The organism is Polyangiaceae bacterium, assembly GCA_020633205.1.
Taxonomy (GTDB): domain Bacteria; phylum Myxococcota_A; class Polyangia; order Polyangiales; family Polyangiaceae; genus JAHBVY01.
Map to the genome: position 1 here is coordinate 224,011 of JACKEB010000012.1, position 461,373 is coordinate 685,383.

Sequence of the window (461,373 nt, forward strand, 5' to 3'; positions counted from 1 at the left end):
GCGAAACGGTCGCCTCGGCGCGCCCACCGCGAAGCGCTCAGCTCCGCGTTTTGGGCGGCGAACATGCAGGTACGGCCACTTGGTCTAAAGTAGGTGATGTGAGCGAGCCCGAGTCAAACGTCGTGACCCGTCGGGGAGACGCACCCTCCGACTGCGAGCCGGCGACTTCTTCTTCCATCGCGGTTTCGGTGGAGGTTGAGGAACCCGCGCCACCCACCCCTCGCAGCGTGGCGACACCGACCTCCGATCGGACCACCACGCTGTTGTCTGCGCCAACTCCGGCATCGACGTTCGAGGTGGAGACGGAGGATCGCCTGACGCGGCTTGAGCGTGAACTGTCTTTCCTGCGGGGCCGCCTGGAGTCTGTAGAGGCGCAGAGTCGGCTGGCCCAAGAAGTCCGGCGCCAAGCCGACTCGGACGACTCCGGTGAGAGCGCGAGGCCCGCGCCGTTCGGTCCAAAACAGTGGCGAGTGGTGGCGCTCTGGCTGCTGGGGCTCGGTCTGCTCGCGGCCTACGGCCTGCTCAAATAGGCGCGTGGTGGAGCGCTCTCCTTGGTAAGAATTTCCGTGCGGTTAAATGGGGCCCGCCACTATGGATCAGCGTAGGCCCAAAGGGGGCCCGTGCGCTCGCCGCATGCAGGCAAAGGCGCTGCAGCGGAAACGATGAAACGGGCGCGGAAGGCGCCTCGTCTTTGGATGTTCACCGAAACTCGGTTGAGGGATTCGGGAACCGTTGAGTTGTGCCGGAGGTGAGACTCGAACTCACACAAGGGGTTACCTCGGCGGATTTTGAATCCGCTGCGTCTGCCAATTCCGCCACTCCGGCAGGAGTCCGGAATCACTGGGGTTTTGTCCCAGCGATTCCGGGGGCGTGATTCTTAGGTGATCCTTAGACGTTGCGCCAGAAGTTTCTTGTTTGGGGATGAGTGACGATCCTGCCTCCAAGCGAGGCGTGGCTTGCGCGATCATGACGCGGCGCGCAAGATCCGGAGGATGGACGTCTGGTTCAGCGCTGGCCTCGGCTGGACGTGGCTCGTCGCTAGTCTTCTCCTGCTGTTGCTCGGCCTGTTGGCGGGGGTCAGCTGGTGGCGCTCCAAGCGGCGCTTCAAGCAGCGCGCCCATGCTTCCAACGTCGCGCTGCTGGCTAGGGAGCCGTCGCCCTCGAGACCCCTAGCGGACCCGCCGCGGGTCGCATCACCGGCGACGCCCAAGCGTGGGGCTGAGCCAGAACCAGCGGCTTCGACCAATGTCCGCCCCGACTTCCCTTCGGGCATCGAGGGACTGCCCAGCGCCGCAGTCGCGGGCAGCGTCGAGGTGGTCGAAATCGTGGAGGTCGCCGAGGCTGCCGCGGTTGCTGAGCCGACGCGCTCGCCGACCCGCCACCCCCTGGTACTGGTCCACGGGGTGCTCGGCTTCGATCGCGTGCGTGTCGGCGGGATTCACGTAAATTACTTCCGCGGGGTAACGGATGAGTTGCGGCGCAACGGCTTCGAGGTGCATGTCGTTCGCGTCGACCCCCTGGCGCCGATCCCGGTCCGAGCGGCTCAGCTTGCGGAGCAGGTGTTGGCGCTCGGAGTCGGACGCGTGAACTTGGTAGCTCACAGCATGGGGGGGTTGGACGCCCGCTACGCTTTGGCGCACTTGGGGCTGGAGGCGTGCGTCGCCTCCCTCACCACGATCGGAACGCCTCATAGGGGTACTCCGGTCGCTGATCATGGAACGCGTTGGCTTGGGGACATGCTCGGGTTGCGGCGTGTGGCCGAACGTTTCGGCGCGGAAGTGGAAGGCTTCTGGGAGCTGACGACGCATCGCATGGAGCGTTTCAACGCGGAGGTACCTGACGTCAACGGCGTTTGGTACGCGAGCGTCGTGAGCGAGGGGCGCTCTGCCAATCCGCTGTTGCGCGTGACCCAAGGCCTCCTCCAACGTGGGCACGGCGCGAGCGACGGCTTGGTGCCCACCGATTCCCAACGCTGGGGTACGGTCGTAGACCACGTCGACGCGGACCACTGGGCGCAGATCGGCTGGGGAGTTGGCTTCGACGCGCCACAGCTCTACGTGAGGCTCGGCCGCGTGCTGGGCGAGCGCGGTCTCTGACGCTACAGCTTGCGAACCCAGCGCTGGAAGTCGGTATCGAAGTCTCCAGGTGCCTTTCCGGTTACCTCGCGGAAGCTAATTGAGCCGTCGGGGTCGGTGGCGTGGCGCTCACGCCAGAGCCGATAGAATGCCCACAGCTGACCCCGCTCGTCGAGCCACTGGCAAAAGTAGCGGGCGAGGGAGTAGTAGAGGTCCTCTGAATTCCCACGAAACTCCGAGTCCTTGAGCTGAAAGAGCCGCGTGAGCGTGGCCTGAGAGCGCTCTTTGGGTGAGCGAATTGCACGTGTCAGCCTGGGTAGTCGCCAGTTGGTCGCTCCGTGGATTTCTCCCTTGTGGGGCACGACCGGGTACTCGAACAGCGATGCCAGACCCTCGTTCAGCCACTCGGGTGCCGCGGGGAAATCGGCGTCCAGGATTGGGTGCACCAGCTCATGGGTCAGCGTGCCGACGCCGGGACCCAGATTCATGGTGATCTGCCGTTCGTCCGGGTGGTAGAAGCCGTAAGGTGTTGAAGGCGGCTCCCCATAGTGGCGTTTGCAGTAGGCTTCGTAGCTGCGTGCGTCAGGAAACAGCAGCACCTTCACCGGGCGTGAAGGGAGGCGGTCGAAGCGCTGGTTCAGGTACGCATCCAGCACGCGCTCCACGAAGCGCTGACTCTGGACGAAGGTCGCCTTGGCCATTGCGCGAGGCGCCGCGACGACGAACGTATTCCGCAGCGTACTCAGGTGAATCGAGTCGCCGAGGTCCGCCCGCAACGCCTCCCGTGTGGCTGCGAGCTCCGCGGCGGTTGGCGTTGAAGGCGCCGCGCCGGTCGGGGTGTTTGTGGCTCCGAGCGCTGCACCAGGCGGAGCGGCGGCGCTGGGTGGAGTCGCCGCGCTGGGTGACGCTACGCGCCCTGGCGCTGAAGTCGTCGGGGGGGGCTCGCTTGCGTTGGGCTCGATCTGCGCCCGCGCGTTGGGAGGCACGTCGCGGCAGGCGCTTACAGCGAGACACAGCCCGAACAGAAGACGACGCATGCGAGAGGCGTCGGCCCGGCCTTAGGTTGTGTGACACGGAAAACCTACCTAGTGCCAGGTCAAGCCGAGATCCGCGCTCTCCGCGAACTCGATGCGCAGCACGTCACTCCGCGTTTTGCCCCCGGCACGTCGCCAAAACACCAGCAAGCCGGGTGGCGTCTGGTCAGCTGTGGGAAGTAACAACAGCAAGGGCTGACTGGCATTGCCGAGCTCTCCTGGCCGCGCGACTTCCACCGGTTCTCCGCTGCCTTCGGGAGTCACGCGTTGCACGAGCAGCGCCCCTCCCACGATGTACGCCAGCAGCGTGGTCCGGTCCACGCAGGTTGCTTCAGTGCGAAGCGCCGAGTTTGCGTTGAAGAGCACCGGTGTGTCGACCGAGAGGGGCTTCGTCGGAGCGGCGGGCTCGCGTAGCGTAAGGCGCTCTTTCGTTACCTCGAGGATCCGCGGGGCGCAGCGACCGCAGACAAGATTCGGCCGAGTCCCCTCAGGGAGCTGCCAGCGCTGGGAGATCGGCGTCGACTTGTCTGCTGAGTACAAGAGCAGGCTGGCCCCGCCGGGCCCGCGTCCGAGGAGCGCGGTCGCGCCGCCGCAGCGGTCCCGGCTCTCCAGGACTTCGTAGGCTTCAGGCAGGCCTGCCGGTGCTGCAAGCGCCTCTGTCTGAGTCGGACCGAGGGGAACTAGCTGCACGCCTTGGTGCTCGAGGAAGGCACGCGGCGGGACACTCGCTGCGGCGATCAAGGAGCCCGCAACGGTGCGCGTGCTCTGCGCTTTTCGTTGGGCGTCGTAGTACGTGAATTGCGTGGTTGGCTCCGCCTTCGGATCCGTTGCCTGGTGGATCCAAACAAAGCCGCCATCGCTCAAGGGGACCAGCCGGGCGTCGGGAAGCTTGGACTTGGTCGCTGCCGCAGCCTGGACGTCGCCTTCGCCCGCCACGTCGAGCGCCAGGGTCAACTTGGTCAGCGCAGGGTCGCTGAAGTACGCGCGACCGACGTGCGCGAACGACTCGCTGATCCTCAGACCTTGTTCGGAACTCAACAAGTCGATCCGGGGCAAGCTGCGGTCCGCCGGCGCGGCTGGAGCGTCGGGGGTGAGCAAGCTCAACGTCCGCCACGAAGCGGCGCCCTCAGCCTGGGTGAACGCGCCAGCCACCCAGCTACCAAAGCGGTTGCGACGCCCCCGGGTGGCCACCACGACACGCGGAGTCGGGCTGGCGTCTGCCGCCATTCGGAAGTTGGCGATCGGCTCTCCGAGGCTGACCTCGAGGGCGAGCCGGGGAGCGGGTACGCCGCTCGCCGCCTCTCCGGTTAGCGGGCACGCGCCCACGTCGTACGCCTTCTCCGCTTGGGCCACCTGACAAGTGAGCTCCAGGAGTCGGTTGGTGTCAGCGACGAGGCCAAGGGTTGGGCTCTCGGAGCCATCACCGGGCTTCTTCGATAGCTCCTCTGCCGGCCTCGCGTAGTCGAACGCTACCAGGCGTTGGGCGATGGTGCGGATTGTCGCGACCTCGTTTGGGGAACGATGGTAGAAATTATCCGCGTGGATTTTTGAGTCGGCGTCCACGGTTGCCGCGAGCGGAGCACAGTCCGCGAGCGGTCTTGCGCTCGAGCGGCTGAGCGCCAGGCGCTTGAACAGCATCGCTTCGAAGCCTCGCTTGGCTTCCGGTGAAGCCGGATCCGGCGGTCGCGCTCCAACGATGCACGCCGCAAACTGACTCGCGGCACCGTGCAGGCGCGCGGCGGTCTCGGTCGCTGAGCGTCGTGAGACGTACCAGTGGGCTGCCAGCCCCGCCGCGACTGCGAGCAGCGCCCACCGTCCTCGACTCCACGCCAAACGTGGGCGTGGGGGTGGCTCTGGTGCGGTTGCGCTGTGCTCGGGCATGAGTCGCGCATCCTACGCCGAAAGCCGGGTACGGCTCCGCCTCACCCCCAAAAAAACCAGGGGCATCAGCGCTCTCGACGCTGGGAGGCTCGGGTCGATCGGCGCAAAAACCGGGGTGCGCAGCGATGTAGGATGGTGTAAGCCCCTTCCCGCATGAAGCGGACCCTCCCGACGCTCGCGCTGCTTGGCGTACTGGTCACACCTCTGACGCTCGGCGCTGAGCCCGCGCGAAGCCACATCTACGGTGGTCAGCCCACCGTCAGCTGCCAGTGGCCCACGAGCGTGTTCCTGGGCGGCTGCAGCGGCACACTGATTCACCCTCAGGTCGTGATCTACGCCGCTCACTGTGGCGATAACATCCCGGAGGTCGCTTTCGGCGAAGACGGTAGCCAGCCGAACCGTGTCGTCGAAACTGAGAAGTGCCAGGTGTTTCCCGGCGGCAGCCCGACTGGGAGCAACGCCCACGGTACGGATTTCGCGTACTGCGTGCTCAAAGAGGCGCAGAACGACATCCCAATCGTCCCCGTATTGATGGGCTGCGAGACGGAGATCCTGAAACCAGGTCAGGAGGTCGTCGCGGTCGGCTTCGGCAACACCGAACAGGGCGAGTTTGGCATCAAGCACGCGGTGACGATGCCATTTCGCTACTTCGACCAATACGGCCAAGCGTTCATTGGGGGCGAGGGCAAGGACACCTGCCAGGGCGACTCTGGAGGCCCGGTGTATGTCCGCCTTGCGGATCAGAGCTGGCGCGTCTTCGGCATCACGAGCTACGGCGATGGCTGCGGTGGGGGTGGCTGGTACTCGGTGATGCATCGCCACATCGAGTGGGTGGAAAAGAAGAGCGGCATCGACGTGACGCCGTGTCATAGCGCGCGCGGTGACTGGGAGCCGAGTGCCGCTTGCGGTAATTTCCCTGTGGATACGACTGGGGCGAGCGCAGACTGGATGCACGGCTGTACCCAGCCAGTGGACAGCGGTTACTCGCAGACTTGCGGCGCGCCTTATGTGCCACCGGCGCCTGTGGGTGGAGCTGGTGGCGTTGGTGGAGCGGCAGGTGCAGCGGGAGCCGCAGGCGCAGCGGGAGCCGCAGGCGCAGCGGGGATCGGCGGTGGCGCCGGAAGGGCGGGCGCGCCAACCTCCGGCGGCGCTGGCGGCGTTGGTGCATCTGCTGGTAGTGCGGGGCAAGCCAGCGCTGGGGCGGGCGCGGGCGGCACCGGAGACTGCGTCAGCGACTGCGAAGAGCCGCCCGTGGATATCGTGGATCGGGGCTGTGGCTGCCGCGTCGGCGCCTCTCACACAGGCGCCGCGGCATTGTGGGGTCTCGGCTTGCTGGTTGTGCTGAGCCGCCGTCGAAGGCGCTCAGCACGCGCCTGAGTCGTGTGCCAGCTGTGCCAAGATCGACGATGTGTGTCACGGCCCACTCGGCAACCTGAGCTGAAGTCCGGCAATTCCAGGGGACTCCGCCTGGCACTCGGCTTGCTCTAGGCACCTCTGAAACCGCCACCTTGGCGGCGCTTGGAGGAGCCTGATGACACCCGCGATTCGCCTGACTGCCCTTGCTTGTTTGCTCGCACCACTCGCCGCTGCCTGCAGCAACGACTCAGGGGAACCGGTCGCCCAGCGCTCTGCGGTGCTGACCCGTGCGACGAGTTGTGACGACCTCGACCAGTTGGTGAAGCGCGACCAAATCGCCCGGGTTCGACTCACGGCCCAAGAGCTACTGACGCAAGCCGCCTACGGCGGTGGTCGCTTTTCAGGCGAGGAGAGCGGAGGAACGGTCGACAACGGCGCGCAAGACCCCAACGCACCGGCGGCACCTTCGGGTCACTCGGAGACCAACAATCAAGTCGCTGGCGTGGATGAAGCCGACATCGTGAAGACCGATGGCGAGCGGATGTGGCTCCTGCATGGACAGGAGCTGATGGTTGTGACCGCCTGGCCGCCCCAGAGCATCGGGGTGGATCAGTCCGTCGCTATCGAAGGTTACCCCCTGGAGATGCAGGTCGGAGAAGGCAAGGCACTGGTCTACTCGACGACTTACCTCGATGTGGAGCCGCGCGGAAATTATGGCGGCGGCGCCGTTGGAGGTCGTGGTGATTTCGCTGAGGGCGCTCCCGCCAGTGAGGAGCCGTACTACCCTAGCGGGACGCAGTTTACCAAGCTGACTCTGGTCGACCTCGAAGGCGACGCGCCGAGCGTGGAGCGCGAGTTCTACTTCGAGGGCTACTACACCTCGTCTCGTCGCATCGGTAGCCAGGTGCGCAGCGTGATCACGGGCGGCTTCGGCGTCGCACCCCCGGAGTACTATGATTTCCCCTATGGAGATGCCGGTGCGCTCAGCTATCGCCTGGCTGTGATGAACTGGGAGTCAAAGGCGATCGCTGCGATTCAAGCGACCTCTCTGGGCGACTGGCTCCCTAGGAGCTTTGAAGCCAATGGGGACGCACTGGTCGATATGACGCCGCGCTGCGGTGATTACTATGCGCCCACGGAGGGCTCGGCGAACGACGGCGTCACCCGGGTGATCAGCCTGGATCTCCGCGGAAACGCTGCACCAACGGAGACCTCGGTGCTGGGCTACGCAAACCAGGTGTACGCGAATCAGGACAAGCTGATCTTGGCGCAGAACCAGTGGATCTCCGGCTACTGGGGCGACTCCGAGTCGACCTCCTTGCATGTCTTCAAGTTGGAGCCCGGGAGCGCCAGCTATGAAGCTTCTGGCCTCGTGCCAGGGCACCTCGACGATCAGTTCTCGATCGACGAGCGAGACGGCGTGGTGCGTGTCGCGACCACCACCTGGAGCGATAGTTGGGACGATACCCAGAACCGCGTGCTGACTCTGCGGAGCGACGCGGAGCAGGCGCTGAAGGTGATCGGTGATACCGGCAGCTTCGCGGCTGGCGAGCAGATCTTCTCGGCGCGCTTCGTTGGCAACCGCGCGTATGTGGTGACCTTCCGTCAGACCGATCCGCTCTTCGTCTTCGATCTCACGGACCCCACGCAGCTGAAGCTCCTGGGTGAGCTTGAGATCCCCGGCTTCAGTGACTACATGCACCCCCTCGATGACACGCACCTGGTGACCATCGGCCGCAACCGGGGTGCCGATGGGATTGGCGAGGACGCGCTGGCATTGCAGATCTTCGACGTCTCGAACCCGACGACGCCGGAGCTGGCCCACAAGTATGTCTTCCAGCAGGACGGCTGGAGCAGCGCGAACTACGATCACAAGGCCTTCACCTTCTTCCCAGAGAAGCAGCTCTTGGCGTTCCCATTCAGTGGCTACAGCGCACGGGGCTACGAGGCGAGCCTAGAAGTCTTCAAGGTGGGCGCGGACAGCGGCTTCGAGTTCGTCGGTGCAGCGGATCACGCGAACTTCATGAACTGCGCCTACGACAGCGCGGAGCCTTGCACGGGCTACGGTGGCGAGGTGCGACGAGGCGTGTTCATCGACGAGTTCGTTTACTCCATCAGCGACTCGGGGATCTTGGTTCACGCGGTGAGCGACATGCAGAACCCTGTCGGCGTGCTCCCGCTGCCCTACGCATACGCTGATCCCTACTACTACTAGATAATAACCGTGCGGATATTAGAGGTCGGTTCACGTCAGAGTGGGCTGGCCTCTTGCTCCATGAGCAGCACGAACGAGCCAATCCAGTGGGTGACCATGAAGTGGAGGCGTGCTGTCAGCCGTCGGGGCGGTGCCGCAGCCGCTTCGACTAGGTCCTCACAGCTGCATTGTTCGAGGCCGAACTGCCGATGCGCATGCGCGCTAGCCAACAGCGCGTCTCTCAACGGGGATGCAGGGAGCCGCTTTGCGATCCCAAACAGCATCCACGCACGACTTAGGTTGAGACCGATCAAGTGAGCGAGGCGACCGTCGCTTGGATCGGGGCAGACTACAGGTCGGAGCAGCTCGGATCGGTCCAAGTAGCTCGAGCAAAAGTCCGCGAAGTCGTCGCCCTCGAGCACGCGGGCGAGGGCAAACGCCGCTGCGAGCCCCGGCGACAAGAAGTCGTTGCCGGAAGGCTCTAGATGCAGCGCCGCGCCGCGATCTTGCGCGTAGTGCTTCAACGTCACTTCTCGCGCGCCCAAACGGTAGCGCTCGTCGTGCCCTTGGGCGTCGTTCGCCCAGTCGAGGAGCAGGCTCAGCGCGAACGCGCTTTGTCCGTGCTCACCGCTGCGCGTGGGGTAGGGCAGGCCTTGCAGCCAGTCCAGCAAGCGTGTTGCGCAGAGCCGCTCCAGGGGTGCGATTGCAGCCTGACTCCGCCTGAGGCTGCTGCTTTGCCGCAGCGACGTCGACAACCTGAGCACCCACGCCCAGCCATAAGGGCGCTCGAACCTGGGGTGGTCACGCAGAAAGGCGTGCTCGACCTGACAATTCTCCTCGGAAATGGCCGCGACCAGAAGCTCAGTGATGCGGTCGACGTAGCTGGGGCGCAGCTGGAAGCGCGCTGAGAACTCTCTGCACGTCAGCAACTCGGCGAGCAACCAGTGAGAGTGAACGGCCGAGTGCCAGTCGAAGCAGCCGTAGAACGCCGGGTGGATTTCCTTGGGGGTGAGGGGCGCGCCGCGGTCCAGTGGGCGAGGTGTCGGCCCGTGGTAGTCGTAGCAGTGGGGTGTCTCCGTACGGATCACCTCCAGCGCCATATCCGCCAAGCGTTCAGCCAGGCTCTGCATCCCGCTCCACTTCTGCCACCACCACAGCGGTGTCCAGCACATACGCCGCGCGCCGGCTGTCACCCCCAGAGAGGTAGGGCACGCGGCTGAGAGTCGTTGGGCGGAAGCCGTTCTGTGGCAACACGCGAGCGCAAAGATCCTGCGCCGCCTCGGCCCATTCAGCCCCCGCCACGTCCAGCGCCTCCAGCGGATCCAGTGTGCGTGCTCCGGAGTAGAACATGGGCTCGAAAGGCAGCGGCACCGAGAGCAAGAGCCGCCCGTTCGGGGCCAAGAGACCGCGAATCGCCTTCAGGAGTGAACCGGGCCTGGGGCAGCGATCGAGGACGTTGAAGCAGCTGATCAGGTCGTAGGGTGCGTCTGTCAGTCCCGCCGTGGTTTCCGACAGATCGATGCGTAGGCACTCAAAACCAGCGCGTCGCAAATGGCGCGCCATTCCCCAGGACCGCTCCGTTGTCAGGAGCCGATCGCACCAGGGTCGCAAGCGCCGGGTGACATCCCCAGAGCCGGCGCCCACATCCAACACGGACCCCATGCGCGCGCCTTGGCTGAGCCCTAACAGCCTTCCAAGCTGCCTCTCGCCCAGCAAGAACATCGGGTACATATCGAGCAGCGCGTTGGCGTCGAAGTCGGACATGTATTCCCGCAGGGTGCGCTGCAGGAAGGTCTTGAAGCCGCTTCTACGCTGCGTCGGTAGCTCCCTTAACCACGCTAGGGTCTCTTCGTCGGGCCCGAACTCGCACGCCATGACCCCGGCCGCCTTTGCTTCCGCAGGGATCGTATAGTGGAGTTCGAGGCCCGCTGGGACGAGCGCCCGGAGCTCCGCTACCACGTCGGTAGAGGACGCTCCCGTAGCTTCCATGCGATTCGCGTAGCCAGGGTCATGATGGCTTGTTGCGGGTTTACTCCGAGGCTGCTGGGGACGATACCGCCGTCCACCACGTAGAGCTCGTCCATTTCCCAGGCTTGGCCGTCTGGATTGATCACCGAATGTTCTGCGGTGATCCCCATGCGGGTGGTCCCTAGTGGATGCTGAGAGGAGCACTCGTAGCGCTTCGCGGGGATGCTGCGGAAGTTGATCTTGTTGAGCTCATCCATGCTGCTGACCGGCGCCATGCCCAACACCGGCAGGTAGACCTCACGCGCCCCCGCGGCAAAGTACGTCTCCGCCATCACCCGGGTGATGGTGTACATGGCCTCGCGGTCCCGGGGGCTCATGCGGTAGGTGCTGAACGTCTTGCCGAGTACGTGATGCAGCTGGCCGCCGGGATCGTCGTGAATCATCCCGCCAAATATCGAGAGATTGGGGATCCCTTCGGCCTTCTCGATGTGCTCTCGCCCGATCCCCTTCATGGTGGCGGCGAGCACCCCCGGCGGAACATAGAGCGCAGTCAACGTGATGCGCTGGTGCTCGTAGGCATCGGCGAAGGCGCTCTGCAGCGCGCCTTTCCAGCCCTCGAGTTTGCGATCGAAGCGGGCCATCATGCGAAAGCCCGGGTGCACCGTCATGTTGCGGCCGAGCTGTCCGCTTTGCTTGCCTAGACCGAAGCGCTTCAACAGCCCAGGGGTGTTGTAGGCGCCCGCAGCCATGACGACTCGCTTTGCATGGATGCGGAACGAGTTGCCCGGTTTGCGCAGGCCCGGCGCGTTGTAGATCCGCCCCTCGACGCCCGCCGCTCGGGCGCCCTTTGTAATTAGTGAATCTACGCGGAAATCTGAGAAGACGCGCGCGCCGGCGCGCAACGCGCGGGGAATATAGGCGATGTCGACGCTCATCTTTGCGCCGTGGGGGCAGCCGAAGTTGCACCGCCCGCAGCCGTTGCAGTCTTTCGTATTGCGATGCATCGGCTTGAGCTCGTAGCCCATGCGCTCCGCTCCCTGGGCGAAGACATTGGTCGACTCCGAGCGCATCTCGAGGGGGACTTGCTCGATGTGGGTAGCAGCCTCCACCGCTTGATACGCCGGCTCGAGCGCTTCTTCGGTGAACATGCTCAGCCCCTGCTGCTCACGCCAGTTCTTGAGGATGAACCCGGGGATGCGAAAGCACACGCCGCCTGTCAGCACCGAGGAGCCACCGACACAGCGTCCCATCGTCATGTTGACCATGGGCGAGTCTTCGAGGCCGACCACGAAAGTCAGCCCGCCATCGCGGAAAAGGTGGCGTAGAGTCTCGCTCGGGCGCATGCCGCCGTATTGCTCCGGGCGGTAGTAGCCGCCTTCTTCTACTACGATGACGTCCTGCCCGGCCTCTGCAAGCTCGCAGGCGACCGCAGCGCCACTTGCTCCAGAGCCTACGACGACCACGTCGCAGCTGACTTCGACATCTTCCTTGAGGAAACGGCCCTGGGTCACGGCGTTGCCGCCGCCGTCCGACTTCTTTACGCTGCGCTTGGCCCTGCGGCTCACCGATTCATTCATCGCCCTGCTCCTGATCCGCACGGTTACGACCACCCAGAAGCGACTCGGGAGTTGCGAGCATGCAGCGGCCGTCGAAGCCGATACCCGCCGCGGCGTCGGGATGCTCGTAGTAGATGATGCAGAGCATCGCCTTGACCGCCAACAGCAGACCCGAAGCAAAGCTCGACTCCACCTTCGACAGGGCTTGGGCCCGTCGCTCGATGGCCATGCTTCGAAGCGGCGTCAGGCTGAAGCTGAGGAGCGGCCCGAGCACGCTCAGCGCGAAGAGCCCTAGGAGATAGGAACCTCGGGCGTCGGCCCCGATGCGCTCTAAGAAGTCGTCCAACTCCCGCCCCAACCACGCCAAGCGAGCCTTCGGCGGCGGACCGGAAGTCGAGGCGAACAGACATTCTGCGACAGCCATCGCAGAGGCGATGGCTCTGGGGCGCTTCAACTCTTTGGAGGGGGCGAGATCGACGTCGGGGACGCCGCGAGCGCTCAACGCCAGCGTGTCAGCGTCGAGAAGGCTGGGGTGGGGCTCCGTCACGGCTCGGAGGTTGCCCCGGGATCTGCCGCTTCACAAGAGCGCCGGGAGACGCTGGAGGGCGACGGCTCGTCGCGGGCGCGTCAGATGCGGTTCCGTCGGTAGATTGTGGGCTCTGCGCGCGAGCCAAGGTCCAAGCGCAGGGCGCTGGCAAGGTCACAGCGGAGGCGGGATGCTGGTCCGTCGGTCGCTTTCGGACTCACTCAGTGGGGCCCGGTCGACCTGCTGCGAGAGCACGTCTCGAAGCACGCTACGCATCAACGCGTCCATCGACGCCTGGCCTGTCTTGCGGAGTAGGCCACGAACCTGGCTCTTTAGTGTGTTCTCGCTGATGCGAAAGCGCGCCAGGAGTTCACTGCGCTGAACGCCTTCGAGACCCGCGGCGACCAACGCATGCTCCCTGGTGGTCAGCTCATAGTCTTGGCCGAAGCGAGACAGGTATCCATCGAGCTCCTCCCGCTCTACTGGGCAGAAGCTGAGCGCGTGCTGGATGAACTGCCGAACATCCGCAGGCTGCAACGGTGCCAACAGGCACTGGGCTCGCAACGGGTGCGCCAAATTGATCCACTGCGGTTGGTCGGTCGGGACCACGAGCAAGAGCGGCAACAACGGCCAATCCGCGCGGATACGGGTGAGCTGCTCGCGCACCCCGGGGAACCGCAAGTCTGCAATCAGACCCTGTACCTGCTGGGTGTCGAGGCGAACCAGCGCGAACTCAAGGTTCGTGAGGCAGACTACCTCGCTCTTGACCCGACAGGCTTCGCTCAGCCGATACGCGGTTCCGGCGGCATTGAGCTCCAGCGGCAACCCTGTGGGAACATCAGCGTGTAGAAACAGAAAGCCCACGCTTCAAAACCTACGAAAACGGGCGGTCATGGCAAGGGCCGAGCTAGATTCTGGCGTATTTTCCCACCAGCAACTGTGAAATCGTGGAAACTGCGGCGTCACAGTCATTGGGTGCCGCGCAGGGGTGGGGTGACATCCTCATGCCGCCACCGGGGCGAAAGTCCACATCGATCGCCGCGGTCGCGAGGTCTCGCAGCAGCTGTTGCTGCGCGGAAACTTCGAGGTGACTCAAGTCTAGTGTGACCGTTCCACCGCGGGCGTGGTCCGCGCGCGGGGTCAGCACCGGCAGGCCCGACGATTCCGCGGCTGAATACAGTGCGCTCGTCAGGTGCAAGCTGGCTCTTCGCAAGCGATCGACGCCGTGGCGGAGCACGAAGCGCAGTCCGGCCATCGCGCCGTACATCGGCTCCACGGCTGGTGTGCCCTGCTGAAAGCGCTTAGCACCAGCAGCGGGCCGGTATTGGTCGGAAAATGCCGGGAAGCTCGCTTCACCGATCCAACCCGGAGCGGGTGGCTCCAAGGAACGCGCGAGCAGCGGGTCAACGTACATGAACGCGAGCCCCATGCTGGCCGAACTCAGCCACTTGTGGTTGCCGCCGACGACGACGTGTGGGCTTCGCTCAGCTTGACTCAGATCAAGAGGTACGATCCCCAAACCCTGATAGGCGTCGACCACCAAGATCGCTCCAACCTCACGGCAGCGCGCGGCCAATGTGGAGAGGTTCATCAAGGCACCGGAGTAGGGGGCTACCCAGGGCACCACCAGCGCCGCCACGCGTTCGTCCAAAGGGGCGACTGCTTCGGGTGTGCGTTCCTCACCTACACCCAGCCCACGCTCAACGGAGACGAGTTCGAAGCCGCGCCGCGCCTGGGCCTCCCACACGAAGCGAGTCGAGGGGAAGTTTTGGGCGCTTAGCAGGATGCGCCGCCGACTGCCTGTGGGCGTCAGCGCGAGGGCGATCTGAGCAAGCCCCGCCGTCGCGCTGGCAGTGAGCGCGACGTTGTCGGGTTGGGTGTTGAGCAGCCGACCCAAATCGCCGCGCACTTGCTCGATGGTCTCGAGCTGCGCCGGGATCCCGGCAGTCCGAAGGAGAAGCGTCTCTCGATACTCAGCGAGGTCGTCCAGTGCACTTCGCGGCATCGGCCCCAGTGCATGACTTGCCAGGTAGTTACGTTGTTCGAGGATCGGAAACTCGCGGCGCGCTCCTTCGAGCTCAGGAAAGCTGGCCATGTGCTGGCCAAGACTAGCCGAAGGTGAGGCGATACATTTCCGCGAAGAACCTGTTGGACGCGTTTGCGATGTGTTCTGCGCCCGCGAGCGCTGCCTCTTCGGCTTCGCCTTCGGGGATGAGCGCGGCGATCGCGGCTGAATCGTCAGCGTGATCCACCTCGAGCACCGTGTGCAGATCGAGCCACTCGAGTGTGTGCCCCGCGACCTGCTTCTGGCGAGCAAACTGCTCGGCGACGAATGTGTCCACTTGCTTGCCGAATACTTCGACCAGCAACGACGCTCCCACCCCGAACCAGGGATCCGCACTCACATACTCGAGCTCAAGTGCGTCAGACAGCGCCTGGGCTGGCCCAAGGGGGTCAGCGACGCTCGCACGGTAGGTCTCGAGGCCGTTGATCAGGCGGCCAAACAGCGCCTTGTGGGCCTGGGCGAAGTCACCACCTCCTAGCTCATCGTGGAGCTGCTTGGTGAGCAGGGCGCGGATCGCGTCATCGGGCGCGCGAGCTACCAGAGCGGCGAGTCGGCGGGGGAACTCCTGAACGATCGCCACATCGAAGTTCTTCATCAACAGCCAGAGGCGCTCGAGGCTCACCGGCTCACGGTTCATGCGGCGGAAGTAGGGTAGGTGTACCAACGAGTGGCGTTCGAATCGTTCCACTAGCTCGCTGATGCGTTCGCGGTGCTTCGCTGCCTTCAGTCGTCGCGCGCTGGCGTGGTCGTGCCCAAAGGCAAGCGGAGAAAAGTAGACCGTTGACCGAGCAACGTTGTGTTCCTCGCGGAACGAAACATAGCTGGTCAGGCCGTGTAGCTCGTCGAGCGGCACTGGCGCGAGCCCTGTGACCGCCGCCTCGAGCTCCGTTGTGGGAAGGTCGAAGTCACGATTGAACTCAAGCACGCGATTCAGGGCCAACGCGTCGCTCTCGACGTAGCTCTCCAGGGGGAAGTACAGCGTAGCGCTGACGGGCTCACCGCGTGAGCCGCCCGTGAACGCGAAGCTGCTCACGACAGGGCGGGCCAGGTACGGCCCTGCTCCGACGCCGAGGCTCTGGGTTGCTTCCTTGATGCTTTCCTTGCGGTAAGATTTCGCGCTGCGGAAGAGCGCGTCTAGATGTGCGGCGTCTGCCTCATGGTGACGGAGGTAGAGCTTCACGCGGGCGCTGGGGGAGTCGTCAAGATCGATGGAGAAGTAGGCGATCTGATCGCGGTGCTTGTCTCGTCGGGTGGTCAGCTCACCGAGCACCGCCCAGGCGTCGGCGAAACCGATGTGGTGCAAGGCCTCCTCAGTGAGCGCAGGAGCGAGCGCAGCGCCCCAGCTCGACAGGTCGAAGTAGACTTTGACGCTGGGCGCCTCACGCCCGGGGTGGAACTCCAGTGCGTGCCAGATCCCAAAGCGCCCCGCTACGGGTTGCCCTTCAGGCGAGTTGCCCTCCAAGAACAACGTCTCGAGTCGTTCACAACGCGACGTGTCGAGGCCCCAGCGCGTGCCGATGCGCTGAGTCAATGCGCGCCCCGCTTCCGCTTGGGCCGCTCGGGTCGGAGCGCGCCCCTGAGCTTCGACCAGGATCCGAAGGACGTTACCTCGGGGAGACAGGGCAATCGAGGGCTCGAACGGAGAGTGGTCTGAGCAAACGTCTGACTCCCAGCTCGGGTGCGTGGGGATCGGCTCATCCCCCCAGCCTTCCGTCATCAGCGCAAATGCGGCGATTATCTCGTCTAAGCGGCTCTCGAGGCCGGTCGCCGCGCACAAGGGGGTGAGCACGTCGCGCCCTAGCGAATTCCATGAGCCGTTCTCCAGAGCGCCGCGCGGCGCCTGGAGGAGAGGGGATTTTGACATGGCGAGGGTCCTTGGGTTGAGGGTTAGCTGAGCATCAATCGACGCAGCTCGGTCGCGAGCCGACCGCTATCGAAGTTCTTCTGGATCCACCCGTCTGCGCCAACAGCGCGGGCGCGTTCACGCAGCGACTCGAGATCCGCGGCGGAGTGGAGGACTAACCGCGTGGATTTTTCCGTCACCTTGCGCAGCAGGCCCAGCAGTCGATCGCCGGATAGCGCAGGGATGTGGACGTCCAGCAGCACCACGTCGGGGCCGAACGCCCGAACCAGGTTGGAAGCGCCGATTGGCTCCGAAGTGGTCGCCACCTCGAAGCCTTCGGAACGCAACATCGACTCGATCAGCCGCAGCTGTCGTTCGTCGTCGTCGATCACGAACACCCTCGGGGCGTCGCCTTGGCGGCTAGGATTGGGCATGGCTGCGACCACTGATATGTTTCCGTATGGTTTTGATTAAGAGTTCTCGGTCTACGGGCTTGGTCAGGTAGTCGAGGCAGCCGGCCTCCAACGCATGTTGCCTATCTTCGGGGGAGGCGTGCGCGGTTAGCGCCACCACCGGGATGTCACCGGCAGCCTCGCTCTCCTTGATCTTCCGGGTGACCTCCCAGCCATCCATGCCGGGCAAAGACAGGTCCATCAGTACGAGGTCCGGTTTCTGAGCCAACGCGATCTCGAGCCCCGTGCGCCCATCTTCGGCTTCGAGCAGCTGGGCGACTCCAGTGAGATAGCGCCGCACGATCTCGCGGTTCTGAGCAATGTCTTCGACGTAGAGGACGCAGGGTAGGGCTTCGGTGCCGGCGTCGCGTCGTTGAATCACGGCGCGCTTCACCTGCTCCACCACCCGGTCTACCGAGACGCCGTTCTTGGCGATGATGTGCGCCAAGCCGTTGCGCAGCGACGTCTGCTCGTCGGGTGTCAGCACCTTACCCGTGAGTACGATGACCGGAGTCGTGGAGCCGTCCTTGCGCATTCGGCGCAAGACCTCGAAGCCATCGAGCTCGGGCATCATGAGGTCGAGGATGACCAGGGTGGGAGGCGACGCTGCGATGCGATCCAACGCCTCTCGCCCCGAGCCTGCGGTGTGGACCCTCAAGCCCTCACCAGTCAGCCGCCGGCTGATCAACTCGCGCGTGTCCTGGTCGTCGTCCACCACCAAGATTTCGCCTGTGGGTCGGACCACGCGCCGAACTGCCAGGCTCAGCCGCTCTGGTTCGACCGGCTTGACCAGGTAGTCGCAAGCGCCCAGTGCGAAACCGCGCTTTCGCTGCTCCTCCACGCTGACGATCACCACCGGAATACTGGCTAGGGCCTGATCGTCGTTGAGCGCGGACATCACCGTCCAGCCATCCATCCGGGGCAGGTGAATATCGAGCACGATGACTGACGGCTTCAAGTGACGCACCAGCTGGATGCCCTCGACACCGTCGTTCGCGGTATACACGCGGAAACCCTCGCCTTCGAGCTGACCGCGTAGCAATTGGCGAACCAGCGGGTCGTCGTCGATGATGAGGACCGACGTGGCGTTGGGATCCAGGTCATCGGCGACGGGCTCCGATGCTTTGACGTTGCCTTCGCCCACCAGCGTCCCCGGCAGCTCCACCATGAAGCAGCTGCCGCGGCCTTGAGTGCTAGTGACGGTGACTGACCCGCCAAGCAGGCGAGAAAGCTCGCGCACGATGGCGAGACCCAAGCCCGTGCCGCCAGCCACGCGGCGGCTCGAACCGTCCACTTGGCGGAACTTTTCGAAGATGTGGTGGAGATCTTCTTCACGGATCCCCACGCCAGTGTCCTCGACGGAGAGCAACAAGCCTCCAGAGTGCAACTGGAGCTTGAGCAGGATCTCGCCGACCTCAGTGAACTTCGCCGCGTTGCTCAGCAAGTTGAGCATGATCTGGCGCAGCTTCAGGCTATCTGACTGCAACGTCGCGACCCGAGGGTCGATTTCGCATTTGAGTTCGACGTCTTTGCCTTTCAGTAGTTCTGATACCGTACGGCAACACTCGCCCACTAACTCGTAGGTGTCGACGTTCTCGGTCATCACCTCCGCGTGGCCGGACTCGATCTTCGACAGATCTAGAATGTCGTTGATCAGGGCGAGCAGCGTGCGGGCATTCGACTTGATGGTGCTGAGGTCGCGTCGGCCATGGATAGTCAGGCGATCGCCTTCTTCTCGCGCGAGCAGATCGCAGTAGCCGATGATTCCATTGAGCGGCGTGCGGATCTCATGGGAGAAGTTAGCAAGGAACTCGCTCTTCAAGCGGGCAGCGTTTTCGGCTTCGCGCGCGTGGGCTTCTGCCTTGAGCTTGGATTGAGCGAGGTCTGCAGTCAGCCGATCGAGGTCCTCGTTCTGCTGACGGATGATCTCCATGTGGAGCGCCCGCTGCTGGTAGCTTGCGAGCGCTTTCTGCGCGAGCTGACTCTTCGAGGCGACCTCCGACTTCAAACTCCGGTTCTCGCTCTCCAGCTCGCTGATGCGCTGCCTGAGCGCGGTCCTGTCGAGGTCGGAGTCAGTCATCTGAGCCAAACGCTAGGGTGGTGAGCGTGGTGTTGATGTGGAAGCCACAGTAGAGTTCGAAGTTGCAGTTGAGTCCGATGGAGACTGGAGCTTCCGCGAACGCCTTGGAGAGCTCCTCCACCTGGTTCCTCGCCTGCGCCAGCATGTAGCGACCCGAGCAGTGAAACAACATCGCCGCCTGGGGGTTCTTGACGCGGCGCGGGAGTTCCTCGGCGAAGAACGCCCGAGTGGCTTCCGGCATCGAGCGGAGCGTCATGAGCTCCAGCTCCGTCTCGTCCTCCAGGAAGTTGGCGAACTGAATTGAACCGTCGGGCAGGGGCATCAGCGGTGAGCGGATGAAATACTCGCGCCCGACCTTCAGGGCGAGGGTCGAGCTGCCGAAACCTTTGGGTTTACCGAAGTCCAGGTCATCCGCTCCCACCTCCGTCAGCTCCGAGAAGCGCTGCACCGCCGGCTGGCCGTCGATTTCGATGGCACGCTTTCCGGTTTCGTCGGTCTTGGTGATCATCAGCCGCTTGCCCGTAGGCTGGTAAGCGTGGGAGCGAAGTGCGCCCCAAGGCGCTTCTGTATGGAACATCACCATGACTGCAGAGTTCGTGGTGACGCGGTCGTCGGCGTGGATGATCGCGGTGCCACCGAACGGGCTCTGGTCGTTTGCGCCGCCGCCAACGAGCACAGTGCCCTGATTCTTGGAAAGCACTCCGAGCAGTAGTTCCTCTTTTTTCTGCTGGTACCCGTCGTCCATCACCATGCCGAAGTAGTGCCGAAGGTCCATGTCGGCTTGACGCACGCCGAGTTCACGACACGCCTGACGAGCTGCGTCTTCACCCGCCTGCAGCGCGTTCTCCTGGAGCTGCTCCCCGAGGCCGATGCCGACCTCGAAGTCACCCGAGAGGGCGCCCAGCACGATGGACCCCTGGTGGATTCCGTCGCGGTCGACCTCGCCGCCAGTCGTCGCGCCCATTAGTCGGGTGCCTTTGGGGAGCTTGTCCCGGAGCGCCTTGTTGAAGGCGACTTGGTCGACCGATGGAGTTGCGAAGAAGCACACCAGCTTAGGGTCATCGCCCTTTAGCTGCGAGACCAGGTGGTCTGCGGCTTCAGTCGCCTCCAGTTGCGTGGTTCGAACCGACTCTAAACTTACCGATGCCATGGGTCGGACTTCCTATTCGAGGCTCAAGGGGCATTGCCACGAGGAACTAGCATCAGTCGAATCCGACGCTTAGAGGTGGCTGCCCGGGTGGTTCTGGTGACAGGTGGACGTGCAGTTGTCGAAGGACTCGGTGTCGCCACCGACGTACATGCTCTGGATTGGGCCGAACGCCGTAACGTGGCTGTCCGGGTAGGAGTCGTGGCAAGACAAGCAAGCCGACTTGCTCACGCGCTGGATACTGCTCTTTTCCTTGTGGCAAGTGGAGCAATCGTTCTTCGGCTTGTCGAAGCGTTCCGAGCGGGAGTGAATGAAGTGGGTGCGGACGTAGACCGGACCCTCCAGCTCGAAGCCGAGGGGCACGTGGCAACCGTTGCACGCCGCGCGATCGCCGTTTGCGTGCAGCACTCGGGAGAGCTCGCCCGCGCCATTGTGACAGGAATTGCACCCGCCCGTGGGGAGAGATGCAGAGGTGTGCTCGGCGGAGCCGACCTGAATCTCCTTGGTGACGCTGCGGGGAATGTCCTGCCCCATGAACGTGCGCCGCGCCTTCATCGTGATGCGATACGTCCCGGCCTTGGCGTCGTCGGGGACGTGGAAGGTGATTTGATCGCTGACAGGGGTCGCCCAAGCGCCGCTTTCCGGGAAGAACGCCCCTCCGAAGAGCACATGCGCGGGCGGGAACAGCTGAGCCTCGGCGTACATCCCATCTCGGTCTTGAGTGCCAAGCAGCAGGGTGTCCGACGGCACCAGGAATTGTTCCAACGGAGCAATCGTGCGAATCGCCTGGATGTCTTGCGCTGGACCGATCATCTGGATCGCCATCATCCGCTCGCGGTGCTTGCGGCGGTAGTAGGTGGTCGTGGGGTCGAAGAACGCGTTGTAGTAGTCAATCCCCGCCGGATTAGGACCAAACACGACATCGGCGTAGCTAGGCAATGACCCTTCGGGGTGAAGACGGGTTCCCGAGCCGTCTACCAGTGTCAGGGTCACCGGAACATCGTCGCCGGGCTGAAACACGCCGGATTCCGGTTCGTCAATATCCATAAGGATATTGAAGTTGTAGTCATAGCCAGGATCCGCGACTTGCTCGACGTCCACACTCCAGCGAGACGAGGGCAGTTCCGACCACAGGAGTTCGAGGCGCTCCGTCCGCGGCGCGAAGCGTCGGACCTGATGGGTCCAGGCGCTGTGGCGCAGCTCTACGAGCCCTTCCTCTTGGAAGAGCGAGGCGCCGCTGCAGTCTTCTTTGCTTGGGCAGTCGTTGGTCCACTGAATGGCCCGGGTCCGACGGATGAAGAACGTGTCGAGGGGGGAGCGATGAGCATCCGCTCCGAGGTTCAGGACCCAGGGCAATGCCGTCGGGCGACCGCGACTATCGAGCTGGTTGATCACCATCACGCTCGGCCGCTGCATCCAGCGAGCACCCGTGAAGAAGCGCCGCCTCGTGAAGGTGCCGTCGGGGTTGCCAAGGCCGACGAACTCCTGATCGTCGAGTTCAATCCCACGCCAGTCGAGGCCCGCAAGCGGGCCTCGGTCTGCCAGCCCGTCCACACCCTCATCCGTGGTGGCGTCAATCGCGCCACGTAGATCGAGCTGCTCGATGAAGAACTTCTGACCGGCGCGCACTCGCAACGTAGGACCAGCGCCGTTTTCGAACTCGAGCGCCAGGCCGACGGGAGTCGATGTGGTGGTTGGGCCTTCGGTGTCGATCTCCGAGCTGAGCTGCCACGCCCCTTGGGTGGTCTCGGTGGTCTCCGTGGTCTCGGGGGTTGGGTTTTCCGTCGCGGGACTGGCGCATCCGGCCATCGTTCCTATAAGCGACACCAACGCGACCAGGAAGCCGCGGTGTGGGGTCGCGCGTGTTGACCGGACCACTTCAGTATGCGAGCCACGAGATGGGCGGACGATCACTGCATGCGTTTCGGTCATGAAACAGCTCCCTGGTCGAATGGTTCAAGACAACGGACGGCGGACACACCTTCGCAACAACAAGCAAGACCTTTTGCGAAAGGCAACGTCGCATGGACCTCACGGACGGCGAACTCCTGCCAATGGGCGATCGTTCGATCGTCGCGACGATCTGACATCCGCGCCGGGTAGGCGCGAAGTACACACACTTGCCGTGATCTCCCCCAAGCTCCCCGCTCGTGTTTACGCATCGAACGAAATGGCGAACCCGACCACGACTTTTCCCAGCTTCACCATGCGCGACTCCAAGTGTCGTGTAAACTATCCTTGAGGGTGTACCCCGAAGGATGAACGGAACACTCCGAGCCTCACCCACAACGTTGCCGATTGCCTCTTTCGTGTGTGTGTCTGTCGTTACCCGGGGCCTTTCCGAGCAAACTGTCGTGGCCGTTTCCGGGCGCGCGGTTTCCGCACGGGCGGTTTCCGAACAGGCGGTTTCCGAGCAAGCGCATGAGCATCGCATCGTTAAGTACTGGCGGGGCGATGCTCGCATTCCCTCTGCGCGCGTAGTTTCCGGGCGGTTAGCGGAGGGCATGTCGAAACATACGGGGTCGTGCCTCGAAGCCGGCTTTGTTCGTAGTTTGAAACACGGCTCGGCAGAGCTGACTTGAAGCTACCCAAAGGTTCATGAATGATAGACGCGCGGAAATGTATGCAGCGCATTGCATTTACAAGCTGTGCTTGGAGATCCCCGTACGCCGGGGCGGGGCTGCATTCAGGAGTGCGCCTCGCTGGGGAACCGCTTCGAGTAAGGCAGAGCGAGTGCCGTGGCTCGGCTTTACTTCGTCCATGGCGCGATTCGAGTTGTTGACTCCGGGTGGAGTCGAGTGGGAATGAACCGGGGGCCGGAAATGCGTCCAGGATGAACAGCAAGAAAGGTTTCTTGATCGTCGAAGACGACGAGGTTTGGGTCCGCCTGGCCCGCCACGCCCTGCAACCCTTTGCGCCCGTGGAAAGTGCAGGCGACCTGGCGTCAGGACGTAAAGTGCTCGGGCAGGGTGATGTGCACGCTGGCGTGCTGCTTGACCTCGAGTTACCCGATGGGTCTGGCTTTCAGCTGCTGCGCGAGCTGAGGGAGCGCGGTTTCGGCGCACCAGCACTGATCCTGACGAGTCATACTCGTGCTGAGTTCCTCCGGGAAGCGGGCCGCCTCAACGCGGAGTTCGTGGTCAAGCCGCCGGAGCATGAGTTCCTCGAACAGTTCGCCCGGCGCTGTATCTCCTTCCATTGGACGGGCGATCAGCGCATCGGTTGGCTTGTGGATGAGTTGGCGCGTGGGGAGCAGCTGTCGCCGCGCGAGGTAGAAATCGTGGCTGCTAGCATCGCAGGGATTCCACGGGAGCTGATGGCTCAGGAACTGGGGATCTCCGTCAACACGCTCAAGTCGCAGATCCGCCGCTTGCTCCTCAAGTGCCGCGCGACCACGCTCGATGAGCTCGCTCGCTCGCTGCTTACCCGTGCCCTCGCGGGCTCCGACCTGGGTCCCCGGCGCGGAGACTGAGGACAAACGGCGGACGGGCGACGTCGAGTTCTGCTCGAGGGTCGCCCGTCTCATTGCCTCGCTTTCCGCGAGGATATGTTGGGTGTCAGCCGGCCAGGTTCTTGGCGGCGAAGTCCCAGTTCGCGAGGCTCGAAAGGAACGTCTCGATATACTTGGGACGCGCGTTGCGATAGTCGACGTAGTACGCGTGCTCCCACACATCGATCGTGAGAAGCGGCGTGACGCCCGCCTTGGTGAGGGGCGTCTCAGCGTTGGCCGTCTTCACCACAGCGAGCTTGTCGCCCTCCTTGACGAGCCACGCCCAGCCAGAGCCGAACTGCGTTGCGGCGGCGGCGGAGAACTCCTCCTTGAACTTGTCGAAGCTGCCGAAGCTGCCGTTGATTGCGTCGGCTAGCGCGCCGCTCGGGGCGCCGCCGCCGGCCGGCTTCATCGAGTTCCAGTAGAAGGTGTGGTTCCAAACCTGTGCGGCATTGTTGAAGACGCCACCTTCGGCCGCCTTCACGATCTCTTCCAGGCTCTTTCCGGCGAGGTCAGTGCCATCGATGAGCTTGTTGAGGTTCGTCACGTAGGCGTTGTGATGCTTGCCGTAGTGGTAGTCGATCGTCTCTGCGCTGATGTGCGGCGCAAGGGCATCCTTTGCCCAAGGCAACGCCGGTAGTTCAATCGCCATCAGTCTCTCCTCTTGGTTCCCTGTCGAGTATCGAGTTGGGGTGTCTGGCTCCGCCAGAGCTTCCCCGGGGGTCTCGTGTGTCTAAGCAGCGAAGGCTCGGGATACAAGGCCATGGACGAAAACGTAGAGCTTTGACGCGGGATTGGCAGAACCGCACGCCTCGCCATGGGGCTGCCGCTGTCAGCCTTCAGGGCGGATTTGGCCTCCGTTCGTCTTGGGGGTGAGGTGCTCTGCTTGGTCGTTGCCCCGCGTTGGAGCGCGGTTTGTGGCCGGAGCGCTCACCCCCAAACCCCGGGCCGGCGTCGACCACTTCGGTGACTACGCTTGATTCAGGGGCGCCAAAGCGCTACGGCCGCGACGCGATATGACAGACAGCGAGCTTTGCCCCTGTGGATCCGGAAACGCCTTCTCCGCTTGCTGCGGCCCCATTCTCGAGGGCAAGCAGGCGGCTGCTACCGCCGAGGCGCTCATGCGCTCGCGGTACTGCGCGTTCGCGAAAGGCAACGTCGACTACATCCTGAGCAGCCATGACCCGGAGACGCGGGAAGACGTGGTCCGCGAAGAGGTCGAAGTTTGGAGTCGCGAGAGCGAGTGGATGGGGCTCGAGATCCTGCGCACCGAGGCAGGCGGGGAAGGGGACGAAGAGGGCGTGGTCGACTTCGTCGCCAAGTACAAGCTCAAGGGGCTCACCACTCAGCATCGTGAACGCGCGGAGTTCCGCAAGCTGGATGGTAAGTGGATGTTCGTCGATGGGAATGATATCCCCGCGGAACAAAAAGTGAAGGCTGCGGCCAAGTGGGTGGGCGGCAAAAAGAACAAGAAGAACAAGAAGAAGTGACCCGTCGCGCGCCGGAGCAGCTAGCGGGAGACGACACCGAGTTCATGCGTCGCGACGCTGAGCTGCTCTGGCACCCTGCGACCCACTTTCAGGATTTGGAACTCCTGCCGCCGCTGCCTATCCGCGCGGCACGGGGCGCCTATCTCGAGACCAGCTCCGGCGATCGCATTCTCGATGCCATCAGCAGCTGGTGGACCTGCCTACACGGCCATGGACATCCGCGCATCGTGGAGGCCATCAGCCAACAGGCGGCGCGCCTCGACCACGTGATGTTCGCCGGCTTCACCCACGAGCCGGCCCTTGAACTGGCGGAGGCGTTGGTAGCCCGCGCGCCGGGTGGGCCCAGCGCCTATGGGCGCGTGTTCTATGCAGACTGTGGCTCGGCCGCGATCGAGATCGCCCTGAAGATGAGCTACCAGTACCGCCAGCAAGCGGGGGAGGCTCAGCGCAAGGGCTTGGCCACGCTCACCAATAGTTACCACGGGGAAACGTTAGGGGCGCTGGCGGTGAGCGGCAATCGCGCGTACCGAGAGCAGTTTGGGCCGCTCTTGTTTCCAGTAGTCGAGCTGCCCGTGCCAAGCTTCCCTGAGCACCGACACTCGGATCTGCAAACCGAGCTCGGAGCGGATGCTCCCGAGACGACACAGGCGATCCGGCTGCTCGAGGAGCACCGAGATCAGCTCACTGCGCTACTCGTGGAACCGGTGATTCAGTGCGCCGGACGCATGCTGATGCCGGGGGTTGGATTCTACCGCGCGGTCGTCGAGGCGGCGCAGCGCCTCGGCATCCATGTGATCGCGGATGAGATCGCCGTGGGCTTCGGGCGGACCGGGAAGCTCTTCGCGTCCGAGTGGTCAGAGCCGCCGGTCTCGCCGGACTTCCTCTGTTTGAGCAAGGGGCTAAGCGGGGGCGTGCTGCCGCTGAGTGCCGTCTTGATCCGAAATGGCGTGGACGAGGCGTTCAAGGGCGACCCGAGTCGCACGTTCCTTCACAGTCACACGTTCACCGCGAACCCCATCACTTGCAGCGCGGGTCTCGCCAGCTTGAGCCTGTTCGAAGACGAGCACCCTCCGGCGCACCTGGCGTCCTTGGCAAGCCAACTGGAACAGCTTTCGACCCAGGTGGCGGACGCACTTCCTCAGGTCATCGCGCGCCGTCAGGCTGGGCTGGTCGTGGCGCTGGAAGTACAGCCGGAACCTGGCTGGGTGTCTCCGCTAGGGCGCGGCCGGCTCTCGCTCGGGATTCGACGCGCGGCTCTCGAACGCGGCGTCCTGCTGCGCCCACTGCATGACACGGTCTACTGGATGCCGCCGTATTGTGTCAGCTCGATGGACCTCGAGCGCTTGGCAGAGGTCACCCGCGACAGCATACGCACTGCGCTCACTGGCTAAGTGTCAGCTTGCTAACGCTTGGGGTGTGCATGAGTCCGCGCGGAACTGCACCACAGGTCCGAAACAGCTGACTCAACCGCAGAAAAGCTGAGCGGATCGGGGGCTTTTGTGGGCCACGAACGTATGACAGCCCGCTACCCGACGCTTGCCCTCGCGGAAACGAACGCGAGCCAAAGGTCGGCGCCGCTAGATCCTCGAACCTTTTCCACCGCGCAGTCCGCGGTGACTCCCCACCCGCAAACTGCGGCCTACTGGGGGATCGTGGACTCTCAGTTACACCCAGCAGCAGGCACCCGTGAAGTTCGCACCACAGTCTCGCCCTTCCGACCGGTCAGTGGGACGAATTCGGGCAGTTATCACTTGCCCTGGATTTTTTTGCGCTTCGAGTGATCGGAAAGCGGTGGTGGTGGCGACTCACAAAGCGCGTGGGAGCCTCTGGGTTGGGCCAGAATAGCTGGCACACCAATTGCTCCAGACTGCGGCGAACCCTAGAACCTGGCCTCTTTTCCTTCGATTGGCACATCATGGCGCAACTTTCGACTCTTCGACGCACTCCTCAACAAGCGCGATCACGCGAGACGGTGCTGACCATCCTGGTCGCGGCGGCTCGTGTGCTCCAGCAGCACGGCTTCAAGCGGCTCTCCACGAACCGCGTGGCGAAGGTCGCGGGGGTCAGCGTGGGCTCGCTCTACCAGTACTTCAGCGGCAAGGAAGACTTGCTGAGCCAGCTCGCCGAGCGTCGAGTTGAAGTGCTCACGGTAGAGCACCAAACCCGGGCACACCGCGCGGATAGCGCCGAGGAGGTGTTCGCTGTTGCGGCCGATGTCGCCGTTGAGGCGGCGTCTCTGGAGCATGATCTCGAGCGCCTGGTTCCAGGCTTCGTTCCTCAGCCCCTGAATACATGCCAGGTGCTCTTGGGTTGCTGCCTCGAGACTGGACGCGGAGAGTTCCGAGCGGACAAGCTGGAGCTGGCCTCCACTCTAGGCGCCTCAGCCATTGTCCGCGCGATGAGCTCGGCGCCAGACGAGTGGAGTCAGAGTGAAGCGCTGCGAAAGGAGCTCCGGGCAACCTTCGCGCGTCATCTGCTCGCTCGGGCCCACGACAGTGGGATCCGATCCAGCGTTCCACTGGCGCACACCGCCTGATCGCGACCATCGAAGGGGCGGTTCACTTTCCCGCCGTTCAGACTTCGCGCCGTCCGTACCAGAGTGTTGAGAAACACCCTGCCGGTTTAACCGGGCGCGCTGGGCTCGCGCTGGACGCGAGCCGGATCCTCCAAGCAACTCCTCAATCCCAAGACACGCAGGGCTCCAACCCCTGCGTGTCGCTTTTTGTGCTGTTGGGGCCGCAGCACGCGCTGCAGCTGGTGCATTCACAACCCATCGTTGCGTTTTCGAGGCCGCAGGCTTCTTTCGTTCGTGGCCTGAACAATGGGGTCAGCACTAGTAGCTGGTGTCGTCGATGCGCGTCTTGCCTCTGAAGATCCAGTAGACCGTGGTGGTGTAGGTGAGGATCAGAGGCGCGCCGATGAACGCCACGGTGCGCATCAAGCGCAGCGTCGTCTCGCTGCTCGAGGCGTTGTAGATGCTGAGGCTGTTCTCCGGCATTGGCGAGGAGTGCAGCAGGTTGGGGAACATCGCCATGCCAAATAGGAACACTAGCGAGGCGATGGTTGCCGACGACGAGATGAAGGCGTAACCGGCGCGGCCTTGCTGGATGGCGCGCGGGATGTTGGCAATCGCGAGGACGTTGAGCGCGACGAGTACCCAAGCGACGGGCCAACGCTCGAAGTTCTTGAGGGCGCCAGGCACGCTCACCAGGGTCAGGATCGTGACCGCGATATAGGCCACCAGGAACAAGCCAAAGCTAGTCCACATCCAGCCGGTGACCCGCTTGCGCAGGGCGCCTTCCGTCTTGAGCGCCAAGTAGATCGAGCCGTGCATGGCTGAGGTGACGACGGCGAACGCCCCCACCGCAAGGGCGTACGGGTTCAAGAGCGTGAGCAGCGTCCCAGCGTACTCACCCTCGGCATCGATCGGGATCCCCTTGATCGCATTCCCCACGGCAACGCCTGCGATCAAGGTGACGAGGGTACTGGCCGCGCTGAAGGAGAAATCCCAATACGCTCGCCACCACCGCTCGGGGCGCTTGGAGCGAAACTCGATGGCGACCGCGCGGCCAATCAAGGTCACGAGCAACAACATGAACGGCATGTAGAAGCCGGAAAGGGCCGTGGCGTACGCGCGAGGAAAGGCTGCGAAGAGCGCCCCTCCGAACGTCACCAGCCACACCTCGTTGCCGTCCCACAAGGGGCCAATCGCGTTCAGTAGGATACGGCGCTCGCCGTGGTCGTCGCTGCCTTCGCTGAACTCGCTCTTGGCGAACAAGTGCAGCGTACCGACGCCCAAGTCGAAGCCGTCGAGGATCGCGTAGCCGGTCAGCAGTAGCCCCAGCGCGGCAAACCAGAACACCTGAAGCTCGCTCACTCTGCGTCCTCCTTGGTGAGATCGGCGCATGCAACGCGGATGCTCGGAACTGACGTTAGCGAAGTCTCAGGCTCACGGGCGACGCGCTCGCCAGCCACTTCCAGAAAGCCGTCATCCCCATGCCCGCCGCCCACTGCCGCCGGGCCATGCTGGATCTTCGAGTGCAAGACGAAGACCCAAACCGCGAACAGCCCAATGTAGACGAACGTGAAGAGCAAGATGCTCGCAAGCACCTGGTCCGCCTGAACGGTCTTGCTCAGCGCCTGGCTCGTCTTCAGCAGCCCTTGTACGATCCACGGCTGCCGCCCGACTTCGGTAGCCACCCAACCAGCTTGATTCGCGATGATCGGCGCGACGACGCTAACTACTAGGATCTTCAGTAGCCAGCGCTGCTGCTCAAGGCGTTTCCTGAGGGCAAAGAAGACGGACAGCAGCGACAGGCCGATCAAGTACATGCCGATGCTGATCATGATGTGATAGGTCTGAAACGGGATCTGCACCGGCGGTTGCTCATCCGCGGGGATCTTGTCCAGGCCTGGCACCGGCTTGTTCGGGTCGCTGTACACCAGCACGCTGAGTAGCTTGGGGATTTCTACTCCATACTCGACCCGCTTGGTTTGGGGGTTAGGGGAGCCGAAGAGATACAGTCCGGTGCCTCCCTCTCCCGTTTCGAAGTGGCCCTCGAACGCAGCGAGCTTCGCGGGCTGATTGTGCGCGAGGGCCCGCGCTTGCTCGTGTCCGGAGAGCAGCATCGCCAGGCTACTCACGGTCGCGATTCCGAGGGCGACCTTCAGCGACTTGCGCGCTACCTCCAGGTGCCTTTGCTTCAGCAGGTAGTAGGCGCTGATGCTGAGCACGAAGAAGGCGCCCTGCAGGAAGCTGCCAAGCAGCACATGTCCCAGGCGGTGCATCGACGAAGGGTTGAACACCATGGCCCAGAAGTCTGTGATTTCCGCCCGCGCGTGGATGCCCTCACCCACGATGTGGAACCCGGCGGGCGTGTGCATCCAGGAGTTGGCGATCACGATCCAAACCGCGGAGAAGGTGGAGCCAAAGAACACCATCAGCGTGGAGAAGAAGTGCACCCGCGGTTTCACGCGGTCCCAGCCAAAAACCAATACCGCGAGGAAACCTGACTCGAGGAAGAACGCGAAGATCCCCTCGCTGGCAAGCGCGGAGCCGAAGACGTCACCCACGTAGCGGGAGTAGGTGGCCCAGTTGGTTCCGAACTCGAATTCCATCACCAGACCCGTGGCGACCCCCACGGCGAAGTTCACCGCGAACACCTTGGTCCAGAATCGAGCCGCTTGTTCGTATGCGGGGTCCCGCGTGAGCAGGTACCGGGCCTCCAGGATCACCATGTGCAGCCCGAGCCCAATCGAGAGCGGCGGGAACAGGTAGTGGAACATGACTGTCAGGGCGAACTGCAGTCGGGATAGGAACAGGACATCCATCTTGGGGGCTCTCGGCGGGAGTGACTGTTAGACCCTCAATTGGGAACGAGGTTCTTGCCGACCAGGGGTAAGCGCGGCGGCAAATCGTCGCGAACGCCAGGCGCAGCGTAACCTCAGGGCCAGGCACTGCGTGGGACTCGTGAACAGCGAACGTTTCCGCCTCGATTGCCGCAGCGTCGCTCGGGTCTTAAGACTCCACCACCGCCAAGCACGGGCCTTTGGGGACACGGGCGGAAACCGTCGGTCTCTTGCTCAGGCGGCCGTCCAACCCAGATCCGCGCCAGATCTTGGAGCTTTGGCGCCCCGAGCCGGGCGAATCGGCAGTCACGAGACTAGCCGAAGCGCTCGCGGTTGGAGTAAGGAGCACCCACGACTCACAGGATGCCGGTCAATCGACCTGGCACCCGCATTTGGATGATTGTTGCCGTTCGTGTCCTGAGGCACGGACGGGGTCGAGACCTGACGGCTGGTAACAGCCGAAGACGCTCGCGAGCGACCAACGCCGGATCTCCGGACTCGGCCGAGAGCGAGTGGGAGAAGCGAGATGGAAAAAGCGCTCACGCTCAGCCACAGCACGATTGGCAAGAAGGCTCTGCTGGCGGTCAGCGGCCTGGTGATCTTCGGGTTCGTGATTGGTCACATGCTGGGCAACCTGCAGGTGTTCCTCGGGCCGGAGAAACTCAACGCCTACGCCGCGACCTTGCATCACACGCCCGCGCTGCTCTGGGGCACCCGCATCGTGTTGCTGGTTGCCATCGTGACCCATGTGTCGATGGCCCTGCAGCTCATGGGGCGCTCGAGCGCTGCTCGGCCGGTGAGCTACGCGAAGAAAGAGAACGCGGTGACCAGCTACGCCGCGATCACGATGAAGCTCTCGGGCCCCATTCTCTTCTTCTACATCCTGTTTCACCTGGCGCACTTCACGGTGCCGGGCCTCGCCCTGGGTAGCTACGAGCACAGCGCCACCAACGTCTACGCCAACGTCGTCAACGCGTTCAGCATCCCTTGGGTGGCAGCGGTCTACATCATCGCTCAGGTGCTGGTGGGCTTTCACTTGTACCACGGCGCGTGGAGCATGTTTCAGACCCTGGGCCTCTCGCACCCGCGCTACGAAGGCAAAAAGAAGCTGGCGGCTCAGTCTCTCGCCCTGATCGTCATGATCGGCAACATCTCGATGCCAGTCTGCGTGCTCGCAGGCGTCATCCCCCAGGCGACCTGAGTAAATTTCCCCGCGGAATATCCGAAGAACGGAGACGAGTCATGGAGCTACGATCTAACGAGCCCACCGGACCCATCGAGAAGCGCTGGGACAAGCACCGCTTCGACATGAAGCTGGTCAACCCCGCCAACCGGCGCAAGCACACGGTGATCGTGGTCGGGACGGGCCTCGCGGGTGGCGCTGCCGCCGCCACCCTTGGCGAGCAAGGCTACCACGTGAAGGCGTTCTGCTATCAGGACAGCCCGCGTCGCGCCCACAGCATCGCCGCACAAGGTGGCATCAACGCCGCCAAGAACTACCAGAACGACGGCGACAGCGTGTACCGTCTGTTCTACGACACGGTGAAGGGCGGCGACTTCCGCTCTCGCGAGTCGAACGTGTATCGCCTGGCTCAGGTCAGTGTGAACATCATCGACCAGTGCGTCGCTCAGGGCGTGCCCTTCGCGCGTGAGTACGGTGGCTTGCTGGCAAACCGCTCCTTCGGTGGCGCTCAGGTTAGCCGTACGTTCTACGCTCGTGGGCAGACGGGCCAGCAGCTCCTGCTCGGCGCCTATCAGGCGCTATCTCGACAAATCGAGGCCGGGACCGTCGAGATGCATGCCCGCACGGAAATGCTCGACGTCATCGTGATCGACGGCGTCGCCCGCGGCATCGTCACCCGCAACATGATGACGGGGAAGATCGAAGCCCACACAGCGGACGTGGTGCTCCTCGCCACTGGCGGCTATGGCAACGTCTTCTACCTGTCCACCAACGCCAAGGGCTGCAACGTCACCGCCACGTGGCGTGCCCACCGCAAGGGCGCCTTCTTCGCTAACCCCTGCTACACGCAGATCCACCCGACCTGCATCCCGGTCAGCGGCTCCTATCAGTCGAAGCTCACGCTGATGAGCGAGAGCTTGCGAAACGACGGTCGCGTCTGGGTGCCCAAGACGAAGGAAGACTGCTCGAAGAAGCCAAGCGATATCCCGGAGAACGAGCGCGATTATTACCTCGAGCGCATCTACCCGAGCTTTGGCAACTTGGTTCCGCGCGATATCGCTTCTCGGCGCGCCAAGTTCATGTGTGACCAAGGCTTCGGCGTTGGACCGGAGGTCGACGGCGTTCGACGCGGCGTCTACTTGGACTTCCGCGACGCCATCAAGCGTCTGGGAGAAAAGGCTGTCAGCGAGCGCTACGGCAACCTCTTCGACATGTACGAGCGCATCACCGGGGAGAGCCCCTACAAGTACCCGATGCGCATCTACCCGGCGACCCACTACACGATGGGCGGCCTTTGGGTGGACTACAACCTGATGAGCACCATCCCAGGCTTGTTCGTGGGGGGAGAGGCTAACTTCTCGGACCACGGGGCCAACCGGCTCGGGGCGTCTGCCTTGATGCAAGGCCTCGCCGATGGATACTTCGTGCTGCCGTACACCCTCGGCAACTACCTCGCGACCTCGAAGCTCTCCAAGGTGAGCGACGATCATCCCGAGGTGACGGGGGCGGTCGAAGCGGTGAAGGAGCGCGTGAGCAAGCTCCTGAGCATCGGCGGCGCGCGCTCGCCAGATAGCTTCCACCGGGAGCTCGGCCAGATCATCTGGGACTACTGCGGGATGAGCCGCACCGCCGAAGGCCTACAGACGGCGCTCCAGAAGATCCCGGCGCTGCGCGAGGAGTTCTGGCAGAACCTGAAGGTCACCGGTACCGGCGAGGAGCTGAACCAGACGTTGGAGAAGGCTGGCCGCGTCGCCGATTTCCTCGAGATGGGAGAGCTGATGTGCCTGGACGCGCTGACTCGCGACGAGTCCTGCGGCGGTCACTTCCGCGAGGAACACCAGACCACGGAAGGCGAGGCCAAGCGCGACGACGAGAACTTCCAGCACGCTGCGGCTTGGGAGTGGTCCGGCGAGCCAAGCAAGCCGAAGTTGAACAAAGAGGCGCTCGATTTCGAGTACGTGAAGCCCTCCCAGCGTAGCTACAAGTAAGACGAAGGAGACCAGAGAGATGGAAACGATCAACCTGAAGCTCCACGTCTGGCGCCAAAAGGGGCCGAACGATGCGGGCGGTTTCAAGGTCTACGAGGCCAAGGACATCAGCACTCACGCCTCCTTCCTGGAGATGCTCGACGTCGTGAACGAGCGGCTCCTCGAAAAGGGGGAAGAGCCCATCGCCTTCGACCACGACTGCCGTGAGGGCATTTGCGGGATGTGCGGCATGGTGATCAACGGCCGCCCCCACGGCCCGCAGAAGGAGACAACCACCTGCCAGCTCCACATGCGCCAGTTCAAGAACGGCGACGAGATCTGGATTGAGCCCTGGCGCGCCAAGGCGTTCCCCGTGGTGAAGGACCTAGTGGTCAACCGCTCCGCCTTCGACCGCATCATCCAATCCGGCGGCTACATTTCCGTGCGCACCGGTTCGGCTCGGGACGCCAACGAGATCCCCATCCGCAAAGAGGACGCAGACCTGGCGTTCGAGGCGGCCGCGTGCATCGGTTGTGGCGCGTGCGTCGCCGCGTGTCCCAACGCCTCCGCCTCGCTCTTCACCGCCGCCAAGATCGCGCACCTCGCGCTGGTCCCCCAAGGGCAGGCGGAACGCGAAGACCGCGTGCGCAAGATGGTCGCTCAGATGGACGCCGAGGGCTTCGGCCACTGCACCAACCACTATGAGTGTATGGCTGCCTGTCCCAAGAACATCGACGTCGACTTCATTGCCAAAATGAACCGCGATTTCTTGAAGTCGATGGCTACCGCGCGGAAAGATATCGCGAGTCGAGACAAGGACTGAAGTCACATCTTGCGGCGGCTGGCGCGGGCGGTTCGAGAGAGCCGCCCGCGTGCGTTTGTGCGGCGAGCGAAGGCGCCGGCGCTGCCGGGGCAATGGTCTGGCATGTGGTTTGCTCCGTGGTGAACCATGAACGAATTCATCAATACTCTGCTCGCGCCCGGGGAGGCGCGCAGCTCGCGCATCGTGAAGGCCTTGGAAATGCTGCTTGATCGGCGCTCGGGCCCTGAACTCCCGATGCCCTTCGATGCGGCTCGCCGGGTGCGAGACCTGGGGGACTTGGGGCAGGTCTGCACGTACGAGGATCTCAGCGGGGCAGGTTGTCCCATGCTGCTGGTCCATTCAGTCAACGCAGCTGCCTGTGCGAAGGAGATGCAGCCGCTCTTTGAGCGGTTCCGCGGGGAACGACCGGTGGTTGCGGTCGACCTGCCAGGTTTTGGCGCCTCGAAGCTCAGTTCGAGGCCTGAGCGCAGCACCTACCAGCGCGCGCTGAGCGAGCTCCTGGTCGAGCTCCATGAGCGCTTCGGCAAGCCCGTTGACGTGGTGGCGTCTTCGCTCGGTGCGGAGTTCGCGGCCGTCGCCATCTCGCGTCACCAAGCCTGCGTGCGCTCATTCTGGATGCTCTCACCCACGGGCTTTGCCCGCGAGAATCAGGTGGAGAGACTCGGCGCCGAGCGCATCGCAGAGCGCCGAGAGCGCTTGGACAATCCGCTCATCGGGCGCTCATTGTTTCGCTTGCTGCGGACACGCCCAGTGCTGCGCTACTTCCTCTCGAAGAGCACCGCGGAGCGGCCCGACCCTGAGCTCGAGCGCTACATGGCGAAGAGCGCCGCGCAGCCCGGCGCGCACCGCGCGCCGCTGGCCTTCCTGGCTGGCGCATTGTTCGAGCCCAACGTCCGTTCCCGTTACTACGCACGGATCGCCGTCCCGACGTGGATCTTCTATGGAGACGACCCCTACACGAGCTTCGATGACGTGCTGGCGTTCGTGGGTGCGAACAGCTCGGCCTCCGCCGAGCGGCTACCCGGCGCCAAGGGCCTAATCCAGTTCGACGCAACCGAGCACTGCATCGAGACGATGCGACGCGAGCTCTCCGAGCTGGATCGCTTCGAAGCGCGCTGTGAGATCGCGAACGACGTCCAGACTGGGTGGAACTGATGCGCGGCGTGAGCCACGGTGCGGCGCGCCTCGCACTGAGGCGGGTTGCGCCGAGCCTGCTCTCGCGTGACCCTTGGCGTATGGGTTGGCGTAGGTTTGCGTTTGGTGGCGCTGTAGTGCTCGCCGTGGCGTGTAGCAGTGAGAGCGGTCCGGGGCCCGAGCACGACGCAGGAGCGGACGTGACCACGGGTGGTGCGACAGCAGGGGGCACCGGTGGCACCTTGGGCGTGGGGGGCACCGGGGCGACCTCAACTGGGGGCTCCGCCAGCGGTGGCAGTGCCAACGGTGGAACGGGCGGCGACGACGGCTGCTTGCCCGAGTGTTTCGCTCCCACCCGGTGCGTGAAGCTATGCGGAGACGTCCCAGAGGACTACGGGTGTTGCCCGTGTCCCCAGGGATACGTCGACGTGTTGACTTGCCCCGACGCCGGGTGAGCTGCCCTCAGTGCGGCGTGCCGCTGCAGTCGAACAGCACGTTGATCTTGGCAGCGTCGTCAGCCTGGACCATGGAGCAAGCATCCGGGCACAAGAGGATGTGGTCGTCCTCGATGTAGAAAGCGTCGGACGTGCACGCGTCCGCGCCTGACACTTGGGTGTACCGCTGCTCGGCTCCACCTCCGCCTGGGGTATAGCCGACCACGATGCTGTCCAGATCGATCGCTTCTCCCTCGGGAGCTGCTGGGATAGCGAACTCGCAAGAAACCTTCGAGGTGATGACGACTCCCTGGGCGATCGCCTGGAAGATCGCGTCGAAGGAGGCGTTCTCACAACTGGGGTAGCGCAGGGCTCCGGTCATGATGCTTAGCTGTTGATACCCGGTGCCTGGCCCTGCGGAACCATCTGTGCAGCGTGCGTCCTGAATGGGTGCCGATGGAAGCCAGGGATCGGTTTCGGGTGTGTTCCCCTTCAGGCCGATGATGCTGTAAAATTGGTAGTTTCGCTCGCCCTGGGGATCGCCAAACATCTCAGGAGAGAGGGTTCGAAGAGCCAGGTCGAACTTGTCGCCGACTGTGGTTCCGCCGGCGATGTCGTCGTGATCATCAAAGCTCTTGCCCACCGACGACGAGCTGCAAGAGACGCCATCGTCACTGACTTCCACGAAGATCTTGAACGAATCCTGCCGCAACCACTGCTCCCAGCCGTTGGGCGCCAGATCGAATTCGTCGCCTCGACGAAACGTATCGAGGATCTTGCACAGGGAGTCGTGGCTACCGATCCCCCTGCTGTAGTGAAAGAACTTGGAGGAGTTGACGGGCTCTGTCGGGGGAGGGGTGCAGCCGCCCGCTGGAATTCCGCTCAACGGGGCCTCGATGCAGACCGACTCGGTCCAGAGCCGTCCATGTTTGGAGAGCATGATCACCCGGTAGTCGAGATCCGAAGCCTCCATGATGTTCGCGAAGTTCACGTTGATGTTGTTCTGCACGGCCTCGATCTCGCCACCCATCGTTCCTGAATTGTCGATGACGAAGATGATGTCGATTGGCTTCTTGCGTCGTGTCGCCTCGGATGTTCGGCTCTCGCAGGCGCTGTCTTCGGTGAGCGCGCCATCGCCAGCAGCGTCCACACCGATGCCACCTCCATTCCCGCCCTCGCCAGGGTGACTTGCGTCGCTGCCGTTTGCACTGCCCCTACTCTCCGTGCCCGCGGTGCCGCTAGAGCCAGTCTGGGCGTCTTGGGGCCCTCCACTGCACGCAGCGAACACCAGTGTCGTCGCTGCCGCAGCGACGGAAACGCGGGTCAGAGTTCGGGCTCGGGGATCGGAACGGTGGAGCATGTCACCTCTATCGGGTTGGGGCACCCGAGCCATGGGCGAGGACTCGTGGATGCCGTGGGCACCTCCAAGCTGACATGGCGAAAGCGAAACCGCGCCCCAAAAGCCTCGCGCTGGCCGCAGCAGTGCTGAATCGCGAAGCCTTGCCAAGCTCAAGCTCCGTTCGTCTCTGCTCTGCGCGCGCGGAAGTGGCTCCTTATCTGGAATTTCTGTGCGGATTCTTCTTGAAGCAGACTGTCTTGCAACTTCGTGTCATGTGACACCGAGGGGGGTATGACACAGAGCGCGCGGGCCGCTGGTGCGTTCGATGGCGTCCGCAGAGAGCCAGACGAAATCCAGTCCACGTCTGAGCGGAATCCAGTCGACGCTTCGCTGCCTTTGCTGCTGGGGGGCCGCCCGCCTGGCATCAAACGCAGAGCGACGAGCGGGTCGAAACCGGCTCGTCGCTCATTTGCCAGTTGGCTGGCTGTTTGCCGCTCTGGGAGTCAGTGCGGGATGCCGCTGTTGCAACCGAAGAGGATGCCGACCTTCGCTGCGTCGTCGGCCTGGACCACGGTGCAGGTGTCCGGGCAGAGGAAGATGCGGTCGTTCTCGATGTAGAACGAGTCCGCGGCGCATGAAGCAGCGTTTGGCACCTGGCTGTAGCGCTGCTCGGCGCCTCCGCTGCCAGGGGTGTAGCTCACGACCACGGTCTCCAGGTCGATCGTCTCGCCCTCCGGGGGCTCCGGGATGTCGAACTCACACGCGACCTTGGAGCCCGCAATGACGCCGTCGGCGATCGCGAGGAAGATCGAGTCGAACGATGCGTTCTCACAGCTTGGGTAGCGCAGTGCTTCCGTCAGGATGCTGAGCTGCTGATAGCCTGTGCCTTGCCCTGCGGAACCAGGGCTGCAGCGCGTGTCTTGAATCGGGGAGGTAGGTTGCCAGGGGTCGGTTGCAGGTGAGTTCTGCGCCAAGCCCACGATGCTATAGAAGCGGTAGTTCTTTTCCCCATCTGGGGCCCCGAACATCTCGGGGGAGAGGGTGCGCAGGGCGGTGTCGAAGGCGGTGCCAACCGTCGTGCCACCCGCCACGCTATCACCGTCGTTGAAGTTGTCGCCCGTGACAGCCGACGTGCAGTTGACACCGTCGTCGCTGATCTCGACGAACATCTTGAACGAATCCGCGCGGAGCCATTGCTCCCAGCCGCTCGGCGCCAGGTTGAACTCGTCCGCCTTGCGGAACGTGTCGAGGATCTTGCAGAGCGAATTGTGGCTCGAGATCTCTTCGCTGTAATGGAAGAACGTCGCGGTGTTCGACGGTTGCGCTGGCGGCGGCGAACAGCCGCCAGCTGGGATACCGCTCAGCGGTGCTTCGACGCAGATCGACTGACCGCTGCTGAAGCTGCCGTGGCGCGCCAACATGATCACGCGGTAGTCGATGCCTGAGTTGCCGATGATGTTGGCGAAGTTGACGTTGATGTTGTTCTGAACGGCTTCGATTTCGCCGCCCATACTGCCCGAGTTGTCGATCACGATGATGATGTCGACTGGCTTCTTGACCAACGTGGCCTCAGCCGACTGACTCTCGCAGGCGCTGTCTTCGTTGAGGGCACCGTCATTCGACGAGGCGTCGATGTTGAAGCCGGCGCCGTTGCCGCCGTTTCCAACGGCGGCGGTTCCGCCGCTGGCGCTCGCATCGTTGTCCGTGCCCGCGCTACCACCGAAGTTCACCTGGCCGCCGGCGGTGTTGCTGTCACCGCCGCCGCAGGCAGCGAACATGAGCGTGGTGGCGGCCGCGGCGACCGTAAGTGAAGTCAGCGACCGAATGCGGAGAGCGGAATGGCGAGTCATGACACCTCGTCGGGGATGGGGCTCGTGCTGCGGCAAGGCCGCACGCGCGCTGGGATCAAGCTCACGTAGCCTAACATGGGCACGCGGATTGGCTCGCTCGTATCCACGGTGAAAAGCACCGCCGTTTCGTCACGCGTCTCGCGATGCGGGTTTCACGCATTACCGGGCGGTATTCCCGTGGCTGAATGCAGAACCGAGTGCTACGCACGGGGGGCGAGCCACCCACGCGTGGGTTGGCCACCACAGTCATCCATCGAGCGGTTGGTACAAACGCGAAACGCCGACAGCCAGCCTGGCTGTCGGCGTTCGACGCGAAGTTCGAATCGAATCAGGTCGCGGCGACGGGCAGGATGGGAGCCCACTCGAGGCGCTCGAGGAGCGAGTCCTCGACGATCAGGCCGCGGTCGCTGAAGTAGAGCGCGTTGGCCTCCTCTGAGTCACGTCGCTCGCCGACGAAGATGATTCCCTGGCCCTTGCTGTTGTAGCCCAGCTGGACGATCGCGTTCTTGAGCCAGCGACCACCACCGTCGAGCTCGATGGATTCGGGTAGGGTGTAGAAGCCTTCAGGCGGAAGCGCCTTAAGCGTCTTCGCCCAAGTTGGGGACCGCAGCGGCGTGGTGGGCTCGCCCCAGAACCAGCGGTTGTTGTCATTGCGACCCGGTTTCACGATGAACTTCATGCCACCGTTTTCGGGTTGCCCCAGGTAGACCAGGACCCCCGCAGGGAACTCCTCTTCGTGTCCCGGGTAAGCCTGAGTGGTGCGATAAAGTCCGGGATCCGGCAGATCAAGCATGCGTCAGCGTCTTTCTGGCTAGTCCGCCACAGCCGGGCGGGGTTTATGGGGCAAATCTGGGCGCGGAATGTAACTCAGATGCGTTGGCGCACAAGGTCGGAGGTCTGAACCGAGCGGTTTGTCGTCGAAGCTTGGCCTCTCCGTTGCTAGTTCTAAGGGACTACATGCGTCGCTGGATCCTTGCTCCCCTGTTCGTGGTCGGCCTGGCCGGCTGTGGCCCCCGCAACACCAATCCCGAGCCGCCGCCACTCGAGCGCCCTACGGGGCCCCTGAACGCCGAGCAAGCCGAACGCTACGTGGTCGACCTGGTGAACCGTCACCGGGCTGCTCATGGTCTGGATCCGGTGGAGTGGGACGAGACGGCTGCCAAGGCTGCTCGCCGACACGCGGCTGACATGACAAGGGTGGGATACACCGCGCATTGGGGTAGCGACGGGTCGGTTCCAGAGCAGCGCTATTCGGAGGCTGGGGGAGCGCACCTTGTACAGGAGAACGCCGCCTGCTTTTTCGATGGGACGCCGCGAGAGTTGGATCCGAACCCGATGTTCGATCCATTGCAGCTCGAGCGGATCGAGAACGCGTTCTACGACGAGCAGCCGCCCAACGATGGGCACCGCACCAATATCCTCAAGCGCTGGCATAACGGGCTTGGTGTGGGACTGGCGAAGCCAGTGGGGGTCGAGCAGCCCTGCATGGCTCAGGAGTTCACCGACAAGTACGTCGACCTCGAGACGTTGCCCACCCAGGCGACGCGCGGACAGCTGATTCGCGTTGCGGGCGAGATCAAGCCGCCGGTGGAGTTCGGGGGCGTGGGACTTGGCCGCATTGACCCAGCGCGCCCGAAGTCTGCGGCGGAGTTAAACCAGACCTCGACCTATGCGATGCCGGCTCCGGACACGCTCTACGCCCCTGAAGGCTTCGTTACTCCCAAGCCGGTCAAGGTGAATGGCGCCAAGTTCGAGATCGAAATTCCGCTTGGAAAAACTCCAGGGCGCTACATGGTCAGTGTCTGGGGGCGCTACCCAGATCAGAAAGACCTCGGGATGATTAGCCTCCGCAGCATCACCGTGCGCTAGCCGAATCGGTGAAGCAGTCGCGTTGCGGCCCCGACCGGGCTGGCTGAACACGCGGCACTCAGCGCTACGAGGTCGGTACAGGGGGCGCGGTCGTGACTCCGGCGACGATATGCGCTCAGGGGAGCCTCTCGGCGACGTGTGGGGCACCCTCACCCCCAAACCCGGGCAATTGAGCACGGGACGCTTTCACTCCGGCGTTGGCTTGGCTAGAAGCGAAGGGTGGGGGATGACTGAGCGCATCGGAGAACTCATAGCTGATCGCTACCAGCTCACCTCAGAGCTTGGCCGCGGCGGCTCCAGCGTGGTGTACCGCGCCTTCGATGCTCAAGAGCATCGCGAGGTCGCGGTCAAGGTGCTGCACGAGAGCTTTGCTGGCCGTGAGGACTTCGGCGTGCGCATGGTGCGCGAGTTCCGCGCGATGCGTCTGCTGGCAGGCACGGCCGCAGTTCAAGCCTACGGGCTGTGTGCGAGTCTCCAAGGCGCGCTGTGTCTCGTGATGGAGCTGCTCGAGGGCAAGGACCTGGATGATCACCTGCTGCGGCCGGAGGCACGCGGGCGGGGTGTCTCCGTGTCGGAGCTCTTGACCCTGCTGCACCCGATCATCACCACGCTCGAACGTGGGCATGAGCTGGGCATCGTCCACCGCGATTTGAAGCCCGGCAATGTGTTCGTGCTCGCACGAAGTTGGCAGGGCGAGGCGTCTGGGGAGTACCAAACCCGGGGCCAGGAACTCAGCAGTCGAGTGCGCCTGCTCGACTACGGCTTCTGCCACGCATCCGATACTCGTTCCATCACACCCCACGGAACCGTGTTGGGCTCGCCGAGCTACATTGCGCCCGAGGTCTGGCGAGGTCGCGCGGGCGCGCCGGATCCGGCAATCGATATCTACTCGCTGGGTGCGATCGTGTTCCGCTTGCTGGCGGGACGGGTGCCGTTCGAGGCGGATAGCCTCAGGCGAAAGCTGGAGCTGGTGTGCACTGGCGAGCGACCCAGCCTGCATGCGCTGCGGCCCGATTTGCCCGTGGAGATCGACGACTGGGTGCAGCAGGTGTTGGCGATCCAGCCGAAACACCGCTTCAGTCGCGTTGGCGCGCTCTGGGCGGCGCTCCAGGAGGCGCTCGGCGAGCGCTACGACGCCAAGCGCGGCGGTGTGCTGAGCGAGCCGCCCGACGAAGCCCACAGCGGCTGACGGCGAGTCCGCACAACGCTTCTGTAACCATCACAATTCGCCACCCGCTGCCCCAAGCTTTGGGTAAGTTCTCGATGCGTCTCGCGACGGGGCGCCTTCTGAATGGAGTGGAGCATGGCGGCAAAGCGAAGCAACGCGAAGAGCACCGGTCCCGTAAAAAAATCCCCAGGGAAAAAAGCGAGCAAACCCGCTGCGAAGAAGGCAGCCAAGAAGGCGAGCAAGCCCGCTGCGAAGAAGGCAAGCAAGCCCGCTGCGAAGAAGGCAGCCAAGAAGGCGAGCAAGCCCGCTGCGAAGAAGGCAGCCAAGAAGGCGAGCAAACCCGCTGCGAAGAAGGCAGCCAAGAAGGCGAGCAAGCCCGCTGCGAAGCAGGCAGCGCAGCCCGCGAAGGCAGCAGCCAAGCCTGCGAAGAAGGCGGAAGCTCCGGCGCAGGTCGCTCCGCCTGCCGCCGCAGGGCTTGCGGTGGGCGACCAGGCGCCGAGTTTCGAGCTACCTGATCAGGACGGAAACACGCTTACATCCGCCAGCCTGGTGGGGGCGCCCTACATCATCTACTTCTACCCCAAGGACGACACGCCGGGCTGCACCAAGGAGGCATGCGGTTTCCAAGCGGAAAAGCCTGCTTTCGAGAGCGCCGGAGTGAGAGTGATCGGCGTCAGTCCCGATAGCCCGGCGAGCCACACCAAGTTTCGCGCGAAGTACGGTCTCGAGTTCACGTTGCTGTCCGATGCAGACAAGCAGCTGGCCGAGGCCTATGGCGTCTGGGTGATGAAACAGAACTACGGGCGCCAGTACATGGGGATCCAGCGCAGCACATTCCTCGTGGATGCTGCTGGCAAGGTTGCCCGGTCGTGGCGCAACGTGAAGGTGAACGGCCACGTCGAAGCCGTGCTCGGCGCTTCGCAGGCTTAGTCGCTTGGGGGCACGGTGAGCCTGAGAACTTGCAGGCTCGCCGCGCCGCCGCTCAGGGCTCCGGTGGCCAGGCGACGCGCGGCATGGGGAAGCCGGGGCGAGCAAACAAGTAGCCCTGGCCATAGTGAGCGCCGGTGTCCCTCGAAGCCACGAATTCGCTGTAGGTCTCGATCCCCTCAGCGACGACCACTGACCCGAGATCCACGCACAACCTCACCACGCTCTTCACCAGCTGTTGCTGGCGGCGGCTCTGGTCGATGCCTTCGATCAAACCGCGGTCTAGCTTCACCACCCGCGGCTCGAGGTCCGCGATGCGCTTCAGGTTCGAGTACCCCGCCCCGAGATCGTCGACCACCAAATGAATGCCGCCCCGGGAGCGCACCTCGTTGAGCACGCTGCGGCACAGCTCGAAGTGGGTCATCGGCACGCTCTCAGTGATTTCCACGTAGATGTCGTGGTCGTGGATGAAGATCGGATCGTCCGGACGGACCAGCCAGCTCTCGTTGAGTTCGCTCGGGTGCACGTTCACGAAGAGTGGGATCCCGCTACACAGGGGCACGGCGATCTCGCGGATCATGCGTCCAAGACGCCCGGAGCAGCCCGTGTCGACGGCACGCTCGAAGAGCATGGCAGGGTTGGCGAAGGTCGGAACGGAGCAGCGGACGAGGGCCTCGTAGGCGAAGAGCGCGCCGTCATCCAGGTTGATGATCGGCTGAAAAACGACGCTCAAGTCGTCCGCCTGGACCATGTTGTCCAATGCGACCATCGAGTCACGCCGACGGAATGTGCCTCCCGGGGGCGCGTTCGGCGCGTCGGAGAGAATGTTCGTGTGCGGTGTGTACTTCACGGTGGTTCCGTCCGCGCTGGGGAGGGGAGCCGGCGGGCAATCTCCAAGTTTAGCACCAACGCCCGCTCGCTGGAGACTGAGACCGCCCGCCCCCTCAAATGCCTGGCCATTGTTGCGGCATTTGCCCGGGGGATCCGCTGACCGCAGCCCATCGTCTCCCCACCCAAAGTCGCCGCCTGCCCGCTTGAACGACGGGTGCGCGGAACTTTCGGGGTGTCAGCGTTTCTGGAGCTGACTACTAGTGGCTGCAGGATTCGAGCTCGCGAGGAACGCTTCGCTGGCTCGAGTGATCGGGAGGACGGCGATGAAGTTGCGTGAGCGGAACCGGAGCGTGTCGAAGACTGGAGCCAGGCGAGCCAGAGTTTGCTCGAGTCGCTGGGGCGCGGCGCTCTTGATCGGCGCGAGCGCGCTTTGGGTGTTGCCACTCACCGGCTGCGAGAACACCGCCAAGACCAGTGTGACCAAGGCGACACCCCATGTGACCCGCTTGGTAAAGACTGCGACCGACGACATTCAGGAGCTCGAGCGCGGGCTGCCGAAGGGCGCAGAAGCGCTCGGCCAAGAGTTGTTTCCCCAGGAAAAGAAACCTGAGGCGGAGCCCGCTGCTGAAGCGTCAGCCTCCCCCCCAAATCCAGCGTCTCCCTCCAATCCAGCTGCCGGCAAGAAGTCGCCGCTCGGAGATCCTCAAGAGCTCAAGCGCATCATCGAGCAGGTGCGCGCCAAGGACGCCGATTTGCGAGTCGCCAAGTCCACCTTCTTCGCGCTGGCAGATCCGTCGGGAAAGGTGCTGCGTAACGATCAGCAGCAAGACTTGATGGCAGGTAAGTCGCTCTTCGAGAGCTACCCACAGCTCAAGACTGCTCTCACCACCAAGGAACCCTACGTGCGAACCCGCGGCAGCATGCCTGAGGCGAGCGGCATCCGCGGCCGCGATGACGCCCAGCTGGTGCTCGCGAGCCCGGTGCGTGAAGCGGGCAAAGCAGAGGGCGAGGTGAAGGCGCTCTACGTGTCGGGCTGGTCCTGGACCAGCTATTGCTACCGCCTGGAGAACGCGCTCAAGGGCTGGCATCAAGATGAGCGCGGCGAAGAAAACGGGAAGCCGGGCAAGATGCCCGTAGCCTACGTTTTTGCTGTCGTCGGCGATCAGGTCTACGGCGCGCCAGAAGCACCCCAGGTGAACATCGACACCGTCAAGGGGCTCAAGGTGCTGGACCACACCTCGGGCGATAACGTGTTCTCCAAGGAGCTCGAGATCACGGATCGCGCGTTTGGACTGGTGGCTCAGCGCGCACCAGCGTTTGGTGATGATGTCGCGATCGTGATCCTGCGCAGTGAAACTTGAGCTGCGGCGAAACTTGAGCGGCAGTGAAACGTGAGCTGCGGCTCAGGCGCTTTCGTCTTCGTACTCGTCAGCGATCGCTCGCAGATCACGCTTCTTGAGGGGCTCGTCGGGGCCAAGTCGCCCGAGGCGGTGCAAGCCGTAGAGCATCACGAGCAGTGCGCCAACGGTGAGCCAAGCGCCCACGGCTTGAGAAGCTGTCACGCTGAGCGCGATTCCAAGCAACGTGAGGGAGGCGCCAATGGCGAGTACACGCCGTTCGGGGGCTGGAGTCGGGGCGTCCGTGCTCACGGCCACTTCTCGGCGCGGGCGCGGACCAAGAAGTCACGCACATCCCGCTTGAGCTTGTTCTCCGCGGTAATGGTCGTCTCTTCGTGCTCGGTGCCGACCTGGTCGTCGTAGAGGTACGAGTCGTCCTTGAGCACCAAGATGCGCGCGTCCGCTTCGTCGCCCATGCCGCGCGCGAGCACCAAGGCGTCGCTGTCGGAGTCCACTTGAGGCAGCACGCTGGCGATCTTGCTGCGTTCTTGGGCGTTCGTGTACGCCACGCCGAATTTGTGCCCGGCGACGCTCACGTCGACTTCGAGCTCCAGACCTTCGGCGAGCGCCATCATTCGCCCAGCGGCGGGGCCATCTCCGTGGTCCCGCATCGTGGTGGCGATCAGCTGAACCGCGCGGCGCTCGTCCAGGGGACGCATCTTGTTCGGCGCCCGGGGAGGCTCGCCGCCGCAGCCGAGGGTGAGGGTCGCGCCGGCGAGCAAGAGCAAGAGCCCGCGCCGACCGAGCCAGTTCTTGGGGAGACGCGCCGGGGAGTGGCGCTTCTGAGCACTAAGCGTCATGTCGCTCACGCTAGCGGACGTCGCTCGCCTTGGCCAGGTCACAAGCCAAGCGCCCGGGCTCGACACCGAGATGCCATTGGGAGGTACTCTACGGCGGAAAAGCGCGCTATCACCGGTACCCGTGAGGCGTGTAACCACTCTTGCCCACCGTCTGAGTCGCGTGACCCTTCGGGTTTGGGGGGTGAGGCGCGCCGTGATCCAGCCCGTGCTGCGCACTGCAGGTGCCGCGGCGCTGCTGCTTGGCTGCACCGGTGAGGCTTTGCCGGACCCGCGCGTGGCAGCCCAGGCCTACGCCGACGCGGCTCAGCGCGGCGACGACGCCGCTATCTACGGCATGCTTTCGAAGGAAGCCCAGGCGACTTACGGACGCGAAGGCACGAAGAAGCTGGTCAAAGACGCGAAGGCCGAGCTCGCCCAGAGTGGGAAGTCACTGGCGTCGCCCAGCACGCAAATCGAAGCGCGCGCCACCGTGCGCTTCACCGACGGCGAGGACGCGGTGTTGGCGATTGAAGACGGCGACTTTCGCGTCACGGCGGCGCTGGCGTTGCCGAGCGGTGCCCGCACGCCAGCACAGGCGCTGGGTGAGCTCCGCGCCGCTCTGGCGAGGCGCAGCTACGCGGCCCTGATGCAGGTGCTGAGCGCAGAAACGCGCGCCGCGGTCGAGCGCGACCTGGCGGCTCTGGTTCAGGGCCTCGAGCACCCCGACAGCCTCGACATCCGCGTGGACGGGGACAAGGCCAGCGTGACGCTTCCGGGAGGACACAGCGTTTCGCTGGAGCGAGAAGAAGGCGTGTGGAGGGTCGAAGACTTTCGGTGAGCATGCAGCGCTTCTCTCGCAGGCATGCCCTTGCCGGCCTAGCTGCCGTGCTGTGCGCCTCGCGCGCCACAGCGTTTGGTCAAGCTGGCGCGTTTCAAGCGCGCTTGCTGAAAACTGGCGGCATCGAACCGTCAGGACCTCGGCTGAGCGGTCCCGAGCGCTGGGGTTGGGAGCTCGTGCGCCGCACCAGCGCCCCGGGCCGCTTGGTCACGAAGCTGGTCGCGGCTGACGACCCAGCTCTGTTCGATGAACCCTTCGTGATGTGGTGCGGAGAGAAGCCGCCGCCGCCGCTCTCAGGGCCTGAGCGGCGCGGCCTCTTGCAGTTCATCCACCTCGGCGGCGTGCTCCTGATTGACGACTGGGACCCGCAGAGCGGCGCCTTCACCAAAGCTATCCGTGCGGAACTGGAAGGCCTGTTGCCCGAGTCGCCGATCGTAGCGCTGCCACCGGAGCATGTGCTCTTCAAGACGTACTACATCGTTGACCGCCCCTATGGCCGCTTGGAAGGCCCCAAGACGGTGGAAGCGATCGTGCGTGGCGGCTACGCCCAGGTGCTGCTCCTGCAGCACGATATTCTGGGAGCGCTGGCCCGCACGCGGTCTGGTGGTTGGGCACTGGGCGTTGAGCCAGGTGGCTTTCTGCAGCGCGAATATGCGATTCGCTTGGCCGTCAATATCGCGATGTACGTCTTGTGCTCGGACTACAAAGACGACCAAGTGCACGTCGCTTGGCTGATTCGTCGTGGCGCCGCCGTGAGGCCATGAACGCGTCCTGGGCATTCTCCGACGACCTGCCCCAGGGCGTGATCTGGATCGCGCTCGTGCTGGGCCTTGGCGCGCTCGGCTTACTCTTGTTCGAGCTCCGGCGGCGCGAGCGCTGGGGCGCCGGGATCTTCCTCACCGGCTTGGTCGCCGTGCTGTTGCTGCTCGCCGCGACCCTGCGCCCGGTGCGCGTGGTGAGCCGTGGCAGTGTCGTCGGGCCGCGCGTCGTGGTGCTGGTGGACGACTCCCGGCGCCTCGAGCTGAAGGACGGTGAACAGAGCCGTCGTGATGCCGCCCTGAAAGCCGTGGAGCAGGTGAAGCAGCGCTTCTCCGATGCGCGCATCAGCGTGCTCGGATTTGGGGAGGGACCACCGCGTACCCTCGATCCTCAGAGCGCAGAGGAGAAACTCGGTCACAAGAGCTCGAGCGATCTGGTGGAGGCGCTGAGTAGCCTGGGTGATGAGACCGGCGAGCGACCGCGCGCTATCGTACTCTTGAGCGATGGGCGGCTCAGTCGCCCCGAGTCTGGAGCAGAGCGCGAGGCGCTCGAGCTCGCTTGGCGAGGGCTCGGGGTACCAGTGCACACGGTGCGTGTCTCAGAGAAGCCGCCCCGCGATGCAAGTATCCGTGCGGTAAAGACTGCGGGCGCGGCGGTCGCTCATCAGCCTCTGGCGCTCACCATCGACATTGGCTGCGATGGCGGCCTCGCGTGCGGTGACGTACCGATCACGGTAAAGGAGCTCCGACAAGGGGTGGAGCCTGCACTGCTCGCGAGCGGCGTCGCCCAGGTCAAGGACGGCAAGGCCACCGTCGAGCTCAAAGTGACGCTCGATCGCGCTGGGGACCGTATCTTGGAGGTGGCGATCACGCCGCCGAGCGCTGATACGATTCCAGCGAACAACCGCCGTTTGCTCAGCCTGAACGTCGCACGCGAGCGTATTCGCTTGCTCCACGTGGCGGGGCGCCCGACGTACGACGTTCGCGCGCTGCGTATGTGGCTGAAGAGCGATGAGTCCGTGGACGTGGTTGCCTTCTTCATCCTGCGCACTGAGGAAGATGACACTCAAACTCAGAGCGACGACGAACTGGCGTTGATCCCGTTTCCGGTCGACGAGCTGTTCATGTCGCTGCCGAGCTTCGATGCAATCGTGCTTCAGGACATCGACGCCGTACGCTACGGCATCAACCCGCACCTCGGTCGTTTGGCATCCTACGTGGAGTCCGGAGGTGGCTTGATCATGGTGGGGGGAGTCGCGTCGTTCGCCGCCGGGGGCTATGCGTCGACCGCAATCGGCCGGGTACTCCCCATCGAGCTCAACGACTCCGGTCAGCCGTTGGATACGGAAGACTTCGTGCCCCGCTACACCCGCGCGGGTAAGGCGGCGCCCATCGTCTCAGGCTTGCGCGACCTGTTCGGTGATGACTTGCCGAGCATGCCGGGGACCAACGTCGTCGGCGGCCCGCGTAAGGGCTCCGTGGTGATCTGGGAGCATCCGTCTCTTACCGCAGGGAAAGACCCGATGCCCGTGCTCTCCCTCGGCGAGTACGGCGACGGCCGCACCATTGCGCTGACGGTGGACGGAACCCACCGCCTGGGCTTTGGGCAGCTCGCCACCCGCGCAGCGGGCCGCGGCTACGGCGCCCTCTGGGACGGCTTGCTCGGTTGGTTGATGCGCGAACCGCGTTACGAGTCGGCGCGCCTCGAGATTGTCGGCGGAGCCTGTGTTGCAGGACGTCCCACGAAGCTGAAGCTCTCGACCCTGCCGGGTAACCCGGGACCGGTGAGTCTCGAGCTCGCGCCGCTCGGTACCAGCAAGGCAGCGGTCATCGAGCGGAAGGCACAGCTCGGCGACGAAGGAGTCGTAGAGATCGATGTTGGTACGCTCGAGGCGGGCGGCTACGTCGCGCGCGCCCGAGTGGGGGATGCGCCGGCGACGCGCCAAGACTTCGCCTGCGAAGAGGGCGGGGAAGCCTGGGCCGACTCACGGCCCGATCCCGCGCGGATGAAGGCCATCGCCGAAGTGACGGGCGGCACATCGGTTCCCCTTGGGCGCATCCAAGACCTGCCTCGGGCCGAGGCCACGCGCCTGGCGACCGAGCGTCACGTCTCGGCGTGGCTACCAGCGTGGCTGTGGTCGCTGCTGGCCGCGGTGGGCCTCGGTGTGCACTGGCTGGTCCGCCGCCGCAGCGGGCTCGTCTAACGATCCTCCCTGTGCTCGAAAGCGAACGGCCCGCGCTCGTCGGTGGAAACACCGTTCGAGCAGCGGGCCGTCTTTGGCTACCGAGCAGCAGGGATCAGTCGTAGTACTCGTTGCCCAGGTGGGTGATCAGCTCTTCGCCCATCATCCAGCGTAGGGTGTTCTTGAGCTTCATCGACTGGATGAAGAGATCGTGCTCTGGATACAGCCCGTCCGGGGTGATCGGGCTCTTGAAGTAGAAGCTGAGCCACTCCTGAATACCGCGGAACTTGGCGCGCTTGGCCAGATCCATGAACAACGCGAGGTCGAGCACGATCGGTGCCGCGAGGATCGAGTCACGGCAGAGGAAGTCGACCTTGATCTGCATCGGGTAGCCGAGCCAGCCGGTGATGTCCAGGTTGTCCCAACCCTCCTTCGCGTCGCCGCGGGGCGGGTAATAGTTGATGCGGACCTTGTGGTAGACGTTTCCGTAAAGCTCCGGGTACAGCTCGGGCTGGAGGATGTGCTCGAGCACGCCGAGCTTCGAGACCTCCTTGGTCTTGAAGTTGTCCGGATCATCCAAGACCTCGCCGTCGCGGTTGCCGAGGATATTGGTCGAGAACCAGCCCTGGAGGCCGATCATCCGCGCCTTCAGACCCGGAGCCAGGATGGTCTTCATCAGGGTCTGTCCCGTCTTGAAGTCCTTCCCGCTGATCGGGGTGCCGGTTTCCTTCGCGAGATCGTAGGCCGCGTTGAAGTCGTTGCTCAGGTTCGGGGCACCGTTCGCGTAAGGCACGCCTTCCTTGAGGCAAGCCCAGGCGTAGATCATCGAGGCGGAGATCCCCGGGTCGTTGTTCTTCAGCCCTTCTTCGAACGCCGCGATGGTCTGGTGCACCGGCCCGGCTTCGATGTAGGTCTCGGTGGAGCCACACCAAACAGCGACTGCGCGATCGCAACCGAGGGCTTTCATTGCCTCGCGGATATCCTTACGCAGCTCTTCGACCATCTCCGCCTTGGTCGGTGCCGACTTGATGTGCGTGCCGTGGAGGCGCTTGACATACTCGGGGTAGAACACCGCCTTCATCGGCTTGATTGCGTCCAGCTCCTCGCGGATCGGATCCAGGTGTTTCGCGCTTAGCACCTCCGCGTTGACCGCGGACTCATAAGCGGTGTCTGGGAATAGGTCCCAGCCCGCGAACTCCAGCTGGTCGAGTGCTGCCAGCGGCGCGAAGTCCTTGATCCGCGGGGTGCGGTTGTCCGTGCGCTTACCGAGGCGAATGGTTCCCAGCTGGGTCAGCGACCCGAGGGGCTGGGCGAGGCCCTTGCGCGCCAGCAGGCAGCCAGCAATGAAAGTGGTTGCGACGGCTCCCATGCCGGGCAGGAGGACCAGCAACTTGCCGGCGGGCTTGGTGATATTCTCAGGCTGTTTCATTGAATGCTCTCTGCGATCAGTTGGCGGCGCTGCACTAGCACGAGCCGTCGGATGGCCCAGCGTGCGCTGGGGCAAATGAGAAAGGGGCCCAGCTCAGGCTGGGGTGTGGGGCGGAGGCTTCATAGGCGCCGAAGCCGCCCGGCGGTAGTAGGCAACCGAGCAACGCCTTGCTAGCGCTGCGAGCGGCCCCGCGTACCACGAAGTTTGGGTTCCGTCCCGCACCGCGACGTTGCTGGCTCCCTCGACTCACGCTCACCCCAAAGCAACAAGCGTTCCCGGGCGCCGTCCCGCGGGAAAGGAGCGGACGTTTCTGGCAGCGATCGACGTTCAGGCTAGGCCCCCGCGGACGCCTTGGGCTACGCATTCGCCATGGAAAACAGCCAACCAGCCGTAGAACCCACGCGGTGCGCAGTCATCTTGGTCGCGGGTGTCGGTTCCCGACTACGGCCGCTCACCGATGACCGGCCGAAGGCGCTGGTGGAGGTCCAAGGTGAGACCATTCTACATCGCGCTGTGCGCCTGTTGATACAGTACGGAATCACACGTCTCGTGTTGGCTACCGGGTATCGCGAAGACGCAGTGCGCGCTGCGCTCGAGGGGGTTGGGGCAGAGGTGGTGTACTGCCCGAACCCTCGCTTCGATTCCACGCAGAATTCCGTCTCTTTGGCGCTCTGCGCAGATGCAGTGGGAGAACGCAGCTTTTTCAAGCTGGATGGGGATGTGATTTTCCAGCCCGAGCTGTTGCCCCGCCTGGACGCGAGCACGGCCGAGCTAGCGGTCGGAGTGGATGCGGGCCGTAAGTTGGATGAGGAAGCGATGAAGGTCGTCGTGCGGAACCAGCGCCGCATTGAGACCTTCGGCAAGGGGGTTTCCATCGAGGAATCCGCCGGGGAGAGCATTGGCATCGAGCGTGTTTCCGGGCGGCTTTCCAGAAAGCTGTTCGGCGCCCTGTCTACCTCTGCCGAAGACCTCTACTACGAGGACGTTTACGCGCAGCTGATCAACTCCGGCTCGCTGCAGGCCGAAGCCGTCGACGTTTCCGATTTGCCGTGGACCGAAATCGATACCTTCGAGGACCTCGAACAAGCGCGCGTGCTGCTGGGCGCTTGACCGCGCGGCGACTGTTTCAAGGCGAAACATAGGGTTCTCCGTGCGTCAGCGGCACGACGAGCGAGTCACGGGTGTGAGTCAGAGGCACGCTGCAGGGTGGCGCTGCGAAGTCGCGCACCCAGCGTCGTCGCGGGTGTGTAGGAGCTTGCTGCGTTGCTTCCACGCGCGCAGCGAGGACAGTCGAGCGCGCAGAGGTCGCTGAAGGTCACTCGCGGTGCGTAGTGCCTGACGCACCTTGAGACTGGCACTCGGCTTGCTCATAGCTCTTTCAGCCGACCTCCAATCTTTCAACGGCGACCGCTCCACCACCCGCAACTCTCCGTTAGGTGGGGCTTTTGGGAGCACATCCGACTCCACGGTGGGTGACGCAGCCCGCCAAGTCAGGGTGTGCCTCTGGTGCAACACTGTGCCTGCGAACCACACGCCCCACCCAGGTAACTCCGCGAAGTCGAAAAGGATTTGGCCAACTGACGCAGCGCGTGTTACCTCCGCGCCGCAAAACTGTGCCCGGACGGTCAATCTCTCTGAGTTGTCCGTAGGCCACTCGAGACGCCCAGCGTCTCAGTCCCAACCGGTCCCCAAGTCCAAGCCGTGGCGACGCCGCCTGATGCCGCAAAGCCCACTCTTCGCCTGCTTCTCCCTTCAGATTTTGCTTGAGCCGAAAGCGAGCCTCTCATGACCGATCAGCGTCCCACTCGTGCCATCATCCTCGCCGCTGGTACCGGATCCCGTTTGGGTGAAGATGGTGACTCCACGCCGAAGCCGATCCGCAAGGTAGCGGGCGTGCCGCTCCTGGTTCGTGTCCTGCGAACGCTGCAAGGCGAGGGGATCCGCGAGGCAGTGATCGTCTTGGGTCACGAGGGCGACGCGATTCGCCAGGTGCTGAATGCGGAACCGAGCCTCGCGCTGACGTTGCGCTTCGTCGAAAACCGCGACTTCCTCAAGAAGAACGGCGTCTCGCTGCTGGCGGCGAAGCACTGGGTCGATCAGCCCTGCGTGCTGTCGATGTCCGATCACCTGTACTCACCCGAGCTGGTGCGTCGTCTGCTCAGCGCGGAGCTCCCCGAGGGCGCGTGTGCTCTCGGCGTCGACTACGACATCGAGCGCTGCTTCGATTTGGATGACGCCACCAAGGTGCGGCGCTCGAACGGACGCATCGTCAACATCGGCAAGGAGCTTGAGAGCTACGACTGCCTCGACACCGGTGTCTTCCGCATTGGGCCCGCGCTGATCGCCGAGCTGGAGCGCGTGTACGAAGCTTGGGGCGACGCCTCGCTGAGCGATGGCGTGCTCGCGCTTGCTCAGCGCGGTGAGTTCTTTGCGTCCGACGTTGGCGACGCCCGTTGGATCGACGTCGACACGCCGGAGATGCTGGCCAAGGCCGAGACCATGATTCACGTGTTCGGCGATCACCTCGGTGATGAGCCAGGCACGGGCCGTCTTCCGATGGTCGACCCGGAGGCGATGGAGCTGTTTGCGCCTAGCTGGGTGCGCGCCGCCAAGCCCTACAACGAGGACCACTTCGCGATCGCTGATCGCGGCGACGTGCAGCGCATGATGAGCAACGAGAGCCCGTTTGCTCCCAGCCCCCGCGTCTTGCAGGCGATCATCGAAGCCGCAACTCGCGGCAACTTGTACCCCGCTGGCGCGCCGCAGCTGCGCGCCCGGCTCGGGGAGCGCGAAGGCTTCACCGGGGAAAACGTGATCCTGGGCGCGGGCTCCACGGAGCTGATCGACGTCGTCATCCGTACCTTCGTCGCTCCCGGCGAGGAAGTGCTCCTCAGCGTGCCCACTTTCAGCATGTACGAGGCGCGCTGTCGCGCCGTGGGTGGCATTCCGATCCTCGTCAACATGACCGCCGAGCGCGAGCACGATGTCTCGTCTCTAATCCGCGCGGTAACGGAGCGTACGAAAGTCGTCTTCCTCTGCACCCCGAACAATCCCACCGGTAACCGCATTCCGGAGAGTGAGCTGCGCCGCATCCTGCGCCTCGGCCTGCCGACGGTGATCGACGAGGCTTACGTTGAGTGTGGCGATGGCGCGACCTACGCGTCCTTGCTCCACGAGTTCCCCAACGCCATCGTGCTGCGCACCTTCTCCAAGGCCTATGGGCTCGCTGGAATGCGCCTTGGCTACGCCATCGGGCACCAAGCGCTGGTGCGTTTGCTGAGCCGGGTCAAGGTGCCCTGGAACATCCCGGTGCTCACTCTGGCGGCTGCCCACGCTGCTTTGGAGGATGAGGCTGAGCACAACGCGCGCGTTGCCGAACTCAAGGCTGGGCGCGACGTGCTGGTCCGTGAGATCTCGCGTATCCCGGGGCTCACCGGGATCCCCAGCGAAGGCAACTTCGTCCTGGTGGACATCTCGAGCACCGCCTGGGGCGCGGATGAGTTGGTCGCTGCGCTGCTGGACCACGGGATCCTCATTCGCTCCCTGGGTTCGCACCACGAGACCCGCCGCTACGTACGCATCAGCGTCGGCACCGCCGAGCAGAACGCCCGTTGTATCGCCGCCTTTGAGCGCGTGATGATTGGCCACCTCGCTGCCACGCCGCTGGCGCCAGCCTACCAAGGTGTGGTGGTCGGGGACGCTGAGTAAGCTCGGTTCGCAAACTAGCTGGCGCGCAGTCTGAGCTCCAACCAGAGGAGCCTGGCGCGCACCAGTCGTATCCGTAAGGAAAGGGGGCGGTCCATTGGGCCGCTCTTCGCGTAGTATGGGTTTCTGGGCCGGCTATTGGAGCAGCCTCAAGTCGCGGGACATCGAAGAGCCCATCGACGTCTGGGTGCATCGTCCTTTGGCCTACCTGATCGCCCGGGCGGCGTTTCCTACGCCCATCTCTCCGAACTTCATCACGCTGGTCTCGATCCTGTTCGGCATCGCCACCGGGGTGTGTTTCCTTTGGCCGTTCGCGTACCACGTGCAGCTGGGGGGCGTGTTCCTTTTCTGGTCCGCGGTTTGGGACTGCGCTGACGGTCAGCTCGCGCGCATGCGCGGAACCGCTTCGACCTTTGGCCGCATGCTCGATGGCGTTGCCGACCTGGTTGTCAGCATCTGCGGCATGGGCGGCGCCGTGGTCTTGATGCTTCAGGACTATCACGACCCCTGGTGGTACGGCGTGATCGTGGTCGTGCTGGGGCTCTTGACCATCTACACGGGCTCCAGCCACACCGCGACCTACGACATGTACAAGAACGTGTTCTTGCGCATGACCAAGCCGGGCTACCAAGAGGCGGAAGATTGGTCCGCTGCGAAGGCCCGTCACGACGCCGACCCGCCTACGGGCTGGGTGGGGCGCCTCGCCTGGTACCTCTACCTCTTCTACTTGAAAGAGCAGCGCTCGCGCCTCGTGAGCTTCGACCCGGAGCTCGCGAACTTCAGTCAGTTCCCGCCGTATTCGGAGGAGCTTGCCGCGCGGTACCGCGAACTTGCGCTGCCTATGATGCGACTCTGGCGCGGTTGGTTCGGCTTCGGTTCGTTGGTGTTCGCGGTGAGCCTGTTCTGCTGGTTCGATGCCGTGGCGGTGTACATCGTGCTGCGTCTGGTTGGGCTCAATGCGTTCTACTTCCTCTACATGCGTCCCCGACAGCGCCGCCTCACGCGGCAGCTGATCGAGCTTGGGGTCTTGCCGGCGCGCGCCGAAGCTGCGTGAGCGCGGCCCTCGCCCCCGCGGCCCGGTTTCGGCCGGGGCGCGCGCGCCTCGGATGCGCAGTTTCCCGTGTAAATCGCTGCTTTCCACGGTGGCCGTCGTGTTCCGGCGGCTGGGCTCTGGTAGGCTCTGCGGCGTATGAGGAGTCGGCTCACCCGTCTCGCCGCTGTTGCGGGCCTTGGCCTTCTGCTCTGGGCTCGTCCGGAGCCAGCCGGCGCTTTTGTCTGGCCCAACACCGCGGAGCGTGTGGAGCAAGACCTGGAGAAGCCGGAGCTCGCCCTGCGCCGACGTGCGGCGACCCGACTGCTCGAGCTCCCCGACGCCGTGGGGAGACGTCTCACGCTCAAGGCGCTCAAAGACGAAGACAACGAAGTGCGCTTGCTGGCTGCTCAGGCTGCGTTGGAGCTGGAGCCCAAAGGTGCGGGTGAGCTCGTCGCTGGGTGGCTGAACGACGCGGAGAAGCGCGTGCGCCTCGTGGCTTGCGAGGTGCTCGCGATCTCTCCCTCCAAGAACGCCATCATGCCGCTTGGGCGCGTGCTGGGTGATCCGGATCCGGGGGTGAGGGTAGCCGCTGCTCGCGCCCTGGGTGCTTCCGCAGAGAAAGACGCCGTGATGCCCTTGCTTGGGCACCTGGACGACAAGCACCCCGACGTTCGCGAGGCAGTGATCGAAGCGTTGACGGAGCTGGGGGACGCGCGCGCCGTCGCACCGATCATCGGCAAGATCCAGGACAGCCGTGGACCAGTGCGAATAGCTGCGGCGGGTGCTCTTGGACGCTTTGGGGACAAGCGCGCGGTGAGCGCGTTGATCCTCGCCTTGAGGGACACGGAGCGCGAGGTACGCATCAAGGCGCTGGAGTCGCTCGGGGCGCTCAAGGCGCAGGACGCGACCCTCGCCATCGTGGAGGCCCTGTTGGATCAGCAAGACGTGCGAGTCGCCGCGGTCAACGCGCTGTCGCGAGTCGGGGGCGAGCGCGCGTTGGACGCGTTGATGGACCAGCTCGCCCAGAGCGCCGATCAGCGCAGCGTGATTCAGGCTCTCGCGCGTATGGGGGATGCCGCGACCGCCAAGCTCGTCCAATGCCTAACGGGACAGACCAACCGGACGCTGACGAATGGCTGTGCAGCGGCCTTGGTCGAGAGCAAAGGCGCCAAGAGCGATCAGGTGATCGTCGACGCGCTTCGCAGGGGCGTGGTCGATGCGCGTGTGGGCATGCTCGGGTTGGCTGAGCTCAAGAGTCCGCTGGGTTTGCCAGTCGTGTTGGCGTTCCTATCCGACGACGAACCCGTGGTGCGCCGGGCCGCGATTGATGCAGCGGGCAAGCTCCTGGATCCTGGCAAGCCTGATGGTCGTGCCGTGGGTCCGATCCGCGAAGCGCTGCAGGCAGCGCGGGATCACAAGCACGAGCGCCGCGCCCTGGTCGCGCTACTTGGACGCACCGGCTCCGCTCGAGCGGCACAAGTGCTGCTGCCCCTCGCGCGTAAGTCGGACGACTTGGGCTTGCGCGTGGCGGCGATCGAGAGCCTCGGGATGCTTGGTCCGGCCAAAGCGGACAGCGTACTGATCGACGCCCTGAGGGATGAGCACGGCTCCGTCCGCCTCGCCTCCGCGGTGGCGTTGAGTCGTGTTGCCTCAGGGAAAAGCGCTTCTAAGCTGCTTGAACAGTTCGACAAGGGCGCCGAGCAGGATCGCGGCGCCCTCGCGTTGGCTCTCGGAGGGGCGCTCGAGCACACCAAGGACGCACGAGTGCTCGAACGGGCCTTCTCCACCTTAGCGCGGACCCGGGGAGCGGAGCGCGACGCGCTGCTCGAGGCGCTAGGGCGGAACACATTGCCGAACACCACGCAGCGCCTCGTCAAGCTCACCCGAGGCGCCGCCGCGGTGGATCGGGCGAAACTGGCAGAGGTACTCAGCCGGCACCCAAAGGCTCGGCAGGCGTTGCTAGAGCTGGCGAAGGACCCGGATGCAGCGGTGAGAGCCAACGCCGTTTGGTCCCTGGGTGGCGTCGCAGAGAGCGGAGACGCCGGCGCGGTGTGGAAGGCCGTAGCGGATTCGGATCCCGCGGTGGCCGCGAACGCCACGGCTGCCTACGCCCGTCTGGCCAAGCGCACGAAGAGCGACGCCAAGCCGAAGCTGTGCGGCGTGCTCAGCGATGCGCGCGCCTATGTGAGGGCCAACGCGCTGGCCGGGCTGCGCCTGCTCGGGCAGCGCTGCCCAGGCGAGCCTGAGCGCGCGCTACTGCGAGACGACGCCTCGGACGTGGTCCGCTCCAAGGCTGCAAACCTGCTCTACGATGTCCAACCGTCCGCGGAAGATCGTCGCGCGCTGGTGCTCTGCGAGAGCAGCGATCCGAGCAGTCAGGTCGCCGTTGCCTGTGAGGAAGCGGCAGAGCCCATCCCGTCGACAGAGGAGCCGGTGACGGTGTTCGTGGTGCCCCTGGGGCAAACGAAACCGGCGGCACGCGCGCCCTTCACCCTGATCCGCGCGGATGGCCTGCTGAGGACGGGCCTGAGCGATCGACGAGGCGCCGTCCACGAGTTCGCCGCGCCTCGGGGCTACATCGAGCTTGGCGTCCCCGTCGCGCTCGTGAAGTGAGCAGCGGCCGTAGCGCGCGGTGTTGCTGGTTCGCGCTTGAGCGCGTGGTGTTGCTGGTTCGCGGCTGACCGCGTAGTGCTGGTGGTTCGCGCGAAATGAGAGAAGCCCCGCGCTGGCGAGCGCGGGGCTTCGTTGGCACCAGTGGTTGCCGCTCGGAAATTACCGGCGCGCGATCAACCAGCGCGGCAGCGCATGGCGCACATCAGGTCGCCAGCCGGGCAGTTGCAAGGCTTCTTCGGCTTGGTCGCGGGTTTGCTGGTAGCGGCCGGCTTGCTGGTAGCGGCCGGCGTACTGGTGGTCGCCGGCTTGCTTGCGGCCGTCGAGGCGGGCTTGGGCTTGGCGGCCACTGCGCCACCTGATGCAGGCTTGGACGCCGGGGCTGCAGCGGCTGCAGCAGTTGGTTCCTCCTTCGGAGCTTCCTTCTCGGCCTCTGCAGTACCCGTCGCGGGTGCTTCGGCCGTGACCGTGGGAGTGGGCGCGGGGGCTGCCGTCTCCTCCGGCTTTGCGGTGTTCTCCGCGGTCGTCGCAGGCTGCGCAGCGGGCGCGGCAGGGGTTTCCTTGCTGCCACCGGAAGCGAACACGATGGCGCCCGCGATCACCAACGCCGCGAGCGCGATGCCGCCGCCGATGTAGATCCCGCTACGGCTCTTCGCCTGAGGTGCTGGAGCGGCGCTGGGCGCCACCGTCGGCTCCATGCCGCCACCCAGGGGAGCACCGAGGCCGAGCGGAGCTCCGAAGCCAAGCGGCGACGAACCCATCAGGGGGTTCTCTGCGGGCTTGTCCGTTGAGGACTGCGAGGTGAGCGCCTTGAGGTCGATCAGGCCCGAGTCTTCCTTCACGGAGGAATTCGATGGCCCACCGCCGCCCAACAGGCCACCACCACCGCCACCACCAGCCGGCGCCTGTTCGGCAGCCGAGGTGAGAGCGCTGAGTGAGAACAGCACGCTTGACTCGTTGCGTGCGCCAGTCGCCGCGGCTGCGGCGGGCGCTGCAGCGCGGGCCTCGTCCGGCGGTGCGCTGGTCGTGACATCCTCTTCGCTACCCGCCGAGTCGAAGCCGCCGAATAGGTCTGCAGTCCCTGCGGAAGCGGCCGCCTTGGGGCTTTCGTTCGCCCAGGGGCTGGCGCTCGCGCCGGTGTCGAAGGGGCTGCTTGGTGCGCTGACCAAGGGCGCCGACGCTGCAGGTGCAGCCGAACCGGCGTGGAGCGCGCTCACCACGCTGTCCACTTCGCCGAGCGGACGCCAGTCGTCCATTCCGTCTGCCCAGATGTACGTGTCCGCGGTGATTTCGCCGGCATTGTAAGCGGCGACCAGCTGGTCGAGGCTCATGCTGCGCTGGTCGTTGTCACCAAAGTCGACCGAGTACTCCCCGGGTGCGGGACCCGAGTCGGCATCGGAGGGAGCGTCCGCGCCATCTGGGGCGGCGTCTGCTGCGTAGACGTTCGCGGGGTCGACCTTGCCGTCGATCACGATGGTCGTCCCGCACTTTCGGCAGCGGATCTTGGCTAGTCGGTCCGCGACCTTCTCGTCGGCGATTGAGTACTTCGCGCTACAGGAGGGACAGGTGATCTTCACGTTGATCCTTCTCGTGTTTTGGGATCTGGGTGACTCCCACGATCCTAGGGCCAGCGAGCTCCGTGGGCCGGCGCGCTGAGGCGCAAGAACCGGAGCGGGTGAGACTTGAAGCTCCAAAGGACGGAGCCATTGAGACTGTGTGCGCTATGCGCGTACCAAAAAAACGACCGTTGGGGACTCTTGAAACTCCGACCGGAGCCGGCTCTGAGAGCCTTCCCATACCAACTCGAGATATTACCAGCGGGTAGTGGGTCTTTGCAGGTTACGTACGAGGATTTCTGAAGGTCTTGAGATATCTGGCGACACTTGTTGAAGTGTTGCGTTCCCCCAACACCTGCCCGGGCGCGGAGGCTGGGGCGGAGCCGCACGTTGTTGCGGCTTGGTGTGACGCGCTGAACCGTGAGGGAGCGGCCAGCTACTGGGGAGGCAGCGGATGACGAACCGGTCGAGACGGGCAGCCCAGACTCGGCGCATCGATGTCGGTCCTGGCTTGGACGAAGCGGAACCAGACGCTGGTCTTGTATCACCAATGACCCCTCATTCCATCCTGCCTGAAACCCGCCTTGGGGCCATTCAGCAGAATTTTTCCGCGAGATGTGCGGAGGGGTGGTACACCGCTCGACGCCGAACGGATTTTTCCTGCTGGAACGGCAGCGTGGGACAGGCCTAGCCCGGAACACTCATGCTTCGACCACGTCCAGCGCTTCGGCTTGGGCACGATGTGCAGATTTTTTGCGATCGTTCCCGACGCTCAGTCGAACCACCCTGGCTCGAGCCGGCGTAGTCTCAGCGCTCGCCCGGGTTTCCGGCGTTTCGTCAGTGGAGGCGGACTGGGGTGTGCACCCGGTGGACCTCCCCCCAAAAACCAAGAAAAGAACATGCAAGTCACCAAGCACGAGCAGGAAGGGCGCGGGCGCTTGCCCCAAATGATGCCGTCGCCAGCGGTCGATCGCGTGGCGGTCGAAGCGCGCGCAGCGGCCCTTGCCAAGCGCAGCATCAAAAAGCAGGCGAAGCGCCAGGGCCTGGAGCTCAGCATTTCCATGATGGATCTGACGACGCTCGAGGGGTCGGACACCCCAGGCAAGGTTCAAGCCCTTTGCCGCAAGGCATTGTTGCCAGACGCCACTCGCCCGAATCTTGGCCCCGTAGCCGCGGTGTGTGTGTACCCACAGCTGGTCGCTGTCGCCAAGCGCGCGCTGGGCGATTCTGGGGTCAATGTCGCGAGTGTTGCGACTGCATTTCCGAGCGGATTGTCTGCGCTCGACGTGCGACTCGAAGACACCAAGCGCGCCATCGGTGATGGTGCGGACGAGATCGACATGGTGATCGATCGCGGCGCCTTTCTGCGCGGAGAGTTCAACAAGGTCTCCGACGAGATCGCCGCGGTAAAGCAGGTCTGCGGCGAAGTGCACCTCAAGGTGATTCTGGAGACCGGCGAGCTCGGCTCCTACGACAATGTGCGCCACGCCAGCGATCTCGCGCTCGCCGCCGGCACGGACTTCATCAAGACTTCGACGGGCAAAATCGAGCCCGCAGCGACACCCCCGGTCACGCTGGTGATGCTGGAGGCGATCCGCGACTTCTACTACCAAACCGGGCGTCGCGCGGGCATGAAGCCTGCCGGTGGTATCCGTACGGCAAAGCAGGCGCTGCACTACTTGGTGCTGGTCAAGGAAACGTTGGGCGATGACTGGCTCACCCCGGATCTGTTCCGCCTGGGCGCAAGCTCGCTATTGAACGACGTCCTGATGCAACTATCCAAACTGGAATCCGGCGCCTACGAGGCCGCCGAGTACTTCTCCAAGGACTGAGTGAGATGACAATCAAGCTAGTCGAGCCCGAAGCATCGGGCAGCTCTCAGAACCGCCGCCACGGCGAGCGCCGCCTCAACTTTGGAGGTGTTTGGACCTACGAGCCGGCGCCGGAATCTCCCGATCACGTGCGGCTGCAGGACCGCTACGAGCTGTTCATCGACGGCAAGTGGCAGGCGCCGAAGTCCGGCAAGTATTACACGAGCATCAACCCCGCCACGGAGGCTCCGATTGCCGAGGTCGCCCACGCCGGGGAGGCTGACGTCGAGCTAGCCGTCACGGCCGCCCGAGCGGCGTTCGAAGGCGAATGGAGTAGCCTCCGGCCCATCGAGCGCGGCAAGTACTTGTTCCGCATCGCGCGAGTGCTGCAAGAGCGTGCGCGTGAGTTCGCGATCGTGGAGTCGATGGACGGCGGCAAGCCAATCAAGGAGAGCCGCGACTTCGACCTGCCTCAGGCGAGCAACTTCTTCTTCTACTGCGCGGGCTGGGCAGACAAGCTGCAGTACGCGTTCAATGGCCGCAGCGTCTCGCCGCTGGGCGTCGCCGGGCAGGTGATCCCCTGGAACTTCCCGCTGTTGATGGCCGCGTGGAAGATCGCTCCGGCGCTTGCGTGCGGAAACACAGTCGTGCTCAAGCCGGCGGAGACCACTCCGCTGACGGCGCTCTTGCTCGCAAAGGTGATTGAAGAGGCCGAGCTGCCTCCCGGCGTCGTGAACATCCTCAGCGGCTTCGGAGACACCGGCGCCGCGCTGGTGAAGCACCCGGGCATCGACAAGGTGGCTTTCACCGGCTCCACCGCGGTTGGCAAGCAGATCCAGAAGGTGCTCGCGGGCACCGGCAAGCGCATGACGATGGAGCTTGGCGGCAAGGCGGCGAACATTGTCTTCGCCGATGCGGCGCTCGATCAAGCCGTGGAAGGCATCATCAACGGGATCTACTTCAACCAAGGTCATGTGTGCTGCGCTGGGTCGCGACTGCTCGTCGAGGAGTCGATTCACGACCAGCTGATCGACAAGCTCAAGGATCGCATGCAGTCGCTGCGTCTCGGGGACCCGCTGGACAAGAACACCGACGTCGGCGCCATCAACTCCAAGGCTCAGCTCGAGCGCATCAAGCACCTGGTCGACGCTGGTGAAGCTGAAGGCGCCGAGCGCTTCAGCATCCAGTGCGATCTGCCGGAGAAGGGTTACTTCTTCCCGCCTACCGTGTTCACCGGGGTTTCTCAGTCGAGCCGCATCGCGCAGGAAGAAATCTTTGGACCGGTGCTCAGCGTGCTGACCTTCCGTACGGAAGCTGAAGCGCTAGACAAGGCCAACAACACCTTCTACGGCCTATCCGCAGGGATCTGGTCCAATAAGGGCGCGCGCCTGTTCGACATCGCCACCAAGCTCGAAGCTGGCGTGATCTGGGGCAACACCTACAACCAATTCGACGCCACGAGTCCCTTCGGCGGCTACAAAGAGAGCGGTTTCGGCCGCGAAGGCGGCCGCCACGGGTTGGCCGCGTACCTCAACATCGACTGACGGGCTTGGAGGAAGTCATGAGCGAAGAACGCAGGGATCCCACGGCTGACCGCCGTCGTCCGGGCTCCAACCCGGCGCGCATCGGTGTGAAGAAGACCTGGAAGATGTACGTCGGCGGCGCTTTCGTGCGCAGCGAATCGGGGCGGTATCTGGTGACACAAGACGGCTCAGAGAACTTCTGTCGTGCCTCCCGCAAGGACGTGCGCGACGCGGTCAAGGCAGCGCTTGGTGCTGGCTCCGGCTGGCGCAAGCGCACGGCGATGAACCGCGGTCAGATCCTGTATCGCCTCGCGGAAGTGATGGAGTCACGTCGTGGCGAGCTCGAGCAGAGCCTGACGCGGGCTGCGGCGGGTCAAAACGGGAGCACTCCGGGCGGCTCCGAGGCTGCCCAGGAGGTCGACGCGGCGATCGATCGTGTGGTCTGCTATGCCGGCTGGGCAGACAAGTTTCAGTCTCTCCTCAGCTCGAGCAACCCCGTTGCCGGGCCGCACTTTGGTTTCTCCGTGCCGGAGCCCGTCGGTGTCGTCGGCATCCTCGCGCCAGAGCGCCCAAGCCTGCTTGGGCTGATTGGCGCGGTGTGTCCGGTAGTCGTCAGTGGCAACACCTGTGTCGTTGCAGCGAGCGATCGCGACCCGCGCACGGCGGTTGCCGTCGCTGAGTGCCTCGCCACGAGTGACTTCCCAGGTGGCGTGATCAATATCCTCACGGGAACGCGAGACGAGCTGGCGGAGCCGCTCGTGCGCCACAAGGGCGTGCGCGCGGTGGACTTGTGGAACGTCGACGGCGAGCAAGCCAAGAAGCTCGAGGAGTTCGCGGCAGACAACGTCAAGCGCGTGCAGCGTCGCGTCTTCGAAGAACTCGATTGGTACGACACACGCACCGAGGGCCCGAGCTTCATCGAGAGCTTCGTGGAGATCAAAACGGTGTGGCACCCGATGGGCGCCTGACCGCTCCAAGACAGCTGCATTGCGGGGCGCTGCTCACGCCAGCGAGCGAACAAGCTCGAAGGTGTGGGGCGCCCCGTTCACGCGTCGCGTGTGTTTCTTTGGGGGAGGGGAGCGCTGGCAGGCGCCGCTAGTCGCCCATTGCGAACATCGCCAGGTCGATGGCGTCGATTCGCTCTTCGAGGTCGGGATTGTTGTTTCCGTCGTGATACAGCGCGAGCTTCAACTCGCGCTTGGCTGAGTCCATGTCGCCCGCGTTCAGGTACTCGTCAGCCCGGCTGGCGCAGAGGCGGGCGGAAGGCGTCTTGCAGATGTCTTCCAGTGTCTTGATGCCGCTGTCGCCGGTGGGTGCCGTGCGAGGGATTTCACCCGCCTCCAGGCGTAGGTGGCCCTGGGCTAGCGCCAGATCGTATTTGGAGCGCAGGCCAGGATCCATCAGCACACGGTAGGCTTCCGCGCCGCGCTTGAATACGCGCCGCACGAGGTCCAAGCGCTTTGGGTCGCCGTCCAGATGACTATCCGGATGGAAACTCAAAGCGAACTCATGAAAAGCTTGCTTGATGGAGCGCTCGTCAGCGATGTCGAGCACTCCCAGGAGCTCGTAGTAGGTGGACTCGTCGAGCACATCGCCCCACGCCTCCAAGCGTTCTATGAACTCATCTTCGTCGGGGGAATCCATTGCCGAACGCCTTCGCTCACATCGGGTGCGCTTGCTGGCGCGCCTGCAGGGCCTGGATGTCTTGGTCGGGTAGCCCCACCAAGCGGATCACGGCGCTCGTCGCTTGCCCGGTTTGAGTATCCCGCGCGGAAACGTTGAGCATGCCGTTGGTGTCCAGCGCGAAGGTGACGGCGATCGACACCTGGCCTCGAGGTGCGGGCCGTAGGCCCAGCAGCTCGAGTTCGCCTAGCAGCGTGTTGTCCTCGAAGCGCGACGACTCGCCCTGGCTCACCCGCAGGCGCACGGCGGTCTGGTTGTCCCTGGCCGTCACGAACTGGCGGGTCTCTTCGCAGGGCACGGGTGTGTTGCGTTGAATGACGCGATCGCAGTAGCCGCTCACCGTCTCGACGGTGAGGCTCAGGGGCGTGACGTCGACCAAGAGCGGGCTGCTGGGAGACGCTGCTCTGGGGGCTGGGGCTCCGAGCACGCTTGGATGCGGGGGAGCGGGCATGTCTCGAATCACAGGATCCGAGGGCGCGCCGATGCCCATCGTGGTCGCCAGGGGAGGCCGCGCCGGTGGCGCCTCAGGTTGATGGAACGGACTCTGCGCGGCCTTGGTCGTTTCCGCGAGGTTAATTGGTTGGTCCAGCTGTGCGGTGCGCCCGAGGGGGGGCGGCGCGCGGCGCGGGGACTCGAGCGCCTGGGTCTGACCAAGGCCTGGCGGCACTTCGCGCCGCACCGTCTCGCTCAACGGATCCTTTGGCGCGAGCGGCGGCAGAGCACCAGGTACGTCGGGCACTGGCAGCGCGTCTTCGAACTCGAAGCCGGCCGCGTTGGGTGGCGTCGGTGCTTGGCGCACCAGGGTGACCTCATCGGTCGACGTCGGCGCCGCGTACTGACGCAGCTCCATTGCCGTGCGGCTCTCGGCGCTCTCGAAGGGCGGGCGTGCCTGCTCCGCCGCTTCCGGAGACAGCATCAGCGTGCCTCCGAGCCCGGGCTTGGGAGCTCTAGGTTCGACGGGCAACTCGAGGGCATCCTCCAGCGCGGCGTCGGCTAGGTCGCCGAGGTCGGGCATTTGCGAAGACTCGAGCGTCGGCTTGTCGATCGGCTTCGCTGGACTCGCGCCGGGCATGATGAGCGGCAAGTTGCCGTACTTCGCCCGTAGCTCGTCGTTTGATTGCGGGACCGGTGCAGGCGCAGTGTCCGGCGCTGATGGACGTACCGGAGCGGGTGCAGTCTCTGGTGCCGACGACGCCTTGGGCGAGGAGGAGAGGGCCTGTTCAGCCAACTTGCGTGCAGCCTCGGAGCCGATGGCCTCGGTTGCCGGGACCGTCAGATCGTCATGCTCGTGGTCCGTGACACCGACCAAGGGCAGCGGCGGCGGATTGTCTTGCCAGTTGCTGTCCACCACGGAGATGCGCTCACCCTTCTCGGATGCGCGGATCGCAGCTTTTGCCTCTTCGGAGGCGGACACCATGGTCGGACCGGCGGGCACTTCGCCACCCAGTCCGCGACCGGTTGGGATACGTTGCCGTGCGGCATCAACACTCGGACCCAGGCCTTGTCCGGTTGGGATGCGTTGGCGATTTGCCGGACCCGGAGTGCCGTAGTCCCCGGTGGGCATGCGCTTGCGCGGTAGATCTGGCGGACCGAGTCCAGAACCTGTGGGCACCCGGCGCCCCTGTGCTTGTTCGGCGGCGGGGCCGAGCCCAGAGCCCGTCGGCACGCGTCGGGCTTGCTCGGCGGCAGGACCGAGTCCCGAACCAGTTGGCACGCGCCCTCGGGCACCCAGCCCACCCACGGTGCGAGGAGGAGGTGGCGGTCCACCGAGGCCCATGCCCGTCGTCTGACGGCGGCGGGTCGCGCCAGGCCCGTCCGCCGTGTGGGGCACTCCTTCTTGGGGCATGCCCTCCGGCGGCTGGATCACCATCGGCGGCTGCGTCTGGTCGCGCCGCCGGCCGGGGGGCTGCGTCTTCGGCTTCCCTGGCGTGCTGTCGTGAAGCACTCCGGGCGAGGTCTGTGCCCCGGGACGGACGCCGGGGCTGGTGCGGCGCTTGGGCAGCGGCGGCGGCTCGCTCTTGCGCCCCGAAGAGGGGATCTGCATCGTTTGCGCGAGGGCCTGACTCTTACGGGCGGCGGGCAGCGGTGGGCGCGGTATCTCCGCGCGGCGACGTTCTGCGCCAGTCAGAGCGCTGGCCTGGATCGCCGCCCCGATGGCGACTACTTCGTCCGGGCTGATGTGTTCCATCGCCTGGCGGCCGAAGAACGCCTCGACCTGTTGCTTGACCAGCGGGATCCGCGTGGAACCGCCGACGAGCAGGACCTGGTCGAAGTCCTTGGGTTCGAGGCGCGCGATGCCAAGCGCCTCACGGCAGGTGTCGAAGGTCTGCTGGATCAGCGGCGCCGCGAGATCTTCGAACTCACGGCGTGTCATCGAGAAATCCAGGTTCAGCGCGCGCCCGCCGGGACCGTGGGCCACCTCTTCGACGCTGACCGCCGCGCGAGGCTGCCCCGAGAGGTCGATCTTTAGCTGCTCCGCGGCCGCCCGCAGGCGCTCGAAGCCTTGGGGATTGTCTCGAGGATCCAGGCGGTGCTTGGCGAGGAATGCATCGGCCATGCGCTCCGCCAGGGCCAGATCGACGTCGTCTCCGCCAAGGAATGTGTTGCCAGCGGTCGCCAACACCTCGAACACGTTGCCGGACAGATCGAGCAGGGTGACGTCGAACGTGCCTCCGCCGAAGTCGTAGATGGCGATGCGCTCGGTGCTGCCCTTACCGTATCCGTAGGCGAGCGCGGCGGCAGTCGGCTCGTTCAGGATGCGCAGCACCTCGAGGCCAGCAACGCGCCCCGCAACCTTGGTCGCAGCACGCTGCAAGTCGTTGAAGTTCGCAGGCACGGTGATCACGGCGCGTTCGACCGGCTCGCCGAGGGCCTCTTCTGCGATCGCCTTGGCTTTGCGCAGCACGAAGGCGCTGATTTCGGGCAGCGTGTAGGTCTCGCCGCGCGCTACTACGAGTGCAGCCTGACCCGGGCCCTCGCGCATCTCGAAGGGGAAACGGGCGCGTGCCTTCTTGACCTCTTCGCTCTCCCAAGAGCGGCCGATCAGGCGCTTCACCGAGTAGATGGTGTTGGCCGCGTCCATGAGCCGGCGCTCTTTCGCCTGCTTGCCCACGAGCACGTTTCCGCCGGGATGAAACGACACCACTGACGGGATCAGCCGGTCCCCGCTGCCATCGGAGATGGCTTTGGCCTGGCCATCTTGGACCACACCGATCACGGTGTTCGTGGTTCCAAGATCGATGCCTACGACAGGTCCACTCACCGGCGATACTCCTTCAGGAGCCGAGGTCTGCTGTGCTCCTCAGCGTTCGCGACTCTCATCGGCCTTTTCCAACTCATCCAGAACTTGGTCGTACCACTGTCCTACGCGGCGCGGAAATGGCCACATCCACCCGTATGCCGGACCCGTGAAGCGGCCAACTATTTTGCGCTTGAGTTCGGGGTCTCGTGCGCTGCCAGCGCCGTAGACTTCGTAGGTCGCGCGTAGGGTTTCCGCGTACGCTTCCCACTCGATTCGCGCTCTTCCGTAAGCCAGACCGAGTGGCAAGAAGGGCAGCAGATAGAGAAACGTCATACCCGGCCCGGTGTAACGCCGCCGCTGGCGGAGGTGCACCCGCTCGTGGCGCAGGAGCACGACCTTGGCCTCGGACGTCATCTGCTCCCAACCTGGAGGGGTGTAGAGCGTGTCGCCCAAGACGGTGAAGTACTCCGTCATGTACGTTTTCTGACCGCCCAGCGTCAGCAGCTTGAGCGCCCGATCGATGGCGAGGTTCAGCGAGCTTCCAGCTTTGGGAACGATGCGAAACGCGGGGAACTCCTCGCGCATCTCCTCGATCAACCGGTCTGCCGTGCTGGCCCCCTCAGTCACTGGACTCCTCGGAACAAAGCTTAGCGCACTGGGCTGCCCCACTTGCAATCAAGTAGGAGACTAGGTTCCGAGGTGAGCGCCCAACGTGAGCACTCGACCGTTGACCAGATCAACGGCACCGAGCGCCTTGCGACCTTCTAGTTGCCCTCGCGTCAGCTCGATCGCGCCCTTTCCGCAGGCGATGACGAGACCTGATTTGTCCGCGATCACCACCTCGCCCGGGGCTCCGCTTGGGCAGTCCGCCGCGCACACACGCGCCTCTTGAAGCTTGAGTGTCTTGCCCTGAAGTGTCGTGCGCGCGCACGGGTTGGGAGATAAGCCACGCACCCAGTTGACGATTCGCTCCGCGTCCCAAACCCAATCGACCAGCAAATCGGCCTTCTCGAGCGGGGGCGCATGGGTTGCGCGCTCTGCATCCTGAGGCACTGCCGCGATCTCACCAGCGACGACGCGCGGTAGATCCTCGCGCACCATTTCGGCCGCTGTCGCCGCCATACGCTCTGCGAGCTCGCCCGCTGTTTCGGCCGCGGCGATAGCGAGCGCACGGGTGCAGTACACCGCGCCGGTGTCGAGGCCGGAGTCCATCTGCATCAGTGAAATCCCAGACTCCGTTTCGCCGTTCATGATCGCCCAGTTGATCGGCGCTGCGCCGCGATAGCGCGGCAGCAGGGACGCATGCAGGTTGATGCAGCCGAGCCGTGGCGCCGCCAGCACCGCGTCCGGCAAGATGCGCCCGTACGCCAGCACCACGGCGACGTCGACCTGACGCTCAGCGAGCCACTCATGCAGATTACCCGTCTTCACCTTGACGGGCTGATGCACCTCGAGGCCCAGCTCGAGCGCGGCTTGTTTCACCGCGGGAGCCGTCAACTTCATTCCGCGCCCTGCCGGACGATCCGGCTGGCAGACCACGCCGACCAGCTCCGTCGTCTCAGCCAGCGCTTTCAGTGCAGGCACCGCAATTGGTGGCGTCCCGAAAAACACACTTCGCGTCACGCGGCATGTTTACTCGCTATGTGTGCGTTCGTGCGCGACTTTTCTCGTTGGGGTTGGGGGAGAGGTGCGCCGCTCGAGTCGCGCAGCCGCCACCGGGACGGCCTCGAGGCAGCCGAAAGTGCCGCTTGAAGAGTGGTGATCCATATCTGCCTCACCCCCAAACTCCATGGCACCGGCGTCGGCATCACGGACCAGGCCAAACGCCTTAATTCGCGCGCCGAGTCAGCGGGGATAAGTGCGTTTTCGCAGCTTTCGTCGGTGTGCGCGGTGGCGCGTGCCAGTCGCAGCCTTAGCTTGATTTGATCCCGCGAACGCGTGAAAACGCGGTCAGGGTGGCCGTCTGACTGTTCAAGCCAGAAAGATCTTCGAAGCAACGCTTCACCGAAATCAAACGCCGGCGCAGAGCACGGCATCGAGTCAGTCGGGACATCCAGGAGTAAGGACTCACCACTTATGAGCGACGAGAAAACGCCCGCACCTCCTACAGAAGAGGAAATTCAGTTCGGAGACGAGCTCGCCGTGTTGCCCATCCGCAACGCGGTGTTGTTCCCAGGCGCGGTGGCGCCCTTCGACGTCGGCCGCGAGAAGTCGGTCGCGTTGGTCGAGGACGTTCACAACCTACCGTCTCCCGTGATCGCGATCTTCGCCCAGCGCGATCCCTCGACCGACGACCCGTCAGTGGAGGACTTGTACCCCGTCGGTTGTGCTGCTCGGGTGTTGAAGGCGCTGAAGCACAGCTCGGGCAATTACTCGCTGATCCTCCAGGGCCTGACGCGTATTCGCCTCGACGGCATGCTGCAGCAGGACCCGTACCTGCGCGCCAAGGTGACGCGCATCGAGGGGCCGGCCACGGAAGACGTGGAGGCCGAGGCGCTTGCGATGAGCCTGCGCGATGTCGCAAAGCAAGTGATCCAGCTGATGCCGGAGCTGCCACGCGAGGCCGGTTCGCTGATCGACTCCATCCAGGCGCCTGGGGCGCTGGCCGACTTGGTCGCTGCCAACCTGGACGCGCCGGTGGAAGAGAAGGCGCAGCTCATCGAGACCGTCGAGGTCAAGGAGCGTATCCGCAAGGTACTGCGCCTGCTCACCCGCCAGCTCGAGATCCTCAAGATGCGTGAGCGCATCAACTCCCAGATCAAGGAGGAGATGGGCAAGAACCAGCGCGAGTACGTGCTGCGTCAACAGCTCAAGGCGATCAAGGAAGAGCTGGGTGAAGACGACGGCGACCAAGGCGACTTGGACGGCCTGGAAGACCGCATCGCCAAGGCGGATCTGCCGAGCGAGGCGGACAGCGTCGCGAAGAAGCAGCTCAAGCGCCTGCGCACCATGCAGGTGGGCAGCGCCGAGTACACCGTCGTGCGCACCTACCTCGACTGGATCCTGGATCTGCCGTGGAAGAACCAGACCCAGGACATCATGGACATCGCCAAGGTCCGTGAGGTGCTGGACGAGGACCACTACGGCCTCGAGAAGGTCAAGAAGCGCATCGTCGAGTACCTCGCCGTGCGCAAGCTCAAGACCGACAAGAAGGGCCCCATCCTGTGTCTGCTTGGTCCGCCTGGCGTCGGTAAGACGAGCCTCGGGCGCAGCATCGCTCGGGCGCTGGGACGCAAGTTCGTGCGCATCAGCCTCGGCGGCGTGCACGACGAGGCGGCCATTCGTGGTCACCGCCGCACGTACGTCGGCGCGCTCCCGGGTCAGATCATCCAGGGCATGAAGAAGTCCGGCACCATCAACCCCGTCTTCATGATGGATGAGGTGGACAAGATCGGTCATGACTTCCGTGGGGATCCGTCAGCGGCACTGCTCGAGGTGCTCGACCCGGAGCAGAACAACGCCTTCGCCGATCACTACCTGGAGATCCCGTACGACCTCTCCAGCGTGATGTTCGTCGCCACGGCCAACGTCGCCGACCCCATCCCGCCTCCGCTCCGCGATCGTATGGAGATCCTCGAGATCCCCGGCTACACGCGGCGCGAGAAGCTCGCCATCGCGCGGCAACACCTGATCCCGAAGCAGCTTGAGGAGCACGGCCTCAAGAAAGAGCAGCTCGAGATCACCGACGAAGCCGTCGAGGAGATCATCGAGCACTACACCCGGGAAGCCGGTGTGCGTAGCCTCGAGCGCCAAGTGGCGAGCGTCATCCGTGGCGTGGCCGTGAAGGTCGCAGAGGGCGACGACCAGCCGCGCAAGGTGTCGACGGAAGACGACCTCCGCGAGTACTTGGGACCCATCAAGTACACGAGCGAAGTCGCCGAGCGCACCGAGGAGACGGGCGTCGTGACGGGCCTCGCCTGGACCAGCGTCGGTGGTGAAATCCTGTTCGTGGAAGCCACGCGCATGTACGGCACCGGTAAGCTCCAGCTCACCGGTCAGCTGGGCGACGTGATGAAGGAGAGCGCCCACGCCGCGCTTTCCTACTTGCGCACCAACGCCGAGAAGTACGGCATCCCGCGCGACTTCATGGACAAGTCGGACATCCACATCCACATCCCCGCGGGCGCCATGCCCAAGGACGGCCCGAGCGCCGGCGTGACCATGTTCACGGCGCTCGTCAGCCTGCTCACCGGGATCCGCGTGCGCCACGACGTCGCCATGACCGGCGAAATCAGCCTGCGCGGGCGCGTGCTGCCCATCGGCGGCCTCAAGGAGAAGACCCTTGCGGCTCACCGCGCCGGCATCAAGCGTGTGATCCTCCCGGAAAGGAACAAGGCGGACCTCGAAGAGGTGCCTCGCGAGGTGCGCGACGACCTGGAGTTCGTCCCGGTGCACAAGCTCGACGAGGTGCTGGAAGCGGCGCTCGAGCGCATGCCCGAGCCGAGCCAGGCGTACCTGGACGAGATCGCCAAGAAGGAAGCGGAAGCTCAGGCTCCCACGAACTGAGCGATTGACAGGGTAGGGAGGCAGGATTGGCTGCCTCCCCCCAAGCCTGGGCGAGCCCAGGCTTGCCCCCTCCTTAGCTGGACGCGACTCGCTTCGCTCACGCGCCAGCTGGAGGGGGTTTCGCTTTTTTGTGGCTTCTGGGACCTTCGTGGTCGCTTAGCCGTGAGGAAATGGGAGCTCGTGAATTGCACGAACAACCTGAGTGAGCTGGCCGTTCCTGAACACCTTTGGGATTCGGGGTCCGGTGATGTCACCGAGGGCTCTTTGGATGCCCGCAAGAACGTTTCGATCGCACGTTGCCACATCCACGTAGGGAAAGTGCATCACGTGCAATGCGTCGACGATGTCGCTTTGTGTCGTACGCCGCTTCGGATCTGCCGCGCGATGAAGCGACAGCTGGAAAGCGAGATGGGTTCCCGGTGAGAATATGCCCAGGAGCGGGCTGTTAACTGGAATCTTGTTTGCGAGTCGCCGGCGAAGGTCCGGGTCTTCCAACAACGGGCGTACGCTCGCAACGAACTCGGCTACAGGTGCGAGCGCCGCTGACAGGCGTTGTTCCTCGTCTGGCGTGAGCGCAGTGCCGGAGGCATCGGCGCTTGCGGCCACGATTCGCGACGGGTCACTCGGGTCGCCGTTTCGTGCCAGAGCTTCGAGGGCGTCTCGATAGAGTTCCGCGTGCCGGGCGGGCACCCTGGACATCGGTGCCTGATGCTTCTTTGCTCGCGCGTTGACGATCGCCTCATGAATCTGCGCAAACCCAGCGTCCAAGGAGTCTAGGTGAGACCGCGCAGCGGGTGACATGAGGACTTCGCGAATGTTCGAGACGAACTGAATCTCGATATCCGTGTCGGGAATGAGGGTGGGCTCGATGTCGTGGGGCGCCTTGGTGACCAAAGCTCGTATTTCGAACTGCTCAAGCGTATCCGCGAGTCGGGGGACTGCCGTCGTATCTCCTTGCGGTAATGCTTCAAGCATGTGCTCGACGCTGATCAGAAGCACTACGTAGCGCTTCCTTACCGTGGTCAGGAGTTCGCGAACCAGACCGGAATCCACGCGACTCTGCGAGATGTGGATGAGTTCGGCACTGTCGAGAAACAGGCGTGGCCACTTTTCAAAGTCAGTCATCTCAAGTTGTCCGGGTTTGCGGTGCCCGAACTCCATAAACTATCGATAGTCGCAGTATTCGACATACCGGGAGGGAAGGTAGCCGGTAGTCCCATCTGGGGCCTCCACGGCGCAAAAGGCGCCCGAATCTTCGCTGCCGGGGTGACACTCCCGTTCATCGTCGACCGAGAACTTGGTTCCCTCTGGATACGCAGAGCCGGTCTTGTAGGCAGGGGCAGGGAGGCTTCTAAGATACACACCTTCGCCCTGGGTGTTGGCAACACAGACTTCTGACGGATTGGACCACGCTTGCTTCTTTGCCTGCGGGTTGGTTGCAAGGGTCGGCTTCGGGTCCGGCTCATCCATGAAATAGAAGCAGCCACGAACTACCAAGCCGATGGCCACGAGAGTCGCAACGCCGATGGCCTTGAGGCATCCGTCGACGGAGAAGCCTTGATTTCTCGGACTGGGAAGCTGCTGCGGGTAGGCGTACTGATAGTAGGGGTGCGGACTAGCGTCAGGCTGCCGGGCCGCAGGGTTCGACTCGGGACTTTCGTTAGGCGCGCAGTGTCTGCGGTCGTAGTCTGCGCGTTTCTGCGGATCCATTAGGACTTCAAAAGCTCGATTGAGTTCCTTGAGCCGCTGCTGGGCGTCCGCGACCGAAGTCTCTGCGGGGTGATACTTCCGGGCGAGGCGGTTGTACGCGGCGACAATCACCTCCGGTTCGGCGGTCCGGCTGACTTGCAGGATCTCGTACAGGTCCTCGTCGTGCACAGCACCCTTCAGAATACCAGCATCAGAAGGGCACTGGTTACGCATCCGCAGGGTTGCGAAATTTCGGGTGAATCCCCCCTCCGCCCGCGCGCGCGAGCGGAAGCGAGTCGGGCCGGCGCCGGGAGGGGGCGGCGCAGCGAGGTGGGGTGTGGTGCTGCGCAGCGTTTGAGCGAGCCGGGGGGAGGCAGCCCAAGAGGTGCTGGAAGCGGCGCTCGAGCGCATGCCCGAGCCGAGCCAGGCGTACCTGGACGAGATCGCCAAGAAGGAAGCGGAAGCTCAGGCGCCCACGAACTGAGGCGATTGACAGGGCAGGGAGGTAGGATTGGCTGCCTCCCCCCAAGCCTGGGCGAGCCCAGGCTTGCCCCCTCCTTAGCTGGACGCGACTCGCTTCGCTCACGCGCCAGCTGGAGGGGGTTTCGCTTTTTGTAGTCAGCCCAAGGCGTCTCTGAGCGACGTTGCCACGAGGATGCGGGAACTCAGTTCGTCTAGTGCCAGCGCATCTGCCTTGCGCAGGCGCTGCACGGCCCAGCGCGGGAGTGGACCAAAGCGCTGCTCCAGGAGTTCGCGCAGCACACGCTCGCGTCCTTTTGCTTCGCCCTCTGCGCGTCCTTTTGCTTCGCCCTCTGCGCGTCCTTTTGCTTCGCCCTCTGCGCGTCCGCGGGCGAACCATTCTTCGGCGGCGCTGACGAACGTTTCTTCCATCTCCGGGGCCTCCGCTTGGATTCTGCCACGAAGTCTCTCTCGGGTCATTTCGGGATGTAGGGCCATGAAGTACTCGATCAGCAAGAGGAACGCCGTGCGCTCTCGGGTGTGGAGACGGCGAAGTTCAGGTAGCCAGAGTGGCCACGCCTTGATGAAACGGGGGTAGCTCCGTGCGTCGCGCATCCAACACAGCGTGAGCAGGGCCACGCGGGTGAGCTTCCTACGTAGGATTTGTTGCACGCTGCTGGCCGAGAGGTCATCCAGCAGAATGCTCAGCTGCGCGATGTGAGGGGCGAGTTCCGGAAAACTGTCCAGCTCGCGGCGGAACAAGCTGTGGGCGTCGGTGGCATGAGGCCATTCACCCTCCGCGTTGCTTACAACGATTGGGAGCACCACCGGTACGCGCTGCTTGTCCTTTGCGAGGGAGAGCTGGGCGGACGCGACATAGCGCTGCATGCGAAGCGTCATGAGCGGGTCTGGGGTGCTCTGATGCTCCACCAGAATATATAGACCGAGGCGATCAACCGATCCTTCGAGCCGCGCGGAAAAGAGCAAGTCGGAAGCACTCGGTCGTAGCTTTCGATCGACGAAGCTGCCCGGTTCGAGTCGCAGTGTCTTCCAGTTCAGCGCGCGAACGAGGGCGCTTGGAAGCAGGTAACGGATCTCACCTGCCGCATGTCGCGGGTTGGAGAACACCGCTTTGAAGAGCTGATCGTGAGGAGTCGTAGCGCGGGCGTCAGCTTGCGCGGTCTGTCGCTTTCCCTTCTTCTTGTGACCGCGAGCGCGCACTCAGCCGTTGTCGGCGACCCGCCAGCTCAGTTGCGCTGCGTGATGAACGCGGCGCGCGAAATGCTGAAAGCCGGAGTGTGTTGCTACGTGGAGACACTTGTTGGCTCGTTTTCGGCTCGCGTTCGTGCAGCACCGCGTAGCCGCGCTAAAGCGCGCCCATGCACACGAGACTTACCTCGCGAATCCTGACCCGTTTCTCCTTCCTTTCGCTTTCCATGACGGCGCTTGCCTGCGGACGGCCCTGCGAGCAGGGCCCTGGTCAACGCTCGGATTTCGCTCACACCCTTCCCATCGACATCAGCCAGGACACCGTTTGCTCCGCGCACGCTGACGACATCAGCCTCGAGTTTTGGGGGGGCGAAGAGGCGCAGCAGAAGCGCGAACTTCAGATCCGCCTAGCGTTCGTCAGCGCGGGTTACACCGAGCTGAGAACCAGCAAGACCGGTAAGCTCACTTCCACCACCTACTCGAATGAGAAGCACTCGGTGCTGGTCTCGTTGTCTCCGGACGAATCGAAGAGCGTGCGCAAGGCCACGGAGCTGAATATCTGGGTGACCCCAAAGCGTCAGCCCACCGAGTGAGCCTTGCAGGACTGGTTGCCTCCCCACCAGTCCGTCTCAGCGGTGCTTGGTTGCCGCCAAACGCCCGTGGTGCGGAGCCTCTGGGCCTGAAAGCGCACGGTGATTCCCCTGCGGAAAAACAGCGCTTGCCGGGGCCGCTGCAAGTAGTGGCTGTTCCGACTCAACACCCTCAGCGCCGAATTCTTGTCGGGCGCTTGCGGTCCTGGCTTAGCCTCTCGGAGCGAAAGGGGGGGAATGGCATCGAGCAAGCAGGCCGGCGGGAAGAAGGCTGCGAAGGGATCCAAGGACAAGGCGAAGAAGGTCGTAGCCAAGGGCTCCAAGCAGAAGGGCGCCCCGAAGCAAAAGGCAGCAGCAAAGCCGAACTCAGCACCCAAGGGCGCCAGCGCCGAAAAGAAGGACGGCGCAAAGCAGGACGGAGCGCGGGTGTACACGTCGCGCACCCGATCGCCGGAGGATCTGTTCACAGCCCTAGAATCGGGCTACAAGAGCATGGTTTCCGCGGAGAAAGAGATCGACCGTCGGCGCGCGAAAGAGGGGATCTCCGTCGTCCAGGAGGTGCTGGACGTTGCAGTCTCCAAGCCTGAGAACTCGGTTGGTCGCTGGCTATTGCCGAGGTTCGTGGAGTACCTGAAAAAAGGCGAGATCCTCGATCCGAAGTACGACGCGCTGGTGCACCCCTGGGAGTGGGAGTCGCTGCACCCCGTACTCAAGCGTATCCCCAACGACCGGCGCACCGCGCTCTTCCAGCGTCACTTCGAGCGTCTAATCGCGACTGGGCGTGACGTCTCGATGTACGACTTCGAGTGGAACCACCTGCGTCTGGTGCCGGACTTGGCGCCCTGGATCCTGCAGCACTACTACGTCGAGCACCGTCAGAAGCCTCACGAGCCCCTCGAGGATGAGGCCTGGAAGAAGTTGCGCAAGAAGATCCCCAGCATCGACGCGGCGCTGCGCGCTCACGCGGAGCGGGTCGGTCCCAAAGCGAAAGCGATCAAACCCAAGCAGTCGAAGGCGGCTTCGGCATCTCGCTTCCGCTTCAAGTCAACGGGCACGGCGTACGGGCCCGACGAGCTCGATGGGCTTTCGAAACTGGACCGCGCTCAGTTTCTGATCGCCGCTGAGGCAGAAGCCGGTAAGGCGTTCAAGAAGCCAAGCCAGTACGCGAAGGCGATGGCAAAGGAGCTCGAGGAGGACGCGGAGAGCCAAGGCGTGGAGACCTTCGAGGTGACCGGAGAAGGCGAGGGTTGGGTTCTCTGGCACTTCCCCTCGACCGACGATGGCAGCCTGTTCGAGAGTGGCACGACCCACCGTGTGTCCATCGTCCTCGTCTCCGGTGAGTTCTTGCCGCTGGATGAGCGTTGGACGGGCGGACGGAAGCTCGATTCAGCCGCGCGGAAACTGCTTGAGGGTCAGTGCGCGGAGCTGTCCGCCGCGTTCAGTCAGCAAAGCTAGCCCTCGCTGGTTAGTAGCTCCGTGATGCGCTCGGCGACCTTACCGCGCCAGCCGCGAGCCAAGCCTTCGAGGGCGAAGGCGTCTTGAGGCCTGAAGCCGCTGTGCTCCAAGCGCAGACGGGTGCCGCCATCTTCCGCGGGACGGAGCCGCCAGGTTACGATCGTGTCGAGGCGGTGCTCCTCCGAGCCGCCACGCCAGCTGTAGCGAAGCAGGTGCGGCTCATCGACCTCGAGCACCTCGCACTGCACCACGCCGTCCCAGCCGGGCATCGGCTTTGCGCGGAAGGTGAAGCGATGACCTACTTCCGCGCGGATGTCGTTTTCCATCAGCCAGGCCGCCAGAAGCTTGGGGTCGGTGAGCGCGCGCCACACGCGAGGCGGCGGAGCATCGATGAAGTAGTCGACCTCGATGGTGTGGCTATTGGTGGTCTCGGTTTCGCTTGCTGCTTCAGTCATCGGATAGGCTTTCAGCTAGTGCCTTGAGTCGGGGAAGGTGGTCGCTCCAGAAGGCTTGGTAGTGCTCGAGCCAGTTCACGAGCGGCGCCAAGCCGTCCTTCGCGATGCGATAGTGGGTCAGGCGCCCTTCTTGGCGTCGCGCGACCAACCCGGCCTCGTGCAGCGCCGCGAGGTGCTGGCTGACGGCCGGTTGAGAGATCTCGAAGTGAGCTTTCAGCTCTTTCACGGGACTCTCGCCGCGCGCCAGGCGTTCGAAGATGGCTCTTCGCGTTGGGTCCGAGAGAGCCTTGAAGACTTGGTCGAGGTTCGCGCTCACTCAAAACGTATAAGCGAATACTTATTGGTGGTCAAGCGGTGCTATCGGCTGGTCCGTTCGGTTGAAGGGGCTGCTCCTGCGATTTGAGCGCGCGCGCTCGACCGTCTGAGCCCCATGCACAAGGCGACGAAGATGACCGCCCGAATCTGCCCCAGGTCGCCGAGCAGGTAGCGCTCGGTCCGACGCGCAGAGTTCCAGAATTGCTGCGGGGAAATGACTGCTCGGGCTGTGCGGTTGCGTGTGCCTGGCGCGGTGCTGACCATCGCGCCTCCCCCCCAAAAAAAAGGAAGCGGAAGGGGCAGCGTGCTCTAGCTGTTCGAGGACGACGTGACTTCCCAGGAGTTCGCGGGAGTGGACGTGGACGCCAGTAGGACCCCCGCTCCAGGCGATCGAGGGGCGCGCGTCGCGCGACGACCAGAACTGCTTGGTCATCGCAACGACGGCGGCGATGGGGTTGGTGTCAACGGCCACGGCGGGCAAAACGAGGCCTGCCTGCGGATTTGGCTCGGGACCAACGCGCGTTCACGTCACTCGAGGGGGCGAGCCAGATGGATGTCTAACCGAGCGTGCTCCAGCACTCGGGAGCCGGCGCGAACCAAGCTGGACCTCGACGGGACGGCGCGGGGTGAAGTAGCCGCGGAACGTTGCGCCGCGGAATGCCACTCGGTACCCTGGGCGTCTTTTAGAGGACGGCCTATGGAAGACTTTCGGGTCAAAACCGTAGGTCGTGGTGCTTTGACCATGACTCGGCTCAGACACGGCAGCAGGCGTACGCGGCGACGGGGACTCGCCGTAGTGCTGCGCGTTTTGTGGGCTGGGCTGCTCGTCTTTGTGGCGGTCGGCTGCCGTGGACGCGTCGAGCAGGAGCAGGCCCCGGCACCGGTGGTCAATCTGCAGCCAGCTGCAGTGCAGGAGTCGCCGTCCCGGGAGTGCGCCGCGCGCATTCAACAGGCCGAGCGCGAACCGGAGCTGGCCGGCGCCACAGCCTTCGAGAGCAAGCGACCGCAGATATTGGCGCGAGCGAAGGCGGAGCCGATCTTGTTCTGGCGTGCGCCGAAGATCAGCGACGGTGTGAGTCCCGAGGTCGCCACGCTGCGTAAGCGCATCGAGCTCGGGCCGAACCAGGGCTTCGCCCTGCATTCGCTTTACCGTGTGGTAAAAACGCGCCCGGAGATCGCTCAGGCGCTGCTCCTGCGCGAGGGCTACTTCTACGCGGAGGATCCCGACCTCGCCGTGGCGATGGTGAACGTCGTGGAGCTGCATCACCTGTTCAAGTCTCCCGAGCTGTTCATTCAGCGTGGGAGCGAGGTGATCCATGTGGTCAAGGCCAAGCGCGGGTTCTGGTACGAGTACGCAGACGGCGCCGAGAAGGGGAAGCGCGCCCGGCTCTTCCTGCTCGATCGTGTCGTGGAGACCAAGGCTGAGCTGCAGAAGCCGCTGCATGTCGACGTGCGTGACTTGGCCTATCAGCTCGGCTTCGAGCAGCTCAAGGTGCGGCACATCAGCGAGGAGTCGATGGTCGCCGACTTGCGCTATGGCGAGCACTGGGTTCCGAGCTTGCTGAGCCGCGAAGGCAGCAAGCTCAAGCTCGAGTGCGAGCAAGTGGAGAAGCAGGTCGAGCCGGCCCTCGCGCGGACGCAGCAAGTGCTCAAGCGCCGCACCGCGCTCGTGCAGGTGCAGCAGCGTGCGATCGCGCAAATGGTCGAGGAGTCGTTGCCCTTTGACGAGCCGCGCACCGAAGAGGGGCAGCAGGACGGCAACCTCAGGCCGGCTTGGATTTGGGCCTATAACCACGGCTGGGATAGCTACACCTTCAACGACGACGGCTACTCGGTGTTCGACAACGCGGGCCGGCCGTTGGTGCCACAGGTGTGCATCGACTTCATCACCGACACCTTCGAACGCGCGAGCGGCACCTGGTGGACGGCGCGGCAACACGACCGCCAGCGCGTCGAGGGCTTGCTCGACTTCAACCAGCTGAACGTAACCAATCGGCGTAGCGTCGAGGTGATCGTCAAGTTCGCCTGGGAGCACCCGGAGATGTTCGATGTCTACGACCTCGAGGCCGAGGAGCGCGTCCCCTTCATTTGGCGCGAGCGCTTCTTCGATCACCTGTATCAGAACCGCGATCGCTACCGCCCGGGTGACGTGGTGGCGATCCACGGCCTGCGTAGCGACGGCGAGATGCACTACCACTCGTTCTTCGTCTACGAGGCGGATCCAGTGAGCGGCATGCCGATCCTGCTCGCTGGTAACGCGGGTAAGCCGCGCATTCGCACATGGGAAAACGTGATGCGCTCGGCGCCTCGGCGCAGCATCAAGCATCGCCTGCGTCCGCGCCTCGAGTGGCTGGAGAGCTTCATCACACCGGACCCGAGCCTCGCCGGGCGGGCCCCCACGCTGTCCTCCTCGCCGACCTGAGGGGGCACACACGCTCCGCGAGTGACGTCGGAAGAGGTCGAGCGCCCGAGGGAGCCGGGGAGGCGCGAACAAGCAGCAACTCGCGCCCGGGAGGCGCGAACCAAGCAACTGGCGGTTTGTCTCCGTTTCGCGGTGAATAGCGCGGCAATCGAGTCGAAGGGCTTGCGCATTGGCCTCCGCCCGGCAAGGCTCCCGCCTGCAGAAAGCGAAGGATATCGTGGCTGAGCGCATCAAGTTTCCTGTTCGAATCGGTCTTTTGGGTTGTGGCACCGTGGGGGGTGGCGTGATTCAGCTGATTCAGGAGAACGCGGAGTATCTGGCGAGCCGGGTCGGCGCGCCCTTGGAGATCCGCCGCGTCCTGGTACGCGACGCAGAAAAAGACCGCGTGCCTGGCTGCAAGAAGGAGTGGCTCACCACCGACCCCGATCTGGTGCTCGCGGAGGACGCTGTAGACATCGTGATCGAGGTGATGGGCGGTGAGGAGCCCGCCAAGAGCTACGTCGAGCGCGCCATTGCCTCGGGGAAAAGCGTCGTGACGGCAAACAAGTACTTGCTGGCGAAGCACGGCCCACGCCTGGTGGAGCTCGCGAACGAGCAGGGCGTCGACCTGGCGTTCGAGGCGTCCGTCGGTGGTGGCATTCCGATCATCCGCACGCTGCGCGAGGCGCTGACCAGCGACTGGGTGCTCAGCGTCCACGCCATCTTGAACGGCACCTGCAACTACATCCTCACCCGCATGCGGGACGAGGGGATCGGCTTTGACGCCGTCGTCAAGGACGCCCAGCGCCTGGGTTACGCCGAAGCCGACCCGAGCCTCGACGTGGACGGCCACGACGCCGCTCAGAAGCTCGTGGTCATGAGCATGCTGGCGTTCGGTGCCAAGGTGCCCGTGGAGCAGGTGAAGGTCGAGGGCATTCGTAGCATCGATCAGCTCGATTTCCGCTTTGCGGATCGCTTCGGCTACACCATCAAGCACCTGGCGATTGGCTACGATCACGGCTCGCGCATCGAACTCAGAGTTCATCCTGCTATGGTGCCGCGCGGAAGCGTTTTGGCGAACATTGACGGCGTGCTCAACGGCGCCTTCCTGCAAGGGCGAGCCCTCGGTCCATGCCTGCTCGTCGGGCGTGGCGCCGGCGACATGCCGACGGCGGTGAGCGTCGTCGCGGATTTGGTCGATGTCGCCCGCTCCAAGATCGAGGGCGAGCCAGGGCTCCAGACCCGCGGCATCCAGATGAAGGAGCGCCCGTTGATGCCTCTCGACGAAGTCAGCGCCCGCTATTACCTGCGCTTCGACGTGGGTGACGAACCGGGTGTGCTGGGCCTCATCAGCACGGCTCTCGGCAAGCACAACGTCAGCATTGAACAGATGATGCAAGAGGGACGGGCGTCAGACGCTGGGGATGCCGTGCCGGTCTTGATCATCACCCACGGCTGCACCGAAGGTCAGGTGCAGGCGGCGATGGCGGAGATTGCCGGACACCAGTTCTTGAAGGGCGCCCCGCGGTTCATCCGCATCGAGGACGTGTGAGCCTCAGCAAACCGCGCCCACGCAGCTCGGCGCTCGGGGTCTTTGACTCCGGGCTTGGTGGGCTCACGGTGGTGCGCGCGCTGCGTGAGCTCTTGCCCCAGGAACACATTGTTTACCTCGGGGATACGGCGCGTGTTCCGTATGGCACGCGCTCCGCGGAGACCGTGGTGCGCTACGCGCGGGGCTGCGCGAACATGCTGATCCAGCGCGACATCAAGGCGCTGGTGATTGCCTGCAACACGGTGAGCGCTGTCGCGGTCGAAATGCTGCGCGCTGAGTTCGACCTGCCAGTGATTGGCGTGGTGGACCCCGGTGCGTCTGCGGCGGTGAGCCAGGCGGAGCGACTCGGCGGTGCCGTGCGGATTGGAGTCCTGGGTACGGCGGGCACAGTCGCTTCAGGCGCCTATCCGCGCGCCGTGGGTCGCTTGTCCACGCGCTTCGAAGTCGTGGCGCAGCCCGCACCGCTGCTCGTACCGCTGGTTGAAGAGGGCTGGCTCGAAGGGGACGTGCCGCGGCTCGCCATCCAGCGCTACCTCGAGCCGCTGATCGAAGCCGAGGTCGGTGTGATTGTGCTCGGGTGCACTCACTATCCGTTGCTCAAGCCGATGATCGAGCGCGTGGCCGCAGAGCTCGCGGGGCATCCGGTGCCCGTCGTCGACTCCGCGCAGGCGACGGCCGTGGTGGTTCAAGAGCTGCTCGAGGAGCGTGAGCTGGGCTCACTGCCGGCGGCTGACGAGGCGGCGGACGGGCAGCTCGAGGTGCTGGTGAGTGACTTGCCGAAGAGCTTCGCCAGTGTCGCTGAAGCCTTCTTGGGGCACGCAATCGAGCACGTCGCGCAAGTGGATGTGGTCGTCGGCTAGCCGACGTTCCTCACCCGGCCCCGATGGCAAAGTCCTGCTCAAAGCGCAGGCCTTTTCGCCATTGGGGGCCTCGATTTCCTCGGTGCCCCGCCAACTCGGCAACCTGGGCTGGCGCGGATTGCTGCTGACTCGAGGCTATTCCGCGAGGATCTTCTGGGGGAGGGGTCAGCTGGGCTCGCTGCCTGGTTCACTCGCACACAGGTAGAGCACCGCCATGCGCACGGCGACGCCTGCCTCCACCTGATCGAGGATCACGGCTTGCTCGGACTCGGCGACATCGTCGTTGATCTCGACGCCGCGATTCATCGGTCCGGGGTGCATCACGAGGGCGCCCTTTTTTGCGAGGCCGAGGCGCGCCATGTTGAGGCCCCAGAGGCGCGAATACTCGCGGGTGGTGGGGAAGAGCGCGGTACCTAGGCGCTCTTGCTGGATGCGCAACATCATCACCACATCGGCGCCCTCGAGGGCAGGCTCCAGACGATCGAAGATCGGCACGCCGAGGGCGCCGGGCACGGCAGGCCACATGGTGCGCGGCGCCGCGAAGCGCACCGTGGCGCCGAGCATGGTCAGCAGTTGCGCGTTGGAGCGCGCGACCCGGCTGTGCTGGATGTCCCCGCAGATGGCGATCTGCTTGCCTTCGAGGCCGCCCAAGTGACGTCGCATCGTGAACGCGTCGAGCAGCGCTTGAGTGGGGTGCTGGTGCATGCCGTCGCCCGCGTTGACGATCGCCGATTTGCTCTTCTTCGAGAGGTACTCGGCAGCGCCCGACGCGGAGTGGCGGATCACGACCACGTCGGGGTGCATCGCGTCCAGCGTCTGCAAAGTGTCTCGCAGGGTCTCGCCCTTCTTCGTGCTCGAGGTCGAAGCGGAGATGTTCACCACGTCAGCGCTGAGACGCTTGCCAGCGAGCTCGAAGGAGGTGCGCGTGCGCGTCGAGTTCTCGAAGAACAGGTTCAGCACCGTCTTGCCGCGCAGCGTAGGTGCCTTTTTTACGGGGCGGCGGCTGACCTGAAAGAAGGCCTCCGCGCTATCGAGAATGGCCACTGCGCTGGCCCGGTCGAGTTCCGATATCGAAAGCAGGTGGCGCAAGCGGAGGTCAGTCACGAAGATCTCGCCTTATTGGTTGGAGGGTTCGATGAGCCAGGCTTCGAGCCCTTGCTCGGTCTCGCGGACATCGACGCGAGCGTCGCGCGGGAGTTCGATGCGACGCACGCAGTAGTCGGGCTGGATCGGGAGCTCACGCCCAAAGCGATCCACGAGGCTTGCTAGCTCGATGCGCCGCGGGCGGCCGTAGTCCATGAGCGCGTCGATCGCGGCGCGCACCGTGCGACCGGTGAAGCACACATCGTCGACCAAGATCACGCGGCGACCTTCTAGGCGCTCGGGGATTTGACTGGGACCGATGCGAGGGTTCGGGAGCGCGGTGGCGGCGTCGTCGCGGTATAGGGTGATGTCCACGCTGCCGAGGGGCGGCGTCGCGCCGTTCTCGAGCTGACCGATCCACTGCGCCAGGCGCTTGGCCACAGGCTCCCCACCACGCCGGATGCCGATGAGCATCAGGGGTTCCTCGTGGTTGATCGAGCGCTCGAGGATCTCACCGGCCATGCGGCGCAAGCCGCGCTCCGAGGCGCTCGGGTCTAGGAGCAGCCGCTGCCCGTCGACGAACGGGGCGGAAGGCGGCGTGGACTCTGCTCCCGACATCGAGGCTTCTGGTAGATCAAGGCGCCGCTCGGTTCAAGCCTCGGCGCCGCTCTGCAGCGTGAAGGCGCGCTAATTCAACCAGCGGCCGTCGGGTCCCTTGCCCTCGTCGTCTTTGCCGCGCCCACCCTCGATCACGCGAAAGCTCGACTTGGCCACGCGCTTTTTGCGGTTCGAGCTGTCTTTCTCCACCTGCGCGTCGAGCTGCCGCAGCCGAAAGCGCAACCAAGCGCGACGTAGTGGCGAAGGTGTTCCACCGCCGAGCAGCCAACCGGCGAACATTCCGCCGAACGGCGAGAGCAAGCCCTCGGGCGCCGCGCTCAGCCACAGCACCCGGAGCACGCTCATCGCGATCACGAAGCCAAGCAGCATGCCGGAGGTGACCGGCAGTACGAAGAACAGGCGCACCGTTTGCCCACGGAAACTCAGCGCCCAGGCGACCGCGACGGCTTCGATCACCGGCGCGGCGCCGTACCAATACGCAGGTACGAGCCGCGCAGAGAACTGAGCCGGCAGCGCCAGCTCGAGCACGCCCTGGATGGTGTAGGCGATGAGTCCCGCGAAGAACAGGAAGCGTAGCGTGCGCTTGGTGCCCCACTGAGTCTCGAGCTGGGGCGTCAGGAAGAACAGGCCGATCAGCGCAAACAGCAGGTGGCCGATGTTGCCGCTTGGCTCGTGCATCCAAGGCGCGGTGACCAAGCGCCAGACTTGCCCGTGAAGGATCTTCTCGGTGCTGCCGCACAAAGCGTAGAACAGCTCCGCGCTGGCTCCTCCGTAGTTGATCGCGACGGCAAAGGCGACGTTGACGGCGAGCAGCGCCAGCAAGACACCCTTGAGCGCTTTGCCCGGCATCTGGAGGCCCCCGCTGACTTGCATCCCATCGCCACTTGGGCGGCTCATAAGCTTCTCGTAGCTTCCTTGGTGCCAAACCGCAAACCCGGGTGGCGAAATGAACATCCCACTCGGGCAGTCGACGTTTGAACCGCCACGGCCGCGGCGCCTTGGCTCGCGCGGCGCCCTGATTTCATGCGGCGCCTGATTCACGCGCCGTCCCGCTGCATCGCGCCTGACGCGTACCCACCGGGTGGCTTGCTAGTTGCTGCCGCCAGCGCCAGCCGCGCCGCCGGTTCCAGCCGTGCCGCTGGTCCCGCCGGTTCCAGCCGTGCCCCCAGTTCCAGCCGTGCCCCCAGTTCCAGCCGTGCCACCGGTCCCGCCGGTCCCGCCGGTCCCAGCGGTGCCACCGGTTCCAGCCGTGCCGCCAGTCCCGCCGGTCCCAGCGGTGCCGCCAGTTCCAGCCGTCCCGCCAGTTCCAGCGGTGCCGCCAGTTCCAGCGGTGCCGCCGCTGCCTCCGAATCCGCTTCCGCCGGGATACAATGGGCTGCAAGCTGCCTTCAACACCACGTTCTCGACGGCGGTGGCGGTGCACGTCGCGGAGTACGCCACGCTGCCATCGCTGCCCTGCGCCACGACGCCAAAGTCGTAGAGCGTGCCAGGCGTGAGATCCGTGTAAGGCGTGATGTCTCCGTCACACGTCGCGCTCTTCACCGCGCCATTGGGCAAGAGCTTGACCTGGTAGCCGCTGATGGTCGGATCCGTGGTCTCCGTCAATTCCGCGCTGGTGCATGCCTTGCTACCGCGTAGGGCCACGAGGTCGATGTCGATGCCCGTCGCAGGCTTCGTCGTGCGGAGGTCGGTCAACGCGTCGCACGGCTTCACGTAAACCGTCGAGAACGACACGCTGATCGCTGGACGTGCGCCGTTACCGTCGTGGGCTACGCCGCACTGGGTGCTCCAGCTCTTTTCCACACGGTTACCCTGTGCGTCGAGCATCACTCGCGAACCAGAGGCGAGGGGAGTCAGCTGGTCGGTCTCGTAAACGTCGACCTCCGCCGTGTAGCGGTTGCCTGGCGTGACGTAGCCGAAGGTCACGATGCGGTTGCAGCTCGTGGGAGGTGAGCTCGGGTGATCGAATTGCTCCGGCGTGGTTGCTTCCTCATCGGGCGCCGTCTCTCCGTGGAGGGTGACGACGTAGGTGCGAGGCGCGCCGTCCGCGTCGACGCACGGCAGGTTGCCCAGGAAGTCCGCGGGGTTGACGCCAACCAACGTGGGCGCGGAAGTCCCTGCGCTGGAGGAACCGGTATCGAAGCAACCGCCAACCGCCGCTGCACCGAGCAGCATGCAAGCGAGCGCCGAGAGCCTGTGTGGCGCAAAAGAAAGAGCGAATCTCTGCACGGATGCCCTCTTACAGCGCTTCGCCTCGCCGCGCACCCTCGAACTGCGCCCGCACGGGGCGTGAACGCGGGAAGCGAGCCGCACAATTGCGGGGTTTTTGTCCCATCCAGGCTCAGGGGATGGGCAGGTAGACGCGTTTCTCCAAGGGTGGCTCAACCGCGATCAGCTGATCGTCCCGCATAACGAAGCGCGCCACGCTCCGGGGCAGGGTCAGCGAGGCTTCGGGGGGCGAACCGCCGCTGCAGCGCCGTGGGATGCGGACCCGTGGCCGCTCCAGCTGAATCGCCGCTTCGCCCTGACGCCGCCCATACCGCACCCGGGTGTGCACCTCGATCTTGCCTTCACAATGCACCCGCGTGCCATCCCGCAATTCGAAGTCTTCGGTGGCGGTCAGACCCTCGAGCAGGGCCTTCTCCCCAGCCTTGAACACCAGCACGCTCTGGACGCGGGTGTCGAACACGCTGATCTGGCTCGGTGGTGAGTCGAAGCCGCGGGCCTCCTGAGTGGCCTGCCAGCGCGCGCCGACGCGCAAGATCTCGTCCTCGGGTGTCTCCGCGCGCACCTCTTGGGTCGACGGCCCCTGCTGCCTCTTACATCCGCACGGCAATGCGACGAGTCCGCACAGCCCGAGCAGCGCGAACCAGCGCACCCTCATGCTCCGCTGCCAGCCGCGCCAGCGGTCCCAGCGCTGCCGCTCGTGCCGCCGCTGCCACCGCTGGTGCCCCCTGCGCCGCCACTGGTTCCTCCGGTGCCCGCGGTTCCGCCGGTACCAGCGCTGCCCGCCGTCCCGCCGTCGGGCAACGGTTCTTCGTCTGGAACCAGGAAGCGGCACGCTGTGGTGTCTTCGGGTTGGAGCACCACGTCGCACACGGTGGTGATCGTCGATGCGAGCTGCTGATCTTGAAGCGCCGTACACTGCGCTGGGTCCGTGATCCCAGCTTTGGCGCACTCCCCAGCGCTGCTGATCACGGCCTTGCAGCGCCGGACTTCGCTGCCTTTCGGCTCGGATTCGAGCGCGAGCCCGTGCAAGCAATGATCGCGGTAGAAGCGCTTGCAAGCATCCACGTCCTCTGCGCCCTCGATGCCGCACTGAGCCGCCGCCTCGCAGCGAGTGTCCTCAATCTCGCGACACGTCGTGATCCCCACCGCATCGGTGCTGCAGCCGCCCGTAGCAAAGGCGGCGAAGCTGGCTGCGCCCGAAAACACGAAGGCAAGGGCGGTGCGCCAGGGCTGAACGCCCAAGCGGGGACTGCGCGAGGCTGACATACGAGGTGCGGCTAGCATGAGGTCGCGAAGCCGGGCGAGTTTCTTGCCGAACCTAATCCGCGGTCGTTGCCGTGGCGTGAGGCTCAAAACTCCAACGGGCGCGGGCCCTCTGATAAGCAGCAGGTATGAAGCACGGGTTGGAGTCGCTATGCCGCGGGTGATGGTGCTGTGCGCTGGCTTTGGCACGCGGCTCCGCCCGCTGACGAACGAGCTGCCGAAGCCCCTGGTTCCCCTGGGTGATCGCTCATTGCTCGGGCGCATCGCCCAGTACCTGAACGGCTTTGGGGTCACGGAGCTGGTCATCAACACGCATCATCTGATGCGCGAATTCAATAATATATCTAATGAATTATCGGTAAATGTTCAGGTAGTACCTGAATCAGAGATCCGCGGTACAGCGGGCGGTGTGGCAGGAGCACGGCAGTATCTCGAGACGCCGGCGCTGGTTTGGAACGGCGACATCTGGTGTGAGCCGCCAGTGAGCGAGCTACTCGCCAGTCAAGCGCCGTTTACGCTGCTCGTGGCTCCGCGCCCAAAGGGTCAGGGGAGCGTGGGTTTGGGGGAGAGGAGCAACGTCGTGCGCCTGCGCGGCGAATGCTTCGGCGATGAAGTGAGGGGCGCGGATTACGTAGGCATTGCCGCACTTTCCGCGCAGATACTCGAACGGCTACCCGAGCATGGCTGCCTGGTCGGCGACGTCGCGCTGCCGTGGCTGCGCGAGGGACACTCCATCCAGACGCTTGAGCTCAGCGGCGCCTGGAGCGATCTCGGCAACTTAGAGCGTTACCTTGCGGCAAACCTCGAGTGGCTCGGTGAGCGTGACCATTGGCTTGGCGCTGGTGCTCAGGTCGCACCTGAGGTTCAGCTCTCCAAGTCCATCGTCGGCGCCGGAGCGCGCGTGCAAGGTGAAGGAGTGCTCGAGGACTGCGTGGTGTGGCCGCGGGCGGTCGCGACGGCACCTGCCTCGCAGACCGTGTTTGGTCGCGGATTTGCGCAGCGAGTGAGCTAGCGCTCCCTCACCCCCAAAAATTGAGGCGCTTGCAGCGGCGTTTTCCGCGCGAAATTCCTATCAGCACCTTGCTTCTCCAGGCAGCCTACTTGCTGACGCCGAGCGCGATGGGGTCGCCGCCGTCGCGCTCTTGGACGGCTTGTTTGAAGCCGACTTCTTCGGCGCGCTGCTTGAACCACATCCCTTCGGGGGAGTGGCGTGCGACGCCGTCGAACAGCGTGGCGAACATCTGCGTGGTGCGCAGGCCCATGTTCTCGAAGGCTTGGTTCACCATCAGCTTGTTCATCAAGAGCTGGTTCCGCGGGATAGCTGCCATGCGCTTCGCGAGTTGTGCGCCCAAGCGGTACTCACATCGCGATGGTCGGCTTTGTAGCTGTGCCACAGCTGCTGAAGTCTTGGTGTCCGCTCTGCCGTGAGCGGCGAGGGGCGTCAAAAGGCAGCGCCCATGGAGCGCGGCGCTCAGCGCTGGAAGTAGATTTCGAGCAGCGTGCTTGGGCTACCGCCGGAGCTGCCGCCCGTCAGCGCGACTTGGCCGGTGGGCAGCAGGCTGAGCAGGCCAGGGGTGCGCTCGGTTGCGCTCAGCGGTTCGAGGGTCACCGGGAGGTTCTCAGCGACTACGCGGTAGAGCGCGCCGTTGCTTGCGTTGTCGCTGCTGAGGAGCAGTATGTCGCCGCTCTCCGTCGTCTGGAGCTGGACTGGGTCCTTGCTGTCCAGCGCTGGGCCGGCTGTTTCGGCGCTGCATGGCGCCGCACACCCGAGGTCGAGGCGCAGCATCTCCGCCGGTGCGTCGCCGAAGGAGCCACCCACACGGATGATCCCCGCGGAAGCTTCGAAGATCGCCGCGCCGCTGGTGGCGTCGGACGGCAGATCCAGGGTGTCGAACGCGTCGGCGCCGGGCTTCAGCTGTTCGGCGCCGGCAGCGTCTGCGCTCCCGCCGACGACCAGTAGCCCGCGACCTGGGAGGTACGCCGCCGCAGCGCCTTGGCGGGCCGCAGCCAAGCGGATCACGCTCAAGGTGTTGTCCGCCTCCACCCGCAGCACGCGATCGCTGGGTGACGAAGTGCGGGTGCCGCCGACGACGTAGGTCTCGTCGTCGGGTCCGGTGATCACCTGGCCGCCGCTCACGTTAGCGTAGGTTCCACCTTCGAGATCCTTGAGGAAACCGCTGTCGCCTGTGGTGAAATCCAAATAGGAAGCGCCGCTTGGTCCGATGAAAACCGCTGTCCAGCCCTGGTGCACGAACACCGTCTCGACCTTGCAGTCAGTCTCGCTGGGGCACGGCACCTCGAAGGCGTCGGATGCGCGCCACAAGCCGAGATCGTACAGCCGCCCTTCACGACCGCTCACGGAGAACAGGTAACGACTCGCGATGGTGCCGCTGAATTCCACGGGCGTGTTGAAGCTATCTCCGAGTTGATCCACTCGGCCGAGCTTCCCCGCGCGCCCGACCACCAGCGGCACCACCCGCTCGGCGACTCCTCGCGGATCGATCAGGATGCTGTCGCCACTCACCAACGTCTGACCCTGAGCGTCGCTGGCGCGCAGGTGAAAGCGTGCAAGATCACCGAGCCCCAACGAGAAGCCATCGACGGGGCCGTCGAACTCCTTGAAGTCATGGGTCGTGCCGTCTTCGCTGGTGGTGGTGATGTTCACGCGGTTCGGCGGTGGATCCGGCCACACCGTCGACTCCAGACCCGCCTCGAGCTTCACCTCGCCAGCTCCGAGGATCTCTTCGGAGCATCCCAAGAGACCGACGGCCGCCAGGGCCAACGTCAGCGCGCCACGCATCGTCCGCATGAAGCTTCCTACCGCCAAGCCTGTTTGGGCGCCAAGCCTGATTGGTGAGCCGAGCGACTCGCGGCACTCGGGGCGGAGAATGCAAAACAGCGGCGAAACACCGCTAACATTGCCCCCTAGCTGCGCTACATGCCTGCGATGCCCCTCGTGGTCCGGCATACGGATCTGCTCCCTGACGTCGCCGCTCTGGCCCGCAGCCTCGTGGGCGCGCCCGGCGTACAGGTGCTGTGGAGCGCCGACGGCAGCGGTCCGAGCTACCTGTGCTGCGACCCGGTCGCACAAGTCACGGCGCTGGACCCGGAGCCCAGCCTGGCGCTCGACTCGCATCTCGGGCCCCTCGGGCGGATCCCCCGCTGGATTGGGGTCTTGCCCTACGAGTGTCGGCGAGATCTGGAGCGCGCGCGCTACGTCTCGACGGAACAGCGCCCGCCGCCGTTCATCAGCTTGCCCCACTGGCAGCGTTACGCCGCCGTGGTCCAAGTGACGGAAGCCGGCGTCTCGCTGGTGGGAGACGATGCAGCTTCCGTGGAGCGCTTGGAGCGCCGCTTGCGTATCCGTGGGGCAATACGCACGGCGAGCCTGCAACGGCTGAGCGACGGCGCGGACGACGGCGGCGCGCACATGCGGCGCATCGAGCAGGCATTGAAGTTCATTGCCCAGGGCGACCTCTATCAGGTGAACCTGGCGCGCCGCTTCAGCTACCGCGCGACGGGCGGCGCGGTAGAGCTCTTGCTGGCGGTCGCGGGTCATGGCTCGGCGCCTTACGCCTGTGCCCTCGATGTCGGTCAGACGCAGGTCGTCGGTTTGAGTCCTGAGCTGTTCTTGCGCCTCGAGCCCAGTGGCCACGTGACCACGATCCCCATCAAGGGCACGCGGCCCCGGGGGAAAGACCCAGCGAGCGATGACGCCTTGCGAAGCGAACTCGACGCCGATCCGAAGGAGCGCGCTGAGCTGGCGATGATCTTGGATGTGGAGCGCAATGACCTCGGACGCATCGCAAAGACGGGCAGCGTGCAGCTCGTGAGCGGCCCAGAGGTTGTCACGCATCCCACCATTCACCATCGCCAAGCCACGTTGACCGCGCAGCTCAGGCCAGAAATCACCCGCCGCATGCTGCTCAGCGCGATGCTGCCAAGCGGCAGTGTCACCGGCGCGCCCAAGGTGCGGGCGATGGAGCTCATCGCTCAGCTGGAGCCGGTACGGCGTGGGCTCTACACCGGCGCTTATGGATGTGTGACCCAGGCGGGAGGCCTCGAGCTGGCGATGGCCATTCGCTGCTTGTCCTTACGCGGCGAGGTTGGCCACTACCACACCGGCGGCGGCATCGTGGCCGACTCCGATCCGCGCCGAGAGCTCGCCGAGACGGAGTGGAAAGCCGAGCAATTTCAGGCGCTCGCCTCGGCTGACCGGCCCAGCTTCGACGCGCCTGCTTGAGTCTCCGCTGAGGGCCGGACTTGCTCTCGACGGCGCGGGCGCGAAGGATCGATTCGGGGGGCCGAAACTTGGCCGTGAGCGGGGGAGGGCAGTACCCATATAAAAGCGGCCGCTGCCCTCGTCACCGAGAGCTCCTCCGAGGCCCGCATCGACCCGATGGAAAGCGTGAACGTTCGGAATCTCGAAAACATCCAGGAGGACGAACCGGGCCGCCGCTCGCCGCGTCTCGGGACGCTCCTGTTGTTCGCGCTCGGTGGGGGAGCGCTGGTTGCCGTCGCCGCCTTCAGTATGAAGAGCGCCGAACCGGCTCAGCAGCAGCAAAACGACCCCCTCGCGGCGCTGATGCAGGAGTCGCGAGAAGAGGCGAAGCCCGCGGAAGAAGTCGACGAGAGTGACGTCACCTTCCCGGGGATCCTCAGCGACACGGAAGCGCCAACCACCGCGCTCGCCGCGGTGAAGGACGAGCGCGGCCGCTTGGTGAAGCAAGACTTCACGCTGCCTCCGGGTGCGCCCACGCTGCCGCCACCGCCGTCGGATAGCCTGCCGGTTGTTCCGCTACCCGCTGGCAGCTTGCTCGCGGCGACGCCCGTGACGGAAGAGCCGAAGGATCGCCTGACAGGGCTCGCCGCCAGTCAGTCGACGATCGCGGATGACGCGGAGATGGCCCCGATGGGCAGCGAAGGCGGCTACCAAATCCAGGTCGCGAGCTTCCAGAAGCAAGAAGACGCAGACAAGTTCGTCACCGATCTGCGCAAGCGCGGTCACGCTGCGTACCGCCAGGCGGCTCACGTGCCCAGCCGCGGCCTGTGGCACCGCGTGCGCATCGGCCCCTTCAAGACGAAGTTTCAGGCCCTGCAGTACAAGAACAAGTTCGAGAAGACCGAGCGCGTCTCGCCCTTCTTGATCGACCCCCACAAGGTCAAGCTCGCCGAAGAGATTCGCAAGTCAAAAATTGCCGCGCGGAAGCGCCGGATGCTCGGCACCGACTGAACCCAGCGCCGCCTCAGAAGTACAGGTTGGCGAACCCGCGCACCGAGTTCGCGTTGGGTTGTGCGCGACCCGCCACGCCAAAGCCGACGTCCTGGCTCACCAGCCAGCGTGTGCTGAACTCGGCGTTCCAGGTGAGCTTCGGCTCCTGCGCCGGAAGCCAGGTCAGTTCGCCGGTGAGCAGACTGACCAGGCGGTGGGTCCAGCGAAAGCGCATGCCGCTGAATGGACCCAGTCCAGCACGTAGCGGCCAGTGATTGATGCCGTCGATCGGGCCCAAACCCAATACGTGGTTGTTCACCATCAGGAATACGGTGAGGCCGTCGTCGAAGGACTCGAGGGTTCCTCCCCCTCCGAGGGTGAGCACTCCAGCGAGGCACTCGTCGCAGCCGTCATCCCGTATCCGTGTGGCACCAGCCCTGACATGCCAGGACGTGTTGCCAGTGAAGCGGTCGAGGGGGGTGAGGGAGATGATGCGAACGAGGGAAAAATCCTCCAAGTAGAGTTTCGGCTCCTCCACGTCGTAGCGTAGCGAGAAGGGCAGGAACTCGATCTGCATGTGCTCTGGGTAGCCGACGGCTGGGTCATCGAGGCCATGCAGAGCCAAGCGACCGTCCAGCTGATGGAAGTAGCCCTGCGATGTGCTGTAGCCCGACCCGAGACCCCAGCGTTGGCTCCCGTGGCCGTTCTCCGGGTGTGCCTCGGGTGGAGGGTCGACGTTGAGCGGACGGCTGGGCACTGCGAGCGCTGCGCGCCGCTCGAGCAAGCGTTGTTTGCGCTCGTCCTCAGCGTCGGTCTTCAGCACATCTCGCGCAACGCTGTAGTCGAGGTAGTCGAGCGCTGCGTCCAGCACACGGACGCGAGCGGCAACCGAGAGGTCGTCGGGGAGCGGCGCCTCAGGATCCGCAGCGAGCAGCGCCAGCGCGCTCCTCTCGTTCGACGAGAGTGACTCGAGCCTGGCCCGAAACTGGGTGCGGTTCGAGGGGCGGAAATGCACCGAGCGTACCAACCCTCCTTCCTTGAACAGGGCTTTAATTGTATCCGCAGGGATAACCGGCCAGCCTAGCTTCGAGAGCAAGTCCGCGCTTGGTCTCGCGACCTCCAGGATCGCCAGGATGTGGTAGGAGCAGTTTTCCGTGAGGTAAAAGTAGTCAAAGTAGTTCGAGCCTAGCTCCCAGATGTGCGCGAGCATCATGTCGAGCTCCGCCTGGCTGAAGTTTAGCTCGTACTCCCACATGTCTCGCGACTCGAAGTCGTTGTATTCGCGGACTTTGTAGTAGTAGGGCAGGCGGCGAAACGTGCCCGGAAACATCCCCGTCAGCCCCTTGAACGCGTAGATGAACGAGTTGTTCGTGTCGACGTTGGCGGAGTAGTCAATTCCATAGTCGAGCAGGTCTTGGCCGCCTTCCGGGTTCTCTCCCGGGTCCTTGTTGATGCGAAGGAAGGTGTGGCCGAAGGCGGACGCCGGGTTGTTCAAGTAATAGGCGGAGAAGACCAGCGTGGCGGCCTGAGGGCGCATTCTGCGGCGGAAGTCCTCGTAGCGGGGACAGCGTCTGGTTGGGAGGCGGCCGAAGTCTATTTGCAGCTCCGCTGCGAGCCAGGCCCGCCGCGCCGGGAACCGACAGAACGGGTGTTGGATCTCCGCGTCGGTCTTGCGTGGTGGTCGAAAGAAGGCACGCAGCGTAGCTTCGAGCTCCGCTTCGGGGTTCGAGCTTCCGTCCGCGGCGAGAAAGAAGACGCGACTGTCGGCCTCGCTGGACCAACCGAAGACCCCTGGCCGGTAGTGCAGGAGCCGTTGCCAGGTGCGCGTCCGAGCGAGCTTCAGCTCGGCTGCTCGCGCGATGAGAGAGTCGAGGTACCGGCTCGCCTCTTGCCGCGCGGAACGAATCCCCGCTGCGCTTCGTTTGGGCTTGGCGTCCAGCTTTGGCTTGGTCCGCTTGGTGTGGGTCCGTTTGGCAGCACCCTTGGAGCTCGTGAGCGGCGCAGCTGCCGCCAGAGATGCTGGCAGTGCGACGCAACACGCTGCGACGGCGCAGACCAGAAAAAGGGCGAAGCAACGCGTGGGAGTCTGGCGGCGTCCGCGGAACGGGGTAGCGCCGGAGCGAAGCACCTCGCGGTGCTCGGAACGGGACATCAGGTCGTCTAGGAACAAGTGGAAGAAAAGAAATGGGGGCGAGTGTTCCTCACCCCCAAACCAGGTTGATCGCGCCGCTGAGACGCGAACGGGCGAATCAGCCCAGGTTGCCGCAAGCGAGCGACTTCGAGGTCTTCAGCGTCTCGACCACGGCGTCACCCACCTGAGCGTTCGAGGCCTTGGAACTCGGGAAGATCTGCTTGAAGTTCCTTTGCAGCGTACGGCCAACGGCCGCGCTGTCCTGGCAGCCAGCAAGCTCGGAGAGGCTCGCGATGGTCTCGCCGTTTCCGCGCGCGATGTCCTTGGCGAGCGCCACGCGATTCGTTTCAACGAACGCCTTTGCGCTCTCCTCGCCCGCGTCGGTGTCGTCGCAGTTGCTCGTGCCGCTGGAGATGCCGAACGTCTGGGTTCCAGAGGTGCCGTTGGTGGTTGCCGCGAACACCTGGGTGAATCCGGAATCCGGTGAGAAGATCATCGAGCCGAGACCGCAGCCGGCCGGGCCGTAGCCCGACGTCTTGCGCACGCCCGCCTTCTTCTCGATGTCTGACTCTTCCGCGCTCGCGGTGCTGGCAATCAAGCTGCCGGCGATGGCGATAAGCGCAAGGTTTCTGAGCTTCATGTGTTTCTCCTGTCCTCTTCTAGTTGTGGCGGTGGTTGCCGCCGGGAGACGCATCTGGGCAGCTTTCCTGCACGAAGACAAGGGTTGCTTTGCTCGCGTGTGGGTCAAGCTCCGAGGCTCGACCTGGCCTGGGTCAGCGAGATCAGCTCGAGCCCCGAGGGTGCATCCGCCAGGAAGCCATCCAGGGTTTCGCGCAACGACGCTCTCGCCTCAGTGGGCAGCGTCGTTCCCACGTTGGAAACAGTCTCTGCGACGAGCGCCACGAGCTGCTGGCGGTCAGCTTTGGAGTACGCTTCCTCTCGGGTCATCTTGAGCGCTCCGCCCAGCGTGCCGAGCAGCATTTGCACGAGCTGGTCGTGGGTTTTTCTAGCGTCGTCCGAGTCCGGCGCACCCTCGACCTGAGCAGTGCTCAGCCCGTAAGTCTTCGACACCAGCGTCAGCAAGAGTTGGGTGAGGGCGATTTGTTCCGGGCGGAAATCAGGCCTGCCGTAGAGCGGGAAAAGGCCTGGAATCACCGATAGGTAGCCCTGCGCGGTCGAGACACGCTCGTCCAAGCCAGCCGCGTCGTCCAAACGTGTCAGATTCCCCAGGCTGACCAGCTGATCAAAGGCCGGTTGTCCGACGCGAGGTAGGTCACTCGGCCCGCTTTCCTGAACCCGCTTCTTCAGCTCGATTAGACGTAGCCGATAGTCGTTTGGGGTGAGGGGACGAGGCGCTTCCTCCGCTGCGACGGGGAGTTCCGCCTCAGCGCTGGGAGGGGGCGGTGCAGCGGGCGGCGTTCGGTCATGGGCGCTGAGTGGCGGTTGTCCGCACCCAATCAGGAGCAGGCTTGCCCCAACGGCTTTGGCGAGATGGCGCATGGCGTCGCATACGAATACGCGCGGGAGGGGGCAAGCCTTCTCTTGTTCCGTGCGGTTGGGACGATTCGAGGCGGCGGACCGGCCGAGCGTGGAGTTTTTCTCGGGGGTGAGAGCGCCCCGGTTTACTGCCTTCATGCGCTGTGGTCGTGCTCGTGCTTGTGTCCGAGGGCTCCATCAGGCAGGCGCGCAGCGACGATGTCTCCACTCAGCACGCCCTTTGCTCCGATCAGCTGATCCGCTAAGGCCTTGAGCTGACTGGCCGGGCCACGGGTCGCGATCACCTCCATGCAGTGGTCGTGATCGAGGTGCACGTGCAATGCGCTGATGATCAACGCTCCAGAGTCGTGCTGGATCGCCGTCAAGCGCTCGCTCAGCTCGGGCTTGTGGTGGTCGTAGATCAGCGTGATGGTGGCGCAGGTCGGGGCGCCGGTCTGCCACGCAGCGTCATCCAGCTCGCGGCGCACCAAGTCGCGCAGCGCCTCCGAGCGATTCGCGTAGCCGCGCTGGGTGATGAGCTCGTCAAAGCCTTCCAGCAGCTCCTTTTCCATCGCGACTCCGAAGCGGACGAGCTTGCTCATTGCGCTGCTCCTCGGGAACTCACCGGCGGTCCGCCTTGCGGCTCATCTGCTGCTTTGCGGCTCTCGAGATGGCGCCGGTCACGTTCTTGCTGCGCGCAACTTGCCTCAGGTCTGCCTCGCGCAGGTGGGGGATGAGACTCGACGCGAACGTGAGCGGCGTGCGCGGGTTCGTCACCAGGTTCAGCTTGATCTGGTAGCTGCGGGTGAACTCCTTGTTGCGTGCGATGATGCGCAACACCTCGTCACTCACGGAACGGCTCGCGCTGATCTGGATCGCCTCACGTTCGCGCATGCGTGGAGACTGCACCGCCGCAGCTGCCACGAGTCGGTTCGCGTCGCGAGCGAGCAAGAGCAACTCCTCGCCTTTGCCGAGCGCTGCCGTGCGGATCTTTTGGGAGGTGGTCATCTGCGTGATGCGCGCCCACAGCGGCTTGACCTTTTCCGTGACTTGCTCATTGCCTTCGTCATCCACCTCGTGGGTGTCTTCGCCGTCATCAAGCGCAATCTGGGCGCTGATTTCCTGGGTCTCCGAGAACAAGACGTCGTCGAAGCTGGGCTCCTCGCTGGCCTCGGGGATGAGCTCGGTTTGAATCGCTTCGGCGGCTTCCTTGAAGGCGGGGATGTCGAGAGTGACGCCGTTGCGCACAGCTAGCTCGAGCAGGCGGTCAGCCGTGGACATGCGCACGTGTTTGTTCATGTAGAGCCGCTCGATGACCCCCGGTGCTTCGAGCAGGCGCTGCTCGTTGGTCGCGATGATTTCGCCCGCCTTCTCGTCGGCTCGCTCTGCCAGTAGCTCCAATGTCTCCGTGGCGATGCGTGGCATTCGCAGGAGCGCACCCAGCGAGTCGTGATCGTGGGCGCGTGTCTCGCAGAGCGCGTGAATCACCGGCGCCTGGAGGTCGGCGCTCAGCGCGCCGTTCAACACCGGCGGCGGCAGATCTTTCAGCGTCGCGCGGGCGGCCTCGGCGACCTTCGCGTCGTCTGAGGCGGCTAGGCCTGTGAGGACGGTGACGATGTCCGCGGGCTTCGCACCCGGGATGACGCCCTTCGCTGCCATCAGTTTGAGCGGCGGCGGAGCTCCAGGTGAGAGCGCCTTCTTCGCTGGCGGCGGCAGACCTTCAAGGTCCAGCTCGGGACTCATCCGCTCACGGTACCGCAACTCGCCTGACCGCTCACGGGTCGCGGCGCCTGGGGTCCAGATTTTGGGAGAGCCCCAGCGCAAAAATCGACGCTACCGTCGGAATGTAGCGGGCGATCACGGGTTGTACCTCATGCGGCCCGCGCCGGAGGTCTATCCGGACAGCGGCCCTGCGTCGCAAGGAGAGCTCGTGCGAGCGAAACGGTAGTGGTCAGTCAAGCGGACCAAGTTCGAATCGCCGTCAGCCGGCTTCTGGAGGTTGCGCTGAATTGAGACCGCTTCGGAACACGAATGGAACTCAGAACTTCTCGAGTCACATGACACACCCGTCGGGGGCGATAGACGGCAACCTGCCAAGCCGGAAACACCCCGGGTCGCTTGCCCGCAGCGGCGATGCTCCCCTCTACACGCGAGATCTTCTCGAAGCGGGAGCGAAGGCAGCCACGCCTCGCAGCTCCAGAACCGGCCCGCCGGTGAGCGGACTCGGTTGCTCTCACTTCATGCGGGCACTATTCTGCCCGGCAGTCAGCTTTGCTTGAGGTAGGTTCAGCACTGGTACGCTCAGCTCGTCGTTCGAGACTGCGCACCGGTGACTTCTAGCCTGGTCAGACCAGGAACTCTGCGGAGGAGATACACACATGGGGATCATGGATTTCGTCAAGGGCGGCGTGCAGCAGATGATGATCGCTCGCCCCGACGAGTACAAAGAGAAGGTCTTCTACAAGCATCCGGATCAGCAGTTTCCATTCTGGAGTCAGCTGACGGTCGATTCGGATGAAGTCGCGCTGTTCTTCAAGGACGGCACGGCTCAGGGGATCCTCCCACCAGGGCGCCATACCCTGAGCACACAGAACATCCCCTTCCTCGGTAAGTTCGTTTCCGAATTTACGGGCGGAAATGTATTCATCAGCGAGATCTTCTTCGTCACCACTCGACCGATTTTCCGCGATCAGAATAGCCAGCCGCTAGGCTTCGGCGGTCCGCTCGGGTCGATGCGCGACCCTGAGTTGGAGATCCGAGTCAACCCCAGGGCGTTCGGCACATACTCCTTCAAGGTTACGGATCCCGCGGTCTTCATTGGCAAGTTCATCGGCCAGAGTGGCGCGGTGGATCCCGATGTGGCGCTGCAGTGGGTGCGCGACCAGATCCTGATGGGATTGAAGTCCGTGCTGACCCGGATGATGAAGTCCGGGGATATCACCCTGATGGACCTCGGCGAATGCGGCCCGGACGTCGCCCGCGAGATCGTGCAAAACTGCCCAGACCTCACGGAAAAGGGTCTCCAGGTGATGGAGATCGCCAAGCTCAACATCAACCTGAGCAAGGAAGACGAAGCTCGCATCGACGAGTTCCAAGACCAAATCGTCCAGGCCAAGCTTGATCGGCGCAAGGCGAAGATTGGCGTCGGCACCGCAGAGGCCGAGGCACAGCAACGCCAGTTTGGTCTCGACCAGGACTTCTCGAACGCTCAACGCTACGTGAACCAGGTCGATATGAACCGCTATGGCCAGTTTGCAGGCGCGCAGGCGACGATGGGCCTCGGCGAAGGACTCAAGCAAGGCGGCGATGGCGTTTCCGCGGGGGTAGCGGGAGCGGGCATGATGGCCGGTATGGGGCTCGGCGCCGGCCTGAACGCGGGCGCTCACGGTTATCCTCCCCAAGGCTACCCGCCGCCCGGCTACGGCTATCCGCCGCCCGGTTATCCGCCCCAAGGCTATCCCGGCTATCCGCCTCCTGGCTATCCGCCTCAAGGCTATCCAGGACAGCAGCCCGGCTATCCGCCCCAGCAAGGTGCGCCGCAACAGGGTGCGCCCCAGGGTCAGGGTTATCCGCCTCAGCAGGGGTACCCGCCGCCTGGCTATCCGCCCCAGGGTTATCCTGGCCAGCAGCCGGGCTACCCGCCTCAGCAAGGTTATCCGCAGCAAGGCTACCCGCAGCAGGGCTACCCGCAGCAACAGGCCGGCGGCTACGGTCCCCCGCCTGGCGCGCCTCCCCAAGGCGCCGCGCCTCAGGGGGCAGCGCCTCAAGGGGCGCCGCCGCAAGGTGCGCCCGGTGGCGCGGAGTTCCCCGGTGGGCCGTGTCCCAAGTGCAACACGGCGAATGCCGCTGGCGCGAAGTTCTGCGCCGCGTGTGCGACGCCTCTCGGCTGAGTCGCTAGACCACTCCAAAGCAGCAACGCCCGGGCTCGATGAGCCCGGGCGTTTTTGCGTGGGTCGACCGACCGCTCGCACTCCGTGGGCGGCTGAGGTGGGGAAGACGATTCGGAGAGGCCCGCGCAGAGCGGAGCGCTGACGACCGATCTGCACGACCCTCGCACTCAGCAGATGCGGACAATCCGCACTTGGCCACCCGAGTGAGTGCCCCGACCGGGGACAATGGGCTAGGCTGACGCTCGAGGGTGAGCGAGACACTGTTGCTGTTCGGAGGGCACAAGGGGCCCAACGACAAGCCCGCGACTGAGCCGGAGCCGACTGCCAAGCTGTGTCCTGACTGCGGGCACCAGTTCTCGGGTGAAGCGCGGTTTTGCCCCTTCGACGGTGCCTTGCTCGAACACCGCGGCAAATGGGATCGCAGCGGCGATCCGCTGATCGGCAGCGTCGTCGACGGACGCTATGAAGTGCTCGACGTCCTTGGCGAGGGCGGCATGGGTACCGTCTACCGGGTCCGGCACACCACACTGGGTCGCGCTTTCGCCCTCAAGGTGCTGCGAAAGGATCTCGCCGGCGATCGCGAGTTGGCGGCGCGCTTCATTCAAGAGGCGAAGGCCGCGGCCTCGGTGTCTCACCCCAGCGTGGTTCAGATCACCGATTTTGGCGCACTGGACGGCGAGCAACCGTATTTCGTCATGGAAATGCTCGAGGGTCAGTCGCTGGGCTGGCTGATCCAACACGGCGGCGCCATTCCTGCCGCCCGCGCTGTGCGTATCCTGCGTCAAGTTGCCGAGGCATTGGGCGCCGCCCACGCGGCAGGCATCGTGCATCGCGACCTCAAGCCCGACAATATCCATGTGGGTTCGGCGGCGGGCAGTGGTAGCGACGTGGTGAAGGTGCTCGACTTTGGCTTGGCCAAGGTCGCTGGTGCGAGCCGACTCACGCGTCAAGGCATGGTGTTCGGGACGCCGCACTACATGAGCCCAGAGCAAGCCTCGGGCGGCACCGTGGATCACCGCGCCGACATCTACGCGCTCGGCGTGGTGATGTACGAGATGTTCACCGGGCGAGTGCCATTCGAGGCGGACAGCTACATGGGCGTCTTGACGAAGCACATGTACGTGGCGCCGACGCCGCCGAGTGAAGTCGTAGCGGCTGCCAGGGAGCTTGGCGCGCTCGAGGACATGACGCTGCGCTGCCTGCAAAAGAAGCCGCTTCAGCGCTTCCAAAGCATGGCGGACTTCATCGAGGAGCTGGACCGCGTTGCCCAGGTGAGCGACGACGGCAGTGTCTCGCTTCGCCCATCCGAGGCCGACGCGAGGCCGCTCGAAAACTTGCTTGCGGATGAGCTGGAGCCACCGAGTCCTGAGGAGCTGCGCATCGCCCGCGGGCGCTCGACGGAGTCTCACAGTCACGTCTCGATCGCTATCGCCGTGGCTGGCGCGGTCGCGCTGGTTGCGGCGGTGATTTGGCTCTTCACCCGAGGCAGCGACCCGAGCGCTGAGTCTGCAAAGGCCACCGCGAGCGCTACCGCGCTCGCGGAGACCGCGTCGTTGCAGCCCACGTCCACTCCAGCAACGACACCCGCAACCGCGGAGGCGGCCCCAACCGACGATACCGCAACGGAGACCGCGCCGAACCCCGTGGAAAAGACTGCGGAGCCAGCCAAGGCGAAGCCGACCCCCCGACGCGCTCCTTGGACGCAGCCGTACAATCCCGCCCCGCGCCCTGCGGCTACCCCCACTCAAACTGCCAAGCCCAAGCCGCAAATCGGCGGATCAGACATCGTCGATCCCTGGAAGTGAGAGCGGAGTCAGCGATCGCGCTGCTCAGGAACACGCACACTCACGCAAACCTCGCGGATCATTTCGTGGCGTGAGACGTATCGCATCCGGTGACTCAGCTTGACAGTACCCCTGGGTACCGCAAGGCTAAGCCTGCGCAGGAAGAAACGACGTGGCGAAGAAGCAACTACTGCTGGTCGATGCAGATCCTCGCAGTGTCCGAGTGCTCGAAGTCAGCCTCAAGAAGGCAGGCTACAGCGTCACGACGGCAGGCGACGGTGCAGACGCATTTGCGAAGATCAACTTCTCCACTCCGGACTTGATCCTCACCGACACGCGGCTACCCGGGCTCGATGGATACGAGCTCGTGCGGCGCCTCAAGGAGCAGCCGGATCTCGCGGGGATCCCCGTACTGTTCCTGACTAGCCAAAAGTCGGTGGAGGACAAGATCCGCGGACTCGAGCTTGGGGTAGAGGACTACCTCACGAAGCCGATCTTCGTGCGCGAGCTGATCACCCGGGTGAACATGCTGCTCGCGCGGCGCACACAAGAACGCATCGCAACCAGTCAGCCGCTCAGCGCGCGCACGCGCCTCTCGGGCTCGCTGGAGGACATGGGCGTGGTCGACCTGCTCCAGACCTTCGAGGTCAGCCGCAAGAGCGGTGTGGCGGTGATCCACGACGGCGCGCGTGACGCTTTCGTTTATTTCCGCGAGGGAAAGGTCGTCGACGCGGAGCTCGGTAGGCTTCGGGGCGAGGAGGCCGTCTACCGCGCTTTGATCTGGACCGAAGGCAGTTTCGAGGTCGAGTTCAGGCCGGTGCAGAACGAGGACATCGTTCCCACCTCCACCCAGGGCCTGCTGATGGAGGGCATGCGCCGAGTCGACGAGTGGGGTCGCCTGTGTGAGCAGCTTCCGTCGCTCACCACGGTCTTCGAGGTCGATCACGACGAACTCGTCGAGCGCCTCAACGAGATCCCCGACGAGCTGAACGGGATCCTGAAACTGTTCGATGGGCGCCGGAGTCTGCTGCACGTCGTGGACGAGAGCCCGTTCGAAGACCTGTCCACGCTCGGCACCATCACGAAGCTCTACTTCGAAGGTCTGTTGATCGCGTCCGAGTCCCAAGGCCTCGGCGACGATCCAGTCCACAGCGACGAAGTCGTTCCAAGCATCGAGCACGAGAGTCAGCCGAAGCTCGACGTCGCGCTGGTGGAGGCCGTCGTACCAGAGCGCCACTCGCCCCCCCGAACCAAGACGGCCGAGCCCGTGCCGGATCTTGGGATCTTCGACGCTGAAGTGGATGGCGCCGCAGCGGAGGCTGAAGCAGCACGTCCTGCAGCCACTCCCGCGGCTGCTGCGCGCTCTGCCAGCACCGCGCCGTCTCAGCGCGCTACCCTCGCCACCGCCGCAGACGCCGCGATGGAGGCGCTCGATCGCCTCGCCGCGGAAGCGGCGCCAGCGCCGTCGCCCAAGCGTACGCCCCTGCCAACGACCACCAAGGAAGGTCGCGTTGGGATCTCCACCCAAATGGGGCTCGGCGAGGCGACGATCACCGATCCAGGTGCGCCGCCCATGCGCGCCGGGTGGACCGCGAAGCCAACCCTGGCTGATTCGCCTGACGCCCGCGCTGCGGTCGCGATCGCGCGCAGCGCCATCGAGTCGCAACTCCCGTCGACCAAGGGCGAGTCGCCCCAGGCCAAGCTCGAAGCCAAGGTGATTCCATTTCCTCGAGGAAGCGGAGAAGAGGGCGCGAGCAAGGCCACGCGCATCATGGGCAGCATCGAGCTCCCCGAAGAGGCGAGCCCGGAGACCCGCGCCGAAGCGCCTCGCGCCCGCCGGGAAAGCCCGCTGCCCGCTACCGGTGTGGAGCCGGCACCGCCTTCGGCCCGCACTGATCCCGCGGAGATGAAGGCGGAAAAAACCGCGGCCGAACAGGCGGCGCCCGCAGCCAAAGACGAGCTGGAAGAGGAAGCGCCGATCACCCGCGCTTCACGCCCCCGCACGAAGACCGCGCCGTTGCCTGCAGCGGCCGAGCAGGCGCCTGTCGTCGACGACGCGGAGAGGGGCTCCAGTCACGAGCACGCCCACGACCACGAGCACGAGGCCGCGTTCTTCGCCGACGGCGAGACTGGGGAGTACGAAGGCGGGCCGCGCAGCATCCCTCCGGGCGAGCTCGACCTCGACCTCGATGAGCCGTTGGTCTTGCCCCAGCGTAGCCCGGAGCAAGAGGCGCGGCGGAGCCGGTTCATGCGCGTCGTTGCGCTGGCCGTCGGCTTTGCAGTCGGTGTGTTCGTGTTCGCCATGATCTTCAAGGGCAACAAGGAGGAGCCGACGCCGGCCGCCTCCACTTCGGAGACACGCGGCGAACCGGCCACGACGTCTCCCGCGATGAGCGAGAAGCCCACGCCTCCAGCCACCGTGGACCCTGCACCCGAGGCGACAGCGGAGCCTGAGCCGCAGGAGCCCGAGGCGAAGGAACCAGAGGCCAAAGAGCCGGAGCCGGTCAAGGAGACCGCCCCTGAGCCCAAGGCCCAGCCAGCTGCCGCCCGGGAGCCCGCCGCTCGTCCGCCCGCCGCTCGTCCGCCGGCGGCTCGCCCCCCGGCGCCGCCAGCCGCCGAACCACCAGCGCCGGCGCTGCCTCCGACCCCGCCAGCTTCCACAGGGAAACCGCCGACAGCGTCCTTTCCGACGAACTGAGCAGGCCGCCACGCCGCCCTTGGCGCAGCCCCGGGCCCTGCTAAGGCAGCGGCTCTGGTTTGGGCAGCAGGTGATGCGGGATCGTCTTCAAGAAGCCTCGAAAGAAGTAGCTGAAGCGCCCCATCGAGTCGGAGTAGAAGACGGAGGTTCGCGGCACTTCCGCGAGGTGCGAAGTGCCTAGTGCAATTGGCGCCCCCGTCGCGGTGAAGGCTGCGTCGTACCCCGCCTCGGTCACCAAATCTCGAGCTCGGCGATCCATCGACCCCAGCGGATAGAAGTACACGCTGGGGCTCACCCCCAAGCGCTGTTCGAGCAACTCCCTTGAACGAGTCAGCTCTTCATCCACGAGCTTCCTTGGCAGGTTCTTCAACCCGCGATGACGATGGCCGTGGCTTGCGACTTCCACGAGACCAGAGTCATGCATCTCCCGGACCTCTTCCCAGGACATGGTAAAGCGCTTCTTGTCTTCCACTAGCCCAGTAGTGATCCCCAGGGAAAAAGGCAGCTTCAGCCGCTTCAAGATCGGCCACGCACGGTGGTACACGCTGCTCATCCCGTCATCCATGCTGATCACGGCGACTCGTTCGGGCAACAGCAGCTTGCCACGCAGGAAGAGCACCAGCTGGCTCAGGTGGACCACCTCCACCCGATTCTCCTTCAGCCACTCCATCTGCTGCTTGAACGCAATGCTCGACACGCTCAGCGGATCACTACCCCGGTCGAAGCCGTGATAGAGCAAGACCACCGCGCGCGTGCGGTGTGCCTCGACCACGGGATGCGCGAACTCTGGCGATGGAGATGCTGCTGCCGGAGATACGGTCGCTCGACTTGTTGCCGTGGGGAAATGGGTGTCGTCGCTCTCGACGCCTGGAGTGAGCGGCACCTCTCCCTTGGAAGCCAGCTCCGGCGAAGGGTTGCGGTCGTCGCTCGCGCTGGGACCCGCGGCACGAGCCGTTTTCGGCTCACTTGCTGCCTGGTTAGGGGGGGAGGTGCGTTGGCTTCCGCCGCACGCGATCATCAAGCCACCGGCCAAGAGCGCACACTGCGCGAGGCGACGACGTGGCTGACGGTGCGTGCTCACAACCATGGAGCCTGAGAGTGTAGGCGATGCCTACTCGCTGCCAACCCCTCGCCGCGAATCCGTTGCCACCATCGCCCACACGGTCGGACAGCTTCGCACCTGAAGTTCAATGCGAACGGGAGCGCACTCGGGGGTCGAGCAAGGCGTAGGAGAAGTCGACCAGCAAGTTCGACAGCACCACGGCGACGGCGAACAGCAGCACCACACCGACCACCACCGGCCCGTCGCGGTCGAAGATCGCATTCACCGTGAGCGTGCCCACTCCGGGCCAACGAAAAATGCGCTCAGTCACGATCGCGCCGCCCACCAGGGTGCCGATATTCATGCCGATCACCGTCACAAGCGGCACCAGGGCATTGCGAAGCGCGTGCTTGAACACGACGACAGACTCCGACAAGCCCTTTGCTCGCGCGGTGCGCACATAGCCACTGCCGAGCAGCGTGAGCATCTCGTCGCGCACCAAGCGCGTGTAATAGGCGGCGCCATACAACCCCAGGGTGAGGGAAGGCAGGAAGGCGGACTTGAGCAGCTGCGATTCATCCCCCGAATAGACCAGCGGAAACCAGTTTAGCCAGCGCGCGAAGACCGCTTGCAGCAACAACCCCGTGAGGAATGTCGGCGCGCTGATGCCAATCAGCGTCAGGCCGACGGCCCCCCAGTCGAACACGGTGTGCCGTCGGTATGCCGCGAGGACTCCGAATAAGATCCCTACGGAAAGCTGGATGGCAAGTGCCAATACGCCTACGAGGAACGTCGGCCCGATCGCGCTGCCGAGTAGCTTCGTCACGGGTTGCCGTTGCAGGTAGCTCTCACCGAGATCGAGGCTCACCGACCCCACGAGCTTGGTCGCATTGGGGTGAGACTTCTCGTCGCCCCCCACGCGCACCATCTGCGTGAAGAAGCGCCCGTAGCGCACGTAGAGCGGCTGATCCAAGCCGAGCTGTTTGCGAATCACTTCCACGTCGGCGGGGCGCGCTTGAGGACCCGCCATGACCCGAGCCGGATCACCCGGCAGCCAGTTGAAAATGAAGAACGTGAGGGTCAATACGGCCCACACCGTGAACACGGACCAAGCCAGACGGGCTGCGAGTCGCTGCAGCATTCAGCGGCCCCCTCTGCCGAGGCCCATACCGAGGCTTGCAGGCAGCGCGCCCCTGTCGCATTGCGTCCCGGGGAGCAGGCAGGCGACCTTACGCTGGAGCTGCGTCGTGTCGATCCAGCTCCAGCGCACGCGTTGAGTCATCACCGGGTGTGGGTGGTAGCCGTGGACGTACGGCTGGGTGACTTCGTAGTAGCGCTGGGCATGAGTAAACACCCAGGGCGCCTCCTCGGTGACAATCGCTTCCGCGCGGCGATACATGCGCTGACGCTCAGCGGCGTCGGAGCTACCACGTGCCTTCTTCATCAGCGCGTCGAGCTCTTGATTGCTGAAGAAGGAGCTGTTCTGGCAGTTTTCTTCTGCGATGGCGTCGCTCGAGAGGGTCGACTCGAAGAAGTTGCTGGGCTCGGGAAAGTCCGGGTGCCAGCCGGTGGTGCCCATCACCGAGGCCCCACGTCGACCCGTGAGCGCTTGAAAGGTGGGCCAGCCAACGAGGCGTAGGTTGATCCGGATGCCGATCTTCTTGAGCTCTTGCTGGGTGATCTCTGCCGTCTGTTGCCCAAAGGAGTCCACCAGCGCGAGGTAGTCTATCTCCTTGGGGTAGCCGCCTTCACCAGTCTTCGGGTCGTACGGATAGCCGGCGAGGCGCATCTCTTCCAACGCAGCGTCGAGGTCGTAACGCTGAGCGGGGTAGCCCGGTGTCGCGGGGATCACCACGTTTGGCACTAGCTTGTACTGAGGCACGATTTGCCCCGGGCGGATCGCTGCAATGTGCTCGCGATTGATCGCGAAGGCGACCGCGCGGCGCATGTGACGGTTATTGAAGGGCGGGATCTCGGTGTTCATGAACGCGCCGAACACCGTGTGGGGCGCCTCCCACTCGCCGTAGGGTTCCCAGCGGCTGTCGCCGCGCAGCCGCGCCAAATCCGCGCGGCTAAACTCGCGCACGTAGTCGTACTCGCCGCGCTCCAGCTTGTAGCGCTGGGTCAGCGTCTCGACCTTCAGCTCCCACTCGACGCCGTCGAGGTAGGGCTTTCCCGGCTGCCAGTAGCCCTCGAAGCGCTTGAACTTGACGTACAGGTTCGGCTCGTAGCGCACGAGCTCGAAGGGGCCGGTGCCGCAAGGCTTGGAGCCAAATGCGTTGCTCCAGGTCTCACCGGCGCTCTTGCACACCGGAGCGACCAGCTGCAGGGCCAACACGTGGAGAAAGGTGGAGTCCGGCTCGGAGAGGTCGAAGCTGACGGTGTACTTGCCGTCGGCATGTACACCGAGCTCTTTGCTCTTTCCCTTGCGGTAATCTTGGTAGCCGGCGATGCGATCGTAAAAGCTCGCGGGGCTCGGAGTGTCAGGGGCGAGGGTGCGCCGCACGCTGCGAACGACGTCGTCTGCGGTGAGTTCGCTGCCGTCGTGGAACAGTACGCCGCGCCGCAGCTGAAAGACGTAGTGCTTGCCGTCCGGAGACACGCTGTACTTGTCAGCGAGCTGAGGTACCAGGTTTCCGACGTCGTCGTAGGTGAGCAACGTGTCGAACATCAGGTTTCCGAGCGCGGCGTTCGTGGTCGAGAAGCCGGTTGCCGGATCCAGCGTACGGATGCCGGTGAAGAAAGCCGTGCGCAGTGTCCCGCCACGCGTTGGCGACTCACCCACGCGCTTACCGATGGGCGCCGACAGCTTTTCGTCGCAGCCCAGGGTGGCGCATAGCACACTCACCCCCAAGACCAGCCTCGCTAGGCCTTGATGAAGACGCACGTATCCGTGAGGAGATGTTCTTGCTCCGGGAGCGAACAACGGCGACTGCTCAGTTTTCATTCGGGTCCAAGGCATCGCGTAGGCCTTCTCCGAGGAGGTTGAAACCGAGCACGCTGAGCAAGATCATCACTCCCGGGGCGATCACCAAGAGCGGTCGATCCGCGATCGCCGACTGACCTTCTTGCAGCATGCGACCCCAGGTGGCCGTGGGCGGCGGTAGCCCGACCTGCAAGTAGGAGAGCACGCTCTCCGCGATGATCATCGCGGCAACGTGGGCCGTGGCGATCACGATCAGCGGACCGATGACGTTCGGCAGCAGGTGCTTTCTGGCGATGCCGAGGTCGCTCTGCCCGAGCGCGCGGGCGGCTTCGATGAAGTCCAAACCTCGAAGCTGGAGGACCTTGGAGCGAATGATCCGCGCGGTACCGAACCAGCTGGTGAAACCGAGCACCAGGAGCAGGGTGGTGAGCGAGACGTCTCCGAGCGCCACGCCAAGCGCCATCACGAGCACCAGGTAGGGCAAGCTGAGGCCGATGTCGACCAGGCCCATCAGCGCTTGGTCCACGACCGCCCAGCGAGTGCCCGAGGTCCAACCCGAGAGCAGCCCTACCGCCGTACCGACCAAGGCGCTCAGCAAGGTCGCGACGAACCCCACGGCGAGGGAGATGCGCGCGCCGTGAGCCAGGCGACTCAGCTGGTCGCGAAACAGCTGGTCCACGCCAAGCCAGTGCACCGCGCTCGGCCCGACGGGCTCTCCAATCGCGTCGCGTCCGCGGTCGAAGTCACTCAGGTTCGGGTCGAAGCCAGTGAGCAACGGAGCGAGGAGCGCGAACACGATCAAGAAGACGACCAAGCCAGCCCCGAGCGCAGCTCCGCGATTCCGCTTGAAGCGCGTGAAGGCTCGGGTCTCCGCCATGCAGCAGAAGTAACGCGATGGGGCTATGGGTTGCAATCGCGACCACGTCCGAGAGCGCGAGTCGTGATTCAGCGCCTCAGAACATGCTGGCGCGCTCAGCCTTCAGGAAGCGCGAGAGCACGCGCCCGACTTCTTCGGGGCGCTCCTCCTGCGGCGAGTGCCCGGTGTTCATCAGCTCGAAACCTGCGCCGTTGAGCGTCTTCGAGAGCTTCTGCCCGAAGCCGCTTGGGCAGAGCTTGTCGTGGCGTCCCCAGATCACCAAGCTCGGCACGGCGACCCGGGCGGTGTCCGCGATGATGGGTCGGGTGTCTTCCGTGGCCCGCAGCGTAGCCAGCGCGCTACCGCGCGCCGCCGGCGTGTTGAAGCAGTCGTAGTAGTGGTCGAGGCGTTCGCTATCGATGGGCCCCCCACCGGTGAGCCGCTCGCGGAAGTAGGAGCGAAAGCTCGTGCGACCCAGGAACTGCTTGAACATCAGACCTCCCAGCAAGGGCCACGCCGCGAGACGGCGACTGTAGTCTGCCGAGGTGACGAAGCAGGTCGGATTGATCACGACGAGTCGGCTCACTAGCTCTGGGTGCCGCGCGGCAATAGCGATGGCGATGGAGCCGCCCAGGTCGTGTCCCACGAGCGCCGCTCTGCCGACACCAAGTCCTGAATACAAACCCGCAACGCAGTCCGCGAAGGCATCGAAGTTGTAGCTGAAGCGGCTGAGCGGCGGCTTCTCGCTCTCGCCAAAACCGGGCAGGTCCGGGGTGATGACGCGGAAGTCTTCTTCTAGCTCGGGCGTGACGCGCGACCACGTTAGGTGGTCCATGAACAAGCCGTGTAGAAGCACCGCAGGCGATCCGCTGCCGGTGTCCGCGACGCGAAGCCTGGCGCCTCCCGCGGTGACGTCCCGATAGCGCGTCAACGCCATGGGCAGGGAATCTAGTACAGCTCAGCCTGCCTTGGGGCAAAACCGGTCGTTTGAGTGATCGAGGCGTGTTTCCAGCGGGCGACTCCAGCGTGGGGAGGGCGTTTCCTCTCGCAATCTCCGCAACTCTCGGCCGCATTGACCGAGGGAACACCCATGCGCAAACGCTATCGTCGTCGAGTCGTGGGCTATGAACTCCTGGAGCGCCTGGGGCAGGGGGGATTCGCCGAAGTGTGGCGAGCGCGCCAGTTTACCGACGGGTTCAGCCGCGATGTCTGCATCAAGCGAGCGCGCGGCTTCGACAGCGGGGTACGCCGTGCCCTGGCGGAGGAGGCGCGTTTGCTTGCGATGATATCGCACGGAAACATCATCCGGCTCTTCGACGTGCTGGAAGACAGCCACGGGCAACTCGAGCTTTGCTTGGAGTACGTGAACGGCTGTGACGTCGCTCGCCTGCTGCGAGGTGCCTCAGTTCGCCCAAGCCTCGATCTCCTAGTCGCACTGGGCGCGGCCATCGGTGAAGCGCTCGTCGTGCTTGGGTCCATCGACGGCGGCGTCGTCCACCGAGACTTGTCGCCTCACAACGTGATGGTGGGGCGAAACGGCGAGGTGAAGCTGATTGACCTCGGGATCGCTCGCGCCGCCGCGCGGGAGGCATGGACCGCCAGCGGCGTGGTCAAGGGCAAGCCGATGTACCTCTCCCCGGAGCAAGCCAGAGGCGAGGTGCTCCGCCCCTCGAGCGACGCCTTCGCCCTGGGTGTGTTGCTGTATGAGCTCGCGTCAGGGGTAAATCCATGGGGAACTGAGCCTTGGAGTCACCCGGCGCGGCTTAGCTGGCGGCGCCCCGCCGAGCTTGGGTCACTGCGGCCGGATCTACCTCTCGGCTTTTGTTCAGTCGTGCACGCGCTGCTCGCAGAGCGACCCGACGACCGTCCGCTTGCGGCGGCGGTCCCGCCTGCGTTGCTCAGTTGCTTGGAGACTCGGTCGGTCGATTTCTCGGTGCCGGTCGCGCGCGCGGTACGCAGCGCCACCGCGCGACGAACCGAAGCGCTCGAGACGACCACCGAGCGCACCCTCGAGGTCACCGCGCTCGACTACCCGCTGCCGTGAAGCGCGGCATACGCTGAAAATAGCAGTGTTTCGCACAACCCTGTGCAGCTGGCGCGGAATGTTCTTGTGAGGCTGAAGCGCGTGGGAGCGCGTGGAAGTCGCTGCGGTGACTGACGAGGCGGCGCAGCGTGAGCTTCACATGCGCGGGTGCATCACGAGAGCCGCGCCCCGTTGCTCTGCGGAAAAGCGTTTGGTCATTCTGTAGGCCCAAGCGCGTCGCCTGTGATGAGATCACACTCGAGTCGAGAGGCGCCTCCACGCGAGTCAGCGCGTGACGAGTCGGGCGCCCCGATGGACATCCCATAAGCTCCATGGACATTCCATTGGTGTGACAACAAATGTCATAGGTGTGATCCCAAATAGCGTCCATGGAGCGGGATGAGGATCTGCGCAAATTTTCTCGTCTAAAGCGTTTGGGGGGGATCTACTCAGTAGAATATATTGACTTGCGTCGACGGAGACGTCGTCACGGGTGGGGCGGAAAGTTGAGTTCTTGGTCCCGAGACGAGAGTCACCGCGGACGGTCAACGACTCAGGCAGAGTGGACGTTCGGGAAACACGAACAGCAAACGGTTGAGACAGTGACTGAGTTGGGAGTGCATTTGATGGGGGGCGAGCTCAGTGGAGTCTTGGACGATGACGCGCTCGTGCGGGTCGAAGCGCGCTTTGCCAAGGGCATGACGTCGGGAGAGATCCTGGAGCTGTTTGCGAGCTACGACATCGCGCTGAGTGAGGCCACCTTACGTAAGTACGTTCAGCTCGGGCTGCTTCCTCGCAGCGTGCGCGTGGGTCGCAAGGGCAAGCATCGCGGCTCCCAAGGGATCTACCCGGTGAGCGTGGTGCGCCAGATCCAGCGCATCAAAGAGATGATGGCTGAGAGCTACACCATCGAGCAAATTCAGCGCGAGTTCCTGTTCATGCGCGGGGACCTCGAGCAGCTGGAGCGCACGCTGGGAAGCATCTTCGAGACCTTGGATCGCGTGATGGACGAACGCCGCGCGGATCCGATCGCCCAAGCGGCGGTAGCAGAGATGAATGAAGCCAAGGGCCTGGGCGCCAGCCTGGTCAATCGGCTGTCAAATATCGAGAAGCGGCTTACCTCGCGCTCTCAGATCCGGAGCGTGGCGGCGTCTTGAGACGCCTACTTTTCAGAGCTTTGATGAACTAGCGAGTGGGGATTGGGTTCGGAACACGGCGGGAACGTGGTCCGAGTTGAACGAAGCGGTTCCCCAGGGCAAGGCAAACAGGGAGTTCGCGCCAGAGAGTGCGCGAGAGCGGGATCCCACAGAACGTAGTCAGAGCGGGACTCTGAGTGCGATCGGGGATCGTGCGTCCTAGCGTCAGGCAGCGCAGGACCAAAAACAGCGGAGCACGGCGGAAATGGAAATCAAGGAAGCAAATCTGGTCACGGAGGGCGCGACGGCTCTCCAAGAGGAAGAGGAAATCACCCGGGAGCAGCGGCGTTCACGTCGCAAGCGCGACGTGCGAGCACGCACGATCAGCGTGAAGCGCATGACGAAGCGCGAGCTCGAGATCGGGCGCCTCTTGTACCCCGAGACGGACTACTGGAAGCCCCGCGCTCGCACTGAGTGCGTCGACGGACCGCGGCCGTGCCCGTTCGTTTCCTGCAAGCATCACCTCTACATCGATGTGTCGCCGCGTACCGGCGCCATCAAGCTGAACTTCCCTGACCTCGAGGTTTGGGAGATGAACGAGTCTTGTGCCCTCGACATCGCGGATCGCGGCGGCACAACGCTGGAGGACGTAGGAGCCATCATGAATCTCACCCGTGAGCGCATCCGCCAGGTCGAAGTGAAGGCCCTGGCTAAGATGGAAGCGCTGAACGACATGGAAGCGTTGCGCGAGTACGTCGACGAAGGTCCTCTGGGCCGTCGCCGGCTGCCGAAGCTCACCGATGACGAGCTGCGCGGTATGAAGGTGAAGCCGGGACGCGGGGGCGCGGTCGCTGAAAACGACAGTGAGTACTCCGACTCCGACTCCGATTCGGATGACGACTCCGATAACGAGGTCGGAGATACGGCTCGCGCAGTCGACCTCTCCGAGTTCGACTCGATGTGAGCTAACCGCGCGAGTCCCGCTCGCGTCTCTCCAACCAAACAAGGACCAAAGGCCCCACGCATCCGCCGAGTGGGGCCTTTCGCTTTTTGTGCGTTGCTACTCCATCAACGCTTGGTGCGCTTTCCGCGCGCAATTTCCGTGGCCAGTGCGTCCAGCGCGGGTCCCCAGAACTGCCGAAATTGGCTTAGCCACGCGTCGGCCTCGGCCAGCGCGCGGCCGTCGACGGAGTACAGGCGTCGCGTGCCTTCGGCGCGCACCGAAGCGAAGCCGTTCTCACGCAGCACCTTCAGCTGCTGGGAGACGGCAGACTGAGTGATGCCGAACTCCTCGGAGATGATCTCCACGACTTGTCCCGAGGCGTGTTCGCCCTGAGCCAAGATCTCCAAGATCCTGCGCCTGACTGGATCTCCGAGGACATCGAACGCATGCATCACTCGCCAGTATAAAACGCGATGGTGCGCGCAGTCTTGGCCTTGGCGGTCTCCGGATCTTCTCCAGCTGCTTCATCTGCCACGCCCCACGCGGCGCCACTACCGCGCACGAAGTCTTTGCCTTCGGGAGACAGCAACCAGGCTTCGCCTTCCGCTGGGCTCATCGACCATTCGGGATCGGTCATGTGGAGACCGAGTCCGTGGAGCCACAGATCCCAGCCGATGCCAACCGCTCCAGGTCCAAACTTCTTCAGGTGCTCTTCGCCAATCCCCGCCTTGGTCGCCAAGTGCTCGAGCTGCAAAGTGGCGTGTGCGCCTGCTTGGCCGAGCGTCACGTGCACCCAGCTCGTCCCGCCCATGATCTCCCAAGTGAGCTCCAAGCGGCGCGGCGGCTCGCAGCGGGTGATGGTGCCGCTGGCGTTGCCAGTGATCTGGTACTGACCGCCGAGCCTGAAGTCGCCATCGACCACGGCAAACCAGCGCGCGAGGCGCTCCTTGGTGGTGATCGCCTGCCACAAATCCTCGATGTCGGTGGCGTAGGTGCGGGTCGCAACCGACACGATGACTTCCTGCCCCAAGTGCTCGCGATCCTCCACACGACGAAATTCAGCTCCAAACATGGATGTTCCTCCTGCGAACCGAGTATCATTCGAAACTAATATAAGCAAGAACTACTGTTTGGCTCGTGGGTTGGAGGAGGATTCAACCGCCAAGGACGCCAAGAGCGCCAAGATTGTGGGACGTACGCTGCGCGCACCAGTAGACGCCGTCTCGAGGCGCGCACCACCGCTAGCCCCGATCCCCCTTGGCGTCCTTGGCGCCCTTGGCGGTTCCCCTCCTACTTGCGTTGCCGTAGGGAACTACTATGTTGGGCTTTTTCTTGGGGGTGAGTGCCGCAGCTACTCGTCGCGCTGCAGCTACTCCGGACGCAGCGAAGCGACGGTGCGCAGGAAGTTGCCGCCGAGGATCTTCTTGATGCGGGTGTCGCTCCAGCCGCGGTCGAGCATCAGCTGCACCAGCTTTGGCAGCTCGAGGCAGCTCTTCATGTCGCTTGGCGGGGTGATGGCGCCGTCCCAGTCGCTGCCGAGGGAGGCGAAGTCTTCACCCACGCAGTCACAGATGTGCGCCAGGTGGTCGACGATGGCGCTGGCCTTACAGCCGAACGTCGAGCCGTCGAGGAACGACGACTGGTACATGATGCCGATGGTGCCGCCGGTGTCTGCAATCGCCTTGAGCTGGGGATCCGTCAGGTTACGCCAGTGCTGGTGCACGGCGTCGATGCCCGTGTGGGTGACGATCAGCGGTTGGGACTTGTCGTGCACTTCGACCGCGTCAAAGAAGCCCTTGCGGCTGATGTGCGCCAGGTCGACGAAGATGCGCTTCTCGTTCAGGCGCCGCACGTACTCCGCGCCAGCGTGGGTGAGTCCGGTGTCGCCGCCCGCCTTGAGCGGCGAGGAAGTGACCCCCAGGGTCGACGAAGAGAGGTGTACCAGGGTGATGCGTAAGACCAGATCCTTCGGGATCAGGTCCAGGCTGTCTGGCTTGTAGTCGAGGGCGTTACCACCCTGGATACCGACAAACGCCGCATGTTTCCCCGCGGCACGTGCTTCGCGGTACTCGCGGATGTTTTTCACCAGCTGAAACTGCTCCGGCACCTTGGCGAACCAGGCCTGCAACCGCTGGATGTTCTTCACGAACGCGCGCTCGCGGCTCTTGGCGCTGCGGGTTGGGTTCGTGGTGATCACCCAGATGGCGCCGGTGAGCTGCGCCTCGAGCATGCGAGGGAAGTCGACCTGGCTGTAGAAGGCGCCCTTGAACAGACCGAGGCCGTGGCGCTTGGTCAGGTCGTAGCCAAAGACGCGATCCCAAATGAAGCTATCGACGTGCAGGTCGAGCACGTCGGAGTCGAGGTAGAGCTCGATGGCTTCTTTGCTGATGTGGAGCTGGTTCGCCCAGCCGCCGGGATCACGGCGGTGGTCGGTGAAGGCGAGTCGCGTCATCGGCGGGCATCCTGAAGAAGCCTCACGCCGGCTGCAAGTCGCCGTTCAGATCAGCTGTTGGCGCGCGTATCACGCTGAGCGACTGGGCAATGGAGTCGCTCAGCGCTCCACGGAGGAAGCGGACAGCTGAGCAGCCGAGGGGCGAGTGCTGTCGCCGGTTTGGGGAGGCTCCCGTCGCGCCTCCCCCCCAAACCCGGCTGGAGCGTCTCAGATCCCTTTCGGGACGCTCTCGAGGTCCACTTCGCTCAGGGCGTAGCGGATCAAGGCGCTGCGGTTGGCTTTGGTGAAGCCACGCGCCTTCAGCGTGTCGACCATGTCGTCGAGGCGCTTGAGGTCGTCGGTGTACATCGAGATGCAGATCACCTTGTAGTGGGTCGGCTTCTCGGTCTTGGGCACGGCGCGCACGGGCTTTGCGCGCTCCGCGTTCCCCGCGGAATAGAAGGTGGACGAAAGTACGCCCTCTACTTCGTCGCGGTCTAGCAGCTTGGCAGCTGCCTGTCGGTAGTCGTCTCGATCACTCACCCGGGCCTCCTCATTCATGCTGGCAACGCGATATCCGCGTCAGAAGTGGTTCGATGAGAGCCCTGGGCAGAGAACTGCTCACTGCTCTCGGGCGCCACCTCGTCGGAGGTCGCACCAAGCTTTGTTTCCGCGAGCAAACGCTCGACGATTTGTAGGTAGTCGGTCGCCGCGCTCGACCCCGGCGCGTACTCGAACAGCGTCTTGCCTTGGGCAGGCGCTTCCTTGACCTTGATCGCGGATCGCACCGGCGGCAGGCAGCGCTCGCGGAAGTGCTCCCGCAGGGTGTCCAGCGCCTCGTGGCAGATGCGCGCACGGCCATCAAAGAAAGTTGGAAGGATCCCCCATAGTTGCACGGGATGATTCAAGAGCTTGTTGACGTGCTTGATGGTGCGCAACACCTGGCGCACGCCGACCAGCGACAGGTAATCGCAGGCGACGGGGCAGAGCACGGCGTCGCTCAGCACGAGGGCGTTCTGGTTCATCAAGGAGAGGCTCGGCGAGCAGTCGACGACCACGTAGTCGTAGGTGTCGAGCACACCTTCGAAGCGCGACGCCAGCACGCGGTCACGCTGCTTGCGCCCTGCGAGGTAGAGCTCCGCAGCGGCTAGAGTCTCGTTCGAGGGCAACACATCGAGGCCGGGGCGCACCGTCTTCACGGCGTCAGCCACTGGCAGGCCCATCACGAGCACGTGATAGAGCGAGCGCTCCACTGGCAATCCCAGGGAAACTCCCACGTTGCCTTGGGCGTCCGTGTCCACCAAGAGCACCTTGGCGCCGCGCTCGGCGAGACCCGCGGCGATGGTGACGCTGGTGGTGGTCTTGCCGGTTCCGCCCTTGTGGTTGAACACCGCGAGGATACGCGGGGCAGAGTCTTTGACGGGCGCCGGAGCAGGCTTCTTCGCTGCCGGGGTCATCTCGATCACCTCGCCACGTGGCGGGGGAGGCGCTGTGGGGCGCAGCACCGGAGGCAGCTCTTCGTCGCCCTCGGCCTCGGTGTTAGTCGCGGTTTGCTCCGCGTGGATGTCGCCAAGGCGCACGCCGCGTGCTTCCTCGAGGATTTGCTGGCGGCACTCGCTGGAGCAGGCGTAGCGCCGCTGCTTCTCGACGAACAGCACCTGGCTCGCGAGCTCCAGCTTGAACGAAGTCGCGCAGGCGTCACACGAGGTGAGACCGGCGTCTCCCTGAGCGTGACTGTGCTCGAGGCACTGCTGCGAGCAGTAGAAGGCGAAGCTCGCGCGGGGGCGTCCGGAAGCATCCTGTTCGACTCGCTCCTCCATTTGGTAGCTGAAGCGAGGTTCGAACTCCGACCCGCACACACCGCAGATCTTCTGAATACCAGCCATGCCTGAGATCCTCCTCGCGCCCCCCAGAGCCGTTTCCGGGGTTATCGAAGCGCAGGACCTCGGATGTCATGGTCTCGGGGATCGGGCCAAGTTTATGCAAGTGCGTGGGAGCCTACAAAACACCACGACCCAGGCCATTTCTGCGGCCTGGGTCGCTGTTTTCAGGGCTGCCAACCGACTGCAGCGGCTCAGCAAGAACCAGCTCAGTGACGGAAGTGGCGCACGCCGGTGAACACCATCGCGATGCCCGCCTTGTCTGCCGCGGCGATCACGTCTTCGTCCTTCTTGCTGCCGCCTGGCTGGACCACGGCGGTGATGCCGGCCGCGATGCCCGCCTCGACGCCGTCAGGGAAGGGGAAGAAGGCGTCGGACGCCATGACGGAACCCTTCGCGGCCTCGCCCGCTTTTTCGCAGGCGATTTGCACCGCGGTGACGCGCGCGGTCTGACCGCCGCCGATACCGACGGTTGCGAACCCGGCGCCGTTCACGTCGGCTTTGCCGAGCACGATGGCGTTGCTCTTCACGTGCTTGCAGGTGCTCCAGGCGAACTCCAGCGCAGCGAGCTCGGAGTCGCTCGGGGCGCGCTTGGTCACGACCTTGCCGGCGCGCACTTCGCCAGCGCCGCTGGCGTCGCGATCCATCACCACGATGCCGCCGCCGATGCGCTTGTAGGTCATCGCCTGGTGCTTGTGGTCGAGCCACTCGCCGGTTGCCAGGAGGCGCAGCGCGCTCTTCTTGCGCAGGCGCTCGAGGGCGTCGGGCGCGAAGCTCGGCGCGATGATGCACTCGAGGAACGTTTCCGCGAGGAGCTCCGCCGTCGCCAGATCCACCTGACGATTCAGTGCGACGATGCCGCCGAACGCGCTCATCGCGTCGGCTTCGCGCGCGGCGTAGTACGCGCTCTTGAGGTCGCTGCCGGTGGCGGCGCCGCACGGGCTAGCGTGCTTGATCACGACCGCGCCAGGGCCTTCGAGCTCGCGCACCGCCTCGAGCGCGGCATCCACGTCGACCAGGTTGTTGAAGCTGAGCTCCTTGGCGCCGGTGCCGAGCGATTCCGCGCGGGAAAGACTGCCGGGCTCTGCGGTGCGCTCACGGTAGAAGGCGCCGCTTTGATGCGGGTTCTCGCCGTAGCGCAGGCCGTAGGCTTTTTCGAATGGCAGCGTCATGAAGGCGGGGTAGCCGTCCTCTTGATCCTGCTTGCTGAGCCAGCCAGAGATGGCCGAGTCGTAGGCTGCGGTGTGCGCGAATGCCTTGGCAGCCAGGCGCTGGCGAGTGCCTTGGCTGAGCGCCCCTTCGGCCTTGAGCTCGCCGATGATTTGCGCGTAGTCACTCGGGTCGCAGACCACGGCGACGCGAGCGTGGTTCTTCGCGGCGGAGCGCAGCATGCTGGGTCCGCCAATGTCGATGTTCTCGATTAGATCCGCGAAGGCGGCGTCGGGCTTCTTGAGCGTGGCCTCGAAGGGGTAGAGGTTCACCACCACCATGTCGATGAACTCGGCGGAGATCCGCTGAAGGTCAGCTTCGTCGGTCCCCTCCCGGGCGAGGATGCCGCCGTGGACCTTCGGGTGGAGGGTCTTCACCCGGCCGTCCATCACCTCGGGAGAGCCGGTGTAGCTCTCGACCGTGGAGACAGGGATGCCGGCTGATTCCAGCTGCTTGAACGTGCCACCGGTGCTGAGCAGGCGAGCGCCTTGTTCGACCAGTGCGCGGGCGAGATCGAGGATCCCGGTTTTGTCGGATACGGAGATGAGGACGTTGCGGACAGGCATGACGCCGGTCCCGGTATCTGCGCAGCAGCCCGCCGTCAATCATGCCCTCCGCCGCGACAACTCGCCGGGATTCGATGCTTGCGGAGGCGGGCGGGATTGGGGTTAGCTTCAGGAGATGACTTCCAGGGCAACGCGCGCATTGGGGATCGGAAGCCTCGGCCTATTGGTGGTTGGCTGGACCACGGCCTGCACTGAGTCGAAGGACACCAATCCGGTGGTGACGCCCAAGTCCGGCGCGTATCAGCCCGAGCCGAGCGGGGTTTTGATCGACGAAGCGGAAGCCTGCCAAGCGATCACCGCCGCAGAAGACGCGGCGAGGAGTTCCCTCGGATGTGGCAGCGTGCAGCGCGCGCCGTGCCCCGAGTACATCCGTCCCGCAGGCGGGAGCAGCTGCTTCACCTACGACAAGGGCACCGTCGACGCGTGCGTGAGCTACTACAGCGAGCTCAGCCTCTGCAGCGACTTCGTGGAGAAGCCTTGTGTCATCACCGCGCAAGCGACGACGGGCTGCAGCACGGCGAGCGGCGGTGCAGGCGGGACCGGCGGAACCAGCGGCAGCGGCGGAACCAGCGGCAGCGGTGGAACCAGCGGCAGCGGTGGTACCGGCGGAACGAGCGGCAGCGGTGGAACTGCGGGCAGCGGCGCTGGCGGCACGAGCGGCAGCGGTGGCACTGCCGGTGGAACCAGTGGCGCCGGCGGCAGCGCGGGCACCACCGGCGGCACGGCCGGCTCAAACTAGCGGCGCGCTACCAAGCGGCGCGGGCGCCCGTCAACGCCGAGCAGAAAGCGACCGCACTGGTCGCTGAGTGCGGTACCAAGCGAACCCGCCCTCAAGCCCGATACAACTGCTGAAACCGCCTCGCCGGCCGGTCCCAACTCACATCCTGCCGCATCACCCGCCGCCTCAAAGCGCTCCAGCGCTGCTTCTGATACCCACTAATCGCTCGCGCAACCGCCGCCGTGATCGCCTTCGGGCTGGCTTCGTCAAACGCAAACCCCGTCCCAGTGGACAGCTCAGCGTCCGCGTCAACGATGGTGTCCCCGAGCGCGCCAACGGCGTGCACGACCGGTACCGCGCCATAGCGCTCAGCCAACATCAGCTCGGTAGCAGCCCGGTCGGCCCGCGGCGAGATGAGCCAGAGGTCGCAGGCGGCCAGCAACCTTCGCTTTTCCACCTGGGAATTGGCGCCGTTTTCCCAGCTGGGCAGGATGCGCAGATTGTCCGGGTAGCGCTCGCTCACGCTCCTGAGCTTGGTGACCAGCGTGTCGTCCCCGGCATCGCTCACCAAGAGCACCACGTCGTTGGCGAGCAACTTGGGCAGCGCCGCGACCAGCCAGTCGCCACCGCCGGCCCGGGTCAAATCGCCGGCAAACGCCATCAACGGACGCTCGGGTGATAGCGGGATCTCCAGCTGACGGAGCAGCGCGGTCTTACACACTTGCTTGCCGCTCGGGTCCTCGGCGTCGTAGCGCTGCGCAAGGGACGGATCCGTCGCCGGGTTGAACACCGCGTAGTCGACGCCGAGCTGCACGCCGAAAAATACATCGCTGCGATCCGCAAGCACTCGAGTGAGGCCGCCAGCGTGGCCGTCGCTCGAGAGGTCGCGAGCGTAGGCGTCGCTGATGGTGGTGATCACGTCGGCGCCGGAGATCCCCGCCTTGAGGGCGTTCACGCGATTGCCGGCACGCGCCTCCCCGGCACGCTCCTTGGGGATCCCCAGGGATTCGGCGGCGCGAGCCGGGAACGAGCCTTGATGCGTGGCGTCGGTGATCGTGAGCACGACGCGAGCCCCGAGCTCGTTCAGGGCTGCGGGAGCCGCTGGCCAGTCGAAGAGGTGCACCACGTCGAAGCCCTGCCCGGCCTTGCTGCGCTCCTGGCAAAGCGCCTGAACCGAACGCACCAAGAGCCCACAGCGCTCGGCCAGCAGATCCGCGTCGACATCGCTGCCGAAAGGCGCCTCGCCTTCGAAGCGGGACACGGCCTTCTCGCCTTTGCTCGGCGCGCCATCGAAGAGCACGACCTTTACGCCGCTCGGGAGCTGACAGTCGAACACCACCGCCTGTCCACCGTCCCACTCGAGGGGCGAGAGACGCCGCGCGAGCATCAGACCTCCGGCTTCGAAGCCCTCGAGCCTCGGCAGCGCGACGGTCACGTCGTGTCCCAACTGTTTCAGGCCCTTCGCAAGGGCGGCTACGACGCTGCCGCAGCCTGTGTCCACGAAGGGCGAGAGCTCGGCGGAGACCATCAGGATGTCCATCGGCGCACGGCGTAGCACGGCTCCGACGGGCCCGGGAACCTTATCGGGGCGAGCTTTCGCTCCTCACCCCCAAAAAACCAGCGCGATCCCGGCGAGGCTCCAGTTGCCCCGGAGGCGTGAGTCAGTACGCTCCGCACCCCATGGACCAGCTCGTCGAAAAAGCCGCCATTCTGCATGAGGCGCTGCCCTACATCCGGCGCTTCCACCAGCGCATCTTCGTCGTGAAGTACGGCGGCCACGCGATGGTGGACGAGGAGCTGAAGCAGAGCTTCGCGCGGGACGTGTGCCTGCTGCGCTACGTCGGCATCCAGGTGGTGGTGGTGCACGGCGGTGGACCGCAGATCAACCAGACCCTCGGCAGGATGGGCATCGAGTCCACGTTCTCCGGCGGCATGCGCGTGACCGATGACGAGACCATGAACGTGGTCGAGATGGTCCTCGGCGGCGCCGTCAACTCGGACATCGTGGGGCTGATCAGCGAGCAAGGCGGACGCGCCGTAGGTCTTGGCGGCAAAGACGACAGCTTCCTGCGCGCTGCACGGCGCACGGCGGTGGAAGCGCGCAACGCCGACGGCAGCTCGGTAAAGGTCGATCCCGGGCGCGTCGGGCAGGTCGAACAGGTCGATCCAAGCTTGATTCGCACGTTGATCGCTCAAGGCTTCATCCCAGTGATCGCGCCCATCGCGGTCGACTCACAGGGCAAGTCGCTGAACGTGAACGCGGACGAAGCCGCCGCAGCCATCGCCGGTGCCTTGCAGTCCGCCAAGCTGGTGTTGATGACCGACGTGGAAGGCGTGAAAGACGCCGAAGGCAAGCACATCAGCTCCCTCCGCGCGCGCGAAGCAGAGGCACTGATCGACAAGGGCGTGATCGCAGGGGGCATGATCCCCAAGGTGCGTTTCGCGCTGCAGGCCGTCGATTCCGGTGTGGAAAAGGTGCACATCATCGACGGCCGCCGTCGCCACGCGCTGCTGCTCGAAATCTTCACCGACTCGGGCGTCGGTACCGAGATCCAGCGCATCCACGATCCAGCCTAAATTCAGCCATTTCGGGACGGAGTCCGTGCAACGCGTGCGCATGCTCAAGAAGTCGGAGTGCATCCGACCTGCCGCGGCGCCGCCGGGAGCGCTGGTGCGCATCTTTCGTGTGCCGCCGGAGTGGGCGAGCAAGCGCCTGGATACGTTCTTGTCCGCGCAGCTGCGCAACACCAGCCGTACGCGGGCGCGCGCCATCATCGAGCAAAGCGCGTACGACCCACTGGGGCAGCGCATGAAGCCGAGCGACCGCCTGAAGGCGGAGAGCTTCGTCGTGCTGTGGCGGCGGCCACCTGACGAATCCGATGAACCCGTGCCGATCCCGGTGCTCTACGAAGACGAGCACTTGCTGGTGGTGGACAAGCCGCCGCTGCTCACCGTGCACCCTACGGCGCGCCACCATCGCATCACGGTGCTGAGCCTGCTCGAAGCCGAGCGCCCTGGACAGTTCTTGAGCTTGATCCATCGGCTCGACCGCGAAACCTCGGGGATCTTGATGCTGGCCAAGAGCTCCGAGGCGGATCGTGCCTTCAAGCGACGCCTTGAAGACCGTTCTCGCGCGGAAACAAACCAGTACGGCCTCACCCCAGACGCCGGCCCCAGCATCGGTAAGACATACCTCGCGATCACCTGGGGGATCCCCGAGGCTGGCCTGATCGACGTGCCCCTGGAGCCAGACACCGACAACTCACTGCGGGTGAAGATGCGCGTGGCAACCGGCGGCGTGGGAGATGGCACCCCGGGCATGGAGGCGCGCACGCTGGTCGAGCTGCTCGAGACACGGCAGAACTACGCGCTGATCCGCTGTCGCCTGCTCACCGGGCGCCAACACCAGATCCGCATCCACCTGGCAAGCCAAGGCTTCCCCGTGGTGGGGGACAAGCTCTACGGGCCCGACGAGCGACTGCTGGCGCGTGCGGCGGATGGCGAGCTCACCGACGAAGACTTGCAGAAGCTCGAACTCCCGCGCCAAGCGCTGCACGCCCACAGCTACGCGCTGGAGCACGCGATGACGGGTGAACAGCTCGAGCTGATCGCGCCCCTACCCCAGGACCTGCAAGAGTTCTGGGACGAGCAGCTCGAAGACTGAAATCAGTGCCTCTCACGCTCGAAGTTCAGCGCCTGTCCGCTTGCTCTTGCCCCGCGAGCTCCCACTCCACTTGTTCCACGAATCGCGGCTCGCTCAAGTCCTGGCGCCACGAAGCGTCCCAGCTGTCGCGGCGTGGGTTGAGGATGCTGCCGTCGCGCTTCGCGAGCTGTGCGACGAGGCGTTCCTGCCATCTTTCCGCGCGGTCCATCTCGATGCTGCCCGCGAGAAAGAACCACGGCCGCGGTGCCTCGCTGAATGGTGTCGGCGGCTTGAGTTCCAACATAGCGGCGAGCAAGAAGCCTAGCAGCTCACTCCACTGGCTGGGCGCCGACGCCGCGGAGTGCCCGGGTGTACCAGCTGGCGCGGAGGAGCAGCAGTCCGACGATGACTAGCTGGTGCAGAAGCCAGGCGAGCAAGACGCGCCAGCCTCCGGGTTGCTCCACGGCGATGCGCTCCACGATCAACGCTGCGCCCGCGATTAGCGCCACGCCCCACAGCCATGGCGTGAGCCACGAGCTGAGCATCACGAGCTTCTGCGCTTTGAAGGCGCGCCACGCGAGCCGCAGGCTCAGGCGGAAACGCGCGTTGTGCTGCACCACCGCGGCGCGGCTGAGGTCGGTGAGCATCGAGAGCCAAAGCCACAACAGGGCAAACGGCAGCAGGCTGGCGAGGCGCCACAGGTCCACGGAGCGTTCGTTCACGCGGGCCACGAGTGGGTCGTAGAGCGCTCCCCAGGTGACCGCCGCCAGCACCGCGAGGATGCCGCTCAAGACGAGGCTCAGCGCACTCAGGAGTACGAGCCTTGGTAGGGACTGGAGGGCCTGGCCGGCAGCTTCTCCGAGGCTGAGGCGACCAGAGTGACCAAGGGCAAACAGCCAAAAGGCATACGGCAACAACCCGAGCGCCGCGGCCAGACAAAACGCCCAGCTCGAATCGCGCATCGCGCTCCCGAGGAAGCGATAGCTGGTCTGGACGAGCGCGACGAGGGAGTCCCCACCCGGGGCAAACAACGAGGCGTCTCCCTGGGGAAATGACAGGAGCCCGGAGCCGTTGATCGCGGCGACGATGGGTGCGGCAACCAGCCAGCCGGCGAGGAGACGTGCCGCGTAGACCAGCGCGAGCGCACCCGGGCGACGGTAGGCGTCGACGGCACCGTTCATGGCGCCCCCAAACCCAGCGCGAGCTGCGCTGCATAGGTGAGTCGCTCTCGGCTGCGGCTCGCGGGTGCGGAGGCGTTGCTCGCCGCATTGTTCAAGGGGTTCTCATCGAGGGCGACGCGACCCTCGGGGTCCACCACCGCGTAAGCGAGGGGACTCGACCCGTGATACTGAATCTCCACCCACGCGCTGCGCCCGTCCCAATCGTGCACGCTGCGTGTGCCGTCTTCAGCGACTAGCAGCACCTGAACTGGGAACTTGAGGTCCCCGTGGCGATACACTAGCGCGCGACCGGTGTAGTCGTGCTCTGGAGGGTCCTCCGTGGAAACGGTGTGGCGTCCTCCGTCGTCGAAGACGCCGGCGGGTTTCTGGGTCTTGCGCGAGTCGACGCTGCGGATCACGTAGTCCACCCGGCCGCGCTCGAACAACGCGCGCTCGAGGTTTTGGGACGCCTCGTCGCCGAGCACCTCGCGCATCGCGGCGATGAAGTGCCGTGGTCCGGGGTGCTTGAAGCGGTAGTACCGCGTGTAGCGCCCGAGAGCGCGTTCGACGTTCGCGCGCCCGTAGACTCGGGAGAGCGTGTCCATGATCGTCGCCGTGCGCGCATACACCAGCGCGCCCATGGCGCGAAAGTTCGGGAACGCGGCTGCCGGGCGACCGACGATGTCGTCCTCGCCGTAGCTCGCGGCCGCCGCGCGCATCACCGAGCTGCGGTTGATGCTCAGGCTGGGCAGCGACACCAAGGCAGACTGGCCGTAGCGCTCCTCCATCGCGACGAGCTCGGCGTAGCTGTTGAGCCCCTCGTCCAAGAAGGGCCAGTTGTGCTCGTCCGTCCCCACGAGGCCGTAGAACCACTGATGGCCTAGCTCATGGATCGTCACGCCGGGGACACCCCGGTTCCAGTAGCCGTTGTACCAGTTGCCGCCGGTCGTGATCAGCGTGGGGTACTCCATGCCCCCAGAGTTCGCGGCGTATGCGGGAGGGTGCACGACGGTGAGCGTCTTGTAGGGGTAGCGCCCATAGTGCTTGCCAAAGTGGGGCAGGGCGAAGCGCAGCGCGTCGAGCGTATCCGCGAGGTTTCGCTCATGCGCTGGCGGGTAGAGCACCTTGACGGCCACACCGTCGATCGTCTCAGCGTGCTGCTGGAATCCCGGCCAGGCGGTCCAGGCGAAGTCGTGCACATCAGCCACGCGCTGACGTTGGATCAGCCGCCCGCCCTCGACTCGATGCTCGATGGTCTCGCCGCTGGCGCCGACGACGAAGCGCTCCGGTACGTCGAGGGTGACGTCGTAGTTGCCGTAGTCTGCGTAGAACTCGCTCTGGGCCTGAAAGGTGAAGTGCCGCCAGGTCCCGTCGCGCTCGAGCACCGCGAGCTTTGGAAACCACTGAGCCACGAAATGGTAGTCGGACAAGTACCCCGTGCGTTCGACGATCTGGGGGAGCTGGGACTCCCACTCGACCTCCAGGGTCAGCGTGGCGCCCGCGGCGATTTCATTGGGCAAGTCGACGCGGATGTCGGTTTCGTCCTTGGGGTCATCTGGGGAGTGCTTGGCGGCGTTCTTCAGCAAATCCACGCCGCCGAGCTCCACTGCTTTGAGCTGCTTGAGGTCGATGTAGCCCCACTTTTCGCCCTTGTCGCCGCTGCGCCCGGCGCCGAACGGGGAGCGCAGGAACACCGTGTCCGCGTTCTTGAACGCATTCAGATACAAGTGGAACCAAAGTTGCCGCACGGCAACGTCTGAGGTGTTGGTCCACTTGATGCGCCCGCTTCCGCTGATGCGGTGGGTGTCTGAATCGAGCTTGGCCTTCAGCCAGTAGCTCGCTACTTCTTGCGCGTGCTCCGGGAGCGCGCTGTCGCTGTCGAAGCGAGGTCCGATCTCCCGCGGAGGCGCATCGGGGTGCGGCGTGCGACTCGGCTCCACGGGGAGCGGCGGATCGGCCTGACCCGGCGGGGAGGGGGGGGCTTCGCCCGTAACCGAGAGCCGCTCTCCGGCGGTCTGGAAGAGGCTGGCGGCGAGGCAGAGGCTGGCGACACCGAGCGCGAGCTCGAGCCACCAGGCTTTCCGCGTGGTCCTTTGCCGCGCTCGATCTGGCGCTGTGTGGTGCTGCATGAGTGCCCTTCGCGCGAGCCTCGCGGGTATTTCGCACGCGACGCTTTCTCGTGTTCCCTCGGACCCGTCAGGCCCTCAAGCGGCGGGTCCTCAGCCGAACACTGCGCTCGCCCGGCATAGCGCGAAGGAGGCCGCGCTGAAAAGCCTATCGCCCGGGCTCGAGGGCGATCACGCGCTGCTGAACCAGCGTGAACATGATGCGCAAGGCGTCGAGGCGCGTCATGCCGCTCACGTCGAGGATCTCTTCAATCGAGGTCATGCCGTCCACCAGGGACAACAGAAAGCCGGCCCGGTGGTCCAGGGATAGCCAGCGGATCTGGTCCGGAGGAACGGCGACGGCCACGACCTGGTCTAGTTGACCCAGACGGGCGGCGTACATCTGCGTCAGCACCTCGCGACAGCTGTCTGCGTAGCGTCGCGCGTCGGCGTGGTCGGGATCGCTCTCCAGGATGCTCTCGGCGATCACCAGCGCCCCGGTGAAGTCGCCGACCGCATAGCGATCCTTCATGTCGACCACCGGAGACTCGGAGCGTTCGGTGGGGGTCGAGTGAGCGGGGCTCGATGGTTCGGCGCCGAGGGACTGAGCGACGTAGGGCTTCTGCTCAGTCATCGGCTCCCGCGGACGGCTCACGAGATCCAGCGCGGAGCCGCTGGGCGGCGCCCCAGAGTCCAACTTGAAGTCGTCCAGCTCCAGGCCGCTCGGTTGCACGGCGCTGCGCGGGATGCTGGGCCCGCCGGTGTCGTCGCCGTCCTCCGCGGTGGGATCGAAGTCGTGTGCGATGGGCGGCAAGGAGCCAAAGCTATCAGGCGCCTCGGCGAAGTCTGGTGCGAGCTGGGGCGTCCTTGGGCGGAGTGGCTCTGGGTTCGTCTTGGAGTTCCGCGGGGAAAACACATCCGACGGAGCCCGGCGCGCTGGGATTGGCGTGGCCGGGCTCAAGCGCTCTGGGGCTGGGTCACTAAAGCGACCCGCTCCTGGCTCCATGGGCAGTGGAGGGAAGCTGTCAGGTTCGAAATCCGAGCTTGGCACCGGGAACTCCGATGCGGGCTTCGGGGGAACGCTTGTGTTCTCCGCCATTTGGCGCGCGGCGAACTGCTCCACGGGTTCGTCGGGTACCACGGTCTCACGATCGAACGGGTCGCCACCATCCAGCTCGAGCCCGAAGGGTTCGTCGTCCCACGACGCGTCGATGTCCTCTGTTTCAGGGGGCAGCGAGCTCACGTGTGGACGTTTGGGAGTGTCGGAAACCATTCGCTTCTTGTCAGAGTGTGTTCACCAGGCAGAGTGAAAACGAACGAACGAGCCGGGATCACTGAGTGCGCGAGACGACGCCCTTGAACATGCGGTGTGTTCGAGAGAGCGCCTCGACCTGCTGCTTCAGCTCTTCCGTGTCCCGAGCCTTCATCGCTTGCTCGGTCTTGCTGAGCACGGCCTTCGCCTTGTCGATGGCGTCGCGGCCAAAGTCGCTCGAGGCGACGATCTTTTCCACCTGGGGAAATAGTCGCTCGATGTCGGCTATCAGCGTCTCTGCCTCTTGCTTCGCCTGCTCGAACTGCTCGTCGACACGCCGCTCCACCATGTAGTCCTTGGCGTTCTCGATCATGTCGTGGAGCTCGTCTTGGGTCAGGCCGCTGGTGGCGGTGACCTGAATCGACTGCTCTTGTCCGGTGTCGAGGTCCTTGGCGTGGACGCTGACGATGCCGTCCGTGTTGATCTCGAAGGTGACTTCGATTTCCACGTGTCCCTTCGGCGCGCGCCGAAGCCCGGTCAGGATGAACTCGCCGAGTAGCTCGTTCTCGTCGGCCTTCTTGCTCTCACCCTGCATGACCAGGATCTTCACCGCCGTCTGGTCGTCGCGTGAGGTGGTGAAGATCTTGGTGCGACTGGTGGGCACCGTGGTGTTCTGGGGGATCAGCTCCTCGAAGTAGCTGCCGAAGGTCATGATGCCCAGGGCGTGGGGCGTCACATCGAGCAGGATCATCTCGTGCTTGTCTTCGACCAGCGCGGCGCCCTGGATGGCGGCGCCCAGCGCGACGACCTCATCAGGGTGCACGCCCTTGTTCGGCTCGCGCTCGAAGTAGTCTGAGACCGCGTTGACGATCGCAGGCATGCGCGTCATGCCGCCGACGAGCACCACGTCTTCGACTTCATCGATGTCGAGGCGCGCGTCCGCGAGCGCCTGCTTGCAGATGTCTACCGTGCGCTCCACCAAGTCCTCGGTGAGCCGCTCGAGGGTCTCTCGGGTGAGGGTGCGCTGGAGGTGCAGCGCTTCGTTTCTCCCTGTGGAAATGATGAAGGGCAGGTTCACCTCTGCTTCGCGCACCTGGGAGAGCTCGCACTTCGCTTTCTCTGCAGCGTCACGCAGGCGCTGTAGCGCCATGCGATCCTGACGCAGGTCGATGTCGTGCTCATCCTTGAAGCCTTGCACCAGCCAGTCGATGATGCGTGCGTCGAAATCCTCACCCCCCAGAAAGGTATCGCCGGTGGTGGCAATGACCTTGAACACGCCGTGGGCGCCAATTTCGAGGATGCTGATGTCGAAGGTGCCACCGCCCAAGTCGTAGACGGCGACGGTCTTGTCGACGCTCTTGCCGAAGCCGTAGGCGAGGGACGCAGCCGTTGGCTCGTTGATGATGCGGATGACTTCCAGTCCGGCGATCGCCCCAGCGTCCTTCGTCGCTTGGCGCTGGTTGTCGTTGAAGTACGCCGGAACGGTGACGACCGCCTTGTTGACCTCTTCGCCGAGGTAGTCCTCGGCGATGATCTTCATCTCCTGCAGCACCATCGAGCTGATCTCGGGCACCGAGTACGTCTTGTCGCGGAGCTTGATGCGGACGTCGCCGTGCGGGCCTTCCACGATGGTGTAGGCCGAGGTCATCACCGAGTTCTTCACTTGGGGAGAACTCCACTTGCGACCGATCAAGCGCTTCGCGGCGTACACCGTGTTTTCGGCGTTCGTGATGGCCTGTCGCTTGGCGATGTGACCGACCAGGCGCTTTCCCGCTTCGGTGACCGCCACCATGCTCGGGGTGGTCTTGTACCCACCTCGGTTCGGGATCACCACCGGCGCATCCCCCTCCATCACGGCGACGCAGGAGTTGGTGGTGCCGAGGTCGATACCGATGACGCGCTCCATAGTTCCCTTTCTGTCGGCTCGAGGCCGCACTCCTAAGCAGAATATCTTAAGGCAAGGTGACGCAAGGGGGGGAATTGTTGCGGTGTTCCCACGAGACCCGACTCGCTAGATTTGATGCTTCTCGCGAAATCCGCCGCGAGGTTGCGGCTCCAAACGGCGTGCTACCGCTCATTCCCCACAAACTCGGGTAGTTTGTCCTCGTTGAGACAGTGGAGTCCCATGGCAGAATTTCGCCGCTTGAGGCCGCGTCCAGCAGCTCGAGTCGACGAATGATGGCGATTCGCGTGCGAAGTCGCATGCGACCGCCAGGTGTCCGTGACCCGGGTGTACCGCCATACCACTCACTACACGCTTAGCGACGCACTTCAGCAAGTGAACGGCGGGTTAGCTTTCGCGCTTCAGTCGCTTGAGCCAGTCCTGAGCCGTTTCGTCGTTGGAATCGATCTGCAGCGCGCGTTCGATCTCAGCCAGGGCGCTCTGCTTCATGTCTGCTGCCAACAGCGCGCGTGCGAGGGTCACCCGAAGGTCGACTCGCTCGTTGTTCAGCTCGACCGCTTTGCGCGCGAGCTCCACGGCTTTGCGGGCGTTGACGTTGGCTTCGATCAAACAGTGGGCCGCGCGCTCCAGGAGACGGAAGCCACCCGGTCGACCTCGCGCTGCCTTCTCGTAGCTCAGCGCAGCTTCCGCGAAGTGGCCGTTGCGCTCCTCGTATTGAGCTTGTTCGATGTAGCTCTCGGCGAGCGCGGCGTTGGCTTGAGCCTGGACGTCTTCGAAATGGGCTGCGAGGTCCGCATCGTCCGGAGCGAGCCCAACCGCGATTCGAAGAGCGTTGGCGGCAGACACCGGATCCTTCGCCTCGAGCGCGGTCTCCGCAGCGCGCCGGTAGTGATCGATCTGGCTGTCTCGCGCCTGGGAGAGACGGTCCTCGTAGCGCCGACGCAGATCGTCACCGACGATTTCCTGTACGCCGCCGCCCCTCGGTGGGGGCTTACTCGAAATGGCTCCCGGCGGAACCGAGCTTCTTAGCTTGCGAGCGACTTGTTTGCGCCGCGCAGCGTCGTCTGGCGGTTCGCTCTTGCGTGGGGGAGGGGGAGAGGAGCCGCGATTGGGCGCCGGCGGTCGCGCCGAGGCTCGTTCGAGCACGCGCGCTTGCTGCTCGATCAGGCGCTTCACTTCATTGACCTCACGCGCGCGGCGCCGGTCGTCAGTCATCATGTTGTCGAGTGCCCGCGTGCGCTCCTGGCTGGTCAGGTACGCATCGTATTCCTGGCGAGTCGCCTTGCGAGTCAGCGTGTCGTGGGCTTCCGTGAGCGTCTGAAAGATGCGCTCGAGCTTTGGCTTGAAGCTGCCGAGCTGCTTTCCGAAGTACTTGTCCGGGTGGAACAGGCTCACGACGCCGTAGTAGGCACCCTTGATCTCTTTCTTTTCCGCGTGGCGTTCGACGCCGAGCAGCTGGTAATAGTCCGAGCTGTCGAGACGATAGAACGTGTCGAGGATCTGGCGCTTGCGCTGCAGGTCTACCTCGACCTCTTCATCGAGTTCGCTCGGGTCGTAGAGCGCGGCCGCGGGGTGGGCGCTGCTCGCGTGCACTTCCTCGACGGTCTCGATCACCGGGTGGTTGAGCTTCGCACCGCCCTGGATCTCCGAGGGCTCCGCTACGGGTTTGGGCGCCGGCTTCGCGTCCCCGTAGACGACGGCGCCGAGCTGGGCGAGCCGCGTGAGGATCTCGGACACGTGCTCTGGAGTCATGCCGGTAGACGCGGCGATCTCCGTGAGCGGGCTCCTGCCATCGACGCGCGAGAGCACGAACGCCTCTTCCGGCCCGATGGGCAGGCTGCGCATGTCCACCCCCGGAACCATCTGAGGGGTCGTGCTGCTTGGGTTTTTCACAGCGTCTGCCAAGAGTCCTCAAGCCTAACGCCGAGTGGGAGCTTTTCGTTCGCGTTTTCCCGACGGCTTCGACGATGCGAAGTCGCTCGGCTTTCTGCACCCGGCCGCTGCCGTTCGGCGCGCTCGAGACCAGGGTCCGAAGCGCTCCGAGTTGCCGCGAAACGGGAATCTAGACCGGGCTAACGCTTGGAAGCAATCGTCCAGGTGGGGGAGGGCCTGTGCTACTTGAGTCCCATCCAGAGCCAGTGCGTCGGATGCCGACGGATCCGCGCTTCCAGCTCCGCAGCCAGCGCCTGGCTCGGATGGTCGGAGAGGAGCGCTTTGGAGGGAGCGATCCGCAATGCGAATCCGGCGTCAGGTTTTGGCTCCAGGTAGCCGATCAAAAGTCGCGCTCCAGTGCGCTCTGCTAGGCGTAGGGGACCGATTGGAAGCTCGGCCAAGCCGCCGAGCCAACGTACCTGCTCCGAGCGCACGCGTCCGCCAAGATCCGGGAGGAAACCAACCGGGCGACCCTGTCTGAGCGCCCGCAGGATGCGCGCGGAAGCGCCTGGCTTACCCCGATGGATCACCTCCAGGCCTCGTCCCACGCGATGTTGGTCGACGAAAGGGTCGAGACCCGGATCGTAGCTCTCGCGCACCAAGATCGCTGGACCCGGGGAGCCACGACCCGCCGCTTGCCAATGCTCCGCGATCTTCGCGGCCAGCCACTCGAAAGGACCCAGGTGCAAGCTGACGAACACGACCCCACGCCCCTCCGCCAGCGCATCGTCGAGGCACTGGGCGCTCTCAGCGTTGAGCTCCACCGCGTCGCTCAGCGCGCCCCCTCGACGCAGCAGCAGGCAGCGCCCCAGGTTCCGCCCGCAATTTCGCCACACTACGCCGGACAAGGCGGGGTCGAGATCCGCGCGTCGCAAGTGTCGCTGGGTCCGCTCCCGAAGCTCCCGAGAGACCAAGTGCACCAAGCCGCCCACGCCACCGAGCAGCCCGATCAGCCAAGAGCGCGGGAGTCGATCCGCAAGCCAGAGCGCCGTCCGCACCAGCGCCCTGAGCGTTGCGTTTTTCATGCGCTGGCGTTGCGACCAGCTCCCGCCTTCGCGAACGTCTCGCAGCGCGAGCTCCTGCGCCTCGCTCACGGCGTCGCCGGGCACTGACACTGAGATTCCACGCGGCTTTTCGCCGCTGCCACGCGCTCCTTCGCGCGCTCACAGCGGTTTTGCGGGTCGTCGCCGCCCGCAAGGAGCTCGCAGATCCGCTTCTGGGCTCGCTCCAAGCTCTGGAGCGCGCGGCAGGCCTCAAAGCACTGAAAACCGCTAGCGAGGCTGTTCGCGTTGCGCTCGAAGTACGCCTCCCACTCCGCCAAGGTGCTCGGCTCCGGGGGCTCGGAGAAGTCCATCGGCCCCTCCGTCGTGGCGCCGGGCGCAGCCGGGTAGCCAGGCTGTCCTTGAGCAGGCCCCGTCGTGCCTGGGTGCTGATATTGCTGCTGCGGGTAGCCTGGAGACTGCGGTGGCTCGGCCTCTTGGGTCGGCGCTGCGCCGGCGCCGCAGCCGCTGAGCAGCGCCGCGGAAAGGCTGAGGGCGGCGCCTGCGATGAGCCGGTGGAGCCTTAGACCGTCGCACCCGCGCCTCATGGCGTCTGCTCCGGCAGGTTCTGTTCGATCACCTTCTCCTGAATGTCCATCGACTGCTCGAAAGCCTCGAGCGCCCGCTGCTTGGCTGCCTTGGCGCCCGCTTCGTCGCCGTTGCCTTCGAGCTGCTTGGCGCGGCGCTCCTCCACCAAGCCGCGCACCTCGAACAGGTGGCCGCGGAAGTAGCTGATTTGCTTGGCGTGACCGAGGCCGCTCTCGATGTCCTTCAGTGCGTTCTCGAAGCTGCCGTCTTGGCTCTTCAAGTCCGCGAGCCGGGCGTACGTATCTGCGAGCACTTCGCTTGCCTCGGCCAGCGGCGCATTGCCTCCCGGAACTGGTCCGTCGACGAGCGCCTGCAGCTTCTCGATGGCGACCTTGGGAGACTCCTCCTCCAGCTGGTCCGCCGAGTGATGAGCGCTGCGGGCGCGCGACAGGAAGGCGAGCAGCGCTGGGCTGACGGGCTGCCCGTCAGGCGCCGAGGCGCACACCGGGGGCGCTTCGTCATACGACTCGCCCTTGCAGGCAGCGAAACCAGCAACGAATCCGGTGAGCGCGATGGCTGCGAGCCAGCGCTTGAAGCGGGGAGTGAAGAGCGCGGTCACCTTGCCCCCCAACTCGCGTAGCGATTCTTGCGAAGCTCCTTGGCGCGCGCCATCGCGATGCGGTCGACGCGCTCCGAAGTGTGCTTGGTGTCAAACTTTTCGTGGAATAGCGAAGCCGTTGAGCGCGACACCGCGAGCTCTTGCGACGCGGCTTGGATGCTCGAGGGGGCAGCGTTGGGGGCATCGCCTTGCGTCTGCACCCAGAGCAGCATCCCGGCAGCTGCAGCCAGCACCGCTGTCACGGCGCCGAACGCCACGCGGATCACCTTGGCGTTGCCGCCCTTCGAGCCGCGGTCCGCGCCTGCCAGCGCTGCCTCGAGCAGCTCTTGATTCCGTACGGCATCGATGCGGCCGGGGTCTGCGGCCGCGTGAACGCTGCGCGCTAGGTCTGCCAGGGGGTGACTCTCCCCCAAATCCAAGGCTTCCCTGAGGCGCTCGCTCTCTGCCTGCTCCTCCTCGTCGGCCTCGGCGAAGGGATCTTCCAGCGCCAGCTCGATCAAGGCTTGGTTCAGCTGACGGGAGAGCTCCAGCGGACTGAACGCTGCGCGGAGCTGTTCGGCGAAGTCAGATTCTGCCTCTTCGCTGAGCCATTCTGCGTCGTCGGGCGTCTCCTCTTCGAGGGCCAGCCACTCGAGGTCGCGCTCAGAGAGGGACGGATCCGTGCCCTGGGCTTGCTCGCCGCGGGGCGCGTCCGTGCCCTCGACCAAGCTGCGCGTCGACTTCTGGTCGGAAGTGACCACGGACAGCTTCGGCTTGGAGTCGCGGGGGCTCATGAGTCTGCTCCATCGGCGAGGGTCGCCTTCTTGAGGGCCGCCATGGCGCGGTGCAAGACCACGTCCAGGGTGCCCACGCTCACGCCGAGCTCCGCCGCGGCTTCCTCGCGGGACTTTTCCTCGAGGATACGCAGCTGGATGACTTGGGCGTAGCGGGGATTGATGCGGCTCATCGCGCGCTTGACGCGGTCTTGAGCCACCGCGAGGTCGTGGCGCTCCAGGGCGTCGGGGGTCTTGTGGGGATTTGCCTCGGAGGCCTCGATTTCGCGCTCCAGATCTTGTGGCTCGAACAAGCGCTCACGCTTCTTCTTGCGTAGCATGTCCAGAGCCACTCGCATCGCGACCACGCGCAACCAGGGGTAGACCCCGACGTCTTGCCAGGTGAAGCGATCGAAGCGTTCCACCACTTTGATATAAGTCGCGGAGAGGGCTTCCTCAGCCAGCGCGTGGTTGCCGAGCTTCGGCAGCAGCAGCGAGCGAAACAGCTTGGGACCGTAGGTCTTCAGGAGCTCACCCATGGCGGCGCGATCACCAGCGTGGGCGCGAGCACAAAGCTCCCGCTCCGCTTCCAGTGCCTCCGCGTCCCACTCCACGGCGCGCACTGTACACGCCTCGTCCGCCTTGGGAATAATGCGCTTCGACGACGGTTCAGCCGACGTCTGGGCATAGCGCTCCCAGCTGAACGGCGGTGCCGGTTCTGTGCGAGCGGGGCCGTTCCACAGCGCGGGCAGCACGTTCTGCCAGGAATTCAGGGTCGCGCTGGGGTTCATGCCCCTCTAACGCGAGGCCCTGGAAGGCCTTACGGCCGTTCAGCATCGAAGTGACAAAAAGGGCTGATTGGCTTGCTTTGGCCCGCCAACCTTGCGACACCCCGAGGCCTGTGGCTGCCCCGAAATGCCCCTATTGTGGGACGATCAACTCGATAGGCGAAAGCCACTGCCATCAGTGCCAGCAGCCACTCCCGGGCCCACTCGGGCGCGCCTCGCGGGATCTGGTCCAGAGCCTGCTCGGCCGCGAGCTCTGGGTAACGAAGCTCTTCATCGGCATCAACGTTGCGAGCTTTGCGCTGATGCTGCTCGACAACAGCCGCGCTGAGGGCGCGGGGTTGCCTTTGGGATTCGGTGGAGGAGGCGGACTCCAAGGCTCCTCCATGCTGCGCGCTGGGGTGCTGCACCAAATCGTGGTCGGTGAGTGGTGGCGGTTTCTGAGCGCGGTGTTCTTTCACTTCAGCTTCCTGCACATCCTGTTCAACATGATGTGGCTCGGGAGCCTCGGGCGGTCCCTCGAGCCCGAGCTCGGCACGTCGCGCTTCACCATCACCTACCTCCTGTCGGGAATTGGGGGCTTCATCGGCAACCTGCTGCTTGGGCCGATGCCGCTGACCGGGGGGGCTAGTGGTTCGGTGTTCGGCCTGTTTGGCTGCTTGGTTGGCTACTCCCTCGGTCGCAAGAACTCGCTCTGGCGAGACCACCTCTCGCGCCTGATCCTGTTCGTGGTGCTTTCCTGGTTGATTGGCGGCGGGATGGGCGGGGGCGGAGTCAACAACGTCGCCCACGTCGGTGGCGCGCTGGTTGGCGTTGCGATGGGCTATTTGTTCGGCGTCGAACGTCGCTACCCGCTCACCCACCGCGTGCTGAACTACGTCGCGATGTTGGGGGTCGCCGCGGTGGTTGCTTCGCTGGTGCTCAGTCAGCTGTCGCCAGTCTGGGGCTACATGCGGGATGCGGAGTCACAAGAAGACCAGTGGTGAATCCGCCTTGAAACACCTCCCGTGCCGCGGGTTTTCCGGCGCATCCAGCATTGCTTTCCCCGATCGATCGCTCTCAGTGTAATCTGCGCGGCCGATGCCCGTGGTTAACCCGCTCGCGCGGGAGCTCGTCTTCAAGGTCGTGTATTACGGCCCGGGTCTAGGTGGGAAGACCACCACCTTGCAGCACATCCACACCGCGACCAAGCCTGAGTATCGCGGCAAGATGGTGAGCCTCGCGACCCCTGTGGATCGCACGCTTTACTTCGATTTCCTGCCGATTCGCGTGCCGAACATGCGGGGCATGGGGGTGAGGTTGCAGCTCTTCACGGTGCCGGGGCAGGTCTACTACAACGCCACTCGCAAGCTGGTGCTCACCGGCGCAGACGGCGTGGTGTTCGTCGCTGATTCCCAACGTGGGCGCCGGGACGCGAACCTCGAGTCTCTAGAAAACCTCCAAGAAAACCTCAAGGAGCACGGCCGCGTACTGAGCGAGCTGCCGCTGGTGCTGCAGTACAACAAGCGCGACCTGCGGGAAGTGCGCCCTGTTACGGAGCTGGAGGCGGAGTTGAATCCGCGCGGAGTCCCCAGCTTCGAGACGACGGCGACCTCGGGCGGTGGGGTGTTCGAGGCGCTGGATCGCATCACCCGCTTGGTGCTCGAAGACTTCGAGCGCCGAATGCCCGAGAGCGGCGAGGTGCCGTCTTCGGCGCTCCAGGTGCCTGAGGGCGGCCTCACGGAGGCGCTGCGGCGCGCTGAGTCGAACCCCGAAGCCTCTCCCCAGCGCTTCGACAGCGAGCAGCCAACGGCACTCTCCCAGCGCATGCCCGAGATCGGCACGCCGGACAGTGAAGACGATTTGCCGCGCCTGACGGACGCTCCGGACAGCATGCTGGGCGAAGACATGGCGCGCAGCGTGGCTGATTTTGGCTCCCGCGAGGCCGCTGAACCCCCAAGCGACGATCCTCCGCGGCTGCGACGCCGCCGTGAGTTTCCTAGCGTTCCGTCCCTCGATGCGGAGCTGGTCAAGAGCGGCATCCAAAGCCGTGGGGAAACTCTAGACGTCGATGCCCCGGCCTCGGGCTCCCGTACGCCGTCCTCGCCGCCGAGCAGCACCGCGCCCTCGCCGAGCAGCACCGGGCCGTCGCCGAGCAGCGCCGCGCCCTCGCCGAGCAGCACCGGGCCGTCGCCGAGCAGCGCCGGCTCGAGTGGCCGCCGCCCAGCCGCTTCGAGTCAGCGTCCCTTGGTACCCGTGGTGGAAGAGCTCGATCTGCCGCCAGCTTCGCTGCGAAATCCGCTAGCCGCGTTCAGCTACGCCGTGCTGTTTCCCAAGTCTCAGCACGGCGTCGTGCGGCAGCTCGAGGCGGCCCTGGCGGCGGGAGACACCACCCACGCCGTGGAACACGCGGAGCATCTGGTCACTCGTACCTTCGCCGCCGCCGCCAACCTGGTCAGCCAGAAGGAGGCGCCGCGGGATCCCGCCGTCGTCGCCTTGATGCTCGGCCTACAAGGCCAGCGCTACCTCGAGTTTCGCGCCATCGCCCGGGACGCACGCTCAGGCGGCGCGCTACCCATCGAGGACGCCCTGGTGGCGTACGCCTTCGCGATCGAGGCGCGCCTGGCGTGGCGCCGCGTCGGCGGCTAGGTAGCGCTCTCGGTTCCTTGCGGAACTACCTCACCCCAAAAATCCAAGGCTGAGGGCCCATAAAATCACTGTGGTGGGATGGACTGCGCGCCTTCAGCGCTCCCGGAGACGCTGAGGGGAGCTTCGTAGCTGCTAGCAATTTCCCCGACCCAGGTGCCTTGGAAGCCCGTGGGGCGCGCCTCGGCGTCGATCTCCGTGGCGGCCGCAGCGCTGAAGGTGAGGGTAGCCGGCGCATCCGCCGAGGCGTCCCGCGCGCGAGTGAACAGCGTGGTGAGGGCCGCGCGGCAAGCCACCGCGCCGCAGACCCCGTCACAACCATCGAACAGCACGCCCTGACCGGCGAGCTCCGCGCCCAGGCCGTCGCAGTCGACGACCTCCGCGAGTGCCTCAGGTGCGTTGACCGCGTTGCTGCTGACGCTGACCGCCTGTTGCTCTGCAGCGCTCACCACCAGGCGGGAAGGGAAGAAGTAGAAGCTGCCGCCAAGCAGCAACGAGTCGTCCGGGTCTGCGCTCAAGCTGAGCTTGCCAATATCCGGGGGGAAACCCGCTTTGGTGGGAGACAACCCGGCGACCTCTTCCAGGCGCCACGTTCCCCAGCCGGGGGTGCTGCCCACCGCTTGGAGCTTGCCGTAGAGCACCCGATCTCCCGAGAGCCGCTGCGCACTGGCTTCGAACCACTGATCGAGGGTCGAGCGCAGTACCTCGTGAGCGTCTGCGCCGAGCCATGCGGACACCTGGGAGTCCCAGGCGCCTGAGTCCCGATTGGTCTGGAAGAGCGCCGACTCCGCAGCGGGTAGGCTCGCCGCCATGGCGTTGAGCAGCGCGTCCACGTCGGACTGCGCACCGCCGAGCAGGGCAGACTTCGCGCTCGCTCGAGCGCTGTCGAGGCCGAGCTCCCAGTCGTAGCTCAGGTCATCGAGCCCAAGGGTCATGTCCAGATCCGTCTCTGACAGCTGGAGCGGGCGGTTGATCACGGTGACGTCGACGGACTTCGTTTCGCCCGCCAGTACACCGGACAGGTCGCTGCAACCACCGGCGAATTGGCTCGCCCGCAGCGTCACCGCAGCGTACGTGCCGGCGGGCACCGACTCGATTTCGATCGTTTGCCCCGGGGAAACGGTGGTCCAGAGCGCGCCATCTGGCGGCGGGTTCCCTGCGAGGTCGCTGCAGCGCCTGCCGGGGTGCACGCTGGCGGTCCAGCTGCTGATGTCGCGGTTGCCCGCGTACTGCGGCTTGATGCGCAGGGCACCGAAGCCTTGTTCCGATACGGAAACAGTCCGTGAAGCGCTGACCTCAGTGCCGACAGACGCGCGCACGTTGAAGCTCGTGACACTGCTGGGCGCGAACAGCGTTGTGGTGGCGACGCCGTTTGCGTCGGTTGCCACTTCGGTGGCGGCCAGAGACGCATCGAGTGAGTCCCCGGTCAGGCTGAAGCGCACGCTGTGCGCGCCGGCTGGACGCACCTGAACCGTGAGTTCAATCGCGGCGAGGGGAGCGACCTCGAGGGTGCCGGTCGAGTCGAAGTCGATACTCGCAGCGCCACTTTGGCCGGCTGTTCCTCCGGAGCCGCCGGAAGCGCCAACGCCCGCCATGTCTTCGGCGTCGCTCGCCCCGCAGGCAGGGAGTGCACTCAGCGCCAGAACGGCCAGGGCCACCCCGGTTAGGGCCGGACCTCGCGACTTGGGTTGAGGATGAGCCACTCGGTCGCGGCTGGGTCTCCGTCGAGACTGGGAGAGCCAACCCGCCGCGCTGCGGTGTTGCCCACACACAGTGCGGGCATGCTGGGTCAGGTATTTCATCGTTCAGACTAAGTAAGTAAGAGCCAGCTTAGCGCGGATCTCACACACAGGCACAACGTGATATGTCTGAGGCTGATGGATTCCCTCCCGCCGCCTCCCACGCGCATCCTGGTGGTCGACGACGAGCCCGGCCTGCGGCAGATGTTGTCCATCCTGTTCCGCCGCGAGGGATACGATGTCGTCACGGCGCCTGGCGTCCAGGGAGCGAAGGAAGCGCTGACCCAGAGCCCGCGGCCTTTCCCCGTTGTTCTCACGGACTTGGCGATGCCTGACGGCAGCGGACTCGAGGTGCTGGCGGCTGCGAAACAACGCAACACGGCGACGGAGGTGGTGCTGATCACCGCTCACTCCACGCTGGAAAACGCCATCGAAGCCATGCGTGGCGGGGCGTACGACTTCGTCACCAAGCCGTTCGAGCCCAAGGAGCTCGCGGCGCTGGTCGCCAAAGCGCTGGAAAAGAACGCGCTGGTCACGGAAAACCAGCGGCTCCGCGCCCAAATGGGCAGCAAGAGCGACAAGACGCTGATCGGCAAGAGCCGCGCGATGCAGACGGTGCTCGACCTGGTGGAGCGCATCGCCAAGGCCCGAACCACCGTGCTGATCACCGGGGAGAGCGGCACCGGCAAGGAGCGCGTTGCTCGAGCCATTCACGATCGCTCGGACCGCGCGGACAAGCCGTTTTTGGTCGTCAACTGCGGCGCGCTTCCAGAAAACCTGATGGAAAGCGAGCTGTTCGGCCATGAAAAGGGCGCCTTCACCGGTGCCAGCGCGCGTCATCGCGGGCTCTTCCAAGAGGCTGCCGGCGGCACGTTGCTCCTCGACGAGGTGGGTGAGCTACCTCTGAGCCTCCAGGTCAAGCTGCTGCGCGTGCTTCAGGAGCGTCGCGTGCGCCCGGTTGGTTCCACTCAGGAGGTCGAGGTCGACGTGCGGCTCTTGGCAGCCACGAACCGGGACGTCGAGGCCGACGTCTCCGGCGGGCGTTTCCGCCAGGATCTATACTATCGCCTCAACGTGATCCGCATCGAGCTGCCGCCGCTGCGGGAGCGACGCGAGGATCTCGCCCTGTTCTCCGAGCGCTTCGTTCGGCGCTTTGCGGAGGAGATGGGCAAAGACGTCGTTGGCCTCACCCCGGACGCCCTCCGAGCGCTGGAACGTTATGAATTCCCGGGGAACGTGCGTGAGCTGGAGAACGTGATGGAGCGCGCCGTCGCCCTCGCTCCGGGCCGCAGCATCGGGCTTGGGGATCTCCCGCCGGAGATCAGCGGGGCTGCGGGTGGTTCCGCAACGAGCCTCGTGGAGCTGCCGGAAGGTGGCTGCAACTTGGACGACGTGGTGGGCGAGGTGGAGCGACGTCTGCTGCTAGCAGCGCTCGATCGCACCGGCGGCGTGCGCAAGCAGGCTGCCAAGCTGCTGGGCGTGAGCTTTCGCTCGCTGCGCTACCGCTTACAGAAGCACAGCATCGGCAGCGACAACGAGGGTGGAGACGACGACGATCCCGACAGCGGTCCTCCCAGCGTAGTCGCCCGTTGAGGTGGCGCGGCGCGCGCGCTGGTGACCAATCGCGTCCTCCTCTGACCTTTTTGCGCAGGGGGGGAGAGGAGCGGCGTTGCGAAACGCCGCGGGCAAGTGGCCAAACCGCCGCTGAAACGGCTAAACTCTTGGCTGTTGCGGAAAGGCGCGGGTTGGAATGGCTCGTGCAGCACGGGTCCCAATCCATGATCTCGAAGCGTTTCTTGAATCGCCCTCAGCGCGCCCGCGGCTTCACCTTGGTCGAGGTGATGGTGGTCGTGGTCCTGGTCGGGATCCTAGCGACGCTTGCACTCGTCGCCATGCGGCGCTGGCTCGTGACCAGCAAGTCGATCGAGGCGATGCACGTCATCGAAGGGATCCGCGGCGGCGAGGAGCGATTCCGGGCGGAGAACATGGTGTACCTGGATGTAAGTACGTCGGGCACGCTGTACCCCACGGGGACGCCGAACACGACCAAGTACAACTGGTTTCAGTCCGGACACACCGACTACAGCCGCTGGAAGCAGCTGAATCCCACCGTGAGCACCTCGGTGCAGCACGGATACATGGTGCGTGCCGGGCGAGCGCTCACCGCGCCAACCGCGGCGATGACCCCGGGGATCACGGTGACCTGGCCCGCGGCGGCGAACATCAATGATGCCTGGTACGTGATCTACGCTCAGGGCGACCTCGACGCGGATGGGACTTACGGCAGGTATGCGGCGTCGAGTTTCTCGAGCGAGATCGTTCGCGTGAACGACGGCGAGTAGCTACTCCCCGCGGAAACGGGTAACGATCGCGCCCGAGATCCATTGCCCAACCAGGTGGTAGCCGCCAACCACGCAGAGCAGCGTGAGCGAGGCGGTTTGGTTCGGTGCAACGGCATCTGTCGCCACGGCGCTTCCGCAGAAGAGCAGGGCGGTGCAGCTGGAGAGCAGGAGCGCCTGCCAGGCTCCGCCTGTCACTAGCGCTTGCCGCTTTGTTTAGGGGTGTGTTCCGCCCGCGGCGCTCTCCGCGCGACCGCGCTTGTTGGGTTGTTCCGTTTGGGTTTGACCGCGGCGCGCTGCGCGCGGCCGCTTTTTGGGGTTGTTCCGGGCTGTTTGGTTTGATCGCGGCGCTTTGCGCGCGCCGCTTTTGATCCGGGTCGTTTGCGGTTGGGTTTGACCGCGCGGCCGCTTTTAGTCGGTTTGTTTCGGGCTGGTTTGACCGCGGCGCTTCGCGCGCGGCCGCTTCTGTTGGGTTTTCGCGGGGCTGTTGGGAGGGGCGGGGACACGTCAGCGAGCAAGCGCGTGCCAGGCTTTGCCTGTCACTGGCGCTTGCTGCGTTTCCTCACGGTTTGAGATCTGCCTGCCCCTGACCCCGTCCCTGTCCCATTCCTTTCCGCCCCGTCGTCGGGGGGCTCGGGGACATCCCCGCCGACGGGGCGGAAAGGGCATGGATATGTCGTTACGGATTCATGCAACTGCTATCGAGGTGATCTCGCTCCTGCGGCCGTTGATGCCGCGGTTGCGTCGCGTAGATCTCGCGCTTGCGAGGCAAATCTCGCGTAGCGCGTCCAGCATTGCCCTCAACATCGCCGAGGGGGAGCTCTCGAGCGGTGGTCACCGGCAGCAGCGCTACCAGACCGCAGCCGGCTCCGCGAGCGAGACGCGCAGCGCGTTGCAGGTGGCTCAGGCCTGGGGCTACCTCAGCGCTGCGGACTGCAAGGTTGTTTTGGGGCGGCTCGAGCACATCCTGGCGGTGCTCTACAAGCTCACGCTGCCAGGTTAGTGTCCTCCGCACGGACTGGGGGCGGAGCCTCGGGCTCCGCCTGTGAGCGTGTGTGTCTATGTGTGCACCTTCCCAAACGGCAGGTGACAAATCGCGGCTGGCTTCCCGCGACGGGGGTGCCGCAAATTGTCGCCGCACGGTCTGCAAGTTGCGGCACCCTGAACGGGTTCCGTCCCCTCGTTCAGGAGCTAATTCATGATCCCCTATAAAAGAAGCCGAAACACTGCCTGCGCGGTACTGGACCCGCGCGCCTCAAGGTTCTGGCACGGCAGGTGCTTATGGACGTGCGAGCCAACGAGGGCTGCCCCCTCGGCTCCGGCGAACCACATGAGCCTCTCCCTTCATCGAACTTCTCGAGCGCGCGGCTTCACGCTCATCGAGATGATGGTGGTGGTCATCATCGTGGGGATCCTGGCGACCCTCGCCGTGATCGGCGTGCGCAAGTACCTGCTGGCTTCCAAGTCCAACGAAGCCATTCACATGATCGGCTCCATCAAGTCTGCCCAAGAGGCCTACAAGGCGGAGACGTTTCAGTACCTCAACGTTTCTCAGCAGTCAGGTCTTACCAGCTATTACCCCCGAGCCCCGGGGGAGATCAAATCCGCCTGGAATAACCCGAGTCACGGTGACTACGCCCGCTGGAACGAGCTCGGCGTGGAAGCCGCTGGTCCCGTACAGTTTGGCTACGCGACGACTGCAGGCATCGGTGGCTCACTGACCGATCCCGGAGTCGCCTCGGGCTTCAAGTACCCGGACGTTGGCAACAGCGAACCCTGGTACGTGGTGCGGGCCAGCTCCGACTTCGATGGTGACAGTGTGCTCTCGATCTACATCAGCTCGAGTCAGACCTCTGAAATCTACTTCGAGGGCGAGGGCGAGTAGCTCCTCTCCCCCAAAAATCCTGCCGGAAAATCTGGCGGCAAAATTAGCAAAGCGAGTAGCAGCACGCGGGGCTGTTGCGAGCAGAACCAGCCCCGCGAGGAGACATAGAAACCATGATGATGCGTGCCCTTCGAACCACCAAGCGCGGCTTTACCCTAATCGAGCTGATGATCGTCGTCGTCATCGTCGGTATCCTCGCGGCACTGGCCATCTACGGCGTCAGCCGCTACATGAAGAACTCGAAGACGGCTGAAGCTCGCAACTCCCTCGGCCAGCTGGGTAAGGACGCGACCACAGCCTTCCAGCGCGAGCAGATGAACCCGTCCGTGCTCACCCTCGGTGGCACCACCGGTATCGTGAACCGGCTCTGCGCCAGCGCCGGCGCAAAGGTGCCCGCGGCAGCTGCGAGTATCAAAGGTCAGAAGTTTCAGTCTAGCCCTGCCGATTGGAACAACGGTACCGCCAACGAGGGCTGGCAGTGCCTGAAGTTCTCCATGGATGCGCCTCAGTACTACATGTACGGCTACAGCGCGTCTGGCACCACGGGTGCCGCGGGTGAGACCTTCACCGCGACGGCGGAGGGCGACCTCGACGCCGACGACGTGACCTCGCGCTTCGCTCTGAACGGCAGCATCCAGGCCGTGGCCAACGAGCGCGTCGTGACCATCGCTCCGAATATCGCGGAGAGCAACCCCGAGGAGTGAGCTCTGGCTCTCCCACCCTCAACGGGTGACCGCTTCAAAACCCTCGACCTCTGGTCGGGGGTTTTGCTTTTTGGAGTAGGCTCTGGGTAATGCTCGAACGCTTGGGGAAACGACCGGCTGCGACGCTGGTGCTGGTTACCGCCGTGGTGTTCCTGCCGAGCGTGTTGCTCGGCTTCGTCTTCGACGACTTGCTCCTGATCAGCCAAAACTCGGACCTGCAGCAACCCTCCGCATTGGGCAAGGCGTTCTTTCAGCACTTCTGGGCCACCCGGGAACTCGATCAGTCCAACGTGCTGCGCTACTACCGCCCGCTCGTTTCCGTGACGTACACACTGAACTGGCTGATGGCGGCGGGCGCGCCCTGGGTGTTTCACCTGACGAACGTCGCGCTGCACGCCGGGGCGGTGTTCGCGGCGTTCCGCGTCGCCGAGCGCTGGCTCGCGGACCGACGCTTGGTCATCGTCGCGGCGGTGCTGTTTGCGCTTCACCCTTCACGCTGGGAGAACGTGATGTGGGTCTCCGGGCGCACAGACGTGATGCTGGCGCTGTTTTGTTTCCTTGCGGTACTCTGCGTCCGTCGCGGGTTCGCCGGGCGGCGCTCGGCGTTGTGGTTTGCGCTGGCCGCCCTGAGCAGCGCGGCCGCGTGTCTCTCCAAGGAGGGCGGGGCCTTTCTGCCGCTGCTGTTCCTGGTCGAGTACTTCGCGAGCGCCGGTGCGTTGCCGGCCAAGCAGCGTGCCAAGCAACGCCTCGCCGTCGCGGGCTTTAGCGTGTTACCCGTTGCGTACCTGGTCTGGCGCCTCGCCGTGTTTCCGGTTCGCGAGAGTAGCGGCAGCCTTACTCCGAAGTACTTTTTGCTCACGGTATGGGCGTATGCCGAGCGAATTTTTATTCCTTGGCCGCAGACGTTCTTCTATCGCCCGCTGGTGATAATCGACGGCGTGGTGCAGGTGCCGCTCTGGATTCTGATTGGGGGTGGCGCGCTGGTCCTGCTGTACACGGCGCTGGTGGTGCATGCTTTCCGCAAGGATCGCGGAGCCGCGACGTTGCTGCTTACTGCGGTCGCCTTCCTCGGACCTTTGTTGAATTTTCGCCTGACGGGGGTGCCGTCCACCGCCTCGGATCGCTTCCTGTATTTGCCGCTGTTTTTCCTGGTCTGCGGGCTGTTGCGCTTGTGGTCTGACGCCGCCCTCAGGGCTTGGTCGCAGCAGCCGGCGCGGCTCCTCGCGGTAGGGGTCGGGATAGCGTACGTGGGGCTCTTGTGGACCCGGCTCGGTCCCATGCAGCGAGAGGCGGATCTCTGGGAGCACGAGTACGCGCTGCGCCCCGATTCTCCCATTGCCCTGCGGCAAACCGCACGCCGGCTGGCGGCCCAAGGGGAAACTCAGGAGGCCTACAGGCGTTACGTCGCGTCCCTCAGCCCTCAGAGTCGGCGCTACCGTTTGATTGCGTTCCCGTCGGATCAGGCCAGCACGATCGTTGAAATGCGCGGGATTGAGGCTGGTTTCCTGCCGGACGGCGCCACCAAGCGCCTCACCGCGCTCTACGATGAGCTCGCAGAGCTCGAGGCAGGCTATCCCCCGAACGGAGGCCGCCTCGGGATCGACCCTCAAACCTACGCGGCGCTGATCGGCCGGCAAGGGCCGCGCTTGCGGGGAGAACTCGCGCTCCTGGCTTCGCGCCTTGGCCGCCAACTCCAGACTCAGGCCTACCTACGTAAGATCCCCGCCGAGGACGAAGCGCGCGTCGCCAACGCGATGAACCTTGCCCTGGCCGCGGCGCGCGCCCACGACTGGGCCGAAGCCGACCGCTGGCTCGGAGTCGAGGCCAGGCTGCAGGAGGTTCACCGCAGCGCCAGCACTCCCGAGGCCCTGGGTGAGCTGAAAGCTCGCATCGCGCGGTCAAAGCAGGCCCACGCTCGCGCGCGTGAGCTGCCGCAGGAGCAGCGCCAGGTACTCATGGCCCAAGTCGCCGCAGATCTCGGCGCGTACGGCGTCGCGGCGAGGGGCCTCGAAAAAGCCTACAAGGCCGACCCAAAGTCCCAAGGCATCGCCCAGCTCTACACCCAGGTGTTGGTCGCCTCGCGGCGCGACCAGGCCGCGAAAGACGTTGTGGCGGCCGCGCTTGGCAAAGACAAGGCAGCGGAAATTGTCGCGGGGATCCGCGCTCAGCTGCCGGAGGCGTTGCGAGACATCCCTGCCGTGGATGAGTAGTCAATTTCCCGGCGGAATGATCCGGTAGACCACGTAGCGCGGCGTCCAGTTCTCGTAGGGCTTTCCCTGGATTGGGTGAGGTCCCACGGGCTCGAGGTGCCAACCCGACTGCTTCAGCCCCGGTTCTAACCGAAACGCGTTGCGATACACGATCAAGTGTTGCGCGCCGTGGCGCCGTACTATCTCCAGCACCGCTTCCGCCCGCTGCGCTCCGCAGCTCGGTCGCGTCAGCCGTTGGTGCAGCGGGACGGCGTCTGGCGTCTTCAACCCCACGACGTCGACTAACGGCAGGTCCGTGGCGTACGCCAGGTAACCCGCGTCGTGGATCGCGGTGGGTGAGTCCTTTGGCAGGTTTTGTTCCGCCCAGCGCGCGAGCCCCGCCAGCTCCGTCTCGGTAAAGTGCCGCGAGCCGCGCGCTTGACGCAGCCCGCCCGAGATATCGTGGCTCACGACTCCCGCGGCGACACCCAGCAGTACGGTAGTGCTTGCAAGCGCGACGTAGCGCCACCGCTGAGCTGCGCCTTGGATGAAGCCGTAGGCCAAGAGCGGCACGAACACGTACAAGTAGCGGTGCTCGTAGTGGGACAATGCCCCAGGGAAACGCATGTAGTATGCTGTCCAGAACACGAGCATGAACCCCAGGGCAATGCGCCCCGGCGCGCTGAAGAGCCCGAGCAGCGCCCCCAGGCAGAACCAGGGGCCAACCTCCCCCCCAAACTCAAGTGCTGCCCGCCAGGCATGGCTGAATCTGATGGCATCAGGGGCGCAACCCTGGGCAAAGAAGGCTTGCTTGGCGCTGACCGTTGCCGGCCCCAGGCTGTGAGTTGCGACGCCGTAGGCTAGAAGCCAGGGTAGCGCACCGAGCGCCGCGAAGCCAGCCAATGCCAACGCCGGCTTCCAGGAGCGGCGTGCGCGATACACGCGGTACATCGCAAGCAAACCCAGCGGAGCGCTGAGCGCAAGCAATTCCGGGCGGATAAATGGTAGGACGCCGAGCAACAACCCAAGCAGCGCTGGGCGTCTTGGCGCTGCGGGGCCGCTGAGTACCAGCGCCCACACGATGCCGGCCAACGCGAGCCCCGTCTCAAGCCCGTTGAACAGCTGATGCACACTGAGCCCGACGCCCAAGCCCGTGACGGTCAGCGCGGCAGCGAACACCCACGAGGTGCGATGCATGAAACAGAGCCGCAGCAAGCCAAGCGCATACAGCAGCACCGCCAGCCACTGAGTGAGCAGCAGCGCGTGGGGCGGCGCTAACACGAGGAGCGCCAGCGCGACCAACACCACATGGGGCAGGCTCGTGGTGCCATAGAGCGCGGAGACTCCGGGATAGCTTGCGTCTTGTCCCCTGAGCAGGACCTGGGCGTTGTGCAGCGTGATGTACGAGTCGTCGAAGGGGAACAGCGGCTCCCCCGGCCGTGTGAGGTGATACACGGCACCCGCGAGCGCCCCCAAACTCACCAGCCAGTAGAGCTGCCGCTGTCGGCGTGGACTCGCGGGTTCAGTCAGCCAGCCCAGGACGATGCTGAGCCAACGCTGAAAGGTGGGGAAGTGGTTGCTGGTCATACCCCGGGCGCTCGGCTTTCAAGCTACCACGCACCAGCACCCCGGGTCATCCGGGCGCGAAGCCCCCAATTTCCTGCCGGATCCGTTCAAGGAAGAGTTTGCTCGGCTGCTTGGTTGAAGGGACCGACGGCTGCCGTAGGCGCAATGCTTGCTGCAGTGTAGGCGTAGCAGGCGCATGCGTCGAAGACTGCGAGACTCGGGATCCGAACGCGGTGCGCTCGAAATGGATTGCGTTTCCCTGCGGTTGCTCCGTGAGCTATCACTCGCTACCGCGTAGCCGCGCCTCGGGGAACGGATAATGTACGAGACGCTGTTTGTCATTGGTCCCCCGAGGACGCTTTACGACATGATCCCGTTCATCGTGGTGGGTATGTTGCTCGTCGCCTACGGTGTGTGGAATCGCAAGCGTCAGGAGTTGTTGCGTTGGGTGGCACCGATCATCATCGGGGTGATCCTCGCTGCGCTGGGAGCAGTGGACACAGTGGCATCCCAAGGGAGGCATGAAGCGCTCTACCGGGCTTATGCTGAAGGGAGGTGCGAAGTGGTGGAGGGCGTGGTGCACTTGGAGCATGAGGAACCCATCGACGGTCACGACATCGGTGAGTTCGGAAGCGTCGGAGATGCGTCGTTCAACATCGGCCACTCCCCGGCTTACGGGACGACTGTCGCACATGGGGGCCTGTTGCGTGAAGGCGAGTGGTTTCGCGTCTGGGTCTACGCTGGTGCCGTCCTGCGCATCGACCGACCAATGGAAGCGGACGCGCCTGCCAGCGCCACGCCGACTTCAGTTGACTCAACTGTTTTAGAGTAACCTTGTGGAAATGAGACATGAGCGAAACGCTCTTCGTGATCTCCAGTTCGGAGGGGCTTTCGGAACCCATGGGGTTGGTGCTGCTGGGCGTCGGGCTGGCCATCTTTGCGATCTTCGCTCCGAAAGAAATTGGCGAACGGAGCACTGTTCTTGCCTCCACCGGACTACGTAAGTCTGAGCGAGTCGCGCTGCTCATTACCGGCATCGGATTTTCGGTTCTTGGTGCGTTCCAAGCAAATGACAGCGCGAAACGGCAGGACCGGCTCTACCGAGCCTACGCCGAAGGCAAATGCAGAGTCGTCGAAGGGACCGTGCATCTCGATCATGTTCAACCGTGGGAGGGTCATGACCTGGGTGACGTCGTGCGCCTCGGTGATGAGGAGTTCGTTATCGACCATTTTCGTTCCACTCCCGCCTACCATCAGACGATTGCCTATGGCGGCGTGCTCCGTGAAGGCGCGGCGGTCCGAGTGTGGTTGTATCGGGGAGCTGTCTTGAGAATCGATCGCGTTCCTCAGACGAGCCCGCCTGGGTCCGAACAAAATCACGACGTTAGCCCATAGGGCCCGGCACGGTGCCGCGCGGTCTTCGAGGGGGCACCGTTCGTTGGGGTGCACGGCCTGAGATGCTAGACTAGCCTCATGCTTGGCCTCCGAGCTCAGATCGGCATCGTCTTGGGGCTGGTGGCGCTTCCCACGATGCTCACGATCCTCGGTGCGCAGGTTCGACCAGTTACTTGAAGAGCACAGCGCCACCGCCGCCTCCACCGCTTCCGTACAGCGAGTGGGTCTCGGTGAACCGGATCCCATTCTCCCCCAAGTGCGTGGAGCAGGCGCTGCGCAATTGCGCGACAGTCGCCCACGTCAGATACACGTCGGCAGGTAGGCCACTGACGTCGGGACTTGCGAGAGACAACTACCAGCTACAAACATCGAGCGGGGATCTGAGCATGAACATCAGTGACGATGAGACGGTCATTCGCGGGACCGGCGTAGTCGCGACGCTGGAGCCCACAGTGAAGGAAGTGCAGAGGGCGCTGGAGACGTGCGGAGCAGCTGGTTGGTCCGCTACCCGCCGCACGACGGTGTATCCCTAGGCTGTCTTCCCGCTTGCTCGCCCGCCAAGACGTTTCCGTGAGGTGTGCGAGGCCGAAGCTTCTCAACGCCAGGTAGCCGCAACCGAGCGCCCCAAGCGTGCTGGCGAGGCTGGCAACGAAGAGGATACGTCGAAGCTTGGGGGTTGGGGGGAGGGGCGGTCGCTGGGTGTCTTCGTACATTGCGCTCGGTGGAGGCGCGAGCTTCTCGTTCGCTGACTTCGTGGCATCTGTGCGCGAAAATGGTTCGGCGAGGGAGCCTTCCGGTAGGCCGTCCGTATCAAGCGCCACGATGCAGAACCTGACGATTCGCTTGGCTGGCGCGCTCCTGATGGTTGCCCTCACCCCCGCATGCGGCAAACCAAAGCCGTGTACCGACATTCCCGCGACCAAGGAGGCGACGGCGCTCGGAGTCGTGTTGGACGGCGGGCACCTCTGCAAGGCGGACAGCGGCGTGATCAACGTCGACTACGACAAGCCGCTCGAGCAGGTCGACTCCGACTACATGAGCAAGCTGAGCGCTGCCGGCTGGAAGGGCGAAAAGGTCTCCGAAGGCAAGAACGGCTCGTCCCTGTTCTTCGACAACGGCAAGAACAAGCTGCTCGTCGTCACGCTCAAGAACAAGGACCGCAACGTCAGCACCGCCATCATCAAGCACTGCCTGATGATTCGCCCTGACGGCTCCGAGTTCATCCTCGACAGCTGCCTGACGATGACCCAGAGCCTCGCGGATAACTTGAAGAAGACGAAGAGCTAGACCGGCCGACGAACTGAGCTGCGGGGCGACCGCGTCCCGTCTACACTCTGCGCGTGCTACCGCGAGGCGAGCAACTCGAGGTCTTGCTCAAAGATGATGGGCTGGACGATGAAGAGCGGAAGCGCCTGCACCGATCGATTCGGCTGGGGCTTGAAGACGGTCGTCGGGGGCGGACCGCAGCTGCCGTAGTTTAAGCGTCAAGCGGCATTGCTTGATACCGCGGGGAAAAGAGTTGCTCGCGAAACGGTTGGGGAGCTAGCTGCTTGGCGTCGGACTCGTATGTGAACTGAGAACTCATCCGCAGCGCCCAAAGCCAGAGCAACCATCACATTCAGCATTCAAGTACGCATCCTCGAGCGGACGCGCCTTGACGCCAGGCTTGGCGGGAACCCAGCATTCGCTCATGCGCAGGATCCGTGGTGGCGTGATTGTCGGCTGCTTGTTGTTCGTGACGGTGGGCTGCGGCTCCGACGGCGCGTCGGGAGGCTCCGCCACGGCTGGCTCAGGCGGCTCAGGAGCGCCTGGAGGCAGCGCTGGCTCAGGCGGGCTTGGAAGCAGCGGAGGCAGCGGTTCGGGTGGGGCTGGTAGTGGCGGCTCTGCTGCGGTTGGAGGCGCAGGTGCGGTTGGAGGCGCAGGCGCGGTCGGGGGTTCGGGCAGCGGCGCCTCAGGCGCCGTTGGAGGTGCAGCCGGCAGCAGCGCTGGCGGGAGCGGAACCGGCGGAGGAGGCTCGGGGGGAAGTGCGGGCGCGAGCAGTCCGCCCAGCGAGCCCGGTCTCTGGCTGGCTGACGCGGCACCGAACCACGTGCCCTACGCGAATGCGGCCAATGAGTGGGCGAAGACCAACCGCGGCAAGCAGGTCTTCAAAGGCATGCTGCTGACCGCTAACTGGGGAACGGTGATGCCCCAGTCCACGGGCACCTTCGACTGGAGCGAGGTGGAGAGCGCGCTCTCGCGCTACGCCGCGCAGAGCCCGTACCCACTCGCAGGCGCCGTCACCCTACGCGACAAGTTCTGGCACACCATCACGGTGAACGGGACATCCAACCAGACGAGCCACTCGACCTACGTCTCATGTATCCCGGAGGATCTAGTCGAGTATTCATCCCCGGGGTTCTCCGATGGCTACATCGCTGCCGACGACCCTGCAGGCTTTCCGTCCACGCTCGCGAATGGCAAGAAGTACCGCAACGAGACCCATCGCTGGGTCGTGCTCGATATCGACCGAAAGTTCGTGAAGTACGCCGCGAAGCGCTGGGATCCGGCGATTCGCGCGGCCTTCAACCTGACCCTCGACGCGGCGGGCAACAGCGCGAGCTTTGGCCGTCATCCCGCCCTCAAGCGGCTCGTGCTCGATGAGTCGTCTCCGGCTGGCACCAGCAACATCAACGACCTGGTCGACCTCGACTATCCCGACGCCGCCGGCGTGGGCTACGCCGACGAGATCGTGGGGTACGGTCAACACGCGCGGCAGGCGTTCCCGGCGAGCGTCGAGGTGGCCTACAACTTGAACTGGATCCCGCCGAACAACGCTGGGAGCGGGACGCTTCAGGACCGCGCCGTCGGGGGCGTCGGTCGCTCGGACAGCGGTTTCCTCACGGCACTGACTCCCCTCGACGGTGGGAACTCGAAGCTCCACGTGGGGCTCTATGCGCAGGATCTGGTCGCGAGCGGCTATCTCTCGGACTACTCGAAGTACGTCTATTCTCAGTTCAAGCGCTATGCGAACGACCCAGCCAGCCCGACCTCCGCGCAGATCACTGGGGAGACGTGGACCGCCTTCGGGCAGAACGACTTCGGCACGGAGTACGAGGACGTGCTGCTGCGCGCGAGCAACATCGACGGAGCAGGCAATGGCGTCCGGCAGCTCTATTTCTTGCTGCGGGATACTGCCTTTGCCCCGAACCTCCAATCGAACTCAGGGACGTCGAAGCCGTATCACTACCATAACCTGGTGTGGACGGCGATCAGCCGCCCAGCGCCAACAGGGCTCTCATTCATGCCCTACTGAGACTCAGCGGAACCCCAGTCCAACGCTGAACTCGACGCCGCGAGTCGCTTCATAGTCGGGATAGGTGGAGTCGTAGGGATCGCCGTGGGTCAGCACCCACCAGGCGTTTCCGCCGAACAGCAAATCGACGTCGGAGCTTTCGCCCTCGCTGACCCGCACGGCAATGCCAAAGGGAATGTGCAGGCGCAGCTCGCGGCGGACCAAGGACGCCGAGGCGGGGAGGGGTCCTTCTTTCGGAAGGTCGCCGGGCGGCACCTTGTCTTCGGGAAGGTTCATCCAGTGGAACTCGGTGCCCACGCTGAGGTAGCTATCAAGCATGAGCGCAAAAGAGCCGAAACGACGGCTCATGTCCACGCCCACACGCGCCCAGGGGCTCGGTGGTAGCACCCGCGCACCCGCCGCCGCAGACAACGCGATCGAGAGGGGCGCGCCGTTGCTCTCCTGAATCGGGCCGAAACGCGCTTCCGCGAGGTATCGCCCCATGGAGATGACTCCGCCGAACTCGAAGCGCTCCCCGAGCTTGCCGCGGATGCTGCTCTGGGGTGAGGGAAAGATCGCGATCTTGCCGTCGATGCGGTTGCCGTTGTGGAGCACCACGCTCTGGGGCTCGTAATTGACGACAGGCAGCGAGGCGTCCAGCGCCAGGCCGTGCTGAGTGATGTCCCCCGTTCGAGGCGCTGCGCCGGGGATGCACCCGCCGAGTGTGGAAGCGACAAGCGCGACGCCAGCCGAATAAGAAAGAAGTCGCACTCACGGCCTACGTTTGGCGGCGGAGTGACCTTCCTCGCGACGGAACTGCGGACTGGCCAGGCGCTATGGGTATGCTAGTTTTTCCATGGCTTCCCATGGGAAAGCATTTGAAGGCGAGGCGCCATGAGCAAGCAATCTCAAATCTCTGCGACGATCTCCGAAGCAACCAAGGAGCGCCTCGATCGCTTCACCGAGAGCTATGGGCTCAAGAAGAACTTCGTTGTCGAGCAGGCGCTGTTGTTCTTCATGCAGGCGCGGCTTGAGCTTCCCGATGAAGCGCTGGTTCCCACGCGCTTGGTGGTCGAGAACAAGGTCTTCGATCGCTTGGTGGAAGCGCTCGAGCATCCCGCAGCCCCGACGGCTTCGCTTCGCCAGCTGATGCATGGCCAAGACGATTGAGATCCGTCCGCTCGAGCGCGATGACGACCGAAGCCAGTTCAGCTGTGGCGAAGGCGATCTGGATCGCTTCTTCGAGCACTACGCGGGCCAGAATCAGTTCAGGCTCCACCTCGCCGTCACCTACGTCTCGGTCGCCGACGGCCACATCGTGGGCTTTGCAACGGTCGCCGCTGCCGCCATCGAGCGCGCCAGCGTCCCTAGCGCGAGACTGCGTAAGCGCCTCCCAGCCTATCCACTCCCGGTGCTCAGACTAGCGCGCCTCGGCGTGGACCAACGCGCTCAGGGCGCGGGCATTGGCAAGGGGCTGCTGCGCCATGTGCTGCGCCTGGCTGTCGAGCAACGGGATCGCATCGGCTGCGTTGGCGTTGTCACCGATGCGAAGCCCGACGCCGTCGACTTCTACTCCGCGCTCGGTTTCCAGCCAATCGATGGAGTCCTCCAGGGCTTGTCCCACGGAGAGCCCCTTCCGATGTTCTTGGCCATCGATACAATCGCGACGGCACTCGGAGAGGCATGAGGCTTTTGGGTTGTTCATTGCGCCGCATCTTGCTCGAAATGCCGGTGATCCTGTGTGTACCTCCCGGAAACACGCTGCCAGTCTACTAGCGCAGCATCTCGTAGCGCGCAGCTCATGGGACCACGCTAACACAGACCGGCGCTCCTCCCCCAAGCCCCTGAATACCAATGGGGCCTTGAGGCTTCCCACTTGCATGCCAGCGAGTGCGCAGCCGAAGTGACGCTGTTGGAAGTGCTCGCGAGCGTGCTGTGGATAGGCCTCGCGATTCTCGTGGGTCACTGGTGCGCGCGCTGGGGTTGGTCTGCCGGGATCGTCGGTGGGCTAGCGTGCGCCGGGGTGACCCTGTGGTTGATGAATCCCTCGGGTCGTCGCTAGTCAACTGGGCGTGAGCTCACTCATCTCCAGGAGGCGCCGCTTCCCCAAGCTGACTCGTGCGTGCTTGCCGCAAACGCAGTACAATCGCCCGATGAACCAGCTCGTCGCTCGCGTAAAGAACGGCCGCCTCGTGTTGGACGAACCGACGGCGCTCCCGGAGGGTGCGCAGGTCACGCTAGTCGTAGTGGACGGTGACGAGCTGGACGATGAGGAGCGCGTCTTGTTGCACGCCGCGATCGAGGAAGGTCTCGCGGACGCCGAAGCCGGTCGAGTTGTTGGCGTTGAAGAGGCGCTTGCACAGATCCGCAGCCTGCGATGCGAATCGAAGCCGATCGGTGCTCCCTAGTAACGTTGCCTTTACTACTCAGACCTGCTGGTAACGATTGCGCTACTAGCCCCGTACAACCGGGATCGCGTACTGGATGACGGAGTCCTCGGACGTCGGGTGGTACTCCGCACCGTAGACTTCCAGGTCTGGTCCGTAGGTGTGCCTGAGGTCGGAGCTGCAGAGCCAGTTCGAGTAGATGTAGTTCACCGAGTGGTCGAGGTTCGTCACTTCGCCGCGGTGATCGAAATGGGCGTACGTTGCCCCGGGGATCTGAACGGCGAGCATGCCTTCGGGCAGCTCAGCACTGACCTCCGTTACCTGCATCGCGGCAGTGTACTTTAGCTGCTCCGAGCCTTCCGCTGACTGCTCGATGATGCCGTAGCACACACCGGGGACGCGGTTTGGGATGGCCTCGAGGTGGGGGAGAAACGCCGCCCACAACGGAGGGATCTGGCTTGCGATGTTGTTCTTCTCCGAGTCGCTGGAGAAGAACTCCGTCTGCATGCCGACGCACCGCATCGGGGCCTGCTCGATCAGCCGCGGCTCGAGGCTCAAATTCTGGTTGATGTGGCGCAGGTAGCCGGCGTCGATTTCCACCTTCTTCAAGAACAAGTTCTTGCTCCCGATGCGCCGAAACTCGTGGGGTGTGTGGTCGAAGGCCTGCTTGAAGGCGCGGGTGAACGCCTCCTGACTCTCGTACCCTGCGGAAATGGAGATGTCGAGGATGCGCTCCTGTGTCGTCAAGAGCTTGTCGAGCGCCAGCGCCAAGCGTCGCTGGCGGATGTAGCTCTTGAGGGTTTCTTTGGTGAGCGCCTTGAACATGCGCTGAAAATGCCAGCGGCTGATCCCAGCGTGCGCGGCGACGTCCGCCAAATCCAGCTCCTGATCCAGGTTGCTCTCGATGAAGTCGACGGCGCGCCGCACGCGTTGGAGATAGCTCATTGTTTCACTGCTGCTGCCGTTTCACTGCCGCTTCCGTTTCACTGCGGATCAGGCACGTCAAAGAAGCCGGTCATGCGCACCAGGCGCCCTTGCGCGTCGTACTCACCAAAGCTCACGCCGTCTCCCAGCACCTGACCATCCGCGCCGCACATATCCCACTCCGCGATGCTCTTATCATGGTGCGTGCGAAAGCGCTTGGTCACGAAGTGGCCGCCAGGGATCTGCTGGTGAAACGCCAGCATGTAGGCCTCCAGCTCCTCGAAGCCCGCGCAGCGCTGCAGCGGATCTTGATACACGCACTCCGGGCTCAGGCTCTCCGCGAACAGCGCGCGCTTCTCCTTGGCCGTCTTCACTTTCCAGCTCTGCGCGTAGCGCTCCCAAACTTGTCGGTGGTCCATCGTCTGCTCCTTTTTCCCCTTCTTTTGGGGGTGAGGAGCAGCGTAGGGATCCCGAGCGCCCCACTTTTGACATTTTGTGCGCCCGCGTCTCATGCCTCATAGAATCGTGCCGCGTACCGCGCGGCAGCGCTTTTTCGACACCGCTCAGGGAATGCGCGCCTGCTACGCTCGTTGCACTCCCAATGGCTCGCTCCCGCGCACGTACTGAAAAGCTCAAGACCGTCGCGCGGCGCTTGTGGGATGCGCTGGACCTGGGGCTGGCGTTCCTGGGCTGGCCAGGCAGCATCCTCCAGGCCGCGTTGATCGTGGTGCTCCTGCCCTTCGCCTATGTGGCGTACTCCATTCAGCGCTCGCGGGCTGGCGAGCGACCGGGAAGCGCAGTAGACTCGCGACCATGCAACCGTTGAAGGCTCACGTCAGAGACGGTCGCCTCGTGCTCGAGGACGCGGCTACGGATCTCCCCGAGGGGACTGAGGTGGAGCTGGCGGTGGTCGATGACGACGACTTCGAGCCCGCTGAGCGTGCAGCGTTGCTCCGGGCCCTGGAGGCTGCGGAAGGCGACGTCGAGGCTGGCGCGACATGCGACGGTTTCGAGCTGATTGCTCGGCTTCGGGGGACGCGTGCGGCTGCGGGTAGCTCGTCGGGCTGAGCGCCAGATAGAGACGATCGCTGCTTGGTGGGCTGAGAATCGCCACGCAGCGCCGGCGTTGTTTCTCGACGAACTCGACTACACGTTTCGTTTGATTTGTGACGCGCCTGGCGTCGGCGTGCCTTGGCCCACTGTTCGAAGGCCCGAGCTGCGGCGCGTGCTGCTGCCGCGGACTCGCTACCATGTGTATTTCCGTGCGGACAAAATTGCTGACGTTGTCTATGTCATGGCGGTATGGGGGGCTCCCCGGGGGCGGACACCGAAGCTCTAGCGAAGCCTGGAGATGGTTGTGGTTGAGGACGAACACATCGGATGGTACGGCGCGCACACGCTCTATGGCTATCGCGCAGCGGATGCGGCGGCGCCGCAGCTCGTGGAACGTCGGGTGGTGCTGGTGCAAGCCCGAGACATGCAGCACGCGCTCGAGGTCGCCGAGGCGGAGGCGCAGGAGTACGCGGACTCGCGGTGGCTGAACTTGGATGGCGAGGAGGTCCGTGTCCGCTATCTCGGCTGCTGTGATGTGTTCGACATGCAGGCGACGCCTGGTGCTGCGGTCGAGGTCTACTCGACGACGCACGTGGTCCGGGAAGCGCTCAGCGATGACGAGCTCGTGAATCGCTTCTTCGGCGAAGTCGAGTCGGAGCAGGAGCGAGCGCTCCGAGAGCGATTCGAGATCGGCGATCCGTTACCCGACGGTGACTGACTCCCGGTCGATCTTCCTCGCCCGCCACGACGCCGGGTGCTAGCACCTCGCGGAAGCAACTGCCCCGGCGAAGGCAAGGTGCCGATGAAGGTGTTTGGCTATGGTGAGGTGATTTTGGAGGAGTTTGGGCTCCAGGCCATGCGTGAAGTGTCCTTCGAGGGCACGCCGGACGAGCTACGGTGCGTCGCGCGGTTCTTGATTCAGAAGGCTGAGGAGCTCGAGATGCGAACGTTCCGCATCAGCCACATGCACATGCCTCGCAAGGGACTCGAAGAGGGCAGCTGCGATGTCATCGTGCTCTTCTGGCCTGAAGAGGAGTACGAGGAACCGCCGCGGATCAAGACTTCGAAGGAGCCACCCAGCTGAGGCGGCGGAGACAGATTTCCCTGTCCCCCAAAAGAAAACTCCGGGAAATTCGCGTGGATGGGGAAATCCCGTTTTCTGCATGGCAGCGTTCCTGTGACGCAACACCGGCTGGGGTGGACGCGCCGGGGGGATCGCACCATGCATGACTCTCGCCGTCAGCCAGGCGGCATGCGAGGGACTGAGCAATGACCGAGAACTACACGCCGCCGAAGGTTTGGACCTGGGACAAGGAAAGCGGCGGAAACTTCGCCAATATCAATCGCCCCATCGCGGGCGCGACCCATGACAAGGAGCTGCCCGTTGGGGAGCATCCGTTTCAGCTCTACTCGCTGGCCACGCCCAACGGGCAAAAGGTCACCATCCTCTTCGAGGAGCTGCTCGAGGCGGGTCACGACGCCGAGTACGACGCCTGGCTGATCAACATCATGGAAGGTGATCAGTTCGGGAGCGGCTTCGTCGACATCAACCCGAACTCGAAGATCCCGGCGCTGCTGGATCGCAGCGGCAAGGAGCCCCAGCGGGTGTTCGAGTCGGGTTCGATCTTGCTTTACCTTGCGGAAAAATTTGGCACCTTCTTGCCGAAGGACCCCGCCAAGCGTACCGAGGCGCTGAGCTGGCTCTTCTGGCAGATGGGCGCGGCGCCACTGCTCGGTGGCGGCTTTGGGCACTTCTACGCCTACGCACCGACCAAGCAGGAGTACCCGATCAATCGCTACGCGATGGAGGTCAAGCGCCAGCTCGACGTTCTCGACCGTCGCCTCGCGGATCATGAGTTCCTGGCGGGAGAGTACTCCATCGCCGACATGGCGATCTGGCCCTGGTACGGCGGCCTGGTGAAGAACAAGGCCTACAACGCCGCCGAGTTCCTCTCCGCCCAAGAGTACAAGAACGTGCTGCGCTGGACCGAGCAAATCGCTCAGCGCCCCGGCGTACGCCGCGGCCGCGTCGTCAACAAGAGCTGGGGTGACGAGCCCGGTCTCGCTGAGCGCCATTCGAAGAGCGACTTCGAGAAGCTGTGAGTCGAGGCTAGTCGTTGCCCGACGCTAGAATCTCACCTCGTGAGTTTCGAATAACCCACTCAGTTCGCTCCATTCGGGGGGGAGTGTCGCCATAGATCCCAATCGTCGCGCGGCGGATCGTTTCAACCGCGGCCACGCGCTCTTCGACGGTCACGGATGCCCAGTAGCGCACTTCATCCCGAATCGCCTGTTCGGGCGTCGTCCACTTGAAGTCATCACGCATGCTCGGAGTGTCGCATAGTCTCCAGCAACGAGCGAACCCTGCGGAATACTGAGCCTCCGGACCGGTTCCCTCAGCGTGGGGGACTGGCTCACGCTCGACTTCTGGATCCGGCGCGCTGCGGTCTTGGCGGCGGCCGGGTTCGTTTGCGGAGGCCTGGGCATTGCGCTGGGCTTGGGGGCTCTCGTTGAGACGGGAATTGCGTTGAGTCTGCCGCTACTCGCGCTGGAGGTGTTGTGCGTTCCAATTGCGCTGTTGTGCTTGCTCTCGCGCTGATTGGTTTTGAAGCGAGTGTAAGGGCGAGACGTCCGGCGCGTTCCCGCGCGCCATGACGGATGATCCTCCCGATGCACCACCGCCTCGCCGCGCAGCACAACGTGCCGGACGGCGAGTTCAGTACATCGTGCCGACTCGAAACACGGCTTCGAACTCCTGGCTATTCGCCGCGGTGCTGGCGAGCGTTGGCTGTGCTGCGCCTGCGCCACGGGTGAGTGGTCCGACCGCGGAGCTTGCGACAGTGATCCCGTATGCCCGAGCGCTTGCGCTGGAGTGCGATTCGCCTGGGCCTTCGCTCTCCACAGTGATCCATATCCCCGGGGAATCGAAAGTGCTCATCATGACGGATCCGCCGCAACGCGAGGTCAGCTGGCGCGTCGAAGCTTGCGGGCGTGGTCTCGAGTTCGTCCTCGATTGCTCTGAGGCAGAGCAGGACGACGAGCGCTGTTATCCGCACACTTGGCCAATGCCCGCAGAACTGGCAGTCGGTCCCGCACGTCGGCTCGCGGCAGCGCTGACCGTGGCGCCGCCGTGTTTGCGGAAAGGAGCGGCGGAGTTGGCTTCGGATCGCCGGGTGACGATCTCGCCTCTCACATCTGCGAGGGATTGGTGGAACTCGAAGCTTGAGGTGCGTCGCTGTGGCGGACGGCGGGTGGTAGAAGTTTCGTGTTCCGAGGAACGCTGCGCCGCCCGTGCGTTGACGGAGACGTTGTTTGGGGAAGGCGCCTGTGTGTCCTGTGCGGGCGTCGAGCAGGGCGCCCGGGAACGCTGGGCGGACTAGCTTGATTAACCGCGGGGAAAAATGCCTGGGTGCTCTGGCCTAGGTACTTGTTTTTTGGGGGGGAGGGGATGACATCGCTCGGCGCCGGGCGTTCTCGGGAGCAGACTGGAGGCTTCCGGAACCCCCATGTGGAGACGCAACTGGATCATCCTCGCGGCGCTCGTGACTCACGGCGTGGTCTGGCAGACGCTGTCGTTGTGGCTGCCAGAGGTGCTCAAGCCATTCCTCGGCTGGTGGTTGCTGATTGAGGGACCCGCGCTGCTCTTGAGCTGGGGGATGAGCCTGCTCCCGATTTTCGTGATTGCCGTCTCTGGCGTCCTCTTGCTGCTGGAGGCTGCCATTCGACAACGTCATGTGCTGGTGCGCCTCGTGCTCGCGGTTCCCCTCGTGTTGTGGTGGCTGTCGTGGGGACTGCTCAGCATCGCGGCTGGCGGGTAGCGGATCTCCGCTGCATTCAAGCCTCCACGCTGTCTCCACGAGGTAGCCTCGAACTCGCCTTGGTTGCCGAGTAGGCTGATGGGGACGCTAGATGAAGCTTCGAACCTCACACTTGTTGGTGATTGCGCTGGTCGGCGGCGGGATTGGCGCGTGGTACGGGGTGGGTTCGGCGCGGCGTGGGGACGCGGCGCTGACGCGGATGATCCGTGAGGCAAAGACTCGAGCCGCTCAAGGGTACTTCTGTCACGCACCGCCTGAGCAGGCGTTGCCTCAGGTCGCGGCGCGGGTGGGGGAGCTCGACGCGGAGCGGACGCTCGGGAGCGAGCCCGCGCAGGGCCAGTACCCGCGGGTGGAGCTGGCGATGCTCAACGAGCGCTTGGGCCATACCGAACCGGCCAACGCGCAGTGGGCGCTCGTGCTGAAGGGCTGTGAAGGTGAGGCCTGCAAGCGGGAGCACTGGCGCGAACGGGTGCAGCGGGCGTGCAAGCCATGAACGAAGGCGCTGCGCTCGAGGGTGAACCGAAGATTACCCCGAGGAAACGTGGGAGGCGTTGGTCGCTGGTCTACGCCGTGCCCGCGCTCGTGGTGGGCGTTGGGCTCGGGTTCTTCGCGGCAAGTCTAGCGAGCTCCCGCGCCAGCGAGCGTTTTCCCGAGCTGTTGGCGGCCCAGCAAGCGCATGCTCGGGTGATGTTTTGCGAGGCGCCTCGAGAGCAGAGCTCAAAGGTGATTGGGGAGTATGTGCGCCTGGCGGCGGGCACGGGCGATCAGCTGACGCCCTACGGCGTTGAGCTGCTCGCTCAGGCCGCGGTGCTCGAGGAGCGGGCGCAGCCTGAAGCGGCTGAAGAGAGCTGGAAGAAGGCGGAGAACGCCTGCGGCGGCGCCGGCCTTGCGGCCTGCGGCCGTGAAGCGCTGCGTTCCCTCGCGGAAGCGAGCTGCGGGGGAGGGGAATAGCGGCGGCGCGCGACTTCGTGGACCGAAGCGCGCGCCATGGCGTTCAGAACGGGAGAGTCACTGGCAATAGCCCAGGCCCTCGTAGCCAACTATCGCTTGGCAGGTGCCTTGGGCGCAGTCGCTGCCGCCTGGACGGCAGAGCCACATGCAGGTCTGGTCCAAACACACTCCGGTGTAGAACTCTCCGTACAGCAGGCCGCACAGCGTGCCGTCGGGTTCGGTGCAGGGCTCACCCTCGCTGGCGCTATCTCCCTGGTCCAGGGTGCAAAAGCCACCAGGCACACAGTACTCGCCGCTTCGACAGCCTCCCGTGAGCCAGTAGTCACAGGTCTCCAAGCAGGTGGGGTTCTCGCCTGGTGCACCCGCGCAGACGTGGTCATCAATACAGCCCGTCGATGTGTCGGAGACATCGACGCAATCTCCGAGGTGCTGACCCGTTCCTGACTTGCCGCAGACCCCGTCGCCCGAGATATCGGCGAGGCAGGTTTCGCCGCTTCCGCAGCCCTGCCCGACGGTGCAACCAGTCATGCAGACCCCGGCACCTGAACTGGATACCTGCTCGACGCACACGCCCCCGTTGCAGTTCGTGCTGGAAGCGCACTCCGAGTCGATGCAGCGCAGGGTATCCGGGTCGCAGACGTTGCTGGCGCAAGAGCTCCCGTTCACGCACGCCGTGCCGGTCGGTGAACCCCCGCCCCCAGCGCTTCCTCCACTACCAGAGCTGCCCGAGCTTCCACCGCTGCCTGCCGTTCCGGCACTGCCCGCCGTTCCGCCGTTTCCACCGGTCGCGCCGTTTCCGCCGTTTCCGCCGTTGCCACCGTTTCCGCCGTTTCCGCCGTTTCCACCGCTGCCTTCAATCACGCAGGTTTCGCCGCTCCCTTCGACGGGTGCCGCTTCGCCGGTGAGGTTGTCGATCAAGCACTGCACGGTGCTCTCAGGAATGGCGCGCTTCGCGAGCACACCCTGAGTGCAGCTGAGGAACGTACCGGCGCATCCGAGGCCGGTTGCGCACTCCTCGGTCACCTGATTCACCAGGGAATCACTGAAGGGGAGAATCGCCTGACCGATGATCGCGGTCTCCGGGTTCTCGTCGCTGAAGAAGGCGCTCTCGCAGCCTGGTGCGCCGAACGCGCACTCGGAGCAGAACGAGGAGGCGAGCTGGGTATGGGCTGCAGTGGGGGTGAGGGAGCTGAACCCGGCACCGAGGCACGACGTCATCGAGCCTTCGCCGCGGTTGATGCAGTCCGTGACACCGTTGAGAAACGGCTCACTCAACAGGTCGACGATGCTCGCGCAGTCCGTGACCAGAGCGGTGTCGCAGGGAGTCGCCGCGCCACACTGAGTGACGTAGTCGTCCAGGGATTTGCAGAGCGCCTCTCCTGGAGTCAGTTGGGGGTTGGCTTGATTGCCACCGCCGTCGCTACTGGAGCAGGCGAGCGGGATGACGAGGAGGGAGGCGATGGAGAGTTTTGAAAAGCGAGTCATGATATTACCGCGGGGAAAGTATCGGCCGAGGGCGCAAATCTTGCCGAAATCACGCTGGAGGCCATCGGGCGTGTTGAGGGAAGCATCAGTCTGGCAGCGCGTATCCCCGAGGTACACTCGCGCTCATTCGTGACCCTCGAAACCGAAAGATGTGTGTATTATCCACGCGTTATGCGTGGGTGTCCGAGCTGAGGCCGCTGGGCGCTCGTGGTTCTGGTTTGGGATCGCCAGACACGATAAGAGCGTGGCATATGGCAGCAAAGCGCAAGTCGCAGGACGAGGTTCCGGGAAAACCTCGGCGTATGCCGCGCACGCTCCAGGGGAAGCAGATCGTGGACAGCGTGCTGATTGCTGCGGAGCGAGTCGTTGCGGCTGGGGGATCGGTGGGTGCCATCCGCATGAACGATCTCGCGCGTGAGGCAGGCGTCAGCGTTGGCTCGGTCTATCACTACTTTCCCAACCGCCAGGCCATCGTCGCGGAGCTCGCGCGGCGTCTGGAGTCCCGGGGGATGGAGCTCGCTACCGAGGCGATCGTTACCGTGCGGCATCAAAATACGCTCGATGCGTTGCGGGTGATCGTGAGGCTCCTTCACTCTCGCCGCTTGGGGGACCCGGTGATGCGTCGCTCTCTGCTGCGGGACGTGCCCCCCTCATGGATTGAGGATCACGTACGTCAGATCGACAATGGCGTGCATGCGATGCTGGTGCAGTGGCTGAGCGAGCGACGCAGCGAGCTGCGTCCCGCAGATCTGGAGCTCCAGGTCTTTATCGCGAGCCACGCCGTCGAAGCGGTGGTGGAGCGAGCGCAGCTCTATCGTCCGGAGCTGCTGGAATCCGAGGCGTTCTGGGACGAGCTCGCCGAACTCGCATGGCGCTTCTTGCGCGCTGATTCCGAGCGCGCTCGGGAGCCTAGCTAAACGCGACCGTCGTTCCGTCACCCCGTGTGACGACGGCCGACCCTCCACCGGGCGGATACGTGACGCTGTACGGGAACGCGGAGGGCACCCCTGACTCGCGGATCCTCTGAGCGTTGGTTGGCCCGACGTTGCGGACTGGTGACCCGCCGTTCGTTGGGGGAGTGACACGCTCGAAGAGGTTCACCCCCGAGACGTCTGACAGGTGCGCCAGGCGCTGGGTGCAGTACATGCAAGGCGGGATCGTCGCGCCCGCGCTGCCGTCTCGGTTGTCTCGAGTCGGGGTGATGCTCTGGATTTCTTGAGCCCGGGCGCGGATCGCTTCGCGGTGGTCGGGGTTGTTGGGATCGAGCCCAGCAAACATGTTGTTGAGGGCTTCGACCTCACCACACTGGTTCGGTCCAGTGTAGGTGCCGCCAAGCGGCGGAAAAGCTGGAGGCAGCGAGCCCACCCCACCGCTGTAGTTCCCGTTGCTGTCGTTCGCTGTGTGATAGCCTTGACTGTGACCCGTGGACGTGCCGCCGCCGGTGGTCGTGATAACCGTGGTTGACGGTCTCGCTAGACCGCTTGGGTCAATTTCCGTAAGGAATCGATTTTCGGCGAAAGCGTATGCGTTCAGACCGCCCATCGGTCCGATCGGGTCCGGACTGATGAAGCGGCCCGAGGCCGCGTCGTAGTAGCGATGTAGGTTGTAGGTCAGACCCGTATCATCTGCGAACTGACCGGCGAGGCGCAGCGGCTGTGAGGAGCGGCTGTTCCCGAGCGCATCATACGTGTGGTCCGAGCCGTGGCCATGGCCATCGAACTCCCACATGGGACGGCGCTGCAGATCGGTGACCAGTGAGTGCCAGTCCCCGTCGATTGCGGTGGCGATCGGCTCGTGGGTCTGGTCGGAGTAGAGGATCTGACGCGATTGTTCCTGGATGGTCCCCCCGGTCAGCTCACGGGTAGCCACCCGTGTGAGCTTGAAGTAGTTCCACGCGAAATGCCGCTCCCGCACCAAGCGGTTCTGGGGGTCCACGACAGACTCCGCGATCCGACGGTCGAACGCGTCGTATTCATAGCGAGTCTGATTGCCCGCGCCGTCCGTGATTTTCGACAGTTGGCCTCGGTCGCTCCACTCGAGGATTTGTTGTTCGCCAGTCGAGAGCCGGGTGCGCGACACGACCTGGCCGTCGGCGTCGTAGGTGTAGTGGACGTCGCCGAACTGCTCTGCTCGTCCTCCGGAAAGCAACGTAGTCTTTCCGTCCAGGATGAGCTCGAAGTCCGGCGTGGTGCGAAACTCCTCGACCAAGCCGTGCGCCTCGCTGCGAACCAGCTGACCCAGTTCGTCATGTGTCGCATAGAACGGGGTTCCGTTGTCGAAGCCACCTAGCAGACGGTCGCCCGGGTCCCACGACCAGCGACGTTCCATCGAGGTCGAAGGACCCTGCATGGTCTGCTGTGCCACGCGATCCCTGGGGTCGAATCGAACCTGGAGTTGCAGGCCGCCTGGCGTGCTTCGTTCATGCTCCCGACCCTTGTAGTCGTACCGGCTCTCACACCACCACCCGCTCGCGAGTTCGATGCGCTGGGGGCGTCCCATTGGATCCCTGCGGATGGAGTAGTTACCCTCGGGGCCATCCACTCGAATTGGCTCGTAGCCCTGGTCGAACTCTCGTTCCACCGCGAAGCTGTGAGTTGGCGCTTCGACCTGTTCCTCGACGCGACGACCCCGAGGGTCGTACTTGAAGAGACACTGGACGCCGTTCGAGCTGGTGGCGCGCACCAAGTGTCCATCCGCGTCGTACTCGAACTCGTCCTTCGTGTTGTCGGAGTACTCGCGGGAGAGCAGCCGACCCGCGGGATCGTACTCAAATGTGGTTCGTGCCCCGCTCGACCTGAGCTCTTCGATGACTCGACCGCAGGCATCGTTCCGATACCGAGTGAGCCGACCATCAGGGGACTGCTCGGACACCACGAGGCCAGAGCTGTCGCGCTGGTAGCGCCACGTCAGGCCACCCGTGCGTTCGACTGAGACCAACGAGCCCTCCCAGTCCAGTCCATAGCGAATGGTCGTTCCGTCGGGACGGATCGCCCGACACAAGATGTCGGCGCCGCCGTACTCGAAACGGTGCACTCGCTGAGCGGGATCCGTGTGGCGACACAAGCGACTCTGGGCGTCGTACTCCAAGAGGGTGGTCAGCCCATTCGGCGCGTCCACTCGAGCGAGCAACCCGCGACGATCGTAGTGGTAACGGGTCACTTGGCCACGGGCGTCAGTGAACTCCACGGCCCGACCCAAGTAGTCGAACGCGATGTGCTTGGTGTCGCCGTTCGGCTCCACGACCCGAATCCGGTTGCCGTGGGCGTCATAGTCACAGTGCGCCGCGCCACCGTTGGGGAAGATGTACTGGACGGGGAGCCCTCGCGACTCCCGGGAGACTTGCAGCAGCGTGCCCATGGAGTCGCGGATCACCGAGCAGCCGCCAACCTGGTCGTACTCGAACTCGAGCCAATGCCCGAGTGGACTGGTCTGACGTATCAGCTGTCCGTCGGCCCGATACTCTCGACGGGTTGACTGACCGAGAGGGTTGGTCGTCTCCAGCACCCGATGGTTGACGTCACGACTCGTCTCCCAGCGCTCGGCGTTTGGATCCACGTAGCACGTGACGTAGCCGTGGTTGTCCCGCTCATGGGTGTGAATCGCGGACCCCGTCGTTCCAAAGAGCAAACCGCCGTGCGCGCCATTCTCGAATCGGCGCTCCTCGCGGGAGTTGACCACGCTGCGCTGCCCATCTTCGAAGTACTCGACCTTGCAGTGGTACATCCCCTTGATGGGGGTCCGATCCGCGAGTTCGGTGGGAAGGCCGTCGGCGAGGGCTGGGTCGCGTCCCGAGCCATGATCACACCAGGTCTCGATGCAACGGTCGAACTTATCGTAGCGGAAATGAGCCAGTAGCCCCCCTGGCTGACGTTCCTCCGTTAGGAGGTGATCACGATACCAGTACTCCGTGAGGTTGCCTTCCGCATCGGCGGCCGCGGAGAGGTTCCCGTCGGCGTCGTAGGAGTAGGAACGGAACGTGACCCACCGACCTCGGACCGCGGCGTTCTTCACCTCGAACGCCCGGATGTAGCCGTTGGCATCGTAGCGAGGTTTGATGACGCGGCCGACGCTATCCTCGATCAGCAGTAGCCGATCGTTCTCGTAGGCCAGATGGATCGTATTTCCGTAAGGATCAGAAATAGCGGAACACTGGAAATGCTCTGGGGTTTCTTGCGGGCGCAAAGAAGAACGTCAGGCGACCCTCGGTGTAGCGAAACCCCCAGGCCTCTTCCTTCAGGAAACGGTCGGCGCCAAGGTCGATCGTCTCGCCTAGCCCCTTGCGTTTGAACTCGATGGGGCCACCCAGCGGACGGTGCAGGGTGCCTCGTCGACGTCCGACCTCGACCTCGTACGCCAGCGAGTGACGCCACCCAAAGCCCAGGCCGACGTTTCGGCCCCGCCACTTCGTGTTGTACTGCCGGGTTAGTGTGAGCGCGAGCGGACCTGGAAGGTGAAGATCGACGACGGGGGTGGTGAACACGGCGCCCGACCCAACGTCGACCGGGTGGCCGGCGGTGGTTCCATTGCCTCCGTGAGGCCCAGCGCACTCACTAGTGCCTTCTCCACAGGCGTCGGCATTGTTGCCGTCGCCGTTCGCGTCTTCGTCCCCTTCACCCGTGCCCGCACCCTCTTCGCCGTTGCCGTTCTTGCCGCCTTTGCCGCCTTTGCCTCCACCGTTGCCACCGCCTCCAGCAACAAACACACCAGGGTTCATGCCAGGGGGAGCGGGGATGTTGGGAACGGGTGCGGTGCGGGCCATGCTTCGCATATCCTACGCGGCAATGGCCCGGTTAACCCCACGGCAAGCGGCATTGTTGAAAGAGAAGCTCCGCGCAGTTCGAGAGCGCGGGGAAATCTACCGTTTTGCTCCGCCCGAGTCGGACCCGGCTCAGTGGCCAGCAGGGGCTCAACGAGCACCGGAAGTGCTCCAGGGCTTCTGGCGCGATGTGTCCTCCGGTGACTTCGTAGACAGACCCGGGAGTGTTCGCCCTCTGTCCGTCCTCGCTTCGGAGATGTCCGCGGAAACAGGTGTCCCTGCGGATGAATCTGCGGCGTTTCCGGGCGGCTGGGCAGTCTTCAAGCTACGGGATGGGGCCGCACTCGTGCTGAGTGAGGACGGTGCCATGTGGCGGACTCCCAGTCCAAAAGAGCAACAGGCAGGCCGCAAGGCACTCCCGCTCAAGAAGAAGTCGGGCAAGCCAATGGGCTTCGTCGAGTGGCTCGACGGCCTGCTCGCCGAAGCCCTCACCACCGTTCCGACGCTGGTTTCGCAGGGAAATGACGAGTTTCGCTTGAACGCTCCGGTCCAGAGCTTGCCCGACGAGTGGCTGAGTGAGTCCAGCCTGACGTCCCTGATTCTGAACGCGACGCAACTCTCGGAACTGCCACCCAGGATCGGGGAGCTCTCGCGGCTACAACAGCTGATCGTTGACGGCCCCTTGGAATCTTTGCCGGCCAGTCTGGCGCAGCTCTCCCAACTAGCGACAGTCAGGCTCAGCAACACCCGTCTGACCCGCTTGCCCGATTGGTTCGCGGGGCTTGAAGCGCTGGAGCTGCTCGAGGTCCACTCGAGCCCCGTCGAGTCGGTGCCCAGCGACCTGTTTGCGCTGGGGCGGCTTCGCTCAGTCAACCTCACGAAGCTCGCGTTGGGCTCGCTCCCAAAACAGATCGAGGCAAGTCCAGCGCTCGAGGACTTGTGCTTGAAGAGCCTACCGTTGGAGGAACTCCCCGAAGACCTCTCTCGCCTTCCGTTGACCAAGCTGGTTTGTTCTAGCTTGCCGGCCAAGCGGGTTCCGCCGTTGCCGAGCTCGCTAGCTGAACTCGAGATTTCGGAGCTCCCACTCGCGGACAGGAGCTTGGCGCGACCGCTAGCTGACATGGGGGCGCTCCACACGTTGGTGCTGCGTGGGTTGCGTCCAAACGTCATGCGCATGCCCGTGCTCCCAGCTCTGAAGACCCTACGTCTTTACCGCTGTGGACTGACAGAACTCCCCGCGGAGGTAGAGAAGCTCGAAACACTGGTGACGCTGTGTCTGGACGAGAATCCTCTCGAGTCGCTCCCAGACTGGGTCTTTTCGCTGCCGGCGCTGCAGAGCATCTATCTGTTTAACACTCATTTCCCTGAGGAAGTGATTGCTCGCTATCGTGAGAATCATCCTCGGGTCACCGTTCACTGGTCTGCGCCGCGGAAGGTTGGCGGGGCGTGAGCTGGGCGCAGTCAGTTCGGGGCAGGCTTTCACGACTGAAGCGAGCGGCTCCGAACTGCTTTGGTGGCGATGCGCATGCCTTCGAGCTGCGACCTCCCATCGATGCTCAGAAGCTCGCGGCGCTGCTCCAATCGCTCGCCGCGCCTGCTGACTACGTTGAGTTCCTCGCAGAGGCGGGGACCCACGGTGCGGGGCCGGGGTACGGCCTACTGCCTCCCGTGAACTGTTGCGGCTGGGAGCATCCGTTTCCCGCCGGACACGATTGGGCACCGGACATGGCGAATCCCGCGGAGGTTGGAGTCGTGGAGGGGCTGGGTGGCGACTACTACAGTGACTTCTGGACTCACGGTTGCATCGCCTTGGCAGACTGGGGCTGCGGCGTGGTGAGCTTGCTGTTGGTGAACGCACCTGCACCCGTGCAGGGTCGGGTTTTCATCGACGTGCGCTGGGCAGGCGAGGGGATCCGCCAGACCCACGCTTCTTTTCGTGAGTTCTACGAGAGCTGGCTGGAGCTGGTCGAGCGAGGAGACTCCGGGGTCAATGTGAACATTCCGCGCGGAACATGTGCGAACTGGAATGCTCTCGACAACTATTTGGGCGCAGCGCGTCAGCGGCTGGGCGCGCAATTGACGGAAGACTCCGTTCTGCGAACGCTGCGTGACATCCCAGACGGAGGCATCGCGCAACTGACCGACGAAGACTCCGCGTACTACCGGTCAGGAGACTCGCTGCGCCCGTGCCCAGCGTGCTCTGAGCGGATACGAGACTATGTCGCTCGCGGGTTCATGCGCCCCGGGCAGCTAGCTCCTGGCGATGACCTTCGAGCGTTGCGCGAGTGGCGCTAGCTCGCGCCAAGCCCAAAGAACGCGCACGCCGTCTCGGTCGTCTGCCTCGCCACGGCGACCTCCGACAACCCCTTCGCCTGCGCCACCGCCCGCAACACATAGGGTAGGAACGCGGCCTCGTTGCGGCGGTCCTTCGGTTGCTGCTTGCTCGGCATGTTGCGAGGCAAGATGTAGGGCGCGTCGGTCTCGATCATCAGGCGATCCGCGGGGATCAGCCTGACCAGCTCGATCAGGTGCTGGCCCCGGCGTTCGTCGGCGATCCAGCCGGTGATGCCGATGTGTAGATCGAGCTCCAAATAGCTCTCGAGGGCTTGGCGATCCGACGTGAAGCAGTGCACCACACCGCCGCTCAGCGCCGCTCGGTAGTCCTTGAGGATGCTGACGAAGTCGGCGTGAGCCTCGCGCTCGTGGAGGAACACGGGCTTGCCGAGCTCCGCGGCCAGCGCGAGCTGCGCCGCGAAGGCGCTGCGCTGCGCCTTGGGCGGGCTGAAGTTTCGGTTGTAGTCGAGGCCGCACTCGCCGACGGCCACGCAGCGCGCTGAAGCGTGGAGCTCCCTGAGGGTCGCCAGGGCGAGGGAGTCGCAATCGGCGCCGTGATGAGGATGAATCCCTGCGGTAGCGTATACCGCGGGGAGCGGGCGGCCTCGAGCATCACCGGCGGCGAGGTCTTCTGCCAGGCTCACCGCGTCGCGGCTGCCCTGGACGCTGACTCCCGTCGCGACGATGCGGGTGACACCCGCCGCCTGCGCGCGCTCGAGCATCGCGCGGCGGTCCGCCTTGAAGCGCTTGTTCGTCAGGTTGGTTCCGATGTCGACCAACTCGGGGGTGCTCAACTCAGTCACGACTGCACCTCCGACAATAGCTCCGGGGCGAAGCGCGCGGTGACGCGTTTGGCGTAGTCGAGTGCGTCCCACTTGCCCTCCCAGGGGACCCCGAGCCAGCACGTGGGCTCCGTTCGGCGGTGGACGCGGCCGCGCGTGAAGGCGAGCACGCAGTAGATCTCGGTCAAGCTCTGGCGCAGCTGATGAAGTCGGCGCTGGGCGTCTGCCATCGGTTCTTGCCAGGGGGCGCGTAGCCGGCGCTTGAGGGAGCGGGACTCCGCTTCGAACGCCAAGCGGCTCGCGTGGAGTGCGCGGAGGCGGGCGAGACGGGGCGCTTCGGTTGTTTGTGTGGTTTCGATTGCTTGTTGTTGCATGTAAATGTCTCCAGAGGGTTTGAGTTATCGGTTGATGGCGCAGCAGTGCGCGTCCTCTGGAGGGGCTCGAGCCGTAGCTCGCAATGTTGCCGTGCGGAAAATTTGCGTGCGGGGTGCACGTACGCGCACGTGGTAGCGGGGGCTCGAATCGAACGAGCTTCTCCAGGAGGCTATCCTGGTGTAGGAGCCATTCCTACTACCCCGCAGTGGATGGACGTTGGCCCGCGCGCCTCGGAAGGCAGCGATGCGGGGCCGCCCCAGCTGGGCTGCATCGAGTGGAACAGACGCTGAACATCGGCTGAAAGGAGCCGATTGGAGCGCAAGCGACCTGCCTTGGACGGCAGGAGAGCGTTGCACGCAGCGCTGATGGTCTGAAAAACGTCGACTAGAAGCCCGTCACCTCGATGGTTTGGTTTCGGAGGTCCTCACCCCCAAACCCCGTGAAGGGTTCACCTTGGACCTGACGTTGTCAAGGCGTGTGCTAGCGTGCGCCCGCCGATGCGTCAGTGGACCCCCGTGCAAGCAGCGATTGGCGTCGCGATTTTCGGCTCCGTGCTGGCGGCTGCAATCCCGAGCTTCTTCGAGAACTTGCATGCGTCGCGCCTGGCGGAGCCGGTGGACGGCTTGAAGCGCTTGGCGACGCGAGCGACGGCCCTGGCAGCTGGGCGACCTGCGGAGGTTGCCTACCCGGAAACGGTGCCGCTCACGCCTGCTGACGTGCCGATGGGCAAGCTCGCGACGGATCCTCCCGGCACCTGGGACAACCCGACCTGGCGTCAGCTGGAGTTCGAGTGGACGGTGCCTCACGCCTATTCGTTTGCCTTCGAGAGTCGAAACGCCAAGGGACACAGCACGTTTCGCGCTTGGGCACATGGGGATTTGGACGGCGACGGGCTTCGCAGTACCTTCGAGATCTCGGGAGAGACGAAGGACGGCGAGCTCCCAGTCGTCTTCCCCATGGATATCCAGCGTGAAGTCGAATAGCCCCGAAGCCTCCGACAGCAAGCAACCCCCGGCGGCGGCGCCGAAGAGCGATCTGCAGACGCTGATCGCGGTGCTCCTGATGCTGGTGTGTGGCTTGGGCGTTGCGCTGAATCACGCGCCGCTGGTTGCACGCCACGCAGAGCTCAAGGCGAAGAACGACGTCTACCCGTTGCCGAGCCCGGAGCAGACAGTGGTCGCGAGCCTCGGATATCGCTCGGCACTGGCCGATGCGATCTACGCCCACGTGTTGGTGTCGTACGGCTTGCACATCGTGGAGCACCGAGGCTTCGACTTCATCGGCGAGTACCTCGACACGATTTCCACGCTGGATCCGAAGTTCGCGGATCCCTATCGCTATGCCGACACGTTCCTGATCTTGCAGGCCAAGAAGGCGACCCGCGCCGACTACTTCAAAGCGCGTGAGATCTTCGAGAAGGGCATGAAAGAGCTGCCGAACGACACCTTCCTGTGGATCACCGCGGGGCAGTACATCGCGTACATCGCGCCGCCGCACCTGGGAGATGACGAGCTGTTCCGGCAGTGGCGCCTCGATGGGGCGCGCGTCTTGGCCCATGCGTGTGAGCTCGTGGGCACCAACGAGAACCTCCCGTATCAATGCATCACCGCGGCCTCGCTGTTTTCCAGGGCGGGGGAGGAAGAAGCGACTGAGACCTTCCTCGAGCGCGTGCTCGCGGTGAGTGACGATCCCGAGATCCAGGAGATGGCACTCAACTTCATGCGGGTGAAGCTCTCAGAAGGCGCGCGCAACCGCGTTCAACGGCGCCTCGACCGCTTGCGCGAGGCGCGCGACGCGACGCTGCCCGCAGTGGGTAAGGACCGCTTCTTGGTGATCGGGCCGCCACTCGATGCCGCCAAGGCGGCTGGGCGCTGCGACGGGCGCTCGCCAGACGAGGCGACCTCGCCTGATGATCCCGTGGTGTCCTGCACCAGCGACTGGACGGACTGGGAAGAGGCCTCAAAGCTCCTCGAGGCGCAGGGCAAATAGCGAAGCGCCCCGCATCCTGAGGCGGACGCGAGGCGCTTGCTGGTCTGAGCGCGGCGCTCAGATCGGCCGGCTAGGGGAAGCGGACCGCGACGGTGACGCTCTTGCCAGAGTCCACCTTCGCGCTGCGCACCTTGCGGCCGTGTTCGGGGTGCACGAACACCACCGTGTGGTTCCCCGGGGAGACGCTGATGCCCGTCTTGGGAGTTTGACCCAAGGGGCGGCCGTCGAGGATCACGTTGGACACGGGAATGGAGTTGATGTTGATGGTTCCATTGCCTGTCGCCGCGGGCGGCTCCGCGCCTCCACCCGTCGCTGGCGGCTTGGTTCCGCCTCCGGTTGCAACCGGGGGCTGCTTCTCCGGCGGGGGTTCCTTGCCCACCTCGTACATCGTGATTTCGAAGGTCTTTTCGGCTTCGCCGTCTTCGAAGACGATGTCCTTTCGGTAGTTGCTGAAGCCGCTCTTGGTGGCTTCGATGCGGTAGGGCTTGTCCGTCGTGATATCGATCTTCAGGCCGCGATCGCCGCTCAGCTTGTCCGAGGGGATCGGGCGTCGGTCGCTTCCGCTCACCAGCACCACACGCGCACCGGCGGCGTTGGAGCCGAGCTTGATGTGGGCGAGTCCCTTCTTCACCTTGAGCTTGAGCGGACCGATGTCCTTCATCTGGTCTTGCGCGACGGTGACCTTTTGCTCCCAGGGCTCGAAGCGATCACTGCCAGCGACCTTGATCACCTTTTCGCCGGGCGTCATGTCCTTCAGCTCTTGCGGCAGGGGACCGATCTCCTTGCCGTCGACGTAGAGCTTCAGGCCTGCGCCCTCGGCGGTGACCTTCACGCCAGTGCCGCCCGTTGCCGGGGCGAGGTCGACCTTGAGCAGCGCCTCGTCTCCGCCCGGAACCTTGATCGCCTGATCTGCGGTCTCCTGGTAGCCCGAGGCGACGACGCGCACCATATGCGTACCCGCCTCGATATCCTTGAGGATACACGGGGAAGCTTCGCACTTCTTGGCACCGTCCACGTAGACTTGCAGGGCGTCTACGGCGCGGTTGTTCGGACCCGAGACGGTGACCACGAGCTTGCCTGTGCCCGGGGGGCGCAGCAGTAGGATCGCTGCGGCCACCAAGCCAACCACCAGCAGCGCCGCAACGGCGAGCAACGCGGAGCGTGCGCCTGAGCTCTGCTGCGGCGGTGCGTGCATGACCGCTTGCGCAGGCATGGGCTGCATCGACTGCGGCTGCATCGAGTGCGGCGCCATCTGGGGCTGCATTGAGTGCGGCTGCATCGACGGCGGGACCTGTTGCCCGTACCCCGGCTGCTGAGAGTGCGGTTGTTGAGACTGCGGTCCCATCTGCATCGTCTGCCCCAAGCCTGGAGGCGGCGGTGGAGCACCGCTCGAGACGAGGCCAGCCGCCGATGCGGGCGGCGGCGGGGCACCTGCTGCCGGCGGCGGTGCGCTGCGCAGCAGAGCGCGCGCAGCGTCCTCCGTCCCGGACTTGTCGTAGATCGCCGTCTTTTCGTCCTCGTCGTCCCAGTCCATGTCCACCGGAGCAGCCGTTGAGGGCGGCGGCGGACGCGGCGGAAGACTCCCGCGCTGCGATGGCACCGCAGGGGGTGGAAGGCTCCCTCCAGAACGGCTCGTGGGCGGCCCAGGCGGCCCCGAGGTGCGGCTTGGTGGCGGCGCCGGCCCGCGGCTTGGCGGGGGCGCGGGAGCCGCGGTAGGCGCAGGCAACCCCAGCAACGTCTTTTGGCGCGGTGCTGGCGGTGGGGTCGGGGGCCTGGCTGAGGGCGGTCCGGATGGGGGCGCGGGCGCGCTCGGCCCACTGGGCATCTGCACGGTCCGACTCTTCTTGTTGGCTAAGCCGTCGAAGACGTCGAGATCGCTTCCGCCTTTGTCGCTCATGCGGTTCTCCTGATGGACTCCAAGACTGGGGACGGGACTCGAGGCGTTCTGTGGGAAGGCGCCTTGCATGAAGCGTTTGGCACTTTCCCGTGCTGAAGCCAGCCAGCGAGGACCGCTGGCAGACCCGTGAGACGCCTGAGAACTTTGAGGGTTTTGGGGCAGCTCACGTTGCGCGAACGCGCGCAAGTCATCGTCGAATTGTGACGCCGTAGCGTACCTTTCGTTCACATCTTTGGCGAGCGCCTTCAAGACGATCTTGTCGAGTTCCGACGGGATTTTCCGGGCGCTGCCAGCGCTTGCGAGAGCCTGTGAGGGTGAAAGAATCTCTCGAGAGCGGATCATCGAGATGAGCACCACCTCGTTGCTCGCGTTGAACAGCCGCTGTCCCGTCAGGCACTCCCAGAGACAGATGCCGAGGGAGAAGACATCGCTCCGCTCATCGACGCCTTTCCCGGTCACTTGCTCGGGACTCATGTAGCCGAGCTTGCCCTTGATGTTACCTGCTTGAGTGCTGGTGATCCGGCCTTCCGCCTTCGCGATGCCGAAGTCGATCAGCTTCACGTCGCCGTCGAAGCTCACCAGCACGTTGCCGGGACTTACGTCACGGTGCACCACACCCAGGCGGCGACCTCGTCCATCGGTCGCTGCGTGAGCGTAGGCCAAAGCCTGCGCAACCTGTGAAATCACGTAGAGCGTCAGCTCGAGCGGGAGGGCCTCGCCGCGGTCCAGCAGGCTACGCAAGCTCCGGCCTTCGACGAACTCGAATGCGATGTAGTGACTCGCGTCGACTGCACCCACGTCGATGATGCGAGCGATGGCGGGGTGATCCAGCTGACAGGCGATCCGCGACTCGTCGTGGAACTCCTCGATGAATTCATCATCTTCGGAGACGTTCGGCAGGATGCGCTTCAGCGCCACGACCTCTCCCGACTCGCGGTGGCGAGCGCGAAATACCTCAGCCATACCGCCAACGCTGACGCGCTCGATCAGCTCGTACTTGCCAAAGCTGCGAACAGGCTCGCTCAAGCCGGGCCCTTTGGAAGCGGCTCACACAGGCGGCGAGCGCAGGGATGGGGGGAGGTGCTCATCAGAAGCGCGGATCACGCCAGGATCCGCGGACATCTTCGCACATTCAGCGCGCGCTTTGGGGAACCGCGACGCAGGAAACGCGCGTTCTTGCGCGCTTCGATAAGGCGGCTGGGGCGCTATTCGCCCGCAGGAGCGGGTGCTGGGGTAGGTGTGTCGCCGCCTCCAGCGGGCTTGCTCGCACCTTCGCCGCCGCCACCCTTGTCGCCGCCCGCTTCTTCAGCCGGCTTGGGCTTTCTGAAGTAGCGCACGCGCTTGGCTTGCAGCGGATACCACTCCTTCGGAGGCACGATGGGCGTTTCCGGGAAGATCCGGCCAGCGCCAGGAGTCGGCTTGCGTAGCAGACGTACCCCGCCCGCGTGGCGCGCCACCGGTGAGCCTGCGAGATCTCGATCACCGCCGATGGCGACACCAAGGGGCTTCTCGAAGAAGAGCGTCGCCGAGCAACCGATATTGGCGAACAGCTGGCTCAGCAGCTCCGAGTCCCTTTGCGGCTCCGGCGCCGTGGAGATTTCCGCGTAGTAAAGCATCCCGCTGCCGGCGCCGATACACGCTCCAGCGCTGATTGCCTTTCCGCCGACCTGATCCGCGGTGAAGCCCCGACCGATCAGCGTAGGCTTCGTACCCTCAGCCTCCGCCTTCGGCTCGCTGCCAATCACGAAGCTGCCGCCTCCCGGGGCGCCGCTATCGAGCCACAAACCGGTCGGAGCCGCCGCGGCTTCCTCTCCATGGAACACCGCCACCAGCTTCGGATCGTCCGCTTGTTTGAGTTCGGGCGCCAGCGCTCGTGGGTCGAGCTCCATCACGTGAACGCGCGTTTCCTTGCGGCTCACGTCGGGGCGAAGACTGGTTGTCGCTACAGCGTAAGGCCAGCCGTGTTGGGGTAGACCTTTGACGGTCCACACCCCCTCCTTGCTGTCCGGCCCCGGAAACGCCGTACGCAGTGGCTTGCCTGGGACGATGTGGCGCAGCGTCAGGTAGAAGAAGTCGCGGGATTCTCGGCTGATGTAGCGCGGGAAGTTCATCAGGCCCATGTAGCGCAGCATGCGCCGCCCAATGAACTTCCAGCCCGGCATATCGGTGACTTCGCCCGTCGCTTCCCACTGCTTGTCTAGGTCGTGCCCGACTTCAGGCAGCTCGCCCTCTTTTGCCGCGTGGTAAAATTCGAGGCCGGTATGCCCGGGGTTCATGTCCAGGTGGATGCCGTAGACGCAGCGCGCCCGCTCCATGGCGAACGCCAGATGATCCGCGTCGATGCTGTTGCCGTACAGATACGCCACGAAGTTCTCCTTCGTGAGGCAAACAGCGCTGCGCGTGGTGCGGCTCTCGTCTTTCCAGCCTGGGGGTACGCCTCCCCACCAGTTGCGCTTGTAGGGGTTGATGACGCCGTCCATCACCAGCGGCGACATGTTCTGGCGGAAGCCGATGATGTTGTCGGGGACGGTTTCGTCGTTGGGCCAGGTGCCGAAGCGCGTGGTTCCGTCCTTCAGTTCGGCGACTGTCGCGGCGTAGGGCTTGGGCGGCAGATACATCACGTTGTCTGCCTGCATGCCGAATTCACCGTGGGTCGCCTGGAAGCCGCCGTTGAAGCCTGCCAAGAGGCGTCCCATCACCTCCGGCTTGCGGGGGACCAGCCCGGGGCCTGTTTCGCCGGTGGCACTCTTCGGCTCCACCGTGCCGCTCATCGTGTGCAGCTCCACCTGGCGGCCGTCCCACACGGTGACGTAGATCTGCGTGTAGGCGCGCTTGCGATCCGTGCGGATAAAGGACGTGACGAAGGGTGACGGCGCACCTGGGTTCTTGCGTACGTAGGGGTCGTCGTCGAGAGTACGCCACTTGCCTTCGCCCTCGAGCGCCGGCGAGAGCATGGGCTCCATCGGAGCTGGTGGCCAACCCGTCTCCGGATCGGTGTATTCGACGGGTGGTGGCAGGTCCTTGAACTGCTCCTTGACGGTGCTCGAACCGTCGTCGCCAGTCACGCTGCCCATCACCTGCTGCAGTTGATCCAGGCCGGCGAAGGCTACGGCCTTCAAGAGCTGCATTTGGTCGTCGCTGAACCAGGGGCTCTGACGGACCCGGTCGACTGCCCAGGTGACCAGGTTGCCCGGTTGGGCCAGGTGGTGAGGCTGTTCCTTGAGGAAACGCTCACCGTCGATGGCGTCGGAGCCCTTCAGGGGAATACGGATGGCGTGTCCGTCGGCGTCGATCAGGAGCGCCGGACCTTTTTCGCTGCTCGCGCGGGAGAAAGCTAGCGCTGTCTTCGCCGAAGGCGGCTCGAGCTTGAACGACCGACGGCCGATGCCGCTCCGCTGCCCGGTTTTTTGCAGGTTGGTGATCGAGTGCTGCCAGCGCTTCATGCCGCCCCACTCGGCCATTTCGTTGTCGAGCTCGGGCGTTGCTTCGCCGCTCAAATCGGCCAGGTGCACGCTGAGCGTCTTGTCGCCGCCGGTGATGACCCAGGCGGCTTGTTCGCCGTCAACAATCAGGCGCCGCTCATCGACTGCGCTGGTATCGCTGAGGTTGTAGAGCCCGACGACGTCGAGCAACCTGCCCTCAGGCGAGAGTCGCGTTGCCGCGAGGTAAATATCTGAAGGCTCGTCCGCCTTGCGCGCCCTGAGTAGCGCCCGAATACGGGCGCGGGGAGCCGTGAAGGTGCCGGGCGGGGCGTCCAGCCAGCGCACGTCGACGGCGTCCGCAAGCAGCCCATCGGTCTCGAGCGCCTTGACCAGCGCCTCACTGCGGTCGACCTGGGCTGTGGCCTCGCGGGGCACGCCGCCGTGGGAGTGCCACCAAGCGAACAGCAACGCGAGGGGCAGTACGGGTCGCAGCAACACGGCGCGACCGCGCAGCAGGCTCCGGAGACGCGAGGCGGCGCGGGGCTTTGGCTGACCTCCCGAGGGCGCCGCGTTGGGCGTCACGTGGGGATCTGGTTCGATACCTTCGAGGGCTGTGGTGTCGCCGGCCATTGGCGTGAATCGGTGTTCGTCAGTGTCACGCCTGGCGCGGCGCGCGAATCGTCAGGGACTGGAGGTTTCGGGATTTTTGGGGGTGAGGGGAGTCGGCACAAGACGGCGCGCGAGCTGCCCTGTCCCTGGAACGCGAGGGCGCGGTTAGCATCTTCCCGAGCGCGCGACTACGCCACCAGCTGCGCAGGCTGACAGTGCTCCAGTTGCCTACATAGTTGGCACCATCTGCCAACCTAGTTTGCGGTTGTACCCACTCCGGGTCGATCATCGGGGCTCGCCAGCCTTCGCGATATTCAATTATTTCATAGGGTTAGCTGTGTTGGGAGGGTAACCCGGGGCCGCCTGAGAGTGGTGCGATTCGTGCTAGGCTGCTGGGAATGGCCAAAGGACCCAAGCTGCCGAAGCCACGCCGCGCGCCGGGCGCGCGGCGCACGCGGCGCTGGATGCTGGCCGCTATTGGTGCCGCGTTCGTCAGCGTGGGCTGCCTTTCCCCGACGCTTCCGCTCCCGCCGCCAGACAAACCTGATGTGGAGGGCCCGGATCAGGACGGGTACGTCACGCTCACCGGGGTGGTGCCGTCCTACGCTCTCGCGCAAGCGCTCAACCTGCGTACCGGCGAGATTGCCGGCCAGGTCACCGATGAGACCGGCCGCTACGAGTTTCGTCTCCGCGCGGAAATCGACGACGAGTGTGTGTTCTGGTACAACGACGACACCGAGCGCAGTCCCAGCGTGCAATTTAAGATCCGCTAGGCAGTGCTCGCGACGAGGAAGCCCTAGTGTCCTGTCTCCGTAGTTCGCTGCAAAACTCGCCCGCCCCCTCAGAGTGTGGGCGTACGAGTTTTGCGCCTTCGCGCTACTCTTGAGACGAGGAACGCTGTGTTGATTTTTTCAGCGAATCACAGATTCGCCTCACTAGCTGGTGCCGAAGTGAGGAGCGCTTCGGTAAGGAGCGCTTCGGTGTTTTTGGCACTGGGTGCATCGCAGCTGTGCGAAAGGCGTTCGGCTAAATTCCATACAGGATATGCAGGCTGCTGAGCGGTCCGAGGAGCGATCGCGTCGCGAATCGCTGCCAAAGTCAGGACCTCGCGCTAGTCTGGGGGTCGCTTTGCAGATCAAACTTCAAGCACTACTGAACGGCGCCACAGAAGTCAGAGAGCGGTTTGGCGACGGCGGGCTAGAGCGGGTGCTGAGCGCCTGCTCTCCAGCAGTTCGTGATCGGTGCGAGACGGGAATCGCCATTGAGTGGCATCCGCGGCGCGAGTTCGATGAGTTCCTTGATGTCTCGGAGCGCCTGCTTGGGCGCGGTGACGGCGGACTGGCGCGGGCGATTGGCGCTCGGGGCGCTTACCTCAACACTCGGGGTTGGGTCACGCGCGCGCTGCTCTTCGTGCTCAACCCCAAGTGGGTGCTCGAGAAGGCAGCAAGCACATTTCATCAGTTCAATGACACCGGTGAGCTGACTCTGCCGGAGTTCCGCGATGGTCATTGCCGCATGGAACTTCGGGGGATACCCGATCCCAACGCACTCTTTTGCGAGACTTTCAGCGGTTGGGCGGAGGTGATGGGAGAGCGCATCGGCTTCGGGCGCGTGCGTGTCGAGCACACTAAGTGTCGCGCGAGGGGTGACCGCACGTGTTCCTGGGACGTGGATTGGCAGCCCAAGGACGTTTGAGCGCGCTCCTCTCCCCAAGCAAAAGGAAACGGCAGAGACGCTAGCTTGGGCCGTTGGCTTCGAACGGGATCCCCAGCGCAGGCCAGGCGTCGTTGAGCTCTTTCGCGGTGGCGATGCGGAGCGCCGCGGCGTCTAGCATGGCGTCGTCGGCAACGTCCGTGGCTGGCCCGTCGGGGCCAAACATCCGTGTCAGGTCCAGGGGAGGGCCAAAGCGCGCCCAGTACTCGGCGGCTTCGCGGCGCTCTTGGGCAGGCGCGGTCTTGTCCTTGAGCAACTGTTCCCCAAGATCGAGCGCCTCCGTACGTCGCCCGGCGAGCATTGCCACGCGGAATCGAGCGCGCAAGCGCGCCTGCTGGCCCTTGGAGCTGTACTCTGGGGCCTTGGTCAACGCCTCCACCTTGTCGACCTGCGACAGAGCGTCTTTCGCCGCGGCGTAGTCCGGCTTTCGCTCGAGCGCGCGGTTCAGCAACACCCGCGCGTTCGCGAAGTGCAACAGGTGGAGCTCGCCGAGGCCGGCGTCGAGGCAATAGACTGGGAGCTGAGGGTACTTGCTGCAAGCGGGTATGAGGATGCCCTGGGCCTCCAGGTACTGACCCTGCTGCGCGAGGGAACTCGCTAGGTTCATGCTCGGTAGATGCTCGCGGGTGACGTCGCGATCCGCTTTGCGGAAGATGGCGCCTGCTTGCTCGAACAATCCCGCACGGTAATAGACATTGCCAAGCTCGTTCGCGGGGAGTCCCTGGGTCTTTGGCGTGAGCCGGTAGGCTCGGCTCCAGAGCGCGATTTCGCTCGACCAGTCACCAACGCGGAGCCAAGTCCCGACGACGAATGAGAGCGTCAAGCCTGCGATCAGCACAGTCTTCACTCGGTTCGAAACGGTTCCGAGCCAAACCTGCAGGCAAGGGGCGCAGAGCAGGCAGAGGCCGAGAACAGGGAGGTAAAGGAAGCGATCGGCCGCGACGACTCCGACCGATATCGGAATCAGGTGCAAGACGAGGCCAAGCCCTCCAAGGCTCAAGCACAGCCCGACCACGACGAGGGGGCGGACGTTGCGCGAACGCCGCCGGAGCTGAGCCTTTCCCCGAACCAACGCGAAGAGGAGCCCGAGCGCGGTTGCGCCGCCGAGCGCTGCCATGCCCAAAGCGGGCGCGCGCGCCTCGCCGATTTGGAGCTCCGGTCGCCAGGGAACGAGCAGCATTCGCGTGTAGCTACCGAGCGCCGCTGCGGCGAGCTTCAACCGCCCAGCGACACCCAGCTGAAGTATCGTGAGCGACTCGGGTGCGCCGCTCAAGGCGTGGTGGCGCAGCGCGAGATAGATCCCGGCTGCAATGACGGGCAGCGACGCCAGGGCGTAGCGCCCGCTTTGCTGCTTGCCGCGTGGAAGCACCTCGAGGGTGATCAAGGCCACCACGCCTACGAGCGCCACCTCCTTGCACAAGAGGCCGCACAACACGCACAGCGAGGCGAGCGCATTGCGAGCGGCGTTTCCCTGGCGATGCAGCAACAGGCCACCGAGCACGAAGGTGGTGCTGAGCACGTCGGTGCGCCCGGAGATCCAAGCCACCGCTTCGCTCAGGCGTGGGTGGAGCGCCCAGCAGCAGGTCATGAACAGCGCCACCAAGGGCGCCACGCGGAAACGCCGCATGAGGCCATAGGCAAGCAGCGTGTTCAGCGCGTGGAAGAACAGGTTCGTGAGATGAAACCCCGCAGGGTTGTCTCCGTGGAGTTGCCGGTCCAGCGCGAGGCTCAGAATCACCAGCGGCCGGTAGTAGGTGCGCACATCACCCGCCTCGGGCGACGTCCAAAACGCCGAGCCGAAGTAGCTCCCGAGGGGCTGGAGCGCGCGCACCATGGGTGACTCGAGCACCAGGTAGCGGTCATCCCACACGAACGGCGCCCCCAGCGTCCGCACATAGGCCACTACGACCAACAGCAGTGCGAACCAGGGAGCCCAGCGCCGAAGCATACTGGTGCGGAATCTCTCACGGGAGCCGCGGATTCTCCAGCCGAACGGCCGCTTGCGGGGAAAAAGCCGCTGGCGTTCTGCCGACGACGAGCCGCGGGCCGGCTGAAGCTCAGTCCGTCGTTCGCGCTGGTTCGCGAGAGCTCTCCCCAAGCGTTGGTCCCAGCCGAGTCAGCCGCTCGAACCGCCGCGTCAACGCGACACGGGCCAGCTCAGGAAGAAGCTCTCCCCAGCTAGCCCGTGTTGGTACTGCTCGGCGCTGAGTGACCGCAGCCGCGACCGCAGCCGCTACCGAGTCGCCCGATGCCCCCGCTAGATGGTGCGCGTACGGCCCACCACCAGGCTGATTACCGCGAGGATCAGGAAGCCGACGAACAGGATCTTCGCGATACCCGCAGCGGCTCCGGCGATGCCGAAGAAGCCGAAGAAGGCGGCCAAGAGTGCGATGATGAAAAATGCGAGGGTCCAGCGTAGCATGATGTTTCTCCGTTGAAACAGAATGGGTTTGACTGGGCCCAAACGTTGCCGTCTTGGCCGCCCAGCTGCACTCGAGCGAGCGCAATGGGAGCTTGAGCAACCCCTGTGCCAAGCCTCGGAGACGCGCCGAGCCGCGGTCACGCGATGGGTCGGCGACGCCGTCCGGGTCCAAGGAGCCGCGAAAGGCGGGCGAAATGCACGTTCTTGCGGAGCGTAGGTAGCGATTTGCCCCTGCGAGGCACTCCTGGAACAGAGCGCGGGCGTCGTGCGCGTCGGACACCCCCCGTGGCCAAAAGGCGCGGCGCTCCCAAGTTAGTGGGACTTACGTCGGGCTTTTTGCTGTCCAGCCGCCGCCGCTCTACGGCATGCCCCTTGCTCCCATTCCTTCATAGAAACGCGCCACGTCGTGTGGCGTGTGAGAGGAGGAAAGATCATGGCCAAAGAAGCGGCACCGTCCAAAGAAGCTGCGTCGTCCAAACAAGGCGCACAAACCAACTCGAGCGAGCTTCGCTCACGCCTCGCGGCGAACGCCAAGCGCGGCACTCATGTACTGAGCGAGCGTCTCGAAGAGTTTGCGGCGTCCCGCTCCGGCGCTCCGGCGAAGATCGCGAGCCAAGCCGCGTCGCTCGTGGCACGCGCTGGACGCGCAATCGTGGTGGATGACGACGCGCTGGAGCGCCTTGGCCGTCCTGGCGCCATGCCTGCTCAGCGCCAAAACGAGCCGAACAAACAGGCAGGCGACAAGCTCGCGGGAGCAGCCAAGCGCAGCTCCTCCGCCAACGGCAGCGCCACCCAGGAGTCACGCGCGGCGATAGCGCGTGCCGAAAACGAAGGCATGGTGCCGTAGCGATCGCCGCACGGAAAATCACCAAGAGGCCCCCGCTAGCGATCTGGGACGAAGCGCGGGGGCGCTAGTGTGCCGTCCCCGCGGGTTGCTCACGGAGCCGCCTGCCTAGATCAGCGTGCAGAGTTGCTCTAGCAGCAAGTCCTCGCTGATCCCGAGCGCTGAGGCTTCGCCGAGCGCGATAGAATCCGCGACGCGTTCGAAGGCGAGCAGGATGAGCAACGCCCGGGGTCGCTCGTCTGCTCCGAGCAGCGGGGTCAGCCAATCGAGCTGACGTGCCCGGGAGGCGACGCGAAACGCCGCGACCTGCGGGTCGCTCGCTACCAGACCGAGCAGGCTCGCGCGCAGGCCAGCCCAACGCTTGTGGTGGTCAACGACCGCTTGCGCCAAGGCGCGCTTCCGAGCGGTGCCCTTGAGCTTGGGGGTTTGCGCATCCAGCCGCGAGAACAAGTCGGACCACTCGGCCTCCACCCAACGCTCATACGTGGCGAGGAATAGCGCCCGTTTGTCTTCGAAGTAGCGGTACAACGTGGCCGGGGCAAAGCCCGCCTCGCGTGCGATACGATTCGTGTCCGTCCCAAAGTAGCCGTCGCGGTCGAAAGCGCGGGCGGCCGCGGCCAGAAGCAGCTCACGGGTGCGCTCGGGATCCCGCGAGCGGGGTGAGCGGCGCGGGGTTGCCTTGGGAGGCGCGACGGCGGCCCGGCGAACCGCGTTCTGGGGCTTGACCATAAGCGATGTATACATCATTTATAAGTGATGGATACATCGTTTATCGCTCTGAGCGGATCGGGGGGAGAGGGCGCAACAGCCGACTTCGGGAGTCACCGCATCGCCCTGGGCGAGAGCACGATCGAGCTGAATTGCCGCGCTTCCGGTCCGCGAGATGCATCGCTGTGCCTTGTTTGCCTGCACGCGGTAGGCCACGATCAAGAAGACTACGCCGGCACTCATGGGCTACCCGGGGTGCGTGTCTTGAGCTTCGACTGGCCCGGGCACGGCGGCTCTTCAGCGGACCAAACGCCTGCGAGCACTGAGCGCTATGCCGAGGTTGCCGAGCAGCTGCTCTCGACGCTAGATGAAGCCGCAGGGAAACGTCGCTACGTTCTGCTGGGAAACTCGATTGGCGGGGCGGTGGCGTTACGGCTCGCGACGCGATCCCCCATCGCGTCCAAGATCGCCGGCTTGGTGGTGATCGATGCGGGGGGCCTGGTCCCGATGGGCGCGAAGGAGCGCGCCTTCTGCCGGGCTTTTGCCTGGGCCTATCGCGCAGCGAGTCGGGGAGGGCTGGCGCGCCGAGTATTGCCTTGGTGGTACTCGAGGATGTATCGGCGTCTGTTGGTGGGGCCCGACGCAGCAGCCCGGCGAGACGCGATCGTCGCCGCGGGGCTCCAGCGCGCTCCCGTGCTGAGCCAAGCTTGGCGTAGCTTTGCGGCGCCGGAGGCAACGGTTATCCCCCACTGCACGGAGGTGCGCGTCCCGACACTGGTATGCTGGGCGCGCTCCGATCCGTTCAATGCCCTGAGCGCCTCCTTGCCTGCCATTCGCAGCATTCCGCACCACCACCTTGCGGTCTTTGAAGGTGGGCACGCGCCCCACGTCGAACAGCCTGAGCGTTTCCGCGAGGTGCTGCTCGAGTACTTGGATGCGCTTCGCCAGTAGATGCTAGCTCACGGTGCGGAGGCTGATCTTCCGACCGTCGCTCGAGCGGTGGCTCAGCGCACTTCGGTGCGCCTCCCCCCCAGCCAAGGGTGCAGAGTCTTCCGCGACCTCTGCCAGGAGGTCGTAGTCGGTGACCTGCGTGATGCGCGCGCGGTGGATTTCCCCCGGGGCGACCTCACCACCAGAAATGAAGACGGAGCCGTCGATCTCCGGGGCTTGCCCTGGATGGCGACCGACCATCACCAGCTCGTGCTCTTCACTCGGGCCCTCGACCAGCACCTCGAGCTCCTTGCCGAGCAGCGCGCGGTTCTTCTTGCGGCTGATTTTGCGCTGGATCGCCATCAGGTGACGGGCGCGATCGTAGGAGACACGGGCGGGCACCTTGTCACCGAGCTGGTAGGAATGACTCGTGGTCTCGTCGCTGTAGCGGAAGACACCGACGCGATCGAACTCGGCCCAACGCACGAAATCGCAGAGCTCGTCGTACTCTGCTTGGCTCTCACCGGGGTGTCCAACAATGAATGCCGTGCGGAAAGTCAGATTCGGAACCTGCTTGCGCATGCGCTCCACCAGCTCTCGCAAGCGCGCGCCACCGTGACCCCGGCGCATGCGGCGCAGCATGCCGTCCGCCGCGTGCTGGAGCGGCATGTCGACATAGGGCAGCACACGCGGGTGCGAACCGAGCAAATCCAGCAAATCGTCGCCGAGCTTCTCGGGGTACAGATAGAAGAGCCGCACCCAGCGGATCCCAGGCACGTCCGCCACGCGCTCCACGAGTTTCCGCAGGGCAGAGGCATCGAAGCGCTTGCCGGTGACGCCGGTCTCGATCTTGGTGGAACCCGAGAGATCGCGGCCGTAGCTCACCGTGTCTTGGCTGACTAGGTTGACCTCGAGCACGCCGGCTGCGGCAAGCTGCTCGACCTCGCGCACGATATCGTCTGCGCTCCGGGAGCGCTGTTTTCCGCGTAGATCTGGGATCACGCAGAAGGAGCACTTGCGATTGCAGCCTTCAGCGAGCTTCACGTAGGCGCTGGCGCCGCGGGTGCTGATGACTCGCGGATCACTGGCGTGTACGACCCAGTCTGCGGGTTGTCCGACCAGCATGCGGTCTGCGCCGCCCTTCAGCACGCGTTCGAGTTTGAGCATGTCGCTCGAGCCGAGCACATGGTCGACCTCGGGCATGCCATCGGCGATCTCATCCGGGTGCCGTTGACTCAAACAGCCGGCGACCACGAGGCGCTCGCAGCGACCGCTCTCCTTGAAGCGCGCCATCTCCAAAATGGTGTCGATGGACTCTTGCTTCGCAGCGTCGATGAAGCCGCAGGTGTTCACTACGATCACCGACGCATCGTCGGGCTGCTCGGTGTGGGCGTAGCCAGCGCGCTCTGCCACGCCCAGCATCACCTCGCTGTCGACGCGGTTCTTGGGGCAGCCGAGGCTGACGAAGTGGATGGTGGGAGTCTTCACGCTTCCTTTGGGCCGGTCGGCGGCCGGAGTCGGCTGAGCCGCACAACTGCCAGACGCGCGACTCAGGTCGCCTCGTTTAGCTCATGCGGTGCAAGCCCGCCAGCCGGCGGAGCGCGTGTGGTTCCGGACCGGCGCGACTCAAGCTTGCTTCATCGAGTCGATGAAGCGGTCGAAGAGGTACAGCGAGTCGTGGGGACCGGCGGCGCTCTCCGGGTGGTACTGCACGCTGAAGGCCTTGGCTTCTGGCGCTGCGAGGCCCTCGCTGGTCCCGTCGTTCAGGTGCAAATGCGTGGTCTTGGCGAGGCTGCCAATGGACTCCACATCGACCACGAAGCCGTGGTTTTGGCTCGTGATTTCCACGCGGGAGGTCGTCAGGTCCTTCACGGGCTGGTTCAGGCCACGGTGGCCGAACTTCAGCTTGTAGGTCTTGGCCCCGAGGGCCAGCGCGAGCAGCTGATGACCGAGGCAGATCCCGAAGATGGGCTTCTTGCCGAGGAGACCCTGGATGCTCTGCACCGCATAGTCGACAGCGGCGGGATCCCCAGGGCCGTTGCTGAGGAAGATGCCATCGGGGTTGAGGGCGAGCACATCAGCCGCGGACGTGGACGCTGGGACCGCGGTGACGCAGCAACCCGCGTCGACCAAGCAGCGCAGGATGTTCTTCTTGGCGCCGTAGTCATAGGCCACGACATGAAACTGCGAGGTTCGCGGTTTGACCTGATCCGGGCGGTAAAGATCCGAGAACTGGAACGGCACCGCCCAGTCCGTGCGCCCCTGGGTGAACTCGTAGCGCTCCTTCGGCGTGACGCGGCTCACCAAGTCGAGCCCGGACATATTGGGCGCCGACTTGGCGCGGTCGACCAACGTGCTCGGGTCTTCAGTGCCGATGGCGCCGTTTTGCGCGCCTTTGTCCCGCAAGAGACGGGTCAGGCGACGCGTGTCGACGCCGCCAATCGCGACGATGCCGTGCTGCTGCAGGTAGTCGCCGAGGGGCTGTTCCGCACGGTAATTGGATGTGTTCGGGCTGGGGTCGCGGATGATGAAGCCAGCGACCTGAGGCTTGCCGTCGACGCTCTCCGGGTCGTCCATGTTGACGCCGGTGTTGCCGATCTGCGGAGCGGTCATCGTCACGAGCTGCCCGGAGTAGGACGGATCCGTGAGGATTTCTTGATAGCCCGTCATCCCGGTCGTGAAGACGACCTCACCCGTGGTGGCACCATCGGCGCCCCAGGAGAAGCCTTCGAACACGCTGCCATCCGCTAGGGCGAGGTAGGCCTTGCGTCGGCTGTTTCCGGCGCTGGAAGTCATGCGGTGGCTCCTTTCTCACTCACTTCACTGGCTTCGAAGGCAATGCGACCTCCGGCGAGAGTCATCAGCACGCGGCCGGTGATGGGGTGAGACATGAATGGGGTATTCTTGTTCTTCGTGTGCAGGGTGACCTGATTGGGCTGCCACACCAGCGAGGGATCCACCAGGGTGAGCTCGGCGACGGCGCCGACGGCGAGCCTGGGAGCCTCGATACCCACGATCTTCGCGGGGCCGGTGCTCATGGCGTGCAGCAGCCGCTCGAGGGGTACCTTACCGGTGCGCACCAACTCAAGCAGAAGACCGAAAGAAAGCTCGAGCCCCATCAGGCCCGGCGACGCAGCATCGAACTCGCACTCCTTCTCGAGGGGCGAGTGGGGCGCGTGATCTGTGGCGATCGCGTCGAGCGTGCCATCCGCCAGCGCCGAGACGAGAGCATCCACATCGTGCTGCTCGCGCAGCGGCGGATTCACTTTGCAGAAGGTGTCGTATCCGATCACCGCGCCGTCGGTCAGCAACAGGTGGTGCGGGGTGACCTCGCAAGTCACCTTCAAGTCGCGGCTTTTTGCCTCGCGAACCAAGCGCACGGCGCCCTCGGTCGAGATGTGCGCGGCGTGGTAGCGGCTCTTCGTGTACTCCGCGAGCAGGATGTCGCGGGCGATGATGATGTCCTCCGCAACCCGTGGCCAACCTCGTAAGCCTAACCGCGAGGAAACTTCGCCTTCGTGCATGACGGCGCCCGCCGTCAGATCGTGATCCTCTGCATGTTGGATCACCGGCATGTCGAAGTTGCTGGCGTACTCGAGGGCGCGCCGCATCACCTGGGCGTTCATGACGCACACGCCGTCGTCGCTAACGGCCACCGCGCCGGCGTCTCGCAGATCACCCATTTCCGTCAGCGCCTCGCCGCGCTGCCCCAGGGTGATGGCTCCGATTGGGTGGAGCTTCGTGCCTCCGACCTCCCTGGCGCGCGTGAGCATCAACTCCGTCACCGCGCGGGTATCGTTCACCGGCTTGGTGTTGGGCATCACGCACACGTGGGCGTAGCCACCGGCTGCAGCAGCCCGCAGGCCCGAGCGGATGTCTTCTTTGTATTCCTGCCCTGGTTCCCTGAGGTGGGCGTGAAGATCGACGAACGCGGGAACGAGCCAGCGCCCGTTCCCATCGATGACACGGGCCTTCTCCGAAGCGAGCGCGGGCTCTGCAGCTCCGACACCTAAGGCCTGGATCCGATCCTTTTCGATCACCACGTCGACGACTTGGTCGAACCCCGTCGCGGGGTCGATCGCGCGAACGTTTCGAAAAATCAGGGTCTCGGGGTTCTGGTTGGACGGGGCAGAACGAGCGCCGGACACGGGCCCGCTCATAGCACATGGGGCCGCTTGGCGAAGGCCGAAGTTCCCTGGGCCTTGCGATGGCGCGTCAGGTGCTCTTGGCGCCGGTTTTCTTTGCTTTGTGTTTCTTGCGCCGGCTTTGGGACCACAGTCCAGCGAGGATCAGTGCGAGACCGGCGAAGAACGCCCCGCGGCGTGCGTCGGAGGCTGGGGAAGTGCTGTCTGCGCCTGGCATGCGACAACCACAGCCGCCACCGTCGTCCCCACCACCGTTCGACCCACCGCTGCCGCTACTCGTGCCGCCGCTGCCATTGCCAGCGCTTCCGCCTGCACCGGCGTCTTCACCTGGAACGCACTTTCCGATCAGCGCGCAGGTGCTTGGCCACTTGGCTGGGCAGTACTGACCTGCACGGCTCTCGGCGGGGCAGCTCAACACATCGTCGACCCCGCTCAGGGTCATCACGGGTTCGAAAGTCTTGCCGTCGGTGGAGCGACCGAGCTCGTAGCCGTGAAAGAACTGGCTGGTGCAGGCGTACAGCTCGGGCCCAATCCAGCGCAGGCAACCGATGGCGCCGTCGAGATCTCGGGTGAAGCTCGTGGCGCTCAAGCCGCTGATCGCGGACGAGTAGATCCCAACATCGTTTTCGTCCACGTCGAGCGTCGGGTCGCGGGCGTCGCCGAAGCCGATCCGCAGAGTCGTTCCATCGGGGTCGACGGCAAAGCCGAAGAGCTCCGCTTGTTTGTCGAGGAGCTGGGTGAACGACTGGCCTGCGTCATTGCTCACCAGCAGCTGATCGCGCGCGTCGCCGTCGATGCGGACGAACACTTGATCCGGATCGGTGGGATGGACGCCGAGCACATGCGGAGGATTCGTTGAGTCGGCGCCAGGGATCGCCCGGTAATCCCAGGTCTGGCCGCGATCGCTGGACACCAGGAGCATGCCCTCTGCGGCGCCGCCTCCCGCAGGCTTGAGGTTCCCGGTCACGTAGATGCGCTGACCGTCGCTCTTGGCGCTAACCACCGCGAAGGCGAGCAGCCCGGTGTCCAAGTCTGCGCCCAGCTGAGTGAAGCTCTGCCCGTCATTGGCAGACGCCCAGACTTGGTTCAAGAACACATTGCCCGGTTGCCCCATGGAAACGAGTGCGAGCACGCTGTGAGGATCGGATTGCTCCGTGTGGACGTAAGATACGAACTTGTCCTTTGGACCATCCGGGACCGTCCAGTCGCAGCCGAGGCTGCTGCTGACGGACACGCCATCGAAGCTGCCAACGAGCAGCGCGCCATTCGCGCTCACATCCAGCTTCGGTTTGACGCCTTCGTAGTCGGGCGCTTCCTCGCACAGCCAGTACCAAGTGTCTCCGCGGTCCGGCGAGGTCAAAAGGCCAAACGACGCGCCCACCCAGAGGCGGTTCGCGTCGCTCGGATCTTCATACACGAACGCGGACTGCGGAAACGCGCCGTGGGCGAGTGCGGTCGTCGTAGCTAGCGAACAGGCGGCTGCTACCGCGATGCTCGCGAGGCGCCGCTTGATGCCTCTCACCATCCAGAAGCGTGAATTTTGGGTGACGTCGGGAGTCTCAGGCGAAGCGCGCATGGGCTGCTGCACCCTGACAGCTCCGCTCATCGGTCGCAAGACCTGAGCAAGCTCGCAAAGGGGACAGCAGGCCCTAGCTGCGCCGCACTTGCGAGGCGGCGGCGAGGCAGTGACGCCTCGCTGATCCAGATGGGAGCGCAACTCAGCGAGTGAGGCGCGGTACGTCGCTCGCTGCAGGTATGAAGCCTTCAACGGCGTTGCCCAAGCGACGGGTGACGCTCTGCACGTTCAGCCCGCGGCGTGGCACGAGCAGGTGACCGCCGAGCTCGGCGTCGGCGTAAGGGGTGTAGTACCCAGTGAGCCGAGTGTGCTCGCCGCTCGTGAGCACCACATCGACCTCGCGCGCTTCGCCCATCGCGGACTGACGTAGCTCGACGACTCCCAGGGCCTCGAGCTTACCCGCCGCGGAGACGCTGTAGCTCGCGAAGCTCCCGGCTTTGCGCAGCGGATCGTTCGAGATGAGCTTCGGGTTCGCATTCACGTAGCTCACGCGTTCGAAGAGCAGGCTGTAGTTGTAGTCGCTGATCCAGGTCGGATCGCAGTAGCCCATGAAGTCGTAGAGTCCGCTCGGCGAGAGCGGCTGTCCGCTGCGTTGGTCGAAGCCCCAGCTGCCAATTTCTCCGCCCGAGTAGGGGTAGTTCCCGTCGGGGCCGCCTGCTCCGCCGCAGGGCGCATGAGGCCTGCCAAGAGCGTGACCGAGTTCATGCGCCATCGTGTCCGGGGAGCCACCGAAGCTTCCATCAGGAAAGAAGCCAAGGCCAATTGCCCCGCGGTAATAGTCGCTGTTCGGTCCCGGTACGGAGCCGAGCCCCGCAGTGCAGCCTCCACTGCAGAACGAGCCCATGGAGGGAGCTGGGGTGAGCAAACCATAGTAGTAGGTGTTTGGTGCAGGGTTGTCGTCCTGGCGCAGCGCCTGGACGGTGTCGAGGAGGTTACCCCAGCCGCTGGAAGCGGTGACGTTGCCGCCGTAACCGACCGTCTCTCTCACGTTCAGCTCGATGTCCGCGACGGGGAACATCGCCTTGAGTTGTTCACGATAGGCTTCGATGCGACCTGGGCTCGTATCTGGGGTGTAGCCGTTGATGGTCACAGGGACGAGGGTCACCTTGAAGGCGCCGTTCACCTCACTCGCTCCGAGGAGCGTGTCGCCATCCGCGGGGTAACGGGAGCCCTCGACGGTACCCGGGTGCTGACTCTGGTCGAGCTCGAAGAGCGCGACGCTGTACTTGGCGCTTTTCGTGATCAGACTGCCTGGCACCTGGAAGTTGATCGAGCTCGAGAGGTCAGCTGCGTTGGATTCGCCGCTCGGGGTGAAGGTCTGTGCGCCTTGTTCGACTCCGTCAATGTAGAGCTTCGCCTGGACCGCGCGCTGCTCCCACTCTGCCTCTTTTTGCACGTAGACGCGGAGCAAGGCGTCCCGCCCCGCGACAACAGGTGCGTTGAGGCTATCGGTCAGTGACTGACCGTCACGCATCAGCTTTATCTTTACAGATTGCCAAGCGGAAATTTCTAGCAAGTCGAGCCCAGCTACTGGTTGGGGATCGGGCTCGGGGGGGTTAGGGGAGCCGCCGCTGCCTGGACTGCCCGTGGTCCCGCCGGTGCTGCTCGGCGGCAGGTCGCTGCCTCCGGCTCCGCCGTTACCTCCGGTCTCGGACGGCCCGGCGCCGCTGCCGCCGTCGCCGCCCGGCCAACCGCTGCCGCCGGCACCTCCTTGGTCACCATCACAGGCGGCCAGGCACGCCTGCTCGTCTCCGGTGGAGCACACGCAGCGGTCCCAACAGGAGAGCGCCTCGGCGCAGCTCTGGGGCGCACCGTTGGTGGCGTAGCCACCGCCGCCCGACGCGTCACAGCCTGCAAGCGACACCAGGCAGACCAAGGTAGCAAACCCTCGAGACAGCTTCCACGAACGCATGGGGACCTCCTGGACGCAGCACGGCACGCGGCGACGCGTCATGGGACTGCGCGAGCCGGGCCGCCTGCTTCAGCGGATAGTGTGTGGGCGCGACGCCTTTCCTCGGGGGAACGAGCGTCGCTGGGTGTGCAATAGGAGTAGCTGTCAGCTTTTGGCTGCGCAAACCGCGCCCGCACTTTTCTGCAGTGGCTCTGGCGTGCTGGAAAACCCGCGATCTGACTGCAATTCCACGCGGACTTTGCATCCCTCAGCGAGAAGAAACGATCACGGGCGCCGCCTCTGCGAGTCCCACCAAAGGACCGTTAGGCGAGCGTGCGCGTGCGGCAACTTGGCTGAAACCGAGCCGAAGACTCGCGCCCAGAGCGCCCCTGCGATGCCGCCCTGGCTGAGCACGCCGGGCGAAGTCGGGATCGCAGCGGAAAAGTTCAGTGCTTGCGGCTCGCGAGTCGCTCGCTCATCAGCCAACTGAAAGCACAGATGCTGTGCTGGGGATTGACGCCCATGTTGGTCGGGAAGGCCGACGAGTCGAAGACGTAGAGCCCAGGCGCGTCGTGTACCTGAGCATTTAGATCCACCACGCTGGAGTATTTCGAAAGGCCCATCTTGGCAGTGCCGAACAAGTGCGCGGCGATGCAATGAAAGAGCCGCGGGTCATTGGGCAAGCTGAAGAGCTTCTCTGCTGCGTCCGCCGAGTCGATGCGATCTGGCAGACCATGAATGCCGGGCAAGACTTCCGTGGCACCCGCCGCGAACATCATGCGGATCAGGCGCTGGACACCGACTTTCAGGATCTCGATGTCGCTATCGAGCATGTCGTACTGGATCTTCGTCCCGCCGAAGAAGTTGCGGTGCACGCTCCCCAGGGCCTGGGCGCGCACCTGCACGCCCCAAATGGCGAGGTGATTGAAGCTCTCTAGCTCACGCATCAGCTCTGGTCCCACACCCGGGAGGCGAGCAGCGGCGAACTCGAGGGGCATGGCGACGCTCTCGAACTTCATGCGCTCATGCCAGAAATGCGTGGTCTCGAAGCCTTGAGTTGCGCCAAAGCTGAGCTTCACCGGATTCGGGAAGACGCCAACGACGCCGGTGCCCGGGTGGCACTGCAAGCGCTCGCCGACCAATTGACTGGCGCGCCCGAAGCCGTTTGCTTGCAGGAGTTGCGGAGTTTGGATGGCGCTCGCACAGAGCACGACAGCGCGCCGAGCATGAAAGCTAAAACGCGGCCCTTTTTCCTTGGTCACGGGGTCCAAAAATCGGCCCCTCACCCCCGAAACCCGCCCTGACTTACTCAAGATTGTTTCCGCGCGACACTGAGCATACAGGCGCGCGCCTCGCTCGAGCGCGCGGGGAACATACGAGACATCCATGCTCTGCTTGCGAGCGGTCGGGCAACCTTGATTGCAGTGAGCAGAGCCTTGGCAGTCCTTCACGTTGCGACGGATGCGATTGCCTCGTGCGCCGATCCCCTCGACGCCGAGCTGCATCAGCTGATTGTTGACCCCGAACACATCGTCAGGGGCCGTGCCGACGCTGAGCTCACGGTCCAGCTGATCGAAGACATCCGTCAGCTGCCGGTAGCTGAAGCTCTTGTCCAGGGCGTGCTCCGCGGCCCACAGGTCATAGATCGGCTCTGGTAGGCGATGAATGATTGCGCCGTTGACCACAGTGGTGCCACCCACGGCGCGACCCTGGAGCACCGGCGTGAACGCGCGCCCTTCGGCGACTTGAAAGCCCATATCGCGCCACAGGTGCTTGAACGAGCTGTACGCATCGGAGCGAAGCTTATCCGTGGGGATATGTGCGCCTTCTTCGATCAAGATCACGTCGAGCCCAGCGTCCGTCAGCACGCGCGCTGCCGTGGCACCCGCGGCGCCGCTACCCACGATCACGACGTCGGCGCTGTCCTCAACGGAGGTTTGGCTCCGTACGTCCTTCAGGGAGGCAATCCCGCGCTTTGCGAGCTTCTCTGGGCCGCTCACGATTTCGCTCCCGGGCGCGCCCAGTCGGGGTCGGTGGAATCCCTGGGTTCGATATCCAGCCGAGCTTGGATGCGGGGCAGCCCACCGTAGCCAAGGCAGCCGATGGTCTTGAACAAGAGCGGCATCTCACGGATCAGGTAGACGTCGCTCGAGCGCATCACGTCGAGTACGCGATACTGCTCCTCGGCACTCAGGGAGTGAAAGCTCTTGAAGCGCCCGAGCACGACGAGCGGCGCCCACGTGATCGCCCAGGTGCAGGCGCGCATTCCAAGGCAGAACTGCGCTGGCGCGTGGCTCAGCAGGTCGTCGATGAAGCCGTCCATCGGCACATCCGCCGCGCCTTCGGGGAGCAGGCGGCTCTGACCCGAGGGGATCACGCAGTTGAAGATGGACCGCAGCCAGCGTTTCTCGAACTCGAAAAAGCCCACGCGCGGTGACTTAGCCAAGCACCCAGGCGGGAGCAACGGCGAAGCTCCCGCGGCCCCGAACGGCGCCACCAGTCAAGGAGCCGCGGTAAGCGCTGCCTGGGTTGAATGGCTTGGATCTGCTGGATTGGTCTTACTGCGCAGGGCAAGCGCTGCTTGGCGCACCGTAGCCGAAGGTCATGAAGTTGATGGGGTGACCGCCGTTGAAGGCGCTGCTCGGCAGCGTGGTCCAGTTGATGCCGTCGGTGGAGCGGTAAAACTCCTGCTTCGAGTACCAGACCTGCCAGCCGCCGCGGACACCCACGAACGTGCCCTCGGGGCTGACGGCGACGGCACCGATCTGGATATTCTGCGAGAGGTCCGTCGTGTTCCAGCTCGCGCCGTCGCTCGAGGTGTGGGCTTTGCCCTGGCTGAAGGCGATGAAGCGTGAGCCGTCCCAGAGCACCGTCGAGGTGACGTTGGCGCCCATGGCTTGAGCGATGAAGGTCTTGCCGCCGTCGGTCGAGTGACACACGGTGCTCTCTCCCATCACGACGATTGCTCCTGCGCCATACGCTACCCCGCGTACGTTTGCGCCGCACTCGCCGGGGAGTGTATCCGGGTGGAACCAACTTTGACCCGCGTCCGGCGAGAGCACGATGTCTTGCTGGCCGCCGTCGCCGCCGACCACCACGAACAGCCCGTTGCCGTGGGCGGCGTAACCGATGGTGCGCGCGTTCCAGACACTCAGCATCGGATCCGCGGTGTTCTCCCACTGCACGCCCGTGTCGCTCGAGCGCATCGGGACGTGAGCGCCGGCCATCAGGGTGCCGCTTCCATAAGCGAGCATCGCAAACGTCTTGCCCGTCAGGGTTGGCGTCCAGGTCACACCGTCTGTGCTGGTCCGGATGCTCCCGGGCTGCCCCCAGCCGAAAGTGGTCACGAACGTTCCCGGCTCATCAGCGGTGCTCGGCACGTACACCAGGCCGCGACCGGCGGTGGACTGGTGATCGCACTCGATGTCATTGGCGTCTTGGCTCCAGCAAGTGTGCTGATCGTCGTCGGAGCGGTCCGCTGTCCAGGTTTGACCATCGTCGCAGCTGATCAGCGTGCGCCCGAGATGTCCCTGAGCCACGAACAAGGGGACGCTGCCGCTCGGCTGCCCACCGCCGCTGCCTCCAGCACCTGCGCTGCCCGCGCTGCCACCAGCCCCGGTGTTGCCGGTGTTTCCGCTGCCGCCAACGCCGCTGCCTCCGCTCGTGCTGCCGCTGGCACCTCCGTTTCCGGAGCTTCCGGCGACGCCCGCGGTGCCACCATTTTGAGTGCCACCAGTGGCTCCGTCGCCGCCGGTGCCGCCACTGCCTTCGTCGTTGCCGCTGTCTCCACACCCCGCGAGCGCCAGGCCGGCGAGCAGGGCGCACCCAAGGGGAGCGTAGATGGAGAAACCGTAGGGGAAACGCTGGCGGGGAGTTTGAGTCATGGAAAGAACCTCCAAGCCGCGGAGTTTAACCGTGCTGGATATGAGTTGGGCTCGCCTTGACCCTAGCCACCAGACTCGGCTTTTTCTGCATGAAAAGACCGCCCCCCGGAGGGCATCACTCAACCGACGCGCCATGGACGGGAAAGCAGCTTCGGTCAAACGGTGGGGTCTCATCAGCTGCTGAAGCGTTCAGCTGTGGCGGGGTGGGGAGCTGTCTGCCTGTGACGCCGTATCAGAGGATCGGTCCGTATGGGGGAGTGAGTCGGGTGGTGACGGCAGTCAGTGTCAGGGCAGGGAATACACGACGTGCGTTGCCGCGAGGCACCCGCGAGCGGTCGCGTACGTTTGTGCGACAACGTCTCGGCGAGAGCATGTTAGGGTCGCACTCATGAGGGATGGAGGGCGAGGAGGCGCCCAGGGCTTCACAGCACCTGGGTCGCTTCGCGAACCTGTTGACGCAAGCTCCGGCGCGCGGATCCGGGTGCAGCCAGTGGACGTTGGGTTATGCAACGGGTTGCCGCTGCGTGGCGTCTACGGGAACCTCGGCACGCTGTTCGGTTCCCGAGGGCAGCAACAGATCTTGGAGCTGCTCCCCGGCGAGCTGGCTGAAGGGCTCGCATACGGGCGCATCATCGCAGGGGGTTGGTACCCCATCTCCTGGCTCTCGGCGTTGCACGAAGGGGCCCAAGAACTCAGCGGTAGCGGCAGAGAGCTAGCGCGTAAGCTCGGCTACATGGGGTCCAAGTCCTATTTCCGTGGGGTACATAAGGTGTTCATCTCCTTCATGGACCCTGGCTTTGTGATCGGCAAGACACCGCTGATCTTCCGCAAGTACTACGACACCGGCGAGGCGCTAGTCGTCGAGAGGAACCGCGGCAACTGCTTGCTGCGCTTCAGCGGATGCTCCGGCTTCGACGCGAACCTCTGGCAGGGGCTGTTCGGGGCTTGCGAGGCAGTACTGGAGCTCTCCGGCGCCAAGAACATCCGGCTGCGCGCCGTGTCCGGCGGCGGAGAGCGGGACGTCGCCGCAGAAGTGTCTGCCTACTGGACCTGAGGCGCGCCTCTCGTTGGTCTAGAGCTGCGGTTCGCCGGCGATCAGCACCTGGCGGACCGGGCTGTAACCAAAGGTGTAGCCCAGGTAGCGATAGTCTGGCGCGTCGACCAGCTGCACGTCGCAACGCTTGCCGACTTCGATGGTGCCCAGGGCGTCGCCGCGACCCACGGCGCACGCCGCGTTGCGGGTCGCCGCGACAATCGCCTCAGCCACGCTCAGCCCTTGAGTGCGCGCCGCGAGAGCGATCATCAAGGGCATGGATGGCGTGGGGCTCGACCCAGGGTTGAAGTCCGTGGCAAGGGCCACCGGTACTCCGGCGTCGACGAGCGCTCGACCCGGCGCGTGGGTCTCGAGCCGCAAGTGAAACGCAACGCCGGGCAAGAGCACGCAAATTGGCGGATTTTCGCCTGCCGCGAGGCTCTTGATGTCCTCGGGCGTCGCGACCTCCAGGTGGTCCACGCTGGTGGCGCCGAGCTCCGCGCCGAGCAGCGTGCCACCGCTCGAGGTGAATTGTTCGGTGTGGAGCTTCAAGCCGAGCCCAAGTGAGCGCGCTAGCTCCAGGATATGACGCGTTTCCGCGAGGCTAAAAGCCTCGTCTTCGCAGAACACGTCGACGAAGTCACACAGCCCCTCGGCTGCCGCCTGGCGCAGGGTTTCATCGACGAGAGCGAGGTACACCTCTCGTTGTTCTCGATGTTCTGGCGGCACCACGTGAGCGCCGAGATAGGTGCTGGTGATGCCCTGAGGCCCCTCGGCCGCGAGCTCTCGGTGAAGTCGTAACATCTCGAGCTCGCCGTCGTGGTCGAGGCGGTAGCCCGTCTTCGCCTCGACGTGAACCGTGCCCTGCTCGAGCATCCGCCGCAGCCAGAGGCGGGCGTGGCTCTTCAGCTCCTCGCGCGTTGCCGCGCGGGTATGCGCCATTGTGCGACGGATCCCGCCGCCTTGCTTCAAGATTTCAAGGTAGCTCGCGCCTCCCATGCGCTGCTCCCACTCTTCGGCGCGGTTGCCGGCGAACAGTAGGTGGGTGTGGCAGTCGACGAATCCAGGCAAAATCAACGCGCCTTGGGCGTCGACGACTCTTGCCTCAGGAAAGCGCGCCGCGAGCTCCGCGCTCGGGGCAATGGCCTGAATGATGCCGCCGCTGAGGGCAATTCCCGTGTTTTCGAGTGTGCCGAGCTCCCCTTGTGCGTTGCCTCGGGCTGCCGATATCCCGCCCGGTTCGCCCACCTCCGCGCGGGCGCGCTCCGCAGCGCTGGCACACGTGATGACTTGTCGTGCCCCGAGGACCAGGCAATCTGGGGCGCCGCTCACGGCAGCTTCATGCCCTTCTGCTTTGCGGTCTCCTGAGCGATCTCGTAGCCGGCCACGGCGTGACGCGCGACGCCGATCCCTGGATCGACGGTGAGCACCCGGTTCAGTCGCTCGGCGCGTTCCGCCGTTCCGTCGGCGACGATCACCATGCCCGCGTGCAAGGAGTTCCCGATGCCCACTCCGCCGCCGTGATGGAAGCTCACCCAGGAGGCGCCCGAGGCCGTGTTGAGCGCGAAGTTCAAGAGCGCCCAGTCAGCGATGGTGTCCGAGCCATCCTTCATCGCCTCGGTTTCGCGGTCAGGTGACGCCACGGAGCCGCAGTCGAGGTGATCGCGCCCAATCACGATCGGCGCCTCCAGCTTCCCGTCGGCGACCAGGCGGTTCATGGCTTCGCCAAACTGCGCGCGCTCCCCGTAGCCCAGCCAACATATCCGCGTGGGAAGTCCGAGGAAGGGGATGCGTTCGCCTGCCAACTTCACCCAGCGGGCGAGCCCCTCGTTGTCAGGGAACAGGCGCAAGAGCTCCTGATCGAGCACGTGGATGTCGTTCGGGTTTCCGCTCAGCGCGGCCCAGCGGAAGGGCCCCATGCCCTGACAGAACAGTTCACGGATGTAGGCGGGGACGAAGCCCGGATACAAGTACTGGCCTGAGGCGTCGCGGACGCTGAGGCCCGCCGCCTCAGCCTGAGCGCGCAGGTTGTTTCCGTAGTCGAAGGCGATCGCGCCCCGGCGCTGCATCTCGAGGATGGCCTCGACATGTTTGGCGATGCTGGCGAGAGACCGCCGGTGGTACTCCGCGAGGTCCTTGCCGCGGAGCTCATCGAGCTCGGCCAGGTCGCCTTCAGGGATGTACGCGCCCAGATCATGAGCAGACGTTTGGTCGGTGATGATGTCGGGGATGGCGCCTTGCTTGACCATTTCCGGGAGGATCGTCGCGGCGTTGCCAACCAAGCCGATGCTCAAGCCTTTTTTAGCTAGTTTCGCTTCCTCTGCCCAACCGAGAGCCTCCCCGAGGTCGCTCGTCATGCGGTCGCAATAGCCCTCATCGACCTTGCGCTTCACGCGGTCTCCGCGCACCTCGATGTTGATCACCACGCCTTCGTTCATGGTGACCGCCATGGGCTGCGCGCCGCTCATGCCACCAAGTCCTGCGGTGACCACCAGCTTGCCCGCCAAGGTCGAGACGCCGTAGTGCTTCTCCGCCAGCGCCAACAGCGTCTGGTAGGTGCCTTGAAGGATCCCCTGGGTGCCGATGTAGATCCATGAACCGGCGGTCATTTGCCCGTACATGGTCAGCCCTTGACGATCGAGCTGATCGAAATGGGACTGGGTGGCCCAGCGCGGGACGATGTTGCTGTTTGCAATCAGCACCCGTGGGGCGTGGACGTGGGTCTTCGCGACGTAGACCGCCGCGCCAGACTGAACGCACAGTGTTTCGTCGGGTTCCAGCTCCTGCAGGGCCTTTTGGATCTTGTGGTACTCGCGCCAGTTGCGCGCCGCTCGCCCGCTACCGCCGTAGACGACCAGGCTCTCCCAGTCGATCGCGTTCTGCGGATCGAGGTTGTTCATCAACATGCGGCGCGCCGCCTCGGCGTCCCAGCTCTTCGCCGTGCGCTTCGACCCGCGTGGCGCACGGATTGGCTCCGAGGGTTTCTGCGACAGGTGCATCGGTCGCCCGTACCGCGCGAGCTCCGGACCGAAGTCGTCGGTACACTGATAGCGGGCTCGTTGGGCGGCGATGATCTCTTCGTCGGTCATTGGGGACGTCCTCGGTGAGGTTGGGGCGCGACCTTAGCCAGAGCACCCCAGCGTTTTCAAACTCCGCGGCGCTGGTCGTTTTTGGGGGGGAGGTCAGGCGTTCGGGCGGAGCGACGTTCCGTACGTGACTCCGGGAGCATGCCGCGCTGCGGCTAGCGGAGCAGGACACTCGATTCGCCGGACGCATGTGGAACCAAATTTCCGCGCGTTTCTGCTAGCCTAGGTCGGCGAATGGCTGACAAAGCGAAGCCTCCTGCCGGTGACGGCTCCGTGCCGCGTCCACCGCGGCCGGACGAATCCGACGACACCAGTCTCCTCGAGCCGATGGAGGTCGAGCCGGACCAGGCCAGACCGCCCAAGTCGGTTCGGCCACCGCCTCCTCCGCGCAAGACGTCTGGAACGGTGCCCGCGGTTCGGCCGCCGCCACCACCCCGTGGCTCGCGCGCGCCGGCCTCGGTTCGGCCACCGCCGCCCCCAAGGCGCGGGGATGATGAATCTCCGCGGGGAAAAGAAACTGGCAGCAACCCTCGGGCTTCTAGCAACCCAGTTGAGGTGAAGCGCGATAGTGATCCACGAGCCTCGGGTTCGCCGCCCGAGCCTCCGCGCAAGAGCGACCCCAAGGCGAGCGCTCCGGAGCGCACCAGCGATCCCGGTAAGCGTCCCTCGGATCCCAAAGCTGCTCCCCCGCGACCGGTGGAACCCAAGGTCTCGGACTCCGGCGTCAAGGACCGAGCGAGCGCCGCTTCTGGAACCTTGCTCGGCGTCCCTGCGCCGACCTATCCATTGGCGCCTGGGATTGCCAAGGTAAACCGCATCAGCGATCCGGGTCGCCTGTCTCCCGCGCCCGCTGCGAGCGGGACCGCAAAGACACTGCTCTCCGGCACGCCTGGGGAAGCGCCCGTACTCGCGACGGGTGATCGCGCCTCCACTGCCGACGCGACGCAGGCTGACCCGCTTGCCGCGTGGAAACGCCGCATGGGGCAGGAGGTGAAGGGACTGGAGGAGCTGATCCGAGACGAGCGGGACGCGCGTCGCCGTGGTCGCTTGCATTATGAAGCAGCGAGGCTCTACGAGTTCCCCCTAGCTGATCTCAAGAAGGCGGAGCACCACTATCGGTCTGCCGTCGATTTGGCTCCCGAGCTGACCGCGGCCCTGGCCGGCGCGCGTCGCCTGCTGATTGCACTCGGAAAGCACAAGGAAGCGCTCGCACTCTTCGACGCGGAGGCCAAGGTCACCGCATCGACCGAGCGCAAAGTGCAGATCTGGTACGAGAAGGGTCGGCTGTACGAGGACCAACTCAAGCTGCGCTCCGAAGCCCGCGCGGCCTACCAGCGCGCCCTCGAGCTGGACAAGCAGAACACCACCGTGCTGCGCGCTCTGGAGCGCTTGGCCGCCCTGGAGAACGACTGGCCGGGGCTCGACAAGGCCCTGGAACAGCTGTCGCTGGCTTTTGCTAGCGACGCCAAGGCTCGAGCCGCGACCCTGGAGGCGCGGGCGCGCCTGCTCGATGCCCACCGCGATCAATCAGGGGACAGCATCGAGCTTTACGGCGAGGCGCTGGAGGCTGAGCCGCGCTCTGCCTCGGCCCTGGTGGCGTTGAAGCGCCTGTTGCATCGCCAAGGGCGCTGGCGTGAGCTGACCGCTGCTCTCGGGCGCGAGGCACAGACGTCGACTGACCCCCGCGTCCGTGCCATGGCTTGGTACCGTGCGGCATCGCTCGAACGGGATCGCCTGGCAGATGCGGACAAAGCCATCGCGGATCTCGAGCGGGCGAGCCATGAGTCACCTGACGACGTCATGATCCTCGAGCAGCTCGCCAAGGCCTACGATCTGTCCGGCAAGCACGCGGAGCGTGTCGGCGTGCTCGAGCGCCTGGTGACGCATACGAAAGACGCCGCGAGTCGCGTGTTGTTGTTGCACCGGCTTGGGCAGCTGGTCGAGGAGCGGCTCAACGACGATGCCGCAGCTCAGGTTTGGTACAAGCGAGCCCTCGAGGTGGACGCAACTCACGCGCCGACTCTGGCCGCGCTCGGCTCTTCCTACACGCGGCGTAAGGAGTGGGAAGCACTCATCGCGATGCATCTCGCCGAGGCGGAGGCCACGAAGGACACCCCGCGGAAAGCACAAGCGCATGCTCGCGTGGCGGACGTCTTCGAGGTGCAGCGTTCGAACCATGCCGAGGCGGAGAAGCACTACGGCCGCGCGTTGTCCCTGGACCCGAAGCACCCGGGCGCCTTCAAGGCGCTCACCCGGCTCTTCGCCCAGTCGGGCAAGCACCGGGAGTTGCTCGAGCTCTACGAGCGCGGCGTCGAGAGCACCGAGGACGCTGACACCAAGATCGAGTACCTGTTTCGTATCGGGCGCCTCCACGAGGACGAGCTCGAGTCTCCCGGTCACGCGGTAGCCACGTACAAGCGCATTCTGGAGATCGACGGAAAGCACCTCGGCGCCATCCACGCTTGGCAGCGCGCGGCCGAACGCGCAGGACGTTGGAAGGAGCTGGTTGGGGGCCTCGAGGCAGAGGCCGAGCGCACGACGGACAAGGCGCAGGTCGTGCCGCTTCTGCATCGCGCTGGTGAGGTCATGGAGCACCACGTTCGCGACGACGAGGCGGCGCTAGAACGTTACCGCAAGGTACTCGAGAAGGACCGCTGCTTCGTACCCAACCTCGCGAGCCTTGGTCGCGTCTACTTCCGCCTCGGCCGCTGGGAGGACTTGGTCAAGACTTACGAGCTCGAGCTAGCCATCCTGCCGAAGGGCAGCGAGTCAGCGGCGCTGCTACACAAGATCGGTGAAATCACCGAGGAGCGCATCGGGAGCGAGACCGGAGCCATCAAGTACTACCGCCAAGCGATCGAGCACGATGCCTTCTACACGCCTGCGCTCCAGGCGCTGGGACGCAAGTACGCTGAGCGTGGAGAGTGGTCCGAGTACGTGAAGCTCTTGGAACTCGAGCTGACGGCCTGCAAAGAAGACGAGCCGAAGGCGCGCATTGCGCTGGCGGTGGGCGAGGTGCATGAAAATCGTCTGAGCCAGCCTGACCGAGCCCTGGCAGCGTACGAGACGGCCATCACGGCCGTCCCCGACTTCAGGCCCGCGCTCGATGGACGCGTGCGTATCCTCGCGGCACAGAATCAGCACAAGCGGCTAGTCGACGAGCTCGAACGCCAGGCGGCAGAGACGCGAGATCCACTCTTGGCCGTTGGCGCGCTCACGGCTGCCGGAGAGATCCTGCGAGACGACCTGAACGAGCCAATTCGGGCAGCGAAGTGCTTCGAAGGCGCCATCGAGCGCGATCCGTCGCATCTGCCCGCGCTGCTCTCGCTGTGCGGCCTGTATGAGCGATTGGGCACTTGGGATCGCTTGGGAGTGACCTACGCCACGCTCTCTCGGGTGCTGAGTCACCCCGGGGCCCGCGTTGCGGCCTTGCGAGATCTTGCGCGCCTCCAAGCGGCCAAGCAGAGCGGCGGCGATCCCAAACACACGTACATCTCGATCCTCCACGTGGACCCCAAGGACCCGCTGGCGCTCTCCGCGTTGGAGTTCGCGGCGCTCGAGGACGGCGACCAGTCGCTGTTGACCCAAGTCGACGCCCGCTTGGGTGCGGCCCTTGACGACCCTGGGCTGTCCTCGGCTCACCGCACACGGCTTGGTGAGTGTCTCGAGCAGGCGGGCGACCAGGCGGCGCTTTCTACCTACCGAACAGCGCTCGAAGCCGATCCAGACAATTACCGTGCGGCTAAGGGCTTCGCGCGGCTGGCCGATAAGTCTGGAGATCGCGCGCTGCTCCGCGAAGCCGCGGAGTACGAGCTGAACGTCTCACGTGACTTGGATCGCGGCGCGGACCTGTTGGTGCTCGCCGCGAAGGCCGAGCGCGAGCGCGGCGATCTAGATGCTGCGGCAAAGGACCTGCTGCAAGCGCTCGAGGTTCACCCGGATCACGCTGGGGCGGCTGAAGGCTTGACTGAGACCTTGCTGCTCCAAGACAAGGTGGACGAACTTTACGACGCTCTGCTTCACGCGGCGAACTCCGCTCGGCTTCAAGCCCGACATGCCGCGCTTTGGAACGCCATCGCCGACCTCCTCGCGGAGCAGAAGCAAGACTTGCCGGCGGCGCTCGCCGCGCTCAACCGCGTGCTTGGCGATGAGCCAGACAGCCCCGCGACATTGGTGAAGCTTGCGGAGTTGTACGCGCGTGACGGTCAGTGGGCCGAGACCGTAGACCGCCTGTCGAGGGCGATTCAGATGAAGCCTGATGACAAGCTGCTCAGCCGCGCTCAGCTGCTCCACGCGCAGACTCTGTCGGAACATTTGGGCGACGACCAGCGCGCGCTGGGCAGTGTCCTGGCGGTGATCGATCGAGAGCCCGAGAGCCGAGAGGCGCTGCAGTGCCTGATCGGGATCCAGCGCCGACGTCGAGATCTGGATGCTGCGTATTCGAGCGCAAAGCAGCTGATCATGGTGTCGGGTACGAAGCTCGAGCGCGCGGAATCGTATCAGCTCCTTGCGGAACTGGAGGCCGAGCGGGGTCATCCCGACGCGGCTGCCCGTGCGCTGGCAGACGCGGTGGCGCTGGTGGGCATGAGCGCGGTGCCGGACCTGGAACGTCACGCGCGAGCGCTGGACGGAACCGCGAAGAAGCAAGTGCTCGAGCGCGAGGCCGAAGCGCTGATCCAATACGCGGCAAACCACCAGCTAAGCTCGGAAGACCGCGTCGCCCTGGAACTCAAGGTCGCCGATGTCTTGGACGAAGGCTTGGGACAGCGGGATCGCGCATTGGCAGGGCTGCAGAAGGCTGCGGCGGCGTTCCCGGAGGATCGGGGCTTGCGTCACGCATTGGCGCGCCGCTTGCGATCCGCGGGGCACCACGCTCAGGCCGCCGATGAGCTGAGAAAGCTGCTTACGGTCGACGTGGATGGCGCGGAGTACTGGCGCGAGCTAGCCGAGACGCTGGGCGCCATGGGGCGCGCTCGTGAGCGAAACCTCGCGCTGGCGCCCCTCGTGGTGCTGGGCGCAGCAAACGATCTCGAGCGGGCCACGCTGGACGCCAATCCGCCGCGGCCAGCGAGCGCCATCGCCGGTGGGTTCGATTCCGTGGCTTACCGTGGTGTCGACGCGGGCGCGGGCGGGGCACGAGGCGTGGAGCTCTTGTGGCTGGTGAGTGAAGGCCTCGGGAAGGTGTATACACCTGAGCTTGAGCGCTACGGGTTGAGTTCCCGAGATCGCCTCAGTGCGCGCTCCGGGGATCCGTTGCGCGTGCTGGCTGACCGTGTGGCCCGAGTTTTCGGAGTGGAGAACTTCGATCTCTACGTGCACCGCGCCCACGCCGGCAGCGTCGAAGTGGAGTTCGGCGATCCGCCGGCGCTACTCGTCCCTGCTCACGTCACGACACTCGCAGAGAGCCAACAGGTGTTCCTCTTCGCCCGAGCGATGGCGAGCATTCGTCGAGGTGTGCACGCCGTGGAGAAGCTGATGCCTCGCCACATCGAAGAGCTGCTCAACGCGACTACGCGCGCCTTCGTCCCCGGATTCGGCGGCGCGGATGCGGAACTCGACAACCTCTCACGACGGATTGCCAAGGCCATCTCGCGGCGAACTCGCAAGGCACTCGAGGAGAGCGCGCCGCTCTACTCGGGGGAACCTGTCACGCACGTCGAGGAGTGGTGCCGCAGGTTGCGGCTGAGTTCCGCGCGCGCCGCACTGGTGGTGGCGGATGATCTGCCGGGTACGATCAATCTCCTGCGACGCACCGAGGGCGACTTGGCTGGACTGCGCGGCGCCGCGCTGGCGCAGGGCATGGCGCTGATCGACGACCTGATGCGCTTCTGGGTGAGCGAGTCGGCGTTCACGCTGCGACGCCACATCGGGATGACTTGAGGAAGGGCAGGGAGCGCGAGCGCGTAGCACTACGGATGGGACTGTGGCGTGGCTCCGTGTTGTGCGCCACGGCCGCGCTCGCCGCCTTCGCCTGCGGAAGCTCGGGAGCGAACCAGCTCGCGGCGGAGACGGCGGGCTTGGTGCTGAAGGGAGCGGCGGCATCCACTACGCACAAGAGCGACCCGCACTTTCGCGCGGAAGGTCCCTACTGTGGGGTCTGGAGAAGCGCCGATCGTGCCTGCCCGACGCTGGTCGAGTGCTCGAAGCTCGGCGGTCAGCGCCTCGTGACCAACGCGTGCGTGCGCGGGGACCGAATCAAACCGGTCACGACCTGCGTTGCTAGCTCCTATGCGTACGGCGCTAAGCGACGAGCCGAGTCGCGACCCTGCGCCGGAGGAGAGTTTCCATCCTGCGAGGGGCTCATCGAGCAGTCGTGTACCGAGTATGAGCAGCTCGTGTGCGTTCAAGCGGGCGGAGCAAAGCGTCTGCTCGAGTGCTGCTATGGGCGCTCCGATTGCGTCTCCAATACGTATTCGCTAGTCGCGTTGCGGCGCGCTCCCTCTCCCCCAGAAAATCCGCGCGGAGATGAGGAAGAGGCTCAGACGGATGCGTCGGTGCCAGCCGACGCGAGCTCGTCTGAGACGTGGCAGGATGCTGGCGTCGAAGAAGGGCCTTAGTTGCTCGTGCCGCCGGCCCCGCCGCTCCCCGAACAGGGATTGACGGGCGGCTGGCTCGGGATGAGGCCGCCGAACTTGCCTGGGTAGCCCGTGAGCTGAATGCCGATGCTCACCGCGTCACAGATCGCGCCGGGGCCTCCAGTGCCCTTGGTCGCGCGGATGTCAGAGCTGTTCTGCAGGAGGTTTTGTACCAGCCCGTACTCGAGGCTGTTGGGACAGATGTTGATGTAAACGAGCGTGTCCAATACGTCTTGAGCCGCCCATCGACCCGCTAGGATCACATTGCTCAGCGAGCTGCCATCCGCGCTGATTTGTCCAGTGAGGGTGGCGTCGGTCAGCTTGAGGAAGACCTGGCCTTCGCTGGTTTGGAAAGGGAACGCCGAGCGATCCGGGAGCCGCATCACCAAGGTACGACCCGCGACATATGCGTTGTCATTGCCAATGATGGGCGAGTTGACGTCGCCGTTGTTGAACGCGGCGTCGGGTACGTAGAACGTGTCCGTTCCGTCCCAGTTGGGCATTCCTGGATCCGTGCTTCCGTCCGGAACTCCGTACGCGGTCTCAGCCATCCAGACCTGAACCGCGGGATCGTCGTCCTCGCCGTTCCAGCCGTCGACGTGCACGACGATCGCGGATTTGCCCTCGTTTTGGTTGTTTTGGGCTGACTGCTGAATGGTGACGTCAGCCGCTTTGAGCAACGGAATCACCGTCGATCCGAACGCATTGTCCACGCCCGCGTTGCCGTCCCGAGCGGGCCCACTGGCGTTCTCCGCGAGGCACTCCACCGGGTTGTCCGGAGGTTCGGTGCACAAACCGTCCAGGTCGTACCCGATGTCTTTCCATGCGGGATCGGGCTGGTCGATGACGATATCCTTGAGCACCCAGATGGTGGTGGGCGCACCAGTCCCCGAGTCCTGAATGGTCGGGCGCACTGGTGGCTGCCGCGAACCGCATCCGCCGCTGCCCGCGGTTCCAGCCGACCCGGCGTTCCCGCCGGAGCCCCCCATGGCGCCGGTCGCCCCAGTCGCTCCCGCGCCTGACGCGCCCGCGTTGCCAGAGGTGCCGCCGCTCGCGCTGCTGCCTCCGAACCCGCCGGCCCCAGCGGTCGAGTCTCCGGAGAAGTAGCCGTCGAGGTCCTTACCCACCACCGAACAGCCAAGCAATCCGAGGACAGCGCTGAGCGCCCCGAGGCGGGACCAAAGACGAGATTGTAGGTAAGGCCGGTACATCGATCGGCGTACTCCAAGCAGCGAGAGAGGAAGCGCGACCAAAAGGTCGCTTCCTGGATCATCCCTCAAGTTGGCCAAGTCGCAAAGCGGGCTGGCATTGCCGAGCGGGAATGCGCCCAACTCGCGTGCTGCACGACCGCTGCGGACCAACCGCTTGCTTGGCACGGTCACCGCGCGCGCACCTCGGCCCACGTTCCCGTTCATAAGGCGCTGCGATTGTCCAGGTTCGTGCGCCCGCTTGCGCGCGACGCGTCGCGGCGGACCTGCAAGATGTTGCGCTCTTTCACGTCGCAGAACCGCGTGCGGAAGCGCCTTCGACCAACGAAACCACATGCGAAGAAGGCGGATTCACGTTCGAGTTACATGCTATCGTTTACGCGGTCCCGAGCAGTTCTCGGGCTGCGATCGACGACACGCTGTGGGGCGTAAGTCGCGCAGGATCGGCGAACCGGTCACGAGACAGAATGAGTCACAAGGCAGTTTCCGTGTCCGCAAATTCGCACCCTCGTCACAGCGCGGATCGAGAACGACTCGATGGCCGTTACGAACTGTTCGAGGAGATCGCCATTGGTGGAATGGCGACAGTGCAGCTGGGCCGTTTGTTGGGCCCTGCAGGCTTCACCAAGCCCGTAGCGATCAAGCGTGTTCACAGACACCTCGTGGGTGAGCCCGAGTTCATCGAGATGTTCCTCGACGAAGCGCGTCTGGCGGCGCGCGTGCGACACCCAAACGTCGTGCCCACCCTCGACGTCGTACAACGCGGCGAAGAAGTGTGCCTGGTGCTCGACTATGTCGAGGGTGAGGCATTCAGCAAGCTGCTCAAGTTCGCCCGCAAGACCGGGATTGAGGTGAAGCCTGAGCTGGTCGCGGCAGTGATGATCGGCGCCTTGTATGGCTTGCACGCTGCACACGATGCCAAAGACGAGAATGGCGATCCGCTGGGGATCGTGCATCGAGACGTGTCCCCGCAGAACATCATGCTCGGGGTGGACGGTATTCCGCGCGTGCTCGATTTCGGCGTGGCCAAGGGTTCCGGGAGGATCCAGGCCACGCGGGACGGGCAGCTCAAGGGCAAGGTCCGCTACATGGCTCCTGAGCAGGCGCGGGGCGAGGAAATCTCCGCGCGGACTGACATCTACGCGGCGGGCGTCGTGCTCTACGAGTCGCTCACGGGGCAGCGCATCATCGATGGGGAAAACGAGATCGCGCAGCTGAACCAGGTGCTCGAGACCCCGGCGCCCAAGCCAAGCGACGTGGATTCAGCCTTCGCAGCCTTTGATGCAATCGTCGCCAAGGCGCTGGCGAAGGACGCGGCGGATCGCTACGAGTCGGCCCGTGACATGGCCGTCGAGCTGGAACACGCCATTCGCCCCATGTCGAACTACGAGGTCGGCGAGTGGGTGAAGAAAGTCGCGGCCACGCCGCTCGCGGATCGCGCCGCGAAGATGCGCCGGATGGAGCAGTGCGCGACAGGCGAGGTCACGAGCATCACCGGAGTGATGGTGGCCGGTACCTTGAACCCACCCAGCGTGCCCACCATCGCTGCGGGCGTGTTGGATGCGACGCCACCCGAGCGGGAGGAGCGCAAGCGCGGGGTATTCTGGGTTGCCGGCGCCGTGTTGCTCGTGTGTCTGCTCGCGACCGGCTTCATCATCTCCCGGCTTGGTTCTGCGGACGCTGCAGCTAGCGCGCCGCCCCAGAGCGATGTACCTCAGGCCGCCAAGCAAGCACAGCCGGCCCCGCCAACCGCGGAGCAGCCCGCAAACCCCACGGCAACGACAGCAGCACCTGCGGTGCCGAGCGATGTGCCGGATATCGACGAGCTAGCAGCTCAGAAGGAGGCCGCTCAAGGGCAGTCAGCGAAGCCCGCTGCCACGGCTCCCGCGAAGCGCGCCCCTGCCAGCACTGCAAAGTCAGTCCCAGCGGAGCCCACCCCCCCAAAGGCCGAGCCAAAGCCAACGGCGAAGCCGGCCGTGGACTGCAGCTCCCCGGTGTGGGTCGATTCCAAAGGGATCAAACACGTCAAGACGGAATGCCTGAAGTGAGTTCAAGAATGCTCCGTAGTTCTCAGTTCCGGATCCTCACCATCGCACTCGCTGGGAGCTGCTGGCTCAGCGGAGGGGTTGCGGTGGCTGCCGACGACGCCCCAAACCAACAGCAGTGTGCTGATAGTTACGTCAAGGCGCAGACCCAGCGTCGCGACGGAGACTTGATGGGCGCTCGGGAGCAGCTCTTGGTGTGTGCGAGCCAAACCTGCTTGGCAGCGGTGCAAAAGGACTGCGCACAGTGGCTCACCGAGGTCGAGTCGAGTGTGCCGAGCGTCGTCTTCGAAATCGAAGGCGCAGACGTCAAAGACGTGCATGTGGAAGTCGACGGGGTAGCCGTCGATGAAGACGCGCGCGCCGGGCGTGCGGTCAGCCTCAATCCGGGAAAGCACACTTTTAAGTTCACGTTTCCCGACGGCACCACCAAGGAGCAAGAGGTAACACTACTCGAGGGGCAGAAGAACAAGGCCGTGAAGACCAGCGCGGGTGGACAAGGCGCGGACGCTACCAGTGGTAACGGTGCAGGCGATGCATCGGGGCCCGAGCCGACCCCAGGCGAGGGACCGGGTGCGTTGCCCTGGGCATTCGTTGGGCTGGGTGTCGTGGGGCTCGGGGTTGCGACGGGGTTTTGGCTAGACGCTTCTGGCAAGCTCGACGACTTGGATGGCAGCGGCTGTGCCCCGAACTGCTCGAGTTCGGACCGCGATGCGATCGAGCAGAGCCGTCTGATCGGTGACATTGGCTTCGGGGTTGGCATCGTCTCCTTGGGGGTTGCCACAGTACTGTGGCTTGGCTCAGGGAGCGGCTCCGGCAGCGCAACGATGGATACCGAAGCACGGCGCAAGCGGCGCGAGCAGGCGTTGAAGTTCGACGTTCGCGGCGTGCGAGGCGGCAGCTTGGCGACCTTCGGCGGCTCGTTCTAGCTGCTAGGCTCCGCGAGCTGCGATGTTGAGCTTAGAACGGGCTCGAGACTGGGGTCGCTAGGATGGATTCCAGGGCGTTGAGCTGGCTGCGCACGCTCTGAAAGCGGTCCTCAGGGGCGATTGCGAGGGCCTTTTCCACCCAGAAATCAATCGCCGCCGGCAGCGACTTGCGCAGCGCTTGCAAGCTGGGGCGCTCCCCCTTGGTCGCCCACTGCATGGTGTTGATCAGGCCGCCACGGGGAGTTGGCACCTTCGAGCTCAAGGCGCGGAACACGATCACGCCTAGAGCGTAGACGTCGATGCGATGATCCAAGATTCGCGGGTTGCCTTCCCACGCTTCGGGCGCGATGTAGCTCGGCGAGCCAGCGACCATGCCATCATCCGTGAGCGCGCTGGCGTTCAGCACCTTCACCAAGCCGAAGTCCAGTAGGCGCACGCCACCACCGTGCTGCTTGTCGATGACGAAGATGTTGGCCGGCTTGAGATCGCGGTGGACGATACCTTGCGCGTGCGCCGCCTCCAGGGTGTCGACCACTGGGCGCAGCAGCATCAGCAGGCGATCGGGTTTGATTTGGCCGCCTACGCTCTCCGCTTGAGCCAGGTAATCCTCCAGGTTCTGGCCGTGGAGCATCTCCATCACGATGTAGATCATCCCGTCGTCCGCGTGACGGATGTTGTGGACGTGCACTGCGTGGGTGCCGCGAAGTTGAGCCATGGCTTGCGCTTCACGTTCCAGGCGCCGGTTGTACTGCGGATCGAAACCGAAGCCGCCGCCGAGGAACTTGAGCGCAACTTCGTCCCGCGTCTCGAGGTCGCGCGCGCGGTAGACCACGCCGTGAGCCCCAGAACCGACCTTTGCCAAGATGCGGTAGCGACCTTGGATCACGGTTCCGGGTTCGTACGCCATCAACCTTGAACGCTACTCCGCTCGCAAGTTCCGCGCAAACTACTCGCCGGCGGCCGTAGTCCTGAGCTCAGGCGGTGGCTCCGCCGCAGCTCGAGCCGGCGCCAGCAGTGCAACCGAAGCAGTGACGCGCCACGCGGATGCTGCGCGCTGAGAGCGCCTGGGAGGCAAAATCTTTGATGTGTTGGATGTCGCCTGCAAGACCCAGGTCGAGCATTTGGTTGAAGTCGCAGTCGTAGAGTCGGCCATCGTAGGCAACGCTCAGCGTGTTGCGGCACATCACGCCTCGTGCTGCAGCCGGGTTGAACGCCGCGACGAGGCGAGTGAGGTACGCCTCGAGGTTTTCGCTCTCGATCAGCCACTCGAGGTAGCGGCTGATCGGCATGTTGGTGATGGTATACAGGGCGTCAAAGGTCACACCATGGCGCGCCTCGAGCTCTCGTTTCCATTCGCGTTCGAGGGATGCTTGATTTGCCGGGAGGAAAGCCCCGAGAGGGTTCGTCACGAGCACGAGTCGGTGCTTGCCGCGCCCGTAACCCACGGCGTTGAGGCTTCGAAGCGCGCGAATGCTCTTGGCAAAGACCCCATCACCGCGCTGACTGTCGGTGCCCAGGGCTCGATAGTGGGGGAGGGAACACACCACCTCGACGTCGTGAGCGGCGAAGAACTCCGGTAGATCCGCTCCGGATGGCGTCTCAAGCACCGTCAGGTTGCAGCGATCGATGACGTGGCGTTCGAGCCCTCTGACGGCTTCCACGAACCAGCGAAAGTTGGCGTTTAGCTCCGGGGCGCCGCCGGTGATGTCGACGCTGCGTATGTCACTTGCGCGGAGCGCATCCAAGCACTGTTCGAAGACTTCTCGGGACATCTGTTCCCGGCGGTCGGGGCCCGCGTCGACATGGCAGTGGCGACAGGTCTGGTTGCAGAGCTTCCCCACATTGACCTGCAGGATCTCGAGTTCCGTTGGCTGCAGCGGCCATAACCCTGCGGAATCGAGCGCGGTCTCGAACTCGCGCTCGATGGTCGGGGCGTCCAGCACTTCGAGCTGTCTCCCTGGCGCTGCCAATGGGAGTCTCCTCGCGTGCTGCGAGCGGATCGGCGCCCCCATTACATCGAGACCTTGTCGGCGTGGTTACGCATCTGCACGCCGTGGACGAGGCTAGCGCCGCCGCGCACCGCGGCAGCCACATGAATCGCCTCGGTCATCTGTTCCCGATCAGCGCCCTTCTCCAGGCTGCCCTTGGTGAACGAGTCGATGCAGTAGGGGCACTGAATCGCGTGGGCTACCGCGAGCCCGATCAGAGACTTCTCCCGGGCGCTCAGCGCGCCGTCCTTGAAGACCGCGCCGTACCAAGCGAAGAACTTCTCCGCGAGCTCGGGACTGAAGTCGGCAATTGCACCGAACTTCTTCAGGTCATCGCTATCGTAATAGTCCGTCATGAACGAGGCCTCCGGCGTTCACATACCACTCGGGTGTGTTTACGCGGGAGGCCCAGTGCGCGTTTCAACGCGAATCCGCGAAGCGGATCGTTCAGTTGATGACGGGATCGAGCGCCTGCTGGAAGTTCTCAGCCGTGAAGGGCTTTGCGATCAAGAACAGCGCGCCGGCGCCGCTTGCTCGAGCCCGCATCTCTGCTGTGCCTTCCGAGGTCACGAAGCCAAACTTCACTTTCGTGCCGTCGGCGCCGAGGGTCTCGAGCAGCTCGATGCCCGTCATCTCCGGCATGTTCCAGTCGGAGAGCACCAGATCAGGTGCCGCTCCGCGGATCTTGTCTAGCGCCTCTCGGCCGTTCTCGGCCTCGTCGATGTCATGGTTTCCGTAGCCAGCCTGTCGCAGCGTGCGGCGTACGATCATGCGCATTGCCTTGCTGTCATCCACGATCAGTATCTTCATGCTCTCTCGCCTGGTGGTTCGGCAGCGCCGAGTGGTTGAGGTGATGCCGACGCTCGCAATCGCGTCGGCGCACTCAGCCTGAACAAACGGCCCACCTCGGGAGGTCTGAAGTCTTTTCTCGTTGGCTCGGCCCCAGCGGTCTGCGCGGTGCCGACTAGCTCAGCCCCAAGCGACCCAGGCGAAAGCGCTTCCCGGCCTCGAGGCGCGGGATGCACAAACGCAAAACGGCCCCGGAATTCCGGGGCCGTTCGAGCTGTGCTGTCTGTGCGAAGGAGAGGACTTGAACCTCCACGAGAGTTACCCCACTAGAACCTGAATCTAGCGCGTCTGCCAATTCCGCCACCTTCGCGAGTAGTCGGAGCCTTACAACCCTTACGGGTCGCTCGGGGGAAGGACTTATGCTCCAGATGTTTCACCTGCGCAAGGGTTTTGCACACTTATGTAGCTGGTCCTCAATCCACCGCTTCAGAATCTTAGCCGGCGGCCGATCTCAAGGGCGTGAGGCCAGTTTCTTCAGCAATACGTCGGGAGAAGACGCATCAGGCGCCGTGGGGGTCCCATGTCCGGTGACTTGCTGGACGGAGCGCGCGCCAAGCGGCTCTTGCGCCGCGAGGGACGTTGGTTCCTCGAGGTCGAACGCCTGGTGGCGGTGGACCCGGGAGTCTTCCGACCTACGCTCCAGCGCATCGAGGGACGCGAGGGGATCTTATGGTTTCTTGGCCATCACAACTCGGACGCCGACCTAGAGCGCAGCGCCCGGGGCGTGTTCGATACCACCTCCGGCGCCCACGCCACCTATGAGTCTGCCAAGGGCACGTGGGTGCCGAGCAGCACGTCGGCTCGCCACTTTCGCGACCAAGCGCGCAAGCGACGAGCGGAGGTCGAGACCTACTGGCGTCAGCAAAACGAGCTTGCTCGTTTGCGTGTGGAAAATGATGAGCTCAAGCGGCGCCTAGCTAAGCTCGAGCGCATCCTCTACAGCCCAGGAAACCTGGAGCTGAAGCTACGTGGTAGCGAGTCACCGCCAGAGCTGAATCCCCAGTTCCCGCCCCAGGCATCAACTCCCAAGGAAGCCGCCGCGTCCGCGGGGGAGCAAGTGGCGGGTCAGTCCGCAGGTGGGGGCGCACCCGACGGGTCCGACGGCGAGCCCTCCGAGGCCGCACAGGCAGCTGCGGAGGCGGCGCTAGCCGCCGAGGCCGCCGAAGCCGCCGAGGCCGAACCGGTTGCGCCCGCGGAACCCGCGAGTATTCCGCCGCCGCCCCCCGACTTCGAGCCCTTCGAGGTTCCGCCGCCCAGCGCGTTCGAACAGTGTATCGCGACCCTCGTCGGTAGCGACGTCGAGCTCGAACCTCCAGATGGCAGCGCGCACGATCTGGCGGAGTTCTTTAGCGCCCGCCTGGTGAGCGATGACGACGAGCTTCGCGGGGTGATGTTGGCGGACCTGGAGGCGGTAGCGCGGATGGGCGGCTCACTGTTGATGCTGCCCGAGCCAGAGGTCTTGCAGCAGATCTCCTCCGGTACCCCCAGCCAGGACTCCCTCGAGGCGATGAGCGAGGTCTTCAATACGCTCACCGCTGAGTTCAACAACGTCGAAGGTAATCCCCACGTGCGCTCGCGTCCTCTCGGCCCAGTCGATCCCGAGGACGTGAAGTGGTTCAAGTACGCGCGCAATCGGGTGGAGTTCAAGATGCCCGAAGGTGGCCTGCTCGTGATGTTGGCGCGCTGAGGACTTCGTGGCGCCCGCAAATCGGGCGAAGTCGATCGCCTCGCGATGGGAACCGCGTTCCATCTTGCCGTACGGTGTCGCCGCATCGTTGAAACACTTCGAGCCACCCCTGGATACTTTGAGTTTGAAGTTTTCTGGCGGGAGCGGTCCTGCTCGCGTTGAGTCCCTCATGCGGATAGAACTTGGCCATGAATCGCTGGGGACTGATTGGGCTCGTCGCGTTGGGCATGCTTGGGAGCGTCGGTTGTTCGTCGGACGGCGGCAGCACTGACAACCAGGCCGCGGGAGGACAGGGCGGCTCTGCGGGTAGCGCCGCGACGGGCGGCATGGCTGGTGGTGGCGGCTCCGGCACGACGGCGCACACGGCTCAGGGCGTTAGCATTCAGGAAGTGGCGATCTACCAGGGCGTCAAGCGCAGCCTGATGGTCGGAGGCCAGGCCGTGGATAGCGATGTGCCCCTGGTCGCGGGGCGCGACGCGCTGGTGCGGGTCTTCTATGCGACGGACTCCGGTTACTCCGGAGGGGAGATCACGGCGCGTCTGCATCTCCCCGGCGAGGACGGAACCTTCGAAGTCAAAGGGCCGCTACTCGCTGCATCCACGGACGCCGATTCTCAATACGACGCTGAATTTCCAGGTGCCCGGCGAGTACATCGGGGAGAATCTGGACTGGTCGGTCGAGATCCTCGAGGAGGGCGCTGACAACGGACAGGGCACTGACAACCCCGCCGCACGCTTCCCCGCGGAAGGGACGAGCCCGCTCGCTGTGGAGGGCAAGGCGAATACCTTTCGCCTCATCCTCGCCCCCTTTCGCTACAACGCCGATGGCTCCGGGCGGCTGCCAAACCTCGACGACACGCAAGTTCAGAAGATCACCGATCGCGTGAAAGCGCTGTATCGGGTGAGCCAGGTGGAGACCCGCGTGCGGGAGGTTACCGAGTGGTCTGGTGCCCTTGGCCCTGACGGCAGCGGCTGGCAAGAGCTGGGCATCACGCTGGCTGGCTACCGCAACAAGGACGGCGAAGGCGACGACGTCTACTACTACGGCATCTTCAATCCCACCGACTCGTTCTTCAGCTACTACGGCGGTGGCTGCTTGCTCGGTGTCACCTTGCTGAACAACAACCCGCCAGAGACCGGCACGGCTTTCCTCCGGCTGGCGCTCGGAGTTGGCTATGAGAACTACGCGGCTAGCACGGCGGCACACGAGCTCGGTCACGCTCACGGCCGCGAGCACGTGCTGTGCGGGCCGGGACTCGATCCGGGCTCCGTAGACAAGAACTACCCCCACGACGGTAAGACCATCGGTGTCTGGGGCTATGACATCACCAGCGGAGAGCTGCGTGATCCGGCGAAGTACAGCGACATCATGGGCTACTGCTCCACGCAGCACATCAGCGACTACAACTACCGCGCTCTGTTCGAGCGCGGGCAGCGCGTGAACCTGCCCCAGGTGATCGGGGAGCTGGACTACGACGTGATCACGCTGGATGGCTCCGGGAGCGCCAAGTTCGCGACCACCCTCGTGCGCCACTCGCCGCTTGAAGGCCTGGCGGTGGAGGTGAGCGGGAAGGACGCGAGAGGCACTCGCGCGGTGCGTGGAGAGTTCTTCCGCTACGACCACTTGCCCGGCGGCTGGCTCGTGATCCCCAAGGATACCCAGCTCGAGCGCGCGGAGTTCGTGGTCGACGGGCAGCTCTATCAAGTCCGCCGCTAGCTCGCCCAAACACCACTGGCTCGCCCAAACGCCGCTGGCTCGCCAACTGAATCGGCGACCTCTAATGCGCTATGCGTACGTCAGCTTCGACTAACGCTTGCGCCGGCGATTCCGTGCGGGAATTTTCGCCGCGCGCCCGGATTCTGCCAAGGTGCGCAGCTCGCGCTCGATTTCTTTGGAGAAGATCACCTTCACCGCTTCGACACCCAAGGGGCGCAGCGCGCCGAGCGCCGCGCTCAGCTCCTCCGCGCTGCCGTCTCGGCCAAAGCCGCTGCCCGCATGGTCGAAGAAGAAGCGCGCGAGCTCACCCGCCGCCTTCGATAGATGTTTCCGCAGGATATCGGCGGCGCCCGCTGCAGTCTCCAAATCGACACCTGCCGCCTCCAGCTTGAGACTGATGGTGAGCAGGCTCGGGCTCCTCACCACGAAGCGATCTCCCTGGCGCTCCAAGAGCTGGAGCCGCTCCAAGTCAGAGATGAGCCCGGGTCGCGGCTTGCCGTCTACGGACTTCGCGAACTCGAGCAGCTCCTCTTCGGCGAGCATCCGGGGCTGGTCGTCGCCCCAGGGGCTGCGCAACTCGTCGCTCAGCCCGAGCCACTCGGTGACCGAGACGTCACCGCGTTCCATGGACGCCAAGAGGTCGCGGATGGCGTTGATCCGCAGCCCGCGGTCCTGGAGGTTGGCGATCAGTTCGAGGCGCTCGAGGTGCCGCTGATCATAGTAGGCAACGCGGCCACGGAGCTTCGGCGGAGGCAGGGCCTTCTTCGATTGGTAGAAGCGGATGGTCCGGCTTGGCACCTTGCTACGAGCCGCGAGCTCATCAATGGTGAACTCCTCTTCCGGCTGATCGGTCTCCGCGTCGCTCATTGCCTCGGGCTCTGCATCGCACGAGCCGGGGTTCGCTGTCCACGCTCCCGGCTGATCCTCGGCTTCCAGGGCGCTGAGCCCGGCAGCTAGCAGTAGCGCCGTCACGCTGCCACCGCCTCTTGTGCCGAAACCGCTGGCTGCGGGTCGGGCTTGCTCAGCGCCTGAATGTGAGCGAAGGCGCCGAGCAGCGTGCGGCCCCAGCTCTGGCTGCGGTAGGGCACTCCGTGCTCTTGGCACGCTCGCTCCACCTGGGGAGCGATCTCACGCAGCCGGTGGGGAGGCAGCTTGTTGAACAAGTGGTGCTCGATCTGCAGGTCGAGGCCTCCACAGAGCACGCTGCGGACTCGGTCCACGCGGAAGTTGTAGGTCGCAGCCGCCTGCATGGCGTACCAGCGCCCGCGCTTCTTGGCCTTCGTGCCTTCGGGAAAGCTCGCGGCTTCTTCGCCGACGTGCCCACAGAAGATGGTCGCTGCGCTGTAGATGTCCCGCAACACTTCGCTCAGGTAGTTGCCGAGTAGCACCTTCCAGAAGAACGGGCCGGCGAGCATCGGCCAGAGCACGTACTCGTAGGCGTAGTAGGGAGCGTATTTTCGCACGGCCTTCCAGTGGGCCTTGGCGATCGTTTTTGGGCGCTTATCCGGGAGGAAATCCATGCCTCCTCGGCCGTTGCCCTCGTACAGATCCGCGAGCCCTGTGAAGTGCATGTTCATCACGAAGCCAAAATTCGGGAAAAGCCCGAGCAAGGCGTAGGCGAGCTGGAAGCGGTGAGCGGGGCGCCACGGCGTGTCTCGGGTCAGCCGCACTGGGCCGAAGTGGATGTCCGCGTCGTGTCCCGCGACATTCGTGGCCCCGTGATGACGCACGTTGTGGCCGTAGCGCCAGCTCTCCTCGTCGATGGGCGTCTTCCAGCGGAAGCGCGATGAATGAAAGCGACCCACTCCGGGTAGCTTGTCGTAGGCGCCGTGCAGCGCCGTGTGACCAATCTCGGTCGCCTCGAGCTGTTTGTGCAGCCACAGCGCGATAACGCCTGCGCCGAAGCCGATCGGTTCGAACGAGAAGTGGATGGCTGCGCGCCCGACGACCTCGAGGCCACGCGATAGGTGGCGCAGGCGCCTGACGTGCTTGAGGTCGCTCTCGCCCATGCTGGCTTCTGCTTCCTTACGGATCTTATCGATGGCGCGACCGAAGGACTCGAAGCGTGCTTCGTCGCTGGCAAACTTCTGCGCAATGCTGGGGTCATTCAGCAGTACCTGAGCGCCGCCCGGCGCCGCACTGCTTGGACCTCTCCCCCCCAAACCCTGAACCTGTGAGGCGCTCTGATGCACTTCCATGTGCTCGGTCATGGCTCTCTCCTGATTGAGGACACACCTCGACTGCCTCTTCGCAGCTCAATGCTGCAAGAGTGGGTGTGTCAAACAACGATGGGACATTAATAACCGTGACAGTGATTGGTGTCAAAATAAAATCGCTCGCCGGTACCGCTTGTCAGCGGGTCCCCGTGGTTGGCGCTCCCGAGGGTTCCGCGGCTTTTTTTGGGGGTGAGGGGAGCGCCCGACGTCCTTGTGGCCGGTGTTTCGCTCGGCGTGGCGCGTGTCCGCCACGGGACCCGAAGGCAGCGTGCTATGGGTCGGCGATGGCGGTGAGTCTCGAGCGCACTCGAGTGGATTTGGGTGGCCTGATGCGGGTGCTGGGTGAGCACCTCTACTCGAGCCCGAGCGTCGCGGTGCGCGAGCTGGTGCAGAACGCCCACGACAGCATCGAGCGTCGACGCATCGAAGATCCGGACGGCTTCGCCACCAGCGAGCCGAGTATCCGCGTGGAATGTGACGCAGAGAACGGTCGCATCTCCATCGAAGACACCGGCGCCGGACTCACCAAGGACGAGATCGTCGAGTACCTCGCGACCGTGGGCACCGGCTACACCCGGCGCCTACGAGACGCCTCGGCAGACGCCGGGCTGATTGGCTACTTTGGGCTTGGCTTCCTCACGGCCTTCGTGGTCGCTGAGCGCACCGAGGTCTGGACGTGCTCCTACCAGGATCCGGATCAGGCGTTTCTCTTTCACTCCAAGAACGGTCAGCAATATGGCGTCGAAGCAGCTGAGAAGCGTCCCGTCGGAACCCGGGTGACGCTCGAGCTGCGTGAGCGCTTCCGCGAGCTGTCGGATCCCCATGTGTTGTCCGCGTTGGTGCGGCGCTACTGCGGCTTCTTGAGTTACCCGGTTCGGATCCACGGGGAACATGTCAACGAGCGCCCCCCGGCTTGGCGCGACGCGGAGCTGACGAACCCGATCCGCAAGAAGCGGGCTCTGCTCGAGCTCGCTGAGCGCTTTGGTATCGCCTTTGAGCCGCTGTGTGCCATCGAAGTCGACGGGGAAGCCTGCAAAGGCGTGATCTGGATCCACGCCGGTTCCACCTACGGCACCAGCGACCACCGCGACGTCCACGTGTTCATCCGAGGCATGTTGATCGGCGATGAAGACCGCGAGCTGTTGCCGAGCTGGGCTGGCTTTGCGAGTGCGGTGATCGAGAGCGTGGCGCTGCACCCCACGGCGAGCCGAGAGACCTTGCAGAAGGACGCGGTGTACGAGCAAGTCAAAGGCGAGCTCCGAGAGGCGCTGATCGACGGCCTGGGACGCATCGCCCAGAGCGAAGCGGCGACCTGGCGCCGCGTGTTGCTCAGGCACAACGAAGCGCTGCTTGGCTCCGCGCTATCGGATCCGCGGTTGTTCGGCTTGCTCGCCGAAGACGTCACCCTGCCCACCAGCCACGGCGACCTGCGGGTGAAGCACATCCTGGACAAGAGCCAAGGCAAGCTCCACGTGAGTCAGACCGAGAGTGGTGGCTTCGAGGAGCTTTTGTTTCGCGCGCTGGGAGTGCCCGTCGTGCACGGCATTCGTTTCGCGGCGCTGCCCTTCTGCAAAGCCTATACGGACCGCGTGCGCGGCCGCTTGGTGCTCCTCGGCACCGGCAAGGGCGACAGTGAGCTGTTTCAGAAGGTGGAGCTGAGCACCGAGGAACAGAGCAAGCTCGAAGGTTGGTTCGGACGCGACGACGTGGCGGTGATGAGCTGCCGCTTTGCGCCTCGCGAGCTGCCGTTCGTGCTGGTTCCAGACCGCGAAATTCAGCTCAAGCGTCGCATCGAATCAGACCAAGCGGACGCGCGTATCTCCAGCGCGGTGCTGGGCCTCGCGCGGCAGTTCACGGCGCAAGTCGGGGCGCGGCCGTCGCTCAGGCTCTACGTCAACTGTGACTGCCCCGCGATCGTTCGCCTGCTCGCGGCGCCGCCCGAGCGCGCCGCCCGCGGCGTGCGGCTCTTGGCCCCCCTGGTGAGCCTGTTGTCCGAGACTGGGGAGGAGACCCGGTTGTTCGACGTCGAGACCGCGCTGCGTGACTTCTGCGCCGCCCTGTGCGAGACCCTCGACGCGTGACCACCCGCTGAAAAAGCCGCGAGGCACCCGGTCCGCGTTCTAGCGTTGAGTATTTGCATATGGATATCTGGCGTTGGTTGACTGAAGCACAGCGGAGCTTGCTGAAGCGCGGTCATGTGCGGCTAGCTCATGCATTGGATGACTTGCCGTCCTTGGTGGTAGACGAGGAGCATGACGCGGTGGATGCTCTGGTCGCGGAGGCGTTGCCCCTCGCCCGCGCCGCGGACAACCCTTGGCTCGAGGTGTTCATCCGCCACTGGGAGCTCCAGAGCAAAGTGCTGAACCGCGAGCAAGTGAAGGACTCTCTGCCACTGGCGGTGGAGCTGCTCGAGCTGTCCTCGCGCCCCGAGACCAAGGACTGCCCGCAAGCGGTGTGCGCCACCCAAGATCTGGCGTCCTGCTATGCAACCCTCGACGGACCGGGTTACGTCGCCGAACGCGTGGCGGTCGCGAAGGAGACCCTCGCGCGCATCGACCCCACGTGGCCTTGCTTCCTCTGCATCTCGAGCGAGCTGGTGGATGCGTTGCTCGACGGCGCAGAGGCCGAGGCGGCGCTGAACGAGGTCAAGCAGGTGCGCGCGGCGCTGCTCGAGCGTGACCAGCGTCAGGAGTGTCCGGCGTTGATCCGTCCCCGCGTCGACGCGCTCTTCGCCCTTGGCCGTTTCGAAGAGGCGTTGATGGAACTCGAGCTTTGGGACGAACCAGCGTCGGGTAGCAGCGGGGAGATGGCGATCCGGCTGCGCAAGGTGCGGGCTCACGCGGCCCTCGGACAAATCACCCAGGCGAAGGACTTGCTGCCTGATCCCGAGTCGATCTCGAAGACCCCGAGTCATTATTCCGCGTGGATACGTGCCGCAGAAGCTCTGGTCGCCGCTGGCGGCTTGACCAATGACGCGGAGCTCGGCGCCGTGCTGCGCGGGATGCGCCTCAGCCAGGAGCAAAACGGAGCGCACTTCCTGGCCTTTGAAAGCGCCGTGGTAGGCACCGAGCTCGCTTTGGCTCGCGGCGCGCGTCAGACCGCTCGCCTCGAGCTCCATCAGGTGGATCGGCTCTTCCCTCAGCTGCGCGCTCCCAAGGCGCCCGGCGTGGTGCCGTGGGTGCAGCGCATGGAAGCGGCGCGGGCGAGCTTGAGCGAGGCCGATCCCGCGCCGCCGCCCCTAGAGCAAGCCCCCAGCCCCGAGGTGATGTGGGAGAACGCCGCCGCGGCCGTGGACTGGCAGACCGAGGTGCTCGATGGGCAGGCGCTCGACGCGGTCTTGAGCTGCTTGGAGACCATGGGGTACCTCGCGGAAGCAGAATCGGTCGCCGAGCGCGCGGTTGAAGGCGCCAGCGATCAAGCCGCGCGCTTGACCGCGAGCCTGCGCTGGGCCGAGCTCTTGAGCCACGTGGGGCAAGCTGAGCGCGCGCTGAGCGTGCTCGACGGACTTGGGGAGCTTCGGGGAGAAGAGTTCTGGCTACGCGCCCGTGCTGAGGTGGATTGCCTGCGGCGCCTGGGCGACGACAAGCGGCTGAAGACGCGACTCGGCGCACTCTGTGAGCGACCTGATGTTCCCCCTGGAGCGGTGCTGCTCCTGAGCGACCTCGAGCAGCGCCTCGGGGACGCCCGACGCGCCTTTGCTCTCGCGCTGCGCGCGGCGGAGGCGTTGCCGCGCGGTGAAGCCGACTGGAAGGTGATCGAGCTTGGAACCGAGCTTGGCGCCTGGTCCGAGGTTCGACGCGCCGCCAACCGGCTGGGAATGCCCGTGGAGCTTGGCGCCGCTCCTATCGACGAGGAGTGGGGCTTGGTCCAGGTGGTGTTTCCCGAAGACACTCAGCGCAAGCTCGTCGCGCTGCGCACCGGTCCCGTCACCGCACGGGTGCTCGAGCTCTGCGGCCCGACTTCGGATGTAGAACATGGGGACGATCGAGTGATCTTCGATCCTGAACCCGTGGAGCCGCCGCCGGGGCATCAGCATGGGCCCGACTGTGACCATGAGCACGACCACGGTCATGACCATGATGAACACGGACACGGTTGTGAAGAGGACCACGAACATGGTCCCGACTGCGCGCACTCCCAGGCTGAGGAGTGGATCCCTGTTTTCGCCGTGCGGAAAATTGTTGCAGCTGGCGAACTGGAGTCCTTCACGATCGATGGCCTACACCCCGGGGATGACGCCCTCCAAGCCATCGCGGATCTGCTAGACGGATTTGGTGGCCGTCTCGAGGTGCGGAGCCCTGACGAGTACTCGCTCCGAGTTCCGGACTTGCTGCCTGACCTCGGGTGGCCGCGACCAGCCCCGGGAGAGCGTCCCGCGGTTTATGGGTTCTTCGCGGTGCCCGCCGCTCAGGACGCTCGCGCAGTGCATGACGCGCTCAGGACGCTGTGTTCGACGCAGCGGGCCCTGCTCGTGTGGCCGGAGCTGTGTGAGGCGGCTGGCGACGACGAAGCGCTCGACCTTCATGTCGAGCTTGGCGATTGCCTGGGGCTCTAGCAGGGTTTGAGCCGGCGTTAGACGTCGAGCATGTGATTCGGGGCGACCGGGATCTTGGACGATAGCGCGTCGACCTCACGCTCCAGCGCCTGGGTGATGGCGCGCGTCAGATCTCCGCTCGAGACCACTCCGACCAACTGGTCGTCGTCCAAGACAGGAAGGTGTCGCACCCGCTGCTCCGTGATTCGGTGCATGGCCTCCTGCAAGGTCGTGTGGGGTGTCACCGTGACGAGGCCACGCGTCATGACATCGCTGACCAGTGTGGCCTCGGGCTCCAGGTGCTGCCCTACCACGCGGAAAAGAACATCGCGCTCGGTGATGATCCCTAGGAGTACACCTTCATCCATCACGAGCAGCGCGCCGATGTTGTAGCGGTTCATGAGGCGTACGGCGTCAGTCACGCAGGCGTAGGGCGTTACTGTGCGGATATGATGCGGCTTGGCTGCGAGGATTTCGCTGATGATGATGTTTTCCATTGGTCCCCCTGACTCGTTGTCTCTTCGTTCCCCCTGGGACGCGCGGCGAATTCGGCACGGGTAGGTGCGGTGATCGCCCGCGAACATTGGCGTGCGGCGCGCTGAACTGCGCGACGGGTGATGTGTCTTCGGGCAGGTGTCCCCGCCGCTGATGGCTCGATGATAGAGCGGAACAACGACTCTCGGGGATGGGTTGATTGGGACTCAGCTCGCTTTAAGGAAAGCGGCAGTTCGCGACATTGAGTGGCACTGCGTCGAGCGCAGCGGCTGTGAGGACTCGCTGATACCGGTGCATCCCGTAGCGAATGGACACAATGCTGCGAATGGACGCAATGCGGCACTTCGAGACGGGGCAACACTGCCCTCGCGCTGCGACGTCTCTGTCGTTTCGCGTTTGTGGAGTTTCTCCGTGTTTCGTCGACCTTCAGCCCTCGAGGTCAGCTGGCTATTCCCTAGTTGGCATTCGCTCTCATGTGATTGCATATGGAAAAACGGCGCTGTGGCCGAAACCTCGGGGCAACGTGCCGCTGCGCTCGGACGGTTTGGGGCTGAGCGCGCCCTGCCACAAAACGAGAGCGGGCCGGACGCATCGCGCCGAGCCCGCAGCAGTCGAGCTATGTGCTCGGGATCACTCGGCGGCTTGCGGCTCTGGCTCCGCGCGAGCTGCCTTGCGTTCAGCGCGTGCGGCCGCCTTGGCACGGTCTTGTGCCTCGCGTTCCGTCCCGACGTAGTGCTCGCGGGTGCCCATCACCCAGTCGAACCAAGGCTTCGTTACGCACCAGTTCTTGTGCTGGTTGGGTCCCATGTGGTGGTCGTAGTGCCACGGCAGCTTCGCGCGTGCCCACTCGGGATCGAGATGGGAGCGCTTGTGGACGCGGTAGTAGTTGAACGCGCAGTAGTAGGCGGTGCCGACGAAGAACGGCGCGACGGGTAGCAGTGGCGTCACCGCGGCACTTGCGGCGGCGAGCGCCAAGAGCTCCTTACCCTGGGCATGCCAACCGAGCGGCGGGCGCTCGTAGTTGGGGTCGAACATGCCGCGCTTGCGCGACTCGCCGTGATGCTCGTGCCAGTGGAACGCCCAGAAGCTCCGCTTGCTCTTCCCAAGCCCGTGCAGCACGTGCTTGTGCACCGCCCACTCGAATGCGTTCGCGGCTAGGAGTGCCAAGGGGATCCCGATCATCGCTACCTCCAAAGAATGACTGATCGGTCACTTTTTGAACGATCGCCACGAGGTTGTCAAGCCTGAAGCGTTCCGCTCCAACATCTTGGGATCCATTGCATCGCGCGTCGAGCTATGACCTGGCTGTTGGACCGACAGACACCACACCGAGCTGATGGGGGAGCGGAGGAGCGAGAAGTGAGCAGCGGGGTTCCCAAACCTGGCGATGACAATCTGTTCGAGCCCGGGCGCGTACCGGAGCAGCGTCCAGGCAAAGCTGGTGGAAAGCGTGACCGCAATCGTCAGGAACGGACGCGTGCTCTGTGCGATGCCGCGCTCGTCGAGTTCTTGGAGCGCGGGGTCGAGCGCGTCACCGTCGATGAGATCACGAAGGCGGCAGGTGTCGCGAAGGGCAGCTTCTATCGCTACTTCGAGGACAAGTCTCAGGTGGTTGAAGCGCTCTTCGCGCCGCTGCGCAAAGAGGTGGAGCAAGCGCTCTCTCAGTGCGGCCGTGAGCTCGCGGAAGCGCGGTCCAACGAAACGCTGACCACTGCCTATCAAACTCTCGCGATGCAGATGGGGCAGGCTGCGCTGCGAGAGCCGCGGCTCGTGAAGCTCTACTTGCAGGAGTGCCGGGGCCCCGCGGAAGGGGCCCGTGCGCCCATCCGCGCCCTGCGTGATGAGATCAATCAGGCGGCGGTGGCACTGACCGAGGCAGCTCACCAAAACCAGCTGCTGCGCGACTTACCCCCGCGCATCACGGCCTATGCCGTGGTCGGCGCAGTCGAGACACTGCTCATTGCGGTGTTCGACGGCGAACAGCTCGGTAGTCCGGCAGAAGCGACCCAAGCTTTGGTGAGCATGGTGCTCGACGGCGTGCGTAAGCGCTGACCGCTGACGAACCGCCTGCTTGGATTCTTGAAGCTTCAACGAATCGTGCGTGTTCGCACGCCTCTGGCACTGCGGTGAGCCCAGCGTGCGCGGGCTCACGAGCGCGCGGCCGGTCTCGCCAGATCCGCGCAAGCGCGTTGATTCCCCAACGAATTCCGCGTTAACGCACTACGCACAGAGGGCGCGAGTGCAGGGAGCGAGACGACTATGAGTGAAGCGAAGTCCGGCGGCGCGCCGGCCGCGTATCGCGAGATCACCTTCGGAGCGATGTCCTTGGGGATCGTCCAGGGCATGCTGATGACGGCCGCGTTCACGTACATCGGCTTGAAGCTGGGCTTCGGAGTTCCCGGCTCGACCATCGCGGCCATCATGGGATTCGCGCTGCTGCGTGGCCTCGGGCGCGGTGTGTTCGGGATCCGTGGGGCGGGATCGATCGTCGAGAACAACATCAATCAGACGGTCGCGTCCGGGGTGAACACCGCGAGCTCTGGCGTGGTGTTCACCTTCCCCGCGCTTCTGATGCTGGGCAAGGACTACAACGTCTGGACAGTGATCCTCGCGGCGGTCGCCGGTTCCTTCATGGGGATCGTGGTTATTATTCCCCTGCGGAAACAGTTGATCGAGATTGAGCGGCTGAGGTTCCCCAGCGGTCTCGCCGTGGCGACCATCTTGAAGAGCCCCGGTGCGGGTATCCAGAAGGGCATTCTGCTCGGCGTTGGCTTCGGTATCGCGATGGTGATCACGCTGCTCGGGCAGTTTCACTTGATCCCCGAGGATATCCCGATCGGACCCTGGCTGCACCACGCCTTCGGCATGAGCGACTCGAGCTCCATCGGCTTCTTGTTTCTCGGCACGACGTTCTATCTCTCGATGGCGAACATCGGTGCCGGCATGCTGAGCGGGCGCGGCGGCCTGCCGTTCGCGCTCGGAGGGATCCTCGCCTGGTGGTTCATCGGTCCCTTCGCGGTGAGCCAGGGCTGGGCGCCTGCGGGTGTGAAGGGCGACGCGCTGGTCGGCACGGTGTACTCGACGATGCTGCGCCCCACTGGGATCGGCGTGTTGATCGGCGGTGCGTTGGCGGGCGTGGTGTTGTCGTTTCCCGCAATCAAGGGGGCCATCAGCAGCCTATCCGCTGCTGCCAAGCTCGCGCGCTCTGGGGCGGGGGATGCCGAGGAGATGAGCCCGAACACGCTCGTTTTCGGGCTGATCGGCTCACTCTTGGCGTTGTTCGCGGTGACGCTGATCGCGTCGCGAGACACGGGGGGCATGCACGTGGGGCAAGCGGCTGCTGCGGCCGTCGTGGGCGCGCTGTGGATCGCTGTCGCCGGTTTGATTGTCGCTCAAGCAACGGGTGCAACGGACATCTCGCCGCTCAGCGGCCTCGCCCTGATCGCCGTCACGCTGATGCTCGCGGTGACCAGCGGCAACTCGGTCCTTGCGATCACGATCGGCGTCGCCGTCTGCATCGCGACCGGCCAGTGCGCCGACATGATGCAGGACTTGAAGACGGGCCACCTCGTCGGCAGCGTTCCCCGGCGGCAACAGATGGCGCAGTTTGCGGTCGCATGGGTCGGCCCGGCGATCGCGATTGGCACCACATTGCTGCTCTGGAAAGCTGGGCCCGGCGGCTTTGGCGGCTTCGGGCCCGAGTCCGTCGCGTGCGTCGAGAAGACCCCTGAGTGCCTTCCAGCCCCTCAAGCGTCGGTCTTGCAGGGACTGGTGAAGGGGGTGCTCGAGGGCAACGCGCCCATCGACAAGTACCTTGCCGGCGCCGGGATTGGAGGTGCGCTCTCGGCGTTCCCGATCGGCGGTTTGGGCGTACTTGTAGGCCTCGCAATGTACCTGCCGTTCAGCATCACGCTGAGCTACGGCTTCGGCTGCGTGATCTCAATCGGGCTCGAGCGTGTCTTTGGCAGGCGTTTCACCGCGGATAAGACCGTGCCTCTGGCGGCGGGATTCATCGTGGGAGAGGCGCTCACCGCGCTCGCGTACACTTTGATCAAGGTCGTGGGAGGCTGAGCCGTGAAGATCGTCGGACTACTCGTTTTCATCGTCGGCATCTTCGTGGCCGGGTCCTACGCCGCACGCCCGGGTGCGCTCAAGCTGCCTGAAGGCCAAGAGCCAACTCCCAAGCAGCGACTGGTTGCGTGGAAGGACGTGGCGTTAGGGCCTTTCGCTGTTGGGCTCCTCTTGATGCTGGGCGGCGCCGTGATCGCGCGCAGGCGGCCTGCGGCGAGCGGAGAAATGGACGCGAAAGAGCTGAAGACCGGCGGCAGGCGCTCACCTGAAGAGCTCCTCAAGGAGCTGGCAGACGCCGTCGAACGCTTCGATGTGAGCGCGGTCAGCGATTCGAACAAGGCGCCCATCGCTGACCGCATCGAAGGCCTGCTGGAAGAGGAAGTGGCGCAGTTCCTCGACGCGCGCGAGGAGCTGATCTCCAAGCTGGGCCTCAACGGGTTTGCGCAGATGATCGGCGACTTCGCCACCTTCGAACGGAACCTCGCCCGCGCTTGGTCCGCCTTGACGGACTCCGCGTACGAAGAGGTTCCACCCGCCCTGCAGCGCGCCGGCGACGCGTTGGCCCGCGCGCGCAAGGCCTTCGCGAGCTGACCGCGGCGTAGGACCAGCGCGCCTCACCCCCAAAAAGCTCCGCGACTCGTGCAAAAGCGCCGAGCTCGTTGCAAGCGGGTTTGGGGGAGAGGAGTGCCTCGGCTTTTCACCAGGGGGCAGCGGCTCTAGATTGAGCCCGCGATGAACGACGCCGCCCGGAACGAAGCGCGATGACGCAGCGCTGGGTGCTCCATGCGGATATGGATGCCTTCTACGCATCCATCGAGCAACGGGACAACCCGGAGCTGCGGGGCAAGCCGGTGATCGTCGGGGCCAGTAGCCCGCGAGGTGTCGTGAGCGCGGCGAGCTACGAGGCGCGGAAGTTTGGGGTGCGCTCGGCGATGCCTGGATTTCGTGCGCGAGAGCTGTGCCCGCAAGGGATCTTCGTCGGTGGTGATATGCAGAAGTACAGCCGGGTTTCGCGCCAGGTGCGGCAAGTCTTCGAGGAGTTCACGCCGGAGGTTCAGCCCCTCGCTCTGGATGAGGCTTTTCTGGATGTGACCGGCTCCCTGGGCCTGTTTGGCGCGCCGCGGGAGCTCGCTCAGGCGCTCAAGCGACGTGTCCGGGAGGAAACAAACTTGATCGTCAGTGTCGGGCTTGGCCCGAACAAGCTAGTGGCGAAGATCGCCTGCACCCAGTCCAAACCCGATGGGCTCTTGGTGGTGCCGACGGGGGAGGTCGAGTCCTTTCTACGGCCGCTCTCCGTGCGGCGGCTGTGGGGCATTGGGCCGGTGCTGGGTGAAACCCTCGCGCGCTACGGGATCCACACGGTGGGTGAGCTGGCGGACTACGACCCGAACTGGCTCGAGCAGCTCCTCGGGCGGCGCGCCCACGACCTGCAAGCGATGGCCAGAGGCGAAGACACGCGCCCCGTGGAGAGCCAGCGAGCGCCGAAGAGCTATGGCGAGGAGAACACCTTCGAGCGCGACGTGACCGAACGGGAGCGGGTGTCAGCGGCGCTGACCGCGCACTCGGAGTCCGTTGCCGCGCGGATGAGAAAGGACCACTTTGCGGGGCGCACCGTGACGCTGCGCGCGAAGCTCGCACGTCGGCGTGGGGTGAGGGCAGGGCGCACCAGCGCTGAGGCGGAGCCGGTTTATCCGCTGATTTCCCGCAGCCGAACGCTGCCCCAAGCGACCGCCGATGGCGCGTTGATCCGGCGCACCGTGCTGGAGCTGTGGGACGAGCTGGCGCTTCAGGAGCCGGTGCGGCTCCTGGGTGTGAGCGTCTCCAAGCTCGAACGCCAGGCGGCGGAGCAGCTCGACCTGTTCGCGCCGCGGCCCGAGCTGCGGGGCACCGTTGAAGCTCCCGCTGACGCCGCTCGCGGCAAGCGCCTGGGAGGCGCCTTGGACGCGATCCGTGAGCGCTTCGGCGACAGCGCCATCCGGCGCGCCGTGGAGGCGCCTCACAAGATCACCCACTCGAGCCAGATCAAAGCCGGCGAAGAAGCACCCATCAGCCGCGAAGAGAAGCGGACCCGAGTCGTGGAGCTGGATGACGCAATGGACGCTGCAAGCGACGATGCGTTGAAGGACGTCGATGATTGACCCTCTGACATATCGTCAGGGGACACGGTGATGAGCTTACTCGTTGAGTCGTTGGGGCCCTCATGCCACGTGGCGAATCGTGCCGACCTGTATGCGTGTCTGAAGGTTCGGTTCGGGGAAAGCAATCACTTCTGGCTTTCGTGTGAGGATCCCTTCCCCTCGCTGGCAGTCGCGGTGCGGGACGCTCTGGCTTCGCTTCACTACTTCCCTGAGGAATCGCATCCAGGTTTCATCTGCCTCGGCAACGAGGCGATCGAAGGGACTCAAACCCTCACCATCGCATGGCCCCGCGAGACGATCGAGGTGGAAAACCGCTACGTTGTGTCCTGGCAGCTGGCGCTAGAGGCAGCGGAGGAGTTCTTGGTCACGCAAGAGCGGCCCCGGTGTCTTCAGTGGTTCGAGCTCTAAGCCGTCGCGGCGGTACACAAGGCAGTCAGCGAGTAACCTATCCACCCCCTCCGCCCGCGCGCGCGAGCGAAGCGAGTCGCGACCGGCGCCGGGAGGGGGCGCGCCACGCAAGAAGCGTGGCGCGGGGGGAGGCAACAATCACTCGTACAAGTAGACACGCGGCTTGGTGGAGCGCTGTCCGTCGGGCTGGATCAGGATCAAATCAGCCATGTTGCCGGCCTGACCAGGGGGAGTAACCAGCTCGAGCTCGGTGGGGCCTTTGAAGACGAGCTGCGCGACTTGGCCGCCGAGGCGTGCGCGTGTATCCGGGAGGAAATTTGCGCCTTCGATGGTCAAGCGTTCGCCGCCGCTCGCGGTGCCACGGTTTGGCGTGACGCGATCGATTTGCGCCGGCTCGACGACCTCGTAGCGGAATGCCGCGAGCTCCACGCAGCCCACGGCGCCTTCGTCTCTGAGCTCCACGTCGACGCTCCCCTGGGGATGAGCGTCGGTGACGATTTCGATCAGCTTGGCGTCGACGAAGCGGGAGCTTTGGGGACGCGCGCCGCCGAGCAACACCCGAGTGTCCGCCGAGAAGTTCACTCCGCGAACCTTCACCTCAGTGCCGCCGCTGGTGGGACCAGATTGCGGCGAAATGGAAGTGATCGCCAAGACGCGCTCCGCTTGGCGGATCACCTCCTCAGCGGGGTCGTAGACCTGAAGGCAGTTTGGCAGCTGGCACCACTGGCCGTCGGGATTGACGACCCGCACGTCGGTGGTGCCCGCGCTAGGGAGCGCTGGCACTTGCACCAAGAGCCGCTCCGCCGCTCCCTCCTGGATGGTCAGTGGGAACTGGCCCGCGAAGGGCGCCGCTCCCGGTTGAAAGCCGCTGCCCGTGAGCTCGAGGGTCGTGGGTTGACCCAGCGGGATGCGCCCGGGCTCCACGCTCGCGAGGCTTGGGGCAGCGGCGGGCAGGTACTCGAATGCCGCGCGCGCCGTGGTGCGTTGGCCGTCGGGGTTGTAGAGCGTGAGATCGACCGTGCCCGCCGCCCGCGCTGGGAGCGTCAGGTAGAGGCACTCGGAGCTCTCGAACTCCACGTACAAGCCGACTTGCTCGAACAAAGCCGCGGTGGTGCGCGGGTCGAAGTGTTCGCCGATGAGCTTGACCCGCGCAGACACGCCGGCGCTCCCTTGAGCTGGTTCTAGGCGTGTGATGACGGGCGCTGCATCGTAGGTGAACCCGCCGGCGAGGCCCGCCTTCTGCCCATCCGGATTCCATACGGTAACGTCATAAGTGCCGCCAGGGTGAGGTTGAGCGAGGATCTCGACCAACTCGGGGGAAACGAAGCGCGTCTGGGCGGAGGATGCGCCGATCTGCACCAGACAACCTTCTTGGAACGCGGCGCCGTGTACGCGCAGTAGCTGGCCCCCGTGGATCGGTGTGTGGTTTGGCTCGACAGCGGCGACCAACGGCGGGCCCAGGTACTCGAAGCCCCAGATGCGATCCTGATATTTTCCATCGGGATTTGTGATGCGAACGTCGACCTTGCCGGCAGGAGCGTGGGCGGGCAGCTTGAAGCTGAGCCGACCAGCGCCGTCGAACACGACGTCTACCGATTTTCCTGCGATCTCGAGCTTGCAGGCGGGGTCGAAGAAGTAGCCGAGCACCGTGATCGAGGGTCCGCCAACGATCGGCCCGGTCGCGGGAACGATGCGCCAGATGTGTGGCCCCGCTTCGGGATCCAGATTGGCCGGTGCATCCGGCGCGTCTTCAATGCGAGAGGGGTGTGCGCTCCGTTGCACCGCCGGCTGACTTGGCGCGCTCGAAGCAGGCGCCTCGGAACCGATCAGCGCCTGACGCACGCCAGCGTCGACCATCGGGGGTGGCGCGACCGCGCTCCCGCTCGACTTCGGATCCGGCTGCCCCTCGCCGCTCATGGCGGATCGGATTACCACGGCTCGGCGCGGGGAAGTCAACGACTCGGCTTCACTGGCTGGATCCACGCTCGACGCGGGTGGATTGTCGACTATCTTCGAAGGCGTGAAGCAGAAGCGCCTCGACAAAGCCCGCGCGAAGCGCGACGCCAAGAAGCGTGCGGCCGAGCGACGTCCAGAAGGCCCCGTCCCTCCAAGTTCAAGGCGCGGACGCGGCGTCGAACAAATCCGCGAAACGCTCGGCTTCGCCCCGCGCCAAGAGACGCGTCTAGGCGTAATTTTGGGCGGCAGTCGCTTCGAAGGGGCGGGCGGTCCGTTCTGCTCCCTGGATGTGCTTGATTTGGACCACGCGGCGTTCGCGGAGCCATCTGCTGCGCAGGGCATGTCCCTCGAGCAGCGGGTGAAGGCGGGGGCGCCGGGCTTGCGGCGTTTGTCGTTGAAGTTCTTGCCGCACGGAATGGCGATCAACCCCAGGCGGCCAGCGGAGTCGGCTTGGTTCGAGAAGTGGGGACCGGGCGCCGTCTACCTGGACGTGGCTGCGGGCAGCCTACTCCGCACTATCTCACCGCTGTCCGCGGGGCATCACTTCTATGGTCACGGCGCGTTCTCCCCCGATGCGTCTCTGCTGTTTGCCGTGGAGACCAACCTGGAAACGCGAGCCGGCGTCATCAGCATCCGCGATCCCAACGCCGACTTCAAAGTCGTTGGGGAGTTCCCTAGCTTCGGTCAGAAGCCCCACGATTGTGTGTTGCTGCTCGAGGAAGGCCTGCTCGTGGTGACCAACGGCGGCGGGCCGCATGGGAGCGAGGAGCTGGCGAATATCAGCTTCATCGAGATCTCGTCGGGCAAGCTCGTGGAGCAGCTGGTGGTCGAAGACAGGCGTCGCAACGCGGGTCACGTCGCGGTGGACAGGCAGCGCAACCTCGCGATGGTCTCCGCGCCGCGCGAGGGGTTGCCGACATCAGAAGCCGGGGGCGTGACGCTGCGCGCAACGGGACGCAGCGCGTGGACCCACGTGACGGAACCAGCGGAGGTTTGCGCTCGCATGCTCGGGGAGTCCCTCAGCGTGTGTATCGACACCGGGACCGACTCGGCTTGGGTGACGAACCCCAGCGGCAACCTGCTCACGCAATGGCGCGTGAGCGATGCGAGCCTGATCCGTGAGCTAACTCTGCCCTCGGTACGGGGTGTGTGTTTGAGCCTAGACGAGAGTTCACTGTGTGTTTCCCACGCTGCGGGAGCTGAGTTAGGCTTGCTCTCTCCAGACACCGGCGTTGCTCTCCCGGTACAGCCGCTTGCCCTCCGTGTGTTCGGGGGCTCCCACCTCTACGCCTGGGCCTATCCGGCCTAGTGACGCAGTAGACCGTTACGAATCCGTGCGGAATTGCGTTAGTTCCCGGGGCTAGCTGCGGAGGCGTGAAGCGCGTCTCACGGGCGGGAGACGCGCCGACCCATGACGTGGCGAGCTTGTGGCGCACGTCGTCCGGATTTGAGTCGTTCGCCCGACTGGGCCTCGTGTACCCTGGGAGGCCTCGCCGTGGAACTTCCGATCTCATTGACGACGTACGCCATCCTGCTCGGCCACATGCGCCATTTCCCCAAGGACCGCCATGAGGAGGTTCTGGAGCGGCTCGACTTCGAGCCCGGAGAGTGGCCGAGCTACGCCGCGCGCGGCGAGCACACGCTGCTCAAGCGCATGGAAGCAGGAGAGGACACCACTGAGTTCACGAAGGCGCTCGGTGAGACCAAGCGGGAGCTGAAGCGGCGTAACCCAACGGTGGAGGAGTTGCCCCTCGATCATGCCGCAGGGAAATCCGACGAAGGGCCGCCGCGCACGATGCGGCTACGCGACCTGGACCCGGTGGAGTTCCTCAACGTGATCAGCTCCCGGATGGGTGCAGGTGCGAACGAGCAGGCAGGCGCGCCGGCCCTGGAGGGCTTCGAGCTTTCTCCGGCGCCGCAGCTTCAGGTACCGCCGCAGCCTCGGGTGCCGCCGCTGCCGCCGCGACCGCTCGGCGTGCCAAGCCCCGTGGCACCGCCGGCTTTCGCGAAGCCCAATGTTGCTCCTCCGGCGATGGTCGCCGCACCAGCGCCTGTGCTCTCCCCCGCGGAGGAAGCTCGTCGCCGCACTCGCGCCGCCAAGGCGGCGTTCGAGTCGACGAAGGTCAGCCCGACCTCCGAGCGCATGGCGAGCGACAGCTCGCCGCGGGTTGACGTGACTGTAAAGGAGAGCGTGAGCTCGCCGTTTGCGGCGGCTCCTCCATCGGAGCCCCAGGCAAAGGCGGCGCCCCCGGAGAGCCCACCTCTGCCACCAGAGAACGAGGCGTCTCCGGAAACCCAGATGATTCAGCCGGAAGACGCAGCGTTCCCCGGCCTCCAACTGCCGACGTTGTCGATCTTCGAGTTCGCGACGCTTTGCGCCGAGTTCAACGTGTGCGGCGACGCCAACAAGGAAAAGGTCCGGCTCAAGTACGGGATCCCTACGGAAGCTGAGCGCTTGGCCTTGCTCGATGTGTGGCGCACTCGATTAGTGCAAAACCCGAATGAACTGGCGGAGTGGAAGCAGCAGTTCGACGTTGCTACCCGCCACTGGCAGCAGCTCTACAAGAGGTAGTCGATGGTCTCAGTTAGCGGTCTGACTCGGCACTCCCTACGGCTCGAAGCGGGCATCCCCGTGTTCGTTGTCGCCTACAACGGCGTCGAGCGCCTTGGGGCGGTCTACCGATTCGAGGTGCATTTTGTGGTTGAGAACCAGGTCGAGGTCGACCTGGCAGAACTGATCGGCGGACGGGCGACGCTCAGCACCGAGCAGGACCACATCTCGAAGTTCGTCATCAACGGCTTGGTGTCTCAGGCGGACCTGATGGAAGTGACGCCAACCCATAGCCTCTATCGCGTGGAGCTGGTGCCGGAACTTTGGCGCGCAGCGCTGTCACGACACACCCGCGTCTTCGTAGACGTCACGATCAAAGACGTGCTGCAGAAGATGTTCGACGCCCTGGGCTTCGACTCGGAGACCGTCAAGCTAGCGTTCTCGAGCTCCGACTGCCGGAAGTATCCGCAGATCTGTCAGTTCGAGGAAAGCGACCTCGACTTCATGACGCGTTGGATGGAGAAGGAGGGGCTTCATTACTACTTCGAGCAAGGGCGGAAGGAGGAGCGCGTGGTGATCGTCTCGGGTCAACCGGCGCGCCAATCGCTGGCCGAGGGGCCGCTCGTGTACGCCACGGGTGGGGCGCTTGTGACGCGGACCGTGCGGCGCTTCCGTTCGCGTTCACGGCTTCAAACGCGCAAGATCGAAGTGCGCGCGTACGACGCCGCGAACCCCTCGACCACCTCCGAGGCGTCACATGACCTCGGAGGCAAACGCGCTGGGACCGGGGTGAGCGTCGCGCTCTCGACGGAGATCCAGCGGCCCAAGGTGGAGCGCGAGGCTCAGATCCTCGAGGAAATTGAAGTTACCCAACGCCTTCTGTTCACCGGCGAGGCGGACGCACCGGTGTTCCGCGCCGGCTACCACTTCGAGCTGGAAGGCCATCCGTTGCCACGCCTCGATGGCGACTACTACATCACTCAAGTGAGGCACCAGGCTCTCCAGCCTTGCCCAGACTGCGCGAACGCGTTGTCTTTGCTCGACTTGACCGCCACGAGTGCAAGCTACAGTTGTTCCTTTGACTGCGTTGGAGCGGACATCACCTACCGCTTGCCTCGCGAGACGCCTGTCCCCCGCGTGTACGGCACCCTGAGCGGCGAAGTGGACGGGCCCAGCACCGACGACTACGCGCAGATCGATTCTGCGGGTCGCTATCGCGTGCGGCTCCGCTTCGACGAGCACCAGAAGACTGACGGCTCTGCCTCGATGTGGGTCCGCATGCTGCAAAACCACGCGGGGAACCCCGAAGGGATTCACTTCCCTTTGCGCAAGGGTACGGAAGTGATGCTGGTGTTCTTGGGAGGCGATCCGGATCAGCCGCTGATCGTGGGGGCGGTCCCCAACGCGGTTACGGCAAGTCCCGTCACCTCAACGAACCACAGCCTCAACGTGCTGCACACCGCGGGCGACAACCACTTCGAGCTGGACGACCAGCGTGGCTCCCAGCGTATCGAGCTCAAGACGCCGACTGAGACCACTCAGCTCCATATGGGCGCGCCCCAACTCGTGGGCGAGAACAACTACAACCTGATCCAGACGACTCAGGGTGATGGCTACGTCCACACCGGGCGCAACCTAGACGTCAAGGTAGAGGGAAACCACACGGAAACAATCAGCGGGAAGCGCACCAGCAGTGTCAGCAACGACGTCGTGGAGCTATTTAGCAGTAACCAAACCACCAACGTGCTGGGCGACGTGAAGTGGACGGTGGCCGGCGACTACGACGGAACCGTCGAAGGCGACTACGACCTCGAGGTGAAGGGGAGCTACACCGTCGACTACGACGAGGACACTGTCACGACGGTTCACGCGAACTACTCGAGCACCATCGTGGGTGCGAAGAACGAAAACTTCCTCGGCGCCGTGAACAGCAACTGGGCCGCGGCGGTGAACAACAACTTCGGCGGCGTCGTGAACTCGAACTTCGTCGGCGCGGTGAACAACAACTTCTTGGGCGTCGCGCTAAACACCTACGTTGGGGGCGCGGTCAACCTAAAGCTGGCTGCAGGCGTTGACGTGAACGTTGCGCTGCCGACGGTGGTGAACGTTGCTGGGAGCCTGACCTGCGACTTCGCGTTGGCTGGTTCACTATTCGTTGGCGGTACGCTCAGCATTCGACTCGCGGTCGACATCACGTTGGCGCTGGTGTCTCTCAACGTGACCCTGTTGAACGCGAGCGAGACCGTCTTGTCGTTCAGCAACAACATCGTCGAAGCCTCTGGCAAGTGTATCGACCTGATGAAGAGCGACACGCAGGTGAACAATACCTCGGCCAGCGTTACCCCTTGAGCCCCCATGCAGGTCATCAAGCCCTTCCGCATCAGCGTTCTCCAGCGCACCTTCGAGAACGAGGGCAAGCCGTACCTCTCGATCGGCATGCTGTATCTGTTTTCGCTCGGAAACGAAGCGCCAGAGCTGCTCGCGGAAAAGGAACTCTGGGAGTTGGTGGGAGACGAACTAGGAAAGACGACGCTCGACCTCGGGATGACCAAGCACGCGGGGGAGTTGCTCCTACATGCCGTGGCGCACCCGCCGAGTGCGGCGACTGCTTGTCGCGTCCGAGCCAAGCTCGGTCAGGTCGAGCGCACGCTCTATGTCAGCGGGGATCGCTATTGGAAGGACGGCAAGGCGACCGATCCGAAGCCTTTCGAAGAGCTGCCCATCACGTGGGAGAATGCTTACGGGGGCGAAGGCTTTCCAAAGAATCCACTGGGCAAGGGCTTCGCGCCAAAGGGACAGGAGCACCACTTCCGAGCGTTGCCCAACGTAGAGAACCCGGACCAGCTCTTGCGCTCGCCGACGATGCATCCAGACCCGGTTGGGTTCCTACCTGTCTCGATGGAGAACCCCGAGCGTCTCGCCAAGCTGGGTACCTTCGATCAGCGCTGGCTCGACACCCGCTTTCCAGGCTTCGCCGCGGACATGGACTGGAGCTACTTCAACGCCGCGCAGCCACCGCAGGTGATCGAGGGCTACTGGAAAGGCGACGAAGCGTACGAGCTCGAGAACCTGGTTCCAGGCGTTCCGTTGTTGAGTGGTGTGCTGCCCGGAGTGCGTGCTCGCTGCTTTGTTCAGCGCCGCGGTGCCTCCGCCCTGGAAGAGCTTCGCACCCGCCTCGATACTGTGTTTCTCTTCCCGCACCGCCGGCGCGGTGTCTTGATATTCCGGGCGGCAATTCCGGTCGTTGAGGACGACGCGAGTGATGTCGAACGCATGCTAGTCGCGGGGGAGTGGCAGGGGCAGGGGCGGGACGAAGCGCACTATCAAGCGGTGTTCGCGCGGCGTATCGACCCAGAGAACGGCCATCTCGAAGCGCTCCGCGAGAGCGAACTGATGCCAGACCGGCTGCCCAAGAACGCTCTGGGTGAGCCCAATCTGCCCCGGGAAGGCCTGCGTCGTGAAGCAGCGAAGCGGCGTGTTGCGCTCGAGATCGAGCGGGTGAGGGAGCTTCTGATTCAGGCGGGTCAGGACCCTGAGCTGCACCTTCCGAAGATCCCCGAAGAACCCGAAGTGGATACCGACCCGGAGCGCATTCCCGAGCAGGTGGAGATCCTGCGGGCCGCCCTCGAAGAGAAGAAGCAGGAGTCCGAGAAGAAGCGGGCCGAAATGGAAGCACAGGCCCGCGCTCTGTGTTCGGAGCACAAGATCGACTTCGACGAGCGGCTTGCGGAGGGAGCCAAAGCCGTTGGCGGCCCGCCCAAGCTCCAGCAAAAGCTCGACTTCGAGGCGATGCGCGATCGCCTGCGAGCCATAGCCAGCCAGGGAGTGAAGGTCCCGGATCTGGAGAAGCTCGGCGACCCCGAGCTCATCGCGAAGCTCGAGCAGGCGGAGGACAAGTTGCTCTCCGCCTATCAGCGCCAGACCCAGGTGTTCCCCGCGGCAGCGCCGATCAGCCAGGAGGAGGCCAAGCAGCGCGGAGCAGCCCTGATGGAGGCGGCCAAGGCGGGGGAAAACCTGTGGCGCAGAGACTTCACCCGAGCCGATCTGCGCGGAGCAAAGCTCGACGAGCTGAACTTGAGCGGAGCGTTCCTCGAAGGCGCAGATTTGAGCGGCGCGAGCTTGAGGAGTTGCGAACTCTCGGACGTCGTCTTCGCGCGTGCCAACCTGGAGGACGCGGACTTGAGCTCTGCCAGCTTGCAGCGGGCGAACCTGGCAGAGGCGAACCTCAAGGGAACCCAGTTGAGCAACGCTCGACTAGCGGAGGCGAACCTCATGCGAGCCAAGCTCGTCGCGGCGGACTTCAGCGGCGCCGGCCTCGCTTCGGTGATGCTCTTCGAGGCGGAGTTCAGCGAGACCTGCTTCGTGGGAGCAAACCTCTCAGGCGCCTATTTCATCCGCCAGAAGCTGAATAGCTGCGACTTCGAAGGTGCGGACCTGGAACTCAGCGCGTTCGTGGAGAGCAGCGGTGACCAGCTGCGCTTCGATGGTGCCAAGCTCCGGCGAGCCACCTTTGTGGAGTGCGCTTTTCCCAGCTCGAGCTGGTCACGCGCCGAGATGGTGGGTGCCACGCTGGCTAAGAGTTGTGACCTCACCGGCGCTGACTTTCGCTGGGCAAACCTCGAGCGCACGACCTGGATGCAGTCAAAGCTTGAAGGCGCGAACTTTGGTGAGGCCAAGCTCCGCATGGCCAATCTCGCGGAGGCAAAAGCTCAGGGCTGTAAGCTCTACCGGGCGGATCTGCGCCGCGCCGTGCTCTCCAAGGCCGACTTGCGAGGCAGCGTCATGGCGAGCGTGAACGCCATGGAGGCCATACTGGACCACGCCGATTTGCGTGGCGCCGACCTGCGCGGTGCCAACTTGTTTCGTAGCGACCTCTCAAAAATCCGTGTGGATAAAAAGACTCGGCTGGACGATGCTCTGGTCGAGCAGGCGCGGGTGGTCGGGAGGAGGCACGATGTCAACGCGTAGCCCCAGAGAGAAGCTGGTCTTCGACGTGTCCATCGGAGAACCTCAGTCTGGCGCGAGCTTCGCCCAGCTGGACCTCTCCGGTGCCGACCTCAAGGGAGGCACGTTCGAGAAGGTCGATTTCCGTGGTGCCAACCTCAGCGATACGGATCTCAGGGAGGCGGTCTTTACGAACTGCGACCTGAGGGGTGTCGACCTCTCTCGATCCAACCTCATCCACGCCGTTTGGCATGACTGCATCGCTCCCGAGGCGAAGCTCGTCGGCGCGGACCTGCGCGAGGCGCAGTTCTTCACCAGCGAGCTGCTTGGGGCGGATCTGCGCGAGGCGCGGCTGCGCAATACCAACCTCGTGCGGTGCAAGCTGGGGAGGCTCGACCTGAGCGGGACGACCAGCGACACACTGCAGATCCTCGAGAGTGATACCGCAGGGATCAACCTCTCGGGCGCCCGCCTGGTGCGGAGCTTGATCATGGACGCGGACCTGACGGAGGCGAGCCTCGAGGGCACTCAGCTGATGAGTGCGGTGTGGATGAAGGTCTTGCTGTGTGGGCGCGACTTGTCTCAGGTTGGTTTTGAACGTGTGCAGTTCGGCAACTCTGACCTCACCGAGACCGTGCTTCGCGGTGCCGAGTTTCGTGGGGGCATCAGCTTCCACTCCGCGAAGCTCGATGGAGCGGATCTATCTGGGGTCCAAGCGGACGTGGTGAACTGCTTTCAGGCGAGCCTGATCGGCGCAAAGCTGGTCGGCATGCGGGCCCGCGAGGGCACGTTCGTGGAGGCGGATCTCTCGAGCGCCGATTTCAGCCAGGCAGACCTGGAGCGAGCCGTGCTGCAGGATGCGGTGTGCGTGGGGACGCGCTTCAACCAAGCCAAGCTCACCTACGCTGACTTCTCGCGCGCCGACGTCAGCCAGGCAGACTTTTCCGGAGCGTCGATGTTTCGCACGCGCCTTCACGGGATCACCGAGCGCGACACGACCTGGGGCAATCGGGCGGTCGCCCTTGGCAACGACCCGGCGCTACGCCGAGCGGAGACTTGGAAGCCCACCTACTGAGCGGAGAACCCATGAACGAGGCATCACTCGGAGTAGAGCAACGCGTACTGGGCTGGGAAGGCCGAGTCATCGCGCGGGAGGCGTCGAGCACCGACGTTGGGCAGGCGCGCATCAGCGTGGCGGGCCCTGACGGAAAGGTCATCGCCTTGCGGGCGCTGAGCTGCCTCGTCGAGCCGCAGCCAGGTGACGACGTTCTGGTCGCCGCGAGCCCAGGCCGACACTACGTGCTGGCAGTGCTCGAGCGGGGGAGTACTCAGCCGGTGGAGCTGGTAGTGGATCAGGACCTCGTCATCACCTCCAAGGGCGGTGGAGTGGAGCTGCGTGGGCGCAATGTGGCGCTGGAGGCGGGCGAAACCGAGCTTCGGACTGGGCGCTTCAGGCTCACCACCGCGAGCGCGGAAGTCTTCACCCACGCGCTAAGCTGGCTTGGTGGCTTGGCCGAACTCGACGTGAAGAAGGTTCGCACCGTCGCTGAGGTCGCGGAGAGCGTCGTGGATCGGGTGAGTCAGACCTTTGGTCGGGTTTATCGCAAGGTGGAGGACTTCGAGCACGTGCGCGCGAAGCGCATCGACCAGCGCGCCGAGCTGATGAATCTGCGCGGAAAAAACGCGATGCTCACCGCCGAGCAACTCGTCAAGCTGGACGCTGATCAGGTGCACCTGGGCTAGGGGGAGCGATGTTTGCCAACTGTTCGATGGGAGGCCAGTCTCTCGCCAGTCCTGACACCTGCAACACGCCGTCCGCGAGCGGCGTGACGCCCATGGCCTACGCCAACACGGCCAACAATGCCACGGCGGTGCCCATGGTGCCGAACGTGATCTTCGTGGGTGGCATGGCGCACAACCTGAACAGCGCTCCACCGATGACCAACGGTGATGAGGCGGGGACGGCTACCGGCGTCGCGTCGGGAACGGTGATGGGACCGAGCCGCAACGTAAAAGGCTCGACGAAGGTGTTCATTGGAGGCGGCGTCGCCACCCGCATGAGTGACTCGACGATGCAAAACTCCACGAACTCGAGTGGGGCTACCTTGGTGCCGGGTCAGACGAAGGTGCTGATCCTCTCGTGAGCATCGAGCGCTTCACCCAGGCGGACAGCAGCGAGATCGTCTACGAGGTCCAAGGGCAGGGGCCCGTCGTCGCGCTCGTGCACGGCCTTGGATCGAGCCGCAAACGCTGGGATGGACAGGTTTCGGTGCTCGTTTCCGCGGGGTTTACCGTGGCGCGCCTGGATCTGCGGGGGTTTGGTGACTCAACGAGTGGCGTCGTCAGCCACGGGATGCCTGAGTTCGTAAGTGACGTGCGTGCATTCCTAGAGCGTATTGCCTCGGCGCGGGGCGACTCGCGCCTGCACCTGGTGGGGCACTCTTTAGGCGGCATGATCAGTCAGCTCATTGCGCTCGAGCTCGGCGACCGTCTCGTGAGCCTCAGCCTGGTGGCGACGACGAGCCACAACGGCGCGCGGGCCACGGCGTTCGCGGAGCTGATGACGCGCCTCGGGGAACGCGGCTTCGATGGCGTGTGGGGCGATCCAGAGCAGAAGCGCTCGGCAGAGCCAGTGCTTGCCGCGGCCTTCCCGGGGCTCTCTCACCCCCCGATCGAAATGCTCAGAAAGGGCCTGGAGAAGCCGGACCAGAGCCTCGCCAACGCTTGGCGGGCCTGCAAAGACTTCAGCGCCAAGGATCGACTGGCGGAGCTTTGCTGCCCAGTACTGGTGACCCACGGTACGAACGACCCGCTGATCCCGTATCGCGCCGGGGAGCTGATCCACGAGGCGATCCCGGGCAGCAGCTTCTTCCCAGAAGCTGGCGCAGGTCACTCCTTGCCAAGTTCCCGCGCGGAATCGTTCAACGCGCACCTCCTGGAGCACTTGCGCGCTGCTTCCCTTGGATAGAGCTAGTGAAGCAGCTCGAGGTGCCGTTCCGGCGCTCGCCGGTCCAAGCGCAAGCCAAGCTCCCGTGCGTAGTCCCGGGCCGCGCGCACCTCAGCGTAGCTCGGCTGACGATTGATTTCTGGATACTCGTCGGCGCGATATTCCGGGCGGAATTGGGCCATGACGTTGACGTAGGTGTCGCCGGCGACCTCGTGGGCCAAAAACTCCAGGATCGCGCGGCTCTCTTCTGCCAGGCCGGGCATCACCAGGTGGCGCACCAGGACCCCGGATTGCGCGAGCTCGAGCCCTGGCGCGGCTTCGTAGAGTCTCAGGCTCCCGACCTGGCGTTGCATCTCGAGCACTACGCGCTTCGCGACCTGGGGATAGTCTTTGGCCTTGAGGTAGCGCTTGCTGGCCTCGCTGCTCCAGAGCTTGAAGTCCGGCATGTAGATGTCGATCAAGCCGTCGAGCCAGGCGAGGGACTCGAGGGAATCGTAGCTCGAGGTGTTGTAGATCAGCGGCAGTGTCAGGCCGCGCTCGATGGCGATGGGCAGCGCCTCGAGCAGTTGCGGAACGACATGCTCCGGGGTGACGAAGTTGATGTTGTGGCAGCCCTTGGCCTGGAGGTCGAGCATCGCCGCGGCGAGCGCCTGGGGGGCCATGACACGACCGTGCCCTGCTTGAGATGTGTCGTGGTTCTGGCAGAAGACACACTTCAGGTTGCAGAAGCTGAAGAAGAGCGTCCCCGAGCCGTGCCGGCCGCGCAGGCAGTCTTCCTCCCCGAAGTGGGGGAACCAGGTACTGAGCTTGGCGTAGCGGCCGGTAGAGCAGACCTTGGCTTCGTCTTCGAGGCGATTCACGCGGCAATCCCGGGGACAGACGCGGCATTCTTGGAGGCTTTCCACCGCCAGCGCTGCCCGACGGCGGAGCTCAGCTAGGTCCCAGTCGCGGTAACGAGGCCGCATGCCCACAGTCTACCTCAACAGTCTAACCGGAGCCTGCTGTAGGGGCTTGGCCTCTTGGCGCGCCGCGTGTAACCCTGGGGCCGATGCATGCTTTGCTGCGACGGGGACTGACCACGCTGGCCGCTCTTGGGTTCCTGGCCGGTTGCGGTGTCCACGCCCGCTCTGCCGCCCGCTACAGCGGAGATGTCGAAGGCGCCTTGGTCCACCCCGCGGGCATTCAGGAGCTGCCTGCGTTGCCTCCGGGATATTACGAAATCGGCTCCGTGGATGCGCGTTGCACTCAGGTGAACGAGCGCGAAATCTCGCGCGCTTGGCTCTCAGACGTGGACTGCACGGAGGAGCGCCTGACGCTGGCCCTCAAGGAGCAGGCAGCCGACGTCGGTGGCAACATGCTCGTCGGCAAGCAGTGCTACTCCCTCGAGGAGTCGTCGGGGAAGCGGATCGTGTGCCGCGCTGCCGTCGGTCGCCCCGAGGCAGAGACGCCGCCTCCGGAGTTCACCTACTTGGACGAGCCAGATCCTCGCGCCAGCCAAGCCTGGTCTATCCGCGTGCAGTACACCCCCGCAAGCGATGAGGTGCGACCGCCCCGCACGCCGCAAAACGTGACGGAGGCGCTGAACAAGCCCGTCAGCCACATCCTGCTCGGCTCGGTCGTCACTGGGTGCGAGATCGGCTGCACGGAAGCTGGGGCGCGCGCGGGACTGTTCGCCGTCGCGGGGCGCATGGGCGCGAACAGCATCACCAACGCAGAGTGCGCGCGGCGTCAGAAGGGCTGGGTTTGCACCGGCCAAGCCACTGGTTTCGAAGTGGATCCTGAGCTTCACCCCGAAGCCCGCTAGACCTGCGGATCTGCCATGGCGGACGACGAAGCAAAGCGCGACTCGGCGCACTCAGCTTCGGAGACCGATGGAGCACCTGCGCTGCGCACCGGCGGGGATCGCACGAGCCGTGAGGGTGCGCTCGATCGCACCGAGGTACTGCCTGTGGAGCGAGCCGTTAGCGCTGACTCTGCCGAGAAGGTCGTGCGGACGGAGCCCCTTGGCACCGCACGCACCGCGCCTCTCTTGGACCCGACTGTGGGGAGTGCTGAGGGCCCGGCGAAGAACGAAGCGGCTTCCGACGTGCCTCCGGCGCGGCGAGAACGCGACGTCGCCCTCGAAGCCACCATCGCGATGCACGAGGGCGATGGCGCCATCGACTTCGATTTGCGCCCGTTTGGACCCTACGACAAGGTCGAGGTACTGCGGGAGCAAGGCAGCATCGGCCTGGTGGCGCGCGGCCACAACGCGGACATCGGCCGCTGGGAGCTCTTGAAGTTCCTGCGTAGCGAGTATCAGGGGATCCCTGAAATCGTGCGCCAGTTCCGCGGGGAAGGGCGGGTGTTGGCCTTGCTCTCGCACCCCAATGTAGTGCAGGTCTTCGCTGCCTACGAGCTCGACGGTCACACTTGCCTGGCGTTGGAGTTCTTGGAAGGGGAGAGCCTGGAGGGGCGGGTCGAGCGCGGAGTGCTCAACCTGGAGGAGGGCACGAAGCTTTTCCTCGAGGCAGCGCGTGGCCTGGCCGCTGCTCACGAGATCGGCTTGCTTCACCGGGACATCAAGCCTGAGAACCTGTTCGTCGCCCGGGAGACGCGAGGCAAGAGCGGCGGACTGAAGCTGATCGACTTCGGGCTCGCGACGCTGGACCGCACCCGGCGCATCGCCGTGACTCAGGACCCATCGCTCGACTCCGGTGCCGTCGGGGGCACGCCGCTCTTCATGGCGCCCGAGCTGTGGCTTGGACGCGAGCCGTCGGTGAAGTCGGACCTCTACGCCTTGGGGCTCACGTTCTACTTTGCGTTCTCCGGCGACTACCCATTCGCCGAGCTGAGCTTGGCTGGAGTTAGACAGCGCCTGCTCGATGAGCAGCCGTTCCCCAGCTTGGCCCAGTCTCTGCGTGAGGCCCCGGGCGCTCTGGTGGAGCTTGTCGATCGGCTGATCGCGAAGGACCCGAAGGCCAGGCCCGAGAGCGCCGACGAAGTCGTGGCCCAGCTGGTGGCGCTCTCCGCGCAGGCGACCAAGCCCGAGGTACCCGAGAGCGGTCCTTACCGCGGGCTCAGCGTGTTCACCGCCGAGGAACGCGGCGTGTTCTTTGGTCGCAGCCAGGAAGTCAGCGAGATTTGCGAGCGCCTGCGCGTCGGCGCCGGCTGTGTGCTGGTCGGGCCGGGCGGCAGTGGAAAGAGCTCGCTGGCGCGTGCTGGCGTGATCCCAGCGGTCGCTGAAGGCGCGCTCGGTGGCTCCTCCGTGTGGAGCAGCGTTGTTTGTCGACTGGGCGCTTCGCCAGCGGAAAGCCTGGCTCATGCCGTCGCTCAGGCGACGGGCGCGCGGCTCGAGGAAGTGAAGAACCTGATCACGAGTGAGCCGGAGCGTCTCGCAGGCGCACTCCTCGAGGCGCTGCCCACCACCCGCGGGCTTTTGATCCTCGTGGATCAACTCGAGGAGCTGGTACAGCGAGGAGTCAGCCAGAGCGAGGTCGAACGCGTCGCTCGCGCGCTTGGGTCCCTCGGGCGTGCTGCTCAGTCCCGGGTGAGGCTCCTCGCGACGTTGCGCGCGGACTCCATGGACGGGCTGTTCGCATTCGAGCCGCTACGGCAACTCCTCACTCAGGGGTTTTACCCGATGCGTCCGCTCTCCGAGGGGTCGCTGCAGTCGATCATCGCGGAGCCTGCCCACGCGGCGGGTTACCAGCTCGAAGACGCTGCGCTGGGCGACGCCATCCTGAGTGAGGCGCGGGAGATCCCGGAGGTGTTGCCGCTCTTGTCTTTCGCGCTGAGTGCTTGGTGGCGCCACCGGGACGAGCAGCGCCACGTGCTCACCCGGGCCAGCTGGCAGCGCATTGGTGGCATCGCTGGCGCCCTGGTGATCCACGCGGAACAAGTGCTCGAAGGCATGCGCCCCGAAGAGCGCCGCGCCGCAGAGCAACTGCTCGTGCGCCTGGTGAGCGACGAAAAGACGCGCCTCTCCGTACCCAGGACGGAGCTCTTGGAGGAACACCTTGGGCGCCCGGAGGTCGAGCGCGCGCTGGGGCAGCTGGTCGAGAACAAGCTCCTGGTCAGCGCCGGCGGCGCGCTGCAGCTGGCGCACGATGCGCTGATCCAGCGTTGGCCCCGTCTCACGGGGCGCTTGATCGAGTCAGGTGAAGATCAAGCCTTTCGCGCTCGCGTGAGCGAAGCCGCGCGGCAATGGGACGCTGACGGTCGGAGCGAAGGTTCGCTCTGGGATGGCGAGCAGGCGGCGCGCCTTCTGAGTTGGTTCGAGCGGACCGAAGCGAACCTTGGCCAGCGAGAGCTATTGTTCTTCGAAGCGGTGCGCCGTCGCGATCGGCGTAGCCGCTGGATTCGACGAGGTGGGCTGGTTGCGGTCGTCAGCGTGATGCTGGTGCTGCTCTTGGTCAGCCGCGCGCGAGAACAGAGCTTGAGTCGTCGGGTGAGCGACCTCGAACAACAGCAGTCGACCGCCAAGCGCACCTCGGATCAGAGCTTGGCTCTGCTCTACGCAGAGCTGGCTCAGCGCCGCTTGCCGGGAGATCCTGGAGGGGCGCTCAAGGCCGCACGCCTATCCCGGGACTACGGTCAGCGTTCGGATCTCGATCTCGTCGGCTGGCGGGCAGTGCGCCTGGGGATCCCCCGGGCGTTGCCTGCCAATCCAAGCGGCCTGGACAGTCTGGAGTTTGACCCAGGCTCGGCATGGATTGGCGTGCTGTGGCAGGACGCAAACGTCAGAGTGTTGGAACTCGCTGGCGACGGCGACCAGGGATATCCACTCGGAAAATCAACCGGGCAGCGGTTGCTGGGCTTCTCCGGTGACTCGAGCCGAGTCGTTTGGCAGGATCACGAGGACATCCTCGAGGTAAAACGCACAGATACCACGCGAGCTTCGCTGCTCCACTGTGACGGCGGGCTCAGCAGGGTCGCCACCGTCACCAGCAGTGGCGCCGGGGAATTGAGTGTGCCCAAGGCGCTCGTGGGTCAATGTGCGGGTGAGGGCGAGAACCTTCACTGGATTGCCCTGGGGGAGCCTCAGGCGGGGCTGCCTGCGGTTGCCGGAGACCACTTTGCGGCGTCGCCCACGCGCTGGGCCGTCGTGGCCCAAGACCAGTTGAGCCTATGGGATGTTTCGTCGGCTCGCGTACTCGACAAGCTAAAGCTGCCGAAAGAACTCGTCAGCTCACTCGACCGCATGGCAGTGCTCACCGATCGCGTCCTCTTGGCGACGAAGAGCGGCGGCCTCTGGGAGGCACCGTTCGACGCTGAGCGACTGCAGAGGCCGCGAGAGCTACCCCAGCGACACCGTCAGCGCCTTGGTCAGCTCATCAGCATTCCGGGCGGCGCAATCAGCAGCGACGCCCGGCACCGCGTGGTGTGGCAGCGCAAGGCGGACACCCTGCAACCCGTGCGTGACGAGCCGGATCCCACGGGCAACGCCGTCGAGCTTGGAGCGCGGCGCCTGCTCGCGTGGAGTCATGAGGGCGCCGTAGACCTGTGGACGGCCGACGTCCGTCAGCGAGTGGGGCGACTGAGCCTTGGCAGCGAGCGAGTGGAGCAGCTGACCGCCAGCCCCAACGGCCGCTGGCTCGCCGTCATGACTCAGAGCCGACGGGCGCTGGTCTTCGATCTAGAGCTAGCAGCGAGCCGCTACTTGAGCCTGAAGGGCGCCGGTGATTGCCAACTGGCTGCCGACGGTCTCGCAATGGGTTGCCTCGGGGAAGAGCTCATGCTGCAGAGCGCGGAGGGCCGTAAGCAAACGCGCACTTTCCCAGCTAGCTCGAGCCCCGCGCCGCGGACGAAACCCACCGAGGCGCTGCTGCAAGGGCGGGGCGCTGCGCCCGCGCGCTGGGTACTCGGGCGAGGGGAGTTTGCGGCGTGGGTCGCGGCAAACGGTCAACTCGCCGTGCTGGGCAAGGCTGGGCTGCGCCTCTTGGACCTGGGAAGCATTCAGGTACTGGCCGCTGCACCGGACGCCGAGAAGCTCGGGCTGTTACTGGACCAATCCGGACACAGCGCCCTCGCGGTGCTCGATGGCGAGAACGTCATCAAGATCCCGACGGAATCAAAATCGCTGCGCGCGCTGGCATTCTCCCCCGACGGGAGCCTCCTGGTGATGGGCGACGCTGCGGGGGTCCTCTACACCCTGGACGCTTCGCGCCTCGAGGCCCCGTCTCTGCTCGGCCGCGCACCCGTCGGGGCGGTGCAGAGCCTGGCTTTTTCCAGTGACCACCGCGAAATCTTGAGCCTGGGCAGCAAGGGCGCAGCGATCACAGATGTATCCGCGCGGAGTTCCCGACCGTTGCCCAGCCTGCCGGAGGACGCTTCCTGTGGTGCCTTCAGTCGTAGCGGCCGAGCGCTCGTCATCGGCACGAAATCCGGGGAGATCCTGCTGTTTGATCGCGACAGCAATCAACTCCAGCGCGTCAGCAGCGGGGCGCCGGGGATCTTCCAATGCGTGCGCGTGCCAAGCGAAGATCGTTTCCTGTTCGCTTCCACCGACGGCAGCACCTGGAGTGAGACGTTCGACTTACGTGCGATCTGGATGTTGCCCGATCCCGATGACCCGAAGCTCGGCGCGCCGGAGCCGTGGCGCGGCTTGACCCTGGCGCATCAGAACTAGTCACCAAATTCGACTGGCGCTCCCTCACCCCCAAGAAAAGCTCACGGGGACGTCGATCGCGGGCAGCAGGCTGAGGCGCACCGGACAGGTGTGCGCGGTGTGCTCGAGGTGCTTCCGTTGCTCGTCGTCGAGACCCTCTGCCACTTCCTTGGGGATCACGAGGCTCACGTCGAGGCGTGCGATGCGTCGGGGTGCGGAGGCGGTCATGTGCTTTTTCACATGGATAAGTGCGCCCTGGAGGTCATATCCACGGCTCCTCGCCTGGATCCCCATCACGGTGATCATGCAGGTGCCGAGGCCGGTCGCAACGAGATCCGTTGGCGAGAAGCTCTCGCCCTTGCCGTGGTTGTCCTTTGGTGCGTCGGTGTGAAAGATCGCGCCAGAGGGGCCGTGGGTGGCTTGGCAGTGAAGCTCACCCTCGTAATCGATGTTGATGTCGACCATGGGTTCACACTTGCCAGAGGCGGCGGCGTGGCGCGAGGGCGAAAGCGTTTGGCCGAGGCGCGTCACGAGGCTATGAGCCACGCTCATGGATATTCTGTTCGTGCGCCATGGTGAGAGCGAAGCCAACGCCCAGGGGATCATGCAGGGCAGCCTGGACTCGCCGCTCTCCGAGCGGGGGCGCGAGCAAGCGGCGGTACTCGGCGAGTGGCTGAAGGCGCGGGGGCTGGAATTCGAAGCGGCGTATTGCTCGCCACTTAGCCGTGCCAAGGAGACCGCCCACATCCTCTGTGAGCGGCTGTTGCGCGCGCCGCCTCAGGTGGAGGCGGATCTCGCGGAGATCTCTTCGGGAGATCTGCAAGGCCTCGATGCAGCGCAAATCGCCGAGCGCTTCCCGAGCTTCATGCAGCGCGACATCACGACTCTCGGCGACTTCGCAGAGTACGGCGGGGAGAGCTACGACGCCGTGCAACAGCGCGCCCGTCGCTACCTCGACGGCTTGGAGGCGGCACACCGTAACCCTGCGGAAACGCCAAAGGATCGGGAAGAGGTGCCTAACCCCCAGCGCATCCTGGTGGTGGCTCACGGCGGCATCATCTTTCAGCTGGTAAAGCAGCTGATCTGCCTACCCGTGCCCCAGGTGATGATTCTGCGCTACGGCAACTGCAGCAGCACCTTGATACGCATGCGCGAGCGCCGCGGCGTTTACATAGGGGAGGTGCGTTGGCACATGCCGCTCGAGTTGATCGGGGGCGAGACGCGGGATCCCTCGGTGCGGCTGTTCCGTTGAGACCCAAGTTGACAGCGCCCCCGAAGTGACTCATCCCCCTACTATGAGTTCGGGTTTGGGGGTGAGGCGCACTCGTTCACACTGGGGCTTGCCGCTCGGTGGCGTTCTACTGATCGCGCTGTCCGGCTGCGGGGAAGACGCTAGCTCGGCCGGGACCGGCGGGGCGGGGGCGAATGGCAGTGGCGGCGCAGCGGGCAGTGGCGGCGCAGGCGGCAGCAGCGGTGTCGGCGCTGCAGCGGGACAGGGAGGACAGGGCGGTTGCGTGCTCACCGGAGACGAACCGCAGGCAGCGCGCTGTGTGGCCAGCGTGCGTGGCACCGTGATTGACGAAGCCGGCGGGCTCATGGCTCATCAACAGGTGAGCTTTTGTGGTCCAGCTTGTTTCTATGGGGAAACGGATGACAGGGGCGCGTTCCTCATCGACGTGTCGGTGCCCTTGGTGGTGGCTGACTACTCCGCAACAGCACATGTGCGCCCTGCCGGAGCGAGCTTCTACTATACGGTGAAGGCCGTGGATGAGTCCGCGAGTAGCCTGATGCTCGACGCGGGTACCCTGAGAACCTTCAAGTTCGCTGGCGAAATGCCGGATTTGGTGGTGAAGAACGATTTGATGGGCGCCACTCCGCCCGCACAGCGGGTGAGTGCTCAGGGCGTCGAACTCACGGTTGAGGCTGGCGTGCAGGTCGAAATCGAGATCGACGAGGTCGCGTCTGGCAGCGACGGTCGCAAGTTCTACGTGAAGCCCTTCGACGCCGCCCAGATCGCGGAGCTGGCTCCATCGGAAGGCCTGTTTGCGCTGTACGCGATTGGACCCTTTGAGGCGCGGTTCTCCGAACCCGGTCCCCCCAAAGTGTCGCGTGAAGCTCGCCTGTCGTTCCCGAACTCCGCGGGGCTCGCGGCGGGCAGCGCGGTGGAGGTGCTGGCCCTCGGGAGCTACCTGTTCCCTGACTGGGTCTATCCAGGGACCTTCGCCGTGGTAGCCGAGGCGAGCGTGACCACGGATGGTCAGCGAATCGAGCTCCCCGTGGGCACTGGTCTTCCGTATCTGACCTGGTTTGGGTTACGCTCCAAATCGTGACTCGCGCCTGGCTTCCCATCTCCCTGCTCGTGCTGCTCGTCGGCTACGGGTGCGGTGGCGAAGAGGGCGGGGGGAGCACGCCATCTGCGGGCGGCTCCGCCGGTAGCTCTGCATCCGGTGGGATGGCGTCTGGCGGCAGCAGTGCATCCGGCGGCAGCAGTACATCCGGCGGCAGCAGTGCATCCGGCGGCAGCAGTGGCAGCCCTGCCGGCGGCTCCAGCGCCGGTGGAATGGCCAGTGGCGGCAGCTCCGTCGGCGGCGGCGGTGGGAATCCGGGGGATTGCTTCGACACCACGAGCCCTTATCCGGCAGGTCCGTACGGAAACGCCAAGGGCGACATCGTCGCCAATATGGACCTCGAGGGCTACGTGAACCTCGATGCGGACGCGATCAGCAACACTAAACCGTACGTGGATACGAGTTTGGAGGCTCTGAGACGGACCGGGCGGTGCTACGCCATGGTGCACGTCTCGGAGTTTTTCTGACCAGGCTGTCAGAACGCGGCCCGGGATCTGGCTGCGCAGGGGAAGACGGTGACGGATCAAGGAGGGCTCCTCGTAGAGCTCCTGAAGACCGGTACGCTCGATGACTGGATCACCACCTACGATGTCCCGGTGACCAGTGTGATCGCGAAGCCTGGAACCGACACCAGCACGACGCTGCTCGCGCGTCGCGAAACTGCGTTCGTGATCCGGCTCGAGACGATGGAAATCGTCGAGAAGATCGAAGGCAGCCTGGCCGGGATTGGCGACTCTTCGGCGAAGACCGGCATGCAGCTCTTGCAGTCTACGTACTTGAAATAGGCTGATAGCGCTGCGCGGGGCGCACGGATCGGAGTCGTTGTTTCGGCGGTCGCCGGCGAGCGGCGAGAAACGTCGCCACTTTCCTCTGCTCAGCGCTGCGGTATACGAAGGCCGCGATGAGCGGATCCACGACCAAGACTGCGCGCCTCGCGTTCCGCGCCGGTACGCTGGAGCTCACCGGGTTCAGCGATGAGGAGCGGGTGATCCGTCAGTGGGCGGAGTGGGACGAGCGCAGCGCCTGCTTCCGCGCGCCAGGGCATTGCTACGCGGAAATTGTGCTCGCGTTGCGAGATGCGCAGGTCGAGCTGGACGACCAAGCTCGAAAGTACAGCGTGCTCGAGCGTGGCGCGGTAGCGCGCCGCGAGCCGAGGCCGTATCAGCGCGAGGCGATTCAGGCCTGGAACAAGCAACTTGGACGGGGTGTCGTGGTGCTGCCGACCGGCGCCGGCAAGACTCAAGTGGCGCTGATGGCCATCGACCTGAAGAAGCGCAGTGCGCTGGTCGTCGCGCCCACGCTCGACCTGGTGCGCCAGTGGTACGATCAGCTGCGGCTAACCTTTGGCGTCGAAGTAGGAGTGATCGGGGGAGGGGACTACGAGATCCAGCCGCTCACTGTGACCACCTACGACTCAGCTTATATTCACATGGAAAATATCGGCGACCGCTTCGGGATGATCGTCTTCGATGAGTGCCATCACCTCCCGGGGGAAGCCTACGCGCTCTCGGCGCGACTGTGTCTGGCGCCGTTTCGCCTGGGGCTCACGGCGACTCCGGAGCGGGCGGACGGACGTGACGACCTCTACGATGAGCTCATCGGCCCCATCGCGTATCGCAAGGAGATCGGTGAACTCTCTGGCAACTACCTCGCGGACTACGACACCGTGCGCCTGGTGGTTGAGCTGTCTGAGGCCGAGCGAGCAGAGTACGAGGCCGAACGCGCAATCTACACCGGTTTCCTGCGTTCTCAGGGGATCCGTATGAGCACGCCGTCGGGTTGGTCGGACTTCATCATGCGCTCGGCTCGCAGCACGCCTGGGCGCCGCGCGATGGCGGCCTACCGACGCCAGCGCGAGCTGGCGTTCGCCGCTCCGGCAAAGCTGGAGCAGCTCGAGCGGCTCTTCCTGCGCCATCGCCAGGATCGCACCCTGATCTTCACTCAGGACAACGCGTCCGCCTATGAAATCTCTCGCCGCTTCTTGATTCCCGTGATCACGCACCAGACCAAGGTCAAGGAGCGTAGCGAAATTCTGCAGCGCTTTGCATCTGGGCAGTACGGTGGAGTTGTTACCTCGAAGGTGCTGAACGAAGGCGTCGATGTGCCCGATGCGAACGTCGCTGTCGTGATCAGTGGGAGTGGTTCCGTGCGGGAACACGTTCAGCGCCTGGGGCGCATCCTGCGACCAAAGGATGGCAAGCGAGCTGTGCTCTACGAGATTGTCTCCGCGGGGACGAGCGAGACGTTCACGAGCGAACGGCGCCGCGACCACGATGCGTATCGAGGGTCGTACTGATGCTGACTGCAGACCTGGTGCGAGCGACTCGCCGTGGGGGTGAGCTCAAGCTGAGCGGCTTGGGAGGAAAGGCGCGCGAACGCGCCTTGGAGATCGCGGAGGCGTTGCTCTCGGAGGCGTCGGCTCAGGTGGGGCGCACGCGGGACGAAGTGAAGGACGCGATGGGCCAGGTCTGGGTCGAGGGGCGAGAGAAGAAGCTCCTCGATGGACTTGGAAAGCTGGTGGACGACGCGTGCGACTTCGAGGTCGAGACAGAGCTCGAACCTGCTGAGCTGCGCGCCAAGCTCTTCAGCCTCGCCACGGAGCTGCGCCGAGAGCTGCCCGCGGGAACGAGCTTTGATCGCGCGGCGGTCTTGAGTCAGGTGGCCGCTGAGCTAGGCCACACCACTGACCGCCTCGAGGGGGCGCTGTTCGCTGACTTGAAGGGGGCTCACGTTCTGCGGCGACTGGAGGCACTGACTCCGATCGCGCTGCTCGAACGCTACGAGTTGGCGCAGCGTCAGGCCGTGCTCCTACGCGCGGTGCGCGTGCGAGCCCGCGTTCGCTGTCGGGCGCCCGCCGACTATCGGCGCCTGTTCCACGCGTTGAAGTTTCGTCGTTTGCTGTTTCGTCTGAAGCCCGCGGAGGAGGGCTACGTGATCGAACTCGAGGGGCCGTTTTCCATGTTCGAGTCGGTCACAAAGTATGGCCTCAATCTGGCGCTCGCCCTACCAGTGCTGGAGCAGGCGGAGGAACTCGAGCTCGAGGCGGATCTACGCTGGGGCAAGACTCGAGAACCACTGACCTTTCGTTATCAGCACCGGGCCGACACGCCGGCTTCATGGCCCGTCGAGGATGAGCTCGACACATTCGTAAAGAGCTTCAAGAAGCTCAAGTCCGGCTGGCAAGTCGCGCCGGCGGAGGTCCTCTTGGAGGCGCCAGGGCTGGGTGTCTTGGTGCCCGACCTGTGCTTCTCCCCCCCAACAGGCAGCGAACCCGTCTACTTCGAGCTGCTTGGCTTTTGGAGTCGAGACGCCGTGTGGAAACGAGTCGAACTTGCTCGGAGCGGTCTAGAGGCGAAGCTGCTGTTCGGGGTGAGCGAACGGCTGCGGGTCAGCCGAGAGGTCCTGGACGACTTGAACGACGCGGCGTTGTACGTGTTCAAGGGCACCCCCAATGCGAAGGCGGTGTTGAAGCAACTGGAAGAGTTCCTCTAGAAAACTAACGTTGCGTAAGTTCCGGTAGCGGCGCTTGTGGATGGCCTGGGGGCAACGTGAGGTCAGGTTGCGGGTAGTGAATTCTCGCAAGGAAATCCCGAACGATTCAGGACGTCTCTCTCGGCTGGGATGAGCTGGACCCGCCACGATAATCGGACGCTGCAACATACGTTGGCGTTAGTCCCAGCTTTTTAGCTCCTTTCCCGTCGCGTAGGACCTGGCGACCGCGTATATCCTCGGTTGTAGGCACCCCTCAGCCTATGCGGTTCAGGATTCGTCCAGCCCGCACTCAGCCCAACGTGTAACCGTGGGGAAACAAAACGTGACTTGCGTCCTAATCGTTGAAGACGAGCCGACCGTGCGTCGGGCGGTGGCGCGCGCGTTTCGAGCGAGCGGTTGGGATGTCACCCAGGCGGAGACACTCCGGAGCGCACGGGAGTCCGTCTCTCAGCGCGACATCCCTTTCGACTGCGTGGTGCTGGACTTGGAGCTGCCGGATGGCTCCGGTTTGCAGCTCGCTGAGGAGCTCCGCCAGTCGGATCTGGGGGTGCAGCTGGTCTTTTTCAGTGGCACCGACGATCCTGAGCTGTTGAGTGCCGCGTCCGGCATGGCGCTCAGCGTGCACAAGTCCGAGGGCATTCGCACTCTGGTGGAGCATGTGCTGGAGCTGATGCGCCCCCCAACGAGGAGTCAGGCGTTTCTCGTCGCGGCCAGTGAGCCCAAGCGTAGCTCAGGCACGTAAGTCGCTGCTCTCCGCCAGGGCGGTGGCTCGCCTCCAGCGCGTCTCAGAGGCGTCAAGCGCGCACGAGGCGTCGCTCTAGTTCCTCGAGGCAAAGCCCCGTCAGGCTTAGGCCGAGCCCAGCGCACCACAGCGTCACGTACCAGTTCATGCTCTCGTCCTCCCCCCGGATCCCCAATCATAGGGCAACCGGACCCAGAACGGTACGTCCGCACCGTTCGCACATTGTCGTTTGTCGCGCCTCGCGGCGCCGTCCGTTTGTCCGCGCCTCCCGGCGCGCTGTCGTTTGTCCGCGCCTCCCGGCGCGCTGTCCGTCTGTCCGCGCCTCCCAAGCGCGAGGTGGTGCCCGCACCGTCGCGCGCAGCCCTGATGGGACGCAGCGCCTGGCGCCCGGCTTCGATTCCCTGAGCGTCAAGGAAGCGAGCAGGTGTCCCCTACGGAGCAAGCAGGGCAGACGCTCACCGTCGATAGGATGCATCGACGGCTTCAAACGTTAGTCACAGGGGTCGATTTCTAACCCGGCCCTGGGCTTGGAGCGTATGTGCGCCCGTGTAGGCCGAGTCTCTGACGCAGTCTTCGGGCCAACGCTGCGGCTGAGGCACGCTGCGGCTGAGGCACGCTGCGGCTGAGGCACGCTGCGGCTGAGGCACGCTGCGGCTGAGGCACGCTGCGGCTGAGGCACGCTGCGGCTGAGGCACGCTGCGGCTGGCAAGCCGGATGCCCGCGCTAGCGGTGCCCAGGGACGGAATCGAACCGCCGACACGAGGATTTTCAATCCTCTGCTCTACCAACTGAGCTACCTGGGCCCGTGACCCGGGGGTCACTGGGGACGCGGTTCTTAGCTCACGATCCGCACACGCTGCAACCGGATAGCGAAGATTTTTGACTTCTGTGGGTGAATCGCTGTTTCCCGGCCAGCTGGGAGCCTCGCTGGGCACGTCGCCCGGGGTGGAGCCAAGTGGGGCTCGCGACGCTGTCCGGACTCGCGGTTGATGTCGGGAAGCTGAGCGCCCGCTCCTCTGGGAGAGAGCTCGAGGCTGTCGCGTAAAGCGCTTCCACGCGGACGCGTTCGATGCTCCTCGAAGGTGTGATCCAAAAGTCGCGGCAACTGTCGCAGCGCGAATACACCGCCCCCCGTTCGAGAGTCGCGTCATACGTGCGGACCCTTAACAAACTCCCGTTTCTTGGCGCACTTGCTGCCAAGCGAGTCAAGCCCGACTCATGGCATGAGCATTGCTCGAAGACGCGCGGGTGGTGATTGGCTCGTGCAGAGCCAGCTTGGCTTGCTTGGAGGTTCGAATGACCAGACTGGGGTCGGGAAAGCGGCTGCTGCTACACGCGGTGGCCTGGGTAGGCGTGGCTGCAGGCGTGCAGCTGGGTGTTCCGCGGGACGCCGCCGCGTGTGGTGGCACCTTCTGTGATAACCCAGGACCGATGCAGCCGCCGATGCCGGTGGATCAGACCGGCGAAAACGTCGTCTTCGTGATGCGCGATGGGATGGTCGAGGCGCACATCCAGATCCAGTACTCGGGTGATCCGGAGCGCTTCGCCTGGTTGATCCCGGTCCCGGTTACGCCGGAGTTTCGCGTCGGATCGCAGCAGATGTTCGTCAACTTGCTGAACGGCAGCGTGCCGACCTTCAGCCTCACCACTCGCTTCGACGGCTGCGGCGGGGGAGGTTTCAGCTCGACCAGCAGTGGGCCTGGATGCGGCTCGAGCGACTCTTCAACGAGCGGTGCCTCGGGTGGTGGCGACGGAGCCTTCGAAGACACGGACGAAGACTCGGAGATCGTGACTCGCAAGGTGAAGGTGGGCGTCTTCGACGTCAGCGTGCTCGAGGGCGCTTCGCCAGACGACGTCGGCACCTGGCTCAGCGACAATGGTTACCTGAACGACGACCAAGCGCCGCCAATCCTTCAGGACTATGCGGAGCGAGACTACGTCTTCGTTGCGGTTAAGTTGCAGTCGGGAGCTGGCGTCTCCGAGATCCATCCGCTGGTCATCACTTACCCTGGCACCGAGCCTTGCGTCCCGCTCAAGCTCACGGCGATTGCCGCCTCCGAAGACATGGATGTGCGCGCTTTCTTCCTAGGAGATCGGCGCGTGGTTCCCACCAACTTCAAGCACGTCGAGTTGAACCAGCTGCAGCTCGACTGGCTTGGCTTTGGAGCTAACTACAAGACCGTAGTCTCGCGAGCCGTGGATAGCCCCGTCGCGAACGGGCGAGCGTTCATCACGGAGTACGCTGGCCCGAGCAGCGTGGTTGATTCCTCCGGGATCTTGGACTCGCGCTGGGACAGCGGAGCGTTCGCGACTCTCACGCCGACGCAAGCGATGCAGGAGCTGGACAAACAAGGACTTTTCAGCTGTTCGCAGGCTCAGTGCGCTTCGATCCACCCACTGGTGGAGCCGCTGCTTGCGCACTACTTGCCGATCCCCGCCGGGATCACTCGAGACGCCTACTACGGCTGCGTCGAGTGCTACTCCGACACCTTCGACGACTGGGATCCTCAAGCTTTTGCCGATGATCTCGAGGAGCGAGTGATCGCGCCGGCCGAGCATGCCGTGAACGTGCTCATCGATTCCACCTACCTCACGCGCCTCTACACACGGATTTCCCCTGTGGAGATGACGGAGGATCCGATGTTCGTCGAGCGGGAAGACTACAACCAGGTCAGCGCGAACCTCACCGCGACGTCACGCACGTTGTGCAACGGGGACACGGCGCTCTACACGCCGGACGGCCAGCAAATCAACACGGGTGGCCTCGTGTCAGCGCCTTTCTTCCCGGGCATGCCCTTTGCGAGCCGCGTGGTTGAGTACACCGACGACGGGACGGAGACGGTGCTCGTGGACAACCGCGCGAGCATCCAAAACCAGCTCGCGGACTACAACTCGCAGTACCCCTTCGATCCCTCGAGTCAACCTGGCATGAACGCCTCATCCTCGGACGGTGGCTGCGCTTGCCGGACTCAGCCCGTGCGCACCCAGCAAGGGGGAGTGCTGGCGTTCGCCCTGGGTGCGTTCTTGCTCAGGCGCCGGCAACGTCGGCAGCGCTTGCGACGCTCAGCCTGACTAGCTTCTCCACGCGGACGGGGAGGGCGTTGAACTGGCACATCCCGCTCAGGCGATGTGTCGCTTCTGGACCCGATGGCGCTAGCCGATTCACATTGGCACCTCCCCGCTCCTGGGCGAGGTACCAGCTGCTCGCTTCGTGGTGCCCATATCCGTGGGGCACCGCGATACCGCCGGGTGCGACGTTGGGGTCCAGGTCGACTTGAAGCTCGATGCGTCCCGCGTCTGAACTCAAGCGGATCCAGTCTCCATTCTTCAAGCCGAGACGGGCAGCATCTGCGGGGGCGAGGTGCGCTCGCTGGGGTTCCGGCCGCAGATCGGCGTTGTTGTGCATCCACGAGTTGTGGCCGACCCGCTGACGCTTGGAGAACAGCAAGAGCTCCTCCGTCCGCGGCAGATCACGGAGCACACGAGGAGTGTCCGCGAAGATCGCCTCCGGACACAGCTCGACTCGGCGGGACGGTGTACCGATACGTCGCTCTAGAAACTCTCCGTGGGGAGAGTCAGCGAGTCGCAACCCGTGGGGATGACGCTTGAGGCGCTGCAACGGTCTTGGACCCAAGCTCGAGGCGAGGGGCGCCGCCATCACCCCGCTCGGGCCAAACAACGCCACACTCTTTTCGAGAGCGTGGTGTGCGAGCGGAGATCCGACGTAGGTGCCGGCGGCGCGTGCGAGCTCGAGCAAGATCTGCCAGTCGTGACGGCGCTCCGCCTGCACCTCCGCCACCGCCGGCGTCCACTGCAAGTAGGGCTCCGGCTGGAGCTGGAGCTGAGCCAAAGGGATGTCCTCTCGCTCGAGCCAGTCCGTAGCGGGTAGTACCGCGTGGGCAAGCGCCGCCGTGTCGTTGACGAACAAGTCGACGACCACGAGCAGTTCCAGTGACTCGAAGGCCTCGAGTAGTCGCCCGCCGTCCGCGGCGCTCAACAGGGGGTTTCCCGCCAAAACGACCAGCGCGCGGATCTTCTCTGGGCCAGGGGTGAGGATTTCGTCGGGCAAAATCGAGCAAGGCAGCGCGCCGAGCACGGGGCGGAAGCCGCCGATGCGGCTCGTCCACTTTGGTTCGCGATCGATGCCCAAGCGGCGCGCCCAGGTCGCGACATCGAAGGCGCCGCGGGGAAACAACCCGCCGCCGCGTCGGTCCAAGTTCCCGGTGATCGCTTCCAGGGCGATCTTGCAAGCGTAGGCTAGGCTGCCATGAGGGCCCTGGTTGACTCCCGTGGAGACATGGCAAAAGGCGCCGTCCGCCGCCGCGAACTCGCGTGCGAGGCCTTCGATGCGCTCAGCCTCGATTCCGGTCAGCTGTGAGACTCGCTGGGGGTCGAATGCTGCTGCGTGTTGCCGCAGATCCTCGAGCCCCCGCGTGAACCTGCCGACACGCACGCTATGTTGTAGACCCTCGCGCAAGATCACGTGAATCAACCCGAGGAGCAGCGCGGCGTCGCCGCCAGGGCGGATGGGTAGCCACTCGCCGACGCTCCGTGCCGTTTCCGTGCGGCGCGGATCGACAACCACCACGCGACCGCCGCGCTTCTCGATGTCCCGCAAGCGCTCGACCATGCGAGGCGCGTTGACGAAAGAGCTCTGGCTGACCGACGGGTTCGTCCCGAGGAGCAACGCAAACTGACTGTGGTCCAAGTCGGGCACTGGGTGGGTGCCTGGAGAGCCGAGCATCTCTCGCGCGACCACGAACTTGTTGTTGCAGTCGAGGGAGCCGGCATTGAAGTAGTTTCGCGTGCCGAGGCCACGCACGAACGCCGTGCCAAAGAGCGTCGTCAGCGGGCTGAACGCCGCCGGGTTCCCGAGATACACGCCAACGGCGTGGGGGCCGTGAGCCGCGCGGATACGAGCGAGTTCACTGCCCACGCGGGCGAAGGCCTCGGACCATGTGGCACGCTCGAGCGCGCCATCCTGCCGGAGCAATGGATGATTCACCCGCGCCGGATCGCGATGCACCTGAGCGAAACGGACGCCCTTCGCGCACGCGAAGCCGCGAGACACGACGTGGTCGGGGTCGGGCGTCAGCGTGACGCCTGCGCTCCCAACCTCCGCCAGCAAACCGCAGGCTGCTTCGCAGATTCGGCAATAGGTTGCGACGCGAGTCATGGGCTCAGCATACGAGATCCGCTCACCTGGCTGACGCCCCATTCTCCGGACCGGTTTGCCTATCCAGCGGGTATCGGCTAGCCAAGTCACGTGGTTCAGCGTTCCAAGGGTCCGCTCTGGCTGCTGTTTGGCCTCGCGTTCACTCAGTGCAAGGGCACGGACTCAACGAGTCAGGGCAGCGATGCGGCGCCCAGTGTGGCGTCGGTTGCGCCTTCCAGCGCGCCTCCACTGGAGCTGGCGCAAGTGCCTTGGGGGCGCGTGAGCGACGACCCGTTGGACCTCGCAGCCTTGGGGCGCGAGATCGGGGCACGCCGTTGCGTCGATGAGGTCGTCTCAGGAGGGGCTCACGGGGGGGAGGCGCTCAAGGTGCTGCCGTTCACCCCCGACGCCGAGACGCAGCTCGGCAAGCTGTGTGAAACATTGCCCAGCGCGTCGCTCGAGCAGCGAACGGAACGCCTGGGAAGCATCGCCCGTGTGCTGGCTCGGGGTGCGAGTGACCGAGAGGTGTCCGACGTGGCAGGGCTGAAGCGTTGCGCCGCCGTCCTGAAAGCGGCGCGCGCAGGCGCGAAGGGTCGGGAGCTCGACTACATCGAGTCAGGACTCGCAGAGCTGGAATCCAGGCATATTCACCCCAAGTGACCACCTCTGCCGACTGCAGGTTGGGGCGACGAATGCCGGCTGGACGCCCGGGGTTTTTGCTATCGTGGCTTGGTGGTCAGCCTGCCTCCCAACTCCTCCCGGAACCCTTACGCCTCCGAGGAGTTCTTTCAGCAGCTCTTGCGCAAAGCCGTGGCGGCTGGGGCGCGCGACGTGCACATCAAGGTGGGGCAGCCCCCCGCCGCGCGGGTACGCGACGAGCTGGTTTATTTCCGCGTAGATAAGATCAAGCCAGGCGATACGGAAGCGGTCGCGCGCCACGTGATCCGCGACGCACACATCCTGGAGCAGCTTGGCAGCTTGCTGGAGCACGATTGCTCTTACGCTGTGCAGGGGGTCGGTCGTTTTCGCGTCAACGTGTATCGGCAACGGGGCACGCTGGCCATCGTGATGCGCGCAATCCCCCACAACATCCCCAGTCTCGAACAGCTGGGTGCGCCCGCGGCTTGCGCGGATCTAGCGCGCAAGGATCGAGGATTGGTGCTTTGCGTCGGTGCGGCAGGCAACGGCAAGAGCAGCACGCTGGCGGCGATGATTGGGCTCATGAATCGCTCCATGGCGCGCCACATCGTGACCATCGAGGATCCCATCGAGTTCCTGCACCAAGACGAACGCAGCAGCGTGAGTCAACGCGAAATTGGCATGGACACTCATAGCTTCGCCATGGCTCTGCGTGCTTCCCTGCGGCAAGATCCGGATGTGATTCAAGTGGGCGAGATCCGAGACGGCGAGACCATGGAAATCGCGCTGAAAGCGGCGGAGACCGGTCACTTGGTGTTGTCCACGCTGCACACCCCCGACGTTCAGCGAACCATGAATCGTGTCTTCGCCTTGGCCGAAGGGGACCATGAGGAGTTGCGCATGCGGCTCGCGGACTCGCTGCAAGGCATCATCGCACAACGCTTGCTGCCGCGCGCCGATGGGCAGGGCATGGCGCTCGCTGCCGAAGTCTTGGTCGCGACAGGGTCGGTACGCGAGAGCATCCGTCGGCCGATGGGCAACCCACCCCTCAAGGAGCTGATGGAGAGCGGCGAACATCCGTACGGCATGCAGACCTTCGCCATGGCGATCAAACGCCTCGTGCAAGCTGGGGTGCTCGACCGCGAGCTGGCGCGGCAGCAAATGGGCTTCTAGGCGCGTTCGACGCCTCACAGCGCGCCCTCTCCCCCAAAAAAACGGCGCGAATTGCCCTACGCGGAGCCTCTGTTGGAGCGAGACGACGTTCCAGGGCGTCAAAGGCTGCGTCGCGCGGCCCATCGGGCTCGACTCGGCTACCACCTCGGAGTAGACGAGCGGCCATGGCTGACGCGACGGAACTGCGACACGACTGGCAGCACGCCGAGGTTCGAACCATCCACGATCTGCCGCTCTTCGAGCTCATGGATCGCGCGCGTCGGGTGCACCTGGCGGGCCAGCCGGAGAGCGAAGTTCAGCTCTGCACACTGCTCAGCGTGAAGACCGGTGGTTGCCCGGAGAATTGCGCGTACTGCCCGCAGTCTTCCCACTACGAGACGCCTGTGAAGGGTGAGGCGATGCTGCAGGTGGACGAGGTGCTCGCCGCTGCAGAGCGAGCCAAGGCGGCCGGCTCGACGCGCTTCTGCATGGGTGCTGCCTGGCGCTCGGTGAAGGATGGTCCGGCGTTCGATCGGGTGGTCGACATGGTGAAGGGCGTGAAGGCGCTCGGCCTCGAGGCGTGTGTGACCCTAGGCATGCTCGAGGAGCATCAAGCGCAGAAGCTCAAGGAAGCCGGGCTCGACGCCTACAACCACAACCTCGACACCAGCCCTGGCTACTACAAGTCGATCATTTCCACGCGGACTTATGAGGACCGCTTGGTGACGCTGCGTAACGTGCGCAAGGCGGGGATCACCGTGTGCAGTGGCGGCATCATCGGCATGGGGGAGAGCGTGGACGATCGCTGCGCAATGCTGGTGCAGCTCGCGAGCCTGACGCCTCATCCCGAGAGTGTGCCGATCAACGCGCTGGTACGCGTAGCCGGCACGCCCCTCGAGTCGCTCCCGCCCATCGACCCAACGGAGCTCGTGCGCATGATCGCGACGGCGCGTATCCTGATGCCAAGTTCGAAGGTGCGCCTGAGTGCCGGTCGCACCGAGCTCAGCCGCGAGGCGCAGCTGATGTGCCTCTACGTCGGTGCAAACAGCATTTTCTATGGCGACCAGCTACTCACCACGCCGAATCCCGAAAAGAACGCGGATCAGGACCTGATCCGGAGCGCGGGGTTGACCGCCCAAGCCCCGAGCTGTTGAGCACCTCAGCCGTCGAGCAGCCCTGCTGCCAAGCTGCCGAGCTGACGAGGCAGTAAGCAACGCACCAGACGCAGAGCGTGCTGTTCCGCACGGTTAATCGACGAGCGCACCTCTCGGAGCACCACTGCCTCTCGGGGTACCACTGCCTCTCGGGGTACCACTGCGACGCGATCCGTGGCGTTCGTATCCGACCTAAGTCGGACTTGAATACCTCGGCCTTGACGGGCACCTCGACTAAGCGCAGGTTTTGACCTGCTCGGCTGTGGTCAGCGAACCGTCCCTCTCGCCGGCCTCAGCCACCCAAGCAGTCGCTTCGCTTTTCGTGCTCACGGAGTCCCCAATGCCCCCCACGCCCGTCCGACGGAACCGCCAGCGGTCCGACGTCACGCTTCGGCCGTTGCTCGCCCTGATGGCCTTGTCGGCAATCGCCGCCGGGTGCGCCCCCGTCGCGCCCTATCAGCGAGGCCGATTGGCTGATCCAAGCATGGCGCCTGGCTTCGCCGAGAGCGCGGCAAACGACCACGTTCAGGCAGTGCAAGAAGGAGCGGTTGGCGGCAAGGTTGGTGTGGGGAGCGGCTGCGGATGCAACTAGGCGGTTCCTTGCGGAATCGAGTTGCTCGCAACGTTCGGCGCCCGCTCCAGGGTGCGCTGCGTCTCACAGTGGTCGCCGCGGCGCTGCTCGGGGCCTCTTCCGCGGGGGGCGAGCCGCTCAGGTATCAGCTGGGAAGCGAGGTCGCTGGCTACGCTGATACGGACCACGTGATGGTGCTCACGCCATCGCTCAGCATGGCAGCGGACCAGCCGACGGCGGGCTGGAAGGCAAACGCTTCCTACCTCGTAGACATCGTGACGGCGGCGTCGGTGGACATCGTGTCGACGGCGAGTCCGCGTTGGACCGAGGTGCGGCATGCGGGCGCGCTCGGCGCGGACTATCAACCGGAGAACTTCGGCGTGAGCCTCGGCGGGAGTGTCTCGAGGGAGCCGGACTACCTCTCCTGGTACGTCGGTGGCTCTTTCCGTGTGGAGATGTACGATAAGCGCTTCACCCCGCTAATTGGTTACTCGTACTCCCAGGACACCGCTGGCCGCAAGGATACGCCGTTCTCCGTGTACTCCCTCGAGCTCGAGCGGAACACGATCCAGCTGGGCGCTGAGATCATCTTGAACCCCTCGAGCCGGCTGACGCTCTCCACGGAGGCGGTCCTGGAAGATGGTCGTCAGGAGAAGCCCTACAGGTACTTGCCCGTGTTTGACGCACAAACCGCGTCGACGGTGCCGCGAGGCGCCTCGGTGGAGCTGGTGAATCAGCTGCGGCTACCGGGGGAAATGTCCGAGCGCTTGCCGGACACCCGACGCCGGTACTCGGTGGCGGGTGAATTCGCCACGCGGGACGGCGATCATACGCTGCGTGTTTCCGAGCGGCTCTACGGGGACACTTGGGGGGTGCTCGCGACGACGACCGACGCGATCTACGTGTTGGGGATCGGCGGTGGTTTCCGCGTCTGGCCGCACCTGCGCTTCCACCTGCAGGACGGAGCGAGCTTTTGGCAGCGCGCCTACGTGGCAGATCCCACCAGTGGTCAAATCAGCTACCCCAGTCTACGCACGGGGGATCGAGAGCTGAGTCCACTGCTCACCGCCACGGCGGGAGGCGGGGTCGAGTACACGACCTCGAATATCCCGAACACCGGCTGGGTGTTCACTGGGCTGGTGGATGTCGGGCGCACGAGCTACTTCGACGCCCTCTACATCGACTCGCGGACGAGCTTCCTGGTCAGCTTGATGGCGGGGCATTCGCTATGAGGCCATTGACTTTGTCCTTCGTCGCGGTCGCTTTCGCCGCCGCACTGAGTGGTGCGTGCACCGATCCCACGATTGCCAAGGAGCAAGACTCTCTGGGGCCTGAGCAGTCCGGTGTGCCACGTGGCCCGACGCATCGTCCCGGGCAACCTTGTGTGCACTGTCACCAGTCCGGAGGTGAAGGCAGTCCCAACTTCAGCGTCGCCGGCACTATCTTCCAGGACAAGGACCGGCAACTACCCATCGACGGCGCGTTGGTCTCGTTGATCGACTCGAACGGTGACGGGTACAGCGTGAGGACCAACTGCGCGGGTAACTTCTATATCACCGAGAACGACTGGCAGCCTCAATTCCCGATCTGGGCCAGCGTGTCCTGGTCAGATATCCATGTGGATATGGAAACGCCCATCTATCGTGACGGCGCTTGCGCTGGCTGCCACAACCTCCAGGCAGGCCCCGACAGCCCGGGGCACGTGTACGTCTCGGAGACGCCCATCTCTGCTCGAGGAGGCTGCAGGTGAGCGTTCGTCTCGCGGTCCTGACCCGCGGCCTGAGCGTTGGGGCGCTCTTCTTCGTGGCGCTCGCTGCCCCCGGGTGTGGACCGGACAGCGTGGTCGAAACCGCGAGCGTGCCCCAAGAAAACGACTTCAGCGCGGTCTCCGAGGCACTAGAGGTGCGCTGCGGCTCCTTGGATTGCCACGGCATGGCTGAGCGCAACTTGCGGCTCTACGGCCAGTACGGGCTGCGCCTCAGTGACTCGGACATCCCTGGCGGCAACGAAACTACGCCGGATGAGCACCATGAGAACTACCTCACGCTGATCACGCTGGAGCCGGAAGCCCTGGCTAGCGTCGCCCAAGGCGCCGCCGCTTCGCACCTCACACTGGTGCGCAAGGCTCGGGGTGTTGAGGATCACAAAGGCGGCTCACCGTTTCCGAAAGGCAGCGCCGGCGATCGCTGTCTCGTCTCCTGGCTTGCGGGCCAGGTCGACCAGGCCAGCTGCACCGAAGCCTCCAAGCTGCTCGAGCCGCCGTAGCTGTTCCGTCCCAGGCACCGCCGGATCACGTCGCTCTCGCTCGGGGGGAGGGGAGCCGCTTGGCGCTGGGGACAGCTCGCCGACGCCCTCGTTGTGCTCGAGCAGCGTCACCTCGATTTGCCGTACGGGTACACGGCCGCGGATAATGGTAGTGCGCTTCTTGCTGACGACGCGGCGATCCGGAAACTCCGCCAGCAGCTGCTCGGTCGTCAGAGGAAAGCGATCGTCGGTGACGTAGAGGATGCGCGGCGCGCCCCACCACTTGGCCTCCGGGTACCAGCCGCGAAAGTCGTCGCCCTGCGGAGTGCGGCAGCCAATCGGGGCTCGGCGTTGGAGCCCCGCCTGAAGCTGTGCACAGATCACCCAGTGGGGGCCGACGACCGGCGGCGTTGGACTACCCAGATTGTGAAGTTCGGTTTCCGTGATGCTGTCCTTCACGAGCCGAAGCCCCGCGTCCCAGGCGTACATGTCGTTCGCGAGGTCGTAGCGAGGCTCGTACGACTTGCCGAGCGCCCGAGGTGGCCAGTCGGTACCAACCCACGCAGCGCCCAACAGGATCGCGAGCACACCCAGCGCCACGGAGCTCACCACCACGCGCTTTCCAATCGCCTCTGCTTGAACGCTCGCGGCCAAGCACAAGGCGAGGTAACACGGCCCGAGCCAGTGCGGCTCCGCCACCTTGGACCACAGGCAAAGCAACGTGAGCGGCAACGCTGGGATCCAGGTTGCCTGGAGGAGCAAGGCTTGAGCAAAGTCTTGGCGATTCAGGCGGCGGATCAGCAGGTAGCCAGCGATCAGAAAAGGGGGCGTCACGTAGAGCAGCTGTCCACCAAGCAGTGCACCCAAATTCCTTAAGGAAAATCCAGCGGCGCCCTGGGTAGACACCAGCCGGTGTCTCCACATGGGGTATCCGTGGCTCGCTTCGTAGTCGACGAAGGGCCAGCAGAGGATGCAGACCACCAGCAACGCCCCCCACGGCGCTAGCGTCCTCAGGTGGCGCTGCCCGAGCTCGCTGCGTAGCGAAACCGCAAACACCGGGATCAAGAGCAGCATGCTGATCTTGCTCAAGATCCCGAGGCCTAGGCAGACCCCACACAGCAGCGCAAAGCCCAACGCGCGGGTCGAGCCAGGTTCCGCCTTGATGAATCCGACATACGCCCCGATAGCGAGGATCCACAGGGGCGCGAGCAACAGATCGGGAGTGAACCCGAACAACCCGATGCTCACTTCGGGCATCAGCAGCAATGCGAAGACGGTGAAGTGCAGCTTTTCCGGCTTGGCGCCAAGCTGCCAAGCCGCCCAGGCCCCGAGCCAGGGGAGCGCGGTGCTCAGGAACGCGGAAACCACGTGACAGGTGAGGGGCGACGGAGCCAAGCCGTCGCCCAGCCAGCCTGCGAAGAAGCCGATCAACCCCGGGTGGTCCAGGTACGCTGGCTGGGGGTGGAGCGCGTACGACGCGTAGAGCGCTTCCGCGTCCCCGAATCCCACCTCGGAGGCCAACCAGAGCTTCAGTGCGAGCAGGGCAAAGCTGAAAGCTAGTGCAAATTTGATTCCGCGCGGTAAATTTAGCGGTCGCCGGTGGGGAGCCACGGTGCTCGCCTGCGTGGGCTTTGCCGAGCCGCTCGAAGCCTTTGCCGAGCCGCTCGAAGCCTTGGAACGTTTCTTTCCTTTACCGCTCACAGGTAGCTCTCCACCAACTCCGCCACGTATCTCCCTGGGGCATGTTCGAGATTGGCCGAGAGGCGCCCTACGAGTTCATCACAAGCCGAGCGATGCTCGGGCAGCGCGGCGACGAGGTCGAGGGCGGCTCGCGTGACTTCCTTGGGCTTCACGCCTTGCCCCACTAGCTCGGGAAAGGCCCTGCGATCCAGCACCAGGTTCGGCAATCCGATGTGTTCGACGCTCACCAGTCTGCGCAGCACTAGCTCTTCGGCGTACGACGTGGGGTAGACAATCAGAGGAGGACAGCCGCTGACGGCGCTCTGTAGGGTTGCCGTTCCGCTACAGCAAATGGCAGCTTCCGATCGCGCCAGCACCGCGCTCGCGTCGTGGGAGACCTGAAGCGCTGCTCGCCGCGCGGCGCGTGAGATGCGCGCCCGCAGCCCGAGTGGAAGCGTGGGGCTCAGCGCCACTTCGAAGCGCCAGCCGTCGCGCTGAAGTCGTTCCGCGGCGCGCGACAGGATGGGCCAACAGCGGCGCACTTCGTGAGCGCGCGAGCCGGGGAGCAGCGCCAGCTGCCCGCTCGAGCGCTGAACGTCTCGGGCGCGCCAGCTGAGGGCCGGGTGTCCGGCGTAGCTAGCGGTCGCGCCAAGCGCTCGCCAGAGCGGTACTTCGAATGGCAAGAGGAGCGCGAAATGGTCCGCGCTGGCCAGCAGCTTGGGTCCGCGTGCGCGCCGCCAGGCCCAAATCTGCGGCGGCGCGTACCACACGACTCGAGTGCCCTGGAGCCTCAACGCGCGACCCAACCGTTGGTTGAAGTCACTGAAACCCACCAGCAACGCCGCTCGCGGTTGCCGGCGAGCGACCTCTGCCTCGAGCGCGAACCAAGCGCGACCGAGGCTGAACAGTTTCCGTGCGGCATCGGCTCCCATCGCCGACACCTGCTCCATGGGCACGCTGCAGTTGAGCCCCCGCCGCCGCAGCGCCGGGCCGCCAATGCCGAACGCTGGTCGATCCAACCAGGAGAGTACTTCGGCGGCCATCAAATCGCCGCTCGGCTCGCCACACACGACGAGGAGTTCGTCGCGTGCGCTCTGTCGGATCACGAGCGGCGCCGACGGAACCACGCCCAACCAAGGGCGAATAGGCCGAGCGCGATGCCTCCCTCAGGCCTTGCAGGCGCGCCGACCAGGCTACAACCACAACCCTCGTCCACCGGACCGGCGCACTCACCAGAGAAGCCATGGCGCGGGTCGAAGCTGCAGCTGTCTGCTTCACGGTCGGGCGGGTAGATCGCGCAGATCCCCGCGGCATCGTCAGCCGTGAGCGAGCGCAGGCTGGTCGAGCCGGGGCTGTACCGAGCGTACATCGTCGCGTCGCCCTTGGTGGTGTGGCTGAGGCCGAGGAAGTGGCCAGCCTCGTGGGTGACGATAGACAGCATGTCCGTCTGTACGTCTTGGTCCCCCGTGGTCAAAGCGTTCTGCACCGAGTTGATCTCGACGTCGGCGTCGAAGATTTCCCCGGTCTTCACGTTGAACGTGATCGTGGTCAACGCGAGCGTGGTGTCGGCGCCCGCGTAGGGCCACACGTCGTCGCGATACAGCCAGATGTTCGCGTTGGGCTGCTGCTGGTTGTACTCCTGAACGTCGCACGCCACCGGACTGCGCGATTGCAGTGCGATGCTGGGCGTCGAGCCGCCGCAGTCGACACTCATCCAGGTGTTGAAGCCCTGGGACACGAGGCTGTCCGTGGTCTCCCAGTCGAGCCCTCGCAGCGGCGACGCGTCCTTGTTGATGGAGAAGGACAAGCATGCACCAGGCCAGTAAAGCGGCAAACCGGTGAGGACACAGCCTTCAGCGTCTTGCTCACACGTGTTGCTCTTTGGGTCACAGGTGGTCGTACGGCAGAAGGCGCTCGCGCTGCTTGAGAGCGCCATCGCGCTCAAGCCCGCGAGGAGTGGAACGGCGTAGCGGAGGTGGCTTGACATCAGCGTGCGACCCCCTGAACGAGGCGGCGAGCAACCGACAGGCGCTGCTTGTTCAGCACCACGACCGCAGAGGCCTCGTCCGCATCGATCTCGGACAGACGAGGCGAGAGAGCGAGGATCGGCTCCTTTTCTCCGCTCTTGGTGGGGTACTCACCTTGGCTCATGGCCTGGATGAAGAGCGGCTGGTCCTTTGCCTGGCCGATGAACAAGACGCTGGGCGTGTTCAGGGCAAGCTCCGCTTCCCCGTGCACGATCTGTCCGATGTCGCCGACCTGACCTCCAAGGGTGCGCACCATCAGCTCGCGCTCGCTCGGCTCGACTGCTCCCAAGCTCTCGCTGATCACCAGTCGAGAGTAGGTCACGATGCGCTTCCGACCGCCCACTGCCTCCCACACGGAGCTGGCCTCCACCGGCGTCGCGAAGACGATGTGATGGCTCCCGCGGACCAAGCGCTTGAACTCCACCGCCTGGGCGAGGGACGCCTTGGCTTGGGTGCTGAGGGTCAACGCGGCTCCTGCGCTCAGGGCTGCGCTGAGGAAGTGGCGTCGAGACCAGGCGGCGCGCTCGGCGGAGCAACCACGAGAGGATGACTTCATAGGTCCGAAACGCTAGCACGCCCCGTGCCGCTCACTCGGGGTTTGGAACCAATGTGAGCCTCGAGCGTGGGTCACTGGTCCTATGCCGAGTTGGTCTGCCAACTGAGCGCTCCTGGGCGAGCCTAGCGGGGATGGAGCGGTCTCGTACTGACCACCCATAGCGCTCGGCGGTGGGAGTGCTAGCAGTCGAAGTGCAACATCACAGGCCTGCCGTAGAACGCTCTAACCCCGCGTGATTGCGGCCCAACAAAGCCAACCACCCGCCACGCCTTGCGCTATAACCAGCGCCGGGCGACGGGCGGGACCGGTGCAGTGGCATCGGCTTTTCCGCGACCACCCGAATAACGCATGTCATCGGCCCAGCCAGCTCTGCTCGAACAACTCTCGCCGCGTCTGGTTCCAGAGCTTCGCGTGTACCTCGATCGTCATCGCGGGGCCGTGATCGAGATGATTCAGTCTGGGGGCGAAGCCGCGGGGCTTCCCGCTTCTCGGGCGTACGCAACCGCCTTTGATGGCCTGTTGTCCGCCCTGTTTCATGCCGCTCGTGGCGCGATGATCGCCCGGAAGAGTTGGCGGGAGGTCAGCCTCGCCGCGGTGGGGAGCTACGGCCGTGGAGCGCTCGCGCTGTATTCGGATCTCGACGTGCGGCTCCTGTGTCTCGGCCACAAAGATTCCGCAGGGCCCATCGCTGAGGCTCTGCTCTACCCGCTCTGGGACTCCGGGCTCAGCGTTGGGCACCAGGTGGTCTCGCCTGATGACACGGTGGACCTGGCACGTCGCGATCTCCCGACGGCGACCAGCCTACTCGACTGGCGCCACGTCGCCGGTGACGCTGGGCCTGCAGACGCCCAGCTCGGTCGCGTTTTCGAAGGTGTGTTCGGTCTTGGAAATCTGCGCGGATTTTTAGAAACACTCGGCAGCCAGGCCAGCGAGCGCGAAGAGCGCTACGGAGACTCGGTCTACCTGCTCGAACCGGACGTGAAGAACGGCGCAGGTGGGCTGCGGGATCTAGACGTCGCCCACTGGGCAGCGCGCGCGCGTTGGCGGATCGATGATTTGGGCGATTTGCTCAAGCTCGGCGTGCTAGTCAGCCGCGAGTTGGAGCCGCTGTTGGCCGCTCGAGATTTTCTCTGGCGCGTGCGGAACTTGCTGCACTGGTTAGCCAAGCGTCGCTCGGATCGCTTGAGTTTCGACGCGCAAGAAAGCCTTGCGGAAAAGCTGGGGTACGGCAGTGGCGGCCCATCGGTCGAGCACTTCATGAGCGACTACTATCGCCACGCGCGAACTGTGCAGCGCGCGCGCGATATGGTTGTCGGGCGCGCCCTGCCGCCACCCACCCGCAAGCCACGAACAGAGCCGCTCGACAACGGCCTGCGCCTGACGAACGACGAGGTCAGCATCGAGCATCCGGCACTGCTCGAGAGCGACCCAGCGGTTGCGCTGCGCGTGTACTGGGAGGCTGTTCGTCGCGATCTTCCGGTCTACGAGTTTGCGCGAGACCAGATCGCTCGAGCTACCTCGAGCGAGTCCTTCGGGGCCCGCCTGCGGGAGAGCCCAGAAGCCGCCGAGCTGTTCGTCAAGCTGGTGAAGAACATCAAGCGGACGCTGCTGAAGAAGCGGAGCGTGCTCAAGGAGCTACACGACGTCGGCTTGCTCGTTGCGATGATCCCCGAGTTTGCGCCTGTCGTCGGCCGCGCCCATCACGACATCTACCACGTGTACACGGTGGACATTCACTCGGTCGCGGCGGTCGATCGCCTGCGCCGCCTGTGGCGGGGAGACCTAGCGAGTGACTATCCGTTGGCGTCACGGCTAGCGGCGGAGGTCGCGCGGAAGAACGTCGTGTTCTTCGCGACATTGCTGCACGACGTCGGCAAGGACCTCGGTGGACGCAACCACTCCGAGCGGGGCGCAGCGCTCGCGGCCACGATCCTCGGGCGCCTCGGATTGCCTGAGTCGGACATCGTGGAGGTCCAACACCTCATCCTCAAGCACCTGCGGATGTACCACGTGGCCACGCGGCGCGACGTCGACGACCCGCGCACGCTGGAGGAGTTCTGTTCCGAGGTACACGGCCGCGAAGGCCTGAAAGAGCTGTACTTGCTCACGGTGGCGGATGTCTCGACGACCAGCCCGACGGCGATGACGAGCTGGAAGGCTCGCATGCTCGAGGAACTCTACCTCGCCGCTGAGCGTTTCCTCGTGGATGGCCACCATGCGCGGGACGACGTGGCCGCCCAGCGTACGATTGACTCCGTCAAGGCACTCACCACCGACCTGGACGCCGAGCGGGTCGACAAGCTGCTGAACGCGCTGCCGGAGCGCTACATCTTCGCCAACGACCCCGACGCCATCGCCCATCACCTGCGCTTCATCATCGGCGCCGCGGATGACCTGGTGCGCATCACGGTCCTCGGCGAAGAGGACCCGTACATCGAGGTGTGCGTGGTTGCTGACGACCGCCTCGGCCTGCTGTCGCTGATCGCCGCCTCTTTCGCGGCCAACCACCTCAAGGTGATCGGGGCGCAGATCTACTCGTTCAAGGACACACGTGGCCGCCACCGCATCCTCGATATGTTTTGGGTTCGCGGAGGCACCAGCGCCGAGACTGGGCGCCGCGCGATTCCTCGCGTCGAACGTGATCTGCGACGGCTCCTGCAAGGGGAAATCAGCCCCATCGAGCTGATTCAGCGGCCGGTGTCGACGCTCGGGGAGCGCCCCGCACCCGATGTCCCGACCAAGGTGTCCGTCGACAATCGGGCGGCTTCGGATCAGACGGTCGTCGAAGTGGTCACTCGGGACCGCCCAGCGCTGCTGTTTAGGCTCGCCAGAGCCATCAATCTCAACGGGTTCACCATCGAGCTGGCCAAGATCAACACCGAGGGTATCCGGGTCGCGGACGTTTTCTACGTCACCGACGAAGGCGGAACCAAGGTTACCGAGCGCGCTCGCATCGAAGAGCTCAAGAACCGAATCCTGTCATCCATCGAAGAACTGGAACGCGAGGGCAACGCATCATGATCAAGCAGAGGGGCTGGGCCGCCTGGCTCGTAGCGGCGGCATTGGGTGTTTCGACTCTGACAGCCTGTGGTGGCTCCACTCCGCCGCCTTCTGGGCCCACGGACCCGCCTCCGCTCGATGATGACGACGCAGGCGGCGAGGTGCCGGCTTCGAGCGCCGAGGTCGAAGCCGCGAAGAACGCCATTCAAGCAGGGGACTTCGACGGCGCCAAAGCGAAGCTCGACGAGGCGTTGGCCAAGAGCCCCGACGACGCTCAGGCCAACTACTACTACGGCGTCGTGCTCGAGCAGGGCGGCGACACCAGCGGCGCCAAGGAGCACTACCAGAAGGCGCTCGCCGCCGATCCAAAGCTCCCAGAAGCCGCGGTGAACCTTTCGGGGATCCTGCTCGAGGTGGACCAGGACGCCGAGGGCGCGCTGAAGGTCGTGGAACCCGCGCTCAAGGGGACACCCGGACACCCTGGTCTGTTGATGAACCACGCGCTGATCCTCGAAGCGCTTGGCAAGGCGGACGAGGCGCTTGCGGCCTACGGCAAAGCCAGCGCAGCCAACCCCAAGGACTCCGCGCTTCGCTTCGCGTATGCCGACATGCTCGCGACCGCGGGCAAGAAGGACGAGGCGAAGAAGGTCTTGCTCTCGATCGAGACGGACGATGTGAAGATCCTCGGTGCGATCGGTGCGGTGCTGGGTAAGGTCGAGGCGTTTGCAGACTGCGTCGCCGTCCTGGACAAAGCCATCGAGAAGGACGCGCTGCCGCAGCTCTATGTGCGTCGCGCCGCCTGCAAAAACGCCATGAAGGACGTGGATGGCGCCACGGCCGACTACCGCGCGGCAATCGAGAAAGAGCCGAAGAGTGCCGCTGGGCACTACTACCTAGGTAAGCACCTTGCTGCCGCAGGGAAAAAGAAGGAAGCCACAGCGGCGCTGAAGGAGGCGATCAAGCTCGACCCCGACGGCAAGGTGGGACAAGAAGCCAAAGAGCTGATGAAGAAGCTCTGAGAGCGCTAGTAAGGCGAAGCTGTGATTCGCTGAACGAATCAACACAGCGTTTCCTGGTCTCAAGCGTTCTTGCGGCGAACTACCCACGCAGACAGGACACTAGTAGCCAGCCTGGGCGAGCAAGTAACTCGTCCGGGCGTCCACCCCAAGGGCCGTCACACGGGCGAAACGAGCCTGCCAGTCGCGGTCGGCCTCCGCATCACCTCGCCAGCGTGCCGCGCTCGCTCGCGCGACGAAGTACGCCAGGAGCTCTCCCGGACGATGTTGCCCGGCGCTTGCATCGAGCCAAACATCGATCTCGCCAGCACCGCGCACGACTTCGCCCGCCAGCTGGAAGCCAAAGGCTTGCCAGCTCTGGGAGACTTGCGGGCGCCGGACGCGCACCCGTAGGGGCCGGCGCGCGGCCTCTGGGGTCACCGCCAACGTGCGCCACAGCTCGAGTGAGCCGCTGCCCGCCTCCAGGTCGCCTGTGACCAGCTTGTTTAGGTCCAATGGTTCAGGGAGCGCCTTCTCTTGCCGTGCGGCAATAGCTGTTGCCGCCAAAGCCCACTCGACGTCCGCGCAGCCAGAGACTGGCGCTTGGGACGGGCCTCCGTCGTCTTCACCGGCGCGAGCGAGCTTGGTGGCCTGCTCGGCGGCGTCGCACAGTCGCTTCCCGTCTCGCGCAGCGAGGTACGCCGCGGCGCGGTCGCCGAGCTCGTTCTCGGCGTAGGCCTGTTGCAGGCTCCGCTGCGCGCTCTCCTCGAGGCTCGAGCTCGCGCCGAAAGCCTCTCGATGGCGTCGGTTCAGGCGCAGCGCTGCTCGTGGTTCACGCAGGGCAAGGTGCGCTGCAGCCAGACTCAGTTCGAAACCGCTCGTCGGGTGACCGGCGGCGAGCTCGAGCTGAGCGCGGGCGACGTCCAGTTTGCCTTCTCGCAGCGAGAGCGCGAACGCGAATAGTCGAAGCGCTAGTCGTGCGCGCTCGAGGGTTTCTTTAGGGAAAAGCTTCCCGCTGGGGTCCGTAGCTTCTCCGCCCTCGAGTTGCCGGTCAGCGCCCCCTTCGAGCAGCACATCGAGCTGCGTGGCAGCCGAATCCAGAGCGTCGCTGCTGACGGCGACTGGGAGTGGCTTGAGGACGTCGCTCGGGGAGTACCAGCGTGGCGGCTCGAGTCGCGTCAGCTCGGGGTGGGTCGAGCGCGGGGCCACGATGTCCAGGGCCAACGCCGAACGCTTGGGCATCGGCAGCTTCGGTGAAAGCTCGCTGAGGTGCCGAGTCAGCTCCGCCAGGCGCTCGTCAGCCGGCAGTTCCCGCCCAGGAGTTTGGGGGTGAGGGACGCCGCCACACGCCCCACGCAGCGCGGGTTCTGCGGTGTTCAGGCTGTCGAGCCACGGCGGACGCTGCGTTTCTGGGAGCAGCGCGCAGGCAAGCGCCACGCTGCGCTTGGGTTCGGCAGGTAACTCACTGCCCGGTGCCGACGCCAGGAGGCGCTTCATCGCTGCTGCATTCACCTCGAGCAACGCTGCGTTCAAAGCCATGTCGCGGCCCATCGCATCGAGATCCCCAGCGCGTGAACTCGCGAACGCCACCAGCTGGGGGTACGCGCCGCTCTGCAACGCCGCGCTCACCGCTGACGTCAGCTCGGGGCTGCGCTCGAGCAGGCGCGTAGCGGCGACGGTGCGCCGCTCCCGTGAGGGCTGCCCACGGGTAGCGACGAAGAGCTCGAGCTCTGCCGCGCGGATACGAAGGTCGCTGCGGGTCTGCTGCGCAGCGCCGCGAGTCCAGGGCAGCACCGAGGAGAGACCGAGCCAGCGCTCCGCCTGTGCCTCGCACGCCCATGCGTCGCCGCGGGCGGTGTTGCGCAACGTCCCCCAACACTTGAGCTGGTCCGCCCGCTTGGCGCCGTCCCGCGCGGCGCCCACTCCAAGCAAGCTGACCACTACGCACGCGGCGGCCAGGGCGCGCAGTCCCCGGTGCTTTGGTTCCACAAAGCGCACTTCGTCGCCGCCTGGTTTTTGCGCTGCGTCGTCGATCCTTGCGCTCGGAACTGAGGAACTCACACAGCGGGTCTACGGTCAGTTCCCGGCGCACTTCAGTGCGCCTCACCCCCAAACCTGGGTGCCGCTCCTGCTACGCTGGGCAAGCGCAGTCCTAGAGCAGGATTTCTAACAGGCGATCGAGCTCGTCGAGGCTCGCGTACTTGATTTTGACCTCACCTTTGCCTTCGCGGTCGCTGACCTCGCATTTGGTGCCGAGGCGGCGGGTGAGGCGCATTTCGAGGTCGCGCACGCTGGCGGTCTTGCCCTTGGCTCCCGGCTTCTTGTCTGCGGCCTTCTGCTTGGCGGCGCGCACGAGCTGCTCGGTTTGGCGCACGCTCAGGCGGCCTCGCGCGGCTTTGTCCGCGAGGTGGGTCATCGTGAGTTCATCCGGAGCGCCGAGCAGCGCGCGGCCGTGACCCTCGCTGAGCTCACCGTTGATCACCATCGAGCGCACGTGGCTCGGCAGCTTGAGCAGGCGCAGGGCGTTGGCGATGGTGGAGCGGTCCTTGCCGACTCGAGTTGCCAGCGTCTCCTGGGTGTAGCTGTGCTCCTTGAGCAATCGGTCCAGGGCCTCGGCGAACTCGATGGGATCGAGATCTGCGCGCTGGATGTTCTCGATCAATGCGAGCTCGAAGGCGCTCGCCGCGCTGACCTCGCGCACCACGACGAGCACTTCTCTGAGGCCCGCCAGCTGTGACGCCCGCCAGCGCCGCTCACCGGCGATCAGCTCGAGCTTGTCGCTGTTTTGCAGGCGCCGCGCGACCAGCGGCTCGATCAAGCCGTGCTCGCGGATCGATTGAGCCAGCTCCTCCAGGGCCGCTTGGTTGATGTGCTGACGGGGCTGACCCTTCTGCGGGATCAGCTTGTCGATCGGGCACTTGAAGACGTTGTTATCGCCGTAGCTCGCTGGAGGCGGCGCACCCGGCGCGGCCGTTTCCGTGCGGACAGGAGGCTTGGTGGGGAGCAGCGCGTCGAGTCCGCGTCCGAGCCCCCGGGTCGGTCGCTTGGTGGTCATGCGTGCGCCTCGATGACCTCGCGCGCGAGGCTCAAGTAGCCTTGGGCGCCCTTGCAGCTGACGTCATAGAGCAGTGCCGGGAGGCCGTGGGACGGTGCCTCGCTGAGGCGGACGTTGCGGGGGATGATCGACTCGAACACGCGGTAGTGGCGGCGCACTTGATCGGCGACTTCGTGCGCGAGCTTGTTACGCGGATCCCACATCGTGATCACGATGCCCTCGATATCGAGGTTCGGATTCAGCGTCTCCTTGATGCGGTCGATGGTGCCCATCAGCGCAGTGATGCCTTCGAGGGCGTAGTACTCGGGCTGCAGCGGCACGATCACGCGGTGAGCAGCGGCGAGCGCGTTCATCGTCAGGACGCCCAGGCTCGGTGGTGAGTCGAGCACCACGAAGTCGAAGCGCTGCGCCGCCTCGGACTCGAGCACGCGGCGCAAATGCGTTCCGCGATGCTCATCCAGTAGCTCGTACTCGACGCCAACCAAGTCGCTGCTCGAGGGCACGACCTTGAGCTGCTCGATGGGCGTGTCGCGCATCACCTGCTCGAGGGGCGCGGCGCCGATCAACGCATCGTAGACCGTCAGTTCCACGTCGCCGCGGTGCACCCCTACGCCGCTCGACGCGTTTGCCTGCGGATCCAGATCGACGAGCAGGGTGGGGCGCTCGGCGGCCGCGAGGCTCGCGGCGAGGTTCACTGCCGTCGTGGTCTTGCCGACGCCACCCTTCTGGTTGGCGATCGCGATGATGTGAGGAGGAGCCATTCGATCCGTACGTACTGAGCGACTTGCGCTCTCGCGCGAGCTGCGGCGGAGGGCGCAGCCGCCTTCTACACGGCGATGCGTCGCGGCGCCCACCCTAAGCAGGGCAGGGGGGAACTCTTATCGAAATTCACGTCGCGACTCTCGTTTTCTTGGTCGGCCTGGGGTCCTGTCCTACTCTGTGCGCAGATGTAGGTGCAAGTGGTTAAGTTGATCACACAGCGCACGAGGCTCCCCCTGAATCGACCGCGAAAACACGTGAAATCTCACTTCTTCGCCGATCTGGACGGCCCCGGCCAAGTCGCCGCTGAACGCATCCTGCAGCAGCACTTTTGGTGCCCCGAGAGCCCCAGTGGCCCCGCCCGCCTGGTCTCCATGGTCACCGAGCTCCGATCGTCCCGGCGGTCCGAGCGCTCCTTCTCTCAAACGCCCGTAGCTCCAACGAACCCGCTCCGCCGCTCGGAGTGAACCAACCCTGCCAGGAGGACCGATGGCCCCCCGACCGTCTTACCGAAGCTTCGATGACTTTTCGCGCGAGGAGATCCACAGCAACTTGAGGCCCACGTGGTCTATCGATGACGTGGAAGATCCCAACCGCCAAGAGATCGACTTCGATCACGACCCCTTCGAAGCGATGCTCGACTCTGCGGAGTACGAGGACGACGACGAAGACGACGAATAGCTTACGAGGAGCGATTTCATTCGCTCTTCGATGTCCCTCCCGGGACCTCGCCCCCTGCGGAACTGCCTCCCGCAGGGGGCTCTTCTTTTTTGTGGTCCAAGTCGTCCACCACGGCGCTAGTTCCGCGCGGTATGGTGGTGCAGGCGCGAGCCAGCGTGTGCTGCGCTCGCCCGATCGTCACGCGAGGCGCGCGAAATCAGCTGCGCTGAGCTTTCACTTCGCTCCCTCGGGGCTGGATGCGGCTGCTGCGCGGCGCACATGGGGCTCCAGACCAGGCCACTCGAGCGTCGCGCAGCGATCGCGAATCCGGCTTTTTTCCTGCCGGTTCTAACTCGAGTGGGGTTGGGGGAGAGGCACGCCATCGGGCGTCGCGGGCGCAAGCGCGGCAGCCGGGCCGGTTTAGGTTGACCTATGGTGGCTTGCATGGCAGAGCCGCTCTCCTTCCAATGCAGGTCAACGTACAAAAGCTGAGCCCAGTCCTGGTCGAGTTCGATGTCGAGATCGAGTCCGGACGTGTCCAAGACGAACTGAACAAGGCCTACACGGCGCTGTCGAAATCGGCGCGCATCAAGGGCTTCCGCAAAGGCAAGGCACCGCGTCAGGTGTTGCAGCGGATGTTCGGGCCGCGCGTAGCCGCCGATGTCGCTCAGAAGCTGGTAGACGAGAGCTTCCCCAAGGTCGTGAGCGAGCAGCAGGTTCAGCCGGTGAACAACCCGGCGATCGAGCCCGCGGAGCTCAAGCAGGGCGCGCCGTTCTCTTACAAGGCCCGCTTCGAGGTGGTGCCCGAGATCGAGAGCGTGGAGTACGAAGGCCTCGAGGCCAAGCGCCCGAGCAAGGCCGTCAGTGACGAAGCCCTGAACGAGGAGCTCGAGGCGCTGCGCAAGGCGCACAGCACCTTGGAGCCCCCGAAAGACGCGCGCGCTTCGAAGGAAGGTGATTTCGCGACGGTCGACTTCGAGGTGTCCGTCGGAGGTGCCGTGGTCGAAGATGCCGGCGCGACGGATCTGCCCATCGAGCTCGGTTCGAAGGCGGTGTTCGCGGAGATCGAGGAAGCTCTGATTGGCAAGCAGGTTGGGGAGACCGCCGAGGCCACCCTCGACATGCCTGCGGGTCATCCGCACAAGCAGCTCGCTGGCAAGCAAGCGACCTTCAAGCTCACCCTCAAGGAGCTCAAGGAGCGCGTGCTTCCGACCCTGGACGACGAGTTCGCGAAGGACGTGGACGAGGCGTTCGCCAGCCTGGACGATCTGAAGAAGAACGTCCGTGAGCAGCTTGAAAAGAAGGCCGAGGAAGAGGCCGAGAACAAGCTCGCGGAGCGCTTGGTCGCTGAACTCTGCAACAAGAACCCCGTTCCAGTGCCGCCGTCCCTGGTGGAGCGTCAGTCTCAGCTCACGGAGCGCGAGATCCTGCAGCAGGCGTGGATGCAGGGGCAGCGTGGAAACCAGCTGAACGAGGAACTGCGCGCGCGTATCGCCGTCGACAGTGAAGTGAAGGTTCGCGCCGGCCTGCTGATGGCAGCCATCGCGAAGAAGGAAGAGATCAAGATCGGCGACCCCGAGATCGAGGAGGGCTTGAAGGAGCTCGCCGAGCAGACCGGGAAGAACGTCGCGAAGCTGCGCGCGGAGTACCGCGAGGCGCAGAAGCGCGAGATGCTGATCGGAATGATCCTGGAGAACAAGGTGCTCGACCTGATCGAGGCCAAGGCCAAGATCGAAGACGAGTGAGCGTCCTAAACGGCGCCGGTCGGTGAAACCAACCGGCGCCGAACTCCATCTGGCGCCTGGCAATCCCCGCCGAGCGAAAAAAAGAGCGTCGTGGGTATGCGTCGTCCTGAACCACGCCGCATCACCGTCCGTAGAAACTGCGCGCGCCAAGGCATAGGCGCGAAGCATGAACGCGCCCGCGAGGCGCCGATCCGGCCAGCGGTGCGAGCGGACCAAATTCTGCTCGCCTCGATGGACTCGGGACGTTAGCGACACTAGAAGAGGTGGGATGATCAAGCGACCGGAGACTCGGGCCCAAGCTCTCGATGTACTCGAGCGTTCAGGGGACCACTTGGAGCGCACTCGTGCGGGCGTGATTTACCCGCACGTAGTGGAGACCACTCACCGCGGCGAGCGCACGTGGGACATCTTCAGCCGCCTGCTGAAGGACCGCATCGTGTTCATCGGCAGCGGCATCGACGACGATGTGGCGAACATCGTGATCGCGCAGTTCCTGTTCCTCGAGAGCGAGGATCCTGACAAGGATATCCAGCTCTACATCAACTCGCCGGGTGGTGTGGTGACCGCCGGCCTCGCGATGTACGACACCATGCAGTACGTCCGTTGCCCCGTGAGCACCATCTGCATCGGGCAGGCGGCAAGCATGGGAGCGCTGCTGCTGTGTGCGGGAGAGAAGGGGCGCCGCTACGCATTGCCCAACGCGCGCATCATGATCCACCAGCCTCTGGGCGGCGCTCGTGGTCAGGCCACGGACATCGAGATCCAGGCGCGGGAGATCCGTCACGCCAAGGACGTGGTGGTGAACATCCTGGTCGAGGCCACTGGCAAGGACAAGGAGCAGATCCACAAGGACATCGACCGCGACTTCTACATGAGCCCGGCCCAAGCCAAGGAATACGGGATCATCGACGAGATTTTCGATTCCACGACCAAGAAGTGAGCGGCAGCCTGAGAGCGCCCGGCGTGTCCGGCGTTCGAGGTCCCGCTGGACGACGCGGATGACACCACTCGGGGTCATCCGCGTCTCGGTTTGTGGCATCGGTCGCAGTGGGAGCGCGCCCGCGCGAACCGGTTTAGCTCGCGTTTCCGTGAGCTTGGGCGCCGCTCTTGAGAGTGTTCCTTGAGCGAACCGAAGCGCCTCGGCCAGTGGGGCAAAGCAGGGAGGAAACGCGGCGATTTGGTTCGGGATTGGGCTGCGCCGTCCGGTATGAGAAACGTGGCGCTGAATGTCGCATGGCGAGGGGGCACTTACGTGTCCGAAGGCCCGCGCCGTTAGCTTGCTACGGTAGGCCGCCGGCTCTACCCTTCCTGAGACTCGGCGGGAGTTACACAATCAATCCCAGGTTGTTTCTAAGCTCTCTAGAATCGGGTCTGACCCAGTGAGTGGAGATCGCAACAGCATCCAAACCTAGCGCCCTCTCGGGGGGCACCTCGTCCCGAACCAAGGGGCGAAAAACGCACGCCACGGCCTCGCTCTGAAGGGCGTCCGAGGTAGAACATAGGCAAGACACCTAAGCATCGAGAGAAACCAGTGGAGCGACGGCGAGACGACTCAAACGGCAACCTGTGCTGCTCCTTCTGCGGCAAGTCCCAGAAGGAAGTGAAGAAGCTCATCGCGGGGCCGACCGTGTACATCTGCGATGAGTGCATCGCGCTGTGCAATGACATCATCGCGGAAGAGGTCGAGAAGGAGGAGCCCAGCGATGGTTCCGATCCGATCCCGAAGCCCGAAGAGATCAAATCGATCCTCGACGAGTACGTGATCGGTCAGATGCGCGCGAAGAAGATCCTCTCGGTAGCGGTCTACAACCACTACAAGCGCATCGACTCTAAAGTTTCCGCAGACGATATCGAGCTCTCGAAGAGCAACATCATGTTGCTCGGGCCGACCGGCAGCGGAAAGACACTGCTTGCGCAGACCCTAGCCAAAATCTTGAAGGTCCCGTTCGCGATCGCGGACGCCACGACGCTGACGGAAGCCGGCTACGTCGGTGAAGACGTCGAGAACATCATCGTTCAGCTGTTGCAGAACGCTGACCATGACGTCGAACGCGCACAACGCGGCATCGTCTACATCGACGAGATCGACAAGATCAGCCGTAAGAGCGACAACCCCTCGATCACTCGCGATGTCTCCGGAGAAGGCGTGCAGCAGGCGCTGCTCAAGATCATCGAAGGCACGGTAGCAAACGTCCCGCCGAAGGGCGGCCGCAAGCACCCGCAGCAGGACTTCCTGCAGATCGACACCACGAACATCCTGTTCATCTGTGGTGGGGCGTTCGTTGGACTCGACCAAATCATCCAGCGACGCTTGGGCCAGAGCCGCCTGGGTTTCGGTGCGGAAATCAAGAGCAAGAACGAGCTCCGCTTGGGACAGTTGCTCGAGTCCGTCCAGCCAGAGGATCTCCTCAAGTTTGGTCTGATCCCCGAGTTCATCGGCCGCTTGCCGGTGATTGCCACCCTGCACGAGCTGACCGAAGACGCGCTGGTGGACATCCTCACCAAGCCCAAGAACAGCCTGGTGAAACAGTACCAGCGCCTGTTCGACATGGACGGCGTGAAGTGCACCTTCACAGCGGCGGCGCTGACCGCCGTAGCGAAGCGTGCCATCGAGCGTGAGAGCGGCGCACGTGGCTTGCGCGCCATCATCGAGGAGTCGATGCTGGAGATCATGTACGAGATCCCCTCGAAGAAGGGGGTCAAGGAAGTGGTGATCAACGAAGACGTGATCACCAAGAAGGACACCCCGCTGATTGTCTATGAGAAGGAAGCCGAACTCGCCTGAGTTCATCGTTTCCTCACGGTATCGTTTTGCTGGGCGCCAGATGGGCGCCCAGCGCGTCTTGAGCCACCAAGACTGACCCTCAATGGGAGCGCAACTTCGCTCCGCCCAACTTTCACTCGCCAGGGCCTGCATGTTTTTCAAGAACGACAAAGACCCCGCTGGAGCTCGCCGACCCCTTCCAGCGCTCCCATTGAGGGACATCATCGTTTTCCCTCACATGGTGTCTCAGCTCTTCGTTGGGCGAGAGAAGAGCATCGCGGCGCTCGACGACGCCATGAGCCGCGAGAAGGAGATCTTCCTCGCCGCCCAGAAGAACGCGAAGACGAACGATCCCACCCCTGACGACATCTACACGGTCGGCACCATCGGCATCGTGGTGCAGCTCCTGCGCCTGGCGGACGGAACGGTCAAGGTGCTGGTCGAAGGTCGCCGCCGGGCCCGCATCAAGCGCTACGTCGAGACTCGGAACTACTTCGTCGTCGACGCGGAAGAGCTGGTCGAGAACGTGTCGGCGGACGTCGAGGTCGAGGCGTTGATCCGCAGCGTGCAGAGCACGTTCGAGGTCTACGTGAAGCTGAACAAGAAGGTTCAGCCTGAAGTGTTGATGAGCGTCCAGAGCATCGACGAGCCCGGAAAGCTCTCGGACACCATCGCTGCCAACCTGCCCACGATCAAGCTCGCTGATCGTCAGAGCCTGCTCGAGATGCTCGATGCAAAGAGCCGCCTCGAGCGCCTCTACGAGCTGATGCAGGCTGAAATCGAGATCCTGCAGGTCGAGAAGAAGATCCGCTCCCGCGTCAAGAAGCAGATGGAGAAGACGCAGAAGGAGTACTACCTAAACGAGCAGATGCAGGCCATCCAGAAGGAGCTGGGTGGCGGTGAGCGTGACGAGTTCAAGAGCGAGCTCGCGGAGATCGAAGAGAAGCTCAAGAAGAAGAAGCTCTCCGAAGAAGCCAAGGGCAAGGTGCAAAAGGAGCTGAAGAAGCTCCGCATGATGCACCCCACCAGCGCTGAGGCGACCGTCGTTCGCAATTACATCGACTGGGTTCTGGCGCTGCCCTGGGACGAAAAGACCGAGGAGCGCTACGACGTCGCCGAGGCTGAGAGCATCCTCGACGAGGACCACTACGGCCTGAAGAAGTGCAAGGAGCGCATCATCGAGTACCTCGCGGTGCAGGCGCTGACCCAGCAACTCAAGGGCCCGATCCTGTGCTTCGTTGGACCACCCGGCGTGGGTAAGACCAGCTTGGCCCGCAGCATCGCGCGCTCGACAGGCCGTAAGTTCGTGCGCCTATCCCTGGGCGGTGTGCGCGATGAGGCGGAAATCCGCGGTCACCGCCGAACGTATATCGGCGCGTTGCCCGGCAAGATCATCCAGAACCTGAAGAAGGTCGCCTCGAATAACCCCGTCTTCTTGCTCGACGAGATCGACAAGATGAGTACGGATTTCCGTGGGGATCCGGCGGCGGCTTTGCTCGAGGTGCTCGACCCTGAGCAGAACTCCACTTTCAACGATCACTATCTCGACCTCGACTACGATCTGTCGGACGTGATGTTCATCACCACGGCGAACACGTTGAGCGGCATTCCGATCCCGCTCCGCGACCGCATGGAGATCATCGAACTCAGCGGCTACACGGAGTACGAGAAGCTGAACATCGCGAAGAAGTACCTGATCCCCCGTCAGCAGAAGGAGTGCGGGCTGGAGGATGTGGACTTCACGATCGGCGAGCCGGCGATCCGCACGGTGATTCATCACTACACCAAGGAAGCGGGCGTACGTAACCTCGAGCGCGAGCTCGGCGGTGTCTGTCGCAAGGTTGCCTTGAAGGTGGTCAAGGAAGGCCGTGACCAAGCTTTCCGCGTGGAAGCCGCTGAGATCCCCAAGTTCTTGGGCGTCCCGAAGTATCGCTTGGGCAAGAAGGAAGAGCACGACGAGATTGGCCTCACCCATGGCCTGAGCGTGTCTTCGTACGGCGGAGACATCCTCGACTGCGAAGTCTCCGTGGTGCCCGGCAAGGGCAAGCTGGTCATCACCGGCCTGCTCGAGAAGGGCATGGAAGAGAGCGCTCAGGCTGCCATGAGCTACATCCGCAGCCGCGCGGGAACCCTCGGGGTCGAGACGGATTTCTACCAGAAGGTCGACATCCACGTGCACTTCCCGGAGTTTGTCCAGAAGGACGGACCGAGCGCCGGCGTCACCATGGCCACCAGCATCGCCAGCGCGCTCACGCGCATCCCCGTGCGCTCCAACGTCGCGATGACTGGAGAGATCACCCTGCGAGGTCGCGTGATGCCCATCGGCGGGCTGCGCGAGAAGCTGCTCGCCGCGCATCGCAACGGCATCGACACGGTGCTGCTCCCCAAGGAGAACCGCAAGGATCTGCGTGATGTGCCGCGGCGCGTGCTCAAGCAAATGCGCTTGGTGCTCGTCGACCACATGGACGACGTGCTCCGTGAGGCGCTCCTGCTCGACGACCCGCAGGGCATGTTCGGCCCTCGCAAGCTGGTCATGGAGTATCGCCAGGGTGAGTTCATCTCGGAGGAAGGCGGTGCCGTCCGTCGCGTTCCGAGCGGAAATACCCCCGGGGAACAACCCGGCGCCGCTTGAAGCACTGGGCGGTGGCTTGCGCCCGCCCGGGAACGGTGCCGCTCCTAGAACCGTGCGGATCATGGGTGCAGTTCATCAACGGAACAAGGTCGGCCGCGCCTAGGTAGACTCTCCGGGCTGTGCACGAGGACGTCTTCCCCGCGCCCAAATCACCCGAAGCTGCCTCCCCCCCTGATCGAGCGGGGGGTGAGGGGACGAGCCCGTGGCCGAGACTCGCGATCAGTTTGGGCAGGATTCGTTCGCCGACGTCGCTCGCTGGGTGGTTGCACTCCCGTTGAGCTAGACGTGCTACTCGAGCTCCGCGCTACGTCACTGGGACTCACCGTGCGGATACGTTGGTTTCAGCGGGTCTACGCAGCCGACGCCGCGGTGGAGGAGCTCGCAGCGGCGGGGGTCCCGGCGTTCGTGCGTGGCGTACACCTGAGGAGCTTGTTTCACGCGTTTGGTCCGTACCTACCGATGCCCCTGTTCGTGGAATCGGCTCAAGCCGAGGAGGCGCGGCAGCTGCTCGATCAAGGCTTTCGGCGGGAGCGGGTCAGCTGACCTAGTGGGCGCGCGGCTGGTTTCGGGGTTGGGCAGGTGGCATTGGCATGCTACAAGCTCGCCCCGCGATGACGCGCGGGCGGATAGCTCAGTTGGTAGAGCGCTAGCCTTACAAGCTTGATGTCCACGGTTCGAGCCCGTGTCCGCCCACTCCCCGAGGCCTGCTTCGTCTGAAGCGGGCCTCGCTTCGTTGTGGGGTTGGTGGAATGGAGGAGCCCGCGGTTCAAGCGGCTGACCGCGGCAGTTCTATCCTGACTCGGAGTGGCGCGCGCCGTTGTTGGGGGCAAAGGACTGACGCGGCGCAGCGGGCCGGACCAACCAGTTGGCCTCTACACTGCGGACGCCAGCCAGCTGTGGGACTGGAATGCGTGTTGGTTCCGAGTCGGTCGCCCGGTACCCTAGGGAGGATGGCACTCTCCTCCTCGGCCCGCTTGCTCGCATCGACCTTCACGTTGGGAGCGCTGCTGTGCGCTTCAAGCGCATTTGCTCTGCAGCAGCCGGATGGCACGGTGGTTCCGGCCGGAAACAACTTGGTCACCTTCCTCAACGCTGAGGGGGAAACGATCAACCCGCTGACTGATGCAGCGATCACCCCGCAGACGTTCACTCCCCAGTGCTCGCTGACGTTCACCGTGATCGGGCGTGGCGCGGGTCAGCTCAACTCCTTCGGTTGGTACAACGTGACGGGTACCAAGCCGTCACCTCAAGAGCTGTACGAGTTCATCACCTGCAACGACGGCGTCGGCACGGTGAAGACGCTCGATGTGCGAGCTGACAGTCGCTACCTCGGCGGTGAAATCGGCTTCTTTCAGGCGACGACTCAGGGCAAGCCTGGCAACTGCGCCAACTGGGCCGACGTCTCGGGGACGATTGGCTACTTCTACTATTCCGAAGATCGCTACAACCAGGACAACGTCCCGGGGAACCCAAACAACTGGATCCACCTGTTGATCATGAACACCACCCGGGCGGACCTACAGCCCGCCTTCTACTTCGGCTGGGAGGACCTGTTCTCCGGGGGAGACAACGACTTCGAAGATCTGCTGATGCGCGTGGAGGGGATCCGCTGCTCTGGAGGTGGACAGCCCTGCGAGACCGGTGGCATTGGCAAGTGCGCCTTCGGCACCACCCAGTGTGTTGGCGGGAGCGTGCAGTGCTTGCAGAACGAGCAGCCCACTCCAGAGAAGTGCAACGCGATCGACGACGACTGCAATGGTGAGACGGATGAAGGCGACTTGTGCGACCCAGGGCTGGTTTGCGATCGCGGTGTGTGCCGCCCGTCGTGCAGCGGTGGTGAGTTCAAGTGCCCCGTGGGCTACCAGTGTGAGAACGACCTCTGCGTGGACACCGCTTGCGTTGGCAAGACCTGCGATGCGGGCAAGGTCTGCGTGCAGGGCGAATGCAAGGCGCCGTGCGATGGGGTTACATGTCCGCACGGAAAGACTTGCAGGCAGGGCGCGTGCGTCGACCCCTGCGACGGCGTGACGTGTGAGAGCGATTACTACTGTGATCCTAGCGTTGGTGTATGCGTGCTCGGCTGCGGTTGCACGGGGTGCGGAGCAGGCCAAGCCTGCAGTCAGGTGACGTCTGCTTGTGTCCAGAGCGCCTGCGAGACCGTGACCTGCGATGCTGGCACCCACTGTGTCGACGGAAACTGCTTGGACGACTGTGATGGAGCACAGTGCCCCGCGGGTCAGAAGTGCGAGGCTGGGAGCTGCATTCCCGATGAGAATGCCAGCGGCGGGACCGGGGGTAGTTCGAGCACCGGAGGCAGCGGTCCAATTGGCATCGGTGGCACGTCGTTCGGAGGATCCGGCAACGTCGGTGGAACGGGGGCGACGGCTGGCACGAGCAGCAGCAGCGGTGGCGCCCTAGTCGGTCGCGGCGACACGACGGAGAGCGACTCGGGCTGCGGGTGTCGAGCTGCCGGCTCGGGAGGAACCCGGGGCGCCTGGCTCGCCGCGCTTGGCCTCCTACTACTGCCCTTGCGCCGCCGCCGCTTTCGCACGGAAAAGCGCTCGCGTCGGGTGTAGAGGTATAACTGCTATGCAAAGTTCACGCGCGGGAGATGCGAGCGTGAAACTTCAGGAAGAGGATCGGGCGATCGACCGTAGCTGATCGGGAGGTTATGCGTGCTGATGCGACGGCATGCACTCGTTGGCACGATTCCCAAGATGCCCCACATCGAGATCTTCCTGGTGACCGCCGCGACCGCCGCTATCGGCGCGACGCGGTCTGCGTTTCGACTCTCCCACCGCAGCTTGGGTCGGCCAACGTGTCGCAGCCGTGCTGTTAGCGGGGGAGTGGCACGCGGTTCCTCCACCCGTGCAGCGTGGCATTCCGGTGTCCGTGAATGTAGGGAAGTCGGGCACTCACTCGATGCCCCTTGCATAAGTCAGCACGCTGGATGGAGTGTGAGCAGCAGCGAACAATTGGCGCGTGCGGCGTACCTAGCGTATTCCAAGGGGGTGAGGGTACTGCGTGGGCGAGGTCTGTTCGCTCCGTCCACGCATGGCTTATCGCTTTGGGCGATTGAACGTGCTGCCTACTTTGGCGCAGCATGATGAGGTGACCATGAGGATGCTTCGACTTGCTTTGCTCACTTCTGGCCTGGGGTTGCTCGGACTCGCCTCGGCCTGCACCGCGGAGTTCACCTCCGCTGAGGAGACAGGCGGCGCGGGCGGGATGGCTGGCTCCGCAGGCACAGGGGGGATCGCTGGAAGCGGCGGTGTCGCGGGCGCTGCGGGCACCGGGGGTGCAGCGGGCTCGGCTGGCGCGGCCAGTGCTGGTGGTACGGGCGGAAGCTGCAACGGCGCCGCTTCTCCATCGGATGACAGCTGCGTCGTCACCGAGGACTACGGTGTCTTCGTATCCCCGAAGGGCGACGACACGACGGGCGATGGCTCTCGCAGCGCTCCCTACGCCACGCTAGAGGCGGCGCTCATCGCTGCCTATTCCTCGGGGAAACGGGTTTACGCCTGCAGCAGTGAGGGTGAGTTCGTCCCAAATGGTAACTTGCTCGCCATCGATGATAGCTTGAGTGGGAGTCAGCTCTACGGCGGGCTCGACTGCGACACCTGGGCTTATGATGTGAGCAAGCCGACGGAGGTGGTCGGGAACTACGCTGCCTTGTATGTCAACGGGGTCAAAGGCGGCCTGCGTATCGAGGACTTCAGTTTCCGCGCGGTTGATCAAACGCTGAACTCGAGCATCGGCGCGCTGGTGAGGGACAGTGACGGAGTCCTGTTCAAGCGCGTGAAGTTCATCGCGGGCAAGGGTGCCGATGGCGACGACGGGACCGACGGCTCGGTGGGTGATCCTGGGACAGCGGTTGCGGACAGCCAGAAAGGCGAGGACGGAACCTGTTCGAGTCCTGGAGTAAGGCGTGGTGGCCGCTGGTCGGGGCCCAGTAGCTGTGGTTCGACGGGCGGACCCGGTGGAGATGCGGACTTCGACTTTGGACCTGAGAATGGGATCGCTGGTTTACCGAGCGGAAACGCAAACGGCGGACTGGCCGGCACGCTTTCCTCTGTAAATGGTGTCACCGGGACCGACGGAGCCAAGGGCTCCGACGGCAACGTGGGCTCGGTAGCCGAAGCCGTTGGTCTCTTCCATCAGGACGGCTACGACCCCGCCAATGGCAATCCAGGCACCAACGGTGTCGTTGGCCAGGGTGGCGGCGGCGGCGGGGGTGCGTTCAAGAACGCTGCAAGCACCTGCGGAGGCGCCGGTGGCGGTGCTGGTGGCATGGGCGGCTGCGGTGGAGGGCTGGGAGCGGCTGGCGGCGGCGGTCACTCATCGGTCGCACTACTCGTCTGGGAGAGCGGTGTTACCGTCACCGACTGCGCGTTCGAGTCGGGCGAGGGTGGCGCCGGGGGTAGAGGCGGAAACGGCGGCAACGGCGGTCCCGGGGGTGACGGAGCGTCGGGCGGAGCGGCCGCGGGCGGCTCTGGGAAGGGCGGCCGCGGTGGCGTCGGTGGTGATGGCGGCGGCGGTGGCTCTGGATCCGGAGGGTCGGGAGGGCCTTCATACGGCTTGGTCTACAAGGGGATGAAACCTGCGGAGACCAACAGCTGCAGCTTCAGCGTCGGTTCGGGTGGTATCGGCGGCCACGGTGGGACGCAGGACGGGGTGAATCTCAACCCCGCGCCCGACGGCCCAGCTGGGAGTACCGCCGAGATCTACGAACAGCTCTAGGCGCTGCAGGGCTGCAGACGGGTTCTGCAGAGGGATTGATTGTCGAAGGGGAGCCTGGAAAGTAGGCTCCCGCGACTCATGGCCCTTTCAAGCGTAGAAGCCGGCATCGAAGCCATCGCCCGTGGCGAAATGATCATCCTGGTCGACGACGAAGATCGGGAGAACGAAGGCGATCTGGTGATTGCCGCGGAGAAGTGCACACCTGAGGTGATCAACTTCATGGCCAAGCACGGTCGCGGCCTGATCTGCCTCTCGTTGACGGACGATCAGCTCAAGAAGCTGGAGCTGCCGATGATGGTGGAGAACAACTCGTCTCCGTTCGAGACGGCGTTCACCGTCAGCATCGAAGCTAGAACCGGTGTTACCACGGGGATTTCCGCTCAAGACCGCGCTCGCACGATTCAGGTCGCGATCGCCGACCACGCCTCGCCCGAGGACATCGTGGTTCCCGGTCACGTCTTCCCGCTACGCGCGCGGCCCGGTGGTGTGTTGGTGCGAACTGGCCAGACCGAGGGCTCCGTGGACTTCTCCCGCCTTGCCGGCCTGCGTCCCTCCGCAGTCATCTGCGAGATCTTGAACGATGACGGGACGATGGCCCGGCTGCCTGATCTCGAGCGCTTTGCCGCGGAGCACAACCTCTTGGTGTGCAGCATCGCCGACCTCATTGACTATCGCTTCAAGCGCGACAAGTTGGTTGAACTCCTCACGGAAACGCCCTTTCCGTGTGCCTACGGTGACGATTTCCGCCTGAGGGTCTATCGTGGTGTCGTCGACGGCGCGGAGCACTTGGTGTTGATCAACGGTGACCCCGCAAGGGCGACGGAGCCAGTGCCCGTACGCGTGCAGCATGAGTGCTTGATCGGTGATGTCTTCCGTGGTCGCGACTGCGACTGCGGCTGGCAACTGCACGGCTCCCTCGAGGCGATCGCCAAGGCCGGAGTTGGCGTCGTGGTGTATCTGGGCGGGTCGGAGATGGGGCGCTTCGACGCTGTGCGGCGCTACGCACTGAAGGAAAAGGACCCTCGTCCCCGTCAACGCAGCACCAGCGAAGTGAAGCCGGAGTTTCGGGATCTCGGTATCGGCTGTCAGATCCTCGCAGATTGCGGTGTGAGCAAGCTGAAGGTCTTGTCCAACTCGATCCAGAAGTTGGTGGGCCTTGATGCCTATGGCCTCGAGCTGTCGGGGATTCAGGACATCGTGCGCCCTGACTGGGCGTCGAAGGGCTGAGGTCAGCGAGTGTTGCGATACCAGTTCGCGAGGCGGCTGGCCGGTACGCCGAGCCGGTAGAGCGCCGGGAACGTGTTGACCAGGCAGGTGTCGAGCAGTGGGTGGGCTTCGAACCTGCGACCGCTGACGACGATGCAGCTCGGTGCCGTGCGGATTTGGCCTAGGTTGCGTAGACGCAGCGAGAACTCGAGGTCTTCCATTAGAAGTTGTTCAGGGAAGCCACCAGCTCGCTCGAACCGCTCGCGAGTGATGAACAGGCCTTGATCGCCGTAGGGCAGGGTGGTGTATCGCGAACGAATGTCTGCGAGGTGGAGCCACCAAGGGCCGCCTGGTTCTGGAGTGTCCGTGCGCCCTAGGTGGCTACGCGCGAGGCGCTCCAGCGTCGCGTCGTGTACGTGCCAGGTGCGGAACGCTCCAGCCACCACCCCGGGCTGCCGAAGCAGGCGCTGCACCCAATAGGCAGTATCGAGGGGAGGCAGTGTATCCGCATGGAGAAACAGCAGGAGCTCGCCCCCGCTCTGAGCCGCACCTGCGTTGAGCTGTCGAGCGCGCCCACGCGGTCCCTCCACCAAGGTGAGGCGCCCGTCAAACTCGGAGCCCATCGCGACATCCAGCGTCCCGTCTTCGCTCGCCCCATCACTCACGACGACCTCATACAGCCCGTTCAGCCGGGAGAGGTGAGCGAGCAATGTGGGTAGTCGCTTGGCCTCGTTCAAGGTTGGAATGACGACGCTCAGTCTGGGCCGCGAGTGATTCGCCACAGTCTCAACAGCATCCTTCTCTGGCGGACAGCGTCCGGCAAGGTTCCCCTGAGCGCTCATTCCCGCAACCGGGACGCGCGCAGTTCAGCGGGAAGGCTCAAGCGGGGTGAAAGTTTGCAGTCGATGTGGATTTTATTATCTTTGTAATATCGAGGGGTTGGGAGTCCGTGGTGGTGAGGAGCCTCAGAATAACTGGATCCGGTGTAGGTGGCTGACGGACAATGATGGATCGAAGCTGGCGGTGAGCCACCGCGCGGCGCTTACCCAACGCTTGATACCAATGACGTCTTCAACCGCTCCCTCCCCCCAAGAAACAGCCTTGCTGCGACGTGGATTGCCTCGTGGAATTGGTGTGTGGGGCCTCGCCTTGGCGGTGCTGTTGCTAGATGGCGGCGTCGCCCTCGCGCGTCCTGCCCTGAATGGGCACCTTCGGTTGCCGCAGCGTTCGGAAGTATCGCGACGCCCGGCGCTGGTCGTGAACTCAAACGACGGCGCGGTCTTGGAGCGGAATGCTGGCGTCCTTGGAGTCCGGGCATGGGCTCAAGAACCCGGTTCTTGCCTCGGCCCAGCGGGGCAACGAGCACAACGCGCGGCTCAGGAGGCTGCCCGAGGCTTGCTGAGCGAGGCGCGTTTCCAGGTCCCGGCGCAGCTGTCTCTGATTGGGACATCCGAGCTCGACGTTCGCACCCCTGAAGGCGTCGCTTGCTCCGTGGAGATCGTTGTCTCCCACGTCAGGCCCGCGGCTTCGCGGCGTGCGCGCTGAACCAGCGCTCGAGCCAGGCGGCAGTTGCGGGGGCCTCCAGTTTGCCCGATCGCCACGCGAGTTCTAAGCGCCGCAGATCCGCCGCGACATCCACGTCGAAGTAGGTCGCTACGTCGCGACACGCGTAGCCCCACGACGCGAGGCGGGACCGTGTCGCTTGATATGTCGTTGGCTGACTCCACGGCAGCGCGCCTAGCAGCTCTGATTGCCACGTGGAAAGGCCAAGCAGGTAGTAGCCGCCGTCACTCGTCGGGCCGAACACGGCCTCTGGAGTCGATGCGCCTTGGAGCGCAGCACACGCCTCGAGCAACGCGGACTCCGGCAGTCCGGGTGAGTCGGTTCCCAGCGCGACTACCCAAGCGGCCCCGCTCGCAAAGCGGGCGCTGAACCCTGCGCTCATGCGCATCCCCAAATCGCCCGTGCTCTGGGGGAGGACGTCTGGTGAGGGATCGAGGGGTGGCACGGCTTCCACGCGGCCGTCCCATACCAGCGTCGTCGGGGCCGCGCGCGAGGCGAGCTGAAGCGTGTCGAGCAGGCCGGCATGGGCGAGCTCGGCTGCTTCAGTGGCGTCGAGGGGCGGGCAGAGTCGTGTCTTGACCCGGCCGGGCAGCGGCTCCTTTGCAAAGACGATGATATGTCCGTGTGGAAAATACATCAGTCGCCGGGACCCTCGCTGTGTTGGAACTCATGTTTCAGCTCGCGGCTCGCGGCTCTAGTGACGAGCCCAACCGAGAGCGCCGTTGCCAGGAGACCGAGCCAAAACAGCCAGGTTTTAGCAGGACTCGTCGCCGGCGGTTGGCCCGTCAAGAGCTGACCTAAGCTCTCCAAGCTACAGCCGAGATACACGTAGAGCAGCGTTCCCGGCAGCATGCCGACGGCACCTCCCACTGCGTAGTCGCGAAACCGCACTTTCGTGACGCTCAACGCGTAGTTCAGCAGGTTGAAAGGGACGAGCGGCGAGAGGCGGAGCAACAGCACCAGGCGCAGCCCGGAGCCTGCGATCGCCCCGTCTATCGCCGCAAAGCGTGGCATCTGCTTGGTGCGCTCAACGACCCAGCCACGCGCCAAGAAACGCCCGACGAGGAAGCTCGCGTTGCTGGCGAGGTTGGCCGCGGTCCACGCGACCAGCGTTCCCCAACCCGGACCCCAGCTGAAGCCAGCGGCCAAAGTCAACAGGCTGCCAGGTAACAGCAAAATGCTCGCAACCGCATAGCCCAGGATGAAGAACAGCGCTCCGACTGCACCCAGGCTTTGCGAGTACGCTAGCCCGCTAACCAACCAAGATTTCCACGGGGCAAAAATGAAAAGGGCGCCGCTGAACACCGCAATGACGGCCAGCGCCCATGGTCTGTGGCGGTGCGCGCGACTGCCCGCGCTCGACTCAGCCTGCATGAGTGGGCGTTGCCACCACGGGCGCCGGCGGAATGAGCTTAGCCACCCGAGCGACCACTTGGCGTAGCCGTTCGGGGCTGAGTGGCTTGTCGAGCACCGGCGCTCCGCTTGCCTCGAGGGCCTCGCGACTATGGTCGGTGAATGTGCCCCCCGTCATGAAGACCGTTCGATCCGCCAACGGGCTCTCGCGCCCGGCGAGGGCTGTGCGCAAATCTGGGCCCGTCATCTCCGGCATCATGACATCACACAGCAACACGTCGAAAGGGGCGGTTTCTGCCAGCTCTAGCGCTTGCTTGCCGCTGTTGGCTACCACGACGTCGTGCTCTCGGAGCATTCGAGCGACCGCGCGACCAACCAGTGGATCGTCGTCCACGAGTAGGATCCTGAGCGCGCCCGTCGCTTGCGGCGGCGCGTGCGAGATCCGGACTCGCGCGCTGGAGGTGCCTTCGGCGCGTAGGAGAACCCGCGCCAAGGTTCCGTGTTCCTTCCTCACCAACTCGATTTCACCGCCGAACGCCTGAACGATCCCCTTGCACACGTGGAGGCCGAGCCCAGTGCCCTCGCGACCACGTTTGGTCGTGAAGAACGGTTCGAACACTTGCGCTGCCATTGCCTCAGGGATCCCAACCCCGGTGTCACTGATTTCCACCGTGACTTGGCGCCCCTCACGGCGCACCCGGATGCGAATTTCGTTGGATGACGCGTGCCCGTCGTCAATGGCTTGGGCCGCGTTCACCAACAAATTGACGAAGACCTGGGTCAAACGCCTCGCGTTGCCGCGGACCGCGGGCACCTTGGTGAAGTCTCGCTCGAGCTGCGCTCGATGACGGATCTCGTGCCAGGAGAGCTTGATCGCGGCCTCCAAAGCCGGAATGACTTCAACCGCCTCGATGTGCTCCTCTTCTTGGGCTGAAAAGGTTCGCAGATCCCGCACGATGCGCCGGATGCGTTCAGCTCCGTCAAGGGCCTCTTCCAAGAGCTGCGAGGCCTCGGGTTGAGCGACGCCACCCTCCTTCAAACTGCTCAGGTTGGCGTATACGTAGGTCAACGGGTTGTTGATCTCATGCGCGACGCCTGCAGTAAGAATCCCTACGGAAGCAAGCCGCTCCGCTTCCGCGAGTTGGTGATCGAGCTTGCGCTTGGTCGTTACGTCCCTCAGAACGATCAGCCGGGCTCCGGGCATCCCGGCGCTGCGGTCCAAGCGCTGCACCCGGACCTCAAAGATGCTTCCGTGGAGCGACAGCTCGAAGTTGTCCTGGTCTCCGTTCAGCGCGTCGACGAACTCTTGAGAAACGCTTCGGAGCGCTTCTTCACTCTGCAGCGCCGCCGTCCCCAGGAGCTCCCGAGCGGCGTGGTTGGCGTCCAGAATACGACCCGGACCGCTGATCAAGATGACGGCGTCCGCCATGTGCTGGAGCGCCAAGCTACGCGCGACATCGCGTAGCTGCTCGAACTGTAGGAAACCATTGGTGCGCGCAGCAACCAGCGCCGTGATGAGCAATCCGTACGGTTCGAGATTCAGGTTGGGAATTGGCGCCAGGTCCAGGGCCTCCAGGGTGTTGCCTACTAGCGGAGCCACACCAGCGGCGGTGAGCGCACCGACTCCGGGCTGCTCTGCGCCTCCCGCGCGGAAAAAGATGGAGAGGTTCAGTGCCGTCAACGCGTAGCAATAGGCGATGAAGGCGATCAGCGCAGGGCCAGGCTCGTGCCCAACTTGCTGAAACGGCCCAACGTCCAACAACTGCTCAGTTGTCCAAAAGAGCCCGGGCTTGAGCCACAGCAGAACCTCGAAAACCAGGGTTGGCACCAGGAAGTAGGCGAGACCACGCTGGCGGACCCACGTATCCGGTCCCGCGCGCCAGAGGGTGAGCGCCAACCAAAAACCGGGGAAAGCAAGCATCCCGACGTAACGCACCCGCTTCGCCACGAGCATGATCGGCAATGTCGTCGCCTGAAGCTCCACCAGATAGGCGCCGCTCCAGAGGGCGCCCGCCAAGAGCAGAAGTGCGGTGACGAGCCGGCCGCGCACGCCCAAGTCTGCCCAAAGCCTCCCGCGCGCGAGCGTCATCAGGGCGGTGGTGAGCAGCAGTGCGCAAGCAAGCACCAGCGGAGCAGTGAAAGCCAACGGGGCCATCGGAACTCCCCAATGTACGGCGATCGAGCTCTGGCGGGTTAGTGGCTTCGCGGACAGGCAACGAAACAGCGCTTTCTCCCGTGAACTGGCGGAACGGGAGCGTGACCGAGCAGCGTGGCTTTGACGGGGAAGTGCTCGCTTTTTGATCGGTTCGGGGCCTCGGAACGCACAAGTGACCGAGGCGCGGAAGCTCAGCGCGCCGGGAAACGCAGCTTGTCTCCCCCCAATCCCCAACCCGGCTTCGGCTCGGATCCACGCGAGTGTGGTGAACGAGCCATCTGGTCCGATCTTGTCGATGCCGCGCGCGCGGGGGACTCCGCGGCGCTCGCGGAACTACTCGAGCTCGTCCGCCACCCAGTGCGTCGGACTGCGCTGATGGTGCTCGGGCGCAATCACGCGGATGCGGAAGATGCCACCCAGCAGGCGCTGATTGCCTTCGTTGGGGCACTCCCGCGGTTTCGGGGCGAGTGCCATCCTGCAGGTTACGCCAGCCGCATCGCCTTGCGCTTGGCGCTGGCCAGTCGGCGCAAATCCCAGCGGGATGCCCGCAATGGGCAGAACCTGATGGGGGACGAGCTTCAAGAGCTCAGTCCGAGCCCCAGTGAACTCTCGGCAGCAACCCGCCGGAGGGAGCTCTTGCGCCAGTTGCTCGACGAACTGCCGGATTACCTCGCGGACACGCTCGCGCTGCGTACGCTGCTGGGCTACAGCCTGCAGGAGGTAGCAAGCATCACCGACGCACCAGTAAACACGGTGCGGAGCCGCATGCGACTCGCCAAAGAGGCACTGCGGCGGAGGATCGAAGAGGATCCGCTGCTTCGTTCAGAACTGGGGGTGGGGGATGATTGATATTCACCCTGAGGATCTGCTCGATAGAGAGCGCGAGGGCTCGCTCACGGCTGACGAACGGCTCTACCTCAGCACTCACCTGAAGCAGTGCGCTGCTTGCCGTATCGAGCGCCAGCTGGCGTTCGAGTGCGCCGCAGAGCGAGAGTTGCTGGATGAACAACTATTGCCACGCGGAAGATTTGGGCCAGGCCTCGAGACGGAGCACGGCGTCAACCCACAGGTGGAGCCATCGCCGTCTGGAGTAGCCGAACGGCGCGCTTCTTCCCATCCACCACGCTCTGTGGCACGCCTCAGGCGCGGTTTCCCCAAGGCTGCCGTGGTGGTGGCGGGCTTGTTCTTGGCGGGAGGCGCGGCAGCGCTGGGAGGTGGGCTCCCATGGACTCGTTCATCCCCCGCCGCGACCACGCCTCCAGTTGCCAGCGTCACGCCGGCCGCAAGCGCGGCGCCAAGTAAGCTGGTGAAGAGGCGTTGGCGCTCAGCGGAGGGGCCCGCGCCGGCTCCGAGTGAAGCGGTTGTTGAAGTCGAGCCACCGAGTTCGTCCGCGCCCGCGCCACCGACGAGTGTCCAGCAAACGCCCTTGGCGACGGCTAGCCAGCTGTTTGCACAAGCGTCAGCCGCGCGCCGCGACGGAGATTACCAACGGGCACTGACGCTGTACGAAAGGCTGATTGAGCGGTATCCGAACAGCGCCGAGGCGCGCACCGCGCGGGCCGTTCGAGCGCGCCTCTTGTTGGACCTCGGACACACCACGCTCGCTGAGAAGAGTTTCCGTGAGGCATCGAAAGGAGAGGGGCCGCTCAGTGAAGCGGCGCTGGTCGGTGAGGCTCAGGCTCTTCGACGGGCAGGCAAGTCGGCAGCAGAGCGCGCCGTCTGGCGGGAACTGCTGAGACGCTTTCCCGGATCGCCGAAGACGGCGCTGGCCAAGGCTCGCCTCTCGGAGCTAGGGGATTGACGAGCCTATCGCGGACGGTGATAGGGGCTTTGCTCGCCGCGCTGGTGGTCGCAGGGCAGGCGTCGGCCGAACCCGCAAGCTCCGCCTCTCGCCGGGTTGACGTGCAAGTCACGGGGCAGTCGCTGCCGGGGCTCGAAGCGAGTCTGCGGGAGTCCCTAGGACGTATCGCGCTCGTGCTCAATCTGGCGCCCCAGGCCGTGGCCGCTAGCGACGGCAGCGCTACGGCCCACGTGTGGGTGGTCGTCTCCCCGACGGGTGGCGCCGCGTTGGTCGTGCGGGATCAACTGAGCGGTCAGGTGCTCGAGCAGCGCCAGCTCGAGGCGGAGAGCAGCGAGCTACTCGTCGAACAGCTCACTCTTTTAATCCGCACGGCACTAGAATCTCGACTCGAGCCGGTGCGGCCCCGCGGCTCTGTTGGCGATTTTTCCGAGGTGACGGCTCCTTCCTCCCCAAGGACGGAAGCACCAGAGCCACAGCGTGCACCAGACCCTGGGGAAGCGTCGAGCAAACAGGCGTTCGGAGTGATGGACACGGGGCGTCCGCTTTGGGATGCGCCGCCTCCTTCCCCAGAACCTCGCTCGGAGCAAGCTCGGGGTATTCGCTGGGGGCTGGAACCGGGAGCGGCCCTGCGCTGGTGGTCTCCCGATTTGCCTGTGCGGCGGGCCGTATCCCTTGGGCTCTCCGCGGAGTTGCGTGATTGGGCGGCCTCGCCGGGGATTCAGCTTGGTTTCGGCTACTACGAGAATGCGACGAGCGACACTGCCGTTCTGAGTTTTGATTTAGAAACACAGGAAGCGTGGCTACTGGCGAAGGCCTCACTCTTCGAGAGTCCTGCTTGGGAGCTCGAGGTACGCTCCGGACCGACCCTGCTCTGGTCGCTGGCAGACGTAAGAACCACAGCTTCAGGCTACGCCGCGAAAGAGCCGCGCACCCACTGGGATTTGGTTTGGCGTGGGGAGCTCCTGGCCAAGTACTGGTTTCAGGAGCAATTCGCGTTTGGGCTCTCGCTGGCGCTGGATTACGACGCCTCGCCGGCGAGCTACGGGATAAACGAGAATGGAGTCGAACGCCAGGTCGTGCGTGAAGCCGAGCTGCGTCCAGCTGTAGGGCTGACTCTGAGCACCGGGTTTGGAGCGAGTCGATGACCCAACAGAGCGCGCTGACGTTCTTCGCTTTTGCTGTCGCACTGTCGGCGTGCAGCGCCCAAACCATCACCCTCGCCGAAGGATCGGGGGGGGAGGGTGCATTGCCCGGAGGAAACGGTGGCAGCGCCGGCGCAGGAAGCTACGCTGGCCAGGGGGGCGCGCCCCAGTCGATTGGTGGCAGCGCTGCGACTGGCGTTGGCGGTGGCGGCTTCGCTGGTACCGGGGGATACGCGGGGAGCTACGCGGGGGCTCAAGGTGGCAGCGCTGGCGGAGAGTTCTGTACGCCGAGCAGCGGCTGTGGGGGTTCCATGTACTGTGAGCCCGACGGCTGCGGGAGCCTCGCGGGCAACTGTCAGCCCTTGCAAACTACTTGCGACGGCAGCTTCGAGCCGAGCTGCGGCTGCGACGGCCTGACGTACTGGAACTCCTGCGTGCGGGCCTGGGCGGGGGTGGGGGAGCAATACCCCGGCACCTGCGATCCTGGGCTGGCTGAGCCATGCGACGAGAGCCAGCCCTGCAGCGAGCCGTTCGCTACCTGTCTCTCGATGGAGCCGACCTGCCAGACCGCGGAGTGCTGGGTGTTGCCCTGCCCAGCTGGCCCCCCCGAGCTACGGCTGAGTTCTTGCAACGGGAGTCCCGACTGCCAAGACGCTTGCAGCGTCACACCCGGAACGCTGGTCGTGTTTGACGGTGCCTGCCAGTGAGCCACACGTCCTGAGCCGTCGCTCGGTTTGGCTCGCGCCTGACAACGCGAAAAGGCCAGCCTGTGTAGGCTGGCCTCGAGCAGCAGCGTTGTCTCCGCGCCCTCGGCGCGGTGCGGGGCGGACGGGACTCGAAACCGACATGGCTGCGGAGCAGCCATGCGCGAGGTCCGAGAACCGGGACGCAGATGTGAAAAAGGCCAGCCTGTAAGGCTGGCCTCGAGCAGATTAGCGGGGCGGACGGGACTCGAACCCGCGGCCTCCGGCGTGACAGGCCGGCGTTATAACCAACTTAACTACCGCCCCAAGCGGTCCCGAAGTGGGAGCGGATGTCTATCACAGGTCTCCGCTCTGACAACTCAAAAAGTGAGGTCTCCGCTGAATTTAGGAGCAGGGGTTCTGGCCCGCTGCTTGGACCTCGGGCTTGACGAATATGTAGAACGGTCCATAAAGGAGGGGTGAAGAAGGGTGACGCCACACGGGCCCAAATCGTCGCGGCGGCCGCGGAGCTCTTGGACTCTCAGGGGTACCACGGCACGGGGATCAACGCGGTCTTGGTCAAGGCCGGTGCGCCTCGCGGCTCCCTCTACTTTCATTTTCCAGGCGGTAAAGATGAGATCGCTACGGCTGCTATTTCTCAGACGGCAGAACTCATCGAGCACGCGCTGGTCGCCGCTTTCGCCCGGTACAAGCGCTCAGAGCACGCGGTGCGTGAGGTGTTCCAGCTGTTCGAAGCGCGACTGGTGGAGAGCAACTACGCCTGTGGATGCCCGATTTCCACGGTCAGCCTCGAGCTCTCGGGTTCGGACTCGCCGGTGCTCGCTGCATGCGCGAGGGCCTATGAGAGCTGGACGCGGGAGATCGCCAAAGCCTTGGAGCCGAGTCTCGGCCGCAGCGCGATGGACCGGGCGAGCCTCATCTTGTCGCTGGTGGAAGGTGCCTTGCTGCTATCCCGGGCAACTCGCAGCCTGAAGCCATTGCAGACGGCGGAGCGGCACTGTCTCGAGTTGGTGAAGGCTGACTGAGACGTCCGTGAGGTGGCTCTGGCGCAAATTGAGCGGTCTCAATATATGTAGACCGGTTCAGTAAAAATTGCGGAAATAATTCTGCGAAAAGTAGGCGGCAAGAATCAGGAGTGAACCAGCACATGAACGAAACACCTCACCCCCAAACCCCTGACGTGATCCTCACCGGTGCGACGGGGCACATCGGGCGCTTCCTGTTACTCGAGCTCTTACGTCGAGGTCGCCGTGTCCTGGCGCTGGTCAGACATGCGGAGCGCCGGAAACACGAGCTCGCTGAATGGCTCGGGGAGCACTCGGTTGAGCCCGACGGACTCAGTGTCGGTGAGTTTTCACTCGAAGCCTGGGGAAGTGGCTGCGGTACGCTCGAGGGACTCCCTGTGGACGGGGTTCGTGATGTGTATCACCTCGCGGCGCGCTTCGCGTTTGGACTCGAGCGTGCGGATGCTCGATTAGCGAACGTGGACGCGAGCTTGCGTTTCCTTGAGGCAGCGTCCCGGTTGCCGAGGCTGAGGCGCTACCTCGTGGTTAGCGGTTACCGGGTGAGCGCCGAGAGCGATCACAGTGTGGAGGAGAACTACCGGCGTCTAGGAGCCTACGAGGCTTCCAAGATGGAGGAACACACGCGCTTGAGACAGCGCGCGAGTGAGCTCGGCGTGGCCCTCAACCTGGTGAATCCTTGTTCCGTCATCGGGGATACCGAGAGCGGCGAAACGCTGCAAACGACAGGAGCCGGCGAGGTCGTGCGCCAGTTGTTTAGCGGAAAGATGCCCGCGCAGGTTGGAAGTGAGCGGACTTTCGTGCCTCTGGTTGGGGTCGAGCACGTCGCGCGGTTCATGGCGGAGCTACCGCTGCACCGGGGTGTAGCGAATAGCGAGTTCTGGCTGTTGCACCCCGACGCGCCGAAGCTGTCGGAGCTGGTGGAGCGGATGGCAAAGACGCTCGGTGTCCCGGCTCCTCGGCTCCGCTTGCCGGTGGGCTTGGTACGCGCGCTCCCGCGAGGTTTGACCGGGGCGGAACCTGAGTCGCTCGGGTTTCTCTCCGAGGACCGCTACCCAACCGCGGCTGCTGATCGCTTGGCGGACGAGTGGGGCTTTTCACAGCCGGCGTTCGACGGCTTGGTCGACGCGTGGCTTGGCTATCTCGTGGGTACGCGCTTCTTGCGTCGGCGTGCTCGTGCGCCGCGTTTCGTCGCCACCCGCGCCGGACAGATCCTTGCGGAAGGAGGGCGAAGTAGCGATCTGGTTTTGCTTCACGGTCTACCGCTCGATGGCACCAGTTGGGACCCGCTGCTGCAGCGGCTTCAGCAGGACGCTTTGGTTGTCGATCTTCCAGGTCTCGGACGCTCCGGTGTCAGTTCTGATAAATTTGCGTATGGAAATTCTGAGTGGCTGGAGGATCTCGCCTTACCCACCCCCGTGCGGCTCGTGGGACACTCTCTCGGCTGCGCTGTTGCGCTAGACTATGCGCTTCGTCATCCGGGCGGAGTGAAGGAGGTACTGCTCGTTGCTCCGGCGTTCCTTGGAGGTCGCATGGACCCCTGGCTGCGAGTGCCACCCCTCGTGCAAGCGATGTTGCGCTGGTCTGGGAGAGGATCGCTCGTGCGTCAGCTCTTCAACGAGCAACGGCCAAGAGAGACGGAACAAGTGGTCGACGGGACCTTCGAGAGCCTCCAGCGGCCCCACGTTAGGCGTAGCGTTGCGCGAGGCCTGGCGTGGGCGGGTTCCCCCCGCGTCCGCGCACAGTCCTTGGACAAGCTCAGCCGTGTGGTGGCATCGGGGGTTTCCGTGCGTGTTCTTAGCGGTGAATTCGACCAACCAAGCGTCGACAAGCTGCCGCCTGGGGTCGAGCTCAAGGTCCTGAGCGGTCAGGGGCACTATCCGCAGCTCACGCGGCCGCAGGAGGTCGCGAGCTGGATCGGCCGGCCAGCGGTCAAAAGCTCCCATCCACGCGTTGCGCTGGCAGAGTAGCGGTTCGCTCGTGATAGGCTGCGCGCGGAGGAAATGATGTCGTCGTACCTACCTCGGGAGTCCTTTCTCGCCATCGCCGCCGTGGTTGCCGCGGACGGCTTGCTCAAAAAGGACGAGTCCGCCGCGCTCTCCCATGCGCTCCAGGCTTACGGTTTGGGGGCAGAGGACGTCGCGGCGGTCGAAGCCGCGGCCGCGAAAGGCATCGATCTCGCGGAGCTGGATCTGGGCGCGCTAGACGGATGGCAACAGGCGCTGACCTACGCGGTGGCGACCTGGCTTGCTCAGGTCGATGGCGTGGTGAACACGCAAGAACTCAGCACCTTGCGTCAGCTTGGCGATCAGCTTGGATTGCCGCGCCCGAAGCTCGAGGCCGCGCGTTCCGCAGCGTTCGATATCGCTGCGCTGCCCAAGGCGCAGCGGCCGGACAAGTATGACTTCAGCGGTATCGAAGAGCGCCTGGCAGAGAAGCTGCCGGCCCTGAAGCGGGCGTCACTTCCCCCAAGCACGTGAGATCCATTCTCAGCCCCCGACGCACGGTGACTCCCCTCAGCACCGGGCTGGTGCGTGGCGTGGCGGCGATACTGGCGTTCGCGCTGGTCATCCCGCCCGTGGCCGCGCAGCCGGGTGACACTGCTGATGGCACGAGTGCCGAGGACGCCGCAGTTGCGGAGGCTCGCGATCGTTTTCGCGCGGCAACTGAACTCGAGCGCGCTGAGCGCTGGAGTGAGGCTGCGGCGGAACTCAGGGCAGCGCTCGAACAGAAAGAGACACCCGGACTGCGTTTTCACCTGGCCTACTGCGAGGAGCACCAAGGTCACTACGTCGAGGCGCTGGCCAACTATCGGCGGGCCAAGGCGTTGATCGACGCCGGCGCGGCGGCCGATGACGTCGCGGAGCTGGTGGGGCCGGCGCTCGAACGCGTGGGTACCCAGGTTGCGCTGTTCGAGGTGGTGCTGAAAACCCAAGCCGAGAGGGTTCAGGTGCGCGTCGACGGTCGCGCGGTGGAGCTCGGGTCAACCGTCGAGCTGAATCCAGGGCCCCATCAGCTCGAGGTATACGCGCCTGGCTATGAGGGCCTGAAGCGCCGCATCAACCTGAGCCCGGGTACATTGCGCCTTCCGGTTTCGCTGCGGCGGGAGCACGTGGAGGCCGCGGCCGAACCCCCTCCGGAGCCAGTCGAGCCCCCCCCGCAAGCGCCAGTTTTGCGTGTGGAAACGCAGGGGATCTCGGCCAAGACCTGGGCGCTCGTCGTTGAGTCTGTCGTCCTCGGAGGGGCGATCGCCGCAGGGATTGGGCTGAGTCTGCAGGCGGACCGGGCGAACGAGAACGCCGACCTGACACGCGCCGATTTGCGACGTGTGGGCGCCGATTGTCAGAAGGCGACTGGGGCGATCCTCAAGGAGTGCGCGGCGCTGAGGAATTTCGAGCGGAGCGCAGACGACGCGGAGCTCTTTTCCACGATGGCTTTCGTTGGTGCGGGCGTCACCGCAACCGCGCTGATCGTGACGGCGTTGGTGTGGCCCAACAGGCAGCCGCCAAAGGCCGCCAGGACTGTCATTCCAGTTGGGCCGCGGTCCAGCTTGGGCTTGAGCGGCGCGTTTGAGTTCTAGCGAGCGTCCATCAAGGATGGTAAAAGCTGACCATGGCGTCAGGTAACATCCGCGGCCTGAGGGGTGGCGCGCTGGGCTTGATCGTGTGTCTTAGCGTGCTTGGGTGTTCCGACGCCGAAGAGCCGAACGACCCAGCGCTCGGTGAGCCGGATCTTGCGTACGCCTTTGCCAAGCAGACTATCGATGCTGGGTACGAGGACGACGGGACCTGCATGTCCTGGACTCTCGGCAATGACGAGGAGCTTTGGGTCCACCGCGTCGACGGTTTCAACGACGGCGGCTGGCACCACTCGAACTGGTTCTTCGTGGATGACGCCACCTATGACGGTCCCGACGGTGCGTGGCCCTGCAAGGATCGGGATTTCGATACGGTAAAGGCTGGGCTCGCCGGAGGTGTGTTCTTCGCTCAGAGCACCCAAGCCAAACACGACATTCAGGACTTCCCGGACGGGGCCGCTTTCCGTGTGCCGCCGCATTCGCGCGTCGTCGGGCAAGTGCACCTGCTCAACACCACCCCCAGCGCCATCGAGACCGGCTTCCGCTTCGAGGTTCGGACAATCCCTGCGGAATCCGTTACTGAGAAGCTCCACCCTGTCAGCATGACGAATTTGCTGCTGGAGATCCCTCCGCGCAGCAAATCGCGCTTCGATCTCGCCTGTGAGTTCGAGCCCGCGTTCCAGGAGAAACTCGGCGTAGCGCCAAGCTTCGACATCTTCTACGTGCTGCCCCACTACCACGCACTAGGTGCCGGACTGCGCCTGGGCTTGATCGGGGGAGAGCGCGACGGAGAGACGATTTTCGAGACCCATGGTGGCGTTGGGACGCCCCTTGGCGCGAAGCTCGATCCGCCGAAGCACTTCGATGGCGCTACTGGGTTCGAGCTGAGCTGCGAATACGACAATCCTCGGGACGAGACCGTTGGTTACGGGATCGGCGACCAGGAGATGTGCGTGTTCTTGGCCTTCACCAACAGCCCGTTGACGCTCGCGGCAACGAGCTTGGGAAAGAACATGGACGGTGGCATGGAGAACGGCATGCCGGTCTTCGATTCGCCGTGTGTCCCGGTCGCGGTCCAGCAGGACTAGCCTCAAACGCACCCACGGGCGCGGACGTGGCGCTAGCCGCGCAGAATGGGGAGCGCACGATGGCTCCGCGCGGCAGCGCTATGCGCCGGGGCAGCTTTGCCGTCGTGTCCGGGCTGTGCGTCCAAGCGCACTAGCCGCTGGTCCAGTAGGTGAGTCGGGCTGACGTTTTTCAGCGCGTGGAGCATCACCGATCTGAGATCCGGATGTCGCGCTTCGAGGGTGGTGATGAGCTTCGCCATCTCTTCGCGTTGCAGCCCACTCTGGGAGCCGCACAGGTTACAGGGGAGGATCGGAAAGGCGCGGCGTTCGGCGTACTGGACGATGCTCTGCTCGTCGCACTCGATGAGCGGGCGAATGACCTCGAATCGTCCATCATCCGTGCGGTAACGCGCCGGCATGGCTTGAAGTCGCCCGCTGAAGAAGAGATTCATCAATAGCGTTTCGATGGCGTCATCCCGATGATGTCCAAGGGCTATCTTGTTGCAGCCAAGGCGCTCTGCCGCCGTGTACAAGATGCCGCGGCGAAGCCGCGAGCACATCGAGCAATATGTACTGCCCTCGGGGACGCGCTCTTTGACCACCGAGTAGGTGTCTTCGCAGAGGATCTCGAACGGCGCGCCACGCTCGCGCAGCCACGCGACCAGCGGCGCGCCGTCGTACCCGGGCTGCTGCTGATCCAAGTGCACGCCGATCAGTTCGCACTCCGGCAGTACGGGTCGGAGCTGCAGCAAGAGGTCGAACAACGTGTAGCTGTCCTTGCCGCCTGAAAGGGCCACCATCACGCGGTCGCCTGGCGCGAGCAGCTCGAACTCGCGGATGGTCTGCTGCAGCTGACGCGTCAGGCGCTTGCCGGCGTTCTCGGGGTTTGCCACGCGCTCGGTGTAGCGCGACCCGACCGCGATGGGTCGCCCAAGCGACGGCTCGCTACTAGTTTGCCGCGCTCTTCAGCAGATCTGCTGCTTTTTCGCCGATCAGGATGCAAGGAGCGTTGGTGTTGCCGCCTGTGATCGAGGGCATGATCGACGCATCGGCGATTCGTAGTCCCTCGATCCCGCGCACCCGCAGCAGTGGATCGACGACGGCGCGCTCGTCGACGCCCATACGAGCCGTCCCCACCGGGTGATAGACGGTGCAGATCCGGTTCGGGACCTCCCGGCGCAGCGCGTCGCGCTCGAAGAACTTTTCGCCGGGCTCGAGCTCACCCTGCAGCTCTTTCGCGATGTGCTTGCTGTTCATGATTTCCCGGGTCAGCTCGATCCCCTTGATCAAGAACTCCAAGTCGTCCGGTTCCGCGAGGTAATTAGGGTCGATGTGAGGCGCAGCCAGCGGGTCCTTCGATACGAGGCGCATCTCGCCGCGGCTCTTCGGATAGATGAGCGTTGGCATCACCGTGAGGGAAGGGCGCTTGTCCACCTGGGGAACTCCCGGGGCGTCCTGATTCGGCGCCGGGTACGCCCAGGGCAAGCTATGCAGCTGAAGATCCGGCAGGCGATTGCTCGGATCGGTCTTCACGAAGGCTGCGCCCTCGAAGACCGTCTTGCCGAACCAGGTGTTGCCGGAGAGGTACTCTTTCAGCATCCCTCCCAAGAAGTAGAACGGCGTGCCTCGGTGCCCGCCGCTCGGCGCGAGGTAGACCAAGGGGAAGAACAGGTGGTCGTGCAGGTTCTGCCCGACTGGCAAGTCGGCGCGCACGTGGATACCGAGCTCGTTCAAGTGTGCAGCGGGACCGATGCCGCTCAACATCAGGATTTGCGCCGTGCCGATCACGCCAGCGCTGAGCACGATCTCCTGGGCGGCGCTGGCGACGCGCTCCTGACCGTTCACGCTGTAAACCACGCGGCGCGCGCGGCTGCCATCGAACTCCAAGCGGAGCACCGTCGCCCCACTTTCTATGTGGAAATTCTTGCGCTGCTTGTGTGGCTCTAGGTAGCCTTCGGAGGTGCTGTAGCGTAGCCCGTCTTTGGCAGACATCTGGTAAATCGAGGCGCCCTCTTGGCTCTCGCCGTTGTAGTCATCGAGAAAAGGTACGTTGCAGACGTCCTTCACCGCCTCGATGAACGCCTCCGACACCGGACGCAGCTGATCGCGCTTGGTTACCTTGATGGGGCCACCGCTGCCCCGGTACTCATTCGCGCCGTCTTCGTAGTCCTCGAGTCGCTTGTAGAGCGGAAGGACGTCGTCGAAGCCCCAGCCTTCGCAGCCTTCAGCGGCCCAGTCATCGTAGTTTTGACGGTTTCCGCGCACATACAGCATGCCATTGATGGCGCTCGAACCCCCGAGCACCTTTCCGCGCGTATACGGGATGCGGCGGCCAAGGGCGTGCTTCTGAGGCGCGGTGTAGTAACCCCAATCGAACTTCTTCTTTACCTGGGGCACCGTGTGAACGATCGAGATCATTCCGGGTTTGGTGCAGAACTGAGTGCGGTCCGAGCCCCCCGCTTCGAGCAGCAGCACTCGCACCGAAGGATCTTCGCTCAGGCGGCTCGCGACGACACAACCCGCCGATCCCGCTCCAACCACGATGTAGTCGTACTCGCTCACGATGCTCCTTCGAACCGACCGCGTCGGTAGAACGTGTTCTAGCGGAGCCTACACGCCTTCGGACTGGACGGGTCAGCAATACCCCAGGGATCGCCGAACCCCGAGACGCGGAAGGACGCGCACTCCTCGAGAAAAAATGAGCACCCCGGGAGGGGGGAAGTCCTTTGGAGCCGCGTATCACACACGAAATTCAGCGCCGATCAGCTTGGCGCAGCCGGCGAACCCCTCGCACGGCAACGAACTTCGGCGGCGGGCTCACGCCCGCTGCTTGCCCTGGGCGGCATCTGGGGAGGCGTCGCTCAGGGCTCTTTTTCTCTCCACCCTGCGGGGTGATTCCGCGCTTCGAGCGAAACCAAAGACCGCGCGCTGCGCGAGGAACTGGGCCTACGGCCCTGGGTGGCATCTGGGGAGGCGTCGCCCAGGGCCCTTTTTTTGCTGAGCATTGGCCCACGGCGCGCTCGCGATCCGCGCCACACAAGACGCTTCTTGTATTGGGGGTGAGGGCAGCCGGCCTCCGGCGTGGACTCAGCCAGCTGCCGCTCTGCGTCCCGCCAGGCGACCAAAGAATGTCGCTCCACCGATGCTCATCCCGCTTGAGTAGCCCGCAGCGGATCGGGGCAAGCCCGCGGTGGTGCGGCCCGCTGCGTACAAGCCGCGGATGACGTGCTTGTCTGCGCTGAGCACCTCACCCGTGGGCAGTGTGTCTAGGCCGCCCATCGTGAAGCCCGGAATGATTGCCTTTCCGACCGAGAGGTCGAGAGCCGCGAAGGGACCGTTCACCAAAGGCTTCAGGTAGTTCTTTGCCTTGTGGAATAGCGGGTCTTCACCGCGTTCGGCGGCTCGATTGTAGTAGCCAACGGTGTGGGTGAGGGAACCTTCCGGTAGCTCGAGAGACCGCTCTAGCTCTTCGATGCTCTCTTCGGCGGCCTTGATCTGCATCCCGGCGATGGGTCGACCAAAGCACTCGTTGTCGAGGATCAGGTACGCCACGCCCCCGCTTTGCTGGAGGACGTACTCACCGGTTCGACCGTGGTACGCGTCTTCGTTGATGAAGCGCTGGCCCTGGGCGTTCACGATGATGCCGCTGACGAGCTTGCTCGGCGGATAGAACGGCACGGAAACGAAGCCTTCGCCCATGCAGAGCGTTCCGGCGCCGACTCCAAGGCCCATGAGGATCCCTGCGCCGTCGTCGCCTGGGTTCCCGATCTGGATGTTGACGTTCAGGAGCTTCGGCACATGCCGCGCGACCAGCTCGCGGTTCATGATGAAGCCCCCCGCGCAGAGGATGACGCCTTTGCTCGCTTTGACGTAGCGAGGCTCCCCAAGCTGCTTGTAGTAAACGCCCATCACGGCGCCGGATTCATCGACCACGAGTGTCTGCGCTCGCGCGTTCTCTTGGATGTTCGCGCCGAGGGTCTTCACTCGTGCGATCAGCGTCTCCATGATCACGCGTCCCGCGCTGCCCTCGACCTTGGGCTTGTGTCCTCGAGGTGCTGCCCTCGCTGTGCGGTCGAACGGCCAGACGTTTTCGTTGCCGGAGTAGAGCAGGCAGTCATCCGTGACGGGTTCAGTGGTCTTCTTCGGGTAGTAGCTGCGCTTGAACTCGATGCCCTGTGCTTCGAACCAGGCGAAGTGCTCCAGGCTCTGCTCCACATAGAGGCGGCACTTTTCGGCATCCGGGTTGGGACCGCTCGCCATCAGGAGGTACTTCAGCATTTCCGCAGGGTCATCCTCGAAGCCGCACGCCTGCTGCACCGGCGTGCCTCCCCCGAAGTAGATGATCCCGCCGCTTTGCGCGGTGGATCCGCCCCCTTCGCTTGCGCGCTCGAGGATCAACACGTTGGCGCCGGCTTCGCACGCCTCGATCGCGGCGGCGGCCCCGGCCCCACCCAGACCCACGATGACCACGTCTGCTTCGTGATCCCAGTGGGGGACTTGGCTTTCGTGGAGCGGACGTGTTGGGCGAGTTCCAGTGTCTTCAGCCGCAGGTTGGTACGTCGATTCGTAACTTGCTTCCGCCATTTGACTCACTCCGCTCCCTCTCCACCCCTGTAGAACGTGTTCTATTTGGGGTCAACGAATGGGGAAATCCCAAGGGTTTGTGTGCCTGGGGGCTGAGACCGGAGTGGGGGAGTGGGACGCGACGGCGGGCTACGTGGTAGAGGCGAACGCCCTTGAACGGTGCGCCTCGGCGCGGCCGACCCGACTCCCTGATGGATTGGATCCTCCTCGCCTTCGCCCTGATCGTCTGCCTGAGCTACGGCGTTCAGACCATCACGGGCTTTGGCAGCATGCTGCTCTGCTTGACGCTGGGCGCGCAGCTCATGCCCATCGATCGCGTCCTGAACCTCGCGGTGCCGATCAGCCTGCTGCAGACGGGTTACATCGTCGCGCGCTACCACCGACAGATCGATTGGCGTCTGTTGCTGTCCCGCATCGTGCCGGCCATGGCTGTCGGGATGCTGATGGGCTTCTGGATCGCGGCGCGGGCGCCGGATGCCAGCCTCAAGCGGGTGCTCGGTGCATTGGTGCTGATCTTGGCCGTGAAGGAACTCTGGCAGCGATTGCGGCACGCCCAGACCTCGAGTCGGCCGTTGCCCGGTCCGGTGGTCCTCGGCGTAATGACTGCGGCGGGCGTGGTGCACGGTATCTTCGCCACCGGTGGACCGCTCCTGGTCTATGCGACGAGTCGCCTCAACCTGAACAAGCACGCGTTTCGGGCGACCCTGACGGCGGTCTGGCTGACGCTCAACAGCGTGCTGCTCGTGCGTTTCGTCAGCGCCGGTCGCATCGACGGGGAAGTGCTCGGGAGCCTACTCTGGTTGGTCCCGGCCGTGCCCACAGGCATTTTCCTGGGGGAAAAATTACACGCAAAGATCGACGAGCGCCGTTTTCAGCTAGCTGTCTACGGCCTGCTCGTCGTCGCCGCCCTAGTGCTCCTGGTGCGGTGACTCGCTCCGACTGTCCGCGGCGGAGAACGACGGAGCAAAACCCCGCGGCACGCTAGTCCAGCGAACGAGGATCGGGGCCTTTGCCGATGTATGAGTAGCGCGGGGGCTGACCGGGGCCGGAGTGGTCCACCCAGTAGGTCTTGGCGCCGCGCACGTCGAAGTGCACGAAGCTCGAGTTAGGGTAGTAGCCCACGCCGACGAGGTCGTAGCGGAGCAGGTAGTCGCGCAGGACTTGGTTCGGGACGCCCGGGATCGAGAAGTCGATGGCGTGGCCGAGCGCGTGTCGAGACGCCTTGGCGTAGCTCCGGGTGCGATGCCCGCTCACGACGCGGATCGGACGGCCTCCGAAGGTGTCGCTTACTTCAGCGAGCAGCTTGATCAGGCGAGGGTGGATGCCGCCCTCGAGATCCGCAGCGTCGAGCACCCGCGAGATCTCCTTGCGCGCATTCCCGTTGATTCCGCCCTTGGGGCTCGTCACGTAGCCCTTCCACGAACCCGCGAAGCCGATCAACGTCACGTAGCCGCGCTTGGCCGGGCGGCGCCGATAGTCCTTCCAGCTCTCCTTGCCGCGCCGCGACTTCCGCGAGGAACCATCGTCTGCGTCAGCTCGGGACGCGCGGTCGCTGCGGTCCTTGGGTGACTCGAGACCCGGCACGCGTCCAGCGTCTCGGGCCTTGCGCGCCGCTTCGCCGTTTTCATCGTCGCGCTCGGGGATGACCAGCTTTTGGCCCGGCTGAATCACCGTGCCGCGAGTGATGTCGTTCGCGTAGGTGAGCGCGGCAACGCTCACATGATAGCGCTTGGCAATCGAGCCGAGGCGCTGGCCTTTACCGATGGTGTGGACCTTCCAGGAGGACTTGCGCCGCGAACTCTTGCGGCGTGACGCCTTGCGCCGCTCCGCTTTGCGATCTGACTTCGCGCGGTCTGCCTTCGCACGTTGCGCCTTGCGGGATGGTTTGTCGCCTCTGTCGGATTTGGCGTCATCATCCTTCGGCGCGCTGTTCTTGGCGCGCTTGGCCGCCTCCTCGGCGGACTCACCCTTCTCCGGGATGACGAGCTTCTGCCCGGGCTGGATGGTGTCCTTGCGGGTGATGCCGTTTGCGGCACACAGGGCGTCGATGCTGACGTTGTAGCGCTTCGCAATCGAGCCCAGGCGCTGGCCCTTGTACACGGTGTGGTAGCGCTCCTTCGCTGAAGCGCTTCCAGCGCTCAGGCATAGGCTCACTCCCAACAGGCACACCGACAACCAACGCACGACCGACACGGGGCCAAAGACTGAACCCCAGTTGGCCTCGCGTCCAGCCACAAACCGCCACACTTTTGCGGGTTTGACCGCGAAAAGTGGCGGGCGCCTCGTCAGATGCAGCCGAAAACTGCGGCAGTCTGTCGCAGATCGCCAGACGTGGCGCTGATCAGTCCTTTTCGGAGCTGAGCGCGGCGGTGCGTTGACCGGTCGGCGACTCGCCGTTCCCCTTGGCGGTCGGTGCCTTCTCTCCGGTCTCCAGCGCTGCAGACTCGGACTGGCTCTCGCCGTCGCCTGTGGAAGCCGCCTTCGCCGGTTGGTCGGCATCGGAGCAGCAACGGAAGCCAACCTCGTAGCCGATGTACGTCTCTCCGTGGCTCTGCACGATGGGGCGGCAGCGGTTGCGTACCGGGCCCCACCAGCCGCCCTTCACCGCGGAGCGCTTGCCGGGGCTCTTCCAGGGCATGCTCACCCACTCGTTCACGTTCCCGTTCATGTCGTAGACGCCAAACGGGGACACACACTCTTCCCGAGAGCCGGACGGCTCTCGGCCATCCAGGCGATCCATTTCCGCCTTGCAGGTGGCGTTCAACTCGCACTGGGTGCGCGGCAACATTTCCTTGCGGCGCTTGTGCCACGGCTTGTCGATGTTGCACTTCTTGTCGTCGCGCTCGAAGCCCGTGGCGTGGGGGCGCATGTCTTCACCTTCGCAGGCGAAGTTGAACTCGCTCTCCGTGCAAAGCCGTTTCCCTACGGCATTGCACATGCGAGCGGCGTCCTCCCAGCTCGTCAAGGTGTAGGGGATTTCGCCCTTCTTGTTTGGCCACTCATAGCGGTCCACGCAGTAGCGCATCTTGCGGCGCGGCTTCGTGTCCTTGCACTCCACGACCGGCGAGTACTTCTTGCAGCGGTCTTTGTCCGGCGAGCCTTCGACGTCCATCACGTACTCGAGGCAGGTGTGCTGGACATTGCGGCAGTACTCGCCGCTCACCAGCACCATGTTCTCGGGGCAGGCGTTCGCGTCGTCCGCCGCTGCGCTGGCCGGGCTGGTGTCCGCCTCGGGTTCTGCCTCGTCAGGCGCGTCGCTCTCCTGGGGCTCGGCGACGGTTGCCAGGGGGGCCGGCTTGGACTTCTTCTTGTGCTTGCGCTTCGCCTTCGGCTTGGGCTTTGCGGCGGTGTTGGCGGCCACTGGGGCCGCTTCACGTTGAGGTTCTTGGCGTTCTTCGATCAGCCGACAGCCCACGAGGCTGATGGCCAAGCCGACCGAGCTGAAACACAGGCTGAAGCGGAGCGCGCGGCGCATACTCCAGCGCTTAGCCAGCACTGGGAGGCTTGGCCCAGTTTTTCGCCCAGGCGAAACGCTTCGATCCCGGCGGAAAGCACTGGAAACACGCCGCGCCTCACCCCCTGATCATGAAGCGTTTGCATAAGCGCTTACAGAGCTGACGGGCGCGCTGTGTTGCCCGTTCGCGCCGCGCTGCGATGTTGCTCGTTCACGGCTTCAAATGGCGAAAGCCCGCTCGATTGAGCGGGCTTTCTGCTGCTGCCTTGTGTTGTTCGGAGGGCCTAGAGGGCCTTGGTTCCCCAGTCCTCGAACTCGCGCTCCGTCTCGCCCATGTAGATCTGGCGCGGGCGGTGGATGCGGTAGCCCTCGGGATCGTTGCGCTGCTCCATCCAGTGGGCGATCCAGCCGGGGAGGCGACCCAGCACGAACATCACGGTGAACATTTCCGTGGGGATCCCCATCGCGCGGTAGATGATGCCGCTGTAGAAGTCGACGTTGGGGTAGAGCTTGCGCTTGATGAAGTACTCGTCGCTGAGCGCGCGCTCCTCGAGCTTCTTCGCTAGGTCGAGCAGCGGATCGTGGATGCCCATGCGCTCGAAAATCGCGTCCGCCTGTTCCTTGAGGAGCTTCGCGCGCGGGTCGAAGTTCTTGTAGACGCGGTGGCCGAAGCCCATCAGGCGGGTGTTGGGGTCGCCGGTCTTCACCTTCTCGAGGAAGCCGTCGCAGTCGCCGCCCGCCGCCTGAATGTTGTCGAGCATCTCGATCACGGCCTGATTGGCGCCGCCGTGACGCGGACCCCAGAGGCCACAAATCGCTGCGGAAATTGAGGCAAACAGGTTTGCTTCGCTGCTGCCGACCATGCGCATGGTCGAGGTGCTGCAGTTCTGCTCGTGATCCGCGTGAAGGATCAAGAGCATGTTCATCGCGTCCTCGTAGACCTTCGGGACTTCGTAGTCCTCGGCAGGTACCGCGAACATCATGCGCAGGAAGTTCGAGGGCCAGCTCAGATCGTTGCGCGGGTAGATGAAGGGGTGGCCGATGGACTTCTTGAAGGCGAAGGCGGCCAGCGTCTTGCTCTTGGCGAGCACGCGGATGATGTTGCGATCCAGCTCCTCTTCCGTGTCCGGGTAGAAGGTGGAGAGGCTCGCGACCATCGCGGCCATGATCGCCATCGGATGTGCGCCCGACGCGTACCCCTCGTAGAACTTCTTCATGTCCTCGTGGAGCAGCGTGTGCTTCGTCATGCGCTCACGGAACGTGGCGAGCTCTTCCTTGTTCGGGCGATGCCCGTAGATCAGCAGGTAGCAGACCTCGGTGAAGCGAGCGCGCGTGGCGACCTGCTCGATGGGGTAACCCCGGTAGCGCAGGATGCCTTTTTCACCATCGATGAAGGTGACGCTGCTCTTGCAAGACGCGGTGTTTCCGTAGCCGGGGTCCAGCGTCACCAAGCCGCTGACTTTGCGCAGGGCCTGGATGTCGACGCCTAGCTCTCCCTCCGTGCCTTCCAGGACTGGAAGCTCGTACTCCTTACCGTCGTAGATCAGCTTTGCGGTGCTCATAGTCTCCTCGATTACCCCCCGCTTGATGCGGCTCCAGCCTCAGTCTGTGTGCCCCTCGGAGCGCTCAGTGTGGCTCTCAGACGGTCAGCCACGGGCCGAAGTAAGGGTCCGTATACACGCTCCGAGGGGAGGTAGGAAACCGCGAGCCGGCAGCCCGTAAATTGGCGCTAGGACGCACGGTTTTGACTGGCCGTGAAGCGCCGTGGCCGCTCAAGATCGCCGGCGATTCAGCGTTCCAGACCCTGCCGCAGGAGCGTCAGCCACCGCGGGCGACCTGCATTATTCGTGACACTGAGTGTCGCTATGGCTCAGGAAGGGAGCTCGCTTCTGCGAGGCATGGGTCGGCTGGCCGTCGTAGAAACACTCGGGCGTTTTCTCGCGGGAAAAGCCGCGTGCGTTCCCACGGGAGTCAGGTACTCGGCCTAAAACGTTTCCGCGCGACGTCGCAAAGCGTTTGCGAGTGCTCTGCTTCGCCTTCACGCTTTCTGCCGACTTATGGCAGCAGCACCGGACCAGTCCCGGCGCCGGTGGGGGCGGTACGAGGAGATCTGCGAGATCGCCAGCGGTGGCATGGCGACGGTTCACCTCGCTCGTAACCTCGACACCCAGCGCCTCGCCGCGGTGAAGTCGCTGCATCCGCATTTGATGGCTGACGACGACGTCGTTCAGAACTTCATCGATGAGAACCACATCGTCTCGCGGATCTGCCACCCCAATGTGGTCCCCGTGCTCGAAGTCGCGCAGAACGACGCGGGCTACTACCAGGCGATGGAGTACGTTGACGGCGCTCCGCTGGGAAAGCTGTTGGTGTTCTGTATCCGCGGGGGAAGCTGGCTCTCGATCGAAGCGTGCGCGCGCGTTGCCATCGACACCCTCGAGGGGTTGGATGCTGCTCACCAGCTGAAGAACAACGCAGGCGAGCTGACGGGCGTCGTGCATCGGGATGTTGGGCCAGCGAACATCCTGGTCGATGTCTTCGGGATGGCGCGAGTCATCGATTTCGGCGTGGCCACGATGGCGGTGCGCTACACGGCTCCTGGTAGCGATAACATCAAGGGGCGCCTGGCCTACATGGCGCCCGAGCAGGCGAAGACCCCGAAGGACGTGGATCGTCGCGCCGACCTGTTTTCGGTCGGTGTCGTGCTGTGGGAGCTGCTCGCCGCGAGGCGCTTGTTCAAAGGCAAGAGCGAGCACGAGACGCTGCAGAACCTACTGAGCCAGGAGATCCCATCGCTCGGCTTGATCCGCGAGGATGTAGAGCCCGAGCTCGAGGCGCTCGTGGCAAGGGCGCTCGATCGCGACCCCGAGCAGCGCTTTCAGACCGCTCGGGAGTTCATCGAGGCGCTGAACGAAGCCGTCGCGGTCGAGTCGGTTGATACACGCAAAGAGCTGGGTCAACTCGTAGTGGACGCCTTTGGAGAAGAGCTTGCTGAGCGCCGACAGAGCGCGCTTCAGGCGACGCAGGCGGAGGCTCAAGTTCCGGCGTGGACCGAGCTCAGCAGCATCGCTCCACCTGCGATGGTGGCAAGCATCGCGCCGCCTCGCGCGCAGCTCAGCTCGCCGCCGCCCCCGCGCAAGAATCGCTGGCCGTGGCTGTTAGCAGCGCTGCTGTTCGGAGGCCTTGGGTTCACGCTCTGGCGCACGCAGGGCGTTGATGCGCCTGCACAAGCCAAAGAGCCCAGCGTTTCACTGGTGATGGCGAGCGCGACGCCTGCGGCTGAGGTGGGGCAAACGCCAGAGCCCGCACCGCCAGTCGAGAGCAAGCCGCCCGTGACGCCCGATCCCGCAGCCGTATCTGAAGCCGCAGCCGCAGCCGAGCCAGCTGCGCCAGCGGAAACGGCAGCGCCAGCGGAGACGGCGGCGCCCAAGGGGCCCGCGGTCGCGCCGGGGTACCGCTGGACACCTCCCAAAGCCAAGCGGCCGGCGCCCAGCGACGTCGATCTCACGAACCCCTACCGCTAGGCTCCGAATTCGAGCTCCGCCGCTCCAGTTTAGCCGCCCCAGCCCAGCCGCACGGGTAACCGCCGCCAGTGACTGAACAGCAAACAGCCGCGAAGACCCGCTCCCGCAGGCCAATGTCCGCGGTGCTCTTGTGTGGCTTTCTGGGGTCGGGCAAGACGACGCTCCTGAATCGTATCCTTGCGGAATCCCACGATCTCCCCACTGCGGTGCTGGTCAATGACTTCGGCGACGTGAGCATCGACGCCCGATTGATCGTCGACGTCCAGGCGGACACCATCGTGCTCGACAACGGATGCATTTGCTGCTCCGTACGGGGGGATCTGCTGGGGGCGTTGGAACGCCTGATTCACGCGCCTCCCGAGGAGCGCGTCGAACGTGTGTTGATTGAGGCCAGCGGGATCGCCGATCCGCGCTCGGTGCTGTCGACCTTCGTGGCGCTGGACAAGGCGTCTACCCTCGCACTCGATGGCGTCGTGGCGCTGGTGGACGCGAGCGAGCTGGCTGACCTCAGCCTGAACGATCTGAGCCTCGTGCGCGATCAGCTCGACCAGTCCGATCTGGTCGTGGTGAACAAGCTCGATCTCGCGACCCCTGAGCAGCTCGCGCGTTGCCGTGAGGAAGTCAGGCGGTTCGCCCCGCGCGCTGCGGTGTTCGAGACCAGCCGGGCGGAGGTGCCCCTCGCGTTGGTGCTGGGACTGAGTGCGCACCCGCGCCAAGCCACGCTCAAGAGCGTAGACCACGGTCTCGAGTTCGAGAGCTTGCACTTTCACTTCGAGCGGCCGTTGTTGCTCGAACGGGTGCGTGAGTTGTGTGTTGACCTGCCTCAGGGCGTCTACCGCGCAAAAGGTGTGCTGTGGCTGCGGGACTTGCCGGAGCATCAGGTGATCCTCCAGGTGGTTGGCCGCCGCGCCCGCGTCGACCGTGGGGCACCCTGGGGTGACCTCGAACCCGCCAGCGACATCGTGCTGATTGGCCGGCGTGGCAGCTTCGATGCAGCGTCCCTCGAGGGGCGTTTCGCCCGCTGTGCAGAACCGGCGGAACCAAAAGGCCTGCTCCAAGCGTTTGGAGCTTGGTGGCAGCGCTAGGCTTCACTCACCGCCCGCATGACCCGCAGAAGCTCTCCCCAGTGACCAAGAGATGACGACGCCAGGGGTCCAAGGGCCGATGCGCAGTTTTCACGAGAGCCTGGTGTTGCGCGCTGGGCGCCTCGTAGGTCTGACGCTCGCGCTGGGATTTTTGGGGGTGAGTTGCGCCGCTTCCCAAACGCCGCCCAGCGTGGAGATCCGCGTCCAGGAAGCCGAACCCACGGCAGAGGTGGAGCCCGACGTCGGACAGCGCCAGCCGCCTCCTGGGGGCGCGTGGTGGACGGCGCCGAGCCCCTGCGAAGACGGCGCTGAAGCGGTCCCCGTGGCGGAGGCGCCAGAGTTCAATGCCTTCGGTTGCAGGCTCCCGGACGGGACCCCCCACGGTTGGTTCACGAGCTGGTACGAGAACCAGCGCTTGCGCCGCCACGGCCACTACGACCACGGCGCCATGGATCGCACTTGGTACCAGTGGCGCCCCTCCGGCGAGCTCGCGCGCCAGGATGAGTACCTCGCGGACAAGCTCCACGGGCGCTCACGCACCTGGGGACCACGAGGCGTGCTGCTCTCCGACTGCAAGCATGAACACGGGGTGTCTCAAGGTTTCTGTGCGGAATTTTACACGAGCGGCGCGCCGCTGCGTCAGTTCTGGTACTCCGCTGGGGTGCAACATGGCGAATTCGAGAGCTTTTTTCCCAATGGCTCGACCCAGGAGAAGGGCAGCTACGTGAACGGCATGCGCGACGGTGAGTGGCTCTTGTGTGACGAGAAGAGCTGCAGGCGCGGTGCGTTCGTGGGCGGGGTCGAGACCGGGATCTGGACCGAAGAGGATCCCGAAGGCGTGACCCTGAGCACGGAGGACTACAGCGTGGCGGGGCAACGGACTCGCATCGACTATTGCCAGGGCCATCCCTGCAAGCGAACTGTCTATGTTTGGCGCCCCTGACCCGGGGTCGAGCTATCGGCGCTGCTTGAGGCTGCTGACGCTTTGGAACGCGGGGTGCGTTGCTTTGGCGGTCGACCCCGAGAACGCGGGCGCTTGGCGGCGCGCCCTCGCTGCCAGCGTTTGCCGTGGCGATCCAGCGCTCGATACCCCAGCGCGCTGAGCAGCTGCGGTAGCTCTTGCTTGGGGAGTCCAAGCCACTGGCAGAGCTCGACGGGCAACGCAAAGCCGTCGGCTCCGGCGCTGCTGGCGACCCCACGCAGGTGGCGAAGCAACCGCTCGTATAGATCCACGCGGATATAGTAGGAGCCCAGACGCGGGAAGCCCAGTTGCCGCAACGCGTGCTCCGGTGCACCGCCAGGGGCGAGGCGGACAGCGCCGGCGGGGAGCTGGGGCAGCTTGTGCGCCAGAGACAGCCAGGCGCGGCGGTGGGCGAGGGCGCGCTGACCTTGGAGGGACGCGAGGTAGACGAAGCGCTCTCCGAAGACGACTCCCAACCCCTCGAGCAGCGCGCGCTCGCCCGGCGCGAGCAGCGAGAGCTGCTCGCGGGCGCGGCGCGTGTCCACACAGCCTAGCTCCTGCTCGAGTTGATAGACCAAGCCTCGACCCGGCGCTCCGAGCTCGCCGCGCCCCGCCGCGCGGAGTTGCGCAAAGTGGACATCGATGAGCGACCTCACGAACTGTCCTAGCTCTTGCAGCAGCTGGCGATCTTGCCGGAGCTCTGGGGCGAGGCGCACGCCCGGACCCAGCAATTCCGCGCCAGGCGTGAGCGCGCCCAGCAGCGTGGGCTCTGCAGTGTCCCGCAGCAGGATTTGGCCGTCCTCTGAGAGATCAAGCTCAGCGCGGTGTGCGATCACGCGTTCGAGCAGCGTCTGCCGCGTCGCTTTCGGCTGCTTGGCGGTGAGGCGATCTTTCAGGGCCTGGAGGCTCGCGAAGGGATGGCTGCCGCTGGCTGGCTCATCATTGCCTTGCGGTAATGCTTGTGCTGCTCCACGACCAAGTGAGGCGCGCTCAGCACGCGCTCCGTCTACCGGCGGGGCGTGCGAGCCGTCTCCGGTGTGGGCGTCCATGAAGGCCTTGTTGCGGTCAACGAAGCGGAGCACCAGCGCCTGGTGGAGTGCGTCACTCAGGTGGTCTTCGATTTCTCGAGTGCGGGCCTGCCAGTGGGCTGCATCTTTCACCCATGCGCGATGGTGCGTGACGTAAGTCCAAGTCCGCACGAACGCGATGCGTGCGAGGATCGCTTCGATGTCCCCCTTCGGATCGTCGAGGCGCTCGACGCGATTCGCCAGCCAGTCCGTGCCGAGGCGCGTGCCGTGAGCCCGCAGCTGTCCGTAGATCGCCTCGAGCAGCACGAGATGCTGCTCGAACAGCACCTTCCGGTAGTCGGGGATTTGCGCGACCTGCCACAGAAGCTCTACTGCCTCTTGGCCCGTTGCCAGATCAGCGACACTTGGCAACGCCGCGAGCCGCTCCAGCGCCTGCTGGTCCTCCGCCTGATCCATGCGCCGGAGGCGCGGGGAGGGGGCTGGCGCTCGCAGTGAGTCGAGCAGCGCCTCCAGACTATGGAACTCGAGCTCCGGGTTTCGCCACCAAAGCTGTTTTTCTCTGGGGAAATGGTGGGTCTCTAGTGCTTGGACCACCTCGAAGGGCAGCTCTGGCTCGGGCGCGAGGGTGCCAAACGTGCCGTCTTGCAGGTGGCGACCGGCGCGACCGGCGATCTGTCCGAGCTCCGAGAGCTCCAAATGCCTCGACTTCTGGCCATCGAACTTGCGCACGTCAGCGAAGGCGACGTGGTTGATCGAGAGGTTGAGCCCCATGCCGATGGCGTCCGTTGCTACCAGGTAGTCGACGTCGCCCGACTGATAGAGCGCCACCTGAGCGTTGCGCGCTCGCGGCGACAGCGCGCCGAGCACCACCGCCGCGCCGCCCTTGCGCCTGCGGACGCGCTCTGCGAGCTCGTAGACGCGGGCGGCCGTGAAGGCGACTACGGCGCTGCCAGCCTTGAGCTGGCCAAGCCGCGCCTGGCCTGCGCCCCGTAGCTCCGAGAGCCGCGGGTGGCGGCGGATGCGCGCCGTCGGCACCAGCTCGCTCACCAGGTGCTCGACGCTCTGGGAGCCAAGAAACCAAGTCTCGCTGCGCCCACGGCGATAGAGCAGCCGGTCGGTGAAGGTGTGTCCGCGCTGGGGGTGCGCCGCGAGCTGGATCTCGTCGACGCCGACGAAGTCCACCTCCAAGTCGAGGGGCATGGCCTCCACCGTGCACACGAAGTAGCGGGCCGTCGTGGGCACGCGCTTCTCCTCGCCGGTGATCAGCGCTACTTCGTCGAAGCCCACGCGATCGGCGATCTTGTCGTAGACCTCACGTGCGAGGAGCCTCAAGGGAAACCCCAACATGCCGCTGTCGTGGGACAGCATGCGCTCCACGGCCCGATGCGTCTTCCCTGTGTTGGTTGGTCCGAGGAGCGCGGTGATGCGGGAGCTGATGCTAGCCGCAGTGCGCGGCGCGGTGGGACGAGCCACGCACGGACTCTACAACGCGCTTGGCAGCGCGCCCGCGGGAATCGTTGCTCGGCGCCTTCCGAGCGCTCCTCTCCCCCAACAAAAAGAGTTGGGTCGCGCTCCTTCACACCACGAAGTCAAAGTGAAGTCTCGCGACCCAGGCCGGGCGTGGAGGCGCCCGGTAAGTTGCGTTGATTAGCGCGCTGCGAGCTCCGCGGGCGCGAGCCACTGGTACTGCTCGCGCACTTGGATCCCGCGTTTTCCGAAGTTCATCACGCTGAGCTTGGCGTTGTAGCGCTTGTAGGCGAACTCAACGCCGCTGCGTGAATACGCGGTTGCGAGCTCAGCGGTTACCGGTTTGACGCCGCTCTGCTTGGTAGCAGGGCCGACGTCTCGAGAAAGCGCTTGCTTACGCTGCTCGAAGTACGCCACCGCCGCCTGAGGAGCGAGGGTACTGAAGGCGTCCAGCGCCACCAGGCGACCTTCGGTATCGAACTGGGCGTAGACGTCTGACACCTGCGCAGCTGCGTCAAATCCCTCGCACTTCAGCGCTGCTTGGCTCGCGGTCTCCTTGCACGAGGCGTGGTGCTTCGCCGCGAAGGCCTGTACGTCGTCTCGAGTCGCTTTCCCTAGGGAAAATGAGAGCGCGGGCGTCGTGCGGGCTTCAGCGTTCGCGTCCGCCAAATGCTTCTGCAAAGTTTGGGTGCGGTATGCCTCGATTGCGGCTGCATCTGCCTGACCCTCCAGCGCAGGGCAGCCCGGTGCGCCCTGCAGCCAGCCCAGCAGCGGCCGACCGGCTTTGGTGTGAGCAAAGCCGATCAAGCCAACCCCCAGCGCGCAGGTGACGCTGCTCGTCACCAGCGCGCGTTTGAGCCAGCGCCGCATCTCAGTTCGAGCCCCCGGTCCCGCCGGTGCCCGCACCAGCCGCACCAGCCGCACCAGCCGCGCCTGCGGTTCCCCCGGCTCCAGCCGCGGCGCACGCAGCCTTGGTGTTCATGCCGCTGGTGTCTTCGACGATGTCGCTCTTCAAGCCGACGAGCACTGGCGCCGCGGAGGCAATGTCTGCCGCGCTAACGCCCGCTTCGGCGAGGCCCGCCGCCACGTCTTCGACGAGGGCGTCGAAGTCAGCGTCGCTGATCCCGAGGTTCGCGTGGGCGTCGGCCATGGACCGACAGGGGGCGATCGATGACGATGAGCCGGCGTAGGTGACGCCTTCGCAGCCGAACACTTCCTGCGCTTGAATCGTCAAGCACTCCAGCACGTGAGTCTGGGTGTTGGGCGTGAGGCTGGTGAACCAAGCGCTGATGCGGCAGTCGCCCGCGATCGCCGGGAAGACGTTGTCTTTGACCGCGCCCGCGATCACTGTCGGTCCGCCGTACTTGGCGCACAGTGACGCGGTGCCACCCGAACCGCCGGAGCCGGAGCTTCCCGAGCTGCCGCCGCTACCACCCATCGCTCCGCTGCCGCCGCTCCCGGCGGCTCCGCTTCCCCCGCTTCCGCTGGAAGACTCGTCGTCGCTACAGCCGACCAACCCTAGCGGTACGATCAGCGCGCCCATCACGAAATACTTGGCTGAAGCGCGCTCTAGGCTGCGCAAGCTGCGAGAAGAAAACAAAGACATCGACCCTCCTTGTGTGCACACGGATCCCCGCACGAGCCTCGGGAAACCAGTGGTTCCCCAAGGTACGCGCCGCCCGCGTGACTGGATCGGTTCGGACCGAGATCGCTCGATGTCAACCGCAGCAGCAGGCTACTTTGGGGCAAGATCGGACACTGACACTGGGAGTCGCAAGCTGCCTCCCACCATCACCATCACGTAGGTTTGGTCGTCGAAATGCCGCAAGCTCGGACCGACGAACAGGCCAAACGCAGCGCGTCCATAGCCCAGCACCGGAGCGCTGCGTTCGCGCTTCCAGAGACCCGTTTGTGTGCTGCCAGTGCCTTCCCAGGCGAAGGCCAGCGTGCCGCCGTAACCATACGCGCGCCGCATCGGGCCTGGGCCCTCTCGGCCGCCCGTAGGCTCCAACATGAAGAACTCGCCGTACAAGCGAACCCCGAGGCGCTCTTCCGTGCGCGGTTTCAGGTCGGGCCAGTACTCGAATGATGCGTAGGGGCCGTGACTCGTCGGGATGTCTTCGGCGAATGGCAGCTGCTCGAGCTCGTAGCCGACACCGATGTCGAACACTGGATCGTGATCGTAGGCCTTGGTGTAGCCCAAGGGATTCACACCGACGCGGGCGGTGTAGCCGAGCAACTGTTCATCGGGTTGCTTCTCACGGCCCGGTGTCTCGGTCGCTGCACCGCCGGAGACATGCACGTGGACCGGCGGGATGGGCGCAGGGCAACCGCTCAGGGTGAGAGTCGCCCAGCCGCAGAAGCTCGTGACGACCCAAGGACTCCCGCGCCAGCGTCCGTCGGCGTGGCTGGTTTGATCGGCGCTCAGAGGCTTCCGCAAGCTAGGCATCGGCGACCGAGAGTAGCAATCGTCAAGCCAAAAGCATCGACATCTGTTTGCTCCAGCGCGACCGGCGGCTTTTGACTGCCGCGATATCCCGCTCAATCGGGAGAGTGTGTGCCTTTGGCTACGCCACACTGCGGGCAGCTGGTTCACGGCGCCGGTCGCTTGCGCTAGTGAGAGAGATCTTCAAGCGGGGCAACCGCGCAGCGACAGGAGAGCCGAGTGACCGACAGCGAACCCCGTGTAACCCGCGAAATCAGAGGCAGCGTGCTTGCCCTGGGCCTGAACCGCGCAGACAAGCTGAACGCCTTCGATTTACGCGCGCTGCGCGAGTTGGCCGAGGCGATGACCGAGTATGAGGCTGACCCGAACCTGCGCTGCGCCGTTTTGTTTGGGCATGGGAAATCGTTCACCGCTGGGCTGGATCTCGCGGAAGTCGGACCTGCAGTGCAGAATGGTCAGGCGTTGTTTCCTGACGGATTGATCGACCCGCTAGGCCTACATGGCAAGCGCCGCACGAAGCCTCTGGTGATGGCGGTGCGTGGCTGGTGCTTGACCATCGGGATCGAACTCCTCCTGGCTGCGGATATCCGCATCGCGGCGAAGGACACGCGCTTCGGTCAGATCGAGATCAACCGCGGTATTTTCCCGTTTGGCGGAGCGACGATGCGCTTGCCCCAAGTCGCGGGTTGGGGCAACGCGATGCGCTGGCTCCTCACCGGTGATGAGTTCGACGCGGAGGAAGCGCTGCGCATGGGTCTGGTGCAACAGATCACCGACACCGGGCAAGAGCTCGAGACCGCCCTGGAGGTGGCTGGCACGGTGGCGCGCCGCGCGCCCCTTGGCGTGCGAGCGACACTTGAATCCGCATGGCAAATGGAGGCGGAGGGCTTCGACGCCGCACGCCAGGGACTGCTGACCCAGGCTCGCAAGTTGATGCAAAGCGAAGACGCCGCAGAGGGCATGCGCTCCTTCGTGGAGCGCCGGGAAGCCGAGTTCAAGGGCCGCTAGCAGGTCAACCAAAGAGGGGGGAAGGGTGGCGAAGATTCGGCGACGCTGGTTCTTGCTCGGTGTCCCGGTGGCGCTCGGCGCTGGGCTCACTTGGACCTATGCCGGAGGCCGCCACGAAGCGGCCGGCACGCCTCAGGGCGCCGCGTTGCCCGCCTCGGCTATCTCCGCGCGGATCGAGAACCAGCGTAGCGCGCAGGATACGCAAGCCACCAAGCAGATCCTGTTCGGCGATCTCCACGTCCACAGCACGTTCTCCCCCGACGCGTTCATGATGACGCTGCCGTTCGTTGGGGGGGAGGGCGCACACCCACCCGCTGACGCGTGTGACTTCGCTCGCTACTGCTCTGGACTCGACTTCTTCAGCATCAATGACCACGCGGAGGGGATCACTCCAGCCCACTGGCAAGAGACGAAAGAAGCCATCCGCCAGTGCAATGCGTTGGCGGGCGACCCGGAGAACCCAGATTTGGTGGCGTTCGTCGGTTGGGAGTGGACCCAAGTCGGCCTCACCCCCGAAACCCACTACGGCCACAAGAACGTCATCTTCCGTGACCTCGCAGACGACAAGCTTCCAGCGCGACCCATCGCCGCGATTGGCCAAGGCGCCCAGCTCCGCCGCGTCACCGGCCAGAACCGCGGCGCGTTGCTCCTACCCCTGATCGACTTCGACCGCCGTCAGCGCTACCTGGATCTCGCGGTGTATATGCGCGAGCTGCGGGACACCCCTACCTGCACCAAAGACGTGGACACTCGCCAGTTACCCGAGGACTGCTTGGAGGAAACGGCCACCCCCGGGGAGCTGTTCGCGAAGCTGAACCAGTGGGGCTTTCCCCATCTAGTGATTCCACACGGCACCACCTGGGGCTTCTACACGCCAGCCGGCTACACCTGGGACAAGCAGCTCGCGCCAGAGCAAGACGACGAGAGCCAGCGCCTGCTCGAAGTGTACAGCGGCCACGGCAACTCAGAGGAGTACCGCGATCAGCCGAGCGTGATCCGCTCGCCCGAAGATCCGCAAAAGCTCGTGTGCCCGGAGTCGAGCCCCGGCTTCGAGCCTTGCTGTCAGCGCGCGGGTGAGCTGGTGCGGGCGCGCTGTGCAGACCAGACATCCAAAGCATGCGAACAGGCGGTCAGCGAAGCCAAACAGAACTACTTGGCTGCCGGCATGTCCGGCCACCTCACGTTGCCTTGGGCCGAGGTGACTGACTGGGGTGAGTGCGATCAATGCACCGACTGTTTCAACCCGGCTTTCTCCAGTCGTCCCGGCGGGAGCGCCCAGTACATCCTCGCGAAGACCCACTTCGGCAAGGCAACGGGCGGAGACGCGGCGCCCAAGAACGCGCAGCTAGGGTTCATCGCTTCGAGTGACAACCACTCGGCCCAGCCAGGTACAGGGTACAAGGAGTTTGGCCGACGCAAGTTCACCGAAGCACGTGGCCCAGAAAGCGCGAAGTGGCGCGACCGCCTGTTCGACGGCGTTCGGAGCGCCATGGAGAAGCAGCTCGGCAGCGTACCGACGAAGACCAGCATTCAGCTCACCTCGGAGCTGCGCGCTGTGTTGCCTCCGTTCGCTTTGCCCCACCTCGAGCGCCAGGCGAGCTTCTTTCTGACCGGCGGCCTGGTGGCGGTGCACAGCGCTGGACGCAATCGCACCCAGATCTGGGACGCCCTCGAGCGCCGCGAGGTTTACGGTACCAGCGGCGACCGCATCCTCTTGTGGTTCGACTTGATGCCGCAAGGAAAAGATCTAGGAGAGGCCCTGCCGATGGGGTCCGCCAGCCCGTTCAGCGCGATTCCAAGCTTCCGGGTGCGCGCCGCGGGCTCACTGGAAGAGCTGCCGGGCTGCCCAGCTTGGAGCAAGCAGGCCCTGGGAGACGCCGAACTCGAGCGACTGTGTCGCGGCGAGTGCCACAACCCCGGCTCCAAGCGCAAGCGCATCCGCGAGATCCAAATCGTGCGCATCCGCCCCCAGCAGCGCCCAGACGAGCCGATGCGCGAGCTGATCGAAGACCCCTGGAAGCGCGTGGCGTGCCCCGCCGACAAGGACACCTGCGAAGTCAGCTTCGAGGACCCAGACTACGTCGTTGGGCGCCGAGACGTCGTCTACTACGTGCGCGCGGTGCAGGAGCCAACGCCCGCGGTCAACGCGGGAAATGTGCGCTGTGAACGCGACGCCAGTGGCAAGTGCATCAAGGCGAACCCATGCTACGGTGATTACCGTACGGATCCGACAGACGACTGCTTGACGCCCAACCAGGAGCGCGCCTGGTCATCGCCCATCTTCCTGCACTATGTGGACCCGCCGCCGTCTGCCGACGCGGACGCCGGGGTAGACGCGGACGCCGGAGACGGCGCCGCTGGGGTAGACGGGGCGACCTCTGTCGGAGCGAGATAGCTAGCTGAACGCCTCGAGGATCGCGCGCCGGTACTCGCGATGCGCTTCCGTGGGGCAAAAGTGACGGGGCGGGCTCACACCCTTGACGTCGAGCAATCCGTCGTAGTCCTCGAGGCGTCGCATCACCTCGTCCAGGGTGCCAGCGGCGCAGTATGTGTCCACCATCGCGTCACTCACCAAGTCGAGCAGCGTCTCCCGCTCCCCAGCCTGAAACGCCTTGCGGATCGCTGCGACCTCCGCACCGAAGCCGTCCGCCTCGAACGCCGCAGAATAGGTGCGCACCGTGGCGTAGAAGGCGAGTGGGCCCCGGGCATGACGCCGCGCGGTGGCGCGGTCTTTGGAAATCGCGGTTGTGATCCCCGCGCCGAGGGTGAACTGCGAGCGGCTGCGGCCCGCCTTCTTCAGGCCCGCTTCGACGTGGGGCAGGGTGAACTCCTTCAAGGCTCGCGGGGAAATGAACACATGGCCCAACACGCCGTCGGCCACTTCGCCTGCAAGCTCCAGCATGCGCGGCTGGTTCGCCCCCAGGTAGATCGGAATGGGAGTCGCGGGGCCCTTACCGGGGCGGCGATAGGAGTCTATATCCGCATGGATGAACTCACCGTGGTAGTTGATGGGCTCCGCTGTGTGAGCCTTGGCAAAGAAGAGCCTCAAGAACTCGATCAGCTCGCGCATGTGTCGCACCGGTCCGCCGAAGTTCGTGACGCCATGCCAGCGCTGATTCAGCTGCTTCACGCCAGTGCCCAGGCCGAGCACGAAGCGTCCGTTGCCGTCGGAGCGTCGTGTGAGCTGGTCCAAGTCGAGGGCCGCAACGCCCAGCGCCATCGGACTTCGCACGAAGCCCAGCACCACGCCGGTGCCGAGGGTGATGCTCTTGGTCGCTGGCGCCACCGCCGCAAGCTGCACCCAGGGGTTGGTGTAGAGCTCCGAGGCCCACAACGACTCCACGCCCGCTGCTTCAGCCTCACGCGCCGACTCCACGAGTTCTCGCGCGTCGAGCCCGGTTAGATGCATGGAAATGCGGTGCTTGGTGCGAGGCTGCGTGCCCGAAGGGAGATCCGACATGCCGCGGAGCGTACAACGCCTCGCGCGCTCTGCGACGCGTTTCGGTGACCCAGCCTCGGCGCAGAGTTTCCGCGCGTGGAGCTACGCACGCGCTTGGTTCAAGCCTCAACGTAATCGCGATCTCGCGCTCCAACGCGATTGCTTTGCTCTGGCCGAGCGTTTACCTAGCCTCGCGATGACTGTTCTGGGGTTTGGGGTGAGGCGCTCCGTTTCGCGCCGAGTGGCCGCTGTGCGACCGCTGTTTCTACTCGGGCTAGGCGCTGCGCTGGCGCTCGGCTGCAGCCCGACACAAAACGTGCGGGCGCTTCGCGCGTACGCCTACGAAGATCCGAACCTGCCGGTCGCCATCGATCGCGTGAAGGATCTCTACGCGACCCTGGACCTCGTGGATCGGCTACTGCTCGAGACGCCCTACACTCCAGGCGACGAGTGGATCCAAAAGCTACCACTCAGCGATCGTGAAGCGGAGCGCATCCGAGAGCAAATCCGAGGCCGGGAGCCGTACACCAGCCGTGAGTACGAGGTTCCGATCCTGAAGATCTACCGCATTCACCTCGAGCGCGTCCTGCTCGACGTCCGCCGTAGCAAGCCGAAGTACGATCTCGACGCGGAGCCGGAAGAGGACCCGAAGGAAGAGAGCTCGAGCTACGCCCCTGAGGATATTGCCGCGCGGCAATTTATTGCGGTGCCGGGCAAACCGGTCAAGCCGGAGGACATCGACCTCGACGAAGAGGAAGAGCCTCCGCCGAAGAAGCCCGGCTCGAGCGACAAGCCCTCAGCGAGTGACAGCGACGTCTCCCCCGATACAGAAGAAGAGGAGGAAGACGCACCGCGCAGCGCTGGCAGCTACCCGAACCTGTTCAAGGCCCTCGCGAGTCTAGATCCCAAGCTCGCCAGCCTGGAGGCTCAGTGGAACACGTACGCCAAGCGTCAGCGGATTGTGCTGCTCGCCAAAGCTCAGCTCGCTGAGGCGGAGAAGCAGTACCCCTCAGCGCCGTTCTTTTTGCCGCAGGCCGATCACCCCGCCGTGCAAAACGCTCGTGCGAGCCTGAAGGCGGCGGAGAAGCAAGCCGAGGAGACTGGTGCGAGCATCCAGGCGAACATCCAGACGCTCAAGGAAGAACGGCCGCGCGGCGACGATCAGCGCACCATCGCCAAAGACGCGCTGATCATCACTTCGGTGCTTGCACGCATCGAGATGGAAGCCCTGGCCATGGTGCCCATCATCAGCGTCCAGGCGGCGCGCCTGGTGCCCAATGCGCCCGCGATCATGACTGGAATGGGCGACGCGTTGGAGGCCAGCGCGAGTCCGAGCGAGGTCGCCTCGGATCTGACCGCGCTGCCCACGCGCGTGACGGCGATCGAAGAGCGCTTGAGCCGCCAGCTCGCCGTGCTCGAACCGTTGGGCAACGCGCTCGCGAGCTACGAGAGGAAGAACCTCGAGGACACCGCAGGCTTCGCGTGGAAGGAGAGCGCTGTCGATCAGGTCGCAGGCATCACGTTCGACTCGCTGCGAGTCGACCTGGCCGGGGGCGCGGAAGCCTTCTTCTACAGTGGTCTGGGCGCGGACGAGCAGCGCAGCAGCGACAAGGTTAGCTACGACTACACGGGTCGCACTCGCAAGCTCGACTACGAGGTGAGCCCAATCCTGCTGGCCACGGCGCACCTGCGCGTGAACTTCGATTGGCTTCAGTTACCCGATGCAGCCGGCCTCGACTTGGGTTTCGCCACGGACCGCGTGTTCAACAGTGGCGGCTCGATCGAGAAGGGGAGCCTCGGAAACGAGCTCGGCGCCGAGGGCCTCACCAGCGAAGCGATCAACATCGGTCTCGCCGTGCTGGGCGTGAAGACCAACGTGCGCATCGCGAACTTCAACGCAGGTGAAGCGGTGGTGCGCGACGTCGCGACCGACGCGGAAGTCGCGCGGGCGCCGTTCAAGTTCAAGATGACGCAGATCGACATCGGGTACGACCTCTCCTTCGCCATGGGTGAGGGCGCCGGGCGCGCCTACATCGAGGAGCTAGTCGTCGGCGGGCGCTATTTCGACTACCAGCTGCCGCGTATCCTCTACGAGTTCCAGGACACGAATCCCTCGCCAGACCAGGCAAACTACGCGTTCTTGCGGCAATCGCCGCCGCAGTTCGTGAACAGCAAGTACTACATGGCGGGCGTTACCGCGCGGTTTGGTCCTGGAGAGACCAAGCAGTTTGCGCCCTTCTTCGACATGGCGCTGTACCTTGGTGGCGGCCCGACTTCTTACTACTTCCTCACGGGAGACCCGCTGACCACGGGCCCCGATGTAGAGCAGAACCGCGAGCGCGCGTCGACCACCGCCGTCGCTGCTGACCTCGGATTCGGCCTCGGCGCACGCTACCGCGTGTTCAAGACGGGGAGTCGCCTGCGGCTCTACATTAACGGCGTTTACCGTGCGGAACTCATTGGGTCGAGCTTGACCGCGGGCGGCGGCTCTGAAGAGGACAACCGCGCGATCGACTTTGGCGGCTCAGACCTCTTCCACGGCCCCGAGTTCACCTTCAGCGGCGCGTTCTGACCTCAGTAGCCGACGTCGAACTCGCCGGGGCGGGGATAGATCACAGGCGCGGACGCGCTCGGGGACACGGGCCCAGGAGGTGCCGTAGTCGTGGCAGGCGGTGTGGCCGTGGCAGGCGGCGCGGGCAGGGGAGTGCTTGGCGCCGCACCCCCACGCACCGACCACGCGTCGCTGTAGCTCGGCGGGCGACAGCGCACGAAGAAGTTCCCTTGAGACACGCTGTGGGTGCGCCCCACGTCGTAGCCCCCAGGGCAGGCCTCGCCGGCGGCTTGGTAGCAGAGCCCTTCGTCGCCAGCGCAGCTCACGTGGAGCATCTGAGAGCCGTCAGGACCGATGATCGGGCGCACCGTGGCCGCGCGTGGTGGTTGAGTTCGCGCGCAGCCGAGCACGGCCAGCGCAAGACTGGTGACGAGCAGCGCGCTCAGGACCAAACTGGACTTCACCCGGGAAGCAGACCCCGAAGCGGGGCCTCGCGCAAGGCGCCTGTCGCCTCACAAGCGGTCGAACGCCCAGACCGCACGGACCCGACAGCTCGGATGCAGCGGGCTCGGCGGACGGTGCTCGGCGCTGAATATCTCCGCAAATGCTTCCGCGCCGGGTTGCTTGCTCTCGTAGAGGGCCAAGAACTCCGCTGCCCGAATGCCGGAGCCTGGTGTTGCCGGGCTCGTGCGAAGGAAGCGTCGCGCTGTCGCGTAGATCCCCGGTGCTAGCGCCTCTGGAGCGTGCACTTCGTCGTACCAATCCTGGAACGCATCGACGTCGCTCGGGTTCGAGCAGTCTGTCAGCGCAACCATCAGCCCAGCCAGCGACTCCGACGTGTTCGTCGTGGCGAGCCTGCCGGTGTGCGCGTAGCTGGCGATGAAGTGAGTGACGGCGTTCCTCTCCCCCAAACCCGCCTGGAAGTGTGCTTCGAAGGCCTCCACCAACCCGCTCGGTTCAATCTCCGGGGGCGGAACCCAGACCGCGAGCAGCGTCGGTTGCTCAGGCAAACGTAGGCTCTCGAGCAGGGCGCGGGGTACGCCGCTCGAGGTCCCATAAGTCAAGAGCGAGCCCCCAAGAGCGCTGTCGCGCGGAAACGAAGCAATCGTGCTGCCCTCGCCAGCGCTGTTCGCCTCGGAAGCGCTGCCAACCCAGAGGACCAGGCGATCGATCTCTGCCAGCCGCGTCATGTCACTTGCCTTTGAACACCGGCTTGCGCTTCTCGGCGAAGGCGCGCGGGCCCTCCTTCGCGTCTTCCGTGGCCAAGATGGGCCAGCCGATCTCGAGCTCCTTCTTCAAGGCTTCCGCTTCCGGCAGGCCCTCCGTCTCTTGCACCGAGCGCTTCATGGCTTGCACGGCGAGCGGCCCGTTGCCGGCGATCACTTCGGCGATCTTGCGTGCCTCTTCCAGGGCGGTTCCCTTCGGAACCACGCGGTTGATGAGTCCGAGCTTCTCGGCGTCTTCTGCCGTGAGGTGCTTGCCGGTGAACAACATCTCCATCGCATGGCAGAACGGGATTTGCCGACGCAGGCGCACGGTGGAGCCACCGAGGGGAAACAACGCCCAGCGCGCTTCGGCGACGCCTAGCTTGGCGCCTTCACCGACGATGCGGATGTCCGTCGCCTGGAGGATCTCCGTCCCACCGGCGATGGCCGTGCCCTCCACCGCCGCGATCAGCGGCTTCTTCAGCTGATAGGAGCGAAGCAATGCCTTCCAGTGCAGCTCCGGTTCCTGCTTCAGGCGCTCGGTCCATTCGTTCTGAGGACGGGGCCCAGCCATCTCCTTCAGGTCGCTGCCCGCGCAGAAGTGGCCTGCCGCGCCGGTCAAGATCGCCACGCGTACTTCCGGGTCCTGATCGATGCGATCCCAGGCGTCCGCCATGCGCACCAGCATCTCCAGGTTGAATGCGTTTCGCGCCTCAGGTCGATTCATCGTCACGGTGACGATGTGGCCCTCCTGCTCGACCAGCAGGCACTCTTGGCTGTCGCTCACGGCTGCTCGCTCCTCACTCGATGACGCGCTGGGTAGAGCACGTCGAAAACCCATGGAACTCGGCTCGTTGCAGCATAGAACACGTTTCACTTTCAGGAGCAAGGGGCCTTGCCCGACAAAGTGAAACGTGTTCTATTTTCTCGGTCCGGCGCCGCCCCCCGAGTGGCGGGGCCCCGGACGTCGGATCGGGAACCAGCGCCCAGGCTTGTGCTTCGCCGCGGGCTGGCTCACGAAACGAAAAACAGGAGTGGGCATGACTCAAGTGATCCCGACCGACGTGCAAACCACCAAGCAGTCTCAGAGCAGCATCCCGAGCGGGGAAGACATGGTGCTGCGGGCGAATGAGCTGCTACCGACACTCAAGAGTCGTACCGCGCAGGCAGACGAGCTGCGTCGCTTGCCCGACGAGACCGTCGCAGAGATGAAGCGTCTCGGCTTCTTCCGCATGTTGCAGCCAGCGCGCTGGGGTGGCTACGAGCTCGACCCGCAGTACTTCTTCAGGTCGCAGTGGACCATCGCTTCGGCCTGTCCCAGCACCGCGTGGGTGCTCGGCGTGGTCGCGGTGCACTCGTGGCAGCTCGCGCTGTTCCCCCTGGAAGCGCAGGAGGAGGTCTGGGGTAAGGACACTGACGTGCTCATCTCGAGCTCGTACGCGCCGACGGGCAAGATCGAAAAGGTCGATGGCGGCTACAAGGTGAGCGGGCGCTGGAGCTTCTCCAGCGGCTCGGACCACTGCGACTGGGTGTTTCTCGGCGGATTCGTGCCAACCGAGGGTGGCCCGCCGGACATGCGCACGTTCTTGCTGCCCAAGCGCGACTACGTGATCGATGACAACTGGCACACCATGGGACTGCGCGGCACCGGCAGCAAGGACATCGTGGTCGACGGTGCCTTCGTCCCGGAGCACCGCACCCACAAGTTCAGCGACGGCTTCAAGCAGAAGAGCCCGGGAAATGAGCTGAATCCGGCACCACTCTTCAAGCTACCGTTCGGGCAGATCTTCGTGCGCTCGGTGTCCACCAGCGCCATCGGCATCGCTCAGGGCGCGCTGAACGCGTTCCTCGACATCGCGAAGAGCCGTATCGCGGCCAGTGACGGCAGCAAGGTGTTCCTCGACCCCACCACACAGGTCGTTGCGAGCGAGGCTGAAGCCACCATCGACGAGTGTCGCGTGGTGTTGCTCCGCGCGTTCGACCAGATGATGGCCGCGGTGCGCGCCGGGGAGCAAATCCCGATCGATCTGCGGGTCAAGTACCGCTACGAGTCGGGCATCGTCGCCACCAAGTGCATGGGCGTGGTCGACCAACTGATGAGCGCCAGCGGCGGCCGCGCGATCTTCCAAGGCGCGCCAATCCAGCGATACTTCCTGGATGTGCACTGCGCTCGCGCCCACTACGCAAACAACCCCGACAAGCCGGCGCGGAACTACGGCGGCGTGCAGCTTGGACAGAAGACCACCGACTTCTTCATCTGAAGCACGGTACCGTAAGGAAACAATGCAGGCATCACCGGTGCAGGGCGTCACTCAGCTGGGCTACATGGGCTTCGAGGTCAAGAGCCTCGAACTCTGGGAGAAGTTCGCGACCGACGTCTTGGGGCTCGGGATCCGCGAGCGTGACCCGGGCGGCGCCTTGCGTCTGTGTCTGGACAGCTACAAGCAGCGCTTCTTCGTCTCCGAAGGTCCCCTGAACGACGTGAGCGTGTTCGGCTGGGAGGTGGCGGACGACGCTGCCCTGGCTCAGGTGGTCGCTCGGCTCGAAGGGGTGGGGGTGAGGGTGACACCCGGCAGCGCTGAGGAGGCGGCGAAGCGCAGCGTGGCGCAGCTCGTGAAGTTCGAAGATCCAAGCGGCAACCCGCTGGAGCTCTATTTCGGCGCCGAGCGGGCGAATGAGCCCTTCGTCTCCAGTGTGGTGCAAGGCGGCTTCGTCGCGGAGGAGCAGGGCCTTGGGCACTGTGTCGTCAGCGCCCGGGACAAGGACGAAGCGACTCGCTTCTACGGGGAAGTGCTGGGCTTCAGGCTCAGTGACCACATTCGCTGCACCTTCTATGGTTTCCCCGTGGATCTATCATTCTTCCACGCGAACAGCCGCCATCACAGCTTGGCCTTCGGCGGTCCACAAAAGAAGCGCATTCACCACTTCATGCTGGAAGCGAAGCACATGGATGAAGTCGGCTTGTGCTTCGACCGCGCCTTGAAGGCCGGCGTGCCGATCATGCAGACCTTGGGCCGCCACCCGAACGACCGCATGTTCTCCTTCTACGCCAAGACGCCGAGCGGCTTTCAGTTCGAGTTCGGCTGGGGCGGTCGCCAAGTGGACGACGCCACCTGGGAGCCGACGGAATACAACTGCATCAGTGAGTGGGGACATCACCCGCCCATCGCCTTCGCTCCGAAGGCCCCACCCAAGGGCTGACGGCGCTCCGAGCGAGCGCCGGCGGTTCGCGTTCATCCCCCGAGAGGGAGTCCGGTCACATGCCTAGCGAAGAGCAACTCAAAGTAGTTCCCGAGGGAAAATACGCGGACGTCGGCGACGGCCTCAAGATGCACTACCACGAGGCTGGGCCAGACAACGGGCGCGTGCTCTTGTGGATCCACGGCAGCGGCCCCGGCGCGAGCGGCTACTCGAACTTCAAGCGCAACTACCCGTACTTTGCCGAGCGCGGCTACCGCTGCCTGGTCGCCGACACGCTGGGCTACGGCTATTCGAGCATGCCCGAGGACGGCGACTACTCGTCAGCCTATCTCGCGGGGAAATACAAGAAGCTGCTTGAAGCGGCGGGCGCCGAGAAGGCGTGCGTGATCGGCAACTCCCAGGGCGGGAACCTGTCGATTCAGCTGGCCCTCGACTTTCCAGAGACGGTGGAGCGCCTGGTGCTGATGGCGCCGGGAGGCCTCGAGCAGCGCGAGGTCTACATGCAGATGGTAGGGATCCAAGCGATGATGAAGTCCTTCTTCGCGAAGGAAGGCATCACCCGCGAGGGCATGCGCAACACCTTCAAGCTCCAGTTGTTCGACGAGAAGCTGATCACCGACGAGATCATCGAAGAGCGCTTTCAGATCGCACAGACGCAGCCCAAGACGGTGATCGCGAAGATGAAGGTCGCCTACCTTGCCGAGCGCCTCAAGGAGCTCAGCTGCCCGGTGTTCGGCCTGTGGGGCGTGGAAGACAAGTTCTGCCCAGTGAGCGGCGCAATGACCGTCGCGCGTGAAGTGCAGGGAGCGAAGGTGATGCTCGTCAACGGCTGCGGCCACTGGGTGATGGTGGAGCACGCGGCGCTGTTCAACTCGCTATGCTTGCAGTTCTTGGAAGCGGCGCCGGGCTTCGAGGCTGGAGCCTGAGCGATGGATCAACAGAAGCGCGAACACTATGGCGACGAGCTGTTCACGGCTCTTCGGCAGCGCACGACGGTCGCGCCGCTCACGTCTCGCGAGTCGGACATCACCATCGATGACGCCTACCATATTTCCCGGCGGCTATTCGAGCGGCGCCTGGCGGATGGGGAGCAGCTGATCGGCAAGAAGATCGGCGTCACCTCCAAGGCGGTGCAGAACATGCTCAACGTGCACCAGCCCGACTTCGGCTACCTGACGAACGTGATGCGCTTCGACAACGGCGCCGAGATGCCCGTCAGCCAGCAGCTGATCCAGCCCCGCGCCGAAGGCGAAATCGCCTTCATCCTCAAGCAAGACCTGGTTGGCCCTGGGATCACGCCTGAGCAAGTGGTTTCAGCCACCGAGAGCATTCACCCGTGTTTCGAGGTCGTGGATAGCCGCATCGAGGGCTGGAAGATAAAAATTCAGGACACCATCAGCGACAACGCTTCGAGCGGCCTGTTCTTGATGGGGGAGGGCAAGTCGCCCAAGGGCTTCGACTTCTTCAGCTGCGGCATGGTGGTGGAGAAGAACGGCGCCGTGATCAGCACCGGCGCTGGCGCAGCGGCCCTCGACTCCCCGCTGATTTGCGTCGCCTGGCTCGCGAACACCCTAGGTGCCTATGGCATCGCGCTGAAGGCGGGTGAGGTGGTCCTCTCGGGATCTCTGGTGCCCCTCGAGCCGGTCGTTGCGGGAGACGTGATGAAGGTCACCGTCGGCGGGCTCGGAACCGCAGAGGTGCGCTTTACCTGACTTGTGTGTATCCATGGCATTGCCGTGAGGAAAAGTTCATGATCAAGGCAGCAATCATCGGCTCGGGCAACATCGGCACGGATTTGCTCTACAAGGCCAAGCGCAGCGAGTGGATCGACCCCGTGTGGGTCGTGGGTATCGACCCCGACAGCGACGGCCTGAAGAAGGCACGGGAATTGGGCTGCAAGACGACCCATGAAGGCGTCGATGGCCTGCTCCCGCACCTCCAGGCGGACGGTATCCAGATCGCCTTCGACGCGACCAGCGCGTACGCCCATCGAGACAACGCAAAGAAGATGGCCGCCCACGGCGTGCTGATGATTGACCTCACCCCCGCGGCGATCGGGCCCTACTGCGTGCCTCCAGTGAATTTGCGCGCTCACGCGGGCTCCGGCGAGATGAACGTCAACATGGTCACTTGCGGTGGTCAGGCGACGATCCCGATGGTCTACGCCGTGAGCCGGGTGCAGCCAGTGGACTACGCGGAAATCGTCGCCACGGTGGCTTCGAAGAGCGCCGGCCCCGGCACCCGCAAGAACATTGACGAGTTCACGCGCACCACCGCGGGCGGCGTGGAGAAGGTCGGCGGCGCGAAGAAGGGCAAAGCCATCATCATCTTGAACCCGGCCGACCCGCCGCTCATCATGCGTGACACCATCCACTGCCTCACGGAAACGGAGCCCGATAGGGAGGCCATCGAGCGCTCGGTGAAGGAGATGGTCGCCGAGGTGCAGCGCTACGTGCCCGGCTACACCTTGAAGAACGGCCCAGTGTTCGACGGCAAGCGCGTCAGTGTCTTCATGGAGGTGGAAGGCCTCGGCGACTACCTGCCGAAGTACGCCGGCAACTTGGACATCATGACGGCGGCGGGGCTACGCACCGCGGAGATGTTCGCCGAAGAGATTTCCAGCGGAAAGTTCACGCTGAAGCCCACGGAGCTCGCGCTGTGAGCGCAGGAGGCAACATGACCGACCTCAAAGGCAAACGCATCTTGCTCCACGACATGTGTCTGCGCGACGGCATGCACGCGAAGCAGCACCAGATCAGCGTCGAGCAGATGACGCAGATCGCCTGCGCCCTCGACGCAGCCGGCGTGCCGCTGATCGAGATCACTCACGGCGATGGCCTCGGCGGTGCGAGCGTGAACTACGGCTTCCCGGCGCACACAGACTCGGAATACCTGAGCGCGGTGATCCCGAAGCTCAAGCAGGCGAAGGTCTCGGCGCTCTTGCTGCCGGGGATCGGCACCGTAGATGAGCTGCGGATGGCGAAGGATTTGGGGGTGAGCACCATCCGCGTGGCGACTCATTGCACCGAAGCCGACGTCAGCGAGCAGCACATCGGGCTCTCCGCGAAGCTCGGTCTAGACACCGTGGGCTTCCTGATGATGGCCCATATGATCTCCCCCGAGCAGATCCTGGAGCAAGCCAAGCTGATGGAAAGCTACGGGGCGAACTGCATCTACTGCACGGACTCCGCGGGCTACATGCTACCGCCCGACGTTACCGCGCGGATCGGTCTCTTGCGCAGCGAGCTGAAGCCCGAGACGGAGATCGGCTTTCACGGCCACCACAACCTGGCGATGGGCTGTGCCAACTCCATTGCTGCCATTGAGGCAGGCGCTGTGCGCATCGATGGCTCCGCGGCCGGCCTCGGCGCTGGCGCTGGCAACACACCCCTCGAGGTGTTCGCGGCGATCTTGGATCGCATGGGAGTGGAGACCGGGATCGACCTCTACAAGCTGATGGACGTCGCGGAAGATATGGTGGTGCCAATGATGGACCAGATCATCCGCATCGACCGGGACGCACTGATTCTTGGCTACGCCGGCGTGTACTCGTCGTTCCTGCTCTTCGCGAAGCGCTACGGTGAGCGCTACGGCCTCTCCTCACGAGACATCCTGGTGGAGCTTGGCAAGCGCAAGACGATCGGCGGTCAAGAGGACATGATTGAAGACGTGGCCCTGGAAATGGCGCGCGCAAAAGAGGCGTCGAAGGGCACGGGCGCGGCCGAATGAGCGACGCGAGCGAGCTCGAACAATTCCGTGAGGAGACGCGCGCTTGGCTGCAGGAGAACTGTCCCAAGTCGATGCGCAGCAAGATCCTCGACCCCACTGAAGAGGTTTGGGGCGGTCGCAACGCGAAGTTCAAGCTGCCGGACTCGAAGCTCTGGCTCGAGCGCATGGCGGCGAAAGGCTGGACGGCACCCACTTGGCCGAAGCAGTACGGCGGTGGCGGCTTGAGCGCCGCCGAAGCCCGGGTGCTGGAAGAGGAGCTGAAGCGCATTGAAGCCCGCTCCGCGCTCAAGAGCTTTGGCCTCTGGATGCTGGGCCCGGTGCTGCTCGAGTACGGCAACGAAGAGCAACGCCAGCGCTTTCTACCTGGCATCATCCGCGGGGAGACGCGCTGGTGTCAGGGCTACAGCGAGCCGGGGGCTGGCAGCGACCTGGCCTCGCTCGCGACGCGCGCGGAGCTGCAAGGTGATCACTACCTGATCAACGGCCAGAAGATCTGGACGAGTCACGCCGACAAGGCGGACTGGATGTTTTGCCTGGTACGCACGAACCCCGACGGCAAGAAGCACGACGGCATCAGCTTCATCCTGATCGACATGCAGAGTCCGGGCGTCTCCGTACGGCCGATTCAGCTGATCAGCGGCGCGTCGCCGTTCTGCGAGACGTTCTTCGAAGACGTGCGCGTGCCGAAGGCGAACCTGGTCGGGGAGCTGAATCACGGCTGGAGCGTCGCCAAGCGACTGCTTCAGCATGAGCGCGCGTTGATCAGCAAGCTGCGCGACGATGCGCCGGAAGAAGACGAGACGCTACCCGAGATGGCCATCCGGCTCGTCAACGGCGGTGAGCCCGGGCCACTGCAAGATCACGCGCTCAGGGAGCGTCTCGCCCAGGTCGAGATGGACTTCCTGTGTAACAAGCTCACCCTGCGCCGCTCATCGGAGTCCATTGCCGCGGGGATCGGTCCTGGGCCAGAGACCAGCATGTTCAAGCTGTACGGTACCGAGCTGAACAAGCGCCGCAAGGAGCTCAAAGTGCTCTTCATGGGCTACCAGGGCCTCGGTTGGGAAGGCGCAGGCTACACGGCCCGGGAGCTCCAAATGACTCGCGATTGGCTGCGTTCGCGCGCCAACTCCATCGAGGGCGGCAGCTCGGAGATCCAGCTCAACATCATCGCCAAGCGCGTCCTGGGGCTGCCGTCATGAGCTTCGTATTGAGCGAGGAGCAGCTGTCGATCCAAAAGACAGCACGGGACTTCGCGCGGGAGCGCTTGAACGTCGCGGCCTTCCGGCGCCTGCGAGATGCGCGGGACGCCCAGGGCTTCGAGCGCGGCGTATGGAGCGAGCTCGGCGAGCTGGGGCTCGGCGCGGTGCATTTGCCCGAGGCTTGGGGTGGCGCGGGCCTTGGCTACGCAGAGCTTGGGCTCGTGCTTCAGGAGCTTGGACGAAACCTCGCGGCAACGCCGCTCTTCGGCTCGACGGTGCTCGCGGCCGCGGTGTTGCGTGAAGCCAGCGCGAGCCAGCCCGGGCTGGCGGCCTTGGGCGAGCGCCTGGCGGCGGGGGAGCAGCTGGTCGCATTGGCTCATGAGGAGCGGCCGCGCTTCGCCCCGTACGCCGTGAACACGCGCCTCGAGCGCACGCCGAGCGGTCTCAAGCTGAGCGGTGAGAAGGCGCTGGTGGTCGAAGGCCACGTCGCGGACCAGCTGTTGGTGGTGGCGCGCAGCTCTGGAGCGATGGGTGATCGCGACGGCCTCAGTCTCGTGTTGGTGGACGCTACTTCTGCTGGCGTGACTCGCACACGGCTCGAAACGGTGGACTCTCGCGGCTACGCGCGCATCGCGTTCAGCGACGTGGCGCTCAGCGAAGACGCGCTGCTTGGCAAGCTGGGGGAGGGCGCCGCGTTGCTCGACCCGGCGCTCGATCGCGCGACCATCGCGCTCTGCGCGGAGATGTTGGGCGGCGCCCTCGAAGTCTTTGAGCGCACCGTGCAGTACCTGAAGGAGCGCCAACAATTCGGCGTGGCGATCGGTTCCTTTCAGGCGCTGCAACATCGCGCCGCGCAGCTTTTCTGTGAGCTAGAGCTGAGCAAGAGCATCGTGATGGAGGCGCTGAGCGCCGTCGACGAAGGGCGCGCCGATGTGCCGCTGTTGGCCTCCGTCGCCAAGGCACGCCTGTCGGATACGTTTTTGCTCGCTGCTTCCGAAGGGATCCAGATGCACGGCGGCGTGGGCGTGACCGATGAGTACGACATCGGCTTGTTTTACAAGCGCGCCCGGGTGTGTGAGCTCTTGTTTGGCGACGCGGCCTATCATCGCGCGCGGTTTGCAACGCTGTCGGGCTTCTGAGGTCTGTTAGCCTAGCTCGAGCGCTTTTGCCGCAGGGATCAGCACTTCGGTGAGTGCCTGCTCGCGCACCCGGCGGGCCTCGTCAGCATCCAGGAAGCCATAGCCGTTCACGTCCGGGTCGGAGCAGGCGTACTTCGTCGCCGCGGCGGCGCTCGCGTGCAGCGCAGGCCCGAATGACTCGCGCACTGCTTGCAGTGTGTCCTCACCCCCAAATTCGCAGGCGTAACGCAGGAACGCCCAGGCGAGCTCAGCGTGGCCCGCCTCGTCCTTGGCGATGATTTCCATGGCGATACGGATAGCAGGCGGCTCTGCAAGCTCGGCGCAGCGGTCGGCTTCAATGGCGGAGAGTGTCTCGCCGAGGCAGCCTTCAAGCGCCGTGCTGACTGCGAGGCTCGTGAGGCTCAAGTCGCCATCCAGCGCGCCTCCGATTGGCAGTGGACCTGGGCCGAGTGGTTCAGCGGCGTATTGGCTCGCGATGGCGAAGCAGAGCTTGGCGTGGAGCACTTCGTCCAGGGCGGCGTGATGCGCACTCTCGAGCAGGTCCGGCGGCGCCCCCACCGCCAAGAGGCCCAGGCAGAAGCGATCGAACGAGGCGACGGACGCATGCTCGTTTCGCGCTCGCTCGAGCCACAGCTCCGCGAGGCGGTGGCGAAGGGTGCTCGAGAGCGCGTTCGGGTTGAGGTTAGTCAGCGCCGCTCGGAAGCAATCGAGGGCGAGCTCGTGCTTCAAACCCAGGACCAATCGCGACGCGAAACCACCGGCGCGTGGCGGGCCGTGCCGTCGACCAGGAGCGGGCGACCTTCGCAGGCGATGCCTCCGACAACATAGCAGCAGGCGCCTTCGCCCGCCTCACGGGGCGCGTGCGGCCCTGAGCGTTCACCGCACTCGCAGCTGCCCGAGCCGGGGGGCAGCCCCGGGAACTCGGTATAGGTGACGTCGGCCGGGTCAGGGCAGGTGCCAGCGCTCGGCGTGCCGCACACCACCTGCTCGCAACACTGACCGTAGTAGCCGCCGTCGTATTCGGGGCCGAAGCACGTCAGTTCCGTGGGGTAAGGCTGGAGGTTCCCGGCGTCGAAGCCGCTGTCAGCTCGCGCGTCCATCCCGGCGTCGACTTGCCCGCCGGAGCCGCTGCTGCCGCCCGAGCTATTGCCTGCCGAGCCCCCGGAACCGCCGCCAGTGTCGGTGTTGCCGCCGCAGCCCGCGAGCACGGCCAAGCTGCTGCCCCAAGCGGCGGCGCGGAGTAGGCGTGAGAGGTGTCCTTGCATCGTCGTGTCCCTTTGACTTCGGTCTACCAAGACTGGTCTATCCAAGGCGGGAGCAAGTTTTGGGCCAGCGGTTTGTGCCAGCGCGAACCGACAAACTCGCTAGAGTTTGGGCCATGGCGACGTGGGGAGCTTGGGTGAAGGTGTGCCGCGGGGCGCTGGTGCTGACACTCGTGACAGCCTGCGCCAGCCAGGAACCTGCCCAGCAACCAGTGTCACCCGTTGCCCCCGCAGCGCCGCCGTTGTCTGAGCCGCCCTCGGGCGAGCCCGTAGCCAGCGACGCGGAAGGGACCCCGCCGGAACCACCTGCCGCTGTCGTGGCGACCGACGCGCCGCAGCCGAATGCCGATGAGGACACCCCCGAGGGGCGCCGTGAGCGCCTGCTACGCATCGATCGCATGACTCGCCCGATGCCTGCCGCGATGAACGAACCAGCGCGCCCCACCAAGCTCAAGCCGGGCCTCTACCAATGCAGCGTGGGTCAAGGTTACAAGCTGCGAGATTGCCTGGTGGAAAAAGACTCAGAGGGGCGGACACTGCTTGAAATCGGGCGCGGCAACCTGATCGCCGCGCGGGGTGTGATCTGGGATGAGGGCCGGGGCCTCCATTTCGAAGGCTACCTCACGGATCAGCGACCTTTTGGCTGCTTTAGCTGCCAAGATCGTTGCTACATCGAGCCGAAGCAGTGCGGATGCCAGGTGGCTCCGCTCGAGGTCGCCGAAGCCTGCATCGCGCAGTCCGTCAGCATCGACTTCAAGGGGGCGGGCAACACATTCCGCGGCGAGATGACGTACCACCAGTTCTGGCCAACGTTCGAGGGGCAGGGGGGAGAGCGACACCTCGTCGTGGCGAGCCGCGAGGAGAAGCACCCCGTGCGCCTGATTTTCAGCAAGCCGATCTGCGGCTCCGGCAAGCTGGATGGAAGCTGTGCACCCATCCGCAGCACGCCGAATCGCGGTGGCAGCCTCGGAGAGTGAGCACGGAACGTGCGCGGCGCCGTGCCCGCACCTCGCATTCACGACTGAGAGAGCGTGGTACGCGAGCGCTGGTCGTTCTTCTGGCGCCACCACGGCTGGTGGTGGCACGCGCTGTCAGCTGAGTTGTGGCGTTTGCGGCTTGGCTCGAGCGCTGGGGTTGGATCGACGCTCCAATCCGCATGGTAATGCGAGCATTGCCGCGCTGCGTCGGCGACTAAGTCCAAGGGTACGTGAAGGGCGCCTTACGTAACGCACTGAAACATGTTTCACTTTGTGCGGTCAGGCAGCGGTGAACCCAGGTGAGGCGCGCTGGGTTTTCAAAGGCGCTGGCGAGGTGCGCGTCTCGTTTCCACGTGGGAAAGGTGGACACGATGAACAGGGCTTGGTTGCGTTTTGCGTTCTTGGTTGGTGCGGTGAGCTGCGTGACGGTGGGTTGCGGAAGTGACTCCGGCAGCGAGAGTAGCAGTGGCGGCTCCGGCGGCAGTGGCAACACCGGCAATGGCGGCAGCGGAGCGACGGCTGGAAGCGGTGGTACGGCCGGCGACGGTGGCACAGCGGGCACTTCGACCAACGGGGGCGCCGCTGGCTCTGGCGCGAACGGCGGCACTGGCGGAAGCGCGGCTGGCGGCAGCGGAAACGCGGGTAACGGCGGGACCGGCAACACGGGTAATTGCCCCGGGGCAACGGCCTGGGAAGTGACCTACGATTTGACGGGATCTATCTTTGAGATATCTGGCACCTTCAGCGGGGCGGGCGACCAGGTTAACGTGGTGGCGTTGCCTTACGAAGCGGATGATCATTGGGGACCAGCGACGATGGTGATCCGATTTGCGGATGTGGACGGCAATCCAGGGGTTGGCGCAGCTCAAGTTGTCTCCTACACCGCGACTCAGGATTTCGTCGTCAACTCCACCGGAATCTCCGTTCATACCGATCTCGCCGTGGATGCGCGCCCAACGGGCAGCCAATGCGGTACTGCCGAGGGCTCACTCTCCTCCGACACCTTGGCGTTCACGACCCCAATGAGGAACTATCACACCAAAGGCGCTATCACCTGCACCGGGGGGGCGCTTTGCAATCTGGCCAACCCACGGGACGTAGACGAGACTAAGGACCAACCCCTCAACTCGTTCACCTTCACCAACGGCGTCAGCGCTTTCACCATGCCGAAGGTCAGCGTCCCAAACACGGACAACGCCACCACAGAGCTCAGCTTCATCGGCACTGAGACGGGCCGCACCCAGGTCTGCGCCTGCGAGTGAACTAGGACAGCTCGGCGATGCGCCAGATAGAAGTGGCTTGCTTGGCAAGCCACTTCTGATGCTGGGCGAGCGTTTGCTCGGTCCAGTCTTCGTACTCACTGACGCGCTTGGTGAGTCCGAACTCGCTCTGCGCGAACACCTCGCGCTTGACGGCGAACCCTGCGGTGCCGAGCTTGCGATTCTTGGTGGCGTTCAGCAGAGTCATGTTGCCAAGCCGGTACCGACAGCGGTCCGCCTGATCGTCTGTGAAGCCGTCCCAGCCATCTTCGGGGTGTTCCGGGAGGATATGCTCGATGTTGTACTTGGTCTCCTCAGGGTCATACCCGTGGTTCGAAACGTGACGCTCCATTTCGAACAGGATGTACCTAACCACTCGATTGTTCCGACCCGAGGTGGTCCGTAGGGCCTTCTCTTCGAACGCACTGCGGAACTGGGAATCGTTGAGGTAGATGGGCTTCAACGCACGTATCGCCTCTCGGGGGCTCTGAATGCTCCCGGTTGCGATGAAGCGGGCGATTTCGTTGTAGACCTTCTCTTGTTCTCCCGGCGCCAAATGCGCGATCACGTTGTACCGGAGCGCGACCACGACGCATGCCCTGAGAAGCTGAGTGAAACCTGCGTCATCGAAGACGCGGCGGGCAGCGAGCAGCAACGACCACTGCTGACGCACTCCAAACAAGTGGAGTTGTGACAGGTACTTCTGTTGATCCAACGTCCAACTAGGGTCGTGGGGATCATAGAGTGCAGCGTACGTGTCCGCGTCACGGTCGAGTTCACGCAGGAAATCAAAGACGTGCGCCCGATCGTTAATTTCTGCGCGGATTACCTTGAACAGCTCGGACTGACGGACGAAGGGTCGTTGGCTGTTCCAGAATACCCGGAGGAAATCCTGGACGCTCTCGCTGCCGAGCTTGCCGAGGATAGCTTCCCATTTCTCATCGAGTTCGCGCATCTCCCGCTCGTGCCCCCCCGCCGCATGAACCACCGAGAACAAGTAGTTCTTCAACAGGTCCGTAGACGAGAGACGAACACCTCGGGCGTTCAAAGTCTCGAAGACCTTGAAGGCGTTGAGTTCATCGGCGACCGAGATGACCGTGAAAAAGAGGCGATCCGCGATCGTGTCTACAAGGCGAGCATAGTCTGCCCCGTCCGAGCTGGAGTCGAGCTGCCTGCGCACCCGCTCCTCGAACCAAAGGAAGCAATTTCGCAAGAGCTTCTCTGAAGGGTTCAGTCCCCGCCGGGGCACTTGGGAAAGAGGAACGAGGTAGGTGCGGTACAGGCTGTCGTTGTGCCGGTTTAGAGTGAGCTTTGCCTGAGTGAGTAGTGTGACCGGGTCCAGAAAACCGATGTACGTCTTCCGGAGCTCTTCGATTCTCCTCGTGTTGTCGTGCTCATCGACCTTGTTCTCGACCAGCGCGTGGAGATTTTTCAGCACGGCCAGGATGAGCACGCTCAGCGTGGTGAGGCGCTGCTGGCCATCGATCACATCGAAGTTCCGCTCGTCCCTCGTTTGAAGAACGAGGTAGCCCATGTAGTGAGCTGACTCACCGTCGGGCGCGAGAAGTCCGACGATGTCTTGCCATAGGTCGTCCCACTCCTCCTCCGTCCAGGAGTAGTCCCGCTGAAAGGGCGGAACGCGATAGACCAGACCGTTGCCCATCAGCTTTCGCAGCGTCTGGTTCGAGGTGTTGAACGTTGTTGCGGCGGCCACGGGTGCCAAGAGGCTACACCAGGGCTACAGGTGTTGCCACGAGGCCCACTGGACGCATCCACGCGTTGCGTTAGACCCCGGTTTACAAGTCACCTGGCGAGCGCCATGATTCCGCGCTCATGGCGGAAGGTTTGGAAATCAGCGCTCAGAAGCCGCTCTCCGGGGCTGCCGCCAAAGCGTGGATGAGCGCCGATGGAAGCGCATTCCAGGAGCTGCTCGCCGCGGCACGGGAGCGCCGGGACAGCGCCTTCCCGGGCAAGCGCCTGACCTTCTCTCCGAAGGTGTTTCTGCCGCTGACGAACCTGTGTCGCAATCGTTGTGACTACTGCTCCTTCCGTAAGTCCTGGGGGCAGAAGGGCGCGGAGACGTTTACTCACGAGACCACGCTCAGCTGGCTCGACCGCGCCCAGGCTCAAGGCTGCGTCGAGGCGTTGTTTTGCCTCGGGGATACGCCGGAGACGGCGTATCCGGAGTACGGCGCGCTGCTCGCCTCGTGGGGCCATGACTCAACCGTCGACTACATCGCGTGGTCCAGCGAGCGGGCGCTGGAGCGCGACCTGCTCCCGCACACCAACGCCGGGATCTTGAGCGCTGAGGAGATGCGGCACCTCAAGCACACCAACGTGAGCCTGGGGTTGATGCTCGAGAACATCAGCCCCCGCTTGTGTGAGGCGGGGGGAGTGCATCGCAACGCGCCGGACAAGCACCCAGCGAAGCGCATGGCGATGCTCGAGGCGGCGGGCGAGCTGCGGATCCCGTTCACGACGGGGATCCTGCTCGGCATCGGGGAGACCAACGACGAGATCGTCGACAGCTTGCTGGCCATCGCCGACTTGCATGCGCGTCACGGTCACATCCAAGAAGTCATCGTGCAGAACTTCCGGGCGCGCCCGAAGATCCCCATGCGGGATGCCCCGGAGCCTGACGACGTCCAGGTCGCGCGCTGTGTCGCGCTCGCCCGGCTGATCCTCCCGGAAGAGGTGAGTGTCCAGGCGCCACCGAATCTGAACCCACACGCCACGCGATTACTTATCGATGCGGGCATCAACGACTTCGGTGGCATCAGCCCCGTGACGCCGGACTACATCAACCCGATCCATCCGTGGCCGCACCTGATCGACTTGGAAGCGGAGTGCCGGGAGGCGGGGTTCGAGCTCAGGCCCCGATTGCCGATCTATCCGGACTTCGTTGCGCGTACGGGGTTCCTCTCCCCCGAACTCCGAGCAAGCGTCGCGCGGGCAGCAGAACGCCTCGCGCGGGTGAGTTCCGCTGCTGAGCTTGCGCCTAGCGCAAGCGCTCGCGTCGCGCCCCCTGTGTCACAACCCTTGGTTGGTTCCGTATGAAAACGCCGCTGTCTAGTATCACGCCAGCCATCGCCGACATCCTCGAGCGCAGCTTGGCGGGCCACGAGCTCTCCGTCGCCGACGCGGTGGTCTTGTGCGGCGCAAACGGGCGCGATTTCCACGCCTTGGTGCAGACCGCGGACGCGCTGCGTGAAGCTCAGGTCGGGGACGCGGTGAGCTACGTCGTAAACCGCAACCTCAACTTTACAAATGTCTGCGTAAAGGCTTGTAAGTTCTGCGCTTTTTCGCGAACCAACCGCTCCGAGCAAGGCTACTTCTTGCCGCGCGAAGAGATCGTGCAGCGGGTGCGTGAAGCGCACTCTTTGGGGGCGACGGAGGTCTGCTTGCAAGCGGGTCTCGCACCTGGGCTCGACGGGCGCTTCTATATCGAGCTTTGCCGCACGGTTAAGGAAGCGGTGCCCGACATCCACGTGCATGCCTTCAGCCCTGAGGAGGTCAAGTACGGCTGTGAGCGCAGCGGGCTGACCATTCGAGAGTACCTTACGGAACTGAAGGCGGTCGGCCTGGGCTCGCTACCAGGCACCAGCGCCGAGGTGCTGGACGACGGAGTACGCAAGCGCCTGGCTGGCGGGCGTATCACCACCGAAGAGTGGATCTCCGTCATCACCACCGCTCACGAGCTCGGGATCCCGACGACCTCCACGCTGATGTACGGCCACGTGGAGAGCGACGAAGAGCGCGTGCGGCACCTCGAGCTGTTGCGTGCCCTCCAGCGGCGGAGCGGAGGCTTCACGGAGTTCGTGCCGCTGTCCTTCGTGCATCAGGAGTCGCCCATGTACAAGAAGGGCATGCTCCCCGGGTGTCGCCCGGGTCCGACGGGGCACGAGGTGATGCGGCTCTTCGCCATCTCGCGGCTGATGCTCGGCGCGGACATCCCGAACCTTCAGGCCTCCTGGGTGAAGGAGGGCCTGCGCCAGGCGCAGCTGTTGCTCTCCGCCGGCGCGAACGACCTGGGTGGCACGCTGATCAACGAGAGCATCTCGACCTCTGCCGGGGCGGCTCACGGTCAGCGCGTGAACCCGAGTGAGCTAAGGCGTCTGATCCGCGAAGCGGGCCGCACTCCTGTGGAGCGCAGCACGCTGTACGTCGAGCGTCAGCGCTTCACCGCCGACGCGGCCTTGGACCCCGTCGAGGCTCTCGACTCAGTGAGCGACGACGATCCGCGCTTTGGTTCCTACGCGGAGCTCACAGCGGATCCACGCTTCCGCTTCGAGCCGGTCGAGCGCGACGCGATCAAGCCTCGCTCGCTACCGGTTCACTGAGCGGCGGTGGCAACGCGGCGAAGTCTTGAGGATCGTCCACGTCGAAAGCCAGCTCTGCGTCCTCGATCAAAAGTGCCGCAGGGAAACGCTGTCGGTGCAGCTCCAGGCTCTTGCCGCTGCCGAATGCCGTGCCTGCCGGAGCAGGCAGGCGGAGGCCGAGTGCGTTGGTTGCGACGCCGTGCTGATCGGGAGCGATCACCTGGGGGTGCTCTGCGAGGGCTCCCGTTAGCAGACTCAACGAACGCTGGCTGAGCCGAGGGAGGTCGCCCATGAGCACCAGACCATGACTCGCGCCGTGGGCCGCAGCGTACCCCAAGGCACTATCGACCACCTCCGCCAGGGTCGAGCCCGCTGCTGGATCTTCCAGAGTGAGGCAGCCGCGGCCCACCGCGTGGCTACGCACGGCTTCCGAGTTGCTCACGATCAAAACACGCTCGACCTCTGGGTGCTGCGCTAGCTGCGCGGTGACGTGGTCAAACAGCCGCTTGGCGAAATCGGCCCGTTTTTCAGAGTCGAGGGTCGGCCCGAGGCGACTCTTGGCGGCGTCGAAGTCTTTGACTGGGACGATGGCCCACAGCCTCATCGCTCCTCCAACAGCTCCTGGGCACACTTCACGACACACTCGGCCAGGCGCCGCGAGTCTGCTCGCGTCCCCATGAGTGTTGCCCCGGGGAACCAAGAGACGTCGCAGCGGGGTTGCTGCTCGAGGTCGCTCGCTTCCACTACGCAGCCGTTTACCAGGCCGGCATAGTGGAGCATCACCGCGTGGGGGCTCGGCGTGAGACCCTCGAGGTCGCTCAACATCTCCGCCAAGGGGCCTTTGACCGCTCGTCCGCCGATGATCGGGCTGACGGCGAGGCACGGCTTCTTCTCGATGCGCTCCCTCACCCCCGACAAACGCAAGATTGGATCGATGGAGACGTACGGATTCGACGGCGCGATGAGCACGCAGTCAGCCTGCTCGATGGCGCGCAGCACCTCGGGCGTCGCTTCTCCAGAGCCACCGAGCTCGACCTTTGCGACGGGGTCCTTCGCGCGACGGCGCACGAGCCAGTCCTGGAAGGTGAGTCGCTGGGCGGGCTCGCCGTCATTCGCTCGGGTGTGGATGAACGTCGGCTGGGGCTGGTCGCTCATGGGCAGCACCTGGTGCCGCACGCCGAAGCTCTCGAAGAGCTTGGCGGTGACACGGGTCAGGGGCGCGCCGCTCGCTAGCGCCTGGGTCCGCACCAGGTGTGTCGCCAGATCGCGATCACCCAGCTGAAACCACGTAGTCGCTTCCTGGGGGAAATGTTCCTCCAGGCGATCCATCGCGGAAACGGCGTGAAACGTCTCTTCCTCGAGTCCCCAGCCTCGGGCCTCGTGCCCAACGCCCGACACCGAGTACATCACCGTGTCGAGGTCGGGAGAGATGAACAGCCCCCAGTGCAGGAAGTCGTCTCCTGTGTTGACCACCAAGGACAAGTTGCTGGGCGGCAGTACGTCGCACAAGCCCCGTGCGAGGCGCGCGCCGCCGACGCCTCCGGAGAGGTAAACGAAGCGCGAGTCACGCATAGGTTCAGTCACAGGTAGAGGTCCTGTTCAGCGGGGCGGACCAGATCGCGAGCGCTGGAGTCTTCGTCGAGAGGCAGCTCGAGCCCGCGCACGATGACCACCGGACGGCTCTCCGCGGCTTGCCCCGCCACGAAGTCCGCCGCTGCGGCGATTTGATCGGCCTGGGCCGTAATGGTGTGCTCGAGGGTGCGCCCGAACAGGTCGAGCTCCCCACGCTGGTCGTTGAGGGCAGCAATCCCAGCGATGCCAATCGCTACGCCTACTGTTCCCGCGCGGAAAGGCCGGCCGAAGGAGTCGCTGAGGATCACAGCTGGCTTCACACCCGTGGTGGCGGCGAGCCCCTCGCGGATGCGCGCAGCGGACGCGTCCGGCGACTCAGGCAAGAGCAGCACCCAGGGCCCGCTGTCTTCCTCGGCGATCGCCGGTGCAGAGTTACTCTGATCGATACCCGCGTTTGCCGAGACGAAGCCCAGGCGGTGCCTGACGATCAGCACGCCCTTCGCCTTGCGGCTGATCTGCGTCGACTCGCGGAGCACGAGCGTGACCAAGCGCGGATCCTTGTCCACCTGGCGAGCGATGGCGCGCCCCTCGGGGCTCGGGCTGATGCGCGACAGGTCGACAAAGCGATCTTCGGCGCGAGACACCAGCTTCGACGTCACCACCACCACGTCACTCGGCAGGAGCTCGACGCCGTTCCGGTCGAGGGCCCGAGCAATCAGGCTCGCGAGGTCGTCCCCTGGAGAGACGATGGGCAGCCCGGAGAGGGCAATCAGCTCGAGTCGACCGCTTGGCAACACCGTCAGCGCTCCTAGCGCTGCCACCTTCAAACAGCAACCGCTGGCAGTGGATCGGCCCTGAGTGGGTTTGGGGGGAGGAGTGATGCAAGGCCCGTGCTTCGGCGCCAAATCCCCCCGCTCAGGGCGCGCCCCGGTTGGTGCCCCTGAGACGTATCCGCTATAGCTGGCGGCGGCCGGGTGTGCGCCTCATAACCCGAGCACACGAGGAGAGAGCATGAAGATCGGAATCGTTGGCGGGACGGGCAAAGAAGGACGCGGGATCGCGCTGCGTTGGGCGAAAGCTGGCCATGAGGTAGCTATCGGCTCCCGCGATGCGGCTCGCGCGGCGGAGAAGGCGGCGGAGCTGTCCACGGCGGAAGCGACGCTGAGTGGCAGTGACAACGCAACCGTCTGCAGCGAAGCCGAGGTCGTCCTGCTCAGCATCCCGTTCAGCGGTCACAAGGAGACCCTGGAGGCGCTGAAGGCTTCGCTGGCAGGCAAGATCGTGATCGATATCACGGTTCCGCTCAAGCCGCCGAAGGTGCGAGAGGTGAACCTGCCGGAGACCACCAGCGCCGCGCAGCAGGCGCAGCAGATCCTCGCGGATTCACGCGTCGTGGCCACGCTGCACCACGTCAGCTCGGTGCACCTGAGTGAGCCGGACCACGCCATCGAGTGCGATGTGCTGGCGGTGAGCGATCACCCGGAGGCGCTGCAGACCGTGCTCGGCCTGCTGAAAGATCTGGGAGTGAAGGGGATCGACGCCGGCCCGCTCAAGAACGCCGTCGCGCTCGAGTCGCTGACGCCGGTCTTGCTGCACATCAACAAGGTCTACAAGGGCCACGCCGGGATCCGCGTCACCGGACTGCCCTGAGCACCTTGCAATGAACTCAGCCGCGCTGCGCGATGCTCCAGCGAGCCGTCGCGCAGCCAGCGCTGACTAGGAGTTCAGCTCCGCGAGCAGCCGCAGCGCTTCGGGTTGCTGTGTGCCGACCATCATGGTGCCGATCTTGGACTCCTTCCAAATCTGGAAGCGTTCCTTGATGCGCTCCTTCGGCCCAACCAGGTTGAAGGTGTCCACCATCTCGTCGGTCACCGCCAAGATCGCCTCGTTGCGCTTGCCGGCGAGGTACAGGTCTTGGATCTGCTTGGCTTCGGCCTCGAAGCCAACCCGAGACACGTACTCGTTGTAGAAGTTCTTGTTCTTGGCGCCCATGCCGCCGACGTACAGCGCGAGGGTCATCTTCAGGGGCATGCGGCAGGCGTCGAGATCGTCTCCGACGATGCAGGCGACAGCCGGGGCCACATCGAAGTTGTCGAGGCCCTTGCCGTTGCCGGCCTTGTCGAAGCCCTTCTGCAGGTTCTCCTCCACGACCTCGAAGCGGCCTGGATGCAAGCACGTCATCAGCAAGCCATCAGCAATCTCGCCGGCTTGAGCCTGGGCCTTCGGCGCCATCGAGCCGAGGTAGATCGGGATGTTCGGGTTTCCGTGCAGAATACTCTTGAGCGGCTTGCCGAGGCCCATCGAGCCCGCGCCCTTGTAAGGCAGCTGATAGATCTGCCCGTCGTAGGTGAGGGGCTCTTTGCGCTCGAGGATCTTGCGCACGATCTCCACGTACTCCCGCGTCCACGTCAGCGGCTTGTGGTACGGCACCCCATGCCAGCCCTCGACGACCTGGGGCCCTGAGGTGCCGAGTCCGAGCAGGAAGCGACCGCCGGACAGCGCGTCCATGGTCATCGCGGTCATCGCCGTGTTCGCCGGGCTCCGCCCGGGCATCTGCATGATGCCGGTGCCAAGCTTGATCGTCTTGGTCTGAGCGGCGATCCAGGCGAGGGGAGTGACGGCATCGCTACCCCACGCCTCGGCGCTCCACACCGAGTGATAGCCGAGGCGTTCAGCCTCCTGAATCAGCTCGATGTTGATGTGAACGTTGGACGAGGAGTAACCGAAGACGTAGCCGAGGCGCATGGCCCCACTCTACGGTGGATCCTCAGGGAGGAACACTGGAAGCGCGCTACAGGCGTTCGACGATCATGGCCATGCCTTGGCCGCCACCGACGCACATCGTCTCGAGCCCAAAGCGCTTGTCATGGGCCTTCAGGTTGTTCAGCAGCGTCGCCATGATGCGGGCGCCGGTCATGCCAAAGGGGTGCCCCAGCGCGATGGCGCCGCCCGCGACGTTTAGCTTCTCCCAAGGGATCCCGAGCTGCTTGGCCGATGGGATGACTTGCGCCGCGAACGCCTCGTTGATCTCCACCAGGTCGATCTGATCCATCGTCATGCCCGCACGCTCGAGCGCCTGGCGGCTCGCTTCGATGGGGCCAAGACCCATGATCTCCGGGTTCAGGCTGCTCACTCCGCTCGACACGATGCGCGCGAGTGGCTTGATTCCCAGCTCCTTCGCGCGCGTGTCGCTCATCACCACCACCGCTGCCGCGCCGTCGTTTAGCGGGCAGGCATTGCCGGCGGTGATGCGGCCGTCAGGGCGAAAGACGGGTTGGAGTCCCGCGAGCTTCTCCACGGTGGTGCCAGCGCGCGGGCCGTCGTCTTTGCTCACCGTTTGGCCGCCTTCGAGCGTGATTGGCGTGATCTCTGCGTCGAAGTGGCCCTTCTCCACATGAGCCACGGCGCGCTGTTGGCTCATCGCGGCGAACTCATCCATTTCCGCGCGGGAAACATTCTCGGCTTCGGCGACGTTCTCCGCCGTCTGACCCATTGCGATGTAGATGTCGGGCAGGCCTTCTCCGGGGGCCCAGCTCGGCTGTCCACCTTGGCTGCGCAGATTCGTGCGAGCCATCGCATCGTTGAACTTGGAGTTGATGCTGTTCTCCATGCCGTCGGCCTTGCCAACGCCGAATCGGCTCACCGTCTCGACACCGCCAGCGATGAACACGTCGCCTTCGCCTGCGGCGATGGCGTGGGCCGCCATGCGGATGGTCTGGAGGGATGAGGAGCAGTAGCGGTTCACCGTGACGCCCGGGGCGTTCAAGCCGGCAAGCACGCTCGCCACGCGTGCGACGTTGTAGCCTGCTTCGCCCGCTGGTTGGCCGCAGCCGACGATCACGTCTTCGACGCTCTCACGGGGCAGCGCGGGCACCTGCTCGAGCACCGCATTGAGGATTGTGGCCAGCAAGTCATCCGGGCGGCAGGAGACCAAGGAGCCCTTGAAGGCTCGACCAATCGGGCTGCGCGTTGCGGCGACAATCACTGCTTGAGACATGTTCGGATCTCCTGTTCGAGGGGCGCGATCCGGGTCTCGCTTCGACCCAGCGCGGCGGTCACACCGTATCTTGGGCCGGGTCCTTTCGCCACGATTGGTTCCGTGGGTATTCGAAGGCGACGTGGGCGATCTCCGCTGAAAACCGCTCAGAGTGCTCGATGTGAGAGTTGGGCACACGAGGTGCATTGGAAGACACAACGCGACCCGGCCACCCCGCTCTCGGCGTGCGCCCACGGAGACCCACCATGAATCAGCCCCTGGTACTTCCGCCCTTCGACAGCTCGAGCGACGAGACCCGCCTCGCTGACACACCTGCCGTGGAGAGCCAGCCTGTAGCGTCGGGCCCCATGAGTGACCGACTGACACCACCCGAGGGCTTCGAGCTCTTGCGCTGCGTCGGGCAGGGCGGGATGGGGAGCGTCTGGCAGGCCGAGCAAACGCTGCTCAGTCGCCGTGTGGCGATCAAGTTCATCAAGCCCACGCTCCCGGTCGAGCAGCTCAGCGAGCGCTTCGCCATCGAAGCCAAAGCCTGCGCTCGCTTGACTCACCCGGGCGTGGTGAGCGTCTACGACTTCGGCAAAGTCGGGGATTGCCCATACCTCATCATGGAGTGGCTGGACGGTCGCGGCTTGGACCAGCTGATCATCGAGCGCGGCCGCTTGACTCCGATCGAGACCGCGCGCCTCGGCGCAAACCTCGCGGATACACTGCGTGCCGCCCACGCTGCGGACATCGTGCATCGCGACATCAAGCCGGGGAACGTGGTGATGGTGCCCACCGCTTCCGGCACGCAGCCCAAAATCGTGGACTTTGGCATCGCGAAGCTCAGCGCCACCAGTGAGCGCAAGCTGACCCGCATGGGGCAGCCCATTGGTTCACCGGAGTACATGGCGCCAGAGCAGGTCTTGGGCAGCGAGCACATCGATCATCGCGCTGACGTGTGGGGGCTTTGCGCCACCTTGTACGAGTGCCTCACAGGGCTCAGCCCCTTCGCGGGAACCGATGACCGTCAGCTCTTCGAGGCGATCCTCGAGTGGCCGGTGGGCACCCCCGCTGGCTTTGGCGTCCAAGACGACGGCCTGTGGGAGATCCTCGAAAAGGGTCTAAAGAAGTCGCCCCGGGACCGCTGGCAGAACATGGCTGAGCTCGGCGAGGCCTTGTCGCTGTGGCTTCTGGATCGTGGCGAAACGGCGGATCTGGCTGGTCAAGCGCTGCAGCGTCGCTGGACCAAGCCGCCGATCGACGACGACAGCCGCGCGCCTGGGGATCTCGCCGCGCAGCTCCTGAATCCCCCGCCGCGCTTCAAGCCCTCTCTTTCGAGCGAGAGCGCCTTCCCGCTGTCCACCACGCGCAAGCGCCGCCGGCGCAAGCTGCGCGCGGTCGTCGCGGTGATGATGCTCGGTATCGTGGGTGGCTTCGGCTACTACAAGCGAGCCTCGCTCCGCGACCTGCCAAGCCGCATGGAAACGGAGCTGGGGATCGAGCTTCCTCAAGCCCAAGCCGCGACTGCGGCTCCCGAAGAAGACTCACCGCGAGCAACCCTGGAGCCGCGGTTCAGCTTGAGCGATCCCGCGCAAGCGCCGGTGCCTCCCCACGACGCGGGACTGGATGCCCACGTGGACGCTGCCCCCGCGCCGCGCAAACCCGTGGACCAAGCCGCCGCGAAGGAAGTCGCGATGCGCAGGGTGCCTCACGCCCGCACGCCGCATGTCCCGGCGGCGGCCAAGCCGGAGATCGCCGTGCAAGAGTCGGAGGAACCCCCAGCCGCCGCTGGCAAGCAGGCCAGCGTAGAGGACCACTCCTCCGACATGCCCGAGGAGTACAAGTCCGATGTGTACGACGATAGCTTCGGCTTCTAGTCAGGGTTCAAGGACAGCAGTGAAACCAGCGGTGGATGCGCTCGATCTTGCCCGTCGTGGGGTCCTTCACCCCTTCATGCGTGCGAATTTCCACGCAGCTATTGATGAGCGGCGGCTTGGCGTAAGCGTGGGGCTTGTCGGCGTCGCAGTAGCTGTCGTCATCCGGGGTGCGTTCACCGCAGCCCGAGAGTAGCAACAGCGCGCCTAACCCCCAAACAAGCATTCCCTGGTGTCGCATCAGGGACCAGGGTAGGGGGTGAGGCGCACCTGGATCAAGCCGGCGCTATCGTCTCAAGCCGCGTTATTGCATCAAGCGTCGGAGGACTTTTCCAAACGCAAACTCGATGGTCTTTTCTAGGCTCTTCGTGGTGCGCTCCGTGAGCGGGTACCAGATCTCTTCCTTATCCAGCTTCCAGCGATCGAGCACGATGGGCTTGGCGTGGCAGAAGCCTCTGAGGGCGCGGCTGCCGCCGTGCACCTGACCCATGCCGCTCGACTTCAGGCCACCAAACGGCGCCTCGGGGATGCCGTAGATCACGGCGGCGTCGTTTTGCATCACGGAGCCGGCGCGCAGCCGCCGTGCGATGCGGATCGCCTTCTCTTCGTCCGTCGTGAAGACGCTGGCGCTCAGCCCATACTCCGAGTCGTTGGCGGCAGCGATGGCCGCCTCTTCGTCCGGTACCACCATCACGCAGAGCACCGGGCCGAAGGTCTCTTCGCGCATCACCGCCATCTCGTGGGTGACGCCCGTCAATAGCGTCGGCGCGTAGCACAGCCCCTCGCCGGTGCGCTTGCCACCGACGACGAGCTTCGCGCCTTGAGCGACGGCTTCGTCCACGTGGCGCTCGATGATTTGCAGCTGACGATCCCAGAAGATGCTGCCGACCTCCTTGTCGTCCCCGGCGCCGACGCGCACCGCGCGCACCTTCTCCTCGACCAAGCGCAAGAACTCGTCAGCGACGCGCTCGACGACGTAGACCCGCTCGACGCCCAGGCAAACCTGTCCGGTGTTGAACATCGACAAGAACACTGCCCCACTGGCGGCGCGCTCCAGATTCGCGTCGGCGCAGACGATCATCGGATCCTTGCCGCCGAGCTCTAGCGTATACGGCAAGAGCTGCTCGGCGCAGGCTGCGGCGATCTTCTTCCCCGTGCGCACGCTGCCGGTGAACGCGATCTTGTCGACGCCTGCTTGAACCAGCGCAGCACCCGTCTCGCCGTCACCGTGCAGCACTTGCAGCACATCCTTCGGTACGCCCGCTTCCCAGAGGATCCGTGCAGACCACTCACCCGAGCGCGGGGTCACCTCGCTCGGCTTGAGGATCACCGCGTTGCCCGCCAGCAGCGCCTGAACCGTCGGATCCGTGCTGAGCACGAACGGGCCGTTCCACGGCGTGATCACCCCGACGACGCCGAGAGGCTCATACACGATGCGTAGCTTTTTTAGTGGCTTGAGGAAGCCGTGCAGCCCAGGTTTCTCGTCGGAGAGATCCTTGATGGCGCGGCCGCACCAGTAGTTGATGAAGTCGCAGCTCGAGATGATCTCGATGCTCAAGGCATCGACGCGCGTCTTGCCCGTTTCCGCGCGGACGGTGGCAATGACCTCTTCCTGGCGCGCCATCAAGATGTCGAGCGCCCGATGCACGATGCGCTTGCGCTCCGCGACGCCCAAGGCGGCCCAGGCGGGCTGCGCCTCACGGGCGCGGCGGACCGCGGCTTCCACCTCAGCTTTGGTGGTCACGGCGATGTCGTCGATCGCTTCGCCGCTCAGCGGGTTCTTGATGCTCAAGCGCCGCGCGCCGTTCGATTCCAGGGCTTCTACGATCGCCATGAGGGGAGCGTAATCTCCCCGGGCGCGTCACCCAAGGTTGACTGCAATGCTCCCGGTATTGCTGGCAGCAGCGCTTTGCGCGTCAGTCGGCTGCGTCGAGCCAGAGCTGGGCGACCGCCTCACGGTGCAACGCTGGCGCGCCGAACAGCCGCTCGCTGGCTCGGGCACGCTTGAAGTACAGGTGGGCGTCGTGCTCCCAGGTGAAGCCGATGCCGCCGTGCACTTGGATGTTCTCCGCGGCGCACTCGAAGGCCGCTTCGCCACAATACGCTGCCGCGAGGTGCGCCAGCTCACTCACATCGGGTGCGTCCACGCTCAGCGCCCACGCGGCGTAGTAGGCCGCGGAGCGCGCCGATTCGACCTTGAGCAACATGTCGGCGCACTTGTGCTTGATGGCCTGAAAGGAGCCGATGGGCCGCTCGAACTGGGTGCGCGTCTTCGCGTAGTCGACGGCCATCTCGAGGCAGGCTTCAGCGAGGCCAACTTGCTCCGTGGCCAGCGCGATGGCGCCGTACTCCGCCACCTGCTTCAGCACCGACTGGGGATCTCCTGGTAGGCGAGCCGCCGCGCCGACTGTGGCACCGACCTGGACGTCGCCCCAGGGGCGCGTCGCGTCCAGCGTCGCCAGGCGCTTGCGTTCGCTGAGAAGCGTTTCCTCGAGGATGAAAAGCGCGCGCTCGCCGTTTGACCCCAGCGCGGGGGCGATCACCAGATCTGCGGCGTGGGCGTCCAAGGTGCGGGTGATGTGTCCGCTCAGTGCAAAACCATCGCCGTGCGATTTGAACGTGAGCTGGCAATCTTGCGGGAAGGCCAGCGTGGCGCGGCGTTCGCCGCTCGCCAAGCTGGGCAAATACGCCTCGTGCTGACTGTCGCTGCCGGCTCGCAGCAACGCTTGAGCGCCCAGCGTGGCGCTCAAAAACGGCACCGGAGCCAGGGCGCGCCCGAGCTCCTCCATCACCGCGGCCAGCTCCACGCTGCCGAAGCCCGCGCCGCCGTATTCCTCGGGGATCCCCAACGCGGCGAGTCCCAGCTCCTCACACAGCCGGGACCACAGCGCCGCGTCGTGGCCTTCGCCTTCCAGCATCACCTCGCGTACCCGAGTCAGCGGGCAGCTCTTTTGTAAGAGCCCCCGCAGCATGCGCGCGAGTTCACGTTGTTCGTCGCTGAAGGAGAATCGCATCTTTCGTTGTACCGTGAGGAAACGAGGCGCTCTGTCGCCAGGAGTCAGGCGCCGTAGGGCTTGATGGGGGCGAGGCCCTCTTTCATGAGCTTGGCCATGACGGGGCCGAGCTGCGTTGCTTCCCAGCGTGCGGCTTGATTCACCTCGGAGGTGACTCGCCAACCGTCTGAAAGCTTGATCTCCCCCCCAGAAATCTCGAAGACGCGTCCGGTGACATCCCCGGCTTCGTCCGAGGCGAGCCAGGCAACCAGGGGCGAGATGTTCTCCGGCGCCATCTTGTCGAAGCCGGCGTCGGGCTTCTTCATCATGTCGGCGAACACGGCTTCGGTCATCCGGGTGCGCGCTGCGGGGGCGATGGCGTTGGCCGTGATGTTGTAGCGACCGAGCTCCGCGGCTTGCACCAGGGTGAGGGCGGCGATCCCCGCTTTGGCGGCCGAGTACGTGCCTTGGCCGACGCTGCCTTGGAGGCCGGCGCCGCTCGAGGTGTTGATGATGCGGCCGCTCACCGCCTTGCCCGCCTTGCTCAGGCCGCGCCAGTACTCCGCTGCGTGGCGCGCCGGCGCGAAATGGCCCTTCAGGTGCACGCGGATCACCGCGTCCCACTCGGCTTCGCTGGTGGAGACGAACATGCGATCCCGGAGGAAACCGGCGTTGTTGACCAGGATGTGGAGGCCGCCGAGCTGATCGACCGCCTGCTGAACCATGGCCTGCGCTTGCTCGAAATCCGCCACGTCAGCGCCGTTGGACGCCGCTTCACCGCCGAGCGCTTCGATCTCCTTGACCACCGCTTGAGCCGGCTCGGAGCCTGCGCCTTGGCCGTCGCCCGAAGTGCCGAGGTCGTTGACCAGCACCTTGGCGCCGAGGCGCGCGAGCTCGAGGGCGTGAGCGCGACCAATGCCGCGCCCCGCGCCCGTGACGATGGCGACCTTACCTTCTAAGAGCTTTGCCATCGTGTCGCCTCAGAGCCGCTCGATGATGGTGACGTTGGCCTGACCGCCGCCTTCGCACATGGTCTGCAAGCCATAGCGCTTGCCGGTGCGCTCCATTTCGCAGAGCAGGGTGGTCATCAAGCGTGCACCCGTCGCTCCGAGGGGGTGCCCCAGGGAAATAGCGCCGCCGTTGACGTTCACCTTCTCGAGGTCGGCTTCCGTCTCCTTCGCCCAGGCGAGCACCACCGAAGCAAAGGCTTCGTTGATCTCCACCAGATCGATGTCGCTGAGCTTCATCCCGGCCTTCTTCAGCGCGTGCTGGGTCGCGGGGATGGGCGCCGTGAGCATCCAAATCGGATCCGCCCCGCGCACGCTCAGGTGATGAATGCGCGCCCGCGGCTTGAGGCCATGGGTCTTCACCGCCGCTTCGCTCGCGATCAAGAGCGCCGCCGACGCGTCGCTGATCTGGCTCGAAACGGCGGCCGTCAGTCGCCCACCGGGCATCAGCTCTTTCAGCGTCGCCATCTTCTCCAGTGTCGTGTCGCGGCGCGGTCCTTCGTCGGCGGTCACGCCTTCCAGCGGGAGGATTTCGCGGTCGAAGCGGCCTTCGTCCTGAGCGCGGATCGCGCGCTGATGGCTTTGATAGGCGAACTGCTCCATTTCCTCGCGGGTACACTCCCATTTATGGGCGATCATCTCCGCGCTCTTGAACTGGTTCACCTGTTCCTTGCCGTAGCGCTCCGTCCAGCCCTTGCTGCCGCTGAAGGGATCCGTGAAGCCGAACTCCTTGGCGACGATCATCGCGGCCGCGATGGGGATCTGGGTCATGTTCTGCACGCCACCGGCGATCACCAGATCCTGCGTGCCGCTCATCACCGCCTGCGCTGCGAAGTGCACGGCTTGCTGGCTCGAGCCGCACTGGCGATCCACCGTGGTGCCCGGCACGCTGTCGGGCAAGCCACCCGCGAGCCAGCAGGTGCGCGCGATGTCCCCCGCTTGCGGCCCGATGGTGTCGACACAGCCAAAGATCACGTCGTCCACTGCGGCGGGATCGATCTTCGTGCGCTCGACCAGACCCTTCAGGACATGCGCGCCCAGGTCGGCGGGGTGAACCGCCGCCAGGCCGCCCTTGCGGCGCCCAACCGGGGTACGAACTGCGTCGATGATGTATGCCTCTGCCATGTGTTTCTCCGGGGAACCGCCTGAATCCATTTCAGGGTTTGGGGGTGAGGTGAGCTAGCTCGCGCTGAGACCGGCGAACGCGACGTTCGCGACTCGCTCGCGGTGCCAGGCGTCGCTGTGCAGGGTGCGCCCGGTAGCCCAGGCGCGCTTCATCCACAGCTGAAGGTCGTACTCGAAGGTGTAGCCAATCGCGCCGTGGAGCTGCAGCGCTGCCTTGGCCATGAACTCAGCCGCGTCGCGGGCGTAGAGCCGCGCCATCGACACCTGCGCGTCGACGTTTGGCCCACTCAGTCCCTCGCTCAGCGAGTGCGCCGCACGGTAGGCGAGGGGCTTCGCGAACTCCAAACGCAGCAGTCCATCGGCGAGGCGGTGTTTCACCGCTTGGTAGCTGCCGATCGGCTTTCCGAACTGGTGCCGCACCTTCACGTAGTCGACGGTCAGATCCAGCATGCGCTGACAGGTGCCCAGGAGCTCCGCGCTCTGAGCCAGCACCGCGCGGTTCAAAGCGCGGTCCAAGGCTTCGCTCGCGTCAGCTGCCAGCAGCCGCTCCTGACTCATTTCCACGCCGAGCTTTGCGAGCTGCCTTGAGTAATCGAGGGACGCCTGAGCTTCCCAGGCGCAGTCCTTGGCGGGCACTGCGTAGAGGCTCGTACCCCGCTGCACCAGAAGCAGCTCGAAGCTGCTCGCGAACGCGACGAATGGGCTCCCCTGGAAGACCGCGCCGATGCGCGCGTCGCCCGCCGCCGCCCGGGGCAGCCACTCTGCCTTTAGCGCGTCGCTGCCAAGCTCTTCCAGGAGCGGCAGCGCTACGGCCGTGTGGGCGCCGAGCGGCTCCGGGAGGCCGCTCTTGCCTGCTTCCTCGAGGATCAACACCCAGTCGAGCTCGTTCATGCCGAGCCCGCCGGCTTGCTCCGACAGGGTCATCCCCAGGACGCCCAGCTCGCCGAGCTGCTTCCAGAGCGCGTTGTCTGCTGGTTCTGCGGCTTCCCAGGCCTGGCGCACGCGACCCGGGTCGCAGGCACGCTCGCAGACCTCCTTGAAGGAAGCCCGAAACAGCTCTTGGTCTTCAGAAAAGGCGAAGTGCATGGCTAGTTCCGGAGGGACTACTTCCGAGGCAAGCCGAGCACGCGCTCGGCGACGACATTGCGCTGGATTTCATTGGTGCCGGCGTAGATCGGACCCGCCAAGGCGAACTGATAGCCCTTGAGCCAGCTGCCGCCGTCGATTGCGGCGGAAGAGCCTTCCTCCAGCTCGGCGTAAGGCCCAAGCAGGTCGAGCGCCGTCTCGTGGGTCGCGACGTCCATTTCCGACCAGAAAATCTTGTTGAGGCTCGACTCCGGACCAATCGAGCCGCCGCTCTTCATCTTGGTCACGGTGCGCAGGGTGTAGAGCTGGTACGCCTCGGCATCCATGTAGGCCTTCAAGACGCGCTCTCGGAGCGCAGGGTCCTGGGTGGCGCCGCTCGGGTCTTGCTTCTGGTAGCGTCGATAAAGATCGATGAGCCTCTCGGCGGTTGCCATGAAGCGACCGGGACTCCTGAGGGACAAACCGCGCTCGCTGCTGGTCGTCGCCATGGCCACTTGCCAGCCCTGGTTGACTCCGCCGAGCACGTCCTGATCCGGAACGAACACATCCTCCAGGAACACTTCGGCGAAGCCCTCGTCGCCATCCAGGCGGTCCACGCCGCGCAGCGTAACGCCGGGCGCTTTGAGCGAAACCAAGAAGTAAGTCAGCCCGTGATGGCGCTGCGCTTCAGGATCCGTACGGAACAGCCCGAAGATCGAGTCACAGAAGCTGCCGCGGGTGCACCAGGTCTTCTGTCCGCTGAGCAGCCAGCCGCCGTCGGTGCGCTTGGCGCTGCTCGTCAGGCTCGCCAAGTCGCTGCCGGAGCCCGGTTCGCTCCAGCCCTGGGCCCACAGGTGCTCCGCCGCGGCCATCGGCTTCAACAGGCGCGCTTTCTGCTCTTCCGTGCCGAACTCGAAGATGGTTGGCGCGAGCAAGAAGATGCCGTTCTGGGTCACTCGACTCGGGGCGCCTGCGCGGTAGTACTCCTCCTCGAAGATCAGCCACTCCCAGAGAGACGCGCCGCGGCCGCCGAATTCTTCAGGCCAGCTCACCACGCTGTAGCGGGCGTCGTAGAGCGTCTTTTCCCACTCCAGGTGCCGCGCAAAGCCCTCCCGCGTATCTCCAGAGCCGAGGGGCTCCTGCGGCACGTTGGCCCCGAGCCACGCCCGCACTTCCTTGCGGAAAACTTCTTCTTGCGGAGTGAACGCCAGATCCATCAGCTCTCCGCTGCGACGTTGGTCTGGGTGGGGCGGGGGAGAGGCGCGCTATTCACTGCGCCGAGGCGCTTCAGGGTTGCCTCTGCTTCGCCCATGATGCGCTCCAGGAGCTGAGCCACCGTGGGCAGCTCCTCGATGCGTCCAACCACCTGACCCGTCGGCAAGATCCCCACGTCGGGGCGCCCTTCGACCATCGTGGCTCGGGTGAGTATCGGGGCGTTTGCGCCCATCATCATCTGCGACCAGGTCAGGTCGCCCTTGGTCTTCATCGCCAAGCCTTCCTTCAGTAAGGCTCCGAAGGAGGTGCCCGTGATGTCGCGGAACTCCAGGGCGTAGCGGAAGGCGCGGTAGCCCTTGGTCATGATGGTCGCGCGCTCGAGCTTGTCGACTAGATCCGTACGGATCACCCGCTGGGGGTAACCGTCGATGGCTCGGGTGACCACCGTGCCGTTGACGTCGGTCTTCAGATACGTGCTCTTCACGCCCTCCGGCACGTGGCTCTCCTGGGTGAGCAAGAAGCGCGTCCCCATCGCGATGCCCGACGCGCCGTAGCTGAGGGCTGCCACCAAGCCGCGGCCGTCACAGAAGCCGCCCGCACCGAGTACCGGGATGTCGATGGTGTCGACCACCTGGGGCAACAGCAGGCTGGTCGGCACCGTGCCCGTGTGTCCGCCGCCTTCGGCGCCTTGAGCGATCACGGCGTCGACGCCCCACTCCGCGACCTTCTCCGCGTGGCGTTTGGCGCCGATGGTCGGCATCGTGAGCACGCCGTTGTCCTTGAGCTTCTTGATCACGGCCTTGCCCGGCGCCTGAGCGAAGCTCGCCACCTTCACGCGCTCGCGGATCAAGAGGTCGACACGCTGGTCGATGTCGTCTTGATCGGCGCGCAGGTTCACCCCGAAGGGGTTGTTGGTGCGCTGCTTGATGCGCGCGATGGCGCTCTCGAGCTCTTCATAGGTCAACGTGGCCGCCGCCAAGATCCCCAAGCCCCCGGCCTCGCTCGTGGCGGAGGTGAGGCGTGCGCCGCTGACCCAGCCCATACCGGTCTGAATGATTGGGTAGCGGATACCGAACAGGTCGCAGATCCGCGTGTGCAGCGGATTCGTATTGGCGCTCATAGGCCAAGCTCCTTCTTGCCGAAACCTTTGGGGTCGATGCGGGTGCGCAACAGCTCGAGCTCCGCTTCGCTCGGCTGGCGGGAGCGCGGTACGTCTCCCTGGGGTAACACGAGCTCGAAGCCGGTGTTCTCCACGATCTCACTCAGCTCCACGCCGGGGTGAGCGCTCACGAGGCGCATGCGGTTGTCCGGGGTCTGGAAGTCGAAGACTCCGAGGTTGGAGATCACGCGGCGGATCTCGTGGAAGCGACTCGCCCTCTCCCCCAAGGCCCGGGCTCGATCGTAGCCTACGCCACTCACCACATCGACTTGCTCCACGAACACCCGCCGGGAGTGCTTCGGTACCCAATAGCTGGTGGGGTGACAGATGGTGTTGCCAGGCGCTCCGCGCATGCCCAGGAGCTGCGCCTTGGGCTTCTCGAAGTCACCGATGCACGCGATGTTCTGGTTGCCGAAGCGGTCGATCTGCGTCGCGCCCATCATCACGTGGCGGCGGCCGTGCCACACCACATCGAACACGCTGCGATACGGGAGCCAGCCTTCGATCACCTTTGCGGCGTCCTTGTCGCCCAAGGCGCTCACGTTGGCGACCAGAGGCCCCACACCGTCGGTCATCAAGAGACCCGGCTCGAACGTTAGCTTCGCCAGGCGAGCGCCGATGGCGGGGAGCGTGCCGATGGGGCTACACAGGATTTCGCCGTCGCCGCGGAAGCACTCCGCGATAGCAACAGCGCAGACTTCGTCCAGGGTCGCGCTCATCTCAGGCCTTCCCCTTGTCAGCAGTTTCTTTGCGGAAAGCGTCAACCGCAGCCACGTACGCCGCGTGGTCACCAGGCTCGTCGATGAAGCGGCGCTTGAAGGCCTCCCAGGCCTCTGCGTCTTGCGCGGTCGCCGCATAGGCGCGCTGGAACGCTTCGTCCCGCGAGTAGTCCGGCGGGCACTCCGTGAAGTGGGCGCCCTGGGGTGCTTCGATCACGCCGTCGACGTGCATACGGCTGATCTTCAGCGTGTGCACCGAGCCTTCGTTCAAGAGATCTTCCGTTGGAACCAGGCGCTCCACGCTCATGAAGCGGCGCTTGGCGGCCATGCAGAATAGGTCGTCGAAGAACGGGTCGGGGCCGAGGAACTGACCGTTGCCCGCTGCATCGCCGCGGTTCATGTGGATCAAGGCGACGTCCAGGTTCAAGGCTGGCATCGCCACCAGCTGTTCGCCGTCTTCATACGGCGAGCTGACGAGCTTCAGCCCTGGATTGTACTTGAGGACATCCGAGCCGAGGCCCGCGCGCGTCGGCAGAAACGGCAAGCGCAGCGCGGCGGCGTACAGGCCCCACTGGAACATCCCTTCGTCGAGCTCCATCACCTCAACGCTCGCCTCTTGCCTAGCCACGCGGAAATGTGGCTCGAGGGGGATGGAGTCGAGGGAAACGAAGCCGTAGATCACCTTGCGCACCTTGCCGAGCTTGCACAAGAGCCCGACGTCCGGTCCGCCATAGGACACGATGGTCAGGTCCTTCAGCGTAGAGCGAGCGATGGCTCGCACCAGGCTCATGGGCTTGCGTCGGGAGCCCCAGCCGCCGATGCCTATCGTCATCCCGTCCTGGAGTTCTCCGAGGACGCGTTCTTCGGTAGTTCGCTTGTCCAGCATGTGCGTATTCACCCGCTCAGGGTTCGTTGGTTGTGATAGAACATGTTTCACTCGTCCAGCGCAAGCGCATCCAGAGCGGTGATTGGTCGAGCTGAAAGTGCACGTCTCAGGGCTTGACGGTTTGCGGATGCCGAAGGGATCCGAATCACGCGATGCGCTGCCTGGAGCGGGAGATCGAGGAGATCAGAGATGAGCGAAACCAAGACTCGTGTACCTGCCGTGCCAGGGCTGTTCACGCTGGAGCCCGAGGTGGCGCTGGTCGGCAGCCGCTGCAGCGACTGTGGGAGCTACTTCTTTCCGCGAGAGCAGGTGGTGTGCAGGAATCCGCGCTGCCGCTCGAGCCACCTGGAGGCGTGCGAACTGAGTCGCGCCGGCAAGCTCTGGTCCTTCACCTCGAGTGCGTACAAGCCGCCGCCGCCCTTCGTAGCCCCCGAACCGTTCGAGCCGTTTGCGCTGGCAGCCGTGGAGCTCGAACGAGAGAAGCTGGTGGTGCTCGGTCAGGTGGTGCGCGGCGTCTTGCCGGAAGCGCTGCGCGTAGGCATGCCGATGCAGCTTACCTCCGAGGTGCTCGAGGAGAGCGACTCCCAGGTGTTGATGGTCTGGAAGTGGGCGCCTTCGGGAGCCGCATCGATCGAGGCAAAGCGATGAGTCAGGTCGTGATTTTGGGCGCGGGAATGCACCCCTGGGGCAAGTGGGGCAAGAGCTTCGTCGAGTACGGCGTCAAGGCAGCGGAGCTGGCGCTGAAAGACGCTGGCGTCGAGTGGACGGATATCCAGTTCGTGGCTGGTGGCGACACCATGCGCAACGGCTATCCGGGCTATGTCGCTGGTGCGACGTTTGCTCAAGCGCTTGGTTGGACCGGCGCACAGGTTGCGAGCTGCTACGGCGCATGCGCAACCGGCGCTCAAGCCATAGACACCGCGCGTGCCCGCATTCTGGCGGGGCTATGTGACGTTGCGCTGGTGGTTGGCGCCGATGCGGCGCCGAAGGGATTCTTCAAGCCAAACGCGGGGGACCGACCGGATGACCCCGACTGGCTACGCTTCCGCCTGCTTGGCGCGACGAATCCCACGTATTTTGGCCTCTGGGCGCGGCGGCGGATGGAACTCTACGGCGCAACGCCTCAAGACTTCGCCGCGGTCAAGGTGAAGAACGCGCGCCATGGCTTGGAGAACCCAAACGCGCGTTACCGTAAGGAATCGAGCGTCGAGGAGGTGCTGGCTTCACCCATCGTGAGCGATCCTCTCCACCTGCTCGAGATCTGCGCGACCAGCGACGGCGGCGCTGCGCTCGTGCTGTGCAGCGAAGCCTTCGCCCGCAAGCGCGCGACCGAGTTCATCAAGATCGCAGGCGTGTCCACGGTGACGCCGAGTTACCCCAGCAGCGTGATCGAGATGCCCAACTTGGCGACGGACTCCTGGGCGGGCGCCGCGCTGCCGGAGCGCAGCTTCCGCGACAGCATCGCGTTCACCGCCTACGAGCAGGCGGGGGTCGACCCAAAGGACCTCGACCTGGCTGAAGTGTACGACCTGTCGACGGCGCTCGAGCTCGACTGGTACGAGAACATCGGGCTTTGCGCGCAGGGCGAGGCGGAGCGGCTGATCCGGGACGGTGATACCGCTGTTGGTGGCCGCATTCCCGTGAACGCGAGCGGTGGCCTGGCTTGTTTCGGCGAAGCGGTGCCGGCGCAGGCGATCGCACAAGTGTGTGAGCTCACTTGGCAGCTCCGAGGCCAAGCCGGAGCCCGCCAAGTAGCAGGGGCCAAGCTCGGGGTGACAGCCAACCAGGGCCTGTTTGGGCATGGCTCGAGTGTGGTCGTGAGTCGCTGAGTCGCCGGCCCGAGCCACCCGACGACTGGTGGGTGAAAGTGTGAGTTGACGGACACGCCGTGGCGCTGTTTGCTTGCGCCATGCGTAGCTCTCTTTGGCTTAGTGCTTTCGCCATCGTCCTTGCTTCCTCGGGGTTAGCGCTCGCTCAAGGGGCACCGCCACCGCCTCCGCCTCCCGCGGACGAAAACGGCGCCGATGCGCCGGCGCCTCCGCCCGAAGACGTCGCGCCGCCGCCTCCGCCACCCGCAGCCAGCGGTCCGGCGTATCCCGCGTATGGTGAGCCGCCTCCGCCTCCGCCTGGTCCGCCGCCGCAGCAACCTGGCGCGTACGAGCCAGCGCCTCCGCCGCCGCCGCCGATCGACGAGACGCGCAGCGAGACCATCCACAATCACGACGGCTTCTATCTGCGATTCGGCATCGGTGGTGGCTACATGACCACCGACGTCGATACGACGGTCGACTTCAAACTCAAGGGTGGTGCAGGGGCATCGCACCTCTTGTTCGGCGGCACGCCCGGCGGTGGCTTCGTGATTGGTGCGGGTATCTTCTCCGTGAACGCTACCGATCCAGATGCGGAAGTTGGTGGGGAGACGCGCACAACCAAGGACCTCGAACTCAGCATCGGGCAGCTCGCGCTGTTCGGCGACTGGTTCCCCGATCCCCACGGAGGCTTCCACGTCGGGCTTGGGCTCGGCCCGGCGGTTGTGGTTGCCAAGGTCGATGGCAACCAGACGTCGGACGAGGCCAACTCCGCCGGTTTCGCTGGCACCCTGTTCTTAGGCTACGACTTCTGGGTTGGAGACGACTGGAGCATCGGTGGCTTGCTCAGCTTCATGAGCGCGACCACCAAGAACAGCGAGAACGGCGTGGACGAGACCCTCGACACCAAAGCTTTCACGCTGCAGTTCACCGCGCTGTATCACTAGCGGCGGGATCACCAGCACGTGGCCACACGTCAGGTCGCGCGGCCGGATTCCGAGGGTTCAACCTGGGCAGGGCCTGCTTTGCGTGTCAGAGTGGGCCCGCATGCGTGACGGGTCGTGGAAGTTCAGCCTGGTCTGCGGCCTGTTGAGCTGCAGCATCCTTAGCTGCACCGCTCAGCGCGCCCCAGCGCCCGCTGCATCGCCACCGCCGCTTGTGCATCCCGAGGCGGCAAGCGCTCCAGCTGTGGCTCAGCTCATCGCTTCGCCGCGAGGCAGCGCAACAGCGCCCGCGCCGGAGCCCGAGGCCACCCCGAGCTACCCCGAAGGCGCAGTCGACGACCAGCCCGATGACAGCGAACCTGGTTTCAGCTTGGCCCTGGGTGAGCTGAGCGACGGCGATCTCGAGCGCTTGCTAGCGGACGATCCCCAGGCGCTGGGCGGGCTGTCTATTGGCGGTCCGAGCTCCGGAGTTTTGGTTGGGGGAGAGCGCATGCCGGAAGACGGTGAGTGGAAGCTCGTCGACCCCGCGCGCGCCTACGGCACGCGAGAGACGTGCGATTTCCTCGCCCATGCGATTCACAAGGTGAACCGCGAGCTGCCGGGAGGCCATCCGCTCTACATCGGTCACATCAGCGCAAGGAGTGGCGGGCACCTGAACCCCCACAAGAGTCATCAGGCGGGGCGCGACGTCGACATCAGCTTCTACTACCAGGGAGAAGACGCCGCCCGCTGGTACAAGCGGGGCACCGCTGACAACCTGGATTTGCCGCGTACCTGGTCCTTCGTTCGCGCGCTGATCAGCGAGACCGATGTGGAGATGATCCTCATCGACCACTCGATCCAGAAGCTGCTCTACGACTACGCCCAGAGCATCGGTGAAGATCAGACCTGGCTAGATAACGTGTTCCACGGTCAAGCGGGCAAGCAGCGCGCGCTCATCTTGCACGCGCCGGGACACGCGACCCACATTCACATCCGCTTCTACAATCCCATCGCCCAAGAAGCCGCCCGGCGCTTGTACCCGAAGCTGATTGCCAGCGGGAAAATCAACCCGCCAGCGCAGTACGTGAGCTACGTCGCCAAGAAGGGCGACACCCTGATCAAGCTCGCCAAGCGCTTCAACACCACCGTCAAGGCGATCAAGCAGGCGAACGGCCTGCGTGGCACCCTGATCCGCGCCAAGGTCACCTACAAGATCCCGAAGCAGAGCGGCGTCAGTCTACCGCCGCGGCCACGGATCCCGGAGCGCCGCGTGCCGCCAGCGCCGGACAAGCGCGACGCAGCGGGCACCGAAGCCAAGCAGCGCGCCACGAGCGCCGCCCAAGAGCCGATCCAGCGCAGCCTCTGAGCGGCTCGTGTCGCCCGCTCGCGCCGCTACCTACTTTGAAAACCGCGGCTCCGTAGAAACTGCGGCTACTTAGAAAACTGCGCGTCGCGCTTCTCGACGAACGCGTCTCGTGCTTCGTCGCTCACCCCCGAGAGATTCAGCTCGAAGGTGAAGCCTTGCTCGAAGCGGTAGCTCTTGTTTACGTCCACCGGGTCGATGCCGTTCAGGCACTTCTTTGCCGCGCGGATCACCGTGTTCGAGTGCTGCGCAATCTTGCCCGCGACCTCTAGGGCACACGCCACGAGTTGGCTCTTGGGCACCACTTTGAGCACCGAGCCGAACGCGTGGAGCTCGGCTGCCGTCGCCGTCTCGGCAGTGTAGACCATCGCACGCATGCGATGCTGGGGCACCAGACGGGCGAGGTGAGTCGCGGCGCCGAGCGCCCCTTGCTTGACCTCGGGCAAGCCAAAGGTCGCGTCGTCAGACGCCACGATGAGGTCCGCGTTGCCCACGAGCCCGATACCGCCGCCGAGGCAGTACCCATGCACGGAGGCGACCACCGGCACGTCGCACTCATACACCGCCTTGAACGCCGCGTAGCAGCCGCGGTTTGCGCCGAGCAGCGCGTCGAAGCCCTCCGTCGCCTGCATCTCCTTGATGTCGACCCCGGCGTTGAAGCCGCGACCCTCTGCTCGCAGCACCACGACCCGCACTGCGGGGTTCTGTCCGGCTTCGGTCACTTGCTTGGCGAGCTCGAACCAACCGCGCACGGGCAGCGCGTTCACCGGCGGGTTGCTCATCACCACGGACGCGATGCCGTTCGAAATTTCAGTGCTGATCATCAGGGCTCCAGGCTGCGACTCACGGAACAAGCGGTTCCCTTTCGTCGCTAGAACGTGTTCTACTCGACGCTATTCCAAGGCTTGAGACCATGCAAGACACACTCGACTTAACGGGCCAGGCGGTGATCGTGACCGGCGGCAGCAAAGGCGTGGGCCGCGGCATCGCTGTGCGTTTCCTCGAGGCGGGCGCCGACGTCGTGATCTGCGCCCGCAAGACGCCAGAGTCGCTCCCCGAGGGCGGGGGACGCCAGGCAAGCTTCGTCGAAGCGGACGTCCGAGACATCGAGCAGATCGAGCGCGTGGTCACCGTCTGTGTCGAGCGCCACGGCAAGCTCTCGGTGCTGGTGAACAACGCGGGCGGTTCCCCGTTCGCCGATGCTGCTACAGCTTCACCCCGCTTCAGCGAGGCGATCATTCGCCTGAATCTGCTGGCGCCGCTGAACTTCTGCCAGATCGCGAACCGCCAGATGCAGAGCCAGCCAGGAGGCGGCAGCATCATCAATATCGCCAGCGTGAGCGGGGTGCGGCCTTCTCCCGGCACCGCAGCCTACGGCGCCGCAAAAGCCGGGCTCTTGAACCTGACTCAGTCCCTCGCCGTCGAGTGGGCACCCAAGGTGCGCGTCAACGCGATCACTGCGGGGCTGATCGAGACGGAGCAAACCGAGCTCCACTACGGTGACGCAGAAGGCGTCGCGCGCGTCGCCAAGACGGTGCCCCTCGGGCGCATGGCGACCCCCAAAGACGTCGGCGACGCCTGCGTGTTCCTCGCATCGCCGCTCTCGAGCTACCTCTCCGGCGCGAGCCTCTTGCTCCACGGCGGCGGCGAGCGCCCAGCGTTCCTTGACGCTGCCGCAGGGAAGTAAAGCCGCTGGCCTGCGGTTCTCGGGGGAGAGCGGCAGCGTACTCAGCTGCCGCTAGTTCCGAACGTGTGCTACGCTAGCCGCCGATGAACGATCGCGCTGCCAGAGCCGCCAGGCGCCGTCAGACCTGGACGGGAGGCGTGGTCACCGGCTTCCAGCAAGCAGAGTTGGCTGATTTTGAGTTCTGGCGAGCGGCCACGCCCGAGGAGCGCGTCCAGGGTGTGACTGACTTGGTGCTGGAGCTGTTAGACTCGAGTGGGGCTCCGCGGCGGTTGGACAAATCGATCGGCGGAGTGCGCAAACGTAGGCTGGACTAGATGAGCCCGTACGCGTGGTCCACGCAGAGTTCGCGGCCTCTCAGTGCACGCCTCAAGCAACCTTGGTGACGGCAGGGTTGATCGCCTTCGGTCTCGGTTCGAAGGAGGAGTTGTCGTCGAGCGCTGACTAGGTCGGCACTCTCCCAGGCTGTCGCCGCCGAAAGACGTTGCGCGACGCCGTCTCCCAGCGCAGATGCTCCCTCGATTGCCCAAAACGCGCCACACGTTCGGCAACGAAACAAGGCACGTCCCGCTCCGCGTTCCAGTAGGTCATACGGGCGAACGAACTGCGGCTCGTTCGGTAGCACCCAGGCTGCGTCACCGCGGGTTGGGCAGTGGCATCGCGATAGTTCCGCGAGGTAACGTTCCAGCGCGGCAATCGCAGGGGCGTCCCGCGTGACGATCAGATCGTCCCTGAGGAACGTCAGGGGCCGGTAGGCCCCTAGGCCGTCCCGTAGTCGCGCTTGTACCTCTTCGAGCCACTCGCGGTTCGCCAGAACCACCTCTGCGTCCCAGCTCTTGGGAGGCATTGGGTACTCGAGTTCGGGCTGCGTTAGGGTGATCGTATTGAGTTCGCCTGCGAGGTGCTCCCAGGTGGCGAGTGACGGTACAGCAGCCCCTTCGGAATACAGCCAAACTTCGGCGTACTCGTCGGAGATCGCAAGGATGATCTCATCGTAGGAGTTGATCACGTTGGTCACGACGGTTTCCGCATCCTGGCGCCAACCTCGTGTGATCTCGTCGGGCGACACCTGGGGCGCGCCTCCGTCGAAGGCGGTGATGACCGCTCGGCGGCCCATCGTGAGCTCGGAACACCGCCTCAAGACTTCCCAGGCTGGGCCAAGGCGGTCCGCCCACCAATAGTCGCCTTCACGACCGTGCATGCGTCACGGATGCTGGCTCGAGACGCTCAGCACTTCGCCGGTCATGTAGGAGGCGAGGTCGCTCGCCAGGAAGATCATCACGTTGGCGACCTCGAAGGGCTCCGCGGCGCGGCCAAAGGCTTCGCGCTGGGTGAGCTCGTTCAGGAGCTCCTCCGTGGTGACCTTGGCCAGGAACTTGTGCATCGCGAGGCTCGGGCTCACGGCGTTGATGCGCACACCGGCTTCTGCGGCCTCGATGGCTGAGCAGCGGGTGAGGGCCATCACACCGGCTTTGGCCGCGGCGTAGTGGCACTGCCCGGCTTGGGCGCGCCAGCCGACTACGGAAGCGTTGTTGACGATGGAACCGGTTCCGCGAGGCATCATATGGCGCAGCGCCGCGCGGGTCATGCGCATGGTGCCGGTCAGGGTGATGTCAATCACGCGGTCCCACTGCTCGTCGGTCATGTCGACCAGGTTCGCCGTACCGCCGAGGCCGGCGTTGTTCATCAGCACGTCCACGTGGCCGAGCTCTTTCTCGGCGGCTTCCCACAGGCTTGTGACCTCAGTCTCGACGGCGACATTGCAGAGCTGACTTGGTGGACGCACCCCCGTGACCCGCGTCAGTTCTTCCACAGCTTCGCCCAGGCGCCGCTCGTGGATGTCGCTGATCATCACCTTGGCGCCTTCTTCCGCCGCGCGGCGCGCCACGGAGAAGCCGATGCCGGTGCCAGCAGCGGCGGTGACGAGCACCGTCTTGTCTTGAAGGAGCGCCTTGGGTGTGGGGTAGGGGGGCGTCAGCTTGCTCATGTTGGTCGTCTCAGGCCGGCCGCGGTTCCTTGGGGAGACCCAGGCCGCGCTCGCCGATGATGTTGCGTTGGATCTGGTTGGAGCCAGCGTAGATGGTGTCGGAGCGGCTAAACAGGAACAGCCGCTGTAGCGCGGTCAGGCTGAAGCCTTTGCCGTCTTCGGTGGTCTCCAGGCTCTGCGCGAGCTCCGCGTCGGGGCCGAGCACATCCATGGCGAGCTTACCGAGCTCGCGGTGCCAAGTCGCCCAGTAGAGCTTGGTCACCAGCGCGGCTCGCGACAGCTCAGCGCCTTCGGACTGGCTCAGGGTGCGCAGCGCGTTGAAGCGCATGATGCGCAGTCCGATGTGCGCTCGGGCCAGGCGCTGGCGCATCACGGGGTCTTCCGCTGCGCCGTTTTGCTTCGCGATGCGCACGATTTCGTCCAGCTCGTTCTGGAACAAGAGCTGCTGCCCCAGCGTGGACGCGCCGCGCTCGAACGCCAGCGTGCCCATGGCGACCTTCCAGCCGTCGCCCGCTTTGCTGACGATGTTCTCTTCTGGCGTGCGCGCGTCCTCGAAGAACACTTCGTTGAACTCGCTGGAGCCGGTGATCTGCACGATGGGTTGAATGGCGACACCAGGCTGATCCATCGGCACCAGCAGGTAGCTCAGGCCTTTGTGCTTGGTGGCGCTCAGATCCGTACGGCAAAGCACGAAGCACCAGTGCGACCAGTGGGCACCGCTGGTCCACACCTTTTGGCCGTTGATCACCCACTCGCCTTCACGGAGCTCAGCGCGGGTCTGGACGTTGGCCAAGTCGCTGCCGGCGTTCGGCTCTGAGTAGCCCTGGCACCAGAGCTCTCGCCCGTCGCGGATCCCGGGGAGAAAGCGCGCCTTCTGTGCGTCGCTGCCGAAGGCGATCAGCGTCGGCCCGAGCAGGTTCTCGCCGATGTGCCCGAGGCGCCCAGGGCCGCCAGCACGCGCGTACTCTTCGTTGAAGATCACCTGCTGCATCAGCGGCAGGTCACGCCCCCCATGCGCTTTCGGCCAGCCGACGCAGGTCCAGTTGCCCGCTGCCAGGCGCTGCTCCCACGCCAGGCGTTCTTCGAACAGCGCGTGTTCGTCGCCGGGTCCGCCGCGACCGCGCACGCCCTTGAAGTCATGAGCGAGCTCGGCCTCGAGCCAGCTACGGATTTCCTCGCGGAAGGCTTCGTCTTCAGCCGTGTAACGTAGGTCCATGGGCCTCGGGGGTGGTTGAAACGGCGGTGGGCCGAGCTGGCGTCGCGTTCAGGCGCGCTTCAGCGCTGGCTTCTCCAGCTTGTCGCAGCTCAGGGCGTGAGTCAGCAGTCGCGCGGCGGTGAGCGTCTGCTCGACGACCTCTTGCTGTCCGTGGAGCCCGGCGGACCAGCCAACCAGCGACGCGAACCAAATCTGCTGAAGTAACGCGGCGATGGTCTGCTCGGCCTCGGTGGGGGGCGACGACGTGGCGTCCGTATACGAGAGGCGTCCCACGCCGCGCATCGCCGCGATGATCAGGCCGGTCATGCGTCCATGGTAGGCCGCGACGTGGCTCGCTACCTCGGGCTCGCCGGAGGCCATTGCTCGCAACACGGCGCGCGCGTACTTCGGTTTCCGCACGAGACCGCGAGTCACGATGTTGAAGAACGAGTCCAGGCGTTCGATGGCGTTTTCGCCTCGTGCCGGACGGCCCTCCATGCGCCGCTCGAGGCTCTCCGTCTCGCGGTCGAGTGCCGCGGTGAGGATGTCCTCCTTCGAGCGAAAGCTCTTGTAGAGCGTGCCCAGCGCCACTCCAGCGTGGGCCGCTACGTCGCGTTGACGCACGTTCTCGAACCCGCCTTCTTCGGCCAGGCTGATGGCGACGTCCAAGATGCGGTCTCGACGATCTCGTGATGGCACGTGGAAAATGAAACACGTTTCACTCCCCACAGTCAAGCGCACGACGGCTCACGAGCGCCGTCGGTCGCGGAGCGTTCAGGCGTACGTCAGCCACGTTTCGCGTCCAAGTCTGCGGCGGACTCTGCGACATCTTGCAGCAGGTACTTCATGATCTTTCCGCTGGCGTTGCGGGGCAGCGGTTCGTCCCTGAGCTCCCAGTCTTCAGGTACCTTGTAGTACGCGAGAGCCTCCGCAGCCCACGCCTTCAGCGCTTCGATATCCAGCGTTTTCCCGGGCTTTGTCACCACCACAGCCTTCACCGACTGACCGAGCTCCGGGTGGTCGACGCCAAATACTGCGCTCTCCGCCACGTCCGGGTGCGCGTCCAAGCGGCGCTCTATCTCCGCGGGGTACACATTTTCCGCAGCGCGAAGGATCAGATCTCGTTTCCGCGTGTGGATGTACAGGCGCCCCGCCTCCAGGCGACCGAAGTCTCCCGTCTGGAGCCAGCGACCTGGGTGAATGGCTTTCGCGGTCGCTTCCGGATCTTTCCAGTAGCCGAGCATCACCAGCGGCGAGCGAATGAAGATGTCGCCCTCTTCCCCTTCGGGCAGCGGGTTGCCCTGGGGATCCCGGATCTCGATGGACACCGTTGGTAGCGGCTGGCCCACGGACTCCGGAAACTCCAAGAGTTCGCCGCCGTAGTTCATGGTCGCGAGCGCCGTGCACTCCGTCTGACCGTAGCCTACGGCTAGGCCTTGCACCGCGTTCGGGAAGGCTTCGCGCAGCGCAGCTTGGATCTCCGGCGTCACCGGGGCGCCACCGCAGCCGATGCTCGTCACGCTGGAGACGTCGTACTCCTCGCGGGTTGGACACTGGAGCACGCGATAGGCCATGCTGCCTTGAGGACCCCAGCCGTTGACCTTTTCCGCCTGCATGGCGGCGAGCACCTTTTCCGCGGAGAAGCGCCCCGTGGTCCACACACTCTTCACGCCTCCCGCCAGGTGCGCAATCAGCGAAGCGTGGAGCCCCGAGACATGAAACAGCGGGTTTGAGACCAGTCGGCAGTGTTGAGGCGCCGGTTCGTTCTCTTTTTGGGGGAGAGGAGAGACGTCCGTGTCACTAGGGGTCGTTGCTCCGCGCTCGGCTCGCTCGCGCAACTTCATCAGCCGCGCGCCGTGAAAGAACTGCACCCCAAGCAACGCAACCACATTGCGGTGACTGTGGAGCGCACCTTTGGGCCGCCCGGTCGTGCCACTCGTGTAGAGCAGGATCGCCGGGTCGTCTTCGGCGATGGGCGTCTCGGAGAGGGCGGCGCCGCGTCCGCGCTGGATGGCTGACCAGAATTCAAGCTCCGTTTCGTGATCATCGCTCGAGAAGCGGAGCACCGCGGTGCCGCGAGGAATTGGTGCAGACAGCCGCTCGGCGCGCTTCTTGTCGACCACCAGGAGCTTCGGCTCCGCGTGGCTCAGGGCGTAGTCGATTTCGTCGCCGACCCACCAGCCATTCATCGCGACTGCGATGGCGCCGAGGCTAATCGTGGCCCAGAACGCTAGCGCCCACTCCGGCGCGTTGGCACCCAAGATGGCCACCCGGTCGCCTTTGCCGATGCCATACTCGCGCTCGAAGGTGGCAGCCAACGCGCTGACCGCCTGCAGGTGCTCGCGAAAGCTGAGCCGCAAGTCGGGGAACACCAGATACGGCAAATCACCGAAGCGCGTGGAAGCGCTGAGCAGGGCCCGGAGGTGCGGCGCCCGCTGCGCAAAGACCTCGAGCTCCGTGCCCAGCACTTCCTCTCGAGCGAGCGCAAATGGACTGTCAGGTGCCAGTAGCTCCCGCTCCGCGTCCGCGCGCGCGCGGAGCTCTTCAGGGAGCGTCCAGGCGCCGTCGCTGGGAGCAGCCATCGCTCACGCGCCCTTCAGGAGCGCTGTCGCGCGCTCACGCAGCACGAACTTGGTGACCTTGCCGGTCGCGTTCATGGGGAGCGCGTCGACCAGCTCGAAGTAGCGCGGCACCTTGTAGTTCGCGAGATTCTCGCGGCACCAGGCGCGCAACGCATCCACATCCAGAGAACTCTCCGGGCGCCGCACCGCGAACGCCATGCCCACTTCACCCATGCGTTCGTCGGGCACCCCGATCACGGCGACGCTCACGAGCTCCGGGTGGCTGAGCATTAGATTCTCGATTTCCGCAGGGTAGCAATTGAAGCCACCCATGATGAACATGTCCTTCTTGCGGTCGGTGATGCGCACGTAGCCGCGCTCGTCGATGATGCCGATGTCACCGGTGTGGAGCCAACCGTCTGGGTCGACGGCCTCCCGAGTGGCGCGCTCGTCGTCGAAGTAGCCACGCATCACGTTGTAGCCGCGCACCACGATTTCGCCGGGTTCCCCGGGTGCAACAGGCTCTCCGGCGTCGTTCACCGCGATCATCTCCACGCCTTCAATCGCGCGTCCGCTGGTCTTGGCGATGGTCTCCGGGTCGTCGTCGTAGCGGCACATGGCGACGATGCCGCAGCACTCGGTCAAGCCGTAGCCAGTGATGATCGTCTCCAGGCCGAGCACGTCCCGCATGCGGTGGATCAGATCCACAGGGATACTCGCCGCGCCCGTCACCGCCAGGCGGAGGCTGCTCACGTCGTGGGCCCTGAGCTCCGGATGAGCCAGAATCGCCTGATACAGCGCGGGTGGCCCGGGCAGCATGGACACTTGGTCCGCTGCGATGCGCCTGAGGACCTGGCCGGGGTCGAACACCAGGTGCGGGAGAATGGTCGCGCCGCGGAGCAGGCACGCGAGCCACCCCGCCTTGTAGCCAAAGGCGTGAAAGAACGGATTCACGATCAGGTAGCGATCGCCGGCGCGGAGCCCGACCACTTCTGTCCAGCTGGTGAAGGCGCGGACGTTCTGACTGTGCGTCGTCACCACGCCCTTGGGGTGCCCGGTGGTGCCGCTCGTGAAGAGGATGTCCGAGGTGTCGTCTGGCCCGACGCTCGCCGCACGTGCCTTGGCCTCGGCGACCAGCGTGGATTCACCCGAAGCGATGAAGGCTCCGACGGGCGTGCGCCAGCTGGCCTTGCCTGAGGCGGGTCCGAGCTCGATCACACGTTCGAGCGCTGGCAGGCTTTCCCACAGCCGCTGCGCGCCAGGCGCGCCGAGCTCCCTTTCCAGACTCCCGAGGTAGTCCGTGCCGAGGAAGTCGCCGATGCTGACGAGCAGCTTGGCGCCGCTCTTTTGTAGGACGTACGCAGCCTCCTTGGCCTTGAAGCGCGTGTTCATGGGCACCAGAGCCGCACCGGCGCACTGAGCCCCGATTGCCGCGAGGATCCACTCGTGGCAGTTCGGTGCCCAGACAGCGACGCGGTCGCCCGGCTCCACCCCAGCAGCGATGAACGCACGCGCGGCGCCGAGACAGCGCTCCCAGAGCGCGCTGAAGGAGAGGCGAATGGCTGAACCGTCGACGATGGAGGTTTCTTCGAGCGCCAAGGCGTCGCCCCAGCGCTCGGCTGCTTCAGCGGCTGCGGCAGGAATGCTGCTCTTCATCGCACCTCTCCCCCCAAACCTGATCTAGGGCTTTTTGCTGCCGACGAGCCACATGCTGAAGAACTGGGAGCCGCCGCCGTAGGCGTGGCCCATGGCGATCTTCGCGCCGTCGACTTGGTGCTCACCGGCTTGGCCGCGCACCTGCATGGCGGCTTCGGCGAAGCGGATCATACCGCTCGCGCCGATGGGGTTCGTCGAGAGCACGCCGCCGCTCATGTTGATCGGTAGATCACCGTCGAGGGCGGTCACGCCTTGCTCGGTGAGCTTCCAGCCTTCGCCTTCGTCGCAGAAGCCTAGGTTTTCGAGCCACATGGGTTCGAACCAGGAGAAGGGCACGTAGAGTTCGGCGCAGTCGATTTCCTTGCGGGGATTGGTGATGCCGGCTTGGGAGTAGAGATCCTTCGCCGCGTCGCGACCCGCTTTGGGATTCACCTGGTCGCGACCGCTGAACAACACCGCCTCGCTGCGCATCGAGCCGCCGAGCACCCACGCGGGGGGAGTGGGCGCCTTGGCGTGGGCTTCATTGACCAGTACCAGCGCCGCTGCGCCGTCGGAGGAGGGACAGCAGTCGAGGTAGCGGATCGGATCCCAGAGCATTGGGCTCTGCTCGACCATCTCACGGCTTATTTCCGGGAGGTGCAGGTGAGCGAGGGGATTCTTCAGCGCGTTCTGGCGATCCTTCACGCTGACCAGGGTGCCGACGTGGCTCGGGGCATTCGAGCGGCGCATGTACGCGCGAATGAGCGGCGCGAAGTAGCCGCCAGCGCCGGCAGTGAGCTGCGGTTGGAAAGGGATGGCGGGGGAGAGGGCCCACATCGCGTTGCTCTCGGACTGCTTCTCGAAGGCGACCGTGAGCACCCGCTGGTGCACACCGCTCGAGATCAGGTGGCTCGCGACGAGGGCCGTCGAGCCGCCGACGCTACCCGCGGTGTGAACGCGCATGATTGGCTTGCCCACGGCGCCGAGCGCATCCGCGAGGAACAGCTCGGGCATCATGATGCCTTCGAACATATCCGGGGCGGTGCCCACGACGACGGCGTCGATGTCCTTGAACGTCAGATCGGCGTCTTCGAGGGCGCGCAGGGCGGCCTCGCGCAAGAGGCCTGGAATTGAGAGATCCTTGCGCTTCGCGGCGTACTTGGTCTGGCCAATGCCGATGATTGCACAGCGTTCCATCACTCGGCCTCCATCACGGCGACGAGGTTCTGTTGTAGGCACGGGCCGCTCGTGGCGTGAGCCAGCACCCGCCCCGCGTCTCCGCGCAGGATGTGGTTCGCGGCTTCACCCAGGCGGGTTAGCCCGGCGACCATCATGGGGTTTGCGCATAGCGCGCCGCCGGAGGGGTTGAGCTTGACGTCTTCTCCAAGCCCCAGGGCGCGCTTCAAGATCAGCTCCTGGTGGGCAAACGGTGCGTGGAGCTCTGCGATGTCGAGCTTGCCCTTGGTAGCGCCGGCACGTTCGCCAGCGATCCGCGCGGAAGGAGACTCCGTCAGGTCGCGCATGCCGAGAAAGTGGGGCTCCACGCGATGGTCGATGCCGCGGATGATGGCCGGGCGCTTCACGAGCTCCCGGGCGCGCTCGGCGGTGGCCAAGATCACGCAGGCCGCACCGTCGCTGATGGGCGGGCAGTCGTGCTTGCGGAGCGGCTCAACCAGGTAGGGCTCGCTCATCAGGCTGTCCACGGCGTAGTCCCCGACCTGGTGGGCGTTGGGGTTCTGCCTGCCCTGGGCGCGGTTGCGGCTCGCGACCTCTGCGAAGTCGCGCTCGCTCGCCCAGCCAGCGTCCAGCACGGCACGCGCTTGAAGCGCTGCCAGGCTGATGGCGTCGGGCCAGAGTGGCGCGGTGTAGTAGGGGTCGAGCTGCTGAGACAGCACGTCTCTCAACGAGCCGAGACTCGACTTGCCGTAGGCATAGACCAGAGCTGTGTCCACGTCTCCGTGCTGCAGACGCACCCAGGCTTCGTAGAGTGCCCAGGCTCCGTCCATTTCCACATGGGATTCGTTGATGGGCGGCCACGGCGCGACGGAGTCCAGGGCCGAGACGAAGCTGAATGGTCGCCCCAGCAGGTAGTCGCTGCTGCCTGAGCAAGTGAAGCCGATTTGCGACTTGTTCAAGCCCGCTTGCTCGAGAGCTTCGGCCACCACGGGCTGGACCAGCTCCACCTCCTCGCGGTCGGTGTGGCGACGCTGGTTCGGCAGCTGCGTGAACGCGACGATTGCGATGTCTCGCATCAGAGGTGCTCCTTGTAGGTCTCGTAGTCCGCGTCGGGGTCCCCGCTGGGCTCGAACCATTTGATGCTCTCGAGAGTCGGGCCGAGCTCCGAGTCGTCTTTCCAAATCGCCTTGAGCCGCATGCCCATGCGCACCTCTTCGGGCTCGATGCCTCGGACCAGATGAAAAATCGGGATGTCAGCGCCGTCGAGCAACACGGCAGCGGCGATGTAGGGCGGCTTGAAGGGCATGTTTCCGAACGGAATGCTGATCACACAGTAGGTGGTCAGCGTGCCCTGGTCCTTCACCTCTTCGATGCCAACCGTCGGGATCCCGCACGTGGGGCAGGCGCCGCGGGGAGGCAGGAGCACCTTGTCGCAGCCCTCGCAGCGGGCGCCCAGGATGCGCTTCTCCGCGAAGCCGCGCAGGTACTGCGAGAGGTGGTGCCCCGCGACCACGGTGTAGTCGAGCCTCACCGGGGTCAGCAGCTCGGTGACCGGTGCGTTCGGGTCCGGCTCTTTTGCAGGCTTTTCGCTCATTTCGCAGCCTCCTGTTCCGGGAGGAAGCACGCGATGTCTTGGATCCTGCCGGTCTTTTCCTCCGCCCACTGGACCTTGACCCGCATGCCCGTGCGCATCTTGTCGGGGCTGCCAGCATCCACCGCGTGGAGCAGCGCCGTGTCGGCGCCGTCCAGCTGAATCAGCGCCCAGGCGAACGGGCGCTCGAGGGGCTGTCCACGCCGCGGCTCTGCCATCCACGACCAAGTCTTGACGACGCCGCTCTGGCCCACCTCAACGAAGTCGCCGACGGCGTCGCCCGTGTCCGGATCGTACTCGAGCGGTGGCACCAGCACGCGTCCCGCCTTGGTCTTGACGCCTTCGATCTTGCCGGCGCGCAGACTGGTCAGGAAGCGCCCGATCACCGGTCCTGTCGTACGGGTGTAGGTGTACTCGAGCGTGTAGGGCGCGCTGAGCAGGTTGGTGTCGACTTCACTCATGGGGCCTCCAAGCCGTCTTGTGGCTCGCTGAATAGAACATGTTTCACTCGGTGGGTAAAGCCATCCCCGCGGTATCGATCGCTGCGGATCTGCGCTGGTGCACGACGCGAAACGGGCCGCCGAACAAGTGGTTCGACGGCCCGAACAGGAGCTGGCACCAAGCTGCCACGTGCGCGTTTGAAGGCGTCAGTCTTCGACGCGGATCGCCGCTTTGGGACAGCGCGCTTCGGCTTTCTTCACTTGCTCGCGCAGGTCCTCCCCGGGCTCTGCGATGAGCAGGTGCAGGTTGTCGTCATCGTCGAGCTTGAACACCGTGGGGGCGAACTTCACGCACACGCCGTTCGCCTCACACAGGTCGTAGTCGATGAGGATCTTCACGCTCACCCTCCCTGCAAGAGGTAGCCATAGTCTTTGTCGACCATGCAGAACGTCTTCTCTTCACCAAGAACATCGAGCAGACCCTTGAGGGGAGTGGTGCACTTGTAGCCTTCATCCGTGCGGCAATCCCCGTCTCCGGCGCAAGGTTGCAGGCACAACCCCAGGTCACCGAAGGCCTCGATGTTGACGAAGGGCAGGGTCCCTTGCAGCGAAGCTACGTCCTCCGCCGAGAGGAAGGCGAGAGGCTGGTAGCACTCTCCCGAGTCGCCGCAGCTGCCCGGCGTACAGGACATGTTCTTGATGTCGTCTTCCGTGAGGTCTCCGAGGTCGTTGGTGCAGTAGCCGCCATTGAACGGGATCACCAAGTCCTCGAAGGCCGCGGCGCCGGCGTTCGAGGGATCCAGGATCAGGTTCTTCGTCGGATAGAGTTCGCTGATGCACTTCGGGTTGGTGTACCCGGTGCAGTCGGAGTCTTGAGTGCACGAGCTGCCCACTCCATTGGAGCTCTGCCCGTTCCCATCACCGCCATCGTCGCTGCTGCAGCCCGGGGCGGCGAGAGCGGCGAGCAAGCCTGCGGTGGCTACAGAGAGGAGGGTCTTCAGTTGCATGGTTCGCGATCTCCTTAGGGGGTGGTTTTGGGCGCTCTCGGGCGCGCGAATGGTGTTGGGTGCGGGCCGTCAGTAGAGCAAGGTGAGTGAAGCGGCGCCGCCATAGAGCCAGCCGCCGCTTGAAAAGCCAGGCCAGCCGGGGTTGTTGGTTTGCAGGCCTTCTCGACCGGGCAGGGGATTACCCGTGGACGCGACGACGGAGTCGTCCGGGACTTCGTCCCGCAGCTTGCTGTCGTCCTTCTTTTGGTAGCGGTCGATGAGGTGGTGCCCCTGGACTTGAATTTCCGGGCGGAATCGTAATCCGAAGGCCTCGAACTCGAAGTTCGCTCCGGCGGTGGCGCTCAGTCGGTCGTTGTCGACGTAGTTGCTACGCCCCGTCTGCTCGGGAACGGGTGTGGGGGTGTAGCCGAGGTCGATGAAGGCGGTCACGTCGTCGATGTGTTGGCGCGCGCCGAAGCTGAAAGCGAACGTGTTCTTCCAAGCGTACTCGCTGCCGTAGACGTCGCCGGGTACTTGGCCGTGACGGTCGATGTAGTCGGACCACAGGGTGTAACTCACCCCCCCAACCAACGAGGTGTCGTCGGTCAAACCCACCTCACTGCCGAGCCCGAAGCTCCAAGGCACGAAGTCGTGCACTGCCTTGCGCGTGGTGTCCGATTCCTGACCTGCGGGCAGCGCGGCGCTGAACGCGGTCTCGATCACCAGCTTCTGCTCCGAGTGCACCGTACCGGCGAGGCTGAAGCGATCGCTCGGCTTCCACACCACGCCGAAGTGCGGGGACACCGCGGTGTTCACCTTGACGTCCGTCGACAACAGCAGCTGATCGTAGTCAGCGGGATCCCGTACGTAGGTTCCGGCGTCGGCGGTGTTGGTCAGACTGAGCGTGAACGACAGCCCCACCGCCAGCTCGTCAGTGATCTGCCCGCCGGCTCCGAACGCCAGCGAAGTCGCGGTGAGGCGATCCGAGTAGAGCTCTGGATGCAGGCTATTCGAGAAGAACTGCTCGCGCTCGTCGTTGTAGAAGGCCTGCGCCGTCGTGAACTCTCCGTTGGGGATCAGCGCGTGGAGGCCGAGCACGAAGCGCTTGTCCACGATGGGACTGACCAAGCCCAAGATGGTGTAGCTGCGGGTCACCCCAACGTCTCGACCTTGGCCGCGCCGGCGGGGCCCGAACGCGGGGGTACAGATGCTGTCCGTGCAGCCATCTTCCAGCCAACCGGTGGGAACCGTGTCGTTAGGAATGGGATTGCCGTTTCCGTCGACGATGTTGCGATTCCCCACGGCAAGTGGAACGGTGCCGCCCGTGCGCCCGTCATACGTGATCTCCGTCTGGTCGGAAAGCACGAGCACGCCCAGGGTGAAACCCTTCTGGGCGTAGCCGAGGAGGGCCGGGTTGAAGTAAGTGGAGGGCGCGTCCGCCCCGGTGACGCGCCCGTTGAACCCGCCGGCGCCCGTCGTTCCGCCTACCAGCTCGAACAGCGGTGAGGCGTTGGCGACCCCTGCGACGCCGAGGCTTGGAGCGAGCGTCAGGCACGCGACCAGGGCTCGCTGCCGTAAGGAAATGTGGCTCACTTCTTTACCCCCAAGTCTTTGGAGTCCTTGTGGGGCAACGCCTGGCGTGCCCGCGTACAGGTAGCCAGATCCTCCGCTTCATCCATGTGGAGCGGCGAACCAATGATCGCCGCTACTCGTGGGTCGTCCAGCGTCGCACCGAGGTAGCGGAAAGTGACACGCCCCTTGTGGGTCTTCGAAGGGTCTGAGAGCGCCTCGAGCACTCCGCAGCCGATGAGCGGGCAACCCTCGGTCTCGAAGATCACCTCCTGATTGTCGAAGCGGGAGTAGGAGGTGAACTCGATCTGATCTGGCGCGATGGGGAACTCAGGGTCGGGGCTGTACTCGTTCCAGTCCCGCATCACCGTGTGGCGTATCCCTGAAGCGTTGCCGCTGACCTCCCAACGCATGCCGAGGTGACCATCACCGTCGGTGTCCGCAGCGCCGTCGGGCATCTCGGGTGTGGGCATCGAGCGCAGGGTGCTGAGCTCGGCGTTGGTGGAGAACTCAGCTGGGGCGAAGGGCGGGTTTGCGTCGAAATCGAGGCCACGCAAGAAGTACCAGCGCTCCAGAGAGAAGTTGCAGCTACCACCACTCGCGGCGGATTCGCCCTGACGCGGACCCTGGGCGGTGTTGGTTTGATCCTGCGAGTTCCGGTACATCAGCGCCTTTACGCCGATTTCCGGGAGGATCACGTCGACGCTACCGCTCACCTGGATGCCGCAGAACAGGTTCTCCTCGATCGTGAAGGTGTCGCCGCTTTGGCTGATCTTGTAGACGTACCAGTTGGTCGAGGTCTGGAGCCCGTTGAGCACGCGATCGATGGAGAAATCGGTCTGACGAGTGATCCAGTAGCCGGTCATGTCGCAGCCCGTGGTGCGCGTCCCCAATTTACATGCGGAATCACACTGGGTTCGGTCGTCGGAGTCGCACTCTTCGTCACCGACCAGGATGCCGTCGCCGCACACGGAGTGACACTCGTTGTCCGGGCACTCCCAACCCGCGGCGATCTGACAGTCGACACAGCCCTCGCTGTCGTTGTCGCACGTCTCCGGGCCATCGAGCTGGCCGTCGCCGCAAACGAAGTCGACCGGCAGGATCGTGTCCTCGGCGCAGGCCGTCACGAGACCTGTTGCCAACGTGGAACACACGAGCGCGCCGCCCAGGTGGATCAACCGCCTGCTCTTGCCCTTCCTCACCAACACGACGCTACACCATTGTGCCCTTCCTGAAACTCGCCGGAGATGTTTTCCCGAGCGAGGTGACGCGCTCACGCGTCATTTTGGACCGAGTAGTCCGGTGCCATCCGGCACCCAGTTCGTCCCGCGCCTGTCTTCACGAGCAGGCGCGGGTGGCGTTCACTCCTGCGCCATCCGTCGCCCCAGCTCGCTGAGGCAGCTGGTTGCAGAACCCATGCGTTGCTCGAGTGTCTTGACCCCGAGGAAATAACGATAGAGCGGGTAGTCGCGGTCGAAGCCTATCCCGCCGTGGATATGCTGCGCCGCGTTGACCACGCGATTGCCCGCGTCCTTCGCCCAGTACGAGGCGACCAGGACCTCAGCCGTTGCCGGCTGGGCATCGTCCAGCAGCCAAGCGGCGCGCCACAGCGCGACGCGGATCGTTTCGACGTCCACGAAGGCGTCCGCTGCCCGCTGTCCCACAGCCTGAAAGGTGCCGATCGCGCGACCGAACTGCTGGCGCTCCGTGGCGTACTTCGCCGTCAGGCGCAGCGCCCGGGCGGCCATGCCTAGAATCGACGCCGCTTGGGCCACCTGGCCGCGTTCGCTCATGAAGGCGCTCACGGTCTCGCCGTGGCCGAGCTCACCCAGCAGGTTGCTGGCGGGGACGGGGTGGCCGGCGAAGCGGATCCGCCCGAGAGGCTCCTCGTTGCTGGCGGTCTGGCGCTCGACCTCGAGCCCCTTGAGCTCCACGCACAGCGCGCTCAACTGGCTCGCGTGCTCCGCCAGCAGCACGATATGCGATGCGACGGGCGCCCAGGGAACGCAGTCGAGCTCGCCGTCCAGGGTGAAGCCTTCGCTGGTCTGCGTCGCGCTCACGCGGCTGGTCGTAGCGCAGAGGATACTTTCCCCGCGGATCACACCGGGTAACACGGCCTGGCGAAGCGCATCGCTGCCGAAGCGATCGAGTGCTGGTGCGCCCATGGCCAAGCAAGCGGTGAGGGGCAAGGGCGCCGTGACCCAGCCAGCCTGTTCGTGGATCAAACACACCTCGACCATGCCGAGGCCGAGGCCGCCCACGTCTTCCTTCAGGTTCAACCCGAGCAGCTCGCTCTCCGCCATGCGGGACCACAGCTGCTTGTGGAACACGGGCTGCCCGGATTTCTCGAGCTGGGCGATGGCCTCGGGAGCGCATAGCTCGCCAAACATCTGGCGGCAGAGTCCAACCAGGCCCTGCTGGTCTTCGGTGAAAGCAAAGTCCATTTCAGCGCTCCTGCCTGGGCATTCCAAGGCCCGCCATCGCGATGATGTCGCGTTGGATTTCGTTCGTACCTCCGCCAAAGGTGAGCACGAGGGTCGCTCGGTAGTAGCGCTCGAGGCGACCGTGGAGTACGGCCCCAGGCGAACCACCTTGGATGGTCGACGCTTCTCCCATGATTTCCATGAGGCAACGTGCCGCCCACAGATAGTATTCGGATCCGTAGATCTTGACCGCGGAGGCTTCGTGCGGAGGAAGTTCGCCGCGCTCGATGTTCCAGGCCTGGCGCCAGTTGAAGAGGCGCAGCACGTCCGTGCCCGCCTTGACCTTCGCAAGGTTGACCTGAACCCAGCCGCGGTCGATCACCCGGCCGCCCTCAGGGGCTTGAGTGGCTTTGGCCCACTCCGTGACCTCGACCAGGAAGCGCTCCACGATGCCCGCGGTGAACAGGGCCACTCGCTCGTGGTTCAGCTGGTTCGTGATCATGCGCCAGCCGCCGTTTTCCTGACCGATCAACATATCGGCCGGCACCTTCACGTCTTCGTAGAAGGTGGTGAAGCAGCGGTTGTCACCCAAGGTGCGCGTGGGGGTCATGCTCACGCCGGGCAGCTTGGTGTCCACCATCAAGATGGAGATCCCCTTGTGCCGCGCGGCATCGGGGTCGGTGCGCACCGCCAACCAAATGTAGTCCGCGTGATCCGCGAGGCTCGTGAACACCTTTTGGCCGTTGACCACGTAGTGATCGCCGTCGCGGCGTGCAGTCGTCTTGAGGGCCGCTAGATCCGTGCCGGCCTGAGGCTCCGTGTAGCCGATGGAGAAGTGGAGATCGCCCTTCAGAATGCGGGGTAGCAGCGCCTGACGCTGGGCGTCGCTGCCGTACTTCATCAGTGTCGGGCCGACGGTGTTCAGCGTGAGCAGCGGGATGGGAAAGCCTGCGCGCTGCACTTCGTCGAAGAAGATGAACTGCTCGATCGCCGGTCGGCCTTGACCGCCGTACTCCTTGGGCCAGCCGATCCCGAGCCAGCCGTCCGCACCCATCTGCTTGAGGGCCTGACTGTAAAGCCGACCGCCGCTCTCCGTTAGAGCCACTTCTTCCTGTAGCTCTGGTGTCATCAGCCGCCCGAAGTAGCTGCGTAGTTCGTCACGCAGCTGCTTTTGTTCGGGCGTGTAGTCAAGATACATGCTGCCTCCCGGAAGGGGTTGGATGCGCGGCCTCACCAAACCCGCCGCGTTGATCGCCCACCCAGTAGAACGTGTTCTACACCGAAGGACAGTGTGCCCACAAGCCGCGCTGCACCGCTTCGCGCATTGCTTTCGGCGCCACCCTGGGAGCGCGCGTCCGAAGCGCCGCTTTTGCGTGACCTGAATGACCCGAGGAGCGCACCATTGGGCATGAAAACAGCCACCTTCAGCGCCTGGAGCGGTACTCCGCCGGTGGCTCAAAGGGGACGCCACGGGCACGTGAAACGCGCCTCACCCCCAAAAACCCGAGCGGTTGCGAGCGCTGCCGCAGTGCGCGATCGTGAAACGCGTTCTACGGGCGCTCTCTACGCAGAGCGTCAGCGCGTCGCTGACGGAGTTGAGGGACACACTGCGTTATGGGACCAGCACGATGCGACCGTGAAGGTTGCCTTCGAGCAGCCGGCGCTGGGCGGCGTCGGCCTCGGCGAGGGGGCGCTCTTCATGGACCACCGCGCTGAGTGGCTGCTGGGCGTGCAGCTCCAAGAGGGCGCGCATGTCATCGGGCGTCGCGCCGCTCGAGCCGTGGATGCTGAGCCCTGTGGTGATGATGTACCCGAGATTCAGCTCCGCGCGCTTGCCCACGACGTTGCCAATGCTGACGATACGACCCCCGACGCTCAAGCTGCGTAGCGCGGCGTTGAAGGTCGGCTCCCCAACACAGTCGAGGGCAACTTCGACTCGCTGCCCGAGCTGGCGGTGGAAGTCGCCTCCCGAGTTCACCAGCACCTCGTCCGCCCCGAGCTCCTTGCAATAGCCGACGTGCTCTTCACTCCGAACGACGGCAACGACGCCCGCGCCGAGGCGTTTTGCGATCTGGATTGCCGCTGCGCCGACGCCGCCATTCGCGCCAGTGATCAGCGCCCGCTGGCCGGACTTGAGCTGCCCCCAGCGCACCAAGCCCCGGTACGCCGTTCCGTAAGTGCAGTGCAGGATCGCAGCCATTGCCGCCGGGATTTCCTCCGGCATGGGATAGAAGCAGCGCTCCGGGGCGAGGATATGGCTCGCGTAGCCGCCGTCGACTAATAGGCCCAAGACGCTCGCCGCAAAGGGACACAGGGAGGTGTCCCCCGCTTGGCAACTGGGGCAGGTGCCGCAGGAATCGCGATGCATGCTCGCGATGCGATCGCCAACCTTCCAGGAGCTGACGTCGTTGCCGACGGCCACGACCCGACCCACGGCTTCGTGGCCAGGTGTGACCGGGAGCTGAATGAAGGCAAAGCGACCACTGCGGTCGATGGTGTCGCGGTAGCACACGCCGCACGCCTCCACCTCGACCAGCACCTGGCTCCCGCTGGGCTCGGGCAGGGGCGCCTCACTGGGCTCGAGCTCGCGAGTGAAACCTGTTTCAAGCATGCGCATGCGACGCCACGTCATGAGCCGAGTGGAGCGTGTTACAGTCGGCACGTCAACGCGGGCTGCGTGGACGAGGCGCTGATGAATCGAAGATCGCTTGCTAGCCGAGGGGGCGCGTCGCTTGGGGTGCTGGGGCTTGGTCTATGCGTGCTGGGTGGGCCTGCGGCTTGTGGTAGCAACCCGGAAGTGACTTCGGGCAGTGGCGGAGCCGGGGGCGCCGGTTACGTCTGCGACCTACCCGAAGCGAAGCCGTCGAGCTACGTCGAGCAACGGGAGCCCTGCGCCGATCACAATCCGCTGCGCAACGCGTACTTCGGGGATCTGCACGTGCACACGCGGCTCAGCTTCGATGCCTACGCGGATCAGACGCGAGTTGGCCCCCGGGAGGCGTATCGCTTCGCGAAGGGAGATCCGATCTCCGTCGCGCCCCTCGACGCAGACGGGCAGGGGACGCAGATGCTCCAGCTGAAGCGCCCCTTGGATTTCGTGGCCGTGACGGACCACGCTGAGTTCCTCGGGGAAGTGCTAGCCTGCATCACCCCAGGGGCCACCGGCTATGACAGCGAGTTCTGTCAGAGTTACCGCATCGGTGGTCCGGCGGCGGTGCAGAACATCGCCATCCCGCTAAGTTCGCCTGATCCCAAGCGGCGAAAGGAGCTGTGCGGCGATGACGGCAAGGGTTGCGAGTCACTCGCTCGCGACGGCTGGAAGACGTTGATCGACGCCGCCGAAGAGGCCTACGACAAGACCGCCAGTTGCTCCTTCACCGCGTTGATCGGCTACGAGTGGACTGGAGCCACGGGGGTGAGCAACCTGCACCGCAACGTGATCTTCAAGAACGACCGCGTGCTCGAGTACCCCGTGACTTACATGGAAACGCCCAAGCCTCAGGAGCTGTGGGCGCGCCTCGAGTGCGAGTGCCGCCGCGCGATCGACGGCTGCGAAGTGCTGGCGATCCCCCACAACTCGAACCTCAGCAACGGCAAGATGTTCATCCCTGAGTACCCGGGCACGAGCTCCATCGAGGAGGAGCGGGAGCAGGCCAAGCTGCGCGGCGCGATGGAGCCCTTGGTCGAAGTGTTCCAGCACAAGGGTTCGAGCGAGTGCAGCTATGAGCAGAGCTCGAACTACGGCGAGGTCGACGAACAGTGCCGCTTCGAGCAGTTCCGCGAGGGAATGGACTGCGGCGATGAGACCGGCGGCCTCGGGATGATCAACAGCGGCTGCGTTTCTCGCTACGATTTCGTGCGGGGCGCGCTGCTCACGGGCCTGAGCGAAGAGGAACGTCTGGGGACGAACCCGCTCCGCCTAGGCATGATCTCCAGTACAGATACCCACCTCGGCGCGCCCGGCGCGGTGGACGAAGATCAGTTCTTGGGACACACCGGCGGCGAGACGAAGGTGGAGGATCGCCTCCAGATCATCAAGCAACCGCCGAGCGGTGTGATCTCGACTCCAGGTGGCTTGGTCGGCGTTTGGTCGACAGAGAACAGTCGCAGCGCGATCTTCGAGGCCCTCGCTCGGCGCGAGACGTTCGGCACCAGCGGGCCTCGCATCACTCCGCGCTTCTTTGGTGGGTTCGGCTTGGACACGTCCGCTTGCTCCAAGGCTGACTGGGTCGCGACTGCTGACGCTCAGGGTGTCCCCATGGGAGGCACCCTGAACGCCAGTATGAATCCCCAGGGCAACGCGCCAGGCTTCATTGTCAGCGTCGATGCGGACCCTGACGCGAGCGCCGCGCCGCTGGAGCGCGTGCAAGTGGTGAAGGGTTGGGTCGACGCTGCGGGCAAGTCACACGTCGCGGTGTTCGATGTGGCGGGTCAAGCTGGAAGGGGCACCCTGGATCTCGACACATGTCAAACCGGGGGCGAGGGCGATAGCAACCTGTGCACCACCTGGGTCGACCCGAGTTTCGACCCAAGCGTTCGTGCCTACTATTACGTTCGTGCGCTCGAGAACCCGACCTGCCGCTGGAGCTGGCGCCAGTGCCTGAGCTTACCGGAAGCGGATCGCCCTGAGGCCTGCAGCGACCCTGGCGTGGCGAAGCAGATCCAGGAGCGCGCGTGGACGAGCCCCATTTGGTACGAGCCCGGAGCCGGCTGAAGTGCCTCGGGTTCCGCTGCGCGCTGCCATCGGTCGGACTTTGCGCGAGCCGCTCCTGCACTTCGCCTGGCTCGCAGCGCTGTTGATTTGGCTCACCCCGCGACCGCCAGACGCGCGATCGATCGAGCTTTCTCCAAGCCAGATCGATGCGCTGACCAAATCCTTCGAGCTCAAGAGCAAGCGCCCTCCGACGGACGTCGAGCGTGCTCAGCTGATCAACGAATACCTGAGCGACGAGGTCTTGAAGCGTGAGGCGATCAGTATGGGCCTCCACGAGACGGATCCCGTGGTGAGGCGTCGTCTGATCCAGTCCTTAGATTACCTGGCGGAAAGTCAAGGGGAGCCAGCTCCCCCGACGGATGTCGAGCTGGCCGCGGAGCTGTCCGCGCACCCGGAGCGCTATCAGGTGCCCGAGGAGCTCGACTTCGAGCAAGTCTTCCTGCGCGCAGGACCCGATCTCGACGCGCGAGTCGCGGCGCTTGAGCCCAGGCTCGTCGTCCAGCCGGCGTTAGCTCCTCGCGGATCAGGGGGGGAGGCGCAACATCAACCGTCCGCTACTCCCGTGGCGGATCTCGAGCTAGGCGATGCGTTTCTGGCGGGTCGGCGCTTCGTTCGTCGATCCGAGCGGCAAGTCGAGGCGCGCTTCGGCGCACCGCTCGCGAAGGCGCTCTTCGAGCAGGCGCGCCTGCCAGGCAACACCGGCAAGTGGCTTGGGCCGTTCGAGTCTCGCTACGGAAAGCACTGGGTGCGAGTCGAAGCTCGTCACGCGCCGCGAACTCAGCGGTTGGATGAGGCACGGGGCGCTCTCGGTGCCGCAGTGCTGGAACAGCGCCGCCAAGCGGCTCACACGGACTTCATCCGCCGCACCGCAGCCCGTTACCGCATTCGCGTCGCTGGAGAGTCTTGGCAGCTGGCGCCATCCGAGCACGCGCCGTGAGCTCGCGCTCTGTTTCCGCGGTGCTCAGCCACTCGGTGGGCTGGTGCGTCGCCTTCGCGGTAGCTTGTTGCCTACTGCTCAGCCCGACTCGGGCCGATGCGCACGCTCTGGCTCCCATCGTGGTGCGCACGCTGGAATCGCGCGCTCAGGGCATGTTGTTGAGCGTGCGCTTCCCGACACCGGAGCAAGCAGCGGGGGGGCTCGAGATCAGCGGTTGCGACACGGCGCCGCTCGAGCAGGCGCTCTCGAGCGGCACGCTCTGGTCTGGCGCGCTCGAGTGTGATGCTGGTACCCCACACTATGTGCGTTTCCCCGCGGGTACGCCAACCGGTGTGTTGTGGGAGGACGCGCGGGGCGCCCAGCCAGAGGTGCAGCTATTCGGCGAGCAGCCGCCTGGGTTTCGCTTCTTGGTCCCCGCTCGAGCCACCGGGCCGGCGCTCGCGGGCTACTTCACCCAGGGCATTGGGCATGTGTGGTCCGGCTGGGACCACCTGTTGTTCGTCGCGTGCCTGGTGTTGCTCTCAGGTCCTTGGTGGCTCGCGACCAGCGTGCGCAGGCTGTTCGCCGTGGTGACGTTATTCACCGTCGCTCACAGCCTGAGCCTGGCGCTCAGCGTGGCCGTCGGTGGCCTCGGCAGCCCTGGCGTGGAAGCGGCAATCGCACTCAGCGTGGCGTTTGCGGCGCGTGAAGTCGTGCTGCGCTTGGGAGCGCAGGAGCTCGAGCCTGACCGTGTGGCGACACGCCGCTTGTACTGGACTGCGGCGCTGTTTGGCTTGTTGCACGGCCTCGGCTTCGCCTCAGCCTTGCTCGAGCTCGGCCTGCCCAAGGGGCAGGTGCCGGCGGCGCTCCTGTTGTTCAACCTGGGCGTCGAGCTCGGTCAGGTCAGCGTCGTGAGCGCTTTGCTGGTGTGCTTGTGCATCGTACCCCGCAGGGGTGTACGCCCGCTGGCGCTAACCCTGAGCTACGCCGCCGGCGCGCTCGCCCTGTTCTGGATGGTGCAGCGCGTGCGCGGCGTGTGACGCTCAGATGGCGCGGTCGTGCCCCTCCCAGTGGGGGTCACGCAGCTTGCGCTTGTAGAGCTTGCCATTCGGATCGCGAGGCATCTCGGCGATGAACTCGATGCGCCGCGGCATCTTGTACTTGGCGACGCGATCTTGAGCAAACTCCCTGAGCTCTGATTCGAGCTCGGCGCCCGCGCTGTTGCCCGGCGTGGGCTGGATGACTGCCATCACTTCCTCACCCCAGTCCTCGTTGGGGATCCCGAAGATCGCGACGTCTTGCACCTTGGGGTGGGTGACGAAGACCGCCTCAATTTCCGCCGGGTAAATGTTCACGCCGCCGCTGATGATCATGTCCGCCTTGCGGTCACACAGAAAGAGGTAGCCGTCCTCATCCAGGTAGCCGGCGTCTCCCACGGTGAAGAAGCCTTCGTGCCAGGACTTGTCGGTCTTGGCTTTGTCCTTGTGGTACTCGAACTTGTGGTCGCCCATGCGGATCCACACGGTACCAATTTCGCCAGGGGCGAGGGGCTGTTGCTCGTCGTTGAGCACACGGATCTGCGAAATCGGCCACGGCGCGCCCACGGTGCCTGGCTTCTTGCGCCAGTCCTGCGGGGTGGCCAAGGTGCCGCCGCCTTCGCTCGCCGCGTAGTACTCGAAGATGCAGTCGCCCCACCAGTCGAGCATCTTTTGCTTGATGTCGATGGGGCAGGGGGCTGCGGAGTGAATCACATGGCTGAGCGACGAAACGTCGTAGCGAGCCTTCACGTCCTCCGGCAGCTTCAGCATGCGCGTGAACATCGTCGGCACCATGTGGCTGTTCGTGACCTTGTGCTCCTGGATGACTCGCAGCGTGTCTTCGGGCGCCCACTTGTCCATCAGGACCACGGAGTGACCGAGGTGCAGGTGGTTCGTGGCGAAGTTGAGCACGGCGGTGTGATAGAGGGGCGCGACGACCAGGTGCACGCCAACGCTGCCCGGAAACATGCCAAAAAGACTGAGAAACAGCGCCTGTTGCGTGGCTACGAGCTCGGGCGCCGCCTGGCCCACGGGGCGGCGCACGCCCTTCGGGTGGCCAGTGGTTCCCGAGGTGTAGGTCATCGGGCCGCCCGCGCTGCGATCTTCTGGGAGCGTCGTCGGTTGGCCATGCCACAGCTCGTCGAAGTTGCGGAAACCTTCAATCGGATCACCGATGTAGAAGCACTTGTCTGCAGGCAGACCAGCCTCTGCGGCGGCCTTCTTCGCGGCTTCGCCGAAGCGGGACGAGGCGATGAAGACCTTGCTCTCTGAATCCTTGAGGATATAGGCGATCTCGCTCGCCGTGAGGTGCCAGTTCACTGGGGTGAGGCGCCAGCCGGCCTGCGCTGCCGCCATGAACGTCTCGATCACCTGGTGACTGTTGGGCGCCGCGACCGCCAGCGTGTCGCCGTTGGTCAGGCCCTGAGCGCGCAACCCGTGGACCAGTTGATTCGTGCGGTCCCAGGCTTCGCCGAAGCTGTGCTTCGTGCCGTCGGGATCCACGATCCCCGTCTCGTTGCGCTTCTCCGCGGCAACTTTCCAAAAACCTAGCTCGACGTTCATGGCTCCTCCGAGGGTCGATGGGCGTCCCGCCGCCGTTCGTCCACGCCCTCACGTGTACCTGAAGGCGCTGCCGAATGAAACATGTTCTACACACTGGCGCGCGCCGCAAACCGCGTCGATGTCGCGAACGCAGAGCACTGTCATTCAGGCGGTACGTGTCGTGCTTCTGGGCGTACCCGCCTTGACTCAGCGCAGTGACTCAGGCGTCCCAGTCGATCTCGATGTCTTCGGTCAGCGGGTACGCTTGGCACGCCAACACGCAGCCGTCGGCGATCTCGTCGTCGCTCAGGCAGTCGTTCACCGCCATCTTCACTTGGCCTGCGGTGAGCTTTGCCTGGCAGGAACTGCAGTAGCCCTCTTCACAGGAGTACGGTGGATCCACCCCCGCCGCGACGGCTGCTTGCAGCAGCGTTTGCCCCGCTTGGTAAGGCACCAAATGAAGCTTCTTGTCCCAGCGCACGCGGATTTGAGCGGGCACCGCGAGGTCCGCAGAAGCCTTTGCGCTGGCTTGCTTGGCGCTGACCTCATCTGGATCGCTGGGAGAGACGAAGCGCTCCACGAAGACATGCTCACGGGGAACCGACTCAGCCAGCAACGTGTGCTCAACGAGATCCATGAACGCGCTCGGGCCACAGATGTAGCAATCGGCGTCGAGCCAGCCCGCGACTTGTGCCTTCACGTCAGTCGCTTGCAAAAAACCGCGCTCGGCGTCGAGGTGGTGAACCAGCTCGAAGCGATCGGGATGAGTGGCGCGGAGCGCTTCGAGCTCCGCCTTGAAGATGATGCTGTCTGAGTCTCGGTTGGCGTAGACCAGGCGCAGCTTGCGCGAGGTCGTCGCCAGGGCGGTCTTCAAGATCGAGAACACCGGCGTCACACCGCTACCGCCTGCGAAGAGCAAGAGCGGTGTCTCACGCTCGCGCAGGGTAAAGCGGCCGGCTGGAGGCAGCACGCGCAAGGTATCCCCGGTCTTTACCGAGTCGTTGAACCAGTTCGACACGCGGCCGTCGCTCACGCGCTTGACCGTGACCCGGTGCTCCTTGTCGGTGTCCGGGGAGCTGGACAACGAGTAGCAGCGCGTCAGCACGCGACCGGCGTGCTCCACCTTGAACGTCAGAAACTGGCCCGCCAGATAGGCAAACTGGCGCGCCAGCCCTGCTGGGATATCGACGACTACGGAGCAACTGTCGGCGGTCTCCCGGATCACCCGGGCCACCTTCAGATCATGATAGGCTTTTGAATCCGCGCGGAACGCGTCTTCAGCTGCTGCTGCTGCCGTTGTCATGCGTGTTCGAAGCGTGGGTCGCGTGCGCCGTGGGGAGCGCCGCCTTGGCGCTTGCGGGTAGCTCGAGCCCGATCCCCTTCAGCATGGTGCGCAACGCCAGACCCGGAAGCCCTTGCTGCACGGCCTGAGGGTCCGTGGCACCTTGGAGCGCGAGACCGTCCGCCAGCGCCCACACCGCACGCGCGATCTGTTCGGGGTTCAGCTCGGGCCGTACGCCGACTTGGTTGAAGTGCGACTCGAGGGCCGCTCCGAAGCCTTGCATCAAGGCATTGTCCCGCTGCTGGAGCTTCTCCCGAGCCTCTGGGTGACGCCGCGCGTAGAGCCGGAACTCCATGTCCAGCAGCACGAAGTCATCCACGCTAGCGAGGTTCCGCGCGTGATCGAACAGGACCGCAAGGCGACGGTCGGGATCCGCATCCTCGAAGACTCCGAGCAGCATGGTGACGATGTTCTCCACGTGGCGCTCGGCGACTTCGAGGAACAACTCCTCCTTGCTGCCGAAGTTCGAGTACACCGCGCCCTTGGTGTAACCAGCGGCCTCGGCGACTTCGTCCAGGGATGCGCCGTGGTAACCGCGCCGGCCAAAGACCGCGGCTGCGGCTTGCAGTAGGTCTTCGCGTGTGCGGGCTCGTCGCTCGTCACGGGTCAGCCTACGCGGGGGAGTGTCAGTAGTTACGGACATTTACAGCCTCCAGTACTCAAGAGTATCCCAATACCGAGAAACATATACTTTAAAGTATACCGATACTCCAGGGTATAGTTTGTTCTTGACACATTACGGCAACAGTCGCTAACTCCACGTAGAACGTGTTTCAGAGACGGGGGCAACCACTGCTCCCGCGAGCAGCGAGGCTGAACACTCAGCCAGCGACGGAGGGTTACGCATGGTCGACCGTATCGACAACTGTCAGCAGTACTTCGACACCATCCAGGATCGTTTCATCGCGGATCAAGCGAAGGGCGTTGAGGCGACCTACGTGTACGAGCTGAGCGGGAACGGCGGCGGGACCTGGACCGTTTCCGTGAAGGATCAAGCGGTGTCCGTTTCCGAGGGCAGCACGGACAACGCGAGCGTGACGTACACCATGAAGGCAGACGACTACGTCAAGCTCGCCAACGGCGATCTGGGCGGCGCGAAGGCCGTAATGACGCGCAAGCTCAAGGTCAGCGGCAGCATCCCGCTGGCCCGCAAGATGAACAACTTCCTGCCGCCGCTCAAGGGCTGAGCCCCGCGGAAACAGGCGTAGAGAGTCCGCGCCGTCACCCGTGAGCCGCGTGAGGCCAGGGGTTGCGGCGCGGGCCTGTGTTTAGCAGAGGCCGCGTAGAAGGCGGCGACGTCCAGGCGCGGCGAGGGGAACGAGGGCGACCATGGAATTCAACATCGCAGATCTGTACGAGTCGCTGGTCGATACGTTCGGCGAGCGCCTCGCGTTGGTGTCCGGCGAGCGCCGCCTGAGCTACGCGGAGCTCGATCAGCGCGCGACCCGGCTGGCGAACTTCTTGGCGTCGCGAGGCGTGAAGGCTGGAGACCACATCGGTCTCCACCTCTACAACGGCACCGAGTACGTGGAGGGCATGCTCGCCGCGATGAAGCTCAGGGCCGTGAGCATCAACCTGAACTACCGCTACGTCGCCCATGAGCTGCGTTACCTGGTGGAAAATGCAGACCTGGTCGCGATCCTGAGTCAGCGGGAGTTCGCGCCAATCGTCGTGGACGCGGCGCTCGGCGCGGAAAAGTTGCACACCTGCGTACTGCTCGATGACGGCAGCAGCGGTGAGGTCGACGCGCGGCTCGAGGCCTTCGACTACGACCAAGTGCTCGCCGAAGCATCAGCGGAGCGCGCATTCGAAAAGCGTAGCGGAGACGACCTGTTCATCATCTACACCGGCGGCACCACCGGCATGCCGAAGGGCGTGATGTGGCGCCAGGAAGACTTGTTCTTCGCGGCCCTCCAGGGTGGCAACCCCGGAGGCGATCCGATCGAGACTCCAGAGGCGCTCGCACCTTCCGCGGCTGAGGGTGGGGTGACGATGTTGCCTTGCGCGCCGTTCATTCACGGCGCCGCGCAGCTGACTTGTTGGATCTGCCTGCTCTCTGGAGGAAAGCTCGTGATTCAACCCGGCAAGAGCTTCGACGCCAAGCGCATCTGCGAGCTGATCCCCGAGGAAGAGGTCAACACCATCATGCTGGTTGGCGACGCCATGGGCCGGCCCATCACCGACGAGCTCGAGCGGGCCTCCTATGACGTGAGTAGCATGCTCGCCATCGCGTCGTCCGGTGCGGTGCTGAGCCCGGTCGTGCGCGACAAGCTGCAAGAGCTCGTGCCTGACGCCCTGGTGCTCAACAACTTTGGAGCCAGCGAGACGGGGCACCAAGGTTCCGCTGTGCCCGGCGAAGACACCGGCACCGACGGTCGCCCATCGTTCTTCATGGACGAGGCGAACAGCGTGCTCGACGACGACATGAAACCTGTGGCTCCCGGCTCGGGAGTGATCGGGAAGCTGGCGCGCAGTGGTCACGTGCCCCTCGGCTACTACAAGGACGAGGCCAAGACCCAAGAGCGCTTCGTGACGATTGACGGCGTGCGCTGGGTGCTGCCGGGTGACTCGGCCACCGTCGAAGAAGACGGTCGCATCACGGTGTATGGCCGCGGCAGCAACTGCATCAACAGCGGTGGCGAGAAGATTTTCCCTGAGGAAGTTGAAGAGGCGCTGAAGTCCCACCCGGACGTCTACGACGTGCTCGTGGTCGGCGTGGAAGACGAGAAATGGATGCAGCGCGTAGCGGCGGTCGTGGCCCCCCGTGAGGGCAAGGCGCCCGATCTGAATGCGCTACAAGAGCACGCTCGCAAGTTCATCGCGGGCTACAAGGTGCCGCGGCAGCTCAAGCTCGTGAGTCACGTCGAGCGCTTCCCCAGTGGCAAGCCCGACTACAAATGGGCCAAGGCCGCAGCCGAGGACGCTCCAGACGAGGTCCAGGTTCGCTGAATGAAGGAGCCCGGGACAGACTGGGTCGCCGTCCCTGGCGTTGCGTCGAGCGGTGGGATTCAGCTGCTCGATGAGCTGCCGCACGGATTCAAAGTTCCGGGCGAGCCGAGCGATCCAGCGTGGCGCGCGCGCCGCGTGTTGGCCGCTGAACTCCGGCGGCTCGGCGACGAGTTGATGCGCAGCCAGGGAGATGCCGCGTGCTTTGAGCGAGCCACGGCGCTGGTTGGTGAAGCCCGTGCGCTGGTCGAGGCAGCGCCTTCGAGGAGCTTCTTTCAGGCCCATCAGGCGCGCGATACGTCGGCCCACGAGGAATGGGCGGACCGGAGCCCTGTGATTGGTCACGGCAATCCTGCGGCGCCGCCCTTGTCCCTGGAGATCGAAGGCGATGAGGTCGCCGGTCGCGGGACGTACTGCGAGCTATTTCAAGGTGGCCCGGGCTGCGTTCATGGGGGCCACATCGCTGCGGGTTTCGATCACGTGCTCGGTGCCGCGGCGCTGCGGCGCGGCGTCGTGTGCATGACGGGCAAGCTGAGCGTCAAGTATCGCAAGCCGGTGCGCCTTGGGGTGCCCGTGGAGTATCGCGCGCGCATCAAGGACGTCGTCGGTCGCGCGACGCTGGTCGTCGGTGAACTCAGGCAGCTCCAAGGAACAGGGCATCTCCTCGCGGAAGCGGAGGGCATGTTCGTCGAGCTGGCGCTAGACCAGATGCGCGATCTGCTCGACCGGCACCCGCAGGCAGGCGAGGCGCCGAGCAGCGTGCCTAACCCCCAAACCCCGAAGTAGCGACCCCAGAGCGTTTTCAGCGAACGTCGAGGTTCGCAAGTGAGGCAGAGCCATGCACGTAAGAAGCGTCAAAGAGAGCCCCGGTGCGGTGATGAAGCGACCTCCGGGGCCGCGGGGGCACTGGCTCTGGGGCAGCACCGTGGACTTTCAAACGGGGCAACTCGAGTTCGTCGACGGCCTGTTCGAGAAGTACGGGCACGTCGCGCGCTTCTCGGTTGCGTTTCACGAGTGGGTGCAGGTGAGCGATCCCGAGGCGGTGCACGAGATCCTCGTGAAGCGTCCGGACCTGTTCCTGAAGCCCAAGGTGAACAAGCAGATCTTCAAGCTCTTTCTTGGGCAAGGCGTGCTGAGCGCGGACGGCGATGCGTGGAAGCGCCAGCACAAGATGATCCTGCCCGCGTTTCACAAGCGCCGTATCGACGCCTACGGTGAGGTGATGACGCGCTACACCGATCAGATGATTGACGCGTGGAAAGAAGGGGAGCGTGTCGACTTCTGTCATGAGATGACCGAGGTCACCTTGGGCATCGTCGCCAAGACGCTCTTCGACGCGGACGTCCGCGGGAGCCAGGCGGAGACCGTGCGTGAAGCGATGAAGGTGATCAACCAAGTTTTGGTTGAACACATCGAGCTGCCCATCCCGGTGCCCGGTTGGTGGCCTAGCCGCAAGAACCGCAAAAAAATGGCGGCCATCGGTGATATCGATCGCATCGTTCAGCGCATCATCGATGAGCGCCGTCGCACAGGAGAGGACCGCGGAGATCTGTTGAGCATGCTCATCCAGGCGCGGGATGAATCCGGCGAGGGTATGGGCGACAAGCAGGTGCGCGACGAGTCGATGACGCTCTTTTTCGCGGGCCACGAGACCACGGCCCACGCGCTCACCTGGTGTTGGTACCTCCTCGGGCAGCACCCCGAGGTGGTGGCCAAGATGCAGGAAGAGGTCGAGCGGGTCTGTGGAGACCGCAAGCCGACCATCGACGACAACCTGATGTACATCGATCAGGTGTTCAAAGAGGCGATGCGCGTCTTGCCATCGGTGTGGACGTTCATGCGTGAGCCCGCGGAGGACGTGCTGATCGGTGACTTCTTGCTACCCAAGGGCTGCTACGTGTTCATCAGCCCCTACGTCATGCACAAGAACCCGGAGTACTTTCCGGAGCCCGATGTTTTCCGCCCGGAACGCTTCACCAAGGACTTCGAGCGAAGTCTGCCGAAGGCAGCGTACGTGCCGTTCTCCATGGGTCCGCGGGTGTGCATGGGTAAGAACTTCGCCTTGATGGAAGCGCGGCTGATCCTCGCGACGCTGATCCAGCGTGGCGTCGAGCCGCAGATCCCCGCGGATTACACTCCGATCAAGAACCCGCGGCTCTCGCTCAACCCGAAGAACGGTCTACCGAACATCGTGCGCTTCAAGAAGCCGGAGGCTTCGCGAACGCAAGCCAACGAGAGCCACGCGACGCCCTGAGACGGATACGCGACCCGAGACGGATACAGTGATGAGCGACTGGGACCATAAGACGGATTTCTTGGTGGTAGGCAGCGGCGGCGGCGGAATGACCGCTGCACTGGTCGCAAAGCAGCACGGCCTGAACGCCCTGGTGATCGAAAAGACCGAAAAGTTCGGGGGCTCCACAGGGCTTTCCGGGGGGAATATCTGGATTCCGAATAACCCTCATATGGACGGGGTGGGGGTGAGGGACTCCCGAGAAGACGCTTTGGTGTACCTCAAGGGCATCACCAAAGGTCGCGTCCCCGAGGAGCGCATCGTCGCGTACGTGGACAAGGCGCCAGAGATGGTGCGCTACCTCGAGGCGAACAGCGACGTGAAGTTCATGGCGGTGCCGCGCTACCCCGACTACTACCCGGAGCATCCGGGCGGAAAGATCGGCGCGCGCTCCATCGAGCCGTTGCCGTTCCGCGCATCGAGGCTAGGCCCAGAGGAGTTCAAGCTCCGGCGCTCGGGGCAGGGCCTGGTGCTCGGCCGTATGGGGCTCACCGCCAAGGAGGCGCACACCTTGGTGCAGTTCTCCTTCTGGAGCTTCGTCCTGATGTTCTGGATCATGCTGAAGTACTGGTTCGACATCGGGGCACGCCGCAAAGGCCGCGGCGATGGCCGCCTGTGCCTCGGTGTTGCCCTGGTCGGGCGCTTGCGTCGCGCGCTGATGGACGCGGACGTTCCGCTCTGGCTCTCGACCACCTGTGAGGAGCTGATCGTCGAAGGAGGGCGCGTCGTTGGCGCGAAGGTGACCCGCGACGGCAAGTCGATGCGGATCCGCGCGGAGAAGGGCGTGTTGTTCGCCGCGGGTGGCTTCGCCAAGAACGCAAAGCTACGTCAGGAGCATCAACAAGGCCCGATCGGCGCAGACTGGACTGCGGCGTGCGAGGGCAACACCGGTGAGGTCATCGGCATGGGCCAGGCGCTTGGCGCTGCGGTGGACCTGATGGACGACGCCTGGTGGACTCCGGTGACGCTGCTGCCTGACGGTTACCCCTGGCTGCTCGTCGTAGAAAAGTCGATGCCTGGCTGTGTGATGGTCAATCGCGCCGGCAAGCGCTTCACGAACGAAGCCGCGCCCTACGTCGACGTGGTCAAGGGCCAGTACGCCGCAAACTCCGACGAGGCGCCGAGCATCCCCGCCTACCTGATTTTCGATCAACGCTATCGCCGCTCATATCCGTGCGGACCACTCGGCCCGAGCCGTCTCCAGCCTGACAGCAGCCTACCGAAGCGCCTGCGCCAAGGCTTCCTCAAGAAGTCGGGCACGCTGGCTGGCTTGGCTGAGAAGCTCGGCGTGGATGCCGCAGGCCTGGAAGCGGAGATTGCGCGCTTCAACGGCTTTGCCAAAGCGGGCAAGGACGAAGACTTCCAGCGCGGCGACAGCCTTTACGACCGCTACTACAGCGACAGCAAGATCAAGCCGAACCCGAGCCTCGCGCCGATCGTCGAAGCACCCTTCTACGCCATCGAAGTCTGGCCCGGCGATCTCGGCACGAAGGGAGGCCTAGTGACCGACGTCGACGGCCGCGTGCTGAAAGCGGACGGCAGCGCCATCGAGGGCCTGTACGCCACGGGGAACTGCTCCGCCGCGGTGATGGGCAACACCTATCCCGGCGCCGGCGGCACCATCGGCCCCTCGATGACGTTCGGCTACGCCGCAGCGCTGCACGCCGCCGGAGCCACGAAGTCAGAATCCGCACGGAACAGCGAGCGAGCGGCGGCCGAGTAGAGCTAGGGTTAGAGCTAGGGTTAGAGCTAGGGTTAGAGCTAGGGTTAGAGCTAGGGTTAGAGCTAGGGTTAGAGCTAGGGTTAGAGCTAGGGTTAGAGCTAGGGTTAGAGCTGGCGCATTTCCGTGGGGTAGTCGCTGGCTGGGCTTTGCTTCGCTCGCCCAGCTCTCGCGCTCACGCTCACCCTAGCTCTGACGCTCACGCTCACCCTAGCACTAGCTCTCTCTCTTCCATCTTGCCGGCGTGCTCGGCGGCGTCCAGGCCGGGGCCGGGCTGCGCCCGGTGCTCGCTGCGCTCGCAGCCTGGACTCCGCCTGCGACTCGCCGGCGTGGTGATCGGGTGATCGAAAGGAGGTCACCCAATGCTCGATATCTATCCGTTCATTCTCGAAACCATCACAATGATTCGGCCGCTGGTTGCGAAAGTTTGCCGTGCGGATCCGGACTTGCACCGGCAGCTGAAGCGCGCGCAGTCCTCCATTGCGCTCAACGTCGCCGAGGGCGCATATAGCCGCGGCCGCAACCAGCAGGCGCGCTTTCAGTGCGCCATGGGCTCGGCGCGGGAAACGCTAGCGTGCCTTGAGGTTGCCGCGGCCCTCGGTGAGATCCCACCGCTCGAAGACGCGCTCCACGCGCGCTTCAACCGCATCATCGGCACGCTGCACCGGCTGTCGGTCAGGTGAGGTTTAGGGGAGCGCGTCGCGGCGTCTCGCGGCGCGCTCTCTCCCCCCCCCAAAAAAATGAACCGCCTAGGGCGCGACGGGCAGGCTCGCTGGCGCTTCCTGATCGTAGAACTGCGCGTACCACTTGCGCAGCGCGCCGATGGCGCCGTCGCCGTCGCAGAGCATGGGGCGGTCGCGGTAGAGCTTGTTCTCCCAGATGGCGATATCCTCCTGGAAACCGACCTGGAGGTTATTGATGTAGCCCTGGGCGAACTGATCCATCTTCGCGTCGTCGCCGATCTTCTTCAGCATCACGCCGAAGCGCAAATGGAGGCTGTCCTTGTCGATGGGCGTGTGGGCGTTGACGAGGCGGCTGTGCAGGTAGCCCTGCATGTCGGTGACTTGGAAGCCGGGCCCGTAGTAGGTCGCTTCAAGGCTGAACTTGTCTTTGCCCCCGCCGCGCGGATACGCGATTCCGCTGGTGCGTTGAATCGCCAGGTGGCCGTCGAACTCGTTGTCGAAGGTGTCGACATGGGTGCCGTGCACGCGGGGGAAGTGCCCCTTGTCAGCGACATTTTCGACGATCTCCTTCGGGTGCGTCTTGATCGTCAGGATGTTCTTGGTCCAGCCGGTCCACTCTGGATCGCCCCAGCCTTCGAGCTTCGGTACTTCGAAGAAGGGCTCCCGGCGCTTGCTGTCGTGCCACAGGTAAATGAGCCCGTTCTTCTCCAGAATGGGGAAGGTGCGCACGCAGGCTTTGGGCGGGATGCGCTTCGCGTAGGGCACCTCGTTGCAGTTGCCATCAGCGCCGAATTTCCAAGCGTGGAAGGGGCAGCGAATGTCGTTGCCTTCGACCTTGCCACCGTAGGCGAGGTGGGCCCCCAGGTGCGGACAGAACGCGTCGTGAACGTGGACCAGGCCATCGTCGAGCCCACGATAGGCCACCAGATCGCGGCCGAAGTAGCGCATGGGTTGGACATCGCCCGGAGCTAGATCTTCGGCCCAAGCCACGACGAACCACCCCGTCGGATACCCATTGAAGCTGAGCAGCGCCATCTGTCGCGTTTGCCTTTCTCTGATCGTTCCGAAACTTGAGCGACGATCCGTTTGACTCTCGCCGCGTGAGAAAATAGAACACGTTCTATTCGCACTCGCAAGGCCTTCTACCGGTATGCGAAGAGCCGCACGGACGGTGCAGCGCGAGTGCTTCGAAGGCGCGATACGCGGAAGGGTTGAGTCAATGAGCGAAGCACCTCACAGGCGATTCGAAGAGCAAGTAGCTTGGGTTACGGGGGCTGCTGGGGGCATTGGTCGCGCGACGGCGCTGCGCTTTGCTGCGGAAGGCGCAAGCGTTGCGTGTTTCGACGTGAACGACAAAGGCCTCGCGGAGACGGTCAATCAGATCGAAGCGGCCAAGGGTGTGGGGGCGGCGTTCAACTGCGACGTGAGCAACCCGGACTCCGTGAAGAGCGCGACGAGCGGGGCACGGGAGCGCTTTGGCAAGCTTCATCACCTGGCGAACGTTGCAGGGATCTTGCGTAGCGATCCGTCCCTCGAGCTCTCCTTCGAGGACTGGAGCAAGGTGATCGGTATCAACCTCACAGGCACGTTCTTGATGTGTCAGGCGGCGCTGCCGTTCCTGCTCGAGACGAAGGGCAGCATCGTCAACACCTCGAGCACCGCAGCGCTTGGTAGTCACCCCTGGATGGCGGCCTATGCCGCGTCGAAGGGCGGGGTGCTCTCGCTGACGAAGAGCCTGAGCATTGAGTTCATCAAGCGTGGGGTGCGCGTCAACGCGATCATCCCGGGCGCCATCGCGACCAACATGCACTCGCAGTTTCGCCTGCCCGAGGGTGGGGACTTCGAGCTACTGAAGGGAGCCATTCCGCATATTCCGTACGGAACCCCAGAATGCGTGGCCGGCACCATCGCGTTCTTGTGCTCCAAGGACGCGGCGTTCATCCATGGCGCGGAGCTGTTGGTGGACGGCGGAGCCATGAGCTGAGGGAGCTGGGAGACCGACCAATGAGCATGCCCAAAGACGTTCGGGTGATCGACCTGATGCTTAACATCCCGGGGGAGGACAACAGCGGCTGGTACGAGTTCATGAAGCCGCTGCTCCTCGACCAGGAGAGCCAGCAGGTGTTCAAGATGCCTGCCCAGTACATGTTCAAGAACATCCCGGACGTGGGGCCTCAAGAAGACTACATCGACTACACGATCAAGAAGCTCGACCAGTTCAACATCGAGCGCGCGCTGATGGGCATCGATGACGAGAACAAGGTCGTCAAAGAGGCGAAGCAGCGCTTCCCCCAGCGGATCCTGGCGAGCTACCACGCGAATCCGAACAACGGCATGGACGAGGTGCGCAAGATCGTCCGCATGCATCAAGAGCACAGCATCGTCGCTGTGACGGCGTTTCCGTCGGGTTTGTGCCCTCAGGTGCCGATCAACGACAAGCGCTGGTACCCGATCTACGCCAAGTGCGTGGAGCTGGATCTGCCGTTTTGCTGCTGCGTCGGCGTACCTGGCCCGAGGCTGCCCATGGCGCCGCAGCACGTCGAGCTGATCGACGAAGTGTGCTGGTTCTTCCCCGAGCTGAAGTTCGTGATGCGTCACGGCGCCGAGCCATGGGTGGACCTCGCGGTGAAGCTGATGATCAAGTATCCGAACCTGTACTACTCGACGAGCGCCTTCGCCCCGAAGCACTACCCCAAGGCGATCATCGACTACGCCAACACCCGGGGGGCGAACAAGGTGATGTACGCCGGCTATTTCCCCATGGGTTTGAGTCTCGAGCGGATCTTCGACGAGCTCGACCGGGTGCCTTTCAAACCGGAGGTATGGCCAAAGTTTCTGCGTGAAAATGCGCTGCGGGTGTTCAAACTAGAGTCTGCATGAGTCCACGCAGTCGATTTCACCACATCCGGCGGCGCATCCGCATGCCTCGCTGGTCGGAGCGTCGCACCCGGGTCGAGACGCCACGCCCCTTCGCTGAAGGGAGCCTGCGGCTCTCTCACGGCTCCGAGCTGGGCTTTGGGCGTTACGGCGCCGCTGGTGGTCGCGCGGTGTTCTGGTTCCATGGCACCCCCGGTGGTCGTCACCAGTTGCCCCTGGACGCGCCGAGCGCCGCCGAGGCGCGGGGCATCGAAATCATCAGCGTGGAGCGCCCTGGGATCGGTGAGTCGACCCACCAGCCCGAGCGCTGCTTCTTGAGCTACGCCCAGGACATCGCGGAGCTTGCCGATTCCCTGGGGCACCAAGAGTTCGGTGTCGTCGGTCTCTCCGGAGGCGGCCCATATGTGCTCGCCTGTGCCCATGAGCTACCGGAGCGGGTTGTCGTTGGAGTGAGCCTGGGCGGTGTCGGGCCGTGTCATGAGACGAGCGGCGCGCCGAGCTACAACCGAACGCTGCTCGGCTTGTTGAACGCCGTCGATCGCCATCGCGCGCCCCTTGGTGCGCTCTTGAGCGTGGTGGTGCAGCCCCTCAGGCCCTTGGTGAGTCCGTGCTTCGATTTGTACGTGAAGTATGGGCCCCAGGAGGATCGCCCGGTGTTCGAGCGCCCGGAGATGAAGGCGATGTTTTGCCGCGATATCGTGGCAGCGACGGAGAAGGGGATGCGGGCGCCGATCTACGATCTGTCGTTGTTCAGCCGTCCGTGGCCGTTCGACCCGGCCGACATCCAGGTGCCGATCCATTTCTACCACGGTGACGCGGACACCATCGTGCCTCTCAGCCACTCGGAGTACCTTGCGGAAACGATTCCTGATACGTCCCTCGAGGTGCTCGAGGGACTGGGGCACTTCGCGGGCTTCATGAGCGCGCCCCGGGTGCTGGACCGCATCGGTGAGGTTTGGGACCAGCGCGAGACGGCGACACCGGACGAGCCCAGCGCCGAGGAGCGACTGAGCCGGGATTCTGCGCCGCCTTTGGGCTGACTGAAGCGGCACCTGGTGTGCCTCTCCCCCCAAAAAACTGTCGCTGGATTGGGCTGCGGTGAACGTCGGGCTCAGCCGAAGATCAGGTAGCCGGCGCCGCTGATGAAGAAGTTCAGGATGATCACCGCGAGGGAAGAGTTCACCACCGCGCGGGTCGTCGCCCAGCCCACGCCCTCGGAGCCGCCGAAGGTGGAGAGGCCGCAGTAGCCGCTCACGATGGGGATGGCTGCACCGTAGGCGAAGCACTTGGTCACGCCGACGATCACATCACCCCAGTCGACCAGGCTCCAGTTGATGAACGTTTCCGCGGAGATCCCGAAGAACATCTTGCCGGTCCACATGCCGGTCAAGATGGAGACGCCGCCGGCGATCACCACGCACATGATGGTCATGATGGTGCTGGCGACGAAGCGGGGCTTGATCAGGTAGTCGATGGGATCCGCCGCGGTCATGCGCAGCGCATCAACCTGCTCAGTGACCACCATCGAGCCAATTTCGGCTGCGATGCCAGCACCAACCCGGGTCGCTAACATGAGCGCGCAGATGGACGCGGCGATGTCGCGCACGATGAGCTCGAGGAAGGTCGCGCCGAGCAGTGTGACGTCGGGCACCGCGCGCTTCACCTGGATCCCCGCTTGATACGTGAGGATCATGCCCATGAAGCCCATCACGATGCACAGAAACACCAGGCTCCGGTTCCCGATCTCGTAGCACTGCTGCAGGATCGCGCCCGGGCGGCGCTGCCCCCGGAAGGTGTAGTAGAGGGTCTGCACGAAGACCGAGTACTGAGCCTTGGCGGAGCTCAGGAGGTCGAGGACTGCTGCACCAACGGCGGCTAGACCTTTCGGTTCCTCCGGGAAATCATCCTCGATGTGGCCGACTGCGCTGGAGGAGCCGCCCGCTTGTACGCTGGGATCGCTGACGGTCATCTGTAGGTCATCCGAGCGCGAAAGAGACCAGGTAGTCGAGCATGAACATGCCCGCGGCGCTCACCACCACCGTGGCGTTGACCGCGCGCCCCACGCCCGGTGCACCACCGGAGGTAGCGACTCCGAACTGGCAGCTGGCGAGGGCCATGATCACGCCAAACACGATGGATTTGGCCAAACCGTGGAAGACGTCACCCACGTCGAGCAAGCCGCTGACGATGCCGTTGTAGAAGATCTGCGGCTCGACCCCGAGCACGGCGTAGCCCGCGTAGGCCGCGCCAAACAGCGCCAGCGCGTCGGAGAAGATGGTGGACAGGAAGATGGTCGTCACCATCGCGATGAAGCGCGGCACGATCAAAAAGCTGATGGGGTCGATCGACAGCGCCCGCAGTGCGTCGATCTGCTCGGTGACCACCATGGTGCCGAGCTCCGCGGTGTTGTTCGCGCCCACGCGGCCACTGAGCATCAACGCGGTCAACAAAGGGCCGATTTCGCGCAGTGTGGTGAAGCCTGCCGCCCAGCCGAGCAGGCCTTGAGCGCCGTAGCGTTCCACGATGGGCGCCGCCTGGATGATCATGATGCCGCCGGTGAACAGCGCCGTGACGACCACGATGGGCAGCGACTTCACGCCCATCTTGTGCATGTTCTTGATGAGCTCGGAGTAGTCGAAGTCGAAGCGCACCGCGCGGCTCACGATGCGACCGAACAGCACACCCATCCCGCCGACGATCTGAGCCGTTGCGAGGAAGCTGGCTCCGACTGCGGAGACCGGAGCGAGCACTGCGGGCGACTTCGCCATTCAGCGAACGGGTGTACCATAAAGCCGCACTAAACGTTTCGGGATGCGTTCCGCTCTGCGTCGAAACTTTGTCCTGGCCGCGCCTGAATAGAACGTGTTTCACTGGGCGCGTGGAGAAGCACCAGCCAGCGAGGCTTTCGTGAGCGAGCCGAAGGGCGCCCCCCAGGCTTCGACGCCGGACGAGGGGATCGAAGGGACCTTCGGACCGCTACCCCTGGAGGAGCAAGCGACCATCGACGCCGAGGCCTTCAAGGCCGTGATGGCGAGCTTTGCCGCGTCTGTGACCGTGATCACGACCATCGACGCGGAAGGCAGGCCCCACGCTCTGACCGCGACCGCCTTCAGCTCCCTGAGCAAGCACCCACCGCTCTGCCTGGTGTGTGTCGATCAACGAGCACGCGCGCACGCCGTGATCCGTCGTGAGCGGCGCTTCGCGGTGAATATCCTGCAGCACAGTCAGAGCGAGATCTCCGCCCACTTCGCGACCTCCGTGGACGACAAGTTCGACGGCATCGAGTGGACCCCCGGAGAGGCGACGGGCTGCCCGCTCTTGCCCGAAGCGCTGGCCTGGATGGAGTGCCGGCTGTTCGCCGAGCACCCCGGCGGCGACCACGACATCTTCATCGGCGAGCTGCTGCAAAGTGGCGTGCGACCCGGCGCGCCGCTGGTTTACTTCCGCGGAAAATACGCGGAGCTCACCGAAAGCTGAGCCAGATGGAGGACGCTCAGGAGTTTCCCCCGGGCGCGGCCTGGGTGATCGGGGGCAGCGGTGGAGTGGGCGCGGCGATTTGCGAAGCGCTCGCCAAGCGTGGGTGCCCCGTGGCGCTCACCTACCACCGGAATCGCGCGGCCGCGGACGAGGTGTGTGAGCGGCTCAGGGCCTTCGGGGTGATTGCCCACGCAGGGCAGCTCGATTTGGCGGACGACGCCGCGATCGCCCAGGAATTTCAGGGGGTGAGGGAACGCTTCGGGCGTGTACACAGCGTGATCCTGGCCGCTGGTTCGAATATCCCCATGGAATATATCGGAGGCGTCACGCCCGAGCGCTTCAAGGCGGTGATGAGCGCCGACGCCCTCGGTGCCTTTTCTCTGGTGCACGCGACGTTGCCGCACCTGAGAGAGGCTGGCGGCAGCTACGTCGCGCTCACCAGTGTAGGGCTGTCGCGCTTTCCGCCGCGGGATATGTTGAGCGTGGTGCCCAAGGCGAGCGTGGAGGCGCTGCTGCGTGGCGTTGCCCGGGAAGAGGGGCGCAACGGAGTGCGGGCGAACTCCGTGCAGCTCGGCGTGATCGAGGCTGGGATCTTCTTGCGCCTGAAGGGGGAGGCGTTCGACCAACAGTGGGTTGAATCCGCGCGGCGAAACACCGCCCTCAAGCGCTTCGGGACGGCAGATGAAGTGGCGGAAGCCGTGGTGTTCTTGGCTTCGAATCGCGCAAGCTACATCACCGGACAGAGCTTGCTGCTCGACGGTGGCCACGCGTTGTGAGGCGACGGAACCTGGGAAGTTGTAGGAGGATGCTGGTGTGATGGAGAACGCTGCACTGGAACTCGCCCGCGAACTCACCCGCCGCACCCTCGCCGGAGACGTCGACGGGGTTGGCGCGCTGTATCACGACGACGCGGTCGTCTGGCGGAACTTCGATCAGCGCGAGCTGGTGAAGAAGCAGGTGCTCAAGGTGATCGGGCTGCTGGCGAAGAGCGTCGAAGGCTTGCGCTATGAGGAGCTACGCCTGACCGCAACCGAGAGCGGATTCGTGCAGCAGCACGTCATGCGAGGTCGCGCACCGAATGGCGCCGAGCTCCAAGTGCCTGCTTGCCTCGTGGCCCAGGTCGAAGACGGCCGCATTCGCAGGCTGGACGAGTACCTGGACGCCGCAGCGCTCGCGCCGCTGATGGGATGACTTGGGATATCCGCAGGGAATGGCGCCTGAGCCCCGGAAGGATCGAGAAGGATCGAGCCCAGAAGGAGCGAGCCCCAGAGGGATCGCGCGGGCTATTCCAACGCGTTGAAGGTGTCCCGGAGCTGGAACTCTTCACGTGCCGCGGCGAAACCGGCGAGCCCGACCCGGAATGAAATCGTCGTGTCGTCGCCCCAGGGCCACCACAGGCCAAACACGATGGTCCCGCCCACGGTGTCTGAGCAGTAGAGCACCTGGTCGGGCCGCACACCGCCGGTGTTGTCGGCGACTTCGCGCACCAGGCTAGGCGCTTTGGCAAGCGACCGGGCGGTCCACTCCTGGGCGAACGCCCCGTGGACGGCGCTGCGCGCTTCATGGGCCAGCTCCACGTTGAACGACGAGGAGACGCACGAGAAGCGTGTGTCCCAGCTCCAGCCTCCGCCCGGCCAACGTTCGCGAAGCGGCGCCAAGCTATCGAACAGCGCCTGATACGGTGCTCCCTGAGGGCGACTCATGAAGCAGAACCGTAGCGCAGTTTTCCGATCGTGGGGAGTCGATCGCAGCTCTGCCGGCTGCTTGGTCTACGAACAGTCCGGATCGAACAATCCAGGTGCACTGGTGCAGCAGGTGGAAAGCGCGTTGCATCGAGCGAGGGCCGCAAAGTAGGCTGCTCAGCGACCACCATCACCACCGTTCGTTCGCGGCCGTTCGTTCACGGCCACCGTGGACGACAAAACGCTGCCTAGAGTCCCACCAACTCGCGATGCCCCAACCCCCGAGACTCGTCCCTTGGCGTGTCGCCATTCCCCTGACGACTGCTGCTGCCGTGGCCGGCGCAGGCATTGGTTTCCTCGTGGTCAGCCTGGTTGTGAACCCATCACGCGGTTCCGCCGAGGCGGCGCCCAGCGGTGCTCTGGCTGCGGCTAGCGCTCCAAGCGCGAGCGACACGCCAGTCTCCGCGAGGAGCGGCGCAGCGGATTCAGGCGCTGCGGATTCGAGCGCGGCCGTGGATTCAGGCGCCGCGGATGCAGGTGCGACGGCAGCCGACGCCGCAGGGCCGGTCGACTTGAGCGACGCCGGCCTCAAGCCGTACGAGTCCTACTTGTTCGTGCGCTCGACTGCCCAGGCGGACGTTTGGGTGCATGGCATCAAGATTGGCCCCACCAATCACAAGCTGAAGCTGGCTTGTACGAAGGGCCTGCGCTTCACTCGGCTGGGTAAAGACCCGGGGCCGGCGTGGATCAGCAAGGCGGTCTCCGTCAAGATACCGTGCGGAAGTGTGACCGAGCTGGAGCTCGAGCCTGAATCGAATCCGAAGGCCCTCGCGGCGCCCCAGAACTCGGATAATCCTTACTGACCGCTTAGCGCCGAGCCCGCGCTAGGAGCTCCAGGACCGGTACGGTGGCCTCCCAGCTGAGGCAACCATCGGTGATCGACTGCCCGTAGGTGAGGGGCTTGCCTGGGGCTGCATCTTGGCGTCCACCGAGCAGGAAGCTCTCGAGCATCACGCCGAAGATGTTCCCGCCCTCGAGTTGCTCTGCGACGGCCTCGGCGACCGCTGGCTGGCGCTCGGGGTCCTTGCCGCTGTTCGCGTGAGAGCAGTCGATCATCAGACGCTTGTTCACCCCGGCCTTCTCGAGGCGCTGGGCGGTTTGGCCGATTGTCTCCGCCGAGTAGTTCGGTTGGCCACCACCGCCGCGCAAGATCACGTGGCAATCCGAGTTGCCCGTTGTCTCGACGATGGCGGCGAGCCCCTGTTTTGTTACCGAGAGGAAACGGTGAGGGTGCCGCGCGGAGCGCAGCGCGTCGACGGCGATCTGAATGCTGCCGCCGGTGCCGTTCTTGAAACCAACGGGCATCGACAAGCCGCTGGCCAGCTCCCGATGCACCTGGCTCTCCACGGTGCGGGCGCCGATCGCCCCCCAGGAGACCAAGTCAGCGATGAACTGCGGCGAAATCGGGTCGAGGAACTCGGTGCCGGTCGGCAACCCGAGCTCGACGACGTCGCGCAGGAAGCCGCGTGCGATGCGCAGGCCCTGGTTGATCGAAAACGAGTCATCCAGGTGCGGATCGTTGATCAGCCCCTTCCAGCCGATCGTCGTGCGCGGCTTCTCGAAGTAGGTGCGCATGACGATCAGCAGATCGTCGCTGAGGCGGCGTGACTCTTCCAGGAGCCGCTCGGCGTACTCCAGGCCGGCCTTTGGATCGTGAATCGAACAGGGGCCGACCACGACGACGAGCCGATTGTCCTTTCCGGTGAGTACGTCACTCACCGCTTTGCGAAAGGCTGTGACCTGGCTCAGGCCGTGTTCGCTGCACGGCAGCTCCTCCATGAGGATTGCTGGGGGAAGCAGCGGCCGCAGACTCTGGATGCGGACGTCGTCGGTGGCGGTTTCCTTCATCGGGCGCGCAGGCTTTAGCTCAAATCCGTGCGATTCGCCAGCTCACAGCCGCGCGGCTCGCCACACGCGCGTCACTGCATACGGCGCAGGTTGCTCCACGGAAACGGCACGGTTCCGGGAGTCAGCAGCGACTCTGACTGGGGGTCGATGTTGTACCAGGACTCACTCAGCCCGAGGCGGAGCACATGGAAGCTCTGAGCAGGGTTCAGCGAGCGTCCGAGCAGCGCCACCAGCTTGCCCTTGGAGTTCTTCGCGATATCGAGCAGCACCACCACGTGGCTGGGCTTCTTCGAGTGGATGAGGAAGTCGCCGGGCTGGATGTCTGAGGGAGCGACGGACGCCGTGTGGGTGATCAGCGAGGTGCTGTTGGCCCAGGTGTAGACTTGGTCCAAGAAGGCCCGCAGCTGCTGGTGGCTCTTTTCAGCGGGCTTCGCGTTGCGGATCCATCCAACCGCGGCGCCCGCTGCCTTCAGGCGATCGCCGGCGAGCCAGCGCGAAAACGGCAGCTCGAGGCCGGTTGCGCTCTTGTATTCGATGTCTTGATCGGTCGAGAATTTCCACTCGGCATTTAGCCGGAGCACCATGTCGCTGCTGGTCTGTAGGTCGTTGGTCCCCACATCCATGGCGACGACGGCGCCGAGGTATTGGTTGTCGCCGCCGACCAACTCTTCGCCTTTGTAGCTGACGACTGGCGTTCCCGGTGCCGCCAGGGGCAGCCCGCGTAGCCACTCACCGAAGGAACCCGGCTTGACAGGCAGCCGTTCGTAGCTCGGCGGAGGCGGGAAGCGCTGGCTGAGCGTGGTCACCGCTTTGGGTTGGGTGAGGCTGTCGTTGGCGAGCCACGCGTAGCGCTTCGGATCGGGCGCGCTGGGCGGCTCCGTCGGAGGCGCGGCGACGCTGGCTGGTGGCGCATCGGAGCTTGGCGTGGCTTCTGCGGTTGCGGACTCCGCGATCTCGGCGCTGGCCTTGGCGCTAGGCGATGGGTCGGGCTCGGGCTTCGGCTTGTGGCACGCCGTTACCCCAAGGGCGCACAACACCGCGAACCAATGGCGACCGATCCCTTCCACGCCCGCGCATTGTGGCCCACTCCGGCTTTGGGATAAAAGTTGTTAGGGATTTGGCCATGGGAAAGCCACCTGGCTCACCGGCCGAAACCGCTACTCGGTGCGCAAAATCACGTGAAAACCGTAGTCGGTCTCGATCACGTCGCTCACCTGTCCGGGCTTGAGCGCGAAAGCGGCGTCGCTGAACGGCTTGACCATAACGCCACGGGGGAACGCGCCCAGGCTGCCGCCTCGCTCGCCGGCGCCCGGTTCGTCGGAGTACTCGCCTGCCAGCGTCGCGAAGTCTTCGCCAGCGACCGCGCGCTGGCGAACTTCTTCAGCGCGCTCGCGCGCCTCTTCCTTACTGCGGACGATGCTGGAGGGCGCGCTCTTGGAGCCTCGGTACATCACCAGGATGTGGCTTGCGGTGATTTCCTCCGGCTCACCCGGCTTGCCCTGCTCCTCAGGCTCGGGGAACACCGGCTCGTAGAGCGCGCCGGCGTGAACCGGTGGATCAGCCGGCCCTTCGTGAGTCGAAATCACGCACGCGGGTGCGGTGAGGCACAGGACAAGCAAGCTCGAGCAGCGCTTCAGGGAAGCCATGGCGGCGGAGCCTAGGTCAAGGGCTCCGTCCGGGCCACCGCAGAGTGCTGAATCAGAGCACTTGGCTCAGCTTCCAGGCGACGAAGCCGCACCACCCAGCACACAGGGCGAGGGCGACGGCGCTGCTGAAGGGCGAACGGCGAAAGTGCAATCCCGCGGGAACGATGCTGCCGCAGGCCAGCGCGGCGGAGATCAACAGGGCCAACCGGCTGCCTCGACCCGCGAGCTGACTCTCCGCGAGGGCGAATGCACCGAGCGCCGCCCACGCGCCGAGCGCCAGCACCGGGGCCAGCATGCGCGGCCGAGGACTGGGAGGGATGAAGGTCAGCGGCTGCACTGAACTCGGAGGCAAGGTCTGCATGACGCCTCCAGGAACGGCAGGGCCGAGCCGGACTTGAGCTCAAAGCGAGGCGACCACAATCAACAACATGAAGACGAAGAGCAGCGCCAGCGCCACGATCCCAAGCGCGATGAAGAGCCCCTTGTACGTCTTGGGCGTGCGGCCCCACACGTAGCGCGGGTCCTGTCCGTGCACGATTGCTCGATAGAGCTGGCCGCGGAAACGATAGGCCAGCACGTAAGCAGGCAAGGCGTAGCGATCCGTGTTGAGGCTGCTGAGCAACGCGGAGACTTGGATCTTGCGCTTGCTCGAGCCTGGGATCGCCGTGACGTTGAGCTGCGCGGCCGCCGCACGGTGGATGCTGTCGATGACGTGGTTGCGCGCGACCGACCGCTGCACGTCGAAGCGCTCGATCGGCGTGTGAGGTGGACCATTGGCCGCTTGTTCACGGGTGCGGGTGTCGTAGCCCGGAGTCAGGTAACTGGCCTCGTCGTAGGTGAGCCCGCGCGTCGCTGGGATCAGCAAGGAGCGAAACTGCATCTCCCCGGAGCCCGCGTGTGGCGCCCAATACGCGCGCTTCGAACCCGCGTTGGAGTCCGCCGTCCAGGTGACGAGGGCGTTGGCGTTGCACACCCACGCGACCCACCACAGCGGTGCAAGGGAGCTCAGCGTGGCCTCACTCGCGAGCTCCTTTGGAGTGAAGAAGCCACGCTGGCCCTGGAGCCAAGTCCTCAGCAGCTGACTTGCTTGCTCCGGACCGATGCGGAAGGGCAAGAACCACTGGGGCTCCTCCAGGGGATCTTCAGGCCGCTCGACGTGCATCACCGAGCCACAGAAGTGACAGCGCGGCGCTTGGTGCGCGATGGTGTAGCTCACCGCAGCACCGCAATCATTGCAGCGCAGCACCTCGGCGAAGGCGCGGCTCTCCGGCGGGTGGTCTTGCTCTGGCGCAGCCTGGCTGCAGATCGGGCAACGCAGGTCCTGCGGCTCGAGCGGGCTCTGACAGCGAGTGCAGGGGATACTCATGAGAGCAGCATCCCCACGGCAATGAGAAGCAAGAACAGGCCGACCAGCACACCCAGCCCGAGGGCGATCACCAACACCACGCGTCCCCACGCGAGGGGAGCCGGCCCGTAAATGCGCCCAGTTTGCCCGTTGATCAGCAGGCGAACCGGCGGAACACCCGGAGCGACGCGCACTGGCAACACCCACAGCGGCAGCAACATCAAATCGAGCGACTCATAAGAGAGCTGGGTGTTGAACTGCAGGTGGCGGTGCGTGTCCCCGGGCATGAAGCGCCGCAGGTAGAAGTCCACGTGCTGCATCGCTTCGGCGCGCGCCTCCTGCCAAACCGCTGTGGGGGTCTGGCTTGGCTCTTCAGCGGGCCAGCCGCTGATCAGCGCTGCGGTGTAGCGGTGCATCGCTCGCAAGTCGTAGGGCTCGATGCGCTCGAGCTCGAGGTTCGGGATCCCACGTGAAGCGCTGACCACGATGTCCCTCACGAACGTCGCGTGTTCGCCACCGAGGGGCCGCCACTCGGTGTGGGTGCGCTTGTTGTCTCCGCTGCCGGTGGTGTAGGTCTCGCCTATTTCCACGCGGTAACCGGAGCGGGCCACCGCGGAGTACAGGAAGGCAGGGGTGTACACCGCGTGGAGATCTCCCAGGGGCGCCCGGCGGATCTCCTTGCCGCGAAACCAGCCCAGGCCGCGCTGCCAGGCGCGAGCGCGCTCGAGCGCGACTTCCGGGGGCAACACGAACGCCAGGGCGAAGCGTGGCCTGACCCGCGAGGGATCCGAGGCGCTCTCCACGACGTTCGGGGAGCGGCAGTAGAAACAGGTCGCCGTGCGTTGAGCTTCGGCCAACCTCAAGAGGGCGCCACACTCCTGGCATTGCAGCTCGCGTGGTTGGTTCTGCTGATAGGCCGCCTGCACCAGTCCGGCAGGATGGCCCACAACGGCGGCGGCGGGCAATCCCTGGGCAATTCGAGCTTTTTTTGGGGGGAGGCCGACGGTCTCTGGCTCTTCCCGCCGGGTCTCACGCCGCGCATGGCGGCTTCAAAACCAGCGACTCGAATTCTTTCGATCCGTGCTCGTTCAGGCCACAGACTTCAATGCGCCTTCGAACAGGTACACCAGCTGCAGCACGCCTGCGAGCAAGCCGAGCGCAGCGCCAGCGACGATCAGCTTCCACTCGTCCTGCTGAAACGCGGGGCGCAGCACACCCTCGAAGCTCTTCGGATCGAGTTGCTTCATGCGCTCCATCAGCTCCCCTCGGATGTCGACGGCGCGACCAGCGAAGGTGTGGAGGAAGCCTCCGGGCTTCGGTAGCTCTTCAGTGACCCGCGTCTGGATCTGCGTGCGGAGCGCCTCGCGTTCGGTGTCGGGCAGCAGCATCGCCGCCATGGGGTGGCTTGCGTAGCGGTCGAACAAGGCATCGAGCTGACGGTTCACGATGCCCGTCACGAAGTCTCCCTTGGTGGAACTCTGGATCGTCTCGACGATGTTGTCGGGGTTCAGGAGCTTTGCGCTGACCAGCTCCGCGAAGCGCTCGGCGACTTCATGTTGCCGCTTGTGAAACAGCCCCTGAAGCACGAAGGGGCCGATGCGCTTGGGCTCTGCGGGCTCGAAGATCAGCTTCAGCGCGAGCCAGTTCGTCGCGTAGCCGACGAAGAAGCCCGCGAGCGGCAGGATCCACCACGCCGGGTACACCAGCCACACGCCAAGCTGCACCAGACCAAACAAGAAGCCAAAGTAGGCGCCGGAGCGTTCGATGAACTTGAACTCCTTGGCGCCCACTTCGAGGAACAGCTGGGTGACGAGGGTCTTGTCCTCGAGGATGGCCTTGGTCACGACTTCTTCGAGATCAACGACCTGGTTGATGTTCTGCTTCAGATCTTGCAACACCAGCGCTAGGGTCGCGCGCACTTCCCCGCGGATCATCTCGCGGACCTGCTCTTGGACCTCGGGCGCCAGGTTGTCCCACATCATTGGTGCGCGGCGCTTGACCTCGGTCTCTACCTCAGCCGTGATCTGCTCGACCACTGGCTTCAGCTCTCCCGTGAAGCTCTCGGGGCTGAAGTTCTCGAACAGCTCCTCGAGGCGCATCAGCTTGGTGGTGATGAGTCGAGTGGAGAACTTGCCGAGCTTCTGCGCGTTGGCCGGCACCAGGCCTTGCCAGCCGAGCAGCGGGCGCATGCCCACGAACTCGGTCGGGTAGAACATCATCTTGACCGCCAGCACGTTCGTGAACCAGCCAACGAAGGCGCTGATCGGTGGGATCAGCAGAACCAAGTAGTCGCGTGAGATGGCGTCCAAGAGCGCTTGCATGAGGAACCTCGGTGAGCTCGCCGTCTGACAGGCGCCGCAAGCGTAGGGCTTGTTGAACTTGAGTCAATAGATTATGACTCAAGCCATGGAGCGAAGCGGTAGTGGCCGGGCGTAAGCGCAACCGCCTCCAGGTGGACGAGCGTCGCGGGCAGCTGCTCGAGCTCGGGATCCGCCTGTTCAGCGATCGGAGCTACGAGGAGATCCCGATCGGTGAAATCGCCGAAGCAGCCGGGATCTCCAAGGGGCTCCTTTACCACTACTTCCCGAGCAAGCGGGATTTCTACGTGGAAGCGGTCAGGCACGCTGCGGGTCAGATGCTCACGAGCATCGAGCAAGCGACTCAAGGTCCAGACCGGGGAGAGGTAGAGGGCCTGCGTCGCGGCCTCGATGCATATCTCGACTATGTCGAAGATCACGCGGTGGCTTACTCCACACTGATGAAGAGCGGCGCGGCAGACCCCGACGTCGCGCTGGTCGTCGAACAGGCGCGCCGCGCCTTCGTGCAACAGATCAGCGAAGGCGCGGGGCTGACGGCTCCTTCGCCCACGGTGCAGGTTGCCTTGCGCGGCTGGATCGGCTTCGTGGAGGCAGCGAGTCTCGAGTGGCTCGACTCCCGCACGGTAGCCCGAGAGACTCTGCGGGAGGTGATGGTCGCGGCGCTAATGGGGGCCGCTCAAGCTGCCGCGATGGATTTGAGTAACGGGGTGACGGCTGACCTCACCCCCAAACCCAAGAGGAACGCTCAGGGGCGGGGGTAGGGCGACTCCAAGGAATCGGCGCCTGACCGCGCCAGCTGAAGTTGTGCTTGCGCCGTGCGCAGGAGGAGAGGAACCATGATAATTCCGCGCGGAACTAATGCTGTGATCACCGGCGCTGGCTCTGGTCTGGGTCGGGCTTTTGCCTATGAGCTCGCGAAGGCTAAAGCGGGGCTGATTTTGGGGGATATCGACCAGGCCGGGCTCGATGAGACGCTGGCTGAAGCTCGGCGCCTGGGGGCGACGAACGTCGTGGGTCAGCTGTGCGACGTGACGAAACTCGAGGATTGGAAGCGGCTGCAAGAGGCCGCCGCTCAGGTTGGCCCGGTGAACCTGCTGGTCAACAACGCGGGGGTCGGCGTTGGGGGGCAGTTGCTCGATGTATCCCTCGAAGATCTCGAGTTCGTGATGAACATCAACCTGTGGGGCGTGCTCCATGGTTGCCGAACCTTTGGGCCTGCCATGCGGGATCGTGGAGCGGGCTACATCATCAACATCGCGAGCGCCGCAGGCCTCTTGAACCCTCCGGGACTCGGGCCGTACAACATCACGAAGAGCGGCGTGGTGTCCCTCAGCGAGACCTTGCACGCGGAGCTCAAGGAGTTCGGAGTCAACGTGACGGCGGTGTGCCCCACCTTCTTCAAGACGAAGATCTTGGATAATGGTCGCGGCACGAATGAAGAGCAGAAGGCGTTCGTGGAGAAGCTGATGAAGCGCTCTCGCGTTCAGGCAGCGGACGTCGCGCGCCACGCGCTCAAGAGCGTATTCTCCGGGAATCCTCACTCGGTGCCCATGCTGGATGCGAAGGGCTTCTGGGTCCTCAAGAGGACATTCCCGCGCGGATACGCCGCGCTGGCCTCGCGCATGGCCAAGCTGTCGCGTTGATGCTCAAGAGCCGCCTCAAGAGCCGCGTCGTCCAGGGTCTCGTGGGCGTCGGACCGCGGCTGCTCAAGCTCCGCCGGTTGCTACCAGGGCGTGCGGGCGCGGCGCTGTTTTGCGATCCGTTGGACGCACACTCGTGGCTCCTTGCCGTCGCGTTGTGGCGGGAGCGAACTCGGCTCCCGAAGCAGTTCGAGCTTCACTGGGTGCGAGCGCCAGAGCCGGCGCTCGATCCTGAACCCCAGCTGCGAGTGCGGCACGCGAGTCGGGACGTGCGCCTCCTAGCGGAGCTGTTCGAGCTTGGGCTCGGTCCACGACTCAAGGAGCTGGATCCCCAGGCGGCACTGGCGGCGGCAGCCGATAGCCTGCGCGGCAGCTCAGGACTCGAACGCTTGGAGGCGACCGCTGCGGGCGCATCCGGTGTGTTCGCAGCAGACGCTCCCCCGCAGGCCGTCGACTACTCGAATGCTTCGGGATGTTTGCGCGCGGAAATGGATGGCGGTTCGGCAACGTTGCGCAAGTTGGGGCACTACCAGGGGGCGATGCTCTACGACCGCGGCGCCTGGTACTGGGGCGTCGACCGGCTCCCGCTGTGGCTCGCTGGTGCCGCGGGCGGGGCCGTCACCCAACGCGAGGCCGAGGTCTTTCGCCCGCGCCCCGCTGCGGAGTTGCCGCCAGAGCTACGTCGCGCAGCGTCCGAACTCCGCGTCTACTTCTCATTTCGCAGCCCGTACTCCTACCTCGCGCTGAACCGCGCCGCGCAGCTTTCGGAGCGTTATCAGGTGGCGCTCGAGCCGCACCCCGTGCTGCCCATGGTGATGCGCGGCTTGGCTGTTCCACCGTTGAAGAAGTTCTATCTGCTGTTCGACGCGGCCCGTGAGGCGAGGCGACTGGGGATCCCGTTTGGGCGCATCACCGATCCGGTGGGGCCAGGAGCTGAGCGCTGCCTGGCGGCGTTCAGCGTCGCGAGCGAGGCGCAGCGTGTGGCGTTTGCGTCTCGCGCGATGCAGGCGATCTGGAGCGAAGGAGTGGACGTCGCGAGCGATGCGGGGCTGCGCGTCGTGTGCGAGGCGACCGGCGTCGCCTGGACTCGCGTTCAGGCAGCGATCGCCGCCGAGGCATGGCGCGAGCTGGCGGTCACCAATCGCGAGCAGCTCAGCGGGCTCGGTCTGTGGGGAGTACCGAGCTTTCAACTCGGAGCACACGTGCTCTGGGGTCAGGACCGCCTGCGCGTCCTCGAGCGCCTACTACAAGTCACTTCGCGCTGACTCGGGCGCTGCTGCGACGCGTCGCGGCTCCGTAAGCCCACGCACGAGCGTCTCCAGTCGACGACACCCCGAAGGGTGTTCTGGCGGAGCGCGACGACGTCTGCGTCGCCCGCCGACTCGGCGATTGCTGCCGCGCCGCTCAGCCAAGCTGACGCGCTTATACAAGCGGGGGGCTTGGGCTTTCTGCGAGCGGCAGCGCCCTAAACGACACGCACGCACGTGCCGGGGTCTGGTAGCGTTGTGGTTCGTTTACGAGGGGGGATCGAGGGAAGCATGGCGGATGACAGCAGCGGGCCTTCCAACAGCGTGCCGCCGGGTAACGGCTCGGCGCCCAGTGCCCCGCCCGGTCGAAGAACATCGCTCCGTCCCGAAGCGATCGCGCCGGCGCTCGAGGGGCCACTCCACGACGAAGAGCTGCTCCTCGAAAGCCTGGTGGGTGCACTGTCCCATGGCGAACCCATGCTCGAGCAGTGGGAAGCACTACATGCCGCCGCTGCCAGGGACGACAAGATCGCCGAGCTGGCGTTCGCCTACGAGAAGCTCACCGAGGGGACCCGGTTCCGTGTACTTTCCGCGGGGAACCGTGTAGAGATCCATTTGCACGCCGCGGATTTCCTGCTGGGAGTATTCGGCGATGCTGACGGGGCGGTGCAACACGCCGAGCGCGCCCTGGAGATAAATCCAGGCGAAGAGCGTGCTTTCGAGCGCCTGCGTGGACTCTTGCTCGGAGCTGGCGACGCGACGCGCTTGGTGAAGCTGTATCTCGCCCGCCTGCCTCACGTCGGAGAGGCGACCGAACGCGCGGCGCTCCTCAGGCTCGCGCTGGAGCAGGTAGAAGGCATGCCCCAGCGCGAGGACGCCGCGGTGCCGCTGCTGGAAGAGCTGGCAAAGCTCGAGCCCGCAGACGACAGCGTGCAGCGTGAGCTCGGGCAGCGCTACATCGCCGAGGGCCGCACGAAAGAAGCGGTCAAGCTCTTCGAGGCCGAGCTGGGGACGAACCCGTCGCCAGAGCGCTCGCTGGAGCTCCAGCGCTGGCTGATCCGCGCGTATACCGAGGACCTCGGTCAGCCTCACAAGGCCATCAGTTTCCTCGAGGAACTACTCGAGCGAGATCCGGATGATGGCTACGCGCTGAACGCCACGGAGCAGCTACTCGAGCAACGTACAGTCGCCCCGCGAGCCGCCGCGGCGCTCTCTCGGCTGTATCAAAAGAAGGGGCAAATCCAGGACGCCGCTAGCATGCTCACGCTAGAGCTGCGGCTAGCGACGGGATCTCGCCGCGCCGAGGCCCAGCGCGAGCTCGCGGTGCTCAAGCAAGACCACCTGGATGATCCCAAAGGCGCGCGGGATCTCCTTGAACCGCTGGTCTCGCGAGATCCTTCCGACGACGACCTGCGCGAGCGCTACGTCGCGCTCAGCGCGATGCTCGATCGCCGAGTGGATGCCGCGCGGCTGCTCAGCCGTAGCGCCCACAGCGCCAAGGAACCGGACGCCAAGGCCAAGGTGCTAACTCAGGTTGGACGCTTGTTCTTGCAGTGCGGCGACGAGCGGCGGGCCATGGCGTCGTATCAGTCGGCGCTCGAGACTGGCGCGGAGGATCCTGCGGTGCTTCGCGCGGCCAAAGAGCTGTGCGAACTCTACGCCCGTGTAGGGGACAACAAGCGCCTCGCGAAGGCGCTCGAGCAGGTCGTGCAGCGGGAGCAGGATCCGGCAGAGCGCCACCCGGCGGCCGAGCGCCTCGCGCGGCTGTGCGACGAAACCGGCGACAAGAAGCTGGCAGTGAGCGCGTGGTCGGCGCTGCTCGACTCCGATCAGGCTGAGCAAGCCCTCGAGCGCCTCGAGGCGCTTTCTACCGAGCTGGCGGATGACGCGGGTCTCGCTCGTGTGCTCGAGAAGCGCGCCGAACTCAGCCAGGACGCGGACGAGGCGCGTGAATTCATTATCCGCGCGGCAACGCTGCGCGGTGAGCGCCTTGGGGATCGCAAGGAGGCCGTTCGCACCTGGTGGCTCGCGGTCGAGCGCTACGGCGCCGGGCTCCAGGCGCTGACGAAGCTCGTGCCGGTGCTCGAGTCCCAGAAAGATTTCGAGGGCCTGGCCCGCGCGCTCGGGGCACGTGCAGAGCTCGAAGAAGGCGAGGAGCGCGCCAAGACGCTAGCCCGCGCCGGTCAAGTGTTGAGCGACAAGCTCAGTGATCCCGGTCGCGCCCTGGAGCTGTTTGGACAGGCCCTGGCGGCTTCGCCGAAGCAACCGAGTGCCATCGCTGCGCTGGAGCGCTGCTTGAACGACGAGGCGCTCGCGGGACGCGCGGCGGAGACCCTGCGCCGGGCAGCCGATGCGTCCGGAGACCGCCGACTCAAGGTGTCGCTGCTCGAGTGGCAGGCGCGCATCGCGGAGTCCGCGGCGCCGCGCTTGGCCGCGTATCGCGCCGCCGTCGACCTGCTGCAGGAGGAGCCGAGAGATTCCGCGAGGATTCATGCGTTGGCTTCTCAGGCGCTATGGGTCGCTGTCGCAGAGGTGCCACTGGAGGTCGCGGCGTGGCTTTCGGACCTCGCCGCCGAAGCGGAGCGCAGCCAAGACTACGCGCCCTACAGCGAGACCCTGACCCGGGCGCTCGGTTCCCAGCCCATCGCCACCTCCGAGCTATTCCAGCTGGCGATCGCTCTGGGAGAGGCGCTGTCGAGCCTGGGAGAGACCGCCCGCGCCATCGAGGTCTTGCGCCGGGCCCACGCCTTCGACCCGACGAATCACGCCCTGGTTGCCCGCATCGAGGAGCTCCTCGCAGAGGGCGGAACCCCCGAAGAGCGTCTGAACTTCTACCGTGAGGCGCTGCTGCAGCCAGGCGGCCCTGAGCGGCAACGTAAGCTCCAGCATGCGCTCGCGCGCCTGCTGCGGAAGGAGCTAGGCGACACGCCCAAAGCCATTGCCGTGTGGCAACAGATCTTGGAAGCTGACCCGTCGGATCAGCTGGCCCACGGCTCGCTCTTGGCAGCGCTGCGTGAGAGCGGGCGCCTGCCAGAGGCCTACGCCGAGAGCGTGCGGGCGCTGCCGTACCTGGAAGAGACGAAGAAGAACGAGGCGCTGGCCGCGGCGGCAGAGCTCGCGGTGGAAATCGACGACGTTCCCGCGGCCCTTGGGCACTACCGCGCCTTGCTCGAGAGCGGCGCCCTGGAAGGTGTGTGGCTGAGCGACGCCGAACGCCTGGGCATGCAGAGCGGTGACTGGCAGTTCCTGACAGGGGTGCTCGAGCGCAAGCTCCAGCTGACCGAGGAACCGTCGCTGGCTCTACGTATCCTCGATCGCCTGGCTCAAGTCGCTTCCGAGCGGATCGAGGACGCCCCGGCCGCCGCAGGCTACTGGCGCCGGGCCTCGACCCTGGCTGAGAACGAGCTGAACGACCCGCGCATGGCGAGCGAGTTCTTGAAGCGAGTGCTCAGGGTCGCCAGCGACGACGTGGAATCCGCCCAGCGCCTGCTCGGCTTGATCGCGCTGGAAGCGGACTGGAGCGACATGCCCGGCGTGTTCCAGGTCGTACTCGCTGAGGCTACGGGGCCCGTCGCAACCGCTCAGGTGCAGCAGCTCGAGCCGCGCGCTGAGCACCCAGCGACGCGTCTGGTGTTGGCCGATTTGGCGCGCGCCGTGCGCTCCGGTTTTCCCGAGGCAGACCGGGAGGCGCTGTTTGCGCTCGAGGCGAGGTGCCTGAGCGCGGAGCCGGAGCACGCCGATCGCGCGGCAGACTGCTTCCGCTTGTACATCGCGCTCGGTGAACCCAGCGAAGAGCGGACCCGAGGCTTCGAGGCTTTCTTGAGCGCGCAATCCGCGCCGCGGGCGGACGACTGGCGATGGCTCTTCGAGCTGCGGGTGAAGGCCCACGAGGAGCCCGCGCCGGTGCTCATGGAGTGGGCGGTGGTAGAGGAGCAGCGCCTGGGGGCACCCGAGGAGGCGCGCAAGCTGCTCGGGCGGGTCCTGGAACAAGAGCCCGACCACGAACAAGCGCTGAGCGACGCCGCGCGCCTGGCGCTTGCGGCCGGCGAACACAAGGCCGCGCTCGCCCACCTCGGGCGCCTGCGCGATCGCGCTCAGGGTGAAGCGCGTATCCTCGCGGATTTAGCCTACGCTCGCGCGTTGATCGAAGGCACCGGAGACGTGGAAGCGGGCCTCGAGGTGCTGCACAACGTGCTCACCAACTACCCGACCCAGCCCGAGGCTCTCGAGCTCGTGAAGCAGGTGTTGGTGCAGCCAAACGCGCGGGCGCAAGCCGCCGAGCTCCTGGATCGCATATCCCAGGAGCTCGAAGACCGTGAAGCGGGCCGGGAGATCCTCGAGACGTTGCTCGCGGTTTCAAAGGACACACCAGAGCTCGCCGAGCGCCGTCAGGAGTGGTTCCTGCAGGTCGTGGAGTACAAGGAATCGGAGCAGCCCGAGGCGGCGCTGGAGCTTTGCCTGCAAGCCGCCCAAGAGAGCCCCGAGGAGGAAGCCGTGTGGGACGTGGCGGAGCGGCTCGCGCGCAAGCTCGAGACGCCGGAGCCAGTCCGGGACGCGTACAACGCGGCGCTCGCTCAGGCGACCGACGGCGAGCTGGCGGAGCTTCTGGGGCGGCGCCTGATCGATTTCTACGAAGAGTGGTTCGACGAACCCGACCGCGTGATTGAGCTCCTGGAGCGTGTGCTCGAAGGCGCGCCGACTGCTGCCTGGGCCCTCGACCGCTTGAAGCTCGCCTTCAACGCGGCGGGGCGCTGGCAGGACCTGTTCCGGGTCTACGATCGAGCGATCTCGCGCAGCGAAGCTGATTTCGAGCGAGAGAGCTTGCTCGAGGAGGCGGCGCTCGCTGCCAAAGACTTCGCCGGGGACGCACCGCGCGCGATTGGCTACCTGGAGCAGCTGCTGGAGCTGCGACACGACGACTCCCGGGTCGAGAACAACCTCGAGCGCCTCTACGAACGAGAGGGCCAAAGCCGCCCATTGATCGAGCTGCTCAGTCGACGTCTCGACAAGCTGTCTGGCACGCCGCTCGAGGAGCTTCGGCTGCGCATCGCGGGGCTGTGGATCGACCTCAACGACGCGCGTCAGGCGTTCACGTTGATCGACCAGACGCTGGAGAACGGGAGCGGCAGCGGCGAGGCATTCCAGCTGCTGGAGCGCATCCTGGCGTTGCCCGTGCCTCCGCATTCGCTGCCTCCTACCGGAGACGGCAGCCGGCGGCGTCGCGCGATGAGTGTGCGTGACGAGGTCGCTGCGCGACTCAAGACCTACTACGAATCCCTCGGGCAGACTCAGGACGTGGTGCGCATGCTCGAAGTCGAGCTCGAAGCCGCGCCAGGCAAAGCGGAGCTCGAGGAGCGCCTCGGCGAGCTGGTGCAGATCTGCCTGACGCGCCTCGACGACCCCGTCGCTGCCTTCAAGCACTTGACGGAGCTGGTTGCCCTGGCGCCCGGCTCTGAGAATTACCGTGCGGAACTAGATTCGCTGGCCCAGCGAACCGATCAAGGCGCGCGGCAGGCTGAGCTCTTGGTGGAGATCGCCGCGCAGCAGGAGTCCCCGCTGGCCGAGGAGCTCTACTACGAGGCGGGCGAGGTCAGCGAGCGCGAGCGCCTCGTGGAGCAAGCGACGGATCTGCATCATCGCGTCGCCCATAGCGCAGGCGCCCCCACGGAGCTCCAGCTCAAGGCGTGCCGTCGCCTGGACCCGCTCTTGGAAGCGGCGGGAGAACACGCACGTCGTGCGGACCTGCTCGAGCGCATCGCCGCGCTGGCTGCTGAGCTGCCGGACTCCGAGGCAGAGCGCGTGGGTGTGCTAGCGACGGCGGCGGTGCTGGCTGATCGAGAGCTTTCGAACCTCGAGCGGGCGATCCGTCTGTGGCGAGAGTTGCTCCAGATCGAAGGTGACAACGTCGCGGCGCTGGATGGTTTGGTAGACGCGCTCCAGCGCGCTGCGCTGCACGCAGATCTCGTGGCAGCGCTGGACCGCCGAGCGGAGCTCAGGGCGACATCCGGAGATGCTGCGGCCTCTCGCGCGGATCGCGTGTGGGCGGCGAAGGTGCTGGCCGGAGAACTGGGGGAGACTGCAAGCGCCATCGAGCGCTGGTCCGCGATCGAGGCCAACTACAGTGGCGACGAAGAGAGCTTCGAGGCCTTGCTCGCGCTGCTGGAGCAGGAGCAACGCTGGGCTGACTTGGCCAAGCGCATCGAGCGCCAGGCCGAGTCGACGGCAGATCCGGAGCCGCGAGCGGCGCTCCTGGTGCGCCTCGCAGAGCTGTACGCGAACCACACGGGGCAGACCGAGCAGGCGCTGCACGCCTACGCGGCAGCCGACGACTGGGACGGCGCCATGGGCGCGGTGCGTGGTGTCAGCGACGCCGAGGCCGGGCTCGAAGCCTGTCGGGAACTCTACGTTACTTCCGTGCGGTACTGGAAGCGGAGTCGTGATCCGCGCATCGGGGAGGTCACACACTGGGCCGTCACCGAGCAGAAGAACCGCCTGCTCGAGCGCGGCCGCCACCAAGAGGTGGTCGATTTGCTGCTGGAAGCTGCGGAGCTGGACTTCGCTACCCAGATCAAACGCACGATGCGCCAGGAGGCCGCGCTCTTGTGTCAGGAGCGCTTGAGCGCGCCGGAGAAGGCCGCCGAGATCTTCTCGGCGTTGCTCGACGAGGAGCCGGCCGACGAAGTGGCTCAGGCGAGCGTGCCGCGTTTGGCCATCTTGCTCGATGAGCTGGGCCGCAGCGAGGCGAAGGTGAAGCTGTGGGAGCAGCAAGCCACGTGTCGCGAGCGACAGGATGATCGCGGCGGCGCGGCCGCGTTGTGGTCTCGCGCTGCGAACCTCGCGGAGCTCGAACTCAAAGACATCGATCGCGCGCTGGCGGACTACCGCTCAGGCGCGGCCTTGGGGGGAGAGGACTCCCTGGAGGCCCTGGCACGCCTCCACGAGCAACGGGGAGAGACCCAACACAAGGTCGAGGTGCTGGAGTGGCTGTGCGCCTCTTCTGGCCGCGAACACGTCGCCGAGCGCACGCTGCGACTCGCCAAGGGCTACGAAGAGCTAGAGCGTCGTGACCGTGCTCGGGCCCGCCTGGAAGCGGCTCTGTCGCTCATGAACCAGTGGCGCGGAGTCGATGCAGCGCCGGTGCGCAAGTATCTCTCGGAGCTTTACCGTGCGGATAAGGCCTGGGTCCCGCTGGCGGAGCTGCTGTCAGAGGAGGCCAAGCGCGCAACGCTGAAGCGCAAGCGCCGCAAGCTCTTCGAAGAAGCAGCGGCGCTGTTCATGGACCGGGTGGGGAACCCCGCCCGCGCCATCCCGCTGCTCGAGGCTGCGCTGGAGGCCGAACCCGAAGACGTCGACTTGCGACTGGCGCTGGTGGACGCGCTGTGTGACGAACAAGGAGACACCGAAGCGGGCTTCGAAAGAGCGGAGCAGCTGCTACGCGACCAGCTGGAGCTCTACGGAACTCGGCGTCCCAAGTCTCGCGCCTTGGTGCACCACCGCCTGGCGCGAGTGCTCAACAAGTCCGAAGGCAGTGAGTCGGCGCTTCGAGAGCTCGAGGTGGCGGCCAAGATCGATCCAGCGCACCCCGAGGTGCTCGAAGAGCTCGGGCGTGTGGCGTTCGAGCTTGGGCGAGGAGAGCGCTCCGAGCGCGCGTTCCGTGCGTTGCTCCTGGTGCTCAAGCCGGGCGCCGAGCCCGCCCAGAAGGGACCTAGCCGCGCGGAGGCGTTCGTCTACCTGGGCGAGATAGCGGCGCTCCGCGATGATCCGATCCGCGCGACGGAGTTCATCGAGAGCGCCTTCGAGGCCGCGATGGAAAGCGACTTCGAGAGCAAGCGCCTGGAGCGCGCGCTCCGCCAACGGGGCCGTCACGAGCTCCTGGCGCGCGTCGTGGAGACACGCCTCGAGAAGGCAAGTAACCCCGCGGAAACGGCTCGTGCTCTCGCGGACCTGGTCCTGCTGTATGCCGAGGACGGTCAAGGGCCGAGCGCCGAACGCGGAGACCGCATCAAGCATCGTGCCGACCACGTGTTCCAGAGCTTGGAGTCGGGAGATAGCGACTCCTTGGCCTGGTCGGCGCTTGGTCAGGTGTATGAGTGGCTTGGGGATCGCGAACGGGAGACTCATGTGCTCGAGCGCCGGGTCATGGCGCAGGGCCTCGACAACGCGGACGCGGAGGCCCTGTATCGCCTCGCCGAGCTGCGCCTTCAGAGCGCGGACACCCGGGACTCCGGCATCGACCTCTTGGAGCGCGCGCTGGAGCTCGGCCCCGATGTCGAGCGCGCCGACGAGATGCTGAGTGGCTTGCTGAAGCGGGAGCCGGGCCTCGAAGAGCCAGCACGGCTGCTCGAGTCGATCTCTCGCAGCGCCGGGCGCGAGGCGTCGCTGCTGGTTGCTCTGCGTTACATCGCGTCGCTGCCTGGGCCGCGACTCGACGCATTGCGTGAAGCCTTCGAGCTTGCCAAGAGGCTGGAGCAACTCGACGTCGCGCGAAAGATCCTCGAGGAAGCGCTCGGGCGCAACGACTCGGGGCTCGACAGCGAAGACGGCGCCTGGGCGCGTCTGCAGCTCGCCGAGCTGCTGGAGGCTCAGGGGGCCCTCGCCAAGGCCCTCGAGCTGAAGGAGCAAGCGGCGCTGCTCTTGGGACCGGTAGACGCGCGGGATCTGTGCTTGCAGATCGCTGCCCAGGCTCAAGAGCAGGGCCAGCTCGATCGCGCCGTGCGGGTGCTCGAGCGGGTTCGTCAGGATAACCCTGCGGACCGCGAGGCGTGGGAGCCGCTGATGGCTCTGTGCCGCGAACGCGGTGACTCCGCGCGCTTGGCTGAGCTGATCGAGAGCACCCTCGCGGTGGTGGATGACGCGGAGAGCCGCGGCCGCCTCGCCTTGGAGCGTGCCCGCATTCTGCTCGGTCGGGGAGACACGCGGGACGCCATCGACGTGCTCCGCCAGATCGTCGAGGACTTCCCTGGGACGCCTGAAGCCGGGGAGACCCTGGTCGAGGTGCTGGAGGCTGAAGGCCGGCGTGATGAGCTGGTCGAGGTGCTCGTGGGGGAGCTCGAGCGCTCGAAGGACGCCGAGGACGTCGAGCGCATCACGCGCACCTCGCTGCGCCTGGGTCGCCTGCTCGAGGAGCTCGAGCGAGCAGATGACGCCTTCGACGTCTACCAGAGCCTGATGGATTGGTCGCCCAACGCAGCCGAAGCGCTGCGCCGCAGCGTGAAGATCCTCGAAGGGCGCGACGATGCATATCTCCTTGCGGAAACAATCGAGCGCTTGTTGCCCCTGGAGGAGCCGGAGGCCGGCGCCGCACTGGGCCGTCGCCTGATGGATCTACGCCGTGAGCAGGGTGACGAAGAAGGCGAAGAGCGCGCCTTGCGTTTGCTGTTCGAGGCGGAGCCCCGGGACCGGGAAATCGCTGAACGCCTGTCGGCGCTGTTCGAGGCGCGCGGGGATCACTCCTCGCAAGCCGACATCCTGGCGCGCTGCTTCGAGGCCAATCCGCATCAGGCGGATCTGCTTGGGCGCCTGGTTGACGCTCACAAGCAGGCCGGGGAGCTCGATCGCGCCCTGGAGGCGCTGAGCGTCGCGCTGACGCTGAAGGTGAACAGCGTGGAGCTGCTCAAGCAACGCGCGGAGTTGCTCGAGTCCCTCGAGCGCTCCCTCGATGCCCTCGACGATCACGAGCGCGTCTACGCGCAGGATCCGAACCACGGCCACGTGCTGTGTGAGGCGCTGCAGCGTGCCCTGGACGCGGCGGAGGGCGACGCCCGGCGCGGGATCCAGAAGCGGCTGGTCGCCGTCTTCGAGGAGCTGGGGGATAGCGAAGGGGCGCGGGGCGTGTTGAGCGCCGTGCTCGAGGAGCGTCCAGAAGACCGCGACGCCCTGTGGCGCCTGGCTCGCATCGCGCGCCGCCTCCAGAACGACACGGAAATGGCCAGCCACTACCTGCAGCGGCTGTGTGAGCTCGAGAGCGGCGAGCGCTTGATTCAGGCCATCGCTGAGCTGCTCGAGGTGTGCAACGAGACGGGGCACCTGGAAGACGCCCGCGCGGGACTCGAACGGGCTGTCGAGCTGTACCCCGAGGATCCAGAACTCGCGGAGCGCCTGCGCGAGCTGTATCAAGCGCTCGGAGCGACGCGAGAGCTCGCGCACCTGATGCTGCGTGACGCGAGCCAGGCCACGGAGCTCGAGGCGCGCTATCAGCTACTGGTCCAAGCAGGGCAGCTCCTGGCGGGACCCGGCGGTCACCTTGGAGAGGCCATTGGTGTCCTCGAGCAGGCGCGGTCGCTGGTGCCTGATGAGCTCGAGGGTATCGCCGCGCTGGGCCGGGCCTATGCGAGCGCTGGCCGCGCAGCGGACGCGCGGGCACTGCTTGCAGAGGGGGTCGCCTCTCAGCGTGGGCGGCGCTCACGCAGCCTGTCGCGCATTTATCGCGAGCTGGCGCACCTCGATTTGGGTGCGGGTGCGCTGACCAACGCTCTCGACTCCCTCAATCGTGCCTTCGAAATGGATCCGAAGAACGGCGCGCTCGCCATGGAACTTGGTGAGCTGGCCCTCGACCTGGACGAGGAGCCGGTAGCCAACCGTGCGTTCCGTGCGGTAACGATGATGCGCCCGGTGACGGACCCCGACGAGGAGGGCGCCACACCTCAAGCACGCGCCCAGGCGTACTACCACATGGGCCGCCTGGCGCACCGCAAGGCGGACGTGCGCAAGGCCAAGATCTTCCTGGCGAAGTGCCTCAACGAGGATCCGAACAATCAGGCGGCGCGGGACCTGATGGCGCAGCTAGGCTGAGCCGCTGAGCGCGAAAAAAACGGAGCCGCGCTCAGGCGGCGGGTTCGCTGGCGCTGGCGTCTGGTGCCTGGGGGACGGCGTCTGGGCGGATGTGGGGAGCGCGCCCGAAGGCCGGGCTCTTACCTCGGCGGTGGCGCAGCATCGCCGGCAGGCTGAGCGGCGTGGAGAGGCCCGCGAAGAACAGACACGAGTAGAGCACATGGCCATTCTCGGGCTGGCCCGGGAAGAAGAAGCGCACCAGCAGCAGCCCGATGCCGATGTTGCGCAGCGTGACCTCGATGCTGATGGCAGCCGTTTCGTCGTCGTAGCGCCCGAGGAGCCGACTCAGGTGCGGGATGGCGAACATCAGCACCAGCGCAAAGGCGACGATGACCGCGGGAGGGCCAAAGCCGTACTCCGCGACCTTGATCCTTCCGGAACCGAGAGCGCTGATGGTGATCAGCACCACGAACGTCATCGAGAGGCGGATCGCCCACTTCGAGAGTGTCTGCGTGTGCTGCGGCAGGAAGCGAAACGTCACCATGCCGAGGGCCAAGGGCAGCAGCAAGAAGCTCGAGATGTCGCGGACGATCTGCCCCGTCGGGAACACGAAGTTCGGTGGCAGGTGCTCCGCCGCCGTCAGCCGCAACACCAGCGGGATGGTCACCAGGCAGCCGAGGGTCGTGACGGTCGTCACGGAGATGGACAGCGGAACATTTCCACGGCCGAAATACGTGAGGAGGTTCGAGAACGCGCCGCCAGGGACCACGCTGACGAGGATCAACCCCACGGCCCAGCCGGGACCGAGCCCGAGAGCGCGGGAGAACAGCACCGCCACGATGGGCACCAGCACGACCTGAATCCCGAGGCCCACCGCGAGGCCGCCGGGGTTCCTGACGATGCGCTCGAAGTCCCTCACGCTCAGCGTCGCGCCCATCCCAAACATCGCCAGCAGGAGCTGGACGGGGACGAAGTAGGCCTCGACGAAGGCATGGTGTGAGAAGAGTTCGCGCACGGTGTTCCGAGTTGTAGCCCTTTACGCCCGCTTCGGGCCCATGGTTTCGCTGAACTGCTCGCACCACGGCCGCGCAGCGCTTGTCCCAGCGCCGTCACCGCTGGATGATCGCGCCATGAGCAGGTTCATGGCGGCGATCTACGACTCCTTCATGCAGCAAACGGAGGAGGCCTGTTTGCGCGCCTGGCGAGAGGATCTGCTGCAGGATCTCTCGGGTAGCGTGCTCGAGGTGGGCGCGGGCACAGGCGCGAACTTGCCGCTGTATCCGGCGGACCTGGAGCGCTTGGTACTGGCGGAACCGGATCGGGATATGAGCCGCAAGCTGCGGGAGCGCCTCGACACCCTCGGGCGCAACGTGGAGATCTGCGAGGCGGCGATGGAGCAGCTGCCGTTCGAAGCTGGGAGCTTCGACCAGGTCGTTTGCACGTTGGTGCTGTGCAGCGTGCCGAACCCCGAGGCGTCCCTCGCGGAGGTCAAGCGGGTGCTGCGCCCCGGGGGCAAGCTGGTGTTCATCGAGCACGTGTGCGACGAGAAGCGCCTCGGGCGGCGCTTGCTTCAGCGGGGCCTCGAGCCGCTCTGGAAGCCCCTCGCTGGTGGCTGTCATTTGACGCGCCGCACGGAAACGACGATTCGCGACGCCGGCTTCGAACTCAGCGACGTTCGGCGCGAGAGCATGCGCAAGGCGCTCCCGATGGTTCGCGCGTCGGTGCGTGGGATCGCCGTCAAGCCGGCGTAGAACCCGGCGAGGTTACTCCAAGAGCCAGGCGAAGACGCCGGACATGACCTGGGGCGCTTCGGGGCCGTACTGGCCGTGGCCAGCGCGAGGGAGCAAGAACAGCTTGGAGTCGACGCCGCCCTGAGCGAAGTGCTGCGCCGTGGCTTCGATGTGAGACTTGGCCTCCCGCTCCCCGGCGATCAGCGCGAGCCGCTGCACACCACTGACGCGAGATGCTGGCGTCTCTGTCGGCAGGCCTCCAAGGATCAGCCAGGGGTAGCGCTTGGGCGTGTTGGTGTGTAACGCCAGCGCACGCAGCGCCCCTTGGGAGTAACCGAACAGCACTGCGCGCTCGCTGTCTAGCTGGCCGCCTCGCGCCTGCTTCACGGCGGCCAGGGCGGCTTCTATGCGCCGCTCTTGAGCGATCGTATTGGCCGTCCAGCGGTGGCGCCCGCCGCTGCCGCAGCGCTCGTCGGCGTACAGCGCGATCAGCGTGACGTGCTCAGAGGCCGCGTTGGCCCAGGAGCGGATGGCGTCGATGTCGCCGCACACGCCGTGGAGGTAGATCGCCGCGAGTCGCACTGACGCTGCCGCGTGGGCGACCAACACGGGCTTATCACCGGGGACGCTGAGCTTGACGACTTCGCCGGGAACGATTCCGGGAGGAAGTGAAGGCGGAGGTGCCTCGGGTTTGAGCGCGTCGCTTGGGGCTGTGCTCGCCGACGCTGCAGTGTTCGGCGGCGCCGCTGGCGACTCTGTGGCGGGGGCCGGTTCTGCGGCGTGCAGGGGCTTTTCCTGAGCGCTGAGCGACTTGACGGGCGGGGAGGGGGATTCAGTTCCGTGAGGAGACGCGGACGGCGCACAAGCTTGGGCCAGCGCCAGGCACAGCCACACGCCGCTCAGGCGGGGCTCCCTCACCCCCAAAAAGGCGGGGAAAGGCCGCATATTTAGCCTTTGGTGAGCCAGACTAGGGCGGCGCGATACATGCCGCGTTTCGACTCGAGCAAGAGCTCGTGGCCCATGTCTCCGGGGGTGGAGATGCGCACGGGGACGCGGGCTTTTTGCAGCCAGCCTTTGACCGTGAGCGTCGGCTCGTAGGTGCCGTCTTCTTTACCGGTGATCAGGTAGACGCGGCGAATGCGCGCGTGGTTCTTGCCGAGCTCTTCCAGGCCTTGGCCGCCCCAGTACTTGGTGTCTGCGGCGAGCACCAGCCAGCGGTTGAAGGCGCGCGCCTCGCGCACGCCGACGTTCATGGTCACGAAGGCGCCTTCGGAGAAGCCCATCAGGGTGTTTCCGTAGAGCTGCACGCGACGGCCGTACTTCTCGCGGAGCGCGTTCAGTGAGGCGAGGGCGGCGCGGTGACCCGTGGCCCAGTTGTTTGCCCAGCCGCGACGGCCGCCACCGCGATCTTCAGGACCGACGGGGCACACCACCCAGCCGAGGTTGCTCGCGACGCGCGCCCAGCGCTGGCAGTCGTGGCGCGGATCGCCGCTGCGGGCGTGCATGTACATCAAGACGGGGCGCAGTGTCTTGCGGCCCGGTCCCGTGGGGAAATAATAGTAGGCGCTGCCGCCAGCGAAATCGAGCAGGTGGAGGCCGTTTTCGTCCTCCTTACTGCGGCTGGCTCGCTCCTTGCGATCCTTCTCCGCTTCCTTCGCTCGCTCCTTGCGATCTTCCTTTGCGCGCTCTTTACGTTCCTTGGCGCGCTCCTTCTTCTCTTTTGCGTCGCGCTCCTTGCGCGCTTGCTTGCCGTCCTCGTCGTCCTTGTCCGGGATGTAGAGCGTCTGCCCGGGCTTGATCGGATCGGTCTTCTTGATGTCGTTGGCGTTGCAGATCGCGGCGACGCTCACGTGGTAACGCTTGGCGATCTTGCCCAAGGTTTGGCCCTTGCCCACGGTGTGGGTTCGGGTCTTGGCCTCGGCGAAGTTTGGCGTCGCGAACGCACAAACCAGCGCCAAGCACAGTGTCAGCCACCAGCGCACGGCCGAGCCGTAGCACACACGTGGGCGCTTGGAAAAACCATCGGCGCAGAAAAGTTGGCCGAAAACTTGCGAAAAACCCGAGAAATGTCGGGTGCGCGAGGGAATGCGGCGCGCGCGAGGAGCGTCAGCGCTACTTCTTGAGTTCGACGCCAGTCGCCACCAGGGCAACCTCTGACGCGCTTCCGTCGGGGTCCTTGTTTGCAAACGTGGCGCCTTCCTGCTCCATGTGCTGGACGTGGTCGGCGGTGACTTTCTTCAGTTTTACGACGCCTTCCAGGCGAGCTTCGGCGCCCGCGGAGTCCGTCGGCACGAAGAAGCCGTAGTCTTTGAAGGTCACGCGGCAGGTGGCTGGCTTGTCGTTCGAGCCTTCGGCCAGTTCCATCCAGCAGCCCTTTTGCGAGCAGGCGCGGCGCACCGTGGCGTCGACGTGGACCGTCTTGCCTTCGTAGTCGGCGGGCTTCTGCAGCACCTCGCTCAGGCTGACGGGCTTGAGCTCCGGGTTCAGGGCGCTGCCGTAGAGCTTGTAGCCAGCGGCTGGCTGCGGCGTGGTGTTGGCGGCCGCGGGTTCGGGCTTCTGTTCGGTTGGCGTGGTGCACCCGCCAATGAGCGCGAGCCCAGCGATGAACCCAACGATTCCGACCCGAGCGACGCTGTGCGCCAAAGCTTGCTCACGCATGGCGCGGAATATAGCGCCACGCGTTGAAAACGCAGCACGAACCGACCCTGCGTAGCCAGTTCGCTTTCTCTGCCGGGGGTTTCTCCGGGGCGAAATGGGCCCTAGGCGTGATAGCGTGGATAGCCGAGGTTGCTGGAGCGAAGTGCGCTGCTCCTGCCGGAGGGCGGAATGAGCGAACATCAGTTGGGCTCGGAAGAGCGGCCCTTGCGGGTCGCGGTAGTCGGCGCGGGACCCGCAGGCTTCTACGCCGCGGAGGCGTTGCTCAAGCACAAGGAGCTGAAGATCGAGGTCGACTTGTTCGAGCGACTTCCGTTCCCGTTCGGGCTCGTACGCTTCGGCGTCGCGCCGGATCACCAGAAGATCAAGACGGCGGCGGGGGCGTACGAGCGCACCGCGGAGATGCCTGGCTTCCGCTTCCTCGGCAACGTGGAGCTGGGGCGAGACGTGAGCTTTGAAGAGCTCCGGGGTTGCTACCACCAGGTCGTGATCACGACGGGAGCGGCTGGGGATCGCAAGATGCGGATCCCCGGGGAAGAACTCAGTGGCAGCTTGCCTGCGACGGAGTTCGTCGGCTGGTACAACGGCCACCCGGATTTTCAAGGCTTGAAGCTGGATCTCTCCGGGGAGCGCGCGGTGGTGGTTGGCGTCGGCGACGTGACCACCGACGTCGTGCGCCTGCTGCTCCGGAGCCGCGAAGAGCTGGGGAAGACGGACATCACCGCTGCGTCCCTCGCGGTGCTCCGCCAGAGTCAGATCCGCGAGGTAGTAGTGCTGGGGCGCCGCGGGCCAGAACAGCTGAAAATGGCCGTGAAGGAGCTGAAAGGGATCGCTGAAGATCCGGAGATCAGCGTCAGCATCGACGCCGCAGAACTCGCGGAAGCGCGCAAGCGGGTCGACGCCGCCAAGGACCGCTACGACTCCGCGACGCACAAGCGCCTGGACTTGCTGGAGGCGATTTCCAAGGGCGAAGTCGGGGCGCCGGGGCGCCGCGGCACGATGCGCCTTGAGTTTCTGCGTTCGCCCAAGGCCCTCGAAGGTGATGGCAAGGTCGAGCGCTGCATCATCGAGAAGAACCGCCTGGAGCCTGCGGGCGACGACTTCAAGGCGCGAGGCACGGGGGAGCTCGAAACCCTCGAGACGAACCTGGTGCTGCGCTCGATTGGCTACGTGGGGACGCCCCTCGAAGGCCTGCCGTTCGACGAACGCAACAACGTGATCCCCAACGACGAGGGCCGCGTGGTGCTGGACGGCGAACCGCTATGCGGCGTGTACGTTTCCGGGTGGATCAAGCGCGGCGCGACGGGCGTGATCGGCACGAACCGCGCCGACTCCGTGGCGACGGTGCACACCATGCTGAGCGATGTGATGAATGCGCGCCAAGGCGAGCATTGCCTGGCTCCGGGCGCAGCTGACCAGACCCACTCTGCCGATCGCATCGACGCGCTGCTCAAGGAGCGCGGCGTTCGGGTCGTCAGCTGGGCAGACTGGCAGCGCCTGGACCAGCATGAGCTGGACGCAGGCAAGCAGTCGGGCAAGGTGCGGGAGAAGCTGGTGGACGTAGCCGAGGCGCTGCGTCACATCAGCTAACAGGGGGCGACATGCATCGCGTTTGGTTCGCGGGAGTCTTGGGCTTGGGATTGGCTGCGGCGGCGTGCGGCAGCTCCGATGGAACCGACTTTGGGAGCGGGGCGACCGGGGGAACGGGGGGCGGCGGCGGAAGCGTCAGTCAGACGGAGCTCGACATCGTGATCAGCGCGACGGACGCGGCGTTTCCCCATCAAGATCAGCTCGCGTCGCAGACCGCCACGCAGATCCGCGCGGGAGTGCGCATGCTGCAACTGGAGGACGACCAGGGGCAGCGCTTCACGCTGTTCGACTCTCAGACGCCGGTGCAGGTGAGCTACGATTCAGGCGCGAGCAGCGTGCTGAGCAGCCTGAAACCCGACCAGGTGGCTGCCGGGCACTACGTGCGCGCACGCCTGGTGCAGGACTGGTCACGCTTCGATATCAACGCGGTGCTGCATCAAGACAATCAGTCGCTACAGGGGACGCTGAATATCCTCCAGGTCACCTCGGACGGCGTGAGCCTGGACGGCGAGACCTACGACTCTGGCGATTTTCTGCACCAGTTCAGCGGCGCTGGCGGCAACCAAGAGTTCAGCGGGGTGCTGCCGATCCCCGATGAGAGCCACACGGCAGAGGCGTCCGCCTTCATCGAAGACGGCTCCTGGGTCGTATATTTCCCTGTGGATCTAACTCTGACAGAGGGCCAGGTGGGGCGCCTGGAGTTCCGAGCGAACCTCGACCACGCCTTCCGCTGGAGCGACGCCGACGGCAACGGCTACGTGAACGACGTCTATGACTTCGCCCCACCGCTGTTCTACGAGACGGTGAGCCAGTTCGGCGCAAACCGCTTCGAAGTCATCGTGAAGTAGCTCGAGCGGGTCTAGGGGGGAGATCAGCCGTCGCTAACCCAAGGACGCTTCAAGAGTCCTTGAGTTCTTGATCCAGCGCGTCGTCCCACTCGTCGCGCTCGGTCTCTTTCGGCGGCGGCTTCTGCTCTGCCTTGGCGCGCTGTTGCCAGCCGTAGAGCATGTACGCCAAGCCGAGGAAGGCGCCGCCCCCGAGGATGCTGAGGATCAGCGCAAAGCCCTTGAGCGGATTGCCTTCAGGCACCGCGCGGATCTTTTCCCCGTAGCGATCCACCAAGTCAGCTTCAATGGCGTCGGGCTGCTCACCCGCCTTCAGGCGCCGCTTGATCTCACGTTTGAGGTCGGTGGCGACGGGTGAATCATGAACGTCCAGCGTCTGCTTGCTGGTGTCCCAGCAACACGGCGCCAGCAGGCGCTGCTCCAAGCGCTTGGCGCCTGGCACATACTCCGAGTCGTCAATCACGCTCGGCGCCGGCATCGCTGACGAAGGCTGTGCGAACGCACCGCTTACCCAAGCGAGCGTGGCCCACAGCACCAACAGCGACAGCAGTCTCCTCGACATCGCCCGGGAGACTGCCACGCCCCTCGATGCTTGGCACCCTTTTGTTCAGGGGCCTGCAGGTGCCGGCCAAACCGCCGCAGTGTACCATCGCGACGCTGTGAAGGAGTTCGTCGAACGCCACCGCGCACTCATCGCAACCTTGGGCGAAGGCGAGGGTGGGGTGCTCCGGAACGGAGCGTCAGCGGCGGCTCTCGCTGAAGCGGAGCGGCGCCTCGGCTGCGCGTGCAGTTTGGTGGCGCCGCCAGCCTCCTACCGGGAGTTCTTGCTGACCACGAACGGCTGGAGTTCGCCCTGGAGAGCGGCAAGCCAGAACAGGTTATCCGTGTGGAAGTGGTAGGCACGCATCTGCAGCGAGTTCGAGCCCTCTTTGCCCACGCGGACGATCGCGTTGGTGCTCGCTTCGCGGGCTGGTGTGCGCACAGAGAGAGCGGTTTGCTCCAGGGCGTCGCGCGGCTAGAAACCGGACTCCAGCTGCTGGCTGACTGCGATGGCTTCGTCGCGTCGCCAGACGAAGTCACTTTCAGGGAGCTTCGAAAGCGCATGTTCGCTTTCAACGGCGAAATCGAGGAGAGGTTAGCCGGCCCCGAAGCAGACCCTATCTCATGCGCTGCCGAATCCATACGCGCGTACTTGCGCGCCGCCACAGACGCTTACAGAAAGCGAATCGAGCCGCACGAGATCATCCTTCCCGTCGCCACGAGCGTTGCAGTTGCGTCGAGCGCTGCGCTCTGCGCAACGCCTGACATCCTGCGTGAAACCCGCGTGCAATGGTCTGAGGGCCTCCGCCTCCTGGGTCGGGACGTGGACTTGGAAGACTCGCTGCTTCCTCCTCTGGGGCGAGGTGCACTGGGTAGAGGCGACTGGTTGCTGCTATCCGGGCTGCTTGGCGACCCGGGGGGTGTTCGCTTCGCTGGGACGTTTTCCCAGCGAACGTGGCACGCTCTACGTGATCTTGAGGTCTTTGACTGCCGTCGCTTTCTCGAAGGACTCCAGCAGAGCCGCAACATCTGGGGAAGCGACACGAGGCGATGGGGCGCGGAGTTCGCCTTGTTGAACGCCGCATCGCCCCTGAGGTCTTCACTGTTGAGCGAAGCGGAGCGTCTCGATCGTAACCACGCGGATACGGAAGGGAGCGACGCCGAGGAAGTTGGGGTTCAGTATCGGGAGAGCGTCTTAGCAGCTGCTATGCTCGCCACTGCCGAGCTATCCTTCGGACGCATTGACGCTGCGCGCGAGCAAATCAGCTACGTGGCGGGCTATTCCGTTGCTGCCGCACAGAACCACATACAAGCGAGCGAAGAAGTCTTTCTCGCTCTCTGGGAAGCAGCTGGAGGAGCCAGGTCTTGAGGCCAGCGTCCGACGCGCGGAACGAACCGATCAGCCTCGCATGTTGCCCGTTCTGCGATCAGGGGCGGTTGTTCGCGTTTCGTGAGGAGGACTCCGGCGACATCTACCTGCACTGCGAGGAATGCGAGCGCGGCTATCGAGACCCGGACGGGTTGAGCGTCGAGCAGTCCTTTCTGACTCTCGACGAGCCAGGAGAGGCGCGTGCAGCGTCCCGGGACGAGGTTTTGGCTTCGCGTTGGCGTTCACTCCTGCTCAAGCAAGAGCCGATGTAGGCGACGCCACGCGAACGCTTGGGCCTCCAGGTGCGGGTCGCCGGATCCCCGCGGATCACGGGGGTGACCCAGCGCTGGCGCACGGTCAAGAACCCGTTCGCACTGGCTTGCTCCCAGGTTCCGTGCCAGATACGCGTTCTCGCACGAGTCGTTTCCTCCAGTTGGCGATGGTCTGGGCGCTGACGAGGAAGCGTCGCGCCGTTTCCTCGAGGATCCATCTAGTTGGCGCCATCAGGAGCAAGATCCGGAATCGATCCGTTGGCGAGTAGTGGGGCCGCCTGGGTGGGGCGCGCTGCGCCAAGCGGCGATCCTGGATGGCGATCTCAGTCCCAAGCTGCGCGATTCGGGCTCAAGACCGTTCCATCTCGGACAGCAGGCATGCCTTCGGCGCTCTGCCGTTCTCGAAGCCGGAGAGCACTTGGAGCAAGGTCAGCCGAGCGAGCGCGATGGCGTTGACGAGCCCACTCTTGCGATCTCGGTCCAGCCGAGTGGGGTGCGGATCTCGGTCTCATCAGTCACGCCTGCGACGCTGCTATGGCGGCATCGCGGGCAACCGTTCTGTGACAACCTAGAGCAAGGCAGCGCGAATCAAGCTGAGCACGCCATCGAGATCCGCATGGACGTGCCGAGCTGTGACGCGGAGGGTGCGGTACCCGAGCCTGGCGAGAGAGCGATCGCGGCGGGCGTCGGCAGCCGGCGGGCTAGCGTGCGGCGGCTTGGGACGCGCAGCACGTTCGCCCGATCCCTTCGAGTGTTCCCACTTGCCTGGAGCAGCTTCGATCGACCAGGGGGCGAGCCGGCGTGCTACAACCGGTGCCTCGGTCTCCAGGAGCTAACAATGTACTGCATTCAGCACACCGATAGTCCAGGCGAGGATGACCCCGAGGTTAGCTGTCCATCTGCCACGTCGGCATCGCGGGCAACCGTTCTGTGACAACCTAGAGCAAGGCAGCACGGATCAGGCGCAGCACGCCATCGAGATCCGCATGGATAAGCCGAGCCGTAACGCGGAAGTGCCGCCCAAGAAGGAATAGGGAACGAAGGATATGATAGAGAGGATGCAGCGGGCCATCACGCGCGCAGAAGAGGCGAGAGCGCGAGGCGACGTCGTTGCAGAGTTGCGCGACCTTACTCTCTTCGTTGCCTTGGTAGCCGAGGAAGCAGTTTCAACTCCGACTGGAGACGAAGTGCTGGCTGGCTACGCCCTAGAGACGCCACTGTCCCGAATCTGGGAGATCTTGAAGGGGGGCCAAGTCGCCCCGAGCGAGCTTCCAGATCTCCAGACGAGCGCACACATCGCGGCGGTTCTGGGCCTAAGAGAACTCTCACTAGGGATTCTCGAGCACCCGCGGACCGACACGCCTTTTTGGGAAGAGTATCGGCGAGGCCTGGTCGCGTTCGCCCAAGGAGACGAATTCTCTCCCGATCCGAAAGTGATTGCACGAGCGAAGGGTGAGCTGCGCTACTACCTGCCGTTTCTTGCATACTTTGCGGGGACTGCGACCATCGCTGCCATCGATAGCGCGTTCGAAAAGAGAAGCAAAGACAAGCGCTTGGTGTCGTATGGGTTTGACGGAGATGGGGGCACACCGGCGAGCTGGCATCTACGGAAGTTCGCGATTCTCGCGTTGCGTGCGCGCTAGTAGCTGTGACGGTCGTGTTGACGTCTGCGTACGTCCCTCATTTCGCTCGGTGCCGCTTAAAATTCCGTACGGTTATTGAGCGGGCGAGTCCCGAATCGCTGCGGCAACGCCGAGCGCGGCCGCAGCAGCGCGCTACAATCGATCAAGCACGCGGTCGTGCTGGCGTGCTACCAGCTTGTCCCCAAGCTCAACACACGGGAGGTTCTCCATTCTGGCGACTCTTATATCCACTGCCGCATGGTGCGGGTGGATAATCGGAATGGGCTATTCCCGCGGGGGCACCAAAGAACAGGTAGCGATGTACGATCTCAGGCATGCAGATGGCTCCAGCGATGACGGGGCAGAGGACGACGACGATATGCAGGTAGCGCTTTCGCGGCTCTATGATGAACTTCTCCCGTCGGATCAAGAGCACGGTGACGTATCGGTCGTACACGAAACAGGTTGGTGCATGTCTGCGCACTGGAGTTGCCCCGATTTGGCGGACAGATTTGACTGCTTGAATCAGCTTGGTGCGTTGGTCTCGAACTCGATCGGTGACACGTAGTCGAGGTGCGAGTGGAGTCTGACGAGATTGTAGTAGTTGTCGATGTAGTCGGCCACCTGTTTCCGCGTGGTGCTACGGCTTTGGAGGGACTGCAGCGCGAGCAGTTCCTTTTCGAGCGTCGCGAAGAATGACTCTGACACCGCGTTGTCCCAACAGTCTCCCTTGCGGCTCATGCTCGGGCGCGCTCCAAGCTGCTCGAGTGCTGCCAGGTAGTCGTCGCTGCCGTACCTGCAGTCTCGGTCGGTGTGATGGATCCAGTTTGGCTCCAGCGTCCGCGTAGACGCTGCCCTGTTCAGAGCAGAGAGAGCCAACTCCGTGTCGATGTGGTCCGACATGGCCCAGCCAACAACGCGTCTCGAGTACAGGTCCAGCAGGACCGCGAGGTACAGCCATCCGTCGGTGGTCGAGATGTAAGTGATGTCGCCCGCGAGCACTTGGTTGGGGGCCTCGGCGGTGAAGTCACGCTCCAGTAGATTCGGCGCGATGCGCTTCGTGGGCCGTGAGTCCGTGGTTTTTCGGAAGCGCCGTGGTGTGTAGCCACGGAGCCCAAGCGCGCGCATGACTCGCGCGACCCGTTTCTTGCTTGGTCGCTTTCCGCGCGGTCTCAGCGCACGGCGGACTCGGGGCGCACCATAGCGACCACGATGCTCGTGGAAGACTTCCGTGATCTCCGCGCCCAGCACTGCGTCGTCGAGCGAGCGGGTGCTGGGCTTCGCATGCAGCCACTGATAGTAGCCGCTGCGCGAGACCTGGAGCACACGGCACGCTCGAGCCACTGGGATGTTCCCCCTCTCCGCATGAATCAGCCCGTACACGGCTACTTCACGTCCTTCGCGAAGAGGGCCGCGGCTTTTTTTAGCAGCGCGTTCTCGGCCTGCAGGTCGCGTAGCTCACGCCGTAGCCGCTCTACCTCCTCGCGCTCGCCTTGGCCAGCTTGGGCGCCGCCGGTGAGCTCAGGCTCAAAGCGCTCGCGCCAGCGATGCAGCATGCTCTGGCTCACACCGAGCTCCCTGGCGACATCCGCGATGGTCTTCGGGCCCCGAGCTAGCAAGCGGCGGACGGCGTCTTTCTTGAACGAATCTGGACGTGATTTTCTTTGTGGCATTGGTGGACCTCCGAGGGGAGTAATCCCTTGCGGGGTGTCCACCAAAGCGGGGCAGGCTCACACCGCGGAGGAACGCTCATCTTTGGGCACTTGGGACGGGAGGGCGGCGACCAACACATGAAGGACGTGCCCAAAGAAGAGGTAATCAGCCTGTGGATCCGACTCGCTCGCGGGGATGTAGACGGCCTCCTGGCCAAAGGCTGGATCCCGGGATACGGAGACTAACCGATACTTGGACCCTCTGGGTTTTTCCGTGCGGAGTCACGTAGGCTCGCGCTGGAGATTCTGTACTAGTTGACCGGGTCCTGAATGCCTCTTGCTCGTATCCGGGCGGCAACGTGAGGCTTTGGTGGCTGTCTGACACACCGCCTCGCTCAATCCGTCCACTAACGCCGGAATCTGGCCGCGAAAGCCCAGTCTTTGGGCCACCCAAGTATTCAGCGACCACAATGGGGGGCCGCGGGGTCGGGAGCGAGTCGGGGTGACTGGGATTGAACTCACCTTCGGGCTCGGGCAGGCTCAGCGTATGTGGAGAATGACAGCTGACGACCTGGCGCTGACCAATGGGGCCGTCGTGCACGATTCCGGCGGTGAAGTGTGGAGTCATGTTTGGTTCGAGTTCTGTCTGCGAGAAGACCGCGTGCCACCGAACTGGCTGGAGCTGGATCCGGTTGAGCCAATGGAATTCTCCTTCTACTTGAAACCCACACCAGCGTATTCCGGGCCAGGCTCATTGTGCGGGAGGGAGTTTCGCTTCGACGGCGATGCGTCCGAGGCTGACGATCCGGATGGCGAGACCGTTTATCTCTTCGCTGCGCACAACCCGGTCTCCTGGCAGCGCTTCCGCTTTGGTGACCTAACCGCAGAGGGGAGAATCTCATGCGAGATTGAGTTGTTTTTCGATTTCTCGCACACTACGCGCGCGGCGTTCTGGTGGAAAGGGACTCGCATCATTGGAGTGGAGCACCGCCAATGAGCGCAGGCCGTGCGCCGTGTTCAGTGGGGGTTGTGACTACGGCGCATTGCCGTGGGGCAACATGGGGTGTGGTGGCCGAGTGCGCTGCGGAGACTAGCGCCGAGACGCGATGACTTGCACCCGCACCCCCGCCGGAGTACGCGCTTCATATGGCCCAAGTTGGCTACCGACTCGAGGAGTTGACTCGCGCCCTTCGCGGCAGGGAGCTGACGGACCTCCGGATAGCAGGGGTCTCTGAGCCTCCTGACCTAGTCCTTGATAACCACGCGGTATTCCTCGAGTTCGAAGGAACTATCGTGCGCTTCGAGGGGCCGAGAGACGTCTTAGGAATGCGCATCGACATTGTCGAGTCCTTCGGGGTTTCATCGTGGTGGGACCTCGAGGACGATGACGTCGTCCTATCCGTTGGTCTGCTCGAGAACGCCGTGCATCAAGCTCCATGCGGTGCGGAGTACCTGCGCCTTTGGAGCCCTCTTGTGGTAGACGGCGTGCTGGTTGTGGCGGCGGCCGAGTTCGAATTTCCGCCGAAGAGGGAAGCGGCGAGGTTTAACTTCTCGACGAGTGCGCTGTTCATTGACCCTTGCTACCACTGGGGTGTCCGCTTCGGGGGCTCGGACGCCCGAGACGCCTGCTTTCGCAATCGTCCGGAGCTCGTCGACGCACCTCAGACCGTGCTTGAACTGGCGGGCTAAACCCTCCGGAGTAGGCGATTCCCGGAGGAAGTAAACTGTTGAGACTTGGCTGGGCTGCGCTCGCTCGCTTGGGCATGGCTTGTTGCTAGCGACCACTTGGCAACCCGGTAAGTGGTCTTGTGATCGCAGTGACTGCTGCAATCCTTTTCGGAGAGTTGCGGCATTCCGTTGAAGAACGCGCCTGTCGGAGCGGAAGGGGGAGAACCGAGTCGGTGCTCGGCCCGCCGAGCGGCTCTGTAGCTCGTGTTTCGCGTCCGGAGGTGCGGGATCCCCGCGGATCGCATGAACCGAGCGCCGCGCACCTTTCAGTACCAAGCGCAAGGGCTTGCACCCGCAGTCCTGTCCGCATACGCGTCTTCACATGACCAAAACCGGGTTCCGCGTGCAGTTCCCTCCCAGCCTGGCTGCGAGCAGTGTTCTGTTGATGTTGCTGTCCGCCCTCGGCTGCAGCTCGAGCGACGCGACGCCGGCCAGCAACGTTGTTTGCGATCCAGGCCGCAGCGAATCCTGCGCGTGCCCCGACGGCTCGACCGGCGCTCAGGCTTGCAACAGCTCCGGCACTGGGTTCGAGGTGTGCCAGTGCAGTGGTGGGGCAGGGGGTAATGGAGGCAACGCCGGCAGCGCGGGTGCTGGTGCGAGCGGTGGCGTTGGGGGTGATGGCGGGACTGGCGCCGGTGCTACGGGGGGTGTTGGTGGGACTGGCGGCGGCGCTGGATCGGGCGGAGCTGGCGGGGACAAGAACTGTCCGTCCGACCTCGCATTCGATTGCAGCGGGGACTGCCTCGCGCCGGTGAGCGAATGCGGCGAGCACTGCGACTCGCTCAAGACGATAATGGTCCTCGGCATACCGAGCCGTGTCCGAACGCCCGCGGGTGGCACCGATGCGAACTGCTGTGCACCCGCGACCCGGGTCATACGGGTCCAGTACTTTGGCCCCGCCGAGACGGTTCGCTATCGCATCGCGCCTCCCTGGCGCCTAGCATTCGACGGCGAAACCGAGGTGGTCAACCAGCAGATCTGCATGCGGAACTCCAGCCAATGCGGAGTGCTTGGATCCGGCGCGCCAAAGCACGTGAACGTGTACACCGACGATCCCAACGCCCCGCCCACTGACCTGATCATCGATGATCAAGCACAGTGCCAATAGGAAAAGCAGACATGAGGAGAGCTGTCATCCGAGCCCACGTATGGACTGGGCCTAAAGCAGCTCTCACTAGGGGTTCTCCAGCACCCCCCGACACACCTTTTTGGGGAAGAGTATCAGCGAGGCCTGATCGCGTTCGCTCAAGGAGACGATCGCTCTCCTGACCAGAAAGTGATTGCACGAGCGAAGACCCCAACCAGCGAAGTGACAATGTAGTGATGAGGCGCGTATTGCCGCACGGTTATTGAGCGAGCGACTACCGAATCGCTGAGGCGAGGTCCGGCGCGGCCGCATCAGCGCGCACCGGCGTGGCACCTCCGAGCCGCGTCGTACAGACGGGTCCGAGGCGCGGCGTCTCGGGTTGCAGCGCCTGCGGGCCGGTAGACGTCGGGTCCTCCCGCGCGAACCTTAAAAAGGCGCTGCCACCCACCACCGCCAAACGCCCCACAACCGTCGCGACACCCACGTCACTGGCGCACAACTCCAGTTTGAGTCTGCAGGGTTTCGTAACTGCGCTATAACGCAGGGTGATGGTTGCTTTCTTTCGTCGCCGACCGTGGCTCTCGCCGCTGGGTCTGACCGCTGGTTTGGTGTGGCTTGCTGCCTGTGCGGGCGGTGGAGAGCTCGATGAGGGCGGGATCACGCCGAACAACGGTGGCTCGGCGGGGAGCGACGCAGCGGGCGCTGGCGGCTCGGACGGGGGCAACGCGGGCAACAGCACCATCAATGGGGGCAACGGCGGTTCGGGCAACGGCGGGAACGGCGGCTCCGGCAATGGCGGCTCTGGCAACGGGGGCAGCGGCGGGGACGTCAACGGCGGTAATGGCGGCAACGGCGGCTCGGGCAATGCGGGCACCGGCGGCACCGCGGGGGACGCTGGCACGGGCGGCGTGAGCGGCAGCGCGGGTTCGAGCGGTAGCGGCGGCGTTGGCGGCTCCAGCGGTAGCGGAGGCTCGAGCGGGAGCGCGGGTTCCGGTGGCTCAAGCGGCAGTGGCGGCTCAAGCGGCTCGAGCGGCAGCGGCGGTAGCGGCGGATCCGGCTGCGACAACAGCATGGCAGCGAACACCTGCGCCACGGCGACGGACCTGGGCGGCCACTGCGCGGACACCAACTGCGGCACGCTGTGCCCCGTGGCTGGCGCCGTGAGCGTGGGCGGCAGCGTCAGCGGCACCACGTCGGAGTGGTTCGTGCTCGAGGCGCAGGAGTGCTCGAGCTGCATCGCGGATCTGATCGGCGAGGCGAAGCTCACGGTGCCTGCGGGCGTGAACTACGATCTGTTCCTCTGGTCGAGCTGCAACACCTTGGTCGCTTCATCGACCAACGGCACGGGCACTGACGAGAGCGTGCTCGGGAAGATCACCGGGGACACCGTGATTTCCTCGGACACTCAGGATTACTACCTTGAGGTCCGCTACGTCGGAGGCAGCTCGTGCGCCGCCTGGACGTTGTCGATCACGGGTTCCAACTGCTAGCCGTCCCTTACGGCCGACACAGCGCGACGTTGTAGCCGGGCACCTGCTGGCAGGTCATGTTGCTCGGGCAGAGCGCGTCGTCGGTGCAGAGGCGCGTGCAGACGCCGGTTCCGTCGCACAGGCCCGAGTCGCACTCGCGACCCGAAGCACAGGCTTGGCCCAGGGCTTTGCTGCCAGCGCGAGCGCACAGCAAGATGATCGAGCTGCCATCGACCTCCGGCGTGCAGCCGAGGCTCGGTCCACAGCCGCCCTCTTGAGTGCAGGCTTGAGTGCACATCGCGGTGGGGAGCGCTTCGGTGTTGCAGGCGCCGGAACGACAAGTCGTCGTCCCGCTCGCCGCGCACGCGCTGCCGATGGGATCCGAACCGGCGATGTCGTTCGGTGGGATGCAGACCTTGGAGTTGCCTCCCTGCGGAATCGCGCAGGTGTACGGCGGTAGCCCAAAATAGCCGAGCCTGCCAGGGCAATCTGCGGCGGTGTCACACGGCGCCGTGCAGCCCGCAGTCGGGAAGGAGAGCCCCGTTGGGCAGCTGGTCGCCGAGCGCTCGATGTCGACGCACACCTTGGTGCCGGAGATCGGCTCACAGGCAAAGCCTGAGGGACACTCGCTGGCGCTGCTGCACTCCCGCGTGCAGTGGGCAGGCCCGGTGGAGAGTCCGATGCACAACCCAAGCCCGCAAGAACCGGGGTTGCCCGTGCTGCAGAGGGCGCCGGTGTCGTCGGGGTGGCAGAGCTTGTCTGGGCCACACACGTGTTCACTGGCGCAATCCGTGTGGGCGTTACACGCGATGGTGCACATCTTCGTGCCGTTGACGTCCGCGACGCATTTCCCCGCGGAACAGTCGTTGTCGAGGGTGCAGCGGTCGAGGTACTTCGCGGTGCCGAGCATTCCCCCAGTGCCCGCGTTGCCGGTGCCCGCTGTGCCACCTGCCGCGCCTGCGCCGCCCGCGCCGGTCCCTGCCGCGCCGGTTCCTGCGTTGCCGGTGCCGGCTGTGCCACCCGCCGCGCCCGCGCCGCCTGCTCCGGTCCCAGCCGTGCCACCGACCGCACCGCTGCCGCCCATGCCGCCGTTCGTGGTGCCGGCGCTACCCGCGTCACCGCCGGTTGCATTCCCCGCGGCACCGCCTTCGCCAGCCACGCCGCCCACGCCGGCGGACCCGCCGTTCTGCGTGATGATCCAGGGGCGCTGGCCGTCCTCGGCACAACCCGCGCCCAACAGTCCGACGAAGCCAAGCAGGGCCAAGCTGGCCGAAGCGTTCCTCATATCCCATCTGGATAACAGGAACTCGCCGCCACGTCTCTCGAGATCCCGCCCGGGAATGCCCGCGTTTTTGCGGAGCAGTGGCTCAGCGGGGGTCGACGTCTGCGCGCGCCGCCTCGATGAACCGCTCGGCCGAGCGCTCCGAGGTCATGTCCCAGCCGAGGATGCGCATCGTCCCGCGCACCACGGCGTCGCGCTCGGAGGTCTGGCTGCGGAGTTCACTCACCATCTGCGCCAGAAACGTGGGCGACACCCAGCGGGCCACACCGGGCGGCAGCTCCTTGAACAGCGCGTGGGCGGCTTGAGCCACCACCGTCGCGGTATCTTGGGTTGGCCGCATGATCGTGCGGTAGGTGCGGCGCACGGCGTCAGCGACCGTGGCGACCGCCTGGCTGTCGAAGCCGCCGCCGGCCCAGCTGTCGTAGGCGCGGTCCACGGCGGCGATCACGCTGGGGCCCGGCTCCTGATCGTTCAGGGCCAAGGTGATGCTGGCCTCGAGGGTGCTTGCCAGCTCTCGCGCTCGGCGCATCCAGGGCGGGGCGTTCGCAGGCAGCGACGTCTTGGGAGCAAGCGACTCTTCCGAGCGCACGGTGCTGTCCGGGCTCGGAGCCACACCCGCCAAATCCCGATCTTTCGGGCGGTGCTGCTGCTTGGGACTCTGCAGCGTGCTGCCCAGGCTGTCTGTACCTTGCGGAAACGCTTGGGGGCGAACTGGCGTGTACGAGATCGCCTCCATCGTGCGCTTGCGGCTGTGGGGCGTGAGCCCGTCCTGCACCGTGGTGGCTGTGGGCACCATCGGCGCGGGCGGCGCGTCGCTCTCCCGCAGCGTGGGGGGAGCGCCGGAGCTGGTCTGCTGCTGCTCGTGCTCTATCAGCGGCAACGTCGCCTTGAGGTTTCGCACCGGCTGGCCTTGGATCACGGGCCGGGCCTCGATGGTCGGGTAGTCTTCCGTAGGCGGCGGCGACGGATCCGTCGTGCTGCGCACTTCGTCCAGCTCATCCAGGGAGTTCATCGTGGGGACGTCCGGCCGCCGCTGCATCGTCCGCGCATCTTGCCACGTCGCGCTGTAAACGCACACCATCGGTAGTCGGGAGTGGCATACCCGCGTCTTTTGGCGCGCCTAGAAGGAGCGTGCGCTACACGTGCGGCAGGCTAGCCACGCCGTAGTGAAAGCGGATTTGCTCCTCCGAGTAGCGCGACTCCCGACCCACGGGGCAGGCGTCCCGCACGGCGAGCCAAGCGTCGAAATGTCGCGCCACCAGGTCACGACCCGTGGGTTCTCCACGGCTCTCTGCGAGCGCCTGCTGGAACAAGGGCACGCAAGGCGCAGGGCATTTGGAGCAAGGGGAGGGGGGGAGGTGCGACCCTCGGGCGCTGCTCGGCGCTTCAGGCTCTCGCAAATTGTTACCCTGTGGAAACGAAACAAGCGCCCGTAAGCCAAACCAGGGACCATGCGTCGGGTGCACCGCCAGGTGCGCTGGACCGACGTGGCACAGCCCGAGCGCCTCCCCGAGGCGCGGAAAAGGCAGCGCCGGCGTGAGCTGGTGCGCAAACCACAGCTTTGCGCCGGGCAGCCAGCGCTCCACGGCGGCGCGATGCACGCGCTCGGTGTAGGCATCCAGCGGGTCGGTGGCAGGTAGATTGGGGGCGGCGCGCTGGAGTAGCGGCCAGAGCCTGCGAGTGTTCCCCGTGAGGAGCACGCGCTGACTTGCAGGCGCTCCTCCCCCCCAACCCGGGAAGACGCTTTGAATGGCCTGCTGCAGATCTGCTGGCAGGCGTCGGGGGTCGCCTTGGGCGCTGAGGTCGAAGCCGTGCTCCTCGAGCTCCTCGATGCAGCGGCCTAGGGCGTCTGAGTCACGCGCGTGCACTGCTTCGAGCTTGCTTGGTTTGAGGCGTCGGAGCCAGGGCGATTGCAGGCGAAACTTGACGCTGGGCGTTTCGGGCGGGATGAAGAGTCCCATGAGTGAGCCCGAGTTCGACGGAAAGCTGTATGAATTGCCCACGCTGCGGGTCACCGGCAGCGCGCGGGAGCTGGGGCGCGGCCACGGCGAAGCGTATCGGGAGCAGATCGCAGCCTTCGTGAGTCAGCGGCTCGACGCGGCGCGAGAATACATGGGGGAGCGGCTGCCCCACGTCGACTTCGATCAGTTCTTGGCGCTCGGCAAAGAGTGCCAGGAGGTCGCCCGCAAGTGGGATCCCCAGGGAACTGAAGAGCACGAAGGCATCGCCGAAGGCGCCGGCCAAGACAGCGCGCGGCTCTACACCGTGGCGAATATGACGGATATCCGCGATGTGTTGCTGCTGCCGCCGCCGAAGGACGACGAGGGCTGCACCAGCTTCCTGTTGCCGCCAGAGCTGACGAAGTCGGGGCAAGTCCTCGCGGGGCAGACCTGGGATCTGAACCCGCAAGATCTGGAGTACGTGCTCGCGGTACACCGGGTGCCCGACGAAGGGCCCGAGACGTGGTCCGTCGGCTGCGT

General features: G+C 64.8%; 395 protein-coding genes, 5 tRNA genes and 3 pseudogenes (1 of these 403 only partly in view). 203 read left to right on the top strand and 200 right to left on the bottom strand.

Annotated features, from left to right (window positions below; all coding sequences use genetic code 11):
• The first annotated feature begins 98 nt into the window (after nt 1-98).
• Entirely contained in the window at nt 99-530 is a 432-nt protein-coding gene (locus H6718_13055) for a hypothetical protein (GenBank protein ID MCB9586325.1), read from the top strand.
• 210 nt (nt 531-740) lie between these two features.
• Here the strand turns inward: H6718_13055 and H6718_13060 are convergent.
• Nucleotides 741-825: transfer RNA gene (locus tag H6718_13060), tRNA-Leu, on the bottom strand.
• Nucleotides 826-992: 167 nt separating this feature from the next.
• Here H6718_13060 and H6718_13065 point away from each other — a divergent pair.
• Nucleotides 993-2,096 carry a hypothetical protein gene (locus H6718_13065; GenBank protein MCB9586326.1) on the top strand — a complete coding sequence of 368 codons (1,104 nt, stop codon included), beginning with the start codon at nt 993-995 and terminating at the stop codon, nt 2,094-2,096.
• A 2-nt stretch (nt 2,097-2,098) separates the two neighbouring features.
• Here H6718_13065 and H6718_13070 read toward each other — a convergent pair whose 3' ends face one another.
• Nucleotides 2,099-3,112, bottom strand: coding sequence for a hypothetical protein (locus H6718_13070; GenBank protein MCB9586327.1), 1,014 nt, complete (start codon nt 3,110-3,112; stop codon nt 2,099-2,101).
• Between the two features lie 48 nt (nt 3,113-3,160).
• Nucleotides 3,161-4,990 (bottom strand): hypothetical protein, encoded by a 1,830-nt coding sequence (locus H6718_13075; GenBank protein MCB9586328.1) that lies wholly within the window; start codon nt 4,988-4,990, stop codon nt 3,161-3,163.
• 153 nt (nt 4,991-5,143) lie between these two features.
• Between H6718_13075 and H6718_13080 the strand changes: the two genes are divergently transcribed.
• Entirely contained in the window at nt 5,144-6,367 is a 1,224-nt protein-coding gene (locus H6718_13080) for a trypsin-like serine protease (GenBank protein ID MCB9586329.1), read from the top strand.
• A 154-nt stretch (nt 6,368-6,521) separates the two neighbouring features.
• Entirely contained in the window at nt 6,522-8,561 is a 2,040-nt protein-coding gene (locus H6718_13085) for a beta-propeller domain-containing protein (GenBank protein ID MCB9586330.1), read from the top strand.
• A 35-nt stretch (nt 8,562-8,596) separates the two neighbouring features.
• Here the strand turns inward: H6718_13085 and H6718_13090 are convergent, their stop codons facing one another.
• The 11 genes from H6718_13090 to H6718_13140 all read right to left on the bottom strand — a co-directional run bounded on the left by H6718_13090 (nt 8,597) and on the right by H6718_13140 (nt 21,986).
• Complete coding sequence (locus H6718_13090; GenBank protein MCB9586331.1) at nt 8,597-9,733, bottom strand: DUF2891 family protein; 1,137 nt, start codon at nt 9,731-9,733, stop codon at nt 8,597-8,599.
• A complete protein-coding gene (locus H6718_13095) occupies nt 9,654-10,529 on the bottom strand; it encodes a methyltransferase domain-containing protein (GenBank protein MCB9586332.1) in 876 nt (291 codons plus the stop codon). Before H6718_13095 ends, H6718_13090 begins: the two co-directional genes overlap by 80 nt.
• The gene (locus H6718_13100; protein MCB9586333.1) at nt 10,493-12,085 is read right to left on the bottom strand and encodes a GMC family oxidoreductase; all 1,593 of its coding nucleotides are present in this window, start codon (nt 12,083-12,085) and stop codon (nt 10,493-10,495) included. The genes H6718_13095 and H6718_13100 overlap by 37 nt, the downstream gene beginning before the upstream one ends.
• Nucleotides 12,078-12,611, bottom strand: coding sequence for a hypothetical protein (locus H6718_13105; protein MCB9586334.1), 534 nt, complete (start codon nt 12,609-12,611; stop codon nt 12,078-12,080). The genes H6718_13100 and H6718_13105 overlap by 8 nt, the downstream gene beginning before the upstream one ends.
• Before the next feature lie 153 nt (nt 12,612-12,764).
• Nucleotides 12,765-13,454: a hypothetical protein gene (locus H6718_13110; protein MCB9586335.1), complete on the bottom strand. Its 690-nt coding sequence runs from the start codon at nt 13,452-13,454 to the stop codon at nt 12,765-12,767.
• Nucleotides 13,455-13,497: 43 nt separating this feature from the next.
• Nucleotides 13,498-14,685 carry an aminotransferase class V-fold PLP-dependent enzyme gene (locus H6718_13115; protein ID MCB9586336.1) on the bottom strand — a complete coding sequence of 396 codons (1,188 nt, stop codon included), beginning with the start codon at nt 14,683-14,685 and terminating at the stop codon, nt 13,498-13,500.
• A 13-nt stretch (nt 14,686-14,698) separates the two neighbouring features.
• A complete protein-coding gene (locus H6718_13120) occupies nt 14,699-16,519 on the bottom strand; it encodes an iron-containing redox enzyme family protein (GenBank protein ID MCB9586337.1) in 1,821 nt (606 codons plus the stop codon).
• Between the two features lie 23 nt (nt 16,520-16,542).
• Nucleotides 16,543-16,932: a response regulator gene (locus H6718_13125; GenBank protein MCB9586338.1), complete on the bottom strand. Its 390-nt coding sequence runs from the start codon at nt 16,930-16,932 to the stop codon at nt 16,543-16,545.
• Nucleotides 16,919-19,030 (bottom strand): response regulator, encoded by a 2,112-nt coding sequence (locus tag H6718_13130; GenBank protein ID MCB9586339.1) that lies wholly within the window; start codon nt 19,028-19,030, stop codon nt 16,919-16,921. Before H6718_13130 ends, H6718_13125 begins: the two co-directional genes overlap by 14 nt.
• Nucleotides 19,023-20,180, bottom strand: coding sequence for an FIST C-terminal domain-containing protein (locus H6718_13135; GenBank protein ID MCB9586340.1), 1,158 nt, complete (start codon nt 20,178-20,180; stop codon nt 19,023-19,025). The genes H6718_13130 and H6718_13135 overlap by 8 nt, the downstream gene beginning before the upstream one ends.
• 69 nt (nt 20,181-20,249) lie before the next feature.
• Nucleotides 20,250-21,986, bottom strand: a complete 1,737-nt coding sequence (locus tag H6718_13140; protein ID MCB9586341.1) for a cytochrome C — start codon at nt 21,984-21,986, stop codon at nt 20,250-20,252.
• 1,024 nt (nt 21,987-23,010) lie between these two features.
• Here H6718_13140 and H6718_13145 point away from each other — a divergent pair.
• Complete coding sequence (locus tag H6718_13145; GenBank protein MCB9586342.1) at nt 23,011-23,649, top strand: response regulator transcription factor; 639 nt, start codon at nt 23,011-23,013, stop codon at nt 23,647-23,649.
• A gap of 85 nt (nt 23,650-23,734) precedes the next feature.
• Here H6718_13145 and H6718_13150 read toward each other — a convergent pair whose 3' ends face one another.
• Nucleotides 23,735-24,322 (bottom strand): superoxide dismutase [Fe], encoded by a 588-nt coding sequence (locus tag H6718_13150; GenBank protein MCB9586343.1) that lies wholly within the window; start codon nt 24,320-24,322, stop codon nt 23,735-23,737.
• A 361-nt stretch (nt 24,323-24,683) separates the two neighbouring features.
• On the opposite strand from H6718_13150, the gene H6718_13155 reads away from it, so the two are divergent.
• The 3 genes from H6718_13155 (at nt 24,684) to H6718_13165 (ending at nt 27,693) form a co-directional block, all read left to right on the top strand.
• Nucleotides 24,684-25,157: an SEC-C domain-containing protein gene (locus H6718_13155; GenBank protein ID MCB9586344.1), complete on the top strand. Its 474-nt coding sequence runs from the start codon at nt 24,684-24,686 to the stop codon at nt 25,155-25,157.
• Entirely contained in the window at nt 25,154-26,548 is a 1,395-nt protein-coding gene (bioA, locus tag H6718_13160) for an adenosylmethionine--8-amino-7-oxononanoate transaminase (protein ID MCB9586345.1), read from the top strand. The genes H6718_13155 and bioA overlap by 4 nt, the downstream gene beginning before the upstream one ends.
• 524 nt (nt 26,549-27,072) lie before the next feature.
• Nucleotides 27,073-27,693, top strand: a complete 621-nt coding sequence (locus H6718_13165) for a TetR/AcrR family transcriptional regulator (GenBank protein MCB9586346.1) — start codon at nt 27,073-27,075, stop codon at nt 27,691-27,693.
• A gap of 297 nt (nt 27,694-27,990) precedes the next feature.
• Here H6718_13165 and cydB read toward each other — a convergent pair whose 3' ends face one another.
• Complete coding sequence (gene cydB, locus H6718_13170; protein ID MCB9586347.1) at nt 27,991-29,064, bottom strand: cytochrome d ubiquinol oxidase subunit II; 1,074 nt, start codon at nt 29,062-29,064, stop codon at nt 27,991-27,993.
• Nucleotides 29,031-30,488 carry a cytochrome ubiquinol oxidase subunit I gene (locus H6718_13175; protein ID MCB9586348.1) on the bottom strand — a complete coding sequence of 486 codons (1,458 nt, stop codon included), beginning with the start codon at nt 30,486-30,488 and terminating at the stop codon, nt 29,031-29,033. The genes cydB and H6718_13175 overlap by 34 nt, the downstream gene beginning before the upstream one ends.
• A gap of 544 nt (nt 30,489-31,032) precedes the next feature.
• Between H6718_13175 and H6718_13180 the strand changes: the two genes are divergently transcribed.
• From H6718_13180 to H6718_13200, 5 genes are all read left to right on the top strand, one after another.
• Nucleotides 31,033-31,707: a succinate dehydrogenase cytochrome b subunit gene (locus H6718_13180; GenBank protein ID MCB9586349.1), complete on the top strand. Its 675-nt coding sequence runs from the start codon at nt 31,033-31,035 to the stop codon at nt 31,705-31,707.
• A 41-nt stretch (nt 31,708-31,748) separates the two neighbouring features.
• Nucleotides 31,749-33,677, top strand: a complete 1,929-nt coding sequence (locus H6718_13185; protein ID MCB9586350.1) for a fumarate reductase/succinate dehydrogenase flavoprotein subunit — start codon at nt 31,749-31,751, stop codon at nt 33,675-33,677.
• 19 nt (nt 33,678-33,696) lie between these two features.
• A complete protein-coding gene (locus H6718_13190) occupies nt 33,697-34,479 on the top strand; it encodes a succinate dehydrogenase/fumarate reductase iron-sulfur subunit (GenBank protein ID MCB9586351.1) in 783 nt (260 codons plus the stop codon).
• A 126-nt stretch (nt 34,480-34,605) separates the two neighbouring features.
• Nucleotides 34,606-35,634 (top strand): alpha/beta hydrolase, encoded by a 1,029-nt coding sequence (locus H6718_13195; protein ID MCB9586352.1) that lies wholly within the window; start codon nt 34,606-34,608, stop codon nt 35,632-35,634.
• 80 nt (nt 35,635-35,714) lie between these two features.
• Complete coding sequence (locus H6718_13200) at nt 35,715-36,068, top strand: hypothetical protein (protein ID MCB9586353.1); 354 nt, start codon at nt 35,715-35,717, stop codon at nt 36,066-36,068.
• Nucleotides 36,069-36,075: 7 nt separating this feature from the next.
• Here the strand turns inward: H6718_13200 and H6718_13205 are convergent, their stop codons facing one another.
• Complete coding sequence (locus H6718_13205; GenBank protein ID MCB9586354.1) at nt 36,076-37,407, bottom strand: hypothetical protein; 1,332 nt, start codon at nt 37,405-37,407, stop codon at nt 36,076-36,078.
• A gap of 74 nt (nt 37,408-37,481) precedes the next feature.
• Between H6718_13205 and H6718_13210 the strand changes: the two genes are divergently transcribed.
• Nucleotides 37,482-37,664 (top strand): hypothetical protein, encoded by a 183-nt coding sequence (locus tag H6718_13210; protein MCB9586355.1) that lies wholly within the window; start codon nt 37,482-37,484, stop codon nt 37,662-37,664.
• Nucleotides 37,665-37,889: 225 nt separating this feature from the next.
• Here the strand turns inward: H6718_13210 and H6718_13215 are convergent, their stop codons facing one another.
• Together H6718_13215 and H6718_13220 are read right to left on the bottom strand one after the other, a co-directional pair.
• Nucleotides 37,890-39,236, bottom strand: a complete 1,347-nt coding sequence (locus H6718_13215; protein MCB9586356.1) for a hypothetical protein — start codon at nt 39,234-39,236, stop codon at nt 37,890-37,892.
• Nucleotides 39,237-39,564: 328 nt separating this feature from the next.
• Nucleotides 39,565-40,029: a hypothetical protein gene (locus H6718_13220; GenBank protein ID MCB9586357.1), complete on the bottom strand. Its 465-nt coding sequence runs from the start codon at nt 40,027-40,029 to the stop codon at nt 39,565-39,567.
• A 164-nt stretch (nt 40,030-40,193) separates the two neighbouring features.
• On the opposite strand from H6718_13220, the gene H6718_13225 reads away from it, so the two are divergent.
• From H6718_13225 to bcp, 3 genes are all read left to right on the top strand, one after another.
• The gene (locus H6718_13225; GenBank protein MCB9586358.1) at nt 40,194-41,105 is read left to right on the top strand and encodes a CAP domain-containing protein; all 912 of its coding nucleotides are present in this window, start codon (nt 40,194-40,196) and stop codon (nt 41,103-41,105) included.
• 226 nt (nt 41,106-41,331) lie between these two features.
• Nucleotides 41,332-42,294 (top strand): serine/threonine protein kinase, encoded by a 963-nt coding sequence (locus H6718_13230; protein MCB9586359.1) that lies wholly within the window; start codon nt 41,332-41,334, stop codon nt 42,292-42,294.
• A 114-nt stretch (nt 42,295-42,408) separates the two neighbouring features.
• Nucleotides 42,409-43,203, top strand: coding sequence for a thioredoxin-dependent thiol peroxidase (gene bcp, locus H6718_13235; protein MCB9586360.1), 795 nt, complete (start codon nt 42,409-42,411; stop codon nt 43,201-43,203).
• A gap of 52 nt (nt 43,204-43,255) precedes the next feature.
• On the opposite strand, the gene H6718_13240 is transcribed toward bcp, so the two are convergent.
• Nucleotides 43,256-44,050, bottom strand: coding sequence for an EAL domain-containing protein (locus tag H6718_13240; GenBank protein MCB9586361.1), 795 nt, complete (start codon nt 44,048-44,050; stop codon nt 43,256-43,258).
• Nucleotides 44,051-44,381: 331 nt separating this feature from the next.
• Here H6718_13240 and H6718_13245 point away from each other — a divergent pair, with 331 nt between their 5' ends.
• Complete coding sequence (locus tag H6718_13245) at nt 44,382-45,392, top strand: hypothetical protein (protein ID MCB9586362.1); 1,011 nt, start codon at nt 44,382-44,384, stop codon at nt 45,390-45,392.
• Between the two features lie 42 nt (nt 45,393-45,434).
• Here H6718_13245 and H6718_13250 read toward each other — a convergent pair whose 3' ends face one another.
• Complete coding sequence (locus tag H6718_13250) at nt 45,435-45,680, bottom strand: hypothetical protein (protein MCB9586363.1); 246 nt, start codon at nt 45,678-45,680, stop codon at nt 45,435-45,437.
• Nucleotides 45,677-46,228, bottom strand: coding sequence for a hypothetical protein (locus tag H6718_13255; protein ID MCB9586364.1), 552 nt, complete (start codon nt 46,226-46,228; stop codon nt 45,677-45,679). The genes H6718_13250 and H6718_13255 overlap by 4 nt, the downstream gene beginning before the upstream one ends.
• A 160-nt stretch (nt 46,229-46,388) precedes the next feature.
• Between H6718_13255 and H6718_13260 the strand changes: the two genes are divergently transcribed.
• The 3 genes from H6718_13260 to H6718_13270 are packed head-to-tail and all read left to right on the top strand — an operon-like array spanning nt 46,389 to nt 50,007.
• Complete coding sequence (locus H6718_13260; protein ID MCB9586365.1) at nt 46,389-47,045, top strand: hypothetical protein; 657 nt, start codon at nt 46,389-46,391, stop codon at nt 47,043-47,045.
• A 2-nt stretch (nt 47,046-47,047) separates the two neighbouring features.
• A complete protein-coding gene (locus tag H6718_13265) occupies nt 47,048-47,809 on the top strand; it encodes a DUF4159 domain-containing protein (GenBank protein MCB9586366.1) in 762 nt (253 codons plus the stop codon).
• Nucleotides 47,806-50,007, top strand: coding sequence for a hypothetical protein (locus tag H6718_13270; protein MCB9586367.1), 2,202 nt, complete (start codon nt 47,806-47,808; stop codon nt 50,005-50,007). Before H6718_13265 ends, H6718_13270 begins: the two co-directional genes overlap by 4 nt.
• Before the next feature lie 94 nt (nt 50,008-50,101).
• On the opposite strand, the gene H6718_13275 is transcribed toward H6718_13270, so the two are convergent.
• Entirely contained in the window at nt 50,102-51,415 is a 1,314-nt protein-coding gene (locus H6718_13275) for an inositol-3-phosphate synthase (protein ID MCB9586368.1), read from the bottom strand.
• Between the two features lie 369 nt (nt 51,416-51,784).
• Here H6718_13275 and H6718_13280 point away from each other — a divergent pair, with 369 nt between their 5' ends.
• From H6718_13280 to H6718_13295, 4 genes are all read left to right on the top strand, one after another.
• Nucleotides 51,785-52,525 (top strand): phosphocholine cytidylyltransferase family protein, encoded by a 741-nt coding sequence (locus H6718_13280; GenBank protein ID MCB9586369.1) that lies wholly within the window; start codon nt 51,785-51,787, stop codon nt 52,523-52,525.
• Between the two features lie 675 nt (nt 52,526-53,200).
• Nucleotides 53,201-55,123, top strand: coding sequence for a histidinol-phosphate transaminase (gene hisC, locus H6718_13285; protein MCB9586370.1), 1,923 nt, complete (start codon nt 53,201-53,203; stop codon nt 55,121-55,123).
• Between the two features lie 115 nt (nt 55,124-55,238).
• The gene (locus H6718_13290) at nt 55,239-56,174 is read left to right on the top strand and encodes a CDP-alcohol phosphatidyltransferase family protein (protein MCB9586371.1); all 936 of its coding nucleotides are present in this window, start codon (nt 55,239-55,241) and stop codon (nt 56,172-56,174) included.
• A 135-nt stretch (nt 56,175-56,309) separates the two neighbouring features.
• Complete coding sequence (locus tag H6718_13295) at nt 56,310-58,766, top strand: HEAT repeat domain-containing protein (GenBank protein MCB9586372.1); 2,457 nt, start codon at nt 56,310-56,312, stop codon at nt 58,764-58,766.
• A 173-nt stretch (nt 58,767-58,939) separates the two neighbouring features.
• Here the strand turns inward: H6718_13295 and H6718_13300 are convergent, their stop codons facing one another.
• Nucleotides 58,940-60,340 (bottom strand): zinc-ribbon domain-containing protein, encoded by a 1,401-nt coding sequence (locus tag H6718_13300; protein MCB9586373.1) that lies wholly within the window; start codon nt 60,338-60,340, stop codon nt 58,940-58,942.
• Between the two features lie 878 nt (nt 60,341-61,218).
• Between H6718_13300 and deoC the strand changes: the two genes are divergently transcribed.
• From deoC to H6718_13315, 3 genes are all read left to right on the top strand, one after another.
• Complete coding sequence (gene deoC, locus H6718_13305; protein ID MCB9586374.1) at nt 61,219-62,151, top strand: deoxyribose-phosphate aldolase; 933 nt, start codon at nt 61,219-61,221, stop codon at nt 62,149-62,151.
• Nucleotides 62,152-62,156: 5 nt separating this feature from the next.
• Nucleotides 62,157-63,674, top strand: coding sequence for an aldehyde dehydrogenase family protein (locus H6718_13310; protein MCB9586375.1), 1,518 nt, complete (start codon nt 62,157-62,159; stop codon nt 63,672-63,674).
• Nucleotides 63,675-63,778: 104 nt separating this feature from the next.
• Nucleotides 63,779-64,621: an aldehyde dehydrogenase family protein gene (locus H6718_13315; protein MCB9586376.1), complete on the top strand. Its 843-nt coding sequence runs from the start codon at nt 63,779-63,781 to the stop codon at nt 64,619-64,621.
• A 127-nt stretch (nt 64,622-64,748) separates the two neighbouring features.
• On the opposite strand, the gene H6718_13320 is transcribed toward H6718_13315, so the two are convergent.
• The 4 genes from H6718_13320 to H6718_13335 are packed head-to-tail and all read right to left on the bottom strand — an operon-like array spanning nt 64,749 to nt 70,200.
• On the bottom strand, nt 64,749-65,297 hold the full coding sequence (locus H6718_13320) for a DnaJ domain-containing protein (GenBank protein ID MCB9586377.1): 549 nt from the start codon (nt 65,295-65,297) through the stop codon (nt 64,749-64,751).
• Nucleotides 65,298-65,313: 16 nt separating this feature from the next.
• Nucleotides 65,314-68,598 (bottom strand): Hsp70 family protein, encoded by a 3,285-nt coding sequence (locus H6718_13325; protein ID MCB9586378.1) that lies wholly within the window; start codon nt 68,596-68,598, stop codon nt 65,314-65,316.
• A 39-nt stretch (nt 68,599-68,637) separates the two neighbouring features.
• Nucleotides 68,638-69,204 (bottom strand): hypothetical protein, encoded by a 567-nt coding sequence (locus tag H6718_13330; GenBank protein MCB9586379.1) that lies wholly within the window; start codon nt 69,202-69,204, stop codon nt 68,638-68,640.
• Between the two features lie 60 nt (nt 69,205-69,264).
• Nucleotides 69,265-70,200: a methionyl-tRNA formyltransferase gene (locus tag H6718_13335; protein MCB9586380.1), complete on the bottom strand. Its 936-nt coding sequence runs from the start codon at nt 70,198-70,200 to the stop codon at nt 69,265-69,267.
• Between the two features lie 453 nt (nt 70,201-70,653).
• Between H6718_13335 and lon (H6718_13340) the strand changes: the two genes are divergently transcribed.
• Nucleotides 70,654-73,083, top strand: a complete 2,430-nt coding sequence (gene lon, locus H6718_13340) for an endopeptidase La (protein MCB9586381.1) — start codon at nt 70,654-70,656, stop codon at nt 73,081-73,083.
• 156 nt (nt 73,084-73,239) lie between these two features.
• Here the strand turns inward: lon (H6718_13340) and H6718_13345 are convergent, their stop codons facing one another.
• From H6718_13345 to H6718_13355, 3 genes are all read right to left on the bottom strand, one after another.
• Complete coding sequence (locus tag H6718_13345) at nt 73,240-74,208, bottom strand: hypothetical protein (protein MCB9586382.1); 969 nt, start codon at nt 74,206-74,208, stop codon at nt 73,240-73,242.
• 39 nt (nt 74,209-74,247) lie between these two features.
• Nucleotides 74,248-75,006, bottom strand: a complete 759-nt coding sequence (locus H6718_13350) for a DnaJ domain-containing protein (protein MCB9586383.1) — start codon at nt 75,004-75,006, stop codon at nt 74,248-74,250.
• 384 nt (nt 75,007-75,390) lie between these two features.
• Nucleotides 75,391-76,452, bottom strand: a complete 1,062-nt coding sequence (locus tag H6718_13355; GenBank protein MCB9586384.1) for an Rpn family recombination-promoting nuclease/putative transposase — start codon at nt 76,450-76,452, stop codon at nt 75,391-75,393.
• Nucleotides 76,453-76,610: 158 nt separating this feature from the next.
• Between H6718_13355 and H6718_13360 the strand changes: the two genes are divergently transcribed.
• Together H6718_13360 and H6718_13365 are read left to right on the top strand one after the other, a co-directional pair.
• A complete protein-coding gene (locus H6718_13360) occupies nt 76,611-77,033 on the top strand; it encodes a hypothetical protein (GenBank protein MCB9586385.1) in 423 nt (140 codons plus the stop codon).
• A gap of 234 nt (nt 77,034-77,267) precedes the next feature.
• Nucleotides 77,268-78,485: a hypothetical protein gene (locus H6718_13365; GenBank protein ID MCB9586386.1), complete on the top strand. Its 1,218-nt coding sequence runs from the start codon at nt 77,268-77,270 to the stop codon at nt 78,483-78,485.
• On the opposite strand, the gene H6718_13370 is transcribed toward H6718_13365, so the two are convergent.
• On the bottom strand, nt 78,482-78,940 hold the full coding sequence (locus tag H6718_13370; GenBank protein ID MCB9586387.1) for an SRPBCC domain-containing protein: 459 nt from the start codon (nt 78,938-78,940) through the stop codon (nt 78,482-78,484). The two genes, H6718_13365 and H6718_13370, sit on opposite strands and share 4 nt — an antisense overlap.
• Entirely contained in the window at nt 78,933-79,256 is a 324-nt protein-coding gene (locus H6718_13375; GenBank protein MCB9586388.1) for a winged helix-turn-helix transcriptional regulator, read from the bottom strand. Before H6718_13375 ends, H6718_13370 begins: the two co-directional genes overlap by 8 nt.
• Nucleotides 79,257-79,997: 741 nt before the next feature.
• Between H6718_13375 and H6718_13380 the strand changes: the two genes are divergently transcribed.
• From H6718_13380 to H6718_13390, 3 genes are all read left to right on the top strand, one after another.
• Entirely contained in the window at nt 79,998-81,677 is a 1,680-nt protein-coding gene (locus tag H6718_13380) for a hypothetical protein (GenBank protein ID MCB9586389.1), read from the top strand.
• Between the two features lie 169 nt (nt 81,678-81,846).
• Nucleotides 81,847-83,208 carry a homoserine dehydrogenase gene (locus H6718_13385; GenBank protein MCB9586390.1) on the top strand — a complete coding sequence of 454 codons (1,362 nt, stop codon included), beginning with the start codon at nt 81,847-81,849 and terminating at the stop codon, nt 83,206-83,208.
• Nucleotides 83,205-84,068 (top strand): glutamate racemase, encoded by an 864-nt coding sequence (locus H6718_13390; protein MCB9586391.1) that lies wholly within the window; start codon nt 83,205-83,207, stop codon nt 84,066-84,068. Before H6718_13385 ends, H6718_13390 begins: the two co-directional genes overlap by 4 nt.
• Before the next feature lie 165 nt (nt 84,069-84,233).
• Here the strand turns inward: H6718_13390 and H6718_13395 are convergent, their stop codons facing one another.
• From H6718_13395 to H6718_13420, 6 genes are all read right to left on the bottom strand, one after another.
• Complete coding sequence (locus H6718_13395; protein ID MCB9586392.1) at nt 84,234-85,172, bottom strand: aspartate carbamoyltransferase catalytic subunit; 939 nt, start codon at nt 85,170-85,172, stop codon at nt 84,234-84,236.
• Nucleotides 85,173-85,184: 12 nt separating this feature from the next.
• Nucleotides 85,185-85,769 carry a bifunctional pyr operon transcriptional regulator/uracil phosphoribosyltransferase PyrR gene (gene pyrR / locus H6718_13400; GenBank protein MCB9586393.1) on the bottom strand — a complete coding sequence of 195 codons (585 nt, stop codon included), beginning with the start codon at nt 85,767-85,769 and terminating at the stop codon, nt 85,185-85,187.
• Between the two features lie 69 nt (nt 85,770-85,838).
• On the bottom strand, nt 85,839-86,666 hold the full coding sequence (locus H6718_13405) for a rhomboid family intramembrane serine protease (protein MCB9586394.1): 828 nt from the start codon (nt 86,664-86,666) through the stop codon (nt 85,839-85,841).
• Between the two features lie 192 nt (nt 86,667-86,858).
• Nucleotides 86,859-87,998 carry a hypothetical protein gene (locus H6718_13410; protein MCB9586395.1) on the bottom strand — a complete coding sequence of 380 codons (1,140 nt, stop codon included), beginning with the start codon at nt 87,996-87,998 and terminating at the stop codon, nt 86,859-86,861.
• Nucleotides 87,999-88,110: 112 nt separating this feature from the next.
• On the bottom strand, nt 88,111-88,653 hold the full coding sequence (locus tag H6718_13415) for a hypothetical protein (GenBank protein ID MCB9586396.1): 543 nt from the start codon (nt 88,651-88,653) through the stop codon (nt 88,111-88,113).
• Complete coding sequence (locus H6718_13420) at nt 88,650-89,264, bottom strand: hypothetical protein (protein MCB9586397.1); 615 nt, start codon at nt 89,262-89,264, stop codon at nt 88,650-88,652. The genes H6718_13415 and H6718_13420 overlap by 4 nt, the downstream gene beginning before the upstream one ends.
• Before the next feature lie 148 nt (nt 89,265-89,412).
• Here H6718_13420 and H6718_13425 point away from each other — a divergent pair, with 148 nt between their 5' ends.
• Nucleotides 89,413-90,273, top strand: coding sequence for a nucleotidyltransferase family protein (locus H6718_13425; GenBank protein ID MCB9586398.1), 861 nt, complete (start codon nt 89,413-89,415; stop codon nt 90,271-90,273).
• Between the two features lie 85 nt (nt 90,274-90,358).
• Here H6718_13425 and H6718_13430 read toward each other — a convergent pair.
• Together H6718_13430 and H6718_13435 are read right to left on the bottom strand one after the other, a co-directional pair.
• Nucleotides 90,359-90,604: pseudogene (locus H6718_13430) on the bottom strand (enoyl-CoA hydratase).
• A 128-nt stretch (nt 90,605-90,732) separates the two neighbouring features.
• Nucleotides 90,733-92,070 (bottom strand): hypothetical protein, encoded by a 1,338-nt coding sequence (locus tag H6718_13435; GenBank protein MCB9586399.1) that lies wholly within the window; start codon nt 92,068-92,070, stop codon nt 90,733-90,735.
• Between the two features lie 138 nt (nt 92,071-92,208).
• Between H6718_13435 and H6718_13440 the strand changes: the two genes are divergently transcribed.
• Together H6718_13440 and H6718_13445 are read left to right on the top strand one after the other, a co-directional pair.
• Entirely contained in the window at nt 92,209-93,504 is a 1,296-nt protein-coding gene (locus H6718_13440) for an anthranilate synthase component I family protein (GenBank protein MCB9586400.1), read from the top strand.
• Nucleotides 93,505-93,669: 165 nt separating this feature from the next.
• A complete protein-coding gene (locus H6718_13445; GenBank protein MCB9586401.1) occupies nt 93,670-94,494 on the top strand; it encodes an SPOR domain-containing protein in 825 nt (274 codons plus the stop codon).
• Between the two features lie 13 nt (nt 94,495-94,507).
• Here the strand turns inward: H6718_13445 and H6718_13450 are convergent, their stop codons facing one another.
• The 5 genes from H6718_13450 to H6718_13470 form a co-directional block, all read right to left on the bottom strand.
• On the bottom strand, nt 94,508-96,625 hold the full coding sequence (locus tag H6718_13450; protein MCB9586402.1) for a DUF4105 domain-containing protein: 2,118 nt from the start codon (nt 96,623-96,625) through the stop codon (nt 94,508-94,510).
• A gap of 97 nt (nt 96,626-96,722) precedes the next feature.
• On the bottom strand, nt 96,723-97,244 hold the full coding sequence (locus H6718_13455) for a DUF3015 family protein (GenBank protein ID MCB9586403.1): 522 nt from the start codon (nt 97,242-97,244) through the stop codon (nt 96,723-96,725).
• A gap of 104 nt (nt 97,245-97,348) precedes the next feature.
• Nucleotides 97,349-98,104, bottom strand: a complete 756-nt coding sequence (locus tag H6718_13460; protein MCB9586404.1) for a hypothetical protein — start codon at nt 98,102-98,104, stop codon at nt 97,349-97,351.
• Between the two features lie 131 nt (nt 98,105-98,235).
• The gene (gene nikR / locus H6718_13465) at nt 98,236-98,682 is read right to left on the bottom strand and encodes a nickel-responsive transcriptional regulator NikR (protein ID MCB9586405.1); all 447 of its coding nucleotides are present in this window, start codon (nt 98,680-98,682) and stop codon (nt 98,236-98,238) included.
• Nucleotides 98,683-98,701: 19 nt separating this feature from the next.
• A complete protein-coding gene (locus tag H6718_13470; protein ID MCB9586406.1) occupies nt 98,702-99,823 on the bottom strand; it encodes a hypothetical protein in 1,122 nt (373 codons plus the stop codon).
• A gap of 635 nt (nt 99,824-100,458) precedes the next feature.
• On the opposite strand from H6718_13470, the gene H6718_13475 reads away from it, so the two are divergent.
• From H6718_13475 to H6718_13485, 3 genes are all read left to right on the top strand, one after another.
• A complete protein-coding gene (locus H6718_13475; GenBank protein MCB9586407.1) occupies nt 100,459-101,970 on the top strand; it encodes an SPFH domain-containing protein in 1,512 nt (503 codons plus the stop codon).
• A 248-nt stretch (nt 101,971-102,218) separates the two neighbouring features.
• A complete protein-coding gene (locus H6718_13480) occupies nt 102,219-103,775 on the top strand; it encodes a protein kinase (GenBank protein ID MCB9586408.1) in 1,557 nt (518 codons plus the stop codon).
• Nucleotides 103,776-103,926: 151 nt separating this feature from the next.
• On the top strand, nt 103,927-106,452 hold the full coding sequence (locus H6718_13485) for a response regulator (protein MCB9586409.1): 2,526 nt from the start codon (nt 103,927-103,929) through the stop codon (nt 106,450-106,452).
• A 40-nt stretch (nt 106,453-106,492) separates the two neighbouring features.
• Here the strand turns inward: H6718_13485 and H6718_13490 are convergent, their stop codons facing one another.
• The 5 genes from H6718_13490 to H6718_13510 all read right to left on the bottom strand — a co-directional run bounded on the left by H6718_13490 (nt 106,493) and on the right by H6718_13510 (nt 112,213).
• On the bottom strand, nt 106,493-107,539 hold the full coding sequence (locus H6718_13490; protein MCB9586410.1) for a polysaccharide deacetylase family protein: 1,047 nt from the start codon (nt 107,537-107,539) through the stop codon (nt 106,493-106,495).
• 100 nt (nt 107,540-107,639) lie between these two features.
• Nucleotides 107,640-108,635, bottom strand: a complete 996-nt coding sequence (locus H6718_13495; GenBank protein ID MCB9586411.1) for an ABC transporter permease — start codon at nt 108,633-108,635, stop codon at nt 107,640-107,642.
• Nucleotides 108,636-110,342, bottom strand: coding sequence for an ABC transporter substrate-binding protein (locus H6718_13500; protein MCB9586412.1), 1,707 nt, complete (start codon nt 110,340-110,342; stop codon nt 108,636-108,638).
• An 88-nt stretch (nt 110,343-110,430) separates the two neighbouring features.
• Entirely contained in the window at nt 110,431-111,297 is an 867-nt protein-coding gene (locus H6718_13505; GenBank protein ID MCB9586413.1) for an ABC transporter permease, read from the bottom strand.
• 76 nt (nt 111,298-111,373) lie between these two features.
• Nucleotides 111,374-112,213: an alpha/beta hydrolase gene (locus tag H6718_13510; protein MCB9586414.1), complete on the bottom strand. Its 840-nt coding sequence runs from the start codon at nt 112,211-112,213 to the stop codon at nt 111,374-111,376.
• A gap of 153 nt (nt 112,214-112,366) precedes the next feature.
• On the opposite strand from H6718_13510, the gene H6718_13515 reads away from it, so the two are divergent.
• The 3 genes from H6718_13515 to H6718_13525 all read left to right on the top strand — a co-directional run bounded on the left by H6718_13515 (nt 112,367) and on the right by H6718_13525 (nt 115,399).
• Nucleotides 112,367-113,320, top strand: a complete 954-nt coding sequence (locus H6718_13515; protein ID MCB9586415.1) for a serine/threonine protein kinase — start codon at nt 112,367-112,369, stop codon at nt 113,318-113,320.
• A 605-nt stretch (nt 113,321-113,925) separates the two neighbouring features.
• On the top strand, nt 113,926-114,456 hold the full coding sequence (locus H6718_13520) for a hypothetical protein (protein MCB9586416.1): 531 nt from the start codon (nt 113,926-113,928) through the stop codon (nt 114,454-114,456).
• Between the two features lie 244 nt (nt 114,457-114,700).
• Nucleotides 114,701-115,399, top strand: coding sequence for a hypothetical protein (locus H6718_13525; protein MCB9586417.1), 699 nt, complete (start codon nt 114,701-114,703; stop codon nt 115,397-115,399).
• Nucleotides 115,400-115,503: 104 nt separating this feature from the next.
• Here H6718_13525 and H6718_13530 read toward each other — a convergent pair whose 3' ends face one another.
• The 6 genes from H6718_13530 to purH form a co-directional block, all read right to left on the bottom strand.
• Complete coding sequence (locus tag H6718_13530; GenBank protein ID MCB9586418.1) at nt 115,504-115,830, bottom strand: winged helix-turn-helix transcriptional regulator; 327 nt, start codon at nt 115,828-115,830, stop codon at nt 115,504-115,506.
• Complete coding sequence (locus H6718_13535) at nt 115,830-116,450, bottom strand: SRPBCC domain-containing protein (protein MCB9586419.1); 621 nt, start codon at nt 116,448-116,450, stop codon at nt 115,830-115,832. Before H6718_13535 ends, H6718_13530 begins: the two co-directional genes overlap by 1 nt.
• A 297-nt stretch (nt 116,451-116,747) precedes the next feature.
• Complete coding sequence (locus tag H6718_13540; protein ID MCB9586420.1) at nt 116,748-117,830, bottom strand: membrane dipeptidase; 1,083 nt, start codon at nt 117,828-117,830, stop codon at nt 116,748-116,750.
• A 207-nt stretch (nt 117,831-118,037) separates the two neighbouring features.
• Complete coding sequence (locus H6718_13545; GenBank protein ID MCB9586421.1) at nt 118,038-118,370, bottom strand: hypothetical protein; 333 nt, start codon at nt 118,368-118,370, stop codon at nt 118,038-118,040.
• Nucleotides 118,367-119,266, bottom strand: coding sequence for a ParA family protein (locus tag H6718_13550; GenBank protein ID MCB9586422.1), 900 nt, complete (start codon nt 119,264-119,266; stop codon nt 118,367-118,369). Before H6718_13550 ends, H6718_13545 begins: the two co-directional genes overlap by 4 nt.
• 632 nt (nt 119,267-119,898) lie before the next feature.
• A complete protein-coding gene (gene purH, locus H6718_13555; protein ID MCB9586423.1) occupies nt 119,899-121,464 on the bottom strand; it encodes a bifunctional phosphoribosylaminoimidazolecarboxamide formyltransferase/IMP cyclohydrolase in 1,566 nt (521 codons plus the stop codon).
• 115 nt (nt 121,465-121,579) lie between these two features.
• On the opposite strand from purH, the gene H6718_13560 reads away from it, so the two are divergent.
• Nucleotides 121,580-122,203, top strand: coding sequence for a hypothetical protein (locus H6718_13560; protein ID MCB9586424.1), 624 nt, complete (start codon nt 121,580-121,582; stop codon nt 122,201-122,203).
• Nucleotides 122,204-122,294: 91 nt separating this feature from the next.
• Here the strand turns inward: H6718_13560 and H6718_13565 are convergent, their stop codons facing one another.
• Nucleotides 122,295-123,722: a glycogen/starch synthase gene (locus H6718_13565; protein MCB9586425.1), complete on the bottom strand. Its 1,428-nt coding sequence runs from the start codon at nt 123,720-123,722 to the stop codon at nt 122,295-122,297.
• Between the two features lie 140 nt (nt 123,723-123,862).
• Between H6718_13565 and argB the strand changes: the two genes are divergently transcribed.
• Both argB and H6718_13575 read left to right on the top strand, forming a co-directional pair.
• Nucleotides 123,863-124,759 carry an acetylglutamate kinase gene (argB, locus tag H6718_13570; GenBank protein ID MCB9586426.1) on the top strand — a complete coding sequence of 299 codons (897 nt, stop codon included), beginning with the start codon at nt 123,863-123,865 and terminating at the stop codon, nt 124,757-124,759.
• 40 nt (nt 124,760-124,799) lie between these two features.
• On the top strand, nt 124,800-125,846 hold the full coding sequence (locus H6718_13575; protein ID MCB9586427.1) for an RluA family pseudouridine synthase: 1,047 nt from the start codon (nt 124,800-124,802) through the stop codon (nt 125,844-125,846).
• A gap of 25 nt (nt 125,847-125,871) precedes the next feature.
• On the opposite strand, the gene H6718_13580 is transcribed toward H6718_13575, so the two are convergent.
• The 11 genes from H6718_13580 to H6718_13630 all read right to left on the bottom strand — a co-directional run bounded on the left by H6718_13580 (nt 125,872) and on the right by H6718_13630 (nt 137,907).
• Nucleotides 125,872-126,129, bottom strand: a complete 258-nt coding sequence (locus tag H6718_13580; GenBank protein MCB9586428.1) for a nucleoside 2-deoxyribosyltransferase domain-containing protein — start codon at nt 126,127-126,129, stop codon at nt 125,872-125,874.
• A gap of 25 nt (nt 126,130-126,154) precedes the next feature.
• Nucleotides 126,155-127,006, bottom strand: coding sequence for a hypothetical protein (locus H6718_13585; protein ID MCB9586429.1), 852 nt, complete (start codon nt 127,004-127,006; stop codon nt 126,155-126,157).
• Nucleotides 127,003-129,114, bottom strand: coding sequence for a M1 family metallopeptidase (locus H6718_13590; protein MCB9586430.1), 2,112 nt, complete (start codon nt 129,112-129,114; stop codon nt 127,003-127,005). Before H6718_13590 ends, H6718_13585 begins: the two co-directional genes overlap by 4 nt.
• A 145-nt stretch (nt 129,115-129,259) precedes the next feature.
• Nucleotides 129,260-130,333 (bottom strand): hypothetical protein, encoded by a 1,074-nt coding sequence (locus H6718_13595; GenBank protein MCB9586431.1) that lies wholly within the window; start codon nt 130,331-130,333, stop codon nt 129,260-129,262.
• 88 nt (nt 130,334-130,421) lie between these two features.
• Nucleotides 130,422-132,248: a molecular chaperone DnaK gene (dnaK, locus tag H6718_13600; protein ID MCB9586432.1), complete on the bottom strand. Its 1,827-nt coding sequence runs from the start codon at nt 132,246-132,248 to the stop codon at nt 130,422-130,424.
• A 384-nt stretch (nt 132,249-132,632) separates the two neighbouring features.
• Nucleotides 132,633-134,150 (bottom strand): DnaJ domain-containing protein, encoded by a 1,518-nt coding sequence (locus H6718_13605; protein ID MCB9586433.1) that lies wholly within the window; start codon nt 134,148-134,150, stop codon nt 132,633-132,635.
• Nucleotides 134,151-134,359: 209 nt separating this feature from the next.
• Nucleotides 134,360-135,292: a lysophospholipid acyltransferase family protein gene (locus H6718_13610; protein MCB9586434.1), complete on the bottom strand. Its 933-nt coding sequence runs from the start codon at nt 135,290-135,292 to the stop codon at nt 134,360-134,362.
• Nucleotides 135,268-135,765, bottom strand: coding sequence for a hypothetical protein (locus H6718_13615; GenBank protein MCB9586435.1), 498 nt, complete (start codon nt 135,763-135,765; stop codon nt 135,268-135,270). Before H6718_13615 ends, H6718_13610 begins: the two co-directional genes overlap by 25 nt.
• Entirely contained in the window at nt 135,762-136,364 is a 603-nt protein-coding gene (locus H6718_13620; GenBank protein MCB9586436.1) for a hypothetical protein, read from the bottom strand. The genes H6718_13615 and H6718_13620 overlap by 4 nt, the downstream gene beginning before the upstream one ends.
• A complete protein-coding gene (locus tag H6718_13625; protein ID MCB9586437.1) occupies nt 136,361-137,137 on the bottom strand; it encodes a hypothetical protein in 777 nt (258 codons plus the stop codon). Before H6718_13625 ends, H6718_13620 begins: the two co-directional genes overlap by 4 nt.
• Nucleotides 137,134-137,907, bottom strand: coding sequence for a sigma-70 family RNA polymerase sigma factor (locus H6718_13630; GenBank protein ID MCB9586438.1), 774 nt, complete (start codon nt 137,905-137,907; stop codon nt 137,134-137,136). Before H6718_13630 ends, H6718_13625 begins: the two co-directional genes overlap by 4 nt.
• Before the next feature lie 110 nt (nt 137,908-138,017).
• Here H6718_13630 and H6718_13635 point away from each other — a divergent pair, with 110 nt between their 5' ends.
• A complete protein-coding gene (locus H6718_13635; GenBank protein ID MCB9586439.1) occupies nt 138,018-138,887 on the top strand; it encodes a rhomboid family intramembrane serine protease in 870 nt (289 codons plus the stop codon).
• A 94-nt stretch (nt 138,888-138,981) separates the two neighbouring features.
• Nucleotides 138,982-139,551, top strand: a pseudogene (locus H6718_13640) (GTPase domain-containing protein).
• A gap of 1,043 nt (nt 139,552-140,594) precedes the next feature.
• On the opposite strand, the gene H6718_13645 reads toward H6718_13640, so the two are convergent.
• On the bottom strand, nt 140,595-142,184 hold the full coding sequence (locus H6718_13645; protein MCB9586440.1) for a hypothetical protein: 1,590 nt from the start codon (nt 142,182-142,184) through the stop codon (nt 140,595-140,597).
• A 219-nt stretch (nt 142,185-142,403) separates the two neighbouring features.
• Here H6718_13645 and H6718_13650 point away from each other — a divergent pair, with 219 nt between their 5' ends.
• Nucleotides 142,404-143,858: a sigma-54-dependent Fis family transcriptional regulator gene (locus tag H6718_13650; GenBank protein MCB9586441.1), complete on the top strand. Its 1,455-nt coding sequence runs from the start codon at nt 142,404-142,406 to the stop codon at nt 143,856-143,858.
• A gap of 185 nt (nt 143,859-144,043) precedes the next feature.
• Complete coding sequence (locus H6718_13655; protein MCB9586442.1) at nt 144,044-144,607, top strand: prepilin-type N-terminal cleavage/methylation domain-containing protein; 564 nt, start codon at nt 144,044-144,046, stop codon at nt 144,605-144,607.
• Here the strand turns inward: H6718_13655 and H6718_13660 are convergent, their stop codons facing one another.
• Nucleotides 144,608-144,802 (bottom strand): hypothetical protein, encoded by a 195-nt coding sequence (locus tag H6718_13660; GenBank protein MCB9586443.1) that lies wholly within the window; start codon nt 144,800-144,802, stop codon nt 144,608-144,610. It abuts the gene before it with no gap.
• Between the two features lie 475 nt (nt 144,803-145,277).
• On the opposite strand from H6718_13660, the gene H6718_13665 reads away from it, so the two are divergent.
• The 4 genes from H6718_13665 to H6718_13680 all read left to right on the top strand — a co-directional run bounded on the left by H6718_13665 (nt 145,278) and on the right by H6718_13680 (nt 149,403).
• Nucleotides 145,278-145,607 carry a four helix bundle protein gene (locus tag H6718_13665; protein ID MCB9586444.1) on the top strand — a complete coding sequence of 110 codons (330 nt, stop codon included), beginning with the start codon at nt 145,278-145,280 and terminating at the stop codon, nt 145,605-145,607.
• Between the two features lie 327 nt (nt 145,608-145,934).
• Nucleotides 145,935-146,489, top strand: a complete 555-nt coding sequence (locus H6718_13670) for a type II secretion system protein (GenBank protein MCB9586445.1) — start codon at nt 145,935-145,937, stop codon at nt 146,487-146,489.
• 119 nt (nt 146,490-146,608) lie between these two features.
• Nucleotides 146,609-147,193: a prepilin-type N-terminal cleavage/methylation domain-containing protein gene (locus H6718_13675; protein MCB9586446.1), complete on the top strand. Its 585-nt coding sequence runs from the start codon at nt 146,609-146,611 to the stop codon at nt 147,191-147,193.
• 89 nt (nt 147,194-147,282) lie between these two features.
• Nucleotides 147,283-149,403 (top strand): hypothetical protein, encoded by a 2,121-nt coding sequence (locus tag H6718_13680; protein ID MCB9586447.1) that lies wholly within the window; start codon nt 147,283-147,285, stop codon nt 149,401-149,403.
• Here the strand turns inward: H6718_13680 and H6718_13685 are convergent, their stop codons facing one another.
• Complete coding sequence (locus H6718_13685) at nt 149,404-150,969, bottom strand: hypothetical protein (GenBank protein ID MCB9586448.1); 1,566 nt, start codon at nt 150,967-150,969, stop codon at nt 149,404-149,406. It abuts the gene before it with no gap.
• Nucleotides 150,970-151,315: 346 nt separating this feature from the next.
• On the opposite strand from H6718_13685, the gene H6718_13690 reads away from it, so the two are divergent.
• The 5 genes from H6718_13690 (at nt 151,316) to H6718_13710 (ending at nt 155,638) form a co-directional block, all read left to right on the top strand.
• On the top strand, nt 151,316-151,780 hold the full coding sequence (locus tag H6718_13690) for a hypothetical protein (protein MCB9586449.1): 465 nt from the start codon (nt 151,316-151,318) through the stop codon (nt 151,778-151,780).
• Nucleotides 151,781-151,797: 17 nt separating this feature from the next.
• Nucleotides 151,798-152,343, top strand: coding sequence for a hypothetical protein (locus H6718_13695; protein MCB9586450.1), 546 nt, complete (start codon nt 151,798-151,800; stop codon nt 152,341-152,343).
• A 386-nt stretch (nt 152,344-152,729) separates the two neighbouring features.
• Complete coding sequence (locus H6718_13700; GenBank protein MCB9586451.1) at nt 152,730-152,876, top strand: hypothetical protein; 147 nt, start codon at nt 152,730-152,732, stop codon at nt 152,874-152,876.
• 289 nt (nt 152,877-153,165) lie between these two features.
• On the top strand, nt 153,166-153,630 hold the full coding sequence (locus H6718_13705) for a hypothetical protein (GenBank protein MCB9586452.1): 465 nt from the start codon (nt 153,166-153,168) through the stop codon (nt 153,628-153,630).
• 403 nt (nt 153,631-154,033) lie between these two features.
• The gene (locus H6718_13710; protein ID MCB9586453.1) at nt 154,034-155,638 is read left to right on the top strand and encodes a hypothetical protein; all 1,605 of its coding nucleotides are present in this window, start codon (nt 154,034-154,036) and stop codon (nt 155,636-155,638) included.
• A 3-nt stretch (nt 155,639-155,641) separates the two neighbouring features.
• Here H6718_13710 and H6718_13715 read toward each other — a convergent pair whose 3' ends face one another.
• Nucleotides 155,642-156,388 carry a hypothetical protein gene (locus tag H6718_13715; GenBank protein ID MCB9586454.1) on the bottom strand — a complete coding sequence of 249 codons (747 nt, stop codon included), beginning with the start codon at nt 156,386-156,388 and terminating at the stop codon, nt 155,642-155,644.
• Between the two features lie 123 nt (nt 156,389-156,511).
• Here H6718_13715 and H6718_13720 point away from each other — a divergent pair, with 123 nt between their 5' ends.
• The 4 genes from H6718_13720 (at nt 156,512) to H6718_13735 (ending at nt 158,025) form a co-directional block, all read left to right on the top strand.
• The gene (locus tag H6718_13720) at nt 156,512-156,787 is read left to right on the top strand and encodes a hypothetical protein (GenBank protein ID MCB9586455.1); all 276 of its coding nucleotides are present in this window, start codon (nt 156,512-156,514) and stop codon (nt 156,785-156,787) included.
• Nucleotides 156,771-157,304: a GNAT family N-acetyltransferase gene (locus H6718_13725; GenBank protein ID MCB9586456.1), complete on the top strand. Its 534-nt coding sequence runs from the start codon at nt 156,771-156,773 to the stop codon at nt 157,302-157,304. The genes H6718_13720 and H6718_13725 overlap by 17 nt, the downstream gene beginning before the upstream one ends.
• 189 nt (nt 157,305-157,493) lie before the next feature.
• The gene (locus H6718_13730; protein ID MCB9586457.1) at nt 157,494-157,679 is read left to right on the top strand and encodes a hypothetical protein; all 186 of its coding nucleotides are present in this window, start codon (nt 157,494-157,496) and stop codon (nt 157,677-157,679) included.
• A 91-nt stretch (nt 157,680-157,770) separates the two neighbouring features.
• Entirely contained in the window at nt 157,771-158,025 is a 255-nt protein-coding gene (locus H6718_13735) for a hypothetical protein (GenBank protein MCB9586458.1), read from the top strand.
• 45 nt (nt 158,026-158,070) lie between these two features.
• Here the strand turns inward: H6718_13735 and H6718_13740 are convergent, their stop codons facing one another.
• Together H6718_13740 and H6718_13745 are read right to left on the bottom strand one after the other, a co-directional pair.
• Nucleotides 158,071-158,949: an effector binding domain-containing protein gene (locus H6718_13740; protein ID MCB9586459.1), complete on the bottom strand. Its 879-nt coding sequence runs from the start codon at nt 158,947-158,949 to the stop codon at nt 158,071-158,073.
• A 38-nt stretch (nt 158,950-158,987) separates the two neighbouring features.
• On the bottom strand, nt 158,988-159,347 hold the full coding sequence (locus H6718_13745) for a nuclear transport factor 2 family protein (GenBank protein MCB9586460.1): 360 nt from the start codon (nt 159,345-159,347) through the stop codon (nt 158,988-158,990).
• Nucleotides 159,348-159,529: 182 nt separating this feature from the next.
• Here H6718_13745 and H6718_13750 point away from each other — a divergent pair, with 182 nt between their 5' ends.
• The 6 genes from H6718_13750 to yghU all read left to right on the top strand — a co-directional run bounded on the left by H6718_13750 (nt 159,530) and on the right by yghU (nt 162,084).
• Nucleotides 159,530-159,754 carry a hypothetical protein gene (locus tag H6718_13750; GenBank protein MCB9586461.1) on the top strand — a complete coding sequence of 75 codons (225 nt, stop codon included), beginning with the start codon at nt 159,530-159,532 and terminating at the stop codon, nt 159,752-159,754.
• Entirely contained in the window at nt 159,742-159,996 is a 255-nt protein-coding gene (locus H6718_13755; GenBank protein MCB9586462.1) for a hypothetical protein, read from the top strand. Before H6718_13750 ends, H6718_13755 begins: the two co-directional genes overlap by 13 nt.
• The gene (locus H6718_13760) at nt 159,968-160,267 is read left to right on the top strand and encodes a type II toxin-antitoxin system RelE/ParE family toxin (GenBank protein MCB9586463.1); all 300 of its coding nucleotides are present in this window, start codon (nt 159,968-159,970) and stop codon (nt 160,265-160,267) included. Before H6718_13755 ends, H6718_13760 begins: the two co-directional genes overlap by 29 nt.
• 12 nt (nt 160,268-160,279) lie before the next feature.
• Nucleotides 160,280-160,699, top strand: a complete 420-nt coding sequence (locus H6718_13765; GenBank protein MCB9586464.1) for a DUF4288 domain-containing protein — start codon at nt 160,280-160,282, stop codon at nt 160,697-160,699.
• Nucleotides 160,700-160,783: 84 nt separating this feature from the next.
• Nucleotides 160,784-161,065, top strand: a complete 282-nt coding sequence (locus H6718_13770; GenBank protein ID MCB9586465.1) for a hypothetical protein — start codon at nt 160,784-160,786, stop codon at nt 161,063-161,065.
• Nucleotides 161,066-161,250: 185 nt separating this feature from the next.
• The gene (gene yghU / locus H6718_13775) at nt 161,251-162,084 is read left to right on the top strand and encodes a glutathione-dependent disulfide-bond oxidoreductase (protein MCB9586466.1); all 834 of its coding nucleotides are present in this window, start codon (nt 161,251-161,253) and stop codon (nt 162,082-162,084) included.
• Between the two features lie 7 nt (nt 162,085-162,091).
• Here yghU and H6718_13780 read toward each other — a convergent pair whose 3' ends face one another.
• On the bottom strand, nt 162,092-162,307 hold the full coding sequence (locus tag H6718_13780) for a hypothetical protein (protein MCB9586467.1): 216 nt from the start codon (nt 162,305-162,307) through the stop codon (nt 162,092-162,094).
• A gap of 75 nt (nt 162,308-162,382) precedes the next feature.
• Between H6718_13780 and H6718_13785 the strand changes: the two genes are divergently transcribed.
• The 5 genes from H6718_13785 (at nt 162,383) to H6718_13805 (ending at nt 164,750) form a co-directional block, all read left to right on the top strand.
• On the top strand, nt 162,383-162,580 hold the full coding sequence (locus H6718_13785) for a hypothetical protein (protein ID MCB9586468.1): 198 nt from the start codon (nt 162,383-162,385) through the stop codon (nt 162,578-162,580).
• 52 nt (nt 162,581-162,632) lie between these two features.
• The gene (locus H6718_13790; protein ID MCB9586469.1) at nt 162,633-163,361 is read left to right on the top strand and encodes a hypothetical protein; all 729 of its coding nucleotides are present in this window, start codon (nt 162,633-162,635) and stop codon (nt 163,359-163,361) included.
• Nucleotides 163,362-163,487: 126 nt separating this feature from the next.
• Nucleotides 163,488-163,799 carry a hypothetical protein gene (locus H6718_13795; GenBank protein ID MCB9586470.1) on the top strand — a complete coding sequence of 104 codons (312 nt, stop codon included), beginning with the start codon at nt 163,488-163,490 and terminating at the stop codon, nt 163,797-163,799.
• A gap of 91 nt (nt 163,800-163,890) precedes the next feature.
• Entirely contained in the window at nt 163,891-164,292 is a 402-nt protein-coding gene (locus tag H6718_13800; protein ID MCB9586471.1) for a hypothetical protein, read from the top strand.
• A complete protein-coding gene (locus tag H6718_13805; GenBank protein MCB9586472.1) occupies nt 164,289-164,750 on the top strand; it encodes a hypothetical protein in 462 nt (153 codons plus the stop codon). Before H6718_13800 ends, H6718_13805 begins: the two co-directional genes overlap by 4 nt.
• Before the next feature lie 57 nt (nt 164,751-164,807).
• On the opposite strand, the gene H6718_13810 is transcribed toward H6718_13805, so the two are convergent.
• Nucleotides 164,808-166,235: a hypothetical protein gene (locus H6718_13810; GenBank protein MCB9586473.1), complete on the bottom strand. Its 1,428-nt coding sequence runs from the start codon at nt 166,233-166,235 to the stop codon at nt 164,808-164,810.
• 251 nt (nt 166,236-166,486) lie between these two features.
• On the opposite strand from H6718_13810, the gene H6718_13815 reads away from it, so the two are divergent.
• Nucleotides 166,487-167,152 carry a TetR/AcrR family transcriptional regulator gene (locus tag H6718_13815; GenBank protein MCB9586474.1) on the top strand — a complete coding sequence of 222 codons (666 nt, stop codon included), beginning with the start codon at nt 166,487-166,489 and terminating at the stop codon, nt 167,150-167,152.
• Here the strand turns inward: H6718_13815 and H6718_13820 are convergent.
• On the bottom strand, nt 167,145-170,417 hold the full coding sequence (locus H6718_13820) for an RHS repeat protein (protein MCB9586475.1): 3,273 nt from the start codon (nt 170,415-170,417) through the stop codon (nt 167,145-167,147). The genes H6718_13815 and H6718_13820 overlap by 8 nt on opposite strands.
• Nucleotides 170,368-170,994: a hypothetical protein gene (locus H6718_13825; GenBank protein MCB9586476.1), complete on the bottom strand. Its 627-nt coding sequence runs from the start codon at nt 170,992-170,994 to the stop codon at nt 170,368-170,370. Before H6718_13825 ends, H6718_13820 begins: the two co-directional genes overlap by 50 nt.
• Nucleotides 170,995-171,016: 22 nt before the next feature.
• Here H6718_13825 and H6718_13830 point away from each other — a divergent pair, with 22 nt between their 5' ends.
• Nucleotides 171,017-172,441: a leucine-rich repeat domain-containing protein gene (locus tag H6718_13830; GenBank protein MCB9586477.1), complete on the top strand. Its 1,425-nt coding sequence runs from the start codon at nt 171,017-171,019 to the stop codon at nt 172,439-172,441.
• Complete coding sequence (locus tag H6718_13835; GenBank protein MCB9586478.1) at nt 172,438-173,286, top strand: hypothetical protein; 849 nt, start codon at nt 172,438-172,440, stop codon at nt 173,284-173,286. Before H6718_13830 ends, H6718_13835 begins: the two co-directional genes overlap by 4 nt.
• Here H6718_13835 and H6718_13840 read toward each other — a convergent pair.
• Complete coding sequence (locus H6718_13840; GenBank protein MCB9586479.1) at nt 173,283-174,128, bottom strand: TatD family hydrolase; 846 nt, start codon at nt 174,126-174,128, stop codon at nt 173,283-173,285. The two genes, H6718_13835 and H6718_13840, sit on opposite strands and share 4 nt — an antisense overlap.
• Nucleotides 174,125-174,481, bottom strand: a complete 357-nt coding sequence (locus H6718_13845; protein MCB9586480.1) for a hypothetical protein — start codon at nt 174,479-174,481, stop codon at nt 174,125-174,127. Before H6718_13845 ends, H6718_13840 begins: the two co-directional genes overlap by 4 nt.
• Before the next feature lie 498 nt (nt 174,482-174,979).
• Between H6718_13845 and H6718_13850 the strand changes: the two genes are divergently transcribed.
• A complete protein-coding gene (locus H6718_13850) occupies nt 174,980-175,465 on the top strand; it encodes a hypothetical protein (protein ID MCB9586481.1) in 486 nt (161 codons plus the stop codon).
• Nucleotides 175,452-176,471: a hypothetical protein gene (locus H6718_13855; GenBank protein ID MCB9586482.1), complete on the top strand. Its 1,020-nt coding sequence runs from the start codon at nt 175,452-175,454 to the stop codon at nt 176,469-176,471. The genes H6718_13850 and H6718_13855 overlap by 14 nt, the downstream gene beginning before the upstream one ends.
• Nucleotides 176,472-176,541: 70 nt before the next feature.
• Here the strand turns inward: H6718_13855 and H6718_13860 are convergent, their stop codons facing one another.
• Together H6718_13860 and H6718_13865 are read right to left on the bottom strand one after the other, a co-directional pair.
• Complete coding sequence (locus tag H6718_13860) at nt 176,542-179,394, bottom strand: protein kinase (protein ID MCB9586483.1); 2,853 nt, start codon at nt 179,392-179,394, stop codon at nt 176,542-176,544.
• Nucleotides 179,395-179,573: 179 nt separating this feature from the next.
• Nucleotides 179,574-182,420, bottom strand: coding sequence for a hypothetical protein (locus tag H6718_13865; protein MCB9586484.1), 2,847 nt, complete (start codon nt 182,418-182,420; stop codon nt 179,574-179,576).
• A gap of 377 nt (nt 182,421-182,797) precedes the next feature.
• Here H6718_13865 and H6718_13870 point away from each other — a divergent pair, with 377 nt between their 5' ends.
• Together H6718_13870 and H6718_13875 are read left to right on the top strand one after the other, a co-directional pair.
• Nucleotides 182,798-183,172, top strand: a complete 375-nt coding sequence (locus H6718_13870; GenBank protein ID MCB9586485.1) for a hypothetical protein — start codon at nt 182,798-182,800, stop codon at nt 183,170-183,172.
• Between the two features lie 355 nt (nt 183,173-183,527).
• Complete coding sequence (locus H6718_13875; protein ID MCB9586486.1) at nt 183,528-184,094, top strand: hypothetical protein; 567 nt, start codon at nt 183,528-183,530, stop codon at nt 184,092-184,094.
• Between the two features lie 40 nt (nt 184,095-184,134).
• Here the strand turns inward: H6718_13875 and H6718_13880 are convergent, their stop codons facing one another.
• A complete protein-coding gene (locus H6718_13880; protein MCB9586487.1) occupies nt 184,135-186,060 on the bottom strand; it encodes a hypothetical protein in 1,926 nt (641 codons plus the stop codon).
• A 309-nt stretch (nt 186,061-186,369) separates the two neighbouring features.
• On the bottom strand, nt 186,370-186,534 hold the full coding sequence (locus tag H6718_13885; protein MCB9586488.1) for a DUF1328 domain-containing protein: 165 nt from the start codon (nt 186,532-186,534) through the stop codon (nt 186,370-186,372).
• A 433-nt stretch (nt 186,535-186,967) separates the two neighbouring features.
• On the opposite strand from H6718_13885, the gene H6718_13890 reads away from it, so the two are divergent.
• A complete protein-coding gene (locus tag H6718_13890; protein ID MCB9586489.1) occupies nt 186,968-187,381 on the top strand; it encodes a hypothetical protein in 414 nt (137 codons plus the stop codon).
• Between the two features lie 105 nt (nt 187,382-187,486).
• Here H6718_13890 and H6718_13895 read toward each other — a convergent pair whose 3' ends face one another.
• On the bottom strand, nt 187,487-188,107 hold the full coding sequence (locus H6718_13895; GenBank protein ID MCB9586490.1) for a TetR/AcrR family transcriptional regulator: 621 nt from the start codon (nt 188,105-188,107) through the stop codon (nt 187,487-187,489).
• A gap of 27 nt (nt 188,108-188,134) precedes the next feature.
• Here H6718_13895 and H6718_13900 point away from each other — a divergent pair, with 27 nt between their 5' ends.
• Entirely contained in the window at nt 188,135-189,037 is a 903-nt protein-coding gene (locus H6718_13900) for an alpha/beta fold hydrolase (GenBank protein ID MCB9586491.1), read from the top strand.
• Between the two features lie 3 nt (nt 189,038-189,040).
• Here H6718_13900 and rimO read toward each other — a convergent pair whose 3' ends face one another.
• The 8 genes from rimO to H6718_13940 form a co-directional block, all read right to left on the bottom strand.
• Nucleotides 189,041-190,504: a 30S ribosomal protein S12 methylthiotransferase RimO gene (gene rimO / locus H6718_13905; GenBank protein MCB9586492.1), complete on the bottom strand. Its 1,464-nt coding sequence runs from the start codon at nt 190,502-190,504 to the stop codon at nt 189,041-189,043.
• A 138-nt stretch (nt 190,505-190,642) separates the two neighbouring features.
• Nucleotides 190,643-191,812, bottom strand: coding sequence for a glutamine-hydrolyzing carbamoyl-phosphate synthase small subunit (gene carA / locus H6718_13910; protein MCB9586493.1), 1,170 nt, complete (start codon nt 191,810-191,812; stop codon nt 190,643-190,645).
• Entirely contained in the window at nt 191,809-193,176 is a 1,368-nt protein-coding gene (locus H6718_13915; GenBank protein ID MCB9586494.1) for a dihydroorotase, read from the bottom strand. The genes carA and H6718_13915 overlap by 4 nt, the downstream gene beginning before the upstream one ends.
• A 55-nt stretch (nt 193,177-193,231) precedes the next feature.
• Nucleotides 193,232-194,767, bottom strand: a complete 1,536-nt coding sequence (locus H6718_13920; protein MCB9586495.1) for a hypothetical protein — start codon at nt 194,765-194,767, stop codon at nt 193,232-193,234.
• 112 nt (nt 194,768-194,879) lie between these two features.
• Nucleotides 194,880-196,649, bottom strand: a complete 1,770-nt coding sequence (locus tag H6718_13925; protein MCB9586496.1) for a hypothetical protein — start codon at nt 196,647-196,649, stop codon at nt 194,880-194,882.
• Nucleotides 196,650-197,074: 425 nt separating this feature from the next.
• Nucleotides 197,075-198,628 carry a GMC family oxidoreductase gene (locus tag H6718_13930; protein ID MCB9586497.1) on the bottom strand — a complete coding sequence of 518 codons (1,554 nt, stop codon included), beginning with the start codon at nt 198,626-198,628 and terminating at the stop codon, nt 197,075-197,077.
• The gene (locus H6718_13935) at nt 198,625-199,056 is read right to left on the bottom strand and encodes a hypothetical protein (protein MCB9586498.1); all 432 of its coding nucleotides are present in this window, start codon (nt 199,054-199,056) and stop codon (nt 198,625-198,627) included. Before H6718_13935 ends, H6718_13930 begins: the two co-directional genes overlap by 4 nt.
• Nucleotides 199,057-199,186: 130 nt before the next feature.
• Nucleotides 199,187-200,512, bottom strand: a complete 1,326-nt coding sequence (locus tag H6718_13940; GenBank protein ID MCB9586499.1) for a hypothetical protein — start codon at nt 200,510-200,512, stop codon at nt 199,187-199,189.
• 388 nt (nt 200,513-200,900) lie between these two features.
• On the opposite strand from H6718_13940, the gene H6718_13945 reads away from it, so the two are divergent.
• Complete coding sequence (locus H6718_13945; protein MCB9586500.1) at nt 200,901-201,566, top strand: hypothetical protein; 666 nt, start codon at nt 200,901-200,903, stop codon at nt 201,564-201,566.
• An 18-nt stretch (nt 201,567-201,584) separates the two neighbouring features.
• On the opposite strand, the gene H6718_13950 is transcribed toward H6718_13945, so the two are convergent.
• Both H6718_13950 and hutU read right to left on the bottom strand, forming a co-directional pair.
• A complete protein-coding gene (locus H6718_13950) occupies nt 201,585-202,877 on the bottom strand; it encodes an imidazolonepropionase (GenBank protein ID MCB9586501.1) in 1,293 nt (430 codons plus the stop codon).
• On the bottom strand, nt 202,874-204,544 hold the full coding sequence (gene hutU / locus H6718_13955) for a urocanate hydratase (GenBank protein MCB9586502.1): 1,671 nt from the start codon (nt 204,542-204,544) through the stop codon (nt 202,874-202,876). Before hutU ends, H6718_13950 begins: the two co-directional genes overlap by 4 nt.
• Nucleotides 204,545-205,186: 642 nt before the next feature.
• Between hutU and H6718_13960 the strand changes: the two genes are divergently transcribed.
• Nucleotides 205,187-210,511, top strand: a complete 5,325-nt coding sequence (locus tag H6718_13960; protein MCB9586503.1) for a tetratricopeptide repeat protein — start codon at nt 205,187-205,189, stop codon at nt 210,509-210,511.
• A gap of 35 nt (nt 210,512-210,546) precedes the next feature.
• Entirely contained in the window at nt 210,547-211,188 is a 642-nt protein-coding gene (locus tag H6718_13965; protein ID MCB9586504.1) for a hypothetical protein, read from the top strand.
• On the opposite strand, the gene H6718_13970 is transcribed toward H6718_13965, so the two are convergent.
• The gene (locus H6718_13970; GenBank protein ID MCB9586505.1) at nt 211,185-212,333 is read right to left on the bottom strand and encodes a hypothetical protein; all 1,149 of its coding nucleotides are present in this window, start codon (nt 212,331-212,333) and stop codon (nt 211,185-211,187) included. The two genes, H6718_13965 and H6718_13970, sit on opposite strands and share 4 nt — an antisense overlap.
• A gap of 569 nt (nt 212,334-212,902) precedes the next feature.
• Between H6718_13970 and H6718_13975 the strand changes: the two genes are divergently transcribed.
• Nucleotides 212,903-214,462, top strand: a complete 1,560-nt coding sequence (locus H6718_13975; GenBank protein ID MCB9586506.1) for a protein kinase — start codon at nt 212,903-212,905, stop codon at nt 214,460-214,462.
• Nucleotides 214,463-214,470: 8 nt separating this feature from the next.
• A complete protein-coding gene (locus H6718_13980) occupies nt 214,471-215,385 on the top strand; it encodes a hypothetical protein (protein MCB9586507.1) in 915 nt (304 codons plus the stop codon).
• A gap of 31 nt (nt 215,386-215,416) precedes the next feature.
• On the opposite strand, the gene H6718_13985 is transcribed toward H6718_13980, so the two are convergent.
• The 5 genes from H6718_13985 to H6718_14005 form a co-directional block, all read right to left on the bottom strand.
• Nucleotides 215,417-216,292 carry a serine/threonine protein kinase gene (locus H6718_13985; GenBank protein MCB9586508.1) on the bottom strand — a complete coding sequence of 292 codons (876 nt, stop codon included), beginning with the start codon at nt 216,290-216,292 and terminating at the stop codon, nt 215,417-215,419.
• A 67-nt stretch (nt 216,293-216,359) separates the two neighbouring features.
• On the bottom strand, nt 216,360-217,397 hold the full coding sequence (gene arsS / locus H6718_13990) for an arsenosugar biosynthesis radical SAM protein ArsS (GenBank protein ID MCB9586509.1): 1,038 nt from the start codon (nt 217,395-217,397) through the stop codon (nt 216,360-216,362).
• On the bottom strand, nt 217,397-217,729 hold the full coding sequence (locus H6718_13995; protein MCB9586510.1) for a carboxymuconolactone decarboxylase family protein: 333 nt from the start codon (nt 217,727-217,729) through the stop codon (nt 217,397-217,399). Before H6718_13995 ends, arsS begins: the two co-directional genes overlap by 1 nt.
• A 91-nt stretch (nt 217,730-217,820) precedes the next feature.
• A complete protein-coding gene (locus H6718_14000; GenBank protein MCB9586511.1) occupies nt 217,821-218,183 on the bottom strand; it encodes a response regulator in 363 nt (120 codons plus the stop codon).
• 265 nt (nt 218,184-218,448) lie between these two features.
• A tRNA-Leu gene (locus H6718_14005) sits at nt 218,449-218,532 on the bottom strand.
• Between the two features lie 210 nt (nt 218,533-218,742).
• On the opposite strand from H6718_14005, the gene H6718_14010 reads away from it, so the two are divergent.
• The 3 genes from H6718_14010 (at nt 218,743) to H6718_14020 (ending at nt 221,625) form a co-directional block, all read left to right on the top strand.
• Complete coding sequence (locus H6718_14010; GenBank protein MCB9586512.1) at nt 218,743-219,909, top strand: hypothetical protein; 1,167 nt, start codon at nt 218,743-218,745, stop codon at nt 219,907-219,909.
• A gap of 188 nt (nt 219,910-220,097) precedes the next feature.
• Nucleotides 220,098-220,610 carry a hypothetical protein gene (locus H6718_14015; GenBank protein ID MCB9586513.1) on the top strand — a complete coding sequence of 171 codons (513 nt, stop codon included), beginning with the start codon at nt 220,098-220,100 and terminating at the stop codon, nt 220,608-220,610.
• Complete coding sequence (locus H6718_14020) at nt 220,546-221,625, top strand: hypothetical protein (protein ID MCB9586514.1); 1,080 nt, start codon at nt 220,546-220,548, stop codon at nt 221,623-221,625. The genes H6718_14015 and H6718_14020 overlap by 65 nt, the downstream gene beginning before the upstream one ends.
• Before the next feature lie 90 nt (nt 221,626-221,715).
• Here H6718_14020 and H6718_14025 read toward each other — a convergent pair whose 3' ends face one another.
• Nucleotides 221,716-222,597: a MerR family transcriptional regulator gene (locus H6718_14025; GenBank protein MCB9586515.1), complete on the bottom strand. Its 882-nt coding sequence runs from the start codon at nt 222,595-222,597 to the stop codon at nt 221,716-221,718.
• On the bottom strand, nt 222,594-223,835 hold the full coding sequence (locus tag H6718_14030) for a fatty acid desaturase (protein MCB9586516.1): 1,242 nt from the start codon (nt 223,833-223,835) through the stop codon (nt 222,594-222,596). The genes H6718_14025 and H6718_14030 overlap by 4 nt, the downstream gene beginning before the upstream one ends.
• Nucleotides 223,836-224,125: 290 nt before the next feature.
• Here H6718_14030 and H6718_14035 point away from each other — a divergent pair, with 290 nt between their 5' ends.
• Together H6718_14035 and H6718_14040 are read left to right on the top strand one after the other, a co-directional pair.
• Nucleotides 224,126-225,922, top strand: a complete 1,797-nt coding sequence (locus H6718_14035; GenBank protein MCB9586517.1) for an ATP-binding protein — start codon at nt 224,126-224,128, stop codon at nt 225,920-225,922.
• A gap of 59 nt (nt 225,923-225,981) precedes the next feature.
• Nucleotides 225,982-228,396 (top strand): hypothetical protein, encoded by a 2,415-nt coding sequence (locus H6718_14040; protein MCB9586518.1) that lies wholly within the window; start codon nt 225,982-225,984, stop codon nt 228,394-228,396.
• 17 nt (nt 228,397-228,413) lie between these two features.
• Here the strand turns inward: H6718_14040 and H6718_14045 are convergent, their stop codons facing one another.
• Both H6718_14045 and H6718_14050 read right to left on the bottom strand, forming a co-directional pair.
• Nucleotides 228,414-228,872 carry a CBS domain-containing protein gene (locus tag H6718_14045; protein MCB9586519.1) on the bottom strand — a complete coding sequence of 153 codons (459 nt, stop codon included), beginning with the start codon at nt 228,870-228,872 and terminating at the stop codon, nt 228,414-228,416.
• A gap of 628 nt (nt 228,873-229,500) precedes the next feature.
• Nucleotides 229,501-230,052, bottom strand: coding sequence for a sterol desaturase family protein (locus H6718_14050; GenBank protein ID MCB9586520.1), 552 nt, complete (start codon nt 230,050-230,052; stop codon nt 229,501-229,503).
• Nucleotides 230,053-230,166: 114 nt separating this feature from the next.
• On the opposite strand from H6718_14050, the gene H6718_14055 reads away from it, so the two are divergent.
• From H6718_14055 to H6718_14075, 5 genes are all read left to right on the top strand, one after another.
• Nucleotides 230,167-230,922 carry a TetR/AcrR family transcriptional regulator gene (locus H6718_14055; protein ID MCB9586521.1) on the top strand — a complete coding sequence of 252 codons (756 nt, stop codon included), beginning with the start codon at nt 230,167-230,169 and terminating at the stop codon, nt 230,920-230,922.
• Nucleotides 230,923-231,129: 207 nt separating this feature from the next.
• A complete protein-coding gene (locus H6718_14060) occupies nt 231,130-232,941 on the top strand; it encodes an OPT/YSL family transporter (protein ID MCB9586522.1) in 1,812 nt (603 codons plus the stop codon).
• A 3-nt stretch (nt 232,942-232,944) separates the two neighbouring features.
• Nucleotides 232,945-233,532, top strand: a complete 588-nt coding sequence (locus H6718_14065) for a hypothetical protein (protein ID MCB9586523.1) — start codon at nt 232,945-232,947, stop codon at nt 233,530-233,532.
• Nucleotides 233,533-233,702: 170 nt separating this feature from the next.
• Nucleotides 233,703-235,079, top strand: coding sequence for a DNA polymerase IV (gene dinB / locus H6718_14070; protein ID MCB9586524.1), 1,377 nt, complete (start codon nt 233,703-233,705; stop codon nt 235,077-235,079).
• A gap of 30 nt (nt 235,080-235,109) precedes the next feature.
• Complete coding sequence (locus H6718_14075) at nt 235,110-235,487, top strand: hypothetical protein (GenBank protein ID MCB9586525.1); 378 nt, start codon at nt 235,110-235,112, stop codon at nt 235,485-235,487.
• Between the two features lie 138 nt (nt 235,488-235,625).
• Here H6718_14075 and H6718_14080 read toward each other — a convergent pair whose 3' ends face one another.
• Nucleotides 235,626-237,404, bottom strand: coding sequence for an IPT/TIG domain-containing protein (locus H6718_14080; protein MCB9586526.1), 1,779 nt, complete (start codon nt 237,402-237,404; stop codon nt 235,626-235,628).
• Between H6718_14080 and H6718_14085 the strand changes: the two genes are divergently transcribed.
• The 8 genes from H6718_14085 to H6718_14120 all read left to right on the top strand — a co-directional run bounded on the left by H6718_14085 (nt 237,403) and on the right by H6718_14120 (nt 247,906).
• Nucleotides 237,403-238,752, top strand: coding sequence for a DUF1513 domain-containing protein (locus H6718_14085; protein ID MCB9586527.1), 1,350 nt, complete (start codon nt 237,403-237,405; stop codon nt 238,750-238,752). The genes H6718_14080 and H6718_14085 overlap by 2 nt on opposite strands.
• A gap of 186 nt (nt 238,753-238,938) precedes the next feature.
• Nucleotides 238,939-240,015 carry a hypothetical protein gene (locus H6718_14090; GenBank protein MCB9586528.1) on the top strand — a complete coding sequence of 359 codons (1,077 nt, stop codon included), beginning with the start codon at nt 238,939-238,941 and terminating at the stop codon, nt 240,013-240,015.
• Nucleotides 240,016-240,018: 3 nt separating this feature from the next.
• A complete protein-coding gene (gene tssI, locus H6718_14095) occupies nt 240,019-242,343 on the top strand; it encodes a type VI secretion system tip protein VgrG (GenBank protein MCB9586529.1) in 2,325 nt (774 codons plus the stop codon).
• A 6-nt stretch (nt 242,344-242,349) separates the two neighbouring features.
• On the top strand, nt 242,350-244,962 hold the full coding sequence (locus tag H6718_14100; GenBank protein MCB9586530.1) for a DUF2169 domain-containing protein: 2,613 nt from the start codon (nt 242,350-242,352) through the stop codon (nt 244,960-244,962).
• Nucleotides 244,949-246,013: a pentapeptide repeat-containing protein gene (locus H6718_14105; GenBank protein ID MCB9586531.1), complete on the top strand. Its 1,065-nt coding sequence runs from the start codon at nt 244,949-244,951 to the stop codon at nt 246,011-246,013. Before H6718_14100 ends, H6718_14105 begins: the two co-directional genes overlap by 14 nt.
• A gap of 11 nt (nt 246,014-246,024) precedes the next feature.
• The gene (locus tag H6718_14110; GenBank protein MCB9586532.1) at nt 246,025-246,681 is read left to right on the top strand and encodes a DUF3540 domain-containing protein; all 657 of its coding nucleotides are present in this window, start codon (nt 246,025-246,027) and stop codon (nt 246,679-246,681) included.
• A gap of 8 nt (nt 246,682-246,689) precedes the next feature.
• A complete protein-coding gene (locus tag H6718_14115; protein ID MCB9586533.1) occupies nt 246,690-247,082 on the top strand; it encodes a DUF4150 domain-containing protein in 393 nt (130 codons plus the stop codon).
• Nucleotides 247,079-247,906 carry an alpha/beta hydrolase gene (locus tag H6718_14120; GenBank protein ID MCB9586534.1) on the top strand — a complete coding sequence of 276 codons (828 nt, stop codon included), beginning with the start codon at nt 247,079-247,081 and terminating at the stop codon, nt 247,904-247,906. The genes H6718_14115 and H6718_14120 overlap by 4 nt, the downstream gene beginning before the upstream one ends.
• A 2-nt stretch (nt 247,907-247,908) precedes the next feature.
• On the opposite strand, the gene H6718_14125 is transcribed toward H6718_14120, so the two are convergent.
• A complete protein-coding gene (locus tag H6718_14125; protein MCB9586535.1) occupies nt 247,909-248,850 on the bottom strand; it encodes a radical SAM protein in 942 nt (313 codons plus the stop codon).
• Between the two features lie 83 nt (nt 248,851-248,933).
• Between H6718_14125 and H6718_14130 the strand changes: the two genes are divergently transcribed.
• Together H6718_14130 and H6718_14135 are read left to right on the top strand one after the other, a co-directional pair.
• Nucleotides 248,934-249,689 (top strand): hypothetical protein, encoded by a 756-nt coding sequence (locus tag H6718_14130; GenBank protein ID MCB9586536.1) that lies wholly within the window; start codon nt 248,934-248,936, stop codon nt 249,687-249,689.
• A 15-nt stretch (nt 249,690-249,704) separates the two neighbouring features.
• The gene (locus tag H6718_14135; GenBank protein MCB9586537.1) at nt 249,705-254,495 is read left to right on the top strand and encodes a protein kinase; all 4,791 of its coding nucleotides are present in this window, start codon (nt 249,705-249,707) and stop codon (nt 254,493-254,495) included.
• 24 nt (nt 254,496-254,519) lie between these two features.
• Here the strand turns inward: H6718_14135 and H6718_14140 are convergent, their stop codons facing one another.
• A complete protein-coding gene (locus H6718_14140) occupies nt 254,520-254,939 on the bottom strand; it encodes an OsmC family protein (protein MCB9586538.1) in 420 nt (139 codons plus the stop codon).
• 85 nt (nt 254,940-255,024) lie between these two features.
• Between H6718_14140 and H6718_14145 the strand changes: the two genes are divergently transcribed.
• The 7 genes from H6718_14145 (at nt 255,025) to H6718_14175 (ending at nt 261,056) form a co-directional block, all read left to right on the top strand.
• Entirely contained in the window at nt 255,025-255,726 is a 702-nt protein-coding gene (locus H6718_14145; protein MCB9586539.1) for a histidine phosphatase family protein, read from the top strand.
• 61 nt (nt 255,727-255,787) lie between these two features.
• Nucleotides 255,788-256,804, top strand: coding sequence for a hypothetical protein (locus H6718_14150; protein MCB9586540.1), 1,017 nt, complete (start codon nt 255,788-255,790; stop codon nt 256,802-256,804).
• Complete coding sequence (locus tag H6718_14155) at nt 256,801-257,289, top strand: hypothetical protein (GenBank protein ID MCB9586541.1); 489 nt, start codon at nt 256,801-256,803, stop codon at nt 257,287-257,289. The genes H6718_14150 and H6718_14155 overlap by 4 nt, the downstream gene beginning before the upstream one ends.
• A 48-nt stretch (nt 257,290-257,337) precedes the next feature.
• A complete protein-coding gene (locus tag H6718_14160) occupies nt 257,338-257,607 on the top strand; it encodes a hypothetical protein (GenBank protein MCB9586542.1) in 270 nt (89 codons plus the stop codon).
• 116 nt (nt 257,608-257,723) lie between these two features.
• Nucleotides 257,724-259,118 carry a DEAD/DEAH box helicase gene (locus H6718_14165; protein ID MCB9586543.1) on the top strand — a complete coding sequence of 465 codons (1,395 nt, stop codon included), beginning with the start codon at nt 257,724-257,726 and terminating at the stop codon, nt 259,116-259,118.
• Nucleotides 259,118-260,314 (top strand): DUF790 family protein, encoded by a 1,197-nt coding sequence (locus H6718_14170; GenBank protein MCB9586544.1) that lies wholly within the window; start codon nt 259,118-259,120, stop codon nt 260,312-260,314. Before H6718_14165 ends, H6718_14170 begins: the two co-directional genes overlap by 1 nt.
• Nucleotides 260,315-260,636: 322 nt before the next feature.
• Nucleotides 260,637-261,056, top strand: coding sequence for a response regulator (locus tag H6718_14175; GenBank protein ID MCB9586545.1), 420 nt, complete (start codon nt 260,637-260,639; stop codon nt 261,054-261,056).
• Between the two features lie 730 nt (nt 261,057-261,786).
• Here H6718_14175 and H6718_14180 read toward each other — a convergent pair.
• A tRNA-Phe gene (locus H6718_14180) sits at nt 261,787-261,859 on the bottom strand.
• Nucleotides 261,860-262,352: 493 nt separating this feature from the next.
• On the opposite strand from H6718_14180, the gene H6718_14185 reads away from it, so the two are divergent.
• Nucleotides 262,353-264,128 carry a DUF2330 domain-containing protein gene (locus tag H6718_14185; protein ID MCB9586546.1) on the top strand — a complete coding sequence of 592 codons (1,776 nt, stop codon included), beginning with the start codon at nt 262,353-262,355 and terminating at the stop codon, nt 264,126-264,128.
• Here the strand turns inward: H6718_14185 and H6718_14190 are convergent.
• The gene (locus H6718_14190; protein MCB9586547.1) at nt 264,085-266,232 is read right to left on the bottom strand and encodes a molybdopterin-dependent oxidoreductase; all 2,148 of its coding nucleotides are present in this window, start codon (nt 266,230-266,232) and stop codon (nt 264,085-264,087) included. The genes H6718_14185 and H6718_14190 overlap by 44 nt on opposite strands.
• A gap of 90 nt (nt 266,233-266,322) precedes the next feature.
• Here H6718_14190 and H6718_14195 point away from each other — a divergent pair, with 90 nt between their 5' ends.
• The 7 genes from H6718_14195 (at nt 266,323) to H6718_14225 (ending at nt 271,992) form a co-directional block, all read left to right on the top strand.
• Nucleotides 266,323-266,871: a hypothetical protein gene (locus H6718_14195; protein ID MCB9586548.1), complete on the top strand. Its 549-nt coding sequence runs from the start codon at nt 266,323-266,325 to the stop codon at nt 266,869-266,871.
• An 81-nt stretch (nt 266,872-266,952) separates the two neighbouring features.
• Nucleotides 266,953-268,023 carry a PilT/PilU family type 4a pilus ATPase gene (locus H6718_14200; GenBank protein MCB9586549.1) on the top strand — a complete coding sequence of 357 codons (1,071 nt, stop codon included), beginning with the start codon at nt 266,953-266,955 and terminating at the stop codon, nt 268,021-268,023.
• Nucleotides 268,024-268,187: 164 nt separating this feature from the next.
• On the top strand, nt 268,188-269,156 hold the full coding sequence (gene bioB / locus H6718_14205) for a biotin synthase BioB (GenBank protein MCB9586550.1): 969 nt from the start codon (nt 268,188-268,190) through the stop codon (nt 269,154-269,156).
• 409 nt (nt 269,157-269,565) lie between these two features.
• Nucleotides 269,566-269,748, top strand: coding sequence for a DUF4266 domain-containing protein (locus H6718_14210; protein ID MCB9586551.1), 183 nt, complete (start codon nt 269,566-269,568; stop codon nt 269,746-269,748).
• 8 nt (nt 269,749-269,756) lie between these two features.
• On the top strand, nt 269,757-270,959 hold the full coding sequence (locus tag H6718_14215) for a DUF3570 domain-containing protein (protein MCB9586552.1): 1,203 nt from the start codon (nt 269,757-269,759) through the stop codon (nt 270,957-270,959).
• Complete coding sequence (locus H6718_14220) at nt 270,956-271,477, top strand: hypothetical protein (GenBank protein ID MCB9586553.1); 522 nt, start codon at nt 270,956-270,958, stop codon at nt 271,475-271,477. The genes H6718_14215 and H6718_14220 overlap by 4 nt, the downstream gene beginning before the upstream one ends.
• Nucleotides 271,474-271,992 (top strand): hypothetical protein, encoded by a 519-nt coding sequence (locus H6718_14225; protein MCB9586554.1) that lies wholly within the window; start codon nt 271,474-271,476, stop codon nt 271,990-271,992. The genes H6718_14220 and H6718_14225 overlap by 4 nt, the downstream gene beginning before the upstream one ends.
• On the opposite strand, the gene H6718_14230 is transcribed toward H6718_14225, so the two are convergent.
• The 4 genes from H6718_14230 to H6718_14245 all read right to left on the bottom strand — a co-directional run bounded on the left by H6718_14230 (nt 271,882) and on the right by H6718_14245 (nt 276,234).
• Nucleotides 271,882-273,480: a glycosyltransferase family 39 protein gene (locus H6718_14230; GenBank protein MCB9586555.1), complete on the bottom strand. Its 1,599-nt coding sequence runs from the start codon at nt 273,478-273,480 to the stop codon at nt 271,882-271,884. The two genes, H6718_14225 and H6718_14230, sit on opposite strands and share 111 nt — an antisense overlap.
• A gap of 188 nt (nt 273,481-273,668) precedes the next feature.
• Complete coding sequence (locus H6718_14235) at nt 273,669-274,757, bottom strand: hypothetical protein (GenBank protein MCB9586556.1); 1,089 nt, start codon at nt 274,755-274,757, stop codon at nt 273,669-273,671.
• A complete protein-coding gene (locus H6718_14240; protein ID MCB9586557.1) occupies nt 274,754-275,638 on the bottom strand; it encodes a matrixin family metalloprotease in 885 nt (294 codons plus the stop codon). The genes H6718_14235 and H6718_14240 overlap by 4 nt, the downstream gene beginning before the upstream one ends.
• Entirely contained in the window at nt 275,638-276,234 is a 597-nt protein-coding gene (locus H6718_14245) for a hypothetical protein (protein MCB9586558.1), read from the bottom strand. Before H6718_14245 ends, H6718_14240 begins: the two co-directional genes overlap by 1 nt.
• 348 nt (nt 276,235-276,582) lie before the next feature.
• Between H6718_14245 and glnD the strand changes: the two genes are divergently transcribed.
• Both glnD and H6718_14255 read left to right on the top strand, forming a co-directional pair.
• Nucleotides 276,583-279,255: a [protein-PII] uridylyltransferase gene (glnD, locus tag H6718_14250; protein ID MCB9586559.1), complete on the top strand. Its 2,673-nt coding sequence runs from the start codon at nt 276,583-276,585 to the stop codon at nt 279,253-279,255.
• Entirely contained in the window at nt 279,252-280,253 is a 1,002-nt protein-coding gene (locus tag H6718_14255) for a tetratricopeptide repeat protein (GenBank protein MCB9586560.1), read from the top strand. The genes glnD and H6718_14255 overlap by 4 nt, the downstream gene beginning before the upstream one ends.
• A gap of 99 nt (nt 280,254-280,352) precedes the next feature.
• Here H6718_14255 and H6718_14260 read toward each other — a convergent pair whose 3' ends face one another.
• The 3 genes from H6718_14260 to H6718_14270 all read right to left on the bottom strand — a co-directional run bounded on the left by H6718_14260 (nt 280,353) and on the right by H6718_14270 (nt 284,045).
• Entirely contained in the window at nt 280,353-282,290 is a 1,938-nt protein-coding gene (locus H6718_14260) for a hypothetical protein (protein MCB9586561.1), read from the bottom strand.
• A 91-nt stretch (nt 282,291-282,381) separates the two neighbouring features.
• A complete protein-coding gene (locus H6718_14265; GenBank protein ID MCB9586562.1) occupies nt 282,382-283,284 on the bottom strand; it encodes a ParB/RepB/Spo0J family partition protein in 903 nt (300 codons plus the stop codon).
• A complete protein-coding gene (locus tag H6718_14270; GenBank protein ID MCB9586563.1) occupies nt 283,281-284,045 on the bottom strand; it encodes a ParA family protein in 765 nt (254 codons plus the stop codon). Before H6718_14270 ends, H6718_14265 begins: the two co-directional genes overlap by 4 nt.
• Before the next feature lie 487 nt (nt 284,046-284,532).
• Here H6718_14270 and H6718_14275 point away from each other — a divergent pair, with 487 nt between their 5' ends.
• The 10 genes from H6718_14275 (at nt 284,533) to ribB (ending at nt 297,811) form a co-directional block, all read left to right on the top strand.
• A complete protein-coding gene (locus H6718_14275) occupies nt 284,533-284,724 on the top strand; it encodes a hypothetical protein (protein ID MCB9586564.1) in 192 nt (63 codons plus the stop codon).
• A gap of 446 nt (nt 284,725-285,170) precedes the next feature.
• On the top strand, nt 285,171-286,448 hold the full coding sequence (tig, locus tag H6718_14280) for a trigger factor (GenBank protein ID MCB9586565.1): 1,278 nt from the start codon (nt 285,171-285,173) through the stop codon (nt 286,446-286,448).
• Nucleotides 286,449-286,716: 268 nt separating this feature from the next.
• On the top strand, nt 286,717-287,388 hold the full coding sequence (locus tag H6718_14285; protein ID MCB9586566.1) for an ATP-dependent Clp protease proteolytic subunit: 672 nt from the start codon (nt 286,717-286,719) through the stop codon (nt 287,386-287,388).
• Between the two features lie 591 nt (nt 287,389-287,979).
• Entirely contained in the window at nt 287,980-289,233 is a 1,254-nt protein-coding gene (gene clpX, locus H6718_14290; GenBank protein ID MCB9586567.1) for an ATP-dependent Clp protease ATP-binding subunit ClpX, read from the top strand.
• A 130-nt stretch (nt 289,234-289,363) separates the two neighbouring features.
• Entirely contained in the window at nt 289,364-291,844 is a 2,481-nt protein-coding gene (gene lon / locus H6718_14295) for an endopeptidase La (GenBank protein MCB9586568.1), read from the top strand.
• Between the two features lie 285 nt (nt 291,845-292,129).
• Complete coding sequence (locus H6718_14300) at nt 292,130-292,387, top strand: hypothetical protein (GenBank protein MCB9586569.1); 258 nt, start codon at nt 292,130-292,132, stop codon at nt 292,385-292,387.
• 77 nt (nt 292,388-292,464) lie between these two features.
• Nucleotides 292,465-292,537, top strand: a tRNA-Val gene (locus H6718_14305).
• Nucleotides 292,538-292,794: 257 nt separating this feature from the next.
• Complete coding sequence (locus tag H6718_14310; protein MCB9586570.1) at nt 292,795-294,420, top strand: DUF4114 domain-containing protein; 1,626 nt, start codon at nt 292,795-292,797, stop codon at nt 294,418-294,420.
• A gap of 541 nt (nt 294,421-294,961) precedes the next feature.
• Entirely contained in the window at nt 294,962-296,584 is a 1,623-nt protein-coding gene (locus tag H6718_14315; GenBank protein ID MCB9586571.1) for a hypothetical protein, read from the top strand.
• A 78-nt stretch (nt 296,585-296,662) separates the two neighbouring features.
• Nucleotides 296,663-297,811, top strand: coding sequence for a 3,4-dihydroxy-2-butanone-4-phosphate synthase (ribB, locus tag H6718_14320; protein MCB9586572.1), 1,149 nt, complete (start codon nt 296,663-296,665; stop codon nt 297,809-297,811).
• Nucleotides 297,812-297,813: 2 nt separating this feature from the next.
• Here ribB and H6718_14325 read toward each other — a convergent pair whose 3' ends face one another.
• On the bottom strand, nt 297,814-298,527 hold the full coding sequence (locus H6718_14325; protein MCB9586573.1) for a glycosyltransferase family 2 protein: 714 nt from the start codon (nt 298,525-298,527) through the stop codon (nt 297,814-297,816).
• Between the two features lie 364 nt (nt 298,528-298,891).
• Here H6718_14325 and H6718_14330 point away from each other — a divergent pair, with 364 nt between their 5' ends.
• The gene (locus H6718_14330; protein MCB9586574.1) at nt 298,892-299,335 is read left to right on the top strand and encodes a hypothetical protein; all 444 of its coding nucleotides are present in this window, start codon (nt 298,892-298,894) and stop codon (nt 299,333-299,335) included.
• On the opposite strand, the gene H6718_14335 is transcribed toward H6718_14330, so the two are convergent.
• The 3 genes from H6718_14335 to H6718_14345 form a co-directional block, all read right to left on the bottom strand.
• Nucleotides 299,304-299,990 carry a TIGR04282 family arsenosugar biosynthesis glycosyltransferase gene (locus tag H6718_14335; protein ID MCB9586575.1) on the bottom strand — a complete coding sequence of 229 codons (687 nt, stop codon included), beginning with the start codon at nt 299,988-299,990 and terminating at the stop codon, nt 299,304-299,306. The genes H6718_14330 and H6718_14335 overlap by 32 nt on opposite strands.
• Nucleotides 299,990-300,613: a TVP38/TMEM64 family protein gene (locus tag H6718_14340; protein ID MCB9586576.1), complete on the bottom strand. Its 624-nt coding sequence runs from the start codon at nt 300,611-300,613 to the stop codon at nt 299,990-299,992. The genes H6718_14335 and H6718_14340 overlap by 1 nt, the downstream gene beginning before the upstream one ends.
• 103 nt (nt 300,614-300,716) lie before the next feature.
• On the bottom strand, nt 300,717-302,861 hold the full coding sequence (locus H6718_14345; GenBank protein ID MCB9586577.1) for a response regulator: 2,145 nt from the start codon (nt 302,859-302,861) through the stop codon (nt 300,717-300,719).
• Between the two features lie 213 nt (nt 302,862-303,074).
• Here H6718_14345 and H6718_14350 point away from each other — a divergent pair, with 213 nt between their 5' ends.
• The 4 genes from H6718_14350 to H6718_14365 are packed head-to-tail and all read left to right on the top strand — an operon-like array spanning nt 303,075 to nt 306,511.
• Nucleotides 303,075-303,710 carry an RNA polymerase sigma factor gene (locus H6718_14350; protein ID MCB9586578.1) on the top strand — a complete coding sequence of 212 codons (636 nt, stop codon included), beginning with the start codon at nt 303,075-303,077 and terminating at the stop codon, nt 303,708-303,710.
• On the top strand, nt 303,703-304,662 hold the full coding sequence (locus tag H6718_14355; protein ID MCB9586579.1) for a tetratricopeptide repeat protein: 960 nt from the start codon (nt 303,703-303,705) through the stop codon (nt 304,660-304,662). The genes H6718_14350 and H6718_14355 overlap by 8 nt, the downstream gene beginning before the upstream one ends.
• A gap of 17 nt (nt 304,663-304,679) precedes the next feature.
• A complete protein-coding gene (locus H6718_14360; GenBank protein ID MCB9586580.1) occupies nt 304,680-305,807 on the top strand; it encodes a hypothetical protein in 1,128 nt (375 codons plus the stop codon).
• Nucleotides 305,804-306,511, top strand: a complete 708-nt coding sequence (locus H6718_14365) for a hypothetical protein (protein MCB9586581.1) — start codon at nt 305,804-305,806, stop codon at nt 306,509-306,511. Before H6718_14360 ends, H6718_14365 begins: the two co-directional genes overlap by 4 nt.
• Nucleotides 306,512-306,740: 229 nt before the next feature.
• Here the strand turns inward: H6718_14365 and H6718_14370 are convergent.
• Nucleotides 306,741-306,814 (bottom strand) — tRNA-Asp (locus tag H6718_14370).
• 152 nt (nt 306,815-306,966) lie between these two features.
• Here H6718_14370 and H6718_14375 point away from each other — a divergent pair.
• The 5 genes from H6718_14375 (at nt 306,967) to H6718_14395 (ending at nt 312,195) form a co-directional block, all read left to right on the top strand.
• Nucleotides 306,967-307,533, top strand: a complete 567-nt coding sequence (locus H6718_14375) for a TetR/AcrR family transcriptional regulator (protein ID MCB9586582.1) — start codon at nt 306,967-306,969, stop codon at nt 307,531-307,533.
• A 122-nt stretch (nt 307,534-307,655) separates the two neighbouring features.
• Nucleotides 307,656-309,500: an alpha/beta fold hydrolase gene (locus tag H6718_14380; protein ID MCB9586583.1), complete on the top strand. Its 1,845-nt coding sequence runs from the start codon at nt 307,656-307,658 to the stop codon at nt 309,498-309,500.
• Between the two features lie 36 nt (nt 309,501-309,536).
• Nucleotides 309,537-310,010, top strand: a complete 474-nt coding sequence (locus H6718_14385; GenBank protein MCB9586584.1) for a hypothetical protein — start codon at nt 309,537-309,539, stop codon at nt 310,008-310,010.
• The gene (locus H6718_14390) at nt 310,007-311,110 is read left to right on the top strand and encodes a hypothetical protein (GenBank protein MCB9586585.1); all 1,104 of its coding nucleotides are present in this window, start codon (nt 310,007-310,009) and stop codon (nt 311,108-311,110) included. The genes H6718_14385 and H6718_14390 overlap by 4 nt, the downstream gene beginning before the upstream one ends.
• A 32-nt stretch (nt 311,111-311,142) precedes the next feature.
• The gene (locus H6718_14395) at nt 311,143-312,195 is read left to right on the top strand and encodes a hypothetical protein (protein MCB9586586.1); all 1,053 of its coding nucleotides are present in this window, start codon (nt 311,143-311,145) and stop codon (nt 312,193-312,195) included.
• Nucleotides 312,196-312,227: 32 nt separating this feature from the next.
• Here the strand turns inward: H6718_14395 and ttcA are convergent, their stop codons facing one another.
• From ttcA to H6718_14410, 3 genes are all read right to left on the bottom strand, one after another.
• Nucleotides 312,228-313,067 (bottom strand): tRNA 2-thiocytidine(32) synthetase TtcA, encoded by an 840-nt coding sequence (ttcA, locus tag H6718_14400; protein MCB9586587.1) that lies wholly within the window; start codon nt 313,065-313,067, stop codon nt 312,228-312,230.
• 55 nt (nt 313,068-313,122) lie between these two features.
• Nucleotides 313,123-314,736, bottom strand: coding sequence for a GMC family oxidoreductase N-terminal domain-containing protein (locus H6718_14405; GenBank protein ID MCB9586588.1), 1,614 nt, complete (start codon nt 314,734-314,736; stop codon nt 313,123-313,125).
• Between the two features lie 525 nt (nt 314,737-315,261).
• On the bottom strand, nt 315,262-316,758 hold the full coding sequence (locus tag H6718_14410; protein MCB9586589.1) for an FAD-dependent oxidoreductase: 1,497 nt from the start codon (nt 316,756-316,758) through the stop codon (nt 315,262-315,264).
• Nucleotides 316,759-316,949: 191 nt separating this feature from the next.
• Here H6718_14410 and H6718_14415 point away from each other — a divergent pair, with 191 nt between their 5' ends.
• Nucleotides 316,950-317,687, top strand: coding sequence for a sulfite exporter TauE/SafE family protein (locus tag H6718_14415; protein MCB9586590.1), 738 nt, complete (start codon nt 316,950-316,952; stop codon nt 317,685-317,687).
• Nucleotides 317,688-317,739: 52 nt separating this feature from the next.
• Here H6718_14415 and H6718_14420 read toward each other — a convergent pair whose 3' ends face one another.
• The 3 genes from H6718_14420 to H6718_14430 all read right to left on the bottom strand — a co-directional run bounded on the left by H6718_14420 (nt 317,740) and on the right by H6718_14430 (nt 321,774).
• Nucleotides 317,740-318,951: a LysM peptidoglycan-binding domain-containing protein gene (locus tag H6718_14420; protein ID MCB9586591.1), complete on the bottom strand. Its 1,212-nt coding sequence runs from the start codon at nt 318,949-318,951 to the stop codon at nt 317,740-317,742.
• A 148-nt stretch (nt 318,952-319,099) separates the two neighbouring features.
• Complete coding sequence (locus tag H6718_14425) at nt 319,100-320,233, bottom strand: SUMF1/EgtB/PvdO family nonheme iron enzyme (protein ID MCB9586592.1); 1,134 nt, start codon at nt 320,231-320,233, stop codon at nt 319,100-319,102.
• 263 nt (nt 320,234-320,496) lie between these two features.
• The gene (locus H6718_14430) at nt 320,497-321,774 is read right to left on the bottom strand and encodes a citrate synthase (protein MCB9586593.1); all 1,278 of its coding nucleotides are present in this window, start codon (nt 321,772-321,774) and stop codon (nt 320,497-320,499) included.
• Between the two features lie 495 nt (nt 321,775-322,269).
• Between H6718_14430 and H6718_14435 the strand changes: the two genes are divergently transcribed.
• The 3 genes from H6718_14435 to H6718_14445 all read left to right on the top strand — a co-directional run bounded on the left by H6718_14435 (nt 322,270) and on the right by H6718_14445 (nt 325,764).
• Entirely contained in the window at nt 322,270-323,736 is a 1,467-nt protein-coding gene (locus H6718_14435) for a protein kinase (protein MCB9586594.1), read from the top strand.
• A 68-nt stretch (nt 323,737-323,804) separates the two neighbouring features.
• Nucleotides 323,805-324,821, top strand: a complete 1,017-nt coding sequence (locus tag H6718_14440; protein MCB9586595.1) for a GTP-binding protein — start codon at nt 323,805-323,807, stop codon at nt 324,819-324,821.
• 79 nt (nt 324,822-324,900) lie between these two features.
• Complete coding sequence (locus H6718_14445; protein ID MCB9586596.1) at nt 324,901-325,764, top strand: hypothetical protein; 864 nt, start codon at nt 324,901-324,903, stop codon at nt 325,762-325,764.
• Here the strand turns inward: H6718_14445 and H6718_14450 are convergent.
• The 4 genes from H6718_14450 to H6718_14465 form a co-directional block, all read right to left on the bottom strand.
• Complete coding sequence (locus tag H6718_14450; GenBank protein MCB9586597.1) at nt 325,746-328,178, bottom strand: helicase; 2,433 nt, start codon at nt 328,176-328,178, stop codon at nt 325,746-325,748. The two genes, H6718_14445 and H6718_14450, sit on opposite strands and share 19 nt — an antisense overlap.
• A 279-nt stretch (nt 328,179-328,457) precedes the next feature.
• Complete coding sequence (locus tag H6718_14455) at nt 328,458-329,147, bottom strand: hypothetical protein (protein ID MCB9586598.1); 690 nt, start codon at nt 329,145-329,147, stop codon at nt 328,458-328,460.
• Nucleotide 329,148: 1 nt separating this feature from the next.
• Nucleotides 329,149-329,883: a hypothetical protein gene (locus tag H6718_14460; protein MCB9586599.1), complete on the bottom strand. Its 735-nt coding sequence runs from the start codon at nt 329,881-329,883 to the stop codon at nt 329,149-329,151.
• Between the two features lie 129 nt (nt 329,884-330,012).
• The gene (locus H6718_14465) at nt 330,013-330,726 is read right to left on the bottom strand and encodes a hypothetical protein (GenBank protein ID MCB9586600.1); all 714 of its coding nucleotides are present in this window, start codon (nt 330,724-330,726) and stop codon (nt 330,013-330,015) included.
• Between the two features lie 216 nt (nt 330,727-330,942).
• Between H6718_14465 and H6718_14470 the strand changes: the two genes are divergently transcribed.
• The gene (locus H6718_14470; GenBank protein MCB9586601.1) at nt 330,943-331,731 is read left to right on the top strand and encodes a crotonase/enoyl-CoA hydratase family protein; all 789 of its coding nucleotides are present in this window, start codon (nt 330,943-330,945) and stop codon (nt 331,729-331,731) included.
• Nucleotides 331,732-331,765: 34 nt separating this feature from the next.
• Entirely contained in the window at nt 331,766-334,126 is a 2,361-nt protein-coding gene (locus H6718_14475; GenBank protein ID MCB9586602.1) for a DUF3604 domain-containing protein, read from the top strand.
• Here the strand turns inward: H6718_14475 and H6718_14480 are convergent, their stop codons facing one another.
• Nucleotides 334,127-335,191 carry an LLM class flavin-dependent oxidoreductase gene (locus H6718_14480; GenBank protein MCB9586603.1) on the bottom strand — a complete coding sequence of 355 codons (1,065 nt, stop codon included), beginning with the start codon at nt 335,189-335,191 and terminating at the stop codon, nt 334,127-334,129.
• A 175-nt stretch (nt 335,192-335,366) separates the two neighbouring features.
• Between H6718_14480 and H6718_14485 the strand changes: the two genes are divergently transcribed.
• Nucleotides 335,367-337,742, top strand: a complete 2,376-nt coding sequence (locus tag H6718_14485) for a hypothetical protein (protein MCB9586604.1) — start codon at nt 335,367-335,369, stop codon at nt 337,740-337,742.
• Nucleotides 337,743-337,744: 2 nt separating this feature from the next.
• On the opposite strand, the gene H6718_14490 is transcribed toward H6718_14485, so the two are convergent.
• The 3 genes from H6718_14490 to H6718_14500 are packed head-to-tail and all read right to left on the bottom strand — an operon-like array spanning nt 337,745 to nt 339,767.
• Nucleotides 337,745-338,185 (bottom strand): hypothetical protein, encoded by a 441-nt coding sequence (locus H6718_14490; protein ID MCB9586605.1) that lies wholly within the window; start codon nt 338,183-338,185, stop codon nt 337,745-337,747.
• Nucleotides 338,186-338,233: 48 nt separating this feature from the next.
• Nucleotides 338,234-338,911, bottom strand: coding sequence for a hypothetical protein (locus tag H6718_14495; protein ID MCB9586606.1), 678 nt, complete (start codon nt 338,909-338,911; stop codon nt 338,234-338,236).
• A gap of 1 nt (nt 338,912) precedes the next feature.
• The gene (locus H6718_14500) at nt 338,913-339,767 is read right to left on the bottom strand and encodes a crotonase/enoyl-CoA hydratase family protein (GenBank protein MCB9586607.1); all 855 of its coding nucleotides are present in this window, start codon (nt 339,765-339,767) and stop codon (nt 338,913-338,915) included.
• 271 nt (nt 339,768-340,038) lie between these two features.
• On the opposite strand from H6718_14500, the gene H6718_14505 reads away from it, so the two are divergent.
• From H6718_14505 to H6718_14540, 8 genes are read left to right on the top strand one after another with little or no spacing between them, the layout of a single operon-like run.
• Complete coding sequence (locus H6718_14505; protein MCB9586608.1) at nt 340,039-341,187, top strand: flavin-dependent monooxygenase; 1,149 nt, start codon at nt 340,039-340,041, stop codon at nt 341,185-341,187.
• A 22-nt stretch (nt 341,188-341,209) separates the two neighbouring features.
• Nucleotides 341,210-342,127 carry a VOC family protein gene (locus H6718_14510; protein MCB9586609.1) on the top strand — a complete coding sequence of 306 codons (918 nt, stop codon included), beginning with the start codon at nt 341,210-341,212 and terminating at the stop codon, nt 342,125-342,127.
• A 59-nt stretch (nt 342,128-342,186) separates the two neighbouring features.
• The gene (locus H6718_14515; GenBank protein MCB9586610.1) at nt 342,187-343,053 is read left to right on the top strand and encodes an alpha/beta fold hydrolase; all 867 of its coding nucleotides are present in this window, start codon (nt 342,187-342,189) and stop codon (nt 343,051-343,053) included.
• Nucleotides 343,054-343,056: 3 nt separating this feature from the next.
• A complete protein-coding gene (locus H6718_14520; protein MCB9586611.1) occupies nt 343,057-343,839 on the top strand; it encodes a 2-oxopent-4-enoate hydratase in 783 nt (260 codons plus the stop codon).
• Nucleotides 343,840-343,877: 38 nt separating this feature from the next.
• A complete protein-coding gene (locus tag H6718_14525) occupies nt 343,878-344,789 on the top strand; it encodes an acetaldehyde dehydrogenase (acetylating) (GenBank protein ID MCB9586612.1) in 912 nt (303 codons plus the stop codon).
• A 14-nt stretch (nt 344,790-344,803) separates the two neighbouring features.
• Nucleotides 344,804-345,856 (top strand): 4-hydroxy-2-oxovalerate aldolase, encoded by a 1,053-nt coding sequence (dmpG, locus tag H6718_14530; protein ID MCB9586613.1) that lies wholly within the window; start codon nt 344,804-344,806, stop codon nt 345,854-345,856.
• A complete protein-coding gene (locus H6718_14535) occupies nt 345,853-347,055 on the top strand; it encodes an acyl-CoA dehydrogenase family protein (GenBank protein MCB9586614.1) in 1,203 nt (400 codons plus the stop codon). Before dmpG ends, H6718_14535 begins: the two co-directional genes overlap by 4 nt.
• A complete protein-coding gene (locus H6718_14540; protein MCB9586615.1) occupies nt 347,052-348,194 on the top strand; it encodes an acyl-CoA dehydrogenase family protein in 1,143 nt (380 codons plus the stop codon). The genes H6718_14535 and H6718_14540 overlap by 4 nt, the downstream gene beginning before the upstream one ends.
• 6 nt (nt 348,195-348,200) lie before the next feature.
• On the opposite strand, the gene H6718_14545 is transcribed toward H6718_14540, so the two are convergent.
• Nucleotides 348,201-348,923 carry a hypothetical protein gene (locus H6718_14545; GenBank protein MCB9586616.1) on the bottom strand — a complete coding sequence of 241 codons (723 nt, stop codon included), beginning with the start codon at nt 348,921-348,923 and terminating at the stop codon, nt 348,201-348,203.
• Complete coding sequence (locus tag H6718_14550) at nt 348,920-349,459, bottom strand: hypothetical protein (GenBank protein MCB9586617.1); 540 nt, start codon at nt 349,457-349,459, stop codon at nt 348,920-348,922. Before H6718_14550 ends, H6718_14545 begins: the two co-directional genes overlap by 4 nt.
• Before the next feature lie 113 nt (nt 349,460-349,572).
• On the opposite strand from H6718_14550, the gene H6718_14555 reads away from it, so the two are divergent.
• A complete protein-coding gene (locus H6718_14555) occupies nt 349,573-350,433 on the top strand; it encodes a hypothetical protein (protein ID MCB9586618.1) in 861 nt (286 codons plus the stop codon).
• 371 nt (nt 350,434-350,804) lie between these two features.
• On the top strand, nt 350,805-351,695 hold the full coding sequence (locus H6718_14560; GenBank protein MCB9586619.1) for a hypothetical protein: 891 nt from the start codon (nt 350,805-350,807) through the stop codon (nt 351,693-351,695).
• A 1-nt stretch (nt 351,696) separates the two neighbouring features.
• On the opposite strand, the gene H6718_14565 is transcribed toward H6718_14560, so the two are convergent.
• Nucleotides 351,697-353,355, bottom strand: coding sequence for a DUF262 domain-containing protein (locus H6718_14565; GenBank protein ID MCB9586620.1), 1,659 nt, complete (start codon nt 353,353-353,355; stop codon nt 351,697-351,699).
• A 170-nt stretch (nt 353,356-353,525) separates the two neighbouring features.
• Between H6718_14565 and cofG the strand changes: the two genes are divergently transcribed.
• Together cofG and cofH are read left to right on the top strand one after the other, a co-directional pair.
• Complete coding sequence (gene cofG / locus H6718_14570) at nt 353,526-354,749, top strand: 7,8-didemethyl-8-hydroxy-5-deazariboflavin synthase subunit CofG (protein ID MCB9586621.1); 1,224 nt, start codon at nt 353,526-353,528, stop codon at nt 354,747-354,749.
• Nucleotides 354,746-356,032, top strand: a complete 1,287-nt coding sequence (gene cofH, locus H6718_14575) for a 5-amino-6-(D-ribitylamino)uracil--L-tyrosine 4-hydroxyphenyl transferase CofH (protein ID MCB9586622.1) — start codon at nt 354,746-354,748, stop codon at nt 356,030-356,032. Before cofG ends, cofH begins: the two co-directional genes overlap by 4 nt.
• Here the strand turns inward: cofH and cofC are convergent.
• From cofC to cofE, 3 genes are read right to left on the bottom strand one after another with little or no spacing between them, the layout of a single operon-like run.
• Nucleotides 356,004-356,615 carry a 2-phospho-L-lactate guanylyltransferase gene (gene cofC, locus H6718_14580; protein ID MCB9586623.1) on the bottom strand — a complete coding sequence of 204 codons (612 nt, stop codon included), beginning with the start codon at nt 356,613-356,615 and terminating at the stop codon, nt 356,004-356,006. The genes cofH and cofC overlap by 29 nt on opposite strands.
• Nucleotides 356,612-357,595 (bottom strand): 2-phospho-L-lactate transferase, encoded by a 984-nt coding sequence (gene cofD, locus H6718_14585; protein MCB9586624.1) that lies wholly within the window; start codon nt 357,593-357,595, stop codon nt 356,612-356,614. The genes cofC and cofD overlap by 4 nt, the downstream gene beginning before the upstream one ends.
• Entirely contained in the window at nt 357,592-358,386 is a 795-nt protein-coding gene (gene cofE, locus H6718_14590; GenBank protein MCB9586625.1) for a coenzyme F420-0:L-glutamate ligase, read from the bottom strand. The genes cofD and cofE overlap by 4 nt, the downstream gene beginning before the upstream one ends.
• A gap of 208 nt (nt 358,387-358,594) precedes the next feature.
• Here cofE and npdG point away from each other — a divergent pair, with 208 nt between their 5' ends.
• Complete coding sequence (gene npdG / locus H6718_14595; protein ID MCB9586626.1) at nt 358,595-359,233, top strand: NADPH-dependent F420 reductase; 639 nt, start codon at nt 358,595-358,597, stop codon at nt 359,231-359,233.
• Nucleotides 359,234-359,299: 66 nt separating this feature from the next.
• Here npdG and H6718_14600 read toward each other — a convergent pair whose 3' ends face one another.
• Together H6718_14600 and H6718_14605 are read right to left on the bottom strand one after the other, a co-directional pair.
• Nucleotides 359,300-360,328, bottom strand: a complete 1,029-nt coding sequence (locus tag H6718_14600) for an LLM class F420-dependent oxidoreductase (GenBank protein ID MCB9586627.1) — start codon at nt 360,326-360,328, stop codon at nt 359,300-359,302.
• A gap of 46 nt (nt 360,329-360,374) precedes the next feature.
• Nucleotides 360,375-361,580 (bottom strand): acetyl-CoA C-acetyltransferase, encoded by a 1,206-nt coding sequence (locus H6718_14605; GenBank protein MCB9586628.1) that lies wholly within the window; start codon nt 361,578-361,580, stop codon nt 360,375-360,377.
• A 245-nt stretch (nt 361,581-361,825) separates the two neighbouring features.
• On the opposite strand from H6718_14605, the gene H6718_14610 reads away from it, so the two are divergent.
• Nucleotides 361,826-363,439, top strand: a complete 1,614-nt coding sequence (locus H6718_14610; protein MCB9586629.1) for a protein kinase — start codon at nt 361,826-361,828, stop codon at nt 363,437-363,439.
• Between the two features lie 7 nt (nt 363,440-363,446).
• On the opposite strand, the gene H6718_14615 is transcribed toward H6718_14610, so the two are convergent.
• The 10 genes from H6718_14615 to H6718_14660 all read right to left on the bottom strand — a co-directional run bounded on the left by H6718_14615 (nt 363,447) and on the right by H6718_14660 (nt 373,605).
• Nucleotides 363,447-363,677, bottom strand: coding sequence for a hypothetical protein (locus H6718_14615; GenBank protein ID MCB9586630.1), 231 nt, complete (start codon nt 363,675-363,677; stop codon nt 363,447-363,449).
• 63 nt (nt 363,678-363,740) lie between these two features.
• The gene (locus tag H6718_14620; GenBank protein ID MCB9586631.1) at nt 363,741-365,270 is read right to left on the bottom strand and encodes an aldehyde dehydrogenase family protein; all 1,530 of its coding nucleotides are present in this window, start codon (nt 365,268-365,270) and stop codon (nt 363,741-363,743) included.
• Nucleotides 365,271-365,352: 82 nt separating this feature from the next.
• A complete protein-coding gene (locus H6718_14625) occupies nt 365,353-366,450 on the bottom strand; it encodes an acyl-CoA dehydrogenase family protein (GenBank protein ID MCB9586632.1) in 1,098 nt (365 codons plus the stop codon).
• 44 nt (nt 366,451-366,494) lie between these two features.
• On the bottom strand, nt 366,495-367,400 hold the full coding sequence (locus H6718_14630; GenBank protein MCB9586633.1) for an SDR family oxidoreductase: 906 nt from the start codon (nt 367,398-367,400) through the stop codon (nt 366,495-366,497).
• A 9-nt stretch (nt 367,401-367,409) separates the two neighbouring features.
• Nucleotides 367,410-368,561, bottom strand: coding sequence for an acetyl-CoA C-acetyltransferase (locus tag H6718_14635; GenBank protein MCB9586634.1), 1,152 nt, complete (start codon nt 368,559-368,561; stop codon nt 367,410-367,412).
• Nucleotides 368,562-368,615: 54 nt separating this feature from the next.
• A complete protein-coding gene (locus H6718_14640) occupies nt 368,616-369,647 on the bottom strand; it encodes an acyl-CoA dehydrogenase family protein (GenBank protein ID MCB9586635.1) in 1,032 nt (343 codons plus the stop codon).
• Nucleotides 369,648-369,664: 17 nt separating this feature from the next.
• Nucleotides 369,665-370,843, bottom strand: coding sequence for an acyl-CoA dehydrogenase family protein (locus tag H6718_14645; GenBank protein MCB9586636.1), 1,179 nt, complete (start codon nt 370,841-370,843; stop codon nt 369,665-369,667).
• Complete coding sequence (locus H6718_14650) at nt 370,843-371,961, bottom strand: nitronate monooxygenase (protein ID MCB9586637.1); 1,119 nt, start codon at nt 371,959-371,961, stop codon at nt 370,843-370,845. The genes H6718_14645 and H6718_14650 overlap by 1 nt, the downstream gene beginning before the upstream one ends.
• Nucleotides 371,958-372,719: a CoA-transferase gene (locus H6718_14655; protein ID MCB9586638.1), complete on the bottom strand. Its 762-nt coding sequence runs from the start codon at nt 372,717-372,719 to the stop codon at nt 371,958-371,960. Before H6718_14655 ends, H6718_14650 begins: the two co-directional genes overlap by 4 nt.
• A gap of 1 nt (nt 372,720) precedes the next feature.
• Nucleotides 372,721-373,605, bottom strand: coding sequence for a CoA transferase subunit A (locus H6718_14660; protein ID MCB9586639.1), 885 nt, complete (start codon nt 373,603-373,605; stop codon nt 372,721-372,723).
• Between the two features lie 189 nt (nt 373,606-373,794).
• On the opposite strand from H6718_14660, the gene H6718_14665 reads away from it, so the two are divergent.
• The 4 genes from H6718_14665 (at nt 373,795) to H6718_14680 (ending at nt 377,705) form a co-directional block, all read left to right on the top strand.
• Entirely contained in the window at nt 373,795-374,253 is a 459-nt protein-coding gene (locus tag H6718_14665; protein MCB9586640.1) for an OB-fold domain-containing protein, read from the top strand.
• Nucleotides 374,250-375,434 carry a lipid-transfer protein gene (locus tag H6718_14670; GenBank protein ID MCB9586641.1) on the top strand — a complete coding sequence of 395 codons (1,185 nt, stop codon included), beginning with the start codon at nt 374,250-374,252 and terminating at the stop codon, nt 375,432-375,434. The genes H6718_14665 and H6718_14670 overlap by 4 nt, the downstream gene beginning before the upstream one ends.
• 80 nt (nt 375,435-375,514) lie before the next feature.
• A complete protein-coding gene (locus H6718_14675) occupies nt 375,515-376,360 on the top strand; it encodes a hypothetical protein (protein ID MCB9586642.1) in 846 nt (281 codons plus the stop codon).
• 100 nt (nt 376,361-376,460) lie between these two features.
• A complete protein-coding gene (locus tag H6718_14680; protein ID MCB9586643.1) occupies nt 376,461-377,705 on the top strand; it encodes a penicillin-insensitive murein endopeptidase in 1,245 nt (414 codons plus the stop codon).
• Between the two features lie 65 nt (nt 377,706-377,770).
• Here the strand turns inward: H6718_14680 and H6718_14685 are convergent, their stop codons facing one another.
• On the bottom strand, nt 377,771-378,526 hold the full coding sequence (locus H6718_14685; GenBank protein ID MCB9586644.1) for an enoyl-CoA hydratase family protein: 756 nt from the start codon (nt 378,524-378,526) through the stop codon (nt 377,771-377,773).
• Between the two features lie 89 nt (nt 378,527-378,615).
• Between H6718_14685 and H6718_14690 the strand changes: the two genes are divergently transcribed.
• Nucleotides 378,616-379,389 (top strand): SDR family oxidoreductase, encoded by a 774-nt coding sequence (locus H6718_14690; protein ID MCB9586645.1) that lies wholly within the window; start codon nt 378,616-378,618, stop codon nt 379,387-379,389.
• A gap of 83 nt (nt 379,390-379,472) precedes the next feature.
• Complete coding sequence (locus tag H6718_14695) at nt 379,473-379,703, top strand: hypothetical protein (GenBank protein MCB9586646.1); 231 nt, start codon at nt 379,473-379,475, stop codon at nt 379,701-379,703.
• Here the strand turns inward: H6718_14695 and H6718_14700 are convergent.
• The 16 genes and pseudogenes from H6718_14700 to H6718_14775 all read right to left on the bottom strand — a co-directional run bounded on the left by H6718_14700 (nt 379,700) and on the right by H6718_14775 (nt 397,581).
• Nucleotides 379,700-380,587 carry a hypothetical protein gene (locus tag H6718_14700; GenBank protein ID MCB9586647.1) on the bottom strand — a complete coding sequence of 296 codons (888 nt, stop codon included), beginning with the start codon at nt 380,585-380,587 and terminating at the stop codon, nt 379,700-379,702. The two genes, H6718_14695 and H6718_14700, sit on opposite strands and share 4 nt — an antisense overlap.
• Nucleotides 380,588-380,590: 3 nt before the next feature.
• Nucleotides 380,591-381,373, bottom strand: a complete 783-nt coding sequence (locus H6718_14705) for an SDR family oxidoreductase (protein MCB9586648.1) — start codon at nt 381,371-381,373, stop codon at nt 380,591-380,593.
• 10 nt (nt 381,374-381,383) lie between these two features.
• Complete coding sequence (locus tag H6718_14710; GenBank protein ID MCB9586649.1) at nt 381,384-382,589, bottom strand: acyl-CoA dehydrogenase family protein; 1,206 nt, start codon at nt 382,587-382,589, stop codon at nt 381,384-381,386.
• 48 nt (nt 382,590-382,637) lie between these two features.
• On the bottom strand, nt 382,638-383,267 hold the full coding sequence (locus tag H6718_14715) for a TetR/AcrR family transcriptional regulator (protein MCB9586650.1): 630 nt from the start codon (nt 383,265-383,267) through the stop codon (nt 382,638-382,640).
• An 86-nt stretch (nt 383,268-383,353) separates the two neighbouring features.
• Nucleotides 383,354-385,150, bottom strand: coding sequence for an acyl--CoA ligase (locus H6718_14720; protein ID MCB9586651.1), 1,797 nt, complete (start codon nt 385,148-385,150; stop codon nt 383,354-383,356).
• 3 nt (nt 385,151-385,153) lie between these two features.
• The gene (locus H6718_14725; GenBank protein MCB9586652.1) at nt 385,154-386,785 is read right to left on the bottom strand and encodes an AMP-binding protein; all 1,632 of its coding nucleotides are present in this window, start codon (nt 386,783-386,785) and stop codon (nt 385,154-385,156) included.
• Between the two features lie 24 nt (nt 386,786-386,809).
• The gene (locus H6718_14730) at nt 386,810-387,961 is read right to left on the bottom strand and encodes a thiolase domain-containing protein (GenBank protein ID MCB9586653.1); all 1,152 of its coding nucleotides are present in this window, start codon (nt 387,959-387,961) and stop codon (nt 386,810-386,812) included.
• A complete protein-coding gene (locus H6718_14735) occupies nt 387,961-389,016 on the bottom strand; it encodes a thiolase domain-containing protein (protein MCB9586654.1) in 1,056 nt (351 codons plus the stop codon). Before H6718_14735 ends, H6718_14730 begins: the two co-directional genes overlap by 1 nt.
• Nucleotides 389,016-389,992: pseudogene (locus tag H6718_14740) on the bottom strand (OB-fold domain-containing protein). The gene H6718_14735 and the pseudogene H6718_14740 overlap by 1 nt, the downstream one beginning before the upstream one ends.
• A gap of 186 nt (nt 389,993-390,178) precedes the next feature.
• A complete protein-coding gene (locus H6718_14745) occupies nt 390,179-390,370 on the bottom strand; it encodes a ferredoxin (protein MCB9586655.1) in 192 nt (63 codons plus the stop codon).
• Between the two features lie 2 nt (nt 390,371-390,372).
• Nucleotides 390,373-390,978: a hypothetical protein gene (locus H6718_14750; protein ID MCB9586656.1), complete on the bottom strand. Its 606-nt coding sequence runs from the start codon at nt 390,976-390,978 to the stop codon at nt 390,373-390,375.
• Between the two features lie 69 nt (nt 390,979-391,047).
• Nucleotides 391,048-392,550 (bottom strand): outer membrane protein transport protein, encoded by a 1,503-nt coding sequence (locus H6718_14755; GenBank protein ID MCB9586657.1) that lies wholly within the window; start codon nt 392,548-392,550, stop codon nt 391,048-391,050.
• Nucleotides 392,547-393,728, bottom strand: coding sequence for a DUF4215 domain-containing protein (locus tag H6718_14760; protein ID MCB9586658.1), 1,182 nt, complete (start codon nt 393,726-393,728; stop codon nt 392,547-392,549). Before H6718_14760 ends, H6718_14755 begins: the two co-directional genes overlap by 4 nt.
• Nucleotides 393,729-393,887: 159 nt before the next feature.
• Nucleotides 393,888-394,970 carry an acyl-CoA/acyl-ACP dehydrogenase gene (locus tag H6718_14765; GenBank protein MCB9586659.1) on the bottom strand — a complete coding sequence of 361 codons (1,083 nt, stop codon included), beginning with the start codon at nt 394,968-394,970 and terminating at the stop codon, nt 393,888-393,890.
• A gap of 1 nt (nt 394,971) precedes the next feature.
• Nucleotides 394,972-396,147 (bottom strand): acyl-CoA dehydrogenase family protein, encoded by a 1,176-nt coding sequence (locus tag H6718_14770; protein MCB9586660.1) that lies wholly within the window; start codon nt 396,145-396,147, stop codon nt 394,972-394,974.
• Between the two features lie 414 nt (nt 396,148-396,561).
• A complete protein-coding gene (locus tag H6718_14775; GenBank protein ID MCB9586661.1) occupies nt 396,562-397,581 on the bottom strand; it encodes an alcohol dehydrogenase catalytic domain-containing protein in 1,020 nt (339 codons plus the stop codon).
• 60 nt (nt 397,582-397,641) lie between these two features.
• On the opposite strand from H6718_14775, the gene H6718_14780 reads away from it, so the two are divergent.
• Genes H6718_14780 through H6718_14790 form a run of 3 tightly spaced genes read left to right on the top strand, consistent with a single transcriptional unit; the run spans nt 397,642 to nt 401,619 of the window.
• Complete coding sequence (locus H6718_14780; protein ID MCB9586662.1) at nt 397,642-399,663, top strand: DUF3604 domain-containing protein; 2,022 nt, start codon at nt 397,642-397,644, stop codon at nt 399,661-399,663.
• 40 nt (nt 399,664-399,703) lie between these two features.
• Nucleotides 399,704-400,600 carry a peptidyl-prolyl cis-trans isomerase gene (locus H6718_14785; GenBank protein ID MCB9586663.1) on the top strand — a complete coding sequence of 299 codons (897 nt, stop codon included), beginning with the start codon at nt 399,704-399,706 and terminating at the stop codon, nt 400,598-400,600.
• Complete coding sequence (locus H6718_14790; GenBank protein ID MCB9586664.1) at nt 400,597-401,619, top strand: HupE/UreJ family protein; 1,023 nt, start codon at nt 400,597-400,599, stop codon at nt 401,617-401,619. Before H6718_14785 ends, H6718_14790 begins: the two co-directional genes overlap by 4 nt.
• 3 nt (nt 401,620-401,622) lie before the next feature.
• On the opposite strand, the gene H6718_14795 is transcribed toward H6718_14790, so the two are convergent.
• The 3 genes from H6718_14795 to H6718_14805 form a co-directional block, all read right to left on the bottom strand.
• Nucleotides 401,623-403,179: an acyl-CoA synthetase gene (locus H6718_14795; GenBank protein ID MCB9586665.1), complete on the bottom strand. Its 1,557-nt coding sequence runs from the start codon at nt 403,177-403,179 to the stop codon at nt 401,623-401,625.
• A gap of 199 nt (nt 403,180-403,378) precedes the next feature.
• The gene (locus H6718_14800) at nt 403,379-404,461 is read right to left on the bottom strand and encodes a ferredoxin--NADP reductase (GenBank protein MCB9586666.1); all 1,083 of its coding nucleotides are present in this window, start codon (nt 404,459-404,461) and stop codon (nt 403,379-403,381) included.
• Nucleotides 404,436-405,143: a TetR/AcrR family transcriptional regulator gene (locus H6718_14805; protein MCB9586667.1), complete on the bottom strand. Its 708-nt coding sequence runs from the start codon at nt 405,141-405,143 to the stop codon at nt 404,436-404,438. The genes H6718_14800 and H6718_14805 overlap by 26 nt, the downstream gene beginning before the upstream one ends.
• 202 nt (nt 405,144-405,345) lie before the next feature.
• Here H6718_14805 and H6718_14810 point away from each other — a divergent pair, with 202 nt between their 5' ends.
• The 6 genes from H6718_14810 (at nt 405,346) to H6718_14835 (ending at nt 412,142) form a co-directional block, all read left to right on the top strand.
• The gene (locus H6718_14810; protein ID MCB9586668.1) at nt 405,346-405,687 is read left to right on the top strand and encodes an SCP2 sterol-binding domain-containing protein; all 342 of its coding nucleotides are present in this window, start codon (nt 405,346-405,348) and stop codon (nt 405,685-405,687) included.
• A gap of 142 nt (nt 405,688-405,829) precedes the next feature.
• Nucleotides 405,830-407,449, top strand: a complete 1,620-nt coding sequence (locus H6718_14815) for an acyl-CoA synthetase (GenBank protein MCB9586669.1) — start codon at nt 405,830-405,832, stop codon at nt 407,447-407,449.
• Nucleotides 407,450-408,232, top strand: a complete 783-nt coding sequence (locus tag H6718_14820) for a PaaI family thioesterase (protein ID MCB9586670.1) — start codon at nt 407,450-407,452, stop codon at nt 408,230-408,232.
• Between the two features lie 52 nt (nt 408,233-408,284).
• Nucleotides 408,285-409,700, top strand: coding sequence for a cytochrome P450 (locus tag H6718_14825; GenBank protein ID MCB9586671.1), 1,416 nt, complete (start codon nt 408,285-408,287; stop codon nt 409,698-409,700).
• A gap of 31 nt (nt 409,701-409,731) precedes the next feature.
• A complete protein-coding gene (locus H6718_14830) occupies nt 409,732-411,462 on the top strand; it encodes an FAD-binding protein (GenBank protein ID MCB9586672.1) in 1,731 nt (576 codons plus the stop codon).
• Between the two features lie 359 nt (nt 411,463-411,821).
• A complete protein-coding gene (locus H6718_14835; protein MCB9586673.1) occupies nt 411,822-412,142 on the top strand; it encodes a four helix bundle protein in 321 nt (106 codons plus the stop codon).
• 66 nt (nt 412,143-412,208) lie between these two features.
• Here the strand turns inward: H6718_14835 and H6718_14840 are convergent, their stop codons facing one another.
• Entirely contained in the window at nt 412,209-413,177 is a 969-nt protein-coding gene (locus H6718_14840; protein MCB9586674.1) for an aromatic ring-hydroxylating dioxygenase subunit alpha, read from the bottom strand.
• A gap of 184 nt (nt 413,178-413,361) precedes the next feature.
• Between H6718_14840 and H6718_14845 the strand changes: the two genes are divergently transcribed.
• Genes H6718_14845 through H6718_14855 form a run of 3 tightly spaced genes read left to right on the top strand, consistent with a single transcriptional unit; the run spans nt 413,362 to nt 416,059 of the window.
• A complete protein-coding gene (locus H6718_14845; GenBank protein ID MCB9586675.1) occupies nt 413,362-414,126 on the top strand; it encodes an SDR family oxidoreductase in 765 nt (254 codons plus the stop codon).
• A 20-nt stretch (nt 414,127-414,146) separates the two neighbouring features.
• Nucleotides 414,147-415,022: an amidohydrolase family protein gene (locus H6718_14850; protein MCB9586676.1), complete on the top strand. Its 876-nt coding sequence runs from the start codon at nt 414,147-414,149 to the stop codon at nt 415,020-415,022.
• Nucleotides 415,019-416,059: an alpha/beta hydrolase gene (locus H6718_14855; GenBank protein MCB9586677.1), complete on the top strand. Its 1,041-nt coding sequence runs from the start codon at nt 415,019-415,021 to the stop codon at nt 416,057-416,059. The genes H6718_14850 and H6718_14855 overlap by 4 nt, the downstream gene beginning before the upstream one ends.
• Before the next feature lie 71 nt (nt 416,060-416,130).
• On the opposite strand, the gene H6718_14860 is transcribed toward H6718_14855, so the two are convergent.
• Together H6718_14860 and H6718_14865 are read right to left on the bottom strand one after the other, a co-directional pair.
• A complete protein-coding gene (locus tag H6718_14860; protein MCB9586678.1) occupies nt 416,131-416,988 on the bottom strand; it encodes an ABC transporter permease in 858 nt (285 codons plus the stop codon).
• Between the two features lie 7 nt (nt 416,989-416,995).
• Nucleotides 416,996-417,787, bottom strand: a complete 792-nt coding sequence (locus H6718_14865) for an ABC transporter permease (GenBank protein ID MCB9586679.1) — start codon at nt 417,785-417,787, stop codon at nt 416,996-416,998.
• A 139-nt stretch (nt 417,788-417,926) separates the two neighbouring features.
• On the opposite strand from H6718_14865, the gene H6718_14870 reads away from it, so the two are divergent.
• The 3 genes from H6718_14870 to H6718_14880 are packed head-to-tail and all read left to right on the top strand — an operon-like array spanning nt 417,927 to nt 419,687.
• Entirely contained in the window at nt 417,927-418,496 is a 570-nt protein-coding gene (locus tag H6718_14870) for a flavin reductase family protein (GenBank protein MCB9586680.1), read from the top strand.
• A gap of 5 nt (nt 418,497-418,501) precedes the next feature.
• The gene (locus H6718_14875) at nt 418,502-419,272 is read left to right on the top strand and encodes an SDR family oxidoreductase (GenBank protein MCB9586681.1); all 771 of its coding nucleotides are present in this window, start codon (nt 418,502-418,504) and stop codon (nt 419,270-419,272) included.
• A 40-nt stretch (nt 419,273-419,312) separates the two neighbouring features.
• Nucleotides 419,313-419,687 (top strand): nuclear transport factor 2 family protein, encoded by a 375-nt coding sequence (locus H6718_14880; protein ID MCB9586682.1) that lies wholly within the window; start codon nt 419,313-419,315, stop codon nt 419,685-419,687.
• 92 nt (nt 419,688-419,779) lie between these two features.
• Here the strand turns inward: H6718_14880 and H6718_14885 are convergent, their stop codons facing one another.
• A complete protein-coding gene (locus tag H6718_14885) occupies nt 419,780-420,199 on the bottom strand; it encodes a hypothetical protein (GenBank protein MCB9586683.1) in 420 nt (139 codons plus the stop codon).
• A 311-nt stretch (nt 420,200-420,510) separates the two neighbouring features.
• Between H6718_14885 and H6718_14890 the strand changes: the two genes are divergently transcribed.
• A complete protein-coding gene (locus H6718_14890; GenBank protein MCB9586684.1) occupies nt 420,511-421,041 on the top strand; it encodes a hypothetical protein in 531 nt (176 codons plus the stop codon).
• A gap of 4 nt (nt 421,042-421,045) precedes the next feature.
• On the opposite strand, the gene H6718_14895 is transcribed toward H6718_14890, so the two are convergent.
• The 7 genes from H6718_14895 to H6718_14925 form a co-directional block, all read right to left on the bottom strand.
• On the bottom strand, nt 421,046-422,086 hold the full coding sequence (locus H6718_14895; GenBank protein ID MCB9586685.1) for a 3-deoxy-7-phosphoheptulonate synthase: 1,041 nt from the start codon (nt 422,084-422,086) through the stop codon (nt 421,046-421,048).
• 71 nt (nt 422,087-422,157) lie between these two features.
• Nucleotides 422,158-423,153, bottom strand: coding sequence for a hypothetical protein (locus H6718_14900; protein MCB9586686.1), 996 nt, complete (start codon nt 423,151-423,153; stop codon nt 422,158-422,160).
• A gap of 90 nt (nt 423,154-423,243) precedes the next feature.
• The gene (locus H6718_14905; GenBank protein ID MCB9586687.1) at nt 423,244-423,732 is read right to left on the bottom strand and encodes a peptidyl-prolyl cis-trans isomerase; all 489 of its coding nucleotides are present in this window, start codon (nt 423,730-423,732) and stop codon (nt 423,244-423,246) included.
• Nucleotides 423,733-423,784: 52 nt separating this feature from the next.
• On the bottom strand, nt 423,785-424,093 hold the full coding sequence (locus H6718_14910) for a hypothetical protein (GenBank protein ID MCB9586688.1): 309 nt from the start codon (nt 424,091-424,093) through the stop codon (nt 423,785-423,787).
• Between the two features lie 39 nt (nt 424,094-424,132).
• On the bottom strand, nt 424,133-425,098 hold the full coding sequence (locus tag H6718_14915; GenBank protein ID MCB9586689.1) for a hypothetical protein: 966 nt from the start codon (nt 425,096-425,098) through the stop codon (nt 424,133-424,135).
• A complete protein-coding gene (locus H6718_14920) occupies nt 425,095-426,003 on the bottom strand; it encodes a hypothetical protein (protein MCB9586690.1) in 909 nt (302 codons plus the stop codon). The genes H6718_14915 and H6718_14920 overlap by 4 nt, the downstream gene beginning before the upstream one ends.
• A 162-nt stretch (nt 426,004-426,165) precedes the next feature.
• Nucleotides 426,166-427,398, bottom strand: a complete 1,233-nt coding sequence (locus tag H6718_14925) for a DUF445 family protein (GenBank protein MCB9586691.1) — start codon at nt 427,396-427,398, stop codon at nt 426,166-426,168.
• Nucleotides 427,399-427,499: 101 nt separating this feature from the next.
• Between H6718_14925 and H6718_14930 the strand changes: the two genes are divergently transcribed.
• The 4 genes from H6718_14930 to H6718_14945 all read left to right on the top strand — a co-directional run bounded on the left by H6718_14930 (nt 427,500) and on the right by H6718_14945 (nt 441,073).
• Nucleotides 427,500-428,156 (top strand): TetR/AcrR family transcriptional regulator, encoded by a 657-nt coding sequence (locus H6718_14930; GenBank protein MCB9586692.1) that lies wholly within the window; start codon nt 427,500-427,502, stop codon nt 428,154-428,156.
• A 75-nt stretch (nt 428,157-428,231) separates the two neighbouring features.
• Nucleotides 428,232-429,038: an SDR family NAD(P)-dependent oxidoreductase gene (locus H6718_14935; GenBank protein MCB9586693.1), complete on the top strand. Its 807-nt coding sequence runs from the start codon at nt 428,232-428,234 to the stop codon at nt 429,036-429,038.
• The gene (locus tag H6718_14940) at nt 429,038-430,300 is read left to right on the top strand and encodes a DsbA family protein (GenBank protein MCB9586694.1); all 1,263 of its coding nucleotides are present in this window, start codon (nt 429,038-429,040) and stop codon (nt 430,298-430,300) included. Before H6718_14935 ends, H6718_14940 begins: the two co-directional genes overlap by 1 nt.
• A 273-nt stretch (nt 430,301-430,573) precedes the next feature.
• Nucleotides 430,574-441,073, top strand: a complete 10,500-nt coding sequence (locus H6718_14945) for a hypothetical protein (GenBank protein ID MCB9586695.1) — start codon at nt 430,574-430,576, stop codon at nt 441,071-441,073.
• A gap of 31 nt (nt 441,074-441,104) precedes the next feature.
• Here the strand turns inward: H6718_14945 and H6718_14950 are convergent, their stop codons facing one another.
• Nucleotides 441,105-442,067: a bile acid:sodium symporter family protein gene (locus H6718_14950; protein ID MCB9586696.1), complete on the bottom strand. Its 963-nt coding sequence runs from the start codon at nt 442,065-442,067 to the stop codon at nt 441,105-441,107.
• A gap of 115 nt (nt 442,068-442,182) precedes the next feature.
• Here H6718_14950 and H6718_14955 point away from each other — a divergent pair, with 115 nt between their 5' ends.
• Nucleotides 442,183-442,803, top strand: coding sequence for a class I SAM-dependent methyltransferase (locus tag H6718_14955; protein ID MCB9586697.1), 621 nt, complete (start codon nt 442,183-442,185; stop codon nt 442,801-442,803).
• Between the two features lie 12 nt (nt 442,804-442,815).
• Here H6718_14955 and H6718_14960 read toward each other — a convergent pair whose 3' ends face one another.
• The 3 genes from H6718_14960 to H6718_14970 form a co-directional block, all read right to left on the bottom strand.
• On the bottom strand, nt 442,816-443,727 hold the full coding sequence (locus H6718_14960; GenBank protein MCB9586698.1) for a hypothetical protein: 912 nt from the start codon (nt 443,725-443,727) through the stop codon (nt 442,816-442,818).
• 2 nt (nt 443,728-443,729) lie between these two features.
• The gene (locus tag H6718_14965) at nt 443,730-444,764 is read right to left on the bottom strand and encodes a LysM peptidoglycan-binding domain-containing protein (protein MCB9586699.1); all 1,035 of its coding nucleotides are present in this window, start codon (nt 444,762-444,764) and stop codon (nt 443,730-443,732) included.
• A 130-nt stretch (nt 444,765-444,894) separates the two neighbouring features.
• The gene (locus H6718_14970; GenBank protein ID MCB9586700.1) at nt 444,895-445,440 is read right to left on the bottom strand and encodes a DUF4920 domain-containing protein; all 546 of its coding nucleotides are present in this window, start codon (nt 445,438-445,440) and stop codon (nt 444,895-444,897) included.
• Between the two features lie 168 nt (nt 445,441-445,608).
• Between H6718_14970 and H6718_14975 the strand changes: the two genes are divergently transcribed.
• Together H6718_14975 and H6718_14980 are read left to right on the top strand one after the other, a co-directional pair.
• Nucleotides 445,609-447,027, top strand: coding sequence for an FAD-dependent oxidoreductase (locus tag H6718_14975; protein ID MCB9586701.1), 1,419 nt, complete (start codon nt 445,609-445,611; stop codon nt 447,025-447,027).
• Between the two features lie 11 nt (nt 447,028-447,038).
• Complete coding sequence (locus H6718_14980) at nt 447,039-447,875, top strand: hypothetical protein (protein MCB9586702.1); 837 nt, start codon at nt 447,039-447,041, stop codon at nt 447,873-447,875.
• Between the two features lie 49 nt (nt 447,876-447,924).
• Here the strand turns inward: H6718_14980 and H6718_14985 are convergent, their stop codons facing one another.
• Together H6718_14985 and H6718_14990 are read right to left on the bottom strand one after the other, a co-directional pair.
• Nucleotides 447,925-448,434, bottom strand: coding sequence for a cytochrome c-type biogenesis protein CcmH (locus H6718_14985; protein MCB9586703.1), 510 nt, complete (start codon nt 448,432-448,434; stop codon nt 447,925-447,927).
• 249 nt (nt 448,435-448,683) lie between these two features.
• Nucleotides 448,684-448,854 carry a hypothetical protein gene (locus tag H6718_14990; GenBank protein ID MCB9586704.1) on the bottom strand — a complete coding sequence of 57 codons (171 nt, stop codon included), beginning with the start codon at nt 448,852-448,854 and terminating at the stop codon, nt 448,684-448,686.
• A gap of 923 nt (nt 448,855-449,777) precedes the next feature.
• Between H6718_14990 and H6718_14995 the strand changes: the two genes are divergently transcribed.
• Nucleotides 449,778-450,053, top strand: a complete 276-nt coding sequence (locus H6718_14995; protein ID MCB9586705.1) for a hypothetical protein — start codon at nt 449,778-449,780, stop codon at nt 450,051-450,053.
• Between the two features lie 85 nt (nt 450,054-450,138).
• Here the strand turns inward: H6718_14995 and H6718_15000 are convergent, their stop codons facing one another.
• Both H6718_15000 and H6718_15005 read right to left on the bottom strand, forming a co-directional pair.
• A complete protein-coding gene (locus H6718_15000) occupies nt 450,139-450,285 on the bottom strand; it encodes a hypothetical protein (protein ID MCB9586706.1) in 147 nt (48 codons plus the stop codon).
• Nucleotides 450,286-450,621: 336 nt separating this feature from the next.
• The gene (locus tag H6718_15005) at nt 450,622-450,882 is read right to left on the bottom strand and encodes a DUF559 domain-containing protein (protein MCB9586707.1); all 261 of its coding nucleotides are present in this window, start codon (nt 450,880-450,882) and stop codon (nt 450,622-450,624) included.
• Nucleotides 450,883-450,928: 46 nt separating this feature from the next.
• On the opposite strand from H6718_15005, the gene H6718_15010 reads away from it, so the two are divergent.
• Together H6718_15010 and H6718_15015 are read left to right on the top strand one after the other, a co-directional pair.
• Nucleotides 450,929-451,087 carry a hypothetical protein gene (locus tag H6718_15010; GenBank protein ID MCB9586708.1) on the top strand — a complete coding sequence of 53 codons (159 nt, stop codon included), beginning with the start codon at nt 450,929-450,931 and terminating at the stop codon, nt 451,085-451,087.
• A gap of 24 nt (nt 451,088-451,111) precedes the next feature.
• Complete coding sequence (locus H6718_15015) at nt 451,112-451,696, top strand: hypothetical protein (protein ID MCB9586709.1); 585 nt, start codon at nt 451,112-451,114, stop codon at nt 451,694-451,696.
• A gap of 504 nt (nt 451,697-452,200) precedes the next feature.
• On the opposite strand, the gene H6718_15020 is transcribed toward H6718_15015, so the two are convergent.
• Nucleotides 452,201-453,058: an IS3 family transposase gene (locus H6718_15020; protein ID MCB9586710.1), complete on the bottom strand. Its 858-nt coding sequence runs from the start codon at nt 453,056-453,058 to the stop codon at nt 452,201-452,203.
• A 2-nt stretch (nt 453,059-453,060) separates the two neighbouring features.
• The gene (locus H6718_15025; protein ID MCB9586711.1) at nt 453,061-453,348 is read right to left on the bottom strand and encodes a transposase; all 288 of its coding nucleotides are present in this window, start codon (nt 453,346-453,348) and stop codon (nt 453,061-453,063) included.
• 526 nt (nt 453,349-453,874) lie between these two features.
• Here H6718_15025 and H6718_15030 point away from each other — a divergent pair.
• From H6718_15030 to H6718_15045, 4 genes are all read left to right on the top strand, one after another.
• Nucleotides 453,875-454,324, top strand: coding sequence for a hypothetical protein (locus H6718_15030; GenBank protein ID MCB9586712.1), 450 nt, complete (start codon nt 453,875-453,877; stop codon nt 454,322-454,324).
• Nucleotides 454,325-454,473: 149 nt separating this feature from the next.
• On the top strand, nt 454,474-455,016 hold the full coding sequence (locus tag H6718_15035) for a hypothetical protein (GenBank protein MCB9586713.1): 543 nt from the start codon (nt 454,474-454,476) through the stop codon (nt 455,014-455,016).
• 361 nt (nt 455,017-455,377) lie between these two features.
• Entirely contained in the window at nt 455,378-456,163 is a 786-nt protein-coding gene (locus H6718_15040; GenBank protein ID MCB9586714.1) for a hypothetical protein, read from the top strand.
• Nucleotides 456,164-456,690: 527 nt separating this feature from the next.
• Nucleotides 456,691-457,632, top strand: a complete 942-nt coding sequence (locus H6718_15045) for a hypothetical protein (protein ID MCB9586715.1) — start codon at nt 456,691-456,693, stop codon at nt 457,630-457,632.
• A 7-nt stretch (nt 457,633-457,639) separates the two neighbouring features.
• On the opposite strand, the gene H6718_15050 is transcribed toward H6718_15045, so the two are convergent.
• The 3 genes from H6718_15050 to H6718_15060 form a co-directional block, all read right to left on the bottom strand.
• Complete coding sequence (locus H6718_15050) at nt 457,640-458,896, bottom strand: hypothetical protein (protein ID MCB9586716.1); 1,257 nt, start codon at nt 458,894-458,896, stop codon at nt 457,640-457,642.
• Between the two features lie 82 nt (nt 458,897-458,978).
• Nucleotides 458,979-459,932 carry a hypothetical protein gene (locus tag H6718_15055; protein MCB9586717.1) on the bottom strand — a complete coding sequence of 318 codons (954 nt, stop codon included), beginning with the start codon at nt 459,930-459,932 and terminating at the stop codon, nt 458,979-458,981.
• 97 nt (nt 459,933-460,029) lie between these two features.
• Entirely contained in the window at nt 460,030-460,854 is an 825-nt protein-coding gene (locus tag H6718_15060; protein MCB9586718.1) for a hypothetical protein, read from the bottom strand.
• On the opposite strand from H6718_15060, the gene H6718_15065 reads away from it, so the two are divergent.
• Nucleotides 460,853-461,373: the beginning of a hypothetical protein gene (locus H6718_15065; protein MCB9586719.1), read on the top strand. The gene runs 583 nt beyond the window's last position; only the first 521 of its 1,104 coding nucleotides appear in the window; the start codon lies at nt 460,853-460,855; its stop codon lies off the right edge, out of view. The two genes, H6718_15060 and H6718_15065, sit on opposite strands and share 2 nt — an antisense overlap.

Coding starts and splice junctions, on each gene's coding strand:
- H6718_13065 (MCB9586326.1), top strand. CDS start 993: ATGGACGTCTGGTTCAGCGCTGGCCTCGGCTGGACGTGGCTCGTCGCT.
- H6718_13070 (MCB9586327.1), bottom strand. CDS start 3,112: ATGCGTCGTCTTCTGTTCGGGCTGTGTCTCGCTGTAAGCGCCTGCCGC.
- H6718_13075 (MCB9586328.1), bottom strand. CDS start 4,990: ATGCCCGAGCACAGCGCAACCGCACCAGAGCCACCCCCACGCCCACGT.
- H6718_13080 (MCB9586329.1), top strand. CDS start 5,144: ATGAAGCGGACCCTCCCGACGCTCGCGCTGCTTGGCGTACTGGTCACA.
- H6718_13085 (MCB9586330.1), top strand. CDS start 6,522: ATGACACCCGCGATTCGCCTGACTGCCCTTGCTTGTTTGCTCGCACCA.
- H6718_13095 (MCB9586332.1), bottom strand. CDS start 10,529: ATGGAAGCTACGGGAGCGTCCTCTACCGACGTGGTAGCGGAGCTCCGG.
- H6718_13100 (MCB9586333.1), bottom strand. CDS start 12,085: ATGAATGAATCGGTGAGCCGCAGGGCCAAGCGCAGCGTAAAGAAGTCG.
- H6718_13115 (MCB9586336.1), bottom strand. CDS start 14,685: ATGGCCAGCTTTCCTGAGCTCGAAGGAGCGCGCCGCGAGTTTCCGATC.
- H6718_13120 (MCB9586337.1), bottom strand. CDS start 16,519: ATGTCAAAATCCCCTCTCCTCCAGGCGCCGCGCGGCGCTCTGGAGAAC.
- H6718_13125 (MCB9586338.1), bottom strand. CDS start 16,932: ATGCCCAATCCTAGCCGCCAAGGCGACGCCCCGAGGGTGTTCGTGATC.
- H6718_13130 (MCB9586339.1), bottom strand. CDS start 19,030: ATGACTGACTCCGACCTCGACAGGACCGCGCTCAGGCAGCGCATCAGC.
- H6718_13135 (MCB9586340.1), bottom strand. CDS start 20,180: ATGGCATCGGTAAGTTTAGAGTCGGTTCGAACCACGCAACTGGAGGCG.
- H6718_13140 (MCB9586341.1), bottom strand. CDS start 21,986: ATGGCCGGATGCGCCAGTCCCGCGACGGAAAACCCAACCCCCGAGACC.
- H6718_13145 (MCB9586342.1), top strand. CDS start 23,011: ATGAACAGCAAGAAAGGTTTCTTGATCGTCGAAGACGACGAGGTTTGG.
- H6718_13155 (MCB9586344.1), top strand. CDS start 24,684: ATGACAGACAGCGAGCTTTGCCCCTGTGGATCCGGAAACGCCTTCTCC.
- H6718_13165 (MCB9586346.1), top strand. CDS start 27,073: ATGGCGCAACTTTCGACTCTTCGACGCACTCCTCAACAAGCGCGATCA.
- cydB (MCB9586347.1), bottom strand. CDS start 29,064: ATGCGCCGATCTCACCAAGGAGGACGCAGAGTGAGCGAGCTTCAGGTG.
- H6718_13175 (MCB9586348.1), bottom strand. CDS start 30,488: ATGGATGTCCTGTTCCTATCCCGACTGCAGTTCGCCCTGACAGTCATG.
- H6718_13180 (MCB9586349.1), top strand. CDS start 31,033: ATGGAAAAAGCGCTCACGCTCAGCCACAGCACGATTGGCAAGAAGGCT.
- H6718_13185 (MCB9586350.1), top strand. CDS start 31,749: ATGGAGCTACGATCTAACGAGCCCACCGGACCCATCGAGAAGCGCTGG.
- H6718_13190 (MCB9586351.1), top strand. CDS start 33,697: ATGGAAACGATCAACCTGAAGCTCCACGTCTGGCGCCAAAAGGGGCCG.
- H6718_13195 (MCB9586352.1), top strand. CDS start 34,606: ATGAACGAATTCATCAATACTCTGCTCGCGCCCGGGGAGGCGCGCAGC.
- H6718_13200 (MCB9586353.1), top strand. CDS start 35,715: ATGGGTTGGCGTAGGTTTGCGTTTGGTGGCGCTGTAGTGCTCGCCGTG.
- H6718_13205 (MCB9586354.1), bottom strand. CDS start 37,407: ATGCTCCACCGTTCCGATCCCCGAGCCCGAACTCTGACCCGCGTTTCC.
- H6718_13210 (MCB9586355.1), top strand. CDS start 37,482: ATGGCGAAAGCGAAACCGCGCCCCAAAAGCCTCGCGCTGGCCGCAGCA.
- H6718_13215 (MCB9586356.1), bottom strand. CDS start 39,236: ATGACTCGCCATTCCGCTCTCCGCATTCGGTCGCTGACTTCACTTACG.
- H6718_13220 (MCB9586357.1), bottom strand. CDS start 40,029: ATGCTTGATCTGCCGGATCCCGGACTTTATCGCACCACTCAGGCTTAC.
- H6718_13225 (MCB9586358.1), top strand. CDS start 40,194: ATGCGTCGCTGGATCCTTGCTCCCCTGTTCGTGGTCGGCCTGGCCGGC.
- H6718_13230 (MCB9586359.1), top strand. CDS start 41,332: ATGACTGAGCGCATCGGAGAACTCATAGCTGATCGCTACCAGCTCACC.
- bcp (MCB9586360.1), top strand. CDS start 42,409: ATGGCGGCAAAGCGAAGCAACGCGAAGAGCACCGGTCCCGTAAAAAAA.
- H6718_13255 (MCB9586364.1), bottom strand. CDS start 46,228: ATGACGCTTAGTGCTCAGAAGCGCCACTCCCCGGCGCGTCTCCCCAAG.
- H6718_13265 (MCB9586366.1), top strand. CDS start 47,048: ATGCAGCGCTTCTCTCGCAGGCATGCCCTTGCCGGCCTAGCTGCCGTG.
- H6718_13270 (MCB9586367.1), top strand. CDS start 47,806: ATGAACGCGTCCTGGGCATTCTCCGACGACCTGCCCCAGGGCGTGATC.
- H6718_13275 (MCB9586368.1), bottom strand. CDS start 51,415: ATGAAACAGCCTGAGAATATCACCAAGCCCGCCGGCAAGTTGCTGGTC.
- H6718_13280 (MCB9586369.1), top strand. CDS start 51,785: ATGGAAAACAGCCAACCAGCCGTAGAACCCACGCGGTGCGCAGTCATC.
- hisC (MCB9586370.1), top strand. CDS start 53,201: ATGACCGATCAGCGTCCCACTCGTGCCATCATCCTCGCCGCTGGTACC.
- H6718_13290 (MCB9586371.1), top strand. CDS start 55,239: ATGGGTTTCTGGGCCGGCTATTGGAGCAGCCTCAAGTCGCGGGACATC.
- H6718_13295 (MCB9586372.1), top strand. CDS start 56,310: ATGAGGAGTCGGCTCACCCGTCTCGCCGCTGTTGCGGGCCTTGGCCTT.
- deoC (MCB9586374.1), top strand. CDS start 61,219: ATGCAAGTCACCAAGCACGAGCAGGAAGGGCGCGGGCGCTTGCCCCAA.
- H6718_13310 (MCB9586375.1), top strand. CDS start 62,157: ATGACAATCAAGCTAGTCGAGCCCGAAGCATCGGGCAGCTCTCAGAAC.
- H6718_13315 (MCB9586376.1), top strand. CDS start 63,779: ATGTACGTCGGCGGCGCTTTCGTGCGCAGCGAATCGGGGCGGTATCTG.
- H6718_13320 (MCB9586377.1), bottom strand. CDS start 65,297: ATGGATTCCCCCGACGAAGATGAGTTCATAGAACGCTTGGAGGCGTGG.
- lon (MCB9586381.1), top strand. CDS start 70,654: ATGAGCGACGAGAAAACGCCCGCACCTCCTACAGAAGAGGAAATTCAG.
- H6718_13345 (MCB9586382.1), bottom strand. CDS start 74,208: ATGACTGACTTTGAAAAGTGGCCACGCCTGTTTCTCGACAGTGCCGAA.
- H6718_13350 (MCB9586383.1), bottom strand. CDS start 75,006: ATGCGTAACCAGTGCCCTTCTGATGCTGGTATTCTGAAGGGTGCTGTG.
- H6718_13360 (MCB9586385.1), top strand. CDS start 76,611: ATGCACACGAGACTTACCTCGCGAATCCTGACCCGTTTCTCCTTCCTT.
- H6718_13365 (MCB9586386.1), top strand. CDS start 77,268: ATGGCATCGAGCAAGCAGGCCGGCGGGAAGAAGGCTGCGAAGGGATCC.
- H6718_13370 (MCB9586387.1), bottom strand. CDS start 78,940: ATGACTGAAGCAGCAAGCGAAACCGAGACCACCAATAGCCACACCATC.
- H6718_13380 (MCB9586389.1), top strand. CDS start 79,998: ATGACTCGGCTCAGACACGGCAGCAGGCGTACGCGGCGACGGGGACTC.
- pyrR (MCB9586393.1), bottom strand. CDS start 85,769: ATGTCGGGAGCAGAGTCCACGCCGCCTTCCGCCCCGTTCGTCGACGGG.
- H6718_13405 (MCB9586394.1), bottom strand. CDS start 86,666: ATGAGCCGCCCAAGTGGCGATGGGATGCAAGTCAGCGGGGGCCTCCAG.
- H6718_13415 (MCB9586396.1), bottom strand. CDS start 88,653: ATGAGGGTGCGCTGGTTCGCGCTGCTCGGGCTGTGCGGACTCGTCGCA.
- H6718_13420 (MCB9586397.1), bottom strand. CDS start 89,264: ATGTCAGCCTCGCGCAGTCCCCGCTTGGGCGTTCAGCCCTGGCGCACC.
- H6718_13425 (MCB9586398.1), top strand. CDS start 89,413: ATGCCGCGGGTGATGGTGCTGTGCGCTGGCTTTGGCACGCGGCTCCGC.
- H6718_13435 (MCB9586399.1), bottom strand. CDS start 92,070: ATGCGGACGATGCGTGGCGCGCTGACGTTGGCCCTGGCGGCCGTCGGT.
- H6718_13440 (MCB9586400.1), top strand. CDS start 92,209: ATGCCCCTCGTGGTCCGGCATACGGATCTGCTCCCTGACGTCGCCGCT.
- H6718_13450 (MCB9586402.1), bottom strand. CDS start 96,625: ATGTCCCGTTCCGAGCACCGCGAGGTGCTTCGCTCCGGCGCTACCCCG.
- H6718_13455 (MCB9586403.1), bottom strand. CDS start 97,244: ATGAAGCTCAGAAACCTTGCGCTTATCGCCATCGCCGGCAGCTTGATT.
- H6718_13460 (MCB9586404.1), bottom strand. CDS start 98,104: ATGCGCCATCTCGCCAAAGCCGTTGGGGCAAGCCTGCTCCTGATTGGG.
- nikR (MCB9586405.1), bottom strand. CDS start 98,682: ATGAGCAAGCTCGTCCGCTTCGGAGTCGCGATGGAAAAGGAGCTGCTG.
- H6718_13470 (MCB9586406.1), bottom strand. CDS start 99,823: ATGAGTCCCGAGCTGGACCTTGAAGGTCTGCCGCCGCCAGCGAAGAAG.
- H6718_13475 (MCB9586407.1), top strand. CDS start 100,459: ATGGGGATCATGGATTTCGTCAAGGGCGGCGTGCAGCAGATGATGATC.
- H6718_13490 (MCB9586410.1), bottom strand. CDS start 107,539: ATGGTTGTGAGCACGCACCGTCAGCCACGTCGTCGCCTCGCGCAGTGT.
- H6718_13495 (MCB9586411.1), bottom strand. CDS start 108,635: ATGCTGCAGCGACTCGCAGCCCGTCTGGCTTGGTCCGTGTTCACGGTG.
- H6718_13505 (MCB9586413.1), bottom strand. CDS start 111,297: ATGGCGGAGACCCGAGCCTTCACGCGCTTCAAGCGGAATCGCGGAGCT.
- H6718_13510 (MCB9586414.1), bottom strand. CDS start 112,213: ATGGCGTTGACGCGCTATCGGGACGTCACCGCGGGAGGCGCCAGGCTT.
- H6718_13515 (MCB9586415.1), top strand. CDS start 112,367: ATGCGCAAACGCTATCGTCGTCGAGTCGTGGGCTATGAACTCCTGGAG.
- H6718_13520 (MCB9586416.1), top strand. CDS start 113,926: ATGGGGGGCGAGCTCAGTGGAGTCTTGGACGATGACGCGCTCGTGCGG.
- H6718_13525 (MCB9586417.1), top strand. CDS start 114,701: ATGGAAATCAAGGAAGCAAATCTGGTCACGGAGGGCGCGACGGCTCTC.
- H6718_13530 (MCB9586418.1), bottom strand. CDS start 115,830: ATGCATGCGTTCGATGTCCTCGGAGATCCAGTCAGGCGCAGGATCTTG.
- H6718_13535 (MCB9586419.1), bottom strand. CDS start 116,450: ATGTTTGGAGCTGAATTTCGTCGTGTGGAGGATCGCGAGCACTTGGGG.
- H6718_13540 (MCB9586420.1), bottom strand. CDS start 117,830: ATGACGCGACTCGCCTTCACCGACCACCGCCGTGATCCCGGCGGCTGG.
- H6718_13545 (MCB9586421.1), bottom strand. CDS start 118,370: ATGAATGAGGAGGCCCGGGTGAGTGATCGAGACGACTACCGACAGGCA.
- H6718_13550 (MCB9586422.1), bottom strand. CDS start 119,266: ATGACCCCGGCAGCGAAGAAGCCTGCTCCGGCGCCCGTCAAAGACTCT.
- purH (MCB9586423.1), bottom strand. CDS start 121,464: ATGCCTGTCCGCAACGTCCTCATCTCCGTATCCGACAAAACCGGGATC.
- H6718_13560 (MCB9586424.1), top strand. CDS start 121,580: ATGACTTCCAGGGCAACGCGCGCATTGGGGATCGGAAGCCTCGGCCTA.
- H6718_13565 (MCB9586425.1), bottom strand. CDS start 123,722: ATGGACATCCTGATGGTCTCCGCCGAGCTCTCGCCCTTCGTGGACACA.
- argB (MCB9586426.1), top strand. CDS start 123,863: ATGGACCAGCTCGTCGAAAAAGCCGCCATTCTGCATGAGGCGCTGCCC.
- H6718_13575 (MCB9586427.1), top strand. CDS start 124,800: ATGCTCAAGAAGTCGGAGTGCATCCGACCTGCCGCGGCGCCGCCGGGA.
- H6718_13580 (MCB9586428.1), bottom strand. CDS start 126,129: ATGTTGGAACTCAAGCCGCCGACACCATTCAGCGAGGCACCGCGGCCG.
- H6718_13585 (MCB9586429.1), bottom strand. CDS start 127,006: ATGAACGGTGCCGTCGACGCCTACCGTCGCCCGGGTGCGCTCGCGCTG.
- H6718_13590 (MCB9586430.1), bottom strand. CDS start 129,114: ATGCAGCACCACACAGCGCCAGATCGAGCGCGGCAAAGGACCACGCGG.
- dnaK (MCB9586432.1), bottom strand. CDS start 132,248: ATGGAGCGCGTCATCGGTATCGACCTCGGCACCACCAACTCCTGCGTC.
- H6718_13615 (MCB9586435.1), bottom strand. CDS start 135,765: ATGAGGCGCGGGTGCGACGGTCTAAGGCTCCACCGGCTCATCGCAGGC.
- H6718_13625 (MCB9586437.1), bottom strand. CDS start 137,137: ATGAGCCCCCGCGACTCCAAGCCGAAGCTGTCCGTGGTCACTTCCGAC.
- H6718_13630 (MCB9586438.1), bottom strand. CDS start 137,907: ATGAACCCCAGCGCGACCCTGAATTCCTGGCAGAACGTGCTGCCCGCG.
- H6718_13650 (MCB9586441.1), top strand. CDS start 142,404: ATGGATTCCCTCCCGCCGCCTCCCACGCGCATCCTGGTGGTCGACGAC.
- H6718_13655 (MCB9586442.1), top strand. CDS start 144,044: ATGATCTCGAAGCGTTTCTTGAATCGCCCTCAGCGCGCCCGCGGCTTC.
- H6718_13665 (MCB9586444.1), top strand. CDS start 145,278: ATGTCGTTACGGATTCATGCAACTGCTATCGAGGTGATCTCGCTCCTG.
- H6718_13670 (MCB9586445.1), top strand. CDS start 145,935: ATGAGCCTCTCCCTTCATCGAACTTCTCGAGCGCGCGGCTTCACGCTC.
- H6718_13675 (MCB9586446.1), top strand. CDS start 146,609: ATGCGTGCCCTTCGAACCACCAAGCGCGGCTTTACCCTAATCGAGCTG.
- H6718_13680 (MCB9586447.1), top strand. CDS start 147,283: ATGCTCGAACGCTTGGGGAAACGACCGGCTGCGACGCTGGTGCTGGTT.
- H6718_13685 (MCB9586448.1), bottom strand. CDS start 150,969: ATGACCAGCAACCACTTCCCCACCTTTCAGCGTTGGCTCAGCATCGTC.
- H6718_13690 (MCB9586449.1), top strand. CDS start 151,316: ATGATCCCGTTCATCGTGGTGGGTATGTTGCTCGTCGCCTACGGTGTG.
- H6718_13695 (MCB9586450.1), top strand. CDS start 151,798: ATGAGCGAAACGCTCTTCGTGATCTCCAGTTCGGAGGGGCTTTCGGAA.
- H6718_13700 (MCB9586451.1), top strand. CDS start 152,730: ATGAACATCAGTGACGATGAGACGGTCATTCGCGGGACCGGCGTAGTC.
- H6718_13705 (MCB9586452.1), top strand. CDS start 153,166: ATGCAGAACCTGACGATTCGCTTGGCTGGCGCGCTCCTGATGGTTGCC.
- H6718_13710 (MCB9586453.1), top strand. CDS start 154,034: ATGCGCAGGATCCGTGGTGGCGTGATTGTCGGCTGCTTGTTGTTCGTG.
- H6718_13720 (MCB9586455.1), top strand. CDS start 156,512: ATGAGCAAGCAATCTCAAATCTCTGCGACGATCTCCGAAGCAACCAAG.
- H6718_13725 (MCB9586456.1), top strand. CDS start 156,771: ATGGCCAAGACGATTGAGATCCGTCCGCTCGAGCGCGATGACGACCGA.
- H6718_13735 (MCB9586458.1), top strand. CDS start 157,771: ATGAACCAGCTCGTCGCTCGCGTAAAGAACGGCCGCCTCGTGTTGGAC.
- H6718_13740 (MCB9586459.1), bottom strand. CDS start 158,949: ATGAGCTATCTCCAACGCGTGCGGCGCGCCGTCGACTTCATCGAGAGC.
- H6718_13745 (MCB9586460.1), bottom strand. CDS start 159,347: ATGGACCACCGACAAGTTTGGGAGCGCTACGCGCAGAGCTGGAAAGTG.
- H6718_13750 (MCB9586461.1), top strand. CDS start 159,530: ATGGCTCGCTCCCGCGCACGTACTGAAAAGCTCAAGACCGTCGCGCGG.
- H6718_13755 (MCB9586462.1), top strand. CDS start 159,742: ATGCAACCGTTGAAGGCTCACGTCAGAGACGGTCGCCTCGTGCTCGAG.
- H6718_13765 (MCB9586464.1), top strand. CDS start 160,280: ATGGTTGTGGTTGAGGACGAACACATCGGATGGTACGGCGCGCACACG.
- H6718_13770 (MCB9586465.1), top strand. CDS start 160,784: ATGAAGGTGTTTGGCTATGGTGAGGTGATTTTGGAGGAGTTTGGGCTC.
- yghU (MCB9586466.1), top strand. CDS start 161,251: ATGACCGAGAACTACACGCCGCCGAAGGTTTGGACCTGGGACAAGGAA.
- H6718_13780 (MCB9586467.1), bottom strand. CDS start 162,307: ATGCGTGATGACTTCAAGTGGACGACGCCCGAACAGGCGATTCGGGAT.
- H6718_13790 (MCB9586469.1), top strand. CDS start 162,633: ATGACGGATGATCCTCCCGATGCACCACCGCCTCGCCGCGCAGCACAA.
- H6718_13795 (MCB9586470.1), top strand. CDS start 163,488: ATGTGGAGACGCAACTGGATCATCCTCGCGGCGCTCGTGACTCACGGC.
- H6718_13800 (MCB9586471.1), top strand. CDS start 163,891: ATGAAGCTTCGAACCTCACACTTGTTGGTGATTGCGCTGGTCGGCGGC.
- H6718_13805 (MCB9586472.1), top strand. CDS start 164,289: ATGAACGAAGGCGCTGCGCTCGAGGGTGAACCGAAGATTACCCCGAGG.
- H6718_13810 (MCB9586473.1), bottom strand. CDS start 166,235: ATGACTCGCTTTTCAAAACTCTCCATCGCCTCCCTCCTCGTCATCCCG.
- H6718_13815 (MCB9586474.1), top strand. CDS start 166,487: ATGGCAGCAAAGCGCAAGTCGCAGGACGAGGTTCCGGGAAAACCTCGG.
- H6718_13825 (MCB9586476.1), bottom strand. CDS start 170,994: ATGGCCCGCACCGCACCCGTTCCCAACATCCCCGCTCCCCCTGGCATG.
- H6718_13830 (MCB9586477.1), top strand. CDS start 171,017: ATGGCCCGGTTAACCCCACGGCAAGCGGCATTGTTGAAAGAGAAGCTC.
- H6718_13845 (MCB9586480.1), bottom strand. CDS start 174,481: ATGCAACAACAAGCAATCGAAACCACACAAACAACCGAAGCGCCCCGT.
- H6718_13850 (MCB9586481.1), top strand. CDS start 174,980: ATGCGTCAGTGGACCCCCGTGCAAGCAGCGATTGGCGTCGCGATTTTC.
- H6718_13865 (MCB9586484.1), bottom strand. CDS start 182,420: ATGGCCGGCGACACCACAGCCCTCGAAGGTATCGAACCAGATCCCCAC.
- H6718_13870 (MCB9586485.1), top strand. CDS start 182,798: ATGGCCAAAGGACCCAAGCTGCCGAAGCCACGCCGCGCGCCGGGCGCG.
- H6718_13880 (MCB9586487.1), bottom strand. CDS start 186,060: ATGCTTCGGCGCTGGGCTCCCTGGTTCGCACTGCTGTTGGTCGTAGTG.
- H6718_13885 (MCB9586488.1), bottom strand. CDS start 186,534: ATGCTACGCTGGACCCTCGCATTTTTCATCATCGCACTCTTGGCCGCC.
- H6718_13890 (MCB9586489.1), top strand. CDS start 186,968: ATGGCCAAAGAAGCGGCACCGTCCAAAGAAGCTGCGTCGTCCAAACAA.
- H6718_13895 (MCB9586490.1), bottom strand. CDS start 188,107: ATGGTCAAGCCCCAGAACGCGGTTCGCCGGGCCGCCGTCGCGCCTCCC.
- H6718_13900 (MCB9586491.1), top strand. CDS start 188,135: ATGGATACATCGTTTATCGCTCTGAGCGGATCGGGGGGAGAGGGCGCA.
- carA (MCB9586493.1), bottom strand. CDS start 191,812: ATGACTTCCAGCGCCGGAAACAGCCGACGCAAGGCCTACCTCGCCCTA.
- H6718_13915 (MCB9586494.1), bottom strand. CDS start 193,176: ATGAGCGGGCCCGTGTCCGGCGCTCGTTCTGCCCCGTCCAACCAGAAC.
- H6718_13920 (MCB9586495.1), bottom strand. CDS start 194,767: ATGAGCGGAGCTGTCAGGGTGCAGCAGCCCATGCGCGCTTCGCCTGAG.
- H6718_13925 (MCB9586496.1), bottom strand. CDS start 196,649: ATGCGTTCGTGGAAGCTGTCTCGAGGGTTTGCTACCTTGGTCTGCCTG.
- H6718_13940 (MCB9586499.1), bottom strand. CDS start 200,512: ATGACTCAAACTCCCCGCCAGCGTTTCCCCTACGGTTTCTCCATCTAC.
- H6718_13945 (MCB9586500.1), top strand. CDS start 200,901: ATGAGGGATGGAGGGCGAGGAGGCGCCCAGGGCTTCACAGCACCTGGG.
- hutU (MCB9586502.1), bottom strand. CDS start 204,544: ATGCACCTGTCGCAGAAACCCTCGGAGCCAATCCGTGCGCCACGCGGG.
- H6718_13965 (MCB9586504.1), top strand. CDS start 210,547: ATGGGACTGTGGCGTGGCTCCGTGTTGTGCGCCACGGCCGCGCTCGCC.
- H6718_13980 (MCB9586507.1), top strand. CDS start 214,471: ATGCTCCGTAGTTCTCAGTTCCGGATCCTCACCATCGCACTCGCTGGG.
- H6718_13985 (MCB9586508.1), bottom strand. CDS start 216,292: ATGGCGTACGAACCCGGAACCGTGATCCAAGGTCGCTACCGCATCTTG.
- arsS (MCB9586509.1), bottom strand. CDS start 217,397: ATGGGGGCGCCGATCCGCTCGCAGCACGCGAGGAGACTCCCATTGGCA.
- H6718_13995 (MCB9586510.1), bottom strand. CDS start 217,729: ATGACGGACTATTACGATAGCGATGACCTGAAGAAGTTCGGTGCAATT.
- H6718_14000 (MCB9586511.1), bottom strand. CDS start 218,183: ATGAAGATACTGATCGTGGATGACAGCAAGGCAATGCGCATGATCGTA.
- H6718_14010 (MCB9586512.1), top strand. CDS start 218,743: ATGTCCGGTGACTTGCTGGACGGAGCGCGCGCCAAGCGGCTCTTGCGC.
- H6718_14015 (MCB9586513.1), top strand. CDS start 220,098: ATGAATCGCTGGGGACTGATTGGGCTCGTCGCGTTGGGCATGCTTGGG.
- H6718_14030 (MCB9586516.1), bottom strand. CDS start 223,835: ATGACCGAGCACATGGAAGTGCATCAGAGCGCCTCACAGGTTCAGGGT.
- H6718_14035 (MCB9586517.1), top strand. CDS start 224,126: ATGGCGGTGAGTCTCGAGCGCACTCGAGTGGATTTGGGTGGCCTGATG.
- H6718_14040 (MCB9586518.1), top strand. CDS start 225,982: ATGGATATCTGGCGTTGGTTGACTGAAGCACAGCGGAGCTTGCTGAAG.
- H6718_14045 (MCB9586519.1), bottom strand. CDS start 228,872: ATGGAAAACATCATCATCAGCGAAATCCTCGCAGCCAAGCCGCATCAT.
- H6718_14050 (MCB9586520.1), bottom strand. CDS start 230,052: ATGATCGGGATCCCCTTGGCACTCCTAGCCGCGAACGCATTCGAGTGG.
- H6718_14055 (MCB9586521.1), top strand. CDS start 230,167: ATGACCTGGCTGTTGGACCGACAGACACCACACCGAGCTGATGGGGGA.
- H6718_14060 (MCB9586522.1), top strand. CDS start 231,130: ATGAGTGAAGCGAAGTCCGGCGGCGCGCCGGCCGCGTATCGCGAGATC.
- dinB (MCB9586524.1), top strand. CDS start 233,703: ATGACGCAGCGCTGGGTGCTCCATGCGGATATGGATGCCTTCTACGCA.
- H6718_14075 (MCB9586525.1), top strand. CDS start 235,110: ATGAGCTTACTCGTTGAGTCGTTGGGGCCCTCATGCCACGTGGCGAAT.
- H6718_14085 (MCB9586527.1), top strand. CDS start 237,403: ATGGCGGATCGGATTACCACGGCTCGGCGCGGGGAAGTCAACGACTCG.
- H6718_14080 (MCB9586526.1), bottom strand. CDS start 237,404: ATGAGCGGCGAGGGGCAGCCGGATCCGAAGTCGAGCGGGAGCGCGGTC.
- tssI (MCB9586529.1), top strand. CDS start 240,019: ATGGTCTCAGTTAGCGGTCTGACTCGGCACTCCCTACGGCTCGAAGCG.
- H6718_14100 (MCB9586530.1), top strand. CDS start 242,350: ATGCAGGTCATCAAGCCCTTCCGCATCAGCGTTCTCCAGCGCACCTTC.
- H6718_14105 (MCB9586531.1), top strand. CDS start 244,949: ATGTCAACGCGTAGCCCCAGAGAGAAGCTGGTCTTCGACGTGTCCATC.
- H6718_14110 (MCB9586532.1), top strand. CDS start 246,025: ATGAACGAGGCATCACTCGGAGTAGAGCAACGCGTACTGGGCTGGGAA.
- H6718_14115 (MCB9586533.1), top strand. CDS start 246,690: ATGTTTGCCAACTGTTCGATGGGAGGCCAGTCTCTCGCCAGTCCTGAC.
- H6718_14125 (MCB9586535.1), bottom strand. CDS start 248,850: ATGCGGCCTCGTTACCGCGACTGGGACCTAGCTGAGCTCCGCCGTCGG.
- H6718_14130 (MCB9586536.1), top strand. CDS start 248,934: ATGCATGCTTTGCTGCGACGGGGACTGACCACGCTGGCCGCTCTTGGG.
- H6718_14135 (MCB9586537.1), top strand. CDS start 249,705: ATGGCGGACGACGAAGCAAAGCGCGACTCGGCGCACTCAGCTTCGGAG.
- H6718_14140 (MCB9586538.1), bottom strand. CDS start 254,939: ATGGTCGACATCAACATCGATTACGAGGGTGAGCTTCACTGCCAAGCC.
- H6718_14145 (MCB9586539.1), top strand. CDS start 255,025: ATGGATATTCTGTTCGTGCGCCATGGTGAGAGCGAAGCCAACGCCCAG.
- H6718_14165 (MCB9586543.1), top strand. CDS start 257,724: ATGAGCGGATCCACGACCAAGACTGCGCGCCTCGCGTTCCGCGCCGGT.
- H6718_14170 (MCB9586544.1), top strand. CDS start 259,118: ATGCTGACTGCAGACCTGGTGCGAGCGACTCGCCGTGGGGGTGAGCTC.
- H6718_14185 (MCB9586546.1), top strand. CDS start 262,353: ATGACCAGACTGGGGTCGGGAAAGCGGCTGCTGCTACACGCGGTGGCC.
- H6718_14190 (MCB9586547.1), bottom strand. CDS start 266,232: ATGACTCGCGTCGCAACCTATTGCCGAATCTGCGAAGCAGCCTGCGGT.
- bioB (MCB9586550.1), top strand. CDS start 268,188: ATGGCTGACGCGACGGAACTGCGACACGACTGGCAGCACGCCGAGGTT.
- H6718_14210 (MCB9586551.1), top strand. CDS start 269,566: ATGGCCTTGTCGGCAATCGCCGCCGGGTGCGCCCCCGTCGCGCCCTAT.
- H6718_14220 (MCB9586553.1), top strand. CDS start 270,956: ATGAGGCCATTGACTTTGTCCTTCGTCGCGGTCGCTTTCGCCGCCGCA.
- H6718_14240 (MCB9586557.1), bottom strand. CDS start 275,638: ATGTCAAGCCACCTCCGCTACGCCGTTCCACTCCTCGCGGGCTTGAGC.
- H6718_14245 (MCB9586558.1), bottom strand. CDS start 276,234: ATGAAGTCATCCTCTCGTGGTTGCTCCGCCGAGCGCGCCGCCTGGTCT.
- glnD (MCB9586559.1), top strand. CDS start 276,583: ATGTCATCGGCCCAGCCAGCTCTGCTCGAACAACTCTCGCCGCGTCTG.
- H6718_14255 (MCB9586560.1), top strand. CDS start 279,252: ATGATCAAGCAGAGGGGCTGGGCCGCCTGGCTCGTAGCGGCGGCATTG.
- H6718_14265 (MCB9586562.1), bottom strand. CDS start 283,284: ATGACCACCAAGCGACCGACCCGGGGGCTCGGACGCGGACTCGACGCG.
- H6718_14270 (MCB9586563.1), bottom strand. CDS start 284,045: ATGGCTCCTCCTCACATCATCGCGATCGCCAACCAGAAGGGTGGCGTC.
- H6718_14275 (MCB9586564.1), top strand. CDS start 284,533: ATGGCCCCCCGACCGTCTTACCGAAGCTTCGATGACTTTTCGCGCGAG.
- tig (MCB9586565.1), top strand. CDS start 285,171: ATGCAGGTCAACGTACAAAAGCTGAGCCCAGTCCTGGTCGAGTTCGAT.
- H6718_14285 (MCB9586566.1), top strand. CDS start 286,717: ATGATCAAGCGACCGGAGACTCGGGCCCAAGCTCTCGATGTACTCGAG.
- lon (MCB9586568.1), top strand. CDS start 289,364: ATGTTTTTCAAGAACGACAAAGACCCCGCTGGAGCTCGCCGACCCCTT.
- H6718_14310 (MCB9586570.1), top strand. CDS start 292,795: ATGGCACTCTCCTCCTCGGCCCGCTTGCTCGCATCGACCTTCACGTTG.
- H6718_14315 (MCB9586571.1), top strand. CDS start 294,962: ATGAGGATGCTTCGACTTGCTTTGCTCACTTCTGGCCTGGGGTTGCTC.
- ribB (MCB9586572.1), top strand. CDS start 296,663: ATGGCCCTTTCAAGCGTAGAAGCCGGCATCGAAGCCATCGCCCGTGGC.
- H6718_14335 (MCB9586575.1), bottom strand. CDS start 299,990: ATGTATTTTCCACACGGACATATCATCGTCTTTGCAAAGGAGCCGCTG.
- H6718_14345 (MCB9586577.1), bottom strand. CDS start 302,861: ATGGCCCCGTTGGCTTTCACTGCTCCGCTGGTGCTTGCTTGCGCACTG.
- H6718_14355 (MCB9586579.1), top strand. CDS start 303,703: ATGATTGATATTCACCCTGAGGATCTGCTCGATAGAGAGCGCGAGGGC.
- H6718_14365 (MCB9586581.1), top strand. CDS start 305,804: ATGACCCAACAGAGCGCGCTGACGTTCTTCGCTTTTGCTGTCGCACTG.
- H6718_14380 (MCB9586583.1), top strand. CDS start 307,656: ATGAACGAAACACCTCACCCCCAAACCCCTGACGTGATCCTCACCGGT.
- H6718_14385 (MCB9586584.1), top strand. CDS start 309,537: ATGTCGTCGTACCTACCTCGGGAGTCCTTTCTCGCCATCGCCGCCGTG.
- H6718_14395 (MCB9586586.1), top strand. CDS start 311,143: ATGGCGTCAGGTAACATCCGCGGCCTGAGGGGTGGCGCGCTGGGCTTG.
- H6718_14410 (MCB9586589.1), bottom strand. CDS start 316,758: ATGGCGGAAGCAAGTTACGAATCGACGTACCAACCTGCGGCTGAAGAC.
- H6718_14415 (MCB9586590.1), top strand. CDS start 316,950: ATGGATTGGATCCTCCTCGCCTTCGCCCTGATCGTCTGCCTGAGCTAC.
- H6718_14425 (MCB9586592.1), bottom strand. CDS start 320,233: ATGCGCCGCGCGCTCCGCTTCAGCCTGTGTTTCAGCTCGGTCGGCTTG.
- H6718_14430 (MCB9586593.1), bottom strand. CDS start 321,774: ATGAGCACCGCAAAGCTGATCTACGACGGTAAGGAGTACGAGCTTCCA.
- H6718_14435 (MCB9586594.1), top strand. CDS start 322,270: ATGGCAGCAGCACCGGACCAGTCCCGGCGCCGGTGGGGGCGGTACGAG.
- H6718_14445 (MCB9586596.1), top strand. CDS start 324,901: ATGCGCAGTTTTCACGAGAGCCTGGTGTTGCGCGCTGGGCGCCTCGTA.
- H6718_14450 (MCB9586597.1), bottom strand. CDS start 328,178: ATGCTGTCCCACGACAGCGGCATGTTGGGGTTTCCCTTGAGGCTCCTC.
- H6718_14455 (MCB9586598.1), bottom strand. CDS start 329,147: ATGCGGCGCTGGCTCAAACGCGCGCTGGTGACGAGCAGCGTCACCTGC.
- H6718_14460 (MCB9586599.1), bottom strand. CDS start 329,883: ATGTCTTTGTTTTCTTCTCGCAGCTTGCGCAGCCTAGAGCGCGCTTCA.
- H6718_14465 (MCB9586600.1), bottom strand. CDS start 330,726: ATGCCTAGCTTGCGGAAGCCTCTGAGCGCCGATCAAACCAGCCACGCC.
- H6718_14480 (MCB9586603.1), bottom strand. CDS start 335,191: ATGTCGGATCTCCCTTCGGGCACGCAGCCTCGCACCAAGCACCGCATT.
- H6718_14485 (MCB9586604.1), top strand. CDS start 335,367: ATGACTGTTCTGGGGTTTGGGGTGAGGCGCTCCGTTTCGCGCCGAGTG.
- H6718_14495 (MCB9586606.1), bottom strand. CDS start 338,911: ATGACGCGGCTGGCAGAGATCGATCGCCTGGTCCTCTGGGTTGGCAGC.
- H6718_14500 (MCB9586607.1), bottom strand. CDS start 339,767: ATGGGTTTTCGACGTGCTCTACCCAGCGCGTCATCGAGTGAGGAGCGA.
- H6718_14505 (MCB9586608.1), top strand. CDS start 340,039: ATGGTGCTGCGGGCGAATGAGCTGCTACCGACACTCAAGAGTCGTACC.
- H6718_14510 (MCB9586609.1), top strand. CDS start 341,210: ATGCAGGCATCACCGGTGCAGGGCGTCACTCAGCTGGGCTACATGGGC.
- H6718_14515 (MCB9586610.1), top strand. CDS start 342,187: ATGCCTAGCGAAGAGCAACTCAAAGTAGTTCCCGAGGGAAAATACGCG.
- H6718_14520 (MCB9586611.1), top strand. CDS start 343,057: ATGGATCAACAGAAGCGCGAACACTATGGCGACGAGCTGTTCACGGCT.
- H6718_14525 (MCB9586612.1), top strand. CDS start 343,878: ATGATCAAGGCAGCAATCATCGGCTCGGGCAACATCGGCACGGATTTG.
- dmpG (MCB9586613.1), top strand. CDS start 344,804: ATGACCGACCTCAAAGGCAAACGCATCTTGCTCCACGACATGTGTCTG.
- H6718_14535 (MCB9586614.1), top strand. CDS start 345,853: ATGAGCGACGCGAGCGAGCTCGAACAATTCCGTGAGGAGACGCGCGCT.
- H6718_14540 (MCB9586615.1), top strand. CDS start 347,052: ATGAGCTTCGTATTGAGCGAGGAGCAGCTGTCGATCCAAAAGACAGCA.
- H6718_14550 (MCB9586617.1), bottom strand. CDS start 349,459: ATGCAAGGACACCTCTCACGCCTACTCCGCGCCGCCGCTTGGGGCAGC.
- H6718_14555 (MCB9586618.1), top strand. CDS start 349,573: ATGGCGACGTGGGGAGCTTGGGTGAAGGTGTGCCGCGGGGCGCTGGTG.
- H6718_14560 (MCB9586619.1), top strand. CDS start 350,805: ATGAACAGGGCTTGGTTGCGTTTTGCGTTCTTGGTTGGTGCGGTGAGC.
- H6718_14565 (MCB9586620.1), bottom strand. CDS start 353,355: ATGGGCAACGGTCTGGTCTATCGCGTTCCGCCCTTTCAGCGGGACTAC.
- cofG (MCB9586621.1), top strand. CDS start 353,526: ATGGCGGAAGGTTTGGAAATCAGCGCTCAGAAGCCGCTCTCCGGGGCT.
- cofH (MCB9586622.1), top strand. CDS start 354,746: ATGAAAACGCCGCTGTCTAGTATCACGCCAGCCATCGCCGACATCCTC.
- cofC (MCB9586623.1), bottom strand. CDS start 356,615: ATGAGGCTGTGGGCCATCGTCCCAGTCAAAGACTTCGACGCCGCCAAG.
- npdG (MCB9586626.1), top strand. CDS start 358,595: ATGAAGATCGGAATCGTTGGCGGGACGGGCAAAGAAGGACGCGGGATC.
- H6718_14600 (MCB9586627.1), bottom strand. CDS start 360,328: ATGCGCCTCGGCTACGTCTTCGGTTACTCCTCGTCCAACGTTCACATC.
- H6718_14605 (MCB9586628.1), bottom strand. CDS start 361,580: ATGTCTCAAGCAGTGATTGTCGCCGCAACGCGCAGCCCGATTGGTCGA.
- H6718_14610 (MCB9586629.1), top strand. CDS start 361,826: ATGAATCAGCCCCTGGTACTTCCGCCCTTCGACAGCTCGAGCGACGAG.
- H6718_14615 (MCB9586630.1), bottom strand. CDS start 363,677: ATGCGACACCAGGGAATGCTTGTTTGGGGGTTAGGCGCGCTGTTGCTA.
- H6718_14620 (MCB9586631.1), bottom strand. CDS start 365,270: ATGGCGATCGTAGAAGCCCTGGAATCGAACGGCGCGCGGCGCTTGAGC.
- H6718_14625 (MCB9586632.1), bottom strand. CDS start 366,450: ATGCGATTCTCCTTCAGCGACGAACAACGTGAACTCGCGCGCATGCTG.
- H6718_14630 (MCB9586633.1), bottom strand. CDS start 367,400: ATGGCAAAGCTCTTAGAAGGTAAGGTCGCCATCGTCACGGGCGCGGGG.
- H6718_14635 (MCB9586634.1), bottom strand. CDS start 368,561: ATGGCAGAGGCATACATCATCGACGCAGTTCGTACCCCGGTTGGGCGC.
- H6718_14640 (MCB9586635.1), bottom strand. CDS start 369,647: ATGCACTTCGCCTTTTCTGAAGACCAAGAGCTGTTTCGGGCTTCCTTC.
- H6718_14645 (MCB9586636.1), bottom strand. CDS start 370,843: ATGGATCTGGCGTTCACTCCGCAAGAAGAAGTTTTCCGCAAGGAAGTG.
- H6718_14650 (MCB9586637.1), bottom strand. CDS start 371,961: ATGAGCGCCAATACGAATCCGCTGCACACGCGGATCTGCGACCTGTTC.
- H6718_14655 (MCB9586638.1), bottom strand. CDS start 372,719: ATGAGCGCGACCCTGGACGAAGTCTGCGCTGTTGCTATCGCGGAGTGC.
- H6718_14660 (MCB9586639.1), bottom strand. CDS start 373,605: ATGCTGGACAAGCGAACTACCGAAGAACGCGTCCTCGGAGAACTCCAG.
- H6718_14665 (MCB9586640.1), top strand. CDS start 373,795: ATGAGCGAAACCAAGACTCGTGTACCTGCCGTGCCAGGGCTGTTCACG.
- H6718_14670 (MCB9586641.1), top strand. CDS start 374,250: ATGAGTCAGGTCGTGATTTTGGGCGCGGGAATGCACCCCTGGGGCAAG.
- H6718_14675 (MCB9586642.1), top strand. CDS start 375,515: ATGCGTAGCTCTCTTTGGCTTAGTGCTTTCGCCATCGTCCTTGCTTCC.
- H6718_14680 (MCB9586643.1), top strand. CDS start 376,461: ATGCGTGACGGGTCGTGGAAGTTCAGCCTGGTCTGCGGCCTGTTGAGC.
- H6718_14685 (MCB9586644.1), bottom strand. CDS start 378,526: ATGATCAGCACTGAAATTTCGAACGGCATCGCGTCCGTGGTGATGAGC.
- H6718_14690 (MCB9586645.1), top strand. CDS start 378,616: ATGCAAGACACACTCGACTTAACGGGCCAGGCGGTGATCGTGACCGGC.
- H6718_14695 (MCB9586646.1), top strand. CDS start 379,473: ATGAACGATCGCGCTGCCAGAGCCGCCAGGCGCCGTCAGACCTGGACG.
- H6718_14700 (MCB9586647.1), bottom strand. CDS start 380,587: ATGCACGGTCGTGAAGGCGACTATTGGTGGGCGGACCGCCTTGGCCCA.
- H6718_14705 (MCB9586648.1), bottom strand. CDS start 381,373: ATGAGCAAGCTGACGCCCCCCTACCCCACACCCAAGGCGCTCCTTCAA.
- H6718_14710 (MCB9586649.1), bottom strand. CDS start 382,589: ATGGACCTACGTTACACGGCTGAAGACGAAGCCTTCCGCGAGGAAATC.
- H6718_14720 (MCB9586651.1), bottom strand. CDS start 385,150: ATGGCTGCTCCCAGCGACGGCGCCTGGACGCTCCCTGAAGAGCTCCGC.
- H6718_14725 (MCB9586652.1), bottom strand. CDS start 386,785: ATGAAGAGCAGCATTCCTGCCGCAGCCGCTGAAGCAGCCGAGCGCTGG.
- H6718_14730 (MCB9586653.1), bottom strand. CDS start 387,961: ATGGAACGCTGTGCAATCATCGGCATTGGCCAGACCAAGTACGCCGCG.
- H6718_14735 (MCB9586654.1), bottom strand. CDS start 389,016: ATGCGAGACATCGCAATCGTCGCGTTCACGCAGCTGCCGAACCAGCGT.
- H6718_14750 (MCB9586656.1), bottom strand. CDS start 390,978: ATGCAACTGAAGACCCTCCTCTCTGTAGCCACCGCAGGCTTGCTCGCC.
- H6718_14765 (MCB9586659.1), bottom strand. CDS start 394,970: ATGGACTTTGCTTTCACCGAAGACCAGCAGGGCCTGGTTGGACTCTGC.
- H6718_14770 (MCB9586660.1), bottom strand. CDS start 396,147: ATGTATCTTGACTACACGCCCGAACAAAAGCAGCTGCGTGACGAACTA.
- H6718_14775 (MCB9586661.1), bottom strand. CDS start 397,581: ATGACGTGGCGTCGCATGCGCATGCTTGAAACAGGTTTCACTCGCGAG.
- H6718_14780 (MCB9586662.1), top strand. CDS start 397,642: ATGAATCGAAGATCGCTTGCTAGCCGAGGGGGCGCGTCGCTTGGGGTG.
- H6718_14795 (MCB9586665.1), bottom strand. CDS start 403,179: ATGAACGTCGAGCTAGGTTTTTGGAAAGTTGCCGCGGAGAAGCGCAAC.
- H6718_14800 (MCB9586666.1), bottom strand. CDS start 404,461: ATGACAACGGCAGCAGCAGCAGCTGAAGACGCGTTCCGCGCGGATTCA.
- H6718_14805 (MCB9586667.1), bottom strand. CDS start 405,143: ATGTCCGTAACTACTGACACTCCCCCGCGTAGGCTGACCCGTGACGAG.
- H6718_14810 (MCB9586668.1), top strand. CDS start 405,346: ATGGTCGACCGTATCGACAACTGTCAGCAGTACTTCGACACCATCCAG.
- H6718_14815 (MCB9586669.1), top strand. CDS start 405,830: ATGGAATTCAACATCGCAGATCTGTACGAGTCGCTGGTCGATACGTTC.
- H6718_14820 (MCB9586670.1), top strand. CDS start 407,450: ATGAAGGAGCCCGGGACAGACTGGGTCGCCGTCCCTGGCGTTGCGTCG.
- H6718_14825 (MCB9586671.1), top strand. CDS start 408,285: ATGCACGTAAGAAGCGTCAAAGAGAGCCCCGGTGCGGTGATGAAGCGA.
- H6718_14830 (MCB9586672.1), top strand. CDS start 409,732: ATGAGCGACTGGGACCATAAGACGGATTTCTTGGTGGTAGGCAGCGGC.
- H6718_14835 (MCB9586673.1), top strand. CDS start 411,822: ATGCTCGATATCTATCCGTTCATTCTCGAAACCATCACAATGATTCGG.
- H6718_14840 (MCB9586674.1), bottom strand. CDS start 413,177: ATGGCGCTGCTCAGCTTCAATGGGTATCCGACGGGGTGGTTCGTCGTG.
- H6718_14845 (MCB9586675.1), top strand. CDS start 413,362: ATGAGCGAAGCACCTCACAGGCGATTCGAAGAGCAAGTAGCTTGGGTT.
- H6718_14850 (MCB9586676.1), top strand. CDS start 414,147: ATGAGCATGCCCAAAGACGTTCGGGTGATCGACCTGATGCTTAACATC.
- H6718_14855 (MCB9586677.1), top strand. CDS start 415,019: ATGAGTCCACGCAGTCGATTTCACCACATCCGGCGGCGCATCCGCATG.
- H6718_14860 (MCB9586678.1), bottom strand. CDS start 416,988: ATGACCGTCAGCGATCCCAGCGTACAAGCGGGCGGCTCCTCCAGCGCA.
- H6718_14865 (MCB9586679.1), bottom strand. CDS start 417,787: ATGGCGAAGTCGCCCGCAGTGCTCGCTCCGGTCTCCGCAGTCGGAGCC.
- H6718_14875 (MCB9586681.1), top strand. CDS start 418,502: ATGGAGGACGCTCAGGAGTTTCCCCCGGGCGCGGCCTGGGTGATCGGG.
- H6718_14880 (MCB9586682.1), top strand. CDS start 419,313: ATGGAGAACGCTGCACTGGAACTCGCCCGCGAACTCACCCGCCGCACC.
- H6718_14885 (MCB9586683.1), bottom strand. CDS start 420,199: ATGAGTCGCCCTCAGGGAGCACCGTATCAGGCGCTGTTCGATAGCTTG.
- H6718_14895 (MCB9586685.1), bottom strand. CDS start 422,086: ATGAAGGAAACCGCCACCGACGACGTCCGCATCCAGAGTCTGCGGCCG.
- H6718_14905 (MCB9586687.1), bottom strand. CDS start 423,732: ATGGCTTCCCTGAAGCGCTGCTCGAGCTTGCTTGTCCTGTGCCTCACC.
- H6718_14910 (MCB9586688.1), bottom strand. CDS start 424,093: ATGCAGACCTTGCCTCCGAGTTCAGTGCAGCCGCTGACCTTCATCCCT.
- H6718_14915 (MCB9586689.1), bottom strand. CDS start 425,098: ATGAGTATCCCCTGCACTCGCTGTCAGAGCCCGCTCGAGCCGCAGGAC.
- H6718_14925 (MCB9586691.1), bottom strand. CDS start 427,398: ATGCAAGCGCTCTTGGACGCCATCTCACGCGACTACTTGGTTCTGCTG.
- H6718_14935 (MCB9586693.1), top strand. CDS start 428,232: ATGATAATTCCGCGCGGAACTAATGCTGTGATCACCGGCGCTGGCTCT.
- H6718_14940 (MCB9586694.1), top strand. CDS start 429,038: ATGCTCAAGAGCCGCCTCAAGAGCCGCGTCGTCCAGGGTCTCGTGGGC.
- H6718_14945 (MCB9586695.1), top strand. CDS start 430,574: ATGGCGGATGACAGCAGCGGGCCTTCCAACAGCGTGCCGCCGGGTAAC.
- H6718_14955 (MCB9586697.1), top strand. CDS start 442,183: ATGAGCAGGTTCATGGCGGCGATCTACGACTCCTTCATGCAGCAAACG.
- H6718_14960 (MCB9586698.1), bottom strand. CDS start 443,727: ATGCGGCCTTTCCCCGCCTTTTTGGGGGTGAGGGAGCCCCGCCTGAGC.
- H6718_14970 (MCB9586700.1), bottom strand. CDS start 445,440: ATGCGTGAGCAAGCTTTGGCGCACAGCGTCGCTCGGGTCGGAATCGTT.
- H6718_14975 (MCB9586701.1), top strand. CDS start 445,609: ATGAGCGAACATCAGTTGGGCTCGGAAGAGCGGCCCTTGCGGGTCGCG.
- H6718_14980 (MCB9586702.1), top strand. CDS start 447,039: ATGCATCGCGTTTGGTTCGCGGGAGTCTTGGGCTTGGGATTGGCTGCG.
- H6718_14985 (MCB9586703.1), bottom strand. CDS start 448,434: ATGTCGAGGAGACTGCTGTCGCTGTTGGTGCTGTGGGCCACGCTCGCT.
- H6718_15000 (MCB9586706.1), bottom strand. CDS start 450,285: ATGGCGCCAACTAGATGGATCCTCGAGGAAACGGCGCGACGCTTCCTC.
- H6718_15010 (MCB9586708.1), top strand. CDS start 450,929: ATGACCCCGAGGTTAGCTGTCCATCTGCCACGTCGGCATCGCGGGCAA.
- H6718_15015 (MCB9586709.1), top strand. CDS start 451,112: ATGCAGCGGGCCATCACGCGCGCAGAAGAGGCGAGAGCGCGAGGCGAC.
- H6718_15025 (MCB9586711.1), bottom strand. CDS start 453,348: ATGCCACAAAGAAAATCACGTCCAGATTCGTTCAAGAAAGACGCCGTC.
- H6718_15030 (MCB9586712.1), top strand. CDS start 453,875: ATGTGGAGAATGACAGCTGACGACCTGGCGCTGACCAATGGGGCCGTC.
- H6718_15035 (MCB9586713.1), top strand. CDS start 454,474: ATGGCCCAAGTTGGCTACCGACTCGAGGAGTTGACTCGCGCCCTTCGC.
- H6718_15040 (MCB9586714.1), top strand. CDS start 455,378: ATGACCAAAACCGGGTTCCGCGTGCAGTTCCCTCCCAGCCTGGCTGCG.
- H6718_15045 (MCB9586715.1), top strand. CDS start 456,691: ATGGTTGCTTTCTTTCGTCGCCGACCGTGGCTCTCGCCGCTGGGTCTG.
- H6718_15050 (MCB9586716.1), bottom strand. CDS start 458,896: ATGAGGAACGCTTCGGCCAGCTTGGCCCTGCTTGGCTTCGTCGGACTG.
- H6718_15055 (MCB9586717.1), bottom strand. CDS start 459,932: ATGCAGCGGCGGCCGGACGTCCCCACGATGAACTCCCTGGATGAGCTG.
- H6718_15060 (MCB9586718.1), bottom strand. CDS start 460,854: ATGGGACTCTTCATCCCGCCCGAAACGCCCAGCGTCAAGTTTCGCCTG.